A 461373-nucleotide genomic window follows, 5' to 3' on the forward strand; every position below is an offset into this window, starting at 1 on the left:
TCTCCAGGGAAAAAGCACAGAGAAAATTTCATTACGAAAATTTTGCCAAAGGAATCTTCATCTTTTCAATTGGGCTTTTTAAGAAAGTTGTTATTGCTGATACATTTGCTGTTTGGGCTACAGCAGGGTTTGATCAGGCAGAAATGTTAACTTTTATAGAAGCCTGGATTGTGTCACTATCCTATACATTCCAGCTTTATTTTGATTTCAGCGGCTATACAGATATGGCCATGGGAGCAGCACTTTTATTTAATGTTCGGCTTCCCGTTAACTTTAACTCACCATATAAAGCTGTTAATATTCAGGATTTCTGGAAACGGTGGCATATGACGCTGACCCGCTTTCTAACCCAATACTTGTACATTCCCCTTGGCGGAAATCGCAAGGGAATTCCCAGAACCTATGTAAATGTTTTTCTTGTTTTTTTCGTCAGCGGTTTATGGCATGGCGCCGGCTGGACATTTGTACTCTGGGGAACCTTGCATGGAGCTGCATCCATGCTGAACCGATTGTGGAAGCAGCTTGGCTTTAAAATGAACAGATTCCTTGGCTGGTTCATAACTTTTCAATTTGTCAATTTTGCCTGGGTATTTTTTAGAGCGCAATCATGGGAAGATGCGGAAAAAGTTTTAAAAGGCATGTTTGGAATGAGCGGCTTCTCATGGCCGGAGCAGCTCACATCCCTTTTTACACCGGCTTCCGTTCAGGCTGTGGAAGTACTCTCTATTAACGCTGCAACTGATACATCCCTTTTGTACATGCTTGCCTTACTGGGGGCTGCATTCGCAATTACCTTGTGGGCAAGAAACTCAATAAGATTGATGGATCAGCTAAAGCCCTCCTGGTTTTCTGCGTTTTTCATTTGTGCACTGCTGCTGATTTCCTTCTTTAGCATGACAAGAGTCAGCGAGTTCTTATATTTTAATTTTTAGGTGGTTAATCATGAACGTTTATAAAAAATGGCTTTTAAAAGTTCTGGCTGCTTTTGTGATTTTGGGTTGCCTCTTCGCCATGCCGATAACTGTGTTTAATTACATTGCAGATCCCTTATGGCTCTTCCAGCATAAAAACGAATGGAATGATGTGCAGCAGGGCTTTAATGAAAGGCAGCAGAAAGTAAATAAATTAAAGTATGGGGAAGAGAAATATGACGCCCTTTTATTGGGAAGCAGCCGTTCTACTTATATAAACCAGCATGATTTTGAAGATTTAAAGGTTTTCAATTTTGCCGTGAGCTCAATGTATGTGGAGGAGTATAAGGGATATATAGACTACGCAAAAAAAATAAACGGAAAGCCTTTTGAATATATCTTCCTTGGATTGGACTTCTTCGCTACAAATAAATACCGTGTGCTTGCAGAAGAAAAGCCGGAGTTCTATACAGAACAGGCTGACAGCTATCTTTACAGAGTCAAGTCGACTGCGTCCTTTGATACTTTGAAAAAATCTTTATCTGTTTATCAATCTTCGAAAAAGAATAACCCTGTATTCATAGATCATAGGTTTTATAATCGTGAAAATGTGGCTATGCCTTTTCCGGTGGACAGCCAATTGAGACAAGCCAGAATTGAAACGAATATCTATCAATTTTTCCAAAATAACGAACCCTATGAATATGATCCTAAAGTTATTGAGATGCTGAATCAGGTTAAAGCCGAAAACCCGAAAACCAAATTTATTGTCTATACAACACCCGTTACACTTCCCCGTTTAGTCATTGAAATGCAAAATGAGGAATATATGCAGGGCTACGAACATTGGCTTAAGGACCTGACAGAAACCTTCGGAACGGTTCATCATTTTATGGATGTAAATGAAATAACAAGGCACCTGCCAAACTTTATTGACTCCCATCATTTCACTCCGGATGCCGGGACAAAAATAGTCAATTCAATCTGGAATGAAAGAAACAGATATTCAGATTTCGGAGTAACACTAAATAAAGATAATGCCGAAGCTGAAATTACAAAGATTAAGAAGGAAATTAAAGCAGCAGAAACAGATGCCTATGACTATCTCGCTCCCATTGGTCTGGAGTCATCTTATTCTTTTCTCCCGCCAAATTTCGAGCCGTTTTCAACTGATAAATGGCTGAACCAGGTTTCGCCAATGAAATTGCTGGGAAAAGAGGGTGAATTCCAGGTAACTGAAGGACGCACCGGAGGGATGGTTTTAAAACCAAAGAATGAAAATCCCGAAAGCCGCACTGCAATACAAGCAGGATTCAGCCTGACTGACATGGATATTCCCGCTTCCGAAGAGGTTACTTTTATCGTTTCTCTGAAAGGAAAAGCATCCAATCCAGGTGATGTGCAATTATTTATCCAGGATCAGGTGAACGGCCAATGGGAAAGGAAAGCATATAATACCATCCCTGATGAAGATACATCCCGTTCATTTAAAGTATCGAAAAAAATCAGAAAAGACGCAGAAAATGTTATGATTGGAATCCATTGGAAGAGTGCTGATTCAGACGACCAATGGCTGCAAATAGATGCTGCTGATATTTACTAGAGATTAGAGCCATGCTCCAGGAAGAGGAGATGGCTCTTTTCATTATTGGATAATTATAGTAATGTAGGAAGTGATTACTATAAGAGTTTTTGGGGGAAAATATGAATCTATCTAAATTTAAAATCACTTACATTCTAGCTGCATCTCTCATTTGCACACCCGTTTTCTTTTCAAGTGCAGCCTACGCAGAAGATCAAATCGATCAGGAGGAGAGTATTGAATTGGATGACAGCCAAACACCTTCTCAAGAAGAATCAGACCCGTCTCAATTGCTGAAAGAAGAATTAAATCCGATTATAGAAAAAATTGGACCCCAGGTATTCCATGGCACTGCCCTGGCTGCGGCATATGGGAAATCACCTGATAACAAACCCTATATGTACATCATCCAGCATGGGACGCCATCAGCTTTATCTATCGTCAATTTGAACACCGGAAAAACAGAAAAGACATATACACTGGAGAATTCCACAAGTGCTTGGGGAATTGATGTCGATGCTGATCAAAACGTCTGGGTCGGAGGAACATCAAGCGGACATATTTACAAGTATGATCCCTCCTCGAAAAAGCTAACCGACTATGGTAATAAACTGAAGCACAGCCGTGATACCTCTATTCAGGACCTGCACGCATCTGGAGGAAGAATATATGGGTCTACAGCTTATAATGGAACTGTGTTTTCCTATATACCTGAATCAGGTAAAAGAAAGGATTATGGTCAAATCATCAGAGGCAAGGAATTTGCAAAAAGTGTTTACTTTGATGAAGAGCAAGAGAGCATTTTCATGGGAATCGGATCAAAGGCAGAGCTTATACGCTATAATATCCGCACGAAAATCAGGGATCGCTTCCTGCCGTGGGAATATCGGCTGGAAAAATACGTATCGGATATTCAGGTGGCTGATGAGTATTTATTTGCCAAACTGGATCCAAGCCCAAAGGTACTAGTTTTTAATAAAAATACTTTGGAATTGCTGGATGAATTTGATTCAACTTCTAAAACCGTTTCTGTAAAATCTCCCGCAGAAGAAGCTGTTTTTTATACAAACAAAGAGGAGCTATATGCTTATTATTATAAGACCCGGGAAATCGTGAAAATGGATGTTCCCCTGGAAGGCATGAACGTAATAAATTTAGACTTTGTGGAAATTGGCACACAGGATTATCCCGGATACACGCTGACAGGATTGTTAAGCAATAATGGGGATTATTTCACTTTTAACTTGGAAACCCGGAAATTTGAACTGCATCAGGCAAAACTTGCTCCTCTACCAGTAACTTTATATACAATGGCAGAGACTCCTGAAAGGGATAATATCATTATTAATGGCTATATGTCTGGCGGGCTGGGCCTCTTTGACACTGCAAGCGGCGAGACAAAAGAAGTGAAGGGCATCAGCCAGGTTGAATCTATGGCATATTTAAATGACAAGCTATATTTTGGAGCCTATCCAAAAGCCAGAATCCTTGAATACGATCTGACAAAACCGTTTGAAGGCAATAATATAATTGAAATTGCCCGTTATAAAGACATGGGCCAAGAAAGGCCAACTGCCATACTTGGGATTGATGAAACCAATCAGCTGTTCATTGGCACTTATCCTGAAACAAGTACGGGCGGAGGACTGCTGTCTGTATATAATCCCGGCACAAAAGAAACCGTAAATTATGAAAACTATGTAGAAAATCAAAGCATCATTTCCCTTGTACAGGCTCAGGATTATGTTTATGGAGGTACTTCAGTGTATGCCAATCATGAGCGTGCAAAGAGCGATGCTGTATTATTCCGTTTTCCATCTGATTCTCCTTCTGAGAAAGAGGAGATGAACTTCCCAATAAAAGCGGCCATGATTAATGCGTTAACGTATTACGGAGAAAACTATATCTTCGGAATGGCAGACGGAAAACTGTTTAAATACAATATCGAATCCGGCCAAACCAAGCAAGTAATGATAGTTCCAGCCATTTCCGGACGTTTTAAAAATGCTAATCTGCAATTCGGAAAGGATCAGCAGCTCTATGGCACAGTAGAAGGCGTATTATTTAAAGCAAATCCGAAAACAATGGAAGTAACACTGATAAAAAAAGAGGGTGCACATGATTTAGCCATTGATCAGAATGGCCATATTTACTTCAGGAATGAAGCTGATATGTGGAGGTACGAACCTTAATAAAGGATAAAAATGCCCTGCTTAAACATAAGGCAGGGCATTTTTATCTTTATTGTAAGTTAACTTTCAGACTGTATGGGTCCAGTGTAGAACCGCCGAATGTGTCACGGACTTTGATATGGTAGACTCCTTTTTTCAGGTTAAAGTACAGCACTTCCCCATCCCCTTCAGGATAGTAGTCAGCTTTAGCCAGCTCTTTGCCATCTTTATAGAGAGTCACAATACCATCAATTTCAGTTCCGGCATTGAATACAATGTTTCCTTTTGTTTGTTTATCAATATTTAATTCATACCAATCTTCATCACCGTTCGGTACACCGGCATTAAGATGTCCGGAGGCAGTTAAGAGCTTGCTGCCTGATTTCTTCATCATTAGCGGTTTAGAAGGTTTGTTATTCTTCACCACAGATCCCTTATCTTCATCATTTTGGTTAACTGGCGCAACAGTCAATTCATAAGGAAGCAGGGAGAATGGAATATTACCATCAAAATAGCCGGAGGCAATAATAATATAGTTTTTATTTTTCTCTGCTTTAAATGATCCATAAGTTGCTCCGCTGTCAATTCCCTTTTCGATATACTGGATTCGATCAAATTCCTCCGGATCAAGCTTGCGGTTTTTATTTGCATCTTCTGCAATGACCACAATTCCATAGAACGGGCTCAACAATTCCTTTGGATATTTCGCTTTCCATTTGGCATCAACACTTTTTCTCTTCATTGATGCCCCATAAATATTTGATGATTTGCTTTCAAGATAAAATACATCCTGATCAAAAGGCATTGCAAGGTTTCCTTCAATTTTTGCTGAAGGCAGATTTTTTATTTTTTCAAGGCCGTCGTTATCTTCATAAGGATCCTGAGGATCTTCAATCACCAGCCTGGCACTGAAGCTGTATGGATCGAAAGAAGTTGAACCAGTGTAGTAATCTGCACCTGCTCTAATATAGTAGCTCTCTCCAGCTTTTAAACCCGTATGCATGGATGCATCCAGCTTCATGCTTACCCAGTCAAATTGCATATTGGTTCCAATCTGATCCAAATAAGCATACGTATTACCTTCTATATCCGTTTCTTCTTTAATGCGGTAAATTTCCATTAAAGGAACCTGGCCTTTTTTATTGTCAAACTTAAATTCATAGATTCCAGTTTGAGCCGGCACAACACTAAACCAGTCTTCATCTTCTAATGTCTGGATATAGCCCTCACCCTTTCCATCCATTTCAAAAGGCTGGGCACCCTCCTTGAGAATTTCAAGGAAATCAGGTTCTGAACCGGCTTCTTCTTCAGCAGCTTCCTCTGTTGCCTCTTCCATCTCTTCAAATGCACTGCGCTGTTTTTCAAGGCTGTTTACGTTCATTTCTTTTTCAGCTTCTTCCTCGTCCATCATATAAGGGAATATATCTTCATCTGCCGGCAATGTCTTTCCATTAACCTGCAGCTTGTATGGAATCAGGGAAGGTTCAGGGTTTTGCTCTTCTTCAAGCAGATCAAAGTTCAACATGAAGTCGTACATGCCAAAGTAATATTGATCGATTTTATTTGATACTTTTATGATATATGGAATGTCCGGCATAGCTGTAAAGGAGAGTGTTTCCCCTTCACTTTTACCGCCTCTGTTCGCGTAGAAAGCTGGCTCAATTGGGTATTTTCCATAAAACATCTCTTCAAGAAGTGCTTTTTTCTCTTCCTCCGTAATCTCTTCCATATCAGGAGGAAGAATTTCATCCCCCATATATACACTAATGCTCGTATCAACGCCCGGCAATTTAGATAAGTCGATTTTTACCGCCTGCTCCTCTTTAACAGTGAATTGATAAAAATCATCATCGCCATCTTTTCCAGTTAATAGCTCCTTGCCATATGAGTAAAGCAATTCAATATTACTCATATTGTGAAGCGTATTCTCATCCTTTTCAATACTTGAAGCTTTTTCAACGGAAAGGCTGAATTTAGACTGCCCTCTGCCCGAATCATCAAAGCTGCCATTCACATCTTTGATGCCAAATGCAAGAGTTCCTGAAAACGGAACTTCGAACAGCTTCCCTTCCTCAAGCCCTTCTCTGACTTTATTTATATCCAGTTCCACTTTGCCTTCATCGGAAACCAAATATAATTTCAGCTTGTAATCAAACTGCTTGGCTCCGCTTAGAACAAATTGAACAAAATCACCTTTTTCGACATCTGCTTTATACCATTTTTCCTGGAATGGAGCTGTCATGGCTCCATTAACTGTCTGCTTCTTTTCAAGGCTTACCGCTTCCGCCTTTCCAAAAATTTCTTTTTCAGACCATTGGCCTTTTGTTAGTGCAGGCAGCTTCTTAATATCGTATTGCATTGCTGCCGGCGGATCAAGCAGACCGTTTCCATATACTGTATCAAATCCCTTATCACCAAGATCCTCCGCAGTATGCTCTAATATATATTCGATCTGAATCGGAGTCAGGTTAGGGTGCTTGGATAGGAGCAAGGATGCTGCACCAGCTACCATAGGCGAAGCCATGGACGTTCCGCTCATTTTACGGAAGCTTGATTTTTTTTCGTATTCATACATAGTGCTGTAGACATCTTCACCAGGAGCTACAATATCAACGGACGTGCCATATGTAGATAAAACCCCCAGCTTTTTGCTGCTGTTAACATTTCCAACACTGATGACGCCTTCATAGGCAGCAGGGTAGCTTAATGAATCATCTCCTGTATTGCCTGCAGCTGCCACTACTGTCACATTCTTCTCAGCAGCCTTTTTGAGTGCTTCCTCAATTAAAGGAGATTTCATCGGTCCTCCGAGACTCATATTGATTACTTTTGCACCTTTTTCAACTGCATAGAGTATCCCCTGTGCAATGACATAGTCAGAAGCCCCCCATCCCCTGTCAAAAACATCAATGGGAAGAATTTTAGCATTTGGATTAACGCCATAACCTCCAATGCCGTTATTCTTATTGGCTGCAACAATCCCAGCCACATGGGTGCCATGATAATCAGGAGTGCCAGGGCTCATAGGATTGACAGCATTATAGCTCGGCAGCAGCCTTCCCTTTAAATCAGGATGGTTAACATCCACACCCTGATCGATCACTGCAACTGTTACAGGATTTTTCCCTGCCAGTTTTTGTGCTTTTTCGAGCTGAAGGAGTTCGTTTTGATATTGTTCCTTCGCTTTTGGATCCGGCAATGACAGCGGCTTGTAATTGACGCTTGGGTAAGCGGATACAACTCCGTTCATTTTTTTGTAATTGGTTAATACTTTGTTGAACTGATTTTTATTCCGCACTTTAACAACAGCATAATTTAAATTGGAGAACTGTTTAAGCAATGTTCCCCCTGCCATTCTGTGCTGCGACTGAGTGAGCGGCTTTTTAAACTTAACCACCAAAGTATCTCCGCTTAATGCAGACTCTTTTGACTGATCCAGCTTTTTTTGCAATGACGGCTGGTCAATCTGCAGCGCCGAAATGCGGGGCACCTCTTTTCCGCCTTCTGCAGATACACCTGATGCTCCCAGCAGAGAGCCTGCAGCAATACCAATCCCTGCTGCAAGACTAATAGATTTTTTCAGCCAGCTTTCCATTCCCTTCCACCTCATAACTGTAAAATGATAGTTGCTATCATAATATTACTATTATTTTCAATTAATAGAAAGTTTTACCATATTAAATAATTCGACAAAAAAAAGAGCCGGGTTTTTATAAAACCCAACTCTAATTAATGACTTATGACTGCTCTTCAGATTCTGGTATTGTGTTAGTTTCGCCTTCTGTTTCACTTGTTTCTAGAGTGCCTGCCTCAGGTTCCTCTGTTTCTGATGGCGCTTCTAATTCAGTATTAACAGCTGGATCCTCTTCTTTTGAGCTGCCCTCCTGCTCTTGAACCTGCTCCTCTTCCGGCTGTTCCACTGCCGGGTTCAAGGCTTCGTACTCTTTCATGATTTCCTGCTTCATTTCTGCAAGCACTGCTTCAAAGCCAGGCAATTCACGATATCTGCCAGGATACAGCTTGTTTCCTGCCTCTTTAATTTCAGCAGAACGCCTTTCAAGCCTATTTAACTCTGCCAATTGACCTTCAACTATATCAAGCTTGCCGGCCTTAAGGTTAGTCTCAATTTCCTCCATAAGCATGTATCTGGAAATCTCGTAAATAACTGTCTCTTTTGTGATTTTCGCAGGCAATACATACTTTTCTGCTGCAATGTCACGAACATGAGGACCATAAAGTTTATTAATGAACAGCTCTGCTTTCTTAATCTGGTATGAAAACTTATGGTAAGCTTCCACTGTATGTTCATCCAGAGTTCCTGCATCTATCAATTTAATTAGCTCTGAGTTCATCGCTGCCAGCTGTGCACCCGTTTTTTCTGTATCAATAAAGACAGCTGCCCGGGCTTTATGATCATAGGCCTCCTGCAATACTCCCTTTAAACGGTTTTGATCGCTTTGAGGTATGCCTTTCAGCAATGTTTCAGCTGCAGCAATACTTTTAGCTACATTCTGGTAGGCCTTTGCAAAATCGGTATTCACTTTAAAATCATTAACACTTTTTATATTTCCAGAATAATAGGATCTCAGCTTTCTTGATTTCGCAACAGCATCATTCGTCTGGTTAGTCGCCTGGGTAACTTTTGATCCCGCTTTTGCCTGGTTTAAGCTATAACCAATTCCAGCAACATAAAGTCCTACCCCCTGGTTTTGCTTCCAGATGGTTTGAAACTCTGAAAGCGGCAAGCTTGTTTCACCTGCATATCTGCCTATTTCCGGTGTGAATCCAGGAAGCTTATATGTATCTGTGAACCAATCAGTAAAACCGCCGCCTGATGGTCTTGAACCAGGATACACAAGGCTATAGCCCGTCATTTTTCCTATAGCTTTGGCATATTGATGATCCCGGTCATATAAAGCACCTGTCTGATGGAATTTCCAATAAAGAATTTGGCCGCTTGAATGGTAAGCAAGAGCAGATGCAGGCTTAATCTCATTCACAAAGTTTATAATCGCCTTCACTTCAGAAGCCGACTGCGGCTGAGCTCCTTTATAATTCTTGTAATATGGCTTTCCTGGATTGCTCTTAATATTCGCCCAGTCAGCAGGATACTGGCGATTCAAATCGATTCCTTTTCCATTTGCTTTCCAGCGTTTAAAATCCTTGCTTCCTGCGTTCATGTTTATCAAACCAGCATGTGCACTCGAAGGAAATGCTTTTAATCCGAATTGCTGCAATGTCACACCATCCGGATTAACCATTGGCACAAACCACATGGTAGTTCTGTTCAGATGAGTCCTTACATTTGCCCCTGCTATGGTCCGGCCGCTCTTATAGGCTGCAGCATACTGTTCGAGCATATACATATTCAACGTTGTAGTCATCCATTCCCTGGCATGATGGGACCCATTAATAAATATGTTTGTTTGGCCTTTCCCAAGTGATACGGCATAAATATTCCTTCCATATTCACTTTTCCCGATAACTTTATATGTAATAAGATCTGGGTATTGCTTAGCAAGCTCGACAATATCAGCCTGCATTCTTTCATAAGTATAAACTTCGGCTGGATTAACAGCGGCCGCTTCCGCACGATGTTCCAAATGGGCGAAACCAGCAACAGCAAACAATAAAGTAAATATGAATATCCTTAAACTTTTCATCTCTTCCTCCTAATATTTTGTACATCTATTAATATACTATGCAGGAGGCCAAGTTGGGAGAAAATTCAGCAATTAGTTCAAAAATCTCTATGATAAATAAAATACCTGCCCCGCTCCGGGACAGGCTTATGCAAAGGTACGCCATTTTTGAATTTTACTATTAATAAAGTTTACGTACTTCTCATCTTCCTGCAGTTCAAAAATAATCAGCGATTTTTGCATGCACTCCCTTGCTTTCTGCAACTTGCCTTGGATTTCATAGTTATAGCCAATATGATAATGAAGTTCACCAAGCAGATACAGATTATCTTTTTCGATGCACCATCTAACGGCTTCCCTGCAATATTTAATTGAGTCATTATATTTTTCCATACGTGTCAGTGATCTCGCAATATTATAATAGAGTCTGCACAATAAGGTATGATCATTAATAAATGGAAGCTGATGAAGATATTCCTTTGCTTCAAAATATACTTTAAGCGATTTTTTATAATCCTTTTCTTCAAAATATACAGAACCGATACTCAGCAAAACCTCTATTTCCCGTTCAGACCAAACCTTGTCGGTATAATGAGTTAAAGCAATGGCTTTTGTAAGAATATCGATTGCTGATTTGGAATCCTTGTGGAGCATATACTTGCAAATTCCTTTATGCCATAAAAGGACCTGGAAATTTTTATTGTTTTGCTGAAATAATGGATTCTTTTCCTCGGTTTTTACGATTTGTTCCATTTCTTTATAATTAGAGTTTCTTCTGGCTAAGGTTAATTGCCTTAAGACTTCCTGGACATAATCCAATCTGGGAGTTGTGCCAATGTCAAAGAAATAGTTTACATCGACACCAAGGCGTTCGGATATTAAATATAGAGTAGATGCATAAGGATATACATCCCCCTTCTCAATTTTGCTGATCTGAGCCTGTGTGCATATACCCTTAGCAAGTTCTCCTTGTGATAAGTTCATTAGTTTTCTAAGTTCCCTGATTCTTTGGCCAATAGCGGAGAAATTCAACCTTTTCACCTCTCTCATGTAAATATGCCTAGAGTTATATTTTTATCATTTATAAACAGGAAAAAGGATATAAGACAAAGTATACTGGTAAAATTAAAAAAATATACAAAAAATGCTTATGGATAATTTATGGTTTAATATAATTAGTTCCTTAAATTTTAAAAAGCAAGGAGGAATTTTCATGAAAAAACGTTTATTGGTCATGATGGCTGTATTCACTTTTGTATTTGGAGCAGCAGGCATTACCTTTGCTGCTGGCAATAATGGCGGCGGCGGAGTAACAACGCAAGAGCTGCCGACTATTTTCTAATCTTTTTGCATATCTGTAAGGATTTCAATGGGCTTGACCCTTGTCTTATTAATCTCCAATTGGGGCACTTCATCATGAAGTGTCTATTTTTTGCAATAAAAAACCTAATTACTGCTCAAATTCAACAAGCAAACATAAATTCCCTTCTTTTGAGGATGAAGGAGGGCTATTATATTCTTTCAGGAATATTCCTATAGTTATAATTTTATATGAAAACCCTACTTTTTCATATTAAATATTACTTCCATTATCGAAATCACCTTCAGATTTCAATCAGCAAAAGGAACTATTTTTGTTATGATAAGGGCATAAAGATGCAGGGAGGGTGAAAGGGAATGGATCTTGATATGAAAATCCAGCCAAAGTTTATCGAGAACGAAAGTGCGATCATTTTTTCATTCTACTTTAGAAACGCATCAATGAAAGTTGGAGAAGCGGTTATCTATACTTGTGAAGAAGAACAAAATGAAGAATTGGCAAGAATGGTTTATAACAACCATGAAGAATTAACAGAACTTAATGCTAACGCAAAAAGAAAAATGGCTTATGTAACTGAACTAACCATACCAGAGGGATTTAAAAACCAGTCGTTCACTAAAATAAAAGAATTTCTAAAAATCATCGGCATCAACACATGCGTGTACCAGCATTGATGTCACGGGATACCTGATGTTTGAGGATGAGCATCAGGTATTTTTTATGAGATTTTCTTCCTGCCACTTCATTAACTTGCCATTAATATAATCCGAATATTTATGATCCTTCTGAAGGTCAAAAATCAGCAAAGCTTTTTTCATATAATCCTGAGCTGAATAAAAATCTTCTTGGAGTTCAAAATTATAACCAATGTGGTAGTGAAGCTCGCCTACTAAAAAAAGGTTATCTTTTTTAATGCTCCACTCAATTCCCTCCATACACAATTCTATTGATTTTGCATAAATGCCTTTTCGAGTGAAGGTCCTGGCCATATTATAGAGAAGCTTTACTTTAACAATATAATCACGGAAATCAGGGAGTGTTTCCATCTCTTTATAAACCATTTCATAAATCTGAATAGCTTCATCAAGCAGATTATTCTCAAAGCAGACAATTCCTTTGCTTAAAAGAATCTCCATTTCCTGTTCAGTCCAAACTTTTTTATTAGTTAACGACAGAGCTTCATCAAGGGTAGCAAGAGAACGTTCAAAATCAGAATGAACGTGATAAAGACTTATCCCCTTGTGCCATATGAGCAGCTGCAAATATTTGGGGTTTTGATAAAATAACGGATTCCTTTCTTCCATCTCCACTATCCCTTCCATTTCCCTATACCTGAAATTGCGTCTTGCAATTTTCAGCTGTCTGGCCACTTCTTCTACATAATCCAATCTGGGTGTTAAGCCAATATTGAAGAAATAATTCACGTCAATGCCCAGTTTTTGAGATATTAAAAAAAGAGTTGATGCACATGGAATCACTTCTCCATTCTCCAGTTTACTGATCTGCGCCTGCGTGCAGATATCTTCTGCCAGCTCCTTTTGAGTGATTCTTTGTATTCGGCGCAATTCTTTTATCTTAGCTCCTATTACAGAAAAATCCAATGTTTCCACTCTCCAAAAAATATTCCAATTATTATATTTTTATTATAAAAGCTTATGTAGACTATTAAAAGCTATATTATTAAGTAAAAATCAGACCTTAGCGGAAATCCATTCTTTTCTGGAATATGTTTTAATAGGCTTATGAGTATTTAATACTTTCGGAAGTTCGTTACTTTACGAACATCATCCAATTCTCCAATTTATTGCCGTCCGGGGTGAACCGGACGGCCTTTTTTTGGTTTAGCGAGCGCCTTAGGGGGCTTTATTTGCAGTAGAACGCAGCTTATTTGCAAAATTTCCGTCCTATTTGCAATTTCTTTAACTTTATTTGCAGGAATTCTAATTTATTTGCAGGATTTCTAATTTTATTTGCATAGTTCATATTTTCGATGCATTACCTGATCAGTCCATACATGTGCAAAACCAAATGAAAAGCCCGAGCATCGGCCCAGGCTTCTCACAATACTATTTATCGGGCGACAAACCCTTTTAAAATGTACTTCCATTTGGTCTTGTTTTTCAGGCTGCTGATTTCCTTTTTACTTAAATATTTCGTTTTGAAGGAAGTTGCTGCAGCTGTTCCGTCAAAGTCCTTATGGATGCCTTTGTCCTTCACGATCCATTCACCTTTTTCCAGGCCATCTTTAATTTCTGTTTTCCCATTCACTTGCAGGCCGCTCTTTATTTGTCTTCTCTCAAGCTTCCCTGCAGTTGAAATCACCCATACATATGAAGCATCTTTCTCTTTTTTAATCACCTTGGAGGGAACTGTGACAGCCCCTTCAATCTCATCTGTGACAACCTCAATATGGACTGGCGTGCCTTTTAAAATCTCTGTTGCGTCCTCATTTAACTGAACCGAAAAGGGATAAGCACTTTCCTTATCAAGGGAAGCTCCGCTCTTTGGAAGAGATGCCAGATTAATAATGCTTCCTTCTCCTTTAAATCCTTTTGCTGAAACCAGAACCTTCAGGCCTATGGAAGTTTGCATTCTCTCATCTAATGTTAGTTCCCCGTTTATCAGGGATGAATCTGAAGTGATGGTAATGACCGGATTATCAAGGGAACGGTCAATCTCACTGATAGTACCAGAGAAATTGCTCTGCACGGTTACACTGCCTGGCTGATCTTCCAGGAAATCCATCTGATTTTCAGTCATTTCCAGCTCCCGTTCCAGCAGGCTGACTTGAAGCTCCTTCTCTTGGATGTCCCTATCTAAGCTGGAAGTGACCGTTGTTTCACTGCCTTTCTCTTCTTCATTAAAAATTAGTGTTCTTTTATATGTTTCTAAATCATCAATATGATCTTCCAAATCATCTATTTGATTTTCCAGTTTTTCCGCTTCCGAATTCAGCCTTTCTTTCTCAGCATCAAGGTCTTCCGGCTGATATTCAAACAAACCAGCTCCAGGAGTAATGCTGTCTCCCTCTTTAACCAAAAACTGATTAAAAACCCCCTGCCGCTCATCATAATAGACCTGATATTCCTCCGCCGGTGCGACTACACCCTTTTTGGCAAAAGAATCTATTAGATCTTCTTTCGAGACGGACTGCCATTTATTTATGTATGCTGCCTTTTCCACTTTGCTGCCTGGCTTTAATGCCAGATAAAGATTTGCGGCTATAAAGATCCCTATACATGCAACCAGGATTCTAAGTACCCAAGCTCTTTTCACAATAACACCGCCATTATATAAGTTTTTCAAATTCAAGATAGTAAATGGTAGATGTCATGATCCATCCAACCAGATTAACAATTATCACGATCAGCAGGATCCACTTGGGGCTTCGCGGCGAAAATGCCTTAAGGTTCATATATTGGAAGAATATGACCCATACTTGAAAAAGGGTGATGGTGCCAGCCAGGTGAATAAGCAAACGGCTATCTGTCAAATATTGCGCCATCACACCCAAGCTGAAAGGTGAGGACGCCCTATCAAGACCAAAGCTAATCTGAAGAACAAGCGTCAGGCCTTTTTCTATTAATAAAACAGCTAAAACAAAAAGCTGCATAACTAGCAATTTAACAAATTCTGTATCCATTAAGGTCCAATAAAAAATGGCTGGGATAAAGAATATTAGGAGCGCAAAAACAATTCCCCACAATATTTTTCCAATGCCTATGAATAGCTTCTTCGTTTCCAATTCTTCATTGGATACATTTGAAATTTCATTAGATACAATATCCATGCCATATCCTGTATAAGCTGCCGCCAGATAAATAATGGCCCCAGCAGCCAAGAGCAGCAGGAATCTTATATAAAGCCCGGTAATTTTCTCTGCTTTTGCCAATTGATAAAGATAGGTATTTGGATAGAGGATTCCTTTTATAAGCTGAACATGGTATGACATTGCTGTTCCTCCGTAAATGAACTTTCTTTTATTATATAAAAGATTGTAATAATTGCCAGTAAAGACTCGAAATTTCTAGAAATTAGTCAATTGCTCACAAGCAAAAGAAAAAGTGCCGCACAAGGCACTTTTAAAATAGATATAGAATATTTTTAATGCTCCTACTATTAAACTATTTTTGCTGCATCAGGTGTATATATATTAATCTTTCTTTGCCCTCAGGTCCGCTGAAAACAAAGTATATTAAATTGCTCCCCGTTTTATAGACGAGATTCCATGTTCCGTCTTTTTCGGAATATTCTTCTCTATAGATAGACTCGCTTCCCAGCCTATTTTTTACAAACAGGGGTGATATATCGGTTACAGAGTCAACTAAATACTTTGAAGATAATATCTCTTTTCCGTCCGGCAATACAGTAAAATAAACATATTTCTTTCCGTACTGATAATATCTTGAGCCTTCAAACAGACCTTCATCATATGGCTCGCCCAACTTGCTCTTTACATCGCCAATCGTATTCCTGTTAATAATAAAATCCTGCCCTTTCAGCTTTCCGTTCGCCGCATCTGTAAGAAGGTCTGATTTTATCATGACCAGATCAGCCATTTGCCGTTTCTTTAGAGCCGAAGGAGTTTTGTAAAATACATCAGACGAGTTCTTTACATAAACACCTGCTCCTACGCCATAATAATAGGTACCATCGATGATTTCATAGGAATAAACCCGATATGTATTACCTTTCTTTAGAGTGCCTGACGGCTTGAGGCTACCGCTGCTTTCTTTAATTAGCCTACCTGTATCTTTAAGAATAGTAACCTTGCCAATTTGGCCTTCTACTAACCTGGCATCATCCCAGATAACCGACGGCCTTGTATCATTTGAAGCTGCTGAGACTTCATCAGATCCTCCCATAATCCCCAAAAACCCAGAAGCAATAAGGAAACTTGAAATCAAAACTTTTTTCATTAATACCACCCTTTCATTACTTATATTTCAATAATATTACAAAATTATTACAAACAAAACCCTTATTCTGTAAAATAGGAAAAAAATACTGTATATAAATAGGGAAAGCTGCCTGTCTAATTGGCAGCTTTCCCTCAGATTTATTTTCCATTCAATTCTTCAAGCTTCTTTTTGGATGGAGTTTCGTACTTCACATACCCCTTCATGTTCGTGATGTAATGTCCAGATCCCACCCCATACTGGCCAAAGTAATTAGAGTCATAGTTGTAGACGCGGTAAACCTCGCCAGGCTTTAACACACGTACAAACTGAAGCTTGTTTTCAGCTGTGCGTTTCCAAAGGTTAATAGGTTTTTGAACCATAATGCGTCCAATTTGGCCTTTGTTCATCAATACGCCATCCCAATAAACTTTTAAAAGTCCTATTTTAATGGATTCGACAAACCCGCCACGAATGGTGTCAGATTATTTTTATTAATTTTCTGTAAATTAAGTGTTAAGATTTTGTAAAAGGCTTTTGAGGTGGGGGAAAATGAAGTTAATAAAGAAGCACTATCCGGCTCTCCTGTCTTTAGCTTTGCTGGCAGGTTTTTTCAGCTTTTGCTGGGCGTTTAAAACCTTTTACTTTATCTATGAATTAGAGCTTAACCCGCATAAAAAACTGATATTATTATCTTCTTGCGGGCTGGGATCAGTACTGGCAGGGTTGTTTTTTTTCAGTAAAAAGAGAATCCAGACAGCTCTGGCCTTAATTGTTTACCTGCTTCTCTCGTTCCTTTTATATGCAGATGTACTTTATGAACGTTATTACGATGCCATTTTACATATCCAGCTATTGCAGCAGGCCAATCAGCTGGGGGATGTTAAGGACTCGATAGCCTCACTTGTTTACGTTAGTGATATCTGGTACTGGATAGACATCCCTGCCGCTATATTGTTCCTTTATATTTTTTCCAGGAAGGCCAGGAACGGCATGCATCCATTCATCGGATCGGCTATGTTTGCCGCAGGCTCTGCTTTTATTTTATTCGCTGCCTTTTATCCGCTGAAAGATACTTTTTCTGATCAATATAAGGTTTCCCTTACAGGTATCCTGCCAGCCCATATCTATGATCTTTCAAGAACCTACTATAATCAGGCTGCAGCCAAAGAAGTAACCGCTGAGGAAAAGACTGAATTGGAGATTCTGGAGGATTATTTCAAAGAAAAACAGGAGCTCTTAAAAGCATCCCCCTACTACGGAATGTTTGAAGGAAAAAATATTATTATGGTGCAGGCTGAATCACTGAATGATTTTCCAATTGGCTTAAGAGTAAATGGCGAGGAAATAACCCCGCATCTGAATGATCTAATCAGCGTCAGCCATTATTATCCGAATATTTACCTTCAAATTGGCAGAGGCAATACATCAGATGCTGAGTTTGTTGCAAATAATTCTTTATATCCAATTGCAGATATGGGGGTTTATAAAACCTATCCAAAAAATAATTTCATCTCGCTTCCTCAAGTGCTGAAGAAGGAAGGATACACAGCGCATGCTGCCCATGGAAATTCACCTGAATTCTGGAACCGCCGAATGGCATATCCTAACCAGGGTTTCGATAATTTTTACAGCACTGAACATATAAAGATTGAAGAAGATGAAGTTATTGGAATGGGCGTTTCGGACCGAAGCATGTTCAATCAAATGATTGATATTTATAAGGAAGAGGAAAAACCATTTTACAGCTTTATAGTCAGCCTGACCAATCATCGGCCTTTCGACATGCCGGGTAAATATCAATCTCTGAATCTCCCTGCAGAATTTGCAGATACATTAATCGGCAACTATCTGCAGGCTACTCATTATTTTGATAGGTCTATCGGTTACCTTATTGAAAAATTAAAAGATGAAAAAATGTGGGATGATACAATCTTTGTAGTTTACGGAGATCATTACGGGCCTATTCCAAAGGATAAGGAAGAGATTCAGCAGCTGCTTGGCGTAAGCTTCGATCAGAAAGAACAATTCAATGTCCCGCTGATTATTCACCATCCAGGACAGACTACAGCTGTTAAAAATGAGGTTATAGGCAGCCAAATGGACATCTTTCCTACTCTTGCATCCCTGGTTGGCATCGAACAGCCGCTTGCACATTTGGGGTCATCGCTCGATATCCCAAAAGAAGGCTTTGCCGGTTTTGCCTATGAAACGACGCCATACTCCTACTATTCGGGAGAATATGATTACGCTGCTTCACATAATGGGGTATTTCAGGATGGTATTTGCACAGACAACAAAACCGGAGAAAAAGTGTCAGTTAATGCCTGTAAAAAAACGTATGAACAGCTTGCAAAGGACATTCAACTGTCTGAATTTCTGCTGGAGAATAATTTAATTGGGGAATTGTTTAAGTAATTCGATGGATTCCAGCAAAATCTGTGCATGATAGCGCAGATTTTGTTGGAATTTTTGTTGTTTTAATCTATTAAAAAGGCGGTATATACGTAATAACTAAAAATTGGGATTTGAAATTTTTTAAAAAGGAGTTGTTTTTCGATGAAAATTAAAGCAGGCAGTTGGAGTTTATTATCCCCTCAGGACAAATTGTTTATCTTAGAGGCAGTAAGGAGCCGCTCGAAAAATCGGAAGCAGGAAGAACAGGCTCCATCTCAAGAATCGTACATCCAATTATCATTTGATATATAAAGATTACTGCTGTAAATTTTTTTAGTATTTCCCTATCTTTGGATGCTTTATTAACAGAAAGCTACTTTATCATTAAAGTATGATAACATTGAGGACGAGCCCTTTTTTTTCATATACGATGTAGTGGTAAAATTCCTTACTACTGCAAGGATGTGAAGACATGGGCAAATCAAAAGCACATATTCAAGAGATCCACTATTTGCGGGCTATTGCCTGCATATGGGTATTATTAGTTCACGTTTCAGCCTCCTTTTATTTTGAGAACGGCGAAACATACAATGAATTCACTCTTTTTATCAATCAAATAAGCCGATTCGGTACACCTATTTTTGCTCTGATCAGCGGGTTTCTTCTCTTCTACCAAACCCGTACACGAGGCTTTAAGTTAAAGAAATTTGCTGTGAGCCGTTTTACGAAGATTGGTGCACCTTTTATATTTTGGAGCATTTTCTATCTCCTGTTTATGTATATAGTTCAAGGAACAAATCCTTTGGAATCAGGGAAAAGACTGTTCCTGATCAACTTTGCATTCGGCAATGCCTTTTACCATTTATACTTTATGTCAATTGTTTTTCAGTTTTACCTGCTGTTTCCGCTCCTTCAGCTATTCCGCTCAAAAAAGAGCTGGATTTTCTTATTAGCAGGTTCAATCTTAATCAATCTATATTCCTTAAAGATGTATAACCCGGGACAGTTTGAAGGGATCTGGCAAATCATTCTCAGCCAGCGTGCCTTTCTGCCAGCCTGGATATTCTTCTTTATTTTTGGAGGATTTTTAGCTTATTATTGGGAGCCGCTCAGCCAGTTCTCAAAAAGAAACAAGAAACTATTAGGTGCTGGTGTCGTAATTATTACCGTTCTGGCTGTCGTGGAATATAAAATCATCGGGTCCATTCCATCCAACCGGGCAACCAATATGATTAATATCCCAATTATCACTCTGTTTATGATGGGAATTGGGGAAGATATAAAGAAAATTAGCTGGTTGGAAATATGCCTTTCGAAAATTGGAAGCCTCTCGATGGCAATCTATCTTGTCCATCCATTTGTACTCTTAACCTTCCAATCACTCGCACCAAAGAGTATTTGGAGTACAATTAATCTCCCGTTTGTTTTTGCAGTGATTCTATTAGGAACTATCGGTGTGATTAAAGTGATACAGCTTCTGCCTTATAATCAGTATTTGCTAACAGTGCCTAAGGCCAAGGACAGAAAGACTGAAAAGGTAAAGCATCTAAAGAAGCTGGAGGCGAAATCGAATACAGCGTGAGTATCAAAAGCCCTAATTCAGAATTTGAATTAGGGCTTTTTCTTATCTAAAAATCTTATATGGCACTTTTACTTCCGGCATTCCAGCTGCATACGGTGCAACTTCATATTCATAGAACTTTATGGCAATGCCATTGCTTGTAAAATAAAAAGGTCTATCATTGTCAAGCGTTATATCATTGATGTCCTCAGCAAAGAACATTTCTCCCCGTGCTGCCCGATTTTTGATGTCAATGACTGCATACTTTTTAATTTTGTTTCTGGCGGTGCTGGTTTTGGCCACATCGAACATCTGCAGCTCAACACCCTTAAACAGGTCAAAATTATAAGATGTTACTATTGACATCCCGTGTGCACCGCCTGTGTACATATAATCATAAATCAATATACTTAAAAGATTGTTCTCATTATATTTGATTTCATAGGAAACATTATATTCATAGTTGTACATCCACTCTTCATCTTCCGGTACGTGATAACCATGGTCATAATAGTAATCCCAGCGGTGCTCTTCCTCTTCATCCTCAAGATCTTGGGCATTTGCGTAGGATTCTTCAAAATGGGTTTTAATAATGGCATTGATGCGGTCTTTAGCACCATTGTCCACCAAGCTTGTAATCTGTGGATAAGCAAAGTCACCAGCATACTTTTTGGTAAAGTTCACTCCCAGTGCCTGAACTTTTATTTTGGATGGTGTTTCATATTTCACTTTGCTATCGCGGTCTATGTAATAGCCTCCGCCTAATCCAAGCTTGCCTGGAAGGAATGTATAGATTCTATATTTTTCCCCTGCCTTCAGTGTTCTGGAGGGTGTCTTTTTAGATCCATCCCACTTGTATAATTCAGTGTTCTTTAATACTGTCAATCTTCCAATCTGGCCTTGTTTCAGCTCTGCTCCATCCCACATCACCTTGGCACTGGCGCCACTTGGCATAGAAACGAAAAGAAGAAAGAAGGAGGCCAATACCATAACAGCTATTTTTGCCTTTTTCATCGGATACCTCCAGAAATTAGAAATAAATTCATTTTAAGGATATCACAGGACAAGTATAAAGCACTATACGAATATTCATTGAATATCTAAATCATTATATTTATCCTGCAAAGCCTTTTTTAAAACAGAATCAGAAACCTGTGACAGTTTTGACTCAAAATAAACTTTTCCTTTCTCAGCACCTGCTTGATTCTGAGCAGAAAGATCACTTTTGATCTGAGCAAGAACCCTATTTAGTGTGACAGCCATCCTGTTATCCTCAAGTATTTTTTCCGCAGGGTCTTTATACTGCACAAGAACAGCTTCTCGTGTAGTTTTTCCATGCACTTTATATAAATATTGAGCCTGCCTTTTTATGAGTGATGATAATGAATGATAAGAGGCTTCCATCTTATCCAGGTTCCCCGCGTTCTTGTAAGATTCCAATTCCTGCTGCTTTACGGTAAGTTTTTCACCGGCCGTAATTCCGTCTATAAAGTTCATAGCACGCTCTCTGGTCATTTCAATATTATTAAGCTTTGGCGAATAGGCTTTTTTATGCATATCAGATAAGGCAGCAAAAGCTTTCTTTGCCTGATTTAAGCTATTTCCCGTTTGATTATATGCAGCATACGGTTTAACTGTTACTTTCCCTTCATAATCAACAAATATCTGTCTATGGAGTGCTGAACTTGCTCTCTCCGCATCAGAAAGATGCTTCAAAAAAAGATTGATAGATGAATTAATATGATATGCATGTACTCTTCCAGCCAAAGAAGATATAAATTTAACATCCTGTTTCACTGGAATTCCCGTGGTCATGATCACCAGGATATATGGCTGATCATCCATAATAATAGCAGCATCATTATAGATTAAATCCTTTGGAATATAGCCTACCTTATGGGCGACTTTGTTTGAAGCCAGGCCAGGTGCGATTGTTTCTTTATATGCTGTATTAGCAAGCAGATTCAATAGTTCATTTCCATACTTAGGGTTTTTTTCAGCAAAATTCCACACCTTTTTTAGGTATACCGATAAATCGTTTGCAGATGTGACATTCATACCGGAAGGATAAACGGTTTTCCCACCCAGTGACTTTGCATAATTAATGAAATTGCTCTTTCCAACCTTTTCACGCAGCATAATGAAAGCAATATTGTCTGAGTACACGATACACTTTTTCAGCAAATCACGAATCGTATAAGAAGTACCGACCCGATCATTTTGGATAACACCGCTGCCTCCGTAATAGTGATGAGAGCGGTAAGTAAGCTTTTCATTTAAGTTAATTTTACCTTTGGAAGCCAAATCATATACAAACAGCGCTAAAGGCAGCTTTATCGTACTCGCCGCAGGTCTTATTTTTGAAGAATTATAGGAATACTTTTCCCCTGTACTTAAGTTCTCATAATAGATAGAGATATTGGGATAAACTTTGATTGACGGCTTTACATACGAATCAATCCCATTTGTGCCTGCAGCTTTAGCTTCAAATGTCACCATACTTTGAAAAAACAGCATCAATACAAGTAAATAACAAGCTATCTTTTTCATTTTCTCTCTCCGCTCTTTATTTTTTAGTTCTATTAAACTATAAATTGGTAATGTTTACTATATAAATCCAACAAAATACCGCCTTTTCAGCTGCTGCTGGCCTATTTGCAAGAAATCGAATCTATTTGCAAAGCTGCTTATTCTATTTGCAGAATCACCTATGCTAGCTGCAAAACCACCATATAGCCTAAAAAACCGCGATGAAAAACATCGACGGTCCCCTGCTACAATTTAAATTTCCCAACCAGCCCATTAAGCTCTTCTGCCATTTGCGAAAGTTCCTCAGAACTTCGGGATACTTCCTCCATACTGCTGCTTGTCTGCTGGGATGAAGCAGATGTTTGTTCAATCCCGGCAGCTGCTTCTTCTGAAACAGAAGCAATTTCCTCAATGGCTGCACCCATTTGCTGGCTTTTTCCGGCCATGGTTTCCATTTTTTCTGTGATTGATTGAATGCTGCCCGCCATTTCATGTATTGCAGTGCTGATTTCAGTAAATGTTTCACCGGTTGTTTTAATTTGGCTTGTGCCTTTCTCAACCTCCTTATAACCGCCCTGCAATGAATCTGCGACATTGGCGGATTCAGTCTGTATGCTTGAAACAATGCCAGTTATATCTTCTACTGATACAGTTACTTCTTCCGCAAGCTTCCTTACTTCATCTGCAACAACCGCAAAGCCGCGGCCCTGTTCGCCTGCACGTGCTGCTTCAATTGCTGCGTTCAGTGCCAATAGATTAGTCTGGCCCGCAATATCCTTAATGACTGATACAAGTTTTGAAATTTCCTGTGATTGCGCATCCAGGCCTTTCATTTTCTCCACACCATCTTGGACAATCCGGTCAACAATACTCATTTGCTGAATCGAAGCCGACATTAGCTGACTGCCTTTTTCGGTCATACCTATGACCTTCCTTGAAGATTCAAACACAGCTTCTCCACTTGAACTGACTTCCTGCATATTATCTGAGAATGTCTCCATAAAAGATGAGAGATTAGAAGCATGTGTTGCCTGTGCTTCTGATCCGGATGCAAGCTCCTGCATGGTAGAGGCAACCTGCTGGGATCCTGCCTTCACTTCCTCAGCTGACTGTGAGAGTTCCTCACTCTGGCTGCTCACTGTCTGCGATACCTCGTAAACCTGCTGAATCGTCATTCGCAAATTATGGCTCATGGCATTTACAGCCCCTGCCAGATGCCCAATTTCATCTTTTCCTCTGTATTGGATCTCCGGAACATCCAATTCTCCATTTGCGATGCGATTTGTTATACTCACAACTTCATTCATACTGCGCGATACCATTCGGCTGATTAAGAATGTGATCAATGCCCCGAGTATAACCGCGGCAAGCATAGAAATAATGAGAGTATTAAAAGTGCGGAATTGGCTTTCCTTTGTGCCTTTTACCGCCTGTGCCCGCTCTTCATTCACAATAACCAGCAGCTCGTCTAACAATTTGACGGTTTCAAGCTGGATTTCGCTCGCCTCGCCTGCAAACAGCTCGCTCGCTTCCTTATCTCCTTTATCCATTGCAGGAACAAGTTTTCTAAAAAAGATATCATTTAACTTTTGATCTTGAGCCACTATTTTATCAAATATAACCAGCTTCTCTTCCGTATCCATATTTTCTCTTATCTGAGCTTCCAGTTCATTAAATTGTTCTCTTCGATCCTGAAATTCATCCATGAACTTTGTTTCTGGCTTGTATAAGTATTCAAATACCCTGATGGCTTTCGCCCGGGTAAGCGACCCCATTTCTGTAATCTGAACAGCCCGGTCTCCACGCTTCTCCAATGCACTTACATTATCGCCAATATCCTTAACTAAACCTAAAACGATTGCTGCTGCAATACCGAATAGGATAAAAACAATCAGAAGTGCGCCTCCGTACTTCCACCCGATCTTAATGTTTCTCAGTTTGTTCATCATGCTGGCTCTCCTTTTTATTTGTTTAACACTTTACACAGATTGTTTATCGGCAAAAAATCAAATTTATCTAGGTATTTTTTCTTATTAATATAATGATTTCAAATCATGAATCAATTAAAAAACCTAGCTGGTTAGTCAGCTAGGTAATAAGCATAATTGTATTAGAATTAATAAATATTTAAAGACTTAAAAAACTGATAAAGAAAGGAAGAGATAAGAAAAGCTGATTATTCCACCTTTTTTCAATTTAATCCAATCCTGCCGATTCACCTATATTTCCCAAACCCAAGTGTGGATTGTCTTGTTACAAGACGAATATCCAGCGAGGTTTCATCAAGGAGCGATTTATCGTTCTCTAATCCCTCAATTTTACGAATAAGTTTGTTAGTGGATACGACCCCGATGTCATAAATTGGCTGTTCTACTGTACTAATTTCCGGTTCTACCATTTCGGTTAGCTTGATTCCGTCAAAGCCGATTATAGCGACTTCCTTTGGAACCTGGTAGCCCATTAGCTTAAGAGCTTTGAGACAGCCGATCGCCATTAAATCATTGCCCAGGAATATCCCATCGACATCCTTATGCTGATTCATAAGGATTTGAGTTAGCATCTTGCCGCTTTCTAATGTAAAGTCTCCCTCGTAAACGATAACCGCATCCTCTGGCGATGCCATTCCATCCCTCACGGCCCTATCAGTGACAGTCTCCACATATCCCCGTTTCCGTTCAGACGATGGAGGGAACGACTTCGGCCCGCTGATATGGGCAATCTTCTTGCAGCCTACCTCAATTAAGTGATCTACAGCCAGCTTGGCACCTTTATAGTTATCTAATCCTATCGAGTCAAAGGTGTTATTTTCAGCTGCCCGGTCAATTCTTACAAAAGGTATTTTTAATTTTTCAATAGCCTTTATGACCTTTTCGCTCATTTCAAACGATGCCAGAATAAAACCATCGACATACCGGTTTTGAAGCTGCGTCCAAAAATGATTATCGTCCATATCCCCGACTTGTGTATTTACTAAGATGATGCTATATCCCTTTGATTTCGCCACTTCTTCAATTGCCACGACAAGCTCCGGAAAAAAGGGGTTTGTAATATCAGGGATAATCAGGGCAATCGTCCGGGTTTTCTTTTTCGCTAATCCTCTCGCGATTTCATTTGGATGATAATTTAGACGCTCCATCACTTCTCGTATCTTTAGCTCCGATTTTTGACTGATATATCCATTATTGTTTAAATACCTGGACACTGTCGCTACGGATACGCCTGCCTCCTTTGCAACATCTCGAATGGTTATTTGTTTCTCTCTCACGAAAATTCTCCTTTGAAAGGATTTTTCTGTTTTTAAACTATTTGTTCGTTTCTTTCACATGGAAACGCTGGACCTTTGTTTCCCCTTTTTCAAGCAGGCCTAAGCCAATCATTCCATATTCATTTTCCAGACCATCGAAATCCAGGACTGGCTCGCCATTGATTTCTAACTGAACAGCAGCTCCCTTGCTGACAGCTTTAAAATTATATATAGCTTCATGATTCCATTCATATGAAACTGTCTTTAAACGCTTAAAACCAAAGTTATTCTCTATTAATGAAACCTGATTGCTGCCATCAAATCCTGCCCAATAATAACGTTCTGTTCCAATTGCTCTAAGAATTGCCCCATGGCTTTTGCCGGAAACAGGCTGAAGGCTTATTTCCAGTTCAAGGTCACGGCCATAATAGTTCCCTGTAAAGGAAGAAGTATCTTCCTCAACTGCAGCAGCATTCATAAAACCATTTTCCAGTGTCCATTCACCACGGTGGTGAGCAAAAGGTGTTACACATTTGAATTCCAAGGCTTGTTTGGTAAAATCGATGGAGTAATCTGCATTCCCAAAGATTCGAAACTCGCCGATGTAAAACCTTCCAAATGAACGGTTATCTGCAGGTGATGGACTCTCGACAATAAAGCCAACCTCGTCAATCAATGCACCATCAGTTTCTGGTATCACAAATTCAATATCAAGCCACTGCTGATGGCTTAATATGACGGTGTCCAGCTTCAAGTCTTCCTTTGTAAAACTATTGCGGACGTAAGGAGTCAAATAAACATCCACCCCTCCCTGCCATTTATCCATAAACACCTTTGCCGTAACCTTTTGACCGCTGTATGCAGTAGGTGCAAAAGTCGGCTTATATTTTTCATCGTTGAACTCTTCACGGCGATAAAATGGCTTGTAAAATATTTTACTGTTATCGCCTTCTATAAATCTGTCAAAAAGAACGGACAATGACCCTCGGGCTTCCTCAATCCCCACATCACTGCAAGGATGTAAAAGCGTCTTAAAAGCATTATTCGTCTTAAAGCCATGAGTTGATCCCTGCAAGGTAAAATCCAAGTAAACTTCGCCATTTCGAATGCTCTCCACTAATCGCTGAGGAACATCCAGCCTATTCACTTGATAGCCAAGAACGGCAAGCTCCTTACAGAAGGTTGGTATATCCAGCACATTCAAGTAGCCAGACACGCTCGATGTTGCGATCATATCGTTGATCGGCTTCCTATAATGTCCTGGAATTCCATCAAGCCCGGCGAAAACTCCTGCGATGGTTCCGACATTTCCTGCATTACAATCCGTATCCCAGCTGCACATGGTAGCAATTTCAACAGTTCGAGCCAAATCTCCCTTTCCATACATGAGGGCCAGGGCACATACTCCGGCATTCGGGATGATATGGCATACTCCAGTATACTTATCATAACCCCACTCTTTTTCTAAATACTGACGGCACTTTCGGAAATCCTCTTCCTCAGGGTGCTTCTGATAAAAATCAATCACAGCTTTCACGACAGCATAATACGTGGAATCTTTTGGAATCACGGACAATCCTGCTTCGATAATATCATCAATACTTTTAGCTGAAAAGGCTTTGGAAATACACGCTGCCATAAAACGAGCCCCATATAGCCCATTTTTATCATGAGACACACTTGCCGCTATCTCTGCATAATCGGCTGCCTTTTGAATATTATTTGGGAACAGCAATCCCCATGTGTCGATAAAAATCTGCCCGCCAATCTGCTCAGCCATAATGACGCCATTGACTTCAGCCGAACCAGACTGTGGTGCAGGGATGCCTTTTTTCAAATTCAGATACGCGGTATGCTCTGTGCTGATCTGATCTCCACCCCACCAAAACATGCCGATTCCTTCACGCGAATAGTTTAACCACGCTCTTGCAACATCCTGGGGTGCCAGCTCCCGCCCGCGTGCGTCATCCATTAATGCCCGGATAAAATAAACCGGACCATTTGCATCATCATCTGCAGAAAAGGTTTTATAATCCTTCACATATCCCCTTATATCACCATGAATTTCCTGTATTTTTTCATATGACCATTCATTTGGCTCCAGTGGTGCACCGAGCCGGATTCCAACATTCATTCCTAAGAAACCGGCATACACCCTTTCTAAATAGTTTTCAGGCAACAATTTACTCAACTCCCGGTCCCCAAAGTCTTTTAAAGAATGCTTTTTCTTTTTTCATTAAGCTGCAGATCTTGTTCAATAATCAGCCTGGCAGTTTCTGAAAAATGGTCAGCTGCCTGGATTAAATTCATTTTGTTCGTTTCCTGTAAAAGCTCAACGTCCTCAGAACGAATAACACTGTCTCCGTACATGGCACCTAAAATAACACCGGCCATTACCCCGATGGAATCTGTATCACGGCCAGAGTTGATGCCATCTAATATGGATCCGTAATAATCCCCATCGTTTAACACCATAAACGCCAGCGCCATCGGCAGCTCTTCAATAGAGAAAAGCCTGCTTGGCGTATAATGATTTGAAGGAACACCAACCTTCTCAATTTTACGGTGAACATCGTCTTTCATTGGCGAATACTTTTCAATCACACTTTGGAATGCAGCAATGACTGTATCCATGTCCGCCTTTTCAGAACGTAATTTCTTAGCAGCTTCGGTTAGATCACGAATCGCATTCTTTGTTCCATCCTTAGCAAAATAGAGGGCTGTTTCAACAATTTCATCAACTGTCACATTTTCTTCAAACGCTTTTGCCACACAAGCTGCCAGCACCCCTGCCGCTTCCAGGCCGTAGCTGCTTTGATGTCCCATTGCAAACAAAATTGCTTCATCATAGGCAGCCTTCGGATTTCCGGCATTGACAATTCCAACAGGTGCAATATACATCGCAGCCCCGCAGTTAATCATATTGCCAATTCCGCCTTCACGCGGCTCACAATTGGCTAATACATGGCGCATGAAAATATATTTTTCCGGATAGAATAGACGGTCAATAATGAGCGCCTCTTTGCCAAACTCAGGGATATACGTTTTTCTGAAAGCTATTTCCTTCACAAACTCGTTCCCCATGTCATAAGCATCTAAATGTCTTTTTTCTTTGTTATAGACATTGATGAGGGCAACAGTCATAAGGGTATCGTCTGTAACTGTACCGTTGCCTCTTTTCCTGCCTAAATTCATATCAGCTGGATAATCCTCCTTGTACCATTTGGTACGGAGTGTCTCGACCCTCTTATAGATTTTTTTAATCTCTTCATAACTTAATTTTTCAACAGGTGCTCCCATTGCATCCCCCAATGCAGTGGATATAACAACACCTCTAACTCGTTCTTTAAAAGTAACCATATGAAGAACTCCCTTTTTTCTACACACTTCGCTTTTGTGTATTTTTTAATCTATTCCACATAGAGCGTAAAAATCAGTCTTTGACTCCACCCTCAAAAGCACCCTTCGCATAGTACTTTAGAATCAATGGATAAATCAGAAGTAAAGGTACAACCGAGATGATTATCGTTCCTGCTTGCAGGGAGGCAAAATCAAGGGTTGCTATTTGGTCATAGGATAGGAAGTTTTGCGCTCCTAACAGAGATGTATTATCACGTTCTACTACAAATTGCCGAAGAACAAGCTGCAGAGGCCATTTGCCAGTGTCCGTTAAGTAGATTGTCGCCCGGAAGTATTCGTTCCAGTGATAAACTCCATAAAACAGACCCATTGTTGCCAAAGCTGGCTTGGATAAAGGCAGCATGATTTTTGTGAAGATACGAAAGTGCCCAGCCCCATCCATACGGGCTGCTTCCAAAATACTTTCAGGAACATCTTCAAAAAATCTCATCATGATAAACAAGTAAAAGATATTGATGGTCTTATACAGGATTAGGGACGCATATGTATCCAGCAATCCCAGGTTTTTCACCAGTAAGTATTCAGGAATTAATCCTGGTTCGAATACCATGATGACAATTAAGAAAATCATGACAAAATTCCGGCCCGGAAATTTTGTTCTTGCCAGCACATAGGCTGTCATTGATGTAAGCAATAGATTCACAGCTGTACCCACAATGGTTATTAATAAGGTATTGAAAATACTTTTTATAATTAGCGGGTTTGATAATAGAATTTTGTAGTTAATGAGTGAAAATCCTTCAGGTATTATTCCCAGGCCGCTTAGCTTATGGACCTTGAGAGGATCTGATAGCGACATTGCTAGTAAGTGAAGAAGCGGAACTAGCACTGTTAATGAAATTAAAAACAAAATGCTGTAAATAATAATGGTTGAAACACTCAATTTTTTAAATTTATTCATCTTCGTCCCACCTCCTACCAAACACCTTTACCGGTAAATCGTTTTGAGATAAAGTGTGTACTCAAAATTAAGATAACCCCAATTACACCTTTGAAAAGGCTCGCTGCCGTTGCATAAGCATATTGGCCGTTTAAGAGACCGATTCGATATACATAAGTGTCTAAAATGTCGATTACGCTGATGACAGAAGTGTTCATCATATTAAAGACCTGGTCAAAACCTGCATTCATGAAGAATCCCAGATTTAGAATAAAGACTGTCATGATTGTTGAAGTTAAAGACGGCAGCGTGATGTATCTCATTTGCTGTATTTTAGATGCCCCGTCAATTTTTGCTGCTTCATAGAGAGAAGGACTTATTTTTAGAATGGCTGCCAAGTAAATAATGGAATCCCATCCCGCACTGCGCCATATTTCCTGGAACACCAATACCCAGCGGATATGGTCCTTACTTGTCATGAAATCAAGTGATGGCATATTGAAAAAGCTGCGAATCACGTTGACTCCGCCATCTTCCGGATTCAGCAATGCGATCCAGATTCCTGCAATAACGACCCATGATAAAAAGTGAGGAAGGTAAACAATTGACTGTATATATTTTCTAAACTTCCCGACTCTTACTTCATTGATCAATAATGATAAAATAATCGGAATTGGAAAAAAGAATACAATCTTCATCACACTAATAATTATGGTGTTTTTTAACACATCCAGAAAGGCTGGGGAGCTAAATAGAACCTTAAAATGCTTCCATCCGACCCAAACATTATCACCAATAATCCGGTAATCCTGAAATGCCAGCTTCATTCCGATTAATGGAACGACGTGGAAGATCGAAAAATAAAGGAGGGCTGGAAAAAGCATAAGATAGAGGACCCAGCTTGATTTAATTTGCTTCAGTATGCCCTTTTTCATCTTTATACTCCTTTTCCTTTACAAATTGAGTCACATCATTTCGATTGGGCATTCCCGTTTGAGCACCCTTTTTAGTGACCGATAAACCAGCGGCTGTGTTGCCAAAACGTATGCTGTCTTCAAGACAGTTCCCTTCTGCAATGGCCACAGCGAAAGCTCCTGAAAAGGTATCTCCAGCTCCAGTTGTATCAACCGGAATTACCTTAATGGAAGGAACTAATTTGATCTCTGTTCCATCAAAGAAACGAACCCCCCCTGTACCGCACGTAATAATTAATTTATTTGGATGCTTTTCAAGCAGCTCTTCCATTGAATCATTCGTGTTAAACACTAATTTGTACTCGTGTTCATTCGGTGTGATATAGGTCACCTTGTTAATCAGCTCTTGACTGAGTGTTTGTGCCGGCGCCGGGTTGATAATAATTGTTTTTCCTTGTTCATAAAGGAGCGGAACCAGATACTCAATCATGTCTAACGGTGTCTCTAGCTGAAATACAATCACATCGTAGTTCAGAAGCTCTGCTGCAGTTTTTTTTACATAGTCAACGTTGGTATGTGTATTTGCTCCAGGTACCACAATGATGCGATTTTCACTTTGACAAAGCTCAATAAACGCTGCTCCTGTTGGCAATCCTTTTACAGATTGGAGATTTACAAGATTGATATTCTCCTTTTCCAGCTTTTTGATAATCAGATCACTATTCTCATCATCACCAACCGATCCGAATAAGGACACATCACCGCCAAGACGGGCAGCTGCCACAGCTTGATTGGCCCCCTTGCCGCCAATGGATAAAAAGAAATTCTCACCCAGGACGGTTTCTCCTAATTTAGGCAGTACCTCGCTTTCAATAAAATAATCCATATTGATACTTCCAACAACGGCTATTCTCTGCATGTTCATCATCCTAATCAATCAGTATATTCATTAACGGTGCATGCTGCTGTGCCCCATATACATCCCGGTCTCCAACTGTTCCAGAGGAGATATCTCTTAAAATCGTAATCTTAATTCCAAGTGCCTGGTCATAGAAAACGAGATGGTCAATCTGGTCTGCAGTGAGGTTATACAAATCACAAATGGTTTGGTTATTGATTTTCCCCGAATTCTTTACCCGCTCATAAACTTCCTTGGAATCAAATAAAATATCGAATGTCAGCTCAAATGGTCCTGCGTTTTTACTTCGTAATACTTTAGCTAGTTCAAATAAAGCGGCCATGTTTTCATCCCCTTACAAATACTCAATAACAAATGGATTTTCAGTGATTTCCATTAGGTGATAGAGAGAAAACTCATACACAGGTCCAAACTCTACATCACTTGGTGCAAATGGAAAGGCTAAATTTCCAGCTGTTGATTTCCGATTCTCATATCCGTAATGAAGAAATGTCGATCTTACACTCGAGCAAATACTGTTTGCAAGTTCCTGTGTTTTGGCAACCACTTCAAACATGACACCAATCTCATGTCCCTGGAATGGTGCGCATTCTTTTGAACCGAGCACTCCATTTTTTCCATAATTATAGAAGTTGATAGCATAATCCTCTTCCGGGATGTCCTCGTAATAATCCCTTACCTGCTCCATCACAAGCTCCTCAATTTCTTCGATATTCCCTACTAAAATCGGGTCACGGACACCTGCGATGACAAAGGTTCTATATGCAACCTTTCGTGCACCTTCCAGCTTGATGTAATAATGATCATTTTTTTGCAGTTTACTATTCTTAACCTCGACAACCCCGTCACTCACTTGGGTAAACTCACATTGACTAAGGTCAAGGATGATGCCCGGTCCATGTAAAAGGTATGGATGCTCTTTTTCGTAAAAAGTATGGGCACTCACACTAATCGGCGAACATTTACGCATTGGATTCAACGATTGAACGGTGAAGGAATCTTCCTTTAATGTTCCAACAATACAATCCTTTGTTGTACCTGGTTCAGCACATAGTGCCCCGCATTCTAATATTTTTCCCAGATGGTAAGCGAGACCAGGGTCTTTGCCGCAGTAAATTCCAACTGCCGCAAATGGCGATGGATCATATGCTCTGCCACAGACTATAATGTCTGCCCCGTTTTTGAGAGCTTCCAAAATGGGCTCATGTCCCATCTGAGCAACAATGTTGTTTGTTTCTTGAATGGCTTCATCTGTAAGAGCTGGAATGTTTGGCGTTAGAGGGTTAATTCTGCCCTCATGGTTAGCTTTTATGATTTCTTCCTGTGTAAAGTCGGCCCAAATCATGGCAATTTTAGCTGTTAAGCAGCGTTCATCCAGGATTTCTTTAATAATATCCAGCGTCCACTCCATATGCGGCTTGGCACCGGCTCCGCCAGCAGACCCAATCACAATGGGAATGTCCCGGGGAACACCATTTTTAATGATGATATCCAAATCCTTTTTGGTTGCCCGGCGGCTTACAATCGCAACACCCGCACCGAGCTTATGCGGACCTGCATCAGTCGACCCGGCATCCACTACAATTCCATGAACCTTTTGGTCATTCTCAAAGGCTCTGTTAAATGACTCTTCCGGAAATCCATATCCTAATATCCCGCACGGTGAAACAATACGTACATCACTGCTAGTCATATTAATAACCTCTTCTTTATTTGTCTGTTTTCTTATTGATAAAACGCTTAATATGTAACCGGTTACACATTTTCTCAAAAAAATATGGTTATAAAACCCAAAGGACATGTAACCGGTTACACATTGTATATCCTTATGGTACCGTTTAACGCCAGTCCCTGTCAACCAATTATTAGCTCAATGTGTACAGTTTTATATTGCAATTATCTCAATAGTAAGAAGGCACGATCACATACTCCTCTTTTCTTAAGGTGAACCGTGCATCCTATAAAAACATTATTATATTAGACTTTAAGCATTTTCATAGATGGCCAATTTGGCAGCAACATCTTTTAGTGATGTCCCTTGTAAACTGGGAATACAAATTCCTTTAATTTTATCTAATGCTTCTTTCCACGTTTCCGGGACCGCATTTGCACCCTGCGAGGCTCCAGATAGAGCACCTACCATTGCAGGCATACTATCGGACTGTTTCGGCAGTAATGATGCCAGCTGAATTCCTTTTTGCAGATTTCCTTCTGTACTTAGGAAAATAGCATAGGCTACTGCAAGTGTTTCAGGAGCAATATTGGCATAGTTATAGACCGCATTGACTACTCGTTTTTGCCATAGCGGTATGGCTGCAAATCCGTCCCCATTGGTTTCTTCCAGTACATTTAGGGCAATCTCCATTTTTCTCCAAATCCAGGTATTTTCCGGTACGTACTTTAATCCTTCTTCCACTATTTCCTGCGGAGAAGCACCTGATAGGGCAACAGCTATACTGGCAGCCATTGCCTGGGCTGCATAGACGCCATCTTCAGCATTTGTGATAGAAGCCATTTTTTGTGCTGTACTTGCAGCTTTTTCAGGCTGGTTTTTATATATAAGACCGATTGGAACCGCACGTGAAACTGAGCCATCATCATAGTGATGTGGATTGTCATTGCCAGATGCCGGTGGAAGGATTCCTTTTTTGATGTTTTCAATAGAAGCTCTCTCACTTACTCCGCTCCAAATTTCCTGCTCAGGTTCTACTATATATTTCATCCAGCCATGAAGTAATTTTTCTTCCGTAATTTCATTCCCGCAATCCAAAATCATTTGGGCCGCGATGATTGCAAATTCTGTATCATCTGTTCCGCAGAAATCTAAAATTTCCTCGCTCAAGGCATGTGTGAAGGGCAATGAAATTTTATTAATCCGATGCCGGTCCGTAATTTGGCTAAAGCTCCATAAACGATTTCTCCGCTTAGGAGGGAGTACGAGCGATCTATGATACATCGCAGCAAAGCCTGCCGAATCACCCATTGCCATCCCGAGAAGAGAACCGTAAATTTTATCATAAGACATTACTCTTTTCCTCCTATTATTACGTTTGTTAAATCTCTGGCAATATCACGGACATCTATCCCTTTCATGGCCAAAACACAACGTCCGCGAATAATATTAATCCGGTCCTGCCAATCCTTTGGCACAGCATCGGCACCATGTAATGCTCCTGCCATTGCACCATTCATAGCCGCAATCGTATCAGAATCTCTTCCAATATTGACTCCGCCCAGGACAGCAGGAATATACTCACCCTTTGCTGCAGCAAACACACCATAAGCGAGCGGAATAGCTTCCGGTCCCATATCGGCCCAAGGATAGTAGAAAATAGAGATCTTATTGTAGAGCTCCTCCATAGCATCTTGAACATTCGTATACTTTGTGCCAATTTCTACAGCCTCGCCGATTTTCCGATATGTCCAGGAATCCTTAGGTATGTGGTACATTCCTGTTTCAATTACCTTTTGCCAATCGTTTCCCGTCATGGCGTAAGCAACACTTGCGGCCACAGCTTGACCGCAATATACTCCATCCCGGTCGTGGCTTACTCTAGCTTCAATCTCAGCCAGCCTGGCCGCTTCCTCCGGATCGCCTGCACAATAGATGCCAATCGGAGAAATTCTCATGGCCACCCCGTCACTCCACATTTGGTGATTATCGACACCCGTGGCAGGAGTAGCAAGCCCTTTTCGCAGATTAAAGATAGCCTCAACTTCACTAAAGCCGCCGCCTTTAAAGCCGCCTTCCTGGGAAACAAGATAGTTAGTCCATTCTCTTGTCATATCCTCATAGTTTAATTTGTTTCCATATTTTAAGATAATTTTAGCTGTCAGCATGGTGTATTCGGTATCATCTGTTCCAACTGGATCATCATTGACAAAGTCATTGATCCATCCATATTTTTCCCGTATCTCTTCCAAAGCCAAGCCTTCCGTTGGAGCTCCCAACGCGTCACCCACTGATAATCCTATTAAACAGCCATATACTCGCTTATACCATTGTTCGAAATCCAAATGAGGTCCCCCTATGCTAAAGTTTTCTAAAAAAATAGTGGAGAACGGAGTCTCCACTATTTTTTTAGTATTATCTTAAATTTTTATTTGCAAGTTCTGTAATCTGTTCTCCGCCTGCTTCGTTCCACTCTTTAACGAATTTTTCGAAATCAGAGATTGGACGCTTGCCAGTAATGATGTCCGTTGTAAATTCCATATACAGGTTTTGCATAGCATCCCAGTTAGCTACATATTCTTCCGGGATTATGAAGCTATTGTCTTCTGCATAAAACTCTTCTGCTGATTGAAGTGATTTTTCCGCAGATTCACTTAATAATGGTGTCGTATCATCTACTGGAGTGGCCGGAGTATAATCAGCTGGCTCCCAGAATCTAGCAAACCATTCACTGTAATATTTATCAGTAAGCTGAAGTTTTCCATCCACTACGTTATAATGATCGCCTTCGAATCCGAATCGGTCGATCATTTGTCCTTCAGGGCTTGCCATATAATCCAGAATCTTAAACACAAGATCCTTATTCTCAGAATTAGCAGAGATTGCAATACCTCTTGATTCTTTTGTAACATCCGTAGCACCAAATCCTTGATACTCGCCCTTCGCAGGCGGCAGCATGACTAGTGAAGCTTCTTCTCCGCTTACTTGAACCATTTTGCCTTCATAAATATCGATTACCTTACCTGCTGTACCTGGGATGATCGCAGCATCTCCATCAAAGAATGCTTTTTCTTTCGTATCCCATTGCTTTGTTAAGTATTGGGGATCCAAAAGACCTTCTTTGTATAACTTATTATAGAATTCAAGCTTTTCTTTTTGCTGCTTTGAAACTCTTGCGTATTCATAAGATCCATCTTCTTTTTGCAGCCAAGTCTTATCGATCCCAAAAGCCATATCAAACATATAGTCGATTTCTGCTATGTCACCGGCAACTGTAATGGCATATTTAGGTTTATCGCCGCCTGGCTGTTTTTCAACTAATTCTTTGAAAAATGCATAGTAATTGTCCACAGTTGGATTTTCCTTTAGTGCTTTAGAAGTTTCCATTTTGTTAAACCAGTCTCCTCTAATGACAGGAACTTTAGGAGCAAGTGGTTTAATCCATAGCAGATAAGGATAATTTTCAAGTCTTTTTTCGTTAAATGGCTGAACGATATCCTTAAGATATTTTGATTCCTTGATGTAAGGTCTTAAATCCTCTAATAAACCTTGATCAGCCATGGCTTGATCTCCGCCTTGGAAATAAATCATGTCAGGAATATCGCCGCTATTGAGCAGTAAGTTTAACTTCTCAGCATAGTTGCCTTGCGGGAGGTCGACTAATTCAAAATTTACTTTAATATTTTCATCTTCAAGGAGCCCTTTTTCAATCGCATCATAATATTTTTCTGATACAGGGTTAGAGCTGTTATCATCCTTCATTACAACACGGATTGTTGTGGCTCCCCCTTTATCTTTTTTATCTCCCTGACCTGCTTCTTCTTTGTTTGTACAAGCCGCCAGTAAACCCAAAACCATAATAAGACTTAATATGGCTATAAAAGATTTTCTCATCACTTTTCCCCCTAAAAAGTTATTTTTTCATATTCTAATTGAATCGAAGAATGATTGCTCCCCCCTTGGCATTCATCATATTAGGAGAATGATATTATAAAAGCTAACCAGAATCACAATAATGTGGAACCGGTTACACAATTGGCTATAAAAGGCTGTTCCTAACAATTCTGAATCAACAGATGTTGTTAGAGTATGATGCCAAATTATTATATACTCTTATGTAACCGGTTACATATTATATTCCCTTTTAGAATAATTGAAAGTGGTTTTAAAGTCAACTACTAAAAATTCAAATTAATTTGGAAAATCTGTTAGGAAATAAATCGGATTAGTTATAAAACAGAATCCCCTATAATCTAGAAGATACTCTGAAGATTAAAGGGGACTTCCTAATTTCCATCATATTCCATTCGCGCGTTCTCTTAAACCAACTAAAATCATGGCCTATAGCTTCAACTCATAAACCTTCCGCGGCCGCCCGCGCTGTCCAGGCTGTTCTTCACCCGTTACTTTGGCAAGCCCGAGCCGCTCGAGCTCCGCCATAATCCTCCTCGAGTTGCGTTCGGTGTTTTTCAGCCATCTTGAGACTTCCTGCGCAGTGACTATCTTTTTTTGATAGTGCCTTGAAAGGTATTCGATTTTGGATACGATTGCCGGATTGATTTTGGCGCCCTTAAAGCGTTCTTCCCATTCCTCTCCCCAAATGCGCTGCTGGTAGGAAACCGCCTCCTCGCCGCTTTCCGAAAGGTGTTCCTTAATTTGTTTGGTTTCATCGACACTAACCACAGGCGAAGCTTTCTGATCCCTGGCATATTGGAGGGCGAGCCGGACATTCTGCTCTGCATCATATGCCGTCAGCCCGTAGCCGACACCGATCCTCACCTTCAGCTTGCTGTGGATTTTCGCTTCTTCAATAAGAGAGTACATGGAGGCTTCCTGAAAATGCATTTCCATTTCGCCCCGGGTTGTATAAATAAAGAATAGACCATCCCCGATCTGCACAAATGAGCCTTGCACTTTTTCGGCATAATCAAGCATGACCTGCTTGATTTCCAGCTCATGCCGCTTCATTTCATAGGTGAAATGCTGCTCTTCCAGTGAGCTTGCAGAGTGAACGACTTCCATTCCCATAATCGCTATCTGGGAGCGCTTATACCAGTTGGACTGGCCTCTTTCCCTTAGGTAGCGGAGTACAAGTTTAATGGCGACAGGAGAAGGGACCACCCGGTAGCAGGGGATTCCCTGTTCCCGCAGCCGGTCATGCACCTCCTGGACACAGGTCAATGCAACCTCGGTTTGTCCTTCCTCAAAAAGCTTCTTATGAAAGCGGATGATTTCCTCGGCTGGTTCGTACTCATTATAGGAAAAAGCCTGAATGTTTAAATCTCCTAAAAAATATGTATTTTTTAGTGTATCCAGCTCGGATTCCTGAATGGTATCCAGGCTTGCCTGCTGAAATCCGCCTTCCCTGATATGCGCTTCAAGGAGTGTTCCCAGCAGACTGGAGCCATATAGAGGGGGATAATGGGCGTTTTCTTCCCCAATCAGCCCTTTTGAACGCGCGTAATAATAAGGGGCCTGTCCGGAGAAAAACCATAAATCGATTTCCTTCTGATGTTCCCTGATAATCTTTTCCGTTTCTTTTGTTTCCTTATAAATGTATGGAATCATCTCAAGCTCGCTGTATTCACGCGACAAGGCAAGAATGTGTCCAACGGAGTCTCCCGGCCCCACTACCCCAACGCGAATCTTCATTTTTTTCCACCTGCTTCTTCTTTAGATGCTTGTTTCAGTTTTTAAATATTGAGCGATAATCTTTGTTCCCATTTCCAGATCTTCAATAGAGGCAAATTCATCAGGATGATGGCTGAGCCCATTTTTGCAGGGAATGAATAAAAGCCCTGAAGGCCATTTGGCCGCCATATTCATGACATCATGGCCGGCACCGCTTTCAAGCACCAATGCTTTGTATCCTAACGCTTCACCTGAATGCTGGAGTTTCCTCATCACTGTATCATCCAGCTGAACGGATGGATTATGAACAAGCGTTTTTACTTCTATTTTAACACCAAAAGATTCCGAAAGCTGATGACATTTTTCACGGATGAGCTTCTCCATTTCCTTTTTCAGCGAATCGTCCACACTGCGGATATCGACTCCAAGCTCAACCGTTCCGGGAATCACATTCATGGCGTTCGGCTTTAGTTCAAAGGTGCTTGCTGTTGCCACAATCGGCACCGCATTGGAATCCGATAAAGAAAGAGCTGTCTCTGATATGAATGGAACGAGAGGTGCAGCCGCTACAAAGGCGTCCTTTCGTTTGCCCATCGGCGTCGTTCCAGTGTGCCCCATCTGTCCATTGATAATTACCTTTAAGCGGATTGGACAGGCAACTGCCGTTACTGCTCCAAAGTCTGCGCCGGCATCCTCCACTCTGGTTCCCTGTTCAATGTGAAGCTCGATAAAACTTTTTAAAGCTGACTCCGGCCGTTCAGCTTCTTCAATTGCATCCCATGACAGTCCCATGTCCTCGACTGCCTGGCGGATAGTGATGCCATCTTCATCCGTTACATCTTCCACTTCATTCTTATTAAGAAGGCCGCTCATTGCCTTGCTGCCAATGGTTGATACGCCAAAACGGGAGGATTCTTCAGAAGCAAAACAAATGACTTCTATTGGTGAAGTAGGCTGGAACCCTTCTTCCTTCAAAACTTTCACGGCAGCCAGACCGCAAAGGACGCCGGCCACTCCATCATAGCCACCCCCGCCTTTGACCGTATCCACATGAGAACCTACTGCAACAGCAGGTGAGGAATCTTCAGCTTGCCAGCGGGCAATCGCATTCCCCGCTTCATCTCTTCGAACCTTCAACCCAATATCCTCTGCAATGGAAACAAATACATCAATGGCCCGCCATTCTTCTTCCGTGTAGCCTAATCGGCAGAACCCTTCCGCCTGGACCATGCTGTCTGTTAAATTTAAAGCTTTCAGATGCTTATCCAACCATTCTTTCATTATTAACACTCCTCCCTGATCTAAAATGAGGCAGATTGCTCTGCCTCATCTATTCCTTAATTTAATTTTTTTATAGAGTCAAACAGCAGCTGGACGGCATTCATCATCGTGCCTTCATTAATATCGAACTTCTCGTTATGATGGCCTGCTGCCAGTTCTGTACCGAAAATACAGTATGTCGCCTGTCCTCCATTTTGCTGAACACGCTCCATGAAGAAGGTTGCATCCTCGGAGCCTGCAGGTGAGTTGTCTTCAAGGATGCTTTCTTTTATATAGGAAGCTTCTTGTGCACAGGTTTGCAAGACGGATGCCAGCTCTTTTGAACCTTGAGCACTAATGGCCTCGCCCACAGTACGAATCTCGTATTCTACTCCGTACATTTGGGCTGATCCTGCGATAACAGCTTCGGCCTGGGCTTTGACATATTCGTTAATTTTAGTCGTTTCCCCGCGTGTTTCAATTTTCAGCACCGCTTTATCTGCGATAATATTTCGGCCTGAGCCTGCATGCAATTCTCCCACGTTGATGCGGGTTGCCCCTTCTGAATGACGCGGAATAGCGTAAATATTCAGGGCAGCAGAAGCGGCTGCCAGCAGGGCGTTTTTACCCTCTTCCGGATTTCCGCCTGCATGGGAAGAAACGCCTTTAAACGTTACATCAAGCTTTGACGTGGCCAGGAATCCATTTTTGGATGCCACAAAATGTCCATCTGGAACTCCTGTGCCGACATGGGAGGCAATTAAATAATCCACATCATCGACTACACCGGCTTCGGCCATCGAACGAGCCCCGCGGGTGCCTTCTTCTGCAGGCTGAAAAATCAATTTGATTTTCCCCTTAAGGCTGTCTTTATTTTCCGCAATCAAGCTTGCCAGGCCCAGCCCGATGGTTGTATGGGCATCATGTCCGCAGGCATGCATGGTGTTTGGAACTGCCGACCTGAATCCTTCTTTTTGCGGAAAATGGCTGTCTGCCTCTGATTCATGGATCGGCAATGCATCCATATCCACACGGAAGGCGATGTTCGGCCCTTCCTTTTGCGTATCCATCGTCGCGACAATGCCTGTATAGCCGTCTATGAAGGGTTCAATATAATCATTTTTCGCGCTATTTTCGAGAGCCCATTGATAATGTGCGGCTGTTTCCTCTTGATTAGGCTTACCCATAAAATAATCAGCGGCCATTACCTGCCTGCCCATTTCCAGCCCGAAGCCAAGTTCATCCAGAATCGATGCGACAATGGAGGCTGTCCGCATTTCCAGGAACCCTCCCTCTGGATAGCGGTGAAAATCACGGCGCCACTCTTTTAATTGTTTTTCGAGATTACTCACTTTTTAACCACATCCTGTTCTTATAAATAAGGACCGATTCCCGGACCAAACGGGATTCCAAAGAATACAAACACTAATAGCATAATGATCCACGTGATCAGGAACGTAATCGAGTACGGAAGCATTAAGGAAATGAATGTTCCAATTCCCGCTTTTTTGTCATACTTCTGCATAAACGACAGGGCGATAACCATATATGGCATCATCGGTGTCACAATATTCGTAGATGAATCTGCTACACGGTAAGCCACTTGCGTGAATGCAGGGTGATAGCCAAGCTGCATAAACATTGGCACAAACACAGGTGCTTCAAGCGCCCACTTTGCTGAACCTGAAGTGATCAGGAAGTTCAGGGAAGCTGTAAAAATGATGTAGCCAATAATCAATCCGATTCCGGTGAACTCCACATCTTTCAGGAATTCAGCACCATTTACTGCTACCCAGGTTGCAATATTAGACCAGCTGAAGTAAGCGATAAATTGGGCGATTGCAAAGATTAAGACAATATAGGACGCCATATCCTTCATGGATTCAGCCATAAAATTGGCAACATCTTTACTGCTCTTAATATTTCCAACCGTGATTCCGTATACAGTACCAATAATGATAAAGAAGAACAGAATAATCGGGATAATGCCATCCAGGAATGGAGATGGAACCAGTCCGCCATCTTCATTGGTTAACGGGCTATTTGGTATAAGGATCGCTCCCACAATAAGGGCTATATAGGCGCACCCGGCAATGACTGCATTCCGCAAAGCCTTGCCGGCATTAGGAGGATCTTCAGTAATGGCTTCTTTTACCTCATCGCCCTTGTATTCTCCAAGGCGCGGTTCAATGAACTTCGTCGTGACAAGTCCGCCGACAATGGTTAAAACAAATACGGAAACAATATTAAAATACCAGTTATCAATTGGTGTAACGACCATATTCTCATCAATAATCTTGGCAGCTTCTGTTGAAATCCCTGCCAATAGTGCATCTGTTCCAGCAATCAGCAGGTTTGCTGTAAAACCGGCTCCGGCTGATGCATACCCTGCTGCCAAACCGGCAATCGGGTTGCGGCCAATTTTGTAGAAAACCATTGCAGCAAGCGGCGGTACAAGCACCATTGCTGCATCTGAAGCGATATTCCCCATGATCCCGACAAACACAACGGTGTACGTGATTAATGCCGGCGGTGATTTTAAAATTGTTTTCTTAATGGCATAATCCAGCATGCCGACTTTCTCGGCAAGACCGATTCCGAGCATCATGGACAGAACCAGTCCAAGAGGCGCAAATCCGGTGAAGTTATCGAGCATGGATGTCAGAATAAAATTCAGGCCTTCTCCAGATGCCAGGTTCTTAACTTCCAGTTCCTCTCCCGAGCCAGGGTGGACAACAGTAGCACCAAAGGCACTAAATATAGCTGAAACAATAATAACTAACACTGCGAGCCCGGCAAATAATATAAATGGATCCGGGAGCTTATTGCCGACCTTCTCGACCCCATTGAGGAATCTCTGGGCAATCCCTGGTTTCTTACTTTCTGTTACCACTTTCTTTCCTTGTTTTTCTGTTTTCATATACTCCCCTCGCTTTTCTGTTTTTTATTGGATTTTTTTACTTATGAGTGAAGATGTTGCTTTCCGCTGCGGCGGCCAGGTTCGGACTTGTTGTTTCCGAATTCTGCTTCTCCTGTCCGAATGAGCGCCTGGTTCGGACTGCTTACCTCCGGTTTCTGCTTTCTCTGTCCGAATGAGCACCTGATTCGGACTGCTTCTCCCGGTTTTCTGCTTTCTCTGTCTGAATGAGCGCCTGATTCGGACTCCTTCTCCCGGTTTTCTGCTTTCTCTGTCCGAATGAGCGCCTGATTCGGACTGCTTCTCCCGGTTTTCTGCTTTCTCTGTCTGAATGAGCGCCTGATTCGGACTCCTTCTCCCGGTTTTCTGCTTTCTCTGTCCGAATGAGAGCCTGATTAAGACTCCCTCGCTCGGTTTTCTGCTTCTCCTGTCCGAATGAGAATCTACTTTAAAGTAGAGGGCTTAACCTCTGCAGGAATTGGGCATGTGTATGGATAGGCTTCCTTAAACGCATTGAATTCCTGTTTGACAGCTCCCAATTCTTCCTTGTCGGTCAGCAGTTTGATAGCTGTTAAAGCCATGGCTTCTGCTGCCCGGAGCATGCCTTTGTGGGCATAGCTGCTGATGCCTTGAGTTGTCATCTGCCATGTATGCAGCGGTGTTCCCAGTGCTGATGTTGAAGCTGTCAGCTGTGCAGTTGGAACGACCCAGCTTACATCAGAGACATCAGTAGAACCGGCAAGAATTTCTTTGGAAGGTTCATAGGCTGAGATTGTTTCTGCCAGGTATTTTCCTTCAAACTCACTGCCGTCCCCTACATAGCCAAATCCTCTTAAAATATCTAAATAGCTTTCTTTCTCACCATCTGATAGGGTTGTCCAAAGCTTTTCGGCAAAGGCCTTTTCTTCTTCGTCCGGTTTTTCGATGCCGGCTTCCTGAAGGCTTTGATAGAGAATTTTTTCAAGGCTGCGGTTTGGAATATAATTGGAGCAAGCCTTGTCAAACTCAATGGTAAGCTCGGTCTCTGTCATTAGAGCTGCGCCTTCGGCAATCTTGCATACCCGTTTGTAGATTTCATCCACCTGCTGAACCTTTGGCGCACGAATCAGATAAAGGACCTCGGCGTCTGCCTGTACGACATTTGGCGAAATGCCCCCTGTGTTGGTGATGGCGTAATGCATTCTGGCTTCCGGCACGACATGCTCACGAAGGTAATTCACACCCACGTTCATCAGCTCAACCGCATCCAGGGCACTTCTTCCAAGATGAGGCGAGTTCGCCGCATGTGAGGATAAGCCTTTAAATCGAAAATAAACCTGATAGTTTGCGAGACTCGATAGGCTCATGATGCTGTTGGCCGGAGATGGATGCCATGTTAAGGCAGCGTCCACCCCTTCAAAAACTCCTTCGCGGACCATGAAGGTTTTTCCGGAACCGCCCTCTTCGCCCGGACAGCCAAAAAACTTTACAGTCCCGGGCAGATTGTTTTCTTCTAAATATTTTTTTGCAGCGCAGGCTGCCGCAAAAGCGCCGGTCCCCAGCAGGTTATGCCCGCAGCCATGACCTACATTCAGCTCGGTTGGCTCGTACGAGGTCTGGTTTGGCACCTGCCCCAGTCCGGACAAAGCATCGAACTCTCCGAGAAAGCCAATAACAGGAGAACCGCTTCCATAGGTGGCTACAAACGCGGTTTCAATGTTTCCGGATTTGCGTTCCACCTGGAAACCTGCTTTTTCGCATTCAGAAGCTAAAAACTCTGCTGAAGCATACTCTTCAAATCTAGTTTCCGGATGACGATAGATATACTCACTGATTTTTTCAAACGTCTCTTTGTTCTCTGTAAGAAATGTTTTTGCAAAGTTATTCGACATGATTTCCTCCTTTAATTTAAATGGCCGATCCGCCATTTAAGATGTGAATGTAAGCATCGACTGCAACCAGTAAAGCCTCTTCCTCGAAATCAAATTGAGGATGGTGGTGAGGATAATCAAGCCTCGTTCCAAACAGCATAAACGTAGCTTTGCCGCCATGCTTCTGGACCCGGTTCATCATAAAGCTGACGTCTTCTGATCCGGAAACAGGGACAGAAGGCAGCACTTCTTTTACAAGCTCGCTTGATGCACACCAATCGGTAATTTTCGGGATCAGCTCTTCATCACAGACAACCACTTCCGTAACTCCGACTGCATCGATTGTGCAGGACACATCATGCATGTCTGCTGCCGCCTGAATAATCCGGGTCGCTTTTTCAGCCATATATTGAGCAATTTCCGGTGTCTCGCCCCGCACCTCTATTTCCATATAACTGTCTCCCGGGATTATATTCCGGCCGCTGCCAGCGGCCAGCTTCCCAACATTCACCCTGGTGACGCCATCATGATGTCGCGGGATGCCATAGAGGTTATTAGCAGCTGTTGTCGCTGCCAATAAAGCATTTTTTCCGAGTTCCGGATTGATGCCGGCATGTGAGGAAACTCCTTTAAAATAAGCATTGTATTTAGTTGAAGCCAGAAATCCCGGCGTTGTGGCTGCAATCGTTCCAACAGGCATGGACTTAATGCCGATGTGGCCTGAATAAAAATAATCGACATCATCAAGCCAGCCTTTGTCTGTCATCGCCCGAGCCCCTCGTCCGCCTTCTTCAGCCGGCTGAAACAAAAGGGTGAAACGGCCCTTAAGCTGATCAGCATGGGAAGAAATATACTGTGCTACCCCAAGTCCGATGGCAGTATGTCCGTCATGTCCGCACGAATGCATCACATTCTCTTCTTTTGAGCCAAATTCGTATTGAGCTGGACGATGGGCAGGATCTGCTGATTCGTTTATCGGCAGAGCGTCAATATCAAAGCGGAAACCAACATGGTCCCCGTTTCTGCCAGTATCCCAGACTGCCACAAGCCCGGTATTGCCGCCGCGCATTTGATCGAGCCAGGACTCTTCAACACCCCAATCCCTCGCCTTTTTCTCTTGAGCTTCAAGATCAGCTTGTGCAGGAAGCCCCATGCGGGAATTCTCGTCAAGCGCGTCTTTCCCTAAATAAAGCTTGAAACCCATCCTTTCCAGTTCTTTTCCGATCCGGTATGTAGTGATATACTCCATGAACCCCAGTTCAGGCAGTGCATGCAAAGTGCGCCGCCATTTGATCAGCTGGGGAGTTATTTCCTTTAAAAAGCAGCTGTCCATAAAGATCCCCCTTGTTGATTTTTATTTCGGACATTTTCCGTTTCATTACCTTAAATGTATTATACACAGTGTTATTAGAAAATTCAAAGTAAACTTTTAACTATTAAAATGTCGTTTGGTGAATTATTATACAGCGGAAGCCGAATTTAGCAAATTTTTAGTATAATCCTCCCTATTCACCCCTGACTTTCTCCCTATTTTTACCTAAAAAGTGTAATTTTCCACGTTTAAACTGTAAAAATATAACTCTATCCGCTAAAATAAGGGATATACTTTGAATGGCACATTCCTTTAGGGAGGACATTTAACTAATGTACAAGAAAACAAAAATTTTACTCTGCAGTGTCGGCATATCATTAATGCTTGGAGGATGTTCTGGTATGAATAGCGCAAATAACAATCAGGAAAGTGAAAAATCAAAAGAAACACAGGCTGCTCCTTCTGAGGAATCACTGATCAGTGTTCAGGATTATACCGGTGAAGGCTATGCACTTCCATATGGAAAAGAAACCGATAAAATTGCTGATGAAAGCCTTGATGAGATAGAGGAAGCTGCAATCAAGTTTTTTAAGGAGAAATATAAGACCGATGTAACGGTGCATAACGTGGTTGGTGCTAAAGATGGGGCTACTGTGTTTGTTGAATCCAAAGGTGAGCCGCATTTCTACACTTATGCTGTAGTACCAATTGATGAACTGGAAAAGAAAGTGATGACAGAAAAGATATGGGCGGACGAATTCCAGGTGGAAAATGCCATTAAAGGCGGATTGTATCACATGATCTTTAATGAAGAGTTTCAACAGCTCGACGACTATCTTGAGACTCTTGCAGCAGAAGGTCAAGTAACCGGAAAAACAAAGGATGCCCTTCAAAATGTGGGTGGACACGGATATATGACTCCATATTATTTTATTGCATTAACAAGCAAAGAAGAGGCTATTAAACCCGTTTATGACCTTTATATTAGTAATCCTGATGAAGGTACGGAAAATTTGAGGAATGTCTATGATGATGACGCGTTTAATCCTGAAAACTTCAAAATCAATATTCAATTATTCATGGCTGAAAAGCAGGCAGAGCCAAATGAAGAAATATTTAATCAAGTCACGAAAGAGCTGGAAGATATGGACTCAATACCTAAGGGCACATACAGCTTCGCTCTCAATGATAACTTCATTGATAAACAGAGTTCGGAAGGTGCTAAAGATAATTCTTTAAAACGCGGATTCCCGGATTACATTATTAAGGAATAAAGCAGGTGAATATATGGATACTCTTAAGGGTTCACCAAATATAAATACGGATATAGCAGCAAACAATGATAAAGATTTAGTTGAACTGGCAGGCCTTCATGCATATACCTATCCGCTATTTGAATCAGTTCTGCAGGTAAATAATACAGACTATACAGTTATCGATACTCGTTATGAAGACCCTACTGGCCTTGATGCTATGACAGTCGTAAATATGGAGACAGAGGAAATATCCATCATTTATGTAGGTACGGATGCAAGCGGAAAATATGGCAACAAAGATATTCTGACGGATGCACAGCTTTTAAGTGACCTAACTCCAGCTCAGCTGGCTGCAGCAAGAAGCTATTATACTGAAATGAATCAAAAGTTTAACCAGGTTGGCGGTGTTAAATCGATCGCGGGAAATTCACTTGGCGGCGGTTTGGTTGGTGCAGTAGCAGTTGAAAATCCAGAAGTAAATGCAGTTACTTTAAACCCTGCCCTGCTTCCTGAGGGGATGGTGGATCCTAATCAAACTTATGATAATATTACAAACTACTTCAGCAGCTACGATGTGCTGACTCAAACTTTGATTGCATTGGATCTTCATGGCCGGATTCCAGGCAAACAGTATGAAATCTTCAATGGGATTCCTGAATTCTCAAAGCTTGCTACAAACCATACAGGCTATCTGAGGAATGAAGATGGCACACAGTTCTATGTTATTGGAGAGGTCGGCAAGCCGGGCTATGGCAAAATCTATGTGGATGCTGATGCCCATATCGTATCCAGCATCTGGACAGGAGTACCGCTATATGGCGGTCACTCAGACCGCATTGAGATCAACAAGGAGAACCTGGACCTTCTTGCTTCCTCCCTGCAAAATCATGTTACGGAAAGACTGAACCTTGCTCACGAGTACCTGGGCAATTCGGTTGCGATCGTAGACGATGAAGCAAACCGTTATTATGAACGGCTCAGCCGACTGCAGAAGATTTTCGAAGAGATGTTTGAAAATCTGATCAGTGAACCGCTGTTTATGGGGATTACTTCGATCAGTAATCGATTAACGGCCGAAATCGATCATTTGGTTTCTTTGTTAAATGTGGCTGAAAGTCATGCTAAATCACTGAACTATATACTGAATTCCCCGCCTGCCGAGCTGCTTGAACATATTTTCCGGACGAACGTCAGTGTGGAAAGCATCTTTAATGAAATCCGCAGCTTTTTGTATGATTTGAAAGCGGATGTTCAGGATCTTTCCAAAAGCCTTATCCGGATTATTTCCAATAAGATCCCGGAGCTGTTTGAGGGCGGGAAAGAACTCTGGTATGATGCTGTAGTCAGTGAGTTAAAAGCCCATTATGGGATCGTCAACAATAACAGGGATAAGCTTCTTTCACATATCAGCGAATACCAGAAACAAGTCCAGGACGTTGCCGCTAATTTTCATGACAGGGATCTTTCCCTTGGACAGTCCATCAGAAGCAAATCCTCTCATTCCAATTCAATATCCGTACAGGGAACGAATACGTATAAACTGGAAGATTCCCCCTATATGGAGTTAAGGATGAAGATTAAGGAATTCCAGATGGATACTGCTTACACTGCCTTTACCAGATCAACTCATGCACTCCTCTTGCCTTTACTGCATAAAGCATGGGTAATCACTTTGAACATTGAAAATGCATTGGAACTCCTGTCGAGCACCATCAAAGGCGCAACCAAATTCGCTTTGGATTATACCATCCCCGGCAAGTTATTTGGCCTGTTTTCGGACTTTGATGATAAAATCAGAAACAGTGTCAACAACGCGCTGGAGCCTTTGGACGAATTCGCCGGCACTATTGAAGGCATCCGAAAAGGATTGGACCGATTAATGGCGGAGTACCCTACTCTACTAGAGAATTTTAGGCCTTATGTCGAGACTGCCATTTTTAATAACAGCGGCTACTATAATGTCCACCTCTACAACCTCGCATCTATTGCTATTTTAAGAGAGATGGAAATGCTATTTGATGATGTGGTTTATCAATTAGGGAACCACAAGGCTGAAGCGATAGAGGCATTGTGTGAGGTTTCTAAAAAAGTGAAGGGTAATATGGGGATTCTGTATGAACAGGTGGATCGCGGGACGATTAATTAACAGGATTTAATAAACCGGGCTGAGTGGCAGCTCGGTTTTCCTTTTATATAGGGATCAATTTGCGGTATTTTATAATCTATTTGCAGAATTTAATTGCCTATTTGCAATTTGATAGCTCTATTTGCAGAACTTAATTGCCTATTTGCAATTTGATAGCTCTATTTGCAGAACTTAATTGCCTATTTGCAATTTGATAGCTCTATTTGCAGGTTCACCATACCGCCCAAAGCCTGCTCTTCATGCAGCACCCGGTACATCCCTAAACAGCAGCTTAAATCAATCAAACGTTTGATTGATTTATTCTGGCTTTTCCAAGTACTCTCCCAGCAGCTCTCTAAAAAGCCCATTCAATTCCCTATTTTTCTTCTCCTTCAGCCACTCCACCTGGTTAATGGGCAGATTTAATTTAAGCGTGATTTTTTCATTCGGCATTTCCACTTTTCGGATTTCTTCTAATGTAATGCCCGCCTCAATATCCGGAAAGTCCTGCTGTTCCTCACTTATTCTTAAGATACCTTCGTAAGGTTCATCCGGATCAAGTTCACAAAATAAGCTCAGCCTGGGCAGCTTCCCTGGCACAGATTTTAGAAACATAAACGAGCTAATCAGCCCGCCGTCTTCCATTTCTATTTCTGTAATCAGACTTTCCCTGTTCTGATATTTTCTTAGAGTAACTTCACTTACGATCATATCCACTTCCAGCGTATTACCTGCAGACGATTCAAAAATATAGATGGCACTGTTAAACACATAGATTTCTTCCCCATCCAGGTTTATTGATTTTATACCAGCCATATTTGTTCCCCCATACGTATGAAGTTCGTAATGATAGACGATTCAATAATATTTAAGTACATCATATCAAAAATATATATGTAGGGGAGCCTATAAATTGACTAATTTTCCTTTTCCCAATTATGACTTATATGACTAATAGGGCTCATAAATTTCAATATTCCCGGTTAAAAAATACAATAGAGCAAATCTTTAACTCGTTTAAATTATTTTATTTTTTGGGTTCATCTTTTCGACAAAACTATTTATCTACCAGCTTGTTCTATAGGATTACCTAGGAACTTTATTTTATAGGGTATTCTTATTTCGCTATTTTCTATTATTTTTCGGGAAATAAATAGGTTTTCTGTCGATTTACAATTACTGTAGCAGCTGAATGATTTTACCCCGCGAATGCAGGACAGGTACACCTTCTTGTAATCCTGCCAAAAAAATCAAAAAAACTAGCTAAGGAATGCCAATGTCAACTTATCAGCCAAATTCAATTCCACTTCACCTTTTTCATTAAAAGGGGTGATCATCGCTGTTGTTACACCATACAAATGCATTTCACCAGTAGTGCCTATAGACCAGAAAATCCTCCTTGACACTGCTTGCTACTGCTACATAAGGAATATACTCTTCAAGCTCATGGTAATCTAAAATACCAAAACAGGTGAGACGATTGCGGATGCTATTTCCATAAGATTGAGTGAAATGTTAATCAAACGTTTGATTGAAGACTGTCTCTCCAAAAGGCGATTCCATATATGAACCTAATTTACAGCCAAGTCAATTAAGGCATCAGACACTACTAAAATTTGTCAAACACAAAAAAGGCGATGCCCAATGAACATTTAGGCATCGCTTTTATATAACTATCAGCGGATTAGAAAATCCTCTTCTTCCAGCAGATATTCCGGGTTTCTGCCAATTTCATCGCTGTGGAAATGATCCCTGATGACTCCATCCAGAAGATAATTGGCAATGGAGACCATGATCATCCCCTGGTCGAGAGCAAGGTAGGCTTCTGCAATTTCCCCTGTCTTTACATTGACAGAGTCATAGAATCCATATTTACTGTATGTGTCCAGAGCTTTCAATGCCGTGATATTTTTTGCTACTTCTTTCGGAGCATATTCTAATGCAAGGAAAGAAGCGTGTGCGGTGACGGTGCCGTCATCCTTGTAGCCGGATGTCCCTAAAGGTGTTGCAGCAAATTCACTATAGCCATCCGGAGTGGCTGCTGGTGAAAAGCCCCATGCAGGGTAACCCTTTTCTTCGGCAAATGCGATTTGAAGGTCAACATGACGCTGGTTGTTCAAGCCCAGAGCATTTTTTCCAAGCTCTTTTTCCTTCAGAACAAGGCCCGGCATTAATCCTTCAAACATGCTTCCGCCCCAGCTCGGAATGAATTTCACACCTTTGTAATTATAGTGACCCTGGAATAGCTCAACCCCATGGTACGATCTCATTTCTCCTGCCGGGATTTGAGCTTGCCAATCCCATTCTGGCGGAAGTGTACGATATGTTCTCCACCAGTGCTCAGCAGGTACATCGCCTTTTCCAATCGCAATATAGCTGCCTAAACGAGGCTCTGTATAAAACATTCCATAATGGTGTTCGGTGTATTCCCCTTTATCCACAGAATATCCTCCGCGGAATTGCCCCACCTCTGGATCATAGAGGGTGGAGTAATCCATGGCTTCTACTAATTTGCTGGTTTGATCATATAATTCCGGGTAGGCCTGTCCTGCTGTGATCAATCCGGCTGACAGCCAGCCGTTATCCACCTGGGATATGAATTCACCCCAATCGGTCATTAATGAACCATCCTTCGTAAAATACCAGTTGTAAAAGAGGCCGTTCCATTTTTCAAGTTTTTCTAGCGTATTTACTGTTTTTTGCAGCTTGGATATAGCTTCTTTCTCAGTAATGATGCCCATTTCCTCTGCTGAAATAGTACTTAACATATACATGGCAATGTTTGTTGGAGAGGTATGATTTCCTTCTTCTTTCACCCCATCACTGAAACGGACAATATCATTGGTAAGACCCGTTTCAGGATTTGTGAAGTCTTCGAAATAACGATACGTTTTCTTTGCAATCGGCTTTAATTGATTTTGAAAAGCAATTTCCTTGGCATTTTTCACAGAGGCTGATGCTGCAGGAGTCATCACAAACGCGTGAACCAAACAGAGAATCATGGTAATGGCAGTTGCCATTTTTTTAAACGACATAGGCTTCCTCCAGAAATCATAATTTTCGAAACGTTTCGATAAAATCATATCATATTTGCATGAAAGCGTGAACATTCTAAACAAAAACACTAATAAATGCCTAATCACCAGGCATAAATACCTATTAAACAACTGGAATAGCAGCATATATCTCACGATTCAATTCGAAACGATTCGCTAAATCTTTAAATCAAGTTCTTCCGCTATCAAATAAAGTTCAAAGCAGCGAATGCCTTGGCTTTATTATTTATTCAAAAAAACTAATCGCACTGGCAAAAAGTGAGCCATCTAAAGGTACTTTCAACGAACACTTCAAATCTCCTATATAAAAAAAATTTGCTTACGGCAATATGTTTTTTGAATAGAAACTCAAGGCCTTATATAAAATTTACCTCCAGAACCTCATTACAAACTGAAGGACCCTGCTTATTACTTCTCTACTCATTCATTTCGCTATCATAACAAACTCTTTTCAACTATAAATTTAAACTTTCAACCACGCTACACTACTATATTTCCCACACAATTACTCCTAAAAGTGTAAGCCCTGAGATCGTTTTTTTACTCAGGTTTTATTTCCTTATATACCAATACTTACTAAAAAAGCAGGCGAGTCCTCCGATAACATTATTAAGACCCTAGCACAAATAAATATTTTATTCGAAATTCATACAGAAAGGAGGCAAGCATTCCAATAGCAGCCAAGCATTTTTGCATATCCAAATGAAATTTTTTCCAAGATTGAGGTTTATCATCAAAGACAGGGAGTTTTGGACATGAACAAAATACGCATATACTCATTCGCATTAATCGCCATCCTGATCGCAGCCTTTTTTTCCTGCCAAGTACACAGGCAGCCGATAAAGTCCATACAGTTTCATCAAGTGATACTGTTAAATCCATTGCAGCTAAATATAAGATATCACCTGTTCAGCTTTTGAAGTACAATGGATTGCCTGATGCAAAACTATATCCAGGACAAAAACTGCAAATTAATTCTTCTACTTATAAAAGCGCTCAATACCAATGGTATGAACGAGGCAGGCAAATTGCCAGCTATGCCAAAACGTTTGCCGGCTTTAAGAAGGAAATGGGGGAAGAGTCTCCTGAAAAAGGCTTTGATTCCAGCGGACTAATATATTGGGCACTTTCACAGCAAGGGATTCCTCTGGACCGTACCACAATTGACGGATTTTATAAACTGGGGATGGAAACAGCCTCACCTAAAGCCGGCGATCTGATTTTCTTTGTGAAAAAAGATAAGGCAGGCAAGGTAACGGAAGTGCTAACAGGCGGGATATTTCTCGGCGATAAGCAATTTGTGCATTCCGGATACGGATCTTCTGCCGTTCAAGTAAAATCTGTATCTGACAAGTGGTTTAAAGATTACAGTTATGTCTTTAAGACCTTTACACCTAAAGGGGAACACGTGGTTCAAAAAGGCGATACACTAAAAAGTATTGCCGCCAAATACAATAAAACTCCAGCTGACCTAAAAAGACTAAACGGACTTCCGTCTGACACGATCCTTGAAGGACAATATCTTCAGGTATACAATGAACCGATATTCCCTTTCTATTCTGAAAAGGATGCAGCTTATGACAAAGCCGCCGATGTAATCAGATACGCCTACACATTTAGAGGCTATGAATATGTTTGGAGCGAGGAAAGCCCTGAGAAAGGCTTTGATTGCAGCGGTCTTGTTTATTATGTAATGAAGCAGCATGATCTGCCAATCAGCCGAAAATCTGCAGCATCCTATTCAAGTTTGCTTGATGTGACTTCAGAGCCGAAAACTGGAGATTTCATATTCTTTGAGAATACAGGCACCCGTACAGGCGTTACACATGTTGGCATCTATCTGGGCGATGGCTATTTCATTAATACAACAGAGAGAGCAGGAGTGCATATCTCCCATCTATCATCTTCCTTTTTTACAAAGAAGTTTCACAGCTACGGAGACAGCGCCTCTCTTTTTCACTAAAAGCAAAGCAAGACTGCCTATTTTACCGGGCAGTCTTCTTTAATCCAACTCTTCTTCTTTATATTTATTTGTTGCTTTTTCAAGTGCTTTTATAAAGTCTTTATAGTTATCTGTCTGCTGTTTCCGGTTGTTCATGGCAAAATCCCGGTCTTTAAAGAAGCTTTTCCTCAGTTCAGTTGAAAGCTCCAGCTGAACTCCTCCGCCCATTTTGCCGCGGTTCACAATATTTTTCCTGCCTGTTCCGCCAAGGCGGTCGGGAGCATTTTCCACATCAAACCCGGCATCTTCCAGGGCATCCTTAACAAACTGCTTATACTTCTTATTTCTGCCGCCAATATAGACTTTTTCATTTTTAACATCACGGTATCCATGTATAGACAGGCTTGTTATAGCTTCCTCCGCCATTTGTACACCAGCCGGCTCATCATAGAGAGTAGATGTAATATGGAGGATGCTGTTATTCTTAGGCTTGAGCCCTTCAAATATATAGGTGCTGGCATCAAGCCTTTCACCAAGATCCTCAGCCACTTCGCCTGTCCCGATTTCAATATTGCCTCCATGTATCGCAAAAATTGCAACTGCCGGTTTGCGCTCATAGACTTTAATCCGGTAATCGACATTCTCTTTTTCATGTTTTTTCAATTCAGCAAAGCTTCGATATTCTTCAGGACCCGTATTTCCGGGCAACAATGATCTGATCATAAGAATCAGTAATATAATAACTATGCTAAAAAGACTTATGCGCAACATGGAAAAACTCCCTTATTATAAGAAGAAGCAAGCAGATGGTTTCCGCTTACTTCTATGACTTTTTATGCTTCAGCATTTTCATACTTCTCGATTTTTTTCTGTTCATCAGGCGTTAAATTATCAGTGCGTTTAAGCGTGTTAAGTGTTGTTAATAATGCTCCTACAAGTACGATTGGCAGTATCCATCCTGTAACTTTTTTTACTGTGTTCATTTCCCTATTTCCCCTCTTCTTGTTGTGCTCTCCAAATGCCATTTCGCCGCGGATCACCCGCACCGTACATTTGATTCTCTTTTTTACTCATGATGAGCGCCTGAACTCCCCCGTAAAACATGGGAGAAATCTTGTGGACCACACGATAATTTCTGGTTTCTAATTCTGTCAAAACATTATTCGGAAATGGAGTTTCCGTATGGATTGTGCTGTTCTCAAATGTGAAACGGTCGCGGTTCACTATTTCCTGAAGATCTCCTTCTCCATTTGTATATGAAAAAATAACCTGCATAAGAATCTGCGGAATCCTGTTTCCGCCAGGTGAACCGATACCGATGATTTCATCAGGGTTTATCATAACGGTGGGAGCTGTAAATGTCCTTGACCGCTTGCCGGGTGCTCTCCCATTAATCCCGCCGTCTGCGAAATTCTTGAGCTGATCATTTAAAAAGAAACCATTCGTATAGGCCCCGGAACCGAAATAATTACTTAATGTGTTGGTCGCGGAAATAACAGTTCCCTCTTTATCCATGACAACAAAGTGGGTCGTGCTTTCATGCTCTTCCTCATTCTCTTTCTGCAGCTTTCCACTATTTTCAGCAAGTTCTTCCTTGAGATGTGAAATATAATCATCGCTGATGAATTTGGAAATTTCCTCTAAAGTTACACCATCCCCAATGTGAATTCGGCGATCTTCATAGGATACTTTTGCAATTTTCCCAATCCTGTCAATGTATTCAGTCTGGCTAATTGAATCCAAACCTGTCTCCTCTGCCAGCTTTAGCATTTGAAGCAGGGTGGCCCCGGAAAAAGGCGGTGGAGCAGTGAACACTTCATAGCCAGCAAAAGATCCTTGTATCGGGGGCGTATGCTTCACCTTATACCGCTTTAAATCATCTAGCGGAAGACCGGTTTTTGCTTTGACTGCTTTTGCAATATCTCCCTGATAAAAGCCTGCGCTGCCTTTTGCTTGGATCATTTTCAGCGTCTTAGCCAGTTCTTTTTGGACAAGGATTTCGCCGGGCAGTATTGCTTTTCCGTTAGGATAAAAGATTCGAGTATTTTCGGAGAACACCCTGTTTTGGGCTGTATCCAGCCGATGGGAAAATCCCCGGTCAACCTCAAACCCTTTTTCTGCATATTCCACGGCCGGTTCCAATAGGCTTTCCATTTCCACAGTGGCGTATTTGTCATGGATTGACTCCATGCCGAAGACCAGTCCGGGAATACCAGAAACACCGCTGCCCTTATAATCTGAAGGAGAGGTTTCCCTATAATCAATGAAATCAGGCTCACCTTCGTTCGGAATGATCAGCATTCCCCCGCCGCCCCCTATCCCGGAGGCGAAAGGTTCAACAACGCCCAATATGTAGGAAATGGCAATGGCAGCATCTGCTGCATTGCCTCCATTTTTCATGACATCCATCCCAACATCGACCGCAATAGGATGTGAGGCGCTGACTCCATAGAATGTGTCAGTTTGTTCTTTATTTGGTAAATATAGATTTTTTTCGGGGGACACATTAGAACAACCGGTTAACAGGCAAACGGAAATAATCAGCTGCCAAAAAGTTCGGTTTCTCAATCTGCTGCCCCCCTCAAAATTAAAGAAGATAAAGATGATTACTTTTCTTCATTCTGGCGTTTTTTCATGTGATCAATTACATGCTTATGATTTGCAATAATCTCGATCTTATTATCCTGCTTGGACCAATAAACATTTTCAGCGGTTTCTTTTGTTAATTGTCTGTACACGCGAAGCTGGTCAAAATATCCAGTTGCCAGTCTTGGTGCGGCTTCCTCTATTTGAAGAGGGATCACATCGATTGTCGCTTTTCCATCTTCCGTAAGGTTATATTGGACCATTGCAGAATCCTTAGTCCGCGTCCAGCCCTGGTCAAATACGAAATTGCCTAAGCTGTAAAAAATGATTCCGTCTTTATAGACGTCAAACGATTGGAGCACGTGCGGATGATGTCCGATGATGATGTCTGCCCCGGCATCGACCATTGCTTTAGCCAGCGCTTTTTGCCGAGGAGTGGCTTCCGTGTCATACTCCTGTCCCCAGTGGACATTAACCACAACTAAATCTGCATTTCCATGATCTTCATTTTTTGCTTTTTCAATCATGTCAAATAAAACATCAGGGTTTGCACTCAATAGACCGTTTCGATCTTTTGTCGCAATTGTGCCTTCAACAAACGCATCAGTGAATCCCAGTGTTGCGACACGCACGCCGTTTACATCCTGATAGTTGATATGCTCTTTGGCTTCCTTACGGTTTTCTCCTCCACCAACATAATCCATGTTGTAGCGGTTAAACACATCCAAGGTGTCACGAAGTCCTTCTTCCCCATAATCCATCAAGTGATTATTGGCAAGGTTCATAACGGTAAAACCGGCATTTTTAACTGCATGAATGGCATCCATGTCTGTGTGCAGATGAATGCTTTTATCAGTCTCGGTATATTTGGACGCATTCTCTTTTAAAATGGGATGCTCAAAATTCCCGCTTACATAATCAGAAGCATCGAAGTAGGGCTTTACATGACGGAATAAATAATCAGCTCCATGCCGTTTAGTAACTTCTTCAACATGGCGCCCCATCATAACATCCCCGACCATAGTCATCGTAAGCTTCTGGTTCTTTCTGGGCTCAACATCTTTCACTTCATCTGTTCTTCCAATCCAAGTCGAAGCGACCAGAAAGATGACCAGAATCGGCAAAATAACAGCAATATAGCGAAGGTTCTTATACTTCGTCCTTTTGATAAAAATAAGCAGTTTTTCCTGAAAATTTAAGGTTCGCTTCATTCCATTCACTTCCCTAGAACAAGTAGTACACGTTCATGATTCCGAACGTTAAACCGGATAACAGAAGCGTACTGCCAAGTGTTAATGGCATTCCTTGTTTTTGAATTGTGTTGGCGATTAATCCGGGTACGATTACTCCGATTCCGCGGAATTCAAAGATTTCAAATGGCATAACCGGATAAAAATAATCTAGGATCAGCTTCAGGCAAATCCCTGTAATAAGCATGGCAGCAAACTTTCTTCTGCCGTATAATATCACCCATCTGCCAATGCCGTGCGTTACGATTAGATAAGTAAGAATACTAATTAATAAGACCACAACCATAAAAACAGGCTGATTGAAAACCAGCGCTAAATAACCAGGCACAACAAGCCCCGCAGGCAAAACGCCTGTCTTTTCTGTGAAAATAAGACTTAGAGTTACACCCAGGACAAGTGCAACATATAAATCTGCTCCAAACATCCATATCCCTCCTCTTAGCTTGCTTTTCTTTTAATGACCAGTTCTTTAATGGCATCAATCAGCGGCTCTGCCGAACCATGAATATTTCCGACCCCATAGACAATTCTGTTTTCCAAATAAGGTTCAAGTTCAGCCATAATTTCTTCTGTTGTATAATCTTCCAGATCCAAATAAACTTTTGTATCCAGCTTTTCTTCCTCATAAGCATCTGTAATTGGATCAGTAGTCTGTCCAATCGCGACGACCACTTCTGCTTTAATATACGGAAGTACATCGCGGGCAAACTGTTCCGTGCGATCCACTCTGTCTGCACGGCAGTTCATGATAACAATTGGTGATTCTGTGCTGTATCCCAGCGTGCTCACACGCTCCCAGATTTTCAATGTCGAAGAAGCATCATTGGCTGCAAAACCATTCACAAAGAATGAAGGATTTGAGTCGTCGCCAAAACGGGTAATTCTCATAGCCCCCGGGTCAGGATGGGCATTCAGCATCCCTCGGAATGCTGTCTCTTCATCAATTCCAAGCGCCTCTGCCACAGCCAGTGCAAGGGACGCATTATCAGGGAATACCATGTAATCAAATTCTCGCAGGAATTCCTCTGTAATTCTGGAATTGTCAGCAACAATCACTTTTGTGTTCCGTTCAGCAGCAATTTTTCTGAATAAGTCCAGATACTCACTCTCAATCGTAACCAGGTGGCCATTATAAGGAATGGTTGCTGTAAAAGCTTCCGCCACCTCATCAAGAGTTGGACCCATTACATCCATATGGTCCTCGAGCACATTAACAATAACGCCGATATTTGCCTGGATCATTTTGTTTTGGAATGTCAGCTGATAATCCGGCTGTACAGCCATACATTCGCACACAAGCGCTTCCGCTCCAAGCTCAGCCACCTCTTTGACAACCCGACGCTGCTCCCCTATATTCGGACCTTCCGGCCGGCGCTTAATCGGTTTTTCTTCATCTGTATGCCAGTAGATCATCCGGGCTGACGTACCAGTGGTTTTCCCGACTGTCTTATATTCAGCCTCTTGAATTACACCTGTAATCAATCGGGTAACGGTCGATTTCCCGCGTATACCATTCACATTTACACGAATGGGTATGGAATCCAGTCTCTCCTGGTGCTTTCGCTGCTCCACAATTCCATAGATTACGAGAAATAACGCACATATAATGATGAGAGCCATTTGAACAAACCTCTCTTTAAATATTTTTTAACACTGTACAAGGCTACAATGTTTCAAACCCTCATACAACCGGAAAATTATACTAAAATATTAATTAGGACTTCTATAACAGGAGATGGATTTCACACGGATAAATTAACCCAATTGTTTCAGCATTACTAAAGTATTTGTCTTTTTAATTCTTTGGTTTTATATGTGAATATTTCATATTTTGTAAACAAAATTACTTTTTTAATATAATGTGGATATTAATTAAATATAAGTTATTAAAGTAAAATATTAGTAGGATAATAAAGGTTAATAAATGAATTTTTTCTTTTCACAACATTCGCTCTTAATAGTGCTGTTATTTTGTGGTAAATTTGTACTATAAAGGAAAGGGGGTAAGGGTTAAAAGATTCAGATTCTGTGCTTTAGCAGTTTTCCATACCTTACAGGACTGAGAAGCATTAAACTATATTTTTGGGGAGGTTTTATTAAGAATGAAACGAATTTTAGGTACGGGGTTTTTTGTTTTTATTTTTGCTTTCTTCTTTGGCCAGCTAACATTTGCACAGAGCTCAGGCATTTCCTCAGGTGTTCCGGTGAAAGGAACTTTAGCATCAGAAGCAGCTGAGGATACATATTATTTCTCAACGGATAAAGATGGGGAAGTTTATATAACACTTGATGAAAGCACTGGCGGATTCTGGATGTATCTTTACGATGAAAATGGGAGTGCTGTAACAGGCGATTATTTTAGCTCCCGCGGAGGAAAGATTGTACTTGACCGCAAAGTTCAAAAAGGAAATTATCATATAAAAATACAAGCATATAATTGGAATGGCATTACAAGTGCAAATTATAGATTGAAAGCCACTTATTCCGGGTCTATCAACCGAAATACCTCTTCTTTTGAGCCCAATGATACAGTGGAAACAAGTTTAGAAGTGAAATCTGGAGAAATCTATCAGTCAGTAAGTGAAACGGATATTGACCAGGATGTTTACCAATTTACAACCAGCCAAGATGGTGAAGTATATATATCCTTAGAAAATACCACTGGCGGATACTGGATGTATCTTTACGATGAAAATGGAAGTGCTATAACAGGCGATTATTTCAGCTCTATAGGGGGAAAGATTGTTCTAAATCGCCAAGTTCAGAAGGGCACTTATTTTGTGAAGATCCAGCCTTATAACTGGAATGGCATTACAAGTGCAAAATATCAATTAAAAGTCACTTATCCTGGTTCCATTAACCGTAATCAATCCACATTTGAACCGAATGAGACATTTGAAACAGCTCTGCCTATCAATTCAGGTCAAAACTATAACTCTAACAGTTACTCAGATATAGATCAGGATACGTATCAAATTAAAACCAATCGAGATGGAAATGTCAGAATTACTTTGGATAATACCAAGGGCGGATTCTGGATGTATCTTTATGACTCTTACGGCAATTCAATAACCGGAGATTATTATAGTACTCCAGGGAATACAATCGTGCTTGATAGGGATCTAAAGCAAGGCACATACTATGTAAAAATACAACCTTATAACTGGAACGGCATTACAAGTGCCTCCTATCGTTTACATGCTGTATTCCCGGCACCCGCAAATGCCTGTGACCGTTATAAAGGTGTTTCAAAAATATGGTGGGATGGCATTGAGCTGAAGCCAGGCCAAATCGGACGGTTAATCGTAAAGAAAGACACAACATTATTTAAATTAAATGGTGAACAAAAGTCGCCTTCCCGCACCTTAAAAGCAGGCGAATTTTACCGCATCTATGCTTTTAAACCTGGAATGCTGAGCGTCGGCGGCGGATATTATGTAGACCGCGACGCAAAAGTCACTTATGAAACACCGAGCAAGGCAAAACTTGAAGCGGTTAGGTGTATTCAAAACCGATGAAGTTAGTTATTTATACAAAGAAAGTCCTGCAGATGAATCTCTGCAGGACTTTCTTTGTTGTCATGAAATCTTGACCAGACATTTAATCCCTGAGCCCGCTGATGATTATAGGCAGTCAATTCATCCACTATTTTTGTGCGTTCGGGATCGGTAAGCAGCAATAAAGCGCTTGAACTGCTCTCTGATTATGGACATCTTTCTGAATGCCTCCTTTTATATCGGAAAATAGCCAGAAAATGATCTGATAAGATATTATATCAATTGAGTATAAAGGTCCTATTGAAATTCAGGCTCGATCAGTTAGATAAAAGAGCATATAAAGTTTAAATCTCCGCATTTTAAACTGAAATCTTCCATTCTAAGCAAAATGCCCGTTTCCAACCCCTTCAAATTTTCAGCAAGGTCAAAACTCGGCACTTCACAAAGCGTAAAAATATAGTAATATATTCATATACTAGTAATTTTTAACTAAATCATTTCCATACGAAAGGTAGATCCCCTATGTCAGCAGGAGCGGCAATCGAGTTATTAAATCATGCAGCCTTCAATGATGAACTCCCTCCTTCGCAAAGTCTTATGCAGCAGTATGAAAAAATGATTGTCACGACGCTGCTGCGTTCATTTGCGCTGGATTTTATGTTTAAAGACCAGAATGGCGGCAACTTGGACACGCCATTGACAGCGAGGCAATATGGTTTGAAGGACGAGGGTGCAAAAAAGCGCTACGATTTCAAAAATCGAGGTGATTATTCAGACCCGAACGTAAAAAAGCACTATCACAGCACTAACTTCATAGATCGAAACAGGGAAGCTTCCGAATTAAAAAAGCAAGGGAAACTTTTTGATGCTTATACGGGACAAAAGATTGCTCCGAATGGAAAATATGACCTGGACCACACCATTTCTGCAAAAGAAATTCATGATGATCCAGCCGTATACCTGGCAAATTTAAACGGAGCGGATTTAGCGGTTGCAGATTCCAATCTAAACCATACAAACCAGTCCATTAACCGGGCAAAAGGCAAGAAAACAATGGATCAGTTTTTAGCTGATTTGAACAAGAAACAGAATGAATACGAAACCAGGATAACCCAGCTGAAAAAGCAGAAGAACTTAACGGAAAAAGAGAGAAAAGAGTTAAATAAGCTGACAAACTTAAGCCAAGCCAATGCAGAAGAAATGAAGGAAGCCGACGCGAAAGCCCGGAAAGAGTACAATAAAACCATTACGAAAGCTTATCTAAGCGACAAAAAGACATATATTAACGCCGGAAAGGATGCCCTGAATGCGGGCTGGAAAATGGGCGCCCGCCAAACGCTGGGTGTTATCCTGGCTGAAGTTTGGATCATTGCCCGCCAGCGGTTCCCTCTCATCATGGAAAAAATGAAAGAGAACTTTTCACTAAAGGTATTTCTTTTGGAAGTGGCTTGGGCATTTAAAGAAGCTTTCCAGGCTGTGAAGGAAAAGTTCAAAGAGCTGATTGCAGCTTTTGCGAACGGCATGCTGGCAGGCATCCTTTCCTCTTTATCAACATTTATCATCAATTTCTTCACGGGAACAGCCAAACACGCAGTAAAAATGATCAGGGAGTTTTGGGGCAGTATTACCCAAATTTTTGACCTCCTGGTTTTTAACCGCCAAAACCTTTCACCGGGAGAATTAGTACGGGAAATTTCAAAAGTGATCAGCATGGCGGCAGCCGTACTTGCCGGAACTCTTGTGGCAGAAAGGCTTGAAAGCATAGGCATAGGCGATCTTCCTGTCATAGGAGAAGCAATGAGTATTTTCTTAAGCGGCCTCACAACCGGCGTTATCAGCATTTCGCTTTTGTACTTCATTGACCACTCAAAAGAAATTCAGAAACTGGTGAAATTCCTGGATGGATTTGCTGACCAACTGGAATTAAAGAAGCAGCACTATGCAAAGCTCAATGAACAATTAAAACAAAAAGTAAGCGAGTTATCCAGCCTTCCGATCGATCAGCTGAAAAAACAATTAGCATATGTACAGCTGATGACACAGCAAATGAAGCATGCTGCCACTGATGAGAAGCTGAATGAAATTGTGACTAAAACCATAAAAAAGATGGGCCTCGATTTGCCATATCAGGACCGTGAAGGCTTAACACAATTCATGCAGGATAAACAGGCTGTATTACATTTTGAATAGGAGTTTCAGCTATGGGGTTATTTGATAAGATACGGGATTTAAAACTGGAAGTGGAAATTAAAGCATCAGAGCTTCGCTATACGGTCAGTGATAAATTCGATGATGTCAAATACTTTGTCGGGGACAAAGTGGACGATGTGAAATATTTCGTTGAGGATAAAGTCGATGATGTAAAGTATTATGTTGGAGATAAGGCAGATGACCTGAAGTACTTCGTCGGCGACAAAGCAGATGATCTAAAGTGCTTTGCCGAAGATAAACTGAAAATCAAATCAAAAGGCGATGTGGCTGAAGCCATATCCTATGTACTGTTCCCTCAACAGATCCCTTTAAAGTTTATCATGAGTTCTGTTGGAAAAAATGCAGCTGCAAGCATTCAGTCAAAGAATGATCAGTTAGCCAGACGGATTGAAGTGCTGGAGGGTATGCAAAACCACGGGGCGGAATTAGAGAAAAAAATACAGCAACAATTTTCCGAGATTCAATCAGTCAGCACCCAGCTGCAGGACCAGCTGAAGTTTTTTGCGGAATGTTTTGAACGCATTCATAATCGGCCGACTTACGGAATCAAGGAAGCAGATGGCCTGATTTCGTTTGACAATGCCTTCGATATACCTGTATTAATGGCGGATTTCGCCAGGCTTGATGGATATTTGGTGAATCTTTATGAGGAGAATGCCGGCATCCTGCAAGGCTTGCTGCGCACCCCTGTATTTGCAGCTATATTGAAATTCCGCGAAAAAACGCTGATGAACAAAATGGATAATGTCCAGTCAGAAGTAAATCAGTGCATTGAAAGTATGAGGCCCTTGGTACAATACCTAAACCAATTGAACCAGACATCTGCTAAAATGGCCAGAGAACTGAAGGCACTCGATTCCATCTTCAGCCAGCAGATTCAAAAGCTTTCTGCCATAGTGGATGAAAAAGCGGATTTTGAACAATTCTGTCAAAACGACATCACCGTTCTAGACACTAATATTAAGCTGGTCCGAATCATTGTATCTCTGCTTAACACACACCTTTTTAATGTTCAGGAAGTGTCTAAGCAAGGCTTTACTAAAGTAAATTCGGCTGAAGTTCTTAAGCGGGTGAAGGAATCTGAAAGAGTGAGGCTAGACAGTGGTGCTGCAGCTGCACCATCTATCTGAACTCAATTGCAGAACGGTGCTTGAGATTGGACAATCCCGTTTTTCTCCTCAAAACCCAGCAGTGCTGGGTTTTACCTAGTTCAATCAAACGTTTGATTAAAACTGACAATAAAACGAATAGATAGCCAGCTATTTTATTAGCAGACTTTTTATCCCCTGCCCTATGATAAATTTCTATACTATTTGATTAATAATCGTTAAAAGCACAAAATGAAGCAGATTAATACTTCCATTCTTTTTCGAATTAAAGCAGAAGTTTCTAGGTCTCTAAGTTTATTAGACTTAAAAAGAGACATAGAAAGTGATTCCATGTCCCTAAATGCAAATCAATGACTCCAAATCTCTTGGATAATAGGTCAGCATCTCCATTCCTTCCTCCGTTACTAGGACAGTATCAGAATGGCGGAAACCTCCTGCTCCTTTCACATAGATCCCCGGCTCCACTGTAAAGACCATACCTGGCTCCATGATCGTGTGATCTCCTAAATCAAAAAACGGGGATTCATGAAAGAGCAAACCGATAGCATGGCCTGTATGATGTCTGGTTAAATGGGTAATATTGTTTTCTTTAAAATACCTTTGAACTTCCTCTTCAACAGTAGATAAAGCTTTCCCAGGTTTGATATGCTGAAAGGCCACTTCCTGAGCATTGTACATATGCTGAAAATATTCTTCTTGTTCACTGCTTACCTCTTCAACAAACATCGTTCTTTCTAACTCACTTTTGTAACCCCAAATACTAGCCGCTGCTGCAGTGACTAATGTATCACCTTTCTTTAAGGTAACGTTCTGGGCAACTGCATGAGGATACGCTGACATCTCCCCAACTTGCCCTCTAAACAGAGCAAAAGCTGTTTCACCATGGGGTTTATACTCCGGACCTAAAGTTTCAATCATTGCCAAGGTGGATTCTGTACTGGCTCTGCTTGTAATCTCTAATTCACTTAAACCTGACTTTGTGTATTTTTGCAATAAACGATGGGCAAGATTGCCCCACCGGCAGGATTCTTTGATCAATTCTATCTCTTCGTCCGACTTAATCACCCTTAACGCCGGAACCATATCCTTTATTGATTGATATTCCTTAGCCTCTAGTAATTGGTCAATTGACGGACCTCTATATCCTGAGGCTGAAGCATACCCAAGGCTATCAGCCCCTACTCGTTTTCCCTGAAACCCAGCAGCTATTAACTCTTCCTTAAAATACTCCATCGGATGCTTAATTCCGGGATATTCAGGGTAGGAATGAATAAAGTTTATAGCACCTGAAAATTCTTCAGCATGTTCTTTCTCTAAATATGGAACAAATAAGTGAGTTCTTTGATTGGAGTCCACAAAAAAGGCGATCGGCCGTTCTGTTGGGTGAAAAAAGAAACCTGTTAAGTAGAATATATCAATGGGGCTAAAAATGATCGCACAGTCCAGCTCCTTCTGCTGAAGATTTCCCCAAAACCTTTCCTGCCTGGTCTTAATTTCTTTTTTTGAAATTGATAATCTCATAGAAACTCCCTCTATCCTTATTGATATAGATGACAGGCTGCAAACTGTCCCGGTTCTTTTTCAGTCAGCTCTGGTGTTTCTACCTTGCATATTTCCATGCAGCTTGGGCATCTAGTGTGAAAGGCACATCCAGATGGAGGATTGGCCGGGCTTGGAACATCTCCTTTTAAAATGATTCTTTCCCTTTTATGGTTTGCATCCACTTCTGGTGCAGCAGATATTAACGCTAGTGTGTAAGGATGCAGAGGGTTTGAGAAGAGCTGATTTTTACTTGCCAGCTCCACAATTTTCCCAAGGTACATAACTGCCACACGATCGGATATATGTTCACACACCGATAAATCATGGGTGATAAACATATAAGTTAGATTATATTGTTCCTGAAGATCCTGCATAAGATTAATGACCTGTGCCTGAACGGAAATATCAAGAGCTGAAACAGGTTCATCGGCAATGATGACTTTTGGATTGAGAACCAATGCTCTGGCAATCCCGATTCTCTGGCGCTGTCCGCCGCTGAATTCATGGGGATGACGTTTGGCATAGCTTGGATCCAGTCCCACTTTGCCCAGCAAGTCGGCTACCTTCTCTTTTCTTTCGCTATTGGTGCCAATATTGTATACCTTCATTGGTTCTAATAACGTTTTTTCAACTGTCCATCTTGGATTCAGGGATGCATAAGGATCCTGGAAAACCATTTGAATACTTCTTCTGGTTGCTCGAAGCTCTTCCTTTGAGATTGCGGTTAGATCTTTTCCTTCAAGCATAATGCGGCCATCCGTTGCTTTTAATAACTGAATAATCAGCCTTGCCATAGTGGATTTGCCGCAGCCGCTTTCGCCTACAATTCCCAGCGTTTCACCTCTCCTCATCTGAAAAGAGACATTATCAACCGCTTTAACGGAACCAACCTGTTTAGAAAATATCCCCTTTTTTATAGGAAAGTATTTTTTTACATTTTCCACTTCTAAAATATAGTCTTGCTGGTCATCTTGTAACTTCAATAAGGTCATGTTCATCCCTCCCCTTTTCATCAGGTATTAGCCAACATGCTGATTCTTGCGCTTTGCTGACTTTCATAAGCGGAGGAAGACTTGTTTCGCATTGACTCATAGCATGCGGACAGCGATCAGAAAAACGGCAGCCTTTTCCCCAATTGGCTGGTGCAGGGACTTGACCGGGAATAAAATGTAACCGTTTTTCTTTATGGCCCTTTTTTGGCAATGAAGCCAATAAGCCTTTTGTATAAGGATGGGATGGATTATTCAATACATCTTTTACAGGACCTGTCTCAACAATTTTTCCAGCATACATAACAACCAAACGGTCACAAACTTCTGATACAACCCCAAGGTCATGGGTAATGAGAATTATGGACATACCTTTTTTGCTTTGAAGCTCCTTCATAAGCTCAAGGATCTGGGCCTGGATCGTAACATCCAAAGCAGTCGTCGGTTCATCAGCAATTATCAGCTGAGGGTCACAAGCCATAGCCATGGCAATCATGACCCTTTGCCGCATTCCCCCTGATAATTGATGCGGGTAATTATCATAAATCTCATCTGCCCGCGGGATCCCAACCTGTTTTAATAAATCAACAACTTTTCTTTTTCTCTCTTCACCTTTAAGCTTTTTGTGGATTTTTAGCGTTTCTCCGATTTGGTTTCCTACACTATAAACAGGATTGAGTGAAGTCATGGGTTCCTGAAAAATCATACTGATTTTATTGCCGCGAAGATTTCTCATCTCCTTTTTGGGCATATTCAGGAGATTGACCCCGTTAAAATCAATTTGATCACCCGATACTTTTCCAGGAGCTTTAACAAGGCCCATTATGGATAGTGAAGTTACACTTTTTCCGCAGCCTGATTCTCCAACTATGCCGAGGGTCTCTCCTTTCGCGACATGAAAGGAGATGCCATCGACTGCGTTAAAAGAAGCCTTTCTAGAGGAGAAGGTGGTTTTTAAATTCTTGACTTCCAGGATGTTCGAATTCACGAATCATTCCCCCTTATGAACCTGCTTTAACTCTGGCAGTCTGCTGCAAGCTTACATCCATATACTTCACTAACTGTTGAATGATCTCATCCGTATGCGCGAGTGAGATAGCATGGTGGAGCAGATAGTTTGGTGAACAATAAACACCTTTCTGAGTAAATGCTGCAATAAACGCTGCATATTTTTCCTTTTCACTATGTGTAGCACTGCGATAATCTGTAATTTCCTTGTCGGTGAAGTACCAATGAAAATGCCCGCCTCTTCCTTGCATTCTAGCTTTCACCTGATTTTTTTCAGCTGATTTAGAGAATTCAGCTATCAATTTTTCCGTTCTATTTTGCAATGTACGAAAAACTTGTTTCTCTTCATAGATTTCCATAAAGGCCAATGAAGCTGCTAATGACACCTGATGGCCATTATATGTCCCCACAAATGAACATGTACCTTTCCCAGGAGTGACGGTTTCGAAAATGGATGCTTTTCCAGCCAAAGCTGCCAGCATATAGCCATTGCTAATGGCCTTACCGAATGTAGAAAGATCAGGTGTCACGCCGTAATACCCTTGAGCTCCTCCAGAAGAATCTCTGAACCCGGTTAATAATTCATCAAATACCAGAACAATGTTTAATTGATCGCAAATCCTTCTTAGCCCTTTCAAGTATTCTTTTTTGGCTGGGATATATCCAATGTCTATCATAGTTGGTTCGATAATTAATGCTGCAATCCGGTGTTTATTTTCGTTCAGCAGGCGTTCAGCCGCTTCCAAGTCGTTAAATGGAAGGACGAGGGTGCTTTTCACTACATCCTCTATTAGCCCCGATGCACCTGGAAGGGACTTTGGCTCTGACATTTCACCTGCCTTTTGCAAATCAGGCCAGGTACTGACAAATACAGCATCGTGCCAGCCGTTGTATGCCCCTTCAATAACGGCAATATCCGGTTTTTGAGTATACGTTCTGGACATAGCCATTGCATGCATAACCGCTTCTGTGCCTGTATTGGTATAACGGATTTGTTCAGCTGTCGGAACCATTGATAAAAACTTTTCAGCAGTTATAATGCTAAGTTCCGTCTCCACACCAGTCACGATTCCTGAAGTACTATAGAATTGCATCCGTTCATTGAAATCCGGATCATTGTGACCAAGAATGACAGCTCCGTTGCCCATGATGCAATCGATAGATCGATTGCCGTCAACGTCAGTCAAGTAAGCCCCCTCTGCTTTTTGATAATAGATGGGGTGAGGATTGCGGAATCGGGAATTCGAATGCACCCCTCCAGGTACTGATTTTACCGCTCTTGTAAATAACTCTTCTGATCTAGTTAGTTCCATCCTGTCACATCCTATCTGAATTGTTTAACTGTATCTGCAGATAACATATTTTTATATAAAAACTCATAGAAAGCTGATTTTCTATCCTCAGAAATCCTATTATAGATCTCCTTTACTGCTTCATTACCTCTCCAATAAGAATAAATAAATGGAGCTCTTAATGTGTGCTTGAAAAAACGGAGCCTGGACTGAATCCAATTTTCTTCACCAAATGCAAAGTCTCTTAGAAATTCAGAAACCTCTTCATCCCGCTTCCCCTCTGCATGGATCATATGTGCAGCATTCATTCCGGAGATCGATTTTATTTCCTGATAAACTTTGTAGATTTCATCATCCAGGGAATCTGCCCAATCAATGAAATCGATCCCATTATCTCCAATCCCCTCAAATACGGAACTGCTTGCTGTATTAGTGATGACTAACCCGGCATCAAGAGGGATATCACCGGATTGGACACATAATTCTCTAATTCTCATATGTGTGGTATGCCCTGGAAAAGATTCATGCGTGACTAAATGTTTTAAAGCTTCATAGGTATAGGACAGATCGCCATTTATATACATTTTCCCGCCAACATAATCACAATAGGCACTATATGGTACACCCGTCACGACCACTGGTGTTACCACCACATCTTCCATCTCTTTAAACATTTTTTGAACGACACGCTCTTTACCTTGATAAAGCAAATCTTGTAACACAGATTCCACCTGTTGTGAAGGGACATGCTGCGCCCGTTCCCATTTCTTCACTTTCTCTTTCAGTGTTCCTGAGAATCCCTTTTGGATTAATAAGGATTCGAGTCTATGGTGCAGCTCTTTCCTTTCTGCGTCAGAAGAAGGATTTTCATTTACATATAACAGACCTCTAACATTCTCCCTGAAGGGAATTTCCTCACCGCTTCGCCATCTTGCCAGTGTTAAGAGTGATCCGATTTGCTGCTGCATATAATTTCTGCGAACCTCAGATTGTATGGATGAATACTTGCTTCTTAAATCCTCTAAATCTGCAAATATCTCATTCCAGCCGCTGTACGAATTTGGTGTTTCTCTCGTTACGTTAATGGGTACTAATCCTTCTTCATCAAGTGAAGCTTCCAAGCCGGATGAGATATTTTTTCGATAAAAATCATCCATCCCCAGTACAATTTGTGTATATTCCTGTGACAGTTTGTGGTCCAATGACTCGAAATGGACCGTTTTTGTATTCATTATTCTTCCTCCGCACTATCAAGGTTTCCAAGCATAAATCCATAATCTCCCGGGCTTACTTTATTAAAGAGACCTCTTGTCAAAATCACCACATTGTTTTGGAAATGGGCCCGAATGACCTCCAGCTCTTCAAATGTTCTTGGATTATAAGTTCTTGCCAGAACCTGATTTCCTTCGATGACAGTGCCTACAGCACTAAAGTCAAATTCCGGCACCATGATTCCGCCGTGCTTTGGACGAATAATCGTAATTTCAGTCATAACCTTTTGTTTTGGAGGAGGTGTGACCTCTCCGGGAATCATTTTCAGCTTTCGCATCACATTGAAAATCCCTTCTACTCCTCTTTCAATGTCTTTATCGTAGTTAGGTCCTCCTCCTACCTCGACCGTAATGCTTGGGATTCCTTTTTCTAAAGTATAAGTAGCTGTAGTGCCTTCATATGGATGCGAAGGACGATATAAAATCGGGAAGTTAAATGCCCGTGATAATTCTTCATTATTTTGAATGTATACATAATCAACAACCGGAGTTGCACCGCCAGCATGTAGGTCAATATAGACATCAATGTGATCTAAAAAGTTTTCCACCATCGAATTTGCAAGCTGCTCTGTTACCCAGCCATTTTTGTTTCCTGGAAACACCCGGTTCAAATTATTCATATCAAGGGGTGTATTTCTAGTCATACTTTCAAATGCCAGCGGATTGGAAACAGGGAGCAGCTTAATCGTACCCGATAGTTCCGATTCATCTAAGCGGTTATATACTCGCCTGATGATTTCCGCTCCAATGATTTCATCACCATGTACAAGGGCAGAAATACCAAGAACTGGTCCTTCTTTTACCCCTTGAACGGTATGGATTGGCAAGGAAAGCGGTGTTCCATTGGATAAATGTGTAACAACAACCTCTTTATATTCGCGTGTAGATGTAACTGTCATGAAAATTCCTCCTTTTATTAATTCCTTTTTAATTTCGAATCGGTTAAATCCCTAATTCCATCTCCCAATAAATTAAAGCCTAATACTGTAAACATTATCGCTAAGCCTGGATAGACCGATAAATGCGGGGCCTCCCTGATAAATTTCATTCCAAATGCCAGTGTCCAGCCCCAACTGGATTCCGGCGGCTGGATGCCAAGACCAAGAAAACTTAGTGTCGCTTCAGAAACAATAGCGGTCCCGAGGCCAAGGGTAGCTACAACAACAATCGGAGCCAGGCAATTGGGCAAAATATTTAAAAAGATGATGCGAAAATCATTAGAACCAATCGTTTTTGCCGCCTGAATATATTCCTCTTCCTTAATAGCCAGAACATTTGCCCGTACAATCCTGGCATAATTGGTCCAGTATACAAATCCGAGGGCCAAAATCACATTTTCTATACCCGGACCGAGAGCAGCAACTAGCGCAATGGCTAAAAGCAATACAGGAAACGATAGGAAAATATCCACAATGCGCATAATCAGTGTATCAACCCAGCCTCCGTAATAACCAGATACCAAGCCGAGCGTTACACCAATAACCATTGCGAGCACCACTGAAACTAATCCCACTTCGAGAGAGACCCTTGCCCCGTAAATAATTCTTGAAAACAAGTCCCTGCCATATTGATCGGTTCCTAAAATATGTCCATCTTCCATTGGTGTCAGCAGCCGCTCGCTCATATTCATTTCATAAGGATCATGAGTAGAAATGACAGGGGCAAAAATCGCGCAGATCACAACCACTAATACAAAAGCCCCGCCAATTAAAACGGACTTACTCTGGGTGATAATCTGGAAAAAGTCTTTAAGGTCAATGCCTTTCTTGGGGAGAGTTCCTGTTTGGTTCTCTGTTTGATATTGTTTCGAAAGTTCCATCATCTCCCTCCTTATCCTTGTTGAATTTTTGGATTGATAATGGCGTACAGAATATCCACAATCAAGTTGATTAAAGCGAAAATAAGCGCAATCATTAAAACACATCCCTGAACCACTGGAAAATCCCGTTGACTAATTGCCGTAATGACTAACCGTCCAATTCCCGGCCAAGCAAATACGGTCTCAGTGACAATGGCACCGCCGAGCAAATTTCCAAATTGAAGGCCTACAATGGTTACTACCGGAATCAAAGCATTGCGAAAAGCATGTTTCATTATGACAAAAATACCCCTAACTCCTTTTGCCTCGGCTGTTCGAATATAATCTTCTTTCAATACTTCGAGCATGGCTGATCTGACCATTCGGGTAATGAGTGCAGCACTCATTACACCTAAAGTGAAGGCGGGAAGAATAATATGCTGTAAACTATCGACTAAATAGAAGAGATTCCCCGTCTGAATCGTTTGCACGAACGCATCTATTAACGGCGCTCCCCTTCCAAAGGAAGGAAGGATATTCAAATTTACAGAAAAGCCTATAATCAATAAAAGCCCCATCCAGAAAACCGGCATCGATACACCAATCTGCGCAAAAAACATACTGCCGTAATCAAGCCAGGAAAATTGTTTTACCGCTGATATGATCCCTAGTGGAATAGCAATTAAAAGTGCTATTATCATAGCAACAACTGCAAGCTCCAGAGTAGCAGGGAGATGGGTGGAAATTAGCGTAATAACAGGGGTGTCTTGAAAAATGGAGATCCCTAAGTCCCCTTGAAAAAGATTTTTAAGAAAAACCATTAATTGAATATAAAGAGGCTCATTTAACCCAAGAACATTTCTCAATCGTTCAAGATCCTCTTTTGTTGCATCTTGCCCGAGCAGGGTAAGGGCAGGATCACCAGGAATAAGATGCAGCAGGAAGAATACTAAGATTGAGATCCCTAATAAAACAGGAATAAATTGAAAGAACCTCTTTACAATAAATGTTGCCATTTAAATCACTCCTGACTTTAAGGCAAGAGGAGGAAGGCCTCCCCTATCCCTACTTCAGTCTTCCTTAATTTGTTATCTCAGCATCTTTAAGTCCATAGAAACTTCCCGCCGGATGTTCAGTGAAACCTTTAAGGTTTTTGTTATACATTGCAATATAACCTTGGTACAATAGGACATCATATGCTACTTCTTCTGTAACAATCTTTGCAGCTTGCTGATAGAAGGATTTACGTTCTGTTTGTTCCAGGGCAGTTCTTCCCTTCTCAATTAATTCGTCAACAGCTGCATTACTGTATTTGCCGTAATTGCTTCCTCCATTTGTATGGAAAGGGTTATAGAAAGAGCGATCCGGGTCAACCAGGTTTAGCCATCCAACTAACGCAATATCGAAGTTCCCTTCCGTTAGACCTGTACTGAATGTTGGCCATTCACTTGTTTTCACTTCAGTTTCAACCCCATATTTAGTGAATTCGTTTTGCAGATATTCAACTGCCTGCATTCGGTTCGGATCTTCACTATGAGTGGAGAGGGTAATTTTTAATTTTTTCCCATCTTTGTCCAGAATGTTATCGCCATCGCTATCTTCCCAGCCAGCTTCTTTGAATAACTCCACTGCTTTATCAGTGTCGTAAGAATAGCCGGTAATGGACTCGTCATATGCCCATGAAGCTGGAATGAGAGGTGACTTTCCAGGTGTATCCATTCCCTGATAAATATCAGAGGAGATAACCTCTTTGTTGACCAAATGGGCGATTGCCTGGCGCACTTTTAAATCAGATAATATCGGGTGTTTTTGATTAAAGTTCAAATACGTAAATCCAAGTCCTTCGGTTTCTATGACTTCAAATTGGTCATTTTCTTTTATTCTTTTAATATCCTGAGGGGATAGAGGAGAATGCACAATATCAATATCTCCTGATTCTAATGAGGCAACACGAGTGGAGTTATCAGGAATAATAAAGTAGGTTAGCTTGTTTGTCTTGGGTGAGCCGCCCCAATAATTATCATTTGCTTCAAATGAGATTTTGCTGTTTTTATCCCACTTCACCATTTTATAAGGACCTGTACCAATTGGATTATTGGATAAATTATTATCATTTTTTTCACCAATATGTTTAGGTACAATCCCAATGTCCAGATAGCTTAATAGTGGCGCAGATGGTTCCTTTAAGATAAATTTCACTTGATATTCATCTACTACTTCAACAGACTTTATCGGCTCATAAAGTGAAGCATAAGGTGCTTGAAAATCCGGATCAATTAAACTATCAAACGTATACTTTACATCCTCTGCCGTGAATGGTTCACCATCATGAAAGGTTACATCCTCGCGAAGGGTAAAAATCCAGGTTGTTGGATCAGGACTTTCCCATTCTGTGGCAAGTCCAGGTTCAGGCTCCAGATTGGCCGAAAGCCGAATGAGCCCATCATAGACTAGTTCGGAAACCCTTTTGGCTGAAGTATCTTTTGATAGCCGGGGGTCCATCGTGCCTGCATCCACATCCAGCCCTACCTTAATTTCATCCCTGGCAGCGCCAGCATCTCCGTCATCAGATCCTGCGGAACCAGTGTTATTGCCGGCAGGTTTTTCATAGGAACAGCCAGCTAGAAAAGCAGAGAATATGAACATCATGACAAACAAAATAGAGAACCAGCTTTTCTTATTCATTCTAATATTCCTCCCTTTTATCAAATAATTTGAATCATACAACCTTTAAACCCCGATTAACTCCAAATATTGCACCTCCTTGGAACTGTTGTTCAGCACTTCACAGCCATCATCTGTAACAACCACTATATCTTCAATCCGAATTCCAAATTGATTCGGAAAGTATAGCCCTGGCTCAATACTAAAAGCCATTCCTGGTAAAACTAAATCATGATTTTTTTTATGGATTGATACTCCTTCATGCAGCTCGAGACCAATCCCGTGACCTGTTCTATGGATAAAATTTTCATCATAACCCCACTTCTCAAAAGAACTCCTCACAAACATGTCGATCTCCGAAAAAGTGATGCCTGGTTTGATCATACCGATTGCTTGAAGCTGCGTATCATGAACTATTTTGTATATGTCCTCAAACTTCTGATCTCTCCTGCCCAAATAAAAAGTTCTTGTAATATCGGAGCAGTAATTCTTAAACATTCCGCCCATATCAATCAAGATTGGCTGGTCCAGCTGACAGATTTGGTCAGAAACCGGATGATGAGGGTTCGCAGAATTTTTTCCAAAACCAATGATCGGCTTGAAGGATAATTCATTTACACCGTTTTCAGCGAAGAAGCTCTTAATTGTTGCGGCAACATCTCGTTCAGTACAGGGGAAATGCTGCAGCTGAATAATTTGATACATAACCGCATCAGCTATCTTCGCGGATTGGCGAAGTGTATCAATCTCTTGTGTGTCTTTTATTTCTCTTAACTTTTCTACAATTGTACTTTTCTCAAATTTTATTTCTGGAAGATGTTTTAATAAATCAATAAAGTAGGAACAGAGCCACGTCTGATCGATTCCTAACCTTTCTTTGTTTGCAAAATAGGAAGCTAATGTTTTTACAGGATCCATATCATCACTGTAGTAAACAATTTCAATTCCATTAAATTCAGGAATTTGATCGGAGAACATTTGGTGTATAAAGAGTTTTGCATTTTTCCCCGGTGATAAAAGCAGCACGGTCATCCGTTCCCCAGTATCAAAATTAGCTCCTAAAAGATACTTAAGGTTATAGGTTGACGAGACAACTAAATGATCATACCGATTTAACTCTGTCTCCTGCATACTCCTTATTAATCTAGATGGATCTGATCTCAATCACCTTCACTCCTTTTCGTATAAAATATAAAAGACCAAGCCGTATCGAAATACACCTTAATAAAAGGGTACTTTCGAACAGCTTGGTCTTAAAATCCTTTGTATGAATAGGGGCTGCCTATTCACCGAACTTTAGGCTCGCTGAAAAATTAATTTGTTTAAATATTATTTATATTCTAATTATACAGACTATTCTTCATAAATCAATAGCCATTTTCTATTTTTTAAACAGGAACATTCATTGATTTATAAATGGAATATTGATTGTATGCGTCCCGCATGGCTGCTACAATTGCTTTCTTCCCTAAACCAAAATACCTTCTCTCAAACCTTTCAATTGGGCCTTCAATTCCTTCTTTTAAATCATGCCCGGTAAAAATACTCTTAATAAAATCAGTACACATATTCGTGACAAAGGTACTAGAAGCATTCACAATACAATCCGTTTTTGGGTCGACCTCAAATCCAACACCCATGACACCATAAAGATTTTTAGCTGTCATGCCATCAGGCAATCGAGAATAACCCGTACAAATTATCGTATCATCAAAAGTCATACGCAGTACCCCCTTTATTAATTTTTTTATTAAATCTTTTAAACTATTATGCCAAAATTCATTCGGGAACGGAAGAATAATTTTTGTTAATTTCAGAAAATTAAATAAAAAGATAACTAAATTCCATTTTTGTATGTAAACGATTACCCAGCTGGGTGAATATACTTTCCATACTTTCTTTATTTATAGTAAAATATTCATATTTATATTGTGAACCAGCATTTCAAAATTGTTTTTTCTTGTCATTTTTATATGTTATTTGTCGTTATTTTAATTATGATTGTTATAGTTATGATACTAAAAGTCCAGTAAAATAGTTGTATATTCCATTTTTTCATAAAGGAGGATTATTTTATTGTTCAAGTTTCTAACGAAAATCTGTCTTGTTTTAGTGCTTATTTTAGGGGTGGTCAGTCCTGCTTCAGCTTTATGGGAAAGCAATAAAAACGTTTATTATGTAGCGCTCGGTGACTCTCTAGCAGCCGGCCGGACACCGTTCGGAGCTAACGGGAAGGGCTATCCCGATTTTATCGCAGCCAAATTTAAAGAAGCGGGTGTATTGAAGGGGTTTGTAAAAAGCTATGCAGAGTCTGGCTATACTTCCAAACAGGTTCTCGACGATATCCGGAATAACGTCACGATTGGCAATAACGCCGGGATTCAGACCGAGCTAAGCAAAGCAACTCATATTACCTTAAACGCCGGTGCAAATGATCTTCTTCGCCAGCTTAAGATTGACCGAACAACAGGAGCGGTTACGTTTGACGAAGCAGAAATGCAAAAAGCAATGGCAGGTGTCCAGCAGAATTTAACGGATACCATTTTGGCGATCAAAGTCATTAATCCAACTGCACAGATTTACATAATGGGCTATTACAATCCATTGCCTCATCTCCCGGCTCAATATCAGCCAATGCTTAACCAGTCACTGGCGGTTCTGAACACAATCATCGAGAGAATTGCTGAAGCATCTGGAGCCACTTATATCTCCACTGCTCAAACCATTGCTGCTAATATTGGGTATCTGCCGAATCCGCAGGATGTACACTTGAGTGAAGAAGGCTATAAAGCTGTGGCTGATTTGTTTTGGACTATTATGAAGCCGGAAATGCCAGAACAGCCAGCTCCTGAGGAACCGAAGGAAGAAGATAAAGAAATTCCTGTTGTCCACTGGGAAGGAATGGTCCTGAAAAAAGGCCAGATTGGGAAACTGGCGGTTGAAAAACCTATTAATCTATGGACTCGAGCCGACGGAAAGCTGAAAGCGGTTAAAGTACTGAAAGCAGGCGAAACCTACCGTGTCTATGGATATGATGGAGGATTTGGCGGGCAGTACAGTGTCGGAGGAGGGTATTATGTAACGAAAATAGATGGCTATGTGAAGTATAAGACGCCATCGAAAGAGAAGCTAAAATTAGTTAATCCGTAAATTGGGAAAGGAGGTGCCCCGAGGCTTCTCCTTTTTTTAGTTTTATTTTAAAATTCCATTTAAGAATTTTTGATTCTGCCGATAAAAAACTAGACTATTTACAGTTTAGCCATCAAAAAACTTTCTGTTTAACAGATTTCCAGCCAATCTGGTACTAAAGGAATATTTTAACATTTTAGTGAAAAAGGAGAAACTTATGATTGATGCTCTAATAGGGGGTATTGTCGGTTTATTGCTTGGCGTTATTTTTGAAGATCCTCTGAAGTCAATGTGGAGAGTGGTCACCCGATTTTTCAAGAGATTATTTGTGAAAGCAAAAGATATTCAGGATCCCCACTACTTTACACTTGGCAGTGAAGTTACATCTTTTGTTGTATGTGACGGGGACGGCGAAATGAATTATGCACTCGAGAATATCGAAACACGATTAACCGCAAGCAAACCTATATTAGACCCGGATCTGCAAAGCTTAAAAAATGAGATTGAGAGTATTGAAAAGGAAAATCTTCTTAATGGGGAAAAACACAGCTGGAACGGACCGCTTTATACATTAGAAAAGCACATGGTATTAAGAACACACACCAATGAAGACATGAAAGTGGTTTTTACATTTACTCCTGGCGATTACTATACATTCAAAGCCCTTAATACAAATCTGGACTATATTCTCCCGGACGGAGAGAGCATTCGGCATAAATATTTGGCAAATGCCAGTCCTAAAAAACCGATTGTCCAGCTGGCAAATGGCTTCGGTGTTGCATTGGTGGTTATTACTTCTGACGGACAAACCATTTTAACCAAGCGCTCTCCGGACAGCGGTGTGCGTCCGGACGAATTGGATATTGGTATTGTAGAGGCTGTTCATCCTTCCCAAGATCGGGGAGCAAGCGGACAAGGCCCCGATTTCTTCAAGACCGCAATCCGTGGAGCAAAAGAAGAATTAGGCATTACCGTCAGAGAGCAGGACATCCGTCTGCTTGGCTACGGGGTGGATGAAGAGTATTATCAATGGAACATCATCGGTATTGTTTATTGCAACGAATCCTCTGAGGATATTGTACAGAATAGAAGCAGAGGCATATCCGGAAAATGGGAACTTGAAAACCTGCGTTTTATCCCTTTCAAGATCGACCCTGTCCTCCAAATAATGAAAAACGAAAAAATGTGGTCAACTGCCAAAATTGCACTATACTGGGGTCTTATTCATGATCACACTCGGTCAAGTGTGGATACAAAGGTAAAGAGGATATACAGTTAACTGTTCATATAAGCAAGTATAAGACAGAGGATTTACTCCCCTGTCTCTTTCTTATCTATAACTCCTCTTTAGCAAAATACTATGCAGATCCGACCGATTATCCCCTTTAAATGAAAAGTAAACCTCATAATAGCCTAGATAATAATACATCATCCAATGGCCGTCCATTTCGCTGATGCCTTCCCAGGATGGTTTTCCAACTGTATTTTTAATAATATAGGGTGTTAAAGGAGTCAAACCATCATTGGCCCACATGAACGCTGTAAATTCCGGATCGTCTTCCCAGCTTGTAAAATAGATATAGTTCCCAAACTTCCTGCCATATCCTCCCTCATAGTACCCTTCCCATGAAGGCGTGCTTCCGAAGTGATCATACACATCATTCAAATCATCATTATTAAGTGAGAATGGCTGTCCTTTCATAACGCCCTGTTTAGCAAGCTTCAGAAAATCTCCTTCATCAAAAAATACAATTCTGGCAAGCTGGCTGCGCTTTGTTTTGGAAGGTGTCTCATATTTAATTGAGGAGGACTTTTTGACAAAGGCTCCTCCGCCTACTCCATATATACCGCCATTTTGATCCTTATAGGAGTACACCCGATAGATATTTCCCTTACGCAGTGTTTTAATCGTAATTAATTTACCGTTTTCATACTTTAGAAGAGCTGTATCCTTGAGGATGGTAACCCTCCCAATCTGCCCCTGAATGAGGATGGAGTTATCCCATTTTACACCGATTGGAGCAGAGCCTGCCTGAGCCTCTTTATTGGAGAACAGCAGTAAAGTTATTGCAAGGGAAAACATAACTAGTAGTTTGCCTATTTTCATCATCGAACCTCCTGCATATTTCCTGATTTCCTACTGCTATGCATATGTTAGACAGAAGATAAAAATGCAGGAATGAGAGCCTAAAAATGCTGAATCATGCCAAATGATAGATGCCTATGGAAGTTCCATCATGTATGATTAGGATTAAAAAGAGGTGAAATCATGCCAAAATATATAAAGCTCTTATTGGTTCTGATTGGTATGGCTGTTATACTTTATGGCAATCCTGCACAGGCTGCAGACATAGACTGCAATGATATCAGAACCGGCACAAAGGTCTGGTGGGATGGCGCAGAGCTTCGTCCCGGGCAAATCGGCAGGATCACTGTGCTTAATAATGCACCGCTCTATAAGTTAAACGGAGAACAGCTGAGTTACAGCCGCACTTTAAAAGCAGGAGAGGTTTATCGCGTGTACGCCTTTAAACCGGGTCTGTTGAGTGTTGGAGGCGGATTGTATGTGAAACGGGATACGCTGATCGGCTATCAGACTCCTTCTAAAATGAAGCTGCAGATCGTGGCATGCGTCTACCAGAAAGATACACAGCTAAAAAATGAAGCACAGCAGATGATTGTTGTGAAGAAATCATCAGTGAAAACAGCCGCTACTCTGCAAACCTATCAAAAACAAAACGGGAAATGGACGCAAGCTTCTTCGCCTGTTGCGGCAGTGATAGGAAAAGAGGGCATGGGAAAGACAAAAGAGGGAGATGCCAGGACTCCTTATGGAACCTATAAGCTAGGAACCTCATTTGGGTGGGGGCCGAAGCCCTCAGGCATGAGCTACCCATTTAAGGCTGTAACTTCTCAAGATTATTGGGTCGATGATGTATCCTCAGCGGACTATAACAAATGGATTACTTACACCGGGAACCCGTATGCACGCTGGAAATCCTTCGAAAGAATGAACCACCCTCTCTATAAATATGGAGTGGTCATTAGATATAATGATAATCCCATTATAAAAGGAGAAGGCAGCGCAATCTTTTTGCATATCAGAACTTCTGGTACTGCTTACACATTAGGCTGTGTCGCCATAGCGGAAAAAGAATTAGTGAAAATTCTGCAGTGGCTGGAACCTGCTAAGAAGCCGATTATTGTGATGGAATAGAAAAAGGAGAGCTACTCACGCTCTCCTTTTTCTATTATTATTTAAGTCTCACAAAATCCAGGTTAGAGCGGTTTCCGTCTTCGAAAAAGAAATACAGATCATAATAACCGCAATCATAATACATGTACCAGGTACCGTCCATTTCACTGATGCCCTCTGATGTTGGTACTCCTACCGCCTTCTTTATGATATATGGAGTAAGGAAAACAAGGTCGTCGTTCCACCAATCAATAGCAGTCAGTTCAGCATCATATTCATCGCCAGTATAATAAATATAATTGCTGCCATCTCCAAATTGTCTGCCCAATCCGCCATCTATATAGCCATCCCAGGTTGGATACATCCCATAATAGTCATACACATCATATAAATCTTCATATCCGCCAATGGCAATAGGCTGCCCTTTCATAATTCCCTTCTTTGCAGATGCCAGAAAGCCCTCCTGGAACATGCTCAGACGCGCAATCTGATTCTTTTTTGTCTGAGAAGGTGTCTCATATTTAACAGAAGCAGTTTTCTTCACAAAAGCGCCGCCGCCAAGCCCGTAGATGCCGCCATCACGGTCTTTATAAGAATAAACACGGAACTCGCTGCCTTTTTTCAGCTTTCGAATGACCGTTAGCTTGCCTTTTTCCTCTTTCACAAGATCTGTGTCTTTTAGGATTGTTACTTTGCCAATCTGACCTTTAATTAAGATGGAATTTCCCCATTTTACACCGATCGGAGCTTCAGCTGCCTCCGCCTCGGTATTTAGGCCTAATACCAGCATTAATACAAAAGGAATACTAAATACCCATTTTTTCATATTCATTCTTTTTTCCTCCATGCTATGTATGCATCAGCAAATCTGGTAATCTGCTGAGCTTGATAAGCTGATAAAACATTTAAAGCTATCCTTCTACACAATCGCCCTTTAATTCACATAATCTATCATTTTTTTATCATAGTTAATATAGAAGCCGCCGCCAAGATCCAGTTTGCTGCTGTCTATTTTATATACACGGTATGATTCTTTCTTTTTAAGCGTGCGAACAGCCTTTCCGCTCTTGTCATAAAGAATGGTATTTTGCTTAAGTGCTGCTGTACCTAAATAATAGGTCTGGTTGCTTCCTTTTTTAATATAATAGCCGCCGCCCACGTCATATCGGCTATGATCATAGCTGTATACGCGGACCGTTTCTCCCCTTTTCAGGTAACGTTTAACTTTGTTGTCCGGACCGTAAAGAGGAATATTTATATCCTTTATGTAGACTCTGCCGATATAGATTCCCACTTTGCCGCTGTCTCCCTTAACTAGGTAGCCGCCGCCTACATCATAATAGCTTCCCTTCACCCCGTAAACACGATAATGAACATCCTTTTGCAGGGTGCTATACGGTCTGCCATCCGGTGTATACATGGCCAAGTTCCTGCGTGGAACCAGTTTCGCTACCGGCAATTTATGATTGGAAGGCAAAGAAACATTAGGAATCTGAAGGGTCATTTTCTCCATATTAGTGTAGATAGCCAGAATCTCCTGGCCGTATTTGTTTCCCGGCACGGCCCAGCGGCCATTCAGGTCTGTCCATTTTGGCGCAATCCCCCGTGTGACCAGATGAAAACGAGGATCGACATTCTCAGTAACTAAAGGCTCTTTTGAAGAATATGCCTTTAAGTGCTGGATTTGGGCACGAACCCCTTCCTCAGCAGTCTTAAAAAAAGCTCCCTTCACACCGCCGCCTGTCGTGCCAATACCTGCATAATTATTTTGTTCAGGAATTACATCACCGCCAAATTTAAAATAACCCGTCTCCTTAATCGCCTGAGCAAATGCAATATCACCGCGAATTCCTTCAACGCGCCCAGTATTCAAATAATAATCTGCCAGCTGATAAATAGTTACTCCCTGCAGCAACGGAGTTGGATTATGCATTAAAACAAAATCCCCCATCTGGGTGGAAGTCAGTACCGGCGGCCCAGCAATATTTTCATTTTGGTCCTGCGCATAAGAGCTGGATGAAAAACTGCTCAGCATGAAAGACAAAATTATAATAAAAGTAATAGACTTAATACTTTTACTCACCAAAAATCCTCCTCATTTTACATAATTTACTATTATATTATAGCAGAATATGAGAATTATTGATGATAAATGTCATAGTTCTTTAGATATAAATGGAGTCATAATCTATTAAAAAGAATAATCTTGAAAAAACCAGTTATTTGTCAATTAATAGGCTTCTTCGAGTATTTCTATCTGTGATCATTTTAAGACAAGATTTTGTTAAGACCCACCCATAATAAAACGCTCTGCAAAATTACAGAGCTTTTTATATACCTTGCATGAACATATCTAGTTTAAGACTTTTTGTTTAAGTACTTTCCTATCGTTGGCTGGTTCAATATAGTATACATAGTTGGTTTTTATGTCCAAGTCAATTATCGTAATATTTTTATCCAAGGTTTTAATTTTTTTCATTTCACCTTTTTTATTCACTTCATAAATTGAATTATCCACAAAATCAGCAAAATAGAGTTTATTATTGTGTTCAGATACAAAATATTCGCTGCCAAGGCCATTTCTTTTAAAGGAATAGAGTTCTACCCCCTGCCTGGACATGAATGACAACGTGCGGGGACCTACTCCATTTCCATACTGTTCCATTTTACTAATCACAATAAAGGGGCCATTGCCTTCTATTCTTCTATCCTCATAATCTAAAACGGTTAACGTTGAGATATTTCCTGTCTTAAGAGAGACCTTTCTAATTTCAGCTGTTTGCGTAGAGTAATCAGAGAAGTAAATATAAAGGTCATCATCATCTATATTTAAGATGCCTCCATAAATATATTCCCTAGGAAGCTCCTTAAATAGCATCTTTCCGCTTCCATCGGGATTTGACCTATAAATAGAGATGCTTTTCCAAAACTCCAATCCATTTTCATCTTTTTCATAATTAACTACTCCATAATATAAGTTTTTATTATTAATCGCATAAGTTGATACACCATATAAAGTGATGTTTTCAATCACCTTAGTCATGCTCGTCGGATTATTAATATCTATCTTATAGACATGATCAACACCAGATTTATTTTTATCAAAAACAGGCACAAAAAAGGAGTCTTTCGTCTTTATTATTGATGCTGGCATATGGGCACTTCCAGCCTTTATATCATATGGAATTGTTTTGCTGATGCCCTTTTCTTTGTCATAAATCCACCAGTTCCAATCCATTCCATAAGTTAAGTGAATGGTACTGTTTGTTCCATCAAAATTAATATTTTGATTTTGGCTCTCTTGCTCTTCTTCTGGTTTCGATGGAGCTGGTTTAGCCGCTTCTGCCTTTGGCAGATCAGGAGAATTAACACATTTTACAGCTTGAAGCTTTGTTTTGCTAGGTGTCTGATAAGTAACATTTGAATCACGATCAACATAGTAACCTCCACCAACACTCAACAAACCGGGTTTGAAGGCATATATACGGTAAAACTCTCCTGCTTTTAGTATCCTGTTATACGTTCTTTTTTCTCCGTCAAGTTTAAACAGAGGAGTATCCTTCTTAATAGTCAGGCGGCCGATTTGTCCGGGCTTTAATTCAATTCCGTCCCACCAAATCTTTGTTTTCCCTTTAAACTGATTACATAAATCTGATTGAGCTTCAGCTGCGCTTGCAGGTAAAACACTCCCTGCGGTCAGCCAAAACAAGAAAAATATGATTACAAATTTTTTCACTGTGAATGCCTCCTATCAATATACCACTATAGTATATTTTACCTAAGAAATTTTTACCATATGTTTTTATAAACAATTCACAAAAAGAGCTCAGCTGGATTTTCTCCAGCTAAGCTCTTATTACTTTCCTGCTATTTTGTGAAACAAGCTTCAATTGATTATGGCAGACTCCTAACACGCTTTCAATGACCCGTTCCTGCTGTTCTTCTGTAAGATTTGAACCTGATGGAAGACAGATCCCCGAATTAAAGAGTTCTTCAGAAACACTTCTTGTGGATGTGTGCGAAAAATATTCTGCTCCTTCAAATAATGGCTGAAGATGCAGGGGCTTCCACACCGGGCGTGCTTCAATATTCTTTTCAGCAAGAGCGTTTATTATATCAACAGGGGTTATTCCCAGCTGCTTAGTATCAATGGTAAGCGTAGTCAGCCATCTGTTATGCACCGAATTATGATGTTCGGGCATAAACGTAATACCTTCTATATTCCCCAATGCCTCTTTGTAACGTTTAAATACTTCCTGTCTTGCTTTTACCCTTTCGTCAAGCACCTTGAGCTGTGCTCTGCCGACTCCAGCCAATATATTGCTCAATCGATAGTTATTCCCTATTTGGCTATGCTGGTAGTGGGCAGCCGGGTCTCGTGCTTGAGTAGCCAAGAAACGGGCCCGCTGCAGCGCTTCTGCATCATTTGAAACGAGCATCCCTCCTCCTGAAGTAGTGATAATTTTATTTCCGTTAAAGGAATAAACTCCAAACTTTCCAAATGTCCCGCTCTTCTGGCCCTGATATTCTGATCCAAGAGATTCTGCTGCATCCTCAATTACCGGAACATTATAGTGATTGCAAATAGCCATCAGCTCATCCATTTTTGCACTTTGCCCATATAAATTTACAATAATGGCCGCTTTAGGCAGTTTGCCAGCATTTGCCGCTCTGACCATTGCTTTCTCCAATGCAGCCGGGGACATATTCCAAGAGTCAGGCTCAGAATCGATAAAGACTGGCTCAGCACACTGGTATAAAATCGGATTAGCACTTGCAACAAAGGTTAAGGATGAACAAAATACCACATCTCCCTGCTGTACATCCAGAAGACGAAGAGCCAAATGAATAGCAGCTGTTCCCGAGCTGACAGCCGCAGCATCACGGACTCCTGCATATTCGGCAAGTTCATTTTCAAATGCGTCCACATTGGGTCCAAGGGGGGCAATCCAATTTGTTTGAAATGCTTCATTTATGTATTTCTGTTCCTCCCCGCTCATATGCGGAGGAGAAAGAAAAATCCTTGATGGCTCTGCCATGCGTTTCACCTCATTTTGGTCAGGACTTTTGATTATCCTTGCAGGTACACCCACTGCAGTAACAGAGTCAGGAAGATCCCTGTTAATAACAGAGCCCGCACCAACAATGGACCACTCTCCAATTCTCACTCCTGGAATAACAGCAGCCCGTGCGCCTATATGTGTGCCATTCCCCACCTGGACATTTCCTGCTAAGATACCCCCAGGAGAAATATGTACAAAATCACCAATCCTATTATCATGCTCAATTACTGAAGAGGAATTTATAATCGAATGTCTGCCAATCGCTGCATCCGCATTTACAATACTATTAGCCATGACGGCTGTCCCATCTCCAAGTATTGCAGAAGGACTTATTAGAGCTGAAGGATGAATAAGTGCTGCAAAATGAGCATGGGCTGCCAAAAGCTCTTCGTCTATTTTTTTCCGGGCAGCATTATCCCCAATAGCTATAAAAAAATAGGGATTCTTTTCGGCAATCAGCTGGTGTGCGTACGAGATTGAAGCGAAGGTTATCCCGTTAAGCATTACCGGCTCATCATATTTGTCATCCAGAATATATCTAATCTCGTATTCTCCTGCTGATTCAATTAAATCCCTGATGACTTTGCTATGGCCGCCTTCTCCTATAATGGCAATTGGCTTCATAATGACTTTCCTGCCTTTTGTCCAGAAAATTTCTCGATCGTCACATGTCCCTGCTGGCTGATTCCCTCGCGCTTGATCACTTTATAAACAGTCAGGAGAATTATTTTTATATCGAGAAAGAAAGATTGATGATTCACATACCATACATCTAATTTGAATTTTTCCTCCCATGAAATATTGTTTCTCCCATTAACCTGAGCCCACCCAGTGATGCCTGGCCTCACTTCATGGCGGCGTTCCTGTTCAGGCGAATACAGCTCTAGATATTCCATTAATAATGGACGGGGACCGACCAGGCTAAGATCACCCTTCAATACATTAAATAACTGAGGCAATTCATCGATACTGAATTTCCGCAGCCGCTGCCCAAACAGCGTTAACCTTTCCTCATCCGGCAGCAGGTTTCCATTCTCATCTCTTTCATCTGTCATTGTGCGGAATTTATAGACAAAAAATGGCCTGCCATACAATCCTGGCCTCATTTGCCTGAAGAGGATTGGCGATCCCAATTTCATCCGAATAAGCAAAGCAGCAACTAATAAAAGAGGGGACAGAATTATTAAGCCAATCAAGGAACAGCTAAAATCAAATAATCTTTTCATCTGCTTCCTCCTTATAAATATCTTGATAGATATAGTTTTCCAGCTTGTCTGATAGCACTTCCCAGGAATAATGCTTTCTCACATAATCTTTTAATAGCCTGCTATCCTGTTTAAGCTTGTCCGGGTTATTGAAATAATGCCTTATGGCACCTTCATTTTCTTCCATTACATTACTGGCCTTTATACCTGGTACATCCATTAACGACTCTCCATTCCTGGGGTCTGCCATCATGATTACAGGCAGCCCGGCAGCCATATAATCATAAATTTTATTCATGCTGAACCCCCACTTATATAAAGGGGAATCCATAATGGAAATGATGCCCATGTTAGCCCTATGCAGTAAATAAGGTATCTCCAGCTTCGGTATTGAATCTGCAAAAGTAATATTTTTCATTCCTTTTTCCTTAGCAAGGGACATTAATTCTTTCTTTTTGGCACCGTCTCCAACCATTAAAAGATGGAGCTTAGGATTATCCTCCAATCTGGAAAACAGTTCAATAACCGGTTCCAGATGATTAGCAATTCCATGTGATCCGGTATAGACAATCACAAACTTCTCTTCTAAACTTTTGAAAATGCGATCAACAGAATCTGATTTTTTGAATTGGTTATAATTTGATAGGTCAACACCATTAGGAAGGTAGATAACCTTTTTATGATCGGTCCCTTTTGATCGGACATAATTTTGTGCCTTATCAAACAGGACGATGATCCTGTCCGCTTTCTGGTAAAGGTACTTTTCAAATTTATACAGCCCGACAGCAAGGGGGTTTTTAGCGGATACTTTTCCAAAATCCACAAACGTCTGCGGCCAGAGATCCCTTTCTTCAAAGTAAAAACGGCATTTTGCTTTTTTTGCTAAAAGATAGCCTATAACAGCTGCCAAAGGGTGAACACTTGAACCAATAATTAAATCCGGCTTCTCCAATTCACAATCCCTTTTCGCTTTTTGGAAGCTTTTGATTGTATAACTAAGTATATTTCTGGCTCTTCCCAAGAGGCCTCTATAGGAAGGAGTGTTTACCCAAATAAAATTTACACCATCAATGGTTTCCAGTTGATAATATCTCTTATCACCTTTAAAAATCATTTCTTCTTTTGAGAAGTGATTAAATGACGAGGCAAAAATGGTTACATTGTGTCCCTTTTTACATAATTGTTTTGCCAGGTCATAATGTCTGGTGCCCCCCACATGTACGGGAGCGGCTGCATAATGGTTAAAAATCCAGATATTCATCCAAAAACCTCACCCTTGCTTTGCACAAGCCGATTCTCCGGGAGCAGAGTCTGATATACGGAAACTAACTTTTTGCTTTCCAAGTCCCAATTGTAGATCTGCTCCACTGCCCTTCTCCCGTTTCCACCCATTCTTTTAGCTTCTTCTGGATTCTTGATGTAAAACTGAATGGCGTCCGCAATTTCTTTCGGTTTTAAAGGATCTACGCATATGCCGCAATCGCTTTTTTCAACAATTTCTTTCCATAATGGAAAATCAGATGCTATAACAGGGATGCCTGCTGCCATATATTCAAATAACTTAATAGGCAGGGCATCTTTATAATTAATAGTGGGATGCAGTACGACTAAACCTGCTAAGGATTTGGAAAGCACATTCCGGATTTCTTTACGGTCCAGGTATCCCAATTCGGATACCTTACTCCATCCGCTATGCTGTTTCACCAATTCCCTTTCAGCATCAGATGCAAATTTTCCAGCCAGAAACAGGTGAACATCGGGTACCAGGCTCATAGAATCAACCATTTCAAAAATTCCCCTTATTTTCGATATAGCCCCTATATAACAAACCGCATTTTCTTTAGCCGTATTTTCTGAATGTCTATTATCAAACTCTGAAAGCAGTGGATAATTGCAAATATCTATTGAATTGCATCCTATTGAAGTGAATCGATCCTTTATAAAAGGCGTAGCAGCAACAACATAATCCATCTTTTTCACTGCCCTTGTTTCGTATTCTTCAAAAACACTGGAAATTGCTGTTCTTAATATTCTTGGTATCCAATTTTTCTGCAGTATTTGGCGGGGAACATCTTCGTGAACATCATAGATGACTTTTTTCTGCTGCCTCTTTAATTTCAGGCCGGCAGGAATTAATTCAGGATCATGAAAATGGTATAGATCAGCGTTGATTTCCATCGCTTTCTTGTAGGCGATATTTGTTGTTTTGATCATCCGTCCAAGCCTGTTTTGCCTATCTCCCCTGTTCAGATTAATTCCGTGAACATGAATGCCATCAATGATGGACGAAGGAGCATTTGGCGCAATAAGATGCATCTCATACCCGTTTTTTTGCAGGGATTTGGCTTCTTTAATAAATATTCTTATGTCTTTATATGGATGTACCGTGGTAATATGGCAAACTTTCATTTTCCCAGCCCTCCATTCATTTTGATACCGGTTTATACTGCTTTAATATTCCAGACAAAATCCATAAGCAAAAAAGAGAAAACAATATGCCGTGTGTCGCAAGGCTCGTTGGCAGAGCAGAGTTTAGCATGGCCATAAAAGGTATAATGACGATGGTTATACTAATATTCTTTGGCAGGCTTAAAGAAATTCCATCCAGCAGTTTTAGGATTACCCCCAGAATAATGGAATAAAAAAGGATTCCTCCTAAGCCAAAGTTCAGGTACGCATCCCCATAAAGGCCCACATTGGGGCTAAAATCTCTGCCGTATATTTGATTGGCTATTATTTCCACCGGCCCCATGCCATATGAATTTTCCGCAAAGGGCGAGAAAAAGCTGTGCGTTAAATACATCTTAGGCATCTCTGAAAAGTATTCATAATAAATGTAATGCAGCTTTGCCGGAGTAAAAAGCAGCCTCCTTATAAAAATGGATCCCATCAGAGGGTCGCTGGTAAACTTGTAGTGCAGAAAGCCAAGGAGCGTAATGACTGAAAATCCAATAGCAATCAAAGTCATGATGTTATTGTAAATAAATTTCTTTTTTAAAAAGTAACTCAGAAAAATGACGAGCACTGGGGCAAACAAAAAACTTTTTTGCCCTATCATTCCAAACAATAATAGCTGGAGGCCAAGACCCAGAAGCAATAAAAACCGCTTGCGGAAAATGATGCCGAGAGCAATGATCATATTATTAACCCCATACGCCTGCCAGGGAATTAAATAGGAAGACAAGCCATTGGCAGTACTGGAATACTGTGCTCTTGTTTCATATACTAAGCTCAGGTCAAAGTTCATCCTGGATAACCCGCCGGTAGCAATTAAATAGCCATAAACATAGGTTGTCATTAAAGCAAAGAAAACTGTTAACAGAAGCTTTCCATTTGAAACGGCCGGAAGCCTTATCTTCCTGGTTCTTGTCAGAGATAATGTGAGAAGGAAGCCAAGCATAATCGTGTAGATATACACTCTTGATTGGTCTTCCAATGCATATATAGAAATAAGGGGAATAATTAAATTCAAATAAAATATATAAAGAATGATCTTGCTTGGCCCCCTGTAATTTCTTAAAAAAGCGTATAGAATGCCAGCAGAAAGAATAATGATCAAGTATGTCTCTATATATTTGAAGTTATTTATTTTTATATAATAGCCATCGTAGAAAAATAGCTCAGCAACAAAATTTATATAGAAATAATCACATAAAGCCTTATAAGCTATGACGGATGCCGTAAACGGCAGAATCTTATTTTTTAGCATATGCTCCTCTTTTCAAGACTTAATAATTGTTTGATAATGATCCCAAATAGAGTGATATACATAATGGCCATTAGTACACTATAGATAAAAATTGTCAGGTGAAATCCGACTCCAAGCAAATAAATAACGAGCAAAAATAAGCTGATGATTATAAATCTCGATAAATCCCAATAAAATTGATATGCTTGTTTGTTCAGCAGATTTAATGTCTGCGATAAAGGGCTCGCTACAAATTGAAACAGGATCATGATGCTCATATATTTAATAATGTCATGAGATCCGGTCCATTCAGAACCAAATACGAGATTAATAATTTCCTCTCCCCATAAAAGGAAAATAGAAAGAATGACGCATACAAACAGAAGCAATGCTCCAGCTGTATACATGAAGAGCTTTACTAGTCCCTTGAAGCTCCCGTTCCTAATGTTTTCCGCTGCCTCACTTAGGAAAACCTGTGAAAAAGCCTGCGAAACTAATGATAGCGGCCCAATCAGTATTCTCTGGGACAGTGCATAAATCCCCAAAGAGGCAGATCCATACAAAACTCCCAGCATGAGAGGAAAGGCCTGTAAGGCTATGCTATTTAAAAAGGAAGAGAATGAAGAAACTAATGGATAGTTTTTAAACTCAACGGCAACCTTTTTCATGCTGTTTTTGCTGATAATTGCTTTATGGGAGGTTATGTAGCTTTTCATGTCCATTAACATTCTATTGGCACCCAGCAGCCGGCCTATTAAATCCCCCATTATTATCGAAAAAGAGTCCTGCTTATTAAGCCAAATCCAATTTGGCCAGAATTCATTATGATGCTTTTATTTACCTTTATTAATGAAATATGTTTATATTTTTTAAACCTTAATCCGTAATGGACCGCAATCGTAAAAAGACCTTCACCCAAAAGCATAATGGGAAGTAATAAAACGGCCATACCTAAACTGTTCACAGGGCTTAATAAAGCAAATCCCACTGCAAGCAATAGGTATATGATTGAAGTTGCCAGTAAAGCAGCGAAGCAAATGACCAATAGGTTCGCTGTGTCTTTATCATTTTTTGCCAAGGGAATGGCCAGTTCAAATTTCAATGTGGAAAAAACATTGAATATGGCTAGAGCTGCTATCATCATTGATAGATCTCCCAATTCACCGGGAGAGTAAAGTCTTGTAATAAGAGGCGCTGCTGCAAAAGTTATCAGGTGGGAAACTACATTCCCCCCTATCAGGTTTAATAAGTTTTTCATTTTATACCGCCCTTTTACGGAAAGGGCCGTTCTAGTTAACACTTGTCATTAACAGCGGCTCTTTATTATTTGCTATGGATAGAACATAATCTGCCAGTGCTGAATCATTATAAGAATCATATTCTTTTATTAATGAAGTCACCCTGCCGAAATTAATCTCAACTGCCTTCCCAATAAAGATCTTAGGGTAAACAGCCTCTTCATGGACTTCATTCTTGCCAAGCAGCTCTTCATACATTTTTTCACCCGGACGAATGCCTGAAAAGCGAATCTCAATTTCATCTTCTTTATATCCTGAAAGGGTAATCAGGTTTCGCGCCAAGTCCACAATCTTGACAGGCTCACCCATATCCAGAACAAAAATCTCGCCTCCGTTTGCCAGGGCACCTGCTTGAAGAACCAGCCGTGATGCTTCCGGAATCGTCATAAAGTATCTGGTCATTTCCGGGTGAGTGACTGTAACTGGCCCGCCGGACTGAATCTGCTTCTTAAATAAAGGAATCACACTGCCTCTGCTCCCCAGCACATTTCCAAACCTGACGGCCACAAACCTTGTAGCACTGTTTCTGTCCAGCTCCTGAATAACCATTTCGGCGATTCGTTTTGTCGATCCCATAACATTTGTCGGGTTAACAGCTTTATCTGAAGAAATAAGCACTAAAGTTTCAACACCATAAGTGTCAGCGGCTTCTGCTACATTCTTTGTTCCAATAACATTGTTCTTTACAGCTTCTTTTGGATTATATTCCATCAAAGGCACATGTTTATGGGCAGCAGCATGATAGATGACATCCGGCTTATGATCTTCCATCACCTCAAAGATCCGGCTTCTATCCTGTATATCCGCAATCACCGGTACAATTCCAATTTCCTCTTTATATTTGTTCCTTAATTCTATGTCTATCTGATAGATCGAATTTTCTCCATGCCCGAGCAGAAGAATTTTTTTCGGCTTAAACCTGCATACCTGGCGGCAAATTTCAGATCCAATCGATCCGCCTGCGCCTGTTACCAGAATGGTCTTCCCTGTGAGCTTTTTGGAAATCCTTTTTATATCAAGTTCGATCGGCTCCCGTCCCAGCAGATCCTCAACCTGAACATCACGGAACTGATTAACAGATACCTTGCCGAGCAATACGTCTTCTGCCATTGGCATAATGACCGTTTTGGCATTTGTTCCTGCACATTCCTCATATATTCGCTTCATTTCTTCTTTGCTCAGGGACGGAATGGCAATTACGATCTTACTTATTTTTAATACCTCAACCGTCCTTTTTATTAGTTTTGTACATCCAACAACGGGTATATCGTGTATATATAACTTATGCTTTTGCGGATCATTATCTATGAATGCAACCGGCATGATGCTTGCTTCACGATTCTTCAGCAGCTGACGGGCAAGCATCGTTCCCGCTGCACCTGCACCAATAATTAAAGCCCTTTGCTGGGTTGTCTTTGGCTTAATATACCTATCTCTATAGATTCTCCATGAAAACCTGGAACCGCCAATAAGCAAAACATGAAGCATCCATGTCAGCACCAGAGCCCTGAAATAAACATCCTGCACGAGAATCTGCTGCATAAATGCAGTTGAAATAACCGATAAACTTACTGCCTTAGTAATCGTCAGCAATTCACCTGTACTTGCATACTCCCAGGCTTTGTTGTATAGCCCATACATAAAGGAGAAAATATGGTGGCTCAGCAGCAGAGTGATTGAGCTAACCAATAGGGTTTCTGAATGAAAGATCCGAATGGCTGGAACCAGCATTAACACACTCAGATAAATAGCTCCTAATACGATGACAGAATCCAGAAACATTAGCAGTGTCAGCCGTTTTTGATAGGTCATTTCGCAATCCTCCTTTTTTATTTAGCTTTACAAGCAATTCATCAATGCCTTTCTGGAGCATTTTCAGGGAATCATTATTTAACAGAAACCTGATTCTCTATGACTTATTAAAACAATCCAAGAAATTTTTTCTTTTGAATTCTTTCCGGAATTTCTTTTATTACAGTTTGTCCCCTAATGAGCAGCTCTGCATTTTCTTTTAACAGGCAAACCATTTCAATGCCATACTTAGCATTAATTAATTGAAATGCCTCTTCCATGCAAAAAGACCGGCTGGCCGTATTATGAGCATCTGATGCTATAAAATGCGCTAAATTTGCTTCAATTAAGCGCTGTGAGAATTTCTTGATGCTTTTTCCAAAATAGCCGCAAACGCTGGCAGCAGTAATCTGGGACAAAGCGCCATTTTTCACTAAGCTATATAATAATTCCGGCCGCTTCGTAAGCTCTGAGTTTCGTTCCGGATGGGCGATGACTGGCGTCAAACCCTTCATTTGTATATCATAAAGCAGGCGTTCGGTGTAACGCGGCACATGGCCTGAAGGAAGCTCAATTAAGACAAAATGGGAACAGGCAAGCGACATGATGTTTCCGGATTCATATTCCTCAAGAAATTCGCCGAAGATGCGGCACTCCTGTCCAGGCAAAACCTCCAAAGGGATCCCTTTGGCTATTAACACTTCATTAAGCACCTTGACATTCCCAACAACATCCTTTTTGCTATTTTCATATCGGCCATTTTTATTGTGGGGTGTCGCAATGATTGTACTGATTCCTTCTGTGACTGCATTATTAGCCATCTGAATTGATTCATCCATATCCCCTGCACCATCATCCAAACCGGGAAGGATATGGCAGTGCATATCAACCATGGTATTTCCTCCTTACCTGGAAGCTGATAAATTGGAAAACAGCTCTATTTATCTGTCTCTCCGTAATAGTAATAAGTGGAATCCTTCAATTTTTTATGATTCAATACAACTCCCAGAACCTTTCCTTTAGCCGACCTTATTAAGTCATTTGCCTTCTTTGCCTTATCAATCTCTGTCTCGCCACTGCGTGCCACCAGGATGCTTCCGTCACAAAGGTTGGCAAGTATTTGTGCATCTGCAACTGCCAATACAGGCGGTGTATCAAATAGAACAATGTCAAATTCCCTAAAGGCCTCTTTAAGAAATTCCCGCATGGCGAAGGAGCCAAGCAGCTCAGCCGGATTGGGAGGAATAGGCCCGCTCGTCAGCACGGACAAATTGGGTTCATTTGTTCCTTCAATCGCACTATTCATTGACGTTTTCTTTGTTAGTACATTTGTTAATCCAGTTATATTGCTGCAGTTGAATGTATAGTGCACCGTGGGCTTTCGTAAATCGGCATCCACCAGGAGCACCTTTTTTTCCTGATTTGCAAAAACGACAGCTAAATTTGAAACAGTGGTGGATTTTCCTTCACCAGGACCCGCAGAAGTCACCATTATGGACTTGATCTCCTTATCCACTGACGAAAATTGTATATTGGTCCGAATGGTTCTGTACTGTTCAGAAATCGGGGATTTGGGGTTTATCATGGTGACTAATTTCCGGCTATTTTCCCCTGTCTTTTTTTTGGCTTTCCATTTAAACAACACTCTCACCGCCTGTTTTTTTTATGCCCTCCGCCCTTTCCACTCTTCTCTCCCTGCCGGAATCCTCAATTACAGAAATAACACCCAGGAGAGGAGCTTCCAGGCTTTGTTCCACATCCTGCTCGTTTTTAATTGTGTTATCAAGATATTCAAGTAAAAATGCCAGTCCAATACTTAGCGTAAGCCCGATAATAAGAGCAATTACACCGTTTAAAAGAGTGTTTGGCTTCACAGGGGCAACATTCTCCTTTACCGATGCCTTTGCCAGCACACTGACATTGTCGACATTCATTATATTGACGATTTCATTCTGGAAAACCTTTGCAGTGGTATTGGCAATGTCGGCGGCGGTATAGGGATCAGGATCCTGAACAGTAATGCCAATAACCTGCGATTCTTTTTCACTGGCCACTGTTATTTTTGAATCAAGCTGATCGGCTGTTAAATCAAGATCCAGCTCCTGGCGAACCAAATCCAAAATGGCCGGACTTTTTATAATGACGTTATACGTGTTAATCAGCTGCAGATTGGTTTGAATTTCACTTGGATTAAAGACCGGCTGATCACTTTTGGCCTGATTGACCAGTAGCTGTGTGGATGACTGGTAGATTGGCGTTAGGAAAAACAAACTGAACACAGTGCTCAGGAGAACTGCAGTAAAAGTAATGGAAAGAATTAAAAGCACCCTTTTCTTCAGTGTGTGCAGTAATTCTTTTAAACTAATGGTTTCTTCCATAGGTTCCTCCTAACGAAATAAAGCACAGAGTATTTTTGTATATGTAAAAAAACGATTACAAAGTTTAAAATCCAGCTAATGAGTTATAAACAAAATAAAGATTATCAAGGTAACGAATGGAAAGAAAAAGGGAATAAGGCCAAGTGCTTTGCCCTATTCTCCTTTCTCCATAACTGCAGTCATGAATCTATTTCTGGCATAGAGATCAATTTGGTATACACGATGTAGCGATCAGGCGCATCCCCAATAAAATCAAAAGGATAACAGGTTGTAAGAGTCAGAGTCTCATAGTCTTTAGCAACATTAACAGTCAGGTCATCGGCAGGAACAATTTCAAACTTGACTGCCTCATATACAAAATCTCCGTACTCAGTATTAAAGGTCACCTGATCACCCTCTTTTAAGTACTGCAGCTTAGTGAATACCGTGTCGCGGTGGCCGCTTAATAGTACATGGCCTCCTTGCCCGGGGAGAGCACTGCCAGCAAAATGCCCGGCTCCCTTTTTCAACTCCTCATCATGTGTTCCCTGCACCACAGGCACAGCTAAATCAAGGGATGGAAAATTAAGCTCCCCAAGGCCTTCACCCGGTGCAGGAAGCTCCGGCCAAGCCTGCTTGAACTTTTTGGGCGGCATTTCAGGTTCATATTCGGCTGTTGCTGATCGGGCCAGCATGACAGACTGCTTGGTCAAATCCATTCCAAAAAAACCGACAATCCCAACTCCTAAAAGGATGATAGAGATTGGAATACCAAACAGAATCCACTTCCAGACCTTCCGCCTTTTTCTTTTCTTTTTCATTCAATTTATGCCTCTGCCGGTTTCTTCGATTTTCTTGAAACTGCGACTGCAGGAATAAGGGCTGTCCCGCCAATGGCAATGAGCAAACCTCCAAGCATGATCATATTTGGCAGGCCCGTTGCCGTATTTGGCAATTCAGCCGCCGGCATTGGAACAAAGACTCCAGTCTCACTCATTTCTCTCAAGGCTTCAACCGCTTCAAGCAATGCATTGATTTTGCCCAGCAGGACTTCAGGGGACAAATCTTCTCTTGTTGGATCCATAATGGCCAGCAAATTTCCGTCTCTGTCAAGAAGCTGAATCTTTACACCAGTAGTTCCAGGCTCATAGTTCAATACATTAATTTCATTGCCGAAATCATCAACCATCTTGGCATCAAGCTGAAGAAGTTTAATATTGTCCATAAAGATACGTAGAAGCTCCAGTTTTGCTGAATTCGGCAGGCTGTCTATACTGCTGGTGTTCCGAATAATTTGATTTGCCCGGCCGGTATTGTCTTTAATTTGGCCATATTCATTTTCCGACAGCTCAATCGATTGCAGATAGGCATACAAATAATCAACATGATCAAGCTTCATTACATTCAAAGCATCCACCAATTGCTGCGCTGAAGTTTCTGTGTGCGTGTCTGCCAGCGCAGTTGTCATAAGCCCCGCAGATATGAAGGTAATTCCAAGACTCAGTGCTGTGATTTTCAATCCTCTTTTAAGCTTGTTTTTTAATATCACCTTGTCACCTTCCAATTCTTTTTTACTTGAAATAACATCCATTCCTTTGTCCAGAGCTAGTTAAGTATCTTTAGATTGCAAATAACCACCCCCTTTAAGAATGGCCAATCCATTCATGGATTGATTAAGCAGAACAGATGCAAGAGACTGTTTTTGGATCAGCAGCGGAAGGGGTTTACATTTCAACTCGTTTTTATGTATTCCTGGCTCATAGACTGCAATCACTAACCTGCGCTGAATATTCACAGAAACTTATCACTTCTTTTGTAAAACAATGATTTTATTGCCTGCTTTCACTCCTTCTTACATAAATAAGTTTTTTACCCAATATTGGAATTTATTTCACAGTCGTTTATACCACAGGTTCTTTTAAACAAACTTAATTATTGAAAATTGTAACAATTCTACTATTCAATCAATTCCTTTATCACAATTATCTTTTAGAAAAATCAGGGAAAAGAGGCAGAAAGAGATGGGCCATTGTATGGAGCCAAAATTTAAAAGTGATTATAGAAAAAACAAAAAAGAGCCTCCGGTTCACGGCAGCTCTTTAACATTTGTAACAATTATTTAAGAGAAAATAATAATCTCAGCATTGACAAAATTAGTCCATACGGCAATTTTTACTTTAATATATACTTTACATGTTTCCCTGCTCCTCCTGCTACAGGAAGAACGAAGTTGTTGCTGTTTTTGCCAATCACCAATTCCATTCTTTCCTGTGAGGAAATGTTGATCCCCCTCAATGAGACATAATCATTTAATTTTTCATTTTTTCTTAAGAGGGTATTTCCTGATATAGTACCTGAATTATTGCCAGATCGAAAGGCGATGGCAGATGGCACCTTATACACATTATCCTGTACATCTTCTACTTTGTTCCCCGTAACTGAAAACTTCTGGTTGTGAGTATATAAGTGGATGCCATTTGCATAGGAATGGACCAAAGTATTATCTTTTATAACTAAGTCGCTGGTATAAGACGCCTGGATAGCACCCGAAATGCTATTTCCCTGCTGTCCGGCCTTAGTTAATTGGTTACCTTCAATTGTACAGCCTCTGCTGTTATCAGATGAAGATCCTGCCACCACAATACCATATCCCTTACCGATTCCTTCTATTCGGTTGCTTTTTGCTGTACATTTTTGAGAACCAAATAATTCTTTTCCGCCTTTCCCGGTTGCATTAACAAATGCGATGCCGACCTTGGCATTGCGTATCGTGTTATTGTTAAATACAATATTCTCCCCGCCATGAGTATCCAGAGCTTCCCATAACGGAATGTCTTCTATAATACTGTTAGCAACTGAACTATCAGAACTCCTCGGATGTGCTTTCAAGCTGCTTTCAGCACCCTTTCGTGAATAAAAAACACCATAGGCATTCCCTTTGCTTCCCGGTGAAATCCCCTTTATGTGACTGCTATCAATATGCATATTTTTTACAGAAAGTCCCCCAACACCAGTAAAACCAATGTCATGAACAAGAGCATTTGATATCTTTACATTATCAGCAAATTCTGCAAGTATACCATAAAAGCCCATATTATGAATATGTACATCCTCGATGATAATATTTTTGGCATCCCGAATCTTTATCCCGATTCCTTTACTGTCTGCTTTCTTATTGCCTGCACCCTGCAGCTCAATTCCATATAGCTTTACTCCGCTTCCAATCGTCAACAGGGTTTGATGTTTATTATCGTTGTATATCTTAGACCCGTAACCGACAACTGCAGTATTGTCTGGAATACTTAGACCACTGACTTTAAATGAGCTTCCATATGGCAGAACAACCATTTTGCCGGCTCCAAGCTTTAGTGCTTTATGTAATAGCTCAGTCATATCTCGATCATTCTTCGCAAGGGTTTGATTAATCAAATCCGATACATGTATAACTTTATTATTATCATTATCCGGCACTTTCGGATTAATCCCCATTTTTACTTCTGCAAGATTATAAAGTCCATCATTATCAAAATTCTCTAATCCATCCGGGACCTTATTTTTATTTGTATCATTTGATATGGGACTCAGATTAAGCTGGTATTCAAAAAAATTACTCAAGCCATCTTTATCCGGATCTTCTGCTGCAGTTCCTGTGCCTGGCTTCAGGTTATATCTCCTTTCCCAGTTGTCATCTATACCATTGTTGTTATTGTCTTTTATACCTTGATCAGCTGCGGATGTATTGGGCAGCCAAAGCAAGGACAGAATGAATACAGTGATCAAGCTTATAAAATTTATTCTCAGATACTTCATTTCCTTCTCCTTCTCCCGATAAACAAAAGCACACCAAAATAGTCTTTTATTCATAGAAAACTAAGTTATTTTAACATTATTATACATAATTTAGGTAATTTTATGTAGGTAAATAGACATGTTTATTTGTAAATTTTGGCGTACCAGGGTTCGAAGGAGAAGGTTATTTCACTTTGAAAAATAATGCTTTTCTCATTAAAAAAGCCAGCTAAATAGCTGGCTGCAAATCTAGTTAGATTATATATTTAGATGTCTGTGGACCATCGTCATTCAATGCGCTGGCAAATCCCTAACCATAGAAGCCCGCAATAATTTTTGCTGCTGGCAATACAAATATCTGTGCAATTAAGGTTCCAAGCAATTTTGTGCCGATAAGCAAAATAACAAGAGCTTTCACATCTCCATAAGGCCGCTTTTGTCTAAGTGCTTGATCTGTAATAATAGCTGATTGCGGATCAACCAATAATGTTAATAGGATTGTTGCAATCCCATTAATCATGCCGGAAGAGGCAGATGCAGCCAGCCGGTGTTCTTCAGGCACAAAAGAGGCTGCATAATAAGCAGATAAAACACCAATCGTATAGATAGCCGTTATTATTGTATTTAGAAGCAGAAAACGCTTGGGGATCTGCTTATATCTAATGCTAAAAAGCATCCTTCTTCTAGGGCTTGTTGTGCTCTTGACTATTCGCTTTATCGTATTTATCTTCAGAGACTCTGCTACTATAGACGGAACAGAACCAGTAAACTCAAGCTTATCAACAGCTTTAGAAAAAATCTTGAGAAAAGTGGGAATACATAGTATACCTAGCAGTGTACCGGCTGTTGAAGAAAAAATGACCAGGCGAATATCAGAAAGCGAATCCTGTCCAGCAGCAATACTGGCGCCTATTAAACCGCCGATTAAAGGTGCCTGAAACATGTTTGCCGTTCTTGATAGCAGCACAAAGATATTAAACAATGAAATGGAGAGGGCAAATTTTCCGCTCTTAACAGAATTAAGGCGAACGGAATATGCCAGCGTATCAATTAAGTGAATGATCAATGTAAGAATGATAAGTCCAATCAGCTGTATATCCAAATTTCAATTCCTCCAGCTTAGATCTCCGGTTTTGAGAGATAGATTAAATTAACTCTTATGGATATACATTATTTATTGCGCCTATAAGCATGTCAATATTGTAATTGCATTAATATAGCCAGCAAAATTGCTGGCTACTAAACTAGTTATTTAATTGCTTCACTAACTCCAGTTTAGCTTTAGAAGGTGTCTCATAGAATAAATTCTTTTGAAAATATTCGTTGCTTCCATCCAATCGGTGGCTGCTTCTATAGGCAAACAGGTTGGCTCCCAAAGCATAATTCGTTGTGTAGTCATCACGGTAGATGCTATACACGCGGAATACTTCACCCTTTTTTACATAACGGGCTGGAACCATTTTTCCATCTTCTAATTTAAAGATAGAGAACCCGGTTTTTTGCATCGTCACTCGGCCTATTTGGCCCTTTTTCAATTCTGTTCCATCCCACCAGACCTTTGTGGAAGCAGCTTCGGCATGTACTGTGGAAAATGCAAGAGTAATAACTGACAGTAGCGCTGCCAAATAGATTTTAATTTTCATTCTTGAATCTCCTCCTAAAGTTCTAAATTTGGATAATAAAATTAAATATTTCCTAAGCGGAAAAGTATTGGTTCAGATGCTGTGCCGTCAATGCAAAGGCCGCCCTTGCTCCCTCCAAATCAAACCTTTTTTCTGACTTATAGCATAATATGGTTCCCTTGTTTTCCTTCCAATGCTTAAAATCGCTCATTATCAATCTTTTATTTTCAATCTCTTGCTGCGATTCTTCAATTCCGTAAACATAATAATAAATCTTAAAATCACCTTGAGGCAGCACCACCAAAACCAGATTCGTTTTTTCTCCCCATTTATTAAGACAATAGAAACGTATAGCAACTCTTTTAGACCAATTATGAACCTTGTCCAACACACTATTGGCTGTTATTTCTGATAGAAAAGATGAAAACATTTTTCTAAGGGAATCAATATATTGTTCCTTAATCTCAATAAGCTCCAGCATTTTACTATAATTATTTTGCGCAAAATCTATTAATTGCTTGTCCACTTTTTGCTCTCCTATTAATTCTTCTAAATTTAATATGTAATCCTTTAAGAAAAAGGACCATTTGGTATTGCTGGGGGTAAACAGGTGGGACCCGGCCTGCTTCTTTATTTCCGATATTAGTTCATGGTATAAGATATTGTGCCAATTTCCAGGGATTCCGGGAAAACCATTTATGGATAATACGACAAGTATATGTTCTTTATTAGGGTATTTGTCCTTTGCATATAATTCATAATCATCTAATGGATTATGCAAAGCATGATATATTTTGTTTTCGATGATTAGCACCCATTTCTCGCTGACCACAACAAGATCGATACGGCTCCCGGCAAGTGTAATCGCTTCACGCTCTATCTCTTCAATTGGGCTTTCTTCTATGTTTTCTAAGTCCTTCCCTAGCACGTTTAAGAAGCTGGTTAAAAATAGAGTACCAAAGCTGTGCTCTTCATTTGGATCCAGGAAAAAAGCCATGACATCACTGATTGGATTTTCATAATGTCCCCTTCCCCCTATGGAAAATACTGTTTTTTCCCTTTTAGGCTGGATAAATTGCTTTATATCTTCTAATAGCTTATTAAATTTTTCTATTTTCTGCTGAACTTCTATGTGATTCGCCTTCTTTCATTTAAATAGAGATGAAAAAGCTAACTGATTTTATCCCAGCTCTATTTTATATACCAGGGGTGTCCACACCCCAGGACATCCTTACTAATTATCAATCTCCACTTCTAACTCCAATCCCTCCAGCTTTGTGATATTCCTCTTTGCTGTACTGACTATTAAACTTTCTAAAGGAAGTGAGGTTTTAAACTTGGCAATATACCCTTCTGCGGTCTTTTCGTAGGTATTAATACGTTCTATTGGAGCATTTGATCCTTTCTCCTCTAGAACCACCCAACTTCGGAAGCTCTCTGACACGCCCTCGCCTTCATAATAAATCCATACTTCGTCCTGCTTTTGCTCCACTTCCTTAATCATAATTCCGCCAAACTGATCTTGTTCCAGATAAATAGGCAATTCCTGATTAAGGGGCATTGTAACATAATTCATTTCTCCCCGTTTTTCCAGGTATGGAGTAATCGTAATGGATTTTGGCAGCTTATCAACGGGTTCAAAATACTCATTGAAATTCTCAACAAATTTCCCGTCTCTGTCTCCTCCACCGGTAGCACCGGAAGTCATATGAGCTATTGAATTCCCCTTATTATCCCTGACTTCAAAAATGTAAGTGCCTGCTCTTTTTCTTTGCTCTTCAATTGGTTCGCTCATATCAATGCTTAAATTTGTGGAACTTGCGGAAAAGGACAGTTCATTAAGAGTCAAACTTGTATCACCATTTGCAGTTGATTTACCTGTTGAAGCATGATATTTCTCTTTGATTTTTTCTATAGGAAATTGAAAGCTCCAGGGACCTTCTATTTCTCCCAGGCGCAAAATATCTATGCTCAATTGAAACTGATCTGGGATATCTGTATATAGGTGGAACTCCTGTAGAAACTTATTTTTTTCACCAGCATAGGACGTGCTTTCGGAGTAATCAATAAAAGGCTTTCCATCTATCGACAACTTAAAGAAAGGAAACTCGGGGTGTGTACTTCCTTCCTGATTGCTTTCTTCTTTATCCATGGAATATACAAGGGCCAGACGGGTTCCATCATACATAACTTCATGGATGGTAAAAGCAACTCCGTTCTTCTCCACGGTTTGATTAATTTCAGTAAAAAGGTCATTCTTTATGATAGTTTGAATCCCTGCATCTCCAAATAAATCCCTATCCGATTCCGCTGCAGGCTCTGGTTCCTTTGAAGCATCCTTTGAATCTGTCAGCAAGTGATCCGAACTTAATATAAGAATCATCATAATCAATGGTGTAAGGATCAACATTAAAACGGGGCCCATATTAAATTTCCTTTTAGGCTGTTCAACTTTTTTGCTATGAACTTTGTTCAATACCAGCTGCATATCCTCATCAGAAAAATGCAGGTCCTCCCCATACTTATTAATAAAGGCCTGTTTTAAGGATTTTTTTCTATTCATACAGAAATTCCTCCTTTAATATAGGCTTTAGCAGGTTTTTCCCTCTGCGAATCCTGGTCTTTACTGTTTCTGCCGGTATATTTAATACTTCTGCTATTTCCCTGACTTCGAGAGAATGAATGAACCTGAGGACCAAAACCTCCCGATACTTTTTGCTTAGAGTCATCATATGATTAATAACCTGTTCCTCATCTAACTTCTGTAAAGTAATAGTCTCAGGGGATTGCTTTGTTACCTCTTCTTTTATTTGGCCGAATAAAAATATCCTCTTTAAATAGTGAGATCTCAAATAATCCTTACATTGATTAATGGTAATTCTATAAAGCCAGGTTTTAATAGATGAGCGCCCTTCAAATGTATCCAGATGTGTATAGCACTTGATAAATACGTTTTGTACGATGTCTTTCGAGGCTTCTAAATCTCTAATATAGGAATAAGCTAAAACAGAAAGCTCTGTGCCATACTGCTTCATAATATAAGTCATTACTATATCAGGATCCCCTGTAATTTCCTGCAGATGGTTCAATTGTATCCCCCTTTCTAGTTTTTAGACGTTCCAAGTAATTGAGGGGGTTCAAACCTCTCATAAATTATTACAACAATTTTACAAATAAGAAAAAGCTGCCGAAAGCGGCAGCTCTGCTGGACCTTTACTTTAACACGCATTAAAATTACTCTATTTATCTACTTTATAATTATTTACAAATTTTTGTGACAAACTATTAAATTCGCCTAATGCTGCTTCTTCATTGAAACTGTCTTTATATTTAGAATTGCGGCTGTCTACCACGTGTTCGTAAGCTATTCTTAAATCTCCAATACTATCAATAAACTTTGTTTCTTTTTTTGAGAGCTTACTGTAATCAAATTTTTTTGTACATACTTCCTTAAAGTGATCTGAATTTGATACAACACCCTTTGATGGAGATTTGTCCAGCTCTTCCACGCTTTTCTGCATGGATTTTAAATAGGTTGTTCCTGCTGTGTATATTTCAGTTCGAATTCCTTCTTCGCTTTTTTGAGTGCAGCCGGAAAGTGCTAAAAGCAGGAATAAGAAAATCATCAAACGTTTCAAGGTTGTACCTCTCTTTTCAACATTAAATATAATCATGTTACACATTACTTAATTGGCTCATGGCCTTCAATTTGGGTTAATACTTCTTTAATCGAAGGTAATCAAGCTGTGAACCATTATCTCCTCTAAAGCCAACATATAAATTATAAGTTCCTGCTTTGTATCTCATAATCCACTTTCCATTTATTTCACTCTTTCCTTCCGATTCCGGCTTCCCAAGAAGTTCTCGAATAACATAAGGAGTAATTGGAACAAAATTATCGTCGTTCCAGTCGATCACCTGTACATTATTGTCATGAGGGTAATAGGTATAATACGTATACATCTTAAAGGTATGAGCAAGGCTTCCAGAATGGGTGCTCTCCAGCTTAGGGACTGTGTTTCCGATCTTCTTAAAATGCTCATAGACTTCCTTAATATCCTGTGTTCCGTCCGCAGCAATAGGCTGCCCCTTAAGTATCCCCTGCTCAGCAAGGGTTAATAATTGCTGGTCAAAAAACAGGATTCTTTGAATTTGGCGTTTCTTTGTGGTTGAAGGAGTTTCATATTTTACCTGTGCAGGAGACTTTTTAACATACATTCCTCCTCCTACACCATAAAGACCGCCGTGACTACTGAGATAAGAATATACCCGGTACTCATTCCCTTTTAATAGCTTACGGGATACTGTAAGCTCTCCATTAGAATTTAGCTGGTATAAGTTTGTATCCTGGAGAATGGTTACCTTTCCAATCTGTCCAGGAATTAGAATGGAATTCCCCCATTTCACTCCAATAGGTGCTGATGCTGCTTCGCTTTTTACTACATTGAATGAGCTTAATGCTAACAGGGATACTAGAAATATAGAGAGAATTTTTTTAAGCAAGATACTTTCTCCTTTCCAAATTAAAAACTATGCTAAGTATAACAAAAATTGGTATATATCTATATTCACTTCCAATAAAATGGTAATATAGAACTAATAATTCTTTATTATTAAATACACTAAAAAGCCACCAGAATGGCAGCTGAGGGGGTTGCATATCTTTTTAGTGATATCATTAATTCTTTTTAGATAATTTCATTCCATTAATCTGTTAGTTCTTTTGAACAAGTCATTTCATTTAATAAGGTCTAACCGATATTTCACTTGATTTAATCCACCCGTATACCCCTTGTGGAGTTTTAACATGATACCAAATTTCACCCCGGCTATTGAGGAATTTTGCAAACGTATTTACTTCTGTTCCCTGGGATAATGCAGCTTTGACACTATAATCTATTGATGCACCTTTTCTAATTACGCCATTTTTTACACTAATAGATCCTTTCCCGTAATAATCTACATAATTCTGGAAATATCGGCTTTCTAACCAGCCTTGTTTTCTGCCCGTATCTACTTTATGCCATAGCTGGCCCGAAAAGGTCATGAATGTATCTGCCTGAGTGACAACCATACCTTTTTGCAGAGATGCAACTGGTTCGTAACCCCAGTGTGCCCCTCTTCTGATATCAACCTGATCTGTAATAAAGGCTTTTCTTCCCGCCTCAGGTGAAGGTACTTCAAATTTTTCCAATAGCGCCCAGCCTGACTTATAACCATGTGTAACAACCGAGACCCACTTTCTCCCGTCACTTCCAGCGAAAGTATCTCTTACATAAACCCGGGTACCTTTCTTTAAAATAAAAACAGTCGGGTAATTCATTGTTGCTCCCCTTTTAACCTCAACGTTATCTGTAATGGTTATCAGGTTCTTTTTAATGATGTCTTCTTCTGCATGTACCTTCAGTGAAGTGTTTGTGATGAGAAATGATAACATTAAAAAAGTGCATAAAAACAGAAACTTTTTCATCCTTTGCCTCCTCTTTTTCTTCAATACAATATGATATACACGAATATAGAGAAGAATATTACACAAAATTTAAGGCATATTCACCGAATTCACACCCAGTAAGGGTGATGGCTAACCATTATATTTCGCCAAAATTCATGTTTGTCATTTGAGGATTAAGTTAATTGGTTCAGAGGCATTTATGACTTCTTTGCCTCCTTCTTGAATATTCCTAAAGTTATAATACTGAAAGCAACAAACTGATATACACCATTTATTCGTGTTAGAACTCTTCTTATGAAGTGAGAATAGAACTACACTCGTCGTTCACCATTAGTAAAATGGACCTATACAATTCATCATTAGAGGTTTTCATATGTATCCAGCTATCGGTCACAAATTAAGAATGAAACGATTAGCCCGTAACTTAACTCAAAAAGAAGCAGCAAAAATAATAGGGGTAAGTGTGTATATGATCTCCGCCTGGGAGAATGACAGGTATATTCCTAGTTTAGCAAGAATGGAACAGCTATCTGCACTTTATGATATATCTGTTGAAGAACTGAGGAATTAATGTAACTGTGAGGATGATGTCAAAGTGGAATTAAAAATTTCAGATATCTCAGCCATCCAATACTCTGAGATAAGGAAAGCACTGGGTTTAAACAATAATCATAAAAGGCCCAATAAAAAATTTCATTATGCTTTTGAGCCATCTGATCTGTGGGAGGATCTTGCAACAAAAGGCTTCGCTATAAAGCTGCCCGGCCAAAGGGCCGGGGAAGCTTATTATGCAGTTACATTTGAGGCTGTTAGACTGGTCTATAGGAAAAATGTTAGTTTGGAGTATTACTTGAGGTTATGAATATATCTAGTTTCTGCAATTATCTTCCTGCGAACATGAACTTTTTTTCTTGGTAATACCTTTTTCTGCAGATTTGAATACTCTTCTATAGGTATTCACTGTTAACTAACTATTATTTTATATTACCAGCTTTATCATAAATTCCAGATGCTTGAAGTATCTTCATGTTACTTTAATTCATATAACCTTCAACTAATTCATAGCATCTATCTTTTGTTGTTCCTGCTTGGGAGGCTATATATTCCAATGACTCCAATGTTCCTCCTTCATATTTCTTTGCTGCTTCTTTTGCTGTTTCATCTCTATATGTGATCCACTTTCTTTGTTCTGCTCTTAGTTTTTCCATTTCACTTTTAGAAAGCTGCTTTTCAAGTACTTGATAGATTTCATTTAAAGCTTGATCCCACTTTTTTAATATTTCTTCTTCTGATTTTGTCATCCCTAATGTCGAGTCATCATCGGTATTGCGTATTTCAGCTGCTGCTTTTTCAATTTCATTAAGGTTTTCTATGTATTTATCCTTTTTTTTCATATTCTTATCTGTTTCTGTACCTGCTTCTTTATCCTCTGTATTACTACTTGACTCATTATGGGTATCTTCTTGTTCTTGGCTATCCGTTTCTGGAGTACTGCTGTTTTCATTCTCATCAATATTTTGACCTTCTTGATTATTTGTTGAACTTTCCGATTTATTTTCTGATGTTATGTCACCCGTTTCAGTATTGTTTTCAGAAACTGACTTATCTGTGCTATTCTCATTATTACATCCGGCCAAAAACATAAAAAGTGCTAATGCTGCAGACAATCTTTTCACTGACATGACTTCCTTTCTTGATTGTAGTACCTACACAATATAGGCCATCATTTTATACAAATATTTACTTCTACATTCCTTATTCAAGGTATCATAATATATTAAACATTGTTAGGGCCTATCTATTAATAGAATATAAAATAAATAAAAAGGACCAGACATTTAGATATTCTCTATATCTGGTCAGATAGAGAAAAGAGGTCCTTTTTTAGGAACTCCTCCAATGGATAGAATTATTTTTAATAAGTCGTTTTTCTGTAAAAATACCCACTGTATTACTAAGACGTACTTAGAAACATAGTTAAAGCCCCTCTCTTTTTGAGAAGGGCTTTTGGTTAGTTCATTTTAAACCATATTTCATCTGTAGATTTACGATTCCATACAATCTTAGGTTCATCGTTTTGATCAACTAAAAATACTGTCCAGCCTTCAAAGGATCCACCTTTATAAAGATCAGCCCATAGTTCCGGATCCGGAATAACAACAGACTTATTACTATAAGTAACGCCCTTTTTACTAACCGCTTCAAAATCATAATAATTTACATTAAAAGGTTCTTTGTCAGCATTAATTAATTTAAAGTAGAATTTAGCCATTACATATTTCTTTCCTGGGGGAGGGGGATCATTATAATAATTTTTCTCTTTAATCAGCTGCCATGCAATATTGCCATCGGTTATAGCTTCCACCATTCCAATTTCATAATGCCTAAAGCCTTCATATCTATCTTCAACCTGTACTTCCCAGCCATCTCCAAGTGCAGTAGGATTACTAATTGAGCCATATGGGTTATGGATACATTGAACAGCCTGCAATTTTGTCTTACTTGGCGTTTCGTACTTTACTTTAGAATCACGGTCAACAAAATATCCTCCGCCTACACTCAGCATTCCTGGTTTAAAGGCATAAATACGGTAGAATTCACCAGCTTTCAGCGTCCGGGAAACTACTTTCTTTTCCCCTTGAAGCTTAAACAAAGGAGTATCCTTTAAAACAATTAATCTGCCAATTTGACCAGGCTTTAATTCAATTCCGTCCCACCAAATCTTCGTAACCCCTTTAAATTGTTCACAGAATTTAGAATCATATCCTGCTGCTTTAGAACTGGGCGTATAAACACCAAGAACTACTATTAGTGACATTAAAATCAATCCTAATTTTTTCACTATGTATAATCTCCCTTCCAAAATATAACTATATTATAATGGATAAATTTTCTAATTTAAATATAATTTGGAATATATTTGAAAGGTATGGTCATATTGGTATATTTGCAGATACATTGAAGTTGGTTTAACTGCATTACTACTTCTCGATTCCCATTTTAACCTGCTTCGCCCTTCTATTCGGCCAATCCCTTTGACATAGAAAAACGGAGAATGACCGGTTTTGGAAACCGGCCACTATATAATAAAATGTGGTGACATGACTGCTTACCTATTTGCTACATGCACCCCTGGTTTAAACATATTCGTCAATCCTGTATCAATAAATAGCTCCTGCCCACTGATTCCTTGGGCCAGTGAACTAGCTAGAAAGAGACAGCTGAAGGCTATTTCTTCGGTTTGAATAAACCTTTTTTGCGGAACATGTCCCAAAATAAGCTCCTCCGCCTCTTCATTAGGAATATCATGAATCCCGGCAATCCCTTGAACAAGCTTCCCCTTCATCGCTGTGTCAGCCCATCCGGGACATAGAGCATTTACGGTTATACCATCCTTGGCCAATTCCAGCGCCCACACCTTTGTCAAATTTGAAACAGCTGCCTTCGTAGAGGAATAAAGACTGTAAGTCTCCAATCCAATTTTTGCAGTCATAGAAGAAAGATTAATGACCCGCCCTCTCCCAGACACCTTCAATTTCCTCAAAAGATTTTTTGTCACCAGCATTGTCCCCCGGACATTAATATCATAGATCCGATTCCAACCTTCCGCACAAATATTCTCAAGTGGTGATTTACTAATAATGCCTGCGTTGTTGATCAGAACATCGACCGTTCCCCACGTGTCCCCCACCGCTTTTAAGATTGCACTTTCTTCAATAACATTCACTTCGAGATACTGAAAACTAGAAGGATACTTCGCCAGCAATTGCGTTACTTCATCCGTTTTTTGAATATCCCAATTACTCACGTTCGCTCCTTTTTGTAAAAACGCCCGACAAATCGCTAACCCGATACCACTGCTTCCGCCTGTAACAACAACGTTTCTCCCTTTTACATCCAATTCAAACATAGCCGTTCATCTCCTAACTGCCACGGGGACGACTCCTCTGACCCTATGGCCAGAGAACCGTCCCCGTGATCTTTATAGTTCTGAAAAAACAACCGGCAGAGCTACCTCCCTGGTTTAACCCTTCACTGCCCCCGCAGTCAGCCCTTTAATAAAGTATCTAGTAACGAAGGAAAATAAAATGACCATTGGCACAATAATCATTGCTGCGCCAGCGAGCAATTCTCCACGCTGCAGGGAGGTCGATTCTTTAATTCCCGCTAACCCGATAGGAATCGTTTTATTCACTTCCGAAGAAACCATCATAAGCCCAAACGTATAGTCCGTAAAAGAAACAATGAACGAAAAGACCCCTACACTGATGACCCCAGGAATAAGCAAAGGCAAAATCACACGATACAAAGTCTGAAACCGACTTGCTCCATCCATCCAGGCACTTTCCTCCAGCTCAAAAGGGATTGTCTTGAAAAAGCTATTAAGCATCCATACTCCAAACGGCAACGTCATCGCAATATGGGAAATCGTTAACCCAAACAACGAATCCTCAATACCAAAGGAAATAAACATTCCTAAAAGTGGAATCGCTAATAACATCGGCGGCAGCATGTAGCCGATTAACATGCCGTTTAACAGCAAGTTTTTTCCGCGAAATTGAAAACGAGTCAGCACATAGGCAATGAGACTTGAAAAAATAACCGTAACAACCGTCGTAGCAGCTGCTACAATGAAACTATTCTTGTAATACAATGGGAAATTTGTCTCATTCCAAATATTAATGAAGAAGGTTAAATCAAATGATGTAGGCAATAAAGAGGTACTATCTTCAAAAAAACCTTTTACCCCGCGTAAGGGTGAGATCGTAATCCAATAGATCGGAAAAAACGAATAGACAAATACAAAAGCCGCCAGGATATAGATTGTGGCTTGAGACCGTATGCTTCTTTTCATAGACTGCCGTCTCCTTTAATAGAGATTCCTTGACTTGGAGAGGACACTTGCTCCTTCTTCGCCGCCGCTTTGCTCTTTTTCAAACGCTTTTTCTCTGGTGAATAGTTAGTAATTTTTAAGTAAACATACATAATCACCATCATGAAAACAGCGGAAGAGACTGCCACCGTTGCTCCATAGCCCACTTCATTAAGCTTGAATGTATTTAAATAAATATAGATTGGCAAAGTTTCTGTTTTTTCAAGCGGACCGCCGCCCGTCAACAGCCACACCAAGTCAAACTTATTAAACATCCAAAGTCCGCGAAGAAGAACAATCGTAATTAATAAGTCTTTCATCATAGGAATCGTAATTCTCCAAAATTGCTGCCAGCTGTTGGCCCCGTCCAGTGTCGCACTCTCATACAAATCATGCGATATCGTCTGTAAGCCTGATAGGAAAACAAGGGTGACAAAGGGAGTCCATGTCCATACAGATAAAAGGATGGAAGTGAGCATGGCAAGGTCCATAGATAGGAAATTAATATTACCTAACCCCACGGATGCCAATGCTTTGTTGATAATCCCAAAGTTCGTATCAAGAATCCATTCCCAGCCCATAGTGACGACAATGACTGGAATGATATAAGGGACAACAGAAACCCCTCTGACAAAATCCCTTCCCTTAAATTGCTGATTAAGGATTAATGCAATCACAATACCAATAATAATTTGCAAAAATATCGAACCAAGTGCATAGACTAATGTTTGCCATAGATCTCTCCAAAACCTTGTATCCTGCAAGAGATTCAGATAATTCTCCAAACCGACAAACGTTGGAATTCCTACAAAGCTGGAGGCTTCGTAAAGACTATAGCTGATGGCAAAGCCCGTAGGGATAATAATCACGAATGTGAATATTAGTAGGCCGGGTATCAAAAAAAGGAGTACCAGGGGAATATCTCGTTTTGAAAGCTTCCTTTCGATCTTAATCGCCTCCTATTCATAGAGGAGTCAGGCAGATCTCGAGAATCTGCCTGACTTAAACTCTATTTCTCTCCAACTAACTTTCTAATCTCATCTGCAATTTCTTCCACTGCCTTTTCAGGGTCCTCGTTATTTAACGTGACTTTTTGGAATAACTTTGGAATTAAGAATGCTTCAAACACTTTACCTGGACGGGCATCCGTTTCAGGTCCATCTGAATCGATAGAGTGCAGTTCCGCATTTTTCAAAATTTCATATTGAGGCTCCACGCCCGTTTCCCAATACTTTGTAATAATTGGATCGGAACGCCATTCTTCACTGTTATAAATAGACTCTTGAGCCGGGAAGTAATGAACTCCATCGGTGTGCAAGAAATCATTCAGCTTTTCTTTATAGAACCATTCCACAAAATTCTTCGTTTCATCTGTATGATCCGTCTTCAATACTGCCATGGAATCATAGCCTAGAGAAGCAGCTACACCGTTACCATCCTTCATCGGGATCCCAAACACTTCAAATTTATCTGCTAAGCTTGGATTTTTCGTTTCTAAAATATCAACCAATCTTCCGGAGTAAAAGGTCATGCCTACCTGCTCAGAAATAAAGGCTTCTGTCATTTCGGCATAGGAAGCGCTTGTCGCCTCTGCCGGCATGTACGGGTGAAGTTCCTTCAATAGGTTAAGAGATTCAACCACCCTTGGCTTCATTTCATCTGAATCAAGAATGACCTTCCAATTGTCATCAAAAATTCGGACGTTATTGGCCCACAATAAGCTGCTTGTAATCCAATTTGTCGCCCCATCGGAGGATAATGGCATAATCAAACCGTATTTATTATTCTCTTTATCCGTTAATGCTTTCGCAACGTTAACAAATTCGTCCCATGTTTTTGGAACGGATAATCCCTTTTCCTGTAACCAGTCTGTTCGAACGTATCCATATGCTAAGTTATAATCATATGGAATCCAGTACGTTTTTCCTTTAATCGGGAATAAGATATGCCCGTTGTAGAAGTCTTCCTTACCGCCAAGGTTTTTAATGATATCGTCCACTTCAGCTAACTTTCCTTGTTCCTCCAGGATTGATATATGTCCAATGAAACCGGTCAAAAACGCGCTATATTGGGCTGAAGTTCCGTAGCTGGCATTTATTTTTGTAAAAATATCCGCTAATGGAACTGCTTCCACTTCCACTTTGACGCCAAATTCCTTCCCGTACTCTTCCCCTGCTTTTTGCAGAACTTCCATTGTTTCTGGTCCTGTTTCTACGGAAGCAATCCGAATGATGGTGTTGCCTTCCTTCCCTGTTTCCGTTTTTGTTTCCGTTGGCTTCGCCGAGCTGCCTAAACACCCTGAAAGGATCCCCGCTACTAAACTACCTACTAAGAATAAAAGAAACCATGTTTTCCTCATTAATTTTCCACTCCCCTTTATATAGAATGCCTGTGTAAAGGCGAATTCCTAATATTACAACCTCTCTCCCGATAAATATCTAGGAACTAAATTGTGAGAGTCTGTGTGACAATTCATATGTCCGTGAATGTAATTCTTGGTAAATGGAAAATAACTCCTCATACCCCCCTATATTTTTCTCGTTAGGCACCAGGCTATATATAACACTTTCAGTAGCCTGAGCGGCTTCTTTTAAATCAGCAAACCAGCCAATTCCTGTGGCGGCAACCAAGGCGGCTCCAAAGGAAGCGTCACTGCTGGACGGAACCTCTAATTCCATGTTTAAGATATCAGCAATAATCTGCACCCATTCCCTACCTTTACTTCCTCCCCCAATAATCCTTAATTTTTTTAAGTGTTTATTAGGAAATTGCAAACTGCAATCCTTCAGAGAAAAACCAACTCCCTCCAAGACAGCTCTTGCAAAATGGCTTCTGGAATGGCGGGCTGTACAGCCAAAAAAGCTTCCTCTTAAGTATGGATCCCAATGCGGAGATCGCTCGCCATTTAAGTAAGGGTGAAAAATTAACCCCTCTGACCCCGGCTTGATTAATTCAACTTGTTTCATAATCTCAGGATAAATCGATGGAGCCTTCATGATTTCCTCAAACTCTTGAAAAAAGCTTTCTTTAAACCAACGGAACGAAGCGGCAGCAAAATTGGTCGCGCTATTTTGGTAGAATAAGTTATCGACAAGATGATGATAGGTAGTTAGTTTTTCATTCTTGGTAACCGTATCAGTAACCAGACAAAAGTTTCCGGCTGTTGCCAGCTTGACAACACCATCACCATCCTTGATGGTGCCGCATCCATAAACTTCAGCAGCGGTATCCGCCGTGCCGGCAATGATTCTTGTCTTTTCCGAAAGCCCAAGCAATTTCGCAATATTAGGCGAAATGGTTCCACATTCATCAATAGGCGATAAAACCGGCGGGAATGCGCTTTCATTTAAGTCAACTAGTGAAAGTAAAAATTCTGACCATTCCTGTTTTTCAATATCATATAAAAGCGTACCTTCCGCCTCGATATAATCTGTAGCCATCTGGCTGGAAAAACGGTAACGGACATAATCCTTCATAAAGAGGATTTTGTCGATCTTTCCATACTGGTAAGGCTCATACTGTTTCAGCCATAATAGATGGCTGAGCGTCCAGGTCGGATTTGGTGCATTATAAGTAAGTTCAAATATTTTCTTTCCATATAGCTCTCTCAGTTGTTGGGACTGTTCCCCGGAACGCTGGTCATTCCACATTATGGCCGGACGGATTACCTGACGATCCTTATCAAGTAAAACCGCCACATGATGTGGGGCAGTAAAGCTAAGCGCCTTAATATTCTTCCTTCCATACGGGCCTAATTTCTCCGTTGCTTTGGATATCGCCTCAAAGGCCGCCTTGATCCACGTTTCAGGTTCCTGTTCCACCCACTTAGGATGGGGATAAAGAGAGGGATATGGGACATAAGCTTCTGAAAAAATGGTTCCATCAGATTTAAGACAGGTGACCTTACATCCGCCTGAGCCATGGTCAATTCCTAAAACGTATTGTTCACTCATACCTTCTCATCCTCATCTGAAATTGAAATGAGAATCTTGATAACATTCTCGCCGTTGTCAATCGCTTCAAACCCTTGCTGAATTGCCCCATCCAGCGGAACTACCTTGCTAATGAGGCTGCTCAGATCCAGCTCCCCGGACGAAAGCAATTCAATGGCTTGATCATAATCTTCTTTCATATAGACCCTTGTTCCGACAAGCTGCAATTCTTTTGCGATAATGCGATACACATCAAAATCGGAATTCTTCTTAGGAAGACCGGTTATCACAACGATTCCCTTTGTGCGGGCGGCTTCAATACAGGCAACCATCCCATTGTTGGTGCCTGTTGCTTCGATGGAAACATCCACACCCCGGCCATGGGTTATTTCATTAATTTGTTCAAGGAAATTCTCCTCTGTTGGGTTCAACACCTCAAACCCCAATTGATTGGCAACCTGAATTCGATACGGACTTATTTCTGAGATGAGTACTTTTGCCCCTCTTTGTTGGGCGGTCAGTGCGGTAATAATTCCAATTGGACCGCCGCCAACCACTAATACCGTTTGGCCGGCTGCTATTTTTCCTTTTTCCACGGCATGGACACACACCGCAAGCGGTTCGATTAAGGCTCCGTCCTGCATCGAAATGGTATCACCCAGCCGGTAAACCTTTGACTCCGGAACTTTAATATATTCGGCAAATGCCCCATCGCTATCAATGCCAATTAGGTTAAAAGCAATCGTGCAAAGGTTATAATCTCCTCTTTGGCAGCTGTCGCATTCGCCGCAGGAGGTAATCGGCTCAACCGTTACTCTGTCCCCTTTTTGAAAGCTGGAAGAAGCTCCAGCTTCGCAAACAGTTCCTGAAAATTCATGGCCTAAAATGACAGAAGGCTTTGTCCGTTTGGTCATCCCGCCATGATAGGCAAGCATATCGGTCCCGCAAATCCCTGCATAGTTTACTTTAATCAGCACTTCCCCCGGCCCGATTTCAGGTATGCTTCGTTCTTTAACGGCTAATTCATTGGGGCCAACATAGCATAAGGCTTTCATAACTCCACTCCTTTTACTAAACTATTAATCAGCCAGTTTACCAAATTCCAAATCCTAACTTTCCTGGGTTCATGATCCCTTTAGGGTCGATGCCTTTTTTAATATTTAATAAAACATCAAACATATCGCCATAAAGCTCCGGCATGAGATATCCAAGCTTAAAGCCTATTCCATGATGCTCATTTAAAAGTGCTCCATTTTCTAGATTAACCCGTGAACAATCCGCCCAAATTTGGTTATGCAAACGGAATAATTCCCTAGAGTCCTCTGGAGGCTTGGCAATATAGAATCGGTCATAAATCATCGTTCCCCATGGATACCAATGAGAAAAATGGGCCATATATTCTGCGTTATATTTCTTATACTTTTCCTCCACCAGCCGTTTTTTCTCATCGTAAAGCTTGTGGATTTTGTCATAGGTCGTGATGGTTTCTACGGTTCCATATAAAAGTGGATATGACGGCTGAAGCGGCGGGCGGTAGAAATCATAGCGGGTATTCCACCAGTATAATCCCGGCTCTTCCCCTAAATCAGTCCCTCCATTTTCGAGGCAGATTTCCAACACCTTTTTCATCTGTTCATTAGCGATGCCTTTAAATCCATCCACCATGAGTACCATATTGACACCGTCTGCATCCATTCCGGTTCCCTTTAACGATTTTTTTGTGGAGCCTGGATCATACAGCCGGATGACGGCAGGGTTTAATCGGTTAATCATGATTTGCCGTCCTGCTTCAATTCCATCGTGAATTTCATTAAATTTTATCATTCGGAATAATCGTGCTTCCGGTAATGGATCCAAGCGGATGCGTATCTTCGTAATCACCCCAAGTGTCCCTTCTGAACCAACAAATAGCTGCAGCAAGCCCGGCCCGGAGGCATGATTGGGAACAGGCAGGGTTTCAACTACTTTTCCATCTGGCAGGACAACTTCCACAGATAGAACCATGTCCTCCGCTTTACCATATTTAGTGGACATGACCCCAGAGCCTCTTGCGGCAAGATACCCTCCCAAGGTAGCCATATCCACCGAGGATGGGTAATGGGCAAGCATGAATCCATGTTTATTAAGTTTATTTTCCAGGACACGTCCATTGATTCCCGGCTGGGCCGTTAAAACTAACGACTCTTCATCTATGTCGATAATTTTGTCCATCCGAGTGACATCAAGCACGATTCCTCCATACATAGTGGCTGCGCCGCCCTGGGTTCCTGATCCTCCACCTCTTGGGACAACCGGCACCTTATAGGTGTTACAGATTCTCATCACCTTTGAGACTTCTTCGGTCGTTTCCGGCCTTACGATAAAGCAAGGCATCGGCAGTTCTTCATTCTTTTGTTTCCACATATAGGTCAGCCAATATTGGTCAATCGCCAAATCCTTTTGGGCATCATTCACCACGTCTACTACATTTTCCGGACCTGCTGCATCCTCAAGCTCTGATCGGAACATCTCCCGAGCATACCCTTTTAAGTTCAAAGTAAAATTCCCCTTTCTATTTACCTTTTTGTATTGGTTCGACAGATTTACCGGCGCTTTCCCGAAAAATATGATTCTATTATTAAAACTGGATTATTCACTGGAAAGACTGATAGTATAGGAGAATTTATCTCCCCGAAAATAGGAGTGTAAAAGTTCAACTGGATTTCCATCATGAAGGTAGGAAATTCTTTCAAAAGAGAAGTAGGGAATACTATCTGATATACCCAGCGTGACTGCTATCTGGTCATTCATGACAGCTTCCATATGTTGTTCGGCTTTTTTAATGGGCTTGTTGATATTTTCTAAGTAGGAGTAAAACGATTGATGTTCTAGATCGACTGAGGCTAAATCCGGAACCAGATATTCAGGTATGACTAGCTCTTGAAACCCATAAGGAATATCATCAATATACCTGATCCGCTTGATGGAGAAGACTCTGTTTATTTTCCGGATGGCTAACTTTTGGCACTCTTTATCTGTTGGGGATCTTTTTTGGAATTCTAATAGTTTTGATCTGGGGTGAAGGCCAATTTCGAGCATATCCTGATGAAACCCAGTAATTTTATTTAGGCTGCGCTTTAATTTTACATTTCCAACAAACGCTCCTTTACCTTGAACGCGGTAAACTAACCCATCATTCACTAACTCGGTTACAGCATTTCTGGCCGTCATACGAGAGACACCATACTTGACGACAATTTCATCCTCGGTTGGAATTTTTTCATCCTGTTTATAATGGCCGCTGACGATTTGGCTTCGAATGTCCTGTGATATTTGAATATAAATTGGCACTTGAGTTTTAGCAAAGGTTTTCATTTTTTCCACATCGTAAACCCTTTCATTTTGGTTTTTGTCAGGCGTAATCACTTCTTACTGCGCAGTAAATCCTCCATCCACCATTAAATTTGCTCCACAAACAAAAGAAGAATCATCACTTGCTAAAAATAAGATAGCTTTTGCTATCTCCTCCGGTTGACCTAAGCGGCCAATTGGGTGTAATCGGATAAGCTCCTCCATCGCTTCAGGAGATTTGTTTCGTATTAAGTCGGTATCAATATAACCTGGACAAACGGCATTTACTCGTATCCCTTTACTTGCATACGTTACTCCCAGGGTTCTAGTTAAATTGGCCACCCCGCCTTTTGAAGCGGTATAGGAAGTGACCTCATTTCTGCCAATATGGCCAAGCATGGATGCTGTATTTACAATGACCCCGTATCCTTGAAACAGCATTTGTTCGATGGCATATTTGTTAGTTAAAAATACACCGGTCAAATTCACATCAATGGTGCGATTCCAGGTTTCGAGAGAGAGATTATGTATAGGAATGGTTTCTGCAATACCGGCATTTGCAATCATAATATCGAGCTTCCCAAAAGTATCTACAGCTGCTTTGACTAGACCCTTAACAGACTCTTCCTTAGTGACATCCACTTTTATAAACGCAGCTTTATGCCCTTTAGCAGCAAGTTCATCCGCAGCCATTTGACCTTTTTCAACATCAAGATCCGCAACAACGACTGCAGCTCCTTCTTCAGCGAATAGCTGGCAAACGGATTTTCCTATTCCTTTTGCCCCGCCTGTTACGATGGCAACCCTTCCTAGTAACTTCATCCGTCCCTCCTCCTTTAATTATTGTATATACAACTATACATATAATAATACCATAATTCTGAAAATTCAACCTATTTTTTTACGAAATATTTTTGGGCGACTTTATTGATAAAAGTAAAAGGCCGGCTCCACAGGGAAGCCGGCCGCCATTATGCACTTACAACTACATCAAAGATCCGTTCTAGTTCGCAGTCTGTTATGACTCTATTGATACGATCTCTGTCAGAGGATGAAGCTAAAGCAATGCTAATGCCTTGATTTTTTAGGTTATCGATTAGAGTTCGAACACCAGGAAAAAGGATTTCTTTAAAATGAAATTTCTTTGACTGAAAGAAACCGTGCCGGAAATGTATTAGTTCTTCTATCGTTTGTGGTAGTTTGCAATGTTCTTTAATAAGCGTCCATTTACGTTTCGCCCTTCCACCAATTAACTGAGCTCTTATTTCTTCTGGAACAGTATAAGGAGATATTATGCCTTTTTAACAACAAGTTGGGTTTATAGTTATATGAAGACCTGTGATATACTGAAGAAAAGTGATAATATTCTAAAAATAAATATCACAAAGGATATAAACTTTAATTGCATCCAGGGGGATCCTAAATGATAAATGATATAAATCAATCTGAACTTCCAGTCGGAATAATTGGAGGGAAAATTCGCTCTAAAAGGAAAACTCTTCAGTTAACTGTCGATGAAGTTGCAGAAAGAATTGGTTTAAGTCAGAGTATGGTTTCTCAAATAGAAAGAGGAAAAGCAAAACCTTCTCTAGATACATTGTGGAAGTTAAGTATTTTATTTGATGTTCCTCTCTCCTTCTTTTTTGAAGGCATTGAAAAGCAATCCGTTATTGTTTCCAGGCGCGAAGAGCAGGAAATACTCAAAATGAGGCATAAAAATGTTCAGTACAGAGTGCTGGCCCCTCTCACAGGACGGAAGATAGAATTTTTTGAGATTACAGTCGATCCAGATAAGGGAGAAGAGCTCCAACTATATCCGCATAAGGGAGAAGAAGGCGGAATGGTCATTAAGGGAGAGTTAGAAGTTATTATTGGGACTCAGAGGTATCTGTTGAAACAAGGAGACAGTATTTATTTTGACAGTTCGAATCCTCATGCTTTTCGGAACCCAGGAGACAGTCAAACAGTTGCAATTTGGACAGGAACTCCCTGGGAACCCATAAACAAGAGTTAAAAAAGAAGGCCGCTGGTAATTCAGCAGCCTTCTTTTTTGTATTTAATTTAATCGCATATCAGTATTTAAATACCGAAAAAAATTACATTCATTAATAAAAATATAAATGTGGTTAATAATTTTATTGATTTTGATATTGCTAATGCCTTATATTGGGTATAGATTTATATTTTTGAATTTTCAGTATTATAAAAAGGGGGCGGATATATAGAAGGCCAAATAAATTCAACTAATCTAGGATGAACACGTTTGTCAATTAGTCTTAATAAAGGGGGAACATTTATGGAATTTGGTGCTTTGTCACTTTTACCGCCATTAGTTGCAATTGGAATTGCTTTATTAACCAGACAGACAATTTTATCATTATTTATTGGTGTTTGGGTTGGTGCCACCATTATTAACTCCTGGAATCCCTTTTCCGGATTTGCTAAAAGTATCTCTGATTATATGATTCCCTCCATTGCGGATCCCTGGAATGCCGGACTCTTAATATTAGTCAGCTTAGCAGGAGGATTTATTCATATCCTAAGAGTGACTGGAGCAGCACAGGCTTTTGCTCAAGTTGCTACTAGAAAGATAAACACTCGAAGAAAAGCACAAAATCTAACATGGGGGAGCGCATTTTTATTTTCCTACACAGAGCCCGTTCTAATCTTGGGTACGATTATGAGGCCATTAACAGATAAGTTGAGTGTTTCCCGAGTTAAACTAGCATATATATTAGACTCAATGGGTTCTCCCCTTGCATCTATGTCCCCTATCAGCAGTTATGGACCTTTCATAACAGGGCTTATTGCAACACAAATCACTGCTCTAAGCTTATCAGACAATCCATGGACATTATTTATTCAGATGATTCCTTATAATCTATATGGGCTATTTGCAATGATCGGTGTTTTATATGTTATCAATACTGGACTAGATATTGGCCCTATGTATCATGCTGAAAAAAGGGCTTTTGAAACCGGGAAAGTCTTAGGGGAAAATGACAAACCATTGGTTGCTACTAAGGAGTCGGAGAGATTCCCAGAGGGCCATACATTTAAATTTCATCAATTTTTAGTTCCAATGCTTCTCCTGTTTATTACCATATTCACTGTGATTTTCTGGACCGGAAATATATTTGAAAATGGTTTTAGAGGCGCTTTTATTAATGCAAATATTGTTTTAGCCATTTCATGTGGATTTTTAGTGGGTTCGATTGGAGCAGGTCTATTTTCTGTGGTATACAAACTCCACACAATTAAATCTGCCTTTGATGAATTCACTCAGGGAATAATTAATTTAATGATTGTTCCAATAATTCTTGTTCTAGCATGGTCCATCGGAAAAATTGCAGGACAGATGGAACTGGGAGCATATATGTCTTTAATTGTCGGAGACTACCTTCCTTCGTTTATTGTTCCAGCTTTAATCTTTTTACTCGGATCCCTAATCGCTTTTGCAACAGGAAGCTCCTGGGGAGTATTTGCGATTATGATGCCTATTGCAATCCCTATGGCTGTGACTATGGACATTGAAATACCACTTGTTATTGGAGCTGTTATTAGTGGCGGATTATTCGGTGACCATTGTTCACCAATTTCCGATACAACAATCCTAGCTTCAACAGGTGCGGCTTGTGATCACATAGAACACGTAAGAACTCAGCTGCCTTATGCAATATTAATAGCAGTTTGTACATTCTTAGGCTTCTTAGTAGCCGGTGCAACAGCTGGATGGATGGGATTTATTACAACAGCAGCTGCAACATTTATTGCTCTCTATTTACTTAATAAAAAAGCTAAGCGCTCCCAAAGTCCATTAAATTTAAATATGTAGGTAAGGAGAGAAGCAGATTGAAAGTTGATCTTATTATACAAAATGCACATATACTCACAATGGAAGGAAAAGGTGTAGGATATTTAGAAAACAGTTCCATTGCAATTAACGGAAACCTTATTCAAGAGATTGGAAATGCTGATGATATAAAAAGAAACTACAAGGCTGATAGGATAATAGATGCCACTAATAAACTGGTGGTGCCCGGGTTTATAGATGCGCATATCCATACAGGGATTGCCATATTCAGAGGGGTAGCACAGGACATGTCAAATTGGATGCAAAAAGGACTATGGCCGTTTATGAAGCATCTAAAACCGGAAGAAAGTGTTAAAGGATCCATGGTAAACATTATTGAAGGCATAAAGTCTGGAACCACAACTTTTTGTGATTACGATGGAAGAATGGACCTGATTGTTGAAAATTACAAAAAAATCGGTGCCAGAGCGCGAATTGCGGAACTGGTAAATGAAATTCCTGATAATGTTGGAGATATACCTGTTGGAGAACTTTATCCATTTAATCCATCTATCGGGAATACTAAACTTAAAAGAAATCTTGAATTATTTGAAAAGCATCACGAGAGTGAGAATGGCAGAATTACAGCAATATTAGGACCCCACGGCCCTGATATGATGAGTTTGGAACTGCTAAATGAAATCAAAGAGTATGGAGAAAAACTCGATACTAAACTTCATATGCACGTTGCTCAAGGGGACAGAGAAGTTGACCAAATGATGAAACGGTATGGCAAAAGATCAGTCGACTTCCTTGAAGAATACGGTTTCTTGAGCAAAAGGTTAATTGCCGTCCATTTAACGGAAGCAACAAATGAAGAAACTAAGAGGATTGCCAGAAGCGGTGCTGGGATGGTTTACTGTGCTGGCAGTATTGGGATTATTGATGGACTCGTTCCCCCGGCTTACCTCTTCTCTCAGTCAGGCGGGATAGCTTGCTTAGGCTCTGACCAAGCTCCAGGCAATAATTGTAACAATATGATAAATGAAATGAAATTTGCTGCAATCTTAAATAAAGTAAAGCTCGCGGATCCAAGAGTATTTAATGCAACCATGGCCTTAAGAATGGCAACTATTGAAGCAGCTAAAGTAATGGGAATTGACCATGAAGTCGGCTCAATTCGCAAAGGAAAAAAGGCAGACATGATTATTATTAATTTACAGGATCCCTCTTTCTTCCCTATCTACACAAAACCGATTAGAAATATTGTTCCAAATTTAGTCTATTCAGCAAGGGGACATGAAGTTGAAACTTCCATTATTGATGGACAAATTATTATGGAGAATAGAGACATCTTAGCCATTGATGAAACCACTGCTATTTCTGAAGCACAAAAGGCAGCAGACCAAATAGCAATCAGAGCTGAAAAGGATATATTAAAAGCAGAAAGTGACATATTAACAATGGTGAATGAAGAATTGCTATAAAACATGAGGAGCCTCGAACTTCATGAGGTTCCTTGAACTTTAGTTAGAAAGTAAAGTGAAATGTATTAGTGGCGATATTCCGGTTTCATCCTATATCTGTTTTCATTAATTTCCTCTTTAACTGAAAAGTGCACTGTGTGCCCAACCTGGGATTATTTTTATGTTTAAAATCACACGACACCAGCTACAGTATCAAACTTAACTAAACAGCCGCACCTCCAAAGTCGAATATATCATATTGCAGTGGTTGCTGTTTTAATACATATAGAGATTAGGTTTTCATAAACGTAAATGCTTCTTAATATCTTCACCGTGACGATTTTTACTGAATCTCCAATTTTTAGTAGGGATAAGTGTCTATATTCCAAACAACAATTCTTTTGTTGGGAATAATAGCAGATTACCTGAGAAACAAAAAACATTTGAGCAGGTAATTTTTAATGGGTTTACTACTTATTATCGCTTTCTTTTTTTCAACAGCAATATTTGCATACGGAAAAGTGCTTGATTTGGAAAAACTTGTGATTGCAATTTCTTTAGCTCGGTTATCAAAAGAAGTAAATGTAACGTTAGTGTGTTTAAAGCACCGGTAGTTGTATTTGAAATTAATGTAGATTCTTTAACAGCTTTGTAGAACTTAACAACAACTTGAGTAGCGTTAATCGCACAAAAGTAACAAAAAAATCCGAGTTTCATCCATAGAAAAAATAAAATTCGATTTGCTTGTGTTAAGGTTTTGAACTTTTATCATTTTCTCTTTCAACAAAATAACTATCAGTCTTTACTTGTTCAAGTTCCCAGCCTTCGTTTGAAATATAAATAACTCCTTCATGTTCAGCAACAATTATCCCTCTAATGGTCTTTGCTTTGTCATTTAAGTCTTTAACACTAATTAAATCAAATTGAAATTCGCTTTCCGGTGTAAAGGACCTAATAATTTTTGCTGTTGCAGTAGAAACTCTTGGAGTCATAATATAAGCACCTAACAGCATTATAATTATAAACACCAATGCTCCCTTATGTGTTTTGGGATTAAATAGTATAACCAGTATGTCTAAGATAAAGTTATTAATAGAATTATTTTCACTAGGAGCATTCCCTGGAATGTCTTTTTCCTTAAACTTTTTTCTAAAAAGGTACGAGAGAACAATGCTGACAATAAGTGGCATACCTATTATGATTAAAGCCTTTATTAAATCGGTTTGTTCTTTAAGAATTTCCAATTTAGTAATACTAATTAGGATAGCTAATGCAAAAAAGGTATATGGGAAAATAAAAATAAAGTTCCAGTATTTATTATAAGGTAACCGTGAAAACAATGTCCCAATACTGAATAGAGCAACATTTAACCATATTAATATCCACTCTTCAGAAAGATTAGGATAAAAGAACATAATATAAATTATTATTGATACAAGACCAAAGATTGAACCACTATAGGTTTTAAACGGTGATTTGATACCTTGCACAAAAAATAATATCATTACTCCGATAAATAAAGGAATTACCCATATTGCACCGAAATGCAAAACGTTTTTAATAGTTATTTCTTTAGAGAAAAACACAGTCATCATGAGATGAAAGATAACTAAACACAATACTGCTAGGAATTTAAACGTTAATTCTTTTTCCTTCAAGAACTTTAAGGAATAGATTATTAGCGTAACGGATAATGAAATCATTAAATAGGTAAATGTCATTGTATTTACATCAAACGGTACAAATCTTCTAAAAACCTCAAAGTTTGAAAAAGAATTATTTATCTCGCCTCCAAAATAATAACCAATTAAAAAACTGTAAGTTGTTAAAAATGAGAGAGTAGAAAAGATAGCAAGTGCCAGAGTAATCAATCCTAATTTCCGTTTAAAAGTTAAAGAGAATCCAATCGCCTCTTCAGCTACTCCCTTTACATGATGATTAATATAAATTACCTCCCTGAATATGTTATCTAACTATATTTTCGGTTAATTTCTAATAAAATCAATAACTCTAGTAATATAGACTGTAAAAAATGAGGAAAGTCTATACAATTGTCTAATATTGTAATATCGGAAAGTATTAGGGGGAATAATGCTATGACAGGTCAAGGGACCTGGCCCCTCACGTCCTTTTTATCCTTATCCCTTATGATTTAGCATTCAGAAAAAAAGAGTTATCGCTTAGGCGATAACTCTTTTAATTCCCTTTATATTGAATTACTTCTGAACATTTACAGATGTAAATGTTAAAGTATTTCCACTTAGGTCTTCAACATCTAAACCGCTTGCTGGAGTCACAGTGATTGCTTTAGCATACTCGTCAGTAGTTAGGTTTCTGTCGAAAGTTAATGTATAAGTTTTTCCACCATCAGTTCCGTTTTCAGAAACAGTAATAGCAGAAGCTGCAAATGAAGTTACATCTACACCGTCAACCTTAACCACAAAGTCATCTGCAACTTCACCAGTTGAACCGATAACATTAACTACATCTTCACTAAATGTTAATGTTACTGTGTTTGCCGCTGTTAGTTTAGCAGTAAATGTTGGTTTAACATTTTCAGTTAGATATTCAGTAGTATGATAATCATCCATAACTACTCCAGTATCAGCTTTCACACCGCTAATTGTTACATTTCTTAAGCCTGTCACACCAACATTATTAGATAATGTTAATTCAACAGTTGCCGATGAAGCACCATTAGAAGTTAATACAGCTGAAGAAACTACTGCACCTTCAACACGATAGTTTGCAGCATTTGTTGCAGAAGCTCCATCTAGTTTTTTATCAAATGTAACTGTTAATTTGTTAGGAGCAGTTACTGTGATACCATTTGATGCAACTAATGGAGAAGCTTCAGCAGCATCAACTGTAGTATCTACAGCAGGCTTAGATGAATCTGTGTTGCTACCTCTTGTAAATGATACTTGCTTAGAAACGCTGTCTCTACCATTTAAGTCTAGAACTAGACCTGTCGGTAAAGTAACTGTGTAAGCACCATCTGTCAAAGCAGTAATATCAAGCTTAACAGAGTTAGAAACTCCATTTACAGGATTATAAAGTGAGAAGTTACCTGCTGATGTTGTAATTGAAGCATTGTTTGTTACATAATCCTTAACATAAGTACCTGTAATAGCTTTAGCGTTTACAGTTGTTACGTTTTCATTGAATGTAACAATTAGGTGCTCTACACCATTGATCTTTTCAACACGAGTAGTTGCAACAGTCGGATCTACAGTATCAACTGAGAAATTAACAATTTTAACAGTAGAAGTTCCAGGATTTCCACTCTTATCACCAAATGAAGAAACTGTTACGTTTTGAAGACCTGTTAATCTAGTATCTAAAGTAACAATGTATTTTGTAGGATCAGTAGAATCCTTGATGTAACCAGTTACATTTGCACCTGGTACTGATACTGTCGGATTAGCATTTAATTGTTCAGAAAACTTAACTTCTAAACGGTTGTTAGCAACAGCAGTAACGTTTGTAACAGTTGGTGCAGTCTGATCAGATGTAGATAATTTTACAGTTGCTGTAACAGGGTTTGGAGAAACTAAGTTACCAGCATAGTCTACAGCACCTACGATTGTAGTAACGATGTCTTTATCTTTATCTGCTGCATTAACACCACTTAGATCTACTTCGATATTTCCATCAGCATTTAAAGAAGCTGTAGGAGCTGAACCAGTAAACGCTACTCCATCCGCACGAGCAAAAGTAACTGAACCTTCACCTTTAAGTTGTTCACTGAATTCAATAACAGCTGTAGTGCTGTCAGTATAAGATACTTTTGAAATAGTTGGGCGTACAGTATCTTTTACTGTTAAGACACTTGAATAAGCAGTTAGAGCTTCATCTTTAGTAGATTCAACTTCTTTTTTAACTAAAATAGTATACTGACCGTTAAAGAACTCCGCACCAGCAGCTGTAAGAGTTAATGTCTTACCATCTGCACTAAGGTCAGCTAAAACATTTGCATCAGTAACAACTTCTGCAGTACCCACTTCTTGAATAAGAACGTTCGTGCTATTTAGGGTATCAGGAGTACCGGCGTTTACCACAGTACTTTCTTTGATTGCCTTGTTGAATTTAATTTCAATAGTTTTAGCGTTAATCGCACTTACACTCTCAACTGCAGGAGCAAGTTTAGCTTCGTAAGCAGCTTTAACTTCAGATACTTGAGTTAATAGAGCAGCACCAAAGTCAGTATCTTTATCAAGCTTAGCAACGTAGTCAGCTACGTGATCCATAGCTTTTTTAGCATCTTCTAGTTTGCCTTCAGCAACTAGATCTTCAGCCTTGTCATAGTACATTTTTACAGATACTTCGTTTGTGATGCTGTCGCGAGTATCTTGAGCTTCTACTTTGAACGCGTCAACTAGAAGGTTACGTGCAGTTTGTCCATATACACGGTGAAGAATTACTGTACGAGTTTTTAGTTCGTAAGAAATTTCATGGTATAGCTCTTCAGCTTTATCCCACTCTTTTCCTTCTAAAGCAGCTTCTAGAGCTTCTTTCTTGTCTTCAAGAGCAGTTGCATAGTTGAATGCATCAATGTAAGTCACAACGCGCTTAGCGATGTACTCGTTATATGTAGCATCTAATTGTGCAAGGTAAGCTTCTTTGTGCTCTCCGCCAGCTTTTGTTACAAGAGCCTTAGCGTTCTTGTATGCAGCTTTTGCAGCGTTGTACTCTTTGTAAACGTCTGCGATTGGAGCAAACTCACCATTTGCAGTTACATCACTGTATGTGTGGTATGCAACCTTCATTTGTGTTACAGCTTTACTTACTTCAACAGCAACATTGCTTGCAGCGTCAGTTTGAGCTGGAGCAGCAGCAACGAATGCAGATGCAGCAACCGCGGATGCAGCAGCTAGTTTGATAGCTTTCTTTTTAGCCATGTTTCGTCTTTCTCCCTTCAATTATAAAAAGTAGTACAATGATCGCCAGGCTTTTACACCTGTTTTTAAGCTTTTCGGCTAATGCTAATCATTGCCTAGCAAACTTAACGAGAATTATACTAATCTTTTATGGAAATATCAACCTATATGTCTATTTCCTTCTAAAAAATTAGTAGAATTGTGTCAGAGGACTATATAACTGGTTTAATTACCAGCGCCTCTCACATTTCCTATAATAATACATTTTTAGAGGAAATTCTAGGGTTTTCTTGTGTTTATTTGCAAATATATGTTAGTAATAATTTCCTCAAAAACCACAATTAGCAATAAAATCACACTTTAAGATTATATCCTCAGAGACTATAAATATGTCATTTTTATTTTAAAATGGTCACAAAACCTTTAGTATCAAGCTTTACCACTATAATTTAGTCACTTTTTTGTAACATAAATGACTCATTAATAATTCTGATTTTTCTCTCATGATATATTAGACCTACTTTTATGTTATTTTGATTATTTTAAGGTAAATTTTAACTTACACAGGCTGAAAAGACACAGTTTGACTCAGTTTATTTTTCTGAAATTTGAATACATATGCATTTATTCCTTATTTTAAAAAAGAAATAAAGACTAACCCAAATTAAGGTAGAATAATATTTGTCTGATGAACCATAAGGAGGGTTATGTTCTTTTGAAGTCAAAGTGGTATTTTATTAGTTTTCTATTTATCCTCTTCATCTGTGCTGGTACAGGGGAAGCTTCTGCTAAAACACTTGTGGATGCACCGCATATCAGGCAGATGCCTGAGCTGCCGAGAGGGTGTGAGGTAACGAGCCTGGCCATGCTGTTGGAAAGCCAGGGTGTCAATGCACCTAAAATGACGCTTGCCAAAGAGGTTCGCAAGGTGCCATTTAAGCAGAATGGCCTTCACGGCAATCCGTATGACGGGTTTGTCGGCAATATGTATACATACAGCCAGCCTGGGCTTGGCGTTTATCATGGACCGATCTATGATCTGGCCAGCAAATATCTGCCTGGCAGAGTGGTAAATCTGACTGGATCCAATGCCAGCGCTATTTATCGGGCTCTGGATAATGGCAGTCCTGTTTGGGTTATTACAAACACACTGTTCAAGCCGCTCTCCAGCAGCTACTTCCAGACGTGGCAGACATCAAGCGGGCCGCTTCGCATTACATATAAAGAGCATTCCGTATTAGTAACAGGCTATGACAGCCAATATGTCTATATTAATGATCCTCTTTACTACGGAAAGCATCGAAAGGTGTCACGCAAGCATTTTGAGGGATCATGGGTCCAAATGGGGCGGCAGGCCATCTCCGTTGTGCCGAAAACGAATTGGGATGCGGAGTTAATTCCAGGACAGACTGGAAAGCTGACAGTGCTTAAGCCGATTACACTTTGGAACCGGACAAGCAGCGGACTATCCGCAGCAAAAGTGCTCCAGCCATTGGAAGGGTTAAAGGTTTGCGGATATGACAGCAAGCATGGCGGGCAGTATAAAATCTGCAGCGGCGGTTATGTCACAAACATGAGCGGGTATATCCGCTACGAGACCCCATCATCTGCTGTATTGAATAAAGCCAACATTGGCTTTGCCGAACGGGATTTAAAAACGGCGATTTCTTATGCAGGCAGTCTTAAATGGGAAATTCATATTGATTACCGGAAGGATAAATATCCGGGAAAAGTGACGGATTACCCGAACATGACATACTTTAACGGTACGAAAAAGTATATGAATTCCGCTCAGACAGCCATTAACCGCATTTCTGACACGGCGAAGAAAAATGAATTGCAGGCGTCCCTTAATGCGAATGTCGTCCTTCATTATAAACGGGCACAAGGGTATATTGATGCTGTCACATCAGGAAAGAAGCTGCTGGCAATGACGAATGAACTTCAGAACACCATGAGTGCTGATCCGCTGTCCGATGCAGGAGAAGGCCTATTCCATAAGCTTTCCTATGAAATTAAAAAGAATGCCGTGCTTCTTTACAGAGTTTATGGGCAATCAACCAGAGAAGCCATCCTGGCTGCTTATAAGGCACCAGCTGAAAAGGAAATTGAAAAACACCGATTTGCGATTACCGCCAAAATGAAAATCGACGAGCTCGAACTATTGAGCAAACAGCCGATTTCTGATGAGGAATATAATACTAGAGTCGCAGAAATAGAAAATCTGGTCAGCCAGATTCCTGATGCTTCTGTAAAAGCTGTTTACTTGGAAAGAATAGCAGAATTCAAGAAATAGGAAATGGCCGGACACTCGCAATGAGAGTCCGGCCATTTTTTACTATTCTATTGTGTACTTAATACCCACGCACTTCCATTAAAAGCAGCTTTAACAGATCCGGCGAGCTTATTCCCTGCCTTATCAAATAATTCCTCATCTTTATAAAGGACTGTATCATTTGCTGTCGTTCCTTCTGTTACAAAAGACCACTTATGCTGCTCGGCATTGACAGATGCGGATTTCAGCGTTCCTGTTCCTGTGTAGGTAAACAGGGCGTTGGCCTGAGTCTGGTCAAGCTCTGCGCTCTGGATGGCGGTAAGCTTTCCAGCAGAGTCTTTATAGTAAAGAGCTTCAGATGCTGTAATCACAGGTGCGCCTGCAGTTCCCGAAACCGTTAATACTGGTACTGTTTTATCAATTTCAAACTTAAGAACACTCTTGTTTCCTGCAAAATCTGTTGCGGTTACCTCATAAACTCCTTCATCTGTTAAAGGTGTGGCTAAGGTATATCCTGCTATTGCTGCACCATTTTTGGCAGCAGTAACTGAGGCTACATCCGCTGCCTTCGTGGATACAGTTACAGCCTGATTGACAGCAGATTGATCTGCAGCTCCCTCTAAAACAGGAGCCGTTTTATCAAGTGCAACCGGGATGGATTTCACAATGCCGTTTATTTTCACAATCAGTGATGCTGTATCACCGTCTTTACCGGTAACGGTAATGTTTTCACCGCTGGCTGTGAAGACTGATTCCTGGCTGGTAAACAGCTGAGCATTGACATTTTTCAAATCCGCTTCATTGCCGTATTGATCCTTTGCTGTGAAGTAACCAGCGTCGATTAAGGCATCAAAATTGGTGTTTCCGCTCAATAGAATCCTAGTTTTTCCGGAAGCCAGTCCAAATTCTGCCACAGCAGAAGCGGATTTCACTTCGATTGGAAGCTTATACTCCATTTCATTCCATGTCACGATTAAGTTAGCCTTACCCGGTGCCACTGGTGTAATTTTCCCGGAAGCATTTACGACGAACTTAGTTATATCTGAAGATTTAAAAGTAATGCCAGGGAACTGGCTTAGCTCTAGCTTTTCCCCTTCATCATCGCCGATGATATCTCCATTAAATGTCATCGCCATAGCTGGTGTGAACTGGTAGGTTTGTCCTGTTACTGTATAGGCAGCATCCTTGCCTTCAGCATTTACAATTTTCCCTTCTTCCAGGCTGTAAAGCTGATTTCCATCCTTCACTTCGATCGTTTCTTCCAGGATCAATTCATTTGTCTCACGGTCAAACAGCTGGATTTTGACAGATCCCGTTTCTTTAAGGCCTTCTTTTGCATATGCCGGCGCCAGCGATCCAAGGTCTGTGAAGTATCCCTTGTCATCTTTAATAATAAATTCATTTTCCACACCATCGATGAACAGCTCATTTCCTTCACTGTCAAAGAAGCCAATCATATCGTAGGCAGTCATTCCAGGCAGGCCTGTTACATAAAAAGCATCATCATAAAATCCAATTTCCGCAACGTCTTCAAGGCCATCCGTGTAAGAAGCGATGATCTCTCTGTAACGGTCTTCAAGCAAGTCATAGAGTTCTTGATCTTCAACATACTCCAGCCACTCATTTACATTTTTATCGTGCTTTACCACCTGGTCAAAATCTTCTTTCTCCAGCGCTGCTTCATATCGATCCAGTTCAATATGAATGCTTACAGGGTAAAGCGCCTGGAACTTCGCATCCTCTGCAGGCGCTTTGTATGTATCAAGGATTGCCTGTCTTGTAGACTGTCCATACACTCGGTAAAGAATAATCGCCTGCTTCTTTATTTCATACGAAAGTTTATGATAAGCCGCTGTTGCTTCTGCCATTTTTCTTTCATCCAGGTATTTTTCCATTTCCGCTGTGCCTTTTAGAAGCTTCTTCCCGGAAGAGATGGCATCAATATAAGCGGCTGTGCGGTCGATATACAGCTTTACTGTATCCAGTCTGGCACTCAGCTGCACTTTTTGCTTTCCTGATAATTTATTGACTGCTGCTTTAGCTGCTGCGTAATCCTTCTTGGCTTTGTTGTATAAAGCCCATGGCTGTGTGACTGCATCTGCATCATAGTCTACCGAAGTTGCACGGATAAGAGGCACCTTATTCTGTTCTGCCTTTAATACCAGATTCTCGACTGCTGAAGCTGCCTCTGTCTGAGCCGGGTTAACAGCTGCTAAAGCTGAAGCTGCAATGGCTGCTGCCCCTGCCAATTTGACTGCTTTACTGATTTTTTTGCCCACTTGTTTATTCCACCTTTTCTATGAATTTGTTAATCTTCCAGAATCTTTAAATTCTGCCAGAATATCTTTATCATAATTTGAAATGTTGCTAATTTCATCATGATAATATTGGAAATTTTTATTATTTAACTGTTACTTCTAAGTAGATGCCTTCCTTCATCTTCCGGTCATTTTTTCCTGTCCAGTTTGGATGGATGATCAGCAGGTATTTCCCTTTTGAATCGAGAGGTTTCTGCGGAATGATTTTAATTGTTTTTTCATCGGTGATCTCCACCTCTATGTCTGCTTCACTGCCGCCAAGCTCGATCAGCTGAACATCGCCATTCTTTAAACCGTTCCATTGCATGCCGGCAGTCATTTTCACTGTGAAGGTCTTTGTTACTGGGACACCTTTTAACATTGGGAGCTTCCTGTATCCCTTTAACCCGCTTACCAGCTGATCACGGTGTGAGATGAACAGTTCATCGCCGGCAGCTGTTTCAATGTCCGGAGCAACGCCAATTTCATGTACCGGAGATCCCTTTGGAGAGAAAAATTTGGCGGTGGTCAGTTTGAGAACGCTCTGATCACTTAAGGTAAACAGTGATTGCATGGAGCCTTTCCCATATGTGTTCTGTCCATAAAGAACAGCTCCTTTTTGTTCCTTAACGGAAGCAGAGACCATTTCGGATGCACTTGCACTGTTTTCATTGATTAATATATGTACGGGAGAGGTGAAGCCCACTTGCTGCTGGATCGCATGATAAACCTGTGCGTGATTTCCTTTATACCTCAGCTGGAATGCTTTCGTTACTCCCGGAAAAAAGCCTGCCGTCTCCTGCGCTGCGGAAACATAACCGCCGCCATTATTGGTAATATCAAAGATCCAGCCATTTGCCGGTCCAAGCTTCTGGATGGCCGATGCAATATCCTTTGAAGCATTCATGGCAAAGCTGTTTAAACGGATATAGCCAATATTCCCTCCGAGCATTCGGGCCTCCACGTTTGGAAGCTGGATTACCTTTCGCGGAACGGTTATTGTGTGCAGGCTCCCTGTTTCACTATTGATATAAGTGAGCGTGACACTGGTATTTTCTTTTCCGCTTATCAGCGAAATTGCCGTCTGTACGGACTCACCTGAAAGGCTCGTTCCATCTGCCATCACCAGGATATCCCCTGGTTTCAGCCCGGCTGCTGCGGCAGGCCCCTCCGGTATTACGGACATGATTCGGATCCCGCTTTCGCTCTCCTCTAGAACCACGCCGATGCCAACCAGCTGCTGTTCAATGGCATTTGTAAAATCGGCAAACTCTTCAGCTGACATGTAAACCGAGTATAGATCAAGATAGCGGACCATTTCCTTAATCGATGGTTTTGCCAAGACCCAGTCCGGCAGCTCTTCCACGTAATACTCTTTGATGAGCTCCCTGGCTTCTTCCACCGGCTCTGCAGATGCTGATGCAGCAGTGATATTGAAGAATAGAATTAGAGCCATTAAAGCAGTATAGTATTTTTTTCTTAGCATGCTTGTCCGTCCTCTCTTTATCAAATTCTACTTATCTTATCGGATGAGAGGGCGGACTTTTGCAGTGAAAAAAGCCCTCTCAGAGGAGAAGGCCAATCAATTCATTATTGTAATTTGAACCACAATTCATCATCCCAGCCGCGGTTCCACACGATATAAGGATTGTCATTGGCATCAACGACAAACGGAACCCACCCTTCGGTCTGGCCGCCTTTATAAAGCTCCTGGAGTTCAGGGCTTGGCGGAACAATGCCGATGTAATGGTCATTCAGTGCGCCTTTTTGTGTTACCGTATCAAACATAGCCTGGCTGACCGCCCAGGAATCAAATGTTTTTCCTTCAAACTCAATTAATTTTATTTTGAATTTAGCAAGAATATATTTCTTTCCTGCAGGCGGAGGGGAGTTGAACATATTTGCCTGTTCAATCATCTGCCATGCCTGATTGGCATCCGTCACTGCTTCTGTCATGGTAATCTGGTATTTCTTTTTGCCATCCAGCCAGTCATTAACCGTCATGTCCCAGGTTACACCCACAGTTGTTGGGTTGCCCTTTTTCCCATAAGGGTTATGGATGCATTGAGCTGCTCTTAATTTTGTTTTGCTTGGCGTTTCATATTTCACCTTTGTGTCGCGGTCCACATAATAGCCGCCGCCCACACTGAGCTTCCCTGGCTTAAAGGCATAAATACGGTAAAACTCGCCTTTCTTCAAAGTGCGGGAAGGGACCTTTTTCTCTCCCTGAAGTTTGTATAGTGTGGTGTCTTTTAAAACCGTCAAACGGCCAATCTGGCCGGACTTTAATTCCACTCCGTCCCACCAGATCTTCTTCACACCTTTGTACTGATCGCAGAACGTATTGCTCTCGGCCGCACTTGCTGCAGGTGCTGTAAAGCCGAACAGCATTAAGAAAGATAGAATAACAGTCAACCATTTTTTCACTTTTTTGTACCATCCTTCCATTTTTATCAAAATTATTATACTGTAAATATTTAGGCGCAGGTAATATTAAGGTTATAGATTCGTAAAGTTGAGTATATAGTCTTGTTTTCATAATTTACTTTAATTGTTTTTAGTTAAAAATAACTATTTGCAGAATCACATTATCTATTTGCAAGTTTTCATTCCCTATTTGCAGGTACTGACACTTTATTTGCAAAAACCTAAGTTTATTTGCAGAATGCAGTTCTCTATTTGCATTGTTCACATTTACCCGCTAAAAAACTCTCCATATCGGAGAGCTGCTTTGCTAAATCTCAGTTATATCCAGTGTGTAAAAGTCCGGCCTCACCCAGGGATTTTCATCCGTTTTATAAAGGAGGACCGTGTATTCAAAGCCTTCAAACTCAAAGGTTACCATTCTTGTTTCCTCGTATTTAAGCGGTTCCTCAAGGAGGTAGAGTTCTTCCTGAAGATAGTCGGCCATGTCAAAAATCACAATCATTGTTTCCTGAAAACCGTCATCTGTGTTCAATCCTTCAATCATCGGGCCTTCAAAATAGTCTTCACTTATTAAGCTCAATTCAGAAGAAAGATTTACAATATCCGATTGCAGTGCCCTCATCGCATGCTCAGGGGTGATTTTTTCCAGCATGCTGTTGGCTTTATCCAGATAATTGATCATCAAGTAGATATCCACTTCATCCTTCGACATTTCCAGCTTTGCTTTGTCCACGAGATCTTTGACTGTTACAAAATAGGCGACCTTGCTTTTCAGCTGTTCAGCCGGAAGCTTGTATTTGGCCAAGATCGCTTCACGGGTGGTCTTGCCATATACTCTGTACAGGAGAATTGCCTGTTTGCGGATTTCATAGGATAGCTCATGGTACAGGTCATCCATGCGGATCATATAGATTTCTTCTTTAATCAGATACCTAAGCTCATTGGACAGCTTTTCGATTTTTTTGCCGCCATTCAGTGCGTCAATATAGGCAACGGCACGGTTGATGTGGAGCTTCACATTTTGGTCAAGACGGTACTGAAGCGCAGCTTTTCTTGAATCCTTTAATGAATTAATAGCTGTTTGCGCTGTACTGTGGGCAGTTTTTGTACTGTTGAACAATTTCATATCAGGCATTGCGAGTGTTTTATTGTATTCAACAGAAATTTGCCATTTTAGCGCTCCAGCCAATTTTTCTGCCTGGACCACCAGCTTTTCCGCCTGGCTGTATGTATAGGCGGCTTCTGTTTTTTGGAAAGGAAAAGCTGTAAAAAGTAAGATTACTATCATTATGGAGGCAAATATGCGTTTCACCCGTACACTCTCCTAGTGCAAATTATTTAATGCTCATGAATCAGAACCCCCGCTCAATAACCCTCCTCCTTTTAACTGAACTGATAATAAATTCCATTCGATTATATTCCCGGATCCCCTTAAATTCTATAGGTAAATAAAGACAAATCCATGCCCGAAAAACTCTTCCGGCAGCGGGACATTCAGAATAGTTCTTTTTCATTATAAGTATGATATTATCGAGCTAGGAATTTTTAATTGGGGTGAAATCATTGGCTGGAAAAAAGGGACGGAAGAAGTGGACGCTTGCTGCAGTACTGATTTTTATCTTATTGCTATTGGGTGCAGGGGCGTACGCATTTTATGTATATAACTCTCTGACTTCTGCAGTTGATACGATGCAGGAGCCGATTCAGCGGGAGAAATCCGGGAAGCGTGAAGAAACGATCACCTTAAAAGAAAGAGAGCCGTTTTCGGTCCTACTGCTTGGAGTGGACGAGCGCCAGGGAGACAAAGGCCGATCCGACACGATGATTGTGCTGACTGTTAATCCCGATCTGAAATCTGTAAAAATGCTAAGCATCCCCAGGGATACCCGAACCGGCATTATCGGACACGGAACAGAAGATAAAATAAATCATGCCTATGCTTTTGGCGATGTCGAGATGGCCATCAATACAGTAGAAGATTTTTTAGATATCCCGATTGATTACTACATTAAAATGAATATGGCTGGCTTTAAGGATATTGTGGATGCTGTCAATGGGATAGATGTAACTAACGAAACAGACTTTAACATGGGGAAGTTCCATTTTAACGAGGGAAGCATTCACCTTAATGGAAGCGAAGCATTATCTTATGTGCGGATGAGAAAGGATGACCCGAATGGTGATTTTGGCCGCCAGCAAAGACAGCGGCAGGTAATCCAGGGTGTTATCAACAAAGGGGCGAGCTTCAGCTCCCTGACTCGTTTTGATGACATCTTCGCAGCGCTGGGCAAAAACGTCAAAACTGATATTACCTTTAATGAAATGATGGATATTCAAAAGAATTATAAAGACACAAGAAATAACATTCAGCAGCTGACCATAGAAGGCGATGGCCAGTATATCGGAGACATCTGGTATCTGATTGTGCCTGATGATGAAAGGCAGCGGGTTCAAGGTGAACTGAAGGGACATTTAGGATTACCGCAATAAATAATCAACAGTGCATTCCTGATAGGAGATGCACTGTTTTTTGATTGAAAACATGCAGGGAGGGATTGTTCTGCAGAAGCTTTCAGGAAGATAAAACTGGAGCGTTAGAAGTAAACCTCATTACACAGCGGCTGCCTTTCCCCGTGTCATCCTGCCACATGCTTCAGAAAGGTTCTTCAGGCATTCCTGCCTTAATCTTTCATGGCAAGAGAAGTCATACAGCAATTCATTTTCAAGCTTGGATGTAATCATTTTCAGCTTTTCACGTTTAGACTTCTTTAAGCGATTATTTGCCAGATACGCTTTAATCTCCTTTTCAAAGTATTCCACCGTTCCAAATATTACACTCAATAAATTCTCCTCCTATTATTAGATTTTTCAGTCATTATTCCGTTTCCCTATCTAAACATTAACAAACCTCTAAACAGAAAGAGGCCTGCCAAAGGGCAGACCTGATGCTTGGTTACAATGAGTTTGAGATCTATTTATAGCTCCCAATTACACCTGCAACCCGACTATCATAGTCCATGACCTTAGACTCGTGGCTTTGCGTCCTTACTTTTCAATAAGTTTGCCGATTATCCAGTTTTGTTACTTTAATAATAAGACTTTTATTCTAGTTAATTCAATATTTTTTATTAAATTCCACTAACAATAGTTCTTAAGACTCATTACCTGCCGAAAGTTAACTCCTCTACAATCATGCTGAAAAAAAAGGATACAGACGAGATTCGTCCGTACCCTTAAAAAACAGATTAATATTTCAGCGCAACATTCTTCACTTGCGTATAATTACGCAGAGCCTCCAATCCTTTTTCCCTGCCAAATCCGCTATGCTTGTACCCGCCAAATGGCTGAGTGATGCCCCCGCCAGCTCCGTAGTGATTAATAAAGACCTGGCCGCATTCCAGCAAGCTGGCAACACGGTGGGCGCGTCCGGCATTTTCTGTCCAGACGCCTGCCACAAGGCCATATGGCGTGCCGTTGGCGATTTCGATGGCTTCTTCTTCGGTTTCAAATGTGGTGACCGTGAGAACCGGCCCGAAGATTTCCTCCTGGGCGAGGCAGTGGTCTGCCGGAACATTATCGAAAATAGTTGGCTGCAGGTAATATCCTGATTCGCAGCCATCGACCTGCTGGCGTTTTCCTCCTGTTGCCACTCGAATTCCATCGTCCTCAGCCAGCTGCAGGAATCCTTGAATCCGTTCATACTGCTTTTGATTTAAGACCGGCCCCAAATCCGGATTGCCGAGCCCCTGCCCAATAGTCAGCTTTTCCATCGCAGCTGCCAGCTTTTGCACAAATTTATCCTTGATTGATTTTTCGATGACCAGACGTGAGCCGGCGGAACAGGTCTGGCCTGCATTTTGAACAATGGATTTCAGCACCCATTCCAGTGCTTTTTCTTCATCACAGTCAGCGAAAACCACATTCGGTGATTTGCCCCCAAGTTCCAGCGTAACTGGTATGATATTTTGGGCGGCAGTCTCCATGACTCTCTTACCGGTTTCAACAGAACCCGTGAACGTCACATGGTTCACACCAGGGTGGGCGGATAAGGCGGCACCAGCTTCATGGCCATAGCCTGTTACGACATTAATAATCCCTTTCGGCACACTAAGACTCTCCATTAATTCAACGAGTTTCAAAGTGGATAGCGGCGTATCCTCAGCCGGCTTCAACACCGCCGCATTGCCGGTTGCAATCGAAACCGCAATGCTTCGTGCTGCAATTTGCAGAGGATAATTCCATGGAATTATGTGGCCTGCAACTCCTATCGGTTCGCGCACAGTGTAGTCAATGATGCCCCGCTCTACAGGAATTGTTTCGCCCATGATTTTATCTGCCACACCTGCGTAAAATTCAAAATAGCGGGCAGCAATTTCAACGTCTGTTTCAGCCTGGGCAAGCGGTTTTCCAACATTCAGCGTTTCCAGCCTGGCTAGTTCGTCTTTATTCCCGCGAATGATATCAGCGACTTTAAACAGCAGCCTTCCCCGGTTATAAGCCTGCAGGGATTTCCACTCTTCCGAACGAAATGCCTTTTTTGCCGCTTCGACAGCCTTGTCCACTTCCTTCTGACCCCCGCGCGGCACCAAAGCCAAAATGGAACCGTCTGCCGGATTTTTCACTTCTATTAACTTATTTTCATCCGGAACATGCCATTCCCCATCAATATAGCAGCCTTGGATCTGTACATCAGTTGCTTCCCTCATTTAAATACCCCTTCCTCCATCGACATTCAGGACAGAACCTGTCACAATCGCAGACTCATTTGAACATAAGTAAACAAGTGAATTCGCGATATCAATTGGCTGGATCAGCCTGCCTAATGGAACACTCTTTTTAAATACGGTATCCTTCGTTGCTTCAATGTCTGCATCCTTTGCCGTAAACTGGCCAAGCATCCCTGTGTCAGCCGGACCTGGATTGACAACGTTGACGCGAATGCCATATTCAGCAAGCTCAATTGCGAGTGCCTGGGAAAAAGAAACCGCTGCCCCTTTAGACGCGATATAGGCATTCAAGCCCGGCCGTGGACGCACCATGGAGATTGATGCGATATTAACAATGACACCCTCTCCCTGTTTTTTCATATATGGGACTGCTTCACGGCATGTGAGGAACAGAGATGTTGCGTTGACTCCCATGATTTTTTCCCAATCGGCCAAAGTCACTTCTTCAATTGGCGCTGCCGGCTGGGCAATGCCTGCAATATTGACGAGACCGCTGATTTTTCCGAAGGATTCATTTGCTTCTGAAAATATTCTTTCCACATCTTCTTCCTTTGTTAAATCACCTGCAACTGGCAGAAGACGGTCCGTCTTTTCAATGCCGTCCACATTTAAATCGACAGCTGCCACATAGGCGCCTTCTTCCAAAAAACGTTTCACCGTTTCTTTACCCATGCCGCCTTTTGCACCGGTAACAACAAATACTTCATCTTGTAATCTCATTTTTATAAGCCTTCTTTCACTAGTAGTTTCTGCTGTAAAGCCTCGCTAATGGCAGATCCCATTTCACTTGTTGTAGAAGTTCCGCCTAAATCAGGTGTCCGCACAGCGCCTTCAAGCAGAACTTGTTCAATGGCTTCGATGATAGCCTCAGCCAGATCCGCTCTTCCAAGATGCTCCAGCATCAATGCTGCCGACCAGATTTGCGCAATAGGGTTAGCAATTCCCTGTCCGGCAATATCAGGTGCCGATCCATGAACCGGCTCAAACATCGATGGGAAGTCTCCTTCCGGATTCAGGTTGGCTGATGGAGACAGACCAAGTCCGCCAACTACTGCAGATCCGAGGTCGCTTAAAATATCACCGAACAAGTTGGAAGCCACCACAACTTCAAAGTCCGCTGGCCTTGCAACAAAGTAAGCAGCCAGCGCATCAATATAATAACTATCCAGACTAATAGAAGGATACTCTTCTGCTGCCGTACGAACTGCCTCATCCCATAGCTTCATGGAATGGATGATCGCATTCGACTTTGTAGCACTTGTAACGGATTTTTTTCCGTGCTTTTTTGCGTATTCAAACGCGAACTTCGCTGCTTTCGCTGTCCCGGTACGCGTAATAATCGTGTTCTGAACCGCCACTTCCTCTTCAAGCCCCGGATATAGCCGGCCGCCGCTATTGGAGTATTCTCCCTCCGCATTTTCACGGACGATGACAAAATCAATGTCTTCTCCCACAAAGCGGGAAGGCACTCCCTTCAGCATTTTGACCGGCCTCAAATTTATGTACTGTCTGAATTGCTTCCGGATTGGCATGATCAGTTCCCAGACGGTTACATCGTCCGGAACCCTTTTATCTCCAATCGCTCCGAAAAGAATTGCATCATATCTTTTCAGCGTTTCCAATGAGTTTTCCGGCATCATTTTTCCATGCTGCAGATAGTACTCGCTGCCCCAGTCAAAGGTTTCAAACTCCAGATCAAAGTTAGGATCCAAATTTTTCAATATTCCTAATACCTTAACGGCTTCATTTACGACCTCAGGTCCGATTCCGTCACCAGGCAGTACTGCTATACGATGTATTGCCATTAACTAAGCACCTCTTCCATTTCACAATCTATATTTATTCCAAATGTTACTGCCTCTATTTCGCCATTATTTATCTAGTAAAAATAAGCTGATGGAAGGCATAAAGCTTAAAATTAAGACATCAATAATCAGCACAATAATGAATGGCATAATCGCTCGGACAATATGCTCCAGTCTGATTTTAGCTATATTGGATGCAACAAACAGGTTAATCCCGACTGGCGGCGTAATCATGCCAATCGCCAGGTTGACAACCATGATGACCCCGAAATGCACCAGGTCCATTCCAGCCGCTGATGCAATCGGCACAAGAATTGGCGCCATGATAACTATTGCGGCGGATGTCTCCAGGAATGTTCCGACAATCAGGAGAATGACATTAATAATGATTAAAATCATGATAGAATTCGTTGTAATCCCGAGCATCCCTTCCGAGATTTGTGCAGGAATTTGCTCCCTGGTTAACAGGAATCCGAAGATTGACGCACAGGAAATGATGAATAATATAACCGAGGAAGTGACGGCTGAGGAAATGAAAATTTCCGGCAGGTCCTTCCACTTGATTTCCCGATAGATTAAGAGACCGACGATTAAGCCATACACTACGGCAACAACAGATCCTTCTGTTGGTGTAAAAATACCGCCGTATATGCCGCCAAGTATGATCACCGGCATTAAAATAGCTAAAATTGCGCTCTTGAAAGCAGAAGCCACTTCTTTCAAAGAGCTCTTTTCTTCCTTGCCGTAGCCTCTTTTACGAGAGATAAAATATGCTAAGAGAATAAGAGAAATCCCAACGAAGATCCCTGGCATAATACCTGCAATAAACAGGTCGCCTATTGAAGCCCCTGCGATAACTCCGAATAAAATCAGTGGAACACTAGGCGGAATCATAACTCCAATGGTACCGCCGGCAGCCTGAATAGCGGTTGAAAAGCTCTTATCGTAGCCGCGCTTCACCATTGCCGGAATCAAAATGCTTCCGACTGCAGCTGTAGTGGCCGCTGCAGATCCGGAAATAGCTGCGAAAAACATACACGTTACAATCGATACCATTGCCAAACCGCCATGCAGGCTGCCAACCAGTGTACTGGAAAAATTAATTAAGCGCTTTGAAATCCCGCCAGATTCCATCAGCTTCCCAGCCAGTATGAAAAACGGAACAGCCATGAGTGTAAAGGAATCCGTTGAAGTAAACATCTTTTGCACGATAACCATTAATGGAACATTGTCCTGAATCATTAACACAAGCATGGAAGCGAGCCCTAGAGCTACCGCAACCGGAACATTAATCAGGAAAAGCACCAGCAGCAATCCGAATAATAGCCATGCCATCAGCTGCTCGCCTCCTTTCCCCATTCTGAAACGGTTATGTAAAGCAGATTAATGACAAATAAAACACTTGAAATCGGTATGACCGTATAAACAATCCCCATTGGCAGCTGCAGGGCCGGAGAGGTCTGCATCATGCTTCGCTCGATAAAAACGAATGAGTTGACGATTATCTGATAAAAGAAGAACACAACTAAAACTGTCGATAAAAGCAGCATCACTTTTCTCACCGCTTGATTGGCTTTTTCAAAAAGCAGCTCGATGCTTGGATGCGCATTGACACTAACGGCATATCCCGCACCCAAAAAGGTGATCCACACTAGCAGATAGCGTGACAATTCCTCTGTCCATGCAAGCGGCTGATCAAGCACAAACCGGAAAAGCACCTGCAGGAAAACCACAATAACCATAATGAAAAATAGAAGGATCAGTACCCATTTAATGAAAGCATTCAATGAATCTACTAATTTTTTAACCACCATAGATTCCCCTTATGTGTAAAAAACCTGGTCTGTGCCGGCATCTCTTATCCGGCACTCGCCAAGTTCTCCTTTTATTATTTTGTGTTTAAAATGGCGTCAAGCTTTTCCTTGCCAAATTGGGATTCATATTTTTCATATACAGGCTGGATGGCTTCGCGGAAAGGAGTGACGTCCACTTCCTCAACGATTTCCATTCCCTGCTCTTTCAAAACCTTTAAGGATTCTTCATCAGACTTTGTGATCAGATCACGGATTTGGTCACCGGCCTTTTTCGATTCCTCCCGCAGGATATCTTGATATTCCGCTGGAAGCGTATCCCATACAGATTTACTGAACATAATTACAGCCGGTGAATACAGGTGGCCGGTTAATGTCATGTATTTCTGGTTTGCTTCATAAAGCTTGTACGTATCAGCTACGACGATTGGGTTTTCCTGAGCGTCAACCACCCCTTGCTGAAGAGCTGTTAATGCTTCAGTCCACGCCATTGGAGTCGGCTTTGCACCCAATGCATTAAACGCGTCAAGGTGGATAGGATTCTCCTGCGTACGGATCTTTAAGCCTTTTAAATCTTCAGGCTTATTGATTGGCTTCTTGGCATTTGTAATATGGCGGAAACCATTTTCACCCCACGCCAGGCCAACAATCCCTACATCTTCCATCCCTTTTAAAAGCTCCTGCCCGATTTCCCCATCCAGAATCTTGTAAGCGTGTTCACGTGATTCAAATAAAAAAGGCATGTCCACGATACCAATTTCCGGATAGAAGTTTGCAATTGGTGCTGTGGATGAAACAGACATATCAGCCGTCCCAAGGGTAAGGGCCTCAGTCAGTTCTCTCTCTGCTCCAAGCTGTGACAGAGGGAACACTTCAATCTTTACCTTGCCTTCCGTGCGCTTCTCGACATTCTTAGCAAGCTCCATTAATCCAATATGATACGGATGATCCTCTGTTAAAGAGTGGCCCGCTTTCAAACTAAATGTTTTTCCATCATCTTTTTCTGCTGATTCGCCATCAGCTCCGGCCGAACTGGAACCACCGCCTCCGCAAGCTGACAAAATCAGACTCAGTACCAGCATTGGCACTATCCACAAAAATCTCTTTCTCATCTCTCTAAATCCCCCTTTATTTTAAAAAATTATTAGAATATACAGGCAATTATAACACCTTTTACGCTTTTATGCGGTAAAATATATGTGAATTTTTCCAAAATTTTATCTTTTATATCCTTTCAATTTATGTCGAAAAAATAAACTAGGAGCTGAATTTGCTTCAGCCCCTAGTTTTATTATTTTAATAAATTAATGCTTGTAATAATGATTGGCATGGCGAATACATCGATAAGGAACGCCCCAACAATTGGCACAATTAGAAAGGCTTTTGGGGATGGACCAAAGCGTTCAGTAATGGCACCCATATTGGCCATTGCATTCGGAGTGGCTCCAAGGCCATGACCAGTGAAGCCTCCCACCATAACAGCAGCATCATAATCTTTCCCCAGTAACTTAAACAGAACAAATACTCCTGCAGCCACAATGAATACAACTTGGATTAAAACAATAATTAACATTGGAAGTGCTAAACCCGCCACTTCCCAAAGCTTAATGCTCATTAAAGCCATGGAAAGGAAAATGCCAAGCGTTACATCACCAATTAAGCTAATACCTTTCATATCCACAATGCTTTTATTAAAACTATCCAGAATATTCCTGACGATAACGGCTACAAACATTGCCCCAACATAGCTGGGAAGTACAAAGCCAGTAACGCTGGAGAATAACTCACCCAAATAGGAACCGGCAGCCATACAAAAAGTTATGATTAAGATCTGCACCATAAATTGTTGGGAATTGAAGTCAAAGGCAGATCTCCTCGTTGCGTCTTCATTAGCCGCTGCAGCCTCTACTGATGCATCAGCTTCTGATGGATTCAATTTGTACTTCGTAATAAGAAATTTAACTGTAGGTCCTCCGACCAAGCCCCCAGCAATTAACCCAAATGTAGCTGCTGCAAGGCCCACTGAAAGAGCAGAGTTTACTCCTAATTCCTCAATGGTTCCGCCAAATGCAGTGGCAGCTCCATGCCCCCCTTCCATGGACACAGCACCAACCATTACTCCTAATAAAGGGTCAAGTCCCAACACACTGGCCAGAGAAATTCCAATAACACTCTGGCATAAAGCCAATACCCCGCACGCAAGCCAATATATAACCAGCAGTTTCCCGCCGAGCTTTACCAACTGAAAGCTCGCTCCCAGCCCGACCGTCGTGAAGAAGGCCAGCATGAATAAACCCTGCAGTGAAGTATCTAATGTTATTATTACAAGCCCTGTCTGTTTTAATATAGTTACCATAATCGCAAATAACAAACCGCCAACCACTGGTGCAGGAATGCAAAACCGTCTTAATAATGAAACTTTATTAATCAGGAATCCTCCGCCTATGAGTAAAGCAACCGCCAAAAAGATGGTGGTAACATTATTTAATGCCAATTCCATATTATACCCCCTAGATTATTTATGAAAATTCATTAGTCCTTCCTTTATGAAATGTGCTGCTAATGCAATTGTTTTATTTCCATTATCAAAATCAGGATTCACTTCACACACATCAAAGGAAATCGTTTTCTCCTTTGAAACAATATACCTTACTAACTCCCGCACTTTTTTCGGTTCAAGTCCAAATGGGGAAGGCGCACTTACTCCAGGAGCAAAAGAAGAATTAATGACATCTGTACATAAAGTGAGAATAAGATTGTCATATTTTGCAGCAAAATCATCCAGCTGCTTTAAGACACCAGAAGGATCTGGGGCTGACAGCTGCTCCTCTACTATGTAACTCACATTATACTTGCGGGCTGTCTCAAATAATGCTGCCGTATTTCCCAGCTTTTGAATGCCAGCGGCTAAGTATCCGCAATTTTGATCCTGATCCAAAATCTGCTTAAACATCGTTCCGGAGGAAGGCTGCTGCTCGTACTGTCTCATATCAAAATGTGCATCAATATTAATGATTCCAATACGCGCATCAGTTCCTAAGTACTCCCTGACCCCGAGATAGTGGCCATAAAAGGTCTCATGTCCGCCGCCTATAATGAAAGGAGTTACTCCTTTTTTTAATAGAAAGGAGACGGATTTTCCGAGCTCATCCTGAGCGTCTTCCATGTTTTCCCCAACACATTCAATATCTCCTGCATCAAACACTTTTGCATTCATCGGCAGGTGCCAGGGGAGTTTTGCCATAGCCCGCCTAACTTCTTCCGGTGCTTTTGCCGCTCCTCTCCTGCCCTGATTCCTTCTAACTCCTTCATCACACTTAAAGCCAATTAGGCCAAACGATTTGCCAGTTCCCGCTTCCTTAATTTCAGCAGTTAGGTCCAGCAATTTTACCTGCTGATGAACCCGATAACTTAGCGGGTCTGTTTCACTATCAATTCTTCCGCACCAATGATTCCCCGAAGGCTTAATATACATAATTCCTCCTGCTGTTTATTAATTCTGAATTTTTATCCTATAAAAAGTATATTTAAGTTAATATATAATTACCAATATCAAATTTATATATATTAATAGTTTTTAGCTATAAATGAGAGGTGTATACAATTGGATCTTCGGCAGCTTCGTTATTTTACTACCGTGGTACAGGAAAAAAATTTCTCTAAAGCAGCTGGAATACTTCATATTTCCCAGCCTTCTTTAAGCAGCAGCATTATGAAATTAGAAAATGAAATTGGGATTCAGCTTTTGGAAAGGAACACGAGAAGCCTCACTCTTACCGAATCAGGAGAAATCTTCTATACACGTGCCATGGATCTTATCAAAAGGCATGAGTATATGTTAAAGGATCTCGAGGAAATTAGGCAGACAGGAAGCGGCATGATCTCAATCGGATTGATTGAGTCTTCTAAATACTGGATACCAAAAACAATAAAACAATTTAAGAAAAGGTATCCTAATATAGAAATACATTTTAAAGAACTGCTTGGCCACAAACAGGTTATAGAGTCTCTTTCCAATTATGATGTGCATATAACAATCACAAACCAGCTGATTCATAACAATGAAATAGAGGTTATTCCCATTTATATTGAAAAACTGCTCTTGGTCATGCATAAAGATGACAAGCTTAATGATCAGGTTTCCATATCATTGAAGGATCTTACGGAACACGATTTTATTATCAGCACAGCCGGCTTCCAGACGAGAGATGATGTTTTAAATGCATTTCATCATGAAAATCTCACTCCAACCATTAAATATGAAATTGAGCGTTTAGAAACAGCCTGCAGCCTGGTTGAACACGGCCTTGGAATCGCTATCCTTCCGGAAAGCTATGTTAAATATTACTCCAACCCAAATCTAGTGACCCGGTCTATTAATTCAGGGTTTCTCCAAAGGCCTGTTTATATTGCCTTTTGGAAAAATCGAAATCTAACACCGGCAGTATTTCATTTAATAGAAGAAATGCAGAGCCTTTTTGATTGAAATTTACAATGGGATCAACCTGATAAATTCTAACAATTTGAAATATTATATATATAACTTTATAATAGACAGCAACTTCCTTTTACATGGTAATACTGCAATTGTATAAAGGAAAAAAACGAATGGAGGGATTTAAGAATATTGAAACCACAGACGACGCAAGAAACAGGATTAGAAACTAATCAGCAAAGAAAATGGGAGATGCCGGATACTTATGTCATCCTCTTCGCTGTTTTATTAATGGCAGTGGCAGCTACATACTTCGTGCCGGCAGGAGCATTCGAAAGAGAACTAGTCGATGAGGTAGAACGAGTCATACCAGGTACATATGGAGAAACAGAGGGCAATCCAACTGGCTTTATGGATATATTCCTGGCACTTCAGGAAGGAATGGTTCAGTCTGGAGGGCTGATTTTCCTTGTTCTATTTGCAGGCGGAGCCTTTGAGGTCGTGGAACGGTCAGGCGCTATTAAAGCAGGCATTTTGCGTGCCGTTACTAAGACACAGGGAAAAGAGTTTTGGCTTATTGCTAGTGTATCTATCTTATTTGCATTGGGAGGAGCCGTTGGGGCAGTAGCCAATTCGGTTATCCCTTTTGTCGCCATCGGACTTATTATCACACGTGCTCTCAAGCTTGATGCGCTTGTGGCAGTTTCCATTACTTTCGGGGCTACTTTTGCCGGCTTTAATGTCGGGTTCCTGAATCCTTATACAGTTGGCATCGCGCAATCGATTGCCGATATCCCCTTATTCTCCGGAATGGCCCTACGGCTTATAGCATTTGCTGTGATTGTGGGTGTAACCATTCTCTACACCTGGCGATATGCCAAAAAGGTCCTTGCAGATCCATCTAAAAGCCTGGTCGGAGTATCCATTGAAACATCCTCTTTAGACGATAACCTTGAAGCCCCCTTTACAGCCCGGCATAAACTGATTCTCAGCTTTGTAGGGTTCTCACTGCTATTTTTTATTTTTGCCACCATTCAATTTAAATGGACTATTGATCACATGGCTGCCTTTTTTATTATTATTGGACTTATTTCAGGTGTTATTGCGGGTATGAACTATAATCAAGTTGCATTAACCTTTTTGGAAGGCTGCCAAAAGCTTGTATACGGCGCTTTAATTATTGGCGTTGCCAGAGCCATTCTTATCGTCATGGAAAACGCCAGCATCCTGGATACATTTGTTCACGCTCTGTCCATTCCTCTGGAAGGATTATCTCCCATACTGGCGACAATTGGCATGTTTGTATCCAATGCTCTTCTAAATTTCCTTGTTCCATCCGGAAGCGGGCAAGCAATGATATCCATGCCAATCCTGGCACCTTTGGCAGATATGATTGGCATCACTCGTCAAGTTGCGGTCCAAGCCTACCAGTTTGGAGATGGATTCACCAATAGTATCTTTCCGACATCCGGTCCACTCATGGCCAGCCTTGCCGTAGCCGGGGTACCTTGGATCAAATGGGCAAAATGGATGATGCCCCTCTTTCTGATTTGGTGTGTCATCGCTGTTGCCATGCTTAGTATTGGGGTACTGATAAATTGGGGTCCCGTTTAAAATGAGCCGGAATTATGCGTTCGGATTACTTTATTTTGCTATACAAAGCTCTTTATAGTTCGATGGTATATGTTATTCAATCCACCCAGGCCACAAAAAAAGTGTCTGTACTCTATCAGGGTACAGACACTTTCTTTACTTCTTTAATTGGTTATTAAAACCGCCCTTTATGCTCCTCAAATACCTTCTTCACTTTCTCCACCACCACTTTCGATCCGCCGCTGTTTTCAACGCCCTCCATCATCATCGCAATGAGCAGCTTAGGAGACTGCGGATTGTAGGCAACGAACAGACCATTCTCCTGGCCTTTTTCATCCGCACTTTTCTTCAGCTCGGCGGTTCCGGTTTTCCCAGCCAGCGGGTAATCTTTCATATAAGCCGTACGGCCGGTTCCGCTGGGATCCTGAATGACTTTAGCCATTGCGGCTGCCACCGTATTCGCAGTTTCTTCGCTCATCACGCCTTCTTTCAGCACCTGTCCTTTTTCCTCTTCTTCCAGGAGAACAGGCTTGATCATGGAGCCTTTATTGATAAAAGGTGTATATGAAGCAGCAAGATGGACAATGCTCATTTCCACCTGGCCCTGGCCATAGCCGGAATCAGCCAGCAGGATTTCTGTGTCCAGGCCGCCAATCTTGGATTGTTCAAGCGGGAATGCGTATGGAATTTCCTCTTCGAACGCGAACTTCTTAAGCCCGGCTGAAAACTTTTCTTTTCCCAGTTCAAGCGCCTGCTGGGCAAAATAGATATTATCCGAATACATCATTGCTTTTTCAAAGTTAACCGGCCCGCCCGGATCTTTGACACGGGTGACTTTATAGCCGCCCCATGAACTGTCCTTCTGCCATTGGAGGCCGCTAACCTTAATCGTTTCATCAAGTGTTAGTGTCCCTTCTGTCAGTCCGACTGCCCCTGTCAGCGGCTTCATCACTGAACCCGGCGCATAGGTTTGCTTAAATCGCGTCAGAAGCGGCATGTCCTTATTGCCTTCAATTGCCTTCCACTCATCCGCGGTAAATCCAAGTGAAGCCTGGTTCGGGTCAAAGCTCGGGCTACTGACGAGAGCCAGCGTATTTCCGGTAACCGGATCAATCGCTGCTGCGGTTCCCGGCTTTCCTCCCAGCTCTGTGTAGAGTGACCTCTGCAGGTTCATGTCGATGGTAAGCTGAATAGTTTCACCGTTCTCTACCGGCTTTTCAGCGAGAACCACTTCAGAACCGTCTTTCTTCTGGATGCCGATTTTGATTCCGTTCGAACCCTTCAAGCGCTCCTCAAGGACCTGTTCAAGCCCTCTTTTTCCAATTATATCAGTGCTTGAATAACCTTCACGCTCTTTCATTTCATCTGCTGTAATCTGTCCAACATAACCGATTAGATGGGCTGCTGATTCACCCATAGGGTAAACTCTGCCTTTTACATCCTGTTTCAGCACGCCTTTTAGCGCAAAGACCTTGCTGAGCGTTGCCTGATCATCCGGGGATACCTTTTTAATAGGCACAAAGTAGCCCGGCTGCACCCAGCTGGCATTCAGGCTTTTATTAATCTGCTCTTCAGACATTCCCAGGGCTGAAGACAAACCTTTGATAGTCTGCTCCTTTTGATCACCCATTTGTTCTGGAACAACACCAATTTCGTATAGGGTGCCATTTAAAGCAAGCGGGTCACCTGTCCGGTCGACAACATCCCCGCGCTGCGCCGGAACAGTTGAATAACTGATTTTATCCTCCTGCCCCAGCTCCGGGAAAATATAAGTCGTATCCCAGGCAACAAACCAATTGTCTTCCTCTTCCTTTTCTTCCTTCACAAGCTTGGCATCATGGGTAAATTCTATCTTGCCGGCTGCACTATCCATGCTTGCAGAAAAAGGAAAACTTGCATTTTCTTCTTTTTTATATTCCTTTTCCATATCCGGCTTGTATGCCACCTTCAGATTATTTATCTCTAAATCCTTATAAACCTTTTCATAACGGGCTGCAAAATCCTTTTTGCTGATCGATTGCTTTGCATCCTTCGACAGGAATTCATACATCTTCTCAAACTCCTGCTTATTCCAGTGCTCCACATACTGCGAAAAGCGATCCTGCGGCTTAATTTCCTTATTGCATCCGCTCAAAGCGGCCAAAACCAGGACAGTAAAAACAAAATACAGAACCTTTCTCATAAATCACCCTCCCCGTTACTATATTATCATTTAATTGGAGAAATTTCCTAGTGACAGGCACCACCCGAATTTTGTCGAATGTGAACTTTGCAAATTTGCATTGTATACTTTAGAATAAATCGCCTATCAAAATAAAAATGGATGCAAACGATATAGGTTCGCATCCTTCTAATAATTTAATATAACCGAATTTTCTCTAAACTTAATGCCGTCGGCAATACTTTTTTATAAATTTTACAAATATCTTCTTTTTCTGCTTTCCGGGGATTATTTGGAATCGTGCCTAAATCATTCATGGCATCTATAGATAAGCGATCCACCATTTCATCTTTAAAATCTAGCTTTAGATAGCTAAAATCATCTGGAATATCCAGAGCTTTATTAAACTCTTTAAGTAATGGAGCAAGTTGCCCTGCAGCATTTCTATCATTCTCGAATATCAGTGACGGTTCAAAAATCCTTGCAATATTGGCATACTTTTCATAGTTGGCTATTAAGTTATGTTCTATAATGTGCGGCAGCAATATGGCATTCGCAAGTCCATGAGGCACCTGATATAAAGCCGACATCGGATGTGAGCAAGAATGGACTAATGCTACTCCAGCCATTCCAAATGATATACCCGCCATTGTGCTGGCCAGGTGTATTTGTGCCCTGGCTTCAAGATTATCCGGATGCGCATAGCTTGCCGGCAAATTTTCCTTAATCATTTTAATGGCTTCAAAGGCTAATCCGTCTGTTACCGGATTTGATTTAAGGGATGTATAAGACTCAATGGCATGCACTAAAGCATCCACTCCAGTAGCAGAAACGACATGCCGCGGAAGAGAAGTGGTTAAACTTGGATCGATAAAAGCCACCTTTGGTGCTAGTATGGGAGAAGCGATTACATATTTTCTGCCAGCCTCATGATCAGTGATCACCGAGACGGGAGTCACCTCTGAACCGGTCCCAACCGTCGTAGGAATAGCAATGAGTATAGGAATATCTTGATGGAGGTGCTTTTGGCCGCGGCGATAATCCAGGATGTGTCCTTCATGGGCAACAATCGCACTAACAGCTTTTCCGAAGTCCATGGGGCTTCCTCCCCCTATGGCAAGAATCATTTCGCAGGATTCCTGTTTATATATCTGTGCTCCCCTCATAACAGTCTGAGCATAGGGATTCGGCTCGACCTCAGCAAACACTGCTGTATCAATGCCGTTCATATTTAATAATGAGGTAACCTCATCTATTATTCCTGTATGAAGAAGCCCGGGATCAGTGGCAACAAAGACCTTTGCTTTTTGAAGGCTTCTTATTGTATCTGGAAGCTTATGTTTAACACTATTCATGCCATAGACAATTTCTGTTGGTATGGAAAATTTAAAATTTTGCTGACTCAAATACATCAAAATCTCCTCTCTTCCTCAAAAACTAGTTTAGACCGAAATAGAATAGCTTCTATACTTAAATAATTTCATTGGTGAGTTTACCCAGGCCGGTAATTTCAAGTTCCACTACGTCCCCAGGCTGAAGCCAACCTTGAATATCCGTTCCTATTTCAAGGATACAGCCCGTACTGACTGTACCTGAACCAATGATATCTCCAGGATATAGGACAGCCTCCGAGGATGCCCGCTCAATCATTTGTCCAAATGAATGATGAATGTGTTTGAAGTTTCCTTTAGATAGCTGCTTTCCATTAACTCTAGCTGTCATTTCCAGATTTAATCTGTCGCCATCGCGGAATTCTTCCAGTTCATCCTTTGTCACAATATACGGCCCAATTGATGTAGCAAAATCCTTGCCTTTGGCTGGCCCTAATCCCGCCTTCATTTCCTTCATTTGCAGATCCCGTGCAGACCAGTCATTCAAAATGGTGTACCCTGCTATATAATCATCAGCTTGTTCAGCTCTTATATTTCTGCCTTCTCTGCCTATGATGCAGGCAATTTCCAATTCATAATCCAGCTCACTGCATTGGGCTGGGCGCTGGATTTTCTGATTCGGCCCTTTAATGGCATGGTGATTCGTAAAGTAAAACACTGGAATCTCATACCACTCCGGCACAACCTTTTGCTTATTTTTGGCTGCTATAGTCGCGACATGGCCTTCAAATGCCATAAAATCCCGCACACTTCTAGGGTTTGGCAAAGGAGCTAGAAGTTCAATTTCGTCTAGCTTGTACGTGCCCAATTGATCATTGCCGGTAATACGGCTGGCAAGTTTATAGTTTTCTTCAAACTGTTCCAGAAAACCAAGCATTGAGCCAGGCAGTTTACCCCCGCTTGCTTTTTCCATATCAAAGACTTGTTCTTTCTTTATCCACCCTGCTTTCATTGTCCCGTCCTTGTCTTTAAAGGTTATTAGTTTCAAGAAAATCATCCTTTCATTTAATATGATTCATATAGTATTGGGAAGCATTTAGCTGATGAAGGAGCTTTCTATTAAACTGCTTCTTAATTTCCGCTGCTTCATCCTTTCGATATTTAAAAAAACCTTCGCCTGACTTTAACCCCAGCTTTCCTTCAGCTGTTTTTTCTCTTAGCAAAGGGCTTGCGCATTGCCTATTCTCCATATCCTTCAGCAAGTTATCACCTACCGTGCACCATATATCCAATCCGCCCATATCTGCAATAATTAATTGCCCTGTTGTGGCGTATCGGAATGCAGGACCAAACATTAACGCTTTTTCAATATCCTCTGGAGATGCAGCGTGCTGCTCCATCAGGGAGAATACCTCTCTTGCCACACTCTGCTGGATCCGATTTGCCACCAGACCAGGAATGTTTTGCAGTACTTCTATACATTGTTTGCCGATGTACATATGCAAGCTTTTCACATCTTCATACACTTCTTTAAGGTTATTGCCAAAATTCGAAATTTCCACAAGGGGCATGATATGCGCAGGGTTATACCAATGAGTTAACAGGATTCTCTTTTTTCTCATTTCGCTTACCTTTGCCATCATGGTCTCCAAATCCAAGCTTGAAGTGTTGCTTGCTAAAATGGCCTTTGGAGGGCAATAATCATCTAATTTTTTAAAAAGATCCTGTTTTAATTCCAGATTCTCAGGGACGGCTTCTACCACAAACTCTCTATCTGCTACTGTTTCTTTTAAGCTGGTATAATAATGGATACCCTTGAGCGCATCGATCTTACTTTGGATATTTATATTTCCCACTTCCAGCAATAAGTCCAGCTGCCTATTAATCTCATCCCTGGCTTTCTCAATACTGCTCCGTTCTGGGTCATAAACATTTACATTTAGGCCATAAAGTGCAAAATTCAAGGCAATACTATGCCCCATTGTTCCAGCCCCAATAACTGCTATCTTTTGAATCATCGGCAAGTCTCCTTTTTCAGCTATGATAACTGCGTTCAATCTACTCCGTTTTACCAGCGCATGTTCAATAGGAAAAACAGCGCTGTCGGAAAAAGCGCTGTTTTCTCTATAGTTCCACGTGAATGTTATACCGATGATTGTGCTATTGTCCTTTCAGTTAAAATTTCAGCTACACGCGTACCAACTTCTGAAGTGGAAGCAGATCCGCCAAGATCTGGAGTAAGAACTCTTTTCTCTTCCAAAGTTTTTTCGATACAGCCCAGCAGATTTTCTCCTATATCGGTAAAGCCGAGAAAATCAAACAGCTGGCTGGCTGACCAAATTGCGGCCAGCGGGTTGGCTATCCCTTTCCCTGCAATATCCGGTGCTGAACCATGAATTGGCTCAAACATTGACGGGAACATTTTTTCAGGATTAATGTTAGCTCCGGCAGCGAGCCCCATGCCGCCTCCCAGCGCTGCACCCAAATCTGTTAAAATATCTCCAAATAAATTGGAGGTTACAACAACCTCGAACCTTGCAGGATCCTTAATCATGTACATAGCTGCTGCATCAACAAGATAGGAATAGGTTTGAACATGGGGATATTCCTTGCTCACCTGCTCAAACACTTGATCCCAAAATACCATGGAATAATTAAGTGCATTTCCTTTACTTATGCTGGTCAGTGTTTTCCCTGCTTTGGACGCTGTTTCAAAAGCATACCGGATGATGCGCTCCGTACCTTTCCGGGAAAAGACCCCTGTCTGTAAAACGACTTCCTCGGGTTTGCCTTTAAAAAGCCAATCCCCCGCTCCTGCATACTCACCTTCACTATTCTCACGAATGAATAGCATATCGATGTTTTCTTTATTTCCGCCAGTAATCGGACATGGTGCACCATTTAATAGTGTGATAGGCCGAATATTTACATACTGGTCAAATTCCTTCCTGATTTTCAGGAGCAGATCCCAAAGAGAGATATGGTCCGGCACCCCCGGATAGCCGACAGCCCCCAAATAGATGGCATCAAAAGACTTTAACTGGTCAATCCCGTCTTCATCCATCATCTTTCCATTCTTTAAATAAAATTCACAGCCCCAAGGAAAATACGTAAACTCGAGCTGCAAACGGCCATCCAGCTCTGCGGCCTTTTTCATAATCTTGACGCCTTCATCAATTACTTCCGGTCCAATGCCGTCACCTGGAATAACTGCTATCTTAAATGTGTCCAATTTTATCAGCTCTTTCTATTTTTATATGAACCTATTTATTATTCTTCAAGATTTACAACGACCGTCACAGTTTCCACAAGTTCTTGTATGGCATAAGCCGGACCTTCCTTGCCATTTCCACTTTCTTTCACGCCTCCATAAGGCATTTGATCCGTCCTGAAGCAGCAAGTATCATTAATAACAACACCGCCTACTTCAAGCATGTAAGGAATTTTATAAGATAAACTCAGATCGGAAGTATAGATTCCGGCCTGCAGGCCATACTTCGAGTCATTCACAAGCTCAATTGCTTCTTCAATTGTTTCGTACTCTGAGACGGTCACGACAGGTGCGAACACCTCTTCATCCGAAACCTTCATCCCTTTTCTCACATTTGTCACTACGGTCGGGTAAAAAATACTGCCTTCTCGTTTTCCCCCGGTTAATATTACTGCTCCATCCTCTTCTGCTTCCTTCACCCATTGCTCAATGCGTTCAGCTTCCTTCACATTGATCATTGGGCCAACATTTGTATTCGGATCCAAAGGATCCCCCACCTTAAGATAGGAAACTTCCTGCAAAAACTTTTCAAGGAACTTCTCTTTAACAGATTTCTGAACAAAAATCCTCTGAACTGAAATGCATATTTGCCCGGCATGTGCAAATGACATTTTGGCAAGCTTGGCAGCAGCTTTATTAATATCCGCATCACTATGAACGATCGTGGCGGAGTTGGATCCCAGCTCTAAGGTTGCTTTTCTTAATCCAATTGTCTTCTGTATATGTTTGCCTACCCCAGGTGAACCTGTGAATGTATAATGCGCAATCCTTTCATCCTTCAGGAGCTGTTCACCAACTGTCCCCCCGCTACCTACTACAATCTGCAGGTAACCCCGGGGAACTCCTGCCTTTTCTAACAATTCACATAGTTTTATAGCAATTGTCGCAGTATCAGATGCCGGCTTAAGAATAACTGGATTTCCCGCTGCCAAGGCCGGAGCAACTTTATGTGCAACAAGATTTAACGGAAAGTTGAAGGGAGTAATCGCAGCTACAACCCCAACCGGCTTCTTTACCGTATATAGAAATCTGCCCTGCACGTTATAATTTGGGATAATTTCTCCCACGAGCTTTTTGGTTTCATCTGCTGCTATCTGAAAGGTAGATGCTGAACGATTCACTTCAGCTCTTGCATCTGTGATCGGTTTGCCGCCTTCATTGGCAATAATTTGCGCGAATTCTTCGGCATGGCTCAGCAGCAGCTCTGCTGCACGCATTAACACCTTATAGCGGTAATCCGGGGTAAATGTGGTATTTTTATGTGCGTATACAGCAGCTGAAACCGCTTGATCCACCAGCTTTTCATCAGCTATGCCAATCTCTGAAAAGAGCTCTCCGGTATATTTGTTATATACTTTGTGTGTATTTTCCGATTGAACCCACTGTCCATCAATGAATAGCTTTTCATTTAAAATACTTGTCTGCATCTTTTACCTCTCCCATCCTTTGGTTAAATTGAAGAATTTTTCTTCGTCAATGCCTCTTTAACTCTTTTGACAATGTGGCCGGATGAAATTTCGTACTTCTCCAGCAGATCATCATTTTTAGCTGACTCTGAATTTAGATCTTTCACACCTACACGAAGCATGGGAACCGGTTTCTCTTCTACCAAAACCTCTGCCACTGCACTTCCAAGGCCGCCGTAAATGCTATGCTCCTCTGCTGTAACAATAACTCCTGTATTTTCTGCAGCTTTAACAATTGCTTCTTTATCAAGCGGCTTAATGGTCGGCATATGAATCACAGCTGCAGAGATTCCATCAGCTTCTAATTGTTCTGCCGCAGCTAAAGACCTGCTGGTTTGTGTTCCTGTAGAAATGATGGTAATGTCCGTTCCTTCTTTTAAATGCACCGCTTTACCTAATTCAAAATGGTAATCTTCATTAAATATGATTGGATACGGGTCACGGGCAAGGCGCATATATACAGGCCCTTCGTATTTATGTGCAAACTCCATCATTTTTTCCACTTCAGTACTGTCTGCAGGTGCGAGAACAACCATATTAGCTAATGAACGAAAAATTGCGATATCCTCCAGGGATTGATGCGTTTTTCCCGTTACCCCTGTCAGCAAACCGCTATAGGCTCCAATCATTTTCACATCTAATTTTGGCTGAGCAATTTGTACTTGAATTTGATCAATGGCACGTTTTGACAGAAATGCAGCAAAGGTAGCAGCCCAGGGCTGTAAACCAGTTGCAGCCAATCCAGCAGCCACACTCATCATATTCTGTTCAGCGATGCCCATTTGCAGAAATCTAGCAGGATTCCCTTTTGCCACAGCATCTATTTTGGTTGAGTTTGCCAAATCTCCATCAATCGCATAAACCTTATCGGACTCCAGAGATAATTTAAGCAGTGTTTCTCCAAAAACATCCCTCATTGAAACTTGATCTTTAGACAGTAAGCTTTTCATTATTGAACCCCCATTTCCAGTTCTTTTGATGCGCTGCTTAACTCTTCATCTGTCGGAATTCTTGAATGCCATAAATAATCTCCTTCCATAAACGAAACACCCTTGCCTTTCACCGTGTTAGCGATAATCATAACCGGTTTTCCTGTTACCTCTCTGGCATGACTTAAAGCTTCACTAATCTCCTGATGGTTATGGCCATCTATCTCAATGACATGCCAGCCAAAAGCTTCCCAGCGCTGTTTTGGCTCATTTACCGGATTTGCTCTCGAAGCTCCTTCACCTTGCCAGCCAAACTGCTGAAGCTTATTAAAGTCGAGAATAACGACCAGATTATCCAATTTATATTTAGAAGCAATATCCGCTGCCTCCCAAACCTGACCTTCCTGTGATTCACCATCACCAATCATGCAATATGTGCGGAATTCTTTATTCTGAAGTTTTGCACCCAGGGCCATTCCGACGGCTGCGGAAATCCCTTGACCTAGCGAGCCTGTTGACATGTCCAGACCTGGAAGGGTATTCATATCCGGATGGGCCTGCAAGCGTGAATTTAATGAATCAAAGGTTTGCAATTCCTCTGTCGGAAAATATCCTCTAAGTGCTAAAACTGCATAGAGCCCAATCGCAGAATGCCCCTTTGATAGTACAAATCGATCTCTCTGTTCATCTGCAGGGTTATCCGGATTTACATTCATTTCATTAAAATACAAATTTACAAGGACATCTGAAGCAGACATTGGCCCTCCTATATGCCCTGCTCCTGCGTGATGCACCGTCTGAATAATTAGTTGTCTTGCTTTAGATGACTTCTCAATTAAATACCTTAATTTTTCTTCGTTTAATGGGGTATTCATTTAAATCCTCCTTTTGGTTTTGTTCTATTAATTTAGTTAAGCGCTTTACCAAATGGTGAAAAATGAACAAGATAAGGAAACTTATCTTGTTATTAGCAACTTAGGATTTTGCGTCTAGCTTTATTTTTATAACTGTATTTTTTTATTTTAATAGCGAAGGCAGCCAGGTAGAAAGCGGCGGGAAAAATGAAATAACAAGCACATCGATAATCAAGATGAAAATTAACGGAATTACCGCTTTTCCAATTTTTACAATTGATAGTTTTGTAAGCTGGGATACAACAAATAAATCAATCCCTACAGGAGGGGTTACCAATCCAATCGCTAAATTACAAACCATGATGACTCCAAAATGAACTGGATCTATTCCCAGATTGACTGCGGTTCCCAGTAACAGCGGAACAAAAATCAGGATCGCTGCTCCTCCTTCTAAGAACATGCCTGCTATAAACAGAATGATGTTTACGATAATAAGGAAAATATATTTATTGGTAACAACATCGGATATTGAACCATATATCATTCCCGGAACGCCATTCATCTCGATGAAAAAGCCAAACAAGCCGGCAGTTCCAATTACTATCATGATGATTGAACTGCTGATGGCTGATTTCTTTAAGGTATCAGCCAGCTGCTGAATAGTAATATCCCGATAAATAAAGAAACCGACAACAAAAGAGTAAACAACTGCAATAACTGATGCTTCTGTCGGAGTAAACACACCTGAGTAGATGCCCCCCAGCACAATAATTGGCATTAGAAGGGCAAGAAACGATTTCTTAAACGACACGAGGACATCAGGGAAGCTTTTCTTCTCCTCCCCAACATATCCGCGGCGGTTTGCGATGATATACGCACTGATCAGAAGCGAAAAAGTAATTAATAAGCCCGGAAGGATTCCGGCGATAAAAAGGTCCCCTATGGAAACTTCCGCAGCGACACCGTATAATATCATGGCAATACTTGGCGGAATGATAATCCCTAAAGCACCTGCTACCGCCTGATTGGCCGCAGCATACTCAATTTTATAACCTCTTGCCACCATAGCCGGGATGAGAATAGAACCAATCGCCGCTGTTGTGGCGGCACCAGATCCTGAAATAGCTGCAAAAAACATGGATGTAACGATCGCCACCATTGCTAATCCGCCAGTAAAGTGCCCCACCAGAGCACTTGCGAAATTAACCAGTCTCTTCGACATGCTTCCAGCGCCCATCAAATTTCCTGCAAGAATAAAAAACGGGATGGCCATTAATGGAAACGAGTTCATGGAAACAAATATTCTCTGCGGAATTATTTCCAATGGCAGCGTATCATGCATCCAAACCCCTAATGCCGTAGATAACCCCAATGAGAAAGCGATCGGCACACTTAGAAAGATAAAGATGAATAGAGATATAAAGAAAACAGGCAGCATCATTTCACTCCTTTCTTTCTATGAACTCTTCCAGAATACATGTGATGGAGTTCAATAGAAGCAATATGCCTCCCAGCGGCAAAGAAAGGTAGATAAAGAACATTGATATTCCTGTACCAGGGGCAATTTGATTGCCAAAGCTTTGCGCTACCTTCCATCCAAACATGATAATGACCGAATAAAAAATGATGGAAATGAGATGGACTATAACGGTCAGCCATTTCTTGACTCGTCCCCTTAACATTTCCGGCACGACTTCAACGGATATGAGCTGGTTCTCCCTAAGCGCAAGCGAGGCGCCGATCATGATCATATATATCATTAAAAATCTTGAAAGCTCCTCTGACCAGGCCAAGGAAGAGCCGACTACGTAGCGTGCGATAACCTGCCAAAAGATAATAATGGTCATAAATGCCATAATAAAAGCCAAAGCATAGCCAAAAAACTTGTTCAGCATATCGATGGTTCGAATATACAATCCGGATATGCTCTTCATCTAATCAACTCCTTAAATGAAGAGGGCAACAAATAATTCAATTCCTCATTGCCCTCTCAGCAGCCTAATAATCCAGATTTTTTACTTTTTCAATGATTTCTTCCCCAATTTTAGGCGCCCACTTTTCATAGACTGAATCGGTTTTTGCTTTAAAGGATTCCTTATCCGGCTCTGTCAGCTCCAATCCCTGATCTTTAAGGAATTTGGCTGCTTCATTTATTTTATCTTCATTTGCCTGTCTTCCAATTGGTTCTGCATGTTCTGCTGCTTTTAATACAGCGTCCTGCTGATCTGGAGTAAGACTTTCAAAAGTAGCTTTGCTTATAGAAATTGGGCCAGGTGCATATCTGTCTTCCAAAAGAGCTACATGGGTTTGTACTTCAAAAATCTTGGATGTTTGGATGGTTGCCAATGAGTTGGAATGACCATCAATAACTCCTTGCTGTAATCCAGTAAATACTTCCGTCCAGGCCATTGGTGTTGCATCTGCACCATAAGCCTTCCATGCATCAATTTGCAGCTCATTTTCCTGAACACGCACCTTCAATCCTTTTACATCTTCAACGCTGTTAATGGCTTTATTTGATGATGTGGCCACAAAACCATTTTCCACCCAGCCAAGAACCTTAACATTTGTCTGCTCTTCAAATTTTTGAGCCAGTTCATCTCCAATTTCTCCATCTAATACTGCATGTGCATGCTCCCGGTTATCAAATAGGAACGGCAGATCGAACATATTAAATTCCGGAACCCAGTTTCCCATTGGACCCGCAGATTGAATAGCCATATCCAGAGAACCCATTCCCATTAATTCAAATACTTCTCTTTCTCCGCCAAGCGCATTATTATAATGTATTTTTACCGTCATTTGATCATCTGTTAAGTTCTCCAGCTCCTCTTTAAAGGCTTTTGCTGCTACATCAAATTTTGCTCCCTCAGGCTCGGGAATACTTAATTCGAGTACAGTTTGCTTTCCTTCTGCTGAATCTGCACTAGCCTGTTTCTTTTCTGATGATCCCCCTCCGCACCCCGCTAAAGCCAAAGATAAAATCGTGGCCAGTGAAGCCGCTTTCAATGCTTTTCTCATTTTAAATCCCCCTTTTTTATTTTAAGAGCCTTTTAGAAGAATTAACTCCTCTAAAAATAACTCCCATTTCTAAAATCCTATTCTTCTATTACTCTTGTAAATGATTGGGATATACCATGACTTTTAAACTGCCGCTTCGATTTGTATGAGCCTGGTTCATTGCTTCCTGGATATCTTCAAGCTTATATTTATCTGTAATAATGGGTTCTACCTTGCTGCCGATTGTATCTAGCAGACTGATGGCTAAAGGGTAGGTATTCGTATAACGATAGACAGAAAAAAGATCGATTTCCTTTTGAAGCATTAATGTGATGTTGAGAGGCACTTCTTCAATTGCCGGAAATCCGATAACAACAACAGAGCCGCCTCTTTTTGCAGATTCAATTGATGATTGTAATACTTTAGCGTTTCCAGAGGTTTCTATAAACATATCAACGCCTAAGCCCGAGGTTATCTCTTCAATGGCAGCATTCAGATCTTCATTTGCTGCGTTGACTATCTTTGTAGCGCCAAATTTTTTGGCTGTTTCCAATCTTAATGGCTCGATATCACTGACAATGATCTCCTTTGCACCAAATGCTTTTGCCGCTATCACGGTCATCAGACCAACAGGTCCCATACCTGTAATGGCTACGGTGGAACCCGGAGTTAAGCCTCCGCGTTTTACGGCATGGATCGATACGGATAATGGCTCTGCAAGAGTTGCATTTTCGTAAGATAAAGAATCGGGAATTGGAAATAGAAAATCCTCCCGGTGTCTTAAATATTGAACGAAAGCTCCTTTTACCGGCGGTGTAGATAAAAATTGTACGTCGGGACATAGGTTATACCTTCCCTCTTTACACCATTCACAGTTCATACAAGCAACACCCGGTTCCACAGCTACACGATCTCCAACCTTAAATTTTGTTACTTCTTCACCTATAGACACAACGATTCCTGCACACTCGTGTCCCTGTACATGCGGATACTGAACATATCTTTTGCCAATGCGCCCGTGAGCAAAATAATGAATATCCGAACCGCAAATCCCAACGGCCATTACCTTGACCAGTACTTCTTTACCAGTAACAGCAGGGACTCTTTCTTCTTCAACACTAACTTCCAAAGGCCTTTGCAGATAGGCAGACTTCATTGTCTCCGGAATAAGAACACTTTCTTTCTCACCCGCTGCCAATTTTGTCTTTGGCATCTGGCTCCCTCCTTTCGCAAAATAAAATTGCATATAAATCAGCTTTATAAGGAATGGCTTAAAAGCACCTTTCCGCATTGCTTTTGTTCACATAGATCAAACGCTTCTTTCCATTGTGTCAGCGGAAGCTTATGGGTAATGATTGGCTGAAGGTTTACTTTCTTTTGTTCTAATATCTGCATGACTCGATTCCACGTTTTCATGGAATGTGCAAGAGAACCAAATAGCTGTATTTGTTTGTACAAAATGATATCAAAATCCATTGTGATTTCTTTGCCTGCTATGCCAACTTGAATATGCTTGCCCCGTTTTTTTAAAGCTTTAAGGCAGCTATTGATTGATGGGGCAGCACCTGCACATTCTACCGTTACATCAGCACCCATACCATTCGTTTGACTCATCACAATGGTTTGCAGGTCTTCAGCTATTACATCAACGACAACATCTGCTCCGAGTTTTTTGGCGATTTCCAGCCTCATTTTATCTGCAGATGTTCCTGCCACAATGACTTTACAGCCTTTTACAGCCAGCAAGGACAAACAGATGAGCCCAATAGGACCTGGCCCGGATAATAAAACGGTATCGCCAACTTGAATATTTGTCAGCTCTTCAATGGCCTGAACCGCACAAGCGAGAGGTTCCGATAATGCGGCCTCCTCAAGACTTACATTTTCAGGAATCTTATAAACCATATCTTCTCGAACTACAGCATATTGCGTAAAACTGCCATCCACTCCATGCCCCATTCCCCGCCGTTCTGAACAAAACATGTAATATCCTGTTTTACAGTAATGACAAGTGCCGCATGTAACGGCAGTTGATCCAAGCACCACTACCCGATCTCCCGACTTTACCTTCGTAATATTTTCTCCTGTATCAGCTACAACCCCGGAGAATTCATGACCTATAATGACAGGCGGGTAACTTTTAAAGGTTTCATGATAAATATGTAAATCTGTGCCGCAAATCCCCGTATACTTCACTTCGATTTTCACTTCATTTGAACCCATAGTGGGTTCATTAATGTCTAAAAGGTCAATATTTCCAACTCCTGGCTCTGTTTTTAGAAGTGCTTTCATTGCATTCTCCTCCTTCAGTACAGTAAGCGCTTACCTTTTTCTATAAAAATAAAATCAATCGGACCAATTCTTAAATTACAACTCTTTTGTTAAAGCGCTTACTTTTTTCTATAAAAAATTTTTCCTAATAAAAATACTGGAAGGCCTTTTGGATAGTCTGCACGACGATCAAAGGCCTTTTTGTGCCTTAGAAGAATCTTTTCAATAAGCAGCCATTACTTTTCAACTGTCTTGGTTTTCACGGAAGCTATAAATTAAGTTAAGCGCTTTATCAAAATCGGTGTTGATATTATTTTATTCATAATATTATAAAAAATCAATAACTTTTATAAATTTTCTAATTTTTCTTTCAGGTCTTTATTCCTATTTCTTGCTGTAGAATTTCTGATAACTAGAGATGGTAGTAATGTCAAACGCATCTTTTCTTTCTTTTCTCCTTTAATCATCGAAACAATCAAATCCAGTACTTCTCTTCCCATATGCTGGATTGGCTGGGCAACTGTAGTTAATGGAGGCTCTACAATGGTTGCAATAAGAGTATTATCGAAACCCACAACTGAAATATCCTCGGGCACACTCATCCCCTGTTCTTTAACTGCCTGGATTGCTCCGATTGCCAATAAATCGTTGCATGCAAAAATAGCTGTTGGCGGTTTTTTGCCTTTAAGATATTTGGTTGTCATAATTTTCCCAGGTTCAACATGACTAATCTCATTGATATATTCAAATTCCCGGGTAAATTCTAAATTGCTCTCTTCTAATGCCTGCTTGAATCCCGCAGCCTTTCCCTGTTGCTCCAGACATCCCTGGCAATCACACCTATATTTTGATGGCCAAGTTCTATTAAATGGGAGGCTGCCAAATAACCGCCCATGAAATCATCTAATGCAACCGTATTTATTGAGAACATTGGAAGATCACGTGCTACTATTGCTACGGGAACATCGTCTTTTACCAATTCTTCAACTTTTTTTAAATCCTCAAATCCAGATGCTAAAATGAAGCCATCCACACTTTTTCTTTTTAAAAGAGCAAGATATTTGTTTTCCTTTTCTGTTTGGTAATCCGTACTGCAAATAACAAGGTTATAGCCAAATTCATGTGCACGGTCCTCTATGCTGCGTGCAAGCTCGGAGAAAAATGGATTAGCAAGATCCGGAATCAGGAGGCCAATTGTCTTGGTCTGCTTTCCCATTAATGCAGAAGCCATCATATTGGGCTGATAATCCAGCTGTTCCATGACCTCAAGAACTTTTCTTTTTGTTTTTTCTCCAATTCTTCCAGTATTATTAATAACTTTAGAAACGGTAGCAATTGAGACATTCGCTTCTTTTGCCACATCATATATGGTTACTTTCATGTTCTCTCCCCTTGTTCCATCTTAGCTGATTTCGTTTTTGTCTCAGATAATAGTTTATAGCCTATTTATAATAATCATAGTACATTTTAGTTAAGCGCTTTCTTTGCCTTTTATTATTATTAATCAATTTTCCAAATATATCAATAGGTTGTGATTTTATTTTTGAATTTTCACAAAATAATACAAATGATTAGGAACAGCAAATGACAAAAAGGATTCCACCCGAAAGTGAAATCCCTTTTGGTAAAGCATTTTATGAAAATAATTTAATCAAAAAGCTCAATAAAATCCCCACGACCCCAAAGTCCGAGTCTCCAAAGGTAGTTCCTTCAAATCCAAGTGACCCAAGAACCGGAAGCAATAAGGCCGGAAGGAAAGAGATTAATAGACCGTTGGCAAATGAACCGATCATCGCTCCACGTCTGCCTCCGGTTGCATTTCCGAATACCCCTGCCGCCGCACCTGTGAAGAAGTGCGGAATCAGGCCTGGTACAATTATTTTCAGGCCGAATAATGGAAGAAGGAACATGGAGAGCAAGCCAGCTACGAAGCTGAATAGGAATCCGATAATAACTGCATTAGGTGCAAAAGGGAACACTGCCGGACAATCAAGGGCAGGCTTCGCATCTTTTACCACTTTATCAGCGATCCCTTTAAAAGCTGGTACGATTTCTGCAATCAGCATCCGCACACCGGCAAGGACCACATATACACCAGCTGCAAACGTAATGGCCTGCATGAGCGAGAATACAAGGAAGTTAACTCCGCCGCTCAATTCAGATTCTACATAGCCTTTTCCGGCGATCGGCGCCACAACCAGGAAGAGAATCGTCATTGTCAAAGACATCGCAACCGAAGTATCGCGCAGGAATCCAAGTGATTTTGGCACCTTGATATCCTCTGTCGATTTGGATTTATCTCCTACACGCTTTCCAATAAAGCCGGAAACAAAGTAGCCGAAAGATCCAAAGTGGCCGACAGCGATACTGTCATTGCCAGTGATCTCGCGTACATACGGCTGGACAAGCGCAGGCATGAATACCATTAATAATCCCAGAATAATAGACCCGATAATGATCAGCGGAAGCCCTGTCACTCCGCCGGTTGCAAATACTGCTGAAATCAGGCAGGCCATGAATAAAGTATGATGGCCGGTTAGGAAAATATATTTAAATGGTGTAAAACGGGCAATTATTATGTTCATGACCATCCCGAAAAGCATGATCATCGCGGTTTCCTTCCCAAATGTCTGCTGGGCGATCGCAACGATGGCTTCGTTGTTCGGAATAACGCCCTGAATATGAAAGGCTTTTTCAAACATTTTTCCGAAAATATCAAGTGAGCCTATTAAGATGCTTGCTCCTCCATTGAGGATGAGAAAGCCCATGATCGTTTTAAGCGTGCCTGATATAACATCGGCAATTCCCTTCTTCTGCAAAAGCAAGCCAAACAAGGCGAATAAACCAACCAGGATGGCGGGCGTGCCCAGTATATCATTCATGATAAAATCAAACATGTTTACCCCTCCTTTTAAATCCTCTGTATCTATCTTTCATCTAACCAGTTTTCAGGTTATACTGTATTTGTTCTTTTTATTTTTCAGCGGGCGGGTCTATCGCCTGCTCTTTTTTTCTCTATTATGATAAATGTGATTCCAATGCGGCTTTTAGCTCGTTCTGGTCTAGGATGTTAGTCAGGCCAATGATCGTTCTTGTTCCGTCATCCAAAGTGGAAATCAGGTCCTTAGATCCCAGGTAGATGTCCGCTTTTTCAGATTTAGCCGTTGTTAAATCGGTATGTGAAACGTCTGCTTCCACTCCCAGCTGGCTTAAAACTGTTTTCACATTCATTTCTACGATAAAGCTGCTTCCAAGTCCGTTTCCGCATACTACCAGAATTTTTTTCATTTTTATTTCCTCCTTAGTCTTGTGAATATTGATTAATAATTTCTAATACGCCAGCTGCTGTATCCACATTCTGCAGCTTTTCAAGGTTATCGCTGTCAGACAGCATTTTGGAAAGCTGGGATAATGCTTTTAAATGGGTTTCATTATCGATGGCTGCCAGCACAAAGAATAATCTTACCTGATGCTCCGGCTTTTCCGAAAAAGCACAGCTTTCCTTTAATTGCAGGAAGCTCATTCCCAGCTTGTTCACGCCAGCTTCAGGGCGGGCATGAGGAAGGGCAATTCCAGGCGCGATGACGATATATGGTCCCATTTCATTTACGTTTTCAATCATGGCATCAATGTAATTCCGGCTGATGGATTGATCGGCCAATAACGGCTGTGACGCCATTTGCAGTGCTTCCTGCCAGCTTGGGGCATAATCTGCAAATTGAATTTTATCGGCAGTTAAAACTTCATTTAACATTGGCTTTTGGTCCACCTCACTTTTGGCTTCTTTATTCGATTGATGGTAGGCTTTCAATTCCTGGATCAGCATGCTTTCGTCTTTTATATCTGCATGCTTCCGGATAATGTCCATCAATGCCTCTATGTTTTCTGATTTCGGCCTTTTTTCTGATGCCTGAACCTGCTTAAGCAGAGATTCCTTCTCGGACGGGTTAAGAATCGGATTTACAATAAATACCGGTACATTTTTCCGGGATACTGGCGTGGTCGAAATGACAAAGTCCAAATCAGCCAGGGACGCTTTCTCATATTCACGGACGGTGTATACATTCGCCACATCGACAAACGGCATGAGATCTTCAATTTGCTTCTGAAGGATTCGGGACGTGCCGATTCCGCTGGCACACACCACAGCCGCTTTTTTGCGGGCTTCCACCCTTACGCCTTCTTTATCAATCCAGCCTCCAAAGTGCATCGCAATATAGGCCGCTTCATCATCCGATACTTTTTTGCCTAGTACGTACTCAAAATGATGAACCACTTTTTTGGTAAGAATAAACAGATCCTGATAAGACTCCTGTACAGATTTGGATAATGGATTCTCCAGTTCAATCCCATACTTGATTCGGAAATAAGCCGGTTTTAAATGAATCAGTAAATTCCGTTCAAGATCCTTCCGATTTTGAAAAAACACACAGGCATATTTTTGAAAATCATCGACCATTCTTACTGCCATTGATTTGAGGATATCAAGGTCCTGGTTTTCCAGCTCATGTGTATCATAGTCGCTTATTTTCGCACCTAACAGGTAGGTTGCAAGATAGCAGGCTTCATCGTCAGGAACCTCAAGCTGGAAACCGCTTTCAATTTTCCTGCAAATAAATCGAGCAGCATTGTACTCTTTCGATTCTTTAATGACCTGTTTTTCAACAGGATCCATCTTAATGTATTTCCCCTGGCTAAACCTTTTGATGAGCATAAATATATGGGCGCTTAGCGTCTCCATCACTTCATCTGTGTAATGAACACCGGAATAGGATTCACTTTCATTCAGAATCTCATAGATCGTTTCTAAATCCGTACGCTGAAACATTTCATGCGACAGGCCCGGCGTGTCCTGGATGGTTAACTGAACTTCGGATAATAAATCGTTCCACCCTCGATTGGTTAAAACCTGTGTTAAGCAGTAAATCAGCATTTTCCGTTTATCCTGCTCATCGCCGGCAATATAGTAGCCAGAAGGTTTATGGAAATTCAACTGAACCTTAAACTGGTTAAGCTGCTTTTTAATTCCTTGATATCTGCCAGAAGCGTACTCCTGCTGACACCCAGCTTATCCATCAGATCCTGCAGATAAATGGTTTTCTCGCGGGTCAGGATGAGGATGGCAGTCCAGACCATTCTTTCTTTTCGTGAAAACTCATAACCGGCAGCTTTATCAAATGAATGCAGCCGCTGTTTAATCTGCTGCTTTTCTTCTTCATCGAGAAAAAATCCAGCAGCCCGGACATACTTCAGCTCATCTAAACCCTGGTTTTTCAGCCAGCTATTAATTTTTTCAACATCATAATAAACAGTCCGCTTGGAAATCTGTAATTCTTCCATTAGCTCCTGCGGAGAAACATGTGAAGGCGCATGGACCATTTTCGTCAAAATCGCCATGCAGCGCTGGTCAAGAATCATCGGGAGCGCTCCTCCTTTAACTGATTCTAAATAGTAAGTTTGCAAAAAGTCAGACTCTAAATTCATCGAATTGTCTGCTTAATAGGTATTATACTCCTGTATTACAGAAAATGAAGTCCGAATTCTGTAAGGGTATTTTTGCAAGAGTTGGACTCATATTAGCAGAGAAATAAAAAAAGCGAACTCGCAATTGGCGAATTTCGCTTTATAAAAAAACACTAGTCAAAACCTAAAGTTAATCAAATTCTCCCGCTTCTCCTTAAGCCCTCTCACAGTCCCCTCATAGCTCAGCAGATCCCCTGTGAGGGTTTCATTCCGATCCTTGATCATTCTCGAGACCTCATCCGGATTTGGTCCTCCCTGGAGGCTGCGGATCTTCACAAAGTATTCAGGAGAAATGATTTTCTTCCACTCTTCCTCTGTCAGGGAAACGGGAACATATCCCCGAATGACTTCATTCACGTCCGCTACTTTCCAGTCGCACAGTTCTTTCTGATCCTTCACCGTTTGTTTTGAAATATAGCTGGCAATGGAGTGGGCCTTCCGGAATGGGATGCTGTAGTCTCTTGCCAGGGTGTCAGCCAGTTCGGTGATCGTGATGCACGACTTTTTTGCCATTTCTTTCGCATGGTCTTTATTGACTTTTAATGTGGCAATCACGGCGTACATCAGCTTTAATACCCGATTGGCATTGGTAAAAGCACGATACAAATGAGGCTGCAGATCATCTTCTGTATCAACGATATCCCCAAATGGCGTATTATGAACCATGTTCATGGCTGCATATGCTTCACCGTAGGCGCTGCTCGCAATGGATCTGGAATGCTCAATTGAAACCGGGTTCCTTTTTTGAGGCATAATGCTGCTCACCTGCACGTAAGGATCCGCCACCTGGAAGGTGCCAAACTCTCGTGTTACATGCTGAAGGAAATCCTGAATCCATCTGCCTGTATTCACCATGCAGGTCATCAGGGCCGATGAGGTTTCCAGCAGGTAATCGGCTCCCGCAATCGAGTCATACGAGTTTTCAATAATTCCTTCAAACCCCAATAAGTCACGGGTGCGATCCCTGCAAATCGGAAAGCCGGTCGTAGTAAGGGCAGCTGCACCGAGCGAGGATTTGTTAACGGTTTTATAGGCAGCCCACAGCCGTTTAATATCCCTCTGGAGGACATCATAGACAGCGAGTAGATAATGCCCTAAAGTGGTCGGCTGGGCCGGCTGTGTATGGGTATAGCCGGTCATATAGGTTTCATTATGCTCTTCAGCCTGCTCCAGCAATGCCTCACTAAGCTGATAGGCACTACCCAGAAGCTGCAGCAGATGTTCTCTTAGGACCAGTCTGTACATGGCAATGCCCATATCATTCCGGCTCCGGGCAATATGGATTTTCCCGGCCAATTCATCGCCGATCACTTCTCCAATTTTCGCTTCCATCATAAAAAAGAGATCTTCAAATTGAGGCTGATACGATATTGAACCGGTATCTGACATGGCCACTTTATTGATGCCTTCCAGCATGGTTTTTGATTCTTCTTCAGGAATGATCCCCTTTTCCGCCAGCATGATCACATGTGCCCGATGAATATCGAACATGACATGGAACAGATAGTCCCGCTGATCATTAAAAACGGGCATCAGCAGTTCTTCTGCATATGTTTTGCCGGGAAAGGCATGGCCTTCATTTTTAATAAACTCTTCTAATTTGCTCATCTTTTCAACTCCTTTTTAAGACAATGATTTTTCAGCCTTAACTCCAAAAAACTTGTTTGATATGAACAGAACCAGTGCGATTAAAGTAATCTGGATCATACCGTAAGCTGCCGCCTGGCCCATATTGAACATTCTCAGCTGATTCATAATCTCGATGGAAATAGGGCGGTTTGAAAGAGTGTACAGCAATACAGAAGTAGGAAATTCACCGACAGACTCCACAAAAGCCAGTAATGTCCCTGATAAAACCCCTGGCATAATAATCGGAAGGATTACTTTTCTGAACGTATAGAACCACTTTGCCCCAAGGCTTCTTGAGGCTTCTTCTATGGAATCATCCAATTGCTCCAATACAGCATTGGTGGATCTGACGACTAATGGAATATGGCGGATAAAATAGGCCAGAGGCAAAATCCAGAATGTGCCGACGAGAATATTGCCAAACGAGAAGATGGTTGGCTCATTAAAAGCAAAAATCAAATTCATCCCGATAACGGTAGCCGGCAATGCCCATGGAATCATAACTAAAATATCCACAAAGCTTTTTCCGACAAATTTCCGTTTAACGAGTACATAGGATGCCAATACCCCAAAGACCAGATTCCCGGCTGTAGCAATAACCGACAGGAGCAAGCTATTTTTCAATGGCTTGAATATGTTCGGATCCTGGAACAATAAACGGTAGTTTTCAAAATTAAATACCGATGGATAGGTCTGCCATGTCCACGTTCCGTCCGGCACGAGCGATAATAGGAGAATCGTGAAATGCGGAAGCAGCAGAATGATGACTCCCACGATTCCTGTAAAGACCAGTATCCACTTCAAAACAGGATTATTCACTTCACTGCGATGGGCGCCAATCCCTTTAGATGCCATCCGGTAATCCTTGCGGTTTTGGTACCAGCGCATAAACAGCAGGAAGCTGATCGATACAACCGATAAAATAACCGATTGCGTGGCGGCCACTTCCATATCGCCATTAATTTTCGAAAAATAGATCTGCAGGCTAAGCACCCTGAATCCGCCTGCAAGCAGAAACGGCGCACTGAAGGATGCCATCGAGATCATAAACACCAATAATGATGCTGCAACAATAGCCGGTGTCAATAATGGAAAGGTTACTTTCCAGAACACTTTAAACCGGGTGGCCCCCAGGTTGTATGCAGCTTCTTCAAGGGATGGATCAATTTTATTAATGGCTGATGAAACAGTCATATAGAAATACACATACATAGTATATGCATGGACAATCAAAATGCCTGATATGCCGCCTATTTTGAAAGGGACTTCATCCAGCCCGAATAAGTCTTTAATGGCATTGGGTATCAATCCGGTTTCCCCATACAGGAACATGAACGCCATTACTCCTACCAGTGACGGCAGGACGATCGGCATGATGGCAGCCGATGCAAAGAAGCCTCTGCCCGGAAAATCATACCGGATGAAAATGAATGCCAGCGGGATGCCGATCAGCGCACTGACCAGGACACTTAATATCGAAATATATACAGAATTCCACAGGGCCTCCAGATTGGTCTTCGATTCCTGGGTAAAAAAATCACTGTAATTCCCGAAGTTCATGCTTCCGTCTTTCTGCAGACTTTCCATTATGGTCCGTAAAGAGGGGTATAAAACATAAGCTATGAGAACCAGCAGGACCGGAATAAGAAGGAGCAGGGTCAGCCTCGTATCCCGATTTTTAATCATGATGCATCACCTGTCACCACAGGAATGATCCGCATCTGCTCTTCAGGCAATTCCACCCAAATCTCTGCACCCTCCTGCAGGCTTCTGGATAAGCCGCTATTCAGGGCATTCACCTGAAGCTTAAGGCCTGCAGCCCTGACCACAACATTGATGAGGGAGCCAAAAAAATGGACTTCCTCAACCATTCCTTTGAAGATATTTTTCCCTTCTGTCTCTTTTTCCAGTATTTTAATAGATTCAGGACGAATGGATAATGCCAGGTTCCCTTTGTTTTCCTGATTATAATTAAATGGGGCATTTCGGACGAAAATCCCATTGGCACTTTCATCGTTCTGCACATGTACCAGAATGTGTTCATCTTCTATCCTGCTGATCTTCACAGGCAGCAGATTGATTTCTCCAATAAAACCCGCTACGAAATCATTGGCTGGTTCATTATAGATTTCTGAGGGTGTTCCCACCTGGTGGCAGACCCCAAAGTTAAATACCGCAATCCGATCGCTCATGGATAAAGCTTCTGCCTGATCATGGGTAACATAGATGGTGGTGATATTATAATCCTTTTGCAATCTCAGTATTTCGCTTCTCATTTCATCCCGCAGCTTGGCATCCAGGTTGCTGAGTGGCTCATCCAGGAGCAAAATCTCCGGTTCAATCACCAATGCCCTTGCCAGCGCGACACGTTGCTGCTGACCTCCGCTTAACTGGCTCACCTGACGATCGGCGTATTGCTCAAGCCTCACCTTTTGCAATACATCCTTTACTTTTATATTGAGCTCCTTGGAGCCAAGTTTCCTGACCCTTAATCCAAAAGCGACATTTTCAAACACCGTCATGTGAGGAAAAAGGGCATAGTTTTGGAAAACCATGCCCGTATTTCTCTTTTCAGGAGGTACACGCGTCATATCCTTATCGCCGAAACGGACAACACCTTTAGTAGGATAATAGAATCCAGCAATCATCCGCAGTGTGGTTGTCTTTCCGCACCCACTTGGTCCAAGGAAGGTGAAGAATTCCCCATCCTTTATATCCAGATTTAAATGATCGACTGCAATAACCTTTCCAAAGGCTTTTTGGACATTATCTATTTTTATGGACGCCATACCTATTACACTTCCTATTCTTTAATTTCTTTTTCTCCGCTCTTAATGTTTTCATCCCAATACTTCATCCAGCTGTCGCTGTTCTCCTGGAATACCTTCCAGTCAATATCCATGCTCTTAATCTCTGTTTCTGTAATCCATTCAGGGAGCCCTTCCACATCATCCCTTGTTGGAATGCGGTAAAATTCCTCAGCAAGGATTTTGGCTGCTTCAGGTGTGTTGACAAACTCATAGAATGCTTCAGCCGCCTTTGGATGCGGAGCATCATTCACAACAGCAATCCCTTCTGTCAGGACTGGTGTTCCGCTTTCCGGAATGATGAATTCAAATGGGTAATTTTTATTTTCCTTTAACATGACAACGTCAGGCATTGCCCAGACAGATAGCTTTCCTTCCCCTTTGGCTACCTTGTTGTACATCATTTCAGGGTTTGCTGCGTATTCTTTCGTGTTGGCATCCAATTTTTCAAGCCATTCGTAACCGGCCGCTGTATCGCTGGAGTCCTTAAAGTCGCGGTAAATCATGGCTGAAAAGATCGTTCTCATCGTTCCCGATGCCAGCGGGTAGCGGATGATGATTTCATCCTTCCACTTCGGATCAAGAAGCTCATCCCAGTCTTTAGGCGCTTCATCTTCTGATAATTCTTTGCTGTTATACATAATGACTTCCGGTGTTTGGCTTGTTCCGGACCAGTGCCACTCAGGATCGTGGAAGCCTTCTGCCAGACTTCCTGCATATGAAGGCTCATATGGCTTTAACAGTCCTTCATCCTTTGCCTGATCGAAGTTTACAGATGGCGCTCCCCACCAGACATCAGCCTGTGGATTGTTTTTCTCGGAGCGGATCCGGTCCAGGATTTCCTGTGATCCCATATCAAGCCATTCCACATCAATCTGATATTTTTCCTCGAATTGCTGTTCAAACTTTGATAGAATATCCTTTCCATGCGGTGAATAGATAACTACCTTTTCTTCCAGCTTATTCTCTTTCTCTCCCTGCTCATTCTCAGAGCTTGAGCTGGATCCCTGTTCAGAACTGCAAGCTGAAAGCATTAGTGCAGCCGAAATGGATAAAGTGGTTAAAATCGATGCCCTTTTCTTATTTTTCATTTGAAAAATCCCCCTCATTAAGAAAATTTGATAATACTTTCATGCTCCCGCAAAAAGAGTGAAACAGCACCAAGGACTCCCGCATTATCACCTAATCTTGAAGTCTTTAATTCTACTGAACTTGGAAGATAGTGATTCACGATCCTGTCCAATTTAGGCAAAATGTAATCAGATGATTTTAGAACACCACCTCCTAAAATAATGACTTCAGGATTCAATAAGCTCGCGGCATTAATGATTCCATAGGCCAAATGTTCAATGGCTTCTTCAATGACCTCAATGGCTAACTTGTCGCCTTTTTTTGCAAGCGCAAAGGCCATTTCCCCCGGCAGTTCGCCCTTTATTGCCTGAGAGTAGGCAGGGTGGTCCGAATTCTGCTGAATGACTTCCGTCAGTTTTTTCCCGATGGATTTTCCGCCGGCAACGCTTTCCAAATAACCGTAGCGGTGAAAGATTGGCTTAAAGTCTTTTTTCATATCTGTTTTATCCGTTACCATATAGCCCATCTCGCCAGCAGCATTTGAATACCCGCGGTACAGCTGATTATTGATAATAATTCCGCTTCCAATCCCTGTTCCGACCGCCATAAACAGAACATTCTGTTTATTCTTTGCGTTTCCGAGCCATTGTTCCCCAAGTGCTGCAACATTCACATCATTGTCCACATGAACCGGGAAAGAGAAGTATTTATTTGCTTCCGTTAAGAACGGGTATCGAATCCAGTTGAGGCTCGGTGCTTCCAGGACGACTCCGCTGGATGTTTGTGTAATCCCCGGAACCCCTGCTCCCATTCCAAGCACCTGTTCAAATGGGATTTGGCATTCATCCAGCATGGACTGTACATCTTTGGCGATTTGTTTTAAAAGTCCAGATTCTAAAAATTGACAGGTTGAAAAACTGCTGGAATGGACAATGTTGCCTCCGAGATCGCTAATGACTATCTTTACTTTCGTGCCGCCGATATCTGTTCCGATTACATAAGCCGCTTTTTCGTTGAAATAAAGATGTATCGGTCTCCTTCCGCCTTGTGAAGACGATTCGCCTATCCCCTTTTCATACACCCACTTTTCCCCTATCAATTCATCTACCAGCAAAGAAACAGTCGGCTTGCTTATGGAAATCTTCGCAGCAATCTCGGCCCTTGAAGTCGGTGAATTTTCCTGAATCCATTGAAGTACTCTCTTTTTATTGATTGATTTCATTTGCATCGGTGTCCCATTAAAATTCATCACATCACGGCCTTAATTGATTTGGTTAGTAAATATTACTAATTAACTTCAATATAACCTACCTGGTAATCGTTTACAACCCACTATTTTTAATTTTATGATAATTATGATTATTTATATGACTAAAGGAGGATTTTAATATAATTAATTTTTAGAATATTGAATTATTAACAGATTTACCCTATTATGAAATTTATTAGGCGGGTTGTTGCCAGTAGTTAGTTAGGACGTTTAACTAACCTGCTTTAGACCTATGATGAAAGGAGTGTAAGAGGAGCGCTGTTAAACCATTTTGAAAGGGGTTACACAAATTGAAAAAAATCTTTGTTTACTTTTTGTCCTTAGTTTTAATTCTCTCCCTTCTTCCTCTCAGCGGAAGTGCCCAGTCAGAAGAGCATGACCCCGACCTGTGGAGTGCAGTGAAGCCGCTGGACACAACGGTCAGCTTTTTGAATACAGGCGCACACCCTGACGATGAGCGCAGTGACTTTCTTGCTTACCTATCACGAGGACTTGGGGTAAAAACTTCAAGCCTGATTGCCAACCGCGGCGAGGGCGGCCAGAATGAAATCGGTCAGGAGCTTGGGAACGGCCTTGGAATTATCCGCTCCCGCGAAATGATTGAAGCAGCGAAGATCACCGGAGTTAAGGCCTACCATTTAAGTGAAACAACCTCTGATACCATCTATGATTTCGGCTTTTCCAAGACAAAGGATGAAACTCTAAGCCACTGGGGCAAGGACCTTACTTATGAAAGATTAATCCGATTTATTCGTACTTACCAGCCGGATATTATCATGCCATCCTTCAGAGACTCGGATACCCAGCACGGACACCACCGCACAATGACCATTCTCAGCCAGGAAGCCTTCAAAGATGCCGCAGATCCTAACGTTTTTCCTGAACAATTAAAAGAAGGATTATCCGTCTGGCAGACTAAAAAGTTTTATTTGCCGGCAGAAAGTAAAGATACAGCCGATACATCGATTGAAATCGGCATGTTTGATCCTATCTATGGCATGTCCTATCCGCAAATCGGCGAGGAATCACGCTATATGCACAAAAGCCAGGGAATGGGAAATGACATCCCTGTCGCCCCAAGACAAACAGATTTGGAGTTAGTGGATAGCGCAGTAGAAACAAATGGCAGCAATGATCTTTTTGCCGGTATCCCATATGATTTTAACGAATGGGCAAAAACGCTCCCTAAGAAAGAAAAAGCATTGCAGGTGCACTTTACAAAATTCCAAAAAAGCCTGGACAGAATTATCTCCAGCTATCCCAGCCATAGCCAGGTATTCAGCAAAACGCAGCAAGCATTAAAAGAAGCAGACCGTTTAGAAAAGAAAACGCAGAAATCCAAGCTTGATTCCCAGCTGAAGTCAGATCTGCTTCATAAGCTTGAAGTGAAAAAAGAACAGCTGCTGAATGTGAGCCTTGTATCCTCCGACCTTGAGATTAATGCACAGGCGGAGTCCAACATCCTGACAAAAGGGCAGAAAACGTCTGTTACTGTCACGTTAACCAATAATAGCAGTCAGAAGCTGAAGAAAGCTGATGTTGAACTGATCACTCCTGAGGGCTGGGAGGTTTCTAATAAATCCAAGGCAGCTGACCTTGCACCCGGTAAAATGGCTGAAGTTACCTTTAAGGTTCAAGTTCCAGGTGATGCAGCGTATTATCACGCATACGAAACCCCTGCCATACAGGCAAAGGTCAGCTATGGATCTGCCGGTGCAAAGACAGTGACTGTTACTGATTTGGATGGCACCATTGCCGTTCTGCCGGACGTTGGCCTTACTCTTTCTCCTGAAGATCTGGTTATTAATACCGCTGACGTTCAGGAAGAAGTGCCTGTCAATGTAAAAGTGAAAAATTACCGTGAAGGAGCTGCACAGGCTTCCGTATCCTTAAATGTTCCGGAAGGCTGGTCAGTAAGCCCGGAAAAAGCAGAAGTTAACTTCGGAGCTTCATTGGAGGAAAAAGAGGTTACCTTTACACTGAGCCCGCCTGCGGATATTCTGGAAGGCGACTTTAAACTATCCGCCGAGGCAGCTGTAAATGGAAAGACCTTTGATTCAACAGTTCAAGAAATTCAATATGACCATATCGGAACATTTTATTACCTGTATCCAGCCCAGGTCAATGGAGTAGCCTTTGAATTGCTGGCACCAGAAGGGTTAAAGGTCGGCTACATTGAAAGCGGTTTTGATAAAGTGGCAGATTACTTGTCCAATGCAGGACTTGATGTGACAAAGCTTACTGAGACCGATCTTGCTTCAGGGGACTTAAGCCAATACGATACAATCATTGTTGGTATCCGTGCCTACCTTTCACGTGAAGACTTAACAGCAAATAATGAACGTTTAAAAGAATACGTCGCAAATGGCGGGCATATGGTGGTCCAATACCATAAGCCGAACGATGGCTGGGTGACGGAAGGCACTGCTCCATACCCGCTGACCATCGGAAACCCATCCATCAAGTGGAGGGTAACCGATGAAAATGCACCTGTTACCGTTCTGCAGCCTGAATCGTCGCTCTTCAACTATCCAAATAGCATCACTCAAGACGACTGGGCCAACTGGATTCAGGAAAGAGGATTATACTATCCAATGCAGTGGGATAACCGCTTTGAAACCTTCGTGCGCATGGGGGATCCTAACGAGGAGCCATTTGATGGCGGCATCCTCATGGCCGATTACGGAGAAGGCACCTACCTTTATACCAACCTGGTATTCTATCGCCAAATTCAAGGCCAGGTTCCGGGAGGCTACCGCATTTTCACGAACTTGATCAGCTACGGTCAAAATGAATAACTTATTCGGGGCAGCTGCGGATGCGGCTGTTCTTTTTGATCGGGACATGGGGACAGGTTAACTGTCCCCTCGTCCCTTGTCGAATGCGAACTTTGCAAATTGGGCAGTGGAACTTGCAAATAGATTGGCGGTTTTGCAAATAGAAGGGGACTTTCTGCAAATAGAAACGGGAAAATTGCAAATAGCCGCTTGATTCCTGCAAATAGAATATTTAAGGCAAAGCCTATGACTAACACTCGCAAATAGAGTGGAAGTTTCTGCAATTAGAGCACGAAAATTTGCAAATAGGCTCCCGTATAAGGAGGGTATATAGACATTTATATCGAAAATAACTAATTATCATTGAAAGGAGAGACACACTTGATTATTAAAAGCCTGAAAGTCCCCGAAATTAACCTACAGCTTGAAGTGTTGTTAAGAAGAATCCCCGAACATCATCCCGCCCGTGAGAAAGTAATCTCAGAATATAAAAAGAGAAACGCGGGTTTTAAGGGAGAAGAAAGATTATTTTATTACTTAAGCTTTCTTGAACCTAAAAAGTATTGGATTTTTCATGATTTGAGGTTATCAAACGGATCGCATTTTTTTCAAATCGATGCATTGCTGCTCACTGCAAATTCCGCACTCATATTGGAAGTTAAAAATTGGACAGGAACCTTGATTTTCAGCCCTCATTTCCAGCAGGTCATCCGCATCCAAAATGATAAAGAGGAAGGATTTCCGGACCCCCTTTCACAAGCTCGGCATCAGACGAATCAGTTTAGAAACTGGCTTGGTCTTAATGGATTTCCTGATATTCCACTGGAATTTTTAGTTGTAATCAGCCATCCTTCTACCATTATTAAGGCAGAGACAGACCCGCTGCAAATATCTAAGAGAGTCTTACACTCTCATCACCTTTTATCCAAAATGAATGGCATTGAAAATAAGTACCCTCAAGAAAAAACTGACCCTAAAGAGATACGGAAGCTATGCCGGACTTTGTTAAAAAAACATAACCCTGCACAATCCGAGATTCTCGAGCACTTCAATGTTTCAGCTGAAGAAATTCTCACTGGTGTTAGCTGTCCTAAATGCACTTCCCTTCCGATGATTTTCCATTGGGGGAAATGGCACTGCCCAAAGTGTTTGTTTTCCTCCCCCCTGGCACATGAAGCAGCTATCCAAGACTACTTCCGGCTTATTAAGCCGTCAATTACCAACTCGCAATTCCGCTCATTCACCCATATACCCTCCCCCTATACGGCTTCAAGATTACTCTCCAGGATGAACCTTTCTTTTAAAAGAAATAAAAGACACCGAATTTACGAAAAATCCCCTGAACAGTGATTAACCTCACAAATTTTCCCAATAATTTAATTTATAATCAGGCTGAATTGAGGTGCTAATATGGAAAAGAACTGGTCTATTTCACTTGAGCATGGTAAATACACTAGTGATTTGGAGCTTCTGATCAACGATGCGATGGCGGCAGTCAGCCAGACAGCTAAAGGATATTATGTCAATATAGTCACTCCAGCTGAGTTAGGTAATCCCGATAACTATCTGACTGAAGCACTGCTCATATACTTCGGAAATAAAGTGGACCCTCAATTTATCGATCAATGCGGATGCGGGGGGTATGTTTTGAGGGTATGGAAAAACAAGTGAGGGACCTGACGATTTTGTGTGATTATAAGAACAGGCATGTCATTTTGAATTATTATTATGAAGAGGAGCTTATTGATCGGGATGGAATCAGCTTTAATGAGATTTACGTTTACCAGGGGACAATTTACTTTATCAAAAACAGAAAAAGGATCGTAACCATCAATTCGAAGAAATATCGTAATAAATTGATAGGCGAGGATTTTCAAAATTACTATATTATGCGGAGAGATAAGAATCGTCTTGATATCTATTTTCCTTAAAAGGAGCTGCGAAAGCGCTGGATACGCTTTTGCAGCTTTTTTTATTTGGGAGGAATATATCTATTTGCAGAAAGCCTAATCTATTTGCGAGTTCCGAGTTCTTTTTGCAAAATCTAAGATTCTATTTGCAATTTGATCATCCTAGACTGATCCCCGATCTATTGCTTCTCGTCTATTTGCAGGTAGCAGCCTGGTATTTGTACTTTTCCAGTTTTATTTGCAGAATTCATCCTGCTATTTGCAGCATACTCCGGTTTATTTGCAGAATCCCCGGTTCTATTTGCATAATCAACTAAGCGAGCCGTTTCCCGTTCTTATGCAGTTCATCTATTTGCAGAATCCAGCTAACTATTTGTAAATTACCTATTCTATTTGCAGAATTTCCAGCCCTATTTGCAGGGCTAAGCATCTATTTGTATGTTTCCGTGCTCTTTTTGCAGGGTTCACATAAAAACAGACCCGCCAAACCGGCGGGTCCTTCTATTTAACTCACTTTAAACTTCTTAATAGAATCCAGCAGCTCCTCCGCCATTCCCGAAAGTGAAGCAGCAGATGCCGCAATTTCTTCCATAGACGCCAGCTGCTCTTCTGTAGCAGCGGATACATCCTGGCTTTCAGCTGTGGTGACAGCGGCAATTTCTTCGATTGCGCTTACGAGTTCTACCACCTGGTCGGCACCTTCAGCCATGTCCTTTATGGATGAGGAAACTTCCGCAATCTGGCCCGAAACGGTGTCGGCAAATTGCTGGATGTGGCTGAAGGCATCTCCTGCATTGTTAACCAGGTCAATTCCTTTTTCCACTTCAGCTGTTCCTTTTTCCATGGAAGAGATGGCTTTGCCTGTATCCGTTTGGATCGTTGAGATCAGTTCGCGGATGCTTTCCGTCGATTTGGATGATTGTTCCGCCAGCTTGCGGACTTCATCGGCTACAACTGCAAATCCCCTTCCGTGCTCGCCTGCTCTTGCTGCTTCAATGGCTGCATTAAGCGCGAGCAAATTCGTCTGAGCGGCAATTTCGGAAATAACATTGACAATCTGGCCAATTTCCTCCGAGCGCTTCCCTAACGTATGAACAATGGAACCTAATTCAGAAACTGTTAAATTAATATTTTTCATTTGGTTCGTAGAAAGATCGATTGCTTCATTTCCTTTTACTACCACTTCATTTGTCTCATTAGCGGTTTGGGCCACAACGTTTGTATTCAGCATGATTTGCTGAATGCGCCCTGACATCTCTTTTACAACAGAAGTGCTTTCTTTCACTTTTTCTGTCTGCTGCTCAGTTGCAGATGCTACTTCCTGAATGGAGTTGGCCACCTGTTCTGTTGCCATGTTATTCTGCTCAGAGCTTGCCGTCAGCTGTTCTGATGAAGAAGCAAGGTGAACCGCTTTTTCGCTCACATGGTTAATAAGCTGCTGCAGTGAAAGGACCATTTTATTGAAGCTGATACCCAGTTTGCTGATTTCATCGTTATTTTTCACATCGAACTTCTGGGTCAGATCTCCTTCGCTGACTTTATCTGTTGCTGCAATCAGCTGATTGAGCGGGCGAGTAATCGAGCGGACAATAAAATAAGAAATAAGTGCACCTATAAGGACGAAAATGGCTATGAATATAATCGTCGACATGAAGATAGGCTGTACGGCTGATGTTACTTCTTCCAGATTCATTGTGCCAAGCACCTTCATGCCTGTCAGCCCATTGGTGGTAAAGTGCATTTCCTTCTTTTCGCCTTCAAGAGTATATTCTACCTGCCCTTTTTCCTTTTCCAGGACTTCCGGCAGCCAGCTTCCCTCTGCCTGTGTACCTGGCTTCTCCTGCGGGTGCACTAAAAAGCTTCCCTCCGCACTCAAGATAGCTGGATATCCTTCTTTCCCAATCTTAATGTTATTGGATAGCTCGCTTAGAGCAGACAGGCTTAAATCAATCCCGATAACGCCAGAGCTGTCGCCAAGCTTTTGGGCTACTGTAATTAGGATATTTCCGCTTACAGCATCAACATATGGCTCTGTGATGAAGGCTTTTCCCTTTGCTTCCATGGCTCCCTGGTACCAGGGGCGTGTAGTGGCATCGAAGTCAGCAGGCAGATCTGCCCGCGGATAGATGACTAAATCACCCTCTTCAGAACCAGCATAAATAGCGACTGCCTCCGGATGGAGCTCTTTATACTGGCTAAAGGCATTTGTTGTTTTATCTAAAACTTCATCTGTATAAAAATCCTTCTTGATCTGCTTGGAAAAATAATTTGTATCCTCCATCTTGGGTTTAATAAAGTTCATAATAAACTGGTCAAGGATTTTTACATTCTCATTTGCACTCATCTCAATCTGGTTTTTAATCTCATCATGTGCCTTCTGATAGGATATGCATCCGATTGAAATGGAAGGAATTAATAGAATAATAATGAATGAGAGCAATAATTTCTTCCTAATTGTAAATGAAAACAGCGACCCTTTTTCTCTCTGCTTCTTCTGTTTTTTCTTTTTCATAATTGACCCCTCTTGGAAACTTAGTAGTTTACTGCCTTAACCTGCGAGATGGCGCCTTCCAGCTTCTCATCAACGACCCTCGCATCGTCAATATGCCTCTGGATCAGTTCGTTTACTTGATCAAAAACATACTTTGTTTCTGAAATCTCATCGGCCACCTCTTGGGAATACCCCTTCTGAATGTTTATCATTTCAATCACTTCACTGACTTCAGATTCTACCGTATGGATGAGGTTGGTAATTGAGTCTATTTTGCTGGTAGTTTGCCCGCTGAGGGACATGCCATCTTTAATTAATTCGGTGCTTGCGACTGTTGAGTTCAGTGTTGCTTCAATATCGTCCTGAATATTTTTCGTCAGGGAACTAATATTAGCCGTGCTCGTCGCTGTACTTTCGGCAAGTTTCCGGACCTCATCCGCCACCACTGCAAATCCTTTTCCCTGCTCGCCTGCGCGCGCTGCTTCGATGGATGCATTTAGTGCCAGGAGATTTGTTTGTTCCGCGATATCTTTAATGACCTGGACAATCATCTCAATTTCTTTTGACCTTTTGCTCAGTGCCTCCATCTTCTGCGAATTCACTTCTAATTGCTCTCCCAGCTGCTTAATCAGCTGTTCAGACTTGCTGACGGATCCTCGGCCTTCCTCCGAGCTTTTCACCATCTCTTTTGCAGACTGGATCAGATTTCCCCCTTTATCCGATAAAGTGAGGCTATTTGTAAAAGTGGCTTCACTATGCCTTTTTACGTTTTCAAACCCGTCTTTAATTTTTAGAACCAGGTCTCCCAGCATGTAATGCTGCCCATTGACCATCTCATGCTGACTCACCGTATTCGTTAAATCTTCATTAAAAGAATGAATCAGTGTCTGATAATATTTTTCCCTGCGCTGAAACTCTTCTTCAGCAAACTGGATTTTTGCTTCAAGTTCCCGCTTTTCATCCTCCAGCTGCCTCACTTTTCCTTTTCCAAACATCATTGATCTCCTCATCTCCTATATACTCCTTTATTATATCGACAGAAAACGTGAAATTTTGTGACCTTTTGCACTCTTTTTTTAAAATATATGGGACTATGTAATTAATAAAAAGAGGCACCCGCATTTCATTGCAGGTGCCTCATCTTTCTTATTCTTACCAGCGTGCAGTCAGCATCTTTCTTCTCGTATAGAATTCCACACCATCTGTTCCGTTTGCGTGAAGGTCTCCGTAGAACGAATTTTTCCAGCCGGAGAATGGGAAGAAGGCCATTGGAGCCGGTACGCCGATGTTAACGCCGAGCATGCCGACCTCGATGTTTTCTCTGAAGTAGCGGACACTGCTTCCGCTGTCAGTGAATAGGCATGCGCCATTTCCGAAGTCTGATTTGTTCGTAAGCTCGATCGCTTCTTCAAGATTTTTTACACGCACAACAGAAAGTACCGGTGCGAAGATTTCTTCCTTCCAGATTTTCATTGATGGATCGACATGATCAAAAATTGTCGGTCCGATAAAGTATCCATTTTCATGGTAAGCTTCATCTTTGCGGCCATCGCGAACAAGGGTTGCTCCTTCTTTTTCGCCAATTTCAATATAGCCGCTTGTACGCTCCTTGTTTTCCGGCCGGATGACTGGACCTAAGAAAACTTCTTCGTCCAGGCCATTTCCGATTGTCAGCTGGCCCGCCTGCTCATTTAATTTCGCTACCAGCTCATCGGCAACAGAATCCACGGCTACTACCACAGAGCAGGCCATGCACCTTTCACCTGCTGACCCGTAAGCGGCAGCAATAATTTCCTTAACCGCACCATCAAGGTCTGCATCAGGCATCACGATTGAGTGGTTCTTAGCACCGGCAAGCGCCTGAACACGTTTACCGTTTGCAGTAGCAGATTTGTAGATATACTCGGCTACAGGCTGGGAGCCCACAAATGAAATTGCCGGTACATCCTTATGATCAATCAGGCTGTTTACTACGTCATGCGCACCGTGAACGATATTGAATACACCAGCTGGAAGGCCGGCTTCAGCAAACAGCTCTGCCAGGCGGTTAGCCAGGATTGGCGTTCTTTCAGATGGCTTTAACACAAATGTATTACCGCACGCAATCGCAAGCGGGAACATCCAGCACGGAACCATCATCGGGAAGTTGAAAGGCGTGATGCCGCCGATAACGCCAACCGGGTAGCGGTACATGCCCGATTCGATATTCGTCGCAATGTCAGGAAGCTGCTTGCCCATCATAAGGGATGGTGCGCCTGCAGCGAATTCAACACATTCAATGCCGCGCTGAACCTCTCCGTATGCTTCTTTATAGTTTTTTCCGTTTTCCTGTGTAATCAATTTCGCAAGTTCATCCCAGTTATCTACTAATAATTGCTGATATTTAAATAGAATTCTCGCTCTCTTTGGGACCGGCGTTTTGCTCCAGGTTTTAAACGCTTCTTTCGCAGCCTGAACAGCTTTATCTACATCTTCGCGGGTTGAAATCGGTGTGCGTGCAAGCTCCTCGCCTGTTGCCGGGTTTGGCACCAATTCGAATTTATCCGTGTTTGCATCCTCCCATTCGCCATTGATAAAGTTCTTTAATACCTTTGTTGTTGTCGCTGTCATGAGTAAAATCCCCTTTCAAAATTAGAAGTCTATTATTTTAAAAAATTGAATATAAAATCACAGCCAGGAATAATACAGCCGTTGGCATCGCTACACTCAAAATAAAAATTGGCCAGTAGGCTCGTTTATGGGTTTCCCCGCATATCGCCCGGATTGTCGTAACGACATAGCCATTATGCGGAAGTGAGTCCAGCCCGCCCGAAGCCAGTGCTGAAATCCTGTGCATCGCGCCAGGGTCCAGGCCTTGGGCCATATACATGGGAGCCAGAATCGGAAGGGCAATCCCCAAACCGCCTGAAGCCGAACCTGTAATCCCGCAAATCAGCGTAACAGCTATCGCCAGTCCCATTAAGGGAGGTCCCGGAATATTGACCAGGGCATCGACAAATGTATCAAAGGCAGCTACCTGGGCGGCAACACTGCCGAAGCCCACAACGGCACACGTATTAGCCGCGGCGACTAAAGCATCCTGGGCACCTTTTGCCAAAGCCTCCCAAAAACCAATCAGATATTTAATCATCAATACACATGCCAAAATGATTCCGCTCGTCAGGGAAATTAAAGCGGCAGCCGTTGACGAAGTAAAGTTGGCTGCTGTGTTTAATATGGCAATAACGGAAGCAAGCGGCAATATTGCCATCAATACATGCGGGAATTCCTTCCCTCCAGGAGCAGCATCAGGCCTTTGCATGGACAGCTCCGTTTCCAGAGCAGCCGCCGACTCATTTGCAGCACCAGCCGGCTGATTCGGCAAAGAAAATACCTCTCCATTTTGAACCGCTTTTTTCACCATTCGGCTTAGTAAGATACCGCCTGTTATCATGATGATTAATGCCATTAACACTCCAATGATTCCACCTGCTGTCGGCTTTGTTCCGAAAAACTCAGTTGGAATCAGGTTTTGGATTTCCGGTGAGCCCGGTGCTGTCATCGTAAACGAAATCGAACCAAACACCAAAGCGGCCGGGATAAAACGATGCGGCAGATTGGCCACTTTAAATAAGGAAACAGCAATTGGGTATACTGCGAAGCCTACGACAAACAAGCTGACGCCGCCATATGTCATAATCGCTGCTGCGGCCACGACAGCAAATACAGCTCTTGATGGGCCCAGTGTATCCTTAACCCAATTCGCAATGCTGTCAGCCGCCCTGGTTACTTGCATAATTTTTCCGAAAACTGCCCCAAGCAGGAAGATTAGAAACCATGAGTAAAAATAATTTGTAAAGCCTGTCATATAATGCTCTGTCAGGGCGGTCTCAAGGTTAAGTCCTCCTGTAAGAGCAACCACAACGGCGCTGATGATGGCGGCAATAATTATATTTACGCCTTTCATTGTTAAATACATTAATAGAATCAGTGAAGCGATTAACCCCAGCATTCCAAGCATCTGATTGTCCCCCTGTTACACTTTTTCTGTTTCAGAGGAAAACTGATATTCATAGCAAACATGGTATAGCTCTTCCAGCTCGCTCTGAGTCGGGACTCTTGGATTGTTGCCAGGGCTGCCGCTGTCAATCGCATCTGTTGCCATTTTTCCTACCGCAGCCTTAAAAGCTTCTTCGTCAATTCCCCATCCTCTTAAGTTAGGAATATTTAATTTCAAGCACAAATTCTTAACAGATTGAACAGCGATTTCAGCTGCCTCTTCTCTGGTAAGGCTTTCATTATCAGGCTGAAAAATTCGTCCGATATCTGCTAAGCGATCCACACATGCTTCCTGGCTGAATTCCAATACGGCCGGCAAAAGCATGGCATTCGAGATTCCATGCGGCACATGGAATAGGGCTCCAATGGGACGGCTCATTCCGTGCACAAGACATACAGATGCATTCGAGAACGCCATTCCCGCCTGAAGAGAACCAAGGCTCATCGCCTCACGGGCATCGATATTTTGCCCCTCATTGTAAGCGGTTAAAATATTTTCCACAATCAATTTCATAGCCGATATGGCCATCGTATCGGTCATCGGATGTGCTTTTTTAGACAGATACGCTTCTATGGCATGGCTTAATGCATCCACCCCTGTTGCGGATGTAACATTCTTCGGTGAAGATATCGTGAGTAAAGGATCCACAATCGCCACACTCGGCATGAAAGCAGGCTGCTTGATCATCATTTTTACATCATTGGCTGAGTTCGTGATGACTGTTACATCTGTTGCCTCAGAGCCTGTCCCAGCTGTTGTCGGAATGGCAATATGAGGTACAGGTGCATTCTGGGCCAGTTTCCTTCCTCCCATATAATCGCTGATATAGCCGCCATTTGTTGCAAGAACGGCGATGGCTTTTGCCGTATCAATACAGCTTCCGCCCCCTACTGAGATAACCAGGTCACATTGTTCTTTTTCAAAAAGCGCCAATGCTTCTGCCACATACTCATCAGTTGGTTCTGATGCTACACCAAGGTATACCTCGCTTTTAACTCCGGCTTCCTGAAGATAGGTTCTGCATTCGCTTACATAACCAAGCTGATCCATTATCTTGTCACTGATTATTAATGCGTTTTTCCCTCTAAGCGCCGCTTCACTTCCAACTTTTTCGGAAGATCCCCTTCCATAAAAAATCGCTTCCGGCACACGGAAAACTGCTGGTTTCTCCATTGGATACTCCACCCCTTTTGTTCTGTTGCTACTATACTTGCAAGGAGCGTGCCAACTTCAAAATCCAGAAAAATCAGTGTTTTATTTCTGCAAATGTGTAGCCACTACACTACAGATGTAGATTTTTTGTAGTGAAAATACTACACTTTGTTCAGGTTATTCCATGCTTTTTCAGCTTTTGGTAGAGGGTTGTCCGATGGATCCCCAGTAAATCAGCCGCCTTCGATTTATTCCCGCCCGCATTTCTTAAGGCATCAAGAATCAATTCCGATTCTCTTTGGTTCCCTAGAACCTTGGCTTCCTCAATAGATCCTGCTGCCGATCGTACTTCCTTTGCTTTTTCACTGGATGGTTCCGCCGTTTTCAGCGGATCCGGCAAATGATGATAGTCAATGACCTTCCCGTCCGCCAGCGTCACAAGCTGCTCTACCGTATTTACCATCTCCCGGATATTCCCTCTCCAGGGATGCTGGACAAAAGCATTCACTGCTTCAGATGTGAATATCTTTCCAGGTATCTGGTACTTGCCGCAAATTTCCCTCAGATAATGAACCAGCAGGACCGGAATATCTTTTTTCTCTCGCGCAGCGGAGGGATGTGGAGCTGGATGATGTTTAGCCGGTAGAATAGGTCCTCCCGAAAATCTCCGTCATCGATCATCTGCTTCAGGTCACGATTTGTCGCGGCGATGACTCTCACATTGATTTGATATTTTTTAACGCTCCCGACCCGTTCAGCTTCTTTTTCCTGGAGAACCCTCAGGAGCTTGGTTTGCATGACAAGCGGCATCTCCCCGATTTCATCGAGAAAAATAGTACCGTTGTCTGCCAATTCGAATTTTCCGGGCTTGCCGCCCTTTTTCGCGCCGGTAAATGCACCTTCTTCATAGCCAAACAGTTCGGATTCGAATAAGTGCTCTGGAATGGCCCCGCAGTTCACACTGATGAACGGTCCAGTCGAAAAGGGGCTGAGATGGTGGATGCTTTTTGCGAACATCTCTTTTCCCGTCCCGCTTTCACCTGTAATCAGAACAGTTGCCGCAGTCCTTGCCGCCTTCCGTGCCAGCCGCTTTACATTTGCGATGCCTTCACTTGTCCCAATGATCTGATCAATCGTAATCCGGCTATCGCTTTCCTTTTTCTTTGTGAAAAGATCCGGCATAGCCGTTTGATTTTCCTGCAGCTTTTCATAGATTTTATATACTTCGGTTACTCCCTCAAAAATCAGCATTCCAATGGCCCCGGCAATCCTGCCTTCCTTCCATAGCGGAATCCGGTGCACCACCATGTCATGTCCCTGGATGTTCTGGAGAACCCCGCGTTCGGCGATTCCGGTCTTTACGGTCTCATGAAGATGAGTGTTATCGATTACCTCTGTCACATGCCTGCCAATGGCATCCTCCCGTTTAATTCCGGTAAAACGGCTGTATGCTTCATTGAATTCCTGCAGAATGCCAGTTTCATCAACAACCGCTATTCCCTCGTAGGCACTTTCCAAAATGGCACCAAGGGCACCTTCGGAATTATGCTGCTGCCTCAGCTTATACAGATATTTGGAGAGGCCATCCAGAATATCCCTGGTTGTCAATATGCCAAGCAGTTTTCCATCTTCACCTATGACAGGAAGCTGATCATATGGTAGCGACAAAATATCAAGGATCGAATCATCTGGCCGGACTGCCGCCAGATTGGATTTGGGAATACTGCCAATTAAGGCGTCTCCTGAGTTGCCCTGGGCAAAGTAGTTAAGCAGCTTTCTTGATGTGATCATACCGACTAACCCATTCTTCTCATCCAATACCGGCAGACTTTCCAGGTGAAGATCCACCATCATTTTTGCAGCTTCTCCCAGTGTTTGCCCCGGCTGAATACAAAAAGGGCTCGGGGTCATCCAATTTTTCACTTTTAGCAGTTCATCTATATGTATTTGAGGCATATAGGATCCCTCCACATATCTTAATTTTCTAAATTATAACACTCTTAGAACAAATAGAGAGGAAAGGTCAATTCCGAACTACGCAGGAGCGTTGCTTTCTGTATTGCCGATTGTGAACTTTGCAAATAAAAGCGGGTAACCTGCAGATAAAGATGTTAATTTTGCAAATAGACTGTTAGAACCTGCAAATAAATGGCCAATGCTGCAAATAAAGGCGGAATTTTTGCAAATAGACCACTGCACATAGCGGATTTTATAAAAAGAAAGACAGAGAGCCTAAACCCCTCTGTCTTTCTGCAAAAGCCATTTAGAAAATCGAAAATAAAATGACCGCTAAAATAACACCAAGTATCGGAACAATAACTGTCAATGCACCAAATGCCGGGTAGGCATCCTTATGTGATTCACCGCAGATTGCACGGATGGTTGTCACAACGTAACCGCCATGCGGCAAGGAATCAATCGATCCGGATGATATCGCCACAACACGATGGAGTTCACTTGCATTGACACCCATATCCAGATAATGCGGGGCAAGCAGCGGCAGGGCGATGGATTGGCCACCTGAAGCAGATCCGGTCAGACCTGCAATGACAGCAACAGCCAGGGCCCCGCCGATTAAAGGACTTCCCGGAATGCTTGTCATGGCATCTACTGCACTTGCAAAGGCAGGTGTAGCTTTAGCCACACCGCCAAAGCCGACAACCGCGGATGTATTGGCAATGGCAATCAATGCGCCAATCGTTCCTTCAGACACGGCTCCCCATACATTCGTAAAATACTTGCGGTTCAGAAAATAGGTGGCAAAGCAGCCGCTCAATAACGCGATAATCAGGGCTGACTGGGCCAATGAATCATGGAAGATAAATGAAATCACAAGGACGACCAAAAGCGGAATCAAACTTAACATCGGGCTTGGCAGGTTTTCACGGATCAAAGCAGAATCCGTTTCTCTTGCCTCAAATTTTTCTCCATTGCGGATCGCCTTGTTAATCATTTTCTTCAGCCACCAGTATCCAAATGCCATCATAAAGACAGCAACAATGAAGCTGACTTCCCAGGCGGCATATGGGGAAGTTCCCAGGAATTCAATCGGAATCCAGTTCTGGATTTCCGGTGAACCCGCTGACGTCATGGTAAATGTAGTCGAACCGAAGGCAAGAGCTGCCGGTATAAACCTTCTTGGCAGGTTGGCTTCCTTAAATAGGCTCAAGGCCATTGGATATACGGAGAATGCAACAACAAACAGACTTACACCGCCATAGGTTAAGACCGCACAGGCAATGACAACAGCCAACGCTGCCCGTTTCATGCCAATCTTGTCGATAATCCATTTGGAAACACTGTCTGCTGCTCCGCTATCCTCCATTAGTTTTCCAAAAATGGCACCGAATAAGAACATTAAATACCAGGATGTAATAAACCCGGCAAATCCGTTCATATAGTTGGTTAGAAAATTGACTTCATCCTCTCCTGCCAGCTGAGGAAAAATCGGTAATCCACTGAATATTGCAACAATAAATGCAGCAAGAGGGGCAGCAAGCAGCAGGTTCATCCCTCTCATCGTTAAATAGATGAGAAGCCCGATACCCCCAAGCAATCCAATCATACTTAGCATAAAAAGCCTCCTATCAGAAAAGCGCAAGGCGCCCGCCTACCTAGGAACGCAGACTAAAACCGCCACGTCCTGTGGCAACGTCTGCATGACCCGCATCCTCCCAAAAGCTGCCGCTTTCGGTCGTGCGATGCAATGCTGACGAAGCCTTCCTTGTCCTGCGGGCCTCAAGCATAAGACAAGCCGGCTGAAAGGTTGTTCTTTAACCTTTTGGACGGATTGGCTTAGACCCGAGAGCCGATGGCGCCTGGAGCTAGACACTTATCGAATTTCAAAGATGTAAAATTGGTTTTACTATAACCCCTGCCTTCACTTCATCACCTTCTGTCCGCTACTGATCCTCTTTCCACTAAATGCCCTTCTATTCTTTGGATTTCAGGGGCGTCCGTGTCCCCATTAATATGCTCCAAAAGAAGGTTTATCGAATAATCGACCATTTCATCAACCGGCTGATGCCAGGTGGTTAATTCATAAGAAGACCAATCTGACATAGCCACATTGTCAAAGCCTATGACAGAAATATCCTCAGGGATTCTGATACCCCGTTTTTTCAGATAATCCATTGCGCCAAAAGCGGATATATCATTTGCACAGAAGATGGCATCTAACTTTTTATCCTGTTCCAGCAATTTTTCCGCTGCTGCAAATCCTCCATCATACGAATAAAGGCCGTTTTCGGTTAAAAAGGAAGAGATGCCGTGTTCTTTCAAAGCTTCCTGGAACCCATTTTTCCGATCCACTGTTGTTGATGTATTCATCGGTCCGGAGATAAAGGCGGGATTTTCATGTCCTTTTTCTATCAAGTAGTGCCCTATCCTTTTGCCGGCAGCAAAGTTATCACACACAACAGCACTGCTTAAGGAATCGTTCACATATCGGTTAAACAGGACGACCGAGATGCCATTGCGGGTAAACTTCTGCACAGTCGAAGAGGTCAATAGCGCATCTGTGATGATTGCTCCCTCAACGCTGTACTCAATTAAATGGCTCACTTCATCCTCTTGTATTTCGTTATTCTGGGAGTTGATAAACATTACCTTGTACCCTTTTTCAGCCAGCCTGCTGTAAAACTTATCGAGGATTTCCGGATAAAAAGGGTTCTGGATATTCCGCATGACAATCCCAATGATGCGGGACTGATTCGTGATCAGGCCGCGGGCAATGGCATTCGGCTGATATCCCAGCTGCTCAGCAGCCTCCAGAATAAGCTTTTTCTTTTTTGATGAGATACTTGAATTTTCACTAAAAGCCCTGGACACGCTCGATTGCGAAACGCCTGCCAGCCGGGCGACATCCATGGCTGTCACTTTTTTATTTTTCAACGCATGTTCCTCCTGCCTGAATCTAGACAGAGAAATTATAACAGATTTTGCTTACTTCACGAGGCTGCTGTAGCGCTTCACGCGAAGATCAGCCTGTGCCTGGTGTCCCTTAAAGCCTTCAAGGTCACATAGACGGGATGCATATTCACCAATCTTTGCACTTGCTTCAGGTGTTGTTCTCTGATATGTGCACGTTTTCAGGAATTTTCCAACCCATAGTCCTCCAGTGTAGCGTGCTGCCTTTTTAGTAGGAAGCGTATGGTTTGTGCCAATGACTTTATCCCCGTAAGCAACGTTCGTTTCCGGCCCAAGGAAAAGCGCACCATAGTTTGTCATGTTTTCAAGGAAGTAGCTTGGATCCTCAGTTAAAACCTCTACGTGCTCATAAGCCAATTTATCCGCTTCCACTACGGCTTCTTCCAGGCTGTCAACAAGAATGATAGAACCGTAATCTTTCCATGCCGCGCCCGCAACATCTGCTGTTGGAAGTGTCTCAAGCTGGCGTTCAATTTCTGCCACTGTTTCGTTCGCCAGTTTCTCTGAAGTTGTAATTAGGCATGCCGGAGAGTTAGGTCCATGCTCAGCCTGTCCTAATAAATCCGTTGCAATTATTTCAGCATCGGATGTTTCATCCGCTATGACAAGAACCTCAGTCGGTCCCGCAAACAAGTCAATTCCCACTCTGCCGTATAATTGGCGCTTTGCTTCCGCAACAAATGCATTACCTGGTCCAACCAGCATATCAACTGGTTCGATTGTTTCTGTTCCGATTGCCATTGCACCCATCGCCTGGATTCCGCCAAGTAGGTAAATCTCGTCAGCGCCTGCAAGATGCATAGCTGCGACAGTTGCAGAAGGGATCTCCCCTTTAATTGGAGGTGTGCAGGCAATCACGCGCTTAACGCCTGCCACTTTTGCAGTCAAAACACTCATGTGGGAGGAAGCAACCATCGGGTAGCGTCCGCCGGGAATATAGCATCCAACACTGTTTACCGGAATGTTTTTATGGCCAAGGAACACGCCAGGCAATGTTTCTACTTCAATGTCCTGCAATGCTGCTTTTTGATGTTCAGCGAAATTGCGGATTTGTTCCTGTGCAAACTTGATATCATTGATCGTTTGTTCAGGTACAGATGCCACAATTTCCTTGATTTGCTCTTCAGATAATCTGAATTGTTCCGGTGACCACTTATCAAACTGCTCGGAAAGCTTGCGGACCTCTGCATCTCCGTTTTCTTCGATATTTTTAAGAATCTCGCTTACCGATTCTCTAACTTTAACATCTGCTTCCTGTACCTCTTGATCATTTTTTCCCTGCTTTAAGAAAGTTGCCATTTGATATCACTCCAAATTTTTATTTTTGAATACGTATGCAAAAATCTGTAAAAAATTAAATGGCTGTCCATCCGCCATCTACTTTTATCGTATCGCCTGTAATAAACTTTGATAGATTAGAAGAAAGGAATAGTGTAGCAGCTGAGACATCCCCGGCATCCGCAAGCTTTCCAAGCGGAATCCTGCTGTAGACTTCCTTTTCAAATTCCTTGTCTTCGAACATTTTCGAAGTCAGCTCTGTTTCAATAAAGGTTGGAGCCACTGCATTAACATTAATGCCATGAGATGCCCATTCCACTGCAAGCGCTTTTGTCAACTGCACCATACCGCCCTTGCTGGCACAATAGGCTGCCCGCTTGAAATAGCCGACAAAGGCCATTTGGGAAGCAATGTTGACAATCTTGCCGGATTGATTCGGGATCATATATTCGGCTGCTTTCTGGCTGCAGAAAAAGGCTGCCTTCAAATTGGTGTCAAGCGTCAGGTCCCAATCCTCTTCCGTCACTTCCATGGCAGGCTTGGCCCGGTTAATTCCCGCGTTATTGACCAGCACATCAATTGAGCCCATATAATCTACGGCCGCTTCTGTCATTCTTTGAATCTCTGAAACATTATTTAAATCAGCGGAAACATAGAAGCTGTTAGGATTCTTTTTTCTCAGTTCTTCTGTTGTCTGCTGCAGAGCCTCTTCATTTCTCCCCACAATTACTACCTTCGCTCCGTTTTCCGCAAAGGAAAGGGCGATATCCCTTCCGATTCCTTTGCTTCCGCCTGTCACAAGCACCGATTTATTCTCCAGATCGGGAAAGTTCTTCATAACATTCCTCCATCAGATTAATTGGATTCCCAGATCCTTCTTTAAAAAGCGGATCAGCTCAGCTTCCCTCTCCTGGTTGTACTGTCTGGAAAAAGCCTCATTCCACTTGTAGTAGCCTTCACCCGTTTTATCGCCGAGCTTCTGTTCCTCTACAAGCTTCTTTAAAACAGGCAGGGATCCCTCAGCACTTGATAAATGCTGAAACAGATAATCAGAGATGGCCGAGAAGACATCCAGTCCGCCCATGTCGGCCGTCATCAATGGGCCTGAAACCGGCAGCCTGCGTCCAATGCCGTAAGTAACGGCATCATCAATATCTTCTTTGCTAGCGATGCCTTCCTCCAGAAGATACTGGGCTTCGCGAAAGAGTGCATATTGAAGGCGATTGCCGACAAAACCGGGAATCTCTTTTTTCACCTCAATCGGCTTTTTCTTCATTTGCTTTAAAAGCTGAAAAGATCTTTCCACTGCTTCATCGCCAGTCTTCTCACCGCGAACGACCTCGACAAGCGGAATCAGATGAGCCGGATTCCAGAAGTGTGTCACCACTGTCCGTTCCGGATATGCTGTCTCAGAAGCAATCTCCGTTGGACTGAGACCGGAAGTATTGCTGGCCAGAATGACATCGGGAGCACAAAGAGCGTCAAGACGCTTAAATAAGTCAATCTTTAATTGAATGTTTTCCGGTACAGCTTCAATTACAAAAGTAGCATCCGTGACCGCTTCTTCAACAGATACGGTCATTTTAATATTTTCCTGAATTTGGGCAGCTTCCGAATCGGATAAAATACCGTTATCGAGCATAACCTCGAGCTTTTTCAGCATATTGGTCCAACCCTGTTCCAGGTCGGCGTCGCTGATGCCCTGCATTTTCACACTCAGTCCGGCCCAGGCCGCATTAAGCGCAATAGAATGGCCCATCGTGCCGCACCCCAATACAGCTATTCTCTCCAATCGCTCACCAACTTTCTGAAATTTCTACTTTTTGAATACGTATTCAATATACTATGTAAGCGCTGTAATTTCAACTTAAAATTATAAATTGTTAAAATATTCATTTGTTTTCAGCTGAAAAATCAATCAAACGTTTGATTGATTTTAACAAAATGACTGAGAGTTCAATCCCTGCCAGGCCGCTGCTTGGGGGACAGGTTGACTGTCCCTTGTCCCGTGAATGTGAACATTACTAATAGAAACGGGAAACCTGTAAATAGAGAAGCTCATTTTGCAAATAGATTGCTTGAATCTGCAAATAGAATGCTTGAATCTGCAAATAGAATGCTTGAATCTGCAAATAGATTGCATGAATCTGCAAATAGAATAACTAAACCTGCATATAGTGGGGAGAATTCCGCAAATAGGCCGTTTCGCACGGCTGCTTTTATAAAAAAAAGACAGAGAGCTTGATCCCCCTGTCTTATCTTATATGATTATGTATCTAAAAACGTCTTTCCCTTCAGCTGATCCAATGTCACAACAAAGTCGTGCAGCAATTTGTAGGAGTTCTCCATATCATCCAGGTCGACCACTTCAATTGGTGTATGTGTATAGCGGGACGGGATCGAGATCACCCCCGTTGTGACGCCTTTATTTGTCATATGTATGGCTCCGGCATCCGTTCCGATTCCCATGAAGACTTCATGCTGATACGGAATATTCCCTTCTGCTGCCACTTTTTCGAGGTGCTGCGTGACAAGCGGGTGGGCAATTAGTGATTTATCAGCGATTTTGATGCAAGGTCCGCTGCCAAGGTTTCTCGTGCCTGTCATCAGGACATCAAATGTGTCGCTGGTTGGTGTAGTATCAAGTGCCAGTGCAAAGTCAGGATCTACGGCAGCAGATACAACGGAAGCCCCTCTCAATCCTACTTCCTCTTGAACAGTAAAAGCCCCGTAAATGTCGCCATGCTGTGCCCCATTTCCTCCGATGTTTTGAAGTAAGCGGATCAATAGTGCACAGCCTGCTCGGTCGTCTAAAGCTTTACCAATAACACGGTTATTTCCTATTTTTTTGAACTCTGTGCCATAGCTGATGGGCTGCCCAACCTTAATTCCCATTTCAATAGCTTCTTCTGCCGTACGGGCTCCGATATCAATATAAAGATCACGGTGGCTGGAAATGCGTTTAGGATCATCCCATTTCACATAGTGGGCTGAAATGGTTCCAATCACTCCATCCACATTGCCTTTTTCAGAACGGACCTTAACCGGCAATGATAAAAGAATACGGTCATCGAATCCTCCTAATTTTTCAAATCGAATTAACCCATTGTTCTCAATCTTTTTGACAATAAACCCAATTTCATCGGTGTGAGCTGCAATGACTAAAGAAGGGAAATCCGGGTTATTCCCTTTCTTTTTCACAATCAGGTTTCCTACCGGATCGACGTGGTATTCATCCACATAATCCTTCACTTCATTTAAGATAAATCTTTGAACATCCTGTTCAAAACCGCTGGGACCCACAATATCACACAGGCCTTTCAATAATTCATACACAGCGAAACCCTCCCTTAGATTTGAAAACGGGGACACAGGGACAGGTTAACTGTCCCCAAATTCCTTCCTTGGGACAAGGAACCTGTCCCCTCGTCCCTGTTAATTCGTCAGGTAAACCCTTGTAAAATCATCATCCTCCATTGGGTGTGCAGTGAATCCCTGGACATAGCCCGCCATTGCGATTGGCGGTGTTGTATGTGCAAGAGTCACCCATGGGGCATCCTTGTGGAAAATTTCCTGAGCCTGCTGGTAAAGCTTTGCACGTTCGTCCTGATCAAATGTTACACGGGCATCCTGCAAAAGCTTCGTGAATTCTTCGTTCTCATAGAACGCACGGTTGCTGGCAGGTTTATCCGTATTGGTTGCACTCAGATTCGGGAAAAGGAAGTTATCCGGATCGGCCATTACACCTGTCCAGCCGTATAATCCCATTGGGTGCTCCCCGTTTCCTGACTTTTGAAGATACGTTGCCCATTCATAGGTAACGATTTCGGCTTCAATGCCGATTTTCTTCAGATCTGACTGGATGGCTTCTGCCACCTTCATTGGCTGTGGCATATACGGTCTTGGGTTGCTCATCGCCCAAAGCTGGGTCTTGAATCCATCTGGATATCCTGCTTCCGCCAATAGTTTTTTCGCTTCTTCCACATTGAATTTGTAGTCTTCAATGCTGTCATTATAGCCCCAAAGCACAGATGGGAATGGATTTTTTGCTACTTCGGCATATCCATTATAAAATGCATCCACAATGGCCTGTTTATCAATGGCCATATTGACTGCCTGACGTACTTTTACATCATCGAAAGGTGCCATTTGCGTATTGAGAACCATGTAGCCAATGTTAAAGCTTGGGCGCTTTACAAGACTAAGCTGTGAATCAGCTTCTATAGTTGTCGCATCATCGGGGTTTAAGCCATCGATGATATCCACTTCACCAGCTTGAAGTGCAGTCAGGCGTGAAGAATTCTCAGGGATAACCCTGAAGATCAGCTCATCAAGATATGGCCCTTCACCTGCATAATTTTCATTTTTCTTCAGTACTATTTTGTCATTGTGCTTCCAGCTATCAAATACGAAAGGACCTGTTCCTACCGGATTTTCAGAGAACTTGTCACCGTGCTTTTCAATCGCGGCCGGACTGGCAATTCCAAACATAGGAATAGCTAAGTAGCTGATAAATGGAGCTGTCTTTTCAGTTAATTTAAACTCTACTGTCGATTCATCCACTGCTTTTACATACTCGATTTTATGGTTTGGATCACCTTTAAAGCCTCCATATAAGAACGGATAGTATGGAAAATCTCCTTTATGGTAGGGGTTTTGAGGATCCATCCATCGATCGAAGTTAAACACGACTGCATCTGCATTAAAATCTGTTCCATCCTGGAACTTAATGTCCTTTTTAAGGGTAATGGTCCAGGTCATTCCATCATCAGAGACTTTGTAAGACTCCGCTAATCCTGGCTGGACTTCAAGATTTTCGTCATATACAAACAATGTTTCAAAGATATTGCTTGTTACACGGATGGATTCTCCATCTGTTACATTGATTGGGTCCAGCCCAATAGCATCAGCACCGCGGGCATAAATTAATGAACCTCCCTCTTTTGGTTCACTGCTGCCGCCGCCTGAAGCTTCTTCACCGCTGCCGGAACATGCTGAAAGCAGCAATGAAAGAATCAGTAAAATGCTTAAAACTAGTGAAGACTTGCCTTTCATCTGTATTTTCCTCCTTGTGTTTTTATGTAAGCGGAGCTGAAGGAGTTCAGCCCGCTATTTCCCTTAGTAAAAAGCAAAATAACTGACTAGAATTTATTTTTAGATTTTTCGTATTTTTTAATAAAAATTAGTATATCTTAGATTAGCGAAATATTCTACTATATTTTTAGAGTCGAAATATATAGGATCGGGATTTATCCTTTGTTACTCTATTTGTAAACGTTTACATCCAATTCCTGTGTTTTATAATAATTTTTTTTACGTTTAATAGTTAAAGAAAACTATTAATATAAAAATAAATTTCATTTCCCTCACAACATAAAAAGACTGACCCAGTCAGCCTGAGCCAGTCTTTCATCTATCATTTATGAAAGTTCACATTCTCTTTTGCCTCCCCAAACATCACAGATGTCTGGCTGGGTTTCGTTTCGGCAATTACTTTTCCATTTCTTATAGAATACCTGACAGCAGCCTGACGCCTGATCGCTTCATACTCATTTTCCGCATCAAGAATGATCAGGTTAGCCGGTTTTCCGGCTGCAATTCCATATTTCTCTTCAATGTTTAATGTTTTGGCACTGTTATTTGTAATCAGGTCAAAGGAGTTAACAATTTGCTCATAGCCCATCAGCTGTGACACATGAATGCCCATGTGGAGCACCTGCAGCATATTGCCGGTGCCAAGCGGATACCAAGGGTCGAAGATATCGTCATGGCCGAAGCTTACGTTAAGTCCTGCTTCAAGCAGTTCTTTTACTCTTGTAATTCCCCTGCGCTTCGGATAAGTATCAAAGCGCCCCTGCAGATGAATGTTTACGAGCGGGTTCGCGACAAAATTAATGTTTGATAGCTTTAACAGTCTGAACAGCTTGTAGGTATAAGCATCATTATACGAGCCCATTGCCGTTGTATGGCTGGCTGTTACCCGGCTGCCCAATCCGCGTTCATAGGCTTCCGCAGCTACAACTTCCACAAAGCGCGACTGTTCATCATCGATTTCATCGCAATGGATATCGACAAGGCGGTCATACTTTTCAGCAAGATCAAAGGCCGTTTTCATTGAAGCAACGCCGTACTCCCTTGTGAACTCGAAATGAGGAATGCCTCCTACCACATCTGCCCCCATTTTCAGTGCTTCCTCCATGAGCTCAGCGCCGCTTGGATAAGAATTGATTCCCTCCTGCGGAAAAGCTACAAGCTGGAGATCCACATAGTCAGCCATTTCTTCTTTTACTTCCAAAAGTGCTTTTAAAGCAGTCAGACTGGGATCTGTTACATCCACATGTGTGCGGACATGCTGGATACCCTGTGCAATTTGCCATTTCAGTGCCGTTTTGGCCCTTGTTTTTACATCTTCATGTGTCAGGGTTTCTTTTCTTTGTGCCCATCTTTGGATGCCTTCGAATAATGTTCCGCTCTGGTTCCATTCCGGCTCGCCTGCTGTCAGGGTAGTATCCAGGTGAATATGGGGCTCGATGAAGGGTGCCGACACCAGGGATCCTTCAGCATCAAGGATTCCCTGACCTGCTTCCACTTCCCCTTGTGATAAGCTATGAATCTTTCCGCCTTGTATCGCTATATTCCATAAGCCTTCCCGGCCTCTTAGTTTTGCATTTTTAATAATCACTTCTTAATTCCCCTTCCCTGACTGAATTTTTGCCTTGTAAAGAAGCAGCCAGTTTTGATACTAGGACAAATACTACGGCTGATCCTAAAAGTGAGTTGATGGGCGGGATTCCCGGTACAAAATTTGCCGCAGCTACGCCGGCTGCCCAGGCCAGGATGGCGATCCAGTTAACCGCCTTAAACTTCATATCTGCAAACTTCTTATACTCTCCGCGATTCACGATAAAGTAATCTGCTAGGATGATAGCCCCGATTGACGGCAGCGTCGATCCCAGAATCGTCAGGAACCCGACAAAGTTGTTGTACAGCCACATGGCCGCAATTGTTCCCACAATCCCGTTGAAGATGACAACCTTTCCTTTTCGGATCTTTAAAATGCTCGCAAACCCTAAGCCTGATGCATATAAAGCGTTATCGTTCGTTGTCCAGATATTTAAGCCAAGAACCAGAATTGCCGGGAAAATCAGCTTTTGGATGAACATGACTTCTGAGATATCAGATTGCCCTGTTGCGATCGCACCGATTGCACCGAAGAGGAACATGATAGAATTTCCGATGAAGAAGGCGATGACTGTTGATACTACTGCTGAACGCTTTGTATTTGAGAATCGCGCGAAGTCTGGAGTCAGCGTACCTGCACTGATAAATGAACCTACGCAAATGGTTAAAGCCGCTGCCAGACTAATGGCCTCAGTTGGCTGATATTGCATAAGCCCTTCCAGGCCGCCTGCTGTTTCTGTCGCTTTAAAAACCGAGAAGCTTCCTAGAATAGTGATTAAAGGGACAGCTACGAAACTCAGGATTGCCAGTGCCTTCATGCCAAAGAAGGCTGTGCCTGTCATCAGCAGACCTGCAACTGCAATCAGGAGATACGCATCAATTCCTGTTACTTTCTGAACCGGCAGCGCAAACATCGCTACCCCGACGCCAAACCACCCAACCTGAGTCGCAGCCAGCAAAAAGGATGATAGGTAAGATCCCTTTTCACCGAAGGCATAGCGGGTAAGCAGGTGTGTTGATAAGCCAGTTTTTGCAGCGATATAAGCAAGGGCTCCTGTATAAGCACCTAAAATCAAGTTGCCTGCGAGAACGATCCCGATAAATTGAATAAACGTTAATCCTGTTCCAAGTGTTCCGCCTGACCACATGCTGGCTGAGAAGAAGGTCAGACCGAGCATCACCACAAGCATTTTCCAAAAACCGTTGCGATGCCCCTGGGGTACCGCCTCTAACGAAAAATCCAAATCTACTTTTTTCATACCAATTCCTCCATTCATTTTTTGGACTGGTACCGAAGGATTTTCGATAGTAAGGGGATGGAAAAAGAAAAGGCTTCTCGCCGTTTTCCGACAAGAAGCCTTTTCCTGCATGAAGAACCCATGGGCAGGCTGCACCTCACCCATTGGTATCATACTTCCGCTGTCCTTGTCAGCCTCACGGGACTGATTTAAAGGTACCAGTATTTAGTTATCTATTATTATTTCATAAAAATAGGCATAAGTCAATTGTAAATAAATGGATACTTTAACAATGACACTGTCATTCTCCTTTATACTATTCTATAAATTGATACATGTACTCCATCGCTTCCGGCAAGGATTCTCTCCATACCCTCCATTCATGGTCGCCGTCTACCACTCTAAATTCAACCAGGTCAGGCTGGTGCTCTCTTAAATTCTGGTAAAGAACAGCAGCATGGTAAGCGATATCAAATGTATCATGGTCTCCGGAGTTGATGTATAAAGGAACCTTAATACCCTTTTGCTTGTAGGCATCGATATATTGTGTATAGTTCAATTCAGCCCATTTCTCAGGGTCAAACTGTCCATCCTTTTGGAAGGTGGGGTGCGTTCTTCCCGATGAATGGCTTGGAGGCTCAGGTACATAAACCGCAGGGCTTAAGGCTGCTCCTGCAGCAAACATTTCAGGATGTTTTAAAACAAAGTTAACGGTTCCATAGCCTCCAGCTGATAGACCCGCAACCATTCGGCCTTCTTTTTCCTCAATCGTTCTCCAGGTTTCATCAATATGAGGGATCAAGTCATTGATGAATGCATTTTCTGCAGCTTCATTGTGGCCATTAACCCACCAGCTTTTGCTGCCCGGCATGACAATAATCGATGGGGGTATGACTCCTTTCGAAATCAATTTATCAGCTGTTTTCTTTACATTCCCGTTTTGTACCCAATCATATTCGTTTCCTCCAGATCCATGGAGAAGATACAGAACAGGATATTCTTCACCTGAATTTTTATATTCGCCTGGCAAATAGATATTGTAATTATAATCCCGCCCCAAGGTTTCAGAACTAAAGCTTTGATGAATGATCTGGCTGTTGCCCGATTTTGGCGGTGTAATATTATCGGCAAAAGAAAGACTGGGAATCAACATGGCTAACAATAAAACAAAAACAAACAAAGTTTTACTATTGAACATGCCTACGCCTCCTAAAATTTTTTTCTTGCAAAAGTTATTACAGCCTTAAAATATTCTCCTAAACCCATCAATTCCTATAAACAAAGTGAATTTTATCCGAGCAAGACTCCCCCTTTTCGTTGCCATGTTTATTATTCTGAATATACAGAAAACACTTACATTTGGCTTTATTCTACCTTACTAACTATTCACCCTTTTCCAAAAGGAAAAATAAGTAAAAAGAAGCAACCCTTTTCACTGCAAATATGAAAATAGTAATAGATTTCCATCCGTTCAAGCTATAAGAGGGTTACAGAGTTAAGTAAGAAGTTTCATCACCACTATATTAAAACAAAACAGAGCTGCCGGATGATTTGGGGCAGCTCTCTAAATTTACAATTTATTCAACTATGTGGGTCGCATTACTTTCGGGTTCTACATGGAACTATTCTTTAATCCACAACCAAGCTTCTTCCAGCTGATGGCCTTCAAAGTATTCAACCTTGATCCCAGGCATGTAGTTCGTGAGCTTTGATATAGTGCCTATCCAGTCTTTATCACTGACAACAGCGAATTTATTAAACTGTTTCCACCTTTTAATATCAAATTCCAGTCCTTCCGTGGCACCTTGGAAAGTGGTCCCGTCTACATCCGTCATTATGGCCAGAATATTGAACTTCTGGCCATCTTTAAAATTTTCTCTCACGTGCTGATCCAGTTTTTCTGCATCTTCCTTGGTTGCATTGCCATTGAAGGCGAGGGCAATAGTAGAGGGAGAGCGGGATTCTATAAATTGAAGCATAATCTTTACCTCCAAGTGGTTTTATTGAGGTAATTTCCCGATTAAGGGAGCTGCAAAACTATAGGTGAGGAGTTTTTATTGGAAATAGTGAGTGTCATTTGCAGATTTTGCATTTTCTTTGCAAGATTAGCTATTCTATTTGCAAGTTTAACTATTCTATTTGCAGAAATACAGGTTTTATTTGCAGCGTTCACAAATCGGTTCATTTCCAGCAAAAATAGAACCAGCCGCGCCGGTTCTATAAATTACTTCTTGCTGTAAAACCGATCCCGAACTCTTTTCAAGCGAGCATGATAGTTTAAAATATCAAGTCTTGCTTTCTCTGCCTCAGGTGCAATCGGCCTCAGCTTTTCTATCTCCCAATACTCTATAATGACATCCAGGACCTGATCAAAATATTCAAGCGGGCCATAGTTGGCCTCTTTTGCAATGATAGCCATCCGATCTTCAAAGTCCGGCATAACAGCACCTGGCATTTTAAAGTTCATGATGACGTTCCCGAGGTAATAGCAGTAATTAGGTTCTAATTGCAGATGATATTTTATAACGTCTCTGTAAAAAGCATAATGCAGGGTCTCATCCTTAGCCAATCTCCTAAGCAAGCTGCCCAAATCCTTATCATGGGGGCCCGCTACCTTCGCCACATTATAGTAAAACACCATGGTGGCCAGCTCCTGCATGGAGGTATAAACCATTGTTTCAAAAGGCGTATGGAAATCAGGATTCCAGCCATTTTCCACTGTTTGCTTATGAAGCTGGTGAAGCCTTCCCGGATGGACATTGCGCGTAATTAATAGATAGGTTTCAAGCAGATTGGAGTGCTGGTCCTCTTCCGCTGTCCAGGTATGCACAAATTCCTTAATGACACTCAATGAACCTTTAAATGTCTGGTCCAAATAAGAGGTGAACCATGGGAGATTCACTTCTGTTAATAGCGCTGTCTCCACTGCCGTAATGACGGACTCCGGAAGTGTCACCTGGCTCTCATCCCAGGGAACACGCCGGAAATCCTGCGCTTTATCCCATGGGAGAAATTCGTGATAGCCCCAGTCTATTTTTTCAGCACGTTTTTTGTGCTCTTCATACAATTCCCTTACCTTAGGCTCCAATCGAAAATCGAGATGATTTGTTAACAAGTTTAGACCTCCATTACAAATGGTTTGCTATTCCAAAATTTGTGACTAAATATTATGACCTGTTACTAAATTTACTATATCACATTCGTTCAATAACTAACTAATATAAATAATGAATTTTCAGCAAATTAGTACTTTAAATACTCTTTGTTTCTATTTATATACATATTCACCAGTATTTCGACATCAGATCTCATCTGTTGACAGCATGCGATTCGACATAGGTCGACAGACACTGTTTTTTACAAATATATTGTATAAGAATGTAAAAATATAATTCTTTTGGACAATTTTTGTGGTAAAATTATCTAAAATATGTCGACGGGAGTGGATCGGAAAAGTGAAAAAACAGATTGTCACATTAGCAGCCGCGGCTATGCTTTCTTCAGGTTTTGCAGCTAAGGCTTCGGCTGATACACATGTGGTGAAAAAGGGAGATACTTTATACCAATTAGCCATAAAATACAAAACCACTGTGACAGAGCTTAAATCTATTAACAAATTAAGTTCAGATTCCCTATATATTAATCAATCACTCCAAGTGCCCGGCACTGCAAATAGCGTTCCTTCTGTTAAACCGCCAGCTCCGGCTCCGGCTATTCCAAGTGCAGCCAATACATATATAGTCAAATCAGGCGATTCTTTGTCTAAAATTGCTCTGAATCATAAAATCAGTTTAAAAGATTTAATGAGCTGGAATCAGCTTACTCATCATATTATTCATCCTGGACAAGTCTTAAAGGTTTCAAAAACAGCTTCAGGCAATAATGATAAGGAGCCTTCTGCCCCTGCACCTCCGCCAGCCACTGCACCTTCTGGAAGTTCTGGCAATTATACCGTTGTTAAAGGTGATACACTAAGCCTGATTGCCAGCAGAAATAATATAACCGTTCAGCAGATAAAAGAATGGAACAAACTCAGTTCAGACCTAATTTTAATAGGACAAAAGCTCATAATAAGCGCAGCAGGCCTGAAGCCTTCAACTGAAAAACCCGCTGAAGAAGTGAAGGAAGAAAATAGTTCTGTATCAACTGTATTGGCTGAGGCTCAAAAATATATCGGCGTCCCTTACAAGTGGGCAGGCACTGCTCCTGATGGATTTGACTGCAGCGGATTTATCTATTATGTACTGAATAAAACCGGATCCTCGCTGGGAAGGTATTCAACAGACGGCTACTACAGCCGCTCTTATTATATTAGTCAGCCTCAGCCCGGTGATTTAGTATTTTTCGAAAATACATACAGACAGGGCATTTCCCATATGGGCTTTTACCTGGGGAATAACCAGTTTATTCATGCCAGCTCCAATGGCGTGGAAATTACAAGCCTGGAAAATTCTTATTATAAGAAGCATTTTGATGGATTTAAGAGATTTTATTAGGCACCTGATTCAGGTGTCTTTTTTCATTAAAAAAACCGCCGATGTAAAACACCGGCGGTTTCCTTGATAATGAAATGTTTGCCCCAAACTGAACTATCATTGGGAGGAATAGATAGGACGGGTTAAAATTGATTACTAGTTCTGTACAATAAGCTTCTGAACATTTTCTATACCTCTAAGTTCTACCAATTTACTCTGCTCAACAACTAATTCCTTCACTTCTGCACCGCTAAAGTCTATGATGATCGGCTCTTTCTTTGGTGTTACACGGACACTCACGTCCTTAAGGCCATTGCCTTGCAAAACAGCAGAATTTTTGAGCCAGATGCCGTTTCTGATTTCTGCGGATTCTTCTACATTAATAAAAGAAACCTTGTTAACTACTAGCTTCTTCTTTTTATCATCAGTAAGATTATATTTCTTTTCAAAATCCAGCTCTGTTACTGGCGGCAGACTGTCAACATCTACAATGCGCCCTTCCACTGCTGGTGTGATTGTGCCCAGGCTGGATAAGTGTTCGGCAAAGTTTTCCCAGTCGGAAAGTCCAAGATCTGTTACTCTGCCCTCCTGATAAGCTTTTGCGAAGACCGTATATCCATCTCCGCCTTTGGCAGTGAAGGCATTGGTAGCGATTGTGTATGTTTGATTATCCTGGATTTCCGTGTAAGTGCCCTGATCATTTTTATAAGCGATCGAAACTATTCGCTCACCTGCAGGCTTTGTGGAGTCAAATTCTGCTTTTGCACCGGACACATGCAGGAAGCCGCCGTTTTCCGCTGGATACTGACCTACACTGATTTCAAAAGCATCTTTTAGTTCAGCTCCCGTCAGCTCCATAGTTGCTAATGTGTTGCCAAATGGAAGAACAGTAATCACTTCTCCAACAGTGATTGGCCCTGCATCAATGCCTGCACGAATACCTCCTCCATTTTGGAGAGCCATGATGACATTGCTGTTATACTGCTTGGCTTTTGCAAGCATGCCGTCTGTAATTAGGTTTCCTAGCGCTGTTTCATTTTTCCGTACACTTGGTCCTGTGCTGTCTCCGCTTGTCCGCGGATTTTCGAGTGCAGTCACCGTTTCTGCGCCAATTTCTGTGTTCTTTAATTCCTCTATTTGTGAGGAGTATTTTTCAAGAAGCACTGCGGCATCAGGATCCTCTGCTTTATCCGATATTTTAACAAGCTCTCCAGCTTGCCCAATTACTGTGCCTGCCTCATCAAATTGTACATCCAGTGTTCCGAGATAATTATTGTACTGGCCGGCTTGAACAATGACAGTAGGGGCCTTTGCTGCTCCTGTTTCATCAGCTGCCACAACCACTGGCTCATTTAATTGCGTATGGCTATGCCCTCCAACAATCACATCGATCCCATCTACCTGAGCAGCCAAGGCTAAATCATTATCCACATTCGGATTATCATCATAACCAATATGAGTTACTGCTACAATTTTATTAATTCCCATGCCCTCGAAAGCTTTTACTGCTTTTTCTGCTTCTTCGATATAGTCTTCGAATGTAACATTACCCGGACTGGAAATACTGGCCGTTTCGGCTGTAGTCAAGCCAAAAAATCCTACCTTTTCACCGTTAACCTCTTTGATGATGCCATTATATATTTTCCCATTAGCAGGTTCGCTTGAAATAACATCACTGAACAAGCCCTGCAGGCTTGCATCTTCAGAAAAATCTATGTTTGAACTGACAAATGGGAATTGTGCACCTTTTACAAAGTCAGCCAGCGCTTTGTGCCCCTCCGCACTTGAACCTAAGTCGAATTCATGATTTCCGAAAGTCATAATGTCATAGCCCATCAGGTTCATAAATTCCAGGTCAGCTTGTCCAAGGAATTTATTAAAATATAACGTTCCGGAAAAAACATCTCCTGCATCAACAAGCAGGGCATCCGGATTAGCTTCTCTTACTTCCTTTACTGCCGTCACTTTTTTAGCGGCGCTGTCCATATTGGCGTGTGAGTCATTGGTATGCATTAATGATAGTGTAAAATCTGCAGCTGATGATTCATTTGCTGAAACCAAACCTGCCGGAACGGCTGTAGAGATGGTTAATGCTGATGATAAGGTTAAAGCAGATAATACTTTAATAGGCAATTTCATAAAAACTGCTCCTTTCAGGGTGAATTGTTTTATAAAGTGAGAGATTGAAAGCCGGAGTATTAAACTCCGGCTTCAACTTCTATGATGCTTCCTCTTCCTCATATGGAGACTCTATTTCCTCCCCATCCGAATCTTTGAAAATAATATGAGACGGATTCGCTTTTTTCCCAAGTGTCCATTTCTGTACATTTTCGGCACCGCGGATTTCTGAGACTTTGCTGCTTTCGATCATGACTTCTTTAATTTCTGATCCTGTTAGATCGACAATTGCTCCTTTGTTGGCAGAGCTAATGACCACTTTTGTATTTTTCAGGCCTTCTCCTTTAACTGCTGCTGATTTCTTCAGCCATAGACCTTGCGAGAGGCTGGATGTTCCATCCATTACTACCAAAGCATTATGTGGTCCAACCACGAATTTCTTCGCATGGTAGTTTACTAGATTGAAAACATGATCATATTTAGGCTCTTCCGGTTTAACTGCCGGCTTTAAGCTTGTCTGAATCATGACAGGGTCATGGTCACTTGCCCGGCCATGCTCTTCCATGAAGCCTGAGTTGATGTGAAGAATATCGACTTCTGTTTTCTTGGCGAGGTTGTTGGATACTAAAATGTGATCCAGAACCTGCGCATTTCCCTGGTAGTTATACGTATAGCGCTCTTCTGGCTGCACTTTTTCGATCATGTTTGTTAATTCATCGCCCTTTAAAGCCTTTAAAGGATTGGAGAATTCAAAATCGTTAAAGTCACCAAGCAGGACGATATTGGCATTTGGGTCTTCCGCTTTGACATCCTTTACAAAACCGTTAACCACGTTAGCGATTTTCATGCGCTGAATTTCACTGTTTAAGACAGGGGGCTGCACTTTTCCGAATAACGGAAGATCTCCGCCTTTCGAGTTAAAATGGTTGGCCACGACAATTACGCTTTCCCCCTGGAATTCGAACTGGGCCGCCAGTGCTTTGCGGCTATCTTCAAATGCTTCATTTGTTGGATCAATGCGTCCCGGGTTTAGCGTCAATTTGCCATTTTCAAAATCAACTGCATCAGTTGCAGAGCCCTTTTCACCTTCGGATAATGTTACCCTTTCAGCGTTATAAAGGAAGCCCACACGGATGTTTCCTCCCGGCTGGCCGCCATCCTGTTTATCTTCTGGAGCGATGTCAGTATATGTGTAAGCTGGACCGCCCAGTTCTTTTATTTTTTCAATTAATAATGCTGCACTTAGATCTGCTTCTGTTGTGCCGCTATCCGTTGGCCCGTCATTATCCTGAACCTCTGTCAGACCAATGATATCCGGCTGCTTCATATTATCAACAATAGCTTCTGCTAATCTCGTAACCTTTTCAGCATCCGTTTTGGTTGAGAAGTTTTCAACATTATAAGATGCGATGGTTAATTGATCCTCTTCAGGAATAAGACTTGTTTCCTCTCTTACTGCAGGGCCTTCTACAAATTCTGGCAATGAGTCTGCATCACTTAACACTTTATAGTTGCTGAAGCCGTAGCTGACAACCCCCTGGACACTGCCGTTGAAGCTGTCGCCCATTTTAGCTGCAAAATTTTCATCATTAATATCAATAGTGATCCTCTCAGGGTTAAAATCATTTTCCGAGATGCGAAGGCCGCCTGCTGTTGTGTTTGTTTCCACATCTTCCGGAACGACTATAAGCTCACCGTATTTTTGCGGTGCCACCACTTTAGGGTTGTCCACTTGAACAAGCATGCCTTCCAGGCTTTCATAAAAATCAATGCCGTCCTGCTCCGGATCAAACTCCCCAAAGCTGTCATCATCGATCACTTCAGTTGGCAGGTTCTCATTATTCAGAGTGACTGGAGCAGGAAGCTCCTGGCCTGAAGCAATTTTATTAATTGCTGAAGCATTAATTTCGGTGACTGGCAAATCTGTCTCCAGTTTTTCAGCATATCCGTCAAGCACCCATTCTTTCACCTGGCCAGAAACGGATACCACATCTCCAACAGATACACCATGTCCCTTTTTATAAACCAGGATTCCTTCAGAAGTTCTCTCATCATCGTCAGGCTGCTGATCCTGCATGTAGAAATTGCTGCTGTCTACCACCTTGGTGACAATTCCTTCAACGTCTGAAACCTGCTGGTTGGCATATTGGGAATAGTGTCCCACACCCTGGATATCATGAATGTGCAAACCTTCAAGCCCAATCATGTATTGAAATACAGACACCTTGCTGTCAGTTAAGCCTTCTTTTACAGCTATGGCTTTAATAGTTGTCTCATCATTAATGACGATTGGATTAGAATATACTTCGCTTTCAGCCGTTGGCTCTGATCCATCAACTGTATAATGGATTGCAGCGCCATCAGTGGAGGTTGATAGTTCAACTGCCGTTCCAGCTTTAACTGGTCCTGCTTCAGGGGAAGCTGTAACCGCTGATACCTGAGGTGTACCCGTATCTTCTGCAAACGTGTAAGCTGTTGGGCTTTTTAAACCTGGAACTGTAAAGTATGCTTCAAGTGAGCCTGTAATTTGTACTTTCTTCCCAAGGTTCTCCGGGTTATCTGCTAAATTCAGCTCTGCCCTTATAGAATTATTCGGCAATTGAACCGGAAGTATTTTACTTGGGTCTGTTTCACTTGCGGAATCTGCAATTGCCAAATTTGTTTCAACCGCGAATGGAGCATTATGTGTATATTTCGGTCCATTTGCTGTCGTTCCTACAATATATCCTTCAACTGTCGCTGTACCGTTATTATTGGCTATTGCTTCTGCCACAGACTTCACTTCTTCTGCACCAGCCGTGGCAAAAGGACTGAATAGACTAAGAATCAAAGCAAAAACACTAATAAAGCTCAGTAACTTTATGCGCTGCTTACCAATCATGTAATCCTCTCCTATTTCCTTATTTTAAACGTTTACATAAGACTACCATTCTAGTAAATCACTCATCTTTTAGGCATACAATCTGATATTTGTAAAAATTGAGTAAATAAGTAAAAACGGGTAAATTATCACGCTCTCCAATCAGGAAAAAAGACCTTTAAAAGAACAGATCACCACTCTATATGTACTATGTGTATAGAGTTTTTCCAGACAAATCATAATAAAAGAAATTTTAAGGTGGGAATTGAAAAAATTGGATAATAATAGTCCCCTTTTACTATGATTATTACGAGTTCCGAAATACTTGAAAACTGAAGGAGTCTATTGCAGGATTTCAATTCTATTTGCAAACATGGTGTTCTAACTGCAGTTTTCTTCATCTATTTGCATCATATACAACTCAACAACATCGCCCAAACAAAAAAGAAAACTTGCATCTCACATAGCTATCTAAAAATAGCTAAAACCTTGCCGCAGATAAACAGCAAGGTTTCAATTTCTTATTTTGGGGCTTAACCTATATCTTAAATACCTTTACCATATCATTAAGCCCATCAGCAAGTTCAGACAGTCGTTTCGAACTTCCTGTCACTTCTTCCATAGAGCTGTTCGTTTGCTGGATGGATGCTGCAATCTGCTCAATACCAGCAGCAGATTCCTCTGATATGGCTGCTATGTCTTCAATTGATTGGCTGACCTTCGTGCTGTTTTCAGTAATTTGCGAGAGTTGCTGTGTAACTGCCTGCAGACGGTTGACCATATCTGTAACTGCCCCATTAATTTGATGGAAGGTTCCTTCTGTCACTCTCATTTGTTCTGTTCCTTTTGTGACCTCTCCGTATCCGTTTTGAAGTGATATGACAACATCATTGGATTCACCTTTTATCCCGGTTACGATCATTGTAATATCTGAGACAGAATGCGATACTTGCTCAGCCAGTTTACGCACTTCTTCCGCTACGACAGAGAATCCCTTGCCGTGTTCTCCGGCCCGTGCAGCCTCAATGGCCGCATTTAACGCTAGAAGGTTGGTTTGATCTGCAATTTCCTTAATGACGGAGATGAGCTTGGCGATTTCCTGTGACTGTTTATCAAGACCCTGGACTTTTTCAACTGCTCTCTTAACAATTTGATCAATCGTATTCATTTGCTGTATGGAGGTGGTCATTGCCTTGTTTCCTTCTGATGTTAAACACAAGACTTCTTCTGACAGGTTTGAAACCTGTCCGCTGTTTTCATTGGCTGTTCTTATGTACTCGACAAATTCATTCATGGCCTCGGATAAATCTGAAGCTGAACTCGCCTGCGTCTCAGAACCGGATGATAATTCCTGCATTGTAGATGCTACCTGGCTCGTTCCCTCTGTCACCTCGTTTGAAGACTGATTCAACTCTTCGCTGTGGCTGCTTACTTCGTCGGATGCTTTTACAACATCTTGAATGATCTTTCTGAGATTTGCTGCCATGCCATTAACACCCTTGCTTAATTGGCCGATTTCATCCTTTGCTGTTATAGCAAGGTCTTCAGCAGAGAGATCATTATTAGCGATTCTTTTGACATGTGCTGAAATCGCTTCAATATGTTTAGACACCCGATTACTGAATATATAAGCGATAATACCAGCCGCCAGCAATAAAATGCCAATAATAATGAGTTGGTTTCTTACATTTTTAATCATTTCCTGTTTATAATACTGCTCTGTTTCCGCTACTATGGAATCTATATCATCCAAATAGTTTCCTGTACTGACTACATAGTCCCAGGGCTCAAACAGTTTGGAGTAAACACGCTTTTTTACCAGTCCCTCTGTTCCCGGCTTTTCCCACATATACTCGGAAAATCCATCGTTATCAGCTGCTGAAAGGATATTTTTTATTAAATAGGTGCCGTCGGGGTCCTGGATTTCCAGCCGGTTTGATCCTTCAGCATCTGGTGTAATAGGATGTGCCACAAGATTGCCCTCCGTATCATCAATCCAAAAATAACCCGATTCTCCATACCTGAGTTCTTTTATTAGCTCTCCACCAAGTGATTTCGCTTCAGCTTCTGATAATTCACCTGATTGATATTTTTCATACGCATAATTCAAAAGCGAATAAGCAGATTCCACCTGGTTTCTGACATTGGCATCATAATCCTTAATCAAATTTTCTTTGAAGTTCTTTAACTGGATGCTGTTGCTATTGATGGCAGCGATGATATTATACGAGCTGACTGTACCTGCCAATATCACAAAAATCGCCAAGAATACCAGCAATAGCTTGTGTTTAAATTTCCTCACTTTCTGACTGTCCCCTTTTCTTCTGTTTTATAACAAATATCAATAATATGCTCCTCTTAGTATATCGACTCATTCACGCTTTAAATTAATAAATTACTGAAAAATTAATCAATATCCCCAAACAAAAAAAGAACCTCCACCTGGGAGATTCTCTTAAATTCTATTACTTATAAACCTTTATAGTCACTGTCTTGCTTCCCCATTGAAGCGCACGCTGCTTGTTTGGGATAAAAACATCAATTTTGTTTCCTCTTACTGCTGAGCCTTTGTCCCCTGCAATCGCCTCTCCATAGCCAGGCACATATACTTTTGACCCTAGTGGAATAACCTTTGGATCTACTGAAATAACTTTTGCATTCGGGTTCTTCTTCAGGTTGATTCCTGTATAAGTAATGCCGCTGCAGCCTTTGCAGCTGGCAGTGTAGGCAGTCGCTTTCACTGTAATTTCTTTATAGGCTTTCGTTGATGCAGCCTTTACAGCTGTCTTTTTAGGTGCTGCAGCTTTTGCGGAAGCTCCGGAAATCTTTAGAACCTGCTTTGGTTTGATATTATCTGAAGTTAGTTTATTCCATGATTTAATTTGCTGTACAGTAACTTTATGTTTTTTAGAGATAGCCCAAAGCGTATCTCCTTGTTTAACTGTATACGTATTTCCAGCGGCTGAAGTGACATTGGAAAATCCAAACGATAGAAAAACAGCTGTTACCAGATAGATTACTAGTTTTTTCATGATATCTCCTTTATGTCCCTTGATAGGAACATATTAACACCATAAGATAACAGAAAGGTTTCAGTAAAACTCTTTTTATGTTACAGATTAGATGGTATTTAATATATTTGTAATATAAATTACCAGATTTTCATTCTAACTTTCCAACAGAACTAAATAAGGCACCTTTTCCCGCTTGAACAGGAAAGGTGCCTCAATTTAGTAGGCAAAATTGTGACTGCCGATTTGTTTAATGACTGTTCTAGTAAATATCCATTGATCTGTAGCTGTGTAAGGATTGTAATAATAGACTGCACCGCCAGTAGGATCCCATCCATCAAAAGCATCTCTTACTGCCTGATAAGCTTCAGCATCGGGCTGCAGCCAGTACTGACCGTCATTCACAGCTGTAATGGCATTCTTTTGAAAAATAACATTGGAGAGAGTATCCGGGAATTCATTGGACTCCATACGATTAAGAACGACAGCCGCCACTGCCACTTGGCCTTCATAGCTTTCCCCGCGCGCTTCCCCATAAACCACATGAGCCAGCATGTCCACATTCCTAAGCATTTCTGCCGTGTTAACTCCCACAATGCCATCAGCTGCTAAACCAAAATCATATTGAAAGTTTCTTACTGCATTCTCTGTTACCGTTCCATAATACCCTGTATTGTCTGTATTAAAATAACCAAGCTTTTGTAATGCTGATTGAATATATGTAACTTCCGGACCTTCAGAGCCATTCTTTAGAACAGCGGCATCTGCTTTGGGCTGGCTGAAGCTCAGCACAAATACCATTGCGGCAGCTGCCGCAATCCACTTTATGTAATTCATTTGAACACTCCTCTTTATGTATTATTTTAGTGCTAGGCTGCCCTCCTTTTGATAAGGTAATATGTTCCCCTTTGCTTGTTTCCCTAGATGGTCCGTTAGAAAACTCGGTCAAATGGTTTATTTTCTCAGATGGGACTAAGGGACATTTGGAGGTCCCTTCTTGAATATTTCTTTCAATTGAAACTCACTTTTTGGAAAAGGAAAAAACCGCTCTCTATAGAGAACGGCTCACATTTTATATTTTAAACTTTTCCACCGACTGTTCCAGCTGTTTAGAAAGACTGCTCAGCTGAACGGTCAGCTCTGATATCTTTTCTACCGCATCCTCCTGCTGGTCTGTTGAGGCTGCGACCTGGCGGGAAATTTGCGCTGTGTCTTTAGATAGACCCGCAAATTCATCAATGGATGCAGAAATCTCTTCTGACCCGGCTGAGAGCTCTTCTGTTACAGCAGAAACCTCCTGAATTTCCCCAGTAACTCCTTCAACCGCATGCAGGATCTGATTGAATTTCTCGCCGGCACTATTGACCAGTACAGTGCCTTCTTCCACTTTACCTGAGCTCGCATGCATATTTCCGACTGCCTGTTCAATGGATAATCTGAAGTAATTTAACTTTTCGGCAATTTGTCCAGCAGATGCTTTGGAGCCCTCTGCCAGCTTTTTAACCTCCTGGGATACAACGGCAAAGCCTTTGCCATGTTCGCCTGCCCGCGCTGCTTCAATGGCTGCGTTTAGCGCAAGCAGATTGGTTTGCTCCGCTATGCCTGAAATCAGGTTCACAATACCCTCAATTTCAATTGCCTGAGTTCCCAGTTCTTCGATGAATACGGAAGATTCATTTACAATCTTTTTAATCTCATTGATCTGCCGGATGATGGATTGGATTTCATCAAATCCTTCTTTTACCTGCTGTGAAACTGTATTGGATTGTTCGCTCACATCTGTCGAAGCTTCCGCGATACGCTGTATGCCTATGGCCATTTCTTCTATTGCTTTTGCAGATTCCTCACTTCTGATCAGCTGTGTATCAGTAGCCCCTGCCACTTCCTGAATCCCTCTGACAATCAGGCTGCTTGCCTGGCTGATTTCTTCCATCTTGTTTTCTATTTTACCCGAAGAAACCAGTAGTGCTTCTGAAGATGCTTTTATATCTTCAACCATCACTTTTGTATGATGCGTCATCTTTTTGAATGACTCTGTAACTAGACCAATTTCGTCATTCCCTTTTACCTTAATGGAATTAGCCTTCTCTTCTGCTCCCCGGAGGTCTCCATCAGCCATCAATTGGGCTGCTGAACTGATATTCTGAAGCGGGTGCAGTCTTTTTTTGACGAACCAGGCCAGAATGGCAACAACTGCAAGGATTAACAGTATATTTATCACCAGGTTCATCGGCAGCACTTCCAGGAGTACTTGATCTGCAATGCTATTAACATTCTCTGCATTAATGTCGACACCCAATATCCCGATTACTTTTCCATCTGCTTTAATTGGTACAAACGCGGATAGATAGTCTCCATATTCCGGATCATGAACGATCGGTGAACTCGATGCTTTCCCATCCAGAACAGGAGAAATATCTTCATATGTTGCAGCAGTTGTCGGTGTTTTAATGTCTGCAGCAATATCGGAGTCATTCGGCAGGCCATCCACCATGATAAAGAGTTCTTTCTTCTCGGAGTCAGCCATTAAAGTATAAACGTAGAACGCACCCGTTTTCTCCCGAAAATCATTCAGCTGTTCCCTAAGGTCCCAATAAGCCTCAGTCTGTTCGGGATTCTTCAAAAAATCCTCATACTTCTCTGTTTCCATTTTTGAAGCTATATTGTCTGCAATGCTTAGACTAAAATTTTCAATAGACGACTCTACTGAATTTTTCGTACTTAAGTAGAGCATAGCAATATTCCCGAGTAAAACAATTGCCATTCCAATAGCCATAACCATTGCAATTCTAGTGCTGAGTTTTTTCATATATTTCACTCCGTTAGTAAATATTTCTTATTTGGATTATAACTTTTAACCCGGTTAAATAGCACTAGAAAAATCAGGAAATACACAAAAATACTGAAACCATTTTGGCTCCAGCATCTCTATCAATCTATAATCATTTCCAAAAAACTCTCGCCTTCCTCAGTGGCAGGCAGTCCAAAAAACTCGCTAAATGTCGCTCCAACGTCAGCCATCGAATGGCGCTTTCCAATGTTAACCGGATTTACCCGCTTCCCGGCAGCAAGTATTGGAACGTATTCCCTCGTATGGTTGGAATGGCCGATGGTCGGGTCGTTGCCATGGTCGGCCATAATAATTATTAGATCTTCCTCTGCCATCTTGGGCAGGAATTCTGTGAGCCACTGGTCCGTTGTATTCAGCAGTCTGGCATACCATTCGGCATCCTCAGCATGTCCTGCCAGGTCTGTTTCCTGCACATTTACCAGAAATGCGGCATCCTCCTTTTCTTCCAAATAAGACTTCTCTAAAACTCGTAAAACTTTTTCGGTATCCACAATGGGATCTGCAGGCCCTTCACCATGCAAAACATCTGCCGTTTTGCCAATCCGATGTACTTTGAGGCCATGTCTGGCTGCTATCATCGGAAATTGTCCGTCTATGTTTACACCGTAGCCCATGTGATAGACTTCATAGCCTTTGCCGTATACCTTCGCCTTCGGGGCATCTACTCCCCACTGGCCGGGATTTTTTTCATGGACAACTGACAGGATATGCTCAATGGTTGTATAGGGTCCTCCAAATGCAATGACCCGGCTGGTGTCGACATTCTGGCGGACAATTTTTCCGACTTCCTTTAATTCCTTGAAAGGCATTCTATTAAAATCAGCGGTTAAATTGATGATGTTTCCCAGTGAGGACTCAAGATTATCCCCGATGACACAGGCGCCGTTTACTAATAGCACTGGACGGTCTTTCCATGGGTATTCAACCCCGTAGCCCGCTTCTGTTAATGCCTGCGCCAGGTCTCGATGAATATCTTTCATCAGCCTTTTATTTGAGCGCTTCGGGCAGCTTCCGGCAATTTCCTGATGCCCGAGGTACGTATCTGCCCCGTGATGGGCAAGTGCCGAGAAGCCGTAAGCATTGGCAGGGGCAGCCTTGCCATCAACAAGCGTTCCCAGCCCAAGGCTATATAGAGTTGGTATGTTTAAAAAATCCACCGATTCCCGGATATGTTTATAGGTATTGGCACTGCAGTCAGAAGGGCTGAACTCTCCGCAATCCTCCATTGCGCCGATGCCAAAGCTGTCAATCACCAGCAGAATTGCTTTTGCCATCCTTACCACTTCCTTTCAAAGTGAACCAGTTCCGGCTTTCCACTTTGAATTCCTTTTACCAGGGCAATATGGGCCCTTGTAACGAACACCTGGGTACGGAAAGAGAAAACAGCTGTATCTCCTTCAGAAACCTGAAAGCCCTCCGGTTTCTCAATCGCACCATAGTAATCAATCGCTTCAGGAGCCGGTTCGAATGCTTTTACATACTGGTTCAATACTTCTTTTTCATCGCTTCCAACCAGGCAACCGGTTAAATGGGAGCGTCCGTAATAGCCGCCGCCAATGACGTAATAATGCTCGTGATCCTGGTGGGACACTTCCGTTACATATACAATGGCCGGTTTCTCGGGGAGATCCCGGTAAGCATGCAGCGGGGTTGTTCCGGTGAGGGCATGTCCCGGCTCCCCATGTGTCACGCCCTGTTCTGCCAGGAACGGAATGGTTTCACAGCTGGTCGCACTTGGACCGTTTACCTGTTTGACTGTTATGCCCTTTTTCTCCAGAACCTCTTTTGCCTTTAAAAGGGTTTTAAAGTTAGGAGTTGGCTCCATGCTTCTCCTTTCCTTTGATAGCTGAAAGTTCGGGAAGGTTGTGACACCTGCTATGTTAATCCCTGGAAGCTCGGCCAGTTGGAGAAGCTCTTCATCCAGCTTTTCCAATTGAAAACCACCCTGCTGACCGGGATAAATCATATCGCCTTCTGCATACACCCTGAGAAGTACATTCTGTACCATTCCTGATTGAACAGCCGCCTCAGAAAGCTGTCTGGCACGTTCAAGGGAAAATAAGGTAATGACTTCCGGATTCCACGATAGCACTTCCGGCCACTGATTTTTCCCCGGCTGTACCAGATGGCCGACATTTCCGATTTTAACTCCGCCTTCTGCCAATGTTTTGGCTTCGTCGAATTCAACAGCCACTGCCTTTTCGATGCCGTGCTCTGCAATAAGCTGACCTATAAAAGGAAGCCTCCCAAGCTGCTTGCTCATGAAATAAAGCGTAAAGTCATGATTTTTCGCCGTTTTTGCCAGTGCTTCTACATTTTCTCCGAGTATATCGAGGTCAATCACGTACGTATTCGGGGGTATTTGCCCGCTTTGATGCAAGATGACACCTGATTGAATCAGCTTAGGATTTCTGCGCTTTGTTACATCTAAAAACATTGAAGTTTCCCCCTTTATTTACGGGTATCAACGATGGTGCACTTCTTTTGCAAGAGGTATCACTTTTTCCAGAATGCCGATGATCGTGTCCGCTCCTGATTTCATCGGATTGATGCGCAGTCCATATTCCTTCAGCTCGGGCTGTGCTTCCAAAAAGCTGCCGGAAACGCGGTAAATCATCGGGATAATTTCATATTTTGATTCCGCCCCAACCGGATGGGTGGCCGCTCCATGCTCGTCACTGATGCTGATCACACTTTGGGCAATCGGATCTTCCAGCTCTACAATGACATTTTTGGATTGGGCATTCGTCATATAGGCGGCGCGAATTCCGTTCACAGCGCCTTCATTCAGACGGCGGCAGAGCTCTTCCACCTGCTCGTTTTGAATAGCCAGCGATACAGGTGCAAAGGTCATCATTCTTAAAAGCTCCATGGCTTCATAGCCCTGAACCTGGCCTCCGCCCGAGTAGTTATAGTGATGCACCCGTTCGATGGCGTCTTTTTTGCCGGCAATGACCGCAATCCCTTCCGGCCCGAGAAGCTTGAACCCGGAAAAGGTTGAATAATCCGCTCCTAATTCCACGCCAATTCCCTTTGTCTTCAATGCGCAATAATTGTCATCCACTACGATTGGAAGATCCGGGCGTTCTTCCTTCACGGCTTTGATGACTTCGGCCAATTGATAGTGATCTGTCGGCTGCTGACGGGCATGCTGAATGTAGAATACTTTAGGATTTTGATTAGTTCTGATGGCCGTTCTGATTTCCTCAAGATGGTTGTAATCTGCCTGGACTGTTTTAATGCCCAATATCCTTAACGTTTCCTTTGTCGTCGTATAAACAGGTGCCGTGTGAATGAACATTTCATCTCCAGGAGTCAGAAGCATGCTTAGAATATTGCGGATTGCACCTGTTCCGGCTCCCCTGACAAGGGCACAGTCTTCTGTTTCAAAGAAATCCGCCAGAACTCTTTCCACAAGATACGTCTGTTCCGGGCGCTTATATTTCGGAGAAACACCAAGGTCTCCCATCGAAAGAAATTGCTTGCCCTTGAAATAGCGGCTCATTCTGTCTACCAGTTTAAATTGTTTTTCCTGTGCTTCCTGTATGGATAAGCTTGGCAAAACTGAATTTGCATACTTTAATTCAGCTCGGTTGTATGTGGACACTATGATCGCTCCCTTATTGAAAAAGCTCTGGATGGATTAACGGTCAGGAATTGATGAAGAACGCTATCCGGAACTCCGGACTTCTTCAATTCTGGAATAAACGTCTCAAGCACAAGACCGTAGCCAGGGCCTCCGTGCTTCTTCCAATGCGATTTGCGGGTTAAGTCTGCTGAAAGAAGAATTTGCTTTTCAAGCCCGCGGTTTATGAAATCCAGGAGGAAAGCGGCTCTCTCTTCATCGGGACGGTAATTATTTTTTCCGATCGTATCAAACGCGATATAGGCTCCTGTTTCCAAAACAGCTAGAACCTCGTCTTTATTCGGATTTAGGTCCTGATGCCCGATGATGATCTGATCAGCCGGAAGGCCATGCTTCGTCAGCAGCTGCACCTGTTCAAGCCCGAGTGTTCCGAGCGTTGTATGGGTGGTCACCGGAAGCCCGGTTTCGATACCGGCTATAGCGGCACCAATTAGGAGCTCACGTTCGATTGGCTTCATTTCATTTTTGCTTGTGCCCACTTCCCCGATGACACCCGGAAGTATGCCCGTATCAGCAATCCCTTCCCTGGCTTCTTTGATAAAATGCTGTGCAAACTGCTCTGCTTTCCAGCCGTCGGCAAAATGGGGGATATAAGGATCTTTATAGAAGCCTGTACATGTAATAAGGTGAACCCCTGTTGCCTCGCTCAGCCTTTTTAGCACATAAGCATCCCGGCCCATACCGTCATTCGTCACTTCAACCATTGACCTTCCGCCGAGACGATAGAAATCCTCCAGTTCCTCACGCATGCCCTGTTCATCATCCAGAATAGTATCCGGATCTTTTTTTACTCTCGAAAGATCAATGGAGAGATGCTCGTGAGCCGAGCAAATCCCCAATTCTTCCGGAGCAATTTTTCCAAGTACGGTTTGTATCATGCTGTCCGCTCCGTTCTCTTTAATTGTTTTTTTTACTGAGGTATGTTCATGATTCCAAGTGCAACCAGGATATTGGCAATGATTCCGACTGCAATGGCACCCACAGGGCCGACCGCAATGCGGACAATCGGGCGTCCTGCCGCTTCATTCAGCAAATAGAATCCGGCAATGAAGAAGAAGCCGAACCCTGGTGCAATCGCATTGGCAGCGTTCGCCCCGCCGATTAATAGGGCTACTTCCAGAAGCTTGGTCATCGCACTGCGGATATTTTCTCCGGAATTACGGACACCGGGATATTTATCAAGGAATCTCGCAATTGAGCTTAATAGCATAACTTCAATGAAAATAATAATGACACCGCCGATTAAGGCTACCCAAACATTCGGGGAGAAAAATCCAACGACGAAGATGAGTGTAAATCCGACCGGGCTGTATACACCTGTTGCGATCGCTGTACTGGCGACAAGCGGAATAAAACCGAGCGCACGGGCAGCCGCAGCAATTCCGGCATCTGTTGCTTTGCCTTCCGCTAATAGATTAAGAGAAATCGGATCTCCTGCCATGATCCATAGATTTGTAGCAGCAGCAATGAGACCGCCAATAATCATAAAGAACACGACATTTTTTCTGATTTTAGCCACTTTATCACTGAATACAGCGGCAAGGTCGATGGAGGATCCTTCTTCTGCTTTTTCCTTCATCGCAAAAACAAGGAGGAAGATCATTCCTGTAATAAGGGCCATTCCTTCCTGGTTCAGTGTTACTGTGGTTCCTGAAATCGTAAGGACTCCGCTTTCATTCAGCCAGACAGCCAGCTGTCGGATCAATGCGGATACGATAAACGTAATGACCCCTTTTTTCACACTGAACTGCATGGCAACCGCAAGTGCCGGGAATGCCATAAATGTAACAACGACCGGTGTTCCAACCGCGCCCATAGCTTCCAGGAAATTAAGCGGCAGATAATCGAACAACTTCACAAATCCCTCGAGTCCGATTAACAGTCCTGCTCCATAAGCACCGCCAATCACTGCCGCAAGCGGGGTTCCCCATTTATTTTTCGGTGTCAGCAAACCGATAATATCTGTTCCCAGCAGGATACTGTGAACGAGGATAATACTGGCCGAGAGTGTAAAAGGTATTCCAAACCCGATTACCAGCCCGAAGCTCATCGCAAAGGCAGTGAAGGCAAGGTCCCGTCTCGTCATCCGCCCCTCCACGTGTTCGGAGACAATTGGACGAAGCCCATCATTAAAAACCGCAATGTTCATATTGGCCAAAACAGCAGCAACGGCACCAATCAGGATAATTAATGTCATTTCCATTTCTATTTCCCCCTCAATTAAAATGGATTAGCCTTTATTTTTTAAAGCTTTAATAATCATAGGCACTGCGGCTTCTTTGTGGTCAGCTGTAAAACCGAATGCTTTCTTCCCTTCGCTGACAGCGGTTACAATTTTCTCCTCAACAGGCTTTTTCCCCGGCATGGAAACCGTCTCGCAATTTGGCTTGCCGAGAAGGGCAATCGCCATGGCTAAAGCTCCGCCGCCTCCTGTGTGGCAGGCTCCTACATAATAATCTGCCTGTCCTGTCTTAACAGCCATCGCTGCTTCCAGATCTGACTTGACCATCGTCGTTATGCTGCTGTCAATCTCTTTTATTAAGCCCTCAATCTCTTTTTTATCCACCTGACCGCCAACTACAATTTTCATCTTAATTTCCTCCTTTGTTGATTTGCAGTACATTAGTGTAATGTATGAGCAGAAAATCGATTTCCTCTGGGGGGAGCTGATTCTTCCATTGCTGCTGTACAAAATCGATTTCCTTCATTGCTATGGATGCTTCCGGTGACTGTTTAACTTCATCCAGCAAGGCAGGATGGGGAGCCTCGACCTGTTCACCCTTTTCAATTCTCGCCAGAGCTGTCGGCAAATGGGTGAAAAGCATTTCAGCTCCGGCTATGGCATCTTTTTTCAAGTGTGACTGTAAATGCATAAAAGCCAATGTCGTAATATCAGCGGCTTTTGTGCTGACAACAGACGAGCTTAATAGGATTTCCATTCTTTCTTTGAGTTGGTTTATATCCATAGTTTCATCCCTCCAAAATACAGTATTTAGTATATTAATAGTGCTAAGAAACTAGAACTTCAGTTTCTTAATAGTGAGGATACTTTTTTCCTTCCTCCACCAGTCTTTGGGTCTCTTCCACTTTATTAAACAAGAGAAGCTGGATTTGTTCCCTGATATTTGTTCTTTCACTTTCTATGACAATAGCTGCTCTGGTTGCTTTTATGGCCAGTTCCTTTGCCTTTTTCGATTTAAAGTCAGAGGAGGCAAACGTTTTTAGTGCCCTCGCTTCATCCGCGTTCCAGACTGCTGCATCAATACTGCCGTTTTTCAGCATGTTGAAAAGCTGCATATAGTCCACCTTTATCAGTTCAACCTTGTGCTTTTCACATTCAAGGAGGGTAATATTAGCCTGGTCGGCAGATGAATAGTCAATTCCGATTTTCATGCCATCTGAAATCTCTCTGTTTTTGCTATCTGAAAAAAAGACTTTATGGGACGTTACATAGGTCTCCGGTCCAAGTTTATGGAGGATTTCCAGGCCCTCAAACTCCTGTACTGCCTCTTCTGCCGCCAGCTGGGACATGATGGCAAAATCGTAGCGCCGGGTTTTTAATGATTCGATGCGCCTTCTCGCCCCTCTCATATAAGCAAGGCCTGACTTTTTATTGATTTCCTCAAACCCTTCGACAATACCAGTCGCCAATCCCTCATACTTTAGGGAATAAGGCAGCGGCATTACGCCCATCACCGGTCCGATGCCGGCAATCTCATACAGCAGGTTGATGTCCCTTTTTTTCAGAAAGGTCCCAAGATGCCCCCTGGATTCAAGAGATATGGCATGCAAATCCTCCAGCACTCTTAATGCCCCCTGCACAGTCCCGCGGCCCAATGATAGCTTTTCCGTAAAATCACTTACCCTCGGGATTCTCTCTCCCTCTGAAAACTGAATGAGCTCCTTTGCAATAAACTTGGCAGCCAGCCCATTCTTTGAATATAAACTTTCCCAAATACGGCTCATATTGTAATACCTCTTTACCTTTGATCAATATACGAAAAACTGTATATTATAAGTTTAGCTGTTATGGTTTGTTAATTCAAGAGTTTTCTAACTTTTCCGCAATTAATATTGCTTTCCTTTATTCTCCCATGTGTCCGCGGTGGAATTCAACAGACTCATTTACGTGTGAACTCCCCATCTAATTGAAAATTTGTTTCCTGAGCAGGGTTCGGATTACATTGCTCGGATTTCTACTTCATCTGTCCGAAGGGGCATCAAGTTCGGACTCTTTCTCTCGGATTCTGCTTCTCCTGTCCGAAGGGGCATCATGTTCGGACTCGATCGCTGGTTTATCCTTTTTTTGTCCAAATGCGAACCCCTCCATTCAGTTATCAGCTCTAATTAAAGATTGGTACGTTAGCAGCAATCCCAATTATAAAGAACATCTGTAAAATTCCTATTCCACAAATCCTCTTCCTTGATAAAGAAGTTGGCAACACCGCTGTCCCCAAACATCAGCTCAATATCATCGTCCGTATCCGCCTGGAATAGCAAAATCGTATAATCACCTGTTGGGTCACCCTTTTCTCTGGGGTCCTGCTGGGTGAAGTAGGGGTAGCCGCCAATTTTATGGCCCTCTGCACCTAATTCCTCGAAGTAAAGCTCATGTAAATCCTCATAGTCTGGATGATCGATGGATTCGAATAAGTCAATATTGACCAAGTCCTCAAATCGAAAATCATCGGCAGGTACAGGAGCAATCTTAAGGCTGAAAATCATCTTTGCTTCCTGCACTATCGGTTCATATTCATCACCTAAATCAGGCATATACAAAAAGTCATTTACCAGGTCTGACTCATCTTTCAGGATATTGGGATGATAAACAATCCTGAAATTCTTTTGAGCAGCCGGGTTATCAAAATCAAGTCCGTACATATCATCAACCGGCGAGAGATAGAATTGAAGAATTCCGCTCTCAGGCATTGGCTCGACGTGAGGAACTTCTTCGAAATTGATTTGCGCAAATAGATTCATATAATTTCCCTGCTCATCCTTTGGATGTTCACTCATTTTTGGAAGATAGGGCTTTCCTCCGAACTTGCTTTCAAAAAGTGTGGTCTCTCCTCTTTCTGCATGTATGCTGACAAACGGTTTCGCTGTTTTTTCTAATTCGCTCCGATATTTTTCAAATTCTTTAGGCAGCTTTAAGGTTTGATTTTCCATGCTTTTTTCCTCCTGTGTCTCTTTATTTTTATTGATAAATTCATCCAAATATTCAGCTATGTATTGCGCTAACTCCGTTGTTATTTCTTGTGAAGATTCATCCAGAAGCTCCCCGAACAACTTGCTTCCAGGGATCTTTTTCGATACTGGCATTCCTAGAAAAAAGTATTCGCACTCCCAAATTTTAATGACTTTCAAATCTATGAGATTCCCTCTTTTTTCAGAAATCCCCAGTGAAATGGAGGATTTGTATCCAGGCTGGAAAACATCTCTTCCCTCCTGATCAAATTCAGCCTCCAGTTTCAGGCCATTCTTTGAAAAAACCGCTTTATTCTCTCTTAGAATCTTTTCAATTTGTTCTTTTATTTCCTTTTCAATACTATGGATCTTCCTCTTTAACTCTGAAGTGAATGTCTTATGGAGATATTTCATAAAATCATCTTCTCTCATCAAAAATAAACAGAATATATGTAAATTCGCCAGCCTCATCCATTCTTCCTATCTGCAGAAAAAAAGAGCTGCTATAAAGCAGCCCGCATCTTCCTATAAAATGCTCTTAAAACCCCTCGCCTGCTCATCCAGCTTTCTTGCAGCTTCCCCAATATCTTTAAATGCAGATACAGCCTGCTCATTAAGAACCTGGTTTTCAGTTATGCCTGACTGTGACTGCAGAGTTGCGTCACTAATTTTGTTGATTTCATCTGATATTCCTTCGATGTGGGCATTGACTTCCTGTATGGAGCCCTGTACCCAGTTTGCGAGCTTTCGCACTTCTCCGGCAACGACGCTGAAGCCTCTGCCATGTTCGCCGGCACGCGCAGCTTCAATAGCTGCATTTAATGCCAGCAGGTTGGTTTGTGCCGCTATTTCACGGATTGTTTTTACGATGCTGCCGATGGATTGTGCCTGTGATTTGAGAGAATGGAGGATTTCCAGATTCCCTTTGGACTCACGAACGAGCTTGCCTATTGCCTGAGCGGCCTCTTCGCTTCTTTCAATTCCAGCCTTTGCTCTTTCACTAAGGGCTTCTGACATTGCCTGAAGCTGGAATACTACCTGCGCTGTATTCGTTTCCCTTTCTGTAATATCTGTAGCAACCTTTACAACACCTTCTACTCTGCCATCATTCCCAAATACCGGTGTGTATGTTGCTTCGAGCCAGATAAGATCTCCTTGCTTGGTGACACGCTGAATTTTTTCCTGAAAGCTTTTGCCATTGCGCAGATTTCTCCAAAGCTCCTGATATTCCCTGCTCGCAGCAAATTCACGGGTGCAAAATTGCTTATGCATCATATTTGGCATCTCTTCTGCCCGATATTTCATAGTACGGGCAAAATTTTCATTTGCCCACAGCACTTTCCCGTTCCCATCAAATTCAATCATGGCCGTCAGAGAATTTTCAATGGCTGCCAAAACAGCCTCTTTTTCTAAAGCCTGTGTGCTTTTAAAGTGATTAGGCTGATAAGTTGTTAGCATGCTCTTCCTCTTTTCAAAAAAGATTGTCAGAACATATCCCTACAAGAGGACTGGTCCCCTGTAAGTGCTGGCCGGTTGCGCTACTAGCTCGAATTCATTAAAGCGCGCAATTCCCCTTGAATTCTCATTGCTTTCAACTTGTTCCGTCTATAAGACTATAGTACTAGCACCGGTCTGGCATCACAATTTTCAATGCTCTGCTTTCCCTTATGCTGAAAATTCAAATAATTAATTACTAAGACCCATGATTCCCATAATTAGTAAAAGTAGAATGGAACTGTAAGAGATAATAAAGAAGGGATGGATTTATCTGAAAAACAAGCTGATTGCGTTATCATTGGCATCTGCTTTAAGCTTTTCACTTTTTCCGGAAAGAAGTTTTGCGGAGCAAGTCGCTGCGGAAAACCAGGCTATAATACCTGGTGCGCACACAGTAACGGAACAATACTTTGACGGTGAGAACAACAACTGGCTGACCACCAGGAATCCCCTCCAATATCAGCAGGCAACCCTTTACGGCAACATTGGTCTTGCCCCTTATCTTTGGGGAAATGCTGCGGAAGGAACTGGATGGCATCAAATGTACAAACCTTCTTCTGTAACGGGAACTCAGGTAAATGGTATTTTTGAAGATGCCCAGTTTGTCATAAGGGTTCCAGATCACTGGAATGGCCGGCTTGTTGTTTCGGGAATCCCGGCTACAAGAAATGAAACGTCGACAGACCTGCTTTTCAGCGATTATGTCCTGGAAAAAGGATATGCTTTTGCAGCGATTGATAAAGGTACACAGGGTGAGGCTGATTCAGCTGATCCATTTGGAAAAGCAAAGAATGCCTTAGCCGATGAAGATGATAGTGTAGCAGAATGGCATCAGCGGTTCCGGCAGGTTACGAAAGCCGCAGAGAAGTACTTAGTCAGCCACCATTCTGATGGGCTGATCGATCCGGCAGATTCTTCTGACCCGGCGAGCGATTTAGTATCGGCAGAGCATAAAATCCCTACATATGCGATGGGAATTTCCAATGGCGGATACGTCGTGCGCTATGCCCTTGAAAATGACCATCCGGAGAAAACCGGCGAACCTCGCCTTTTTGATGGAGGAGTTGATTGGGAGGGCGTGTTATGGACGGAGAAAAAGCCTAATTTAATCAGTTCCCTGACCACCGTTGTGAATCATGCGGAGGAAGCTTTGTATGGAAGCGGCAAAAAACAGCAGAAAGCCATGAAAGAGCTATACAAAGCAGGATTGCCTAAAGGATCGGAAAAACTGTGGGCCTATCATGACCAGGTATACTGGTTTATATCGCTGAATATCTATCGGGACCATTTCGATCCGGAAGCCCCAGGCCGTACGCAATGGAGGAATTACCTGAACTTTGTGAATGGCGTGAGAGATCGATCCTATGATTCTATCTTTGAAGATTATAAGTATATGACCCGGCCCAAGGAAGTGAAAGAAAATATTAAGGAAGTGGCCAATACTGGAGATATAGATGTGCCGCTCATCTCTTTCACTGGTTCCCTTGATTCGCTGATATTCCCGGAGATTCATGCAAAGGGATATCAAAAGCTCGTCAAGAAAGCCGGGAAGCAGGATCTGCATCGAATGTATACCATCGAGAACGGCAACCATGTTGACAGCCTTGTCTGGAACAGCTCCACCGATCCGGATAAAGAACTCCAGCCTTTGTTGCCTTACGCTCACCAGTCATTCGACCTGCTTATCGACTGGGTGGAAAACGGAAAAGCTGCTCCTGAGAGCAAAACGGTCAATGCTCCGGAGAACCCGGTCAAGGTTATTGATCTGAAAACGGGGCAGGAACGGGATCCCCGTTAGGTTGAAATATTGAAGGACCTTTTTCGTGGAGTTGTATATTTCGGGGAATGATCTAAAGTTTTACCATTAGATTATTTTAGCTGAGGAGGCTTAACTCACAGGAACTTTTAGAAATTACTATTGATATCCTGCAAATTCATTTTACTGATATTCCAGAAGGGGTTCTCTGTTAGTCTGTATTTCTCCAATTACTTCTTCTTATTAAAGTCAACGAAATAATCGAGTATAAACCTTTATGGATTTTTACTCGATTATTTCAATTAAATACTACTATTTTGGAAAATTTCTATCAGATGAGAAATTAACTGATTTTCTCTAAACTTTCATATTGCAGACTCTTCTTAAAAAATTGTTCAAGCTGTCCAATTAAGTCCTGGAATATCGGGTGTTCATGATACATAAAGTCATTGTGTTTTCCATCGATGATGAAAAGCTGCTTCGGTTCTGTTGCTGCATCATAAAAATGGAGAGATTCTTCTACCGGATGAAGAAGATTGTCTTTTCCATGTCCAATAAATAATGGGCATTCGATAGAAGAGGCTGTTTTATCAGCGTTCAGCTCAATGATAGATTCGGTGAACTGTAATTGAGTTTGTTTGCCAAATGGTGATAGCGGTGCAAGTTCTTTTTGTACATAATCATTTGTAGCAGGATCTAACGGATAATGAATAAATGGATCCTCATATTTTGAATTTCCAGTTGTAACGCGAAGAATACGGTCTGCTTCGATCATGTTTTTGATTTCCATCCATTCAACATAGGAATGGATGGACTTCAGCCATCTTTCCCCATTGTAAAAACCGTTTAGAGCTGCCACCGCTTTTACACGTTTATCTGCTGCTGCAACTCGGACAACGTTCGAAGCACCCATGCCCCAGCCAATTAACCCGATATTTTCAGGATCTACTTCTTCCTGGATTTGTAAAAATGTAATCGCATTCCTTACATCCTGCACTTGCTCATCCAAAATAACTCTTCCTTGCTGTCCTTCACTTCCTGCAAAACCCCGATAGTCAAATCCCAGGCATACATACCCGAGCTCAGTCAGGCTTCGCGCAAATAACCGGGGGTAAAATTGATTAAAGCCCTGATATCCAGAATTCGGAATAATAGCCGGCCGTTTCTCACCCTGCTGATAATCATCTGGCAGATAAATAGTCCCATCCAGTTTTAACCCTTCACTATAAAAGCTAATTTGACGTTCTTGCATGATAAATCCCTCCATATTTTTTATTTATGTTTAATAATGAAGTTAACTCATGAATGTTCAAAAGGTTTTCCATTTCTTGTATACATCGGTATATTTCATCACAAATTTCATGTCCCGCAATTGGCTCTACCAGATTATAAAACTTATTCTTTTTTTCAATTGATGATAGCGGAAAATCATAGTCTCCCTTTGCTTGATGGACACTTGAGGAAAAGATATGGCCCCTGCTATCTTCAATTTCTATCCTGCTAAGAGCTTTTTTAGGGAATTGCTGATCTAATACATCACTAATATAGATTTCAATCCTGTCCATCGTATTTAAAATCTCTGGATTGCCTAATTCGTTCAATACCTGGTCAGGTCCAACTTCTCCTGTTACTAAGTAGGCTGCGAACGGAAAATTGAGATTATATTGAGCTTCTTCCGTATTATTTGGATGCTTTCTGCTTAAAGAGGCTGCTTCAGTAAATGTATAAATTTTAACTTTATTAATTTCCGAATTTGTTAACGTATGCTTCAGCATTAACTCCTTCAAAGCCTCTATTCCCGGCTGCGCCCACCTGCAGCATGCATAAGGCTTATAATAAAGCTCCTCTACCCGATATACCTTTCCCAATTCCTGCAAATAAGGCTCCGCCTCCACTGTTTCAAAAAGTGAAGGAATACCGGTAAACCCCTCCTTCGCAAGATAGGCAGCACTTATTCCTGTCATGCTTCCCCATCCAATCCCATCTTTGAGCATAGAAGGGTTTTCGATGCAGCGCATCATTGGGGAATAAGTTGATTGGTATTCGGCAATACCCAATGCATGGCATATTTCATTTCCTGTTAACCCCATGATCCGCCCTGGTCCTGCTGCAGCTCCGATGGCGCCCCAGGAGCCTGTACAATGGTATTCAGGACGGAGCTGATGTGTAAGAATGCCTGCCCTTATTGCGATTTCATAGCTTATCAGCAGTGCAGTCATGAATTCTTCACCGGAAATATTGTACTCCTCTGCGGCTGCAAGAACAGCTGGAAAAACAATTGCACCCGGATGGCCTTTTACAAGGCGATGACCGTCATCCATGTCCAGCGCATTCGCAGCGGTAGCATTGACTAATGCAGCTCCTGATGCACTCATTTTTTCAGGAGCTGAAAGCACAGAACTTCTTCCGGTTCCCCACTGGCTGTCCGCAAATTTTTTCACCATTTCAAATGCAGCAGTCTGTGTCCCTGCAAGAGTGCAGGCAATAATGTCAGCAAGAGCCTCTTTTAAGGCTTGTTTGCTATTTGCATGAACGGAGCTAAATGATTCAGCCCTCAAATATTCCTCAAGCTTTCCAGAGAAATCCGCCAATGAAATCACTTCCTATATAGTGGGTTTTTATTTCACTAACCCCTGCTCTTCCAGCCAGCTGCGGCTTACTTCCGTGATATCCTTATGTTCCACATCAACCGAGTAATTTAAAGACATCATCGTTTCATTATCCAGAAGGCCGGCTAATTTGTTCATCAGTTCAGAAATCTCAGGAGATTTTTCAGCAACTTCCTGTCTCACAACAGGAACCCCATTATATGCCGGGAAAAATTGCTGATCATCTTCTAGAATTACAAGATCGAAGCCCTTAATGCGGCCATCTGTAGCAAAGCCCACGGATACATCAACTTGCCCATCCTTTAGTGCGTTATATAGCAATCCGGAATCCATTTTCACAACATTTTTGGAAGGGAATTTAAATCCGTAAAGTTTCTGTAAGCCTTTCACTCCATCTTCTCGTGCATAAAATTCAGCATTCGAAGCAAACTTTAATTTATCAGGATCATCATTTACCATTTTGGCTAGATCCGAAATAGTTTTTACACCCATTTTTTCTGCAGTATCTTTCTTCATCAAGATCGCATAGGTATTATTGAAATTCGCTTTATTTAACCAGGTGATTCCGTGTTCCTTATCATTTTCTTTAACTTTTTCATATGCTTCGTCCGGATCTGTTTCTACTTCCTGTTTTTGATAAACGACTAATCCAGTGCCAGTATATTCCCAATAAATATCAATTTGCCCATTTTCCAAAGCAGACCGGACAACAGCACTTCCCATATTGCTTGCTTCCTCTACATCAAAACCGTTTTCTTTTAAATAAATTGACGTAATTTTGGACAGAATCTGCTGCTCAGTAAAATCTTTACCGCCTACTGCCACTTTTCCCTTTGAATCACCTCCACCGTCTTCACTGTTTGCTGATGAACTTCCACAAGCGGTTAGTGTTGCCGCCACAATAATTGCTAGAAGCAAATAGACAAATCTCTTCACTGAATTTCCTCCCTTAACTCTCATCGCTATGCTGCTTCCAGTGTTCTTTGAAGCCCGCGCGGAACGATTATTTTTTCTAACTTCCCCAATAAAACATCAAGAAGGACGGCTAATAATATGACTGGAACTGCTCCTGAAAGCATTATGCCAGTATCATATAATGAAATTCCCGTAAATATCAGATCTCCTAAACCGCCACCTCCAATTAAAAATGCTAAAGCTCCTGTTCCCACATTAATAACAACAGAGGTACGGATACCAGCCATGATGGCATATAGGGCGTTTGGTAATTCAAGCTTAAAAAAGATTTGCTTAGATGTCATACCCATCCCTTTTCCAGCATCTATGATTTGCGGATTTACATTCTCAATTCCTGCAACCGTATTTCTCAGGATAGGCAGAAGAGAATTGAACCATAATGCAAAAATAGCCGTTTGCCAGCCTAATCCAAAGTAGCTCATTACTAAAGCCAATATGGCTAGACTCGGAACCGTTTGACCTATATTCGCAAAATTTAATATTATCCAATCAAGCTTCTTGAACTTTGGCCTGGTTATTAAGATTCCAAGAGGTACTGCGGCCGCAATTGCAAGTGCTGCGGATATTCCTACCAGTTTAAGATGCTGGCCAGTTAAATACAGAAGGTCCTTTGGGTTGTCGATGATGAATTGAAATGCCCCAGTAAAGTATGCCCAGCCTAAAATGGAGATTACGACTAAGTATAGACCTGCCTTCACTATTTTTTCGGTCTTTTTCCCAGACAAACTGTCACCCCCTTACCTTACAATTGATATATCTTTTGGGTGCACTTCTGTGAATAAATTAAAATCAGAGACACACAGTACACCTAACTTCTTATTATGATCATCTACCACACAGACTTCTCCATTTGGAGCAGACAATAAGTGTGATAAAGCTGTTTTCAGGTTCTCATTTACAGAAATCACCTGTCCATGCCACTCGCTGTTCAATCGGCTTTTTCTAAATCCGTCACTTAAGACCATTAAATCTCTTACTTTTAACAAAGTTAACCTTTTCAGGGCACGATCATCTCCAACGAAATCACGAACAAAGTCGTTCTTCGGATTAGACAGAATTTCATCAGGCGTGCCAATTTGCTTCAATTTCCCGGCATCAAAGATGGCTACTTTGTCGCCTAATTTAATTGCCTCATCTATATCATGGCTTACAAATAGAATGGTTTTTTTCATTTCCTTCTGAATCCGCAAAAACTCATTCTGTAAATGGTCACGAATGACCGGATCAAGTGCTCCAAAAGGTTCATCCATTAGCATAACAGGGGGATCAGCGGCCAATGCCCGGGCAATCCCAATTCGCTGCTGCTGGCCACCTGATAATTCAAAAGGGTAACGCTTTTGAAACTGCCCCGGGTCTAAACCCATCATTTCCATTAGCTCACTATAACGATTTTTCATTCGATTTTGATCCCAGCCCAGCATCTTGGGAACAACATTTATATTGTCTTCAATGGTCATGTTCGGAAACAGCCCATTGTGCTGGATTACGTATCCAATGGACCTTCGAAGCTTGATGATATCCATGGAATTGATATTTTTTCCATCAACCTCGATACTTCCGCTTGTAATAGGAATTAAACGGTTTACCATTCTAAGCAGCGTTGTTTTTCCACAGCCTGATGGACCAAGAAATACACAGATTTCTCCTGGTTCAACATGAAAATTAATGTTATTGACGGCTGTCACCTTTTTGTCAGCGCTTTCATAAACTTTCGTAACATTCTGAAATTCAATCATTCTACTTCACCTTCTTTCATATAGTAAATCCCTCAAGTTTTTTTCAGTCCATATGCTTTAAGATTTGATACTTACACCAGAAGAAAATCTTTTCTGAATTTTTCCTAACAAAACATCAATTGAAATAGCTAAAATTGAAACCGATATTGCCCCTACCTGGATCATTACTGCATAGCTTGTTGAAATACCTCGGGCTATATACCCGCCTAGCCCTCCCGCTCCAATGTAAGCAGCTATTGCGCCAATTCCAATGGTCAATACAATCGCCATCCGCACACCTGCCATAATGACGGGAAACGCCAGAGGAAGCTCCACCTTTATTAGTCTCTGAAAGGTTGTCATTCCCATGCCGATTGCTGCGTCTCTTACATTCGAATCCACATTTTTTATCGCAATATATGTGTTTCGAATTATAGGCAGCTGTGAATACAAGATTAAAGCAACTATTGCCGGCAAAAATCCTATTCCCTGATTAATTAGCGAGAAAATAGGAATCATAATCCCAAACAATGCAATACTTGGTATAGTCATTATGATTCCTGCCACGGCCAGAACCAGATCTGCTAAACTCTCTCTCTGTGAAATATAAATCCCAAAAGGCAGACCAGTAATTATCGCGATGCCTACTGCAAGCCCAACTAATTCGATATGCTCCAAGGTCATCTCTAAAATCTCCGGCCAGTTCGTTTGGACAAATTCTAGAATCTCCAAATTCTCCCCCCTTATATTATTCTTACTTATATATCTAGCAAGTTTTGTGCCAACTTAAGTTAACCGATTTTATTGAATTTTCTAAATAAATTGTAAAGATATCCTCCCATTGTGTAAAAAAATATTTACACAATACTGTTCGCTGCAAAAGGCTGCTAACAATATCTGCTAGCAACCCAGGCGAATTCATATGTTCTCCGAGAAAAACTTGTTCATTTTATATAAAAGGCTTTGTCTTGAAATCCCAAGCTTTCTTGCCGCTTTAGCAGGCTGTCCAAGTGATTCATCAAGTGCCTTCAAAATATATTTCTTCTCAATTTCGTCCATAATTTCCGGCAATGAAGCACTATTTTCTATTTTAATCATATCATTTGAGTTATCATTTTTTACTTCACGGATTTCCCTCGGAAAATCTTCGATTGTGATCGAATCCCCATCACATAATACAACCGCTCGTTCAATTGCATTTTCAAGCTCACGGACGTTTCCCGGCCACCCGTAATTCATTAAATGACTCATTAATTTCCTGGTGGTTTTATAATCTTTTTGATGCTTGCTCCGATACTTTTCAAGAAAGTTTTCTACTAAAAGGGGGATATCCTCTTTACGCTCCTTTAGGGATGGAATATAAATATCTACTATGTTTAATCGATAATATAAATCTTCCCTGAAGTTCCCCTCTTCTACTAGTCTCTTTAGATCGCGATTTGTAGCACAAATAATTCGGATGTCGACCTTGCTTAATTTATCGCTTCCAACCCGCATGAAGGTTTTATCTTGTGTTACCTGCAGGAGCTTAGCCTGGAAAGACGGTGAGATTTCACCAATTTCATCTAAAAAAATCGTTCCGCCATTTGCGGATTCAAATTTCCCTTTTCGGCTCGATACTGCCCCGGTAAATGAGCCTTTTTCATGGCCAAAAAGTTCACTCTCCAGCAATTGTTCAGGAATCGCTGCACAATTTATGGGAATAAAGGGTGCATGTTTCCTTTCACTCAGCATATGGATCATTTGTGCAATTTTTGTTTTCCCTGTTCCGCTCTCGCCTTGAATGAGTATGTTTGCTTCCGTTGCTGAAACTCTCTCTACCAGCCTAAGAATATTTTTCATGGGATTGCTATTAGCTACGAGTTCTCCATGAACTTCAGAATGAAGAAGCTGTTCTTTCAATTTTTTATTTTCTTCTTTTACACCAAGCCATTCAAAAGCCTTTTCAATCGTAACGATGAGTTCATTTAATTTTACAGGCTTGACCATATAGTCAAATGCTCCTGCTTTCATTGCAGATACTGCATTATCGATATTGCCAAAAGCAGTCATCATAATATAGATCTTGTTAGGATAAAGTCCAATAAATTCATGTAAAAGTTCTAAGCCTGAGGCATCCGGAAGCTTCAAATCCAAAAAAACAAGATCGGCATTAGTATCAGCGATTTTATTTCGAGCCTCTTGTCCGTTGGCCGCTGTATACACGTTATATCCTTGCTTGGATAATGAAGATTTTAAGATTTTCAATATTTTCGATTCATCATCAACCAGTAAAATATTTTTCATGCTTCTAAGCTCACCTTTCTTCAGTAAACTTTGGCAGTTGAACGGATAATACGGTGCCGCTTATATCGGAATTTGCTTGAATGACCCCGCCAAATTGTGTTGTGATTTCATAAGCTATTGACAACCCTAATCCAGTGCCTTCTTTCTTCGTTGTAAAAAATGGATTAAAAATCCACTTGATTTCACTTTCCGGTATGCCTAAACCATTATCCTTTATTTCTATTAACCAATCAGATTCATAATCCAATATGCGAACAGTTAACTTGCCTCCCTCATCCATTGCGTGAAGACTATTAATAATAATATTTAAAAACACCTGACTTAGTTTCCCTGGAGTTGCCAGTACAAATGCTTCTTCGACAGCAAAGGATTTTGAAACCGATATATTCCGATCGGCAAAATTGTTTTTTAGAAGTCCTAATAATTCATCCAATACAGCAGCTAAGTCCACCTTTTCCAACTCATCGTCAGATTCCCCCCTGGATAAATTCAAGAAATCTGTTAACAGTTGATTTAATCGATCCGTTGTTTCTAATATATCGTCAGTCATTTCCTGAATAAAGGAAGGATCTTGCATGTCCAGCTGGATTGCTTCTGCAGCTGCTTGAATAATGCTTAAAGGATTTTTAATTTCATGTGCAATTCCTGCAGTCATCTGTCCCAGGGAAGCCAGCTTCTCACTTTGCTTTAGATATTCCTCCATTTTCTTCATATCACTTACATCTCTTAGAATGAGGATCGATCCAAGAATATTCTGATCTTCCCCGCTAAATAAAGAAGAGTATATACGGACATCATGCCTTCTGCCGTTCTTATCATAAATATAGCTTTCCTGTTCATTAATTTCTTTTCCTTCCTTTATGGTCCTCCATGACAGAAAATCAGCTTCATTTCTTTTCAATGGAAGATCGATAATATACCTGCCAATTGCCTCAGTTCTGGAAAATCCCGATAACTCCTCCGCCCCTTTATTAAAGGTAACAATCCTTCCATCCTTGTTAATCGTGATGATTCCATATGGTATCGATTCCAATATATAGAACAAATGTCTTTCTTTATTTTTCAATTCCATTGCCATACTTGCCATCGTTTTTGTAAGATTTTCAAGTTCGTCACCCGTATGGAGAAGCTCAAAGTCAGCTCTTTTCCCATCCGAATATTCCTTAGCCTGATTCGTTAAATTCGTTATGGGCTTAATGAATCGAAATGCCCCGAACAATGTCAATAAATAAGTAAGAAAAACGACAATGATAAAACCTTTAAATAAAAGCACTTGTACCTGTCTTGCAGGCTCCATTGCCTGATCGATAGATTCACAAATAATAAGCCCCAATCCGCCTAATGTAATCGGCCTATAGGAAGCGAGCATAAATTCATTAAACAATAATCCTTCCCATATACCGCTTCGATACTTGTTAAGCATTTGGCCAAGTTCATGATTCTTAAGCGTCTCACCAATTAATTGTTCCTTAGAATGTGCAATGATTATTTCATTTCGATCTATTAAAACATTCAGTCCCTCTGAACCAATCTTTCCCTCCGAAAGATATTCTGAGAGGATATTTAGATTAACATAGGCAAGTATCGCTCCCCGATACTGCCCTCCATCATCAAGGACTGGATACGCAATCCCGATTGTTTTCCGGCCATCTTCGAGGGTAAGCAGATTTGATATGTAAAACGCCTTGGTCCATTTTAATCTCTCTAAAATCTTATTCAAATCTCCCGATGCAGACTTTTTTACATTAGGTATCGTGGTAATTGAATTACCCGATTCATCCATGACGTCGATAAATAGATATAGAGGGTTTTCAGAAACAAGCCGCTCCATTTCCTTCCGGTAAAAATATGTATTCTCTTTAGAATTACTTAGAACGAACTCGGAAATGACACGAATATCATTGATCATTTTGTCAAACATAAAACTGGTTTTCGTGCTGACGGTCTTTGACATTAATTCATTTCGGTATTCAATTTCCGAACGTACCGAATCATTTAGTACATTCATGGTCACAAAATAAATTGAAGCCAGAGATCCAAAGACGACGATAAAGGTCATAAATACATATCTCTTTGTTATCCTTGATTGCAATAATTTTTTCAAAGAAATTTCCCCTGTCAAAGTTGTCCTGAGATTGATTAATATTTAGAAAATTCTTATATATGCTATTATAGTAGAATAAAAGAAACAAAAACACCCTTGCTATAAGTATTGGTTAATGATCCATTACTCTACATGCAAGGGTTCTTTTTAATAAGATTTCAAACGAAATCCTGATCCGCAATCTCTTTAAAATGCTTTAATGTAATATGAACATCTTCATCTCTCATTATGGGTAATAGCTTCCGTATTTCTTTTACTGCTTTATAATCAATTTCACAAATTTGAACAGCTGGATCTCCATAAGGACATTGTAAAATGATTTCACCATACGGATTAATCACTTTTGAATTCCCATAAAACATAATGCCGTTCTCAATCCCTACGCGGTTTACCAACGCTACATAGCACCCATAAACGCTTGCGTAAAACTGGCCTACCCTCTCCCAGCCTGCAGAACTGGAATAGTCACTGCCGAGACCGCCTTCCGGACTATTAATTAAGGCTATCAAGAGAGAAGTGTGGTGGTGTGCAGCAATATGGGGCAATGACGGATGCCATACATCATTGCAGATCAGCATGCTGGAAATAAAAGAACCTATTTGATCCAGGTTTACTTTTTTTCCTCTTGCGAAGTATTTTGCTTCCTCAAAGTCACCGTAATTAGTTGGGTAGATCTTTCTTTGAATAGAGGTAATCTTCCCATTCTGAATCATGATTGCTGAATTGTAAATTTGCTCGCCCTTCCCCTTTTCAACAAAGCCGAATACAACATTCACACCTGTATCTGCGGAAGCCTCGCATACTTGCAAAATTTCCTTTGCATCTGTTGTGAGCGCAACATCAAATAGTTGATCTTTGAGGTCATATCCTGTTAAAGATAACTCTGGGAAAACGAGTAACTCTGCTTTCCCATCATTCTCATGCATTATATCTATCATTTGCGCTAAATTGGCTTGAACATTTCCAAAGAGAGGAGCAACTTGGGCTATTCCTATTCTCATAATCGTTCTCCTTTTCCATTAAGAATAAACAGACCATCCTAAGAAATTCCGCAAGCCTCTGCGAGTACATCTACTAAATGGACTCCTTGCACTTGGCCGTTGCACCCCTTCCGTTCGATTCCAAGACGCATTTGCAAGAGGCATCCTGGGTTCGTTGTGACAACGGTTGCCGCTTTCGTTTCTTCTATATTCTCCATTTTTCCATCAAGGATTTCCATGGACTCCCCAAAATGGAGAAGATTATAAATACCGCCTGAAGCACAGCATTTATCACTGCCTGAAAGCTCAACAAAAGCAGCGCCTGGTACAGATTTCAGTAATTTTCTAGGCTGCTCATGCACCCTCTGGACATTTCTTAGATGACATGAATCCTGATAAGTGATTACACCATTCCATTGCTTCTTAAAAGGAAGAGGACCGAATTCCACCAGAATTTCACTAATATCCCTGGAGGCACGAGAGAATTTCTTTGCCCGTTCAGCCCATTCTTCATCATTTTTCATAAGATCTTCATATTCCTTAAGAAGAGCTCCGCAACCACCGGCATTATTAATATAGTATTGGGATTCTGATTCTTCAAAAGCAGAAATATTTTGCTTCGCAAGCTCCTTTGCACCTTCTATCATTCCTTGATGGGCATGAAGGGCACCACAGCAATTTTGCGATTTCGGAATAATTACTTCACAGCCGGCTACTGTTAGGAGCTCGATTGATAATCTATTTGTTCTGTTGAGCAAGGCATCCGAAATACAGCCTGTAAAAAATGCAACCCGTGCTTTTTTGGAGCCCTTGGCGGGAATGATGGTTCCTAATTTGTTTCTCTTTAATGGAGATTCTACAAGCGGCAGCACGTTTTCAATTTGAGCCAGCGGTTCTGAAATCTTGTGCAATAACTTTGTTTTTTTCACCATTTTTCTAATTCCGGACTTTTGATAAAACCATGTTAAATTCCCTAGTAACCTCATCCGCTTTGGGTATGGAAATACTTGAGATAAGACCAGATGTTTCAGATTGTCATTCATTGTTCCAGCATCATTGTTCATTTGTTCCTCTGCAATGACGTTTTTTGCTGTCTCTAATATGTGCCCATAGGGAACGCCCACAGGGCAGGCCACTTCACAGGCCCGGCAGCCCAGGCATAAATCAATGGGTTCAGACAAGTGGCTTGAAATATCTATTTTTCCTTCGGCTGCCATCTTGACAAGGTTGATTCTCCCCCTTGGTGATGCGGACTCTTTTCCCATTGATTCGTATGTTGGACAAGCAGGCAAACAATATCCGCACTGGATACACTGATTAGTGGCTTCATAGGCCAGTTCGTATAACCGATTGCCCTTTTTTGAAAAGAGAGAAAGCGAATGTATAGATTTATTGTCTTCACTCACATCTTGCGTTTTTTTCAATGGAGCATTCATGTTAAACTAACACCACCTTTGTTTGCCCCGCTTTTGGAAAGATCTTTCCCGGATTTAATATATTGTTAGGATCCCAGGCGTTTTTTACTTTTTTCATGAGACCAAGACCCGCTTCCCCAAGCTCCATTTCCATATATGGCGCTTTAAGCGTCCCAATTCCATGCTCGCCTGATAGCGTTCCTCCAAGTGAAACAGCAGCTTCAAATATTTCACTTACCGCATTTTCGGCTCGTTTCATTTCTTCGATATTTCGTTTATCCGTAATGATATTTGGGTGTAAATTCCCATCGCCTGCATGACCAAAAACCACTAAGTTTAATTCGTACTTTATTCGGATTTGGCTCAATTTCTCCATCATGGCAGGAATTTGGCTTCGAGGAACCGTAGCATCCTCAGAAATTTTAGTTGGCCCCATTTGTGTGATGGCAGGGGAAACCATTCGGCGAGCTTTCCATATTTCTTCTCTTTCCTCTTCTGTTCTGGCAGTTCTAACAGCAGCTGCTCCCACTTGCCAGCAAATCTCTTCACATTTTTCAATTTCCTCATTTATGGCCAAGGGATGCCCATCCACTTCTATAATGACAAGCGCTTCGGCATTTACCGGAAGCCCGCACGGACTAAAATTCTCAACCGCCCTTATACATGCGTTATCCATTAATTCCATGGCTGCCGGCATAATTCCTGAAGACAAAATTTTGGTTATAGCGTATCCTGAGTCAACTAATCTGCTAAATGTGGCTAATAAAGTCTTGCGCGCTTTCGGTTTTGGAATTAATCGCAATGTTGCCTCCGTTACAATCGCCAGAGTCCCTTCAGATCCAACAATTAATCTTGTTAAATCATAACCTGTGACATTCTTAACCGTTTTCCCGCCTGTTCGGACAATTTCCCCTTCGGGTGTTACTACTTCCAATCCGATCACGTATTCCTTAGTCGTTCCGTATTTCAGTCCCTTCGGCCCGCTTGAATTCTCTAATAAATTTCCGCCAATAGTGGACACTTTGGAACTGCTCGGGTCCGGAGGATAAAATAGCCCTGCTTTTTCTGCCTGGTAATGAATCTCACCAGTCGTAACCCCAGGAGATACAATGGCTAATAAGTTTTCACAATCAATGATTAATTTTTTATTCATTCGAGTCATATCCAGGACGATTCCACCTTCAACAGGCAATGGACCCCCGCTTAAGGATGTCGCCGCCCCTCTTGGATAGACTGGGATTTTATGCTTGTTTGCTATTTTCATAATCTTACTTATTTCAATCGCACTCTCAGGCTGGATGGCCAATTGGGGCAAATATTCACCAAAAGAAGCATCATAGCTATAAGAATATAGTTCTTCCAGACTGGTGAGAACACGATTAGCAGGAATAATTCCCTCGATTTCTCTTACTATAGCATCTTCCAATTTTTTCATCCTTTCTAAATCCCCAGCAGCCTCTTAGGGTTGTCACTTACCATTTTCGTAATCTCATTTTCTGTTATTCCATATGCCAGCATTTCTTCTATAAAATTACTTAAGGCTTTAATAGGTGCAATATTATGCCGCTGTCCGTAATCTGTCACCATTACACAGGAATCAGCTCCAAGAACTTTAATGCTCTCAGCCATTTCCCTTGGGGAAATATCGTTAAAGTCTTCACTGCATGCTAAATAACATTTTTCCAGGATGCACCCTTTTTTCACTAATTCTTTTTCTAATTCAAAAGGCACTCTGGCAATACCTAAATCTGTATGCTGAATTAAGATTTTCTCAACTTTTTCCTCAATAGCTGCCTCAACTAATACAAGCACTTCCTCAGCAGCCAGATGTCCCGTGGCCAACACAATATCCGCTTCTGCAACCAGTTCTAAGATTTCATGTAGTTCCGGCAGGAGTTTTTTGTTTTCATCCCAAATTTCAATCCCGGAACCAGGATGCTTCATAGAACGCTTGCTATTAAAGAATTTGGTTTTCTTTTTACCAAAATACCTTTGATGCTCTTCAGCAGAAAAAGTAGGCATCCAAATGATTTTCGCCCCTAAACGGATCGCTGCATCTACTGCGGTTGGAGACAACCCTCCTGTAAAATAATTGCACACCAGCCCCCCGTACACATGAACTCCGGGCTCTTTTTCCCGGATTAAACTTGCCCGGTCAACTGTCTGAGCTTCATGTGCCTTTAAAACCACACCCGCCATCTCAGCATTTTTAATATCCTCTATTAGTTCCCAGTCGGTTTGCTTCCTTGGAAACAAACTTGGTGAACTATGAACATGTAATTCAATTGCTCCTTTTAATAATGGATGAAACTCTTGTGCCATAGCCGCCACTCCTTAGCATTAAATTTATTGTTATAAAAGTAATTTGCAATTTCCATGCCAATTTACATTAGTTAAATGCGGAGCCCTGTCGGCTTTGAAGAACTTTTTCAAATTAATATGTAAAAAAATTAAGACAATTTAGTAATTTTTCTTTACAAATGACTAAAGATCCCTAACTTCAATTCGTCATCAGCTCTAATATCATGGTTAACACAATTGGCAAATAACATTAGAGTGACTGCCAAATAAAAAATCCCTCTCTTGAGACAGAAATAGGATTTTACCTAACTGTCAGCAAAAAAGGGAAATACCGATAAAAAATTAATAAATGGGATACATCTGGGTTGCTTGTTAATATGACTCCCATACAATCCACTTCATAGTTTAATAGTAACTTTCTGTTATAATATTATTTTTTTCCTGATTTCTAACTTAACCTTCTAAGTCCTACTGACAGCCACACCACAACCGGAAGCAGCCCAAGAGAAACCACCGTAATCCCCGTCCAGCCTCCAGTCTGCCATACCAGTCCGGCAAGCGTCCCTCCGGTTGCGACTCCAAGGTAATAGCTTACGAGATAGATGCTCGAGGCACCCGCTTTGTGATGAGCAGCGAGCTCATTTACAATGGTCGCCATCAGTGAATGCGCCACAAAGAACCCCAGGCAGGTCAGGCAGAGACCCATTACAACTACTGATAAAGAGTGCACATTGGTAATTAAGGTCCCTCCTATTAAAATGACGGTTCCAACCGAGACCAGTGTGGTTTGCCTAAAATGAGCAGACAGGCTTCCTCCTAGCATGGAACCAGCTATACCGAAGCTGTATGCCAGGTAGGTAAAAGAAATATTTTTTACAGAAAGATTAAAAGGATCCTGTTCGAGATAAAAAGGGAGGTACGTCCATACTCCTGTGAACGAAAATTGGAGGAGGATCCCCATCGTGAATGCAGGGAAAAGCTTCGTATTTTTCAGATGTGAGCCCATGCCTGACAAGTCTTTTTTAACAGATATCTTACTGGGCTTAAAATAATGAGATTTTGGCAAAGTCATAAAATATAGGATGAATAACAGAATGGAGAATCCAAATAGGAAGTAAACAGAAGTCTGCCAGCTGGCCATATCAGCAATGTATCCGACGAAGATGCGGCCGGCCATTCCGCCAATGGCATTGGCTGCAATATACATGGTAATGCCGAGACTAACGCTGCTGGAATCCAGTTCCTCCCCTAAATACGCGATGGCAGCTGCAGGCAGGCCCGCTATACAAATCCCCTGCAGGAAGCGCAGCACCAGAAACGTTTCAAAATTAGGCGAAATGGGCAAAAGCACCAGCGGAATAATGGTGCAAACAAGCGTGATATTCATTATTGAAACCCGACCGATTCGATCAGATAGAAATCCAAAGAATAGCAATCCGAAAATCATAGAAACTACAGCAGCAGACAGTGATAAACCGGCTGTTGCAGATGTGATGTCAAATGATTTCACCAGCAAAGGCATAATCGGCTGCACAAAGTATAAATTAGCAAATGCTAAAATGGATGCACTCGTCATCGCAATCATTATTTTTTTAAAGCCGGCATCATGCAGCGAATATTTATCTGATTCCTGTTGTTTAGCATTTACAGCAGTCATTATCCCACCCAGTTCCTTTAATGCGTTAAATCCATTATATCATTTTATCTATAAAAAAATCGAAAATTCCGACTAAATTTCCCGCATGATTTCCATTAAGGACTTTTTCTAACCTATTTTTGAAACAGTGCGCACCTTCATTCCAGTTGCTCTAAATGTTATAATATAGGAATGTACTTTGGGACATGGGGACAGGTTGGTTGTCCCCTACGGAACGCTGGGACAAGGAACCTGTCCCTCTGTCCCACCAACAAGGGGGTTGAAAGATGATTCCGGAGCGGTTTTTGGAGCCTTTGGAGTTTGCAGCGAATGAGCTGAAGGGGCTACTGCGTGCAGAGAATGAGGAAGATGCACGCCTGGTGCAGAAGGGGCTGATGCTTTTTCGGCAGGGTCTTGTTTATCAGCTTCGCTTTGAGGATGATAAGGTTTTGGCGACAGTCCAGGATGTGACTCCCGCAAAGGTTGAACTTAATCTTGAGTTCATTCATTTGAGCGAGTGTTCCTGCCCGGCTGAAGGTTTTTGCCGCCATCAGACTGCGGTATTTCTGCAGCTTCTTTCCAAAGCCAGAAGTGTGTCCATGTGGATTGAAGAGTGGAGGAAGCCGATAAAGGAAAAGCAGACAGCCAAGAATTGGGGGCTTCAAAGAGCAAAGGATCTTTTGAAATCCTCCGGTCAGCTGAAGACTGGTTATGACGGCTGGGTTGCAGGATTCCAAGAAAGCTTTACCGAGCTGATGGAAAAACAGGGAGAGCCTCGTCCCTATGTCCTCCCTGAGCTTTTCCATGTTTATCTGCGCCGCATGAAAGCTGGAGCACCGGTTGAACAGGAATGGAGGCTTCTTTATTTGCTTATCGGCTATGTCTTTTCTTTTAAAAAGCTGATGGCGCTAAGCAGGAAGTATGGCCACGGCGAAGAATTGATTGACCGTTATTACCGCCATCTCTATCAGTCCCTGATGGAAGATTCCGTTGAGATTATGAACAAACTGTCTGTGCACTCCCTTCCCTTCGCTTTCGATCAATATATTGAAAAGCTGAAAGATGATTCCGCCGGGCTGATCACCGGTTCTTTTGGTTTGGATTATGAACGGGCCCATTTATACAGGCTGTTATGGACACATTTTTTCAAAAAGAAAGAATGGCGTGAAGCGGAGATCCAGAAGCTGGAGCCTTCCATCAAAGAGGAATCGCCCAGTCTTCCTTCTGTGGCAGGTTATGTGCATCTTCTAATCCTTGAACGAAATGATGAACAGGCACTCAGTGTTTTAAGTGTGCCAAATGACTTAATGACTCCTTATATGCTTTACTGGATCGATTATTTTTCAGCCAATAAGGACTGGAATCGGATGGGTCCTTATGCAGAAGCATTTATCCATAAATTACGGGATTACCTGAAACAATCTGATGACTATTATGCCTGTATGGATTTTACCCGGTTGGCCATGAGGGCGATTTCTCCTTATTGCCTGGAAAGCAGCAAAATGGATTTGTACGAGAAAGCCCTTATGGAAACGCTGCCGTACAGCTACAACGATTATGAATACCTGCTTTTTGAAAAAGGCGAATTCATAAAGTGGGCAGATCTGCAGGCGTTTATTGGCTTTGATATTGATTCTCTAGGCAAGGACCGGATCAGGGAAATCAGCAAAAAGGAGCCCTCCATCCTCCTGCCTCTTTATCATCAGTCTATCACTGCCCATATCAATATGAAAAACAGGGATCATTATCGCGAGGCTGTCCGGAAAATGAAAAAGCTTCGCACGCTGTATAACAAGCTGAAACGCCAGGAAGACTGGCAGCTTTTCTTGAATTGCTGCTTGAAAAAACGAAGCGTCTCCGCGCCTTTCAGGAAGAATGCAAAAGGGGTAAGCTAATCGATGCTTAAAACGAGATTTCTCCATGTGAAAGTGAAACCAATAAACAATGACCGCTACCTGATTTTTGCCGTCAATGAAGAAGGCCGCCTTCTACCCCAGAAAGAATGGATGCCGCTTCTTTTTAACCATCACAGAGAAAGTTTTTTTGGGACTATGCTTGAAGCTGTTGATGCGGACGGAATCAAAGGAATTTCTGTAAGCGGCTGGCAGCTCGTTACCCTGTTTGCGGCTGAGCAGTTCAACCGTTTGATTGAATGGAGCTGGGATGAAACTGCCGAAATTCTCCTGGCTTCCTCTCATGCTCTTTACGATTCAATCGTGGAAAAAGAATGGATGCCGGATTTTGCCGCCTGGGAACAGGATCAATTCCGCTGGGCACTGCCGGAAAGTGTAATTACCGAATTCGGCACGAACTTTTGGGACCAGAATGTAGAAGGCTCCCCTGTCCGGGAGTTTATCGGAGATTTATTTCACCGCTCCCTTGATGGCTTTATGAATCAAAATCAGGAAGCGAAAGCACAGTTCGGTGAAAAGCTTGAAGCATTGAGGAGTGAGCACCTCTCACCAAGGGATCTTGCAGCTTATTTTGATGAAGAAAGCTGGCAGGAATGGATCGGTGTCAAATCAAATGAAGCTCCTTTTTCGATTGGACTTAAGCTGGAAGAGCCCGGGGATATTGACTCCAGCTGGGATTTGGCGATTTTCCTTCGCGGAAAAAATAATTCTGATGTCTTTGTCGACTACAAGGACTATTCCAACTATCCGCATGACTGGCATGATTATGATGATTCAATTGAAAAAGAAATCCAGCGCTGGCTTGAGCTTTTTCCATGGCTTGCAGGCAAGCCCGGACAGATCTCCACTTCCCTGACCGAAGATGAAGCCTGGACCTTTCTGACTGAAGCAAGCGAAACACTGCTCGCACTTGGCGTGGAAATTCTGCTTCCTTCATGGTGGCAGGCAATGAAGAACGCTAGCCTGAAAGTCAAAGCCAAAGTGAAAGGAACTGGCAGTCATCGCCCTTCGTTTGTCGGGCTGCAGTCCATGCTTGATTATAATTGGCGCTTCAGCATGAACGGCGTTGATTTAACAGAGGATGAATTCCGGGGCATGGTTGAGGAAAAAAGACGGCTTGTCTACATTCGCGGCCGCTGGATCAAGCTGGATCCCCATTTTGTCCGCCAAATTCAGGATTTAATGAAGAAAGCGGAAAAAGAAGGATTGCATGTCCGTGACTTGATAGAACAGGAGCTTATGGCTGACGAGAGCACGCAGGAAGACGAGCTGGATAATCCTAAGGCTTTTGCCCGTATTCAGATTGAGCTTAACCGCCAGTGGAAACAGATGGTGAAGCAGCTACGCGATATCAAAAGTCTTCCGCTTGAAGAGGTTCCTGCAAGCTTCAAGGGTGATCTCCGCCCTTATCAGAAGCTCGGTATGAGCTGGCTGCTGTTTCTGCGCCGGTATGGTTTTGGCGCCATTCTGGCAGATGATATGGGGCTTGGAAAAACGATTCAGCTGATCTCTTATCTTTTAAAGGTAAAGAAAGAGGAAGACAGCGGCCCATCGCTTATCGTCTGCCCTACATCTGTCCTCGGCAACTGGCAGAAGGAAATCGAGCGCTTCGCACCTGGCATGAGTGTGTATCTCCATTACGGTTCAAACCGCCTGAAGGGCGAAAGCTTTTCTGAAAAAGTAATGGAGTCTGATATTGTGCTGACCTCCTATGGACTGACCCATATGGATCTGGAGGATTTTGAAACCATCGAGTGGAGCTCCATTTCAATTGATGAAGCCCAAAATATTAAAAATGCCCAGACAAAGCAATCGCGGGCTGTCCGAAAGTTAAAGGGCAAGCACCATATTGCCCTCACCGGCACGCCGATGGAAAACCGGCTGACCGAGCTCTGGTCCATTTTTGACTTTACGAACCATGGCTATCTCGGCAGTCTCGGGCAGTTCCAGAAGCGCTATGTGCTGCCGATTGAGAAGGATGATGACAAGGATAAAGTCAGGCAGCTGCAGGCATATATCCGTCCCTTCCTGCTCCGCCGTACGAAGAAGGATGAGGATGTGGCCCTGAACCTGCCTGATAAGCTTGAGCAGAAGGAATATTGTCCTCTTACTGCTGAGCAGGCCTCGCTATACGAGCAGCTTGTCCAGGATACATTCGCACAGATTGAAAAGCTGTCCGGGTTTGAGCGCAAAGGTCTGATCCTGCAGTTATTAAGCCGCTTAAAGCAGCTGTGCAACCATCCGGCTCTTTATTTAAAAGAGGAGAAACCTAAGCATGTTCTTGAACGTTCTGTAAAGCTTGAAAAGTTAAGCGAGCTTGTCGGTGCTGTACATGAGCAGGGAGAAAGCTGTCTGATTTTTACCCAGTATATTGAAATGGGGAACATGATCGCCCGCTTGCTGAAAAAACAATTCGGATTCGACGTGCCATTTTTAAACGGCAGCGTGCCAAAGCAGGAACGGGACAATATGATCAGCCGTTTTCAAGATCATGAATTCCCGGTTTTCCTGCTGTCGCTTAAAGCCGGCGGAACCGGTTTAAATCTGACGGCAGCAAACCATGTCATCCATTATGACCGCTGGTGGAATCCCGCCGTCGAAAACCAGGCAACCGACCGCGCATACCGGATTGGGCAAAAACGCTTTGTTCATGTTCATAAAATGATTGCCACTGGGACGCTCGAAGAGAAGATTGATAGCATGCTCGAAAAAAAGCAGTCCCTTAATGATCAAATTATTACGAGCGAGAATTGGATTACCGAGCTTTCAACAGATGAGCTGAGAGATCTGGTTCACCTGACATAAATTTTTTCAGTCTTCAAGTCCTTGATATGCATAAAGGCTTGAAGGCTGTTTTTTTATTTTCGCATATTCAGGCTTGTTAGGCTTTTGCGTCAGAAAGGTTACTTTGCTGCCTTCTTTTATAATGAAACAGGATAGCAGCTGGTATGTAGGGTTCTTGTCCCCGGCGTTTATCGCCACCTGGCCGAGTTTAAATTTATAATGAAGAAGTCTTTCCTTATCATTTTCCATATCGTTGAACGTGAGTGAAGTATGGCTTCTAAGAGGAATTCTTTGATAGGATTTGTTATTCTGTAGCTGGATGAGCTGAAGCGCATCAAAGAAGCTTGGCTGATGATTGGTGTTTAATCTTTTATTTGCTGTTTGGAAATACAGGTACCCGGTTTCATCTCCTTTATCCACTAAATTGCACCTCCACTTTATTATTTTCAAAAAGTATATTCGACATATTCTGTGAAAATCCTCCCTGATTCTTAATACCTATATGCAATATTTATTTTTCACAAACAGCTTTAGTTAGAAATAACCCGGCACAGAAGTACCGGGTTTCAAATTTAGGGGAAGTGCTGGGGATATGATTGATTCTCTATAGGGAAGGAAAATATGTGGACAGCTGGTTGGGGATGCCGTCAATTCATTACGGTAAGTCGTCCAGGTCTCTCCTGGGGACAGTTTTGCATTGCGGTTTCACGGATGAAGGATTCAAGCTGGTGAACTCGTTTATTCAGGTCATCGACTCTTTGGTTTGATTTTCCGAGCATCTTTATGAGGCTTTCGAGCAAATATTCCAATGCCTTTTCTCTTTCAGACACTTCTTTCAAAATGGTAGTTCCTCCTTGGTCACGGTCACCGGGATATCCTCTGTCTTCTTCCGGTCAAGAAAGCGGACCGATTCCGCTACCACCTCTGTTACATAAATGCGCTTCTTTTCCTGATTATCATAATGCCTCGTCTGAATTCGCCCGGTTATCCCGATCAGCGTTCCTTTCCGGCAGTATTGCGATGTATTTTCCGCTGATTTTTTCCATAATGTACACTGAACAAAGTCCGCATCGATTTCACCCTTCTGGTTGCGGTATTGGCGGTTTACTGCCAGCGTCACATTTGTCACCGGAATTCCTTCCTGTGTCCTTTTCAGCTCAGGGTCCCTTGTCAATCTTCCAACCAGGGTCACTTGATTGATCATAGCTTTCATCTCCTCTCTTTAATAGCTATATCATATCCGGAACTTCTCCTCTGTGTAAAAATGCCAAAAAGTGTTTTTTGCAGAGCTTTTCCGGCAAAAACACCCTAAAAATTTATTTTTCAGCCCCTATTCCGCAAAAAACGCCCCCGAAAATCTTATTTTCAACATATACAAAAAGGAAATTCGACAATCTGTCAAATTCGCTTTCAGTTTGGCCTGTGTTATAATTTTTTATAGACAACTTATTTTAGAGATGGAGGTAAGCCATGAAAACATTTAAACTTGTTTCTCTGCAATTGGTGGAAAAAAATGGCCTGATTGATATTGAACTGGATGATGGGTTGATAATCAATAAAGAAGACGAGAAGAGCAACTGGCTCCTGGAGGCATTTATTGATAAATCCTATCTTGAGTACTTCAAAAAGCGCGCTGATGACAAGGACGAGCTGACCATCCAAGTTGTTATTACGAAAAAAGAAAACGATCCAGCCGCATTCCAAACTAAAATTACCTCTATCAATGAACTGGAAAACCATATCAGCATTCTTTTTGAAGGATCACTCAAAAGAACGAAAAATGATTATGCCGAACTTCTGCTTCAGGACCTCTTGGACAAAGGCTTTATTGGAGACAGCCTGCTTGATGAATTTAAAATAAAAATGCAAAGCAAGCCGCGCCTAGCTGCTGCAAAAAAGGAAAATAAAGAAACTCCCGCTCAATCATGACGGGAGTTTTTCTTTAAAAAGGACAGGTTCACCCCTGTCCTTGCCTTATTACTGATCTTTATTATCTTTGTCCTGCATATCTTTGTTATCTTCGATTGCATCTTCACCAGGCTCGTTGTTGTCTTCCATCATGTCGCCGTCATCATCTGTGTTGATATCGTTGTCATCCGTATTTTCATTCAGATCATTAGTCATATCGCCGTTGTCACCGTTCATACCGCCTTCATCTACGTTTCCATTATCCTCCGTAATTGTATCATCTTCCGGCGGCGGCTCCTGGTTATCTGTGGCACATCCTGCTAGTAGCATGGCGGAAAGGACGGATCCTCCGATAAGTGTTAAAAGCTTTTTATTCATCGTAAAAGCTCCTTTCATAAGGTGTATTGTTGACCTGCTGCATTGGTCTTCCTTTATATTTCCCAAAAACCGAAACAACTTGCATTTTTTTTTACAGAAAAAATCCCGCACGCTCCGTACGGGATTTCTTATATCATTACCTTTCAATTGCAAACATAATTTCAGCTTCCATAGCCACTTCGCCATTAACAGTCGCAAGAGCTTTTCCTTTTCCGATTCCTCTGCGGACGGAGAGCAGTTCGACTTCCATGATGAGTGTATCACCTGGGCGCACCTGGCGCTTCCAGCGGCATTTCTCCACACCGGCAAAAAAGGCAAGTTTTCCTTTATATTCATCCAGTGACAGCAGGGCAACAGCACCTGTCTGCGCACAGGCTTCAAGCGTCAGGCATCCTGGAAATACATTGTAATTTGGGAAATGCCCATTAAACACTTCCTCATTGGCACTTACATTCTTTTTGCCGACGGCTCTTTTTCCAGGCTCAAGCTCTTCAATGGAATCCACAAACAGAAATGGGTATCGGTGAGGAATTATTTCTTTAATTTCTTCTACATTCAATTTCATATGTATCGCTCCCCTGCAGTATTTAGTACCAGATACTAATAATAGCTTATATTTATTTTACTAAAAAATCGCTTGGACGCAAAGCGGAAACAAAAAAGAAGGGCATCATCGCCCTCCTCTTCATTTTTTTCTTATTCTTTTTCAATCAAATCCACAATATGCATCCAGGTGGACTTTGTAAAAATATCTTTTACTTCCCCGCCGCCGATGACTCCATATCCGACTGCGGCTCCGGCCGTAACGCTCAGGAAAATTAAAAGCACGACAATAATAATCCGAAGCCAGATCGGAATGAGGCGAATGCGAACCCGCCCTTTACGCGGTGATTCTTCTTTGCTGCGTTCTTTCTTCAGTTGTTCACGCGTCTTGACTGCTTCTTGATTACTGTTGTTTACTGACATTTTATTTCCCCTTTTACCTAACGTATTCCGTTGATCAGCCCCATCATTTGATCAGCCATGGAGACAGATCTTGACTGAAACTGATATGCCCGCTGCAGGTTAATCAAATCTGTCATTTCCTTGGACATATCCACATTGGATTGTTCAAGGGAGCCCTGGGCCATTCCTATCTGGCCGCGGAGCGCACCATTCAGCTCAGTAAAGATCCCATCGCCGTCAGCTCCATCAGGAAGACCAAGAAGATTATCCCCTTTTTGCTCCAGGAATTGAGGCTTGTTTATCAGAACCACTCCAAGATTGAATTCCTGGATGGAACCATTGGCTTCTTCTGCCAAAAAGCTCCCTGTTTCGGTCACTTTAAAATTTTTAGCTTGTCCATTTATTATAATCGAATTATTATTTTCATCAAGAACAGGAAGTCCGTCACCTGTCACAAGCATGGTCTCATTCTCCGAAACCGGAGTTAAATAAAAGGCACCCGCTCTGGTAAAACGCACAGCTGCTCCGTCTTCTGTCTGCTCGAGCACTCGGAAATACTGCCCTTCCTTTGTGAGGGCAAGATCAAGCGGCCGTTCGGTTGCCTTTAAAGCACCCTGCTTCATGACGATTTGGGACTGCGCCAGCTTTGCGCCTACTCCTTGCCTGATGCCTGCAGGTGTTAGTCTTGCTGTCTCCGCATTCGCATTCCGCTGATTATTGAACTGCTGAAAAAGCAAATCGGTAAAATTGGCTTCTCTTCTTTTATAGCCCGCTGTATCAATGTTTGCCACATTATGGCTGACAATATCCATTTGCTTCTGCAGCTGGGCCAGAGTATTCGTTGCCGTGATCATGGTTCTATTCATTGTTTTTCCCCCTTAGCGGGTCTGCCGCTGGACATTACCCGATCCGTCCAATTTCATTTGCGGCTTTCTCCATACTGCGGTCATAAGCCTGAAGGACCTTTTGGTTTGCTTCAAATGAGCGATAGGCGGTCATCATATCAGTCATCGTCCGGGAAGCATCTACATTGGAACGCTCCAAATAGCCCTGCTGCAGCTTGAATTGGACATTCTGTGCATTATAGGCATTTTCAAGGACGCTCTCTTCTGTCACTGCAAACAGTCCGTCACCCTCTTTACGCAGGCTTTCAGGATTTTGTGCATACATAATGCCCAACCTCGCTGTTTCACCTGCTTCTCCTGTAATCAGACCATCTTCACTCACTGTAAACCGGTCACTGGAAAGCTGAATCCGTTCACCCGCATCATCCAGAATATATAATCCGCTTGCTGTCGTTAAGTAGCCCCCGCCGTCAATGGTAAAATTCCCATTCCTGGTATAGCGCGGCTCGCCATTATTGCCTTCTGCTGTATAAAAGACGGACCCTCTTAAGCCGGTCTCCGGATTAACAGGCAGATTAAGATCAAGCAAGGCCAGGTCCGTATTCAGACCTGTTTCCTTCATATCTCCCTGCATGAAAGACGGAATTGTCTCCTGCATATAGACCCCTGTATTAAGGCTGCCCACTTCCTGATTTAAGGGAAGATTAAGGCCTTTCTCGGTTGGAACTGTCTGCTGGCCCATGAGCTGCAGAAGCATCTCCGGAAAAGCTCTCAGGCTCGTCTGATCTGCTTTAAAGCCTGGCGTATTGGCATTGGCCATATTATTTGTCAGTACTTCTGTCCTCCGCTGCTGCGCCAGCATCCCGGAAGCAGCCGTGTAGAAACCTCTAAACATCTTTAATCACCTCTAAATTGCCATTCCGAACATCTATTTACCTCTATTATAAGAAACTTTCCGACAATAAACATTAAAAATTTGAAGAATTGAGTCAGATTTTGAAAAAAGCTGTACCTTTTTTTAATCGGCTGGAATGGGAGAAAGTTTACAATAGATAACTACACTATTTATTTTTCAGATATCGGTCTTTTGGCTAGTTTATCGGTCAGAATTCATTTTTATCGGAACATTTTCGCGGATATCGGTCTGATTTGGATTTTATCAGCCACTTTTTCAATTTATCGGTCACTTCGCGCCAAACACCGTTTGAGCTGTTCCAAAAAGAAAAACCCGCCAAAAGACGGGTTCCTCACGATTATATAAGCTTCTTCTTCGGAAGCTTATCAATATTATCAAGCATGATGCCAGTTCCAACGGCAACGCAGTCCATCGGGTTTTCGGCAATTAAGACAGGTACTTTCAGCTCTTCAGCCAGAAGCTGGTCGATTCCGTGAAGAAGAGCGCCGCCTCCTGTCAAAATAACCCCGCGGTCAATGATGTCTGCAGACAGTTCAGGCGGAGTGCGTTCAAGCACGCTTTTAGCAGCCTGTACGATGACTTCAACGGATTCAGCCAGAGCACCCTGAACTTCATCGGAACGAACTGTAATTGTTCTTGGAAGACCTGACACCATGTCACGGCCGCGGATTTCCATTTCCTCATTTTTGCCGCCAGGAAAAACCGTCCCAATGGTTACTTTAATATTTTCGGCCGTTCTTTCACCGATTAGAAGCTTGTACTCTTTTTTAATATATTGAAGGATTTCGTTGTCGAATTTATCTCCGGCCATCTTTATGGATGAAGACGTAACGATGTCTCCCATTGATAAAACCGCCACGTCTGTTGTACCGCCTCCGATATCGACAACCATGTTTCCGCTCGGCTGGAAGATATCCATGCCGGCTCCGATTGCCGCAACCTTTGGTTCTTCTTCAAGATATACCTTTTTGCCGCCGCTTTTTTCAGCAGCTTCCCTAATCGCCTTCTGCTCAACACCTGTAACATTTGTCGGGCAGCAAATCAAAATGCGCGGCTTTGATAAGAAACCTTTAACATTCAGTTTGTTGATAAAATGCTTCAGCATCGCTTCTGTCACATCAAAGTCGGCAATAACCCCGTCTTTTAGCGGGCGGATTGCCACAATGTTCCCTGGCGTACGTCCGACCATGCGGCGTGCCTCTTCTCCTACGGCCAGTACTTTGTTTGTATTTTTATCAATCGCAACTACAGATGGTTCATTCAGCACAATTCCGCGACCTTTAACGTGGATTAGCACGTTGGCAGTTCCTAAATCAATCCCAATATCCCTAGCAAACATTTCTTTTTTTCCTCCTTGCAAAATGGCCAGCTTCTGTCCGCACCTTTGAAGGCTCTCTCTATTTAGGCATTCTTAAAGCGAACTTCGCTTATTAATTTTTTAGTTAGATGTTCAAGTCATTATTCGTAACAGCAGTTTAAGCCGCGCAAAAAAAATCAGTTCTTTATAAAAAGAAATGATTTTGCCCGGCGTTCTCTTTAGGAGTCCTAGTCTTTACGAACCAAGTCCTATCCTAATTTTATATTTTAACACATTCCTTGTGAAAGCAGTAACATTTTGACAGATTTTGTGAGACTTTTTGAGGGTTTTTGTCGAAATGGGGAAATAGATGCAGGCGACTTAGGAAGGGGCTTAAATCCATAGAGCAAAGCCTTGGTTCAGGCCATGGAAACAGCTTATGATCTTTTAGCCCCCGGAGCCGCATGAAGGTTCATCATGTACAGCAAAAGAAAAATTGCCATGGTACAGCTAAAAACGGCAGTCTTTAGCCTTTGACGCCTTTATCGGCGCTTTTTAATTCTTTTCATTTAACTGGCTCTTCTTCCATTTCCTCTTTTTTGTATTTCATTTTAGTGGCTTCACCGCCGCGCAGATGGCGGATCGATTTATGATAATCCAGGATTTCCTTTACTTCGTTTGCCAGTTCAGGATTGATTTCAGGTAATCTTTCCGTCAAGTCTTTATGGACTGTACTTTTGGATACGCCAAACTCCTTCGCGATTACGCGAACCGTTTTTTTCGTCTCCACGATATACTTTCCAATCTTGATAGTTCTCTCTTTGATGTAATCGTGCACACCACTCGCCCTCCCCAATTTGGATGTGAGAAGTGTGAAATGAGACTCGCTTTCTGTCTGGTCTTCAACTGTATTCCGCATGGTTTCCTGATTAAATGAACTTAATCGTGCATGCGCCCGAAAGGCTTGCTTTCAGCTTGCGAAAATTAAACATGTCCTCAACATATTCATTAGTTTAGTAAAACGATCCCTCACCTCATACATTCTCTTTGTAAGGTTTGTAACAGTTTATTAGCTTGGTTGAGGTAATATGCACGAAAAACACAATAGGGACAAGGTTTTGTGTAAATTTTTTGAAAATAGGACATCTGGAGGCCAAAAATTAGAAATGTTTTCAAATAATTCTTTGGGGTATTTGAAAATTAAGCAGTCTAAAGACCAGTGACAACTTTCCTGATTTTAATTATTCCATTGATAAGGTTCAGGACTTTTCCAGCATATTCGACAAAATCCACCATTACCGGGTAATTCATTTCCAAGCCAATAAACAAATTCCTTAGCAGCAGATAATTTCATATATCTAGGAATTACAGAGCGGATTGAACTATATGCATTTTCGGAAACAAGGGAAAAGAGCCAGGAACTCCTCCCTATTGTGAAGCGGATATTAATACCGTACTATTTTTTTCGGAAAACAATTCATTTAATTGGTTATGAAACCACAATATTCCAAAAGATAGGATGAGCATAGTATGCAAACACGCAAGGAAAGGATTCTAAATGATAAAAGAAAGAAGATAAAAGCAAGAGGAATGGCGGCAGCCAGCACCGTTTTTGCTGCAGTAATTGCATCAGCCGGTTTCAGCTCTTCAGCAAAAGAAGCTCAGGCATTAACAGGCACCTACAAAGTGAAGCAGGGAGATACTTTATATAAAATCTCCAGAGAACATGATATGACTGTTAAAGAATTGAAAGCGGTTAACCGCCTTAGGTCTGACACGATTCATCCAGGCCAATCATTGGAGGTCCGGACTGAGCGCCATACAGAAGAACCCTTTAATAACGAGACAGCTGTTTATACCGTTGTGCCCGGCGATACACTATGGGGGATCGCAAAGCGCTACCGCATGAATGTCAATGAATTGAAAACATTGAACAAGTTAAAAAGTGATATGGTACTCATCAATCAGAAATTGACCATTAAAGGTGACATATCCAGAATAAAAGCAGTCATCACTGGTGCCGCAGACAATTTCACGGTGGAATTTAAAAACGGGGATGATTATTTCACATTGAGGGTACCCTATGGAACAGCACAGACCTATCAAAAAATGTCAGGAAAAGAAGTCCTGGTGGTATATAAGGGCGGTTCACTGATCGATATACAATAAAGGCATGGAAAGCCGCATTCTGCCGGCTTTCCATTGGTTAATCCATATCACCCACCCGCTCACCAACATTCCAACCACAGTCATTAAAAAAGGGATCTCATTAGACTGTCAGTTGCATTAATAAATTCCCCCAAGGTTTTATGTCCCCTCTGCTGAAATTGAAAAAGCAATTCAACAAATAAGTAAGCTGCAGTTAAAGCATCCCCTGCTGCACTATGGCGGTCATATATGCGGGTGCCGAATGCCATGGCATACCTCTCAAGATCGCGCATATCGTAGGACGGGGCGATAAAGCCAATCAAATCCAGCGTGTCAATGGTCAGGAACCTTTTTAAAGCAAGCTTTTCGCGTTTAAATTCACTTTTGAGAGCAAGTGCATCAAAGCTTACATAATGGCCAACCAGGCATACTGCTTCCCTGGATTCGACATAGTCAAAAAAGCTCTGAATAGCTTCCAAGGCCTGCGGGGCATCTTTTACCATCTCATCGGAAATAGAGGTTAATTCTTTTATTTCCCGAGAAATTTGTCGGTTTGGGTTAACATATGTCTGAAATAGGTCCTTTTCCTGCACTTGAAGCCCTTTTACCGGAACGGCGCCGATCTCAATGATCCTGTCTGCCGCAGAAACTTGGAATCCTGTAGTTTCAGTATCAAATACAATAAAATTCAGATCTTCAAGCGGCGTTGATAATGGAATGTTTTCATATGTTAAGGAACATGTCACATTTTTTCTGAGAAAAAACATACCAGCCTCCTTTCAGAGATATTAAGAGAATCCAGCAATTGCCTGGCTCTGCAGCTCCCTTAATGTCTTTAAGCTTAGAATCAATTCTTCTTTTTCGCGGGTAGACATTCTTGTAAATGAGACAACGGAAGAGAGAGCGGCACCTGATTTTTCCTGCTGCCAGCGCTGGGTTACATACAAGGTCATAATAGTACTTACTGCTTCCTTCAAATCGTGTGCAAACTCCTTTGAGAATACCTGCCTATCCTTCAGGAAATCTATTTTTTCAAGTGGGGTGCCTGATATTTTTCCATGCATAAGTGACAGTATCTGCAAACTATGGTGATAGGGAAATAGAACCTCTTTTTTCATATCCATGCTTTTTCGATGCAGCTTGAATAGGGACCGGATCGGCTGGTCCAGGGTGGGAATGGAATGTTCCTTTTCCAGCTGTGCCAGCCGGTATAAAAAAATTCTGGACCTTTTTATCTGCTTCGCAGACTGTGCTTCAAATTTCGCATGCAGCCCTTCACTCCCCGCAATTAGCCGATAGGAGAAGAAATTTTGCGCTAATAATAAATGGTCATTTGTTGATTGAAGCATCCATGTCCGCAGCCGCTCCTCCCAATCTGCCAGCGAACCCCGCCATTTTTGTTCACTGCACATCATGAGTCCTTTGCAGCGTGCATAGCCAGCCGCTTCCATATTAGAAGTAATTCTTTTTCCCAGCACATCAAAAAATGCCGAGGCATCCTCTGAATGATTCTCATAAACCAGGAAATGGTCCTGATCTGTGAGCATGAACTGTTCTCCACGGCCGCTTGAGCCCATTTGATAGAAAGCAAATTCGCATGGCTGCTGCAAACCTTTTTCTACCAGTTCAGAAATAGAAAGAGCAATAATTCTGCCTGTAAGGCGATCGTATAGCTTTGTAATGATTTCAAGTATTTTTAATATGGGAACACGGTCCCTTATTAAAGAATCAATAATGTCATAGATGCCGGTTTTGATTTGCGGAAGGCTGCCCCGGTCGGCTTTTTCAATTTTTAGAACTGTCTTCATCACATTCTCGTTTTTCTTTCTCAGCAAATCTGATAGTGTCACAATCCCCGCCACCTTGGAATCTTCCATGACAGGCAGGTGTTTGACGCCCTTTAACAGAATCAGTGAAAGGGCATCATAGTAATATGCAAACCTTGATATCGTGACTGGGTTTTCCGTCATAATGGTTCTTGCTTGAGATGATAAATCTGCACCTTTAGCTGCGACTCTTTCCACTACATCTCTTTCCGTAATAATCCCTATTAAGCAATCATTATCTGCAACAAGGACCGAACTAATTTTCCTGCTATGCATTAATTTAGCGGCTTCCTGAATGGTTGCGGCCGGACCAACTGCCGCTGCTTCAGTACTCATGACATCCTGAACCCTGACCATGAATGCATCATTTTCTCCAAAATCTGTCGCGCGCTTTACCTGTTCTGCAAGTGATGCGTAAACATCTTTCAATCTGATGGCTGCCTGCGTCAGCAAGTAATCATGAACAGAAGGGTCATCCCATCTTTTTCTCACCACTTCAAACGGAATAAACATCGCCCTTACCTCGCTGGAGGCTTTGACTTCGACCATTGACTCTGTATCAATCTGTTTGGAAACTCCAAGGAAATCGGCAAGACTGGAAAAACCAATCAATTCCCCTGCCTGGACTACTTCAAGCACTTCTTCCCGTCCATTATGTTCATTTTTTACCAATACCTCTGAAAGACCTTCTAAAATGAGCAGAAGGCCTTCACGCTGTTTATCTTTTTTCAGGATAATGTCATTTTTCCCATAGCGGCGGACTTCACATAACGATAGAAGTGAAAGGGCTGTGTCGGATTCCACCCCTTGAAAAAAGGGGTGAAGCCGCACAGCCTCCAAACGGTATAGATTATACAGATTTTGATCCATCATCGTTCATCCATACTTCACCATCTTTATAGACCATTTGCTCCGGATAGCGAAGATCCATAACCTCCTCCTGAATTTTTTGCGAAGGAGCAGCTGTCATAAGAGAAACAATGATATTAGCTGCAAATGCAGCAGCAGCACCAAACACACCAGCGCCTGTATCAATGATACCCAGGATGGTAAAGCCGCCATATTTAGCAGCAAAGATATAAGCCAAAGTTACACCTAATCCGACCAGCAAGCCGGCAATGACGCCCTGTGAGTTTGAACGCTTCCACCAGACACCCAGAACAAGCGCAGGGAAGAATGTTCCTGTCGCGAGCGCGAATGCCCAGGCAACAATTTGCGTAATCGCTCCTGGAGGATTAAGTGCAATAAGGCCAGCCAAAAGAGTGGCGATTACAATGGACCAGCGAGCAACAGAAAGACGTGTCTTTTCAGTTGAATTCGGTTTTAGCACGCGGTAAAAAATATCATGGGCAAACGCAGAAGATATCGCAATCATCAAACCGCCGGCTGTTGATAATGCAGCAGCCATTGCCCCCGCTGCCACAAGACCAATGACAAACATGCCAAGATTGGCAATCTCAGGTGTTGCCATAACGACAATATCATTCGAGATAATGAGTTCATTCCATTGCAGCACGCCATCGCCATTGCCATCAGCGACTTGCAGCTTGCCTGTATCAACCCATGTTTTCGTCCAGGCAGGCAGTTCTGTAATTTTGCTGCCGGCAACCTGTGTCATTAAAATGAAACGGGAGAATGCAGCGTAGGCAGGTGCAGACAGATAAAGCAAGCCGATAAACAGCAATGCCCATGCTCCAGACCAGCGTGCGGCTTTCATCGTGGATACCGTATAAAAGCGGACAATTACGTGCGGAAGTCCGGCTGTACCAGCCATCAGTGTAAACATAAGGGCTAGAAACTGCCATTTCGTTCCATTTGTAAATGGCGCAAAATATTCAGAGATTCCAAGCTCCCGGTCGAGCTCACCCATTTTGCCTACAAGCTCTCCATATGAAAGCCATGGCGCCGGGTTTCCTGTGATTTGAAGGGACATGAAAACGACTGGAATGATATAAGCGATAATCAGAATGACATACTGAGCAACCTGTGTCCAAGTAATTCCTTTCATGCCGCCGAATGCAGCATAAAAGGCAATCAGAATGACACCGATCATAGTTCCAAGTTTCGCATCAATTTCGAACAGGCGGCCAATAACCACTCCTGAACCGGAAAGCTGGCCAATCGAATAGGTGAAGCTGATGATGATCGTACAAAGGGCTGCAATCACACGGGCTGTGTGGCTGTCAAACCGGTCACCTATGAATTCAGGAACCGTGTAGCGGCCATATTTCCGCAGCTGTGGCGCCAATAGGAAGGTTAAAAGCAGATATCCGCCCGTCCAGCCCATAATATAGGCAAGACCGTCATAGCCCAAGAGCATGATCGTTCCCGCCATCCCGATAAAGGAAGCGGCACTCATCCAGTCGGCGCCTATTGCCATTCCATTAAAGACTGGCGGCACCCCGCGGCCTGCAACATAGAACTCCGATGTCTCTTTTGCCTTATTATAGATGGCTATGCCAATATACAAAGCAAATGTAGCTAGAATAATGGATAATGAGACCAAGAATTGCGTATCCAAAGACATCCCCCTTTTTTACGGACAAATTTTTAATGACGCCCCTTTTATCTCTGTTATAGCGGCGGCTTGAACAGCCGCTCATTTTTCTTAATGATCAAGGACCTTCCCTGAACTGATTTGTTCATTTTTGTTTTCATCAATTCCATATTTCCGGTCAATGGCATCCCCCATTTTGGCATTAACGAACAGCAGAATGATAAAGGTCAGTACAGCTCCCTGTGCGCCCATAAAGTAATGGAATGGAAATCCGTTAATCGAAATATCGCTTAATGGTTTTGCAAAAAAGACCACGCCAAAAGAGGCAAGAAATCCAATAGCAAAATAAATGATCATATTCCGAGTCTTTTCGCGGAAATAACTGTCCGCTACTTTTTTATCAATTTTTTTCAAAACTCCACCCCCGGTAAAAATGATAAATTCACCACTCTTGATTCTGATTAACAGGCTTTATTATCAGGAATCACTCCTTTATTGGTTATCTGCAGCTAAATCGCTGCTATTTCACCGGATCCGTTATCCGGACCCGGACAAAACCATTACCTTAAACTGAAAATAAATTTGACTGTATCCATGAAAGGTGCGGGAACAAGAATGATTTGAACGAGGAAGTAAGCAAAGATTGATAGAAATGGAACTGCCAGGAAGATCGGCCTTTTCTTTCTTAAAGCAAGAAAAAGGCAAATCCCTGTAATGACCATCATAGACACTAACGTAAGCAATTTGGTTCCTCCTTTTTAGAAAGCGCTGTCATTTTTTTCTGCTTTCCGCTTTAAGTTTGAAAACAGGCGACTAAGTTGTTTTCTGACTTCACTTAATTTTAAGAAAATTCATACTTCATTATGTACAAAAATCATTTCCAGGTCAAGTACATGCTGGAAATATAATTAATTTTTTTAAAAGTGACCCATTGCTCCGTTGATGCTTAAGGGTTTTATCCAATAAGCCTGGTTGGCAGAAACTTTAGGGCATTAGAGGAAAACACTATAGTGATAATAAAAACTCGCAAAAAAAAAGAGCCTGCCCGGCTCTTTAATCCAATTCTTTGATAATAAGAGTAATGGCTTCCAGCAAATCCGCATCTGACCAGCTTGCCATGCTCTTTTTGCCTGCTGCTGCCAGTGCGTGGGAAGCAGGAATATGCACAAAACCCGCCAGTGCTTCAATGTTTGCGGATTTCAGCAGATGGAGCACGGAATACATAACGTTATTGCATAGATAAGTCCCCGCTGTGTTTGAGATTGATGCAGGAAATCCCTCTTCTTTAAGTCTATTAACCATCCGGCGGATCGGAAGGGTTGAAAAATAGCCATCGGGGCCATTTTCCTCTATCAGTTTGTCTTCAGGGGCCACTCCGCTATTGTCCGGCTCCCCATCCTGGCAATTGATTGCGATTCTTTCCGGTGTGATGGCTGTGCGGCCTGCAGCCAGTCCGAGAGAAATCACTGCATCCGGTTTTTTCTCCATTACTTCCTCTGCTATTTTCTTAGGTGCAAGATTAAAATCCACCGGCAAAAGGTGTCCCATAATTTCATAGTTTCCAACAGCTTTGCCATTCAATGCATTCACAATCTTTTCCGTCGGATTAATCGGAAAATCAAGAAAAGGTTCAAATCCGGTTAATAGCAGCTTTTTCATATTTTCTCCCCCTATATAACTCTTCGTTTTTCGAAGTATTATACAGGATAATGGCAGAATTGTCGAAAAAATGTTGATTCGACAAAAATCGGATGGTACCTGTCACCAAAAAAGAGCCTGCCATTTCGGCAGACTCCCTATTATTAGGCGTCAGTTGATTCAGTTGCAGTGTCTTCTTCAACTTGGTCGTCAGTTTGACCTTCGTCTTCAGAAGCTCCAGCTGGGTCTTCTTCTGTATCAGCAGACTCGTCTTCTTCCGTATTTCCGGCATTTTCATCTGCAGGTTCTTCAGCAGAACCTTCGTCTTCCGTTTTGCCAGACTCTTCTGTTGACTTGTCCTCAGAAGGAGCAGCTTCGTCGTTTTCTTCAGTTGCACCGCTGTTTTCTTCAGCATTTGCTTTATCAGTTGTATCTAACTCCTGTAAAGAGCTAAGCGGCTTATTGAAGTAATCAAGCGGATTGACCGGCATTCCGTCCTTGCGGATTTCAAAGTGTACATGTACGCCTGCTTCTTCATTAAACAAGCTTTCGCCTGCCTTTGCTAGAGCATCACCTTGTTCTACCTGGTCGCCAACCTTAACATTCATCTCTGTAACAGATTGATATTGTGTTACAATTCCTTTGTCATGCTCCACTTCAATAACATTGCCCAACAGTGAATCTTCTTCTACCTTGGTTACTTTTCCGCTTAATGCAGCAAGGACATCAAAAGTTTCTCCATCCTTGGTAGCAATATCAATACCTGTGTTCGGATGGTATGTGTTATTGTAAAATACTAGAGCAGCTTCCTGTTCTTCAGCCTTGCCGTCATAGTCATAGAATTGTTTTTGAATGACAGCTGAGTCTGGATCTTTGACAGGCATTACGAAGTTTTCCATTGCGCGGTTAACTTCCAATGCTGGCTCGTCGTACTTTTTGCCGGTAATATCAGTGGCTTCGTAATCGTAGCTGTCAGTGTCTGTAGCGTTGTCGCTTGTCTGATACCAAAGAACACCGGTTAGAATGATTGCTGCACTTGCAATGTAGATAGCTGGGAATGCCCACCGCTTCTTCATAAAGCGTTTAAAGCTGGAATCTTGAGAAGATCGTTTCTTTTCTTCCTCTCTCATTTATCATCACCTCAGCAATCAGTCTGAACAGATTGAGAGGATTATATACATTTCTAAAAAAAAATTTTTTGGGCTTATTTTTCGACAAAGGTTTTCGGATTATGCATGATTTGCGTAAAAATTTTAAAAGGAGTTTCTGATAGATGGTTAAGTGGATAATACGTGTGCTGCCTATCCTTTATATGGCGCTTATTTGGGTCCTGTCCAGCATGCCGGCAGATGCAGTGGTGGAGCTGCCGGATTTGGCGGTGGACCGTTTTATAAAAGAATCTATGCACCTGATTGAGTTCGGTATTTTGTATGTTCTTCTGGTTTTGGCTGCTTTAACTGCATGCAAGCTAACGCCGGGAGTGAATATTCTTTTGGCTGTTTTTGCGTGCTTCTACGGAATTCTCGATGAGATCCATCAGTCATTTGTACCGTACCGGTCTGCTGCTGTGATTGACGCTGTTAAGGATATTACCGGTGTGGCGGTATGCTGGTATTTTATCAGCAGGGCTCTTTTTTATGGGAAGTTTGAAAGGCTTAGTAAGCTTCTTGGTTTCTTTAAAAGGGCAGCACGAAAGAGCTGATTCTCTATGAACCAGCTCTTTCGATTATTTCTTAGCCGTGACTTTCGTCAGCAGCTGGTCGGAAGCGGCAACTTCTACCCCTTTATAATAATGGGCAACGATTTCTTTGTAGTTCTTTCCTTCAGCTGCCATGCCGTTTGCGCCGTATTGGCTCATGCCGACCCCATGGCCGTAGCCCTGGGTATTGATAATGATATTGTCTCCTTTGCGTTCCCAGGTAAAGTCTGTTGATTTCAGGCCCAGTTTCTCCCGGATGTCTTTTCCGCTGACGACTTTTCCGTTAATATCCACTTTTGAGACCCGCTGGCCGGCCGTGCGCTCGGTCACGTTTCCTATCGTGCTATCATTAGGGAGCGTCACCCCCAATTTCCTTTCAAAATCCTGAACGGTGAATACCTCTCTGCCATTAAACTTCGGAGACTGAAGGTCCCATTTGCTTTCTACACTTTTTAGGTAAGGAACGGAATTTGGCCATATGGCTTCGGAGTTTTCAGTAAATCCATTGCTTGTTGAAAAGAAGGAAGCTGTAATCGGTGAGCCATCGAAAGTGAGGATCTGGCCACTGGTTTCGGTAACGGCTTCTCTTACCTTTTCGATTTTCCACTTATAATCTTGTTTCCATTGCTGCCTCAGTTCCTCATCATTTTTATAAACCTGATGGGTTACTGTATCGTAAACTAATGCCCCCTCTGGAAGTTCAACGCTATCTTTATTCATTAACTGCTTAACAATAAATGTCCTTGCTGCCAATGCCTGAGCCTTCAAAGCTTCCTCTTCAAATTCAGCCGGCATTTCCGATGCTACTACTCCGACGATATACTCTTCAAGCGGAACCGTCTCCAGCTTTTTCTGTGCAAGGCGATAGACCCCTACCTCTATGGCTGGCCCTTGGGGAATTTCTGCCGCCGTCTCTTTCTTGGTCTCAGTCTGAAGCTCCTCGCCAAGCTTTCCGCTGACTTTCCCTTCTGTAAAGGGTATCACGAGCAGGGCGGGAACGATGAGCGTGACGGCAAACAACAGTGCGGCTAGTACGATGAAAGGTTTGAATTTTGTCATGTTTTAAGCCTCCATAGCAAATAAATAATTCGAACTCATTTCATGTTTATGGCTATGGACAAGCTATTATGACAACTTAATGAACCGGAATGCGATTTATCCAATTTAAGCTTTACTGCCCCGGATAAATTCGATAAAAGCTTTTGAGGCCGAGAGATCCATTGAACTTTCATTAAATACAAGCCATGTTTTCCGGTAAAGCTTTTCACCCTTGAAGCTCAATTCCCATGTGTTTAAATCCTTGCAGCCTTTAAGGCAAATTTCCGGCAGGATTCCATAACCCAGCCCATTCAGAATCATTTCACGGCATGTATCGATAATATCTACTTCCATTGTAATAGCCGGAGGAAGGTCGAAGTTTTCCTTCCACCAAAGATCGATTATATTTTTCAAGGATGGATCGGTGTTATAATCTATTCTCGGCAGATATGGAAGCTGTTCTAAATCGATTTTATCCTTTGAAGCAAGGAAGATTCTCTCTTCATCTATTAACATTTTTGGCCCCTTCCACTCATAAGGGTCACGGACGATGCCAACATTCGCCTCTTCTTTCTGAATCATTTGGATAACCTCATAGCTGAAGCCGGTTTTTAACTTCAAGTCTACCTGTGGATATTGAATTAGAAATGCAGCCAGTATTTCAGGCAATCTATATCTGGCATACGTTTGCGAGACGCCAAGCCTTAATGCTCCTCTTACCTCACCCTCCATGCTGCTGAGAAAATCCTTCGTTTCTCTTAGCTGATGAATCATCCTATTGGCATATTCCACTAAATATTCCCCTTCGGATGTAAAATCCACTCCTCTCTTTCTGCGTGATAGGATTTTTACAGCAAATTCTTTTTCCAGCTGTTGAATCCTATATGTTAATGAAGGCTGCGAGATATACAGCTGTTCCGCAGCTTTCGTAATATTCCGTTCTTTATGGATCGTCTGCAGGATGAGCCAATCTTTTTCGTCCATTTCAGCCTCCATTGAAATAGAAATTTTTTATCGTTAACAATAAAATATCAATATTTCATTTATTTTACCATTCCCCCTACAATAAAGTTATAAATAGTAAACATTCGTCGGGAGGAACTTAAAATGGCTAAATATGATGTAGTAGTGGTGGGAGCCGGCAATGCGGCACTATGTGCGGCAATTTCGGCAAAGGAGAATGGTGCAAGCGTCCTGGTTCTTGAAAAAGGTCCTGAACATAAGCGCGGAGGCAATTCATATTTTACAGATGGGGCCATCCGTTTTGCTTATAACGATTTAAGCGATATCAGAAGAATCATGCCATTATTGACAGATGAAGAAGCCGGTAACATTGTTATGCCGGAGTACAGTGATTCTGACTATTATAATGATTTAATGAGGGTGACGGAAGGCCAGAGCCATAAGGAGCTGGCAAATCAGCTTGTTTCAAAGTCTTATGAAACAATCGTCTGGATGAAGGAGCAGGGTGTTGAATTTGAACTGAATTATGATAATCAATCATTTAAAAAGGATGATAAAATTCACTTCTGGGGCGGCCTTCCTGTTAAAACGAAAGAAAAAGGAATTGGCTTAATGAAGGCACTTTTCCAGCGTGCCAAGGAAGCAGGCATTGATATATGGTATGAGGCTCAGGCAACCAAGCTATTGACGGAAGACAGCAGAATCACCGGCGCAGTTGTTAAGCAAAGAGAGAAAGAACTTACCGTAGAGGCAAACAGTGTCGTGCTTGCCTGTGGAAGCTTTGAAGCCAATAAAGAAATGCGTTCCAGGAATTTAGGACCTGAGTGGGAAGCAGCTGCTGTCCGGGGCACAGAATTCAATACAGGTGACGGAATCAATATGGCGATTGAGGCTGGAGCCGAAACATTTGGAGAATGGTCAGGATGCCACTCCATTGGTACAGACTATAATGTTCCAAAGGTGGGCGATTTCACAAAGCCAGGCGATATCTTCAAGAAGCATTCCTACCCGCTGGGAATCATGTTAAATAAAGAAGGGTACCGCTTTGTGGATGAAGGCGCCGATTTCAGGAACTATACCTATGCGAAATATGGACGGGAAATTTTAAAACAGCCTGGACATGTTGCTTACCAGATCTTTGATAGCCAAGTGAGACCTCTTCTGCGCAAAGAATATAATCTTGAGGAAGCAACAGTTTATCAGGCAGACACACTCGAGGAATTAGCGGAACTGATTCCTGTTGAAAAAGAACAGTTTTTAAAGACCCTTCACGAATATAATGATGCTGTTCAAAATGGTGATTATAATCCGTCTGTGAAAGATGGAAAATCAACATCAGGCATCACTCCTGAAAAAACAAACTGGGCACTGCGGGTTGAGAAAGGACCCTTCTATGCCTTCCCGGTTACATGCGGAATTACCTTTGCCTTTGGCGGACTACATGTAAACACCGATGGAGAAGTACTAAATAAAGAACAGACCCCCATTCCAGGGCTTTTTGCAGCAGGAGAGATGGTTGGGGGAATCTTTTATAAAAACTATCCGGGTGGATCAGGCTTAATGTCCGGCGCTGTTTATGGAAAAGTCGCCGGAACTCAGGCCGCATCCTTCGCAGTGAACCAATCCAGGGCTACAATTAAATAACTATAATGGCGTGCACAGTTAAATTGGGCACGCCATTTTTTCTTCAAGCTGTCTCATCCCTGCCAATAAAATGCGAAAGCTCCTAAAATAACCCCGATCCAAATCAAGAATGAAACAGCACCCGCTTTAAGCAAATCTCTCTCACTAAAATGGCCATATGAATAACTGATTAAATGGACAGGCGATTGTGTGATAAAGAAGAAGCCTGGAATACCTGCCAAAAGCACGGCCTTCACCAGGTTTAGTGCCGGGAAGCCACTTAGTACATCCCCAAGTGAAATCACTATAGGAAGCATGATGGCGAGGAAACCTAAGACATTCACAAACATGATTCTCATCAATGAAGTTAATAGAACTAGGATCAAAGCAGTCATAAACGGAGTCTTCAGGGCAAGGAATTGCGTGAGATACTTTACCAGAACATCGATGGTGCCTGTACTTAAGAGCATTCCTGAGACCATGAGCGTAGAAGCAAAGAACAGAACGATATCCCAATTAATCGATTTTCTCGCCCGCTCCCATTCCCAGACTCCGATTCCCGGGAATATGGTCAGACAAGCGCCCAAAAGTCCAATGAGGGGAATTGAGTATCCATGCATACTTTGTGTGATCCAAAGAGCAAGTGTAACGCCCATAATCGCAAGCATTTTCTTTTCTCTTGAACTGATCTTTCCCAATTCACTGATTTTGGCTTCAAGCAGACACAGCAAATGTTCTTTGTTTATTTTTTCCGGCGGAAACATGATGATGAATGCCAGACCGAGCAGCACGGCAAAAATCGCGATTGGCACTCCAAAAGTAAGAGTCCATTGCAGATAATCAATATGATGGCCGCTATCGGACAAAAGACTGTAAGCATAGATCGTAGAACTTGCTCCTGTAGCTACAAAAGCACCTGTAATTGAAATAAGATAAGTGATGCCGATAAATAAGGATTTGGCCAGATTGCTTGATTCGTCCATTGACTTTAAGCTTCTGATCAGACTATCAAATACGGAAGACAGAAGGCTTGCTTTGCCAACATTGGATGGGACAAGGACCGATAAAATGAAGACAAGGAAAAACGAGATGAAGACAAGCACCTTGCCCGCACCGCGAGAGCATTTCAAAATCATTAAGGAAAGCCTGTCGGCTAAACCAGTATCGATAAAGGCCCTTGAGATGATAAATGTCGAAACCAGCAGCCAGACCACATCAGAGGCGATATATGCCAGCACCTCTTCATAAGTAAAAAAATGAAAGGAAAACATCAGCATGACTAATAGTGAGCTGTATGCCAGGGGAAATACATTTCCGACCCATAATAGCTGGATGATCACAAGCGCGGTGAGCGACTGTACTTTTATATCCCATTGCATCGGGAGGGTAAAAAAGAACAGATACAGCGCGATTGCTATCATCAGTAGAATTTTCTTTTTCATTATGTTTCTCCTTCAGGATAAACAGGAAAATCCACCATTATTCTGGTGGACTTTCCTGGACTCATATTAAGCAGAGATAGCTTCTTTATCATCATTTCTGCTTTTCTTCTTGAACTTATTGATCACAATTGGATAGAACAAAGAAAGTACAGTCAGCACGATCAGTGTGATTGAAATTCCAGAAGAGAAGAAAATACTTAAGCTTCCGTTAGATGAAGTCAGGGCCATCCGGAAATTCTGCTCCATATCCCCGCCCACAATAATTGCCAGCACCAGCGGGGCAATTGGGAAGTCCATTATTTTCATGAAAAGCCCAATTACGCCAAAAAGAAGCAGAAGGAAATAGTCAACGGTGCTATAGCTGAGCGTGTACGTGCCTATAAACGCCAGCATGATGATAAGCGGATACAGGACCTTAGCTGGTGTATCCAGGATTTTCACCAATAAGCCGACAAGGAGAATATTGATGATGACCAGTGCGATATTTCCAATAAACATGCTGTTGATCAGGGCCCATACCATTCCAGGGTCGTTTTCAAAAAGCAAGGGGCCTGGCCTCACTCCCAGCATGATAAGAGCTCCCAGCATAACCGCTGTCGTGCCTGAACCCGGAATTCCCATGGTCAAAAGCGGAATCATTGCCCCCACAGAAGCAGCGTTATTGGATGATTCCGGAGCTGCCAGTCCTTCAACTGCTCCTTCGCCAAATTCCTCAGGCTTCTTTGATAGCTGCTTCTCAGTTGAATAGCTCATCATGGAAGCAATCGAACCTCCTGCTCCAGGAAGCACCCCGACGATAAACCCTAATGGAGCACTTCGAAGAATCGGCCACTTCGATCTTTTCCACTGATCTTTTGTAAACCAGATCCTGCCAACCTTCTTCTTTTCTTTTTTTACTTTATCAATCGTTAAAAAGTTATAAAAAACTTCTCCTACTGCATAAACACCGATTATAACAATGAGGAATTCAATGCCTTCACTTAAATGGGGAATATCCATTGTAAAACGGTGCACACCCGTCTGGGGGTCAATTCCAATGGTACTGATCAGAAGACCCAAAGCCATGGCGATGAAGCCTTTCACCATTTTACCGATTGAAAGTGATACAATCGCCGATAGTGTTAAAAGCATTAATAGGAAATATTCTGATGGTCCAAATTTCAAAGCGAAGTTTGCCAGCGGCTTTGCCAAAAAGATAAAACCAAAGACCGCCAATACCCCGCCGATAAAGGAAGCCACTGCGGAAATGGCCATTGCCTCTCCCGCCTGTCCCTTTTGAGCCATCGGATATCCGTCAAAGGTGGCCGCGATTGCAGATCCATCTCCCGGTGTATTGAGGAGAATCGAACTTCTTGAGCCGCCATACATGGCACCATAATAGATGGCAGCCATTAAAATAATCGCGCTTGTCGGATCCATCCCAAAAGTAATCGGGATTAATACAGCAACAGCTGTTGCTGGCCCCAATCCAGGGAGCATGCCGACAATCGTGCCTAAAAATCCGCCAATTACAACCCAAAAGATATTCATCGGCTGTAAAACAATCTGGAACCCTTGTAAGAAAGCATCCATGCTATCTTCTCACCTCCATATTTATGGTAAACTCACACCCAACAATTCACTAAAGCCGTACCAGGTTATAAACGAAAATAAAACCGTGACAATGATATTAGCCTTCCACTTCTTCCATCCATTCACATAGAACAGCAGACATCCCAAGAATATAATGGTTGAAGCCAGGAATCCAAAGGGCTCGAAGATAAAGGCGTAAAGGACTCCAAGCACAATTGTAACCCCTATTAATTTCAGTGTCCTCCCCTGGAAAAGCCCCTGGATTTTTCCATTGTGTTCATGAAGGGTTTTCAATTCATTAAAAAGGTAGATAACACTAAGCACCAGCATGAAAATGCTTAATCCGACCGGAAAATATAAAGGTCCGTTTGGATTTCCGAGGTTTGCCTTTGGAATGGCAAAAGAGCTGATTAAAAAGACGCTGGCAATGATGATCATCAACACAGGCATTCCGATTTTTACGGCTTTCATCGCAATCGCTCCCTTACTTAACCAGACCAGAATCATTGATCAGATCTTTGTATAACTTCTCCTGTTCATCAAAAAACTTTTTCGTTTCTTCACTATTTTGATAGAAGTCATCCCAGTCATTATTCTCAAGCAGCTTCTTCCATTCATCCGTTTTTACCATCTCAGCTAACTTCTCATCCCAATAGTTTATTTCTTCTTCAGTCATGTCAGGCGGGCCCATAATTCCTCTCCAGTGTGGAAAGACCATGTCTATTCCTTCTTCCTGGAGTGTAGGCACATCCTCGAGCTCTTCCAATGTCTTATCAGAGGATACAGTCAAGATTCTAAGCTTTCCAGCCAAATGCTGATCCTTTACCTCTGATAACGATGTGGTTACAACATCCACATGGTTCCCCATCAGAGCGGTAACGACATCTCCCCCGCCTCCATCATAAACAAGGAAATTCAAGTCCGATGGTGTAATCCCTTTCATGTCTGCAACCTGCACAAAAGCCAAATGGTCATCATTCCCTAAGCCAGGGCCGACTCCGATTTTAATAGACTTTGGATCCTTCTTGATTTCATCCATTAAGTCATTGATAGATTTATATGGAGAATCAACAGATACCGCAATTGCCTGCCATTCAGTGGCCAGTGTGGCTAAAGGAGTAAAATCTTTGTGGGTCAGTTTGCTTTGCCCCAGCAAATGATTGGTCAGAAGCAAACTCGAGTTAACTGCCAGGTTATGAGAGTCTTTGCTATGCAGATAATTCCAGCCAACCTCACCCCCGCCTCCGGGCTTATTAATGACATTTACATTGCCTTTGACAAGTTTGTTATCCTTTAAGATTTTCTGTACGGAACGGGCAGTTAAATCCCAGCCGCCACCCGGAGATGCCGGGGCTACAATCTCAATATTTTTCGAGGGGTAATCTGCACTGTTCGATGCTTTACCTGATGAACACGCTGCCAGCATAAATGCAGCTAATATTAAAATTCCAAGGTTTTTCACGGTTTCCACTCCTTTTAAGTTATTAATTCTGAATTTATAATAAATTCTAAACACTTTCGTGTAAACGTTTTCAAAAAATTGTCCTTATAAACCTTTATATGCATTTTGTTCATTGTGTTCATATGTTCAGAGGTTCACATATTTATAAAAAGAAAAAGCCCTGATCATTCGGACTTTTCCTCATCCTTCTTTTATGTAATAATTCCGTTCCGGCCGTCCTACAATCCCATACTCCTGCTCCACATACGCTTTATTGGCACTTACCAAGTATTCCAGATACCTTCTCGCCGTAGTCCTGGATGCACCCATTTTTTCGCCAACTTTGTCAGCGGACATGCCTTTCGATTCCTTCTTTAGTATTTTGCTTACTTTGTTTAAGGTAAGGTAGTCAATTCCCGCAGGCAAATCAAGTTTATCTTCTTTCACCTTGCGGCTTCCAAATAACCGGTCAATGGCATCCTGATTCACTTCCACTAATGAGTCCAGGATCTGCTTATCATGTCTATATTTTTCAAGTGTTCCTACAAAAGTCTCCATTGTTACCGGCTTAATCAAATAGTTATGGACGCCAAACTTCAGAGCTTTCTGCAAATATTCTTTTTCTCTGGCAGCTGATATCAAAATAACATCCAGTGCGGGAAACTTTTCACGGATTTCCAGCAGCAGATCTGTTCCCAATTTATCCGGCATATATATATCCAGCAGCAGCAAATCAACTTGATGGACGTTCAATAGATTCATGGTTTCCCTTGCATTTAAGGCCTTCCCGATTAGCTTCATGCCCTTAACCCTTGATAAAAATTCTTCATGGATTTGCGCAATCCGGAAATCATCCTCAGCAATTAGAACATTGATTACCCCACTCAAATTCCCCCTTTATAAGAGATAATCATTTTGGCAAGTAGACAGTAAACACCGTACCATTTTCTTCATTACTGTCAAATTCAATCATTCCGCCTAATGATCGTGCTTCATCGTTTACATTTCCAAGACCATATCCCCTATGTTTTCCCTTGGAAGAAAAACCGGTTTGAAAAATAAATGGCTTATCCTCATCCTTAATCCCCTTCCCATTGTCATTGATTTCAAAAATAATGTCATTTCCGATATCTGTCACAAAAAAATGAACCATCTTTTCTTCTTTTTCTGCAACGGCATCAAATGCATTATTAATGAGATTTCCCAAAATAATGATCAGGGAAGATAGCTTGAATTTTTCCGGAAGGGATTCCAGCGAGCTTTCTGGATCAATAACAAAATTTATTTTCTTTTCCGACGCCTGCGCCATTTTTCCTAATAGTATGGCCTGGACTTTTTCATCCTGTATTTTTGATAGTAATAAATCTTCTTCTATCGAATGGATATGGTCCTCATTCTTAATAAACTCAATCGCTTCCTCCTTCTTATTCAGCTGCAGAAGGCCGAGAATGGCATAGAGCTTATTGGTAAACTCATGAGCTTGAGCTCTCAGGTCATCGGAATACTGTCTAACCTCTGATAGGGCATCAATCATATGCTTGATCTCTGTCCTGTCCCGGAAGCTGCCTACCATCCCTTTTCTTTGATTTTCTTCAAAGACAGGCTCAGTGTTGACAATCATAATTTTTTCCTTGTATTGAATTTCAACATTCTTTTGTTTTTCGCTGTTAGTAAGAATCTTTAACATGTCCGAGGAACAAATTACTTCAGATAGGGGCCTTCCTTCTGCCTGTGCCTCAATATCCAGCATTTGCTGTGCAGACGAGTTCATCATGGTGATATACCCTCGCTCATCCACAGCAATGATCCCTTCTCTCACCGATTGGAGAATAGCATTTCTTTCTCTATACAAAGCCGCGATTTCATATGGCTCCAGATTGAGTGTATCTTTGCGAATGCTGTTGGCCAGAAGGAAGCTTCCAATGATTCCTATAATTAAGATTAGGACGGAAGCTTTTAGAATTTTTGCGATGTCGCCCCAAATAGAAAGATATATCGCATCCATTTCATATAAGACAACGACTGTACCCTCGACTTTTTTATAAGGTCCATAATCCACCATAACTGGGGCAACCGCTTTTAGCACCTTTCTGCCATTTTCTGTTGTTTGAAGTACGTAATAGCTCCCATAAGTAAGCGCTTTATCGAGATTCTCATTATTCAGCTTATTATATAAGCCTTCTTCATCTGTTGAAGCAATCAGCCTCCCATCACGGCCCTGGAAAAATACAGTCATAGGTTTGGATTGATATTTAATCTGGTCCATCAATATACTGATATCTTCATGTCCGCCGCCATCCCGAAAGAAATCATGCAGGGCAGGCATATAAGACAGGGTCTTGGCCGTTTCCAAAGAAATTTCCCTCGCCTTTACCACATCATCAGCCTGCTTCATATAAATAAATAAGCCAGATAAAGACGTGATGATAAAAATAATCAGCATGAGGACCAATCCCAGAATTTTCACCTTCAAAGAAACCTTTAGGATTTTTTTCATTATATCTTCATCAGCTGTTCACTATATCCTATCTTTTTTCTATTATATTAGTATAAATATTCAAAATTATCCATGAATCCTTCTTACTAGTCGGCCAATAAGAAAAGCGCAAGCGCCTAGCTCACCCCCGACAAGCACAAGACGATCCTCTCGGAAAGGCGTTCTTTGCCTTTTTGGGAGGATCGGCTTGTGACCTCTAGGGGATAGGCGCTGGAGCTAGACAGTTAGTTATCAACGTTCAAAAGTTATTCTTATCATTAATTAAAAACCGCAGAATCGATTTGTCAGTCCTCTGACAGCTCGATTCTGCGGTTTCAGTTTGAAATGCGCGCAAGGCGACTATTTTGACGACTCGCAATGGCCGCCTTGATTGGCATCACTTATGCGTTCATGTCAGAAACAAGGCTGTTATTAACAGGTGTTTCTTCCACTTCTGTCACACGTTCGATATCTGCACCAAGTGCAGCAAGCTTTTCGTGGAAACTCACGTATCCGCGGTCAAGATGCTTCAGCTCTGTTACGCGTGTTACGCCATCTGCCACCAAACCAGTCAGGATCAAGGCTGCTGCTGCACGAAGATCAGTAGCAGCTACTTCTGCACCCTGCAGATTGCTTGGTCCGTTCATAATGACTGAACGGCCTTCAATTTTAATATCAGCGTTCATGCGGCGGAATTCCTCCACATGCATGAAACGGTTTTCGAATACAGTTTCCGTGATCACACTTGTACCCTGAGCGTGAAGCAATAGGGCCATCATCTGTGATTGCATGTCTGTCGGGAAGCCAGGGTGAGGCATTGTTTTAATATCAGCTGCCTTCAATTTATCTGGACCCAGCACACGGATTCCTTCAGCTTCTTCAATGAAGGTAACACCCATTTCTTCCATCTTGGCGATTAAAGAAGCGGAATGCTCAGGAACAGCACCCTTTACAAGAACGTCTCCTCCTGTAATGGCAGCTGCTACCATGAATGTACCTGCTTCAATGCGGTCAGGAATGATGTTGTGCTCTGCACCAAACAGTACGTCCACACCTTCAATGCGAATCGTGCCAGTTCCTGCCCCTTTAACCTTGGCACCCATTTTATTGAGGAAGTTAGCCAAGTCTACAATTTCCGGTTCCTTTGCTACGTTTTCCAAAATCGTTGTGCCTTTGGCTAATGTTGCAGCCATCATAATGTTTTCCGTAGCACCAACGCTAGGGAAATCTAGATATATTTTTGCTCCATGCAAGCGGCCTTCTGGTGCTTCCGCTTCAATAAAGCCATTACCAACCTTTACTTTCGCACCCATCGCTTCAAAGCCTTTTAAATGCTGGTCGATTGGGCGGGAACCGATTGCGCAGCCCCCTGGCAATGCCACACGGGCACGGCCATTTCTTGCTAATAAAGATCCCATGACTAAAACTGAAGCACGCATTTTGCGTACATATTCAAAAGGTGCTTCTACCTTCAACTCTCGAGATGCATTTACTGTTACTGTATTATTTTCAAACTCCACTTCGGCGTTTAAATAGCGTAATACTTCATTAATAGTATATACATCGGAGAGTGTTGGGACATCACGAATTACGCTTTTGCCATCACTTGCTAACAGTGTTGCGGCGATAACCGGTAAGACAGCGTTTTTTGCTCCTTCTACTTTGACAGTACCGCTTAACCTATTTCCGCCGCGGACGATGATTTTATCCAAAGTGTATTCCCCTCCGCGTCCATTTTCTCTATATTAATATTCAATCGTAATGATGGGTGTGCCAATAACTATGTTTGTCTTGGCGCCCATTCCTTGTGTCCGTAATCCAAGCTGCATGTTCATTTTATTGCCATTTGTCTCAATGAATTCACCAAAAAGCGGTGAATTTGCTGATGCTGAAATAAATTGGTCCTCTTCTAGTGCTTCTATTTCTGTTGCATTAAAAGCTTCCAGCAATTGAGTTGCAGTATCAGGCAAAGACTTATTAATCTTATCATTGAATTCACCCTGGATACAAGAGAAAATTGTGGCATTTCCTCGAAAAATGTCAGAAATCTTACTATTCAGTTCTGCAGCCAGTTCGCTTTGTTCTTTCTTCCACCCCTGACCTTTGGCCTCATAAATCACATACGTCTGAACTTGACCTTTTGTGGGGGTCGATAAAACTTTTACTGCTTCTGACTGAGTATCTGTTTTCATAATAATAGCTTCTGCTTCCCAAGACTTTTCTGATCTTTGAAAGCTCCATTCCCAATCAGGATATTTCGCCTGCAATTCATCGGTGAATGCTTTCACTTCCCGAAGGGTTTGAAGATTTTCCATTTTTTCTCTCGCATGCAAAGTCCAATCTTTGATTAAAATATTCTCGCCCTGTAAAACCGAGGCCATCGTTAACAGGTCAAGCTCCCCTTTGGCTACAGTCGTCTTATTCCCAATGATTATCATCATGAAACCAATAATGGCAATAATGGATAATGTAATGAATGATTTTTTCATCTGTAAACTCCTCCCCTTAGTACCATTGTTACCAAGGATAGAGTGAGCATACTTGGGAATTGTCGTCACTTTTTGACAAACTGAAAAGGCAGCAAAATCACTGTTAATTCCATTGCTATTCCTGCCCTTTTTTGCATACTTTGAAAACCATTTCACAAGATAGTATGTATGCAGGAAAACAAGCAACAAAAAGATTTTACTCAATAATCTTCAAAAAGAAAACATGTATGAAGACCTATATTTATAAAAAATATGGCCATCAAATGCATCACCTAAAGAAAGGTAATATTCTGCAGTATAAGCGGCAGCTGCTGGGACCATAGAAGATAGTCGAGAAAGAAGTTGCTTACGGCTGAACCAATCACAATAGAAAGCAGAACATATAATACACGTGCCTGAAAAACATGATTTGCCCGCAATAGTGTTTCAAATCGCAATGCCTGAAGCGCCCACCAGGCCAGTGCAATAAACACCAGATGAGACATAATACTGATAAGTGCCTGCTGCCCAAATCCTGATATCATCTTCTTCCCTCCCTTAAAAGTTTGCCACGTCGCTTACCTGTTTTGTGCGCTACAATACCATTTGACGTTTATACTATCAGGTAAGTTTCATAACTGGTTATTTTTTGAAAATTAAGTTTCTTTGTTTTTCGCAGATTATATGTCCATTATATCGAATTGTCGAAAAAACACGAAGTTTAAATAGAGACAAACAAAAAGAAGGGGAAAATTCCCCCTCCTATAAATACCCCTTTTGGCCCCTTTTTGGTACAGCTTTTTAAAACTCCCATTTTAATAAGTGATTTCTACTTTATTGAAAGAAATCAGTAAACTGGTTGAAATTGCCCTGCAGGAAGTCGAATGCAATATTTGGTGCAACTCCAAACAGGATGGTTGCTGCCAGGCTGATGCCGATAACAGCTGTTAATGCAGCTGGGGTCTTAACCTTTCCTGTATCAGCTGCTGGCCTGAAGAACATCTGCACCATTACGCCGAAGTAATAGAAGTATGAAACGACTGTTGTCGCAATCATAATCGATACCAATACATAATGGCCTTCATTCGGCACTAAGGCACCCATAAAGATATTCAGTTTGCCAATAAAGCCGGCTGTTCCCGGAATTCCCGCAAGTGACAACAGGAAGATGGCCATGGCAATGGCCAGAAACGGCGCCCGGCGGTATAATCCCGCAAATTGACTGATATCTTCAGATCCTGATTTATGTGTCACATGCTGGATGATCGCAAAAGCACCCAAGTTCATAAATAAGTAGGCTCCCAGATAGAACCAGAGTGTATCAAACATGAACAGTGACATGCTCGCAATGACGACTAGCAGATAACCAGCCTGAGCAATACTGGAATAGGCAAACAAACGCTTGATATTTCGCTGCCTTAACGCAATCAGGTTCCCAATAATCATCGTGGCTCCTGCCAGGAAGGCAATGTAATCCTGGAGAGCAAGAATCATTGGCAGCCCCTGTGCATCACCGGATGGTGCATTCGCAAAGATTGAGAACAGGATGCGGATAATAATGATGAACCCGGCTGTTTTGGAAACAACACTTAAAAAAGCTGTTACAGGTGTAGGTGCGCCCTGGTACACATCAGGCGCCCACATATGGAACGGTGCTGCTGCCAATTTGAAAGAAAGTCCCACCACAATCATAAAAAACGCAAGGCCAAGCAGGTAAATATGCTGCTCGTTATAGACGGATGTCAAAAATCCTGCCATTTCCTTTAAGTTCGTAGTTCCAGTTAAACCGTATACATAACTCATTCCAAACAAAGTGATCGCTGTGGCGATACTGCCATTTATCACATATTTCATGGCAGATTCATTTGAATGCAGATTTCGTTTTCTCATGCCTGCCAAAATGTAGGACGAGATGGAAAGCAGCTCAAGTCCCACAAACAGGGTAATTAAGTCGCCGCTTGAAGACATGATCATCGCTCCAAGTAATGCAGCCATGAAGAGATAGAAAAATTCCCCCCTGAATTCTTCCAATCCTTCATTTGGCTCATAGCCAATGGCAATCAGCAGTACCATAGCCGATCCAATCAAAAGCAGCAGCTTAAAAGCTTTTGCAAAGGAATCAAGCCTGAACGTATCAAGCAAAATGGATTCCGGGCCATGTCCGATAAGGCCCAATAAGGAAACAAGCGCTGCCAGAATGCCGGCAAAGCCGACCCAGCCGAGAACTTTTCGGCTTTGTGATTTCGGCATAAATAAATCCATTAGTGAAAGAGCGGTCGCAACACCAAGGATGATGAACTCTGGCGTCATAATGCCCCATTCATATGATAATAATGTTTCGAGATCCATCCTTCATCACCCTCCTATCCCCAGCATGATCGTTTCAAGTGTTGATGTCAGCGGTTCACTCAGTACACTTGGATAAACACCAATCAGGACAATTAAGCCGACTAAGACCAGGACAGGCACGAACTCAAACTTTTTCATATCCGTAACGCCAGCAAAGTCTCTATGCGCTTTGCCGTAAGTGATGCCCAGTACCGCGCGAAGCAGGTAAACTGCTGTCATAATGATTCCGATTGTACCGACTGCAGCAAGAATCGGCATTTCTCTAAATAAGCCAAGGAAGGCCATAAATTCACTTACAAATCCTGACATGCCAGGCAAACCAAGTGAAGCCATAGCCCCCGCAAGCAGGAAGCCTGCTGTAATCGGCATCCCTTTTGCCAAACCGCCGAGATTTTGAATATTGGAGGTTTGAACTCGTTCATAAAACACACCGACAAGGAAGAATAAAAGCGCTGCGATTAACCCGTGAGAAACAACCTGGAAAATCGCCCCCTGGATTCCTGCCTCATTTAATGCGCCTAACCCGATTAAAACGATTCCCATGTGGGAAATAGAAGAGTAGGCAAGCACCATTTTAAAGTCGGTCTGAACAAACGCCAGGAACGCTCCATACAGTAAATTCACGACTCCGAGCACAGCCAGCCAAACAGCCAGGCTTTGGAATTGCTCAGGAAATATCCCCATGCCGAAGCGGATTAAGCCGAATACCCCTATTTTCAAAAGCACCCCAGCGTGCAGCATGACGATTGATGGCGGAGCTTGTACGTGCACCCTTACCATCCAGCTGTGCAGCGGGAATATAGGAAGCTTCACTCCAAATGCAATTAAAAGCGCAATCAGCATGCCCATTTTCATATTTTCAGAGATTGGCGCAACTAGCTGCGGATTATCCGCGTTCATTACGGCCATCAAAGCATCAATATTAGCTGTGCCAGTTCGGGCAAACAGTACCATAATGACAATCAGCAGAACAGCAGATCCAAGTCCGTTATAGATCAGGAAGCTGTATGCTGCATTTTCCTTTTCAAAGTAACCCCATTTTCCGATCAGGAAGAAGGTCGGAATCAAGGTTATTTCAAAGAAGATAAAGAAAAGAATCAGGTTTTCAGCTGCAAATACACCCAGCATGCCGACTTCAAGCAGCAGGAACAGCATGAAATAGCCCTTCCATTCTTTTTTAATATGAATAGAAGCAATAGCTGCCAGTGTTGAAAGCACAGCTGTGAGCACAACCATGATTAATGAAAATCCATCCAGCCCCAGTTCATAATCAATGGAAAAAAGGTTGCCCAGCTGGCCGGAATCTCCAAACTGAATCCAGCTGACTTTTTCATTCAGCTGTTCCAAGCCTGCACCTGCACGGTATTGAAAATAGGCTATCAGCGCCAATACCAGTGCCGGAATGGTAGCCAGGAAACCAACGGCCTTGATCAATGATTCCTGTGTTTTCGGCAGGAATGATAATACTAAAATACCAAGCAGCGGGGAGAAAACTAAAATGGATAGAAAATAAGCTAAGTTCATTTTAAGTACCCCCCTGAAAACGCATAGATGACTACTAAAATAGCAAGCCCGACAAACGCCACTGTTCCGTAAGTCTGAATCTGGCCATTTTGAAATTTAGAACCAAGTCTTCCGAGTGCAGACGCGATTCCAGTTACGCTCTTTACAAGTCCTTCAACCAGGAACACTTCCAGGAAGCGCAGGAATGAGCTAAAGAATTTCACACCATTTACTACTGTCAGCGAATAGAATTCATCAATATAGTATTTATTGTACAGAACACTGTATGAAAGCGGCATTCTGCTTGTAAGCCAATCGCGGGCAAGCGAACGTTTGCCATACATTAGCCAGGCAAGGAAAATTCCCAGCAGGGAAACAGCAGTGGCGACAATCATTATCCATGCAGGCCCCTCAATATGGCCATGACCCAGAGCATGGTTATCTTCCACGAGCCAATCACCAAGAAATGTACCAAACCATGGTGTATTCACATATCCAGCCACTACAGCCAGCACCCCTAGGGCCACCATTGGCAGCGTCATAACACCAGGCGACTCGTGAACATTTTTCATATCGGTTCTTGCTTCACCAGCGAAAACCATAAAAAACAGACGGAACATATAAAATGCCGTAAAGAACGCAGCAATCACCGCTAGCCAGAACAGCACTGTATTCCCATGTGCCCAGGCAGCAATTAAAATCTCATCTTTACTGAAGAATCCTGAAAATAATGGAACCCCGCTGATCGCCAGTGTCCCAATCAGGAATAGAGGGCCAGTCACGCGCAGCTTTTTCCATAATCCGCCCATATGTTCAATATTCTGTGTATGAACCGCGTGGATGACACTTCCGGCTGCTAGAAACAGCAAGGCCTTGAAAAAGGCATGTGTCATTAAATGGAATACACCGGCTACATATCCGGCAGAACCCAGCGCCAGCATCATATAGCCAAGCTGGCTGACGGTTGAATAAGCGAGCACCCGCTTAATATCCTTTTGGACCAGGCCGATGCTTGCTGCAAAAATGGCTGTGAACGCCCCAATTACAGCAACTGTCATCAATGCTGTTTCACTTGCAGTAAACAGCGGGAACAGCGCTGCCACTAAATACACACCTGCAGCTACCATTGTCGCAGCATGGATTAATGCGGAGACCGGCGTCGGTCCTTCCATTGCGTCCGGAAGCCAGGTATGCAGCGGGAACTGGCCCGATTTACCGACAGCCCCTACAAAAATAAGAATAGCTGTTAACGTAATCATTGTGCCCGAAATGGCACCAGCTTCAACAGCTGCAAAAATTTCATCATACTCAAAGCTGCCAGCCTGCCAGAATAACAGAATCATTCCGATCAAAAGGCCGACGTCTCCAATACGGGTCATGATAAATGCTTTTTTAGCCGCAGCCTTTGCTTCCTCTTTGTAAAAATAGAAACCGATCAGCAGGAAGGAACCCAGTCCGACAAGCTCCCAGAAGAAATACGTCTGAAGCAGATTAGGCGAGATGACAAGGCCCAGCATGGCAAATGTAAATAACCCTAAATAAGCATAGAAAACAGGGAAGCGGTCATCACCCTGCATATAGCCTTTCGAATACGTATGTACCAGGAAACTGACAAGTGATACAATCACCAGCATCAGTGCATTTAACTGATTAACTTCAAAACCCGCTGTTAACTGAACATCCCCTATAGTCAGCCAAACGCCTTCTGCTTTAAAAGTTGGTGCCGAAAACCGGTCAAATAGCACCAATATTGAATAGACAAGCGATGCCAGGGAAAACAGAATTCCTATATATGCACTCGCTTCTTTTAGCCGTTTGCCGAATAAAATAAGGAACAAAAACGATAAAAGCGGGAAAAGCGGTATGATCCATGCATTCTCCATCATTATCACAATCCCCTTTTTTGAACACGCCCTAATGCTTGGCGTGTCAGATTGGGACCTTATTATCAGGTCCATAAAGGCGGCGCCATTTATGGCAGCCTTCACTACTCTCTATTCTCAGCCAGTCCGGCTGCATTTTTCACAGTCTTTTAGTGCTTCATAGCATCCATTTCATCAATGTTAACACTCTTCTTGTTACGATACAGGGCAATTAATATCGCCAGGCCAACTGCTGCTTCTGCTGCTGCAACAGTGATTGTAAACAAAGCAAATATCTGGCCTGTTATGGATGGCATTATGCCGTATTTGCTGAATGCCACCAGATTAATATTGACCGCATTCAGCATTAGTTCGATCGAGATCAGGACGATCACGGTATTCCGCTTGGTCAAGGCACCATACAGCCCGATGCAAAAGAGAATTAAAGCCAAAGCCAGGTAGGCTTGAACTGGAACTGCACTCATTCCTTTTCCGCCTCCTTCTCATCATCTCTTTTGGCCAAAACAATGGAGCCGATCAAAGCGACCAATAATAGAACAGATGTAACTTCAAACGGAATAATGAATTTTGAATAAAGCTCAATTCCAATTTGCTCTGTATTATTGACATGAAGGTCATTCGGCGCAGACGGCAAATCAATGTTATATATCCCGATGTAGACTGCGAAAGCAAAGCCGAGTACACCCAGGAATAATAACAGCTTTCTCCAGCGGCCTGTTTTCGGCTCGCTTGTATCATTATGGCGTGTCAGCATGATTCCGAACAGCATGATAATGGTGATGGCACCGGAGTAAATTAAGATCTGGACTGCAGCCAGGAATTCAGCTGAAAGCAGCACATAAATTCCGGCAATGCTTACAAATGTAAAAACCAGGGCGACAACCATATGCACGACTTTGGTAAGGTTCAATAAAAGCACGCCGCCGATGACCGCAACTAAAGCTAGAGACATAAACGCTAAAAACTCACCTGAAAACGTCATGCTTTATTCACCTTCCGTATATTTTCATCATTTTCATCAAGCCATTCAAGATTTTTAAACAGCTCATCCCTGCTATATTCCGCCAGTTCAAAATTATTGGTCATGATAATCGCTTCGGTTGGGCAGACCTCTGTGCACAAGTCGCAAAGAATGCAAATTTCGAAATTGATATCATAGGTATCAATAATTTTTCCCTTTTTGGCAGGGTCCGGATGCTTTTTGCCTGTAAGCTGGATACAATCGGTTGGACAAATATTTGCACACTGATTGCACACGATGCACTTTTCAGGATAAAACTTTTGAATTCCCCTGAACCGGTCCGGAAGCGGAAGAGGTTCATTCGGATAGTCATAGGTTACCTTTTTGCGTGTCAGGTTTTTTAGGGTATACGATAATCCTTTCGCTAAACCAAGCATGTTTTTTCACCCCTTATTTGAAATGCGGAAGCGCCTTGCCCACCCCCGACAAGCACAAGACGAGCCCTGCAAGAAGGTGATCTTTCCTTCTGGAAGGGATTGGCTTGTGACCTCGAGGGGGTAGGCGCTGAAGCTAGACAGTTCTCGAAGTTTTATAGGCCGGTCCTCAATTAAAATATATTCAGCCATTCTTTCAGCAAAGCTGTTAAGAAAATATTCGCAAGCGCAACCGGCAGCAGAACCTTCCAGCCAAATTCCATGAGCTGGTCTGCACGAAGGCGCGGGAATGTGACACGGAACCAAACCAAGATAAAGATGACAGCCGTAAACTTAATCGCAAACCAAACGGCACCCGGAATGAATTCCAGGAAAGGAAGCGGCAGCCATCCGCCAAGGAATAATACGGTTGTCAATGAAGCCATTGCAAAGAAATATACATATTCCGCAAGCATGAAGAACGCCCAGCGGAAGCCGGAATATTCAACATGGAAACCTGCGACCAGTTCTGATTCCGCCTCAGGCAAATCAAATGGAACACGGTTCAGCTCCGCTGTTGAAGCAATCAGGAATACGATAAAAGCGATTGGCTGCCAAATGATGAACCAGCCATTTTTTTGCGCTTCCACGATCTCATTAAGGTTTAAGCTGCCTGTTAAAAGGATAATGCCTAATACAGACATAACGAGTGGAATCTCATAAGAAATCATCTGGGCCGCGGCACGCATTCCGCCTAGCAAAGCATATTTATTATTGGAAGCCCATGCTCCGGTGACAATACCGACTGTTGTCAGCCCGGAAATGGCGATATAATACAGCAATCCAACTCCAATATCAGCAAACTGAAGTTTATCTGTAAAAGGAATCGTCGCCAGCACCATAAATGCCGGTGCAAATGCAATAACTGGTGCAAGTATAAACAATGGCCTGTCTGCCAGCTTAGGGATGGTGTCTTCTTTTAATAAAAGCTTCAATACATCAGCAACGGTCTGCAGCAGCCCCCAGCGGCCGCCGACCTGATTCGGGCCATGGCGCAGCTGCATAAATCCCATGACTTTACGTTCTGCCAGAATGGCGTAAGTAACAAATCCCAAAACGACTAATAGCAAAACGGTGGCAAGCAAGAAGAAAATGCCGAAATTCAGCAAACCTGCTTCGGAATAGAGAAGTTCTTCTACCATTAACCGTCCACCTCCCCAAGGACAATATCAATTGCCCCTAAAATAGCAATCAAGTTCGCAATGTTTTCGCCTTCAAGTAATTTAGGGAGAATTTGAAGATTATAGAATGATGGCCTCCGGAATTTTAACCGGTATGGCTCTTTCTTTCCATCACTCGCGATATAGCAGCCGATTTCTCCCCGTGGAGACTCAATTCTAACAAACGCTTCCCCTTTAGGCGCTTTAATGATTTTCGGCACTTTTGCCAGAATATCGCCTTCTGAAGGGAATTGCTCAACAGCCTGTTCAAGGATTTTTAATGATTCTTCAATTTCCTGCATGCGCACATGATAACGGGCCCATGCATCCCCGCCGTCCTGTACGGCAACTTCGAAATCGAAGCGGTCATAGATGGAGTATGGCTCATCTTTGCGGAGATCCCATTTCACGCCTGTACAGCGGAGATTTGCACCGCTCAGAGAGTAGTTTAAAGCATCCTCTTTCGTATACTTTCCTACCCCTTTGACACGGTTCATGAAAATTTCATTTCCTGTTACAAGCTGATGATAACCTTTCAGCTGCTCACGCATATAGGGAACAAACTCTCTTACTTTATCAATCCAGCCTTCAGGAGCATCCCATTTTACACCGCCGACACGCATATAGTTAAACGTTAAGCGGCCCCCGGATATCTCATTCAGCATATTGATAATCATTTCACGCTCTCTGAATGCATACAGGAATGGGCTTGTCGCTCCAATATCCAGCAAATATGTACCCCACCATACGAGATGGCTGGCAATCCGGCCAAGTTCCATGGTGATCACACGCAGATATTCGGCCCGCTCCGGAATTTCAAGGTCCATCATCGTTTCAACCGCGTGGACAAGGATATAATTATTCGTCATGGCTGCAAGATAATCCATTCGGTCTGTATAAGGAATAATTTGCGTATATTGCAGGTTTTCAGCTAATTTCTCCGTTCCGCGGTGCAGATAGCCGATGACCGGTTTCGCCTCTTTGATGATTTCACCGTCAATTTTCAGAACAAGGCGGAAAACACCGTGTGTACTTGGATGCTGAGGTCCAACATTCAATAGCATTTCTTCGGTTCGCAGCATTGGTTACACCTCCACATCGTACGGTTCATAGTCTTTGCGCAGCGGATGCCCGATCCAGTCTTCCCCAAGCATAATCCGATATAAATTAGGGTGGCCCTTGAACTGAATGCCCAGCAAATCATACGTTTCACATTCCGGCCAATCCGCTCCAGCCCATAACGGCTGCAGAGAATCAATTTCCGGCTTATCGCGGTCAATTTTAACCTTAAGGGCTACAGATTGGCGCTTTTTATATGAGTATAAATGAGCATACACTTCCATATGCGTCTCAAAATCAGTGCCATGAAGCTCTGATAGGTAATCAAAACCAAGTTGTTCATTATATTTCAGGAATTCTGCCAATTTAAAATATGATTCAGCCTTGGCAACTAAAGTAGGCACATCCTTGGAAAGATCATTAATATAGTACTCTTCAAGAACGTCAGCACCAAGATTCTCTTCAATTACCTTTACATATTTATCAAGATAAGGCTGATTAACGGATGGCGCTTTTTCTGCAGCCGGTTCAGTGTCTGCCTTGCTTCCGGCAGCTTTTGCCTTTGCGGCAGCTGCGGCGGCGGCCTTTGCTTTTGCGGCTGCGATTGCCTTGGCCTTTTCATCATCAGCTGATCCGCCAGCTTTGCCTGCCGCAGCTAATTTTGCTTTTGCTGCAGCGGCGGCTTTCGCCTTTGCGGCTGCAATAGCCTTTGCTTTCTCGTCATCCCCGCCAGCTTGTTTTGCTTGAGCAGTGTCTTTCGCCTTAGCTGCGGCGGCGGCCTTTGCTTTTGCGGCGGCAGCGGCTTTTTGCTTGGCGATGTCTATGTCTTCTGCTGGTGATTCTTCCTTCGCTTCGCCCTGCTCTTTCGCTTTCAGCTTTGCCAGGGCTGCAGCCTTCGCCTTCGCGGCGGCGGCGGCTTTTTGCTTGGCCAGATCCATGTCTTCTGCTGGCGACTCTTCCTTCGCTTCGCCCTGTTCTTTCGCTTTCAGCTTTGCCATTGCTGCAGCCTTTGCCATTGCTGCAGCCTTTGCCTTTGCGGCAGCGGCGGCTTTTTGCTTGGCAATGTCCATGTCTTCTGCTGGTGATTCTTCCTTCGCTTCGCCCTGCTCTTTCGCTTTCATTTTAGCCAGTGCTGCAGCCTTCGCCTTCGCGGCGGCGGCGGCTTTTTGCTTGGCCAGATCCAAGTCTTCTGCTGGCGATTCTTCCTTCGCTTCGCCCTGCTCTTTCGCTTTCAGCTTTGCCAGGGCTGCAGCCTTTGCCTTCGAGACGGCGGCGGCTTTTTGCTTGGCCAGATCCAAGTCTTCTGCTGACGATTCTTCCTTCGCTTCGCCCTGCTCTTTCGCCTTCATTTTAGCCAGTGCTGCAGCCTTCGCTTTAGCTGCTGCTTCTTTTTTCAGCTGTTCAAGATCTTTTTCTCCGCTCATAGGTTAGATCACCTTCTTCCCAGTCTTAGCCTCATAACGGATTTTTTCTTTTAGTTTATTAATTCCATAAATCAATGCTGCCGGGTTCGGCGGGCATCCTGGTATGTATACATCAACAGGGACAATCTGGTCGACCCCTTTTACAACTGAGTAAGATTTTACGTATGGCCCGCCCGCAGTTGCACATGAGCCCATCGCAATCACCCATTTTGGTTCAGGCATCTGATCGTAAAGACGGCGGACAATTGGCGCCATTTTCTTTGTTACTGTACCTGAAACAATCATGACATCAGACTGGCGGGGAGATGTACGGAAAAAAGATCCGAAACGGTCCAAATCGTAGTGCGATGAACCTACACCCATCATTTCAATGGCACAGCAAGCAAGCCCGAAGGTCATTGGCCACAATGAATTACTCCGCGCCCACGCTTTAATCTGTTCCAAAGTTGCCATAAACACATTACGCTGCAGTTCTTCCATTTCTTCTGGTGTAATATTATCCAACTTTAAATCCATTTCAGCACCTTCTTTTTCCATGCATAAACAAGTCCAATTACTAGCATAAATACAAAAATCAGCATCTCAATCAATGCAAAAATCCCAAGTTTTTCATAGGCCACAGCCCACGGATACAAAAATACAGTCTCTACATCAAAAATGACAAACATCAGGGCAAAAATATAATAGCGGACATTGAACTGCACCCTCGAATCATGGAATGGCTCAATCCCGCTCTCATATGTGGTATACTTCGTATCATATGGCTTATAGGGCCGCAAAAGCTTTCCCAAAAACAAAGCCACCACAGGCAGTAAAACTCCCAGGCACAAAAACACAAAAACTATCAAATAGTTATTCTGATATAAATTCCAAAGCTCCATGCCCATCCCCTCCAATGCTGAAAATTTTCACAACATTTAAACATGTAACCGTAACCATTATACACCCTACTCCCACATGTGTCGACACAACCTCATACTATTATTGGAAATTATCGCTGGCGTCAAATCGAATCGCCGAGAAAGAGAATTTACATACGCAGTTGTAAGCAAGTGACACACCTTCCCTAGATTATATGAGCTTGCCCCCAGTCAATATCCATTAAATTCTTCCTTATATTCATCTACCATTAAAAATGAAACTTACTGCTTTGTCAGTGAGATATCTAACACCTTAGGAGGATTTTTCATTAACAACTCACTTATATATCTTTTTATTTCTAAAAAAATGACACTTCTTATGCTGTAACTTCTTATATATATGCTGTTTATTAAAATAAAACCTTGTTCCTCAAGTTTTTCGGTCAGTTCCAGCATTTATCGGTCAAATTAGAATTTTATCGGTCAGAATTTGTATTTTATCGGCTGGTTCTCCTCCTTTATCGGTCACTTTTCCGATTTATCGGTCAGTTCCTGTTCTATCAACATTACAGCATTAACATGCTGACAATATAAAACCATATACAAAAGTTTCTATTTAATCCATCTTAAGGATTAAATATATCAAATATGACCGTTTCTGATGCTTTTTGTTCATCTATTATGAACATTATTATGTTTTGCCATTTCTTCGTTAATTTCATGAAATGTGCGTAATTGAATTATAACTTCCCTGTTCTTTTTCTCAGAATTTTCTGTGCTAGCATAGAAATTGTCAAACAAGCTATTAGGAGGCTTAATATGAAAAAGTATTTTTATTATCTGCTCGCAGCTATAACGATCTGGAGTACAGCAGGTGCGAGCGCACAAGCAGAAGAGGTAACAGTAAACAAAGGGGATACCCTGTGGTCCATAGCACAAAAACATGAAGTGTCCGTTCGGGATATAAAAAGCTGGAATGGTCTAACTGGAGATTTGATTCACCCAAATGATAAACTTAATGTTTCACCTGAAGAAATATACATAGTAAAATCCGGTGACACTCTCTGGAATATCGCTAAAACATACGGTATTAATGTACATAACCTTAAAAAATGGAATCAGCTGAACTCAGACCTTATTAAACCTGGTTTAGAGCTTATCATCTATAAAAATGGCTCGGCTAAGGAATCAACGCCTAAAACAGTTGTAAAAGCGGCTAACACAGAACAGCCTGCAGCTGAAACGGACAAAAGCCTGACTGTCACTGCAACTGCCTATACAGCCAGCTGCGAAGGATGCGTCGGCATTACAAAAACAGGAGTAAATCTTATCGATAATCCGGATGCAAAAGTAATTGCGGTGGATCCGGACGTCATTCCTTTGGGTTCTAAGGTATTTGTAGAAGGATACGGCTATGCCACTGCCGAGGATATTGGCGGGGGAATTAATGGAAATGAAATTGATGTGTTTATACCTGCCACACCAGATGCGATGCAATGGGGAAGAAAAGAGGTAAAAGTTAAGATTCTGAATTAAATCCTTTTAACGAAGAGGTCTCTCTCAGGGACCTCTTTAATTGTGCCATTCATAATAATGGCTACTTTTTAACCAAGTATATTTCAGACACACGGCAAAATGCTTTTAAAAGATTCTGCATGCATTTTATCCGAATCGCTTCGTCAAATAAAAATACGTTGAATATCTCCGCTTCAAGCATGATGAAGATTTTCATGGTAGCATCATCCTTATTGCTTATATGATTATTTGTAAAATAGCTGATTAATTCTCTTTCATAATATTCTATCGTTCCAAATAATACAGTCGACAAGGAAATCACCCCCTGGTTTTCTCCAACCTTGTCTTTCTTAGCACATGTTGATAATATATGACTCTATTCCGCGGGTTTCAACAAAATCTGACACTTTTAACAAAATAGTTAAATTAGTTAAAAAGACCATTCGTTTTTAATATAAATGAAACATGGCTGTTTCCTTTGAAATTATATTTTGTGATAAAGTTACCTTAAGAGCTTAAATTAGGAGAAATACATATGACTAAAAACAACTGCCCAGTTATTCAAAAATTCGATGAGCTCGTTAAAAAAAGCAATGAGCTCAAAAAAGAACTAGACGTTACTCCTTTTGAAGATAAACAAAAGTTCATGAGCCTTCTCAAAAAGCTCATGACCGTGCATAAGAATTTGGATCAGTTAACCCTATATGACCAGACAAAGTATTGAAATACTACAAGGACAGGCCTATGCCTGTCCTTTCTTCATTTGACTATCAACCACTCACCCACCAACATATCAACTATCAATAATAAACAATTATATTCATCTAAAAACAGGCTGCCCTCCTTGAGGCAGCCTTTTTTTATTAGTAGCGTCTTCTTCGGTTTCTAAGGAACGCAGGAGTATCAAGTGACTCTTCTTGCGGGTCAGCCTGCACCCGGTAATCTTCCTGAACCGGTTCCCGATGTTCTCTCCCCTGCCGGCGATTGCCCGGCTCTTCTGCATACTGATATGTATGAACATATTCTTTTTCTACTGGTGGCTTTGAACTAGGTTTAGCCCTTAGATCCTCTTGTTCATTAAAGCCGGTCGCAATAACCGTAACAAGTATTTCTTCTTTTAGGGAATCATTTATGACCGAGCCAAATATCATATTTACGTCTTCATCAGAAGCCGAAGCAACGATATCTGCAGCTTCTTGGACTTCATATAAACTGATATTTGCTCCGCCTGTAATATTCATTATGACGCCGCGTGCTCCATTAATGGACGTTTCTAATAATGGACTTGATATTGCTTTTCGGGCTGCTTCTGCCGCGCGGTCTTCCCCGGTGGCAATTCCGATTCCCATCAATGCTGTTCCTTTATGGGACATAACTGTTTTAACATCGGCAAAATCAAGGTTGATTAAACCAGGAACGGCAATCAAGTCCGAAATACCCTGAACACCCTGACGGAGGACATTATCCGCTTCCATAAACGCTTCAAGCATAGGTGTTTTCTTATCAATAATCTCTAATAAGCGATCATTTGGAATAATAATTAGCGTATCGACTGCTTTTTTCATCGCCTCAATGCCTGCATCTGCATTGGCTGCACGCTTACGGCCCTCAAACTTGAAGGGGCGGGTTACCACACCAATTGTCAGCGCGCCAACTTCACGGGCGATGCGTGCAATGGCAGGAGCTGCACCAGTTCCAGTTCCGCCGCCCATTCCAGCAGTAACAAATACCATGTCAGCACCCTTCAATACTTCACGAAGCTGGCTTTCACTTTCTTCCGCCGCTTTCCTGCCTACATCAGGATTTGCCCCTGCTCCCAGGCCCCTCGTTAAGGTAGCACCGATTTGCATGGTTACTTCTGCCTTTGATTGATTTAGAGCTTGTCCATCTGTATTAACAGCAATAAACTCTACACCCTCAACTCCATGTTCAATCATCCTGTTTACAGCGTTGTTTCCCCCGCCGCCGACTCCGATGACTTTGATCGTAGCATATTGGTCTATATTTGTATCAAACTCCAGCATTGCGGCTCCTCCTTTAATTCAAATAGACTTGCATGATTGCTTTAAAAAAGAGAGTAACCCATTAAAGGTATACTCTCTTCTATTGTAAAGGCCTATATTAAAGAATTCGAGTGATTTATCTATTTTTTGGGGCAATTTTCTTAAAATTCCGGTGGTAAATATTACTATTAAAAAAACACCCCCAGCTAAGCCAGGGGTGCTGATGTTTTTATTAGAACTTTCTTTCCGAAACTTCGATACGATTGATTGCACGCTGAAGTGCAAGCTCTGCACGGCGGAAATCAATGTTCTCACGCTTCTGCTCATTCAGGCGCTGTTCAGCACGCTGCTTCGCACGAATGGCTCGCTCTACATCAATTTCATCTGCTTGCTCAGCAGATTGCGCTAAAATCGTTACCTGCTCCGGACGAACTTCCAGGAATCCGCCGCTCACTGCGACGAAATCAGTTTTTCCGCCGTTTTTTAAACGAACGGCTCCAATTTGTAACGGTGCAACCATTGGAATGTGTCCAGGTAAAATTCCAAGCTCACCGCTTTGAGCTTTTGTGCTTACCATTTCCACATCTGATTCATACACCGGGCCATCGGGAGTAACAACACTGACTTTAATCGTCTTCATTTTTTACCCTCCTGGTCCAGAATTAGACCTCTACGCCCATTTTCTTAGCACTCTCGATAACTTCTTCGATTCGGCCGACAAGTCGGAATGCATCTTCTGGCAGGTGGTCATATTTTCCTTCAAGAATATCTTTGAAACCTTTAACAGTTTCTTTAACCGGTACGTATGAACCTGGCTGGCCAGTAAACTGCTCAGCAACGTGGAAGTTTTGTGATAAGAAGAACTGGATACGGCGCGCACGTGCTACGATGAGCTTGTCTTCATCAGAAAGCTCATCCATACCAAGGATCGCAATGATATCCTGAAGTTCTCTGTAACGCTGTAATGTCTGCTGTACCTGGCGTGCTACTGAGTAGTGCTCTTCTCCAACAATTTCCGGTGACAATGCACGGGAAGTGGAAGCAAGCGGATCCACCGCAGGGTAGATACCCATCTCAGAAAGCTTACGCTCAAGGTTAGTTGTTGCATCCAAGTGAGCGAATGTTGTAGCAGGAGCCGGATCCGTATAGTCATCGGCTGGTACGTAAATCGCCTGGATGGAAGTAACAGAACCTACGTTAGTAGATGTGATACGTTCCTGTAATTTACCCATTTCAGTAGCAAGTGTCGGCTGGTAACCAACGGCAGATGGCATACGGCCTAATAGGGCTGATACCTCTGAACCTGCCTGTGTGAAACGGAAGATGTTATCCATGAAGAATAGAACGTCCTGTCCCTGGTCATCACGGAAGAATTCTGCCATTGTCAAACCAGTCAGGGCAACACGCATACGCGCTCCTGGCGGCTCGTTCATCTGACCGAATACCATCGCTGTTTTCTTGATAACACCTGAGTCTGTCATTTCATGATAAAGGTCATTACCTTCACGAGTACGCTCACCTACACCGGCGAATACGGAAATACCGCCATGCTCCTGAGCGATGTTATTGATAAGCTCCTGGATTAATACGGTTTTACCTACTCCGGCACCACCGAAAAGACCGATTTTACCACCTTTAATGTAAGGGGCAAGAAGGTCTACTACCTTAATTCCAGTTTCAAGAATTTCTACTTCAGTAGAAAGCTGCTCAAACTTAGGAGCCTCTCTGTGGATAGAATCACGACGGGCATCTGCAGGGATTGCAGGATCTAAGTCGATTGATTCACCAAGTACGTTGAATACACGTCCAAGTGTTACATCACCTACTGGTACAGAGATTGAAGCACCAGTGTCAACAACTTCACTTCCGCGCTGTAAGCCGTCAGTAGAAGACATTGCAATGGTACGTACTGTATCATCACCTAAATGAAGGGCAACTTCAAGGGTTAAGTTGATGTCAACTTCAGATTCGTTACGCGCAGGATTTGTAACAGTCAATGCATTATAGATCTCAGGAAGCTGGCCGCTTTCGAACTTTACGTCAACAACCGGACCCATAACTTGAAGAACGCGTCCTTTGTTCATCTTTTTCCCTCCGTTCGTTTTACATAATGGAGAGCAGGCAACAACTCCACCTGCCAGCTCCGCTTTTCATTTGTCTAGCTTCAGCGCCAAGCCCCTCGAGGTCATAAGCCAATCCCTTTCGGAAGGAAAGAACACCTTCCAGCAGGGCTTGACTTATGCTTGAGGCCCGCAGGATGCGGGTCATGCAGACGTTGCCACAGGACGTGGCGGTTTTAGTCTGCGTTCGTTGGATCGAGGCGCTTCCGCTTTTCATTATTATTCTAACGCGGCTGCTCCGCCGACGATTTCGGTAATTTCCTGCGTGATGGCTGCCTGACGTGCGCGGTTATAGCTTAAGCTTAGTGAATTGATAAGGTCTTTAGCGTTATCCGTTGCATTTTGCATAGCCGTCATCCTTGCAGCATGCTCACTTGCCTTACTGTCTAAAAGCGCTCCGTAGATTAAGCTTTCAGCGTATTGAGGCAGCAATACTTTTAAAATTTCTTCAGCGGAAGGTTCAAACTCATAAGATGTAAGCTTTTTCGAGCTGGAGATATCCGTAAGCGGAAGAAGCTTCTTCTCTGTTACATCCTGTTGAATCGCGCTGACATAATGGCTGTAGTACATATATAATTCATCAAATGTCTCATCAGCGAACATGCCAACTGTTTTGCTGGCAATATCTTTGATTTCAGCAAATGCTGGCTGGTCTGCAACGGCAACGATATCCAGAATGACGTTCATATTGCGCTTTTTGAAAAAGTCGCGGCCAACACGTCCGATCGCAATGATTGCATATTCATCCGGTGATTTATGGCGCTTTTGAATCGTCTGGTAGACATTCCGCAAAACGTTACTGTTATAAGCTCCCGCAAGTCCGCGGTCAGACGTGATTACCAGGTAACCAGTTTTCTTGACAGGGCGGCTGGTCAGCATTGGATGTGATACATCCTTGCTTCCCAAAGCGATGGATGCCGTAACTTCCTGGATTTTCTCCATATAAGGCACGAATGACTTTGCATTCATTTCTGCCTTATTCATTTTCGCAGCCGATACCATCTGCATTGCTTTAGTAATTTGACTCGTTTTCTTCGTAGAAGTAATACGATTTTTTATATCGCGTAATGATGCCACAGGTTCTCACCACCCTTATACAAGTTTGTCAGAACCGAATTGAGCTGCTTAGATGGGGAGCACTTCCCCATCCAGGCAATCTCCATTATTCGGATACTGCGAAAGTTTTCTTAAAGTCGTTAATCGCAGATGTCATATCGTCATCAGAAGGAAGTTCTTTAGTAGTCACGATATGGTCTAACAAATCTTTGCGGTTATGGTCTAACCATGAAAGGAATTCAGATTCGAAACGACGAATATCCTGTACAGGAATGTCATCTAAGAAACCGCGAGTTAGAGCGTAAAGGATTGCAACCTGCTTCTCAACTTTTAGCGGCTTGTTAAGATCCTGCTTTAGAACCTCTACTGTACGGGCACCACGGTTAAGTTTAGCCTGTGTTGCTTTATCAAGGTCAGAACCGAACTGGGCAAATGATTCAAGTTCACGGTATGAAGCAAGGTCAAGACGCAGTGTACCTGCAACCTTTTTCATTGCTTTGATCTGTGCAGATCCACCTACACGTGATACAGAAAGACCTGCGTTGATCGCCGGACGTACACCAGAGAAGAATAGGTCTGACTGAAGGAAAATTTGTCCGTCAGTGATTGAGATAACGTTTGTTGGAATATATGCAGAAACGTCTCCTGCTTGTGTTTCGATAAATGGAAGCGCAGTGATTGAACCTGCACCTTTCGCATCGCTTAGCTTAGCAGCGCGCTCAAGCAAGCGGCTGTGCAAGTAGAATACGTCCCCTGGATAAGCTTCACGGCCTGGAGGACGGCGCAATAGCAATGAAAGCTCACGGTAAGCAGAAGCTTGCTTTGTTAAGTCATCATACACAACAAGAACGTGCTTGCCGTTGTACATGAACTCTTCACCCATTGTTACACCAGCGTAAGGAGCTAAGTATAGCATTGGAGCAGGCTGTGATGCAGATGCTGTTACAACGATTGTGTAATCCAGGGCACCTTGCTTACGAAGTGTTTCTACTGCATTACGAACTGTAGATTCTTTTTGTCCGATTGCCACGTAGATACATACCATATCCTGATCTTTTTGGTTCAGGATCGTATCGATTGCAACGGATGTTTTACCTGTTTGACGGTCACCGATGATTAACTCACGCTGTCCGCGGCCGATTGGCACAAGAGCGTCAATCGCCTTGATACCTGTCTGAAGCGGCTCGTGTACGGATTTACGATCCATAACACCTGGTGCCGGGCTTTCAATTGGACGTGATTTAGTTGTGTTGATTGGTCCCATGCCATCTACTGGCTGTCCAAGAGGGTTTACTACGCGGCCGATCAGTTCTTCACCAACCGGTACCTCCATGATGCGGCCCGTACGGCGTACTTCATCGCCTTCACGGATTTCTGTAAATGGTCCTAAAATGATAATACCGACGTTATTTTCTTCAAGGTTTTGTGCCATACCCATAACGCCGTTTGAAAATTCAACAAGTTCTCCAGCCATGACATTGTCGAGGCCATGAGCACGAGCGATACCGTCACCAACAGAGATAACCGTACCTACATCACTCACTTGAATTTCCGACTGATAGTTTTCGATTTGCTTTTTTATCAGCGCACTGATTTCTTCAGCATTGATGCTCATGAGTTTCACCCCTATCTACGAATCTTAGCCTAATAATTGACGTTCAAGACGCTCTAGCTTCCCGCGCAAGCTGCCGTCGAAAATCCGGTTTCCGATTCGAAGCTTGATGCCGCCGAGCAAGTTAGTATCAACTATATTGTCAATACGAAGTGATTTTTTTCCAACCTTAGCTGCAAATGACACAGATAATGCTTCCTTCTCTGCTTCAGTCAGCGGACGAACAGTGTATACTTTCGCATCCGCAATCCCTTTTTTATCATTCGCAAGGCTTATAAAATGATCTGCCACATCAGAGATATGATCTTCGCGGTGGCGTTCAATTAATATCATTAACGTATTTAGTACAAACGTGTTCACAGATGCAAATGCGTCTTTTAAAATCTCTTTTTTCTTCTCAATTGAAAGCTTTGGAGATTTCAATACAGACTTTAAATCTGAGTTATTCGTTACTACTTCTTTCACTGCACGAAGCTCTTCTTCCATTTGGTCAAGAAGCTGGTGTTCATTCGCAAGCTGGAAAAGAGCCAACGCGTAGCGCTTTGCTACTGTGGAGCCCGTCATCGCTTTTCTCCTGCCTCTTGAATGTATTCATTGATCAGCTTTTCTTGATCAGCTGCGCTTAATTCCTTCTCAATAACCTTGGAAGCAATTAGGACAGACAATGAAGCGACCTGCTCGCGGATAGCGGCAACCGCCTGTTCTTTCTGCTGCTCGATTTCAAGCTTAGCAGATTCCTTAATGCGTTCAGACTCAGTGCGGGCAGCCGCAATGATCTCCTCGCGCTGCACGTCGCCTTGTTTCTTCGCATTTTCGATAAGGCCCTGTGCTTCTGTACGTGCTTCTTTTAAAAGACTTCTTTGCTCTTCTAAAAGTTTTTTTGCTTCTGTACGGCTTTCTTCTGCCGCTTGGATTTCACTGGCAATGTGCTCTTCACGCTGCTGCATAATGCCCATTAAAGGACCCCACGCGAATTTTTTCAGCAATGCCAACAAGATGATGAACATGATCAGCTGGTACAAAATGTCCCCGCCGTTAAAACCGCCGCCTGCAGCGCCTAATACTAGACTGTTTGTTAACACCCTCGATTCACTCCCTTCAAGAGTTGTTCCACTTATGAAACGGAGTCATATGCATGATTCCGAATTAGTTTTACGGTAAAAAAACATAAAGGAATGGCGAAGGTTCATGGAATGATCTTCGCCATTTAGAACGATTGGTACAGTATTAATTAACCGCCGATAACCATGAACGCGATAACAACGCCGATGATCGGAACAGCCTCTACTAACGCAACCCCGATGAACATTGTAGTTTGAAGCATACCGCGAGCTTCTGGCTGGCGAGCCATACCTTCAACTGTTTTTGATACGATAAGACCGTTACCGATACCGGCACCTAGTGCTGCTAAACCGATTGCAATTGCTGCTGCTAAAAGACCCATTATTGAGTTCCTCCTTAAATTGTATAAAAATTTATTTGTTTAAAATGTTTTGTCCATGAAATGAACAGGTATATATTAATGGTCATGACTCACTTTGTGTGCCATATAAACCATTGTTAACATACAGAAAATGAATGCCTGGATAGATCCGACAAAGATCGAGAATCCTTGCCATACAAGTGTCGGCAGGATTGCTGCAAGCATTCCGCCTACACCGGCGTGAGCCAGTCCTCCGACAAGCAATGTCAGCAGGATTTCACCTGCATAAATATTACCGTATAGACGAAGTCCCAACGTCAGAGTGTTTGCAAACTCTTCAATGATTTTCAATGGGAACAAGAAAGGCATTGGCCTGATAAAATCACGGCCGTATTCTCCTACTCCTTTAAGCTTTACGCCATAGTAATGCGAAAGCCCAACAACCATTGCCGCTAATGTTAATGTGATAACAGGATCGGCTGTTGGCGATTTCCACCATAAAGTGTGATCATAAGTGATTGCGAACGGAAGTCCGAGCATGTTTGAAACAAAGATATACATGATCAGGGTTAATCCAAGGATATGGAATCTTCCGCCTGTCTTCCAGTCCATCGTGCTGTTAATGATATTCTTAACAAAATCCATAATCCATTCGAAGAAATTTTGCATCCCCGTTGGTTTCATGGCCAATCGACGGGTTGAAAGCAAAGCAATAATGAAAACAACAGCACTTGCCACTGTAATCATCAGTACGTTTGATAAGTTAAAATTCAATCCTAAAAAGTCCACTATAGGAGCTTCATGATGCAATAGTGTTCACCTCTCTTCCCGCTATTTACGTAATTGAAAAGATTGAAGAAAATAATCTATCATAATGACAATATAGGATGTCATTAATCCAAATACCACACTGATCAGATGCAGCTTATCAGGATATTCCAAAGCGATCATGACAGCAAAAACTGCTGTAGCCATTCTGGATACCGTTCCAAGTGAACGCACCTTCTCGCCTCTCTCGACTGCCTCTCCAAACTGCAGCGCCTTTCGTGATATCAGCCACAGATTGAACAGACTCAAGCCTGTACCAAAGATCAAGCCCAGAAAAATAGATTGATATGGTGTAAAACCCCAGCCGAGAACGTATACAGACAACAAAAGGAATATGTATTTTCGCTGTCTTTGAAAAGTTACTTTGATTTCCGGCATGATGTTCATTCTCCTGTGAAGAAATGTTGGATTAAGCGAAGCATGGCGTATATCCCGGCGCCCAGTCCAATGAACAAGCCAATTAATAGGAATAACGGCTCTGTTCCTGCCTTGCTGTCAAACCACCTTCCGGCGAAAATGCCAATGAGCGTGGAACCTACTAACTGAGAAAGAATGGCGGACATTAAGGCCATCGCCTTAAATGGGTTGCGGTCATTTTGACGCATAAAAACGCATCCTCCCTTAAGAGAATGGTAAGTGGGTTTTGAGGCCATAATTAATCACATTAACATCATGCAGAAGTGGGAAATATGTCTGCAAAAATATTTTGAAAACCCTATCATCTTTTACCCTTTGTAAGCATACAATAGGGCTTTGTCAATGTCAATGCGTTTGGAGTGAAAAAGTTCACAAACAAAAAGGTAAAAATATGGTATGTTCACATATTTATCACATTTAAATTTCGGATTTCTATTGAAAAAGGAGCGAGTTTCTGCATCGCTCCTGAAAGCGCTTTATTCTTAGGTCTCACCTGCTTAGCCAGCTCTTGTTATTAGCCAATGGTTCCGGGTCCCCAAGCTGCCCATCCGGTCTCACAAAGAGATAAGTTTCAATCCAATCTTCCTTTCCGGCTTTTTTGGCAAATACCTTTGCAAGGTACAGCCCTGGCCCCGGAAGCTTATTTGCAGGAATTTCCTGCAGCAGCTGTCCTTTGCCAGCATTTCTTTTCCAGTCCAAAAATCCCATGAACCGGAGGCTTTCCGAATCAAACAAGGCAATTCCGAACTCTTCTGCTCCGCCAGGAAGATACACTTCATAGCGATACGTGCCCGGCTTATCTCCTTTGCCCAGCCCGAATCCCATAACCCTTGGATAATCCGGCTCCTCAAGCACATACAGATATGGAATCCTGATGGTTTCGGCACCTGCCTTCATCAGCAAGTACCCATCATGGATTTTTTTCTTTAAAAGAGTAGGATCTGCAGACATTTTGATTTCCGCCTTTTTCTTTTCACCCGGGTTAAGTTGAAACGCTATGGGCATTTCCCAATTGATGCCTTGGTCTTTATAGGGTACGGAAAAGGAATAGGTCTGTGTTTTTTCACTTATATTTTCAACCGTTATAAAACTGCTGTGTTCATGCAGCCTGTCCGCGATCTGAAATTTCCCAAATTGCAGTGAAGCCGGGAGGACAAGCGTTTCTGCTTTCAGCGCTTGATCAAGCTGGATTCTGCCTGCTCCCTGCTCATAAGTTCTATATGTTTGTCCTTCTGTATTCTTAAGAAGCATAGCGGTGTTCATAAGTGCTGCCTTAATCTGTTCCGGCCCCCATTCAGGATGAGCCTGTTTCAGGATGGCACACGCTCCTGCAACATGCGGAGCGGCCATGCTCGTCCCCTGCAGCGGCAGGTATCCGCCAGGAATGGTGCTATTAATGGCGACTCCAGGAGCCACAACATCCGGTTTGATTTCCCATGTGGATGTTACGGGTCCCCGTGAGCTAAAGTCAGCCAGTATATCTCTTTCTTCTATTATATTTGTCCGGGCAAGGAGTCTTCCTTCATTAATAAGCTTCTTAAGGCCCTCTCCTTCTTCCTTTGATACCGCCGCAACCGGAATTGGAACTCCACTGTCCAGATTGCCAAAGAACCTGCCTTTTGTATTATTAAAAATAATAATCCCTTCTGCTCCTGCTTCCATAGCATGGACGGCTTTATCTGTAAAGGTTAGTTCCCCTCTTTCCACTAATACAATTTTCCCCTGGGCATTTTTCAATTCATCCTCCTGCCCCAGTCCGCCATAGGTGATTTCATAGGAACGGTCAAATTCCCAATCCTTTGAGCCCTGCAGTAAATCAAGACGAATTTCCCGCCCGCCTAAGCTTAAAAATGGCACCTTTATTGTTGGTGTAGAGGCTCCTACAGAAATGGCCTTCGACGCAGTGCCCGGTGAACCGACCGTCCAAATATTTGGGCCCGAATTGCCCGATGAAGTGACAGCCGTTATCCCTTTTTCAACTGCTTTATTCAGGGCCATGCTTATTGGAAGGTCAGGTCCGTTTACGTTATTTCCCAAGGAAAGGTTTAACACATCAACTTTATCCTTTATTGCCTGTTCGATGGCAGCTATCACCTGTTCTGTTGTTCCGCTGCCGCCTGGTCCGAGAGCCCTGTAGGCGATAATGGTTGCTTCTGGTGCGACCCCCTGAATTCTGCCATTTGCAGCAATGATTCCCGCGACGTGAGTGCCGTGCAGTGTGCCTTGTCCCCCGGCAGCCTTTGTTTCCATCGGATCCTTATCATTATCCACCAGATCACGTCCGCCGCCATAGCTCCTTCGTAAATCGGGATGATTATAATCGATGCCGGTATCGATTACGCCTACTTTCACACCTTTGCCTGTGAGGCGCTGATTATTTCTATCATAAAAGCCTCTGGCATTAATGCCGCCAATCAGCTTGATATTATCATCTGAATGAACATGATAGGTATTAACCGGTGAAACAGAAGATACTGACTCTATCTTTTGCAGTCTTTGCAATGCAGATTGCTTTCCTTTAACTGAAAAGCCGTTTAATGCCTGATTGAATGTATGCCTAATTTCCAGATCAGGATTGTGGTCTATCATTTTTTTCATTTCCTGTTCATTCTTCGCATCCTTTAGTACTACAATAGCCACTTTTTCTATATCAGTTGACTCTTTCGGAATAGGAGGGTGTGAAAGTGTCCGGGCAGAAACAGGAGTTTGGCTCAAATACAAGGATATTACTGTAATGATCAGTAAGAATTTTTTCATTAGAAAACCCACCCTCTTTTTGTTTTAGGGTGGGCTGATTAGGTACCTTGTATGCGTAAATCGATATAAAATAAACGGCTAGTTCAAGGATTCATAAACAATATTAGCTACTTCCTTAGAAAGAGCGCCAGTGCTGCGGTATGATCCGCTTGGTAAAGGGCCATTGTTTTGTTTGTTTGTCAGCAGGATAATCTGCAGGTTTTCCTCTGGATCTATAATAACCTGGGTTCCAGTAAAACCAGTATGGCCAAAGGCTATGTCAGAATAATGATCTCCCATATACCAGCTTTTATCCAGCTCCCAGCCATATCCCTGGCCAAAGCGCTGAGGTGAGGTAAAGATATCAATCACTTCTTTATCATACATTATGGTTTTTCCATAAGTTCCGCCATTTAACATGGTCTGGCCCAATACGGCAAGGTCCCTTGCTGTTGAAAATAAACCGGCATGGCCTGCTATTCCTTTATTGCCATAGAAGCTATTCCCATCATTAACTTCTCCTACCAAGGTGTAATTTCTCCAGTATTTAAACATATCCGGGCTTTCTTCAACATAGTACCCGAAATTAGGGTCATCAATCATTTTATATTCATATGGATTCCCCCAGGAAGTAGCTGCAATTTTTTGCTTTAAATGGTCAGGTGGAGCAAACATCGTATCTTGCATTTTTAACGGTTTATAAATATTTTCTTCTAAGAACTTATCCAGTTTTAATCCACTTATCTCTTCAATTAAAAAACCCAGAATCATAAAGCTAAAATCGCTATATCTTCTATCCGTGCCAGTCGGGTATTCGAGGGGCAGCTGGTTTATATAATTCAGTACCTCTTCCGAATTATCAGCATATAGGTATGTCGGCTTCCAGGGAGTCAATCCTGAGGTGTGTGTCAGCAAATCAGCTACTGTAATATTTTCTTTTCCATGCTGGGCAAACTCAGGTATATATTTAGATACCTTGTCATTGACTGATAGTTCTCCATCACTAACAAGCTTCATAATACCCTGAGTTGTTCCCATCACCTTCGTAACTGAAGCCAGATCGAAGATTGTTTTCTTTTTCATTTTCCGGGGATTACTGAGTAATTCCCCCATATCGTATTTTTGTGCATATCCATACGCTTCTTCTTTAACAATCTTTCCATCCTTGGCCACGAGAACCACTGCACCGGGTGTAACACCATCCTCAATAGCATCTGTAATGGCTTTATCAATGCCCTTCAATTTTTCAGGATCAAAGCCCGCTGTTTTCGGATGGGCATGACTTAATTTCTGGCCGGACTTCTCTTTGGCATTCACCATATTTCCAGAAAACACTGCAGAACTTAAGACTAATGCCAGTACTATTAACAATAACTTTAACCTTTTCAAATTTTCATCTCCTTTGCAGATTAACCAATATACAATATTCTGTATAATTAATTTTATCTATCTTTTTATTGATTATCAATATAATTTTTAGTATTTTCAGAAAATAGTCCTTTTAGATTATAATATAGAATAAAAGCCATCAAATTAATGATGGCTTACTCCCTTTATGTATTAAAACAGCTGATTCGGTTCAAGTTTTCCTTTTTGAATTAAACGGTCCCGTTTCTTATCTCTCCACATATCCGTAATGGTCGCGGCTATTAATAATACTGTAAGCAGGATCCCTTTTCCTTCTGCCAGTTTAAATACCAGGGCGATTACACCTTCAGACATGAAGGTACCAATTAATGAACCCAGCAGCATGATGATCCAGACAATTAATGCTCCTTCTAATACGGCTAATGCTCTCATTTATTCGACCTCCAGGTATTTAAAATCATTATGCCAATACCCTGAAGACAGCAGTCTAAACGTAAATCTTGCAATTCGGGCATACTTTTACTTTCCAAATATCTTCTGCCAGATGCTTTTGCTTTTTTCAGCCTCTAATGCACCGGCTACTTCTTCTACAGACTTTTGTGTCGCCATCAGTTTTTCATAGAGGGAAGTGACTTTTTCGCTCTCTTTTTCATAGCCTTGTGCATGGGCATTTCTTAAATCTTCAATTGTGAGTTTGAGCTCATGCACCTCATGTATCAGCTGCTTGTTTTGCTCTCTGATTTTATTCTGGGTTAGACGGGACTGTTCATTTTGCTGAACGAGAAAGCTGACCAGCTTTTTCATATCTGTCAGCTCTGAATTCACATTCACCAGTGAAGTGGTGCTGCTTTCTTCGTCATCCTCCACGGTAATGATGACTGGGATACCTGCATCCTCTAGCTTTGCGGCGACTTCCTCTTTTTTTAACCCATCTGAATATAATTTCCTGATGAATTTAAGCTTTTCAATTTCAGAAGCCTGGATTTTATAGCGATTATGTTCTTTCCGATAATTTATGTATTCTGCATGCTCCTGCAAATAACGCTTTAGGCTATTCTCAGGTATGTCCGGAAGCGCCTCTTTAAGCTCCTTCATTGTCAAATACTGATTTGCCAACGTCCTCAGCACCTTTCTTGGTATCTTTGCCGATCACCCAGCCGTTGCTGGGCATTACCCATGTCCAACCACCTAACCGCCAACAAAACCACCATCAACATTTTTGCGGTGAATAGTCCATCAATGAAGTCATTTCTGCTTCATTTCTTCAACCATGACCAAACCAATTTAACACACTAAAAAACCGATATATCAACATTTTATAAATAGCTATACAACCATCAGCACGTTAACCGCTTATATACTGCGGGAATTTCACTTCCATTTCTTCTATACTCTATCATAACTTTTCCAGCATTGAGGCGAAAGAGACTTTTAACATAAATATTGATTAATACTATAAAAATTCCTCTGCTCATTATCAACCACCCAACCACCAACATATCAACCACGTTATTTTCTAGTATTCTGACACTCTTCTCCCCTCCCCTTTTTAGAAAGGAACAGAAAAATGCACCTCTAATTATAAGAGGTGCATTTTCAACAAATTTAATTGCAGAACTGTTAAAATCTCTTTTGAAAAAATATGATAGTAAAAATTTTTTACTTCGTTCCAAATAAACGGTCACCTGCATCACCAAGACCAGGAACAATATAGCCTTTTTCGTTCAATTTTTCGTCTAAAGCTGCGATATAGATGTCAACGTCAGGATGAGCCTCTTTTACAGCCTCTACACCTTCCGGAGCGGCAATGAGACACATGAATTTAATGTTTTTTCCTCCGCGTTTTTTAAGGGAGTGAATGGCTTCAACCGCTGAACCGCCAGTTGCAAGCATTGGGTCAACCACGATGAAATCTCTTTCTTCCACATCACTAGGAAGCTTTACATAGTATTCAACCGGCTGAAGTGTTTCCGGGTCGCGATATAAACCGATATGACCTACTTTTGCAGCCGGGATCAGCTTCAGGATACCGTCAACCATTCCAATTCCCGCACGCAGAATAGGGATAATTCCTATCTTCTTACCTGCCAGTACGCTAGACTTCATCGTGCTGACCGGTGTTTCAATTGTAATTTCTTCTAAAGGCATATCACGGGTGATTTCGAATGCCATAAGTGTTGCCACTTCATCGACAAGCTCACGGAATTCCTTTGTTCCCGTACTTTTTTCACGAATGTATGTAAGCTTATGCTGAATTAATGGATGGTCAAAAACGTAAACCTTTGCCATGAGTATCTCTCCTTTTCAATATGCAGATTAGTCGAACCACACTTCGTCTAATTTTACAGAAAAACAGTTCCATCGGCAACTATGATTCGTTTTTGTAAAAGAAAAGTCATTTATATAAGAAAAGCGGAAGCGCCTCGTTCACCCCCGACAAGCACATGGCGAGCCTCACGGTAAGGCGTTCTTTGCCTTTTTGAGAGGATTGGCTTGTGACCTCGAGGGGGTAGGCGCTCCTCCTAAAAGCTAACGCTTTTAGTCCTGCGATGATGATGCTGTCGGAGTGTTCCTTGTGGAGCTAGACAGATCTCGAAGTTCAAAATTTTCTTATATAAGCATGGAAAAACCGGCCCCATGCTGAGACCGGCTGATTAATTAATATTCTGGATATAGAGTGAAGCTGCCTGTTAAGGCTTCGACGCGCTGAGCCGCTTCTTGAAGCTTCCCTTCATCTTCATGATTTTTAAGTGTGAAGGCAATGATGGATGCAATTTCCTGCATTTCTTTTTCGCCAAATCCGCGGGACGTAACGGCCGCTGTACCGATGCGGATGCCGCTTGTCACGAATGGGCTTTCCGGATCGAAAGGAATTGTGTTTTTGTTGACTGTAATGCCGACCTCATCAAGCACTTTCTCAGCTACCTTCCCCGTTAAGCCCAGAGAACGAAGGTCAACTAAAAGCAAGTGGTTGTCTGTGCCTGCAGATACAAGATCAATTCCTTCAGCCTGCAATGCTTCAGCCAGCTTTTTGGCATTAGAAATAATATTGCCTGCATATGTTTTGAATTCTTCCTGAAGCGCTTCGCCGAAGGCAACCGCTTTTGCCGCAATAACGTGCATTAAAGGACCGCCCTGGATTCCAGGGAAAATGGATTTATCAATTTTCTTTGCATATTCTTCTTTGCAGAGAATCATGCCGCCGCGCGGTCCGCGCAATGTCTTGTGCGTAGTAGTTGTAACAAAGTCCGCGAACGGAACCGGATTCTGATGAAGCCCAGCAGCTACAAGGCCTGCAATATGAGCCATATCAACCATCAGCATGGCACCGACTTCATCGGCAATTTCCCGGAAACGCTTGAAGTCAATTTCACGCGGATAAGCACTTGCACCCGCTACAATTAGTTTCGGTTTATGCTGACGGGCCTTTTCAAGCACATCATCATAATTGATGCGATGTGTTTCTTTATCCACTCCATATTCGACGAAATTGTACTGCACGCCGCTGAAGTTTACAGGGCTGCCGTGAGTTAAATGTCCGCCATGGGATAAATTCATGCCAAGAACAGTGTCTCCCTGCTCCAGGACAGTGAAGTATACAGCCATATTTGCCTGTGCTCCTGAATGCGGCTGCACGTTCACATGCTCCGCGCCGAAAATTTCTTTCGCACGGTCACGGGCTAAATCTTCGACTACATCCACATGTTCACATCCGCCATAATAGCGTCTGCCTGGATAGCCTTCAGCATACTTGTTTGTTAAAACACTACCCTGTGCTTCCATTACCGCTTCACTGACAAAGTTTTCAGAAGCGATTAATTCAATCTTTGATCTCTGGCGTCCTAATTCTTCCTGAATCGACTTGAAAACCTGCTCATCCTGCTGTGCTAAATGCTTCATAAGAATCCTCCCTTTTCTCCAACACACTTTTAATAAAGGAAAGCTATTTAAAGGCTCTCCATTTTTATGTATCGATCTTTTTGTGAAAATTCTTTTTCATTTTAGCATGTTTTCCGAAAAAGTGACAGGCACCTATACCAGTTTGATGAAGTGGTATAGGTGCCTGTCACCATCCTTTTATTCCCAGTTCCAATAATCCACTTCGCCAAGGTATGGAGCACGGATTTGCTTTTCTTCTTTTAGCTTTAATAGTTCTTTTACCGGGCCGGTAACGACTGCCCCATAGACAGTGAAGCCATTTTTTTGAAGATATTTATGACGGTCTTTCAGATGATCCAGTCCTAAAAAGTTTTCATAATAGCTTTGAGATTCATTTTTTAACAGGGTTTCCATCTGTTTCAGCATCAACTTTTTATTTTCTTCCATAAATTCATCATTAAGGGCCAATTTCGACTCTGACATATAATCTTCTCCTGCTTCCCTTCCCCCAGTCAGACCATAAATGGATGTTAATTCGATTGAGTTGCCACCACTGCCATACCCCGTCTGAAATTCCTTCAGTTCCCCTGTATAGAGCGGCATCCAAAGGACTTCCAGGTCATAGGGCTTTAACAGGTTCAGAAGCTCCTCCGGCTTCATAAATGACTGTGTGGAAAATGCCATTTCCGCCACAGTCCCCTCGTGTATTTTTTCTAGTGAAGCCCAGACACCTGGTTTCCCTTCAGCTGATAGCTTTTTTCCGCTATTCGGATTTTCAGGCAGGGAGAAACGGTAAATGTTTTCGTTTTGCGGCTCATATTTCTGGATTTTTAAGGTTGAATACGAATTTAGCAGCCTTTTCTCAATGTGAACCTCCCCGATTGTTTGAGATTCGCGGCCAATCTGGCGGGAAATCGGGTAGGATATTTTCTGTGTCAGAAAGGGTGTTAGTTCTTTATTAACAAAGCCGCCAAAATCCTCATATAGATTTGGATACTTCCAATCAAGAGCTACCTTGCTGTAAAAAACATGCTTCTTTTCACTATTGGCGGCATCGGATATTATATTCACGGCCATCATATATACCCAGAACAACAGCAAACAGGCAGCAATGACCCTTATTACTCTGAAAGTTAAGGTGAAACGGTATCTAGCCATGATTTTCTTTTCGCGGTCTTTGTTCCAGTCAGTCATGTTTTTCCCTCCATTGTTCATCGGCGAGCTGTGTCAGCTTTTTCCGGGCCCGATGCAGTGTCACCTTTACTTGATTTTCCGATAGATCCAGCGCCTCCTGGATTTCACTATAGCTAAAAGACTCAAATTCTCTTAAATATAAAATGGACCGGTACTGTTCCGGCAGGCAGCTCATAAGATCTTCCACTTTTTCCTTCGACTCTTTATTTAATGCTTCATCCTCCGGCAGCCCATATGGACTTATCATTTCATCTCTGGAAAATAAATAGCCGGCAAAAGGAATCTTATTTCTCCTCTGCCGTTTCCTCCATTCATCCAAATAGGCGTTCCTTGCTACTTTGAATAGCCATGCCCTTACATCTTCCTGCTTATAGAAAGAGAGAGAAACCGTTGCCTTAATGAATGTTTCCTGAGTTAAATCCTCCGCTGTTTCTTTGGAGCCTGACATCTTATATAAAAAGTAATAAAGCGGTCTGGCATAATGCCGATATAAATCATCCAGCCTATCCCGCCTGTTTTCTTTCAACGGTTTCTCCCCCCTTTCTCAATAAATGCTGCACTTTATACACGTTCTTCCTTCCTGAATGTTACACGTTCCATAAAAAAAGTGACAGGCACCTATACCATTTTTAGTTAAAATGGGGCAGGCGCCTGTCAATATACTCGTTCCCTCTGATTTCCGCTTTTCCTGTCCGAATGTGCTTCAACTTCGGACTCGTTCCTTCGGATTTCTGCTTATCCTGTCCGAATCAGCTTCAACTTCGGACTCGTTCCCTTGGTTTTCCGCTTATCCTGTCCGAATCAGCTTCAACTTCGGACTCGTTCCCTTAGATTTCCGCTTACCCTGTCCGAATCAGCTTCAACTTCGGACTCGTCCCCTAGGATTTTTGCTTATCCTGTCCGAATCAGCTTCAACTTCGGACTTATCCCCTAGGATTTCCGCTTATCCTGTCCGAATCAGCTTCGGGTTCGGACTCGTGGTACAGGAAATCACCTTTTGCTCTCCGAATAGGTGGCTGGTGTGGCGAAACTGAACAAGAAATTGAGTATTTAATAGGAATGAATAAAGCCCCAATTGCTAGGCAATTGGGACAGCTAATGGACAAATTATTATCAAAGTTTTTCTGCAAAACTGATTCGCTATACTTGACCTATCATTACCTGCATGATGTATTATCAGAGTTTCGTTCATAGATCGCCCGTGCTCCTCCGATCAGTTTCGGCCTGGTTTTGGCCATGGTGACGTGGGCCTCGCCGACTGATTTTTGTGAGGTCCTGATCGGAACGGCTACATGCTTCAGATGCATGCCAATCAGTGTGTCGCCGATATCGATGCCGGCATCTGCCTTGATAAACTCCACCATGACGGGATCTTTGAAGTGTTCATAGGCATATGCTGCCATCGCGCCGCCGGCCGTGCGGTGAGGGATGACGGTCACTTCATCCAGGTTTTTTACCTCGGCAACGGAACGCTCTACTACGAGTGCCCTGTTCAAATGTTCGCAGCATTGAAAGGCCAGTGCAGCCCCGGTATTCTGGCGAAGCTTGTCCAGACGCTCAAAAATCATTTCAGCCACTTGTTCCGTTCCGGCTGTGCCGATTCTTTTCCCGGCTACTTCACTTGTGCTGCAGCCCACTACAAGAATATGCTTTTCACTTAAAGGAACTTGTTCACTAAATTCACGAATGATTGTATCCAGCTCTTTTTTCCATTGTTCAATCAAAATGCTCACCCTTTCGGAAGATTCACCGCAGTCTAACGGGCAGTAAGACTCCCCCTTTATAGCTCAAAAAAGTCGAAGGAGGATAAGCGGGATTCAAACTGCCCGTAAAGGCCCGATTGGTTCAACTAACAATCAGCGTGGGAATACCCCCACGCTGATTGAAGTTTCACTTTACTTCGTTTCGTAAGCAGTAATCTTTCCTACACGGTTTTCATGCCGGCCGCCTTCAAAATCTGTTGAAAGCCATACTTTTGCAATTTCACGAGCGAGGCCAGGGCCAATCACTCGTTCACCCATAGCAAGGATGTTGCTGTCATTATGTTCACGGGTTGCTTTGGCACTGAATACATCATGCACAAGCGCACAGCGGATTCCCTTCACTTTGTTGGCAGAGATGCTCATGCCAATCCCAGTCCCGCAGATCAGAATGCCTTTGTCGAATTCGCCATTCGCTACCTTTTCAGCAACAGGCAATGCATAATCCGGATAATCTACTGAAGTTTCGCATTCACAGCCGAAATCCTCATACTCAATGTTCATTTCATCCATTAGGATTTTGATTTCTTCGCGGAGATTAAGTCCGCCATGGTCTGATGCAATTGCAATTTTCATTATGAAACCCTCCTGTTTGAAGCCCGCTTATTTTTGATATTATGCTTTTATTTTGACACAAAACCTTGAAAATATAAAGAAAGGGAGCTGCATTTTGGGCTCCCTCAACAATCGTTTATAGTTTAAATTTAGTAATTGTGCTTTTTAATTTTTCTGCCTGTTCTTTAAGATCGATGGCCAGTTTTTCCACATTGCCAATCACAGCGGTCTGGTGCTGGGTGGCTGCTGAAACCTCCTGTGCGCCTGCTGATGTTTCTTCAGCAATTGCAGCAACCTCCTGGGATTGTGTGGATGTTAGCTGTATTCCCTCCATTTGGTTATCAACCAGGCCTGATATGGCAGAAACGGATGCAGCCATTTCATTGACCACTTTCGCCATTTCCTCAATCACTTCATTTGTTTTCGTCCCTTTTTTCACTTCATTATTAGCAGTCTCCACTTGATATGAGATTTGCGTGACAACATTGCGGACCTCTTCCTGAATGTTTTTTATCAGTTCTGAGATGCCCTGGACTGCCTGTGCACTTTCATCTGCAAGTTTACGGACTTCCTCAGCGACTACCGCAAATCCTTTGCCATGGTCCCCGGCACGCGCTGCTTCAATGGAAGCATTTAAAGCAAGGAGGTTGGTCTGTGCTGCAATGTCACCGACAAGCTGAATAATCTGCTCCACTTTCACAGCATTTTGCTCTAGGCGCTTCACTGTCTGCAGTGATTCCTCATTATCGTGGGCCAGTTTGTCTATACCTGAAATAAGTGAATGGATCACTTTCTTTGATTCCATCAGGTCCTTAACCATTTCGCCGGAAACATTTTGTGATGCTTTTGCTGTATCCTGAACCTCCTGAGCAATTCGCAGGACATCTTCCATGGATTCAGCTGTTGATTGAATGGAAACCGCAGAACTATCTGCTCCCTGGGAAATCTCGCTGATGGTTCTGGCAATCGCATCTGCCTGCTCTGCAGCTGCCGAAGATTCGGAAGACATCGCAATGACTTTTTCATTCGTTTCTCTAAAGTTCTCGTCAATTTTATGAACCATATCCCTTAAATTGAAAAGCATATGGTTGAATGCAATACCCAATGAACGGATTTCATCATCCGACCTGGAAAGTTCTGCGTCCTGGCCGATATCGCCATTGGCAGCCATGAGTGCCGTTTTTTCAAGTTTCTGTAAAGGTTTGATAATGAAACCTGCAGCAAAAAAGGCAAGAACACCTGACCAAAAAATACCCATTCCTAAGGTTAAAATAGTAAAAACACCCTCTCCAAATGGAAGCATCTCTTCTATGCCAGGAAATATAAAGTAAAGAAATACAGCACTTGTTGTGTATGTAATGATAGCCAGCGATGTGATAAATAATACGAGCTTTTTCCTAAGGCCAAACTTATAGCCCTTTTTCTCCCCCATCATGTTGCCCCCCTGATTAATCTGGTCTCTGTATGCGATCCAAAATTTGTTCAATCGCTTCTGTCAGATCTTTAAATGTATTTCTATATATCTCAACCGGCCCCCCATATGGATCGATAATATCTCCAGGCGCTCCGGCAAACTCTTTTAGTGTGAAGGTTTTACCCACTGCGTCAGGAAACATGGACAGAACGGTATTTTTGTGGCCGGCTGTCATTGTTAAAATATAGGTCGCCCAGTCAATTAAACCTTCATTCATGCTGGAAGACTGATGCTGAAGCGGAATCCCATGCTCCTCCAGCACACTTTTTGTATTCGGGGACGCCCCGCTGCCTTCTGCCGCAAATACTCCAGCCGATTTCACTTCTACACCCGGGAGCGATTTGCTTTTTAAAATGGCTTCTGCCATAGGGCTTCTGCAAGTATTTCCTGTACATACAAACAATACTTTTGTCACAGAGAAACTCCCTCCTTATATATCGGTCTATAACCATAAAACTTTATTCAAAATGACAGTTTGCACTTTTCTTACATTATAAGTCAAATTTCCCATAACACCTATAGCTCCTGTGCAAAAAAAAGAAAAAGGGCGACCCGCACCCTTTCCATTTTTCACAAAATATTAACATTTAAACACACGCTAACCTCTATAAAAATAACAGTTTTACCCCAAAAGCAAGGAGGATGGCACCGCCGAGAGCCTCGCTGTAGGAGCCGATCCAGCTTTGGACTTTTCTGCCTGTGAGGAGGCCGGCCCATGTGAGGATGGCCGCCCCTGCTCCGAAGAACACGAGCACAAGCAATGTTTTGGCTCCGTAGATTCCCAGGCTGAGGCCTACTGAAAAACTATCAAGGCTGACGCTCAAGGCAAAGATCAGCAGCCCTAAGCCCACTGGCGTGATTAAGCTGTCTTCATCCTCCCTGAAGCTTGACCAAATCATCTGCACACCTAATAAAAGGAGCAGTCCCCCGCCTGCATAACCGGCTATGGCTCCGAATGTTTTTGAAAGAAATCTGCCTGCTATCATTCCCAATAATGGCATCCATACATGGAAAAGGCCAATGGTGATGCCGATTTTAGCTATTTGTCTGAGGCGGAGTTTGTACATCCCCATACCAAGACCCACCGAAAAGGCATCCATCCCTAATGCAAATGCCATTAGGGCCAGTGTTAATATTTCCCCGATCATTGCAGACATTTTTCCGCCTCCTTGGACTTGCTAATTCAGCATATGCACGTCCGTGAGGTTTTAGAATGCCATTGCCTTTTCCCAAAACAAAAAACCGCCTCATGACGAAACGGTTTCTTTATCTATCTGCTAATAACCCTGTGCCCTGCTGCTTTCATCAGGCGGTTCATGATTGCATGCCCGACGCCTTCACCCGGGAACATCTCACAGAAAATAATATCAGCATCTGTTGTGTTGAAGTATCTTAATGCTTCATAGAGAGAGCTGGCCACTGTCTCAAGCTTTTCCCGCTGCCCGCAGGCATAGATAAAATCAGCATGATAAAATTCCAGGTTTTCTGATGTCGTCAGGACTCCCACCGAAAGGCCTTCCTGCTTTTTATCCTCAACAAAATGCTGGATGTCTTCTCTTGTTCCTTCTACTAAATAAAGAGGTGCATCCGGTGCATAGTGCCGGTATTTCATGCCGGGAGATTTCGGCGCCTGGCTTTCATCCGCTAATGCAGGATCCACGCTTACCTTGCCTACAACCTCTTCCAGCTGTTCTCTGGTAATGCCGCCTGGCCTTAAGATGACCGGCACTTCACCCGTACAATCCAATACAGTGGATTCCACACCAACACCTGTCGGACCCCCGTCCACTAAACCTGCAATTCTACCATTGAGGTCTTCCCAAACATGGTCAGCCGTTGTCGGACTGGGCCTTCCCGATCGGTTGGCACTAGGAGCGGCAATTGGCAATCCTGCTTTCTCCAGCAGCTCCAGGGCTACTGGATGATCAGGCATCCGCACAGCAACAGTGGATAAGTCTGCCGTTGCATAATGGGAAAGAACACCTTCCTTATGATTAAAAATGAGCGTAAGCGGTCCCGGCCAAAATTGATCCATGAGCGCCTGCGCATTTTGCGGAATTTCGGTTACAAACGCGTCCAGCTGTGCTTTATCAGCAATGTGAATAATCAGGGGATTATCACTCGGACGTCCTTTTGCCTCAAATATTTTTCTGACCGCTTCATCATTTTCCGCATTCCCGCCTAATCCATATACGGTTTCTGTTGGAAAAGCGACCACTTCATTTTTTTTTAACAGATCGGCAGCCTGTGAAAACTGTGAATAACTATCTTCTTTATCCACACTGTTATCCACCGACCATCTTTTTGTAATCATTGTTATCCACCTTCACAAAAAATGTTTTTTTGCTGTCAAAATTCCTTTGTTTTCGACATTTTTTTGAACATTCCTTTGGAAAGTATAGTAGAAGAAGCTGGATAACTCAAGTCTTATCCACAAATTGTGTATAAATAAGAGCGATTTGTGCATAACTTTGGCAAGATACCCACAATTCACATGGATAATTTCAAAAAGAAAGAGTTATCCACAGTCAGGATATGTTTAACATGCTCCGACTCGAATAAGACTTCCGGCAATCGCGCTGTTTCTTCCTGTTTAAAGCCAAGCAGGCTGAAAAATGCCAGCGAGTTTCTTTTATTCGATGCTAGATACAAGGACTCCATGCCCCGATCTCTTGCCAGCATTAATATTTGCTCAAACAAAATAAATAGATCTTTTTCAGATGCTGAGGATGTTATTACAAGGGACCTTAAAAGTCCATTCTTCCCATGGGGTTCAATTCCCAGGGTAGCTTTAATATCCCCAGAATCATTCTCCATAATTAAAAAATATTCGATTGCTTCCCTTATCCCATCCGTACTTAAGTTTGCCGATTCCAGAAAAGATGCCAGATTCTCCACATCTGAAGCATCAGCACATCTCACTACACCTGTTTCCATTTCTTCACCCCATTTTCTTATTGTCACTCTATGAATATGAAAAAATAGAAAAAGTAGAACTAGATTTGAAAAATATTTCAGGATGTGAGAGAACGAATGACTACTGTAAAATAAAACACGGCAGCTGTCTGAATTCCGCTGCCGTGTTTATATTACTATCATATACAATTTTTCTGCGGCAGGTTTAGTCGTTCGAGTTGCCGCCTTTTCGGCCGATTTCTTCGTAGAAATCGCGGTCATGGTTTTCACTAGTTGCTTCTCCGCCTTTGCGTCCAATTTCCTGATAGAATTCCTTGTCATGATTTTCAGCAGTTGCTTCTCCGCCTTTTTGGCCTATTTCCTGATAGAATTCACTATCATGATTTTCCGCTGTCGCTTCTCCGCCTTTTTGGCCTATTTCCTGATAGAATTCCTTGTCATGGTTTTGGCTGGTAGCTTCTCCGCCCTTTTGTCCAATTTCCTGATAGAAGTCCTTATCATGATTGCGGCTTGTTGCTTCTCCGCCCATGCGCCCTCTTTCCTCACGAGACATTTTATCGTTGTTATTATTGTTGTTTTTAGCCATTATCTTTCATCTCCTTTTTGTTTATGTTTTGTTGTTACACTACTTTAAATATCCGTTTTTAGTAGAATCAAACGCATGAAAAGAAGATGTTATATGCTTGTCTTAAATGTAATTTGATTTCCAGTTTTTAAAGTGATTCTAAAAAAGAGAGACCTTGCTCTGCAGCAAGGCCTAACCGAAGATTTTCTCCCATATTTCAGCTAAAAAGAATTTTACTTCTACAGGTTCTTCATCTTCCTCTGTATAAACGGGAGGGGTTTCTTTTTCGGAATCAGTGTCAGCAGCAATTTCTTCTGCCTTTACTTCCCCTTTCTTTTCTTCTTCTTCAAAGCCTTCGCTTACAGCCACACCGTTTGAGAAATCAAGGAAGCAAAGAGGAGGGAAAAGCACACACCACCAGTTTGCCCCTTTTCCTTCGCCAAGAGTGATCAAGATCGCTTCGTATTCGCCTGCCGGGTATAATAACTGTCCATATAACTTCGTCGGGAAGCTGACTTTTCCAAAGTCGGCATTTACTTTCTGATCAGACCCTTCATCAGCTACTACTTCTTCGGCAATCTTTTGGATCTCAGGCAATCTGGACTGGATCAGTTCACGGGCATCTTCGATTGAAGTTAACTCTGCCACCCACTCAGTGATTTCTGCATTTACTGCATCCCTAACTTTCCTTTTAATCGCCTGGTCTTCTTCATTATCGCTGTTGGCCAGAATGCGCAGCCTTATTGCCTCGCTTGGTATTACCATTGGCTCATCAGCTGTGACTTCTGTTTGCGGTATATATAAACTTAAAATGGTTCCTAAGGATAAAATCAGTACATATAATTTCACTATCGTTTTTGTATTCATCATTTCCGGCACCATCCCTTCACTATCCACAGTGTGGACAGGATGCCAGAATCTTAAACTATTAAAATTAAATTTTTTTATAGGATTCTGATGCAGTCCCTCTCACCTAAAAAAACCGCCATTCCGGCGGCTGTGTTACTCTATTTTTGCAAAAACCATCCGGTCTTTGCCGTTAATGTCATAGACTGTTTCAATATTTGCCTGAGGGAAAACCTGCTTCAGAAGTGCAGATACTGCTTCACTTTGGCCGGCACCTACCTCGAAGCCGATGAGGGCACGGTCTTTGATGACAGCTGGCAGTTCCTCCATAAAGCGCTTGTACAGATCCAGTCCATCTTCCCCTGCAAAGAGGGCACGGTGCGGTTCGTGTTCTGTGACTATATCCGACATCCACTCGATATCCCTTTCCGGTATATATGGAGGATTGGATAGTATGATATCAAATTTCTTCCCTTTCGAAATAAGGGGCTGTAGAAGGTCCCCCTGAAAAAAATCGATTACCGCGCCATTCTGTTCTGCATTTTTCTCAGCCAGCTCAAGGGTCGGCCTGTAGATATCTGTGGCCGTGACATTTAATTCCGGCTTCTCGAGCTTCATCGTAACGGCAATCGCTCCGCTGCCGGTACCGATGTCTGCCATTTCAAGCCCGTTCACAGAGCCGAACAGCTTGTTTATCTTCTTAAGAGCATTATAAACGAGTTCTTCCGTTTCTGGCCTTGGAATAAGGACATCTTCATTCACATGGAAGGTGCGCCCGTAGAATTCTTCAGTGCCGATTATATACTGAACAGGCTGGCCCGCTGCGTGTGCGTGCACTGCCTTCTGGAATTCATCCAGGACCTCCGGATGCAAATCTTCGCGTAAATTAGACAAAAAGCCTGCCCTGCTCATCTTCATAAAATGCTGCAATAACAGCTCACCGGCATTCTCATCACGGTTTGACTTCTTTAAAAAAGAAGAAGCCCAGTTGAGGGCTTCATATACTTTCATAGTTGGATTACTCATTGGATGCACTGTCCAGCTTCGCAGATTGCTCTTCAACGATCAGAGCGTCAATAACTTCATCGAGCTTTCCTTGAAGGATCTGATCAAGCTTTTGGATTGTCAGGCCGATACGGTGATCGGTGACACGGTTTTGCGGGAAGTTGTACGTACGGATGCGCTCAGAGCGGTCTCCGGTACCAACTGCTGATTTACGCTGCTGGTCATATTCCGCCTGTGCTTCCTGCTGGAACTTATCATAAACACGGGCACGAAGAACCTTCATCGCTTTTTCCTTATTTTTGATTTGTGACTTTTCATCCTGGCAGGAAACAACCGTACCTGTCGGCAAGTGAGTCAAACGAACAGCTGACATCGTCGTGTTAACACTCTGTCCGCCCGGTCCGCTTGAAGCAAATGTATCCACACGGATATCTTTTTCATGAATGTCGATTTCCACTTCTTCTGCTTCAGGAAGAACCGCAACTGTTGCAGTTGAAGTGTGGATGCGCCCGCCGGATTCAGTTTCCGGTACACGCTGAACACGGTGTGCGCCATTTTCAAACTTAAGCTTGGAATAAGCGCCATTTCCGTTAATCATAAAGATGATTTCCTTATAGCCGCCAACGCCCGTAGAGCTTGCCTCAATGACATCGATCTTCCAGCCCTGCGTCTCGGCATAGCGGCTGTACATACGGTATAAGTCACCTGCAAATAAGGCAGCTTCATCACCGCCGGCTGCACCTCGGATTTCCATAATAACGTTTTTATCATCATTAGGATCTTTAGGAATGAGGAGGATTTTCAGACGTGCTTCCAGATCCTCTTTTCTTTCCTCAAGCTCGGCCAATTCTTCTTTTACCATTTCGCGCATTTCGGCATCAAGCTTCTCTTCAAGCATGGCACGCGCATCCTGATACTGCTCTTTCACTTCTTTATATTCGCGGTATGTGTCAACAGTTTCCTGAATACCAGACTGTTCTTTTGAATATTCGCGAAGCTTTTTCGGATCATTGACAATTTCCGGATCGCTCAAAAGCTCATTTAATCTTTCATAACGGTCCTCGACAGATTGAAGACGATCAAACACAGCCATTCACCTCAATTTTTTATCCAATAACCGCCGGATATTGTCACAGCGGGGTATAGTTTTATTTTATTAAAAAAGCCGCAACTCCATAACATTCTAATTATAGTATAGGTGGTAGTTGCAGTCAAAACCATTCGGGAATAAGGATGACTTCTTCCCTGTTAATAAATTTTCTGAAAAATCATTGCGGGTTACTATGATATCCGATATATTGGTTTTATGAAGAATAAAAATATCACTCCAATTAAACGTTTGTCCCTTAGAGATGAAGTATACGAAACACTTAAGAAAAATATTATTCAGCTTGATTTTGAACCGGGTTCGCGCCTTCATGATAAGGAACTGGCAGAAGACTTTGGGATCAGCCGCACGCCTGTCCGGGAAGCCTTAAAGAGGCTGGAGGATGAAGGGCTCGTTGTATCAACGCCCGGCTCCTCTACTCGTGTCACTCCTCTAAATGAAGATGGTGCCAGCCACGCCTTTCCTGTGGCAGCTTCCCTGCATGCTTTAGGTGCCAGGCTTGGCGTTCCCCGCTTAGTGCCGAGTGATTTTGCAAGGCTTGAGGCAGCCAATAATAATCTGGAGGCCGCCATGAAAAAACAGGATATTCTTAGTGCAGTAAAAGCAGATGAGGCCTTCCACGAGGTTTATCTTTCTGCAGCAGATAATCCCGAAATTATCTCAGCATTAAAGAGAATTATGCCCAAAATTCAGCGTCTGGAAATTGCTCAATTCGGATCTTTGAATGGGCTGAAATCTGTAGAGCAGCACAAAAAAATTATGGAAGCGAGCAGGCATGGCCAGGAGCAGCTGGCATCCAGCCTGGTGGAGGAAAACTGGCTGAGCCTTGGCGGGCTTTTAACAGGGAAATGAGGTGAACTGGCATGAAAGCTATTCTAATAGGCGTTTGTTCCGCCTTCTTTTTTGCTTTCACATTTGTATTAAACCGCGCAATGGAAATGGATGGAGGAAGCTGGCTATGGAGCGCATCGCTCCGCTATTTTTTCATGATTCCTCTTTTGGGTGCCATTGTAGCATTCAGAGGGAATTTGCGGCCATTATTTACTGAGATGAAAAAAGCTCCCGGGCAATGGCTGTTATGGAGCTTTGTTGGCTTCGGTTTATTTTATGCCCCGTTATGTTTTGCAGCAGCCTATGGTCCCGGCTGGCTGATTGCCGGAACCTGGCAGATTACGATTATCTCCGGCTCCCTGCTTGCACCGCTTTTTTTTGTTGCATATCAAACTGGAAATGGAACTGTTAAGGTTAGAGGAAAAGTGCCATTTCGCGGTCTCATGATGAGCCTGATCATTCTTCTTGGAGTTGCTGTGATGCAAGTCGAGCATGCCTCCTCCATTTCATTTCGTGATACGATGCTTGTGATCATTCCTTTAGTTATCGCATCTTTTGCCTATCCATTAGGCAACCGCAAAATGATGGATGTGTGTGAAAATCGGCTGGATGCCTACCAGCGCGTGCTCGGAATGACGATTGCCAGTCTTCCTTTCTGGGTCGTTCTTTCTGCAGCCGCCCTGGCAACAAGCGGAGTACCCAGTTTTGGCCAGGTCACTCAGTCCGGTTTAGTCGCCCTATTTTCCGGCGTCTTTGCCACGGTACTGTTTTTTGCAGCCACTGACCTCGTCCGCGGCAATATGCAAAAGCTGGGGGCAGTGGAAGCAACACAATCTCTCGAGGTCCTTTTTGCTGTTCTTGGTGAAGTGCTGCTGCTGTCAAGCCCCTTGCCGTCTGGAATTTCTTTTACAGGTATGGCACTTGTGATCGTAGGCATGGTGCTTCACAGTTATGTAACCTCGAACAAAGTCATATTAAAAAGAAAGGCTGCGTAAAAAAATGCCCTGGGTAAGCAGGGCATTTTTTACGTGCGGTCTTCCTGAACCTTTACTTCAATGTGATAAGTCGGAAGAGCTTTAATGAGATCTTTATGCAATTGTGCCTGTGAATCAATCTTTTCCTGATGAGTCATATTGCCTTTTCGGTATGCAGTCACCCACATATCCTCTCCATTTACCCAAACTGCTCCCGGGCGATACCCATTGTGAGCAGCAATCACCCTGCGGGCCTGGTTGATATCATCCTGATTATCCAGGCGTTTGCCGTCAAAATTGATAAAGTTCGGGTTCTGCTCACCGCTCATCGTCCGGTCCAATGTGTCATTGTCCTCGGTGCGGTCCAGATCATTATTTATAAATGAAACTCCATCCTGGGTCTCATGGTCATACTCACTCTCGGTTGCCTGATTGTTGGCACAGCCAGCCAGAAATGCGAGCATCAAAATGAAAACACTAAATTTTTTCATTACTGCACCTCCTTTTTATAGCATGTCCGCTATAAGGAGGAATGTGCAGTCCAATATTAGGCAGAGCTGGAGCGAGCATTTTATGGCGACCTTCTCACTGCTTTGCTTCTTTTTTTCGGCTTCCTGAGCCGCTCATGACGACCTTTTTTCTGCTCTCCTCCCACTTTCGGCTACATGAGGCATTCATGCTGAAATTTTTAATTTCGCCTTCATTTTTCCGTTTTCTGGGCCATAAAAAAACTGCCCGGAACACGCCAGGGCAGAGAGATCGCTTCGTATAAAATTATGATAAAAACTCAGTTGTTTTTTGTTTATCCAGAACATTTGGCGATTTGGGAACTTCATGGTGATGGCGGCAGCGCGGTTCATATGCTTCAGATGCGCCGACTAAAATAACCGGGTCATCATACGAAGCTGGCTTCCCATTGATCAGGCGCTGTGTACGGCTTGCAGGTGAACCGCAAACGGCACAGACAGCTTGAAGCTTTGTAACCATTTCTGCTATCGACATGATGGCAGGCATTTGGCCAAACGGCTCTCCGCGGAAGTCCTGGTCAAGTCCGGCAGCGATGACACGATGTCCGCTGTCAGCCAGGTGCTGAATGACTTTTACAATTTCATCATCAAAAAATTGCACTTCATCAATGGCAATCAAATCAATATCAGCTGTAATGTATTTAAAAATTTCGGTAGACTGGGAAATGGGTCTAGCTATGACCGAAGTTCCATTATGTGAAACGACAGCTTCATCACTGTATCGGTTATCGATCTGCGGCTTAAATACAGCAATTTGCTGTTTGGCAAACTGAGCTCTGCGCACACGGCGAATCAGTTCTTCTGATTTGCCGGAGAACATGCTGCCGCAAATGACTTCCACCCATCCGTGATGATTCACAACGTACATGAACGGCCTCTCCTTCCTCGTTCTAACTAATAGAATGGCTTGTTATCATTATTTTATGAAGAAAGGGTCGAGCTGTTAATCTTAATTATACTCGCGCTTTTTTCAAAGCAAAAAGGTCCACTCAAAACAGTTCTTCATATCCAATAAGGGTTATTTCGCAATAAAAAACAGGCAAGATAGTTAACTTGCCTGTTTTTGTTGTTTATTATTTTTGTTCTGACTTAATGCCGTATTTCTTATTGAAACGGTCAACACGTCCGCCAGCTTCAGCGAATTTTTGACGTCCAGTATAGAATGGGTGGCACTCAGAGCAAGTTTCAACGCGGATCTCTTCTTGAACAGAACCGGTTTCGAACTCGTTACCGCAAGCACATTTCACCATTGCTTTTTTATAGTTAGGATGAATTCCTGATTTCATTCTTTTCATCTCCTTCCGCCCTGAATCATTCGAAACAGAGTTATATATTACGGGCAATCATGAATTGCCGTAAACTTCAAAAACACACTGTCATCATTATAACAAGTCAAAGTGTTTTTTGCAATAAGCGAATTCGGCATCCTGGATTTTCCAAATGAACTCTTACTGCGAGCGCTTAGCCTTCATTTCTTCAGCCAAATTGGCAAAAAACTCTTCGTTCGATTTTGTCTGTCTTAGCTTGCGAAGCAGTTTTTCGGCGAAATCCGGTGAATCAGACATGGATTTGCGGATTGCCCACAGCTTGTCCAGGTGATCTTTCTGTATAAGAAGTTCTTCTTTGCGCGTTCCGGAACGGCGGATGTCGATGGCCGGGAAGATTCTTCTTTCAGCCAAGGAGCGGTCAAGGTGCAGTTCCATATTGCCTGTCCCCTTGAATTCTTCGTAAATCACGTCATCCATGCGTGAGCCCGTGTCAACGAGTGCAGTTGCCAGAATCGTTAAGCTTCCGCCCTCTTCAATGTTTCGGGCTGCACCGAAGAAACGCTTTGGACGGTGGAATGCAGCCGGGTCAATACCGCCGGAGAGTGTTCTTCCGCTTGGAGGAATAACCAGGTTATAAGCTCTTGCCAGTCTTGTAATGCTGTCCATCAAAATAACAACATCACGCTTGTGCTCAACGAGGCGCATAGCTCGTTCAAGAACCAGCTCGGCCACTTTAATGTGGTTTTCAGGCACTTCATCAAATGTTGAGCTGACCACATCGCCTGCAACTGAACGCTCGATGTCTGTTACCTCTTCCGGGCGCTCGTCAATCAATAGCACGATCAGTTCCGCTTCCGGGTGGTTGGTTGTAATGCTATTGGCAATTTCTTTTAAAAGCATGGTCTTACCTGCTTTAGGAGGAGCGACAATCAGACCGCGCTGCCCGAATCCAACTGGTGCAAGCAGGTCCATAATTCTTGTAGACAGCTGTCTTGTACCTGTTTCCAATTTCATATGGCGGTTTGGATATAAAGGAGTCAGACCAGGGAAGTGAACGCGCTCTTTTGCTGATTCCGGATCATCGCCATTCACGGCTTCTACTTGCAGAAGACCAAAGTAACGCTCATTTTCTTTTGGAGGACGGACCTTTCCTGAAACCTTATCTCCGTTTCTTAAGTCAAAACGGCGGATCTGGGAAGCAGAAATATAAATATCCTCAGAGCTTGGTGAATAGTTGATTGGACGAAGGAAGCCGAATCCTTCTGACTGAATGATCTCCAGGACACCTTCCATGAAAAAGTAGCCTTCCTGCTCTGCTCTTGCTTTTAGGATGGCAAAAATCAATTCTTTTTTCGATAACTTGCTGTAGTAAGAAACTTTATATTCACGGGCAAGTTCATAAAGCTCTTTCAGTTTCATATTTTCTAAACTTGAAATGTTTAAACCCATTTTTACACCACACTTTTGAAATTTTCAATCATTTCCTTCATATGCAGCTGTATAAATATTGAACGGTATATGAAAGGAAAGGGAAAGATACTTTGAGGCACTGAAAATAGCTGAAGAATCTATCATTATGTTCTTAATTAAAGGTTTCGAGGAATGGAACGGTTTATTGTCCGTTTTTCAGTTGATATTAGAGGTATCCTCTTCTTCGAAAAGCGCAAGCGCCCTGCCCGACCCTCGAGGGGTTAGACGCTGGAGCCATTTAAAAAACAATCTCTATTTTACCCCTTAATATGAAAATTAATCAATAACTAAATTTGATATGGAAAATATAGAAGGAAGGAAATGAAAATGAGCAGGCTGGCACAGATGGCCAGCTCTCATTTTCTATCTATCTTTTATGGAAATTATTTAATAACAAGATTTGGCTTTTTCTTTAAACTATGGCGTCCCTCGACAAAGCGGACCGTACCTGATTTGGCACGCATGACAAGCGAATGGGTCGAACCATATGAGCCTTTAAACTGTACGCCTTTCAGAAGCTCTCCGTCTGTTACGCCTGTGGCAGCAAAAATGGCATCATCGCCTTTTACCAGGTCTTCCATAAGAAGGACTTTATTAATATCGAGGCCCATCTTCAAGCAACGCTCAGCCTCTGCGTCATTTTGCGGAAGAAGTTTTCCTTGAATCTCTCCGCCAAGGCACTTAAGGGCTACAGCTGCCAATACGCCTTCTGGTGCTCCGCCTGATCCGAACAGGATATCTACACCTGTCTCATCAAAAGCTGTATTAATGGCTCCAGCTACGTCCCCGTCATTAATTAACTTAATTCGGGCACCTGCTTCGCGAAGCTGGCTGATGATGTGCTCATGGCGCTCACGGTTAAGCACTGTAGCCACGACATCCTGGATATCTTTGTTTTTTGCTCTTGCGACCGCTTTCAAATTATCCAAAACAGAAGCGTTAATATCAATTTGTCCAACTGCTTCAGGACCGACTGCAATTTTGTCCATGTACATATCCGGAGCATGCAGAAGATTTCCGTGGTCAGCTACCGCAAGAACAGCTAAGGCATTCCAGCCGCCGGATGCAACGATGTTAGTGCCTTCAAGCGGATCAACAGCAACATCTACACGCGGGCCATAGCCTGTTCCAAGCTTTTCCCCGATATAAAGCATTGGCGCTTCATCCATTTCGCCTTCCCCGATAACGACTGTTCCCTTCATTGGCACCGTATCGAATACATCTCTCATTGCAGAAGTAGCGGCATCATCCGCTTCATCTTTTAATCCGCGGCCCATCCAGCGTGCTGATGCTAAAGCGGCACCTTCCGTTACGCGAACTAATTCCATTGACAAACTTCTTTCCATCGATTCTTCCTCCCCGGATTCTAAGGCTGGCAGCATGGCGAATGCGGACCGGGTCTTTACCGCCGGCACCGCAAAAGCCCGCCTTAATTTATATTTGTCTGCTGATGTCACTTAAGCTTTGGCCCAAGCAATCATCAGTCAGCTGTCAATATCTCAAGATGTTTCTCTATTTATGCGTTCTTCATTTGTTCCATTTCTTCTTTGCTCATTTCTTCGCGCCAGATTGTGGCACCAAGTCCATTCAGCTTTTCAACAAGATGGCTATAGCCTCTGTCGATATGCTCTAAGCCTGTGACTTCAGTAACTCCCTCAGCCATCAAACCGGCAATTACCAGTGCTGCGCCTGCGCGCAAATCGCTCGCCTTAACTTTAGCGCCCTGAAGCTGGATTGGCCCATTGATGATAGCCGAGCGTCCTTCAACTTTAATGTTGGCATTCATTCTGCGCAGCTCATCAATATGCTTGAAACGGGCACTATAAATGGTATCCGTAACCATGCTTGTCCCTTCTGCACCAGTTAACAGAGAAGTCAGCGGCTGCTGAAGATCTGTAGGGAAGCCAGGATAAACAAGCGTTTTAATATCCACTGCTTTCATTTTCTCAGCTGGCCCGACAAATACCTGGTCGTCGTTCGTTTCAACCTGAACGCCCATTTCGCGAAGCTTTGCTATTAGGGACTCAAGGTGATGGGGGATTACATTGTCAATCAGCACACCTTCTCCGGCCGCTGCACCAACGATCATATAGGTTCCCGCTTCAATCCGGTCTGGGATAATCGTATGCTGGCAGCCATGCAGCTGATCTACGCCATCGATGCGGATCACATCTGTGCCGGCACCCTTGATTTTCGCACCCATATTGGTTAAAAGCGTAGCAACATCAATGATTTCAGGCTCTTTTGCAGCATTTTCGATAATCGTTCTGCCTTTTGCCCTGACAGCGGCAAGCATGATATTGATGGTTGCTCCAACGCTGACAACATCGAGATAAATACGGGCTCCGCGAAGCTCATCGGCACGAAGGTAAATGGCTCCCTGCTCATTGGTCACACGCGCGCCAAGAGCTTCAAAACCTTTAATATGCTGGTCAATCGGCCTTGGCCCCAGATGGCATCCGCCAGGAAGTCCAATAACCGCTTTTTTGAATCGGCCGAGCATCGCTCCCATTAAATAATAGGAAGCGCGTAATTTTTTCACTTTTCCGTTCGGCAAAGGCATGGAAATCATGGAAGAGGGATCTACTGTCATATCATTTCCGGAGAATTCAACAGTGCCCCCTATTTCTTCAAGCAAATCTTTTAGAATTTGTACATCCGAAATATCCGGCAAACCTTCAATTGTCACAGGCGATTCCGCTAAAATGGTAGCTGGAATCAATGCTACTGCACTATTCTTCGCTCCGCTGATCCGGACTGTTCCTTTTAATGGATATCCGCCTGCAATCATTAGCTTTTCCATTTGTAACTCCCTTCTAAGCCGTTGTTAAACACACATGCTGACATTTGACTTCAATATTTAAAAAATTGATAGCCCTTACACCAAAAGCTACACACTACTTTTCTAACCAATTCCGCCAGAAAATAGCCCCAGATTCTATAAGAAACCAAATAGGCTTGTCTATTTTTAATATCGGAAAAATAGTCTTTGGGAAAATATGCACTTACATATTATCATGTATCTGCATTTTGCAACATTGCAAGATGAATAAGGAACAATTTTCCATGTGTTTTTTACATATTCCGACATTATCTTTATCCTATAGTTTACACGAAAAATCAAATCTCATGTATTGTATTCAAAAAAAGTTAAAATTAAGAAAGAAGCACTAAAAGCCGGGGTACAAGTGAAGGGGCTGGCTTTGCTCAAGAAAAACGCAAGCGCCTTGCCCACCCCCGACACCTCGAGGGGGCAGGCACTTGCGCTAGACAGCTCTCAAAGTACAAATAAACAAAGCCAGTTTCCTAGAGTTATTTTTCCGAAGAAAGCCTTATCCTCTTGAGTTCCAGTCTGCCAGGAATGCTTCGATTCCCTTATCTGTAAGAGGATGGTTGAATAATTGCTGGATGACTTTATAAGGAACTGTCGAGATATGGGCTCCTCTTAATGCTGCATCCGTCACATGCTGAGGATGTCTGATGGAAGCGGCAATGATTTCTGTATCAATGTCATGAATTGCAAAGATTTCTGCGATTGTGGAAATGAGCTCCAGACCGTTATGGCCAATATCGTCCAAACGTCCAAGGAATGGAGAAACGTATGTAGCACCTGCTCTTGCAGCAAGCAGCGCCTGGTTTGCACTGAAGATTAAAGTTACATTTGTTTTAATGCCTTCTTTTGAAAAAGCACTTACTGCTTTTAGACCATCGGGGGTCATTGGGACTTTTATTGTGATGTTAGGTGCAATCGCTGCAAGCTCTCTTCCTTCTTTAATCATGCCTTCTGCATCAAGGGCGATAACCTCTGCACTTACTGAGCCTGGCACCAGGTCCGTGATTTCACGCAGACGGTCAGGGAAGGATACATTCTTTTCCTTTGCCACCAATGATGGATTGGTTGTTACTCCTGCTACTACCCCAAGGGCATATGCCTCTTTAATTTCGTCCATGTTTGCTGTATCGATGAAAAACTTCATAATAATCCCACCTTGTTTAATATTTTGATAATTAATGCTGCGGATATCTATGTATTATTAAATAAAGTTGTGATTCTGTAAAGCCTTACATTTGGATGCAGAAATTCCGCCAGCAGGCACTCTGCGAACCGCCGGATAAAATACAGGGAAACCGCCCCTAAATCCAGAAGCGGTTTCTTATGCAATGATATTAATTATGCTTTGTTTGAAGAACCGAACTCGCGCATTTTGCCGATTACAGTTTCTTTAATCGCTTCGCGTGCCGGTCCTAAGTATTTGCGTGGATCGTATACTTCTGTATCTGCTGCCAATACTTCGCGAACGCGTTTTGCAGAAGCAATTTGATTTTCAGTGTTTACATTGATTTTTGCGGTTCCTAAAGAGATGGACTTTTGGATATCCTTTGTTGGAATTCCAGTTCCGCCATGAAGAACTAAAGGAACACCTGTAAGGCTTCCGATCTCTTCCATTTCAGCAAAGCCAAGGTTTGGCTCACCTTTGTATGGGCCATGAACAGAACCAAGTGCCGGAGCAAGGCAGTCGATGCCTGTGCGTTTTACCAGTTCTTCACATTCTTTAGCATCAGCATAAATAACGCCATCAGCTACAACATCGTCTTCCTGTCCGCCGACAGTTCCTAACTCTGCTTCAACTGAAACGCCTTTTGAATGTGCATATTCAACTACTTTAGAAGTAGTCTCAACGTTTTGTTCGAATGGATCATGAGAAGCATCGATCATAACAGATGTGAAGCCTGCATCGATCGCTTCTTTACATTTATCAAAACTTGAACCGTGATCTAAGTGGATAGCCACTGGAACGGTAATTTTGTAATCTTCCAGCAGTCCTTCAACCATCTTTACAACCGTTTTGAAACCGCCCATGTAGCGTGCAGCACCTTCGGAAACACCAAGGATAACCGGTGACTTTTCTTCTTCTGCCGCCTGCAGGATAGCTTGAGTGAACTCAAGGTTGTTTAAGTTAAATTGACCTACTGCATAGCCTTCTGATTTTGCTTTATTCAGCATTTCAGTCATAGAAACTAAAGGCATTTTTCTTCCTCCTTATTGATAATCGTTTAAGTTCATCAGACTAAATACTGTTAAAGTTTTCCCCTTAACACTATCGAATATGTACCCTTAAAATAGTCCGCTAAACAGATACGATCCTTTGGAATTCATCTGTTATCATACCAAAAAGGACTTAGAAAAGCCATTATTCCAGAGCGTTTTTGTTAATTGTCATAAAGCAAACGCTATCATTTTTATAGCGATGGAATTTCAGCTTAAAAACGGATAATTTTGGATTATTTCGAGTTAGGCACAGGCAAATATTTCTTTACCGCTGCCCTGATGTCATCGATATCGAATGGCTTCGCAAAGTGAGTAAGAGCTCCGAGATCCTTGGCCTCCTGAATCATATCGAGCTCGCCATATGCAGTCATGATAATGACGCGGATATCTTTATCCACCACTCTCATTCTTTTTAAGATTTCAATCCCATCCATTCCCGGTATTTTCATGTCGAGAAGAACAAGATCAGGCGAATGCTTGGAAACAATGTCGAGAGCCTGGACTCCATTGGCAGCCTGGTATGTTTCGTACCCTTCTTTCTGTAGTACCTCATTAAGCAAAATACGGATTCCGAACTGATCATCTACAATTAAAATTTTCCCTTTCATCAAGCCACCTCTTCCTGTCGTATTAAAAGCACTTAGGTTTAAAACCATACTGAATTATGACTGCAGGTCACTTAACTATACATTCTCCTACAGCTAATTTCTCTGTGAAACATGATTATTCCTGCTGGTTTTTGCAATTTCAAATGTGAATATTTTACCTTTTCCTCCCTTTTCACTATAATAGAACCGCTAAGTGCAGTGACCGAAGGAGTGAAATAATTGCTTAAGATGTTTTCTACCCAGCTGACAGGGCTGTTTAAAAGACTTCAGGAAAAAGAGGAGTTTTCCATCGAGGACAGCGCACGCCTATTGGCTCAAGCTGCCGCCGGTGATGGAAAAATATATATTTACGGTACTAAAGAAATGGCTGCCATTGGCTATGAAGCCGTTCATAGCCAGGAACCGCTTAGAGATGCAGCGATTTTGGAAAGTGATGCGAAAGTCGCAGAAACAGACAGAGTGATCATCTTCTCAAGACATTCAGATGACAAAGACGCTGCTGCTCTGGCAAAATCATTGTCTGAAAAAGGAATTCCCTTTGTGGCTGTGAGCACAGTTAAGGCGGAAAACAATGTTAACATCTCTGATTTAGCCGATGTCCATATTGATTTGAAGCTTGCTAAAGGGCTCCTTCCTGATGAAGAAGGCAACCGCTTCGGCTATCCGGCATCCATGGCTGCTTTATTTGTTTATTATGGAATTAAGTTTACGATTGAAGAGATTTTGGCGGAGTATGAATAATAGATGAGCAGAATCAGCCCCCAATTTCGGGGGCTGCTGTCATTTTTCTAGTTTGTTCCTTATTGCTGAGCTGGCTTCTTTTGGTGCTTGATTACCTGTAATGGCACTTCCAACGATGACAACATCAGCAATACTATCCTTCAATTCCCCAATTGTTTTTTCTGAAACCCCGCCTGCAATAGCGACTTCGATATCATTTAACCCTTTAACAAGTCTGAATAAAGCGGGATCCGCTATAGAACCCTCTTTCTGCATATCCTTTCCTATATGGAGACAAAATAAGTCCGCTCCCAAATCATATAGGCTCTTAACTCTTTTGGCGTCCTTAATTCCCAGCAAATCAATCATAATTCTTTTATTAGCGGCATTTGCAATCTCTAATGCCTGTTTGATCGTGCTGTTATGTGAAAAGCCCATCACAGTCATAACGTCCGCCCCTGCTTTAAAGGCCTGTTCTGCCTCATGTTTTCCTGCGTCACAAGTTTTCATATCCGCCACAATTGTTTTTTCTGGATAAGCAGCCTTCATTTCCCGAACTATCTTCATACCATATTCTTTAATAACGCCCGTCCCGATCTCAATCCAATCGATATTGTCACAAGTTTCATCTGCGATACGGAAACAATCATGTTCGGTTAAGCGGTCAAGTGCTAGCTGAATTTTCACTTCTATTCTCCTTCTTTTAGAATTGTATTTTTATAAGGAAGCAGCCTGAAACAAAAACCACAGGAATACTTCCTGTGGCTTATTTTTCATATTAAACTCCTGAGTATGCCATAAAGCCGCCGTCAACTGGTACCGTAACACCCGTTACGAAACCAGAATATTCTTCGTCAGCAAGCCACAGCAGCACACCAAGCAAATCTTTTGGCTGGCCAAATCTTTTCATTGGTGTATGAGCAATAATTTTTTCTGATCTGGCCGTATGGGAACCATCTTCATTCAATAATAAATTGCGGTTTTGAGTTGTTAAGAAAAAGCCCGGTGCAATTGCATTTACCCTCAACCCTGTTTCTGCGAAATGCACAGCCATCCACATTGTAAAATTATTAATGGCTGATTTGGCTGCACTATAGGCAGGCACTTTTGTCATTGGCGAATATGAACTCATTGATGAGATATTAATAATGATAGGTGATTCCTGCTTTAGCAGTTCTTTGCCAAAAACCTGGCTGGCTAAAAAAGTCCCTGTAAAGTTGCTGGCAAATACTTGGGAGAAGCCTTTCTCATCCATATCAAAGAAGGACTTTTCAGAAGAAGACTCCACATTATAGGTTTCTACAGAAGTAATGGCATCCGGGTGATTCCCGCCTGCTCCATTAATTAATATATCTACCTGTCCAAAGTGGCTGATCACTTCTTCCCTTGCTTTTTCCAGGGATTCACGGTCTAAGACGTCTGCTGCAACAGCAATCGCTGTTCCCCCTGCTTTTTCAATTTCAGCCGATACTGCAGCTCCCTTTTCTGCCGTACGATTTAGAATCGCCACTTTCACCCCATGCCTTGCGAGCTCCCTGGCCATTTCCGAGCAAAGCACTCCGCTTCCGCCCGTAATCACAGCTGTTTTTGCATTTAAATTTTCATGTATTGGAAACATTCGCATTCTCCTTATTTCTCAGATTGATAGGCATCCCATAATCCGTGAAGATACATGATCCCAAGAGCCCGGTCATATAAACCATATCCCGGTCTGCATTCTTCACCCCAAAGATGCCGGCCGTGGTCAGGACGCACGTACCCCTCATATTGAATCTCTGATAACTCCTTGACGACCCCTTTAATATTGATGGAACCATCTGCTGTTAGATGAGAAGTTTCAATAAAATCGCCATTGTCGAATATCTTTACATTTCGGATATGTGCAAATGGTGATCTTGCGGCAAATTTTCTTGCCAGGTCAACCATGTCATTTTGCGGATTAGCTCCTAGAGATCCTGTACAAAATGTAATGCCATTGGAGGGAGAGCTGGAAATAGATAGGAGTTTCTGCAGACTTTCTTCTCCGGTCATGATACGCGGCAGGCCAAAAATGGACCAGGGCGGATCATCCGGGTGGATTGCCATCTTGATGCCTGCTTCTTCTGCCACTGGCAGTATTTCCTTTAGGAAATAGCGCAGGTTATCCCACAAGTCCTCTGCAGTTATATCCTGATACGCTGCAAATAACTCTTTAATCCGGGACATTTTCTCAGGCTCCCAGCCAGGAAGAGTCAAATCAGAAGCCTCGGAAACCGTTTTAATTAAATCCTGCGGATCCAGATTTTCCACTTTGTTTTTTTCATAAAACAATGCCGTTGAGCCATCTGGAAGTGCACGGTATAAGTCAGTCCGCGTCCAATCAAAGACAGGCATGAAGTTATAACAAATAACTTTAACCCCAAATTCACCCAGGTTCCGAATGGTTTTCTTATAATTTTCTATATGTAGGTCCCTTTCATTGTTTCCAAGCTTAATAGATTCATGTATATTAACACTTTCCACCACATCTGCATGAAACCCAAAGGACTTTATATACTCAACTTCCGATTTAATCTCATCTGTTTCCCAAACTTCCCCGACAGGTTTTCTGTGAAGGGCCCAAACGATTCCTTTCACATTGGGTATCTGTTTCACTTGTTCAAGAGTTACGGTATCATTATCCCTTCCATACCAGCGAAAAGTCATATTCATTTTCCGCCGCCTCCCTTAATTGCTTCGACATATTTTTCACAAAGTGCTTTTACCGACTCTTTGCCGCCGGCTTTGTAAGCCTTGTTTAAGTCACTTCCAATACCGGCTGCGACAGCGCCAGCTTTAAGCCACGCACTGACATTATCCAGATTCACACCGCCAGTGGGCATGATGCTCACCTGAGGCAGGGGTCCATTGACTGCACCGATAAATGATGGATCAAAGCGATTTGCCGGAAACAGCTTTACAATGTCACAGCCGTATTCGAGAGCTGTCACGATTTCAGTTATGGTCATGCATCCAGGAAGATATGGAATACTGTATCGATTGCAAAGCAAGGCTATATCCTTATCAAAATGCGGACTCACTACAAATTCCGCCCCATTTAAAATAGCATGACGGGCTGTTTCCGAATCCAGAACTGTCCCAGCCCCGATTATACCGTCTGAGCCTCTTAAAGTCTGAAACACTTTTTCCGCCTCAGGTGTAGTATAAGTCACTTCAATAGCACGAAAACCTCCTGCTATGGCTGCCTCAGAAATTTCAATCGCTTCTTCAGGTGTTTTTCCGCGCACAACTGCAACCACTTTCGATTCTGTCAGCTGATTAAGTTTCTCTATTTTTAAGTTCATCTAATCTCCCCTTAATCGAAAACAATAACTGCTTTTCGAACCTGGTCAGGATTGTTCTCTACATATTGGAATGCTTCCTTCACTTCACTTATCGGAAAATGGTGGGTAATAAAACCGTTTGATTGAAGCTTTTCTGCATTCAGCAGAGATACAACCTTTTCAAATTGGTTTGTCTGAAGCCGTGAACCGACAATGGTTACTTCTTTTTTAGTGATTGGAAGCTGCGGAATGGATGATGGCCGTTCATCAAACCCCAGCACAACTACTGTGCCGGCAGGCGATACAAGATTTACGCCAAGCTCAAAGGTGGAAGGCAGACATACTGCATCAATCACAACATTTGGCCCTTCACCATCTGTCAATTCCAATACCCGATCTTCTACAGACTCTTCCGATGCATTAATAATTTCATCTGCCCCATTTTCTTTTGCAAATGCCAGTCGCTCCTGCTTCAAATCACTGATGATGACTCTTGCTCCCTGCAGCTTAGCCATTTTTAAAATGCATATGCCTATCGGGCCGCTTCCCTGGATGAATACAGTATCTCCTTCCTCAACGCCCCCGCGCCACACAGCTTGAGCTCCAATAGTGTAGGGTTCAGCCAATACGATTTCATCCCATTCTAAAGATGAATTCACAACATGAAGCTGTTTTTCAGGCAGTACGAAGAATTCCCGCAAGCCTCCATCTTCATGAACACCAAAAACAGATAAAGACTGACATACATTCGGGCGCCCTTTCCGGCATGCATAGCACTCTCCGCAGTAGCGGATTGGCTCCACTACAACATGGTCACCAGGTTTTATTCCTAATACATTTGATCCGACTTCAACGACTTCACCGGCCACTTCATGGCCAACAATTCTTGGATAAGTGGCAAGCGGATTTGTCCCATGGTAAATATGCATATCTGAACCGCATATTCCGACCCTTTTCACTTTCACCAGGACTTCATCGGGATTGCTTATAACTGGTGTTTCTATATCAATAACTTCCATTTCCATTGCACTTGGAATTTGAACTGCTTTCATTTTACTGCCCCCTATTCAAATAAACTTGGAAGAAACAGTGAGATTTGCGGCACAAAAGCCACAAGCATTAAGACTGCCAGACTGACACCTAAAAATGGCAGTAATTCTTTTGCTGTTTTCCCAATTGAGATCTTGCCAATTTGTGATGCTACGAATAGACATACACCAACCGGAGGCGTTACAAGTCCAATAACAAGGTTCAATACCATCATGACACCAAATTGAACCGGATCCATTCCGATGGAAGCCGCTACAGGCAATAACACCGGGAATAGGATGACTAGAGCCGCAATCGTCTCCATGAACGTTCCAACAAATAACAGCAGTAAGTTAATCAATAGAATAACGACAATTGGGTTTGAAGAGATCCCCAGAATGGCATCTGCAACCATTTGAGGAATCTGCTCACTTACCATAATCCAGCCAAACAGGTTGGCAAAGCCTACGAGAAGCATGATAGAAGCCGTACCTGTCATGGAAGAGAGCATAATTTCCGGAATTTTTTTAATTGGAAGCTCTTTATAAACGAAGATTCCAATGACAAAGGCATACAATACTGCAATGACAGAAGCTTCAGTCGGTGTGAAGTAGCCTCCGAGAATTCCATACATAATGATAACTGTCATAAATAGTGCCCAGAACGCTCCAGTGAAGCTTTTCCATATTTCCTTTAATGACTTTCTTTCCCCTTTGGGATAATTTCTTTTAACAGAAATAATATAGGTTGGAATCATTAATCCCAGTCCAAGTAATATCCCTGGCAGAGCACCGGCCAAAAACAGGTCGCCAATAGATACTGACGCAAGTGTCCCCACGATAATCATTGGAAGAGACGGAGGAATAATCGGGCCAACCGTTGATGAAGATGCCGTTACTGCTGCAGAAAAACCTGCTCCGTACCCTTCTTTTTTCATCGCAGGAATAAGAATAGCTCCTATACTGGCTGTGTCTGCCAATGCTGTACCAGAAATGCCTGCAAATCCCATTGAGGATCCTACATTTGCTAAGCCAAGGCCCCCGCGGATATGGCCGAAGCAATTATTTGCAAACTGAATGATGCGATCCGTAATACCGCCAGCATTCATTAAATTTCCTGCCAGAATAAACCCGGGGATACAGAGCAAAACAAAGGAGTTTAGTCCTCCAAACATTTTTTGCGGAATGATGCTTAACGGGATATCAGCCAGAATTAAATAAAAAAGTGAAGACAGGCCAAGGCTGAATGCTACTGGCACGCCCAGGAATATCAGGATTATGAACGAGAAAAACAAAATGGCTGCCATCATAGCTCCCCACCACCCATTTGTGAATTAAAGTCTTCTTCATTTCTAATTAGCCTAATGATTTTGACAATTGAATACAATAATAAAAATGAACTCATGATAAATATTGCAGCGTGGATTACCGACATCTGAAAAGGCATTGTAGCTGAAGTCTGGTTTCCCCCTAGCTGTGTAAAGAACCATCCTTCTTTAACGAGAACCCCGCTTAGCAGTATAATCAGCAAATAAATTCCAATTTCATAATAGCGGCGAAAAGCATGTGACATTTTTGTGAGAATCAGATCCACATTAATAAACTCGCCTCGAAGCAAAGCTAGCGGTGCCCCAAAGCAAATGGAGTATATAAACAAATATCGCGTAAGCTCTTCCGTCCAAATGGCTGTGTAGGGAAGATAGCGCGACATGATTTGGATGGTAACCACGATAATAACCCCAGAAAAACTCATAACAGTCAAGAAGGCTAATATTCGGTCAAGCCAAATTCGAATCTTCATGTTTTCATTCCTTCCTTTAATTAAAGGCACAGCTGGCAAAATAGTCAGCGGTGCCTTTAACTTGTTCCAATAAGACTATTATTCTACCTCTAGAATTTTTTCATAAAGCTCATACTGTTCCGGCTTAAGGCTATCTTTAATCGCAGGCTGCATTTTTTCACGGAAGGCATCCTGGTCAACATCAACAAACTCCATTCCTTCGCTTTCAAGCTCAGACTCTATTTTTGAAATTTCCTCATCATAAAGTTTTTCTCCAAATGCCTGTGCTTCTGCAGCTGCTTCTGTCACAGCTTTTTTCTGTTCATCATTCAGGGCCTCAAACTGCTTGTTCCCAATCAGGATATAAATCCATGAATATACATGCTCTGTACGGTTCACATACTTTTGAACTTCATATAATCCGCCGCTCTGAATTAAGTCAACCGGATTTTCCTGTCCTTTAATAACTCCTTGCTGAAGGCCAGTAAATACTTCATTGAAGTCCATAACCTGCGGCTTAGCGCCTGCAGCTTCCCAAACTTTCAGGAACAATGGAACATTTGGTACACGCATTGAGAATCCCTTCAAATCAGATGGTGCCTCAATAGGCTCACTTGAAGTCAAGTTACGTGGAGCGCGTGTATGATAATACAAAGGAGTCAAGCCAACTTTTTCAGTGATTTCCTTTTCAATTTCTTCACCGATTTCCCCTTCTACAACCGTTTTTACATGGTCAAGATCACGGAAGGCATACGGTACTGCCATTAAAGCAGCTTTAGGTGCCCAGTTTTGCATGGTTTCCCCTGAAATGACCATGTCAGCTGTACCCGCCTGAATGGCATTGATTGTATCTGTTTCTCCGCCAAGAGAGTTATTCGGGAAAATTTGAATTTCAATTTGCCCGTCTGTTTTTTCAGTAACCAGATCTGCAAATTCCTCAGCTGTTTTATGCCAAATGTGATTCTCGTCTGCCAAGTGGCCAAACTTCCACTTGATTACTTCTCCCTCTTGCTTCTCGCCACTTGCCCCATTAGAACCGCCAGAACCGCAGGCACTAAGCATCAAAGTCGCAGCTAAAACACCGGATAACCACTTAAATTTCATTGTTTTTCTCCCCTTTTTTTCTATAGATTTAGTTTGTTAAAAACTGATGTACCGTTGAAGCAATTGTGATCCCTTTTTCGAGATTTCTTTCTTCATTCATTTGTTCAATTTCACCTGGCACAAGAACACTTTTAAAACCGGGAGCTGGAGGGGCCTGACGGATTTCTGCCATCATTTGATCCATATTTCCCAGGAATGCTTCTGCATCCGTGAAGAATGCCGGATTAATTGCACAGAAATAATGGCCAAGCTTCCGCTTCTTATCCAGGTCTCCATACATCTTGGCTACATGCGGCCCAAAAGCTGCACCTGCAAGCAAACCTGAGAAGATATCGACAATCATTGATAGTCCATAGCCCTTAGGCCCGCCAAACGGAGAAAGTGAAACGACCTTGGAAGGATCTCTTACGGTTTCCCCATTCTCGTCCACACCCCATCCTTCTGGAATTTCTTTTCCTTCTTCTTTATATTGAAGAATTTTCCCCAGAGCTACATTCGATGTTGCCATATCCAGGATGAATGGTTTCTGTGTTTTTGCCGGAACGCCATAGGCAATCGGATTGGTTCCAAGGAAAGCATCTTTGCCTCCAAATGGCACGACAATTTTATCGGTATGGGTCATCGCAATTCCAATCAGGTTTTGCTCTGCCGCGTTTTGAACAAAATAACTAAGTGCCCCGCAATGGCTGCTGTTAATGGCTGTTACCATCCCCACACCATTTTCCTTTGCCATCTGGATGGCATGATTCATGGCTTCATCTGCAATGACATGTCCAAATCCGTCATCGCCATCGACTACCCCTGTCACAGGACCAGTTTTATTGAATGTAATCTCCGGATTGGGATTGATTCCTCCCGCATTTAGACGATTCACATAATGTTCAGTACGAAGTACACCATGTGAGTTAACATTTCTTAAATCTGCATGAACCAGTATTTCCGCAACTTTTTCTGCATGTTCATGTATCAAGCCAGCATCTGTTAATTTCTGAACTACTAGCTTCTCAGCTTCTTCATGATGAATTGTCACAGTAGACATAATGATCCCCCTACTCCAGGTTGGTATGTTTCTTGACCATTTCTTCGTTCGAATTTCTTTCTGATAAACTATCAACAATTGCAGCATCTAAGATGAGATGTGCGGCCTGATCAAACTGATTTCCCAGAGGCTGAATCGTATCCGGTTCTCCTGTATGGCGGTATTTTGTTGCCGCAGGAATTTGCATTCCCCCCGTAAAGCACGGCTGATGAATGGCCTCTTTATTAGTGGTTATTAAAAATACTTTTGCCCCCGCCCTGAAGGCGTTTTCAGAAAAACTTATTGTCTGTCCTGTTTTGGCTGAGCCAGATAAAACGATTAATATATCGTCTTTCTGAATGGCCGGTGTTGTTGTTTCTCCCAAAACATAGACCGTTTTCCCGCTATGCATGAGACGCATGGCAATCGCCTTTGCCACTAGGCCTGAACGACCTTCTCCAGTAAAGAAAAAACGAGCGTCACTCTTTAAAAGTGCTACGAAAGATTCGTATTCGTTCTTATCGACATGTGAGCATACTGCTCTCATTTCTTTGAGAATTGTAAAAATTGTATCCATTGTCCACCTCTTATCTTTCAACAATAAGGTCATTATTGATAAATGCGTTTACTTCATTTAGATAAGGAAGACCTTCATTATCTCCTGAGACGGTTGTAACCAGGGCGCCTACGCCATTCGCAAATTGAAGCAGCTTTTCCTTGCTGAAACCGTTCAGCCAGCCATAAACGTATCCTGCATCGAATCCATCTCCGGCTCCGACTGTATCAACTGGAGTCACACGGAAGCTCTCTGCCCGTGTCCAAATACCATCCCGGAATAGCTTTGATCCATTAGCGCCATCCTTTAAGACCAAATCTCTGATGCCATATTCTCTGGCAAAAAGCGCAAGTTCATCTTCTTCTTCCATCCCGCTTATTAACCTGATCTCTTCTAACCCAGTCAGCAGGATATCAACATGCGGAAGAATGTCTTTATACGCTCTTCTCGCTTCTTCGATTGACCAAAGCTTCAGTCTGATATTTGGATCAAAGGAGATTGGAATCTTTTTTTGTTTTGCAGCTTCTATCACTTTAGCGGCAATTTCGATGTTCTTTGGATCAATAGCAAGGAAAACACCTGTAAGATGGACAAGATCTACATTTTCAAACAGTTCTTCCTGAATCATATCCGGTGTCAAAGTTAAAATAGGCGAGTTATACCGGTAATAGAATGTCTTGCCTGATCCATCCTCATTGATTTCCTTAAAGTTAAGTGATGTTGGGCAGCCGCTTACAAAATTCACACCCGATACATCTACGCCCTCTCCCCGAGCGAAGTTATATATGACTCTGCCAAACTCATCTTCCCCCAGCCGGCTAATCCACTTGCTGCCTAACCCAAGCCTTGCACATCCAATGGCAAAGTTGAGTTCTGCACCGCCCACCTTGCGTTCAAACTGGGTAACATATCTAAGTGGCCCTTTTACAGCTGGGTTCAGTGTTATCATGGCATCTCCGATTGTTAAAACTTTGAATGGTGATGACATTATTTTCTCTCCTAACACTCTATAAAGATTCCCGCTCAACTAAAGCAGGAGCGTATCTTTTAATCTCGTATACTTCCTCAAATCGAGGATTTCTAATTAAATCTAATAAAACAGAAGCGGCATCATTGCCAATTTCAAAGGTTGGCTGTTTGATGGCTGTTATCGGTGTTGCCGAGATTTCCAGGAAATCAGAATCATCTACAGCGATAACGCTTACATCTTCGGGAACTTTTAAATTCTTTTTTCTAAAAAATTTCAAAAGTTCAATGAGCGAAAGATCGTTTGTAGCAAAAAATGCCTCTGGTGTTTCTTTACTCATCCACATTTTTTCCAGTTTAGGGATAATGTCTTTTCGTTCTGCAGCAATAATCCAATCATCCTTTACAGGCAAATCATTTTGTTTCAGCTTTTTCTTGTATCCATTTATCCGTTCAATCCGTGGTGTCACTTTTTGGCTTAAGGACATGGATACCAGACCTATTTTCTTATGGCCTTTTTGGACGATTTCCTGAACGGCAATCTCAGCTGCTCTCTCGTTATCCAAAAGCAGTGTCGGATAAATAGCTTTATCAAGCTTTCTATCTACAAAAACAATGGGGAAATTTGAAAGCTTCAGCCGTTTATATTGATCTTCATTTCCGATGGTCGGAAAGATAATCAGACCATCAACTTGTTTTGCTAAAAGCATATCAATGTATGCACGTTCTTTTTCCGGATTATCGTCTGCGTTACAGACAAATAAATGAAATTCATTTTTTTCGCAGACATCTTCAATGGCCCTGATAATTTCTGTCGAAAACGTATGAAGTATATTGGCAACAATCACTCCAATGGTTGATGACTTCTTTTGCTTCAAACTTTTAGCTACGAAATTCGGGATATATCCCAGCTCGCGAATGGCGTCTTCAATTCGCATTTTAGTGGATTCCGCCATATACTCGTAGCGATTATTGATATACTGTGAAACTGTGCTCTTTGATACGTTTGCTTTTTGCGCAACATCTAACATCGTTATTTTTTTCATGTTGTACTATCCTCTCGCAAAACCGATTTAGTAAATCGGTTTAGTAAACCGGTTTAGTGAAAGTATAAATGAAAACCTTTTCAAAATCAATACTAAAATTTCTGAATTTTATTTTTTGCAGAAATCATTCGACAACGATCCGGACAAAAAAAACCCCTCCGAATCCGAAGGGATTTTAACACTTTATTATTTCTCACTAAATTTCAATGACGCCCCGACAAATTCACGGAATAATGGCTGAGGGCGGGTTGGTCTTGAGATAAATTCAGGATGGAACTGGGAAGCAACGAACCAAGGGTGATCCTTCACTTCGATGATTTCCACTAAGCGGCCGTCCGGGCTTGTACCGGAGAAGACAAAGCCTGCTTTCTCCATATCCTGGCGGTAGTGGTTGTTGAATTCATAGCGATGGCGATGGCGCTCATATACCACCTCATCCTGGTATGCCTCAAATGCTTTTGTATCTTCATTCAATTTACAAGCTTGCAGACCAAGTCTTAGAGTTCCGCCTAAATCCTCAATATCTTTTTGCTCAGGCAGAAGGTCGATAATTGGATGCGGTGTTTCAGGAGCAATTTCTGCTGAGTGTGCCCCTTCAAGACCCAGTACATTTCTTGCAAATTCAATGGAAGCCAGCTGCATGCCAAGGCAGATGCCAAGGAATGGCTTTTTGTTCTCACGCGCATATTGAATCGCAAGAATTTTCCCTTCAATGCCTCGGTCCCCAAATCCGCCTGGAACCAGGATTCCATCAACATCCTGAAGCAGTCCATTGACATTATTGCTGTCTACTTCTTCAGAGTTGATCCATTTGATTTCAATATCAGAATCAAAAGCATAACCCGCATGCTTTAAGGCTTCGACAACTGAAATGTAAGCATCCTGCAATTCAACATATTTACCGACAAGGGCAATCCTTGTTTTTCTGGAAAGGTTCAGAACCTTGTCAACCAGCTGTTTCCACTCGGTCATGTCCGCTTCTCCGCAATTCAGCTTCAAATGCTTGCAGACGATTTCATCAAGCTTCTGATCTTGAAGGGATAGCGGTATAGAATATAATGTATCCGCATCTGTTGCTTCAATAACTGCTTCTTTGTCGATATCACAGAATAGCGCAATTTTATCCTTCATATCCTGGGAAATTGGCATTTCTGTACGAAGAACGATTACGTTTGGCTGAATGCCAAGGCTTCTCAGTTCTTTAACACTGTGCTGTGTAGGCTTTGTTTTCATTTCGCCTGCGGCCTTTATATAAGGAACCAATGTACAGTGAATGTACATCACATTATCGCGGCCGATATCGCTCTTAATCTGACGGATCGCTTCAAGGAATGGAAGTGACTCAATATCCCCTACTGTTCCGCCGATTTCTGTGATGACCACATCAGAATTCGTTTCATGGCCTGCACGGAAAACTTTATCCTTGATTTCATTTGTGATATGCGGAATAACCTGCACTGTTCCGCCGTTATAGTCGCCGCGGCGCTCTTTTCTAAGGACGGTTGAGTAAATTTTACCAGTTGTTACACTGCTGTATTTAGTCAGGTTAATATCAACAAAACGCTCATAGTGGCCTAAGTCCAGGTCAGTCTCCGCGCCATCACCTGTTACAAACACCTCACCATGCTGGTACGGGCTCATTGTTCCCGGATCCACATTTATGTAAGGATCGAATTTCTGAATCGTAACCGTTAACCCTCTGTTTTTCAATAAGCGGCCAAGTGATGCTGCCGTGATTCCTTTTCCTAGTGACGAAACAACTCCGCCCGTAACAAAAATATACTTAGTCATGAAAAATTCCCCCTTGATATCAGTTTGTGCATAATGATGCTGGTTTAAAGACTTGATGATAAAAATTCTATTGTTCAGCCTCCGACTTTTCAGCAGAAGCTTATCGCAAAGGGATGGTTTAGCTCTTTTAAAAAGGCACATGGCCTATAAAAAAATAAAAAGCGCTCCTCTTACTTAAGTAAGTAAGGGAGCGCTATTAGCGTCTAAACGAATCGTCCTTTTTTAAGGAGCCCAAAAAGTATTCTACAAGCCCTGAAACGAAAAGTCAAGATTATAAATCTTCTTCGTCTTCGTCAGCGTCGAGGTCATCTTCCTCAAGCTCTTCGTCCTCATCGCCGAGGTCGTATTCTTCATCTTTATCGATTATATCATCATCGTCTTCGAAGTCATCATCATCATCAAGATCATCGTCATCGTCGAGAAGATCGTCATCATCGTCTTCTGTCAGATCATCATCATCGAATCCGTCGATATCGTCGTAATCGATATCCTCTTCATCAAGCTCATCATAATCTTCAAGATCGAGATCATCGTCATCCTTTTTCTTCGCCTTTTTCTTCTTTGGCTTGATTACGGTAACGATTTCTTCTTCATATTGGTCAACTGGATACCATGAACGAAGGCCCCAGCGGTTATCGCCCAATCCGATAAAATGGCCATCTATATTTAAATCTGTATAGAACTGTGCAATTTTCCCTTTAACTTGTTCCTCTGAAAGGTTCATAAGTTTAGCCACTTCATTCATAATGTCATTAAAGGCCATTGGTTCTTTTTTGCTTGTTAGAAGCTCATAAGCCACTTCAATCAATGACATTTCCTGTAATTCTTCTTTTGAGAACTGTTCCAAACTCAATATCAGCACTTCCTTTCCTATGTAAACGCTCATTCTGCAGCGCAAATCACTAACTATTTAAGCTGAAGTTCCGCAGCTGTCCGTAAATGCATTAGGACAGCCTGCAAGAAGGCATATTCTTCATTATAAACAAATTTTTACGGTTTATGCCAGTTATATCTGCTGTTCTGCGTATTTTTATGCGATTTATTTTTGATTTTAACTATCTTAATAGGGCTTTGAATGATGTCCGTTAATTTCCGCTACGGGCACTTGCTTTCCGCGGGGAGGAACAGAGCTCCTCGGCTTCGCCTGCGGGGTCTCCCGATGACCCGCATCTCCCGCAGGACATTGAATAAGCTTCCTCGAATGAACACCGCACGAAGGAAATGCAACAGCATTTTCGAGGATCAAGTGCCCTCCGCTCCAATCAACAGGGTGCTGACTACACGTTTTTTACTATCACTGCCGAATCAAAAATGCCTTCACTTTTTGAATACGAGTGTTCGGATAAATTAATGTAACACATAAAGCTAATCTGCCCTTTTTCTCCTCCTGCGCTTTAACGGGCGATCCCATTTTTTATAGGCGAGCCAGGTGAAGTAGATGGAGAGCAGATAGAATGCAATGGCTCCCAGCTGTTTTCCATATAAGAAGTAGACTCCTGCAGCAGCTGCAAGGATGGCTATGTAGAGCAAGATTTTTTTCATTTTTTCACATCCTCAGGTTCCCCGAAGTGCAATGCTATGTATTGATTCCATTATATAGGATATGGATGTATTTTATATTAATTCTATGTTAAATAATAGTGCAGAAAACAAGGGCCTGCTGCTGCAGGCCCTGTTAATCCATTTGGTTTTTACATATTCCGCCGGTACTGTCCGCCTACTTCGTATAGCGCACGGGTGATTTGGCCGAGGCTTGCCGCTTTGACGGTTTCCATCAGCGCGGCGAAAATGTTGCCGCCGCTGACTGCTGTTTCCTTCAACTGTTTCAGTGCCTCTTCCGATTTGTCTTTGTTGCGTTCCTGGAAGCTGCGCAGGTTGCGAATTTGCGTTTCTTTTTCTTCCTTCGTTGCCCTTGCAAGCTCCATGTTGTTCATTTCATCCTCTGATGGAGGATTAGGATTCAAGTAAGTGTTGACTCCGATTATTGGAAGCTCTCCAGTATGCTTTTTCATTTCATAGTACATGGACTCATCCTGAATTTTGCCGCGCTGATATTGAGTTTCCATGGCACCGAGAACGCCGCCGCGGTCATTGATGCGTTCAAACTCTCTCAGTACCTGTTCTTCCACAAGATCTGTCAGCTCATCCACGATAAAGGCGCCCTGAAGCGGGTTTTCATTTTTCGACAAGCCATGCTCTTTTGTAATAATCATCTGGATGGCCATTGCACGGCGGACAGATTCTTCTGTCGGTGTCGTGATGGCTTCATCATACGCATTGGTATGAAGCGAGTTACAGTTATCCTGAAGCGCCATTAATGCCTGCAGCGTTGTGCGGATATCGTTAAAATCAATTTCCTGTGCATGCAGAGAGCGCCCTGAAGTCTGGATATGGTACTTCAGCTTCTGGCTTCTTTCATTTGCGCCATACTTATCTCTCATAACCGTTGCCCAGATGCGGCGCGCCACACGCCCAAGGACTGTATACTCCGGATCAAGTCCGTTGGAGAAGAAGAATGAAAGGTTTGGTGCAAAATCATTGATGTTCATGCCTCTGCTCAAATAGTACTCAACATAGGTGAAGCCATTTGCCAGTGTAAAGGCAAGCTGAGAAATCGGGTTTGCACCCGCTTCTGCGATATGGTAGCCGGAAATCGAAACAGAGTAATAATTGCGGACTTTATGGTCGATAAAGTACTGCTGAATATCTCCCATCATCCTCAAAGCAAATTCCGTAGAGAAGATACAAGTATTCTGCCCCTGATCTTCTTTTAAAATGTCAGCCTGAACCGTCCCGCGGACAGTCTGCAGCGTGTTCGCCCTGACTTCTGTGAATTCCTCAGGTGTCAGCACGCGGCCAAGCTCCTGCTCTTTTACTTCAATCTGCTGTTCGATTGCCGTATTCATGAACATTGCCAAAATGATCGGTGCCGGCCCATTAATCGTCATCGATACAGATGTAGATGGATGGCACAAATCAAATCCGGCATAAAGCTTCTTCATATCATCCAGTGTACAGATGCTGACTCCGCTTTCCCCGACTTTTCCGTAAATGTCCGGGCGGTAGTCAGGATCCTCCCCATATAAGGTTACAGAATCAAATGCTGTGCTCAGGCGCTTTGCGGCATCATCTTTGGACAGGTAATGGAAGCGGCGGTTTGTCCGTTCAGGCGTACCCTCTCCGGCAAACTGTCTCTTCGGATCTTCACCCTCGCGTTTGAATGGGAAAACACCAGCTGTATAAGGGAATGAACCCGGCACGTTTTCTCTGTATACCCAGCGGATGATTTCTCCGTAATCCTTGTACTTAGGCAGTGCCACTTTTGGAATGGACAGCCCGGATAAGCTTTTTGTTTTTAAAACCGTCACGATTTCTTTATCGCGGATTTTCGTCACAAATTGTTCGCCTGAGTATTTTTCCTTCAGATCATCCCAGCCTGCAAGAATGTTCTTTGTTTCAGCAGTCAGCTTCTCTTCTGCCGCTGATTTAATGCCTTCAAGAGAAGCAATGACTTCTTCATTTCCTTCTTGTTCTTTTACAGCAAGCAGAGCCCCTTCCAGCTGGAACAGTTTGCGGGCGAGATCGGCCTGCTCCTCGGCTTTCTTGTGATAGCCGCGGACTGTTTCAGAAACTTCGCGCAGATAATAGCGCTGTTCATTCGGAATAATCACATTCTGCTTCTCAACTTTTGCACTTTTTGTAAAACTTGTCTTCCAGTCTGTGCCTTCTTTTTCATTAATCGTTTCCACAAGTGCAGCAAACACCGCATTTGTGCCAGGATCATTGAACTGGCTGGCAATGGTTCCGTAGACAGGCATGTCTTCCAGCTCTTTTTCAAATAGCATCCGGCTGCGCTGGTACTGCTTTTGCACCTGGCGCATCGCATCCTCTGAACCTTTGCGCTCAAATTTATTAATGACAATTAAGTCTGCATAATCGATCATATCTATTTTTTCAAGTTGGGAAGGCGCACCGAATTCGCTTGTCATGACATACATCGAAGCATCACAAATTTCCGCAATGCCGGCATCCCCCTGCCCGATTCCGCTAGTTTCCACAATAATCAGGTCAAAGCCCGCTGCTTTGACAACTGATATCGCATCCTGAATCGCAAGCGATAGCTCGCTGCGGGAATTTCTTGTTGCCAGGCTTCGCATATACACTCGCGGATTAAAGATAGCGTTCATGCGGATACGGTCGCCAAGAAGTGCACCACCCGTTTTTTGTTTTGTCGGGTCAACAGAAAGAATCGCAACTTTTTTCTCCGGAATTTCATTTATGAAGCGGCGGATCAGCTCGTCTGTCAGCGAGCTTTTTCCGGCACCGCCTGTACCCGTAATTCCCACAACAGGAACCTGCTTTTCGAGGGACTTCACTTTCTCCATGACCGGCTCAAGCGATGCTGCCGCTTCTTTGCCTACGGTTACCTGATGCTCAGCCAGTGTAATGAGCTTGGCAATCGCATTCGTTTCCCCATCCTGAAGCTTTTCAATCTGCTCGGATGCTTCAGCTGTAAACGTAGGGAAATCACACTCCTTGATCATTTGGTCTATCATCCCCTGGAGGCCGTATTGGCGGCCGTCTTCCGGAGAAAAAATCCTCGCGATTCCGTAGTCATGCAATTCTTTGATTTCCTTCGGGATAATGACACCGCCCCCTCCGCCATAAATGCGGATGTGGGATGCGCCTCGCTCCTTCAAAAGGTCATACATATATTTGAAGTACTCTACATGCCCTCCCTGATAAGAGGAAATAGCGATGCCCTGCACATCTTCCTGTATCGCAGCATTTACGACTTCCTCCACAGAACGGTTATGCCCGAGGTGGATGACCTCTGCACCGCTTGCCTGAATGATGCGGCGCATAATATTAATGGAAGCATCATGTCCGTCAAATAGACTGGAAGCGGTCACGAAACGAATATGATTTTTCGGCTTATAGACTTCTGGATTGCTCATCGTTCTCCCCCTTGTCCGTAAGCGCAGACACTAGTGCTGCTGATGCCTGCGCGCTATTATTAAGCGTTTTCCGATACTCTGCCCGGATCCTTTATTCCTTGAAAAAGGAGATTGGTCTGCAGCTGGATATATTCATCGATGCTGTACATTTTCTGCAGCGACCAGCGGCGGAAAGCCCACATTTGCCCCTGGACAAAGATGTTATGGGCTATCATTTTGATTTTCTCCTCCGGCAGCTCCAGTTCCCCGTTCTCAACGCAAAGTGTAATGACATGCTCGAACATGCCGACCATTTCAATTTCTTTTTTCAGAACATATGGAAGCGCGTCCTTTGTCAGCGCCTTTACTTCCTGGTACATGACGAGCACTTCATCCTGCATTTCATCGACCACTTTGAAATAGTCTGCGATGCCCTGCTTTAGGCTATCAAGCGTGCCCTGCTTCGTATCAAGACCTTTTTGAAGCCGCTCGGCGACCTGGTCATAAATGCTGTCACAAACCAGATATAGGACGTCTTCCTTCGTCCGGATGTATTCATACAGCGTTCCAATGCTAAAACCAGATGCCTTTGCGATCTCTCTAGTTGTTGTACGATGGAACCCTTTTTGGATAAAAAGGGTGACGGCACCTTTAATCATCTGATCACGTCTTTTTTTGACAAGACGCTCATCTTTAACAGAAGCCTGCACTTCCCGTTTTTTCATTGTTATCTACCGCCTCCCCCAGTAAGACATATTATTTTGTTACCATACGAGAGATTACAAGACGCTGGATTTCCTGTGTGCCTTCGTAGATTTGCGTAATTTTGGCGTCGCGCATGAAGCGCTCTACCGGATAATCCTTTGTATATCCGTAGCCGCCAAAGATTTGAACGGCATCTGTTGTCACTTTCATGGCTGTGTCACCGGCAAGGAGTTTGGACATGGCGGATTCTTTTCCGTATGGAAGTCCTTCTGATTCCAGCCATGCAGCCTGGTACGTTAATAGTCTTGAAGCTTCAATGCTTGTGGCCATGTCTGCCAGCTTAAATCCGATTCCCTGCTGGGCAGCTATCGGCTTGCCGAACTGCTGGCGTTCTTTTGCATACTCCACGGAAGCATCAAGCGCGCCCTGGGCAATTCCGACAGCCTGGGCAGCGATGCCGTTCCGGCCGCCGTCAAGTGTCATCATGGCAATTTTGAAGCCTTCCCCTACATTGCCCAGCACGTTCTCAACCGGAACCTTGCACTCTTCGAAAATGATTTCAGTTGTAGGTGAGGAACGGATACCCAATTTCTTTTCCTTCTTGCCGACAGAAAAGCCTTCAAAGCCGGACTCTACGATAAAGGCTGTTGTTCCTTTATGCTTGGAAGCTGGATCTGTCAGGGCAAACACGACATAGATATCTGCAATTCCGCCGTTTGTGATGAAAATTTTGCTGCCGTTTAAGACGTAATGATCGCCTTCAAGACGTGCTGTCGTTCTCATTCCGCCGGCATCAGAACCGCTGCCCGGCTCAGTAAGTCCGTATGCGCCGATTTTTTCACCTTGTGCCATCGGCTTTAAGTACTTTTGCTTTTGCTCTTCGTTTCCGAACTTGAAGATCGGCCAGCCTGCAAGGGAAGTATGTGCAGAAAGAGTTACACCTGTAGAGGCACATACTCTGGATAGCTCTTCAACTGCGATGCAATAAGCCAGGTAATCACTGCCGATTCCGCCGTACTCTTCAGGCCACGGAATCCCTGTTAAGCCAAGCTCCGCCATTTTGTCGAAAATCTCTCTGTCAAAGCGCTCTTCTTCATCGCGCTCAGCAGCAGTCGGCGCCACTTCATTCCTGGCAAAATCGCGCACCATTTTTCTGATCATTTCATGCTCTTCACTCAATTGGAAATTCATTGTTGGTCCCTCTCTTTATATGGATTCGTTGATTTTTTTATAAAAAGGCTGCTTTACAGCTGTTTGCTGATGACAATCCGCTGAATTTCGCTTGTGCCTTCATAGATTTCGGTAATTTTAGCATCACGGAAGTAGCGCTCAACCGGGTAGTCTTCTGTGTAGCCGTAGCCGCCGAATACCTGGATGGCTTCTGTTGTTACGTCCACTGCCGTTTTGGATGCAAACAGCTTTGCCATAGAGGCTTCAAGTCCGCACTTGATGCCGCGCTGGCGCATGTCTGCTGCGCGATAGATTAATAGTTTTGCAGCTTCAACGCCTGTTGCCATGTCTGCCAGCTTAAATCCGACGCCTTGCTGAGCGGCGATTGGTTTGCCGAACTGTACACGTTCCTTTGCATAGCTTGCGGCTGCTTCAAAGGCCGCTTCTGCGATTCCAAGTGCCTGTGAAGCAATCCCGATTCGTCCGGCATCCAGATTAGCCATCGCAATCTTGAAGCCCTCTCCTTCATTACCGAGGAGATTTTCAGCCGGAACCCGCATATCTTCAAATGTCAGCTGCAGCGTTCTTGAGCCGTGCAGTCCCATTTTGTGCTCATCTTTTCCAAATACAAGGCCTGGCGTATCTTTCTCTACAATAAAGGCGGAGATGCCTTTGCTGCCAAGCTCCGGATTTGTGGATGCAAATACAATATATACATCTGCTTCACCGGCATTCGTAATAAACACTTTTGAGCCATTGATGACATAATGGTCTCCATCTTTTACCGCACGGGATTTCAGGCTTCCCGCATCTGAGCCTGCGCTCGGTTCAGTAAGGCAAAAAGCTCCGAGATACTCGCCTGAAGCAAGCTTCGGAATATATTTCTGCTTCTGCTCTTCCGTACCGAAGTAAAGGATTGGGTTTGTTCCTACTGATGTGTGGACGGATAAAATAACGCCAACTGTCGCACTTATGCGGGACAGTTCATGGATGGCGATAATGTAAGAAGTAAAATCCATTTCGGATCCGCCGTATTTTTCAGGAATCGGAATTCCCATCAGGCCAAGCCCGCCCATTTTGCGGAGAATCTCCCTTGGAAAATCGCCCTGCTCCATTTTTTCTACAAAAGGGGCAATCTCCGTCTGCGCAAAATCACGCACCATTTTTCTCATCATTTCCTGTTCTTCTGTAAATCTCAGGTTCATTTGTATACCCTCCGATGCTGCCTGGCTCTATTTTAGCCGGCTCCTGTGATTATTTTTCGTAAACGTAGAAGCCTCTGCCTGTCTTCTTGCCAAGCCAGCCGGCTTTTACATATTTTCTTAACAGCGGGCACGGACGGTATTTATCATCGCCAAAGCCCTCATGCAGGGTTTCCATAATATACAGGCACGTGTCCAGGCCAATGAAGTCAGCCAAAGTCAGCGGTCCCATTGGATGGTTCATGCCAAGCTTCATCACTTCATCAATTGCCTCTTTTGACGCTACCCCTTCATAAAGCGTGAAGATTGCTTCATTGATCATCGGCATCAGGATGCGGTTGGATACGAATCCAGGAAAGTCATTCACTTCTACAGGCACTTTTTTAAGCGTCTTTGTGATGTCTTCAATTGTTTGATACACTTCGTCTGCTGTCGCAAGGCCACGGATGATTTCTACTAGCTTCATCACTGGCACCGGGTTCATAAAATGCATGCCGATGACTTTTTCCGGCCGTTTTGTCGCAGCTGCGATTTCTGTGATAGGAAGAGACGATGTATTGCTCGCCAGGATTGTATGCTCTGGTGCAATTTCATCCAGCTGGCTGAAGATTTTTGTTTTGATTTCCATGTTTTCAACGGCTGCTTCGATAACGAGCTCAACTTTTTTTGCATCCTGCAGATCGGTTGAAGCGGTTACATTTTTAAGCACTGTTTCCATCTCTTCCGCTGTCATGCGCTCTTTTTCCACCTGGCGGGAAAGATTATTTTTAATCACGCTAAGGCCGCGTTCAACAAAATCTGGATTTAGGTCGTTTAAGATGACGCTGTAGCCTGCCTGCGCACAAACCTGAGCGATTCCTGAACCCATTTGTCCAGCACCGATTACCATAATGTTTTTTACATTCATTTTTGTATCCTCCGTTCTTGGGCTTTGGCCGGTAAATTGTTAATTTGGTCCGAATAGATGATCAGCTGCCTCTATCGTTTTTCATTTTGGCCGGTATTTCTGCTGATTTGGCCGGTAAATGTCTGTTCAGTCCTGCGATTTATCCGTTTGGCCGTTAAATTGATTATTTTGGCCGTAAAAATCCTAATTCCGGCCAATAAGTGATTAGTTGCATCTATCTCTCGGCCGGTAAAACGATGCTTTTCCGGCTGCACCCGCCGTCCCAAAAACAGATTACTGCTTCGGAACCTCAATCATCACCGCATCGCCCTGGCCGCCTCCGCTGCAGATGGCCGCAATGCCGATTCCGCCTCCTTGGCGCTTCAGTTCATGCATCAGCGTTAGAATGATTCTCGCTCCGCTTGCGCCGATTGGGTGGCCCAGAGCAACGGCACCGCCGTTTACATTCACTTTTTCTTCATCAAGGCCGGCAATTTTTCCGCTTGTTAAAGCAACAGCCGCAAATGCTTCGTTAATTTCAAATAGATCAATTTCTTCCAGGGTTTTTCCTGTCTTTTTCAAAAGAGCATTAATGACAAGGCCAGGAGTTTGCGGGAAATCCTTGGCTTCCACTGCAAGCGCTGTATGGCCTAGAATATAAGCTTCCGGCTTTTTGCCTTCGCGTTCCGCACGCTCTTCGCTCATCAATACTAATGCTGCTGCTCCGTCGTTAACGCCAGGCGCATTCCCGGCAGTGATCGTTCCATCGGAGTTAAAAACTGACCCCAGCTTAGCAAGCTTTTCCAGGGAAGTATCTTTGCGCGGAGACTCATCCTTGGAGACAACGACTGGGTCACCCTTTCGCTGCGGCACTTCCACAGGCACGATTTCCTCTGCCAATTTGCCGGATTCCATTGCTGCAATGGCACGTTCATGGCTTCTTAGCGCCCAGTTGTCCTGCTCTTCTCGGCTGATTTCAAACGCTTTAGCTGTCGAGTTTCCATACGTGCCCATATGGACGCCTGTAAAGCTGCAGCTCAAACCGTCATGAACCATTAAGTCTTTAACAGTGGAATCACCCATGCGCAGGCCCCAGCGCGCTTTCGGTAAAATGTATGGCGCATTGCTCATGGACTCCATGCCGCCGGCCACGATGACTTCCTCGTCACCCGCCCGGATGATCTGATCTCCTAAAGTGACACTTCGCATACCGGATGCACAAACTTTATTGATCGTTTCCGTTTTCACTTCCCACGGCAAGCCGGCCTTTTGCGCAGCCTGGCGTGAAGGAATCTGGCCCTGACCTCCCTGGAGGACGGTTCCGAGAATCACTTCATCTACATCCTCTGGATTGACGCCGGCACGGTTCAGTGCTTCTTTTACTGCAAATCCGCCAAGGTCAGAAGCTGTAAAGCTGCTAAGCGCTCCGGCAAATTTTCCAAAAGGTGTTCTTACTCCGCTAAGAATTACGGTTTTCCCCATAAAGAATCGCTCCTTTGTACTATTAATTTAAAATGTTCGAAAAATTGATTAGAAAAAAATTGGGTCTCTGAAGCTGTTCTGGCTGAAGTTAAATGTTTGTGAAGGTGCTTTAGTTGACTGAACGCTCGCTCGAAAAGACCGCGAAACAAAGGGATTTACCCGATCTTCAGTCACCCAGCAGAATTGTAAGCGCTTTATTATTTTCTATTTTACTAGAAAAATAGCAGAAATTGAAACACTTTACACAAAATTCTGGTAAAAACATTTTTCGTCAAAATGCTTTAGCTGAAATTTGCTTCAGTGCTTCAATTTCCACTTTCAATATGTTAGGATGCTAAGTTCTGGCTTTCACCTATAACAGACTTTTCGAGAATTTCGGCAACATCGTACGTATGAACCTGTTCTTCCACTTCTTTTGCTTTCGTGCCATCTGACAGCATCGTTAGGCAGTATGGACATCCGGAGCTGATCACGGATGGATTCACTGCAAGTGCCTGCTCGGTGCGTGAGACGTTGATGCGGTGTCCTGTTTCCTCTTCCATCCACATCAAGCCGCCGCCCGCTCCGCAGCACATGCCGGTTTCGCGGTTTCTTTCCATTTCCACAAGCTTAACGCCCGGAATGCTCTTAAGGATTTCACGCGGAGGATCGTACACCTCGTTGTAGCGTCCAAGATAACAGGAATCATGGAATGTGATCGTTTCTTCTACAGCATATTGCGGCTTCAGCTTGCCTTCTTCTACAAGCTGGGCAAGCACTTCAGTATGATGATAAACCTCTGCCTCTAATCCGAAATCCGGATACTCATTTTTGAAAATGTTGTAGGCATGAGGGTCAATCGTTACGATCTTCTTCACTTCATTTTTCTCAAACTCTTCAATATTCTTTGTAGCAAGCTCCTGGAATAAGAACTCGTTTCCAAGGCGTCTTGGTGTATCACCAGAGTTCTTTTCCTTGTTTCCGAGGATAGCGAACTTAACGCCTGCTTCATTCATGAGTTTCGCAAAGGAAAGAGCGATCTTTTGGCTGCGGTTATCGTAAGATCCCATGGAGCCAACCCAGAATAGGTATTCAAACTCTTCTCCTGCCTTTTTCATTTCCTTCACTGTCGGCACATGAACATCTTCGCGTGCTTCTCTCCAGTCTTCGCGCTCCTTGCGGTTCAGTCCCCAAGGATTGCCCTGGCGCTCGATATTGGTCATGGCACGCTGTGCATCAGCATCCATTTTACCCTCAGTTAAAACAAGGTAGCGGCGGAGGTCAATGATTTTATCCACATGTTCATTCATAACCGGGCATTGGTCTTCACAATTGCGGCAAGTCGTACAAGCCCAGATTTCTTCTTCTGTGATGACTTCCCCGATCAGGCTTGGGCTGTAAGCAAGGCCCGCAGCTGCTTCTTCTGCACCCTGGCCGGCAGCTGCAAGGGCAAGCTGATTGCCTTTCGTATTTGAAAAAGCGAATGTCGGCACCCAGGGCTGCTTCGAAGTGACAACAGCACCGTGATTGGTTAAATGGTCACGCAATTTCAGGATTAAATCCATTGGCGAAAGCATTTTTCCCGTGCCGGTTGCCGGACACATATTGGTACAGCGTCCGCATTCCACACATGCATAGAAATCGATCATCTGATGCTGTGTAAAATCTTCAATCTTTCCGACACCAAAGCTTTCCTGTGATTCATCTTCAAAGTCGATTGCCTTTAATTTCCCCGGATTATCCAGTCGGTTGAAATATACGTTGGCCGGTCCGGCGATTAAGTGAGCGTGCTTGGATTGCGGCACATACACAAGGAAAGCAAGCAGGAATACTAAGTGAATCCACCATGAGATGTAAAACACAACAATTGAAGCCGTTTCACCCATCCATGAGAATGCACCGGCTATCATGGAAGCAACCGGCTCTGTCCAGGTTCCTTCATGGCCATGCCAAATCATGCCCATTCCATTGCCAAGCAGTACGGAAAGCATGAGCCCTCCGATAAAAATAAGTACGAGACCTGATTTAAATCCACGTTTTAAGCGGACAAGCTTTTCCACATAACGGCGGTAGAAAGCCCAGATTACCGCAACAAGGATCATAAGGGTCACAATTTCCTGGAAAAAGGTGAAGCCAGGATATAACGGGCCCAGCGGCAAATGCGCACCTGGCTTAATTCCCTTGATAATAAAATCGATTGCTCCAAATTGGACAAGAATGAAGCCGTAGAAAAACATCACGTGGATGATACCGCTTTTCTTATCCTTTAAAAGCTTTTTCTGGCCAAATACGTTGACCCAGATCTTCTCAAGGCGTTCTTTCACCTTGCCGTCAAACTCCACCTTTTTGCCAAGCTTGATATATTCAATCCGCGTCTTCACAACATAGACAAACAGGCTAATAGCGTAAGCGGTTACAAGAAGAAATGCAATTAAGTTGATCCATAATAAACCGTTCATAGGCATGGTGCTCCTTTCTTCGTCTTAGAAAATTTTAAAAACAATATAATTTTCTGAATTTAATCTTACTTCCATTATATTATGAATGAGCATTCAGTCAACCATTTTTCGTTAAACTTGTTCGAAAAATTTTTATTATTTACATTTATTAAATTCTTTTTAAAGGTGAAAAGTCCTCCCCTTTTGGGAAGATTCCATGATAGAAAAATCTCTGCAGGAAATACTAACAGGAAAATCCTGTCGAGAGGAAGATTGCATTGACTGTCTGGAATATCATTATGGTCGTTTTACTCGTCATCTTCTTGTGGCTCTATATTGATTTTACACTGGGCCGGAAAAGCCATATGAAAAAGCTTGAGCGGACCACCCTGCCCATCAGGCAGTCTGATATGGAATTGTTTGCAGACGGGCCTGCTTTGTTTGATGATTTATTCTCCGAGCTTAAGAAGGCCCAAAAGCATATCCATATTTTATTTTATATTGTGAAGGATGATAAAATCAGCAAGGAGTTTTTAACTATTTTAAAGGGTAAAGCAAAAGAAGGAGTGGAAGTCCGTCTTTTGCTTGATTGGGCCGGAAGCTTTCCTGTTAAAAGAAAGACTGTTAAGGATCTAAAAAGCAGCGGCATTAAGTTTTCGTTTGCCCATGTGCCAAAGCTGCCTTTTCTCTTCTATTCTTTTCAGGCCAGGAACCACCGGAAAATTACCGTTATTGACGGAAAGGTCGGTTACAGCGGCGGCTTCAATATCGGCAAAGAATACATCAATCAGGACAAAAAGCTGAACCCCTGGCGTGACTATCATTTGAAATTCCACGGTGAAGGGGTACAGGATCTGCAAAGAGAGTTCCTGATTGATTGGTATAAAGCAGCGAAGACTGACCTGCTCGCAAACAGCATCTATTTTCCTGAGCTGCATGCAGGAGAATACCGCCATCAGTTAGCGTCTTATAAAGGGGCTTTTTTAGAAGAAAGCTTCTCCTCTTTAATACGCAATGCGAAAAAGAGCATTACGATTGGGACCCCCTATTTTATTCCGGGCAAAAGGCTTTTTCAGGACTTAATTCATGCCCTGGAACGCGGCGTTACAGTAAAAATACTCGTCCCATGCATCACGGATCATATTCTTGTAAAAGAGGCCTCTTATCTTTACTTAAGGACCTTGATTAAACAAGGTGCTTACGTGTATGAGTACAAAAAGGGCTTTTACCATGCAAAGGCGATTATTATCGATAATGAAATCAGTGATGTCGGAACAGCCAATTTTGATAAGCGGAGCCTGTTCTTAAATTATGAAATCAATTGCTTTATTTATGACAAAGAGTTCATTAAGCAGATCCAAGCTGTTGTAGACAAAGACATACTAAATGCAAAGAGATTGACGCTAAAAGAATTAAACCGGCTGGATCCTTTACGGACTTTCAAGGAAATGCTTGCCCGGTCTGTGGCAGGCTTTCTGTAGTGGATACCAGCATAAAGAAGGTGCTGCAAAGTGAAAATCAGACTGGGATATGTTTCCCATGCCATCAGCTTGTGGGAGGCATCTCCTGCGAGAACGTTAACGTTTACGCGCTATCAGCAAATGCCTGAGGAAGAAAGGCTTGACAAGCTGAAGGCCGTCACAGCGGTGAATCTGCAAAGTACGTTAAGAATGCTTTATTTTAATATCGCCCATGAAATCCAGCTATATCGGCTTTCAAGCTCAATCGTGCCCCTGGCCACACACCCGGAGGTTTTATGGGATTTTGTCACACCCTTTAAGGATAAATGGCTGGAAATCGGTGAATTAATTAAGAAACATGGGCTCCGCGTCAGCTTTCATCCCAATCAGTTCACCCTGTTCACATCTCCGCGCGAGGATGTGACCCGAAATGCAGTCAAAGATATGGAATACCATTACCGGATGTTCGCGGCCATGGGCGTTGAAAACGAAAGCATCATTAATATTCATATTGGCGGGGCTTACGGGGACAAGCTCACGACCATCCGCCGTTTCCATAAAAATCTCCAAATGCTGCCGTCTCATATTAAAGAGCAAATGACACTCGAGAATGATGACAAAACCTATAACGCGGATGAAACTCTCCTGGCCTGCCAGAAAGAAAACATCCCCCTTGTGTTCGATTATCACCACCATATGGCGAACCTCGGTACCCGCCCCCTGGATGAGCTTCTCCCAGAGATTTTTCAGACATGGGAAAAAACAGGACTCAAGCCGAAAATCCACATCTCCTCGCCCAAATCGGAAAAAGCCTTCCGGTCCCATGCCGACTATGTTGACATTGATTTTATCAGACCGCTTCTCGATCTCCTGAAAACCTTTAATCGAGATATCGATTTCATGATTGAAGCTAAAGCAAAAGATAAGGCTGCTCTTAAGCTGACAGAGGATATCAGCAGCATTCGCGGGGTGAAAAGGATTGGCGGGGCGGAGGTAGAATGGAAATAAGAAAAGCGGAGGCGCCTTGCTCACGAAGGAACGCAGACTAAGAACGCCACGTCCTGTGGCAACGTCTGCATGACCCCCATCCTGGGGGCCTCAAGCACAAGACGAGCCTCACGGAAAGGCGTTCTTTGCCTTTTTGAGAGGATTGTAAGAAATGTGGAGGCGACTGCCCAGGGACGACAAGCATAAGACGTGCCCTTCCAGAAGGTGTTCTTTCCTTCTGGAAGGGATCGACTTATGTCTCGAGTCCCTAGGAGCCGCAACTAGACAGGCTTGTGACCTCGAGGGGGTAGGCGCCGCAGCTAGACAGTTATCTAATTCCGAAGTTTGTCATTCGTAATGGAAGGCGTTCCATGGCGGAACGCCCTTTTATCTTAACTGAATCTCCTTCACCTTCTGTCTCTGTTCCTCCGGCCACCAGGCCCCACAGTCTTCAGAGACTACACAGGCAGCGCATTTCTCCAGGTCATAGACCTTCATCCCCGTAATTGGCGGTGAATAAAGGTGCAGTGTGACAAGGTTCTCCCTGCCTGCACTCTTCATTTTATGCACCCCTTTTTTGGGAGCAAAAAAGAAGGATCCTTTGGACTTTATCTCTGCAAAAAGCTCAAATGGGACGCCTTTCTTCACTTCAAAAACGGTGTTTTCCGAATCTCCATTTACTACTTGAATCCACCCCTTTGAATTACCATGATCATGAGGGGCGCATTCGAGATCCGACCAGTTCATGACGAGCAGCTCCACTTCATTATTTTGATATAGCAGCTTGCGGTAATAGGGTTTTCCATCTGCCGGCTGCAAGTGGGGAAGTAACTCCTCAAGTTTGATATCAAGTGATGCAAAAGCCTTTCTAAGTTCTTCTGCAGAAGGTGATTTCAATGAATTCAAACTCTTTTTAAACCGTTCCTTCAAGGCCACTAAACGACTCCCCCTTTATGTGGATTATCGTTTCCTCCATGAAAAATATTTCAGCTGACCATTCACCATGATCACTCCTATAATAATTATGATTCCGCCCATTATGCTTATGAAGGAAATTTTTTCACGAAGCAATAGAATGGCCGCAATAAAGGTAAACAGCGGCTCCATATAGATAAACATTGATACTTTGGAAGCTTCCAAAACCTCAAGTGCCCTGGACCAGTACCAGTAGCCAACCCCTGACACAAATATGCCCAGAAACAATATATGAACCCATTCAGAATCGGATAAAAGATGAAACTTCTCCCACCCTCTATCTCTCATTAAAAAGGGAATGGTCAACACACATCCAAGCAAACTCATATAAAAAGTGACCACAAGTGAAGGAAGCTTAATTTGCAGCTTCTTCACCAAAATCGAGTATATGGCCCAATTCAGTGTACTTAGGATCATGAGAAAATACCCTATATTTAAAGCAAATCCAAGCGTCTGGCCGCTTCTTGCTCCTGTTACCATGAGCACTCCGGAAATCGCAGTTATAATGCCCAGTGCCTTTAGGAATGTCAATTTTTCATGAAGGAAGATCATGGAGAGAAGCACGGTAAAAACAGGTGAAAAAGAAATGATCCACCCCGCAGATGAGGCGTCTATTGTCTTTAGAGATGTTACCTGGATGACCTGATGGATGAAAACGCCGAGTACACCGAGAACAATTAAATGGGGAATATATCTGAGCGGGATGTGGAGCGGATATTTTTTTAAGAGAAGCACAAGGAGCAGAAAAGCTGCCCCGATGGCAAACCGGAGAATGATTAATGTATAAGGGTCCAGCTTATCCAAAACAGCTTTGGTTGAAACAAAAGAGACTCCCCAAAAACTGATCGAAATGGTTGCGTAAAAAGAGGATGCCAATTGTGGCTTCATGGGCGAGCATGTCCTTTCCGGAAGGGTTTCTACCATGATATGCTCGTCCCGATGTAAAATGCGGAGTTTAGTTTGATTTACTTGCGGATTGTATGCCAAATTTATTATTTTTTTGCTGATTTTCCGGATTGGCTGACTAATTTTCTGAGGATTTGCCCGTTACTTTTTGGTTTGCTGCCTGGTTTTCCGATTTGTTTGCATTTTTCCTGATTTGTTTGCAGGTTTCCAAGGTTTGTTTGCATTTTTCCTGATTTGTTTGCTGGTTTCCAAGGTTTATTTGCTAAATTCAGGATTTATTTGTAAAGTTCACATTTAGACAAAAAGAATGCCCCCAAATAATGTGGACACCCTTTTCCAATCTATCTCAATATCCCCTGCAGCCAGGGCAGAACCACTTCATATGCTTTAAACCCGAGGTAAATGCCGACAATCCCCATTATGCCAGGCAAAGCTGGCGGAGCGGGAATCGGCAGCTTCATGAAAGCAAAGACAAATCCGACAAGAAATCCTGTAAGTATGGATAAAAGAACGATTTTCATGAGATCCTCCTATAGTGGCTTACTATGTTTTACCAGTTTAACTACACCCTTTAAACATATGCCTTTAGCTTCCCCTTTTTCGTCTAAAACATGAAAAAAGCCGGCACCAATAAGTGCCAGCCTTGCGTTTTACATTTTTTCCGGAGCAGATACACCGATTAATTTCAGAGCGTTTTTCAAAGTAGTCTGAACCGCTTTGATTAATGCCAGGCGGGCTTTGGTTCTTTCCGGATTTTCCGCATCCAGTACTTTTTCAGCATTATAGAAGCTGTGGAAAGTAGAAGCCAGTTCATAAATATAGTTCGTGATTCTGTGCGGCATGCGCTTTTGCGCAGCTTCGCCGACAGCCTGCGGGAATTCGCCGATTTTCTTCAGAACGTCGATTTCCTTTTCCGCCTGAATCAGGGAGTAATCTGCAGCTTCGGCAGACATGCCCTGCTCTTCACCCTGGCGCAGGATGCTGGAAATACGCGCGTGTGCGTACTGGGCATAGTAAACGGGGTTTTCGTTTGATTGTGATACAGCCAAATCAAGGTCAAAATCAAGATGCGTATCTGCGCTTCTCATCGCGAAGAAATAGCGTGTTGCATCCAGTCCTACTTCTTCCACAAGGTCACGCATCGTTACCGCTTTGCCGGTACGTTTGCTCATCTTCATTTTTTCGCCGTTTTTGTACAAGTGTACAAGCTGGATGATTTCGACTTCGAGCGCCTCACGGTCATAGCCAAGCGCCTGGATGGCTGCTTTCATGCGCGGGATGTAGCCATGGTGATCAGCGCCCCAAATGTTGATCAGCTTTTCAAAGCCTCTTTCAAGCTTGTCTTTATGGTAAGCGATATCTGGAGTCAGATATGTGTAAGAACCGTCATTTTTAATCAGAACACGGTCTTTATCATCACCGAAAGCAGTTGAGCGGAACCAGGTTGCACCCTCATCTTCGTAAATGTGGCCGTTATCCTTTAATGCCTGCAGGGCTGTGTCGATTTTGCCATTATGATAAAGGGATGTTTCAGAATACCATACATCAAATGGCACGCGGAAGTCTTCAAGATCCTGCTTCAGCTTCGCCATTTCATATTTCAGGCCGTATTCACGGAAAAAGTCAAAACGCTCTTTTTCATCCGCATTTACATACTTATCGCCGTACTCGTCAGCCAGCTTTTTGCCGATGCCGATGATGTCTTCGCCATGGTAGCCGTCAGCCGGCATTTCTTTTTCAAGGCCAAGAGCCTGGAAATACCGCGCTTCAACCGATAGAGCCAGATTGTTAATCTGGTTTCCGGCATCATTGATATAGTACTCACGGGAAACATCATAGCCGGCTTTATCTAAAATGTTGCATAAGGAGTCGCCGACAGCTGCGCCGCGGGCATGTCCAAGATGCAAGTCCCCTGTCGGGTTAGCTGAAACAAACTCCACCTGGATCTTCTGGCTGTTTCCAACCGTTGTTTCTCCGTACTGATCCCCTGCTTCCAGAACGGCCGGAATCAGGTCAGTTAAATAAGAATTATTCATGTAAAAATTGATAAAGCCAGGCCCGGCGATTTCAATTTTTTCAATGGAAGCCTTTGAGCTGTCAAAATGAGCGATAAGCTCCTCTGCAATCATTCTTGGCGCTTTTTTAGCCACACGCGCTAATTGCATCGCCATATTCGTGGAATAGTCTCCATGCGCCTTTTCCTTCGGGATTTCCAGAATTACATCCGGAATCTGCTCTTTCGCTGCCAAGCCAGCCTTAACAACCGCATCCTTAATTTCCTGCTTTAATTTGCCTTGCACCTGCTCAACTATGTTCATTGTTCTCCTCCTCAAACGTAATCGCCAAATGGTATGTACCTGCCTGGGATCCCTGCATTTTCAAATCGTATAAAATATCAATCGAACCTTCGCCGGATTCTTCATCATATTGATGGACCATCCGCTTGGTCACTGTGCCCATCTCAAACACTCCGTATGGCGTCTCGTAGCTGCCGCGGAGCTTTTTATTCATTCTGAAAGGGAGCCTCATTTTCACGGCGCCGCTTCGTAAAATCAGTCCGTCTGCATCGGACATTTTTATGATCGTCTTTACTGTTCCCTCTTCCATCATTTCATCATACTGAAGGAACCGGGCAGAATCTTTTCTATAGTATCGGCCAAAAGCAGTCAATTCAAAAGTCTCTTTGCTGCCTCCGCTGCGAATATCTGTCTTCACATTAATCTTCACAGGCATTTGTTCCGCTGAGCGACTGGACAACGGCAACACATCCTTTTCATCATATATAACTATATAAGTATAAATACTTGATGGGGAAAGTGCAAGGAGCGGGTGGCAGGCACCGCCCGAATTTTATCAAATAAAAAAACGGAGACCGAGGTCCCCGTTTATCGCAGTCTACCGGGCAGCAGGCCCCCATTCAAGACTCAGAAGAATGAATGGGGGCCTACTGCCCGTAAAGGCACGATTGGATCAACTAACAATCAGTTGGGGATAAAAAACTCCCCAACTGATTAAAGTTTCACTTTTATTTTTTATTCACCCATCCAAGAATCATTTCCCGGATCAGTTTGCTGGCTGTATTGGCCGTTTGTTCAGATGGATCATAGATGGGCGCAACCTCTACAAGGTCAGCTCCAACGACTTTAACATCTGAATAGGCAATTTCATGAATAGAAGCAAGAAGCTCTCTTGATGTGATGCCGCCTGCGTCGACTGTGCCTGTTCCCGGCGCGTGGGCAGGGTCAAGAACATCAATATCAATTGTTACATAGACCGGACGTCCTGCAAGCTTAGGAAGAATATCTTTCAATGGCTTGTGCACTTCGAATTTTGAAATGTGCATGCCGACTTCTTTCGCCCACTGGAATTCTTCTTTCATGCCAGAACGGATGCCAAAAGAATAGACATTGCCAGGCCCAATTAAATCAGCTACCTTGCGGATTGGCGTTGAATGGGATAATGGCTCCCCTTCATAATCCACACGAAGATCCGTATGGGCGTCCATATGGATAATCGCTAAATCCGGATATTTTTTGTACATTGCTTTGATCACAGGCCAGGAAACCAAATGTTCTCCGCCCATGCCAAGCGGGAATTTATCCTCCGCCAGAAGCTGATCGATAAACTCCTCAATCATATCGATGCTTTTTTGGGGATTTCCGAATGGCAGCGGAATATCGCCGGCATCATAATATTTTACCTCTTCAAGCTCACGGTCCAGGTATGGGCTGTACTCTTCAAGCCCGATGGAAACTTCCCTGATGCGGCCAGGGCCGAAACGGGAGCCTGGACGATAGCTGACCGTCCAATCCATCGGCATTCCATAAATGACCGCTTCACTTTCCTCATAACTAGGATGGCTTTTAATAAACACATTGCCTGAATAGGCTTCATCAAAACGCACCAAGGTCATCCCTCACTTTTTATGTATTCAAGAAGGCTGCTTTAGAAAGCAGCCTGTCCATTACTTCACTAAGTCTGCAACAAATTTAGGCAATACAAATGCCGCTTTATGCAATTCCTTCGTATAGTATTTTGTTTCGATTTCATGGAAGCGATCTTCGCTTACTTCTAATGGATCGTATTTTTTAGATCCGATTGTAAATGCCCACATTCCGCTTGGGTAAGTAGGGATATTCGCAGTGTAGAGACGAGTGATTGGGAAAATTTCTTTCACATCGCGCTGTACGTTGCGGATAAGGTCCGCTTTGAACCAAGGGTTGTCAGACTGGGCCACAAAGATGCCGTCTTCTTTTAAGGCTTTAGAGATTCCAGCATAGAAGCCTTTTGTGAATAGATTTACCGCAGGTCCAACCGGCTCAGTTGAGTCCACCATGATTACGTCATATTCATTTTCGCTTTCGGCAATGTGCATGAAGCCATCGCCCACCTGCACATCAACGCGAGGGTCATCGAGCTTGCCTGCAATCTCAGGAAGGAATTTTTTTGAGTACTCAATAACCTTTCCGTCGATATCCACCAGAGTCGCCTTTTTCACGCTTGGGTGCTTAAGGACTTCACGGATAACACCGCCGTCACCGCCGCCAACAACAAGAACGTTTTCAGGGTTTGGATGCGTGAACAAAGGAATGTGCGCAACCATCTCATGGTAAACAAACTCATCCTTGACTGAAGTCATAACCATGTCGTCAAGAAGAAGCATATTGCCCCACTCTTCTGTTTCCACCATATCAAGCTTCTGGAATTCTGTCTGTTCTGTATGTAAAGTACGCTTTACCTTCATCGTAATGCCAAAGTTCTCCGTTTGTTTCTCTGTAAACCAAAGTCCCATTCTTTAATCATTCCTTCCATAAAAAAATGAATTATCACTAAAGAGCAGCAAAAAGCATTTTCATCTTTTATACTTCCCTAACATGCAAATAACAAACACAGAAAAAGTATAGATGAATCTAGCAAAATTGCAAGAAAAATTTCGCTAATTAGTAGAGAAAGATGTTTAAAATCCTCCTGTTTTTTCAATACTGAATACATAGAGCACTTATTAGGAAATTATTTGGATAATTCGCTGCATTTATCGGTCAGCTTTTAATTTTATCGGTCACTTTGGAGTCTTTATCGGTCAGACTTCTAGTTTATCGGTCAGTTTGGACAGTTTATCGGTCAGTTTTTTATCTTTTCGGTCACTTGGCACTGCATTAACTTTTCACTATAAAAAAGTTTGAAACAGATAAATAGGGGGTGCTTGATATGGAATTAATGACAGATCAGCGTTTTCGGAAAACGATGAAATATTTGCGTGCGGTTCTCATTATTAGCTTAATAGGAATGGCTATAGCCGCAGTGATGATCGGAGGCATTCTCGTATATGCCAAAATCTTAGGGCCTCCGCCGCTTGCCGTTCCGCAATCAACTTTATTTTTCTCGGATGATGGCACGGTTATCGGAGAAAGCCACAACGGCCAAAAACGCTATTGGGCCCCACTTGATGACATCAGCCCGCATTTGATTGATGCGACGGTCTCGATAGAGGATAAGAATTTTTTCGAGCACAATGGATTTGATTATAAAAGAATCGCAGGTGCCGCCATCGCTGATATAAAGGCAATGGCCAAAGTTCAGGGCGCCAGCACCATCAGCCAGCAGTATGCCCGCAACCTGTTCCTTGAACATGAAAAAACCTGGAAGCGGAAATTGCTTGAGGCTTTTTATACCATTAGGCTGGAGATGAATTATACGAAAAAGGAAATCCTCGAAGGCTATTTAAATACGATTTATTACGGCAATGGAGCTTACGGCGCGCAGGCAGCAAGCCAGTTCTATTTCGGGAAGGATGCAAGTGAGCTGTCATTGGCTGAGGCTTCGATTTTATCCGGCATCCCTAAGGGTCCTGGCATCTACTCGCCATTTGCATCAGCAGAAAAAGCAGATCAGCGTCAGAAAGTGATTCTGCAGACGATGGTGAAGAACGGGCTTGTCAGCCAAAAAGAAGCTGATCTCGCGGCGGCGGAAGAGCTTGAGCTGGTTGGTGAGCACATGCATCCACGATCGAAAACAGCCCCGTATTTTCAGGACGCTGTCCGCAATGCCCTTAAAAAACAGCTGAAGCTGGATGACCGCACAATTGAACTGGGCGGATTGAAGGTTTATACCACTTTGAATCTGAAGGAACAGGAAATCGCGGAAGAAACAATAAATAAGCTTATTTCAAAAGACTCGGAGATTCAGGTCGGAGTTGTGGCCATGAATCCGAAAAACGGGTATGTGAAAGCAATGGTTGGCGGACGTGATTATGAGGAAAGTCCATTTAACCGGGCAGTCCAGGCAGTCAGGCAGCCCGGATCGACGATAAAGCCGCTTCTCTATTACGCGGCATTGGAGCAGGGCTTCACCCCCTCCACTCCAATCCGGAGCGAGCAGACGACTTTTCGGTTTGAAGACGGTACGCCGGACTATACACCGCATAACTTCAACAGCAAGTATGCGGATGACGAAATCACAATGGCCCAGGCCCTTGCTCTATCTGACAATGTCTATGCGGTGAAGACTCATTTATTTTTAGGAGAAGAGACGCTTGTCAATACAGCCAAGAAATTTGGCATTACCTCTAAAATGGCGAAGGTACCGTCCCTTGCACTCGGCACATCCGGTATGAGAGTCATTGAGCTTGCGAACGCCTACAGCATGTTCGCCAATGGAGGGAAAAAGGTCTCGCCGGTACTGATTAAGCGTGTGGAGAACCATAAAGGCGAAGTTATCTACGAGCAGGAGCCATTTCAGATGAAGGTTCTGAAGCCTGACCTTGCTTTCGTTATGACCCATATGATGACAGGTATTTTTGACCGGAAGCTGAACGGCTATGCCCAGGTAACGGGAAGCACAGTCATCAACGACATGACACGCCCGTACGCCGGCAAGTCCGGTTCAACAGAAACAGACAGCTGGATGGCCGGCTTTACACCACAGCTGGTCACTGCGGTATGGACCGGCTATGACAAAGGCCAGGTCATTACAAAAACAGTTGACAAAACGTATGCCAAAAATATTTGGATCCGGTTTATGGAGGAAGCCCATAAAGGAAAGCCGGCCAAGGAATTCAAAGCGCCCAAAGATACAGTCGGCGTCTACATTGATCCAGCCAACGGGAAAATTGCCGGGGAAAACTGCCCGGTCAAGCGCCTAACCTATTTCGCAGAAGGCACAGAACCTGCGGAATACTGTACAGACCATTTGAGCCATAAAGATGAGAAGAAAATCGAGGAGCCTGAAAAGAAGCCCGAGACACCTTGGTATAAGAAACTGTTTCGGTGGGCTTCGTAATGGTGACAGGCACCTATACCACTAATAAAAATGGTATAGGTGCCTGTCTTTTTACATTGAAAAACCCCGGGGTCCGAATCCCGGGGTTTTTCGTGTCCTAGTGCTATATTGTGCCTTCACACTGTTAAATAGTTTACTTTTTTTATTGGAATTGTACAAGTAGTTAGAAAATCACGTCAAAAAAATGTCACAATTTCGTCACAAAATTAGACTTTTTTTCTAAATGGCTTGTAAATCTGTTTTTAGCCGTTCCGCCGATCTTTCCCACATGCCTGCGTCATGATTTTTCAGGAAATCTGCCAGCACTTTTTTGGATTTCTCATCCATATGATCTACAATGATGTGTCTTTTAATCGATTTATCCATGCGGTTCACATGCTCTGGCAGCGATTTGTAGCCCCGGCGGATTTCTCTGTCGACTGTCATCTCACATGCTGTAACACCTGCATAATAAGCGCCGCCCTCTTTGCGGTCTATGGTGACCCAAATTAGCCAGTACGGCTTCCCATTTGGCACTTCCTCTTTGCTTTTCAAAAACTTGATGCCTTTTTCAACAGGACTGCGAGCATGCATGGCGCCCACTTCAATTGACGCCTCCCCGGCATCCACATCAATAATAACCGGTGTTACATTATCAAGGCTCAGAGTCCCGACCCCAAATCCGCCATGTCCTTCAGTCGGGTCGCTCTTGATTATATTAAAATCAACCTTCTTTTTCTTTTTTTCTTCCATTTCAAGTCCTCCTAAGCAAATATTAGGCTCTTATTATTATGTCATAAATATTTCATAGAAAAAATCATTTAGGCCGCTCGCCAGCACTGGCAAAACGGTGTTAAAAATTGGCTGGATGGTGTATTGATCCAGCGGTGTAATGACAAGAATAAGGAAAATAACGGACCCATACGCCTCAAACTGAGTCATTTTCGGGCGAATATGGGCTGGTGCCAGATCCTCAATAATTCTGTAGCCATCAAGCGGCGGAAACGGCAGCAGGTTGAATACAAACAGCACTAAATTCAGCTGAATAAAGATATTAAGGAAATCTGCCACAAACGCTGGAAACGAAGCAGCGAGTCCTGTACCGGCTAGGGCATACCAGATAAAAAAGCCCAGGACAGCCATCACCAGATTGGATATCGGTCCCGCAATTGAGACAGATATCCCGGCAAGCTTCGGATTTTTGAAAAAGAAACGGTTGACCGGTACTGGCCTGGCCCATCCAAAACCGGCAATAAAAATCAGGATTGTTCCAATCGGATCCAGATGCTGCATGGGATTTAGAGTTAATCTGCCCTGATTTTTTGCTGTGGGATCTCCAAACTTATAAGCCACATAAGCATGGGCAAATTCATGGACCGTAAAGGCGATCATCAACGTTACCGCGACATAGGGAATCTCCCTGAGAGAAAATGCCAAAAATTGTTCCAAATGCCAAAACTCCCTCTCCTGCCGGCTGAAAAGCCAGGCTTTATTTATACATACTATGTAGGAAAAGCCGATGCTATTTACCTAAAAGTATACATGAACGCCTGAGCAAAGGGAATCAGACTTGCACATTGCGAGAAAAAGTGGAAAAATACAAGCATACATAGTGAGGAGGAAAAGAAAATGCCATACGTAACCGTTAAAATGCTTGAAGGACGCACTGAAGAACAGAAAAAAGCGCTCGCTGAAAGAGTAACAGCTGCAGTAAGCGAAACGACTGGGGCACCTGAAGATAAAATTGTCGTATTTATCGAAGAAATGTCCAAAAATCACTATGCTGTCGGTGGAAAACGCTTAAGCGATCAGTAAACTTTCTTATTAAGGGCAGTTTTCCATACGGAAACTGCTTTTTTTTATGGATTTTTCTCATCCAGACGCTTTTTATGTGCGGATAAATTTTTTTATGTGCGGATAGCACCATTTTACTTGCAGATAAAAAAAATTATGTGCGGATAGCTCCGATTTATGTGCGGAAGACTTCCTTTCAGAAATTCAGCAAAAAAGAAAAGCCAGGCGTTAATGCAGCCCGGCTTTTTCTCTTAAGCTTTCAATATATTGATATGCCTGTTCCACTTCTTCATCCGTGTATCGCTGTTTGCTTTTTAGGGTAAAGACTTTTTCTTTCACTTCTTCTTTTGGGAGGTCGTTAAAATAAAGGACCGTTGAGACGAGTTCAAGGAATCTTGCATTCTGGCCGTTCATATCATGCAGGCAGTCCTGGAGGCTGGGCATATCGACAGCGTTAATGTCCAAAAATTCCTTGCCGGTTTCAGTAAGTGTGTATCGATACTGATAGTAGCCGCCCTTTTTTTCCTTTACTTCGTTTAAGAATCCCATATTGCAGAGTTCTTCAACCCTTAATGTCAATTCTTCCGAATATGGTCCGTAAAAGTGAAATTGAAATCTTTCCTGAAAGGGAAATGCGATGTTTTTGGCGATATAAATCATTTTCTGCAGCTTTTTCCGTCCCACGATTTCATCAGAGACTGCAATGGCGTGCATTAGTTTGGCGTGATCCTTTAACAAAGCTCTTCATCTCCTACTCCGTTTTTTCCCGTATCTATAGAAAACCAATTATGTAGTCTTAATCGATTTCCAGCAGCGTTCTAATCTGTTTTTTAATGTTTGGCTTTTTGCTGTCGTCTGCAATAAAATCAGACGGATAGTACAGCTTATGATCAGTGCGTCGTTTCCCTGAAATGGCATCCACGATCTCCGATTCGCGGGAAAGCTCGCGGATATCCCCATTCTTCAGCAGCAAATGGATCGGCAGTCTTTCTTCTTCCTCGCCCGGACGGTAAAAATCATAAGGCAAATCAGATGAAGAATCGACGACCAGGTAATATTCCGGATCGATGCCTGCCTTTTTGAACAAAGCTGACAGCTCTGCCAGCTTCTTATACTCTTTCGCCGGGTCGAATTCCACATATTTATATAAATTCCGGTCCATAAATCGGCAGCAGAGATCTTTCAGTATTGGATCTTCTTCCTCCTGCCACATCTGAAAATAATAAAGAATAATAGCTTCATCGAGCTTTATATAATCTTCAAGAGTAATTTCACCATTGAATAAAGAATAAAAATGGATGGGATCATATTTAAACCTGTATTTCTGTTCATGCAAATCTTTCGCACGATGAAGGATTTTGGTCAGGATCACCTCGGCACTGCGTGTAACCGGGTGGAAATAAACCTGCCAATACATCTGGTACCGGCTCATAATGTAATCCTCAACAGCATGCATCCCGCTCTGCTTGATCACGACCTGGTCTTCCCGCGGCCTCATGACACGCAGGATCCGCTCCATGTCAAAGTGGCCATAGCTGACGCCGGTAAAATAAGCATCACGCTGCAGATAATCCATCCGGTCCGCATCAATCTGGCTGGAAATCAGGCTGACCACCAGCTTATTTTTAGAAGTTTTGGCAATCACATCTGCCACTTTTTGCGGAAAATCGGCACTTACCCTTGTGAGCACCTGATGAACCTCGGTATCGCCGAGAATGATCGCCCGAGTATAATGTTCATGATCAAGATCGAATACTTTTTCAAAGGAGTGTGAGAACGGGCCATGCCCCAAATCGTGGAGTAGTGCAGCGCATAAGGTCAGGATGCGGTCTTCGTCATCCCATTCCGGCCTGCCAAAAAAGACGTCATCGGAAATGCGCCGCACAATCTCGTAAACTCCGAGCGAGTGGTTAAAGCGGCTATGCTCAGCACCATGGAAGGTTAAATAAGTTGTTCCGAGCTGCTTTATTCTTCTAAGACGCTGAAACTCTTTGGTCCCGATTAAATCCCAGATCACTCTATCCCTGACGTGTATGTACCGATGAACGGGATCTTTAAATACTTTTTCCTCACTTAACTTTTCCGCTGAATATGCCATTCCGTACCCTCCGCTTTTCCTGTTTCCACACTTTCCGAACCTGTTGTTCCCAATTTCTGGCGTATACCTATTATATCCCGATTACGGTGTCAATTCATCATAAAATTCTCTGTTTTTCATGGCTCTTCGACAGAAACCGCGATACACCAATCATCTGCTCCAGAAATATTTTTCGACTTTTCTAAAAACAATTTTGCCTCCTAAGTCTATTTACCAATCAGAGCTCAATCATAAACTCAGGTAAAAAATAAAATCACCTCAGGACAGAAGTCAGGGTGATCTTTATTTTTTCAGCTTTTTATTAATTTTCTCCATCAATTCCTCTTCCGTCAGTGCGGCAAGGGGACGGTTATTGACGAAAGCAAATGTTTTTTTGCGGCCTGGCCCGCAATAGGACTGGCAGCCAACATCAATTTTTGCTTCAGGATCTATCTCTTTTAATCGAGGTATCAATGTCTTCAGATTTACAGCCTGACAATCGTCGCAAACACGAAATTCGTTTGCCATTTATTACAACCCTTTCTGCGGTCAATCTTTTATATTGTGCGCTCCCCGTTCCGGGAGCTTTATCCGCGCATTTCGCGCCTGGTCATCTTCTTCGTTAAAGCATGTCCGCTGCACGGCATTCCTATTCAGATTAAAAGGACTGCCCTGCCAACTGCTACAGGCTATTTTAAAACTTATCCAGCTCTATTGCAAGGTGTAATCATTAACTTGAGTGGTGAATCTTAGTAATCTCCACAAAACCGCCATACGTATCTAGCGAAAAATAAAATTTTAAAAAAATCTACTATCCTTTTAATCACCTTTGTATAAAATCTGCCAAGTATGTCCATCCTTTAACTAAGGCAACAGCAAAAAGAAATAATTTAGGGAGTTGAGGTTACATGAAAGTACGTCAGGACGCTTGGACAGATGAAAACGATTTATTGCTGGCAGAAACCGTTTTACGGCATGTGAGGGAAGGCAGCACTCAGTTAAACGCTTTTGAGGAAGTTGGAGACAAGCTGAACCGCACCTCTGCGGCATGCGGATTCCGCTGGAACGCTGTGGTAAGGCACCAGTATGAAAAAGCGCTTCAGTTAGCCAAGAAACAGCGCAAGCAGAGACAAAGAATGCTAGGAAAGGATCAGGGCGGCAAAAAGAAACTCTTATACTCTCCGCCAGTCCCAACTATGCAGGAGGTTGAAGCAGCGCCAATTCAGACAAATGCAATTGTACAGCCGTCACCGGCTGATTTTTACGAGGAGCGCACAGAGGATGAAGTGCACTCCCAAACAGAAACGGTCTCATCCTACACCTATTCAGAGCCGGTTTATACTCCGCCTGCACAGCTGGATATGGATACCGTTATCGCATACTTGCAAACATTGAATCATTCAGGCATTCAGCTTGATATACTAAAGAATGAGAATGAAAGATTGAAGCGCGAAAATGCAGATCTAAGAAGCCGGAATGAAGTGCTTGAGAGCAAAATCGGCGAATTGGAGCAGAATACGGTAACCATTCAGGAAGATTACGAGACACTGATGAAAATTATGAACAGAGCCCGCAATTTTGTTCTGTTTGATGAAGAAGAAAGGCCTGCATCCAAGTTTAAAATGGACCGCAACGGCAATTTGGAGAGAGTAGCGGAATAGAAAAGTGGTAGCGCCTTCCTCCCCAGGAGTTAAGACGCTGAAAATTCCAAAATAAAAAAGGTGTTCCCGGCAGCGGGAGCAGGAGAAAATGGCAGCAATTCCTTTCAAGGAGGGCCGCAGATCGATCATGACTGCGGCTCTTCTTTTATTTATTCGCTGCCAAGTACTTTCTCATTCCGTTCTATCACACGGCGATAATAGGCTTCAAATAGGCCCGCTTCCACATTTGTCAGCTGCCCTGCATAGAGGCGGCCCGCTTTCTTTTTCAATGATTGCAAAAAGCGGAGCATCACATCCTGAACCGTCAGCTCTGTCCCCAGCAATTCCGACAAGGATGCCATCACAGCCGGCTGAATTTCAGGGTACAGGAACTTCGTCTGTTCTTCTCTTTTAGCAAGAGAATAGAATTTGCCAATCAAATCTGCCCGCTCACTACCGCTGCCATCCACACACAGATAAATCTGAACTGCCACGCCATTGCGCAGCCGCCTTTGCGAAATGCCGGCAAACTTCTGTCCCCCGATACTTAGATCATAGCTTCCCGGGCAATAGGAGCCGACAATTTCACGCGCTTCTATTTCTATATGAAAATCGGAAAACATCTCCTGAATGAGCAGCCACATTGCATCATAGCCACGGTTTATATCAATCCCCTTTTCACTTTCGGGAAAAATCAGCGAAATATTAAGGACCCCTTGATCCAGGACAACGGCAAGGCCGCCGGAATTTCTAACGATCACTTCATATCCCTGGCTTTTTAGAAAATGGATTCCTTCACTCAGGAAAGGCAGCTTTGTATCCTGAATTCCAAGCACGATCGTATTATGGTGAACCCATGTCCTCGCGCTTGCAGGCGCTGCACCGGACCCGACAGAAGCACAAAGCGTATCATCCATCCCAAATGAATGCAGGGCATTTAAGTGGATTCCCGCAGCAGACTGGTCAATGACCCTCCATTCTTCCTGAATCAGCAAATCTTGTAGCGAATTCATCTTCATTTGATCCCCTTTTGCCGATATTTCCAGTAAATCGGCAGAATTTATCTATTTAGTATCCATTTAACGGCCAAAACTACAGCTTTATCGGCCAAAGGCCCATAACAGATACATTATAGCAAAAAAGCCAGTCGCAAGGGACCGGCTTCTAAGCTGCTGTATTATTGATGCAATGCTTGAGCAGCAGTAATTAAAGCAAGCTTGTATACGTCTTCCTCGTTGCAGCCGCGGGACAGGTCATTAACCGGACGGTTCAAGCCTTGAAGGATTGGTCCCACTGCTTCGAAGTTTCCTAGGCGCTGGGCGATTTTGTAGCCGATGTTTCCGGCTTCCAGGCTAGGGAAAACAAATACATTTGCATCTCCCTGGATTGGTGAATCGGGAGCTTTTTTCTCAGCTACAGATGGAACGAATGCCGCATCAAACTGGAATTCCCCATCGATGATCAATAGCGGATCGCGAACTTTAGCCGCTTCAAGTGCCGCCGAAACTTTTTCCGTTTCAGGAGACTTGGCAGAGCCCTTTGTTGAGAAGCTCAGCATGGCCACACGCGGTTCGATATCGAACATTCTGGCTGTCTTCGCGCTTTCAATAGCGATTTCTGCCAGGTCCTGGCTGTCAGGCGAGATGTTGATGGCACAATCGGCAAAAACATATTTCTCATCGTCACGGACCATGATGAATACACCGGATGTTTTGCGCACGCCTTCTTTTGTTTTAATGATTTGAAGAGCCGGGCGCACTGTGTCAGCTGTTGAATGGGCTGCACCGCTCACAAGGCCGTCTGCTTTATTTGCGTAGACCAGCATGGTTCCAAAATAGTTTTCATCCAAAAGGATCCTGCGCGCATCTTCTTCTGTCGCTTTGCCTTTGCGTCTTTCAACAAATGAAGCCACAAGCTCATCCATCATTAAAAAGTTATTTGGGTCATAAATTTCTGCTGAATCCAGGCTGATATCCATGTCCTTTGCTTTCGCTTCAATTTCTGCAATGTTTCCAACAAGGATCGGAGTAACGATTTTTTCTGCAGCCAATCTGCCCGCAGCCGCTAAAATGCGCTCATCCTGTCCTTCTGGAAAAACGATTCTTAAATTCTGCCCTGTTACTTTTTCTTTCAATACTGTGAATAAATCACTCATGCTAATTCCTCCCACGGCGATAATTTTTCCGTTCAGTTTAATAGAAATTCTCCTATATACTCCCTTAGAATACTCTTCATCCTAATAATTTCAAGGAGTTCACATGCTGTTAGCGTTTACAACTAAAAAGTTTTTGTTTTCGGTAAATTTCCAATAATAAATATCCTTCTGATAGCCCATCTTCATACCTTTTTTAAGATATCCATAATGTCCGCTTTGTAAACGGGATTTTGCGGTGACAGGCACCTATACCAGTTCGGCAAATTGGTATAGGTGCCTGTCACCCTGCCTGAATTCCAACATTTCAAGTTTTGTACACATGTTAATTGGAGAAACTATGTTATAGTAATGATGAGAATTTTAGTACATATTAGGAGTGATTATAATGAGTGAAGCAGCAGTAACGCTTGATGGCTGGTATTGTTTACATGACTTCCGCACAGTTGACTGGACAACTTGGAAAATGGCTCCCAGCGAAGAGCGTCAGGCAGCGATCCACGAATTTATGGCCCTAGTGGACAAGTGGAATACAACACAAAGCGGGAAAAACGGCAGCCATGCCCTTTATACAATTGTCGGCCAAAAAGCTGATTTTATGATGATGATCTTAAGGCCTACAATGGAAGAGTTAAATGAAATTGAAAACGAATTCAACAAAACCAAATTAGCTGAATTCACGATTCCGGCTCATTCATATGTTTCTGTTGTCGAGCTGAGCAACTACCTGCCGGCAGGAGAAGATCCATACCAGAATCCGCAGATCCTGGCTCGCCTTTACCCTGAGCTTCCAAAAGCGAAGCATGTCTGCTTCTATCCAATGGACAAGCGCCGCCAGGGCAATGACAACTGGTACATGCTGCCGATGGAAGACCGCCGCAATATGATGCGCAGCCATGGCATGATCGGTCGCCAGTATGCAGGAAAGGTAAAGCAGATCATCACAGGTTCAGTCGGTTTCGATGATTACGAATGGGGCGTTACCCTCTTCTCTGATGATGTTCTTCAATTTAAAAAGCTTGTTTATGAAATGCGCTTCGATGAAGTCAGTGCCCGCTACGGCGAATTCGGCTCTTTCTTCGTCGGAAACATCCTTGAAGAGGATAAAGTTGAAAAGTTCCTTCACGTTTAATCACCAAAACTCCCACTCTGCTGGGAGTTTTTCTTTTTTCACAGGTCATAAATAAACATGCCCCTTCATAGTAATGAAATAGTGAGTTTCTATTTTAAAATTCAACCCGCAGGACTTTCGACAGTCCATGGCAAAAATGCGGATAGAAATGGCTATTATAATTATTAGGAGGGAAAACATTGAGTCAATCAAATTATGGTCAATACCCTTTTTATGGTTACCAGCAGCAGCGTTACACGGACGGCACTCAAATGCCGCAAAACTTCCAGAGCCAGCCGCAGTTTCAGCCTGCTCAAACAGGCGGAACAGTTCCGGGTGCTAGCTCGGGCGGAATGTTTCCAGGTGCAGGTACAGGCGCCGGCGGCATGGGTGCACCTGCAGCTGCTCCTTCTATTCCAGGCATGCTCCCGCTTGAACAATCCTACATCGAAAATATTCTTCGCCTGAACAGAGGAAAACTCGCGACTGTTTATGCAACATTCGAAAACAATACGGAATGGAACGCTAAAATATTCAAAGGCATCATTGAAGCGGCCGGACGGGATCACTTAATTCTTAGCGACCCTCAAACAGGCCAACGTATCCTCCTTCCAATGATCTACTTAGACTATGTAACGTTTGATGAAGAAATAGAATATGAATATCCGTTTGGCGGAGGGCAAGGGATGTCGCAGTACTCTCCTAGATAATGAAAATGGAGCTTTGACACCCCGTCAAAGCTCCATTTCTATTATAGATATTTTACCGCCGCAATGATCAAGAGCACCCAAGCCGCAAGGAATGAGACTCCGCCAAGCGGGGTGATGGCACCCAGCACACTGATTTTTGTTAATGTTAAAACATATAAGCTTCCTGAGAAAAGGATTATGCCGATCAGCATCAGCCAGCCTGACCAGGATAATAAAGATGTCGCCGGCAATTTGCCAAGCAGGATGCCAATAATCAAAATGCCTGTTGCGTGGAACATCTGGTAGGTTACACCTGTTTTCCATATCTCCAAATACTTCGGCTCCACTTTTCCCTCAAGCCCATGCGCCCCGAACGCACCTAATGCAACTGCTAAAAAAGCATTAATGGCTCCAATTATAATAAATAGCTTCATAGTCCCCTGCACCTCTTATCGTTTTATTAAAAATCGAATAATGAATCGCCGTTTGCCTCATCATCCATCTGCATTCTCTTTGTCTGCATCCCTGCTGTCTGAGCCGGTGGCGGTGTATTGTATGTATGGCTAATAGAAGAGGCAGCAGACACACTTCCGGTATCCGACTCTTCCAAAACAAGCTCGCATAATGACTTGATCGCCTGCACTCTTTCTCTTATTCTGGCGTCTGAAGAGCTGCTTTTCGCTTCCAGCAATTCCTTTTCCATCTTCCCTAAAAGCTTCTGAACAGAGATATTCATTCTCTACACCTCTTTCTGTAAGAAAAGCACAAGTGCCTTGTGCCCGCAGCGACCCTCAGGGATCAGGCTGCTTCCGCTGTACATTCCCGAAGTTCAAAAAAATGCTGCATTCTTTTTATAAAAAATGGCCTATGTTACCGGTCATATAAAGTTTATCAGTTTTTCTTTTCAAAACGCAAACAAAGGATGACCGGATGCCCGAAAAACTTCGAGAGAGGTCATCTGTCTGGTTTTAAGAAAAGCGGAAGCGCCTTGTCCACCCCTGACCCTCGAGGGGGTAGGCGCTGGAGCTAGACAGTTTAAACTGAAAAGCCCTGCATCCTTTTGGGTGGTTCCGGTCCCATGTAACATAGAAATATTTGCATTTAAAACAATCGATTTTCTGTGAACTCATTTATCTTTCCCTTCTCGAACAGAGCATATTTCGAGCACTTCTCTTATTCTCTTACACGAAACGGTATGTTTCACGTGAAACATGACGAATAGAATCAGAGATCATGAATCTTCCAGTCAATGGGCTCGTCCCCAAGCTCTTGTAATATCTCATTCGTCCTTGAAAATGGACTGCTGCCAAAGAACCCTTTCCTTGCCGAAAATGGACTTGGATGCGGCGATTTTATTATATAGTGTTTAGAAGCATCAACCAGAACTTCTTTTTCCTGAGCCGGTTTTCCCCATAAAATAAACACAACGGGCTTTTCCCTTTCATTCAGTTTTTGTATGACTGTGTCGGTGAAAATTTCCCACCCTTTCCCCTTATGCGAGTGCGCCTGCCCTTTCCGGACGGTCAGAACGGTATTTAAGAGCAGCACTCCTTCTTGAGCCCATTTTAATAGATAGCCATTGTTTGGCACCTCGAAGCCCAGGTCATCCTGCATTTCCTTGAATATATTTTTCAGTGATGGTGGCAGCTTTACATCAGGCTGAACCGAAAAGCTTAATCCATGTGCCTGCCCGGGCCCATGATAAGGATCCTGCCCCAATATCACTGCCTTTACGTCTTTATGAGCTGTATATTGGAGAGCATTGAAAATATCCTCCTGCCTCGGATAAATGGTTTGCTCCTCATATTCTCTTTTTAAAAATTCACGAAGATGGAGATAATAGGGTTTCTCGAATTCCTCTGCCAAAATCTCCTGCCAGTCATTTCTTAAGACTCGCTTCATCTGCCAACACTCCCTCCTCTTATTTGAAAAGTCTATATGTACTCTTACTACCCATTGGTTATCATGGCATAATCTTTCATTTTTTGCATACATGTTTAAAAAATTTCAGAACGGATATGTATTAAATATAACGGCAGGACAGGCTGCCATTTAAATAAATCTGCAAATCTTTTAAGGAGGATGTTATATATGTATAAAGTTGAAGTTGTTGAAAATGGTGTACAGGCTACTGATACGATTGGACTGCTGCAAAGCCAGGGATTCAATAAGGAGAACATCTATATTTTCGCACATGACAAGGATCGTTCCGAGCACCTTTCTGACGCTACGGATACAGGTGAAGTAGGCATGAAAGAGCAGGGTTTATTCGATTCTGTCGGCAACGTATTCAAAAAGCGCGGAGATGAGCTTCGTTCAAAGTTTGAATCTGTTGGTTTAACGACAGTAGAAGCAGAACAATATGAAAAAGTTTTGGACGAAGGCAAGTTAGTTATTGTTGGTACAGACGAAGTGAAATAACTTGAAAAACGGAGGCGCCTTGCCCATCCCCGACACATCGAGGGGGTAGGCGCTGGAGCTAGACAGTATGAAAAAGCGATGAAGATTCTTCATCGCTTTTTTTGTGCCCTTAAAACATCAAGACCCATAACCCAATAAGCAATACAGGGTAAAGCACATACCACCAGACTCTGGTTACATTAACTTTTGACAGGATGAAAAAAACCAGTTCAGGCAGCACAATCAGACCTGCCTGAAGCCAGATGAACGTGCTGAAATGCTCCGGCGCTGTAATGCCGGCACCTGTCGCCCAGTCTCCACTATTGAATAAAAAGTAGAAAAAGTTCAGGAATGGGAGAATGATAGCGAAAAGAATCCGGCTTATATGCACGATTAAATCTGAAGGACGCTTTGTTTTATACATAGGGGTAACCGGAATGATAAAGCTGTAAAGGATCAAAACCAGCCCTATAAAATTGACCAGCAGCTGGTCAAACAAATACCCGAAAAAATACATGAATGTAATCATTGTTAACCTCTTCTGTCTTTTTGTCTTTATTTTACAAAAAAGGAAGGGGCATATATATAATGAAAAAGCACTAGTTTTCTAACCCATAATCCGCTGATAAATGGACTTCGCCTGAGCTAAATCCTTTGTGCCATGAATAAGGGCGCGTCCGTCTTTAAAGAGGACAAGGCGCTGCTCCTTCATTTCGACGGAAAGCAAATACGGATTGCCCTTCACCTGGAAGCCAAGTGCTTTCAGCTGCCGTGCGATTTCAGCGAATTCGATTTCCTGCTCCTTTGGCGGACGGATCTGAACAGTATCCCTTCCGCAGAGAACAGTGGATTTCATCATGTTTTCCGGCTGCAGATAAGGATACGTTCTTTCTGTTCCGCAAGATAAGCAGCCCTCATCTTTCGCTCTTGACACCTTCATGCTTGTGTATTGGTTTCGCCATAAATCAAAGCTGACCATAGCGGTACGCACGGCTTCCCAGTCCTCAGCCAGAATTTTCAGCGCTTCAGCTGCCTGATGGGCGACGACCATTTGCACAGCTGGGGCAATAATTCCTCCTGTATCACAGGTCATCCCCTGGATCGGAATCTTTTTCAATAAGCAATTCATGCATGGCGTTTTCCCGGGAATGATGGTCATGCTCATGCCAAAGCTGCCGACACAGGCTCCATAAATCCATGGAATATTAAATTTTTGAGAGATATCATTAATGGCCATCCTGGTTTCAAAGTTATCAGTCGAATCCAGAATCAGGTCCACCCCTTCCGCAAGCTCTTCCAGCTTTTCCGGAGTAGCGTCGCCAATAATTGAGCGGATTTCGACCTCACTATTAATCTGTTTTAGCCGTTTTTCTGCTGCTGCCGCTTTGGGCATTTTTTCTAAGGCGTCGCTTTCGGCAAAAAGCTGCTGGCGCTGCAGGTTGCTTTCCTCGACATAATCCCGGTCAATGATTGTCAGTTTGCCGGCACCTGAACGCGCCATTAATTCCGCATTTCCCGAGCCGAGAGCGCCGGCACCGACAATCACCACATGCTTGGAGCGGATTTTATCCTGACCCTCTTTTCCAATAGGCGGAAACAAAGTCTGGCGTGAATACCTTTCAGACAATGCGGCCCCTCCTCTCTTGAAGCTGCCATCATCCTCCGCTGACTGGAGGAATAAAGGCGATTGTATCTCCGTTCTGAATGACTTCATCATCTGAAGCAAATTCTTCATTCACAGCTGCCATGACTGAATCAAGCTTCAGCTCGTAATTTTCCTCAAGCATCTGTTTCAGCTCAGAGATTGTTTTGCCGCCGACATCCTTTGTCACAGACTCTTCTCCAACACGGTCCCGCAAATGGGCAAAAAACATAATTTTATTCATGTAAATCCTCCGCCTCCGGTTTTCCTTTTGGGTATGCCACTGTTTCCAGCTGGTTTCCGATCCATTCTTCGCCATCTTCCCAGTGTTCCTTTTTCCAGATCGGCACAATTTCTTTAATTCTTTCAATTGCATAGCGGTTTGCTTCATAAGCATCCGCACGGTGTGGAGTGGAAACTGCAATGACCACCGCTACATCGGTGATATCCAGTTTGCCTGTCCGGTGGGTAATTGCTACCTCTGCCCCATTCCAGCGCTCCTTTATCTCGTTTCCGATCTGCTCCAGTTTTTTCGCAGCCATTGATTCATACGCTTCATATATTAAGTAAAGTGTTTTTTTGCCATGTGTCAGCTCACGGACTGTTCCGATAAAGGTCGTAATCGCTCCCGCTTCCCGCTGCACCACTTTATCGATCACACTTTGGATATCGATCGGGTCTTTAGAAATCTCAAATTTCATGGAATCACCTCGTTTTATTTGATTTTGACATAGACAGAGCTGGAATGGAAATGAATGTATCCTTATTTTGAGGCATCTTCAGCCATTTTCAGTGCCAGCTGGTATTCCTCAGGACGGTTCATGTTAAAAAAATGAGCATTCTTATATAAAAATCCCATCTCTTTAAGCTGATCCTCCTTCAAGATTGCAGCATCTATATCCTGCAGGAATTGGCGGATCCGCAGCTTATTTTCCCCCAATGCCCGTTCTGCTGCATCTTTTGCATCCTTTCGGTATGCTGCAAAAAGCGGGTGAAGCTGCCCTTCAATTTCAGGTACGGATGCCTGATGCTGATTCAGCTGTTCAAGCAGAAGCCTGGCAAGCTCCCCGGATATGAATGGCATATCGCATGCCACAATTAAATTGTTTTGTGTCCCGGATTCAGACAGGCCGGCATGAATTCCTGCAAGAGGCCCCTTCTCTTTCCAGCGGTCGCTCACAAGGGGAAGGCCAAGAAACCGATAATCCTCCTGTTTATTGGCTACGATGATGATATGGGGCAATATAGATGACAGCTGATCGGCGATTCGTTCAATAACCCTTTTGCCGCCAATTTTCAGAAGGGCTTTATTCTCCCCCATCCGGCTTGAATGCCCTCCTGCCAAAATGATGCCTGTACTGCTCATTTTCCTCACCGTCTTTCGATGTAGCATATCGTTATCTATTTATTTTATCATCAATTCCGGCTTGTTTCTTTTATGAAGGCCTCTGGAGGTGGCAAAATTGTGACGTTGAGCAAATCAGAAATTCCATTATGTGTGGATAGACAAAGTTTATGTGCGGATAAATTTTTTTTACGTGCGAATAAGCTCGATTTATGTGCGCATAGCTATTTTTATGTGCGTTCAGGTAATATCGCGCTGTATTTTTGCCTGAAGGAGCGGTTAACTTAATGCTATCTGCAGTCCGTTATAGTTTTTACCCTTTTCAATTATTGTTATAATTAGAAAAAGATATCCAGCAGCATTTCAAGGAGGAATTAAGCATATGACAATGAAAAAAGTTATGACCATTGCAGGTTCGGATACGAGCGGCGGCGCCGGCATCCAGGCTGATCTTAAGACATTCCAGGAGCTTGGCGTTTACGGGATGACTGCGCTGACTACAATTGTGACGATGGATCCGAAAAATAACTGGAGCCACAACGTTTTCCCGATTTCTACAGACATTTTGGAAACACAGATTGAAACGATTATTTCTACAGGAATCGATGCAATGAAAACAGGCATGCTGGGTTCTGAAGAAGTGATTAAAATTGCGGCAAAGACCATTAAAGAAAACAGCCTGGATCATGTTGTTATCGATCCTGTCATGGTATGCAAGGGTGAGGATGAGCCGATTCATCCTGAATTGAATGAAGCATTAAGAGATTTACTTGTACCGCTTGCAACAGTAGTAACACCAAATTTATTTGAAGCATGGCAGCTGGCTAAAACAGGTCCGATCAAGACTGTGGAGGACATGAAGGAAGCAGCTGTTAAAATTCATGAACTTGGTGCGAAGTATGTATTAATCAAGGGCGGAAGCAAGCTGCAGCATGAAAAAGCCGTTGACCTTCTATATGATGGACAAGAGTTCACTCTTTATGAAAGCGAATGCGTTGAAACGACTTACACTCATGGCGCAGGCTGCACCTACTCCTCTGCGATCACAGCAGAAATCGCGAAAGGCAAGCCTGTCAAAGAAGCGGTTCAGACTGCGAAGGAATTCATTACGGCTGCTATCAACCATGGCTTCAAATTAAATGAGTATGTTGGCCCTACGATGCCTGGCGCGTACCGCAAATTTGGTGCAGGCCGTCTGGAGTCAGAATAAGCATGATGGAACAGAGTCCGAATGGGGCTCTGTTTTTTTGAAATTGGCGGTTTCGCGTATAAAACGGGGATTTAGCGGATATATTGATTTTCCCGCGGATAATATAAATTTTTCGCCGTTATATCTATTTGGCAGTCTTCATTGAGATTACTTTTTCGCTTTTCATTTCTTTTTTTAGTAAGATAAAAATATAAATGCCGTCTCAGACGAAGATATGAAGATAACACGGAAGGGGGACTATAGAGTGGAACCAGCAGTGATAGAACATGTGCAAAAAGAGATCGACCGCCTTGCCAATAAAGAGGTCTTTATTCATCTGGAAACAACGAATGGGGCGTATGCTTCCCATTTTGATGAAAGCTTCTTTTCTTCAGGCGCCTATATCCGCAATGCCAAATTGGTATATGAGCATGGAAAAATCACCGGAAAAGGCCCTTACCGGGTTGGATTGAAAATGAATTTTGGCTGGGTGTATGCTGAAGGAATTACCCACTTTGAAGTCGATGAACAAGACAGGCTCCTTTTAGCCGGCCACGATTTCAGCGGCAAGCTTGCAGTCGCCCTGCAAATTAGTGAAACACCTTTTGAATAAACAGGGCTCAGAGGACATCAAATGGAAAGGAGCACGACCATGATGGAAAAGGAAAGACATGTACTCGTCATCTTCCCACATCCGGACGATGAAGCATTTGGCGTTTCAGGAACGATTTCCTTACATAACGATAACGGCACACCTGTCACCTACGCATGCCTGACGCTCGGAGAAATGGGGCGCAATATGGGTAATCCCCCTTTTGCCACCAGGGAAACTCTGCCGAAAATCCGCAAAGAAGAGCTGGAGGAAGCAGCCAGGGTTCTGGGCATCCAGGACTTAAGAATGCTGGGGTACCGGGATAAAACCGTGGAGTTTGAGGATGAAGAAAAGCTCGCGAACAGACTCGGAGTCATCATTGGTGAGACCAACCCTTCCCTCATCATCACGTTCTATCCGGGATACGCTGTGCACCCGGATCATGACGCAACAGGCGCTGCTGTGATCCGTGCCGTAAAAGAGCTGCCTGCTGACAAGCGTCCGAACGTTCACTGTGTCGCATTCGCCAATAACTGCGAGGAAGAAATCGGCCAGGCTGATGTTGTCAATGACGTCAGTGCGGTTGCAGACAGGAAAGTTGCAGCCATCAAGGCGCATGCCTCACAGACACAGCTGATGGCAGCGAATATGGAAGAAAGCATTAAAAAGCAAGAGCCTGAAGTATTGGCCAGAATGTATAAAGAGCGTTTTTGGACCTATAAATTCTAAATATAGAATACGCCGCCTCTGCTGTCAGAGCGGCTTTTTTTATGTTTGTTTTTTCTGAATATTAACTACTTTCTGCCCATGAGCTTTCCCTATGATGATGTTAGAATTTACTTAAGTTTCTGCAAGCGGTTTCATATACTTTTTAGTGCAATCGATTGCACTACTTCTACTCAACCAATTATAGGGAGGGAATTTTATGGGCAGATATAGGAAAGCTGGCATCTTGATCATGCTGCTAAGCCTGATTCTCAGTTTATTCACAGGAATTCACCCGCATTCATCCTCTGCCAGCTCAGGCGAAAGCCCTGTTGTGGACGGGAGTCAGGTTACTTTCTCCTATCAGGGAGAAGCTCAGCAGGTTCGGGTTGCCGGAAGTTTTACCGATTGGCAAAATAAAGCGTTAGCAATGACGAAAGGCGCAAACAATATTTGGACAAAGACTATTCATTTGTCACCTGGAGTCTATGAATATAAATTTATTCTGGATGAAGACAATTGGATTACAGACCCGGCAAACAGCAGGACTGCAAATGGAAACAGCTTACTGGCTATTAGCGGATTAACAACTGAAATGCCTGCTGAAGCTGTAAAAGACACCATGATTCCTCTTTCGGCCAAACTAGTACATAGCAACGGCACTATTGAAGATGTGCAGCTCTCCTGGAAATTAAAAACTGAGGCAGATGGCGTTGAGGTAAAAAATAATCAGCTGGCAATCTCTGATTCTGCTGAAGCAGGAAGCGTAACTGTCATTGGCGAATTCAATGGCTATACACTGGAGCATAGCTTCAGCATTATCGGTCAAATGAATAGCTATACAATAAACTACTGGCGCAATGACGGCGAGCAGTTCAATTGGGATCTATGGGCATGGGAGGATGAAAAAAGCGGCAAGGCTTACCCATTTACTAACCAGACAGAAGGATTTGCCCAAGCTGAGATTTCCGTTCCTTCGAGTAAAATCCATGTCATTCCCCGTCCCGGAAACTGGGATACTCAGGATGTTTCCAGAACCATTACCATGCCTGATGGCCAAAATGAGGCAGAAGTATGGCTCGCTGAGGGCGACCAAACCGTTTATTACTCAAAAGAGGAATTTGACGATCGGAATGCTGAAGATAACCGTCGTTTTATTGAGTTTACGTATGTAAGAGACAATCACGATTATGAAGGCTGGAACATTTGGACCTGGCAGACTGGCATAAAGGATGGGCAGGCAGATTTTACCGAAGTCAATGACAAGGGGGCTGTTGCATTGATTGAAATTGGCCAGCAGACTGAGCAAATGGGATTTGTGCTTCGCAAAGGAACAGGCTGGGATCAAAAGGATCCTTATGGTGCCGACCGCTATATTAAAACAGGGAATGACAAGTACACCAAGGTTATTGTCAATAGCGGCCAGAGTGAATTCTATCAGGTCCCTTCTCTTACGGGTCCTCTCCTGAACAATGGCAGTCTTACTCTTTATTTTAGAGATCCGGAGCTGTTCAAACAGGGAAAAATGGATTCGATTGAAAAGGTTCAGGCAAAGTTGAATGGACAGATTTATGATATGCAGTATTCCCTTAAGGAAGAACGTTTCTTTGTGACGATTGATCACTTAAAAGAAGGCACATACGAGTACTCTTTCCTTGTTACTAGAGATGGAGAGACTTCGGAAATGAAAGATCCTTTTAATGAGAAGTCATCCATCACCTATAAAAACCCAGCAGCAGAGATCAGAACTGACGTGAATCCAAATAAAGTTTCATACAATGAAAATGCCGTTTTGTCTATTGAAACAATACTTTCAGATCCTGAGGTATCTATTAAGGAAGCTTACGCTGACCTATCTGCTATCGGCGGAAGCAGCAAAGTCAGTATTGACCCGGCATTAAATGCACACACCATTTCCATTGATCAATCTGTAACGGCAGGCATTAAGAAGCTGCCGGTCACAGTGATTGATGAATATGGGAATTTTCATGAGGGAGAAGCTTCCGTTGAAGTCAAAACCCGCACCTTCAGCGGCAAAAAGGAGGATTTTGATTGGGATGAAGCACGCATTTACTTTATGCTGACAGATCGCTTCAACAATGGAGATTCTTCCAACGATGATCCAAACCATTCAAATTATGATACGTCCCATCTGGAAACCTATCATGGCGGGGATTTCCAGGGTGTGATTGAAAGACTGGATTATCTAGAGGACCTTGGCATTAACACGATTTGGATTACACCGATCGTCGACAACATCAATTGGGACCTGCGCCATGATAAAGATGGAAACCAATATGGCTATCATGGCTACTGGGCAAAGGATTTTACAAAATTGGATGAGCATCTTGGGGACATTAAGACATTCCAGGAGCTTTTGGAAAAAGCGCATGACCGCGGCATAAAAGTGATGGTGGATGTGGTACTGAACCATACCGGATATGGATTAAAGGAAAACGATCCCTCCATTGGGCTTGGAATTCCCAACTTCCCTTCTGATGCTGACCGTGAGCGCTTTGCCGGCATGCTGCGGGATGGCGGAAATGATGCCATCCGCGGCGAGCTGGCCGGATTGCCTGATTTTAAAACGGAGGAAGAAGAGGTCCGCAGACAAATTATTGACTGGCAGACAGACTGGCTTGAAAAAGCAAGAACAGACCGCGGGGATACGATTGACTACTTCCGTGTGGATACCGTTAAGCACGTGGAGCACACAACCTGGAAAGCATTTAAAAATGCCCTGACTGAAATCAGGCCTGACTTTAAAATCATCGGCGAATATTACGGCGGCCACATCGATGAGCATGGAGGCTTTCTGAACAGCGGTGAAATGGACTCCATCCTCGATTTTGATTTTAAACATACCGCTGCTGATTTCATTAACGGCAAAATCGACGCAGCTGAAGCAAAATTACAGGCTCGAAATGATAAGCTCTCAAATACGGCAGCTCTTGGCCAATTTTTAAGCAGTCATGATGAAGACGGCTTCCTGATCACAAGTGCGGGCAATGATTGGGGCAAAATGAAAATCGCCTCTGCCCTCCAAATAACGTCAAAGGGACAGCCAGTTATCTATTATGGGGAAGAAATCGGCCTTTCCGGCAAACATGCAGGAGATATGGATAAAGGAGAGTTTAATGAAAACCGCTATGACTTTGACTGGTCCCTAATCGGAAATGACATGCACAAGCACTACCGGAAGCTCCTTAACATCCGGAAGAATTACTCTGCAGTATTTTCAAAAGGTATACGTGAAAAGCTGGCAGGCAGTGACGCTGACGGGTATCTAGTCTTTAACCGCTCCTATAACGGCATAAATGCTGTTGTAGGCATAAACACTATGACGGATAAAAAGAAAGTAACAGTAAAAGTCCCATTTGCCGCCGGCAGCAAGGTCATTGACCAATATTCCGGAAAGAAATATTCAGTGGACAAAAATCAGCAGATTAAAGTCAAACTGCCTGGGAGAAATGCGGGCGGGACGGTTATTCTTGTTTTGGATGAAAAAAGGAATCAATAAAAACAGGGAGCCTCTCAAATGGAGAGGCTCCCTGTTTTCCTTTTAGCTCCAGGTAAACTTAGCAAGTTTCATCATCACACGACGAAAACCGTTAAGAAACTGCTCCCATGATGTGTCGGGGGATAGTCAAGGCGCCTTGCGCTCTTCTTATTTCTCCATCATTTCCTTCAAATACTGAAGCTGGCTTCCGTCTTCCCGCTTCACAATATTCACGATGAAACGCTTCGTTAATTTGGCGACAAGGCCGCTGGTTTTGACGCTTGCTTCCATCTCCACCTGCGTTCCTTCTTCTATTTCATGAAAATCATATTTATATTCTGTTATCAATCCATTGGCATTGCTGCGGGTGGTATAGGATCTGTCCTGTTCAAAATCAATGATTTCAATATCTGCACTGATTTTTTTCCCTCTGACCATGCGGGTTTCAATGAACTTTGTTCCTTTTCCGATCTCGCCCTCGGTCTGTTTTTCCACTTTCACAACAAACGGCATGAGTTCAGGGACATTTTCCATTTTAATCATATAATCAAATACTTCATGTACAGGTTTATTGATAATCTCACTGGAACGAAAATCAGCCATGCTTTGCACCTCAGAGTCATAGATTCTATGACTCTATTATATAACAAAAAAGCCGGGCTGACTAAGAAAAGCGGAAGCGCGAACACAGGCTAAGAACGCTGCGTCCTCCCAAAAGCTAGCGCTTTTAATGTGAGATGATAAAGCAGTCGAAGCATTCCTTGTGGAGCAAAACATTCTTGAATTTTAAATTTGTACTTTCTCACCTTAAAAGTAACTTGCCCTTACAGCCTCTGATGGTAAAGGGAGCAAAATTTGCACCAGTCCACAATGACGATTTTTCTGCCTGTAATCTCGATGATTCCTTCTTTTTTCAGTCTGGAAAAAACCCGGCTGACACTTTCCCGGGATGTTCCGACAAGGGTGGAGAATTCCTGGACGGTTATGGGAAGCTCAAGATGCATCCGATTACAGTGGTTGGCGCCGAATTTTTCCGCGAGCCTTTCCAATGTCCGGACTGTTTTTGTATACACATCAAGCAGGGCGATGTCCCTCAGAATGGAGGTCATATCACGCAGCGATTCACTCATATAGCGGATAATCTGAACAGCCATTTCCGGTGAATACAAGAGCTCCTGTTCCAGATCATCCGTTTTCAGAAAGTAGATTTCACCATCCTGAACCATTGTACCCGTCGCAGGATAGAATTGGCCCGTCTGGTTAAAAAGGTTGGCTTCTGCAAAAATCTCGCCTTTTTTCTTAATGCAGATAATGAGTTCGTTGCCTTGTTCATCCTGTTTCGTCAGCTTCACAATGCCGGAATGAACAAAGTAAACTCCTTTGGCGACTTCATATTCAGACATAATTCTTTCGCCTTTTAAATAAGCTTTCTTAATAATTCGTTTATCGATCAGCAGTATGGATTCACTGGGGAGTTCTTTAAAGATTTCAATCTTGCCTAAAAATTCATCGATTAACGGCCTATGATCCTGCTTTTCATATTCCATTCCCATCCCCCGCTTTTACTATTCTATTAGAAATATTTTAGCTAACATGAGTTCGGGAAGTAGTGACTTAACTCACAAAAGCCTGCTCATACTTAAAGTTCCTGTATTACTGAAAATAATGAGTGATTACTCACTTTACAAACAGGCTGTATTTCGATTATTATTTATGTGAGTGATTACTCACTTTTTAAAAAGGAGTGAACTGATGAAAAGTCCAATTGTTTCCATTCAAAGTGTATCCAAGATTTATGGAAAGCACCAGGTTTTAAAAGACATTAGCCTTGAGATTTACGAGGGCGAAATTTTTGGCCTGCTCGGTCCATCTGGAGCCGGCAAGACGACGCTTGTTAAACAGCTGGCAGGACTTGAGGTGCCATCACAGGGGGAAAACTATATTTTCAGCGAAAAAATGCCCCAGCTGAACTTGATTAAAAGAATTGGCTATATGGCACAATCCGACGCCCTATACACCGAATTAACAGCAAAGGAAAATCTTGATTTTTTCGCAGCACTGTATGGATTAAAAGGAAAAGAAAAAAAGCAGCGGATGAATGAAGTCATGGAAATTGTTTCGTTAACGGATCATCTCGGCAAGCTGGTTTCCGATTATTCAGGGGGTATGAAAAGAAGACTTTCCCTTGCCATCTCCCTTTTGCATAGTCCCGGTCTCCTCATACTGGATGAACCTACGGTAGGAATCGATCCTGTCCTCAGAAAAAGCATTTGGGAATCTTTTAAAAGCCTGAAGGAGAATGGAACGACCATCCTGGTGACGACTCATGTCATGGATGAAGCGGGAAAGTGCGACAGGCTGGGCATGATTAGAGACGGAGGGCTCATTGCAGCTGGATCACCGGAAGAATTAATGCAGCAAACCAGCTCTGCCAATATTGAAGATGCCTTCCTGGCATATGGAGGTGCTTAATATGAGGATCATGGCCCTGGTTATACGGATACTCCGCCAGATTGTAAGAGATAAACGGACGATGGCTCTATTGATCTTCGCCCCTATCCTCGTCCTGACTATGCTTCACCTTGTGTTTAACGGAGATGAATATTCGCCTGAAATTGGCCTCGTTGATATTCCTGAAAAGCTGGAGGCTCAACTTAATCTTGAAAATGCCAAACTCAAACACTATGAAACAGAGAAGCTGGCAGAAAATGATTTATCAGACAAAAAGCTGGATGCATATCTGATATTTGATAAGATGCCGCCATCATTGGTTTTGGAAGGAAGCGACCCGAGTGTAAACGGAGCTGTGGTGAGATGGGTTCAGGAGGCATTGAAGCCATTGCAGCAAAATGGCATGAATCAGGAAATAAAGATCGATTATTTATTCGGCTCGGGCGACATGGGGCAGTTTGATTATTTCGGCCCGGTGCTGCTGGGATTCTTTGTTTTTTTCTTTGTATTCCTGATTGCCGGTGTTTCCTTTTTGAGAGAAAGAACAACTGGTACGCTTGAGCGGCTCTTGACCAGTCCGCTTCGGAGGTGGGAAATTGTTGCGGGATATATCATGGGATTTGGGATTTTCACCATGATCCAGGCTGCCATCATCGCCTGGTATGCAATCTATGTGCTTGGCATGCTGATGGAAGGATCTTTTGGCTATGTCCTGCTCATCACACTGCTTCTTTCGCTGACTGCATTGACTCTGGGAATCCTGCTGTCTTCTTTTGCCAATAACGAGCTGCAGATGATTCAATTCATCCCGCTTATTGTGGTTCCCCAGATCTTTTTCTCGGGGTTATTCAATCTGGAGACTATATCAGAGTGGCTAAGCTGGATCGGCCCTTTTACGCCTTTGTATTACGCTGCTGAAGCATTAAGAAATGTAATGGTGAGAGGCTTTGGATGGGAAATGATTTATAAAGATCTGCTTATGCTGCTCGCGTTCTCCTTCCTCTTTATGATATTGAATATCGCTGCTCTAAGACGGTACCGGAAAATTTAAAATTTCTTTTTGCAATTTCATTCCTTTATAATAAAGCTATAGATTTTGCACGTATAAAGGAGTTAACCATGCCAGAGCAGGATTCCATTTTAGAAGAGTTATTTCAGGAAGAAGAAAAACTTACGGAGAAGCAGAAGAAAATTATCATGGCTGCGATTGAATCGTTTTCCGAAAAAGGATTTGCAGCCACTTCGACAAGCGAAATCGCCAAGAAGGCTGGAGTGGCCGAAGGAACTATCTTCAGACACTATAAAACAAAAAAGGATTTACTGATGGGGATTGTTTCCCCTATGATGGCAAAGCTGATTGCTCCCTTTGTCATCAAGGATCTTTACAAAGTAATTGATCATAAATACGAGCGGTATGAAGATTTTTTAAGGGCTATGATGGAGAATCGGATTGAATTTCTTAAAAACAATGCCTCGTTGATAAAAATTCTTATACAGGAAATTCCGTTTCACCCGGAACTGAAGGAACAATTTAAAGAGCATATTGCCATGAAGGTGTTTGAACGCTTTGCCGGATTGGTCGAATACTATCAAAAAAAAGGCCAGATTATTGAGATTCCAGCCTACAGCGCAGTAAGAATGACCTTTACTTCCATTTTCGGCTATTTAATTGCGAGGTATTTACTCTTGCCTGAAGCCAATTGGGATGATGAAAAGGAAACCGAACGGACCATTCAATTTATTATGCACGGCCTTTCAGCCAAAGACTAAAGCCTGGCACTGCTGCCAGGCTCTTTTTATATATCCAATAACCGAATTTGATAAAGTTTGTCATCCTTATCAAGCGGATTGCCGCGTCCGTCCGTATTGTTGCTGATAAAATATAGCACATCTCCTTCAATAAAGACGTCCCGGATTCTTCCTAAGTTAGAAACCATTTTCCTGACTTTCTTTGTTTCCAGATCAAATTCAAGAACGGCATTGCCTCTTAAGGCGGCAGTGTAAAGCTTGCCTTTATAATAGGCCATCCCGGAAGGAGCCCAGGTTTCATCATCACCGGAGGTAAACAGCGGCGATTCCATGCCCTCCTTCGTTTCATTCCCTTTTATGACGGGCCATCCGTAATTTTTACCGGGAAGGATCTTATTTATTTCATCATTGGCCGATGGACCGTGCTCACTTTCATATAAAGTCCCATCCTCAGCCCATGCCAGCCCCTGCGGATTGCGGTGGCCGTAACTATAAATATAGGATCCGCTGAAAGGATTATCCCCCGGGACGCTTCCATCCAAATTCATTCTTAGGATTTTTCCTCCCAGAGAATTCACATCCTGAGCAATTTCAGGATCAGTGGCAGCATCGCCTGCAGTAGCATAAAGCTTTCCGTCAGGGCCAATTTCAAGCCGGCCTCCGTGGTGGAACTGCCCGCTCGGGATTTTATCGAGCAAAAGCTTCTCCTCTTTCCACGTTCCTTCTTGAAGCCTAAGAGTCACTATACGATTAAACTGACCTGAGGTGTTTTCATAGGTGTAATAGGCATATGCTTCGTTTGATTGTGAAAAATCAGGTGCCAGCACAAATCCAAGCAAGCCAGCTTCGGAAGCAGTAGAAAGTTTTTTCGCAAGCTCAACCTGTTGACGTTCTTTCTTGCCATCCTCCACTTTTACAATGCTGCCCTGTCTTTCCGTCATGTAAAAGGTTTCGCCTGTTCTGGCAATGGACCAGGGAATATCAAGCTCATCGGCCAGTATTTCCGGCTCTTCACCGGCAGGAAGGCTGGCCTCCTGATCCTCAACCTGTTTCCCGCTATCATTCTCGCCGGTACTTGAGCAGCCAGCCAGCAGACCAAAAACCAGCAAACCTGCACCTAACACCTTTTTCATCCAGCTTTCATCCCCCTTGAATTTTACTTCAGGACTTCCCGGATTGCCTTGGCAACACCGCTGTCTTCATTTGCAGATGTCACAGCATCACATTGTGCTTTTATTATTTCGTCGGCATTGCCCATGGCAACGGATCTTCCTGCGCGTTTGAACATGGACAAATCATTATAATTATCGCCAATTGCCATTGTTTCCAGAAGTGAAATGCCTTTTTCTTTTACAAAAGCTTCAAGGGCAATCCCCTTTTGGGCGTTCACACTTGTCAGCTCCAGGTTCTCATCCCCTGATGAACTTACGGCCATGCCTTCAAGCTTAAGCAAGTCTTCTTTGGCGGATACGAGAAAATCCGGTTCGAATGAGAAGGCAAGCAGCTTGTATATTTGGTGCTCGTCACTGTTGAAAAGCTCGTCATAGCTGTTCACTTTTCGCACCAGCCCTTTTGTAAATCGTTCTTCGGCAGCTTTTGTCACTTCATCAATATCTGCTTCAGGATTTCCGCTTAAAAAGATGTCGACAATGATGGAGACGCCGCGGTCTTCATCAATTGTATATGTACCCTGGTTTGTGTATACCTCGAAATAAACGTTGTTCTTTACAAGGATATAGGCCGCTTTTTTCGCCAGGTCCTTGTCGAGCGGGTTGGAGGATACAACTTTTCCATCTGCAGCCCTTACTTCTGCCCCGTTTGCACAAATAATCGGGCAGGAGATGCCGGCTTCATCGAGGACGAAGCTTGCTTCGAAGTAGGAGCGCCCGGTTGCGATGACTACTTCGACTCCTTTTTCCTGTGCTGTTTTAATGGCCTCGATATTATCAGGCGTGATTTTCTGTGTGGCGGTTAAAAGGGTACCGTCCATATCACTGGCAATGCATTTGATCATTATCATTTCACCTTCTGGCTGTAGTATTTTTACTGAAAAACTTATTTGCCATTCTAACATGTTCTTTGGGTTATTTTAAATAATTGCTCTTTCTCCAGGAATCTATCCTAAATATTTACTCCCTTCCCTAATGCTCAATTTGGCAAGTGTGTTTGATTCAATAAACCTTTTAACTGATTCAGGGTTTGTTTTGGAGTATTCCCTGAGCGCCCAGCCGATGGCTTTTTGGATGAAGAATTCTTTGCTGTCATTGTTTTGCATGATGTAGCGGTATAGCAGGTCTTCGTCTGTGCTGGTTTTGTATTTTAGCTGAAAAAGAATGGCTGTCCTGCGGAGCCACATATTTTCGCTGGTTGCCCATCCCTCTATTTTTTCGGGGATGACTTCCGGGTTTTTGGACGCGATGGCACCTACTGCATGGGTGGCCAGCATGTCAACGGTATCCCACCAGGATTTTGTTGTGATCAGCTTTTCGATTAATGCCAGATGGTTTTTGTCCAGTTTCCTGGTGAATTTTCCAATGTAATCGAGGGCGGAAGCCTGGTATTCACGCTCCTCCATGTCCCATAAGGCTTCCACAAATTCCGGATTAAACTCCTTCTTCAGCAGGCCTGTCTTATTGAAGAATTCTTTTAATAGAGTTCTTCTTTCAGGTGCCTTAATTCCCAGAAAGGAAAAGTGGTTTTTCATATAGTTTTGCATGGGGACTGCTTTTTCTGCGTCTTTGTTTTTTTCAAAAAGCTCTCTTAATAATTGGGTATCCATATAAGCACTCCTTTTTACATCAAAGCAGGTTTATGTCATCATGTTAAGGGTAAGGTACTGTAGAGATTTGTTGCTTTCTCCGTTTTTGGACAGCTTTCCCACTTCTATTTAATTCCATTTTATAGAGTTGTGCCTGCATTTTACAAATCCCAATGAATGATTAGACAGAAAAGAAGACCAAAATACAAATGTGATTGACTACTTTAGGGGGGATTTTATTGAATGATAAATCCGGCAGTATTAACAGTGTATTTTGGGTTTCAGCCGTTGTTATAACGCTATTAGTGTTACTGGGAGCCCTGGCTCCCAATTTGTTTGCCAGTGCTGCAACAAAAGCTTTCGATTTTACTACATACGCATTTGGCTGGTTTTACTTAATTTCGGTCTTGTTTTTTGTCTTATTCTGTATCTTTCTGGCTATCAGCAAATATGGCCGCATCAAGCTTGGGAATGATGAAGATAAAGCGGATTATCCCTTTTTCACATGGATTGGGATGTTATTTAGCGCAGGCTTTGGAATTGGACTGGTTTTCTGGGGAATTGCCGAGCCAATGAGCCATTATTTCACCCCGCCAAGACAGGGCATGGACCCTTTAACAACAGATGCTGCCCGCGAGGCGATGGGTTACTCCTTTTTCCACTGGGGTGTCAGCCAATGGTCTGTATTTACAATCGTCGGACTGGCAATGGGGTATTTCCAATTCAGGAAGAAAGAAAACGGATTGGTCTCTACGACTTTAACTCCTTTATTCAGCAAGAAAAAGGATCCTGTCCTGCTGAAAAAGATCATTGATATCCTGGCTGTTATTGCAACGGTCATGGGGGTTGCAACCTCGCTTGGACTGGGCATTCTGCAGATTAACGGGGGACTTGACGCTGTATTTGGAATTGAGCAGAGTACTATGACTCAAATTCTGATTATTGCGGTAATGACTTCTTTATTTCTTCTGTCTTCATCGACAGGACTTGATAAGGGAATCAAATACTTGAGCAACTTAAATCTTGGATTGGCACTCCTCCTTATGATTTTCGTTCTGGTTACCGGCCCAACGGTGTTCATCTTAAATACCTTTACACTCGGAATTGGGGATTATATTTCGAATTTTATTAATTTAAGCCTGCGAATGACCCCCTACAAGGGAGGAACATGGATCCGCGACTGGACCATTTTTTACTGGGCATGGGCCATTGCCTGGTCCCCTTTTGTCGGAGCCTTTATTGCCCGGGTTTCCAGGGGGAGAACAATCCGCGAATTTGTGGTAGGCGTCCTGATCGTTCCGCCGCTTATCGCGCTTGTATGGATTGCCGTATTTGGCGGAACAGCACTGCATTTTGATTTGTTCAGCGGAACGCAGATTGCTGAAGCCGTTAACAGCGATGTGACTTCAGCTTTATTCCAAACCTATAACCATTTGCCTTTCAGCTTTTTGGTTTCTGTGCTTTCCATTCTGCTGATTCTCACGTTCTTAATTACTTCAGCCGATTCAGCAACGTATATTTTGGGTGTTATGACAGCCAACGGCACTTTGACACCGCCGCTTTTCCCGCGAATTGTGTGGGGCATTTTAATGGGAGCCATTGCCGCAGTCCTGCTCTTAAGCAGCGGACTCGAAGGCCTGCAGACAGCCTCACTGGTGTCGGCACTTCCGTTCACTATCATTCTGATATTCATGTGCGTATCGCTGCTGAAAATGCTGCGCAAGGAAACGATTCCTGTCAGGCAGAAAAAATAACGGGGCAGACCTCTGTAAAAGGAGGTCTGTTTTTTTACTTATAAGTCCGTATTAGGACCAGGTTCGGATTGTTTTATAAATTATCATTTCACCTTTACCAACTGCCCCACACATTCTTCTCCATCCTCCATTCTGGAAGTCTCCTGAACATCAAATTGATAATCACGATACACCTTTTGCCAAAAGCGGACTGCAGGCGTGTTTCGTTTTAATTGCTCGATATAGTAGGTACCCTTATAGTTACTAAAAAGCAGTTCGACAGCAACTTGCCCCACTTTTTTCCCTCTGAACGAGTTGTATAGGAAAAAGTCATTGATGCAGTAATCTGCTTTATTTAGAAAAGGAGCACGTAAAAGCAGCAGGAATCCTGCCAGTTTGTCATCAGCTTTAATGAGGTACGGTTCAATGCCTTCTTTGTCCCATATTAATGAAAAGGCATCAAATTCGAATGTGCCGTCTTCATTTACTTCCAATGCATCAGTGTATTTTGTTAAATCGTGCAGATAGAATGCATACAGGTTTCTTATGATGTCCTGTTCCCCGCTTGCCGCTTTCACTATTTTAACGTCCATGTCCCCAGTCTCCTTTTCGGAATTATACTCTCCAAATTTAAAGGTTCAAAGCATCTTAGACAAGATTTATTTCAGAAAAGAAGGAATAAATTGAATTTTACAGAAAATATACTAGGTTCGAGAAATATATTTTTTAGGGGGTTGCATCATGAAAGTACTGGTTTCTTTCTTTAACCGCATTATGCAGCGATATTTGCCGGATCCATTTTTATTTGTTATTATCCTAACTTTTGCGGTTTTTGGATTAGGTTTGATTTTTACAGATAATGGACCTTATCAGATGGTTCAGCATTGGGGGAATGGGTTTTGGGGCCTCTTGACTTTTTCCATGCAGATGGTGCTGGTTTTAGTCACAGGTCATGTATTGGCCAGCAGCACGATCTTTAAAAGAGGGTTAGGTGCAATGGCATCATTAGCCAAGTCACCCGGCCAGGCCATCCTTATTGTGTCATTCGTCTCAATGATTGCAAGCTTAATTAACTGGGGATTTGGTCTCGTGATCGGCGCCTTATTTGCTAAAGAGCTTGCCAAAAAAGTAAAAAATGTAGATTATCGCCTGTTGATTGCAAGCGCTTACTCAGGCTTCGTTGTCTGGCACGGAGGAATTTCCGGTTCGATTCCATTGACCATTGCTACACCTGGACACTTCTCTGAAGATATGATTGGCGTCATCTCTACTGACCAGACCATTTTTGCCGGCTTCAATATTTTTATTGTCGTCGCACTTTTATTGGTTTTGCCTTTTGTAAACCGCTTTATGATGCCGTCTAAAAAGGAGACCATTGTGGTCGACCCTGCTCTTCTTCAAGAAGACATCCAGGCAGCTTCACTTGAAAAAGGGGCAATGACACCTGCTGAACGCCTGGAAAACAGCCGCATCATCTCATTGCTCGCCGGAATTTTTGGACTTGTATTCTTATTTTATTATTTCGCTTCAAAGGGGTTTAACCTGAACCTTGATATCGTGAATTTCTTATTCCTGTTCCTGGGCATCCTTTTCCATGGAACACCTAAAAGGTTCCTCGAAGCTGTCCTTAATGCAGTGAAAGGGGCCAGCGGAATTATTATTCAGTTTCCGTTTTATGCCGGAATCATGGGCATGATGACTGCCTCAGGGCTGGCAGCGGTTATGTCCGAAGCGTTTGTCAGCATTTCGAATGATTACACATTCCATTTCTTCACGTTCTTAAGCGCGGGGCTTGTGAACTTCTTTGTTCCTTCCGGAGGAGGCCAGTGGGCTGTTCAGGCACCCATTATGCTTGAGGCCGCTCAGTCAATGGGGGCTTCCATCCCTAAGACAGCCATGGCTGTCGCATGGGGCGATGCCTGGACCAACTTAATCCAGCCTTTCTGGGCGCTGCCGGCACTCGCCATTGCAGGCTTAAAGGCAAAAGATATCATGGGATTCTGCGTTCTGACCCTGCTGGTCAGCGGCGTGATTATTTCAATAGGTTTTTTATTATTTTAAAGGTAAAGAGCATGGCATCCGCCATGCTCTTCTATTATGAGATAATGTGTAATTTATGAATTTTGATAGCTGTCTAGCTCCACTTGGAACGCTTCGGCAGCATCATCATCGCACGACTAAAAGCGAGGAGCACCTACCCCCTCGAGGTGTCGGGGGTAGCCAAGGCGCTTCCGCTTTTCTTATGACATTCCGTTATGATGATCATTTTTCATGTTATGCATATAAGACTCAATGTAGGCTCTCTCTGACTCAGATACATGCTTTTCATTTTCCTCAGGGTCAAAATCGTCAATTCCATGCTTTTTATGCCACCAGTCCACAAACATTCCTGCACCCAGCAATACTGCACAAAAGCCCAGCAAATATAGAATCAATTTGATCACCTCTCTACAGTATATAAATTTTTCAGAAAATATTGACATATTAGCCGAGCCTATTTTTGCTAGTGCTGCAACTTACACCTTGACCGTTTCAGGCAGTTCCTGATAGCCCTCCTGATAAATGCGGCTGATGATCGATTCGATTGCAGGCTCTTCCACGGTTAAATCTTTGATATTATGTGTTTCGGTAATTTGGGCAATTATTTCCGATGCTGACACTTCATCCCGGTTAAATCGGATCCAGAAGCGGCTTGCTTCTTCTTTAAACACCTCACCGCCCTTAAGCTGAAGGCTGTGAGATGATTCCTCCAGGTCAACGATAAGTGTCCTCGTTTTGCCAAAACGCTCTTTTACCACTTCGATTTCCCCGTCGTAAACTTTTTGCCCATGGTCAATGAGAATCATCCGCTCACAGAGTTTTTCGATATCCTCCATATCATGGGTGGTTAAAATGACGGTGATTTTGCGCTCATTATTAATCTCTTTAATAAAAGTCCTCATCTTCTCCTTGGCGACGACATCCAGGCCAATCGTCGGTTCATCCAGAAATAGGATTGGCGGGTCATGCAGCAGAGATGCGGCAATATCAGCCCTCATCCTTTGCCCAAGCGACAGCTGGCGGACCGGTGTATTCAGGAATTCATCCAGCCCCAATATCTCTGTAAAGGTGTCCATGTTTTCCTTATACCGTTTATCCGAAACCTGATAGATTTCCTTCAGCAGCTCAAACGATTCGATCGTAGGAAGATCCCACCAAAGCTGTGTTCTCTGGCCGAATACCACTCCGATATTCTTGGCATTTTCCTGCCTGTTTTCATAGGGAATGATGCCGTTTACCTTCACACTTCCTGAGCTTGGGACAAGAATGCCCGTCAGCATTTTGATGGTGGTTGATTTTCCGGCGCCATTCGGTCCGATATAGCCCACCATTTCTCCTTCTCCGATCGAAAAGCTGATATCCTTCACTGCTTCCTTCTTAATATGTTCTCTTTTAACCAGGCTCTTCACTGCGCCAAGAAAGCCTGTCTCCCTCTTGGCAATCATAAAGTCCTTCATTAAATTTTCAACCTCTATAATCGGCAATTCCAGCCCTCCTAAACTATGTCATGAACCTGTACTCTTATATCTCTTTAAACCAAGCATCCAAATAGAATAAGCTACGGCAAAAAAGACGATGCCGACAAACGGCGACAAATAACCGATATTCTCCGGGAAAAACGGCGTTTCCTTTTCCAGAAGCACAGCCGCGGGAAAATAGTTCACAAAACCGAATGGAACGACAAAGGCTGTAAACCATTGGACGGCTTTCGGATAAATGACCAAAGGATAATTGGTCAGATTTCGGGCAGGAAACATGGCCACCCAGTAAAATTGCTCCGATTTCGTCGTCCAGAAAGCGAGGGCAGATATCATGACAAGCAGACCGCCCTGGATGAGGATGCCTCCCACCACAGATAACAGCAGAAATAAACTTTTTCCAACTGTCCAATCCAGGTGCAGCTCAAAGCTGACCCAAATAAAAATGCCGATGCTGAAGATGAACTGCCCAAATGAGGCCACGTCAAACTTCATCGCCATGAAATGAAAAAATGGATTGATGGGCCTGACAAGAAAGCGGTCAAATGTGCCGTTTAAAATATAGGTGTCCAACCCCCTGAAATGAAAAAAGAGAATGATGCAGAATCCCCAGGATAAAACAGCAACAGCAAATAGAAACAGCATCTCATAAAAGGTCCATGAGCCCAGTTCCTGAAACTGATATAGCATGATCCACATGGTGACAGCAGTGCCTGTATAAGATGTAATGAGCCCGACAATCCGCATGACAAAGGCAAACCGGTACTGCAACTGAGCCCTCACACCTGCAGAGATGAGCTTGAAGTACAAATCGAAATATTTTAGAACACTCACACTCTATCCCCCCTGCACCACTACTTTTTGGGATGCGCGATTCCAGACAAACCTTAATAGCAGATAACTGGCAGCAGCCCAAAATAATTGGACACCCAGGGATAGCAGGATCTCCTCACCAGAGATTTTGCCAATAAAAATCGCATTTGGTATGTAATAGATTCCCTGGAACGGCAAGTAAAGTGCCATCTTCTCCAGCCAGCCCGGAAAAAACCACAGAGGAATTACTGATCCTGAAAGAAGGGACATGGCAAAGTAAAAGACATCGACAATGCCGCCCGTTTCAACGAGAAAAAAGGAAAGCAGCCCAAAAGACATTTCAATGCAATAGCGAATCAGGAATCCAATTAAAGCTGATACGATGAACAAAGCCCAAGTCTCCCAGGCTGAAGGCAATGTCAAATCCATAAAAAAGAACATGACTGTATATAAAGGGAGCAGTGCTGTCAGTATGTAAAAGGCCACACTTCCAAAGTCGGCAAAAAGATAACGCAGCGGCACATCAAACGGCCTCATTAATTCCAGGGAAATATCTCCTGTCCGGACCTTCTCCTGGATTTCCCACAGCGGGGTGCCCGCCCCATTTACTCCGGATAAAAATTGACTGACGACAATATAAGTCAGCATGGACTCAAAGCTGACGCCGCCAGCTTCTTCCCTCCCGGCATATAAAGCAGTCCAAATCGAGCCCCACATCAGCAAAAAAATAAGATTTGAGCCAAGCCGCGACCATACATCAAACCGATAAACGGCTGATCGAAGAAAGGCCTTCTTTGTGAAGGTCCAATATAACCGAATCCTGAACATCCGCACACCCGCTTTTTAATTATTTTGATTATTTTATATTTTAACATAATATGGGAGCGTAAAAATAAGTTTGTTTTAGAAGTTTAAAAAGAAGGGAAACAGTGGAATTTAAGAGAAAGGGTTGGCTTTTTCAGGGGTTATGAATTAAAATAACATTTGGCTTATAAATATAAGAAAAAGGTGAATATATTGATTGATGCATCCAGAAAGAAGCATTCTTCTTCAGACCTGATAAAATTTCTAATACCGTCTTTAATTGGAATCAGCTTGTTCATGGTTCCGATCAAATATCAAGGAGATATTACAATTCCCATAGCCATTTTTTCAGGCTGGATCCAAAACCTGCTCTCAGACTATCTTCCTGAAATCATGACCTTTATTATTGTCATTACATTATTGGGTACATTGCTTGCAAAATTCGCTAAGCCTGCTTTTATCGAAAAAAGCCCTTTTTTCAAGAACTTATTTGACGTTCCCTATATCTGGGCTGCAGCGAGATTTATAGGCGCTGTTTTTGCTGTTATTACCCTTTTTCAAATCGGTCCTGAACAGATCTGGTCTGAAAACACAGGAGGATTGCTCTTAAATGACCTTCTGCCGATCCTGTTTTCAGTCTTTTTATTTGCCGGGCTGTTCCTGCCTTTGCTATTGAACTTCGGATTGCTCGAATTTTTTGGCGCGCTTTTAACGAAAATCATGCGTCCGGTATTTAAGCTGCCTGGAAGGTCATCAATTGACTGTGTGGCATCCTGGCTAGGCGATGGTACCATTGGTGTTCTTCTGACCAGTAAGCAGTATGAAGAAGGCTATTATACGAAAAGGGAAGCAGCTATTATCGGCACAACCTTTTCTGTAGTATCCATTACTTTCAGTCTTGTGGTAATTTCACAGGTAAACCTTGGCCATATGTTTGTGCCTTTTTATCTGACCATCACAGCAGCGGGCTTCATTTGCGCCATTATCAGCCCTAGAATCTGGCCCCTTTCCAGGAAGCCTGATACGTATTATAACGGCCAGGAGGCAGAACTGAATGAGAGCATCCCTGAAGGACATACTCCAGCAAGCTGGGGACTTAAACAGGCTGTTTCTAAAGCAAGAACAAACCAGAGCTTGAAAGCCTTCTTCCAGGATGGCGCCAAAAACATTCTGGATATGTGGATGGGTGTAGCCCCTATTGTCATGGCTTTGGGAACCTTGGCTCTGATTATCGCGGAGTACACTCCTGTTTTTGCATTTTTAGGAATGCCGTTCATACCTTTGCTTGAATTAATGCAGGTGCCGGAAGCAAAAGCTGCTTCTGAAACACTAGTGGTCGGGTTTGCTGATATGTTCCTGCCTTCTGTAATCGGTGCAGGCATCGAAAGCGAAATGACACGGTTTATCGTAGCTTCTGTATCCGTTACCCAGCTGATTTATATGTCAGAGGTTGGCGGACTTTTGCTTGGCTCTAAAATCCCGGTAACATTATGGGATCTGATTATTATCTTTATTCAAAGAACACTTATTACTTTGCCGGTAATTGTGGTGGCTGCGCATATTCTTTTCTAAATGTTTTGCTATCTGGTTCATACTAAAAGCTGATATGACGGGAAGTGACCGATATATTGAGAAACTGACCGATATGCTTGGGTAGCTGACCGATATATCAGCATTTTAACCGATAAACTTGCTTTACTGACCGTTATATTAAAATCCTGGCAGATTATCAAGCTGGGGTGGCTGAAGAATTAGTGTAACAAGCGCTGTTTCTTCAGAAAAAGAGGTATCCTCAAGCGGGATACCTCTTTTTATTAGCTCTTTATTTTAAAAACATTGGAAAGAACGAATTCTTCTCAAGTCAGTTCCATAATAGGTCCAGCGCCAGTTTCTCCAGCGCCAGCCAGCCACAGAAGTTCTGCCGACGAAGGTTGGATAGAACCAGAAGCTGTTACCGTTTTGAAGCCATACAAACGTATAGCGGAATAGGCAGCCTCTTATGGCGCCAGGATCAACAGCAAACGTGCTGACCTGCTGCATCTGAGGTGTGAAGCTTGGCGGCGGCCCTGATGGTGGCCCATCCTGCCCCCCTGGGCCTCCTCCACCGCCCGGAGGTCCTAGTGGAGGTCCCGGCGGAAAACCTGGAATATTGAACCCGCCTCCTGATCCTCCGCCTGGAAAACCTGGAATGCTGAACCCGCCTCCCGATCCTCCGCCCGGAAAAATGCGTCCATGTTCATTTTGGTCATACATATATGGATAAAACGGATAGTTTGAATAATCCATTTTTGAAGCTCCTTTCGTATCCTGATTTAGACTTTCTCTGAAATCAGCAGGACTTAGAGCGGACCTTCTCTTTGATCCGGTCAACCACTGTAAAGTCCATGGCGTTGACATAGATTTTTTCCAGCGTGTCCCGCTGGGTTTTTGCCCGTGCCAGATAGGATATGGCTTCGGTCATTTTATTTTTGTAACGGGTGCTGATATCCTTTAGCTGTTCAGCGTAAATTTCATCTGTGCCCGAATTAATCGTAATTTCATACATGTCGACGATTTCATCCCCATCACGATTCGGAAAATACTCATGCGGGGCCGTGCTGTCGAATATAGCGAGGCCCAGCTCACGTACAATGATCATATCCAGGCTGTGCGGATCAAACCCGCAATGATAGATTTCAATATCAAATCCGCGGTTTTCAGCTTCGACTGCCAGCTTTTTCAGCATGGTTGACTTGCCGGAACCCGGACGCCCTTTTATGAAGTACCTTTTGGGAATATCCTCCGTAAGATTCGGCACAAAATCCACCGCTCCGATTGGAGTGGCTGCCCCTAAATAACGATGTTTTACAGTTGGTGTCTTATTTAATTTCATCTTTCCATAGAAGGTGGAGATCAGCTTCTTGGTCAATTCATCCGCCTTCTGGAAATTCATATTTTCTATATAGATTTTTTCCCATTCATCATGGATTCTCAGTGCTTCGGCAAACGTGTCATAGGCCGCTGCAAAGGAATTGCTGATCTGACCAGTCAGTACAGTGATTTCTTCTTTACTCGCAGCCAGAGCCCTTGAGTCCCAGGCTTCTCCGAGATTGATATATTCTTCGACCGCGCCGGGTGCTTTTGGTTCTATCACGTGCGGTGCTGTTCCATCGACAATGCCTGCTTTCAAAGAAGGAATGATCAAACCATCGATTGATTGACTGTCAGAGGAACAATAAATGTATTCAAGGTCATAGCCCTTTTCGAACAGTTCCGCTCCGATTGCTTTCATCAGGGATGATTTGCCTGTTCCAGGGCCGCCTTTTAAAATGAATAAGCGATCAAGCCCCTGCAGGTTCGATTCGAATAAATTGTGAAATCCCCGGGCTGTATTCCCCCCGGCGAAGTATTTTAATATTTTCCCAGCCACTATTACACTTCCTTTCGAAATGCATTTTCACCTTACAATATGCAAAGGAAGCAGGATGGGTGAAAGCCTATTTAGAAAAGCGGAAGCGCCTTAACCACCCCCGACAAGCCTTTTTAGGAGGATTGGCTTGTGCTTGTCGGGGGCAGGCTGCTTGCGCTAGACAATTATCGACGTTCAAAATTTTATACTTTTTTCGTAAAAAAGAGTGCTGAATCATGGTGATTCAGCACTCTTCACTTTCATTATTTTATTAAATCCGCAAGATTAGCTCCGATTGCTTTCTGTAAATCTTCCGCTTTGAGCTCCATCTGCATGCCGATTTTGCCTCCGCTGACAATGATCAGATCAAGCTCCGCTGCCTTTACATCGATGAAAGAGGGATACTGCTTTTTCATTCCAACCGGGGAGCAGCCGCCGCGGATGTAGCCGGTCAGCTTTTGGATATCTTTGACCGGAATCATTTCGACTTTCTTTTCGCCGGATGCTTTAGCGGCCTTTTTCAAGTCCAGCTCGTCCTCCACGGGAATGATGAACACGTAGATCTGCTTGCTGTGGCCTTGAGCAACTAAGGTTTTATAGACAGATTCAGGATCTTTGCCAATCTTCGATGCCACCGAAACCCCATCGATTTTCCCGTCCTGATTGTCGTATGTAATCAGTCCATACTCCACTTTCTGAGCATCCAGCATACGCATTGCATTTGTTTTACCCTTTGCCATTGCCTGCGCCTCCATTGGTTATTTTTCTCATTTTAGCATTTTGGGATGATTTCAAAAAGGATCAGACTTATTAAAAAAGCAGGATCCCTAAAAGGAATCCTGCGAACAAAGCTTATTTCAATCGATAAACACGGGCTTCATAAGGCTTAAGCGTAAATGAATCCATATCTTCATGCGTTTCAACCGGGTAGTTATTCAATAAAAGCTGATTATTAGAAAGCTTAAATTCAGCTTCAAAGGATGCTTCCTCTGTTGAAAGATTTGTAATGACGACTACCTTGTCATCATCTGATGTACGTGTATAGGCATAGATTTGCTTATCTTCTTCAAGAAGCAGATCGTATTGGCCATAGGTGAAGACTTCATTATCTTTTTTCAATCGAATCATTTTTTTATAGAACGAAAGGATGGATTCCTGGTCCTGCGACTGGACTTCCACATTGATTTCCTTATAGTTCGGATTGACCTTCATCCATGGCTGGCCTGTTGTGAATCCTGCGTTGTCCCTGGAAGACCACTGCATAGGCGTACGGCTATTATCGCGGGAAGAGGCCCAGATAATATCCATGATTTCCTGATGGGACATGCCTTCCTCTTTTTTAAGGCGATAAAGGTTTTTCACGGCTACGTCATCATAATCTTCAATGGATGGGAATTGGACATTGGTCATGCCGATTTCCTGTCCCTGATAAATGAATGGCGTTCCCTGCATCAGGAAGTACATGGCACCCATGGATGTTGCGCTCTGGTGCCAGTATTCCTCATCATTTCCCCATGTTGAAACAACTCGAGGCTTGTCATGGTTTTCAATAAATAGGGCGTTCCATCCATCAGATTCCAGGCCTTTCTGCCAGCGGGTAAGAACTTTTTTCAGCTCGACAATATCAACCTCCGGATTGGTTTCCGCATCCCAAAGGCCAAGGTGTTCAAATTGAAAAATCATATCCATTTTACCCTGTTCTTCACCAACCCAAAGATCAGCTTCATCCACGGTAACTCCGTTTGCTTCCCCCACTGTCATTACATCATAGTTCGCATATGTGCGGTCTTTAAATTCCTTTAAGAATGCGTGAATGCCTTCCTGGTTCATATGCATATCGAAGGAAGAAACATACTTTTGCTTCTTCGGATTCGGCATATCAGGCAGGCCGGCTCGCTTTTTGATATGGCTGATGGCATCAATCCGGAAACCGTCGATTCCCTTATCCAGCCACCAGTTCACCGTATCATATAAAGCCTCACGGACTTCTTTGTTCTCCCAGTTTAAATCAGGCTGCCTGGTTGAAAAAACATGCAGGAAATACTGTTCCGTCTTCTCATCATATTCCCATGCTGACCCGCCGAAAATGCTTTCCCAATTATTCGGTTCCTTGCCATTCTTTCCGTCTCTCCAAATATACCAGTCCCTCTTCGGGTTCTCCTTGGATGAACGGGATTCGATAAACCATTGATGTTCGTCACTTGTATGGTTCAAGACAAGATCAAGAATCAGCTTCATATCTCGCTTATGAACTTCATCCATCAGCTGGCTGAAATCCTCCATCGATCCGAAATCCTCCATGATATCCTGATAATCTGAAATATCGTAGCCATTATCATCATTAGGGGATTTGTACATTGGGCAAATCCAGATGACATCGATCCCTAATCCTTTAATATAATCTAGCCGCTGAATGATTCCCTGAAGATCGCCAATTCCATCTCCGTTTGTGTCCTGGAAACTGCGGGGATAAATTTGATAGCCTACTGCTTCTTTCCACCAAACCTTCTTCATGTTAACACCCTCAATTTTATATAAATTTCTTTTCTATTATCGCGGTTGGTGCGCAAACGTTTGCATTAAGAGCCATAAAAAAAGCTGCCTGCTTTTAAGCATTTGCATACTACTACAGTAAGTGTAACGCTTACAATTGGATTTTTCAATACCCTTTTTCAGGACAAATAAGAAAAGCGGAAGCGCCTTGCCCACCCCCGACACCTCGAGGGGCAGGCGCTCCTCCTAAAAGCTTTTGACGAGCCATGATGATGCTGTCGAAGCGTTCCTTATGGAGCTAGACAATTATCAAGATTCCAGAATATAAAATCTGGAAAAATTTAAAAGCCGCAGAATTTGGACTGCGGCTTTCTTATATATGTCAGGCTGGCTCCACTTGAAGCTGCTCCCGATATGGTTTTAACGAATGATAGATGATTTTCTGCATGAAGGCTTTATCCATATCCGGCAGCAGTTTTTCAGCAAATGCCCATGCATTCTCCTCAATTTTCAATGCTGTAAGGAAGTGCTCCTGCTCTGTTATGCAGGAATCAAGATGATTGGCCAATTCCTCCAGCTCTGCATCTTCTGCATGGCCAAGCTCATGAGCAAACACAACAGTGAAATAGTCCAAGAAACGATCAGCAGAAGAAAACAGCTGATGACATTGGTTCTTAATCTCTTCCATATATAGGGTTACGGTATGTGTTCCCATGCTGTATTTTCCGCCAGCTATACGATTTCCCGGAAAATGACTCTCTAATTTAATCTCTGCCAGACTCCCCGATCTCTCCAGTAACTCCCGAACGACTTGATCCAAGCTTTCTTTCTTCAATGCATACACCTTTCTCTATTTAATAGCTTATAGGCTATTATATGAGAAAAGTGTACAGAAATAAACCAATATATACCCTTTAAATTCTATGTTCAAACCACAATTGGTTAATTTTTGTTCTGAAGCAGCGATTTATGGATCCAAATAGCAGCCTGAGAACCCTCCCCCATTGCGATCGTTACTTGTTCCGAATGGGCAGCCACATCTCCGGCTGCCCAAACATTTTTGATGCTTGTCATTTTTGAGCGGGGATCTGTCAGGATATGCTTATTTTCAAGGCGCTCCGCACCAAGCTGTTTCGCCAGATCAGATTTTACTTCGTTTCCTCCAAAAGCGATAAATCCTCTGTCACCTGTAATTTCTTCACCATTTTCAAGCTGTACACCATTGAATTTTTCGTCGTCTGCGAGTACCTTACTTATAGATTCTTCAAGGTATTCAATATTCTTTTCTTTCATTTTCTCCAGTAATTTCTGATCTGCCGGCTTTTTCTCATGATTGATAAAAACTAGATCATTTGTCCAATAAGACAATGTTAATGCCATATTAGCTCCTGCATTCCCTGAGCCAAGCACAATGGTGCGTTTATCCTTTACCTCATATCCGTCGCAGTCAGGACAGACATAGACAGAAATGCCGAGACAGGGCATTAATTCGGGAAAGGGCGGCATCCTGTCCATAATACCCGTTGCAAGTAAAATCCGTTTACCCTTATATTTATTGCCCTTTTGGGATGAAACCTCAAATCCTCTATCAGTCTTTTCTGCCTGCTCCACTTTTTCATTAACAAACTCCACTCCAAGGCGTTCCGCGTGCTTTTTCCCAATCTCCCGGAGTTCCGGGCCGCTCACACCATCCGGATAGCCTAAGATATTATGATAGCTTTTGCATATCGTGGAACGCCCATCATTGGAATCAAGCACCAGAACCTTATGTTTATATCTGCCCAGCTGAATGGCAGCCTGGAGTCCAGCAATACCCCCTCCAACAATCAGGCAATCATAATTCAATTGAAATTCCTCCTTTTCGTTTCAATATAGGCTATACGTGTAAATTACCCAGAAATTCGGCTTCCAAATACACTACTTTAATAAAATGGTCTGCTTCGTTACTGGGAAGAGGGGCTGCTGTTTGAGGTGCGGGAACTTGGTTTGTTGGTAAATCCGGGGTTTGCAGCTGCTTTTTTTGCGTTTTGGCGGAGAAGTGGTATCTATTCGGGCTTTTGATGCAGCTTATTTTTGGTTTTATATAATAAGTGGTTTCTATCCGGAACTTTGACGCTGCTCCTTTCTAGTTTTATCGAATAAGCGGTATCTAAAACAGACTTTAATACAGTTTCTTCCAAAACCAATTTCTTCCAAAATACAAAAAAGGAGAGTCTCATCACTGAAACTCTCCTCAAACTCATTTATTCATATGTGCAAGAAAGCCGCCAAGAAGAGTATCCAGGTCCTCTTCGCTTTCCTCTTCAGTTTCTTCTTGCTGTTCCTGTTTAGCTTTGTCCCAATCAAAGTCAAGCAGATCATCTTCTATAGCCAAATCTGCCTCCGCCATTCCATCTTCCTCTAAAGCTGCAGCTGCCGAATCATACTGATTCACAGCCGGTCTCGACTCCTCCTGCAGATATAGAGCTTCATCTATATCAGAAGAGCGGCTGTTCAAGGACGCCAGCAGGGATGTTGCCCGCACCGGGTCCGTAATCAGCTGATAAATGATGCTGCCAAGCAAGGCTTCTGAGTGCTCATGCTTTAGCCAGTCGCGTTGAACCTTACTTAACCCCTTAGGAAGGGGAATGGTGATGGTTTCCCGGTCTTTTGATTGTGAACTGCTGACTCCCTGCATCACAAACTCGGCCATTTTGCTCGAAAAATTCCGCTTTTCGGTTTCCTTGAGCTTTTGCAGATGCTTCAGAATATGATCAGGTGTGTCAGATGGTACCCGAAAGGATATAGATTGTCCTCTCTTAATTTCAGAAGAGGAAGCTTTACTCATGAAAAATCACCCTAGTTGGCTTTTACAGGTTTCTTATCCTGGTCTGCCTTATCTTTATTCGTTCTTCTTGAAAAATCTGAGATCAGCTTGTAATAAGCATTTGCCATCATCCAGATGCTTTCTTTTTCATCCTCGAAGAAGTCAATGTTATAACCATCCAGATTGTTATTTAATGTTTTCAGATAATCTTTTAGAACAATTGAGCCGCCGCCGACGAAATAGCAGATTTCCGTCTGGGAGTTTTTCTGCCAAACATTGCGGAGCAGGCGATACTGCTTCTTCGCCAGGTCAAGCAGGATACGGTCTGTAATATCATGTACACTTGTACGGCTTCCTTTAACCATAATATGATTGCGGTCATTTTTCTTCGTGATGATTTCCACGACATCTGTGCGGCTGTCTAGCTCAACGCCATGCTTCGAACGAATCTCTTCACGGATGGATTCAAGCGCTTCAGACACGCCAAGGTTGAATCCCTGCGCTTTATCATCATCTACATTGCGGTTTTTAATGACAGCAATATCCGTTGATAATCCGCCGATATCCTGGATTAAAATACGCTTATCAATTAAATCCTTATTAATGATGTTTAAGTTGTTATCCATTACAAGGTTGATGTAAGCAGCAAATCCTTCAGGATAAACCTTGATTTCTTCAAACTTGATATTTACTTTTTGCCCCTGGTATTTCGGTGTTACAAGGAACTCAACCTGATGGACAGAGCCCAGCAGCTTGGAACGGTAGCCCGCATCCTTGCCTTCCTTTACTTCACGAAGCGGAAGTCCTGTGCCAAGTGTGTAGTTTGCATCGATCACATTACCGGACTTTTTAAAGCCAGTGGAACCGCCGTTCTGTACAGCATCCAGTGCCAAAGCAGTGAAAAGCATAACTAATGTCTGATCTTCTTCGGATTTGCTGCTGCCCGGATCCAATTCAGTAGCGTTGTCGCTTTTTGTTGCCAGGTGTCCCACACGGTAAATCGTATTGTTTTCCTTCAAAGCAGGGGAGTGAACTCTAATATGTATGCCTTCAAGCGGATTTTTGCTGTCAAGTTCTTCAATTCCGATAACCGGACGGTCCTCAACATCTCTCGCAATAACATTCGGTATGTTTAATTCTGAATCCAGTTTCCCAAAGATTGCTTTAATAGAATCGTTACCTACGTCAACTGCTGCAATTCTTGAATTCGTCAAATCATTCAATCCTTTCATTCTCCATAATATAGAGCTGTTATTTTAAGAGTAATTCAGATTGAGAGATTAATCAATGAGAGGAAATAAAAAGTAATCAAAGCGTAAAGACGTAAACAAAATGTAAACTTGTACCTCCATTGTATACACTTTCCGCATACTTGTAAACAATATTGCACACATCCTTATACACCAACATGTACACATATTTGTATACTTGTTTACATTTTAGAATACAAACGTAAACAAAATTGCATACTTGTATTCAATTTTGTTTACAAGCAAATTCATTTGGTGTTTTTCATGAAATTTGATAGTTTAAAAGAGGCAATAATATCCCTCTTGCCTCCAGAAAAAACATTTAAACTAATTGATATTAAAAAATTTAGAAAATATATTAAATTTGTCTACTTTCGAGAAAAAAGTTCCTTTAAAATAAAGGTATAACAATAGGCAAAGGAGTACAGAAAGATGCAAAGCTCCAGAATATTTATGGTTACGCTTTTTAGTGTTTCACTTTTCATCGCTGTTATCTCGGACGGAATCATCGTCGAGAGCTCTGCATATATAAAAGCCCTGGTCATATACCTGCTGTTTTCCTGCTTGTATCACCATTTGCGGATTATCAGCAGAAACGGAAATACCTCGATTGATTATGGGATTAATTACAGCCTCTCCATTGGGCTTTTTACAGGGCCATTAGGTTTATTTATATTTGAAGCCATCTATCGATTTTGCGTTTATTTTTATAAAAAACACACAAAAACAGACGATCCGGATGAATTTTTCCATACATTTTATAACATTGGCTCCTTTGTGATGAGCAACTCTATCGCATTCTATTTATTCAATCGGCTATATCCCCTCTTTCAGGATGAGGCATTCGGTTTTTGGATAGTCATGCTGCTGCTGATTACCGTAACATCCATGCTTTCAGACATTTTCCTGATTACCGTGTTTAAATTGACAGGTGACATTAAAACGAAGCAGGAAGCGATTGAATTTATCAAAACCAGAAGTGTACTGGATATGGGGAAGATTGCCTTTACTAATGGTCTTTTGCTGTTATTCTTGAATGAGGGAAAATGGGAAATGCTCATAAGTCTGTTTATACTTAATTATCTTGTAAGCCGCTCCTTCCTGTCGAAATCGCAGATGCTGCAGAATAAAATCGAACGCGATAAATTTGAGCAGATGGCCTATACGGACTTTCTTACTGGAGTTTTTAACCGTGCTTATATGGATAAAAAAATGACAGAACTCAATCAATCGGGGGAATACATCGGGATTGTAGTGGCAGATATCGACAAATTCAAAAGGATTAATGACAGCTATAACCACGCTGTGGGCGATCAGGCAATCAGGCATTTTGCCGACTCATTGAAGAGCTATCTCTCCAAAGATGATTACTTGTTCAGAAGCGGCGGAGAGGAATTTACCATAATTATGAGATTCAGGTCATATGAAGAATGCTTGAATTTAGCCCAGAAAATACGCAAAGGCATTGAAAACAGCACGTTTCATACAGACTTTAAAGAGCAGTCCATTTCTCTTTCCTACACGGCATCCTTTGGACTTTTTTACTATAAAGTGAACGAGATGCTTTCTATTGAAAAAGCTTATGTATACGCAGACCAGCTCCTTCTGCAGTCCAAGGACATGGGAAAAAACAGGCTATCCTGCCGGGAAGAGCCAATCCATCAGCATACCCCTAAAGAAGCAGTACTTACAAACGCATAGGTATATTTGCAGCAGCCGCCGGTTTGAGCGGCTTTTTTTATGGGAATAATACCTTTGCTTTTCGAATAAGTTTTAATACTGTTATTATTCTGAAAAAATATTCTTTTATTTAATTCTCAGAAAAAATCAATTTATTCTGCCTGAAAAGTCAATAATAACCATCGTTACATAAAATTTTTTTTGACAATTAGGAACTATGAAAGATATTATAGAATAGCTAAAAGGAGGATGAAACATGTCAGATTTTAATAGACAGAAAATTGTTGAAAGTGTGCCTCAAAAAGGTTTCTTTGGACATCCTAAAGGCTTGTTCACACTTTTCTTCACTGAGTTTTGGGAGCGCTTTTCTTATTATGGAATGAGAGCGATCCTTGTATTCTATATGTATTATGAGGTTTCAAAAGGCGGTTTAGGCCTGGACGAGCCGACAGCTTTAGCAATCATGTCCATTTATGGATCATTGGTGTATATGTCAGGGATCATCGGCGGATGGATGGCCGACAGATTGTTCGGAACCTCCAGAGCTGTATTCTATGGCGGAATTTTAATCATGCTCGGCCATATTGCCCTTTCTATTCCTGGCAGCCTGGCTATGTTCTTTGTTTCCATGGTGCTGATCGTATTAGGTACTGGATTATTGAAGCCAAACGTATCAAGCGTGGTTGGGGATATTTACAGCCCGGAAGATAATCGCCGCGATGCCGGTTTCAGTATTTTCTATATGGGTATCAACCTTGGCGGATTCCTTGCTCCATTAATTGTCGGAACAGTTGGAATGAATTATAATTTCCACCTAGGTTTCGCAATTGCAGCTGTTGGTATGTTCTTTGGTTTATTAGTGTTTATTTTTACGAAAAAGAAAAATCTTGGATTAGCAGGAACTTATGTATCTAATCCATTATCTGAAGGCGAAAAGAAAAAGGTATATACAAGAATTGGCCTTGGCGCCGTAATTATTGCCATCTTAGTGGCAGTGGGCATCCCAACTGGGCTTTTAACGTTTGATTCCTTTATTGCCCTTGTTGGTATTTTGGGAATTGGTCTTCCGATCATTTACTTTACTGTGATGTACCGAAGCCCTAAAACAACAGAAGTGGAACGTTCACGCATCATTGCTTATATTCCATTATTCATTGCATCTGTTATGTTCTGGGCTATCCAGGAGCAGGGTTCAACGATTCTTGCGAATTATGCGGACAAGCGTACCCAGCTTGACTTTATGGGACTTGATATTTCACCGGCATGGTTCCAGTCTCTAAACCCTTTGTTCATCATTTTCTTTGCGCCAGTTTTTGCATGGCTGTGGGTGAAGCTTGGCGACCGCCAGCCTTCAGTACCTCAGAAGTTCTCTCTGGGTCTATTATTTGCCGGATTATCTTTCATTGTAATTCTGCTTCCAGCCTATCTTGGCGGAACAGATTCTCTTGTAAGTCCATTATGGCTGGTTCTTAGCTACTTTATTGTTGTTCTTGGTGAGCTTTGCTTATCTCCAGTCGGACTTTCAGCCACAACAAAATTAGCGCCTGCTGCTTTCTCCGCTCAAACGATGAGCCTTTGGTTCCTATCAAACGCGGCCGCACAGGCAATCAATGCACAGATTGTTAAGTTCTATTCACCAGAAACCGAAATGACTTACTTTGGTGTAATTGGTGCAGCTGCGATCGTGCTATCCATTATACTATTCATGTTGAGTCCTAAGATTCAAGGATATATGAAGGGTGTACGTTAATAGAAAAGCGGAAGCGCCTTGCCCGCCCCCGACAAGCACAAGACAAGCCCCCTTGCCTTTTTGGGAGGATTGGCTTGTGACCTCGAGGGGTAGGCGCAGGAGCTAGACAGTTTTCGATTTTTTTAATTTTCCCCTTGTTATTTTAGAAAAGCGGAAGCCAGAAGAGTGTGTGCTCTTCTTCTGGCTTTTTTTGTACGGCTTATTCGGATAAAATCTGCTTGGCCGGTAAATTCTTCAGTTTGGCCGGTATTTATAAGCAGGTATTTATAAGTTTTTGGCCGGTAAAATACTGCTTTTATTTCCCCCATTTCTCAAGCATCGGCCCCTCATCTCCATAGACAGGATCAGTCTGCGGAACAGGGACATTTTTTATTTCAGCCAGCGCCTGTACACGGTCTGATGGATCCTTTTTCTTCATATTCGGGCTTGTTCCGCCGGGGTAGGCACCCACGACTTCGAAGTCCGGACTGCTTTCAGCATTCCTATGTCCTGTGCCTGCAGGAAGGAGAATGGCGTCGCCCTGCTTAAGTACAAGGCGTTCCCCCTGGTCACCGCCAATGAGTACGGTGGCTTGTCCTGCTTTGACACCCAGCACTTCATGAGTATTGCTATGATAATGGTGGTAATCATACACCCCGCCCGTCCAGCTGCCGGTCCATTGATGTCTGTTAAAAGCCGCCTCTATTTCATCAGGCTGGTCCTTAAAAACGGCCTTGTAAATGATAACAGGGAGGTCAGGATTGTTGGGTATTTGCCCATCATCCGCAAGCTGGATTGTTTGAATTTGGCTTTTCATGTGAACCGCTCCTTTCGAATTGCTTCAATTACTTTGTTTAAACGTGTCTCCGCCTTTGATGGTTCCGTTTTGGAAGCCTTTGTAGAACCATGACTTTCTCTGCTCTGACGTTCCATGAGTAAAGCTTTCCGGCACCACATAGCCCTGAGCCCGTTTTTGAAGGGTGTCGTCCCCTACTGCCGTTGCAGCATTCAGGGCTTCTTCCAGATCGCCTTCCTCTAAATATCCCATTCCCTGGGCATGGTGGGCCCAAACGCCTGAATAGTAGTCGGCCTGCAATTCAAAGCGGACAAGATACTGATTAAACTTTTCTTCACTCATACTCTGGCGGAGAGGCATGATTTCCTCAGTGGTTCCAAGCAGCGTCTGCACATGGTGCCCCACCTCATGGGCTATGACATAGGCCATGGCAAAATCGCCGGGAGCCTGGAATTTCCTTTGCAGCTCTTCGTAAAAGCTTAAATCAATATACAATTTTTGGTCGCCTGGACAATAGAAAGGCCCTACTGAAGAGGACGCTGCCCCGCATGCAGACTGTACGCTGCCTGAGTATAAAACAAGGGTCGGCTCCTCATATTGCAGCCCCTGTTCTTCGAATATTTCCGTCCAGACTTCTTCTGTATCAGCCAGCACAACAGAGACAAAGTCAGCAAGCTCTTTTTCCTGCTCTGATTCTTCATATGGCACAGCTGTTCCGGAGTCTGTTCCGGCCATATTGCCTAAAAGCTCGCCCGGATCACCGCCGAGGAAGGTAAATAACAATACAATAATAATTCCGCCGAGGCCGCCGCCGATCAGGGTTTTCCCCCCTCCGCCCATGCCTCTCCGGTCTTCAACATTAGAACTCGCTCTTCTGCCTTTCCACTTCATGTTTCAGCCTCCTAATGTAACGCCTTTTATCATTCATTTGATTAGTGTATACCCGAATAGAGGGGATTTATTAACTTAGCAGAAGTAAAAAAAGGTGCCGCTGCGAACAGGCACCTTTATCTCGTATTATTTTTCTATCGCGCCAGCAGGATCATAGAGGCTCAGGTCAATATCCACCTCTTGCCCGAGAGCAATCTTGGCCAGCTGGGCGCCAAGAAAGGGCCCTGCGGTCAGCCCTGAGGCTCCAAGTCCATTTGCTATGTAAAGACCCTTAACACCCGGAATTTGGCCTATAATGGGCAAGAAGCCTGGTGTATAGGGGCGGAAGCCCACCCGTGCTTCTGCGAACGTTCCATCAGCCAATCCCGGTGCTATTGTTAACGCTTTCTCAAAAATTTCATTCAAGCCGCCTGCAGTTACTCTTATATCGTAGCCCATATCATCCTCATGGGTGGCACCAACAACGATGCGGCCGTCTTCAAAAGCCAGAATGTATTGATTGTTTGGCGGCATTACAACCGGCCAGGTGCCCGTATCCTCCCCTTCAAGCTGAAGATGGACAATCTGGGCTTTTTGCGGCTTCACATCCAATTGAATACCAAGCGGCTTTAAAAGCTCACCAGCCCACGCTCCAGCCGCTGCAATCACACTTTGCGCTTTATATTGTTTTCCGCCGGATTTGACGCACCTCATCTCAGCTCCTTCACACATTAGTTCAGCTGATCCCTGCACCAGCTCTGCACCATGCTTTTCAGCCGCCCGCAGCAGGGCGTCCCTTAGTTCCCGGCCATTGACGCGCGCCGCACCGCTTACATGAACCGAGGCATATTCCTTCGATAGTGGCGGGAACAGCTCCAATGTCTGATCTGGGGATAATGGTGTAATCTCTCCCATTTCTGGTGCATCGCCGCGCCTTTTTAAAGCACGTTCTTCCATTTTCTCAAGCTTTACAGGGTCGGTATGAAGGCTGACGGCTCCTACTTTCTGATAACCCGTCTCTGTCTCTCCGTCCTTTTCAAGCTCCCGTATGAGTGTTTGATAATAGGCCGCTCCCCCTCTGGCCAGCGCGTACCACGCCTTATTCCGCCGCTGTGTCAGCCATGGGCAGATAATACCGGCCGCTGCGTCTGTTGCCTGCCCCGGGTCTTTGCGGTCAATAACGGTGACATTTGCACCTGCCTTAGCCAAATGGTAGGCTGCAGAAGCCCCCAGTATTCCTGCACCAATGATGATATGACTTTTCATAATGACTCCTTTTCGCGAACTTGTTTGCCACTTATTTTACAAGAGTTTGGGGCAGGGCACAATTTTGCTCCTTGTCAGCTAGTTTGACTCATTTTCACGGTATGGTGCAGGAAAGCCGGTATGGAGCAAAGTGACCGATAAAATGAAAATCTGACCGATATCCTTGATTAAGTAACCGATAAAATGAATTTTTGACCGATATCTACCATGAAGTGGCCGATATATTCTATTTCCGGCTGATATCCCCCTCGCAGCAGTCTGATACAGCCGCCTTACCTGGCCCAACACCCCAATGCATACAAAAAAAACTGCATGACAGGCATAAAACCCATCATGCAGCTCCATTAAAACGGCTTATTCGGTTCATAGGTCGGCTGCTGGTTTTGAGCCTGATACTGCTGGCTTTTGGCTGCCGCATCCTGAACGTTTTCTTCAAGAGCAAATTCTGTGTCCATTCCTTTTTTGAATTGATCCGCCTGGTTTTGGGCGGTTACAATCTGCTGTTCTTCTGTTACTTTATTCGGCTGCTTTGGCATCACTATCTCTCCTTTATTTTAGAAGTATAGATATAGATTTTCCAAAGCTTCAGGCACTATTCATCTTTTTACAGGTCCACCTTTGTTCCGATGCCTTCGAGAACTGCTTTTTCATAAACGGCGGCAGCTGCAGCGAGGTCAAAGTAGGCAATGCCGACTGATTTGAAAAAGGTAATCTCTTCATCGTTTTCTCTGCCTGCTATCATTCCGGCTGATAATTGCCCTATTTCGCCATGAAGGTCCGAAAAGCTCCAGATGCCTTCGGCGGCAGGAATAATAAAATCACCTGCTTCATCTTTTACCCCTTCTGTAGTGTCCACAACGATCTTAGAGCTTCGCAGCAGTGTGTCTGTATCGACTTCCTGCATATGCGGAAGATAGGAGCCTACCCCGTTAATATGCGTACCCGGACGGAGATGCTTGCCGGAGAATACCGGCTTTTCCGAGCGGGTGCTGCAGATGACAATATCCGCCCGGCAAACAGCTTCATCTGCATTTTCCATGATGGTCATCTCACCTTTAAATTCATGAAATTTTTCAGCAAACTCATTAGCCTTTGCAGCCGTCCGGTTGTATAGGAAGATTTCCTCTATTTCGCGGACCTCCAATACGGCATTCAGCTGTTCTTCAGCCATTGCCCCGCAGCCAATCACGGCCACAGAACTTGCCGATTTTTTTGCCAGATGCTTGGTGGCAATGCCGCTCACTGCCCCGGTCCGGAGTCTTGTCAGGTAAGAGGCATTCATGCATGCCAGATGTTCCCCTGTTTCCGTATCACTTAATAAAATGACTCCCTGAGTGGTCTTTTTGCCGATCTCAGGGTTCTCCGGAAAGATGGTGACCACCTTCACAGCCGTTTTTCCGATTGGCGGCATGGCGCTCGGCATATAAAGGGCAGAGGCCTGTCTCTCCGGAAAGTCCAGGACGGTTCTATGGGGATTCCGGATTTTCCCCTCCAGATTATGAACCAGGGCATTTTCCAAATCTTTAATGGCTGATTCCATCGTATAGATGGATTTGATTTCTTTTTCAGATAATAAAAGCATGAACTCTACCTTTCTAAGCTTTTTGATCGGTTTGTCCGAGGCCCGTATGGAATGAATTATCTCCTGGCAGATCAGAATCAAGGTCCTGATTGCTTCGGTCACGGACGGATGCAATTGCAATCAAAGAGATGGCGGCTGCAAGCATGATGTATAACGCTACAGGAACATAGGAATTGTCATATTCATTCAGCAGGGCAGTTGCAACGAGAGGGGCGGTTCCTCCCGCCAGAGCGGCCCCAATTTGATAGCCCAGCGTGATGCCGGTATAGCGTACGTTCGACTTAAATATTTCAGAAAACATCGTCCCAAGTACAGCGGTGATGGGAGCCCAGATGATGCCGAGACCCAATATGGTAGCCACAACCAATAGAACTGCTGAACCCTGGTGAAGCAGCCAGAAGTATGGAAAGGCATAAAGCATCATCAGGACCGTTCCGCCCACATACAGCTTTTTTCGGCCAATTTTATCAGACAATTTCCCCATGATCGGGATTAGAATAGTAGTAATAATTGTTGCAATTGTAACGGCATTCAGAGTAACCGTGCGCGAGAAACCAAGCTGTGTTGTCGCATAGGAAACAATAAATGTTCCGAAGATATAAAATGGCGCTGTCTCCACCACTTTTGCTCCGACAGCAATCAATACTTCCTTCCAATGGCTTCGCATCGTTTCCACAAACGGAATCTTGGCGATTTCACCTTTCTCCTGAGCCTTTTTAAAGGATGGTGTTTCATCAATGCCTTTTCTAATCCATAAGCCAAAAAAGACAAGCAGGGCACTTAGAATGAACGGGACACGCCATCCCCATGATAAAAAGGCTTCTTCAGGCAATAAAGTCATGATGGATAAGGCAAGCGTTCCAAGGAGCATTCCAATTGTGACACCCATTTGTGGAATACTGCCAAAGAAGCCGCGCCGATTTTTTGGGGCATACTCAACAGCAAGCAGAAGCGCGCCGCCCCATTCTCCTCCGAGGCCGATACCTTGTATTAAGCGTAAGAGAATCAGCAGGATCGGTGCTGCCGCGCCTATATTATCATAGGTAGGCAAAAAGCCCATAAGGACTGTTGCACCGCCCATGAGGGACAGTGTGAGCACAAGGGTTTTCTTTCTGCCGATTTTATCGCCGATGTGGCTGAAAATAACTCCACCAAGCGGACGGATGAAGAAAGCAAGTGCGAAAGAGGCATACGCCAGCATCAAACCGACAGCCGGGTCATCGCTATGAAAAAACATTTGATTAAATACAAGTGCAGCAACCGTCCCATACAAAAAGTAATCAAACCATTCGATGGAACTTCCGATCAGGCTTGCAATCAGCACTTTCTTTTCTAATTTCTTTTCCATACCATTTCCCCCTCTCTTGACTGTAAAAATGTACAAGTTCATCATAGTTTATATTATTTTGATATTTCAATATATTTTTAAAATTGACTGATAAATAGAACTTATTTACCTGTCCAATCCCTAAGGTGAAAGTATGGGAATGTTTTTGTTATAATCATAATACTTAGATGGAATTTGATCTTAACTGGAGTGAACACGTTGAATACAAAAAAAGCACTGCCTCTTTTATTCGCAGTTATGTTTCTTGTTATGGTGGGGTTTGGAATCATCATTCCTGTCATCCCCTTTTATGCGGAAGAATTAGGGGCCTCACCTACTGAACTGGGCCTGTTAATGGCCGTTTATTCGCTGATGCAGCTGCTGTTTGCTCCTATGTGGGGGCGTGTTTCCGATAAAATCGGACGCAAACCGGTCATTATGATCGGCATTTTTGGCCTTGGCCTGTCTTTTTTCATGATGGCCTTATCCACTGAGCTTTGGATGCTGTTTGCTGCCAGAATCATCGGCGGCTTCCTGTCATCTGCCAATATGCCGACTGTCATGGCCTATGTAGCGGATATTACATCTGAAGAAGACCGCGGAAAAGGGATGGGGATCATTGGAGCTGCAGTGGGCTTGGGGTTTATTTTTGGGCCTGCAATCGGCGGCATCTTTTCCCGGGAAAGTTTGAACATTCCTTTCTACGCGGCAGGAACATCTTCGTTTATCACATTTTTCCTTGTCATGCTTGTGCTGAAAGAATCCCTTTCACCAGAGCAGCGCAGCCAGGGAACTGCTAAGCGTCCAGGTCTTTTAACAGCCTTAAGCGGGAACACTGGAATTTTATTTATCCTTCAGCTGTTTGTTTCGTTGTCACTGGCAGGCCTTGAAGCAACTTTTGCGTATTTTGCAGCTGACAAGGCAGGTCTTGGCACCGTGGAGCTTGGCTATATCTTTATGATCATGGGATTTGGAGGCGCCCTTGTACAGGGCGGTTTAGTAGGAAGAATGACGAAAAAGTACGGAGAAGGAGCTGTGATTCAGCTGGGAATTATCATCTCCGCCATTGGCTTTGGACTTATTCTCCTGGTTGACAGTTTTACCACAGCAGCGATTTTCTTAACAGTTTTCGGCATCGGAAACGGGTTTATCCGCCCAAGCGTGTCTTCCCTGCTGACAAAGACATCTCAGACTGGACACGGCAGCACAACCGGCCTGCTTTCATCATTTGACTCCCTGGGACGCATTATCGGGCCTCCGCTGGGCGGCTGGCTTTTTACCATGAGCATCGGTGCCCCGTACATCTCGGGAATCCTGCTTTCCGGAATGGCATTCGTGTTGTATCGTGTTTATTCATCCAAGGTAAACAGCACCCAGTCAATTACATCTTAAAAACAGAAAAGGAGGCCGCTCATGCCTCCTTTTTCTATTTCTGCAATATAGCCTGAATAACATGTCCCGTACCTGTATGGCCTTTTCCTTCTACTCTTTCCTGTTCGCCATAAAAGAAATGAAGGACTTTATAGCTCTTTATCCATTGGAGAAGATCTGCCGGATCATAAACCATATCAATACTTTTCGGTCCGCCTGTACCATAGCGGAGCTGATCCTCCGAATAGACTTCAAGCATGACGATTCCACCCGGCTTTACAACGGAAACGAGCTTATCGAAAACAGTCTTTTGATCCTTTTTCCGAAAATGACCGAAAACCATAATCGAAGCATCATACTCCCCAGATGGCACAGAATCATGAATGAGATCCTTCTGTCCTGTTTCGACTCTGACATGATGGCGTTCAGCCAGCTGCTGCGTTTTAATTAACCCGCTTTGTGTATAATCCCATGCGGTTACCTCATGCCCCTGCCTGGCAAGGAATACAGCATTTCGGCCCTCACCCTCGGCCAAAGCAGCAACTCGTTTATGCCCTTTAAGCCGCCATGTTTGCTCTCTGATAAATTCATTGGGCTCCTCGCCATATAAATATCCTTCTGCGGAGAACTTTTCTTCCCATAGATTTGCCAATATAACCACTCCTTCCTGTTAAGGTATTCTAGAAGTGATTATGGAAATCCTATTGTATAATGGAAAAAATGCCAGCAGTAGAGGTGGATGGAGATGAAAGAGCTGACAGCGATGGAAGAGGTGCATCAGTTTATTCAGAACGCTGAGCTTGGCCTAATTTATGTGCTGACTGACAGCTGAAGCGTCTGTCATGGCCTGCTTCCTCAGGTTGAGGAAGTGTTGAAAGATTATCCCCGTATAGAAGCACGATTTGTGAATGCAGGCAAGGTCACTGAAATAGCCGGGTACCTCATGGCTTTTACAGTGCCTGTGATTGCCTTATATCTTGATGGAAGAGAGGTTTTGAGGGAGGCGCGGTTCATACCGGTCGAGAGGCTGCGTGATGATTTAAAGAGGATCTATGAGGGTGTTTTTGATGTATAAAGGAAGGACTGACGGTGCTTTTCCGCCGGTCCTTTTTGACTATTCAGCTGATGGTATTAGATAATCAGCATTGCATAATGAATAAGAATTCGATTGTTATAGGTAATAGATTTGCAGTAAATTAGAATATTATTATCTTCCCCTATTAAATAACCCCAAATTTTATTGTCATAATTACCTACAAACACTCCCAATAATCCATCAATTTATCGAAACCTAATTCTTTTAGCCCAGATTTAATACTTAAATCGCCTTTTAATTTCCCCAATTAACAGAATGTTCTTTCTTCTTTATACTTTTCAATAGAAAGTCCTTTTAAACTATGAATCAAGTATTTAGGGAGGTTGGATCTTGATTATTTTAAAGCAGTCAATAGGGGTGATTCCCCAGCTGCTTTAAGGGTGGAAGACTATATTTTTGAAGAGGAGAATGGGCACGAATGGGAGATTTCAGGTTTAAAAAGTATTTAACAGCTGCCATGGCTGCGGCAATGTTAGCTGTTCCGCCCCTGCAGGCTTCGGCAGATGATTCTGGAAAGGGCATCCTAAAAGGTGCAGATGGCAAAGCGGCCATAACCGATCTGCAAGGGATGAATGCAAAAGCCAGTAAAGGCAAGCATGTCATCACCCTTATTACAGGTGATGTTGTAACCGTAACAGAATTTGCAGATGGAAAGAATATCATTCATGTTGAACCAGTGGACCCTTCCGCAAATGGAGCACGAATTTTGACAGCCAACAAGGAAACGTATGTCATTCCTGATCAGGCTATGCCCTATCTGGCTTCCGGATTTTTGGACCAGGATCTGTTCAATATTACGGCTTTAATTAAAGATGGCTATGATGATGAGAATCAAAAGGAATTGCCGGTCATCATTCAATATTCCGAGTCCAAAGGCCGTTCAGCTGATGTCCATCCAGCCCCAAAGGGCTCAAAGAAAACCCATGTGCTTGAAAGCATAGATAGTGTAGCAGTCTCAGCTAATAAGAAAGAAACAAAGAAATTCTGGGAAGAAATCACTAAAGCAAACAAGACTTCTAAAACAGCTAAGGCCGCACTGGCTCCGGGCATTGAAAAAATCTGGCTGGATGGCCGTGTCGAAGCTTCTCTTGAACAAAGTGTCCCACAGATCGGAGCGCCTTCTGCTTGGGAATCCGGCTATGATGGAACAGGCGTAAAGGTGGCTGTTCTTGATACCGGAATTGATTCAGAGCATCCGGACATTGCTGGCCAGCTGGATGAGGCAGTGAGCTTTGTGCCAGGAGAGGAAGTTACCGACAGACATGCACACGGAACACATGTGGCTTCCACAGTACTAGGCACAGGTCAAGCATCTGAAGGGCGGAATAAGGGTGTGGCTCCCGGCGCCCGTCTCCTTGTAGGAAAAGTACTTAGTGATGAAGGCTTTGGCCAGGATTCCTGGATTATAGATGGAATGGAATGGGCTGCTGAAAATGCCAGAGTCGTCAATATGAGCCTTGGAAGTTCTGAACCAAGCGATGGAACAGACCCGATGGCTCAGGCTGTAAACAATCTTAGTAAAGAAACAGGTTCCCTGTTTGTTATTGCTGCCGGGAACACTGGCAGTGAAGGAATTGGATCACCAGGAGCGGCTGATGAAGCTCTTACTGTTGGCGCCGTGGACAAGTCCGACAATCTTGCCTGGTTCTCGTCTAAAGGGCCTAGCTTTGGAAGCTCAGGATTAAAGCCTGACCTCACTGCTCCTGGAGTAGGAATTATGGCTGCGCGTTCTCAGCATACGAACCAGGGAAGCGGCTCTTATATGAGCATGGATGGTACCTCAATGGCAACGCCTCATGTTGCTGGAGCCGCAGCCCTGCTCTCCCAGCGCCACCCTGATTGGACCGGAGAACAGCTTAAGGAAGCTCTGATGAGCACCACAAAGAAGCTAGAGGACATTAAGCCTTTTGAAGGCGGAACAGGCCGTCTTGACACTGTAGCCGCGCTTGGTGATGTAAGGGCTACCGGTTCCCTGGATTTCGGCTTCTATGACTGGCCTCATGAGAATGATGTTCCGGCTGAGAAGACCATTACGTATTCAAACGACAGCAGCCAGGATGTAACATTGGATCTGTCAGTATCGATGAAAGATATCCATGCAACCGACGCTCCTGCCGGAATGGTAAAGCTTTCATCAGAAAAAGTGACTGTTCCAGCTAACGGAAGTGCCGGGGTTACCGTTACACTTGACCCGAATAAGGGGGATTTTGGCGCCCGATATCAGGGCCATATCAGTGCTTCGGCAGAAGGCCAAAAGGTTGTCCATACGTCATTAGGCATGATTAAAGAAGATGAAAGGTACCCGCTTACCATAAAGGCGATTGACCGTGACGGAGAAGCTGCCTCTGCATACTTCTACCTTTTGGGACCAACTGGCGAACCACAGTTTATGTCAGTGGAAGGCACGAAGGACCTGCGGCTGCCGAAAGGAACGTATTCAGTTATGTCGATGATGGCTGTTGATGCAGATACAGATCAGGCAGGTGTAGCGCTTGTCGGCGACCCGGAAATTAATCTGGATGGACCTCAGACAGTTATGCTGGATGCCCGCATGGCCAACGAAATTACTGTGGATGTTCCGAAAGAAACAGAAGCCAATTACAGAAAGCTGGAATATTACCGCAGCATCAATGGAAACCAGGTGAATGACATTTACATTATGCCGGTAGTGGTGGACAAAATGTACGCTGCACCTACAGAGAAAGTTAATGTTGGTGAATTCACGCAGGCTACGCGCTGGCGCCTGGCAGAACCAATGCTGACAATCGGCTACAAAGGAAAGGAATTGGATGATATCCCGCAGGCAGGAAGCACTCTCCTGAATGACAAGTATAATTTGAAGGCTGTCTATGCCGGAAATGGATCTCCAGAGGATTATGAAAAGCTGGATGTGAAAGGAAAAGCAGCAATAGTGGAGCGCAGTGATGATTTAACAGGATCTGAACGTGCTGCAGCAGCGTTAGCAGCAGGAGCAAAACTATTGATTACCGTTAATGATGGACCTCAGGAGCTTAGTGAATGGGTAGGAATAGAAAATGAAGATTTTTCACTTTCCAACAGCCCTCTCCCGGTTGCCGGTGTCAGCGGCACTGAAGGCAAAGAGCTGATCGCAGCTGCCAAGTCCGGAAAATTGACCTTAAAAGTCGAGGGTACTCCTGACTCGGATTATTTATATGACCTTGTGGATATGCATCATCAGGCAGTGCCTAAAAAGGTAAACTATTCACCGAAACCGAAGGACCTGGTCAAAATCACCTCTGAATATAAATCAGACCGTCCTGCACCTGGTGCTGAGTTCCGATACGATATCCTGGCGCACAGCTTTGCCGGAGTAGGCTTCCTGCAGACCCTTTCACTTCCGTCTGTCAGAACAGAGTGGGTATCGGCACAAAAAGGCACATCTTGGTATCACCAGGCTGGTGTTCTTGATGCCCAGTGGGAAGTAAGACAGCCAAAAGTAGAATATACACCGGGTCAGACATTGAATGAAGAATGGTTTTCACCTGTGGTCCGTCCTCGTTTTGGTGATGGTTTCTGGGCTCCATACCGTTCAGGCAATAATTTGATACTAAATGTTCCTGCCTGGGCTGACTCAGGACCTGGACATACAGGAGCAGACATGAATTACCCTGGCGATCAGACATTAAAGCTATATCAAGGGGATAAGCTGGTTAAAGAAGGAAAGGGCCAGGCACTCTACTTATTTAATGAATTTCCGGCAGAGAAAACCCAGTACAAACTCGTAAGTGAGGCTGCCCGTGATGCAGAGCGCTGGAACACATCAGTCCGTACACATACGGAGTGGACATTCTGGTCACAGAAGCAAGAAGATTTCCAGACTGCTCTTCCGCTGATTTCTCTTGATTATAAAGTGGATACTGACATGTCAGGCAACTCCACTGCCGGTAAAAAAATTAAGCTTGATTTATCAGCTGTTCAAATAGCCGATGCTCCTGAAAACGGCAAAATAAAAGGAGCCAGCCTTGACGTGTCCTTTGATGAAGGAAAGACATGGGAAGCGGCAAAATTAGTTTCCAAGGGCAATGGCTGGACCGCTGAAATCAAGAATCCAAAGATGAAGGGAAGCTCTGTCTCCCTGCGTGCCAGTGCGTGGGATGATGCAGGCAATCGTGTAAGTCAGGAGATTATCAAGGCTTATGGTTTAAAGTAATGAAGAATGGATGAACCTCTTGTTAAGCAGTGGATGGCTTACAGAGGATGCATGAACCAGGCAGCCAATGCCTGGTTCATTTTTTTAATAGATCAGTTAACCGTCTAACTTCGCAGCCTGCTAGGGCAGCTTTTGAAGGATCCGATGAGCCTTCCCCTGCGCTTTTCTAATTCCTATGCCCTATAATGGCTTGTCATTTCAGACAATGATCTTGCCAGAGTATTGAGTTTCATCCCAATTTCATCCGTTTTCTCCATCTGTTCTGTTTGAATGACGCTGGCGGCAAGCATCTCTTCTGCACTGGCCAATGTTTCCTGTGAAACAGAGGAGAACTGTTCAGCTCCCTGTTCAAGCCTGGCAGCGTTTTTTCCAGGCCTTTCAGCTCCTTTTGCATGGTTTGAAGCTTTCCGCTTACATTAGAAATCTCATTCATCAGCTCGTCCAATGATATTTTGGATTGGCCCGCCATCTCAAGATTTCCTTTTATTTCTGTATGGAGCTGGTCAAATTCCTCTGAAGCTCTGAGTGTTATATTCTCCATATTGCTTATTCCCTGAGTGATATCTTCTGCAGCACCTGCAGATTGTTCAGCCAGTTTACGGACTTCTCCTGCGACCACGGCAAAGCCTTTCCCTGCCTCTCCTGCACGGGCAGCCTCGATGGAAGCATTTAAGGATAGCAGCCTTGTTTGTTCAGCAATCCCTTTTACCATTCCGACAAGATTTGTAATCGCTAAAGAATGGTCTTTGACCTCTTTTATTGTCAGGGTCAATTTTCCAAATTCCGAGCCAAAGGAATGAATAGCAGCGATCAGGTCACTGATGCTGTTACCGCCGCGCCTGGCAGAATCATTCATCACCTCCGAGCTGCGGTTTACACTTTCCATATGTAAAAACATATCTTCAAACTTATCTTTCATTTCTTTAAAACTGGCCGCACTATTTTCAGAACTGGCAGCGGTTTGCTCTGCCCCCATTTTCACAAGATGAATGGCTGATACCAGCTGCTGCCCGCTTTCAAGAGCGCTGCAGGATGACCCTTTCAGCTCAGTTCCCGTGCTCTCCAGCTCCTTCGTTGTCCCGGTCAGCTCCCGCAGCAGGCTCCTCATTTGTTCAATCATGCTGTTATAACTTTTCTGCAGAGAAACAATTTCGGGAATTTCTGTATGAATCTCAAGCGGGTTTTGCAGGTTTCCTTCCCGGACCTCCCGCATGGTGTTTCTTAATAAGTTCAAAGGCTGTGTTATTTTCCTTACAAAAAGACTGATAATTGCCGATGCAGCCGATAAACTGACCACAATCGCTGCAATCATAAAATACCCGATCTCATGAACATCAGACATATACGCTTTTGCCGGGATGAGAACTACATAGACTCCACTGATTTCCTCCATCTCCTGAAAGGCCGCCGTATAATCTGTCCCATTCATCTCAATGTGTATGACGCCATTTTTCATTGCGCTGATTTCATTGATCGTATCCTTTGAAAAAGTGGCATCTGTCTTGCTGCTGACCTTAAAAGGCATAATCTTGTTATCTGCAATATAGAAAAAATCAGAGTCAATCCCATCCGACTGCAGCTTTTTCTGCTGAGAACGGACACTGGCCTCGAGCTGCTGCTTAAAGTACGCATCATCACTGACATACACAAACTTTAAGTTTTCCGCTATGTATCCCATCAATTCCGCTTCTCTTGCCAATCTATCTTCAATTGTTTTGATTGCCATGTCCTTTGTTTTAAGATAAGAACTAACTCCGACTGCCGCTATCGATAGCAGCAGCAGGGTAAAAAACAGTGCCAATAATCTTTTGCCCAGGTTCAGCTTATGGCTGAAGGCTGCCGCAAAGTTGTCCAGCCGCTTCTGCATTTCTCCAAAACCCCCAAAGTATCATACTAATGACCTATAAGGAAATTATACAGACCAAATGTAAATTGTATGTAAAGATTGGATGAAAAGTAACTATTTGTAAATTTACAAATGAACGTAAAGTAGGCTGCTTTAATATATTGGTTAAATCGAGGCTTTATTTTACAAGAACGGGGGAAGAACATGACCAATTTTCAATACTTTACGGGAACCGTTACGCAGATCTCTGACTTTAACGGAGACGGCTGCCATAAAATCATTTCTGGTGACAATGGAATGGGGGGAACTGCCAATTTCATCGTATCTCCTTCCACTTACGTTTTAGATCAAACCATGCTGTCTGCGGGGGACATCATTACTGGATATTATGACGGCAATGCTCCTGTTCCGCTGATATATCCTCCTCAATACCGTGCGCTTGTGGTCGTAAAACATACTTCTCATCAAAATGTGAAAACAGACTATTTTAATAGCCAGCTAGTCAGCAGTGATGGCCGGCTGCAAATAAACGTCTCACCGTATACCCAGATGGTGCTGACAAACGGGCAGGCTTTTACCGGCAGCCCCGCAAACAGAGACTTAGTTGTCATCTATGGTCCTTCTACCAAAAGCATCCCTGCCCAGACTACACCTTATAAAATCGTTGTTTTGTGTTTATCTGATCACAGGTAGCCATTTTTGTGAAGGGACCAAGGAAAAAGCCCCCATCTTATCGTGATTGGGGGCTGATTATTTTTCGGATAAGAGCAGATCAATTTCTATTTCTGGGCTGGTTGTCCGAAGCTGCCTCGGGTTCGGACTCCATCCTTTCTTTTCTCGCGCTATCTGTCCGAAGCATCTCTCAGACTCCAATTGGAATACTCCTAGACATGATTTATGTGGTTACAGGATTTTCAGTTCATCCGAATTGCATACAATGACTTTTACTCATCATCCACTTCGCCGTCGCCAATTTCATCCTCTTCTTCTACATCTTCAACCTGTTCGTCCTCCTCAGGCTTTTCATCGTTTCCACAGCCCGTTAGCGTTACGAAATATAGAGATAGAAAAAGCATCAATATGAATTTTTTCATTTAAATAACCTCCTTTCGCTTAGTTTTTCAAAAAGGCAAACTTTCTATGTGCTGTTAATAATATACAGATACTCCTTGCTTTTGAATAATTGCAGCTGGATAGGAAAACACTTTTAAAAAGGCAAAATATGCAGGATTCCTTTTTAAGCAGATTAAAGGATGTGCCATAGATGGATTTTTTACAGAGTCAGCACTCACTTTCTGCCATAGAGTGGGGACTCAGGGCTGTCATCGCTTATTTCTTCTTAGTCATTGTCGCCAAAGTGCTGGGACAGCGTGCCATTTCACAATTAAGACTCCTGGATTTAGTAATGGCTTTAGTCATAGGCAATATCATTGCTCATCCTTTATCAGATGAGGAGCTAGGACTAAAAGGTTCAATTGTTACAACCATTGTACTCGTGGTTCTTTACCTGATCAGTTTATTCAGTATTCTGAAATGGCCAGCGGTTAGAAGACTGGTGAACAGCAAGCCCATCCTCCTCGTGCAGAATGGTGAAATCATATACAAAGGCCTAAACAAGGCAAGGATCTCCATTGATGTGCTGCTGGAGGAATTACGCGAGAAAAAAGTAGACGATGTAAAAAAGGTGGCGCTGGCTCTATGGGAAGCCAACGGGAGCATTTCTTTCTTCTTAGACCCCAAATATGAGCCCATTACACCTGATTTCCTCCAAAGGAATGCTGAACCCTTCGATATGCCCAGAACCATCATTAAGGAAGGCAAAGTGGATAAAAAAGTGCTGCAAACTATACAAAAGGATGAAAACTGGTTAATCGCCCATTTAGAACGTTTCTATCAGACAGAAATAAATAACGTTCTGTTAGCTACCATGGACAGCAAGGGGACCTTGAAGGTATTTTTATATCATTAATTTGGGCACTGCCAAAGACATGTCTCTCTTTTATGGAATAGGCCTGTTGATTGCCATTAAGGAAAAATGGCTCGAACAGCCGCCACAGGCAGCGGGGAGACGGATATAAGATTTTTCACCATTCTGTCACAACTTTCCCCAACCCCCCTGTCTTTTACCCCCCTTTCATTTCGATTATCAGAGATGAAAGGGCGGTGCAGCGATATGAATCTTAAATCAGGCAGTGTGGACCAGTTGTTGAAAATAACAAAGCGGGAGGTGAAAGGAATGAGGCCGGATTCTTTGGAACCCGGCCTTTTTTATAGCTTGTAAAATAGAAAGGAGCATACAGGATGGAACAGATGGTCACCTTGATCAGCGAACTCGGCTTCCCGATTGTGGTCACGCTTTTTTTACTGAACCGGATCGAAGCCAAGCTTGATGTGGTCGTGTCCTCAATCCAAGGATTGCCGGATCGGCTGAAAGAATAGAAAAGCGGAAGGCGCCTTGCCCATTCCCGACAAGCATAAGTCGAGCCCTGCAAGAAGGTGTTCTTCCCTTCTGGAGGGAATGGCTTACGTCTCGAGTCCCTAGGAGCCGCAGCAAGACAAGCTTGTGACCTCGAGGGGCAGGCGCTGGAGAGCTAGACAGTTATCTAATTCCAAATGCTAATACTTATTTGAATATCTGGGACTCCACTAGCTGCTGGGGAGTCCTATTTTTTTGCAACCGGAATCCAGATTTCACTGTGAAATACCAGGGAAGTGGTATCTTTACTTTCATTCCAGAGTATTTCCGGCCCTTCTATTTGCTGATAGGAAGAGGAAGGAAACCATTCCGAGTAGATGCGTCCCCAGATATTCTGAAGCGTTTCAGGGAATGGCCCCACGGCTTCAAAAACTGCCCATGAACATGCTTCAACCTCAAGGGACGCCATACCCTCTGGGCATTCCTTCGTGGTAGCTGCCCCTATATAATGATCAAGCTCCCCCTTTTCTTCCATTCTTCCTTCAGAAAAATTTGCTGATGCACTAATCAGACCCAGGGGAACTGTATTCGATACACTTTTAAGTTTAATAATCATATGTTCATCTAAGCTCTTCCACATGGCTGCAATTTCCGGGTTCACTCCGTTAAAAATGATCGGCACCCGCTTCTTTAAGCCCACAATTCGAAATGCCTTTTTTTCCTCAATTCGATAATTCATTTCATTTCCTCCCTTAATAGATAAATGGAAGGTCATCGGCGGATAAGCCTTTAGTGCGTGGCCATTGCTCCTTGCTTCTGATGGAGTGATGCCATGAAGCTGCTGGAATGCCCTCGTAAATGAATCAGGTGAGCTATACCCATATTTGAACGCTACATCAATGACCCTGGCATTCTTATCCTTCAAATCAAAGGCAGCTAATGACAGCCGTCTCCTGCGGATATACTCCGAAAGAGTTACACCTGCAAGAAAGGAAAACATTCGTTTGAAATGGTATTCCGAGCAATACGAAATCTTTGCCACTTCTTTGAAGTCTATCTCACTCGTCAGATGTTCTTCAATATACTTCATTGCCCGATTCATATTTTGCAGCAAATCCATTTGGATGACCTCCTCTTATCTACAGAATAGCAGGAGCTGCAGGGTGCGGCCCGACAATCCATGCACAAGAATGCAGGGTTACGTTACTCACTTTTATATTTCTTTTTTAATGTGTCAGAGAAAATGGCACCGCCCAGCATTAAGAATAAAGGACCGAAATTCCAGAAAAACGACCCACGAAGAGGGATCTCTAGTTCAGTAAAATGATTAAGTCCTAAAATGCTTAGTTTAATGATTAGCATAGCGGATCCTATCAGAAATAAACAATCAAAAAATACTTTCAATCTTGGATAAGCTAATTGTCTGCTGTCCTTAATCACTTTCTCCGTCAATTCCTCATCACTCCTTAATAATTCATCAATCGTAACCCCAAACAGATCACTTAGTTTAATAATAATTTCTATGCTGGGATAGTTCTGTCCATTTTCCCATTTGGAAACAGACTGGCGGCTCACAAACAGCTTTTCAGCCAGTTCCTCCTGTGACCATCCTTTCTCTTTCCTCTCCTTTTTAAGCTTCTCGGCAAAAACCATATTCACAATCACCTTTCTGCAAATCGATACTCCCATTATGGTGAATTTTTTGGCCAAAAGTAAAGATAGGATTGGTTGCAGGGGCCGCACGCATAGGTTGCAGAGCTCTACCACTGGTTTTTCAGCATATAAAAAAGAACCTTCAACCCGCATTTAGGGTCAAAGGCTCCATCCGGTAAAGATCAGGTATAGGCAAGCTCTTTTTGATTTTCCGCTTCGCTCAGTCCCAGCACCTGCGCTGTTGATTCATGAATCTCACGGAACAGCTCAGGGTTTTCCGACAATGACATGCCGTAGGACGGAATCATTTTCTTGATTTTAAAATGCCACTCTTCCATATACTGCGGGAAGCATTTTTGCAATACTTCAAGCATGACGTTTACGGCAGTTGAAGCACCCGGAGAAGCTCCGAGCAAAGCAGCAACTGAGCCATCTGAGGCACTGACTACCTCAGTACCGAATTGCAGGGTTCCTTTTCCGGCAGGCGTATCCTTGATTACCTGCACACGCTGGCCTGCGACCACGACACTCCAGTCATCACTCTGTGCGTTAGGAATAAACTCGCGCAATTCTTCAACACGCTGTTCATGGGATAACATGACCTGCTGAATCAGGTATTTTGTCAGCCCCATTTCTTTTGCACCAGCTGCCAGCATGGTGATGACATTATTCGGTTTAACGGACTTGATCAGGTCCATATTGGAACCTGTCTTTAAGAACTTTGGCGAGAAGCCGGCAAATGGTCCGAACAGCAGGGATTTCTTGTTATCAATAAACCTTGTATCCAGGTGCGGCACGGACATTGGAGGTGCGCCTACCTTCGCTTTTCCGTACACTTTTGCATGATGCTTCTCGACAATTTCCGGTTTGTTGCAGACAAGGAACAGTCCGCTTACCGGGAATCCGCCAATATGCTTAGATTCAGGTATGCCCGTCTTCTGCAGCAGATGCAGGCTTCCGCCGCCGCCGCCGATAAAGACAAACTTCGCCTGATGGTTTTCGGTTTTACCGCTTTCCATATTTCGAACTTTTACATTCCATGAGCCATCGCCAGCACGCTGCAAATCCTCAACGCTGTGCTGATAATGAACATTGACATTTTTACTCTTTAGATGGCCAAACAGCATGCGAGTTAACGCACCGAAGTTGACATCCGTTCCAGAGTCGATTTTAGTAGCTGCGATTGGTTCGTCCGAAGTGCGGCCATCCATCATCACCGGAATCCATTCCTTCAGCTTTTCAGGGTCATCGGAAAATTCCATGCCCTGAAATAGCGGATTAGCTGACAGCGCTTCCAAACGTTTTTTCAAAAACGATACATTTTCTTCCCCTTGAACAAAACTCATATGAGGGATTGGCATAATAAAGTCCTGCGGATTGCGAATCAGGTTGTTTTCTACAAGATAAGCCCAAAACTGTCTGGAAAGCTGAAATTGTTCATTTACATTAATCGCTTTAGTGATATCTATTGATCCATCGGATTTTTCAGATGTATAGTTAAGCTCGCACAATGCAGCATGTCCCGTCCCTGCATTATTCCATTCGTTAGAGCTTTCTTCTCCTGCGCTTTCGAGCTTTTCAAACACTTTGATTTCCCATTCAGGTGCTAACTCTTTCAGTAAAGACCCCAAAGTCGCGCTCATGATTCCGGCACCAATTAAGATAACGTCTGTTTTGTTCTGTACGCTGCTCATTTTAAACCTTCCTTATCCCAGATATTTGCCAAAAACTGCAGGCGCTCTGCTCAGGTGTCACCACTAGAAAGGCATCACCCAAGGACACACCTTTTCCGTCACACAAAATACACATTCTATTCTATTATAATGATTGATAGGGTAAGATAGCTAGTATTATCTGATAATTATATACTATTTTAGACAAATTAGAAAGCGGCGCGGAGATTTTCGGAACCAAAACAGCAGACAAATCGGTTCCAGTATTGGAAGGTTTGTCTGCTGTTTGGTAAAATTATGTCTTTTTAAGAATTTCCTGCACTTCATCCAGGCAGGGAAGACCGCTCATAGCGCCTTTCCTGGTGACGGCCAGGCCTCCTGACACATTTGCGAAGCGAATCATGGTGGCCATCTCGTCATGCGAATGCTCTAAAGCTTTAGAAGATTCATGTATGCGATAAAGGAGCCCGGAAACTCACATTTATAACAGAAGATGCAGCCGTCACTGACCAATGTAACGATAGTCAGCTGATTTTCAGAAAGCCGGGATATTCCTTCTTCGATATCACTGCATCCCGTTAAAAGGTGAGTTCCTCCTCAGAAAATTTTTCAATATCGGCGAAGGGGAGGGTCTCCATAACTTCTGCTTTTGCCCTTTCCTCGGAATCCCACAATCCCCCGTGTTTGTCTATTTCTAGTGTTCTGTCTGACGTGCTGGATGTATAATTATGTCTATAAATAAATTTTTTTAGGAGGCTGCTTCAATGGGTGCATGGGGACCTGAGCTATGGGAAGATGATTTGTCCTGCGACATTCAGGATGAATGGAATGATCTGCTGGATGAAGGCTGCAGTCCAAGGAAAGCGACAAAAATCATACTTGAATCATGGTTAGAGGAATTTCAGGATTATGAAGATGAAAAGGATGCCCAGGCAGACCTATCAATTCTTTATATTTCACTGGCTGCTCTGCAATTAAGGCACCGGGCACTGCAAAGCAAAATCAAAAAGAAAGCCCTGGAATACCTCGAAAAAGGCGGGGACCTTCACCTTTGGAAAGAAGGTGATAAACAGGACTATGAGGAAAGAAGAAAAGTATTGGATGAATTTAAATTGAAATTGTCTGGAGTTAAGGCTAGGTTGTTTTAGAAGGAATTGTATTTTGATAAAATTAACTTAGAGGTTAAGGAAGGAAGTGCATAATGTTACTTAAAAGAAGATCCGTACCGGATGAATTAATGTCTATGAGATTTTTAAACATCCGAATGGAGTTTACTGAAAAGGAAAGGTTTCACTACTCCAACCTTGAAAAGGACTATGAAGGAGAGGTGAAATTTGACCTTCTGGCAGAAAGCCTGGAAGAAGAGAGGTTAATTATTAATGACCTGCTCTTGGAAGTAAATAATTCATTTTTTCAAATCGATGCCTTGATCATTTCACAAGGTATGATTCATCTTTTAGATATAAAAAATTACCAGGGAGATGTTACCTGGAATCGGACAAACTTTTTAGCGTGAATACCGGACGGGAGTATAAAAACCCTGTGTACCAATTAAAAAGAAGTGCCACCCTATTCCGTCAGCTGCTCCAAACCCTCAAGCAAAACTATCCTGTTGAAGCCTCCGTTATCTTTATTAATCGTGAATTCACCTTATATCAAGCCCCTTTGGACGAGCCCATTATTCTGCCAACCCAGGTAAACCGCTTTTTGAATGATTTAAATAAATTTCCATCCAAACTGAATGATGGGCACAGGAAACTAGCACAAAACCTGCTTTCCCTACACCAAACGAAAAATCCATTTACTTCGGTGCCCGAATATCAATACGACAAGCTGCTAAAAGGAATGTATTGTGAAGCCTGTAAATCCATGCTCCTATCCGTAAAGAATAATAACTTTGTATGTGGAAAGTGCGGTGGGCATGAAAAAATTGAACGAGCTATTCTGCGTAGTGTTAGTGAATTTATGGTGCTTTTTCCCGAACGGAAGATTACTACCCAAAGCATTTATGAGTGGTGCAGCGCAGATTTAAGCAAGAAGACTTTTTGCAGAGTTTTAAAGAAAAACTATAAAGCATTGGGAACTACAAGGGATACTTATTATGTTTGAATGATTCATTGATTATTTATGGATTAAGAATTGGATTCGGACTCATTCCTTCGGTTTTCGACCATTCCTGTCCGAATGAGAACCGGATTCGGACTCCTTCTCTCGAATTTCGGCTGTTCCTGTCCGAATGAGAACCGGATTCGGACTCCTTCTCTCGAATTTCGGCTGTTCCTGTCCGAATAAGCAAAAAAACCCCCAACAGTATTGGGGGTGAAGGAAGACATCAGTCCCTCTCCAGCAGCGCCGCGCCTGCGATGCCAGGATCGGTCATTTCATATGGATCGAGGATTAAATCCAGTTCTTCTTCAGTCAGCACATCATATTTCAGGCATAGTTCCCTGATTGGAGAGCCTGTTAAAATGGCTTCTCTCGCAATTCTTGATACAACTTCATACCCAAGGTGAGGGTTAACCGCGGTGATGATGCCCACACTTTTCTCAACGTATTCCTTTAATCTTTCTTCGTTGGCTTCGATTCCTTTTACACAATGCTCTGTAAACGTATTGAATGCATTGTTCATAATGCTGATCGATTGCAGAAGATTAAAGATCAGAACTGGCTCCATGACGTTCAGTTCAAGCTGTCCTGCTTCTGAAGCAAGTGAGATCGTATGGTCGTTCCCGATGACCTGGAATGCCACCTGATTAATAAGCTCCGGCAGAACAGGGTTTACTTTCCCAGGCATGATGGAAGAGCCCGGCTGTCTTGCTGGAAGTGAAATTTCCGCTAGGCCTGCTCTTGGGCCAGAAGCCATTAAGCGCAAATCATTCGCTATTTTGGACATATTGATCATACAGATTTTCAATGCTCCTGAGACTTCTGTATAAGAATCCGTATTCTGAGTGGCATCTACAAGATGCTCTGCCCCTGTAAATGGCAGGCCGCTGATGTCGGCAATATGCTTCACCACTAAGTCAATGTATTTAGGGATGGCATTCAGTCCGGTTCCGACTGCCGTTGCCCCCATGTTCAATTCATATAAGTGCTGTTTGGATTGCTGAATGCGCTTTATGTCTCGCGCTATGACACGGCTGTAAGCTTCAAATTCCTGGCCAAGCCTGATTGGCACGGCATCCTGCAGATGAGTCCGTCCCATTTTAATCACGTGGCTGAATTCCTTTGATTTTTCAAGGAAAACGGAGTGCATATGTTCCATTGTCGCGATTAATTGATCCATCAGATTTAAAACCGAGATATGCATTGCTGTCGGGAAGGCATCATTCGTCGATTGTGACATATTGACATGAGTATTAGGGCTGCAATGTGAATAATCACCTTTTTCATAGCCCATAATTTCAATTGCACGGTTTGCAAGGATTTCATTAATATTCATATTAATAGACGTCCCGGCACCGCCCTGAATTGGGTCGACAATGACCTGATCATGCCACAGTCCTTCAATCATTTCATCCGCTGCCTGTACGATAGGGTCTCCAATACCTGAATAAAGGCGCTTAACCTCCATATTTGCCAATGCCGCTGCCTTTTTCACTATTGCCATTGCCTTGATTAACTCCGGATGGATCCGGTAGCCTGTAATCGGAAAGTTCTCAACCGCACGAAGCGTCTGAACGCCATAATAGGCTCCAGCCGGAACTTCCTTAGAACCTAGAAAGTCTTTTTCAATTCTGAAGCTGTTCTTTGCTGCTAGCATATACTTCTTCTCCTTTATATAAACCTTTCAGATATATATAGGTTTTGTAATACTAATCCTTCGTATCCACTATAATCCGGATGGAGGGAATAAGCAATGGTTATGGAACAATAATAAATTGCCTTTTTGGATTGCTAATTTCACCCTTTAACTGCACTTTGCCAACTATCTTATGCAATTGACATAACCTTAAATACGACCTAATATTTAAATTGCCTTTTAAACCGGAAATAGCTGCTTTCGTGATCTTATAATAAATTTGTCTATTCCCTAAGAAAGCTTTATTCAGATGAGCGTATTCTATTGATTAAGAAGCTCATTGTTTAATTAACCGAACCTTAGAGATAAACCAATCAATTCAAATATTTTATCAAGCTAGCGTGTTTATTAAAGACAAAGGAGAAAATCAGCATGTCTAATCAATCAAGTATTAAAACAGCTGGACCAAAAAAACGTGCTGTTTCACTGGATCTAGCCAGAGGTACAATGCTTCTGCTGATTGCACTGGCACATGCCCCGCTCTATTTGTACACCTCCGAACCCGGGGTTATGCAAAGAGTAGAGGCTATCACCTTCCTTGATCAAATAGTTAACTTTTTTGGCCAATTCTTTATTGATAACAGAGCAAGAGCGATGTTTGCCGTATTATTCGGGTACGGGCTTTCTCTGGCATTTGAAAGTCGAGCCTCTAAAGGAATAAGAGAAAAAGAAGCCATAATGACGATAAGAAGGCGTTCCTGGTATTTGATTCTATTTGGGGTTGTTTTGGCGGTCATCATCGGAGGACAGGACATTCTTATGGCCTACGGTTTAGCCGGGCTGCTTGTGAGCCGGCTTTTAACAAGCGGAACCAAAACACTGATACGAGCCTTTATTTTTATCACTTTATTCTATATCATTTTTCTTCCGATAGCATGGGGGTTCAATATGCTGGAAGTCGGAGGTTATGGTTTCCCGCCGGAAGTTTCAGCAGCTGACACCTACCTTGACACAGCTTTTATAAGTCTAGTTACTTTTCCTTCCATCCCTATTCTCATACATTTAATGTTCCCGGTTCTTCCCTCCGTTCTGCTCGGCATGTGGATTGCCAGAAATCGGTTATTAATCAAACCGGAGAATCAGTTAAAAACGATTTATTCCATTACCTTTATAGGATTAACCGTCTCATTGTTGGGAGCACTGCCTTTATCCCTTTTGGGAACCATATGGCACCCGGATTTATTTACAGCCGGGTTTATAAATGGACTGCACATTTTAACCGGAATTGCAGGCGGTTTGGCTTATGCTGCAATTTTCGGAATCATTGGAGCAAAGATGAAAGAGCCTGGAGGTTTTATCCTCTCCTTAACAGCCCTAGGTAAACGGTCGCTAACCTTCTATGTTTGGAATGAGACGCTGCTCGTTCTCTTCTTCTCACCGGTAGCACTTGATTTAGGAGGGCGTGTAAGCAACGGGACTGCCGCAATGATTGCTGTTGGGATTTGGGGGCTTTCAGTCCTCTTAGCCATGATTTTGGAAAAAAGGAACTTGAATGGGCCATTGGAAGTATTGTTGAGGAGATTGGTATATAAAAATAAATAAATCAAAAGACAGCCAAGTAATTATAAAGTACTTGGCTGTCTTAGTTTATCTTAAGGGCGCTTACCTTGGCATGCTCACACCTAAAAACTAAAAGGATGTTTTATAGCAAAAAATTACATGCCCGTCCCATTAATGGGTAAACTACTAATTATTGCAATAAAAAAAGGTAAGAAGGAATAAACATGGACACTTATCTGCGAAGACCTCTTTCCAGAATTAATACATTTGGTATTACACATTTAAGATACCAGAACCCCTATATGGTTGCTTGGTGGTCTGCAGTTTTTCCGGGATTTGGACACTATTTGCTTAATCAGTATTTAAGGGCTACTTTATTAACCCTTTCTGAAGTAATCATAAATACTTTAGCTCATATTAATGAAGCAATGATGTATTCCTTTTGCGGAGAATTTGAGCTTGCAAAGGCAGTACTGGAACCCAAATGGGCATTCGGATATCTTTTAATATATTTAATTGCTATGGGAGACAGTTTTCGGTCAGCCTTGTTCCATAATAAGCTTTATGTTCTAACATGCATGGAGAATAAACCGATTCCCAGCATCAATATTACTGCGTCTGAAATTCAATATCTTGAAAGGAAAAACCCTGTCATGGGGGCCGTTTACTCTTTTTTCTTTCCTGGACTGGGGCAATTATACAACCACCGGTTTGGACTTGCTTTTTATGCGATGTTTTGGTGGTGGATATATCTCATGTTGTCCAGCATGCATGAATCTATATTTAGTCTATTGCACGGGCACCTTGGCCAGTCTATTTCCATGCTGCACCCACACTGGCTGTTATTTATGCCATCCGTTATGGGCGGCTCCATCTATCATTCATACATCACAACCATTGGACACAATCACCTTTTTGAGATGGCGCAGCGCCAGCTTCTTTCCATGCGTTATCAGAATGCTAAACTTAGAATTTTCCCCTAAGCAGGTGCTTGACAATGTTAATATTTGGCATATTTGAACAATCAATTGAATTAGAGCAGGCATTAGCTGAGTTAGAGGACACCTCCATTTTAAGAGAGCATATCCTTGTTGTTTTCATGGATAAAAGCCACAGGAAACAACATTACAGCCCGCTTAGGCCACATGCTTTTGAGGTAGGTATTTCATTTGCCACTGGAGCAGCAGCTATTGGAGCGAGCATGGGATTTGCTCTGACTTATGGGCCTATTATCTGGGGGCTAATTGGTGCAGTTATTGGTTTTGCCATAGGTGTTGGGTCATACTTTTTATATAAAAAACTGAAAAACCAACCCAGTCAAAAAAGAAATAATCATGAGGTTACAGTTGTTATACAGTGCCAGGAAGAACAGACTAGACTTGTTAGTGATTTATTATGGAAATACCAGGCACTTTCAGTGGGATATGCCAAAAATCCATCCTGAAAATCTGACTCAATTGAAATTAATATTTAAGACTAGATTCTCGATTTTTGCAATCGAAGAGAGTTAAGAACGACCGAAACCGAACTAAAAGCCATAACAGCCCCTGCCAGCCAGGGAGCTAAGATTCCGAATATCGCAAAAGGTATGCTGATAATATTATATAGAAATGCCCATACAAAGTTTTGTTTAATATTGGACATCGTAGCTTTACTGATCTTAATGGCTTCCGCTACCTTACTCAAATCGCCTTTTATCAAAGTAATATCCCCAGATTCAATCGCAATATCGGAACCGGTGCCAATGGCAATTCCGACATCTGCGACTGTTAGGGCAGGTGCATCATTAATCCCGTCCCCGACCATTACAACGTGTTTTCCTTCCTTCTGCAGAGTTTGAATGATTTCTGCCTTTTGCTGTGGTGTGATATTGGCCTTCACCTTGTCAATTCCGGTCTTTTGGGCAATCGTCATGGCGGTCTCCATATTGTCTCCCGTGACCATTATGACTTCCATTCCCATCCCTTTTAAAGCAGCAACCGCAGGTTTTGATGAGTGCTTTACTTCATCAGCTGCAGCAATGATCCCAGCAAACACATGATTGATTGATACGATCATCACTGTCTTACCTTCTTGTTCAAGTCTTGCAATCTTTCTAGCTGCTCTAGCCGGAATGAAAAGCTTATTCTGAATAAAGTAAGTTGGATTAGAAATCAGCACCTTCTTCCCATTTACAGACCCCTTGATCCCGTACCCCGGAATCGATAGGACTTCACTTGCATTTGAAATAAGGAATACCCTCTTTTTCGATTCTTTTACAATTGCTTTTGCAACAGGGTGCGCCGAAGCACCTTCTACAGCACCTATTATTTCAAAAAACTCCCTTTCACTAAAATATTCAATATATGAGTCCGTTACCTGGGGTTCTCCTTTTGTAATCGTTCCGGTTTTATCCAATAAGATGACGCTGCTTTTCCCTAAAATTTCTAGAAATTTCCCCTCTTTAAAAAGAATGCCTGACTGTGCTGCACGTCCGCTTCCTACCATTACAGAAGTAGGAGTAGCCAGTCCGAGAGCACATGGACACGCGATAATTAATACAGCAATCATCTTCTCCAGAGCTTCGCTTAATTGCCCCGGCTGGATCATCATATACCACAGAATAAACGTAAACACTGAAATAAAAATAATGATCGGGACAAATATACCTGTTATTTTATCTGCTATGTGCTGAATGGGTGCCTTAGAAGATTGTGCTTCCTCCACAATTCGAATGATTTGTGACAGTGCAGTCTCAGATTCTTTTTTGGTAACCTTTATTTTTAATGTTCCGTTATGATTAATGGTTCCTGCATATACATGGTTCCCAATGCCTTTATCAATAGGCAAACTTTCCCCGGTCAGCAAAGACTCGTCAATCATTGAGCTTCCTTCAATAACTTGTCCATCAATTGGAACCTTTTCGCCCGATTTAACAATAACCATATCTCCTGGTGATATTCTATCGACAGGTGATTGACATTCCTTTCCGTTCAAATACAATGTGGCTGTTTTCATTTGTAATTGGTAAAGCTTCTTAATCGCCTGTGTGGTTCTTATTTTCGTTCTTGCTTCAAGTAATTTTCCCAACAAGATGAATGTAATAATAAAGGCACTTGTTTCATAGAACAATACAATCGAATGGGGACGATCTAAGGAGTGTAAGTTAGTGAAAGTTAAGTAATGGCTGTAAAAAAAGGCAGCTGATGTGCTTAGCACCACTAAAACATCCATATTGGCACTTCCGCTTTTCAATGATTTCCAAGCCCTTTCATAAAATTGGAATCCTATTATAAATTGAATGGGAATAGTAAGAGCAAATTGGAAGAGGGGATTGATGAATAGCTCTGGCACTTTAACAAAAGATACCCACTGAAAGTGGGTAAACATAGCCCATGCCAGGGGGAAAGTCAGCAATGCCGAAACAAAGAACCTCCACTTTAGAGCCTTAATTTCTCTAAGCTTCTCCAATTCTGACTGTGAGTTATTCTGCCTATCTATTTTCGCATCAAATCCAATTTTATTAATTTTATTGATAATTTCATTGATACCTATCTTATTACTGCTAAATGTAACGCGTCCCTTTTCAGTTGTTAAATTTACATGGACTTCCTCTACCCCCTCGATTTTTGAGACTGCCTTTTCTATTCTTGCTGCACAGGCGGCACAATGCATACCCCTAATTTCTAAATGGTTTGTTTCTTTCAAAACAATTTCACCACTTTCTTTTCCGTCAAATTAATATATTTTATTGAAGACAGGTGCTCTTTAGAACACTCAATAGATTTAATAAAAATAGAATTGATAGATTCATAGAAAAAGCCGAACCTCAAAAAAGTGAAGTTCAGCTTTATTAATGAAAACTATTTTGCTTTTCCCCCTGTGTTTCCGTTGCCTTAGCCCCAAGCCGCGTTGTCGCCATTAAAGCAGCTTTGTGAATTCCCAGCATAATAAATCCTGCCGTTGCCTGGTCATAATTTGTATTAAAGGGAGGGGGAAGTATAGTTAAGGATATTGATTGAGAGGGTATGCAGAGATGAGATGTTATTTGGGTAAGGAAGGGGTTGTTTGCTCCATCTATGAAAGCGCTGAAAACGAATAATAAACAAGCTGGCATTAAAAGAACACCACTCAGGAATGCATACCGTTGCTTTCGTCCCTCACAAAGCCGCTGCTTTAGATCAGGCGACACAATCGGCCACCACATACTAAAAGACAATACCAGCAGTAAATATATATATCCATTGTGAACAATAGGATTTTGGGAAAAAACATTTAAAACAGCCGGTAAATGATACATTAGGAACAATACTGCAAAAACGATTAAGGAAATCTTTGGAGTAAAAAACCATTTGCTTATTTTGTTGACCATCGAAATTTTCCTATGAAACAAATGACTGGGAATTCCTAATAAAAAAAGGGGCGGGACAATAAAATATATAACGCTCATTTGAATCATGTGCAAACTGAATGAGAGGTGACTTATCACTGTTAAAGGACTGCCGATGGTTAAGTATAGCAAGCCTAAACTAAAGAAAAAGAATAGAGGCTGTTTATGATACATTTTTATGTCCGCAAGACGAGTTGCTGCTAATACATACAAGACGGCAATACCCATTAGGCCCAATAACAATGGCGTATTCCACATAAACTGGTCTTCAAGTAAAACATTATAAAACACGTAAAGCCTCCCCTCTGTTTGAACAATAATTAAATATGTTTTTTACCTATATATAATTATGTTTGAATATGTGATTTATAACAGCATCCCCCCGAGACTTCCACAATTTAAATCAAACAAAAAAAAGAGAAGAGAAAATGATCTCCCTTCTCCTTTTATATTTTGCTGTTGCCCATCAGAATGTCTTTTTATTCTGGTCTATTTCCGCCTGGGAATTCTATCCCCAGTTCTGTCAATTGAGCCTGGGCCTCTTCTCTGGTGATCGTTCCACTCCGCTCCTTCTCCATAATTTCCTGGGCTTTTGTTCTTGTTTCCTCATCCAGATTGGAGAACATATTATCGCCTTCCTGCGGGGGCTGACCGCCATCTCCTCCGCCCGGTAATTCTACCCCCAGCTCAGCCAGCTGAGTCTGCGCATCTTCTCTGGTAATGGTTCCTGCCCGTTCTTTCTCCATAATTTCCTGAGCTTTTGCTCTTGTTTCCTCATCCAGATTGGAGAACATGTCCCCGCGGTTTCCGCCATCCTGAGGGGGCTGGCCTCTCATCATTATGGCGCTGGCAACCGCACTGATTATTATTGGCATTTCGTCGAATGTCCTGCTGTCACTCGGTATGGTTGGTGCGTTATCGATTGTGCGCTTTCGGACCCCTATCAAAGATCCGATGGATATCGTGTATCTTTTCTGGGCCATCGTGGTCGGCATTTTATGCGGTGCCGGCTTCATCGCTCTCGCAGTTATTGGTTCTATTCTAATCGGACTCGTCCTGTTCTTCTTTATTAATAAAATCAAGATTGAAAACCCTTATCTTCTGGTGATCCGATACAGTGAAAATTCGATTGAAAACTCTTTGGAGCACGTCATATCAGGACATGCCAAAAAGCATTCTCTCAAATCCAAATCCGTTATGCCCGGCAATGATTTTGAAGTCACCTACGAAATCCGCGTTAAAGAAAATGATATGGACTTCATCAATAACATCTCTTCCATTGAAGGAGTCAAATCGGCGATTATGTTGAGCTATGATGGGAATTTTACGGCATAATGACTATTAATCTAAGGCTGAATAAATGATGGTAAAATCATTTATTCAGCTTTTTCTGTTTACTAGCACAAGGGAGCCCTGAATTCCTTCCGATATTCACTCGGTGAGCAGTTTTTCAAGCTTCGAAACACTTTATAAAAATTGGAAGGGCTCTGAAACCCTACCTCATAGCAAATCTCAAGATTTGTCAGCGCAGTGCTTTTAAGGAGATGAGCTGCTTTATCGATACGAATTTTTTCTAGATAAGTACGGGGTGTTTCAGAGGTTTCCTGTTTAAATAAGCGCTCCAGATAAAAGGGACTTAGGCCGACTTGGTCAGCTATATCTTTTAATCCCAAATTCCGTTTATAATGATTGACCAAGAATGTAATGATTTCTCTGACTAGGGCAATATGCGGGGATTGCTCCACTTCTGGCTGGCATCTTTTGCAGGGACGGTAACCTGCTCCTTCCGCTTTATTCTTTTCCGGGTAAAATTCTACATTTATCTTTTTAGGCTTTCTTGATCTGCAGGAAGGGCGGCAGTATATTTTCGTTGTTTTGACTGCTGTAAAAAATAAGCCATCATATTTACGATCACAGGCGATGATTTTCTCCCACATCTCTTCAAATGACAGATTGATGTTTGCCGCCATTTAATCCCACTTCCTTCCTGTACTGCTCTTAATTATTATACAATATGGCAGTATCCATAGACTCTGCCAATTCACGTGCATTCTTTTCTATATATGCAATCACTTTATCAGACAAGGCATTTCCAAAGCTAAAACGCCTCACACCTAATTCTTTTAGCCTATTACAATTTGTCAGTCCCGGTAAAGATAAGATATTGAGCGGGGCACTGACATTCTTCGTGATGGCTTTAATCTCCTCGTCTTCTATTAAACCCGGTACAAAAACTCCGCTGGCTCCGCTCTCCGCATATGCTTTTGCCCGTTCAATCGTTTCCGGCAGCGGATTTTGTTTCTGTAAATACGTATCGGTTCTGGCGTTAATATAAAAATCCTTATAGCCATTGTTTTCTAACGATGCTCTTATATTTCCTAAAAGGCTGCAATGCCAGGAAATCTCTTTTAATCCTTTCTGCTTTTTGAAGGAATCCTCAATATTGATGCCGGCAGCCCCTGCATCAGCCGTCTTTAAAACATGATCGACAATCGTTGGGATATCTTCCCCGTAGCCTGCTTCAATATCAGCAGAAACAGGAATTTTCACATTCTCTGCTATGGTTTTGATGATCGCTAAATGTCTTTCAAAATCAATCAATTCTCCGTCTGCATATCCCTGTGAACCAGCAATCCCCCAGCTAGTCGTGCCAATTGCTTTAAAACCTGCTTTTTCAAGTGTTAAAGCGGAAAGCAAATCCCAGGCGTTCCCCAGGAATAAAAGTTCATTTGAAAAATGCAGCTCATTAAATTTCTGTATTTTGTTCATTATTATCTCATCCTAAAAGTTGTTGGACTCATTTTAACAAGAGAACGATAACCATTTCGTCCTCATTCTTGCTCTTATGGTCTGTCTCTAAGAGGATAAAAAAGTGAAGCTTCATTGTGTTTCACTTTCGCCGCGGATGCTCCTATTTTGCAGATGCTTCAACGATTGTTAGCCCAACGACCTTACTCATATTCAATTTTCTATGGTATTTGCTCGGTAATCAACCTTATAAAAAAACTTGAAAGGCTGTAGCCAATCAAGGTTTATATTAAGTAACGTTATTTATTTTTGACTTTCCTTTTCCACACACATTGTCCGTTAGTTAAAAAACCGTGCTTGGCTGATCTTCAGAGAGGAAAATTTCAACCAATGAGCTTTCCTATGGGGTTAGTTAACATGATAGAGAGAGTTCGTTTCCCTCTGTCCCTTTTGGATGTCCCCTCAATGGCTCCATCAGCCATATCTTGAAGGATACTTTGCTCGCTCTCTGGATTGGGATTCGATATTTCTTCATGGAAATCCTTCCAGGTGAGGGCATTTGGCTGGTAATGGGTCAGAGATAATCTGCCGCTTTGGAACATGCCGGACATTTTTTGGATGTACTGGTTCATGAGTGTTAAATCATGCAGAGAGGATCTAGTGCAGCTGTTTCACGATGGTCGGTCGAAATTCTCCAGTTTTTCAACTGTTTCCCGGCTTGAATCCAGGGCACGCCTTGATGCCTGGATAAAACGGCCATCCTCCAGCAGCGGCAGCGCGACAATATCGCTTACGGACTTCATGATCTCATTCGCTTCTTGTGTCGGTTCAGCAGTGATCTGAAGGGTATTTTTTAGCCCCTGTTCGAGCTCATGCACCAGGAATTCCTGGCGGGTGAAGCCTGCAGGGGAGGGCTCAAGATCGATTAATGAGGCTATGAAGCTCTTTAAATAGGATTGATACTCGTCAATCCACGATTCAAGGAATTGCAAAAAAGGCTGGTGGCATTCCTGGTAAAAGGAACGAATAGCCTCGCCACCCTTCCCTTTGAAGGCATCATCAAGAGCCAACAGCTCCTGGATGGCCACCTGAACTTGAGTTATCTTTTGTATGAAGAGCTAGAAATACAATGACAATATGAATGTCCAAATACAAACAAACACCAGCAATCCAAAGCTATACTTCAATGTCATTTTAGTCAAATCAGCTTCTTTTCCTGTCTCGCCAACAGCAGCTGTGGCAATGGCGATGGACTGAGGGGATATCAGCTTTGCCATCACGCCACCTGCTGTATTGGCAGAAAGCAATAGAGATGAGCTGGTTCCGATCACATGGCCAGCTGTCGCCTGGATGGGAGCAAATAGAGTGTTGTTGTTCACGACAGATCCTGTCATGAACACCCCAATCCAGCCTAAGAGCGGTGAAAGCAGCGGAAATATTTTTCCGGTTGTAGCAACAGCTTCTCCCAGAGTGACGGTCATGCCGCCGTACGTCATGAGCTTGGAAATACCGATAATGGCACAAATCATGATAATAGGTATCCAGAACTCTGAAACAGTCTTTTGGAGAAGCTTGAAGCCTTCACCCATATTGATACATTTTGTCGTTGCGATTGTTGTCAAGCCTGCCAATAAGATCGCTGTGCCTGTTGCTCCAATTAAGCTGATGCTGACACTAAGAGAAGATCCGGGTATACCGAAGTTAATGACTGTGAACTCCAGCAGGCCCCCTTCAGCGAAAAGACCTTTAAATGCCGGAAAACTCCATATTAAAATAAATAGGGTCAATAGATAAAAAGGTGACCATGCTTTAACAATTTCACCTAAGGAATGCTGTTCAAATTGACACTCTTTCCCATTGAGCAAAAAGATATTCTTTGGTTTCCATTTTTTCAGAAATAACGCTAATACACCCATTGCTAATAAGGAAGGAATAATATCAGCAAGCTCTGGTCCCATCAATACGGTAATGATTGCTTGTGTGACGGTGTAAACCCCAGCTGTGATCAGGATAGCTGGGAATACTTCCTTGATTCCCTTAAATCCGTCAATGAGCCATATCAATAAAAAGGGAATGGTAAAGTTAATAATCGGCAGTGTCAGAGCTGTCATGATCGACACATCCATAGATGTGACACCTGGAATACCGAACGTATCGACAATGCCGACCGGTATTCCAATCGCACCAAAGGCGCCTGAGGCACCGTTTGCGATGAGACAGAGCATCGCTGCCTGTAAAGGCTTGAAGCCCAGTGACACTAACAGCACGGCACAAATGGCAATCGGTACGCCGAAGCCGGCAGCGCCTTCGAGAAAGGCATTAAAACAGAATCCGATCAGCAGAAATTGAATGCGCTGGTCCTGGGAAATCCCTGCGATGCTTCCGCGCAAAATATCGAACTTGCCGGATGCCACCGAAATTTTATATAGCCATACAGCCATGACAATAATCCAGCCAATCGGCCAAATTCCTGCCGCAGCACCTTGAATAACACTTCCCGCCGCTTCTCCGAAGGGCAATTTAAAAATAATAAGTACGATAAAAAAAGTAACAGCTAAGTTTACTAGCGCTGCATGGATACCCTTCATTTTTAATACCGTCAGGCAAAGCAGAAATAAAAGGATCGGGATGGCTGCCACAAGGGATGAAACTGCCAGGTTATGAAAAGGATTGAACGTTTCCACTAACATATGATCTGCCCCTTTGGTCTAGGATGTCAACTCGCTATAATGCTGAATTCTGAATGTCTTTTAAGGTTTGAACAGATTTGGCAAGCTTCCTTTTTTCATCCTCGGTCAGTGACAGCTCCACAATGTTCTTCACACCGTTTCTGGTAATCACAGATGGAATCCCGACATAGACATCACGATGGCCGTATTCTCCTTCTAACAGTGCGCCAACCGGCAATACTACATTTTCATTTCGCAAAATGGCTTTTGTTATTCGGACCAGCCCCATGGCAATCCCATAGTAGGTTGCACCCTTTGCGTTAATAATTTCATATGCAGCATCCCGGACCTGGACAGCGATCTCTTCTTTTCTTTCTTCTGTTAACCTCTCAGCCACTGGGGTTCCGGCAATATTTGCGAAGCTCCATACCGGAAATTGAGAGTCGCCATGTTCACCGATAATATACGCATGAACACTAACGGCTGCTGTATCAAATTCCTTGCCCAATAAATAACGGAATCTAGCAGAATCCAGGATAGTTCCAGACCCAATAACTCTTTCTTTAGGCAGGCCGGAGAATTTCCAGGTTGCATAAGATAAGATATCGACTGGATTTGCTGCCACTAAGAAAATGCCATTAAATCCTGATTCCATAATGCTCTCTACAATGGATTTGAAAATTTTAACGTTTTTATTTACGAGATCCAGGCGGGTTTCTCCGGGTTTTTGTGCCGCCCCTGCACAAATTACTACGAGAGCGGCATCCTTACAATCCTCATAAGAACCATATCTAATCGTCATAGCTGATGGGGCATAGGTAATGCCGTGGTTTAGATCCATGACATCTCCTTTTGCTTTCTCTTCATTTAAATCGACAATGATTAATTCATCACATAAGCCTTGATTTAATAACGCATACGCATAACTTGATCCAACGGCTCCATTACCTACTAGTACTATTTTGTTTCCCAATGTTATATTCATTTTGATTTCCCCCAATATCTATTTGTGAAATACTTCACATGATTTCGTAAAAAAAATTGCACTCATTCTAATTTCGTTTTTTCTAATTGTGAATTAGTTCACATTTAATCACAAAAAATAATTGATATAATCATTTGTGAAATACTTCACAATAAAAATATATCAATATTTTTGATTTCGTGCAAGTCTTTGCTCAAACTTTTTATAAAAGCACTGTTCCCTATAAGCTGCAGCATAAACAGGGGCTGGCACTTATCATTATTTAATAATTTCTCCCGGGATTCATCCAGTTTGTCCCGATCATAGTTTCTGTATAAATGCCTTGTCCTGCCCGTAATTCTCTGTTCTATTGAATTTCTGAATAAAAATCACTCATTCTTCAGCACATCAGCAAGCCTGTGCAGAGCGTCTGTCTGCTGAATATGGTAATGGCGCCCTTCCTTCTGCAGGTACCCTTTATCACAAAACTGCACAAGAACATGCAATAAGTGGCGATAAGATACCCCTAAATAGTCACAGACGGTTACATGTTTCTCTTTATAAACATCCCCATCAGCCGTTTGCAGAATGAAATCCGCCAGCCGGTTTTCAAGCGGAAAGGAAAGACTCTGTGAATACTTTTCGGCCATTTTTGTGGCTTTCACACTTAAAAACTTGGTGAGCTCGCGCAGAAAGGTCGTATCTTCAAGCAGCCTTGAGCGGTAGTGATGCAAAGGAATCGCAAAACAGATCGTCTTCGTTGAGGCTTGAATCCCCTTTGTATAGTACACTTCATGTAATAGTTCCATTTCCCCGATATAATCATGGACATTAATGATATTGATCAAGGAAACCTTTCCATTTTGATACGTAACGTAAATTTTAGCTTTTCCCTCGATGACATAATACAAGTAATCCGGCCTCATGCCTTCGCGAATAATCCACTCATCCCGCTTATATTCGCGTACTTCCATAAACTCCTCAATCGGAGAAGAAAATAAATGCGAAATGGAGTGTTTCTCCAGGTATTGCTGCCTTTTTTCCTGTTTATAAATTTCCATTCTCCACCTCAGAATATGAGATATCTCATATTATTGTACGAATCTTCCTGATATCATGCAAATATCGGAGGGATACTTAATGAATACACAGAGCTGGATGGGCAGACAGTTTTTCAGTTTCTTTATGACATGGGGCGTTTTTCTGCCCTATTGGACAGGGTGGCTGATTCATATAAAAGGAATGACCGTTTCACAGGCGAGTTTGATCATGAGTCTAGGTTTGGCTATACGGGGACTTTCTACACTCTTTGCCTTTCCCTATTTATCAGGAAAATTCAGCAGTAAAACCCTGCTTAACGGGATGGGAATCGGCACACTGATCGCCATTCTCTGCTATATCCCGGCCAATTCTTTTTCAAGCCTGCTATTGGTAACGCTGTTTTTACATTTCTTTTACCCTGCTTTGATGCCTGCATTGGATAGTGCTGCGGGCATTCTCGTACAGAGTAAGCAATTAAGAGATTACGGAAGGAGCCGCTCCTGGGGATCGATCGGATTCGTCGTATCCGGCATGATTCTGACATTCTTCACAGGGGCACTTGGGGACGAAGCCATATTCTGGGCACTTCTGCTCGGCGTTCTGGTATTTTTAAGTCTCGGTTTCATGAATACGCCTGCAGTTTTATCTGAAAAGCCAAATGCCGGCGAGGCAAAAGGGGCCATAATGAAATTATTCAGCATCAAACAATTCGGCCTGGTGCTCGTCATAGTCATTTTACTGCAGGCAGCACATGCTTCTTATTACAACTATGGCTATATTTATTTGCAGGAAATTCAGGCTCCAAAATATTTAATCGGCCTGATCATTAACATTGCCGTGATTACAGAAATTCTATTCTTTTTCATTGCCGACCGGACTTTCCGCAAATTTTCAATCGGCTCATTACTGGCATTGGCAGCATTGGGCTCAACCGCACGCTGGATACTCGTATTTGCCTTTCCGCATGTGATGATGTTTGCGGTTGCCCAGACACTGCATGCCTTTTCATTTGCCATGGCACATTACGCCTTTATGAAATATTTAATTAAATACGTTCCGCATGAACAGGTGCCAATTACACAAGGGGTATATTCTGCCCTGGCACTTAGCTGGAGCACAGCCATCTTCACGATTTTTGGCGGGTATTTATATGAAATGGAACCAAGATACGCGTTTATGGGAATGGTGGTTTGTACGATACCAGCGGCGCTGCTTGCATTCGTTTACCGGAGATTGGAAGGGAAGAATAAAGGGACGGAAACCAGACAGCTGGTGATCTGAACTGGGGACTGGCCTTTACCGAAATAAGTGGAATTATGAATGAAAAGTGCCTGATCCCCGGATTAGGCACCTGTAATTTTCGATTGAAGGGATTCTGGCAGCAGCTGAAAGAACAGACCTTGATACTTAAGATCTAGCAGGCCCGCAATCAGCAAAATAAAAATTATGAAGAATATAATCCATGTTTTATTTTTTTTCAACAATTGGTCCACCTCCATGAATAAGAGCTCCTCAGCAGGAGCTCTTTTGATTAATACGTTAGTTTATAAACG

The 461373-nt window shown here is 42.6% G+C and carries 413 protein-coding genes, 5 pseudogenes and 1 riboswitch (2 of these 419 running past the window's edge); of the genes and pseudogenes, 78 read left to right on the top strand and 340 right to left on the bottom strand.

Annotated features, from left to right (window positions below):
- From ACXAD1_RS21995 to ACXAD1_RS22005, 3 genes are all read left to right on the top strand, one after another.
- Nucleotides 1–932: the 3' portion of an MBOAT family O-acyltransferase gene (locus ACXAD1_RS21995; protein WP_206840034.1), read on the top strand. Its footprint begins 529 nt before the window's first position; 932 of the gene's 1461 nt are visible here — the last part of the coding sequence; its start codon lies off the left edge, out of view; its stop codon occupies nucleotides 930–932.
- A gap of 10 nt (nucleotides 933–942) precedes the next feature.
- Entirely contained in the window at nucleotides 943–2514 is a 1572-nt protein-coding gene (locus ACXAD1_RS22000; protein WP_474910990.1) for a hypothetical protein, read from the top strand.
- A 101-nt stretch (nucleotides 2515–2615) separates the two neighbouring features.
- The gene (locus tag ACXAD1_RS22005; RefSeq protein ID WP_474910991.1) at nucleotides 2616–4685 is read left to right on the top strand and encodes a WD40 repeat domain-containing protein; all 2070 of its coding nucleotides are present in this window, start codon (nucleotides 2616–2618) and stop codon (nucleotides 4683–4685) included.
- Nucleotides 4686–4734: 49 nt separating this feature from the next.
- On the opposite strand, the gene ACXAD1_RS22010 is transcribed toward ACXAD1_RS22005, so the two are convergent.
- From ACXAD1_RS22010 to ACXAD1_RS22020, 3 genes are all read right to left on the bottom strand, one after another.
- Complete coding sequence (locus ACXAD1_RS22010; RefSeq protein WP_474910992.1) at nucleotides 4735–8259, bottom strand: S8 family peptidase; 3525 nt, start codon at nucleotides 8257–8259, stop codon at nucleotides 4735–4737.
- Nucleotides 8260–8401: 142 nt separating this feature from the next.
- Entirely contained in the window at nucleotides 8402–10327 is a 1926-nt protein-coding gene (locus ACXAD1_RS22015) for a M14 family zinc carboxypeptidase (RefSeq protein WP_474910993.1), read from the bottom strand.
- Between the two features lie 126 nt (nucleotides 10328–10453).
- Nucleotides 10454–11338, bottom strand: a complete 885-nt coding sequence (locus ACXAD1_RS22020) for a tetratricopeptide repeat protein (RefSeq protein WP_206840029.1) — start codon at nucleotides 11336–11338, stop codon at nucleotides 10454–10456.
- Nucleotides 11339–11519: 181 nt separating this feature from the next.
- Between ACXAD1_RS22020 and ACXAD1_RS22025 the strand changes: the two genes are divergently transcribed.
- Entirely contained in the window at nucleotides 11520–11648 is a 129-nt protein-coding gene (locus ACXAD1_RS22025; RefSeq protein WP_256815608.1) for a hypothetical protein, read from the top strand.
- 335 nt (nucleotides 11649–11983) lie between these two features.
- Nucleotides 11984–12301: a hypothetical protein gene (locus tag ACXAD1_RS22030; protein ID WP_009332016.1), complete on the top strand. Its 318-nt coding sequence runs from the start codon at nucleotides 11984–11986 to the stop codon at nucleotides 12299–12301.
- Nucleotides 12302–12334: 33 nt separating this feature from the next.
- Here ACXAD1_RS22030 and ACXAD1_RS22035 read toward each other — a convergent pair whose 3' ends face one another.
- The 5 genes and pseudogenes from ACXAD1_RS22035 to ACXAD1_RS22055 all read right to left on the bottom strand — a co-directional run.
- Entirely contained in the window at nucleotides 12335–13228 is an 894-nt protein-coding gene (locus ACXAD1_RS22035; RefSeq protein ID WP_474910994.1) for a helix-turn-helix domain-containing protein, read from the bottom strand.
- Nucleotides 13229–13697: 469 nt separating this feature from the next.
- Nucleotides 13698–14903, bottom strand: coding sequence for an efflux RND transporter periplasmic adaptor subunit (locus ACXAD1_RS22040; protein ID WP_474910995.1), 1206 nt, complete (start codon nucleotides 14901–14903; stop codon nucleotides 13698–13700).
- A gap of 13 nt (nucleotides 14904–14916) precedes the next feature.
- Complete coding sequence (locus ACXAD1_RS22045; protein WP_474910996.1) at nucleotides 14917–15579, bottom strand: hypothetical protein; 663 nt, start codon at nucleotides 15577–15579, stop codon at nucleotides 14917–14919.
- A 172-nt stretch (nucleotides 15580–15751) separates the two neighbouring features.
- Nucleotides 15752–16546, bottom strand: a complete 795-nt coding sequence (locus ACXAD1_RS22050) for a DUF4309 domain-containing protein (protein ID WP_474910997.1) — start codon at nucleotides 16544–16546, stop codon at nucleotides 15752–15754.
- Between the two features lie 140 nt (nucleotides 16547–16686).
- A pseudogene (locus ACXAD1_RS22055) lies at nucleotides 16687–16959 on the bottom strand (multifunctional 2',3'-cyclic-nucleotide 2'-phosphodiesterase/5'-nucleotidase/3'-nucleotidase); the annotation flags it as partial.
- A gap of 118 nt (nucleotides 16960–17077) precedes the next feature.
- Between ACXAD1_RS22055 and ACXAD1_RS22060 the strand changes: the two are divergent.
- From ACXAD1_RS22060 to ACXAD1_RS22070, 3 genes are all read left to right on the top strand, one after another.
- Nucleotides 17078–18943 (top strand): LTA synthase family protein, encoded by a 1866-nt coding sequence (locus tag ACXAD1_RS22060; protein WP_474910998.1) that lies wholly within the window; start codon nucleotides 17078–17080, stop codon nucleotides 18941–18943.
- 141 nt (nucleotides 18944–19084) lie between these two features.
- The gene (locus tag ACXAD1_RS22065; RefSeq protein ID WP_474910999.1) at nucleotides 19085–19234 is read left to right on the top strand and encodes a hypothetical protein; all 150 of its coding nucleotides are present in this window, start codon (nucleotides 19085–19087) and stop codon (nucleotides 19232–19234) included.
- A gap of 160 nt (nucleotides 19235–19394) precedes the next feature.
- Nucleotides 19395–20504 carry an acyltransferase gene (locus ACXAD1_RS22070; protein ID WP_474911000.1) on the top strand — a complete coding sequence of 370 codons (1110 nt, stop codon included), beginning with the start codon at nucleotides 19395–19397 and terminating at the stop codon, nucleotides 20502–20504.
- A gap of 42 nt (nucleotides 20505–20546) precedes the next feature.
- Here the strand turns inward: ACXAD1_RS22070 and ACXAD1_RS22075 are convergent, their stop codons facing one another.
- The 20 genes from ACXAD1_RS22075 to ACXAD1_RS22170 all read right to left on the bottom strand — a co-directional run bounded on the left by ACXAD1_RS22075 (nucleotide 20547) and on the right by ACXAD1_RS22170 (nucleotide 47052).
- Nucleotides 20547–21497: a DUF3298 and DUF4163 domain-containing protein gene (locus ACXAD1_RS22075; protein ID WP_474911001.1), complete on the bottom strand. Its 951-nt coding sequence runs from the start codon at nucleotides 21495–21497 to the stop codon at nucleotides 20547–20549.
- A 75-nt stretch (nucleotides 21498–21572) separates the two neighbouring features.
- A complete protein-coding gene (locus ACXAD1_RS22080) occupies nucleotides 21573–23033 on the bottom strand; it encodes a serine hydrolase (RefSeq protein ID WP_474911002.1) in 1461 nt (486 codons plus the stop codon).
- A gap of 224 nt (nucleotides 23034–23257) precedes the next feature.
- Nucleotides 23258–24961, bottom strand: coding sequence for a methyl-accepting chemotaxis protein (locus ACXAD1_RS22085; RefSeq protein ID WP_474911003.1), 1704 nt, complete (start codon nucleotides 24959–24961; stop codon nucleotides 23258–23260).
- Between the two features lie 266 nt (nucleotides 24962–25227).
- Nucleotides 25228–26277 (bottom strand): LacI family DNA-binding transcriptional regulator, encoded by a 1050-nt coding sequence (locus ACXAD1_RS22090; RefSeq protein WP_474911004.1) that lies wholly within the window; start codon nucleotides 26275–26277, stop codon nucleotides 25228–25230.
- A 37-nt stretch (nucleotides 26278–26314) separates the two neighbouring features.
- The gene (locus tag ACXAD1_RS22095; RefSeq protein WP_474911340.1) at nucleotides 26315–28438 is read right to left on the bottom strand and encodes an ADP-ribosylglycohydrolase family protein; all 2124 of its coding nucleotides are present in this window, start codon (nucleotides 28436–28438) and stop codon (nucleotides 26315–26317) included.
- 29 nt (nucleotides 28439–28467) lie between these two features.
- Entirely contained in the window at nucleotides 28468–29616 is a 1149-nt protein-coding gene (locus tag ACXAD1_RS22100; protein ID WP_370224603.1) for an ADP-ribosylglycohydrolase family protein, read from the bottom strand.
- 73 nt (nucleotides 29617–29689) lie between these two features.
- Nucleotides 29690–30577 carry a carbohydrate ABC transporter permease gene (locus tag ACXAD1_RS22105; RefSeq protein WP_474911005.1) on the bottom strand — a complete coding sequence of 296 codons (888 nt, stop codon included), beginning with the start codon at nucleotides 30575–30577 and terminating at the stop codon, nucleotides 29690–29692.
- Nucleotides 30578–30591: 14 nt separating this feature from the next.
- The gene (locus ACXAD1_RS22110; protein ID WP_474911006.1) at nucleotides 30592–31491 is read right to left on the bottom strand and encodes an ABC transporter permease; all 900 of its coding nucleotides are present in this window, start codon (nucleotides 31489–31491) and stop codon (nucleotides 30592–30594) included.
- A complete protein-coding gene (rbsK, locus tag ACXAD1_RS22115) occupies nucleotides 31463–32389 on the bottom strand; it encodes a ribokinase (RefSeq protein WP_474911007.1) in 927 nt (308 codons plus the stop codon). The genes ACXAD1_RS22110 and rbsK overlap by 29 nt, the downstream gene beginning before the upstream one ends.
- A gap of 10 nt (nucleotides 32390–32399) precedes the next feature.
- Complete coding sequence (locus ACXAD1_RS22120) at nucleotides 32400–32711, bottom strand: DUF4387 domain-containing protein (protein WP_206840004.1); 312 nt, start codon at nucleotides 32709–32711, stop codon at nucleotides 32400–32402.
- 12 nt (nucleotides 32712–32723) lie between these two features.
- Nucleotides 32724–34082 carry an acyclic terpene utilization AtuA family protein gene (locus ACXAD1_RS22125; protein ID WP_206840002.1) on the bottom strand — a complete coding sequence of 453 codons (1359 nt, stop codon included), beginning with the start codon at nucleotides 34080–34082 and terminating at the stop codon, nucleotides 32724–32726.
- Between the two features lie 291 nt (nucleotides 34083–34373).
- Nucleotides 34374–35414 carry an ADP-ribosylglycohydrolase family protein gene (locus ACXAD1_RS22130; RefSeq protein ID WP_206840000.1) on the bottom strand — a complete coding sequence of 347 codons (1041 nt, stop codon included), beginning with the start codon at nucleotides 35412–35414 and terminating at the stop codon, nucleotides 34374–34376.
- A complete protein-coding gene (locus tag ACXAD1_RS22135) occupies nucleotides 35414–36406 on the bottom strand; it encodes an ADP-ribosylglycohydrolase family protein (RefSeq protein ID WP_206839998.1) in 993 nt (330 codons plus the stop codon). Before ACXAD1_RS22135 ends, ACXAD1_RS22130 begins: the two co-directional genes overlap by 1 nt.
- A gap of 70 nt (nucleotides 36407–36476) precedes the next feature.
- Nucleotides 36477–37955, bottom strand: a complete 1479-nt coding sequence (locus ACXAD1_RS22140) for an extracellular solute-binding protein (protein ID WP_370224609.1) — start codon at nucleotides 37953–37955, stop codon at nucleotides 36477–36479.
- Between the two features lie 447 nt (nucleotides 37956–38402).
- Nucleotides 38403–39713, bottom strand: a complete 1311-nt coding sequence (locus tag ACXAD1_RS22145; protein WP_474911008.1) for a hypothetical protein — start codon at nucleotides 39711–39713, stop codon at nucleotides 38403–38405.
- A 21-nt stretch (nucleotides 39714–39734) separates the two neighbouring features.
- Nucleotides 39735–40973, bottom strand: a complete 1239-nt coding sequence (locus ACXAD1_RS22150; protein WP_474911009.1) for a M20 family metallo-hydrolase — start codon at nucleotides 40971–40973, stop codon at nucleotides 39735–39737.
- 56 nt (nucleotides 40974–41029) lie between these two features.
- Nucleotides 41030–42304, bottom strand: a complete 1275-nt coding sequence (locus ACXAD1_RS22155; protein WP_474911010.1) for a M20 family metallo-hydrolase — start codon at nucleotides 42302–42304, stop codon at nucleotides 41030–41032.
- A gap of 20 nt (nucleotides 42305–42324) precedes the next feature.
- Nucleotides 42325–43872: an AbgT family transporter gene (locus ACXAD1_RS22160; protein ID WP_474911011.1), complete on the bottom strand. Its 1548-nt coding sequence runs from the start codon at nucleotides 43870–43872 to the stop codon at nucleotides 42325–42327.
- Between the two features lie 440 nt (nucleotides 43873–44312).
- Nucleotides 44313–45740, bottom strand: coding sequence for a M20 family metallopeptidase (locus ACXAD1_RS22165; RefSeq protein WP_474911012.1), 1428 nt, complete (start codon nucleotides 45738–45740; stop codon nucleotides 44313–44315).
- A gap of 16 nt (nucleotides 45741–45756) precedes the next feature.
- Nucleotides 45757–47052, bottom strand: coding sequence for an amidohydrolase (locus ACXAD1_RS22170; protein ID WP_474911013.1), 1296 nt, complete (start codon nucleotides 47050–47052; stop codon nucleotides 45757–45759).
- Between the two features lie 311 nt (nucleotides 47053–47363).
- Between ACXAD1_RS22170 and ACXAD1_RS22175 the strand changes: the two genes are divergently transcribed.
- Nucleotides 47364–48305, top strand: a complete 942-nt coding sequence (locus tag ACXAD1_RS22175; RefSeq protein ID WP_474911014.1) for a DUF1672 family protein — start codon at nucleotides 47364–47366, stop codon at nucleotides 48303–48305.
- A gap of 13 nt (nucleotides 48306–48318) precedes the next feature.
- Nucleotides 48319–50433 carry an SA1320 family protein gene (locus ACXAD1_RS22180; RefSeq protein ID WP_474911015.1) on the top strand — a complete coding sequence of 705 codons (2115 nt, stop codon included), beginning with the start codon at nucleotides 48319–48321 and terminating at the stop codon, nucleotides 50431–50433.
- Between the two features lie 297 nt (nucleotides 50434–50730).
- Here ACXAD1_RS22180 and ACXAD1_RS22185 read toward each other — a convergent pair whose 3' ends face one another.
- The 3 genes from ACXAD1_RS22185 to ACXAD1_RS22195 form a co-directional block, all read right to left on the bottom strand.
- Nucleotides 50731–51228 (bottom strand): hypothetical protein, encoded by a 498-nt coding sequence (locus tag ACXAD1_RS22185; RefSeq protein WP_474911016.1) that lies wholly within the window; start codon nucleotides 51226–51228, stop codon nucleotides 50731–50733.
- Between the two features lie 443 nt (nucleotides 51229–51671).
- Entirely contained in the window at nucleotides 51672–51818 is a 147-nt protein-coding gene (locus ACXAD1_RS22190) for a hypothetical protein (protein WP_474911017.1), read from the bottom strand.
- A 270-nt stretch (nucleotides 51819–52088) separates the two neighbouring features.
- Nucleotides 52089–53447 (bottom strand): glucoamylase family protein, encoded by a 1359-nt coding sequence (locus ACXAD1_RS22195; protein ID WP_244671186.1) that lies wholly within the window; start codon nucleotides 53445–53447, stop codon nucleotides 52089–52091.
- Between the two features lie 952 nt (nucleotides 53448–54399).
- Here ACXAD1_RS22195 and ACXAD1_RS22200 point away from each other — a divergent pair.
- Nucleotides 54400–55431 carry an NlpC/P60 family protein gene (locus ACXAD1_RS22200; protein ID WP_474911018.1) on the top strand — a complete coding sequence of 344 codons (1032 nt, stop codon included), beginning with the start codon at nucleotides 54400–54402 and terminating at the stop codon, nucleotides 55429–55431.
- A 39-nt stretch (nucleotides 55432–55470) separates the two neighbouring features.
- Here the strand turns inward: ACXAD1_RS22200 and ACXAD1_RS22205 are convergent, their stop codons facing one another.
- The 6 genes from ACXAD1_RS22205 to pgsB form a co-directional block, all read right to left on the bottom strand.
- Nucleotides 55471–56181 carry a poly-gamma-glutamate hydrolase family protein gene (locus ACXAD1_RS22205; RefSeq protein ID WP_474911019.1) on the bottom strand — a complete coding sequence of 237 codons (711 nt, stop codon included), beginning with the start codon at nucleotides 56179–56181 and terminating at the stop codon, nucleotides 55471–55473.
- A 62-nt stretch (nucleotides 56182–56243) separates the two neighbouring features.
- Nucleotides 56244–56393, bottom strand: a complete 150-nt coding sequence (locus ACXAD1_RS22210) for a CapE family protein (RefSeq protein WP_474911020.1) — start codon at nucleotides 56391–56393, stop codon at nucleotides 56244–56246.
- Nucleotides 56394–56397: 4 nt separating this feature from the next.
- Complete coding sequence (locus ACXAD1_RS22215) at nucleotides 56398–57978, bottom strand: gamma-glutamyltransferase family protein (protein ID WP_474911021.1); 1581 nt, start codon at nucleotides 57976–57978, stop codon at nucleotides 56398–56400.
- Between the two features lie 38 nt (nucleotides 57979–58016).
- The gene (locus tag ACXAD1_RS22220) at nucleotides 58017–59207 is read right to left on the bottom strand and encodes a CapA family protein (protein ID WP_474911022.1); all 1191 of its coding nucleotides are present in this window, start codon (nucleotides 59205–59207) and stop codon (nucleotides 58017–58019) included.
- A gap of 13 nt (nucleotides 59208–59220) precedes the next feature.
- Nucleotides 59221–59670, bottom strand: a complete 450-nt coding sequence (pgsC, locus tag ACXAD1_RS22225) for a poly-gamma-glutamate biosynthesis protein PgsC (protein ID WP_076257598.1) — start codon at nucleotides 59668–59670, stop codon at nucleotides 59221–59223.
- A gap of 14 nt (nucleotides 59671–59684) precedes the next feature.
- Nucleotides 59685–60866, bottom strand: a complete 1182-nt coding sequence (gene pgsB, locus ACXAD1_RS22230; RefSeq protein ID WP_474911023.1) for a poly-gamma-glutamate synthase PgsB — start codon at nucleotides 60864–60866, stop codon at nucleotides 59685–59687.
- A 482-nt stretch (nucleotides 60867–61348) separates the two neighbouring features.
- On the opposite strand from pgsB, the gene ACXAD1_RS22235 reads away from it, so the two are divergent.
- The 3 genes from ACXAD1_RS22235 to ACXAD1_RS22245 all read left to right on the top strand — a co-directional run bounded on the left by ACXAD1_RS22235 (nucleotide 61349) and on the right by ACXAD1_RS22245 (nucleotide 66084).
- Nucleotides 61349–62764: a PPC domain-containing protein gene (locus ACXAD1_RS22235; protein WP_474911024.1), complete on the top strand. Its 1416-nt coding sequence runs from the start codon at nucleotides 61349–61351 to the stop codon at nucleotides 62762–62764.
- A gap of 501 nt (nucleotides 62765–63265) precedes the next feature.
- Nucleotides 63266–64933 (top strand): hypothetical protein, encoded by a 1668-nt coding sequence (locus ACXAD1_RS22240; RefSeq protein WP_474911025.1) that lies wholly within the window; start codon nucleotides 63266–63268, stop codon nucleotides 64931–64933.
- Between the two features lie 11 nt (nucleotides 64934–64944).
- On the top strand, nucleotides 64945–66084 hold the full coding sequence (locus ACXAD1_RS22245; protein ID WP_474911026.1) for a hypothetical protein: 1140 nt from the start codon (nucleotides 64945–64947) through the stop codon (nucleotides 66082–66084).
- 315 nt (nucleotides 66085–66399) lie between these two features.
- Here the strand turns inward: ACXAD1_RS22245 and ACXAD1_RS22250 are convergent, their stop codons facing one another.
- From ACXAD1_RS22250 to ACXAD1_RS22300, 11 genes are all read right to left on the bottom strand, one after another.
- Nucleotides 66400–67584: a M24 family metallopeptidase gene (locus tag ACXAD1_RS22250; protein ID WP_474911027.1), complete on the bottom strand. Its 1185-nt coding sequence runs from the start codon at nucleotides 67582–67584 to the stop codon at nucleotides 66400–66402.
- A gap of 17 nt (nucleotides 67585–67601) precedes the next feature.
- Complete coding sequence (locus ACXAD1_RS22255; protein ID WP_474911028.1) at nucleotides 67602–68597, bottom strand: ABC transporter ATP-binding protein; 996 nt, start codon at nucleotides 68595–68597, stop codon at nucleotides 67602–67604.
- Nucleotides 68572–69582: an ABC transporter ATP-binding protein gene (locus ACXAD1_RS22260; RefSeq protein ID WP_474911029.1), complete on the bottom strand. Its 1011-nt coding sequence runs from the start codon at nucleotides 69580–69582 to the stop codon at nucleotides 68572–68574. The genes ACXAD1_RS22255 and ACXAD1_RS22260 overlap by 26 nt, the downstream gene beginning before the upstream one ends.
- Before the next feature lie 13 nt (nucleotides 69583–69595).
- Nucleotides 69596–70915 carry an aspartate aminotransferase family protein gene (locus ACXAD1_RS22265; protein WP_474911030.1) on the bottom strand — a complete coding sequence of 440 codons (1320 nt, stop codon included), beginning with the start codon at nucleotides 70913–70915 and terminating at the stop codon, nucleotides 69596–69598.
- Nucleotides 70916–70926: 11 nt separating this feature from the next.
- On the bottom strand, nucleotides 70927–72126 hold the full coding sequence (locus tag ACXAD1_RS22270) for a hypothetical protein (protein ID WP_474911031.1): 1200 nt from the start codon (nucleotides 72124–72126) through the stop codon (nucleotides 70927–70929).
- Nucleotides 72126–73064 (bottom strand): succinylglutamate desuccinylase/aspartoacylase family protein, encoded by a 939-nt coding sequence (locus ACXAD1_RS22275; RefSeq protein ID WP_474911032.1) that lies wholly within the window; start codon nucleotides 73062–73064, stop codon nucleotides 72126–72128. The genes ACXAD1_RS22270 and ACXAD1_RS22275 overlap by 1 nt, the downstream gene beginning before the upstream one ends.
- A gap of 17 nt (nucleotides 73065–73081) precedes the next feature.
- Entirely contained in the window at nucleotides 73082–73984 is a 903-nt protein-coding gene (gene nikC / locus ACXAD1_RS22280; RefSeq protein ID WP_474911033.1) for a nickel transporter permease, read from the bottom strand.
- 11 nt (nucleotides 73985–73995) lie between these two features.
- On the bottom strand, nucleotides 73996–74979 hold the full coding sequence (locus ACXAD1_RS22285; protein ID WP_474911034.1) for an ABC transporter permease: 984 nt from the start codon (nucleotides 74977–74979) through the stop codon (nucleotides 73996–73998).
- A 64-nt stretch (nucleotides 74980–75043) separates the two neighbouring features.
- Nucleotides 75044–76648, bottom strand: a complete 1605-nt coding sequence (locus tag ACXAD1_RS22290; protein ID WP_474911035.1) for an ABC transporter substrate-binding protein — start codon at nucleotides 76646–76648, stop codon at nucleotides 75044–75046.
- 45 nt (nucleotides 76649–76693) lie between these two features.
- Nucleotides 76694–77791: a M24 family metallopeptidase gene (locus tag ACXAD1_RS22295; protein WP_474911036.1), complete on the bottom strand. Its 1098-nt coding sequence runs from the start codon at nucleotides 77789–77791 to the stop codon at nucleotides 76694–76696.
- 224 nt (nucleotides 77792–78015) lie between these two features.
- Nucleotides 78016–78348 (bottom strand): DUF3870 domain-containing protein, encoded by a 333-nt coding sequence (locus ACXAD1_RS22300; protein ID WP_474911037.1) that lies wholly within the window; start codon nucleotides 78346–78348, stop codon nucleotides 78016–78018.
- A gap of 406 nt (nucleotides 78349–78754) precedes the next feature.
- Between ACXAD1_RS22300 and ACXAD1_RS22305 the strand changes: the two are divergent.
- From ACXAD1_RS22305 to ACXAD1_RS22315, 3 genes and pseudogenes are all read left to right on the top strand, one after another.
- Nucleotides 78755–79420, top strand: a pseudogene (locus ACXAD1_RS22305) (SGNH/GDSL hydrolase family protein); the annotation flags it as partial.
- Nucleotides 79421–79777 (top strand): hypothetical protein, encoded by a 357-nt coding sequence (locus ACXAD1_RS22310; RefSeq protein ID WP_474911341.1) that lies wholly within the window; start codon nucleotides 79421–79423, stop codon nucleotides 79775–79777. It begins immediately after the preceding pseudogene.
- A gap of 196 nt (nucleotides 79778–79973) precedes the next feature.
- Nucleotides 79974–81035: an NUDIX hydrolase gene (locus ACXAD1_RS22315; protein WP_474911038.1), complete on the top strand. Its 1062-nt coding sequence runs from the start codon at nucleotides 79974–79976 to the stop codon at nucleotides 81033–81035.
- A gap of 51 nt (nucleotides 81036–81086) precedes the next feature.
- Here the strand turns inward: ACXAD1_RS22315 and ACXAD1_RS22320 are convergent, their stop codons facing one another.
- Complete coding sequence (locus tag ACXAD1_RS22320; RefSeq protein WP_474911039.1) at nucleotides 81087–81866, bottom strand: DUF4309 domain-containing protein; 780 nt, start codon at nucleotides 81864–81866, stop codon at nucleotides 81087–81089.
- Nucleotides 81867–82025: 159 nt separating this feature from the next.
- On the opposite strand from ACXAD1_RS22320, the gene ACXAD1_RS22325 reads away from it, so the two are divergent.
- A complete protein-coding gene (locus ACXAD1_RS22325; RefSeq protein WP_474911040.1) occupies nucleotides 82026–82973 on the top strand; it encodes a L,D-transpeptidase family protein in 948 nt (315 codons plus the stop codon).
- Nucleotides 82974–83010: 37 nt separating this feature from the next.
- Here ACXAD1_RS22325 and ACXAD1_RS22330 read toward each other — a convergent pair whose 3' ends face one another.
- From ACXAD1_RS22330 to ACXAD1_RS22455, 26 genes and pseudogenes are all read right to left on the bottom strand, one after another.
- Nucleotides 83011–83784, bottom strand: coding sequence for a hypothetical protein (locus ACXAD1_RS22330; protein ID WP_474911041.1), 774 nt, complete (start codon nucleotides 83782–83784; stop codon nucleotides 83011–83013).
- A 102-nt stretch (nucleotides 83785–83886) separates the two neighbouring features.
- Nucleotides 83887–85035: a glucosaminidase domain-containing protein gene (locus tag ACXAD1_RS22335; protein ID WP_474911042.1), complete on the bottom strand. Its 1149-nt coding sequence runs from the start codon at nucleotides 85033–85035 to the stop codon at nucleotides 83887–83889.
- Between the two features lie 270 nt (nucleotides 85036–85305).
- The gene (locus ACXAD1_RS22340) at nucleotides 85306–86688 is read right to left on the bottom strand and encodes a hypothetical protein (RefSeq protein ID WP_474911043.1); all 1383 of its coding nucleotides are present in this window, start codon (nucleotides 86686–86688) and stop codon (nucleotides 85306–85308) included.
- 109 nt (nucleotides 86689–86797) lie between these two features.
- Nucleotides 86798–87991 (bottom strand): DegT/DnrJ/EryC1/StrS family aminotransferase, encoded by a 1194-nt coding sequence (locus tag ACXAD1_RS22345; protein ID WP_474911342.1) that lies wholly within the window; start codon nucleotides 87989–87991, stop codon nucleotides 86798–86800.
- Nucleotides 87992–88039: 48 nt separating this feature from the next.
- Nucleotides 88040–88639: pseudogene (locus tag ACXAD1_RS22350) on the bottom strand (acetyltransferase); the annotation flags it as partial.
- The gene (locus ACXAD1_RS22355) at nucleotides 88636–89241 is read right to left on the bottom strand and encodes a sugar transferase (protein ID WP_474911044.1); all 606 of its coding nucleotides are present in this window, start codon (nucleotides 89239–89241) and stop codon (nucleotides 88636–88638) included. The pseudogene ACXAD1_RS22350 and the gene ACXAD1_RS22355, both read right to left, overlap by 4 nt.
- Nucleotides 89225–90481: a glycosyltransferase family 4 protein gene (locus ACXAD1_RS22360; RefSeq protein WP_474911045.1), complete on the bottom strand. Its 1257-nt coding sequence runs from the start codon at nucleotides 90479–90481 to the stop codon at nucleotides 89225–89227. The genes ACXAD1_RS22355 and ACXAD1_RS22360 overlap by 17 nt, the downstream gene beginning before the upstream one ends.
- Nucleotides 90478–91629 (bottom strand): glycosyltransferase family 4 protein, encoded by a 1152-nt coding sequence (locus tag ACXAD1_RS22365; protein WP_474911046.1) that lies wholly within the window; start codon nucleotides 91627–91629, stop codon nucleotides 90478–90480. Before ACXAD1_RS22365 ends, ACXAD1_RS22360 begins: the two co-directional genes overlap by 4 nt.
- Nucleotides 91630–91645: 16 nt before the next feature.
- Nucleotides 91646–92929, bottom strand: coding sequence for an O-antigen polymerase (locus ACXAD1_RS22370; protein WP_474911047.1), 1284 nt, complete (start codon nucleotides 92927–92929; stop codon nucleotides 91646–91648).
- On the bottom strand, nucleotides 92923–93636 hold the full coding sequence (locus tag ACXAD1_RS22375; RefSeq protein ID WP_474911048.1) for an oligosaccharide flippase family protein: 714 nt from the start codon (nucleotides 93634–93636) through the stop codon (nucleotides 92923–92925). Before ACXAD1_RS22375 ends, ACXAD1_RS22370 begins: the two co-directional genes overlap by 7 nt.
- 41 nt (nucleotides 93637–93677) lie before the next feature.
- On the bottom strand, nucleotides 93678–94166 hold the full coding sequence (locus tag ACXAD1_RS22380) for a lipopolysaccharide biosynthesis protein (protein WP_474911049.1): 489 nt from the start codon (nucleotides 94164–94166) through the stop codon (nucleotides 93678–93680).
- 31 nt (nucleotides 94167–94197) lie between these two features.
- Nucleotides 94198–96018 (bottom strand): polysaccharide biosynthesis protein, encoded by a 1821-nt coding sequence (locus ACXAD1_RS22385; protein ID WP_474911050.1) that lies wholly within the window; start codon nucleotides 96016–96018, stop codon nucleotides 94198–94200.
- A gap of 107 nt (nucleotides 96019–96125) precedes the next feature.
- Nucleotides 96126–96890: a tyrosine-protein phosphatase gene (locus ACXAD1_RS22390; RefSeq protein WP_474911051.1), complete on the bottom strand. Its 765-nt coding sequence runs from the start codon at nucleotides 96888–96890 to the stop codon at nucleotides 96126–96128.
- Between the two features lie 44 nt (nucleotides 96891–96934).
- Nucleotides 96935–97642: a CpsD/CapB family tyrosine-protein kinase gene (locus tag ACXAD1_RS22395; RefSeq protein WP_474911052.1), complete on the bottom strand. Its 708-nt coding sequence runs from the start codon at nucleotides 97640–97642 to the stop codon at nucleotides 96935–96937.
- The gene (locus tag ACXAD1_RS22400) at nucleotides 97632–98375 is read right to left on the bottom strand and encodes a YveK family protein (protein WP_474911053.1); all 744 of its coding nucleotides are present in this window, start codon (nucleotides 98373–98375) and stop codon (nucleotides 97632–97634) included. The genes ACXAD1_RS22395 and ACXAD1_RS22400 overlap by 11 nt, the downstream gene beginning before the upstream one ends.
- A gap of 179 nt (nucleotides 98376–98554) precedes the next feature.
- Nucleotides 98555–99175: a class D sortase gene (locus tag ACXAD1_RS22405; protein WP_474911054.1), complete on the bottom strand. Its 621-nt coding sequence runs from the start codon at nucleotides 99173–99175 to the stop codon at nucleotides 98555–98557.
- Between the two features lie 5 nt (nucleotides 99176–99180).
- Nucleotides 99181–99945, bottom strand: coding sequence for a cell wall anchor protein (locus ACXAD1_RS22410; protein ID WP_474911055.1), 765 nt, complete (start codon nucleotides 99943–99945; stop codon nucleotides 99181–99183).
- 581 nt (nucleotides 99946–100526) lie between these two features.
- A complete protein-coding gene (locus ACXAD1_RS22415) occupies nucleotides 100527–102164 on the bottom strand; it encodes a right-handed parallel beta-helix repeat-containing protein (protein ID WP_474911056.1) in 1638 nt (545 codons plus the stop codon).
- Between the two features lie 289 nt (nucleotides 102165–102453).
- On the bottom strand, nucleotides 102454–103245 hold the full coding sequence (locus ACXAD1_RS22420; RefSeq protein WP_474911057.1) for a lipid II flippase Amj family protein: 792 nt from the start codon (nucleotides 103243–103245) through the stop codon (nucleotides 102454–102456).
- Between the two features lie 142 nt (nucleotides 103246–103387).
- Nucleotides 103388–103786, bottom strand: a complete 399-nt coding sequence (locus ACXAD1_RS22425; RefSeq protein ID WP_474911058.1) for a hypothetical protein — start codon at nucleotides 103784–103786, stop codon at nucleotides 103388–103390.
- A gap of 52 nt (nucleotides 103787–103838) precedes the next feature.
- Complete coding sequence (locus ACXAD1_RS22430) at nucleotides 103839–104897, bottom strand: PDDEXK-like family protein (RefSeq protein WP_474911343.1); 1059 nt, start codon at nucleotides 104895–104897, stop codon at nucleotides 103839–103841.
- 102 nt (nucleotides 104898–104999) lie between these two features.
- Nucleotides 105000–106328, bottom strand: coding sequence for a DUF4179 domain-containing protein (locus ACXAD1_RS22435; protein WP_474911059.1), 1329 nt, complete (start codon nucleotides 106326–106328; stop codon nucleotides 105000–105002).
- Nucleotides 106321–106854, bottom strand: a complete 534-nt coding sequence (locus ACXAD1_RS22440; protein ID WP_206839956.1) for a sigma-70 family RNA polymerase sigma factor — start codon at nucleotides 106852–106854, stop codon at nucleotides 106321–106323. Before ACXAD1_RS22440 ends, ACXAD1_RS22435 begins: the two co-directional genes overlap by 8 nt.
- Nucleotides 106855–107004: 150 nt before the next feature.
- Entirely contained in the window at nucleotides 107005–107403 is a 399-nt protein-coding gene (locus ACXAD1_RS22445) for a membrane lipoprotein lipid attachment site-containing protein (RefSeq protein ID WP_206839955.1), read from the bottom strand.
- Between the two features lie 76 nt (nucleotides 107404–107479).
- A complete protein-coding gene (locus ACXAD1_RS22450; RefSeq protein ID WP_474911060.1) occupies nucleotides 107480–108268 on the bottom strand; it encodes a hypothetical protein in 789 nt (262 codons plus the stop codon).
- A 238-nt stretch (nucleotides 108269–108506) separates the two neighbouring features.
- Complete coding sequence (locus ACXAD1_RS22455) at nucleotides 108507–109235, bottom strand: SH3 domain-containing protein (RefSeq protein WP_474911061.1); 729 nt, start codon at nucleotides 109233–109235, stop codon at nucleotides 108507–108509.
- A gap of 355 nt (nucleotides 109236–109590) precedes the next feature.
- On the opposite strand from ACXAD1_RS22455, the gene ACXAD1_RS22460 reads away from it, so the two are divergent.
- Both ACXAD1_RS22460 and ACXAD1_RS22465 read left to right on the top strand, forming a co-directional pair.
- Nucleotides 109591–109788: a helix-turn-helix transcriptional regulator gene (locus ACXAD1_RS22460; protein WP_474911062.1), complete on the top strand. Its 198-nt coding sequence runs from the start codon at nucleotides 109591–109593 to the stop codon at nucleotides 109786–109788.
- A gap of 24 nt (nucleotides 109789–109812) precedes the next feature.
- Nucleotides 109813–110079, top strand: coding sequence for a hypothetical protein (locus ACXAD1_RS22465; protein WP_474911063.1), 267 nt, complete (start codon nucleotides 109813–109815; stop codon nucleotides 110077–110079).
- A 172-nt stretch (nucleotides 110080–110251) separates the two neighbouring features.
- Here the strand turns inward: ACXAD1_RS22465 and ACXAD1_RS22470 are convergent, their stop codons facing one another.
- From ACXAD1_RS22470 to ACXAD1_RS22525, 12 genes are all read right to left on the bottom strand, one after another.
- The gene (locus tag ACXAD1_RS22470; RefSeq protein ID WP_474911064.1) at nucleotides 110252–110893 is read right to left on the bottom strand and encodes a lysozyme inhibitor LprI family protein; all 642 of its coding nucleotides are present in this window, start codon (nucleotides 110891–110893) and stop codon (nucleotides 110252–110254) included.
- Between the two features lie 335 nt (nucleotides 110894–111228).
- Nucleotides 111229–112059, bottom strand: coding sequence for a DUF4352 domain-containing protein (locus ACXAD1_RS22475; protein ID WP_474911065.1), 831 nt, complete (start codon nucleotides 112057–112059; stop codon nucleotides 111229–111231).
- A 267-nt stretch (nucleotides 112060–112326) separates the two neighbouring features.
- Nucleotides 112327–113127 (bottom strand): SDR family NAD(P)-dependent oxidoreductase, encoded by an 801-nt coding sequence (locus ACXAD1_RS22480; RefSeq protein WP_474911066.1) that lies wholly within the window; start codon nucleotides 113125–113127, stop codon nucleotides 112327–112329.
- 114 nt (nucleotides 113128–113241) lie between these two features.
- On the bottom strand, nucleotides 113242–114072 hold the full coding sequence (locus tag ACXAD1_RS22485) for a carbohydrate ABC transporter permease (protein ID WP_474911067.1): 831 nt from the start codon (nucleotides 114070–114072) through the stop codon (nucleotides 113242–113244).
- Nucleotides 114069–114989, bottom strand: a complete 921-nt coding sequence (locus ACXAD1_RS22490) for a carbohydrate ABC transporter permease (protein WP_474911068.1) — start codon at nucleotides 114987–114989, stop codon at nucleotides 114069–114071. The genes ACXAD1_RS22485 and ACXAD1_RS22490 overlap by 4 nt, the downstream gene beginning before the upstream one ends.
- Before the next feature lie 110 nt (nucleotides 114990–115099).
- Nucleotides 115100–116449, bottom strand: a complete 1350-nt coding sequence (locus tag ACXAD1_RS22495) for an ABC transporter substrate-binding protein (RefSeq protein WP_474911069.1) — start codon at nucleotides 116447–116449, stop codon at nucleotides 115100–115102.
- A gap of 79 nt (nucleotides 116450–116528) precedes the next feature.
- Nucleotides 116529–118043 (bottom strand): xylulokinase, encoded by a 1515-nt coding sequence (xylB, locus tag ACXAD1_RS22500; RefSeq protein ID WP_474911070.1) that lies wholly within the window; start codon nucleotides 118041–118043, stop codon nucleotides 116529–116531.
- Entirely contained in the window at nucleotides 118040–119077 is a 1038-nt protein-coding gene (locus tag ACXAD1_RS22505) for a zinc-dependent alcohol dehydrogenase (protein ID WP_474911071.1), read from the bottom strand. Before ACXAD1_RS22505 ends, xylB begins: the two co-directional genes overlap by 4 nt.
- 37 nt (nucleotides 119078–119114) lie before the next feature.
- The gene (locus tag ACXAD1_RS22510; RefSeq protein ID WP_474911072.1) at nucleotides 119115–120557 is read right to left on the bottom strand and encodes an FAD-binding oxidoreductase; all 1443 of its coding nucleotides are present in this window, start codon (nucleotides 120555–120557) and stop codon (nucleotides 119115–119117) included.
- Nucleotides 120558–120650: 93 nt separating this feature from the next.
- Nucleotides 120651–121376, bottom strand: a complete 726-nt coding sequence (locus ACXAD1_RS22515) for a GntR family transcriptional regulator (RefSeq protein WP_474911344.1) — start codon at nucleotides 121374–121376, stop codon at nucleotides 120651–120653.
- 54 nt (nucleotides 121377–121430) lie between these two features.
- Nucleotides 121431–122174, bottom strand: a complete 744-nt coding sequence (locus ACXAD1_RS22520; RefSeq protein ID WP_474911073.1) for an SDR family NAD(P)-dependent oxidoreductase — start codon at nucleotides 122172–122174, stop codon at nucleotides 121431–121433.
- A 149-nt stretch (nucleotides 122175–122323) separates the two neighbouring features.
- Nucleotides 122324–122647 carry an HAD hydrolase-like protein gene (locus tag ACXAD1_RS22525; protein WP_474911345.1) on the bottom strand — a complete coding sequence of 108 codons (324 nt, stop codon included), beginning with the start codon at nucleotides 122645–122647 and terminating at the stop codon, nucleotides 122324–122326.
- 128 nt (nucleotides 122648–122775) lie between these two features.
- Here ACXAD1_RS22525 and ACXAD1_RS22530 point away from each other — a divergent pair, with 128 nt between their 5' ends.
- The 3 genes from ACXAD1_RS22530 to ACXAD1_RS22540 all read left to right on the top strand — a co-directional run bounded on the left by ACXAD1_RS22530 (nucleotide 122776) and on the right by ACXAD1_RS22540 (nucleotide 126632).
- Nucleotides 122776–123366 carry a helix-turn-helix domain-containing protein gene (locus ACXAD1_RS22530; protein WP_474911074.1) on the top strand — a complete coding sequence of 197 codons (591 nt, stop codon included), beginning with the start codon at nucleotides 122776–122778 and terminating at the stop codon, nucleotides 123364–123366.
- Nucleotides 123367–123648: 282 nt separating this feature from the next.
- Nucleotides 123649–125187 (top strand): Na+/H+ antiporter NhaC family protein, encoded by a 1539-nt coding sequence (locus tag ACXAD1_RS22535; RefSeq protein WP_474911075.1) that lies wholly within the window; start codon nucleotides 123649–123651, stop codon nucleotides 125185–125187.
- A 17-nt stretch (nucleotides 125188–125204) separates the two neighbouring features.
- Nucleotides 125205–126632 carry an amidohydrolase family protein gene (locus tag ACXAD1_RS22540; protein WP_474911076.1) on the top strand — a complete coding sequence of 476 codons (1428 nt, stop codon included), beginning with the start codon at nucleotides 125205–125207 and terminating at the stop codon, nucleotides 126630–126632.
- A 728-nt stretch (nucleotides 126633–127360) separates the two neighbouring features.
- On the opposite strand, the gene ACXAD1_RS22545 is transcribed toward ACXAD1_RS22540, so the two are convergent.
- Complete coding sequence (locus ACXAD1_RS22545; RefSeq protein WP_474911077.1) at nucleotides 127361–128482, bottom strand: hypothetical protein; 1122 nt, start codon at nucleotides 128480–128482, stop codon at nucleotides 127361–127363.
- Between the two features lie 345 nt (nucleotides 128483–128827).
- The gene (locus tag ACXAD1_RS22550) at nucleotides 128828–131512 is read right to left on the bottom strand and encodes an S-layer protein (RefSeq protein WP_474911078.1); all 2685 of its coding nucleotides are present in this window, start codon (nucleotides 131510–131512) and stop codon (nucleotides 128828–128830) included.
- 694 nt (nucleotides 131513–132206) lie between these two features.
- Between ACXAD1_RS22550 and ACXAD1_RS22555 the strand changes: the two genes are divergently transcribed.
- Nucleotides 132207–133787 (top strand): C39 family peptidase, encoded by a 1581-nt coding sequence (locus tag ACXAD1_RS22555; RefSeq protein WP_474911079.1) that lies wholly within the window; start codon nucleotides 132207–132209, stop codon nucleotides 133785–133787.
- A 47-nt stretch (nucleotides 133788–133834) separates the two neighbouring features.
- Here ACXAD1_RS22555 and ACXAD1_RS22560 read toward each other — a convergent pair whose 3' ends face one another.
- The 4 genes from ACXAD1_RS22560 to ACXAD1_RS22575 all read right to left on the bottom strand — a co-directional run bounded on the left by ACXAD1_RS22560 (nucleotide 133835) and on the right by ACXAD1_RS22575 (nucleotide 139802).
- Nucleotides 133835–136045, bottom strand: coding sequence for a cell surface protein (locus ACXAD1_RS22560; RefSeq protein WP_474911080.1), 2211 nt, complete (start codon nucleotides 136043–136045; stop codon nucleotides 133835–133837).
- 121 nt (nucleotides 136046–136166) lie between these two features.
- Nucleotides 136167–137549 (bottom strand): S41 family peptidase, encoded by a 1383-nt coding sequence (locus ACXAD1_RS22565; RefSeq protein WP_474911081.1) that lies wholly within the window; start codon nucleotides 137547–137549, stop codon nucleotides 136167–136169.
- A 104-nt stretch (nucleotides 137550–137653) separates the two neighbouring features.
- The gene (locus ACXAD1_RS22570) at nucleotides 137654–138490 is read right to left on the bottom strand and encodes a hypothetical protein (protein ID WP_474911082.1); all 837 of its coding nucleotides are present in this window, start codon (nucleotides 138488–138490) and stop codon (nucleotides 137654–137656) included.
- Between the two features lie 307 nt (nucleotides 138491–138797).
- Nucleotides 138798–139802, bottom strand: coding sequence for a hypothetical protein (locus ACXAD1_RS22575; protein WP_474911083.1), 1005 nt, complete (start codon nucleotides 139800–139802; stop codon nucleotides 138798–138800).
- Between the two features lie 251 nt (nucleotides 139803–140053).
- Here ACXAD1_RS22575 and tagU point away from each other — a divergent pair, with 251 nt between their 5' ends.
- Entirely contained in the window at nucleotides 140054–140980 is a 927-nt protein-coding gene (gene tagU, locus ACXAD1_RS22580) for a polyisoprenyl-teichoic acid--peptidoglycan teichoic acid transferase TagU (RefSeq protein WP_474911084.1), read from the top strand.
- Nucleotides 140981–141100: 120 nt separating this feature from the next.
- Here the strand turns inward: tagU and ACXAD1_RS22585 are convergent, their stop codons facing one another.
- The 9 genes from ACXAD1_RS22585 to hutG form a co-directional block, all read right to left on the bottom strand.
- Complete coding sequence (locus ACXAD1_RS22585) at nucleotides 141101–141331, bottom strand: hypothetical protein (protein ID WP_206840506.1); 231 nt, start codon at nucleotides 141329–141331, stop codon at nucleotides 141101–141103.
- A 151-nt stretch (nucleotides 141332–141482) separates the two neighbouring features.
- A riboswitch (cyclic di-GMP riboswitch) is annotated at nucleotides 141483–141566 on the bottom strand.
- Nucleotides 141567–141735: 169 nt separating this feature from the next.
- On the bottom strand, nucleotides 141736–143196 hold the full coding sequence (locus ACXAD1_RS22590; protein WP_474911085.1) for an aldehyde dehydrogenase family protein: 1461 nt from the start codon (nucleotides 143194–143196) through the stop codon (nucleotides 141736–141738).
- Nucleotides 143197–143937 (bottom strand): SDR family NAD(P)-dependent oxidoreductase, encoded by a 741-nt coding sequence (locus ACXAD1_RS22595; RefSeq protein ID WP_474911086.1) that lies wholly within the window; start codon nucleotides 143935–143937, stop codon nucleotides 143197–143199.
- 2 nt (nucleotides 143938–143939) lie between these two features.
- Nucleotides 143940–145022 (bottom strand): tartrate dehydrogenase, encoded by a 1083-nt coding sequence (locus tag ACXAD1_RS22600; protein WP_474911087.1) that lies wholly within the window; start codon nucleotides 145020–145022, stop codon nucleotides 143940–143942.
- A gap of 66 nt (nucleotides 145023–145088) precedes the next feature.
- Nucleotides 145089–146357 (bottom strand): TRAP transporter large permease, encoded by a 1269-nt coding sequence (locus ACXAD1_RS22605; RefSeq protein WP_474911088.1) that lies wholly within the window; start codon nucleotides 146355–146357, stop codon nucleotides 145089–145091.
- On the bottom strand, nucleotides 146357–146836 hold the full coding sequence (locus ACXAD1_RS22610) for a TRAP transporter small permease (protein ID WP_474911089.1): 480 nt from the start codon (nucleotides 146834–146836) through the stop codon (nucleotides 146357–146359). The genes ACXAD1_RS22605 and ACXAD1_RS22610 overlap by 1 nt, the downstream gene beginning before the upstream one ends.
- Nucleotides 146837–146910: 74 nt before the next feature.
- Entirely contained in the window at nucleotides 146911–147945 is a 1035-nt protein-coding gene (locus ACXAD1_RS22615; RefSeq protein WP_474911090.1) for a TRAP transporter substrate-binding protein, read from the bottom strand.
- A gap of 179 nt (nucleotides 147946–148124) precedes the next feature.
- The gene (gene gltS, locus ACXAD1_RS22620) at nucleotides 148125–149333 is read right to left on the bottom strand and encodes a sodium/glutamate symporter (protein ID WP_474911091.1); all 1209 of its coding nucleotides are present in this window, start codon (nucleotides 149331–149333) and stop codon (nucleotides 148125–148127) included.
- Between the two features lie 15 nt (nucleotides 149334–149348).
- Nucleotides 149349–150308, bottom strand: a complete 960-nt coding sequence (gene hutG, locus ACXAD1_RS22625) for a formimidoylglutamase (RefSeq protein ID WP_474911092.1) — start codon at nucleotides 150306–150308, stop codon at nucleotides 149349–149351.
- A gap of 129 nt (nucleotides 150309–150437) precedes the next feature.
- Between hutG and ACXAD1_RS22630 the strand changes: the two genes are divergently transcribed.
- A complete protein-coding gene (locus tag ACXAD1_RS22630; RefSeq protein WP_206840522.1) occupies nucleotides 150438–151319 on the top strand; it encodes a LysR family transcriptional regulator in 882 nt (293 codons plus the stop codon).
- A 141-nt stretch (nucleotides 151320–151460) separates the two neighbouring features.
- Nucleotides 151461–152882: a YfcC family protein gene (locus ACXAD1_RS22635; protein WP_474911093.1), complete on the top strand. Its 1422-nt coding sequence runs from the start codon at nucleotides 151461–151463 to the stop codon at nucleotides 152880–152882.
- Between the two features lie 154 nt (nucleotides 152883–153036).
- Here ACXAD1_RS22635 and ACXAD1_RS22640 read toward each other — a convergent pair whose 3' ends face one another.
- The 24 genes from ACXAD1_RS22640 to ACXAD1_RS22755 all read right to left on the bottom strand — a co-directional run bounded on the left by ACXAD1_RS22640 (nucleotide 153037) and on the right by ACXAD1_RS22755 (nucleotide 180423).
- A complete protein-coding gene (locus tag ACXAD1_RS22640; protein WP_474911094.1) occupies nucleotides 153037–155043 on the bottom strand; it encodes a penicillin-binding transpeptidase domain-containing protein in 2007 nt (668 codons plus the stop codon).
- Between the two features lie 176 nt (nucleotides 155044–155219).
- Complete coding sequence (locus tag ACXAD1_RS22645; protein WP_474911095.1) at nucleotides 155220–156428, bottom strand: iron-containing alcohol dehydrogenase family protein; 1209 nt, start codon at nucleotides 156426–156428, stop codon at nucleotides 155220–155222.
- A 64-nt stretch (nucleotides 156429–156492) separates the two neighbouring features.
- On the bottom strand, nucleotides 156493–157401 hold the full coding sequence (locus ACXAD1_RS22650) for a fumarylacetoacetate hydrolase family protein (protein ID WP_474911096.1): 909 nt from the start codon (nucleotides 157399–157401) through the stop codon (nucleotides 156493–156495).
- A gap of 13 nt (nucleotides 157402–157414) precedes the next feature.
- Nucleotides 157415–158371, bottom strand: a complete 957-nt coding sequence (locus ACXAD1_RS22655; protein WP_474911097.1) for a 3-hydroxyacyl-CoA dehydrogenase family protein — start codon at nucleotides 158369–158371, stop codon at nucleotides 157415–157417.
- Nucleotides 158372–158496: 125 nt separating this feature from the next.
- Nucleotides 158497–159585 carry a tartrate dehydrogenase gene (locus tag ACXAD1_RS22660; protein WP_474911098.1) on the bottom strand — a complete coding sequence of 363 codons (1089 nt, stop codon included), beginning with the start codon at nucleotides 159583–159585 and terminating at the stop codon, nucleotides 158497–158499.
- Between the two features lie 38 nt (nucleotides 159586–159623).
- On the bottom strand, nucleotides 159624–161051 hold the full coding sequence (locus ACXAD1_RS22665) for an aldehyde dehydrogenase family protein (RefSeq protein ID WP_474911099.1): 1428 nt from the start codon (nucleotides 161049–161051) through the stop codon (nucleotides 159624–159626).
- A gap of 23 nt (nucleotides 161052–161074) precedes the next feature.
- Nucleotides 161075–162040, bottom strand: a complete 966-nt coding sequence (locus ACXAD1_RS22670) for a transketolase family protein (RefSeq protein WP_474911100.1) — start codon at nucleotides 162038–162040, stop codon at nucleotides 161075–161077.
- The gene (locus tag ACXAD1_RS22675; RefSeq protein WP_474911101.1) at nucleotides 162040–162894 is read right to left on the bottom strand and encodes a transketolase; all 855 of its coding nucleotides are present in this window, start codon (nucleotides 162892–162894) and stop codon (nucleotides 162040–162042) included. The genes ACXAD1_RS22670 and ACXAD1_RS22675 overlap by 1 nt, the downstream gene beginning before the upstream one ends.
- Nucleotides 162895–163036: 142 nt before the next feature.
- Nucleotides 163037–164311: a TRAP transporter large permease gene (locus tag ACXAD1_RS22680; RefSeq protein ID WP_474911102.1), complete on the bottom strand. Its 1275-nt coding sequence runs from the start codon at nucleotides 164309–164311 to the stop codon at nucleotides 163037–163039.
- A 4-nt stretch (nucleotides 164312–164315) separates the two neighbouring features.
- The gene (locus ACXAD1_RS22685; RefSeq protein WP_474911103.1) at nucleotides 164316–164807 is read right to left on the bottom strand and encodes a TRAP transporter small permease; all 492 of its coding nucleotides are present in this window, start codon (nucleotides 164805–164807) and stop codon (nucleotides 164316–164318) included.
- Nucleotides 164808–164871: 64 nt separating this feature from the next.
- A complete protein-coding gene (gene dctP / locus ACXAD1_RS22690) occupies nucleotides 164872–165894 on the bottom strand; it encodes a TRAP transporter substrate-binding protein DctP (RefSeq protein ID WP_474911104.1) in 1023 nt (340 codons plus the stop codon).
- 88 nt (nucleotides 165895–165982) lie between these two features.
- Nucleotides 165983–167086 (bottom strand): NAD(P)-dependent alcohol dehydrogenase, encoded by a 1104-nt coding sequence (locus ACXAD1_RS22695; RefSeq protein WP_474911105.1) that lies wholly within the window; start codon nucleotides 167084–167086, stop codon nucleotides 165983–165985.
- Between the two features lie 44 nt (nucleotides 167087–167130).
- The gene (locus tag ACXAD1_RS22700) at nucleotides 167131–168165 is read right to left on the bottom strand and encodes a zinc-dependent alcohol dehydrogenase (protein WP_474911106.1); all 1035 of its coding nucleotides are present in this window, start codon (nucleotides 168163–168165) and stop codon (nucleotides 167131–167133) included.
- A gap of 326 nt (nucleotides 168166–168491) precedes the next feature.
- Nucleotides 168492–168965, bottom strand: a complete 474-nt coding sequence (locus ACXAD1_RS22705; RefSeq protein WP_474911346.1) for a LacI family DNA-binding transcriptional regulator — start codon at nucleotides 168963–168965, stop codon at nucleotides 168492–168494.
- The gene (locus tag ACXAD1_RS22710) at nucleotides 168923–169525 is read right to left on the bottom strand and encodes a LacI family DNA-binding transcriptional regulator (protein ID WP_474911107.1); all 603 of its coding nucleotides are present in this window, start codon (nucleotides 169523–169525) and stop codon (nucleotides 168923–168925) included. Before ACXAD1_RS22710 ends, ACXAD1_RS22705 begins: the two co-directional genes overlap by 43 nt.
- Before the next feature lie 253 nt (nucleotides 169526–169778).
- Entirely contained in the window at nucleotides 169779–171041 is a 1263-nt protein-coding gene (locus ACXAD1_RS22715; RefSeq protein ID WP_048009154.1) for a PTS ascorbate transporter subunit IIC, read from the bottom strand.
- A gap of 121 nt (nucleotides 171042–171162) precedes the next feature.
- Nucleotides 171163–171432 (bottom strand): PTS sugar transporter subunit IIB, encoded by a 270-nt coding sequence (locus ACXAD1_RS22720; protein ID WP_009332100.1) that lies wholly within the window; start codon nucleotides 171430–171432, stop codon nucleotides 171163–171165.
- Nucleotides 171433–171445: 13 nt separating this feature from the next.
- Nucleotides 171446–173137 (bottom strand): BglG family transcription antiterminator, encoded by a 1692-nt coding sequence (locus ACXAD1_RS22725; protein ID WP_474911108.1) that lies wholly within the window; start codon nucleotides 173135–173137, stop codon nucleotides 171446–171448.
- On the bottom strand, nucleotides 173134–173628 hold the full coding sequence (locus tag ACXAD1_RS22730; RefSeq protein WP_474911109.1) for an HTH domain-containing protein: 495 nt from the start codon (nucleotides 173626–173628) through the stop codon (nucleotides 173134–173136). The genes ACXAD1_RS22725 and ACXAD1_RS22730 overlap by 4 nt, the downstream gene beginning before the upstream one ends.
- A 156-nt stretch (nucleotides 173629–173784) precedes the next feature.
- Nucleotides 173785–175275, bottom strand: coding sequence for an argininosuccinate lyase (gene argH, locus ACXAD1_RS22735; RefSeq protein WP_474911110.1), 1491 nt, complete (start codon nucleotides 175273–175275; stop codon nucleotides 173785–173787).
- Between the two features lie 15 nt (nucleotides 175276–175290).
- Nucleotides 175291–176982 carry an ABC transporter permease gene (locus tag ACXAD1_RS22740; protein ID WP_474911111.1) on the bottom strand — a complete coding sequence of 564 codons (1692 nt, stop codon included), beginning with the start codon at nucleotides 176980–176982 and terminating at the stop codon, nucleotides 175291–175293.
- The gene (locus ACXAD1_RS22745) at nucleotides 176979–178085 is read right to left on the bottom strand and encodes an ABC transporter ATP-binding protein (protein ID WP_474911112.1); all 1107 of its coding nucleotides are present in this window, start codon (nucleotides 178083–178085) and stop codon (nucleotides 176979–176981) included. The genes ACXAD1_RS22740 and ACXAD1_RS22745 overlap by 4 nt, the downstream gene beginning before the upstream one ends.
- Before the next feature lie 14 nt (nucleotides 178086–178099).
- Nucleotides 178100–179194, bottom strand: a complete 1095-nt coding sequence (locus ACXAD1_RS22750; protein WP_474911113.1) for an extracellular solute-binding protein — start codon at nucleotides 179192–179194, stop codon at nucleotides 178100–178102.
- 17 nt (nucleotides 179195–179211) lie between these two features.
- A complete protein-coding gene (locus ACXAD1_RS22755) occupies nucleotides 179212–180423 on the bottom strand; it encodes an ROK family transcriptional regulator (protein WP_474911114.1) in 1212 nt (403 codons plus the stop codon).
- A 311-nt stretch (nucleotides 180424–180734) separates the two neighbouring features.
- Between ACXAD1_RS22755 and ACXAD1_RS22760 the strand changes: the two genes are divergently transcribed.
- From ACXAD1_RS22760 to ACXAD1_RS22775, 4 genes are all read left to right on the top strand, one after another.
- A complete protein-coding gene (locus ACXAD1_RS22760; protein ID WP_474911115.1) occupies nucleotides 180735–183242 on the top strand; it encodes an NEW3 domain-containing protein in 2508 nt (835 codons plus the stop codon).
- Nucleotides 183243–183602: 360 nt separating this feature from the next.
- Nucleotides 183603–184571 carry an NERD domain-containing protein gene (locus ACXAD1_RS22765; RefSeq protein ID WP_474911116.1) on the top strand — a complete coding sequence of 323 codons (969 nt, stop codon included), beginning with the start codon at nucleotides 183603–183605 and terminating at the stop codon, nucleotides 184569–184571.
- A gap of 60 nt (nucleotides 184572–184631) precedes the next feature.
- The gene (locus ACXAD1_RS22770) at nucleotides 184632–184892 is read left to right on the top strand and encodes a CGCGG family putative rSAM-modified RiPP protein (RefSeq protein WP_474911117.1); all 261 of its coding nucleotides are present in this window, start codon (nucleotides 184632–184634) and stop codon (nucleotides 184890–184892) included.
- Complete coding sequence (locus ACXAD1_RS22775) at nucleotides 184877–185152, top strand: hypothetical protein (protein WP_474911118.1); 276 nt, start codon at nucleotides 184877–184879, stop codon at nucleotides 185150–185152. Before ACXAD1_RS22770 ends, ACXAD1_RS22775 begins: the two co-directional genes overlap by 16 nt.
- A gap of 484 nt (nucleotides 185153–185636) precedes the next feature.
- On the opposite strand, the gene ACXAD1_RS22780 is transcribed toward ACXAD1_RS22775, so the two are convergent.
- From ACXAD1_RS22780 to ACXAD1_RS22865, 18 genes and pseudogenes are all read right to left on the bottom strand, one after another.
- A complete protein-coding gene (locus ACXAD1_RS22780; protein ID WP_474911119.1) occupies nucleotides 185637–187643 on the bottom strand; it encodes a methyl-accepting chemotaxis protein in 2007 nt (668 codons plus the stop codon).
- Nucleotides 187644–187663: 20 nt separating this feature from the next.
- A complete protein-coding gene (locus ACXAD1_RS22785) occupies nucleotides 187664–188632 on the bottom strand; it encodes a methyl-accepting chemotaxis protein (RefSeq protein WP_474911120.1) in 969 nt (322 codons plus the stop codon).
- A 142-nt stretch (nucleotides 188633–188774) separates the two neighbouring features.
- The gene (locus tag ACXAD1_RS22790; protein ID WP_474911121.1) at nucleotides 188775–190232 is read right to left on the bottom strand and encodes a CoA-acylating methylmalonate-semialdehyde dehydrogenase; all 1458 of its coding nucleotides are present in this window, start codon (nucleotides 190230–190232) and stop codon (nucleotides 188775–188777) included.
- A gap of 37 nt (nucleotides 190233–190269) precedes the next feature.
- Nucleotides 190270–191622 carry a GntP family permease gene (locus ACXAD1_RS22795; protein WP_474911122.1) on the bottom strand — a complete coding sequence of 451 codons (1353 nt, stop codon included), beginning with the start codon at nucleotides 191620–191622 and terminating at the stop codon, nucleotides 190270–190272.
- 15 nt (nucleotides 191623–191637) lie between these two features.
- Nucleotides 191638–192834 (bottom strand): iron-containing alcohol dehydrogenase, encoded by a 1197-nt coding sequence (locus ACXAD1_RS22800; protein WP_474911123.1) that lies wholly within the window; start codon nucleotides 192832–192834, stop codon nucleotides 191638–191640.
- 151 nt (nucleotides 192835–192985) lie between these two features.
- Nucleotides 192986–194769, bottom strand: a pseudogene (locus ACXAD1_RS22805) (sigma 54-interacting transcriptional regulator).
- Nucleotides 194770–195076: 307 nt separating this feature from the next.
- Entirely contained in the window at nucleotides 195077–196387 is a 1311-nt protein-coding gene (locus ACXAD1_RS22810; RefSeq protein ID WP_474911124.1) for a GntP family permease, read from the bottom strand.
- 314 nt (nucleotides 196388–196701) lie between these two features.
- Nucleotides 196702–197706 (bottom strand): LacI family DNA-binding transcriptional regulator, encoded by a 1005-nt coding sequence (locus tag ACXAD1_RS22815; RefSeq protein WP_474911125.1) that lies wholly within the window; start codon nucleotides 197704–197706, stop codon nucleotides 196702–196704.
- Between the two features lie 51 nt (nucleotides 197707–197757).
- Nucleotides 197758–199041, bottom strand: coding sequence for a histidinol dehydrogenase (hisD, locus tag ACXAD1_RS22820; RefSeq protein ID WP_206840559.1), 1284 nt, complete (start codon nucleotides 199039–199041; stop codon nucleotides 197758–197760).
- Nucleotides 199042–199096: 55 nt separating this feature from the next.
- Nucleotides 199097–199858 (bottom strand): SDR family NAD(P)-dependent oxidoreductase, encoded by a 762-nt coding sequence (locus ACXAD1_RS22825; protein WP_474911126.1) that lies wholly within the window; start codon nucleotides 199856–199858, stop codon nucleotides 199097–199099.
- A 12-nt stretch (nucleotides 199859–199870) separates the two neighbouring features.
- Complete coding sequence (locus ACXAD1_RS22830) at nucleotides 199871–200812, bottom strand: 3-hydroxyacyl-CoA dehydrogenase family protein (protein ID WP_474911127.1); 942 nt, start codon at nucleotides 200810–200812, stop codon at nucleotides 199871–199873.
- 476 nt (nucleotides 200813–201288) lie between these two features.
- Nucleotides 201289–202356 (bottom strand): M42 family metallopeptidase, encoded by a 1068-nt coding sequence (locus ACXAD1_RS22835; protein WP_474911128.1) that lies wholly within the window; start codon nucleotides 202354–202356, stop codon nucleotides 201289–201291.
- A 99-nt stretch (nucleotides 202357–202455) separates the two neighbouring features.
- The gene (locus ACXAD1_RS22840) at nucleotides 202456–204075 is read right to left on the bottom strand and encodes an ABC transporter substrate-binding protein (RefSeq protein WP_474911129.1); all 1620 of its coding nucleotides are present in this window, start codon (nucleotides 204073–204075) and stop codon (nucleotides 202456–202458) included.
- A gap of 361 nt (nucleotides 204076–204436) precedes the next feature.
- Nucleotides 204437–205702, bottom strand: coding sequence for a cytosine deaminase (locus tag ACXAD1_RS22845; RefSeq protein ID WP_206840567.1), 1266 nt, complete (start codon nucleotides 205700–205702; stop codon nucleotides 204437–204439).
- Nucleotides 205692–206960, bottom strand: a complete 1269-nt coding sequence (gene codB, locus ACXAD1_RS22850; protein ID WP_206840569.1) for a cytosine permease — start codon at nucleotides 206958–206960, stop codon at nucleotides 205692–205694. Before codB ends, ACXAD1_RS22845 begins: the two co-directional genes overlap by 11 nt.
- A 295-nt stretch (nucleotides 206961–207255) precedes the next feature.
- Nucleotides 207256–208137 carry an alpha/beta hydrolase gene (locus ACXAD1_RS22855; RefSeq protein WP_474911130.1) on the bottom strand — a complete coding sequence of 294 codons (882 nt, stop codon included), beginning with the start codon at nucleotides 208135–208137 and terminating at the stop codon, nucleotides 207256–207258.
- Between the two features lie 424 nt (nucleotides 208138–208561).
- Nucleotides 208562–208918 carry a SpoIIAA family protein gene (locus tag ACXAD1_RS22860; protein WP_474911131.1) on the bottom strand — a complete coding sequence of 119 codons (357 nt, stop codon included), beginning with the start codon at nucleotides 208916–208918 and terminating at the stop codon, nucleotides 208562–208564.
- A gap of 245 nt (nucleotides 208919–209163) precedes the next feature.
- Nucleotides 209164–210054, bottom strand: a complete 891-nt coding sequence (locus tag ACXAD1_RS22865; RefSeq protein WP_474911132.1) for an acyl-ACP desaturase — start codon at nucleotides 210052–210054, stop codon at nucleotides 209164–209166.
- 340 nt (nucleotides 210055–210394) lie between these two features.
- Between ACXAD1_RS22865 and ACXAD1_RS22870 the strand changes: the two genes are divergently transcribed.
- Nucleotides 210395–211435 carry a C40 family peptidase gene (locus tag ACXAD1_RS22870; RefSeq protein WP_474911133.1) on the top strand — a complete coding sequence of 347 codons (1041 nt, stop codon included), beginning with the start codon at nucleotides 210395–210397 and terminating at the stop codon, nucleotides 211433–211435.
- Nucleotides 211436–211570: 135 nt separating this feature from the next.
- Here ACXAD1_RS22870 and ACXAD1_RS22875 read toward each other — a convergent pair whose 3' ends face one another.
- The 16 genes from ACXAD1_RS22875 to ACXAD1_RS22950 all read right to left on the bottom strand — a co-directional run bounded on the left by ACXAD1_RS22875 (nucleotide 211571) and on the right by ACXAD1_RS22950 (nucleotide 232545).
- Complete coding sequence (locus ACXAD1_RS22875) at nucleotides 211571–213553, bottom strand: bifunctional metallophosphatase/5'-nucleotidase (RefSeq protein WP_206840578.1); 1983 nt, start codon at nucleotides 213551–213553, stop codon at nucleotides 211571–211573.
- Nucleotides 213554–213632: 79 nt separating this feature from the next.
- The gene (locus ACXAD1_RS22880) at nucleotides 213633–216413 is read right to left on the bottom strand and encodes a DUF6359 domain-containing protein (protein WP_474911134.1); all 2781 of its coding nucleotides are present in this window, start codon (nucleotides 216411–216413) and stop codon (nucleotides 213633–213635) included.
- A 517-nt stretch (nucleotides 216414–216930) separates the two neighbouring features.
- Nucleotides 216931–218694: a methyl-accepting chemotaxis protein gene (locus ACXAD1_RS22885; protein WP_474911135.1), complete on the bottom strand. Its 1764-nt coding sequence runs from the start codon at nucleotides 218692–218694 to the stop codon at nucleotides 216931–216933.
- Nucleotides 218695–218857: 163 nt separating this feature from the next.
- Nucleotides 218858–219424: a LysM peptidoglycan-binding domain-containing protein gene (locus ACXAD1_RS22890; protein ID WP_206840584.1), complete on the bottom strand. Its 567-nt coding sequence runs from the start codon at nucleotides 219422–219424 to the stop codon at nucleotides 218858–218860.
- A 198-nt stretch (nucleotides 219425–219622) separates the two neighbouring features.
- A complete protein-coding gene (locus ACXAD1_RS22895; RefSeq protein ID WP_474911136.1) occupies nucleotides 219623–220240 on the bottom strand; it encodes a cell wall hydrolase in 618 nt (205 codons plus the stop codon).
- 235 nt (nucleotides 220241–220475) lie between these two features.
- Nucleotides 220476–222212, bottom strand: coding sequence for a methyl-accepting chemotaxis protein (locus tag ACXAD1_RS22900; protein ID WP_206840588.1), 1737 nt, complete (start codon nucleotides 222210–222212; stop codon nucleotides 220476–220478).
- Nucleotides 222213–222334: 122 nt separating this feature from the next.
- Complete coding sequence (locus ACXAD1_RS22905; protein WP_474911137.1) at nucleotides 222335–223528, bottom strand: phosphopentomutase; 1194 nt, start codon at nucleotides 223526–223528, stop codon at nucleotides 222335–222337.
- A gap of 2 nt (nucleotides 223529–223530) precedes the next feature.
- Nucleotides 223531–224691 (bottom strand): YhfX family PLP-dependent enzyme, encoded by a 1161-nt coding sequence (locus tag ACXAD1_RS22910; protein ID WP_206840592.1) that lies wholly within the window; start codon nucleotides 224689–224691, stop codon nucleotides 223531–223533.
- A 27-nt stretch (nucleotides 224692–224718) separates the two neighbouring features.
- On the bottom strand, nucleotides 224719–225861 hold the full coding sequence (locus tag ACXAD1_RS22915; RefSeq protein WP_206840594.1) for an aminotransferase class V-fold PLP-dependent enzyme: 1143 nt from the start codon (nucleotides 225859–225861) through the stop codon (nucleotides 224719–224721).
- Nucleotides 225861–226778 (bottom strand): phosphotriesterase family protein, encoded by a 918-nt coding sequence (locus ACXAD1_RS22920; protein WP_474911138.1) that lies wholly within the window; start codon nucleotides 226776–226778, stop codon nucleotides 225861–225863. Before ACXAD1_RS22920 ends, ACXAD1_RS22915 begins: the two co-directional genes overlap by 1 nt.
- A gap of 32 nt (nucleotides 226779–226810) precedes the next feature.
- A complete protein-coding gene (locus ACXAD1_RS22925) occupies nucleotides 226811–228103 on the bottom strand; it encodes a YhfT family protein (protein WP_071156322.1) in 1293 nt (430 codons plus the stop codon).
- Nucleotides 228104–228130: 27 nt separating this feature from the next.
- On the bottom strand, nucleotides 228131–228490 hold the full coding sequence (locus ACXAD1_RS22930) for a DUF2620 domain-containing protein (protein ID WP_370223669.1): 360 nt from the start codon (nucleotides 228488–228490) through the stop codon (nucleotides 228131–228133).
- Between the two features lies 1 nt (nucleotide 228491).
- Nucleotides 228492–228866, bottom strand: coding sequence for a PRD domain-containing protein (locus tag ACXAD1_RS22935; protein ID WP_370223667.1), 375 nt, complete (start codon nucleotides 228864–228866; stop codon nucleotides 228492–228494).
- A gap of 67 nt (nucleotides 228867–228933) precedes the next feature.
- On the bottom strand, nucleotides 228934–229866 hold the full coding sequence (yhfZ, locus tag ACXAD1_RS22940; protein ID WP_474911139.1) for a GntR family transcriptional regulator YhfZ: 933 nt from the start codon (nucleotides 229864–229866) through the stop codon (nucleotides 228934–228936).
- A gap of 396 nt (nucleotides 229867–230262) precedes the next feature.
- Nucleotides 230263–231069, bottom strand: coding sequence for a YwqG family protein (locus tag ACXAD1_RS22945; protein ID WP_474911347.1), 807 nt, complete (start codon nucleotides 231067–231069; stop codon nucleotides 230263–230265).
- A 543-nt stretch (nucleotides 231070–231612) separates the two neighbouring features.
- Nucleotides 231613–232545, bottom strand: coding sequence for a methyl-accepting chemotaxis protein (locus tag ACXAD1_RS22950; protein ID WP_474911140.1), 933 nt, complete (start codon nucleotides 232543–232545; stop codon nucleotides 231613–231615).
- 310 nt (nucleotides 232546–232855) lie between these two features.
- Here ACXAD1_RS22950 and ACXAD1_RS22955 point away from each other — a divergent pair, with 310 nt between their 5' ends.
- Nucleotides 232856–234382, top strand: coding sequence for an alpha/beta hydrolase (locus tag ACXAD1_RS22955; RefSeq protein WP_474911348.1), 1527 nt, complete (start codon nucleotides 232856–232858; stop codon nucleotides 234380–234382).
- Nucleotides 234383–234683: 301 nt separating this feature from the next.
- Here the strand turns inward: ACXAD1_RS22955 and ACXAD1_RS22960 are convergent, their stop codons facing one another.
- From ACXAD1_RS22960 to ACXAD1_RS23020, 13 genes are all read right to left on the bottom strand, one after another.
- The gene (locus ACXAD1_RS22960) at nucleotides 234684–235592 is read right to left on the bottom strand and encodes an alpha/beta hydrolase (protein ID WP_474911141.1); all 909 of its coding nucleotides are present in this window, start codon (nucleotides 235590–235592) and stop codon (nucleotides 234684–234686) included.
- A complete protein-coding gene (locus ACXAD1_RS22965; RefSeq protein ID WP_474911142.1) occupies nucleotides 235573–236931 on the bottom strand; it encodes an MmgE/PrpD family protein in 1359 nt (452 codons plus the stop codon). The genes ACXAD1_RS22960 and ACXAD1_RS22965 overlap by 20 nt, the downstream gene beginning before the upstream one ends.
- Before the next feature lie 27 nt (nucleotides 236932–236958).
- On the bottom strand, nucleotides 236959–237885 hold the full coding sequence (locus ACXAD1_RS22970; RefSeq protein ID WP_312886219.1) for an ABC transporter substrate-binding protein: 927 nt from the start codon (nucleotides 237883–237885) through the stop codon (nucleotides 236959–236961).
- Nucleotides 237886–237911: 26 nt separating this feature from the next.
- Entirely contained in the window at nucleotides 237912–238649 is a 738-nt protein-coding gene (locus ACXAD1_RS22975) for an ABC transporter permease (protein WP_474911143.1), read from the bottom strand.
- A 12-nt stretch (nucleotides 238650–238661) separates the two neighbouring features.
- Nucleotides 238662–239660 carry an ABC transporter ATP-binding protein gene (locus ACXAD1_RS22980; protein WP_206840615.1) on the bottom strand — a complete coding sequence of 333 codons (999 nt, stop codon included), beginning with the start codon at nucleotides 239658–239660 and terminating at the stop codon, nucleotides 238662–238664.
- Nucleotides 239661–239717: 57 nt separating this feature from the next.
- Nucleotides 239718–240371 carry an ABC transporter permease gene (locus ACXAD1_RS22985; RefSeq protein WP_474911144.1) on the bottom strand — a complete coding sequence of 218 codons (654 nt, stop codon included), beginning with the start codon at nucleotides 240369–240371 and terminating at the stop codon, nucleotides 239718–239720.
- 186 nt (nucleotides 240372–240557) lie between these two features.
- Nucleotides 240558–241925 (bottom strand): sigma-54-dependent transcriptional regulator, encoded by a 1368-nt coding sequence (locus ACXAD1_RS22990; RefSeq protein WP_474911145.1) that lies wholly within the window; start codon nucleotides 241923–241925, stop codon nucleotides 240558–240560.
- Nucleotides 241926–241935: 10 nt separating this feature from the next.
- Nucleotides 241936–244029: a sensor histidine kinase gene (locus ACXAD1_RS22995; RefSeq protein ID WP_474911146.1), complete on the bottom strand. Its 2094-nt coding sequence runs from the start codon at nucleotides 244027–244029 to the stop codon at nucleotides 241936–241938.
- A gap of 158 nt (nucleotides 244030–244187) precedes the next feature.
- Nucleotides 244188–245030: a nitrilase-related carbon-nitrogen hydrolase gene (locus tag ACXAD1_RS23000; RefSeq protein WP_206840621.1), complete on the bottom strand. Its 843-nt coding sequence runs from the start codon at nucleotides 245028–245030 to the stop codon at nucleotides 244188–244190.
- 38 nt (nucleotides 245031–245068) lie between these two features.
- The gene (locus tag ACXAD1_RS23005; protein WP_474911147.1) at nucleotides 245069–246445 is read right to left on the bottom strand and encodes a (Fe-S)-binding protein; all 1377 of its coding nucleotides are present in this window, start codon (nucleotides 246443–246445) and stop codon (nucleotides 245069–245071) included.
- Nucleotide 246446: 1 nt separating this feature from the next.
- Complete coding sequence (locus ACXAD1_RS23010; protein WP_206840625.1) at nucleotides 246447–247859, bottom strand: FAD-binding oxidoreductase; 1413 nt, start codon at nucleotides 247857–247859, stop codon at nucleotides 246447–246449.
- 5 nt (nucleotides 247860–247864) lie between these two features.
- Complete coding sequence (locus ACXAD1_RS23015) at nucleotides 247865–248746, bottom strand: DUF6282 family protein (protein WP_474911148.1); 882 nt, start codon at nucleotides 248744–248746, stop codon at nucleotides 247865–247867.
- Nucleotides 248747–249173: 427 nt separating this feature from the next.
- Entirely contained in the window at nucleotides 249174–250382 is a 1209-nt protein-coding gene (locus ACXAD1_RS23020; protein ID WP_206840630.1) for an MFS transporter, read from the bottom strand.
- 266 nt (nucleotides 250383–250648) lie between these two features.
- On the opposite strand from ACXAD1_RS23020, the gene ACXAD1_RS23025 reads away from it, so the two are divergent.
- On the top strand, nucleotides 250649–252256 hold the full coding sequence (locus tag ACXAD1_RS23025; protein WP_474911149.1) for an SWIM zinc finger family protein: 1608 nt from the start codon (nucleotides 250649–250651) through the stop codon (nucleotides 252254–252256).
- A 3-nt stretch (nucleotides 252257–252259) separates the two neighbouring features.
- Nucleotides 252260–255079, top strand: a complete 2820-nt coding sequence (locus ACXAD1_RS23030; RefSeq protein WP_474911150.1) for a DEAD/DEAH box helicase — start codon at nucleotides 252260–252262, stop codon at nucleotides 255077–255079.
- Between the two features lie 6 nt (nucleotides 255080–255085).
- Here ACXAD1_RS23030 and ACXAD1_RS23035 read toward each other — a convergent pair whose 3' ends face one another.
- The 3 genes from ACXAD1_RS23035 to ssb all read right to left on the bottom strand — a co-directional run bounded on the left by ACXAD1_RS23035 (nucleotide 255086) and on the right by ssb (nucleotide 256262).
- Nucleotides 255086–255478, bottom strand: a complete 393-nt coding sequence (locus ACXAD1_RS23035; protein WP_474911151.1) for a hypothetical protein — start codon at nucleotides 255476–255478, stop codon at nucleotides 255086–255088.
- 227 nt (nucleotides 255479–255705) lie between these two features.
- Nucleotides 255706–255888 (bottom strand): hypothetical protein, encoded by a 183-nt coding sequence (locus tag ACXAD1_RS23040; protein WP_474911349.1) that lies wholly within the window; start codon nucleotides 255886–255888, stop codon nucleotides 255706–255708.
- 5 nt (nucleotides 255889–255893) lie between these two features.
- A complete protein-coding gene (gene ssb / locus ACXAD1_RS23045) occupies nucleotides 255894–256262 on the bottom strand; it encodes a single-stranded DNA-binding protein (protein WP_206840641.1) in 369 nt (122 codons plus the stop codon).
- Between the two features lie 266 nt (nucleotides 256263–256528).
- Between ssb and ACXAD1_RS23050 the strand changes: the two genes are divergently transcribed.
- Nucleotides 256529–256987, top strand: a complete 459-nt coding sequence (locus ACXAD1_RS23050) for a YwpF-like family protein (RefSeq protein WP_206840643.1) — start codon at nucleotides 256529–256531, stop codon at nucleotides 256985–256987.
- Between the two features lie 48 nt (nucleotides 256988–257035).
- Here the strand turns inward: ACXAD1_RS23050 and ACXAD1_RS23055 are convergent, their stop codons facing one another.
- The 7 genes from ACXAD1_RS23055 to spoIIID form a co-directional block, all read right to left on the bottom strand.
- The gene (locus tag ACXAD1_RS23055) at nucleotides 257036–257362 is read right to left on the bottom strand and encodes a hypothetical protein (protein ID WP_474911152.1); all 327 of its coding nucleotides are present in this window, start codon (nucleotides 257360–257362) and stop codon (nucleotides 257036–257038) included.
- 118 nt (nucleotides 257363–257480) lie between these two features.
- Nucleotides 257481–257909, bottom strand: coding sequence for a 3-hydroxyacyl-ACP dehydratase FabZ (gene fabZ / locus ACXAD1_RS23060; RefSeq protein WP_474911153.1), 429 nt, complete (start codon nucleotides 257907–257909; stop codon nucleotides 257481–257483).
- Between the two features lie 131 nt (nucleotides 257910–258040).
- Entirely contained in the window at nucleotides 258041–258310 is a 270-nt protein-coding gene (locus ACXAD1_RS23065) for a DNA-directed RNA polymerase subunit beta (protein ID WP_206840645.1), read from the bottom strand.
- A 17-nt stretch (nucleotides 258311–258327) separates the two neighbouring features.
- Nucleotides 258328–259155 carry a flagellar hook-basal body protein gene (locus tag ACXAD1_RS23070; RefSeq protein WP_206840647.1) on the bottom strand — a complete coding sequence of 276 codons (828 nt, stop codon included), beginning with the start codon at nucleotides 259153–259155 and terminating at the stop codon, nucleotides 258328–258330.
- A 34-nt stretch (nucleotides 259156–259189) separates the two neighbouring features.
- On the bottom strand, nucleotides 259190–260029 hold the full coding sequence (locus ACXAD1_RS23075; RefSeq protein ID WP_474911154.1) for a flagellar hook-basal body protein: 840 nt from the start codon (nucleotides 260027–260029) through the stop codon (nucleotides 259190–259192).
- Between the two features lie 358 nt (nucleotides 260030–260387).
- Entirely contained in the window at nucleotides 260388–261389 is a 1002-nt protein-coding gene (gene mreB / locus ACXAD1_RS23080) for a rod shape-determining protein (protein WP_206840650.1), read from the bottom strand.
- A gap of 523 nt (nucleotides 261390–261912) precedes the next feature.
- Nucleotides 261913–262185, bottom strand: a complete 273-nt coding sequence (spoIIID, locus tag ACXAD1_RS23085; RefSeq protein ID WP_009332173.1) for a sporulation transcriptional regulator SpoIIID — start codon at nucleotides 262183–262185, stop codon at nucleotides 261913–261915.
- A 692-nt stretch (nucleotides 262186–262877) separates the two neighbouring features.
- On the opposite strand from spoIIID, the gene ACXAD1_RS23090 reads away from it, so the two are divergent.
- Nucleotides 262878–263516 carry a LysM peptidoglycan-binding domain-containing protein gene (locus ACXAD1_RS23090; protein WP_474911155.1) on the top strand — a complete coding sequence of 213 codons (639 nt, stop codon included), beginning with the start codon at nucleotides 262878–262880 and terminating at the stop codon, nucleotides 263514–263516.
- Between the two features lie 83 nt (nucleotides 263517–263599).
- Here the strand turns inward: ACXAD1_RS23090 and ACXAD1_RS23095 are convergent, their stop codons facing one another.
- The 7 genes from ACXAD1_RS23095 to ACXAD1_RS23125 form a co-directional block, all read right to left on the bottom strand.
- Nucleotides 263600–264262 carry a 3'-5' exonuclease gene (locus tag ACXAD1_RS23095; RefSeq protein WP_474911156.1) on the bottom strand — a complete coding sequence of 221 codons (663 nt, stop codon included), beginning with the start codon at nucleotides 264260–264262 and terminating at the stop codon, nucleotides 263600–263602.
- 21 nt (nucleotides 264263–264283) lie between these two features.
- Nucleotides 264284–266191, bottom strand: coding sequence for a DUF294 nucleotidyltransferase-like domain-containing protein (locus ACXAD1_RS23100; protein WP_370223674.1), 1908 nt, complete (start codon nucleotides 266189–266191; stop codon nucleotides 264284–264286).
- Nucleotides 266172–267842 carry a sodium:solute symporter family protein gene (locus ACXAD1_RS23105; RefSeq protein WP_474911157.1) on the bottom strand — a complete coding sequence of 557 codons (1671 nt, stop codon included), beginning with the start codon at nucleotides 267840–267842 and terminating at the stop codon, nucleotides 266172–266174. The genes ACXAD1_RS23100 and ACXAD1_RS23105 overlap by 20 nt, the downstream gene beginning before the upstream one ends.
- Nucleotides 267843–267929: 87 nt before the next feature.
- Complete coding sequence (locus ACXAD1_RS23110) at nucleotides 267930–268232, bottom strand: DUF4212 domain-containing protein (RefSeq protein WP_474911158.1); 303 nt, start codon at nucleotides 268230–268232, stop codon at nucleotides 267930–267932.
- Between the two features lie 146 nt (nucleotides 268233–268378).
- The gene (locus tag ACXAD1_RS23115) at nucleotides 268379–268561 is read right to left on the bottom strand and encodes a hypothetical protein (RefSeq protein ID WP_206840658.1); all 183 of its coding nucleotides are present in this window, start codon (nucleotides 268559–268561) and stop codon (nucleotides 268379–268381) included.
- A gap of 310 nt (nucleotides 268562–268871) precedes the next feature.
- Complete coding sequence (locus tag ACXAD1_RS23120; RefSeq protein WP_474911159.1) at nucleotides 268872–269477, bottom strand: pyroglutamyl-peptidase I; 606 nt, start codon at nucleotides 269475–269477, stop codon at nucleotides 268872–268874.
- Between the two features lie 143 nt (nucleotides 269478–269620).
- The gene (locus ACXAD1_RS23125; protein ID WP_474911160.1) at nucleotides 269621–270586 is read right to left on the bottom strand and encodes a peptidoglycan DD-metalloendopeptidase family protein; all 966 of its coding nucleotides are present in this window, start codon (nucleotides 270584–270586) and stop codon (nucleotides 269621–269623) included.
- 143 nt (nucleotides 270587–270729) lie between these two features.
- Between ACXAD1_RS23125 and ACXAD1_RS23130 the strand changes: the two genes are divergently transcribed.
- Complete coding sequence (locus ACXAD1_RS23130; protein WP_474911161.1) at nucleotides 270730–271158, top strand: VanZ family protein; 429 nt, start codon at nucleotides 270730–270732, stop codon at nucleotides 271156–271158.
- 24 nt (nucleotides 271159–271182) lie between these two features.
- On the opposite strand, the gene spoIID is transcribed toward ACXAD1_RS23130, so the two are convergent.
- Nucleotides 271183–272214: a stage II sporulation protein D gene (spoIID, locus tag ACXAD1_RS23135; protein WP_474911162.1), complete on the bottom strand. Its 1032-nt coding sequence runs from the start codon at nucleotides 272212–272214 to the stop codon at nucleotides 271183–271185.
- Nucleotides 272215–272319: 105 nt separating this feature from the next.
- The gene (locus tag ACXAD1_RS23140) at nucleotides 272320–273177 is read right to left on the bottom strand and encodes a LysR family transcriptional regulator (RefSeq protein WP_206840667.1); all 858 of its coding nucleotides are present in this window, start codon (nucleotides 273175–273177) and stop codon (nucleotides 272320–272322) included.
- A 123-nt stretch (nucleotides 273178–273300) separates the two neighbouring features.
- Between ACXAD1_RS23140 and tcuA the strand changes: the two genes are divergently transcribed.
- Nucleotides 273301–274800 (top strand): FAD-dependent tricarballylate dehydrogenase TcuA, encoded by a 1500-nt coding sequence (tcuA, locus tag ACXAD1_RS23145; RefSeq protein ID WP_474911163.1) that lies wholly within the window; start codon nucleotides 273301–273303, stop codon nucleotides 274798–274800.
- Nucleotides 274801–274853: 53 nt separating this feature from the next.
- On the opposite strand, the gene ACXAD1_RS23150 is transcribed toward tcuA, so the two are convergent.
- From ACXAD1_RS23150 to ACXAD1_RS23245, 20 genes are all read right to left on the bottom strand, one after another.
- A complete protein-coding gene (locus ACXAD1_RS23150; protein ID WP_474911164.1) occupies nucleotides 274854–276221 on the bottom strand; it encodes an SLC13 family permease in 1368 nt (455 codons plus the stop codon).
- A gap of 66 nt (nucleotides 276222–276287) precedes the next feature.
- Nucleotides 276288–277793: a tripartite tricarboxylate transporter permease gene (locus ACXAD1_RS23155; protein WP_206840673.1), complete on the bottom strand. Its 1506-nt coding sequence runs from the start codon at nucleotides 277791–277793 to the stop codon at nucleotides 276288–276290.
- Nucleotides 277794–277814: 21 nt separating this feature from the next.
- Nucleotides 277815–278264 (bottom strand): tripartite tricarboxylate transporter TctB family protein, encoded by a 450-nt coding sequence (locus tag ACXAD1_RS23160; protein ID WP_370223628.1) that lies wholly within the window; start codon nucleotides 278262–278264, stop codon nucleotides 277815–277817.
- A gap of 13 nt (nucleotides 278265–278277) precedes the next feature.
- Nucleotides 278278–279255 (bottom strand): tripartite tricarboxylate transporter substrate binding protein, encoded by a 978-nt coding sequence (locus ACXAD1_RS23165; RefSeq protein WP_370223626.1) that lies wholly within the window; start codon nucleotides 279253–279255, stop codon nucleotides 278278–278280.
- A gap of 180 nt (nucleotides 279256–279435) precedes the next feature.
- A complete protein-coding gene (locus ACXAD1_RS23170) occupies nucleotides 279436–280122 on the bottom strand; it encodes a response regulator (RefSeq protein ID WP_370223625.1) in 687 nt (228 codons plus the stop codon).
- A gap of 22 nt (nucleotides 280123–280144) precedes the next feature.
- Nucleotides 280145–281731 carry a sensor histidine kinase gene (locus ACXAD1_RS23175; RefSeq protein WP_370223624.1) on the bottom strand — a complete coding sequence of 529 codons (1587 nt, stop codon included), beginning with the start codon at nucleotides 281729–281731 and terminating at the stop codon, nucleotides 280145–280147.
- Between the two features lie 380 nt (nucleotides 281732–282111).
- Nucleotides 282112–283422 (bottom strand): UDP-N-acetylglucosamine 1-carboxyvinyltransferase, encoded by a 1311-nt coding sequence (gene murA, locus ACXAD1_RS23180; protein WP_370223622.1) that lies wholly within the window; start codon nucleotides 283420–283422, stop codon nucleotides 282112–282114.
- Nucleotides 283423–283455: 33 nt separating this feature from the next.
- Nucleotides 283456–284199, bottom strand: coding sequence for a YwmB family TATA-box binding protein (locus ACXAD1_RS23185; protein ID WP_474911165.1), 744 nt, complete (start codon nucleotides 284197–284199; stop codon nucleotides 283456–283458).
- Between the two features lie 272 nt (nucleotides 284200–284471).
- On the bottom strand, nucleotides 284472–284723 hold the full coding sequence (locus ACXAD1_RS23190) for a DUF1146 family protein (RefSeq protein ID WP_206840686.1): 252 nt from the start codon (nucleotides 284721–284723) through the stop codon (nucleotides 284472–284474).
- Nucleotides 284724–285012: 289 nt separating this feature from the next.
- Nucleotides 285013–286527 carry an NADH-quinone oxidoreductase subunit NuoN gene (gene nuoN / locus ACXAD1_RS23195; protein ID WP_474911166.1) on the bottom strand — a complete coding sequence of 505 codons (1515 nt, stop codon included), beginning with the start codon at nucleotides 286525–286527 and terminating at the stop codon, nucleotides 285013–285015.
- A 6-nt stretch (nucleotides 286528–286533) separates the two neighbouring features.
- A complete protein-coding gene (locus ACXAD1_RS23200) occupies nucleotides 286534–288051 on the bottom strand; it encodes an NADH-quinone oxidoreductase subunit M (RefSeq protein WP_474911167.1) in 1518 nt (505 codons plus the stop codon).
- On the bottom strand, nucleotides 288048–289916 hold the full coding sequence (nuoL, locus tag ACXAD1_RS23205; RefSeq protein WP_370223614.1) for an NADH-quinone oxidoreductase subunit L: 1869 nt from the start codon (nucleotides 289914–289916) through the stop codon (nucleotides 288048–288050). Before nuoL ends, ACXAD1_RS23200 begins: the two co-directional genes overlap by 4 nt.
- Nucleotides 289917–290062: 146 nt before the next feature.
- Complete coding sequence (nuoK, locus tag ACXAD1_RS23210) at nucleotides 290063–290377, bottom strand: NADH-quinone oxidoreductase subunit NuoK (protein WP_206840694.1); 315 nt, start codon at nucleotides 290375–290377, stop codon at nucleotides 290063–290065.
- Nucleotides 290374–290895, bottom strand: a complete 522-nt coding sequence (locus ACXAD1_RS23215) for an NADH-quinone oxidoreductase subunit J (RefSeq protein ID WP_370223611.1) — start codon at nucleotides 290893–290895, stop codon at nucleotides 290374–290376. The genes nuoK and ACXAD1_RS23215 overlap by 4 nt, the downstream gene beginning before the upstream one ends.
- A complete protein-coding gene (nuoI, locus tag ACXAD1_RS23220) occupies nucleotides 290892–291311 on the bottom strand; it encodes an NADH-quinone oxidoreductase subunit NuoI (RefSeq protein ID WP_009332200.1) in 420 nt (139 codons plus the stop codon). Before nuoI ends, ACXAD1_RS23215 begins: the two co-directional genes overlap by 4 nt.
- Before the next feature lie 170 nt (nucleotides 291312–291481).
- Nucleotides 291482–292489, bottom strand: coding sequence for an NADH-quinone oxidoreductase subunit NuoH (nuoH, locus tag ACXAD1_RS23225; RefSeq protein WP_206840698.1), 1008 nt, complete (start codon nucleotides 292487–292489; stop codon nucleotides 291482–291484).
- Entirely contained in the window at nucleotides 292489–293589 is a 1101-nt protein-coding gene (locus ACXAD1_RS23230) for an NADH-quinone oxidoreductase subunit D (protein WP_474911168.1), read from the bottom strand. The genes nuoH and ACXAD1_RS23230 overlap by 1 nt, the downstream gene beginning before the upstream one ends.
- A 3-nt stretch (nucleotides 293590–293592) precedes the next feature.
- Nucleotides 293593–294990 (bottom strand): NADH-quinone oxidoreductase subunit C, encoded by a 1398-nt coding sequence (locus ACXAD1_RS23235; protein ID WP_474911169.1) that lies wholly within the window; start codon nucleotides 294988–294990, stop codon nucleotides 293593–293595.
- 3 nt (nucleotides 294991–294993) lie between these two features.
- Nucleotides 294994–295506 (bottom strand): NuoB/complex I 20 kDa subunit family protein, encoded by a 513-nt coding sequence (locus ACXAD1_RS23240; RefSeq protein WP_035327895.1) that lies wholly within the window; start codon nucleotides 295504–295506, stop codon nucleotides 294994–294996.
- Entirely contained in the window at nucleotides 295497–295871 is a 375-nt protein-coding gene (locus ACXAD1_RS23245) for an NADH-quinone oxidoreductase subunit A (protein ID WP_009332205.1), read from the bottom strand. The genes ACXAD1_RS23240 and ACXAD1_RS23245 overlap by 10 nt, the downstream gene beginning before the upstream one ends.
- A gap of 798 nt (nucleotides 295872–296669) precedes the next feature.
- Here ACXAD1_RS23245 and ACXAD1_RS23250 point away from each other — a divergent pair.
- Entirely contained in the window at nucleotides 296670–297386 is a 717-nt protein-coding gene (locus tag ACXAD1_RS23250; RefSeq protein ID WP_474911170.1) for a 3D domain-containing protein, read from the top strand.
- Nucleotides 297387–297447: 61 nt separating this feature from the next.
- Here the strand turns inward: ACXAD1_RS23250 and ACXAD1_RS23255 are convergent, their stop codons facing one another.
- Complete coding sequence (locus ACXAD1_RS23255; RefSeq protein WP_206840705.1) at nucleotides 297448–297678, bottom strand: hypothetical protein; 231 nt, start codon at nucleotides 297676–297678, stop codon at nucleotides 297448–297450.
- A gap of 222 nt (nucleotides 297679–297900) precedes the next feature.
- On the opposite strand from ACXAD1_RS23255, the gene ACXAD1_RS23260 reads away from it, so the two are divergent.
- Nucleotides 297901–298089: a hypothetical protein gene (locus ACXAD1_RS23260; RefSeq protein WP_009332207.1), complete on the top strand. Its 189-nt coding sequence runs from the start codon at nucleotides 297901–297903 to the stop codon at nucleotides 298087–298089.
- A gap of 139 nt (nucleotides 298090–298228) precedes the next feature.
- Here the strand turns inward: ACXAD1_RS23260 and ftsZ are convergent, their stop codons facing one another.
- The 30 genes from ftsZ to prfA all read right to left on the bottom strand — a co-directional run bounded on the left by ftsZ (nucleotide 298229) and on the right by prfA (nucleotide 326209).
- On the bottom strand, nucleotides 298229–299389 hold the full coding sequence (gene ftsZ, locus ACXAD1_RS23265; RefSeq protein WP_370223603.1) for a cell division protein FtsZ: 1161 nt from the start codon (nucleotides 299387–299389) through the stop codon (nucleotides 298229–298231).
- A gap of 211 nt (nucleotides 299390–299600) precedes the next feature.
- Complete coding sequence (locus ACXAD1_RS23270) at nucleotides 299601–300008, bottom strand: F0F1 ATP synthase subunit epsilon (RefSeq protein ID WP_206840709.1); 408 nt, start codon at nucleotides 300006–300008, stop codon at nucleotides 299601–299603.
- 22 nt (nucleotides 300009–300030) lie between these two features.
- The gene (atpD, locus tag ACXAD1_RS23275) at nucleotides 300031–301452 is read right to left on the bottom strand and encodes a F0F1 ATP synthase subunit beta (RefSeq protein WP_206840711.1); all 1422 of its coding nucleotides are present in this window, start codon (nucleotides 301450–301452) and stop codon (nucleotides 300031–300033) included.
- A gap of 255 nt (nucleotides 301453–301707) precedes the next feature.
- Nucleotides 301708–302565: a F0F1 ATP synthase subunit gamma gene (locus tag ACXAD1_RS23280; protein ID WP_009332212.1), complete on the bottom strand. Its 858-nt coding sequence runs from the start codon at nucleotides 302563–302565 to the stop codon at nucleotides 301708–301710.
- An 85-nt stretch (nucleotides 302566–302650) separates the two neighbouring features.
- The gene (atpA, locus tag ACXAD1_RS23285) at nucleotides 302651–304159 is read right to left on the bottom strand and encodes a F0F1 ATP synthase subunit alpha (RefSeq protein ID WP_206840713.1); all 1509 of its coding nucleotides are present in this window, start codon (nucleotides 304157–304159) and stop codon (nucleotides 302651–302653) included.
- Nucleotides 304160–304183: 24 nt separating this feature from the next.
- On the bottom strand, nucleotides 304184–304720 hold the full coding sequence (locus ACXAD1_RS23290; protein WP_019380612.1) for a F0F1 ATP synthase subunit delta: 537 nt from the start codon (nucleotides 304718–304720) through the stop codon (nucleotides 304184–304186).
- Nucleotides 304717–305238 carry a F0F1 ATP synthase subunit B gene (locus ACXAD1_RS23295; protein ID WP_206840715.1) on the bottom strand — a complete coding sequence of 174 codons (522 nt, stop codon included), beginning with the start codon at nucleotides 305236–305238 and terminating at the stop codon, nucleotides 304717–304719. Before ACXAD1_RS23295 ends, ACXAD1_RS23290 begins: the two co-directional genes overlap by 4 nt.
- A 149-nt stretch (nucleotides 305239–305387) precedes the next feature.
- The gene (atpE, locus tag ACXAD1_RS23300) at nucleotides 305388–305600 is read right to left on the bottom strand and encodes a F0F1 ATP synthase subunit C (RefSeq protein WP_009332220.1); all 213 of its coding nucleotides are present in this window, start codon (nucleotides 305598–305600) and stop codon (nucleotides 305388–305390) included.
- 75 nt (nucleotides 305601–305675) lie between these two features.
- Nucleotides 305676–306389: a F0F1 ATP synthase subunit A gene (gene atpB / locus ACXAD1_RS23305; RefSeq protein ID WP_113882338.1), complete on the bottom strand. Its 714-nt coding sequence runs from the start codon at nucleotides 306387–306389 to the stop codon at nucleotides 305676–305678.
- A 21-nt stretch (nucleotides 306390–306410) separates the two neighbouring features.
- Nucleotides 306411–306785 carry an ATP synthase subunit I gene (locus tag ACXAD1_RS23310; RefSeq protein WP_206840717.1) on the bottom strand — a complete coding sequence of 125 codons (375 nt, stop codon included), beginning with the start codon at nucleotides 306783–306785 and terminating at the stop codon, nucleotides 306411–306413.
- Nucleotides 306786–306790: 5 nt separating this feature from the next.
- The gene (locus ACXAD1_RS23315; protein ID WP_206840719.1) at nucleotides 306791–307012 is read right to left on the bottom strand and encodes an AtpZ/AtpI family protein; all 222 of its coding nucleotides are present in this window, start codon (nucleotides 307010–307012) and stop codon (nucleotides 306791–306793) included.
- A 301-nt stretch (nucleotides 307013–307313) separates the two neighbouring features.
- Nucleotides 307314–309581 (bottom strand): S8 family serine peptidase, encoded by a 2268-nt coding sequence (locus ACXAD1_RS23320; protein ID WP_206840721.1) that lies wholly within the window; start codon nucleotides 309579–309581, stop codon nucleotides 307314–307316.
- 78 nt (nucleotides 309582–309659) lie between these two features.
- A complete protein-coding gene (locus tag ACXAD1_RS23325) occupies nucleotides 309660–310949 on the bottom strand; it encodes a serine hydrolase (protein ID WP_474911171.1) in 1290 nt (429 codons plus the stop codon).
- A 171-nt stretch (nucleotides 310950–311120) separates the two neighbouring features.
- The gene (locus ACXAD1_RS23330; protein WP_206840723.1) at nucleotides 311121–311360 is read right to left on the bottom strand and encodes a hypothetical protein; all 240 of its coding nucleotides are present in this window, start codon (nucleotides 311358–311360) and stop codon (nucleotides 311121–311123) included.
- 87 nt (nucleotides 311361–311447) lie between these two features.
- Entirely contained in the window at nucleotides 311448–312044 is a 597-nt protein-coding gene (locus tag ACXAD1_RS23335) for a hypothetical protein (RefSeq protein WP_206840725.1), read from the bottom strand.
- Nucleotides 312045–312587: 543 nt separating this feature from the next.
- A complete protein-coding gene (upp, locus tag ACXAD1_RS23340; protein WP_206840728.1) occupies nucleotides 312588–313217 on the bottom strand; it encodes a uracil phosphoribosyltransferase in 630 nt (209 codons plus the stop codon).
- A 369-nt stretch (nucleotides 313218–313586) separates the two neighbouring features.
- Nucleotides 313587–314828 (bottom strand): serine hydroxymethyltransferase, encoded by a 1242-nt coding sequence (locus tag ACXAD1_RS23345; protein ID WP_071159499.1) that lies wholly within the window; start codon nucleotides 314826–314828, stop codon nucleotides 313587–313589.
- Nucleotides 314829–315005: 177 nt separating this feature from the next.
- Nucleotides 315006–316001: an anti-sigma factor gene (locus ACXAD1_RS23350; protein WP_474911172.1), complete on the bottom strand. Its 996-nt coding sequence runs from the start codon at nucleotides 315999–316001 to the stop codon at nucleotides 315006–315008.
- Entirely contained in the window at nucleotides 315994–316527 is a 534-nt protein-coding gene (locus ACXAD1_RS23355; RefSeq protein WP_474911173.1) for a sigma-70 family RNA polymerase sigma factor, read from the bottom strand. The genes ACXAD1_RS23350 and ACXAD1_RS23355 overlap by 8 nt, the downstream gene beginning before the upstream one ends.
- Before the next feature lie 631 nt (nucleotides 316528–317158).
- Complete coding sequence (locus ACXAD1_RS23360; RefSeq protein WP_474911174.1) at nucleotides 317159–317725, bottom strand: TIGR01440 family protein; 567 nt, start codon at nucleotides 317723–317725, stop codon at nucleotides 317159–317161.
- 171 nt (nucleotides 317726–317896) lie between these two features.
- A complete protein-coding gene (rpiB, locus tag ACXAD1_RS23365) occupies nucleotides 317897–318337 on the bottom strand; it encodes a ribose 5-phosphate isomerase B (RefSeq protein ID WP_474911175.1) in 441 nt (146 codons plus the stop codon).
- A gap of 115 nt (nucleotides 318338–318452) precedes the next feature.
- Complete coding sequence (locus ACXAD1_RS23370; RefSeq protein WP_474911350.1) at nucleotides 318453–319748, bottom strand: methyl-accepting chemotaxis protein; 1296 nt, start codon at nucleotides 319746–319748, stop codon at nucleotides 318453–318455.
- A gap of 16 nt (nucleotides 319749–319764) precedes the next feature.
- Nucleotides 319765–320205: a low molecular weight protein arginine phosphatase gene (locus ACXAD1_RS23375; RefSeq protein ID WP_206840737.1), complete on the bottom strand. Its 441-nt coding sequence runs from the start codon at nucleotides 320203–320205 to the stop codon at nucleotides 319765–319767.
- Between the two features lie 190 nt (nucleotides 320206–320395).
- The gene (locus tag ACXAD1_RS23380; protein ID WP_474911176.1) at nucleotides 320396–320947 is read right to left on the bottom strand and encodes a manganese efflux pump MntP; all 552 of its coding nucleotides are present in this window, start codon (nucleotides 320945–320947) and stop codon (nucleotides 320396–320398) included.
- 113 nt (nucleotides 320948–321060) lie between these two features.
- A complete protein-coding gene (locus ACXAD1_RS23385) occupies nucleotides 321061–322104 on the bottom strand; it encodes an L-threonylcarbamoyladenylate synthase (protein ID WP_474911177.1) in 1044 nt (347 codons plus the stop codon).
- 176 nt (nucleotides 322105–322280) lie between these two features.
- Entirely contained in the window at nucleotides 322281–322727 is a 447-nt protein-coding gene (locus tag ACXAD1_RS23390; protein WP_206840743.1) for a GNAT family N-acetyltransferase, read from the bottom strand.
- 184 nt (nucleotides 322728–322911) lie between these two features.
- Nucleotides 322912–323292 carry a KGG domain-containing protein gene (gsiB, locus tag ACXAD1_RS23395; protein WP_206840745.1) on the bottom strand — a complete coding sequence of 127 codons (381 nt, stop codon included), beginning with the start codon at nucleotides 323290–323292 and terminating at the stop codon, nucleotides 322912–322914.
- A gap of 171 nt (nucleotides 323293–323463) precedes the next feature.
- Nucleotides 323464–324138 carry a stage II sporulation protein R gene (spoIIR, locus tag ACXAD1_RS23400; protein ID WP_474911351.1) on the bottom strand — a complete coding sequence of 225 codons (675 nt, stop codon included), beginning with the start codon at nucleotides 324136–324138 and terminating at the stop codon, nucleotides 323464–323466.
- Between the two features lie 135 nt (nucleotides 324139–324273).
- Nucleotides 324274–325128, bottom strand: a complete 855-nt coding sequence (prmC, locus tag ACXAD1_RS23405) for a peptide chain release factor N(5)-glutamine methyltransferase (RefSeq protein ID WP_370223535.1) — start codon at nucleotides 325126–325128, stop codon at nucleotides 324274–324276.
- A gap of 7 nt (nucleotides 325129–325135) precedes the next feature.
- A complete protein-coding gene (gene prfA, locus ACXAD1_RS23410; protein WP_009332270.1) occupies nucleotides 325136–326209 on the bottom strand; it encodes a peptide chain release factor 1 in 1074 nt (357 codons plus the stop codon).
- 219 nt (nucleotides 326210–326428) lie between these two features.
- Here prfA and ACXAD1_RS23415 point away from each other — a divergent pair, with 219 nt between their 5' ends.
- On the top strand, nucleotides 326429–327082 hold the full coding sequence (locus ACXAD1_RS23415; RefSeq protein ID WP_370223537.1) for a GntR family transcriptional regulator: 654 nt from the start codon (nucleotides 326429–326431) through the stop codon (nucleotides 327080–327082).
- Nucleotides 327083–327093: 11 nt separating this feature from the next.
- Nucleotides 327094–328056: a DMT family transporter gene (locus tag ACXAD1_RS23420; protein WP_474911178.1), complete on the top strand. Its 963-nt coding sequence runs from the start codon at nucleotides 327094–327096 to the stop codon at nucleotides 328054–328056.
- Nucleotides 328057–328085: 29 nt separating this feature from the next.
- On the opposite strand, the gene ACXAD1_RS23425 is transcribed toward ACXAD1_RS23420, so the two are convergent.
- The 9 genes from ACXAD1_RS23425 to ACXAD1_RS23465 form a co-directional block, all read right to left on the bottom strand.
- On the bottom strand, nucleotides 328086–328526 hold the full coding sequence (locus tag ACXAD1_RS23425; protein WP_206840755.1) for a hypothetical protein: 441 nt from the start codon (nucleotides 328524–328526) through the stop codon (nucleotides 328086–328088).
- A gap of 283 nt (nucleotides 328527–328809) precedes the next feature.
- Entirely contained in the window at nucleotides 328810–329430 is a 621-nt protein-coding gene (locus ACXAD1_RS23430; protein WP_474911179.1) for a thymidine kinase, read from the bottom strand.
- Nucleotides 329431–329635: 205 nt separating this feature from the next.
- A complete protein-coding gene (gene rpmE, locus ACXAD1_RS23435; RefSeq protein ID WP_009332279.1) occupies nucleotides 329636–329848 on the bottom strand; it encodes a 50S ribosomal protein L31 in 213 nt (70 codons plus the stop codon).
- Between the two features lie 162 nt (nucleotides 329849–330010).
- Nucleotides 330011–331279 carry a transcription termination factor Rho gene (gene rho / locus ACXAD1_RS23440; RefSeq protein ID WP_113882361.1) on the bottom strand — a complete coding sequence of 423 codons (1269 nt, stop codon included), beginning with the start codon at nucleotides 331277–331279 and terminating at the stop codon, nucleotides 330011–330013.
- 404 nt (nucleotides 331280–331683) lie between these two features.
- Nucleotides 331684–332646: a class II fructose-bisphosphatase gene (glpX, locus tag ACXAD1_RS23445; protein ID WP_009332282.1), complete on the bottom strand. Its 963-nt coding sequence runs from the start codon at nucleotides 332644–332646 to the stop codon at nucleotides 331684–331686.
- 170 nt (nucleotides 332647–332816) lie between these two features.
- A complete protein-coding gene (locus ACXAD1_RS23450; RefSeq protein WP_206840759.1) occupies nucleotides 332817–334103 on the bottom strand; it encodes a UDP-N-acetylglucosamine 1-carboxyvinyltransferase in 1287 nt (428 codons plus the stop codon).
- 529 nt (nucleotides 334104–334632) lie between these two features.
- Entirely contained in the window at nucleotides 334633–335277 is a 645-nt protein-coding gene (gene fsa, locus ACXAD1_RS23455; RefSeq protein WP_474911180.1) for a fructose-6-phosphate aldolase, read from the bottom strand.
- Between the two features lie 194 nt (nucleotides 335278–335471).
- Entirely contained in the window at nucleotides 335472–336329 is an 858-nt protein-coding gene (locus ACXAD1_RS23460) for a class II fructose-bisphosphate aldolase (protein ID WP_019380596.1), read from the bottom strand.
- Between the two features lie 254 nt (nucleotides 336330–336583).
- Complete coding sequence (locus ACXAD1_RS23465) at nucleotides 336584–336961, bottom strand: response regulator (protein ID WP_206840763.1); 378 nt, start codon at nucleotides 336959–336961, stop codon at nucleotides 336584–336586.
- 216 nt (nucleotides 336962–337177) lie between these two features.
- Here ACXAD1_RS23465 and ACXAD1_RS23470 point away from each other — a divergent pair, with 216 nt between their 5' ends.
- Nucleotides 337178–337699, top strand: coding sequence for a DUF2529 domain-containing protein (locus tag ACXAD1_RS23470; protein ID WP_370221876.1), 522 nt, complete (start codon nucleotides 337178–337180; stop codon nucleotides 337697–337699).
- Nucleotides 337700–337738: 39 nt separating this feature from the next.
- Here the strand turns inward: ACXAD1_RS23470 and hxlA are convergent, their stop codons facing one another.
- The 23 genes from hxlA to ACXAD1_RS23585 all read right to left on the bottom strand — a co-directional run bounded on the left by hxlA (nucleotide 337739) and on the right by ACXAD1_RS23585 (nucleotide 363089).
- Entirely contained in the window at nucleotides 337739–338365 is a 627-nt protein-coding gene (gene hxlA / locus ACXAD1_RS23475; protein WP_474911181.1) for a 3-hexulose-6-phosphate synthase, read from the bottom strand.
- A 91-nt stretch (nucleotides 338366–338456) separates the two neighbouring features.
- Nucleotides 338457–339296 (bottom strand): SDR family oxidoreductase, encoded by an 840-nt coding sequence (locus tag ACXAD1_RS23480; RefSeq protein WP_474911182.1) that lies wholly within the window; start codon nucleotides 339294–339296, stop codon nucleotides 338457–338459.
- 11 nt (nucleotides 339297–339307) lie between these two features.
- Nucleotides 339308–340369 carry a mannonate dehydratase gene (gene uxuA, locus ACXAD1_RS23485; RefSeq protein ID WP_474911183.1) on the bottom strand — a complete coding sequence of 354 codons (1062 nt, stop codon included), beginning with the start codon at nucleotides 340367–340369 and terminating at the stop codon, nucleotides 339308–339310.
- Nucleotides 340366–341001, bottom strand: a complete 636-nt coding sequence (locus ACXAD1_RS23490; protein ID WP_474911184.1) for a bifunctional 2-keto-4-hydroxyglutarate aldolase/2-keto-3-deoxy-6-phosphogluconate aldolase — start codon at nucleotides 340999–341001, stop codon at nucleotides 340366–340368. The genes uxuA and ACXAD1_RS23490 overlap by 4 nt, the downstream gene beginning before the upstream one ends.
- 11 nt (nucleotides 341002–341012) lie before the next feature.
- Nucleotides 341013–342032 carry a zinc-binding alcohol dehydrogenase family protein gene (locus tag ACXAD1_RS23495; RefSeq protein ID WP_474911185.1) on the bottom strand — a complete coding sequence of 340 codons (1020 nt, stop codon included), beginning with the start codon at nucleotides 342030–342032 and terminating at the stop codon, nucleotides 341013–341015.
- 11 nt (nucleotides 342033–342043) lie between these two features.
- Nucleotides 342044–343318: a TRAP transporter large permease gene (locus tag ACXAD1_RS23500; RefSeq protein WP_206840777.1), complete on the bottom strand. Its 1275-nt coding sequence runs from the start codon at nucleotides 343316–343318 to the stop codon at nucleotides 342044–342046.
- Complete coding sequence (locus ACXAD1_RS23505; protein ID WP_474911186.1) at nucleotides 343315–343809, bottom strand: TRAP transporter small permease; 495 nt, start codon at nucleotides 343807–343809, stop codon at nucleotides 343315–343317. The genes ACXAD1_RS23500 and ACXAD1_RS23505 overlap by 4 nt, the downstream gene beginning before the upstream one ends.
- Nucleotides 343810–343887: 78 nt before the next feature.
- The gene (locus tag ACXAD1_RS23510) at nucleotides 343888–344892 is read right to left on the bottom strand and encodes a TRAP transporter substrate-binding protein (protein ID WP_206840780.1); all 1005 of its coding nucleotides are present in this window, start codon (nucleotides 344890–344892) and stop codon (nucleotides 343888–343890) included.
- A 28-nt stretch (nucleotides 344893–344920) separates the two neighbouring features.
- A complete protein-coding gene (gene allD, locus ACXAD1_RS23515) occupies nucleotides 344921–345931 on the bottom strand; it encodes an ureidoglycolate dehydrogenase (RefSeq protein ID WP_474911187.1) in 1011 nt (336 codons plus the stop codon).
- A 10-nt stretch (nucleotides 345932–345941) separates the two neighbouring features.
- Nucleotides 345942–346487 (bottom strand): 6-phospho-3-hexuloisomerase, encoded by a 546-nt coding sequence (gene hxlB, locus ACXAD1_RS23520; protein WP_370221884.1) that lies wholly within the window; start codon nucleotides 346485–346487, stop codon nucleotides 345942–345944.
- A 10-nt stretch (nucleotides 346488–346497) separates the two neighbouring features.
- Nucleotides 346498–347454, bottom strand: a complete 957-nt coding sequence (locus ACXAD1_RS23525) for a sugar kinase (RefSeq protein ID WP_206840786.1) — start codon at nucleotides 347452–347454, stop codon at nucleotides 346498–346500.
- Between the two features lie 19 nt (nucleotides 347455–347473).
- The gene (locus ACXAD1_RS23530) at nucleotides 347474–348478 is read right to left on the bottom strand and encodes a LacI family DNA-binding transcriptional regulator (protein WP_206840788.1); all 1005 of its coding nucleotides are present in this window, start codon (nucleotides 348476–348478) and stop codon (nucleotides 347474–347476) included.
- 186 nt (nucleotides 348479–348664) lie between these two features.
- Complete coding sequence (locus ACXAD1_RS23535) at nucleotides 348665–350269, bottom strand: CTP synthase (protein WP_206840790.1); 1605 nt, start codon at nucleotides 350267–350269, stop codon at nucleotides 348665–348667.
- Between the two features lie 271 nt (nucleotides 350270–350540).
- Nucleotides 350541–351122 carry a DNA-directed RNA polymerase subunit delta gene (gene rpoE / locus ACXAD1_RS23540; RefSeq protein WP_370221887.1) on the bottom strand — a complete coding sequence of 194 codons (582 nt, stop codon included), beginning with the start codon at nucleotides 351120–351122 and terminating at the stop codon, nucleotides 350541–350543.
- A gap of 512 nt (nucleotides 351123–351634) precedes the next feature.
- Entirely contained in the window at nucleotides 351635–351811 is a 177-nt protein-coding gene (locus ACXAD1_RS23545) for a hypothetical protein (RefSeq protein WP_206840794.1), read from the bottom strand.
- A gap of 149 nt (nucleotides 351812–351960) precedes the next feature.
- Nucleotides 351961–355227 (bottom strand): fused isobutyryl-CoA mutase/GTPase IcmF, encoded by a 3267-nt coding sequence (gene icmF, locus ACXAD1_RS23550; RefSeq protein WP_474911188.1) that lies wholly within the window; start codon nucleotides 355225–355227, stop codon nucleotides 351961–351963.
- 59 nt (nucleotides 355228–355286) lie between these two features.
- Nucleotides 355287–355931, bottom strand: coding sequence for a TetR/AcrR family transcriptional regulator (locus tag ACXAD1_RS23555; protein WP_206840799.1), 645 nt, complete (start codon nucleotides 355929–355931; stop codon nucleotides 355287–355289).
- Nucleotides 355932–355962: 31 nt separating this feature from the next.
- A complete protein-coding gene (locus tag ACXAD1_RS23560; RefSeq protein WP_206840801.1) occupies nucleotides 355963–357102 on the bottom strand; it encodes an acyl-CoA dehydrogenase in 1140 nt (379 codons plus the stop codon).
- A gap of 53 nt (nucleotides 357103–357155) precedes the next feature.
- Nucleotides 357156–358286 (bottom strand): acyl-CoA dehydrogenase, encoded by a 1131-nt coding sequence (locus ACXAD1_RS23565; protein ID WP_206840803.1) that lies wholly within the window; start codon nucleotides 358284–358286, stop codon nucleotides 357156–357158.
- A 49-nt stretch (nucleotides 358287–358335) separates the two neighbouring features.
- Nucleotides 358336–359190, bottom strand: coding sequence for a 3-hydroxybutyryl-CoA dehydrogenase (locus tag ACXAD1_RS23570; RefSeq protein ID WP_474911189.1), 855 nt, complete (start codon nucleotides 359188–359190; stop codon nucleotides 358336–358338).
- Nucleotides 359191–359261: 71 nt separating this feature from the next.
- Nucleotides 359262–359456 (bottom strand): hypothetical protein, encoded by a 195-nt coding sequence (locus tag ACXAD1_RS23575; protein WP_474911190.1) that lies wholly within the window; start codon nucleotides 359454–359456, stop codon nucleotides 359262–359264.
- A 7-nt stretch (nucleotides 359457–359463) separates the two neighbouring features.
- On the bottom strand, nucleotides 359464–360651 hold the full coding sequence (locus tag ACXAD1_RS23580) for an acetyl-CoA C-acetyltransferase (protein ID WP_370221893.1): 1188 nt from the start codon (nucleotides 360649–360651) through the stop codon (nucleotides 359464–359466).
- 326 nt (nucleotides 360652–360977) lie between these two features.
- Nucleotides 360978–363089, bottom strand: coding sequence for a (Fe-S)-binding protein (locus tag ACXAD1_RS23585; protein ID WP_474911191.1), 2112 nt, complete (start codon nucleotides 363087–363089; stop codon nucleotides 360978–360980).
- A gap of 278 nt (nucleotides 363090–363367) precedes the next feature.
- On the opposite strand from ACXAD1_RS23585, the gene cls reads away from it, so the two are divergent.
- Together cls and uvsE are read left to right on the top strand one after the other, a co-directional pair.
- Complete coding sequence (cls, locus tag ACXAD1_RS23590) at nucleotides 363368–364549, top strand: cardiolipin synthase (protein ID WP_474911352.1); 1182 nt, start codon at nucleotides 363368–363370, stop codon at nucleotides 364547–364549.
- A gap of 30 nt (nucleotides 364550–364579) precedes the next feature.
- Entirely contained in the window at nucleotides 364580–365536 is a 957-nt protein-coding gene (gene uvsE, locus ACXAD1_RS23595; RefSeq protein WP_206840811.1) for a UV DNA damage repair endonuclease UvsE, read from the top strand.
- 366 nt (nucleotides 365537–365902) lie between these two features.
- On the opposite strand, the gene ACXAD1_RS23600 is transcribed toward uvsE, so the two are convergent.
- From ACXAD1_RS23600 to speE, 7 genes are all read right to left on the bottom strand, one after another.
- Nucleotides 365903–366451, bottom strand: coding sequence for a cysteine dioxygenase (locus tag ACXAD1_RS23600; protein WP_474911192.1), 549 nt, complete (start codon nucleotides 366449–366451; stop codon nucleotides 365903–365905).
- A gap of 24 nt (nucleotides 366452–366475) precedes the next feature.
- Nucleotides 366476–367378, bottom strand: coding sequence for a DMT family transporter (locus ACXAD1_RS23605; protein WP_474911193.1), 903 nt, complete (start codon nucleotides 367376–367378; stop codon nucleotides 366476–366478).
- A gap of 359 nt (nucleotides 367379–367737) precedes the next feature.
- A complete protein-coding gene (locus ACXAD1_RS23610; RefSeq protein WP_009332314.1) occupies nucleotides 367738–367917 on the bottom strand; it encodes a XapX domain-containing protein in 180 nt (59 codons plus the stop codon).
- Nucleotides 367918–368046: 129 nt separating this feature from the next.
- Nucleotides 368047–369714, bottom strand: a complete 1668-nt coding sequence (argS, locus tag ACXAD1_RS23615; protein ID WP_206840817.1) for an arginine--tRNA ligase — start codon at nucleotides 369712–369714, stop codon at nucleotides 368047–368049.
- On the bottom strand, nucleotides 369701–370153 hold the full coding sequence (locus ACXAD1_RS23620) for a YwiB family protein (protein ID WP_206840819.1): 453 nt from the start codon (nucleotides 370151–370153) through the stop codon (nucleotides 369701–369703). Before ACXAD1_RS23620 ends, argS begins: the two co-directional genes overlap by 14 nt.
- 268 nt (nucleotides 370154–370421) lie before the next feature.
- A complete protein-coding gene (gene speB / locus ACXAD1_RS23625) occupies nucleotides 370422–371300 on the bottom strand; it encodes an agmatinase (protein WP_474911353.1) in 879 nt (292 codons plus the stop codon).
- 60 nt (nucleotides 371301–371360) lie between these two features.
- On the bottom strand, nucleotides 371361–372188 hold the full coding sequence (gene speE / locus ACXAD1_RS23630; RefSeq protein WP_206840823.1) for a spermidine synthase: 828 nt from the start codon (nucleotides 372186–372188) through the stop codon (nucleotides 371361–371363).
- Nucleotides 372189–372604: 416 nt separating this feature from the next.
- Between speE and ACXAD1_RS23635 the strand changes: the two genes are divergently transcribed.
- A complete protein-coding gene (locus ACXAD1_RS23635; RefSeq protein ID WP_474911194.1) occupies nucleotides 372605–374674 on the top strand; it encodes a transglycosylase domain-containing protein in 2070 nt (689 codons plus the stop codon).
- Between the two features lie 219 nt (nucleotides 374675–374893).
- Here the strand turns inward: ACXAD1_RS23635 and ACXAD1_RS23640 are convergent, their stop codons facing one another.
- Together ACXAD1_RS23640 and ACXAD1_RS23645 are read right to left on the bottom strand one after the other, a co-directional pair.
- The gene (locus tag ACXAD1_RS23640; protein WP_206840826.1) at nucleotides 374894–375406 is read right to left on the bottom strand and encodes a YwhD family protein; all 513 of its coding nucleotides are present in this window, start codon (nucleotides 375404–375406) and stop codon (nucleotides 374894–374896) included.
- 36 nt (nucleotides 375407–375442) lie between these two features.
- Complete coding sequence (locus ACXAD1_RS23645) at nucleotides 375443–376102, bottom strand: site-2 protease family protein (protein ID WP_019380571.1); 660 nt, start codon at nucleotides 376100–376102, stop codon at nucleotides 375443–375445.
- Nucleotides 376103–376282: 180 nt separating this feature from the next.
- Here ACXAD1_RS23645 and ACXAD1_RS23650 point away from each other — a divergent pair, with 180 nt between their 5' ends.
- Entirely contained in the window at nucleotides 376283–376468 is a 186-nt protein-coding gene (locus tag ACXAD1_RS23650) for a 2-hydroxymuconate tautomerase (RefSeq protein WP_206840828.1), read from the top strand.
- 207 nt (nucleotides 376469–376675) lie between these two features.
- Here ACXAD1_RS23650 and ACXAD1_RS23655 read toward each other — a convergent pair whose 3' ends face one another.
- The 3 genes from ACXAD1_RS23655 to ACXAD1_RS23665 form a co-directional block, all read right to left on the bottom strand.
- On the bottom strand, nucleotides 376676–377185 hold the full coding sequence (locus tag ACXAD1_RS23655) for a YwgA family protein (protein ID WP_474911195.1): 510 nt from the start codon (nucleotides 377183–377185) through the stop codon (nucleotides 376676–376678).
- A 58-nt stretch (nucleotides 377186–377243) separates the two neighbouring features.
- The gene (locus ACXAD1_RS23660) at nucleotides 377244–378545 is read right to left on the bottom strand and encodes an HD domain-containing protein (RefSeq protein ID WP_370224421.1); all 1302 of its coding nucleotides are present in this window, start codon (nucleotides 378543–378545) and stop codon (nucleotides 377244–377246) included.
- Between the two features lie 282 nt (nucleotides 378546–378827).
- Entirely contained in the window at nucleotides 378828–379052 is a 225-nt protein-coding gene (locus tag ACXAD1_RS23665) for a YuzB family protein (protein WP_009332328.1), read from the bottom strand.
- A gap of 380 nt (nucleotides 379053–379432) precedes the next feature.
- Between ACXAD1_RS23665 and ACXAD1_RS23670 the strand changes: the two genes are divergently transcribed.
- Nucleotides 379433–380185, top strand: a complete 753-nt coding sequence (locus ACXAD1_RS23670) for an RsfA family transcriptional regulator (protein ID WP_474911196.1) — start codon at nucleotides 379433–379435, stop codon at nucleotides 380183–380185.
- A 149-nt stretch (nucleotides 380186–380334) separates the two neighbouring features.
- Here the strand turns inward: ACXAD1_RS23670 and lipL are convergent, their stop codons facing one another.
- Nucleotides 380335–381177: an octanoyl-[GcvH]:protein N-octanoyltransferase gene (gene lipL / locus ACXAD1_RS23675; RefSeq protein ID WP_206840837.1), complete on the bottom strand. Its 843-nt coding sequence runs from the start codon at nucleotides 381175–381177 to the stop codon at nucleotides 380335–380337.
- A gap of 164 nt (nucleotides 381178–381341) precedes the next feature.
- A complete protein-coding gene (gene pta, locus ACXAD1_RS23680; RefSeq protein ID WP_206840838.1) occupies nucleotides 381342–382319 on the bottom strand; it encodes a phosphate acetyltransferase in 978 nt (325 codons plus the stop codon).
- Nucleotides 382320–382704: 385 nt separating this feature from the next.
- Between pta and hemQ the strand changes: the two genes are divergently transcribed.
- Both hemQ and gerQ read left to right on the top strand, forming a co-directional pair.
- A complete protein-coding gene (hemQ, locus tag ACXAD1_RS23685) occupies nucleotides 382705–383448 on the top strand; it encodes a hydrogen peroxide-dependent heme synthase (RefSeq protein ID WP_009332332.1) in 744 nt (247 codons plus the stop codon).
- A gap of 179 nt (nucleotides 383449–383627) precedes the next feature.
- A complete protein-coding gene (gerQ, locus tag ACXAD1_RS23690; RefSeq protein WP_206840840.1) occupies nucleotides 383628–384137 on the top strand; it encodes a spore coat protein GerQ in 510 nt (169 codons plus the stop codon).
- A gap of 41 nt (nucleotides 384138–384178) precedes the next feature.
- Here the strand turns inward: gerQ and ACXAD1_RS23695 are convergent, their stop codons facing one another.
- From ACXAD1_RS23695 to ACXAD1_RS23705, 3 genes are all read right to left on the bottom strand, one after another.
- Nucleotides 384179–384550, bottom strand: a complete 372-nt coding sequence (locus ACXAD1_RS23695) for a DUF423 domain-containing protein (protein WP_474911197.1) — start codon at nucleotides 384548–384550, stop codon at nucleotides 384179–384181.
- A gap of 26 nt (nucleotides 384551–384576) precedes the next feature.
- On the bottom strand, nucleotides 384577–384852 hold the full coding sequence (locus ACXAD1_RS23700; protein WP_474911198.1) for a YwdI family protein: 276 nt from the start codon (nucleotides 384850–384852) through the stop codon (nucleotides 384577–384579).
- Between the two features lie 488 nt (nucleotides 384853–385340).
- A complete protein-coding gene (locus ACXAD1_RS23705; RefSeq protein ID WP_474911199.1) occupies nucleotides 385341–386018 on the bottom strand; it encodes a uracil-DNA glycosylase in 678 nt (225 codons plus the stop codon).
- A gap of 189 nt (nucleotides 386019–386207) precedes the next feature.
- Here ACXAD1_RS23705 and ACXAD1_RS23710 point away from each other — a divergent pair, with 189 nt between their 5' ends.
- The gene (locus tag ACXAD1_RS23710) at nucleotides 386208–386537 is read left to right on the top strand and encodes a YflT domain-containing protein (RefSeq protein ID WP_206840847.1); all 330 of its coding nucleotides are present in this window, start codon (nucleotides 386208–386210) and stop codon (nucleotides 386535–386537) included.
- Between the two features lie 109 nt (nucleotides 386538–386646).
- On the opposite strand, the gene ACXAD1_RS23715 is transcribed toward ACXAD1_RS23710, so the two are convergent.
- The 5 genes from ACXAD1_RS23715 to mobA all read right to left on the bottom strand — a co-directional run bounded on the left by ACXAD1_RS23715 (nucleotide 386647) and on the right by mobA (nucleotide 389524).
- A complete protein-coding gene (locus tag ACXAD1_RS23715) occupies nucleotides 386647–387045 on the bottom strand; it encodes a hypothetical protein (RefSeq protein WP_370224415.1) in 399 nt (132 codons plus the stop codon).
- Nucleotides 387046–387123: 78 nt separating this feature from the next.
- Nucleotides 387124–388143, bottom strand: a complete 1020-nt coding sequence (locus tag ACXAD1_RS23720; protein ID WP_370224414.1) for a thiazole biosynthesis adenylyltransferase ThiF — start codon at nucleotides 388141–388143, stop codon at nucleotides 387124–387126.
- A gap of 28 nt (nucleotides 388144–388171) precedes the next feature.
- The gene (moaD, locus tag ACXAD1_RS23725) at nucleotides 388172–388402 is read right to left on the bottom strand and encodes a molybdopterin converting factor subunit 1 (RefSeq protein WP_370224413.1); all 231 of its coding nucleotides are present in this window, start codon (nucleotides 388400–388402) and stop codon (nucleotides 388172–388174) included.
- On the bottom strand, nucleotides 388395–388859 hold the full coding sequence (locus ACXAD1_RS23730; protein ID WP_370224412.1) for a molybdenum cofactor biosynthesis protein MoaE: 465 nt from the start codon (nucleotides 388857–388859) through the stop codon (nucleotides 388395–388397). Before ACXAD1_RS23730 ends, moaD begins: the two co-directional genes overlap by 8 nt.
- 62 nt (nucleotides 388860–388921) lie before the next feature.
- The gene (mobA, locus tag ACXAD1_RS23735) at nucleotides 388922–389524 is read right to left on the bottom strand and encodes a molybdenum cofactor guanylyltransferase (RefSeq protein ID WP_370224410.1); all 603 of its coding nucleotides are present in this window, start codon (nucleotides 389522–389524) and stop codon (nucleotides 388922–388924) included.
- A 361-nt stretch (nucleotides 389525–389885) separates the two neighbouring features.
- Here mobA and pdxK point away from each other — a divergent pair, with 361 nt between their 5' ends.
- From pdxK to ACXAD1_RS23755, 4 genes are all read left to right on the top strand, one after another.
- The gene (pdxK, locus tag ACXAD1_RS23740; RefSeq protein WP_474911200.1) at nucleotides 389886–390713 is read left to right on the top strand and encodes a pyridoxine/pyridoxal/pyridoxamine kinase; all 828 of its coding nucleotides are present in this window, start codon (nucleotides 389886–389888) and stop codon (nucleotides 390711–390713) included.
- A gap of 244 nt (nucleotides 390714–390957) precedes the next feature.
- Complete coding sequence (locus ACXAD1_RS23745; RefSeq protein WP_370224408.1) at nucleotides 390958–391305, top strand: YojF family protein; 348 nt, start codon at nucleotides 390958–390960, stop codon at nucleotides 391303–391305.
- A 42-nt stretch (nucleotides 391306–391347) separates the two neighbouring features.
- Complete coding sequence (bshB2, locus tag ACXAD1_RS23750) at nucleotides 391348–392013, top strand: bacillithiol biosynthesis deacetylase BshB2 (RefSeq protein WP_474911354.1); 666 nt, start codon at nucleotides 391348–391350, stop codon at nucleotides 392011–392013.
- Nucleotides 392014–392209: 196 nt separating this feature from the next.
- The gene (locus ACXAD1_RS23755) at nucleotides 392210–395509 is read left to right on the top strand and encodes an alpha-amylase family glycosyl hydrolase (protein ID WP_474911201.1); all 3300 of its coding nucleotides are present in this window, start codon (nucleotides 392210–392212) and stop codon (nucleotides 395507–395509) included.
- Nucleotides 395510–395656: 147 nt separating this feature from the next.
- On the opposite strand, the gene ACXAD1_RS23760 is transcribed toward ACXAD1_RS23755, so the two are convergent.
- Together ACXAD1_RS23760 and ACXAD1_RS23765 are read right to left on the bottom strand one after the other, a co-directional pair.
- Nucleotides 395657–396091 carry an SRPBCC family protein gene (locus ACXAD1_RS23760; RefSeq protein ID WP_206840865.1) on the bottom strand — a complete coding sequence of 145 codons (435 nt, stop codon included), beginning with the start codon at nucleotides 396089–396091 and terminating at the stop codon, nucleotides 395657–395659.
- 221 nt (nucleotides 396092–396312) lie between these two features.
- The gene (locus ACXAD1_RS23765; protein ID WP_474911202.1) at nucleotides 396313–397035 is read right to left on the bottom strand and encodes a Crp/Fnr family transcriptional regulator; all 723 of its coding nucleotides are present in this window, start codon (nucleotides 397033–397035) and stop codon (nucleotides 396313–396315) included.
- A gap of 205 nt (nucleotides 397036–397240) precedes the next feature.
- Between ACXAD1_RS23765 and ACXAD1_RS23770 the strand changes: the two genes are divergently transcribed.
- From ACXAD1_RS23770 to ACXAD1_RS23780, 3 genes are all read left to right on the top strand, one after another.
- Nucleotides 397241–397960 (top strand): ABC transporter ATP-binding protein, encoded by a 720-nt coding sequence (locus ACXAD1_RS23770; protein WP_474911203.1) that lies wholly within the window; start codon nucleotides 397241–397243, stop codon nucleotides 397958–397960.
- A gap of 1 nt (nucleotide 397961) precedes the next feature.
- A complete protein-coding gene (locus ACXAD1_RS23775; protein WP_206840874.1) occupies nucleotides 397962–398990 on the top strand; it encodes an ABC transporter permease in 1029 nt (342 codons plus the stop codon).
- Between the two features lie 68 nt (nucleotides 398991–399058).
- The gene (locus ACXAD1_RS23780; protein ID WP_206840876.1) at nucleotides 399059–399709 is read left to right on the top strand and encodes a TetR/AcrR family transcriptional regulator; all 651 of its coding nucleotides are present in this window, start codon (nucleotides 399059–399061) and stop codon (nucleotides 399707–399709) included.
- 26 nt (nucleotides 399710–399735) lie between these two features.
- Here the strand turns inward: ACXAD1_RS23780 and ACXAD1_RS23785 are convergent, their stop codons facing one another.
- From ACXAD1_RS23785 to ACXAD1_RS23795, 3 genes are all read right to left on the bottom strand, one after another.
- A complete protein-coding gene (locus ACXAD1_RS23785) occupies nucleotides 399736–400821 on the bottom strand; it encodes a PQQ-dependent sugar dehydrogenase (protein WP_474911204.1) in 1086 nt (361 codons plus the stop codon).
- A gap of 23 nt (nucleotides 400822–400844) precedes the next feature.
- The gene (locus ACXAD1_RS23790) at nucleotides 400845–401702 is read right to left on the bottom strand and encodes an HAD family hydrolase (RefSeq protein WP_206840880.1); all 858 of its coding nucleotides are present in this window, start codon (nucleotides 401700–401702) and stop codon (nucleotides 400845–400847) included.
- Nucleotides 401703–401804: 102 nt separating this feature from the next.
- Nucleotides 401805–402467, bottom strand: a complete 663-nt coding sequence (locus ACXAD1_RS23795) for a DNA alkylation repair protein (protein ID WP_206840881.1) — start codon at nucleotides 402465–402467, stop codon at nucleotides 401805–401807.
- Nucleotides 402468–402685: 218 nt separating this feature from the next.
- On the opposite strand from ACXAD1_RS23795, the gene ACXAD1_RS23800 reads away from it, so the two are divergent.
- On the top strand, nucleotides 402686–404200 hold the full coding sequence (locus ACXAD1_RS23800; RefSeq protein WP_474911205.1) for a BCCT family transporter: 1515 nt from the start codon (nucleotides 402686–402688) through the stop codon (nucleotides 404198–404200).
- A gap of 83 nt (nucleotides 404201–404283) precedes the next feature.
- Here the strand turns inward: ACXAD1_RS23800 and ACXAD1_RS23805 are convergent, their stop codons facing one another.
- Complete coding sequence (locus ACXAD1_RS23805) at nucleotides 404284–404772, bottom strand: GNAT family N-acetyltransferase (RefSeq protein ID WP_474911206.1); 489 nt, start codon at nucleotides 404770–404772, stop codon at nucleotides 404284–404286.
- Between the two features lie 148 nt (nucleotides 404773–404920).
- On the opposite strand from ACXAD1_RS23805, the gene ACXAD1_RS23810 reads away from it, so the two are divergent.
- The gene (locus ACXAD1_RS23810; protein ID WP_206840887.1) at nucleotides 404921–406240 is read left to right on the top strand and encodes a short-chain fatty acid transporter; all 1320 of its coding nucleotides are present in this window, start codon (nucleotides 404921–404923) and stop codon (nucleotides 406238–406240) included.
- A 179-nt stretch (nucleotides 406241–406419) separates the two neighbouring features.
- Here ACXAD1_RS23810 and ACXAD1_RS23815 read toward each other — a convergent pair whose 3' ends face one another.
- The 4 genes from ACXAD1_RS23815 to ACXAD1_RS23830 all read right to left on the bottom strand — a co-directional run bounded on the left by ACXAD1_RS23815 (nucleotide 406420) and on the right by ACXAD1_RS23830 (nucleotide 409338).
- Entirely contained in the window at nucleotides 406420–406614 is a 195-nt protein-coding gene (locus ACXAD1_RS23815; protein ID WP_019380547.1) for a hypothetical protein, read from the bottom strand.
- Between the two features lie 81 nt (nucleotides 406615–406695).
- Nucleotides 406696–407703, bottom strand: coding sequence for an ABC transporter ATP-binding protein (locus ACXAD1_RS23820; RefSeq protein WP_474911207.1), 1008 nt, complete (start codon nucleotides 407701–407703; stop codon nucleotides 406696–406698).
- A 21-nt stretch (nucleotides 407704–407724) separates the two neighbouring features.
- Complete coding sequence (locus tag ACXAD1_RS23825; RefSeq protein WP_206840891.1) at nucleotides 407725–408531, bottom strand: ABC transporter permease; 807 nt, start codon at nucleotides 408529–408531, stop codon at nucleotides 407725–407727.
- Between the two features lie 3 nt (nucleotides 408532–408534).
- A complete protein-coding gene (locus ACXAD1_RS23830) occupies nucleotides 408535–409338 on the bottom strand; it encodes an ABC transporter permease (RefSeq protein ID WP_370224393.1) in 804 nt (267 codons plus the stop codon).
- 273 nt (nucleotides 409339–409611) lie between these two features.
- Here ACXAD1_RS23830 and ACXAD1_RS23835 point away from each other — a divergent pair, with 273 nt between their 5' ends.
- Nucleotides 409612–410886 carry a YjiH family protein gene (locus ACXAD1_RS23835; RefSeq protein ID WP_370224423.1) on the top strand — a complete coding sequence of 425 codons (1275 nt, stop codon included), beginning with the start codon at nucleotides 409612–409614 and terminating at the stop codon, nucleotides 410884–410886.
- A 255-nt stretch (nucleotides 410887–411141) separates the two neighbouring features.
- Here the strand turns inward: ACXAD1_RS23835 and ACXAD1_RS23840 are convergent, their stop codons facing one another.
- The 8 genes from ACXAD1_RS23840 to ACXAD1_RS23875 form a co-directional block, all read right to left on the bottom strand.
- On the bottom strand, nucleotides 411142–411600 hold the full coding sequence (locus ACXAD1_RS23840) for a hypothetical protein (RefSeq protein ID WP_474911208.1): 459 nt from the start codon (nucleotides 411598–411600) through the stop codon (nucleotides 411142–411144).
- A 43-nt stretch (nucleotides 411601–411643) separates the two neighbouring features.
- On the bottom strand, nucleotides 411644–412723 hold the full coding sequence (locus ACXAD1_RS23845; protein WP_474911209.1) for a PRK06851 family protein: 1080 nt from the start codon (nucleotides 412721–412723) through the stop codon (nucleotides 411644–411646).
- Nucleotides 412724–412965: 242 nt separating this feature from the next.
- On the bottom strand, nucleotides 412966–413442 hold the full coding sequence (gene ybaK / locus ACXAD1_RS23850; RefSeq protein WP_206840901.1) for a Cys-tRNA(Pro) deacylase: 477 nt from the start codon (nucleotides 413440–413442) through the stop codon (nucleotides 412966–412968).
- A gap of 112 nt (nucleotides 413443–413554) precedes the next feature.
- Entirely contained in the window at nucleotides 413555–415216 is a 1662-nt protein-coding gene (locus ACXAD1_RS23855; RefSeq protein WP_206840902.1) for a glycoside hydrolase family 13 protein, read from the bottom strand.
- A 361-nt stretch (nucleotides 415217–415577) separates the two neighbouring features.
- Nucleotides 415578–416039 carry a hypothetical protein gene (locus tag ACXAD1_RS23860; protein WP_312886222.1) on the bottom strand — a complete coding sequence of 154 codons (462 nt, stop codon included), beginning with the start codon at nucleotides 416037–416039 and terminating at the stop codon, nucleotides 415578–415580.
- Nucleotides 416040–416137: 98 nt separating this feature from the next.
- Complete coding sequence (locus ACXAD1_RS23865; protein ID WP_370224386.1) at nucleotides 416138–417040, bottom strand: NAD(P)/FAD-dependent oxidoreductase; 903 nt, start codon at nucleotides 417038–417040, stop codon at nucleotides 416138–416140.
- Between the two features lie 394 nt (nucleotides 417041–417434).
- On the bottom strand, nucleotides 417435–418022 hold the full coding sequence (locus ACXAD1_RS23870) for a hypothetical protein (RefSeq protein ID WP_474911210.1): 588 nt from the start codon (nucleotides 418020–418022) through the stop codon (nucleotides 417435–417437).
- Nucleotides 418023–418033: 11 nt separating this feature from the next.
- Complete coding sequence (locus tag ACXAD1_RS23875) at nucleotides 418034–419215, bottom strand: ParM/StbA family protein (RefSeq protein WP_152539667.1); 1182 nt, start codon at nucleotides 419213–419215, stop codon at nucleotides 418034–418036.
- 468 nt (nucleotides 419216–419683) lie between these two features.
- Here ACXAD1_RS23875 and ACXAD1_RS23880 point away from each other — a divergent pair, with 468 nt between their 5' ends.
- The gene (locus tag ACXAD1_RS23880) at nucleotides 419684–420952 is read left to right on the top strand and encodes a GGDEF domain-containing protein (RefSeq protein ID WP_474911211.1); all 1269 of its coding nucleotides are present in this window, start codon (nucleotides 419684–419686) and stop codon (nucleotides 420950–420952) included.
- A 235-nt stretch (nucleotides 420953–421187) separates the two neighbouring features.
- Nucleotides 421188–422681, top strand: coding sequence for a peptide MFS transporter (locus ACXAD1_RS23885; protein ID WP_206840912.1), 1494 nt, complete (start codon nucleotides 421188–421190; stop codon nucleotides 422679–422681).
- A gap of 295 nt (nucleotides 422682–422976) precedes the next feature.
- On the opposite strand, the gene ACXAD1_RS23890 is transcribed toward ACXAD1_RS23885, so the two are convergent.
- The 6 genes from ACXAD1_RS23890 to ACXAD1_RS23915 form a co-directional block, all read right to left on the bottom strand.
- Entirely contained in the window at nucleotides 422977–423477 is a 501-nt protein-coding gene (locus tag ACXAD1_RS23890; protein ID WP_474911212.1) for a cupin domain-containing protein, read from the bottom strand.
- Nucleotides 423478–423501: 24 nt separating this feature from the next.
- The gene (gene ypfJ, locus ACXAD1_RS23895; protein WP_370224382.1) at nucleotides 423502–424347 is read right to left on the bottom strand and encodes a KPN_02809 family neutral zinc metallopeptidase; all 846 of its coding nucleotides are present in this window, start codon (nucleotides 424345–424347) and stop codon (nucleotides 423502–423504) included.
- Nucleotides 424348–424473: 126 nt separating this feature from the next.
- Nucleotides 424474–425592, bottom strand: coding sequence for an NAD(P)/FAD-dependent oxidoreductase (locus ACXAD1_RS23900; protein ID WP_474911213.1), 1119 nt, complete (start codon nucleotides 425590–425592; stop codon nucleotides 424474–424476).
- Between the two features lie 344 nt (nucleotides 425593–425936).
- Complete coding sequence (locus ACXAD1_RS23905) at nucleotides 425937–426128, bottom strand: hypothetical protein (RefSeq protein ID WP_370224379.1); 192 nt, start codon at nucleotides 426126–426128, stop codon at nucleotides 425937–425939.
- Between the two features lie 68 nt (nucleotides 426129–426196).
- Nucleotides 426197–427174, bottom strand: a complete 978-nt coding sequence (locus tag ACXAD1_RS23910; RefSeq protein WP_474911214.1) for an ornithine cyclodeaminase family protein — start codon at nucleotides 427172–427174, stop codon at nucleotides 426197–426199.
- 13 nt (nucleotides 427175–427187) lie between these two features.
- A complete protein-coding gene (locus ACXAD1_RS23915; RefSeq protein WP_370224377.1) occupies nucleotides 427188–428522 on the bottom strand; it encodes an MFS transporter in 1335 nt (444 codons plus the stop codon).
- A 198-nt stretch (nucleotides 428523–428720) separates the two neighbouring features.
- Here ACXAD1_RS23915 and ACXAD1_RS23920 point away from each other — a divergent pair, with 198 nt between their 5' ends.
- Nucleotides 428721–429893: an MFS transporter gene (locus tag ACXAD1_RS23920; RefSeq protein WP_370224375.1), complete on the top strand. Its 1173-nt coding sequence runs from the start codon at nucleotides 428721–428723 to the stop codon at nucleotides 429891–429893.
- Between the two features lie 34 nt (nucleotides 429894–429927).
- Here ACXAD1_RS23920 and ACXAD1_RS23925 read toward each other — a convergent pair whose 3' ends face one another.
- Nucleotides 429928–430524 (bottom strand): class I SAM-dependent methyltransferase, encoded by a 597-nt coding sequence (locus tag ACXAD1_RS23925; protein ID WP_206840927.1) that lies wholly within the window; start codon nucleotides 430522–430524, stop codon nucleotides 429928–429930.
- 216 nt (nucleotides 430525–430740) lie between these two features.
- Between ACXAD1_RS23925 and ACXAD1_RS23930 the strand changes: the two genes are divergently transcribed.
- On the top strand, nucleotides 430741–430947 hold the full coding sequence (locus ACXAD1_RS23930; RefSeq protein WP_206840928.1) for a thioredoxin domain-containing protein: 207 nt from the start codon (nucleotides 430741–430743) through the stop codon (nucleotides 430945–430947).
- A gap of 439 nt (nucleotides 430948–431386) precedes the next feature.
- The gene (locus ACXAD1_RS23935) at nucleotides 431387–435139 is read left to right on the top strand and encodes a S8 family serine peptidase (RefSeq protein WP_474911215.1); all 3753 of its coding nucleotides are present in this window, start codon (nucleotides 431387–431389) and stop codon (nucleotides 435137–435139) included.
- A 229-nt stretch (nucleotides 435140–435368) separates the two neighbouring features.
- On the opposite strand, the gene ACXAD1_RS23940 is transcribed toward ACXAD1_RS23935, so the two are convergent.
- The gene (locus tag ACXAD1_RS23940) at nucleotides 435369–437006 is read right to left on the bottom strand and encodes a methyl-accepting chemotaxis protein (RefSeq protein WP_474911216.1); all 1638 of its coding nucleotides are present in this window, start codon (nucleotides 437004–437006) and stop codon (nucleotides 435369–435371) included.
- A gap of 183 nt (nucleotides 437007–437189) precedes the next feature.
- On the opposite strand from ACXAD1_RS23940, the gene ACXAD1_RS23945 reads away from it, so the two are divergent.
- Nucleotides 437190–437678: a hypothetical protein gene (locus tag ACXAD1_RS23945; protein WP_474911217.1), complete on the top strand. Its 489-nt coding sequence runs from the start codon at nucleotides 437190–437192 to the stop codon at nucleotides 437676–437678.
- Between the two features lie 251 nt (nucleotides 437679–437929).
- Here the strand turns inward: ACXAD1_RS23945 and ACXAD1_RS23950 are convergent, their stop codons facing one another.
- Nucleotides 437930–438079: a hypothetical protein gene (locus ACXAD1_RS23950; protein WP_206840936.1), complete on the bottom strand. Its 150-nt coding sequence runs from the start codon at nucleotides 438077–438079 to the stop codon at nucleotides 437930–437932.
- A 170-nt stretch (nucleotides 438080–438249) separates the two neighbouring features.
- Between ACXAD1_RS23950 and ACXAD1_RS23955 the strand changes: the two genes are divergently transcribed.
- The gene (locus tag ACXAD1_RS23955) at nucleotides 438250–438954 is read left to right on the top strand and encodes a DUF421 domain-containing protein (protein ID WP_206840938.1); all 705 of its coding nucleotides are present in this window, start codon (nucleotides 438250–438252) and stop codon (nucleotides 438952–438954) included.
- A 332-nt stretch (nucleotides 438955–439286) separates the two neighbouring features.
- Complete coding sequence (locus ACXAD1_RS23960) at nucleotides 439287–439424, top strand: YvrJ family protein (protein ID WP_019380521.1); 138 nt, start codon at nucleotides 439287–439289, stop codon at nucleotides 439422–439424.
- Nucleotides 439425–439648: 224 nt separating this feature from the next.
- Here ACXAD1_RS23960 and ACXAD1_RS23965 read toward each other — a convergent pair whose 3' ends face one another.
- The 3 genes from ACXAD1_RS23965 to ACXAD1_RS23975 form a co-directional block, all read right to left on the bottom strand.
- Entirely contained in the window at nucleotides 439649–440521 is an 873-nt protein-coding gene (locus tag ACXAD1_RS23965; RefSeq protein WP_474911218.1) for an AraC family transcriptional regulator, read from the bottom strand.
- 83 nt (nucleotides 440522–440604) lie between these two features.
- Nucleotides 440605–441054 carry a helix-turn-helix domain-containing protein gene (locus ACXAD1_RS23970; protein ID WP_474911219.1) on the bottom strand — a complete coding sequence of 150 codons (450 nt, stop codon included), beginning with the start codon at nucleotides 441052–441054 and terminating at the stop codon, nucleotides 440605–440607.
- A gap of 182 nt (nucleotides 441055–441236) precedes the next feature.
- Nucleotides 441237–442748 (bottom strand): malate:quinone oxidoreductase, encoded by a 1512-nt coding sequence (locus ACXAD1_RS23975; protein WP_474911220.1) that lies wholly within the window; start codon nucleotides 442746–442748, stop codon nucleotides 441237–441239.
- Nucleotides 442749–443491: 743 nt separating this feature from the next.
- Between ACXAD1_RS23975 and ACXAD1_RS23980 the strand changes: the two genes are divergently transcribed.
- The 3 genes from ACXAD1_RS23980 to ACXAD1_RS23990 are packed head-to-tail and all read left to right on the top strand — an operon-like array spanning nucleotide 443492 to nucleotide 444836.
- Nucleotides 443492–443875 (top strand): MarR family transcriptional regulator, encoded by a 384-nt coding sequence (locus ACXAD1_RS23980; RefSeq protein ID WP_370221767.1) that lies wholly within the window; start codon nucleotides 443492–443494, stop codon nucleotides 443873–443875.
- 53 nt (nucleotides 443876–443928) lie between these two features.
- On the top strand, nucleotides 443929–444243 hold the full coding sequence (locus tag ACXAD1_RS23985; RefSeq protein WP_244671220.1) for a nuclease-related domain-containing protein: 315 nt from the start codon (nucleotides 443929–443931) through the stop codon (nucleotides 444241–444243).
- Nucleotides 444244–444269: 26 nt separating this feature from the next.
- Nucleotides 444270–444836: a hypothetical protein gene (locus ACXAD1_RS23990; RefSeq protein ID WP_474911221.1), complete on the top strand. Its 567-nt coding sequence runs from the start codon at nucleotides 444270–444272 to the stop codon at nucleotides 444834–444836.
- Between the two features lie 223 nt (nucleotides 444837–445059).
- Here ACXAD1_RS23990 and aspA read toward each other — a convergent pair whose 3' ends face one another.
- On the bottom strand, nucleotides 445060–446490 hold the full coding sequence (gene aspA / locus ACXAD1_RS23995) for an aspartate ammonia-lyase (protein ID WP_206840945.1): 1431 nt from the start codon (nucleotides 446488–446490) through the stop codon (nucleotides 445060–445062).
- 411 nt (nucleotides 446491–446901) lie between these two features.
- On the opposite strand from aspA, the gene ACXAD1_RS24000 reads away from it, so the two are divergent.
- The 3 genes from ACXAD1_RS24000 to ACXAD1_RS24010 all read left to right on the top strand — a co-directional run bounded on the left by ACXAD1_RS24000 (nucleotide 446902) and on the right by ACXAD1_RS24010 (nucleotide 449473).
- Nucleotides 446902–448071 carry a DUF418 domain-containing protein gene (locus tag ACXAD1_RS24000; protein WP_474911222.1) on the top strand — a complete coding sequence of 390 codons (1170 nt, stop codon included), beginning with the start codon at nucleotides 446902–446904 and terminating at the stop codon, nucleotides 448069–448071.
- A gap of 182 nt (nucleotides 448072–448253) precedes the next feature.
- Nucleotides 448254–449012: a hypothetical protein gene (locus tag ACXAD1_RS24005; RefSeq protein ID WP_370221761.1), complete on the top strand. Its 759-nt coding sequence runs from the start codon at nucleotides 448254–448256 to the stop codon at nucleotides 449010–449012.
- Nucleotides 449013–449026: 14 nt separating this feature from the next.
- Nucleotides 449027–449473 carry a hypothetical protein gene (locus tag ACXAD1_RS24010; RefSeq protein WP_206840951.1) on the top strand — a complete coding sequence of 149 codons (447 nt, stop codon included), beginning with the start codon at nucleotides 449027–449029 and terminating at the stop codon, nucleotides 449471–449473.
- 32 nt (nucleotides 449474–449505) lie between these two features.
- On the opposite strand, the gene ACXAD1_RS24015 is transcribed toward ACXAD1_RS24010, so the two are convergent.
- The 3 genes from ACXAD1_RS24015 to ACXAD1_RS24025 form a co-directional block, all read right to left on the bottom strand.
- The gene (locus ACXAD1_RS24015) at nucleotides 449506–451716 is read right to left on the bottom strand and encodes a heavy metal translocating P-type ATPase (protein WP_474911223.1); all 2211 of its coding nucleotides are present in this window, start codon (nucleotides 451714–451716) and stop codon (nucleotides 449506–449508) included.
- 145 nt (nucleotides 451717–451861) lie between these two features.
- Nucleotides 451862–452689, bottom strand: coding sequence for a cytochrome c oxidase assembly protein (locus tag ACXAD1_RS24020; protein ID WP_474911225.1), 828 nt, complete (start codon nucleotides 452687–452689; stop codon nucleotides 451862–451864).
- A 188-nt stretch (nucleotides 452690–452877) separates the two neighbouring features.
- On the bottom strand, nucleotides 452878–453273 hold the full coding sequence (locus ACXAD1_RS24025; protein WP_474911226.1) for a hypothetical protein: 396 nt from the start codon (nucleotides 453271–453273) through the stop codon (nucleotides 452878–452880).
- Between ACXAD1_RS24025 and ACXAD1_RS24030 the strand changes: the two are divergent.
- Nucleotides 453230–453733: pseudogene (locus ACXAD1_RS24030) on the top strand (DUF4956 domain-containing protein); the annotation flags it as partial. The gene ACXAD1_RS24025 and the pseudogene ACXAD1_RS24030 overlap by 44 nt on opposite strands.
- A 62-nt stretch (nucleotides 453734–453795) precedes the next feature.
- On the opposite strand, the gene ACXAD1_RS24035 reads toward ACXAD1_RS24030, so the two are convergent.
- From ACXAD1_RS24035 to yeiL, 7 genes are all read right to left on the bottom strand, one after another.
- Entirely contained in the window at nucleotides 453796–454368 is a 573-nt protein-coding gene (locus ACXAD1_RS24035; RefSeq protein WP_474911227.1) for a bifunctional transcriptional activator/DNA repair enzyme AdaA, read from the bottom strand.
- Nucleotides 454369–454396: 28 nt separating this feature from the next.
- The gene (locus ACXAD1_RS24040; RefSeq protein WP_474911228.1) at nucleotides 454397–455167 is read right to left on the bottom strand and encodes an isocitrate lyase/PEP mutase family protein; all 771 of its coding nucleotides are present in this window, start codon (nucleotides 455165–455167) and stop codon (nucleotides 454397–454399) included.
- A 362-nt stretch (nucleotides 455168–455529) separates the two neighbouring features.
- Nucleotides 455530–455778 (bottom strand): hypothetical protein, encoded by a 249-nt coding sequence (locus ACXAD1_RS24045; protein WP_474911229.1) that lies wholly within the window; start codon nucleotides 455776–455778, stop codon nucleotides 455530–455532.
- Nucleotides 455779–455817: 39 nt separating this feature from the next.
- The gene (locus ACXAD1_RS24050; protein ID WP_474911355.1) at nucleotides 455818–456258 is read right to left on the bottom strand and encodes a T7SS effector LXG polymorphic toxin; all 441 of its coding nucleotides are present in this window, start codon (nucleotides 456256–456258) and stop codon (nucleotides 455818–455820) included.
- A gap of 6 nt (nucleotides 456259–456264) precedes the next feature.
- Nucleotides 456265–457836, bottom strand: coding sequence for an L-lactate permease (locus tag ACXAD1_RS24055; RefSeq protein WP_474911230.1), 1572 nt, complete (start codon nucleotides 457834–457836; stop codon nucleotides 456265–456267).
- Between the two features lie 34 nt (nucleotides 457837–457870).
- Nucleotides 457871–458800: an L-lactate dehydrogenase gene (locus ACXAD1_RS24060; protein WP_474911231.1), complete on the bottom strand. Its 930-nt coding sequence runs from the start codon at nucleotides 458798–458800 to the stop codon at nucleotides 457871–457873.
- A gap of 368 nt (nucleotides 458801–459168) precedes the next feature.
- Nucleotides 459169–459840, bottom strand: a complete 672-nt coding sequence (yeiL, locus tag ACXAD1_RS24065) for a transcriptional regulator YeiL (RefSeq protein WP_370221751.1) — start codon at nucleotides 459838–459840, stop codon at nucleotides 459169–459171.
- A 79-nt stretch (nucleotides 459841–459919) separates the two neighbouring features.
- Between yeiL and ACXAD1_RS24070 the strand changes: the two genes are divergently transcribed.
- Entirely contained in the window at nucleotides 459920–461101 is a 1182-nt protein-coding gene (locus tag ACXAD1_RS24070) for an MFS transporter (protein WP_474911232.1), read from the top strand.
- Nucleotides 461102–461163: 62 nt separating this feature from the next.
- On the opposite strand, the gene ACXAD1_RS24075 is transcribed toward ACXAD1_RS24070, so the two are convergent.
- Both ACXAD1_RS24075 and ACXAD1_RS24080 read right to left on the bottom strand, forming a co-directional pair.
- Entirely contained in the window at nucleotides 461164–461301 is a 138-nt protein-coding gene (locus ACXAD1_RS24075; RefSeq protein WP_206841082.1) for a hypothetical protein, read from the bottom strand.
- Between the two features lie 50 nt (nucleotides 461302–461351).
- On the bottom strand, nucleotides 461352–461373 hold the 3' end of the coding sequence (locus ACXAD1_RS24080; protein ID WP_206840965.1) for a GNAT family N-acetyltransferase. Its footprint extends 413 nt past the window's final position; the window shows 22 of its 435 coding nt (coding positions 414–435); its start codon lies beyond the right edge, outside the window; the stop codon is at nucleotides 461352–461354.

This window comes from Cytobacillus sp. ABV4_503, from assembly GCF_056158445.1.

What these genes read in the sequence shown, in the direction of transcription:
- yeiL (WP_370221751.1), bottom strand. Translation starts at nt 459,840, where the DNA reads ATGGAAATTTATAAACAGGAAAAAAGGCAGCAATACCTGGAGAAACAC.
- ACXAD1_RS22030 (WP_009332016.1), top strand. Translation starts at nt 11,984, where the DNA reads ATGGATCTTGATATGAAAATCCAGCCAAAGTTTATCGAGAACGAAAGT.
- pgsC (WP_076257598.1), bottom strand. Translation starts at nt 59,670, where the DNA reads ATGTTTGGAGCAGATTTATATGTTGCACTTGTCCTGGGTGTAACTCTA.
- ACXAD1_RS22780 (WP_474911119.1), bottom strand. Translation starts at nt 187,643, where the DNA reads ATGAAAAAGAAAAAACAGAAGAAGCAGAGAGAAAAAGGGTCGCTGTTT.
- ACXAD1_RS23765 (WP_474911202.1), bottom strand. Translation starts at nt 397,035, where the DNA reads ATGGAATATGAAAAGCAGGATCATAGGCCGTTAATCGATGAATTTTTA.
- pgsB (WP_474911023.1), bottom strand. Translation starts at nt 60,866, where the DNA reads ATGGCTCTCATCATTATATGTGCGTTATTTCTCGTAATCTATGGAATT.
- ACXAD1_RS23350 (WP_474911172.1), bottom strand. Translation starts at nt 316,001, where the DNA reads ATGACTGACTGGAACAAAGACCGCGAAAAGAAAATCATGGCTAGATAC.
- ACXAD1_RS23960 (WP_019380521.1), top strand. Translation starts at nt 439,287, where the DNA reads ATGGAACAGATGGTCACCTTGATCAGCGAACTCGGCTTCCCGATTGTG.
- ACXAD1_RS22195 (WP_244671186.1), bottom strand. Translation starts at nt 53,447, where the DNA reads ATGTCGTTTAAAAAAATGGCAACTGCCATTACCATGATTCTCTGTTTG.
- ACXAD1_RS22105 (WP_474911005.1), bottom strand. Translation starts at nt 30,577, where the DNA reads ATGAATAAATTTAAAAAATTGAGTGTTTCAACCATTATTATTTACAGC.
- ACXAD1_RS23965 (WP_474911218.1), bottom strand. Translation starts at nt 440,521, where the DNA reads ATGGATTTGCTGCAAAATATGAATCGGGCAATGAAGTATATTGAAGAA.
- ACXAD1_RS23065 (WP_206840645.1), bottom strand. Translation starts at nt 258,310, where the DNA reads ATGTCAGTAAACAACAGTAATCAAGAAGCAGTCAAGACGCGTGAACAA.
- ACXAD1_RS22655 (WP_474911097.1), bottom strand. Translation starts at nt 158,371, where the DNA reads ATGATTCAAAAGATAGCAGTTATTGGGGCTGGAACAATGGGGCATAGT.
- ACXAD1_RS23705 (WP_474911199.1), bottom strand. Translation starts at nt 386,018, where the DNA reads ATGAAGCGAGTCTTAAGAAATGACTGGCAGGAGATTTTGGCAGAGGAA.
- nuoI (WP_009332200.1), bottom strand. Translation starts at nt 291,311, where the DNA reads ATGCTTGGTTTAGCGAAAGGATTATCGTATACCCTAAAAAACCTGACA.
- ACXAD1_RS22935 (WP_370223667.1), bottom strand. Translation starts at nt 228,866, where the DNA reads ATGGATATAAACCAACTCAAAGAAAGAATGGAAATCCTATTAAGCTCG.
- ACXAD1_RS22880 (WP_474911134.1), bottom strand. Translation starts at nt 216,413, where the DNA reads ATGATTGGTAAGCAGCGCATAAAGTTACTGAGCTTTATTAGTGTTTTT.
- ACXAD1_RS23730 (WP_370224412.1), bottom strand. Translation starts at nt 388,859, where the DNA reads ATGAAATTTGAGATTTCTAAAGACCCGATCGATATCCAAAGTGTGATC.
- ACXAD1_RS24055 (WP_474911230.1), bottom strand. Translation starts at nt 457,836, where the DNA reads ATGTTAGTGGAAACGTTCAATCCTTTTCATAACCTGGCAGTTTCATCC.
- ACXAD1_RS23585 (WP_474911191.1), bottom strand. Translation starts at nt 363,089, where the DNA reads ATGAACGGTTTATTATGGATCAACTTAATTGCATTTCTTCTTGTAACC.
- ACXAD1_RS22605 (WP_474911088.1), bottom strand. Translation starts at nt 146,357, where the DNA reads ATGGCATGGCTATTATTCGGATTGCTGCTGGTGCTTTTCCTGATTAAT.
- ACXAD1_RS23230 (WP_474911168.1), bottom strand. Translation starts at nt 293,589, where the DNA reads ATGCTGCGAACCGAAGAAATGCTATTGAATGTTGGACCTCAGCATCCA.
- ACXAD1_RS23900 (WP_474911213.1), bottom strand. Translation starts at nt 425,592, where the DNA reads ATGAAAAGTCATATCATCATTGGTGCAGGAATACTGGGGGCTTCTGCA.
- ACXAD1_RS22150 (WP_474911009.1), bottom strand. Translation starts at nt 40,973, where the DNA reads ATGAAAGAATGGTTGGATAAGCATCTGAAAGCTTTAAATTTAACAGAC.
- ACXAD1_RS22365 (WP_474911046.1), bottom strand. Translation starts at nt 91,629, where the DNA reads ATGAAAGTTTGCCATATTACCACGGTACATCCATATAAAGACATAAGA.
- nuoK (WP_206840694.1), bottom strand. Translation starts at nt 290,377, where the DNA reads ATGAGTGCAGTTCCAGTTCAAGCCTACCTGGCTTTGGCTTTAATTCTC.
- bshB2 (WP_474911354.1), top strand. Translation starts at nt 391,348, where the DNA reads ATGGAAAAGGAAAGACATGTACTCGTCATCTTCCCACATCCGGACGAT.
- ACXAD1_RS23160 (WP_370223628.1), bottom strand. Translation starts at nt 278,264, where the DNA reads ATGAAAGCCGTAAAAATCGGAATGCCTGTGTTGATGATCATCATTGCC.
- ACXAD1_RS22065 (WP_474910999.1), top strand. Translation starts at nt 19,085, where the DNA reads ATGAAAATTAAAGCAGGCAGTTGGAGTTTATTATCCCCTCAGGACAAA.
- ACXAD1_RS23380 (WP_474911176.1), bottom strand. Translation starts at nt 320,947, where the DNA reads ATGTCTGCAATGATCGGGGAAATATTAACACTGGCCCTAATGGCATTT.
- ACXAD1_RS23510 (WP_206840780.1), bottom strand. Translation starts at nt 344,892, where the DNA reads ATGAAATTTAAGTGGTTATCCGGTGTTTTAGCTGCGACTTTGATGCTT.
- ACXAD1_RS22565 (WP_474911081.1), bottom strand. Translation starts at nt 137,549, where the DNA reads ATGCTAAGAAAAAAATACTATACTGCTTTAATGGCTCTAATTCTATTC.
- ACXAD1_RS22640 (WP_474911094.1), bottom strand. Translation starts at nt 155,043, where the DNA reads ATGAGAAAGGTTCTGTATTTTGTTTTTACTGTCCTGGTTTTGGCCGCT.
- ACXAD1_RS22890 (WP_206840584.1), bottom strand. Translation starts at nt 219,424, where the DNA reads ATGAAAAAACTAGTAATCTATCTGGTAACAGCTGTTTTTCTATCGTTT.
- ACXAD1_RS22385 (WP_474911050.1), bottom strand. Translation starts at nt 96,018, where the DNA reads ATGACCTATCAAAAACGGCTGACACTGCTAATGTTTCTGGATTCTGTC.
- ACXAD1_RS23495 (WP_474911185.1), bottom strand. Translation starts at nt 342,032, where the DNA reads ATGAAAGCAGTTCAAATTCCAAGTGCAATGGAAATGGAAGTTATTGAT.
- ACXAD1_RS23215 (WP_370223611.1), bottom strand. Translation starts at nt 290,895, where the DNA reads ATGACGTTTTCAGGTGAGTTTTTAGCGTTTATGTCTCTAGCTTTAGTT.
- ACXAD1_RS23385 (WP_474911177.1), bottom strand. Translation starts at nt 322,104, where the DNA reads ATGATTACAAAAAGATGGTCGGTGGATAACAGTGTGGATAAAGAAGAT.
- ACXAD1_RS22755 (WP_474911114.1), bottom strand. Translation starts at nt 180,423, where the DNA reads ATGAATTTTAATGGGACACCGATGCAAATGAAATCAATCAATAAAAAG.
- ACXAD1_RS23695 (WP_474911197.1), bottom strand. Translation starts at nt 384,550, where the DNA reads ATGAAGCTATTTATTATAATTGGAGCCATTAATGCTTTTTTAGCAGTT.
- ACXAD1_RS23240 (WP_035327895.1), bottom strand. Translation starts at nt 295,506, where the DNA reads ATGGATTTAAAGTTGGATAATATTACACCAGAAGAAATGGAAGAACTG.
- ACXAD1_RS22810 (WP_474911124.1), bottom strand. Translation starts at nt 196,387, where the DNA reads ATGCTAAGTATGATTGGATTGCTTGGGGGTATCGGGCTTCTCATCTAT.
- hxlB (WP_370221884.1), bottom strand. Translation starts at nt 346,487, where the DNA reads ATGGATACAATTTTTACAATTCTCAAAGAAATGAGAGCAGTATGCTCA.
- ACXAD1_RS23525 (WP_206840786.1), bottom strand. Translation starts at nt 347,454, where the DNA reads ATGTCATCACCATTCAAAGTTTTAACAATCGGAGATGCCATGATAACA.
- gsiB (WP_206840745.1), bottom strand. Translation starts at nt 323,292, where the DNA reads ATGGCTAAAAACAACAATAATAACAACGATAAAATGTCTCGTGAGGAA.
- ACXAD1_RS23755 (WP_474911201.1), top strand. Translation starts at nt 392,210, where the DNA reads ATGGGCAGATATAGGAAAGCTGGCATCTTGATCATGCTGCTAAGCCTG.
- ACXAD1_RS22485 (WP_474911067.1), bottom strand. Translation starts at nt 114,072, where the DNA reads ATGAAAAGAAGCATACGGTCTCAAGCCACAATCTATATCCTGGCGGCT.
- ACXAD1_RS23425 (WP_206840755.1), bottom strand. Translation starts at nt 328,526, where the DNA reads ATGAAAAAATTTAGTGTTTTCATTTTGATGCTCGCATTTCTGGCTGGC.
- ACXAD1_RS22800 (WP_474911123.1), bottom strand. Translation starts at nt 192,834, where the DNA reads ATGGAGAAACCAGCAGTTTTCCGTGTGCCGGAAGCGATTTTTTATGGA.
- ACXAD1_RS23155 (WP_206840673.1), bottom strand. Translation starts at nt 277,793, where the DNA reads ATGGATGCTTTCTTACAAGGGTTCCAGATTGTTTTACAGCCGATGAAT.
- ACXAD1_RS22740 (WP_474911111.1), bottom strand. Translation starts at nt 176,982, where the DNA reads ATGATTAAAAATCGGGATACGAGGCTGACCCTGCTCCTTCTTATTCCG.
- ACXAD1_RS22520 (WP_474911073.1), bottom strand. Translation starts at nt 122,174, where the DNA reads ATGAAGTTACTAGGAAGGGTTGCCATCGTAACAGGCGGGGCAAAAGGA.
- ACXAD1_RS22050 (WP_474910997.1), bottom strand. Translation starts at nt 16,546, where the DNA reads ATGAAAAAAGTTTTGATTTCAAGTTTCCTTATTGCTTCTGGGTTTTTG.
- ACXAD1_RS22330 (WP_474911041.1), bottom strand. Translation starts at nt 83,784, where the DNA reads ATGAATATGAAAAAATGGGTATTTAGTATTCCTTTTGTATTAATGCTG.
- ACXAD1_RS23120 (WP_474911159.1), bottom strand. Translation starts at nt 269,477, where the DNA reads ATGAAAAAGCTGCTATTAACCGGATTTGAACCTTTTCTTGATTTTCCG.
- ACXAD1_RS22125 (WP_206840002.1), bottom strand. Translation starts at nt 34,082, where the DNA reads ATGACTAGCAGTGATGTACGTATTGTTTCACCGTGCGGGATATTAGGA.
- ACXAD1_RS22785 (WP_474911120.1), bottom strand. Translation starts at nt 188,632, where the DNA reads ATGAGGAGATCAATGATGTTTGGAAAAGGAAAAGTGAGGCAGCTGGAG.
- gltS (WP_474911091.1), bottom strand. Translation starts at nt 149,333, where the DNA reads ATGGAATTGGCATTAAATAATGTTACCACCATCTTTTTGGCGGTTGCT.
- ACXAD1_RS22920 (WP_474911138.1), bottom strand. Translation starts at nt 226,778, where the DNA reads ATGATACAAACCGTACTTGGAAAAATTGCTCCGGAAGAATTGGGGATT.
- ACXAD1_RS22610 (WP_474911089.1), bottom strand. Translation starts at nt 146,836, where the DNA reads ATGGTGGTTAAAAAATTAGTAGATTCATTGAATGCTTTCATTAAATGG.
- ACXAD1_RS23885 (WP_206840912.1), top strand. Translation starts at nt 421,188, where the DNA reads ATGTCAGATTTTAATAGACAGAAAATTGTTGAAAGTGTGCCTCAAAAA.
- ACXAD1_RS24070 (WP_474911232.1), top strand. Translation starts at nt 459,920, where the DNA reads ATGAATACACAGAGCTGGATGGGCAGACAGTTTTTCAGTTTCTTTATG.
- rpiB (WP_474911175.1), bottom strand. Translation starts at nt 318,337, where the DNA reads ATGAAAATTGCAATTGCATCAGACCATGGCGGACTTAATCTCCGCGAA.
- ACXAD1_RS22130 (WP_206840000.1), bottom strand. Translation starts at nt 35,414, where the DNA reads ATGTCTTATGATAAAATTTACGGTTCTCTTCTCGGGATGGCAATGGGT.
- ACXAD1_RS23055 (WP_474911152.1), bottom strand. Translation starts at nt 257,362, where the DNA reads ATGAAAGGAGCTTTTACGATGAATAAAAAGCTTTTAACACTTATCGGA.
- atpD (WP_206840711.1), bottom strand. Translation starts at nt 301,452, where the DNA reads ATGAACAAAGGACGCGTTCTTCAAGTTATGGGTCCGGTTGTTGACGTA.
- ACXAD1_RS22775 (WP_474911118.1), top strand. Translation starts at nt 184,877, where the DNA reads ATGGAAAAACAAGTGAGGGACCTGACGATTTTGTGTGATTATAAGAAC.
- ACXAD1_RS22905 (WP_474911137.1), bottom strand. Translation starts at nt 223,528, where the DNA reads ATGGCAAAAGCAATTCTGCTGGTGATTGACAGCTTTGGCATCGGCGCA.
- ACXAD1_RS23070 (WP_206840647.1), bottom strand. Translation starts at nt 259,155, where the DNA reads ATGAATAGAACCATGATCACGGCAACGAATACTCTGGCCCAGCTGCAG.
- ACXAD1_RS23610 (WP_009332314.1), bottom strand. Translation starts at nt 367,917, where the DNA reads ATGAAAATCGTTCTTTTATCCATACTTACAGGATTTCTTGTCGGATTT.
- ACXAD1_RS23910 (WP_474911214.1), bottom strand. Translation starts at nt 427,174, where the DNA reads ATGCTTTTATTATCTGAAAAAGAAATCAAATCCATCTATACGATGGAA.
- ACXAD1_RS22790 (WP_474911121.1), bottom strand. Translation starts at nt 190,232, where the DNA reads ATGACAGCGACAACAACAAAGGTATTAAAGAACTTTATCAATGGCGAA.
- ACXAD1_RS23945 (WP_474911217.1), top strand. Translation starts at nt 437,190, where the DNA reads ATGACCAATTTTCAATACTTTACGGGAACCGTTACGCAGATCTCTGAC.
- ACXAD1_RS23235 (WP_474911169.1), bottom strand. Translation starts at nt 294,990, where the DNA reads ATGAGCGGAGAAAAAGATCTTGAACAGCTGAAAAAAGAAGCAGCAGCT.
- ACXAD1_RS23030 (WP_474911150.1), top strand. Translation starts at nt 252,260, where the DNA reads ATGCTTAAAACGAGATTTCTCCATGTGAAAGTGAAACCAATAAACAAT.
- ACXAD1_RS22180 (WP_474911015.1), top strand. Translation starts at nt 48,319, where the DNA reads ATGGATACTCTTAAGGGTTCACCAAATATAAATACGGATATAGCAGCA.
- ACXAD1_RS22595 (WP_474911086.1), bottom strand. Translation starts at nt 143,937, where the DNA reads ATGAGATTACAAGATGAAGTATTTGTTGTTACCGGTGCAAAAGGCGGC.
- ACXAD1_RS22730 (WP_474911109.1), bottom strand. Translation starts at nt 173,628, where the DNA reads ATGAATTTAGAGTCTGACTTTTTGCAAACTTACTATTTAGAATCAGTT.
- ACXAD1_RS22360 (WP_474911045.1), bottom strand. Translation starts at nt 90,481, where the DNA reads ATGAATATCTGGATTTTTAACCATTATGCAGCCGCTCCCGTACATGTG.
- ACXAD1_RS24040 (WP_474911228.1), bottom strand. Translation starts at nt 455,167, where the DNA reads ATGAACAAAATACAGAAATTTAATGAGCTGCATTTTTCAAATGAACTT.
- ACXAD1_RS23185 (WP_474911165.1), bottom strand. Translation starts at nt 284,199, where the DNA reads ATGAAAAAATCATTCATTACATTATCCATTATTGCCATTATTGGTTTC.
- ACXAD1_RS22900 (WP_206840588.1), bottom strand. Translation starts at nt 222,212, where the DNA reads ATGAAAAAACTCAGCACTAGAATTGCAATGGTTATGGCTATTGGAATG.
- glpX (WP_009332282.1), bottom strand. Translation starts at nt 332,646, where the DNA reads ATGGAAAGAAGTTTGTCAATGGAATTAGTTCGCGTAACGGAAGGTGCC.
- ACXAD1_RS22860 (WP_474911131.1), bottom strand. Translation starts at nt 208,918, where the DNA reads ATGCTTCAATTTATAGAATCCCGCTCTCCCTCTACTATTGCCCTCGCC.
- ftsZ (WP_370223603.1), bottom strand. Translation starts at nt 299,389, where the DNA reads ATGCTGGAGTTTGATACAAATATAGACCAATATGCTACGATCAAAGTC.
- ACXAD1_RS23955 (WP_206840938.1), top strand. Translation starts at nt 438,250, where the DNA reads ATGGATTTTTTACAGAGTCAGCACTCACTTTCTGCCATAGAGTGGGGA.
- ACXAD1_RS22250 (WP_474911027.1), bottom strand. Translation starts at nt 67,584, where the DNA reads ATGAGATTATCAATTTCAAAAAAAGAAATTAAGACCAGGCAGGAAAGG.
- ACXAD1_RS23855 (WP_206840902.1), bottom strand. Translation starts at nt 415,216, where the DNA reads ATGAAGAAGGTTTGGTGGAAAGAAGCAGTAGGCTATCAAATTTATCCC.
- rpmE (WP_009332279.1), bottom strand. Translation starts at nt 329,848, where the DNA reads ATGAAATCAGGAATTCATCCTAACTATAAAAAAGCAATGGTGAAATGT.
- ACXAD1_RS23150 (WP_474911164.1), bottom strand. Translation starts at nt 276,221, where the DNA reads ATGAAAAAGAAAATTCTACTGATGATAGCAATCGCGCTGTATCTGTTC.
- ACXAD1_RS23915 (WP_370224377.1), bottom strand. Translation starts at nt 428,522, where the DNA reads ATGGAAAAGAAATTAGAAAAGAAAGTGCTGATTGCAAGCCTGATCGGA.
- prmC (WP_370223535.1), bottom strand. Translation starts at nt 325,128, where the DNA reads ATGAAAGTATATGAAGCCCTCAACTGGGCTTCTTCTTTTTTAAAGAAG.
- ACXAD1_RS22700 (WP_474911106.1), bottom strand. Translation starts at nt 168,165, where the DNA reads ATGAAAGCACTTCTAAAAACAGAGCCAGGAGTTGGAAATATTGACCTT.
- ACXAD1_RS22010 (WP_474910992.1), bottom strand. Translation starts at nt 8,259, where the DNA reads ATGGAAAGCTGGCTGAAAAAATCTATTAGTCTTGCAGCAGGGATTGGT.
- ACXAD1_RS22060 (WP_474910998.1), top strand. Translation starts at nt 17,078, where the DNA reads ATGAAGTTAATAAAGAAGCACTATCCGGCTCTCCTGTCTTTAGCTTTG.
- ACXAD1_RS23770 (WP_474911203.1), top strand. Translation starts at nt 397,241, where the DNA reads ATGAAAAGTCCAATTGTTTCCATTCAAAGTGTATCCAAGATTTATGGA.
- ACXAD1_RS22550 (WP_474911078.1), bottom strand. Translation starts at nt 131,512, where the DNA reads ATGGCTAAAAAGAAAGCTATCAAACTAGCTGCTGCATCCGCGGTTGCT.
- ACXAD1_RS23840 (WP_474911208.1), bottom strand. Translation starts at nt 411,600, where the DNA reads ATGGATTATTCAAACTATCCGTTTTATCCATATATGTATGACCAAAAT.
- ACXAD1_RS22175 (WP_474911014.1), top strand. Translation starts at nt 47,364, where the DNA reads ATGTACAAGAAAACAAAAATTTTACTCTGCAGTGTCGGCATATCATTA.
- ACXAD1_RS22120 (WP_206840004.1), bottom strand. Translation starts at nt 32,711, where the DNA reads ATGGCCGCTTTATTTGAACTAGCTAAAGTATTACGAAGTAAAAACGCA.
- ACXAD1_RS23835 (WP_370224423.1), top strand. Translation starts at nt 409,612, where the DNA reads ATGGTTCCGATCAAATATCAAGGAGATATTACAATTCCCATAGCCATT.
- ACXAD1_RS23390 (WP_206840743.1), bottom strand. Translation starts at nt 322,727, where the DNA reads ATGGAAACAGGTGTAGTGAGATGTGCTGATGCTTCAGATGTGGAGAAT.
- ACXAD1_RS22455 (WP_474911061.1), bottom strand. Translation starts at nt 109,235, where the DNA reads ATGAAAAAGTTTCTGTTTTTATGCACTTTTTTAATGTTATCATTTCTC.
- ACXAD1_RS23130 (WP_474911161.1), top strand. Translation starts at nt 270,730, where the DNA reads ATGGTTAAGTGGATAATACGTGTGCTGCCTATCCTTTATATGGCGCTT.
- ACXAD1_RS23700 (WP_474911198.1), bottom strand. Translation starts at nt 384,852, where the DNA reads ATGAATATCTCTGTTCAGAAGCTTTTAGGGAAGATGGAAAAGGAATTG.
- ACXAD1_RS23460 (WP_019380596.1), bottom strand. Translation starts at nt 336,329, where the DNA reads ATGCCTTTAGTTTCTATGACTGAAATGCTGAATAAAGCAAAATCAGAA.
- ACXAD1_RS24005 (WP_370221761.1), top strand. Translation starts at nt 448,254, where the DNA reads ATGGACACTTATCTGCGAAGACCTCTTTCCAGAATTAATACATTTGGT.
- ypfJ (WP_370224382.1), bottom strand. Translation starts at nt 424,347, where the DNA reads ATGAAGTGGAAAGGCAGAAGAGCGAGTTCTAATGTTGAAGACCGGAGA.
- ACXAD1_RS22695 (WP_474911105.1), bottom strand. Translation starts at nt 167,086, where the DNA reads ATGCCAAAGACAAAATTGGCAGCGGGTGAGAAAGAAAGTGTTCTTATT.
- ACXAD1_RS23985 (WP_244671220.1), top strand. Translation starts at nt 443,929, where the DNA reads ATGTTACTTAAAAGAAGATCCGTACCGGATGAATTAATGTCTATGAGA.
- atpE (WP_009332220.1), bottom strand. Translation starts at nt 305,600, where the DNA reads ATGGGTCTTTTAGCAGCAGCAATTGCAATCGGTTTAGCAGCACTAGGT.
- tcuA (WP_474911163.1), top strand. Translation starts at nt 273,301, where the DNA reads ATGGCTAAATATGATGTAGTAGTGGTGGGAGCCGGCAATGCGGCACTA.
- spoIID (WP_474911162.1), bottom strand. Translation starts at nt 272,214, where the DNA reads ATGACAAAATTCAAACCTTTCATCGTACTAGCCGCACTGTTGTTTGCC.
- dctP (WP_474911104.1), bottom strand. Translation starts at nt 165,894, where the DNA reads ATGAGAAAAGCATTGAAAGCGGCTTCACTGGCCACGATTTTATCTTTG.
- ACXAD1_RS22840 (WP_474911129.1), bottom strand. Translation starts at nt 204,075, where the DNA reads ATGAAAGGCAAGTCTTCACTAGTTTTAAGCATTTTACTGATTCTTTCA.
- ACXAD1_RS23005 (WP_474911147.1), bottom strand. Translation starts at nt 246,445, where the DNA reads ATGAATGCTCCATTGAAAAAAACGCAAGATGTGAGTGAAGACAATAAA.
- speE (WP_206840823.1), bottom strand. Translation starts at nt 372,188, where the DNA reads ATGGGACTTTGGTTTACAGAGAAACAAACGGAGAACTTTGGCATTACG.
- ACXAD1_RS23000 (WP_206840621.1), bottom strand. Translation starts at nt 245,030, where the DNA reads ATGAGAATAGGAATAGCCCAAGTTGCTCCTCTCTTTGGAAATGTTCAA.
- ACXAD1_RS23665 (WP_009332328.1), bottom strand. Translation starts at nt 379,052, where the DNA reads ATGGCAAACGAATTTCGTGTTTGCGACGATTGTCAGGCTGTAAATCTG.
- ACXAD1_RS22355 (WP_474911044.1), bottom strand. Translation starts at nt 89,241, where the DNA reads ATGAAAAGATTATTTGATTTTAGCTGTTCCTTGATTGGCTTAATAATT.
- ACXAD1_RS23565 (WP_206840803.1), bottom strand. Translation starts at nt 358,286, where the DNA reads ATGAACCTGAGATTTACAGAAGAACAGGAAATGATGAGAAAAATGGTG.
- ACXAD1_RS22400 (WP_474911053.1), bottom strand. Translation starts at nt 98,375, where the DNA reads ATGGAAGAAACCATTAGTTTAAAAGAATTACTGCACACACTGAAGAAA.
- ACXAD1_RS23500 (WP_206840777.1), bottom strand. Translation starts at nt 343,318, where the DNA reads ATGATGGCAGCCATTTTGTTTTTCTCGTTCATAATCCTGATATTCCTG.
- ACXAD1_RS22415 (WP_474911056.1), bottom strand. Translation starts at nt 102,164, where the DNA reads ATGAAGTATCTGAGAATAAATTTTATAAGCTTGATCACTGTATTCATT.
- ACXAD1_RS23310 (WP_206840717.1), bottom strand. Translation starts at nt 306,785, where the DNA reads ATGCCGGAAATCAAAGTAACTTTTCAAAGACAGCGAAAATACATATTC.
- ACXAD1_RS23345 (WP_071159499.1), bottom strand. Translation starts at nt 314,828, where the DNA reads ATGAAGCATTTAGCACAGCAGGATGAGCAGGTTTTCAAGTCGATTCAG.
- ACXAD1_RS24025 (WP_474911226.1), bottom strand. Translation starts at nt 453,273, where the DNA reads ATGCCAATAATAATCAGTGCGGTTGCCAGCGCCATAATGATGAGAGGC.
- ACXAD1_RS23505 (WP_474911186.1), bottom strand. Translation starts at nt 343,809, where the DNA reads ATGAAGATTCGAATTTGGCTTGACCGAATATTAGCCTTCTTGACTGTT.
- ACXAD1_RS22245 (WP_474911026.1), top strand. Translation starts at nt 64,945, where the DNA reads ATGGGGTTATTTGATAAGATACGGGATTTAAAACTGGAAGTGGAAATT.
- ACXAD1_RS23980 (WP_370221767.1), top strand. Translation starts at nt 443,492, where the DNA reads ATGGGTGCATGGGGACCTGAGCTATGGGAAGATGATTTGTCCTGCGAC.
- ACXAD1_RS22075 (WP_474911001.1), bottom strand. Translation starts at nt 21,497, where the DNA reads ATGAAAAAGGCAAAAATAGCTGTTATGGTATTGGCCTCCTTCTTTCTT.
- ACXAD1_RS24035 (WP_474911227.1), bottom strand. Translation starts at nt 454,368, where the DNA reads ATGGCGGCAAACATCAATCTGTCATTTGAAGAGATGTGGGAGAAAATC.
- ACXAD1_RS23830 (WP_370224393.1), bottom strand. Translation starts at nt 409,338, where the DNA reads ATGTTCAGGATTCGGTTATATTGGACCTTCACAAAGAAGGCCTTTCTT.
- ACXAD1_RS22380 (WP_474911049.1), bottom strand. Translation starts at nt 94,166, where the DNA reads ATGAAAAACTTATTAAACCTGATAGGGGGGAATGTAGTTTCCCACCTG.
- ACXAD1_RS22015 (WP_474910993.1), bottom strand. Translation starts at nt 10,327, where the DNA reads ATGAAAAGTTTAAGGATATTCATATTTACTTTATTGTTTGCTGTTGCT.
- mreB (WP_206840650.1), bottom strand. Translation starts at nt 261,389, where the DNA reads ATGTTTGCTAGGGATATTGGGATTGATTTAGGAACTGCCAACGTGCTA.
- pta (WP_206840838.1), bottom strand. Translation starts at nt 382,319, where the DNA reads ATGAGTGATTTATTCACAGTATTGAAAGAAAAAGTAACAGGGCAGAAT.
- ACXAD1_RS22185 (WP_474911016.1), bottom strand. Translation starts at nt 51,228, where the DNA reads ATGGCTGGTATAAAATCAATAAACCTGGATGGGGAAGAAATCTATGTG.
- ACXAD1_RS22255 (WP_474911028.1), bottom strand. Translation starts at nt 68,597, where the DNA reads ATGACCTTATTGAAGTTACAAGATGACCAGCAAGACTATATTTTAGAA.
- ACXAD1_RS22235 (WP_474911024.1), top strand. Translation starts at nt 61,349, where the DNA reads ATGAAACGAATTTTAGGTACGGGGTTTTTTGTTTTTATTTTTGCTTTC.
- ACXAD1_RS23710 (WP_206840847.1), top strand. Translation starts at nt 386,208, where the DNA reads ATGTATAAAGTTGAAGTTGTTGAAAATGGTGTACAGGCTACTGATACG.
- ACXAD1_RS22925 (WP_071156322.1), bottom strand. Translation starts at nt 228,103, where the DNA reads ATGGAAATGACATTAATTATCCTGATTGGTGCCGTTGCTGCTGTTTTG.
- ACXAD1_RS23545 (WP_206840794.1), bottom strand. Translation starts at nt 351,811, where the DNA reads ATGAAAAAAATCTTGCTCTACATAGCCATCCTTGCAGCTGCTGCAGGA.
- ACXAD1_RS22680 (WP_474911102.1), bottom strand. Translation starts at nt 164,311, where the DNA reads ATGCTGCCTGTTTTCTTTATATCTCTATTCATCTTTATCTTTCTAAGT.
- ACXAD1_RS23260 (WP_009332207.1), top strand. Translation starts at nt 297,901, where the DNA reads ATGACTAAAAACAACTGCCCAGTTATTCAAAAATTCGATGAGCTCGTT.
- ACXAD1_RS22100 (WP_370224603.1), bottom strand. Translation starts at nt 29,616, where the DNA reads ATGGTTACTTTTAAAGAACGAGTTAGAGGTGTTGTTATATCCACTGCA.
- ACXAD1_RS22205 (WP_474911019.1), bottom strand. Translation starts at nt 56,181, where the DNA reads ATGTTGCGCATAAGTCTTTTTAGCATAGTTATTATATTACTGATTCTT.
- ACXAD1_RS23535 (WP_206840790.1), bottom strand. Translation starts at nt 350,269, where the DNA reads ATGACTAAGTATATTTTTGTTACGGGCGGAGTTGTTTCGTCACTAGGA.
- ACXAD1_RS23315 (WP_206840719.1), bottom strand. Translation starts at nt 307,012, where the DNA reads ATGCGTCAAAATGACCGCAACCCATTTAAGGCGATGGCCTTAATGTCC.
- hisD (WP_206840559.1), bottom strand. Translation starts at nt 199,041, where the DNA reads ATGGCAACTTTCTTAAAGCAGGGAAAAAATGATCAAGAGGTACAGGAA.
- ACXAD1_RS22930 (WP_370223669.1), bottom strand. Translation starts at nt 228,490, where the DNA reads ATGAAAATTGTAGTTGGCGGTCAGGTGGATAAAAAAGAGATTGAGGGC.
- ACXAD1_RS23140 (WP_206840667.1), bottom strand. Translation starts at nt 273,177, where the DNA reads ATGGACGAAAAAGATTGGCTCATCCTGCAGACGATCCATAAAGAACGG.
- ACXAD1_RS23805 (WP_474911206.1), bottom strand. Translation starts at nt 404,772, where the DNA reads ATGGACGTTAAAATAGTGAAAGCGGCAAGCGGGGAACAGGACATCATA.
- ACXAD1_RS23270 (WP_206840709.1), bottom strand. Translation starts at nt 300,008, where the DNA reads ATGAAGACGATTAAAGTCAGTGTTGTTACTCCCGATGGCCCGGTGTAT.
- ACXAD1_RS23015 (WP_474911148.1), bottom strand. Translation starts at nt 248,746, where the DNA reads ATGGCACAAGAGTTTCATCCATTATTAAAAGGAGCAATTGAATTACAT.
- ACXAD1_RS22990 (WP_474911145.1), bottom strand. Translation starts at nt 241,925, where the DNA reads ATGAAAAATATTTTACTGGTTGATGATGAATCGAAAATATTGAAAATC.
- ACXAD1_RS23095 (WP_474911156.1), bottom strand. Translation starts at nt 264,262, where the DNA reads ATGTTTTTTCTCAGAAAAAATGTGACATGTTCCTTAACATATGAAAAC.
- ACXAD1_RS22505 (WP_474911071.1), bottom strand. Translation starts at nt 119,077, where the DNA reads ATGAAAGCCTTATGCTATGTTGGCCCCAATGAATTAGCCGTTAAAGAA.
- ACXAD1_RS22480 (WP_474911066.1), bottom strand. Translation starts at nt 113,127, where the DNA reads ATGTTTGAATTGGATGTAAAAGGGAGAAACGTTGTTGTTACAGGCGGA.
- codB (WP_206840569.1), bottom strand. Translation starts at nt 206,960, where the DNA reads ATGAAAAAAGTAGATTTGGATTTTTCGTTAGAGGCGGTACCCCAGGGG.
- ACXAD1_RS22535 (WP_474911075.1), top strand. Translation starts at nt 123,649, where the DNA reads ATGGAATTTGGTGCTTTGTCACTTTTACCGCCATTAGTTGCAATTGGA.
- rbsK (WP_474911007.1), bottom strand. Translation starts at nt 32,389, where the DNA reads ATGCAGAGAATAGCCGTTGTTGGAAGTATCAATATGGATTATTTTATT.
- ACXAD1_RS22950 (WP_474911140.1), bottom strand. Translation starts at nt 232,545, where the DNA reads ATGCTAACAACTTATCAGCCTAATCACTTTAAAAGCACACAGGCTTTA.
- ACXAD1_RS23370 (WP_474911350.1), bottom strand. Translation starts at nt 319,748, where the DNA reads ATGGGGGAGAAAAAGGGCTATAAGTTTGGCCTTAGGAAAAAGCTCGTA.
- ACXAD1_RS23025 (WP_474911149.1), top strand. Translation starts at nt 250,649, where the DNA reads ATGATTCCGGAGCGGTTTTTGGAGCCTTTGGAGTTTGCAGCGAATGAG.
- ACXAD1_RS22875 (WP_206840578.1), bottom strand. Translation starts at nt 213,553, where the DNA reads ATGAAATTGCCTATTAAAGTATTATCTGCTTTAACCTTATCATCAGCA.
- ACXAD1_RS23480 (WP_474911182.1), bottom strand. Translation starts at nt 339,296, where the DNA reads ATGTTTCCAATACATGAAAATTTAAATGCAAAAACAGCTGTGATTACG.
- ACXAD1_RS22170 (WP_474911013.1), bottom strand. Translation starts at nt 47,052, where the DNA reads ATGGACAGCTGCTTTTTAAAGGAAATAACTCCCCAGCTGATCAAATGG.
- ACXAD1_RS22590 (WP_474911085.1), bottom strand. Translation starts at nt 143,196, where the DNA reads ATGAGGGAAGCAACTGATGTACAGATCCAAGGCTGCTATATTGATGGG.
- ACXAD1_RS23775 (WP_206840874.1), top strand. Translation starts at nt 397,962, where the DNA reads ATGAGGATCATGGCCCTGGTTATACGGATACTCCGCCAGATTGTAAGA.
- ACXAD1_RS22085 (WP_474911003.1), bottom strand. Translation starts at nt 24,961, where the DNA reads ATGATGAACAAACTGAGAAACATTAAGATCGGGTGGAAGTACGGAGGC.
- nuoL (WP_370223614.1), bottom strand. Translation starts at nt 289,916, where the DNA reads ATGATGGAGAATGCATGGATCATACCGCTTTTCCCGCTTTTATCGTTT.
- atpA (WP_206840713.1), bottom strand. Translation starts at nt 304,159, where the DNA reads ATGAGCATCAATGCTGAAGAAATCAGTGCGCTGATAAAAAAGCAAATC.
- ACXAD1_RS22460 (WP_474911062.1), top strand. Translation starts at nt 109,591, where the DNA reads ATGTATCCAGCTATCGGTCACAAATTAAGAATGAAACGATTAGCCCGT.
- ACXAD1_RS22265 (WP_474911030.1), bottom strand. Translation starts at nt 70,915, where the DNA reads ATGGAACTAACTAGATCAGAAGAGTTATTTACAAGAGCGGTAAAATCA.
- ACXAD1_RS22715 (WP_048009154.1), bottom strand. Translation starts at nt 171,041, where the DNA reads ATGTTTGATTTTATCATGAATGATATACTGGGCACGCCCGCCATCCTG.
- ACXAD1_RS23090 (WP_474911155.1), top strand. Translation starts at nt 262,878, where the DNA reads ATGCAAACACGCAAGGAAAGGATTCTAAATGATAAAAGAAAGAAGATA.
- ACXAD1_RS22370 (WP_474911047.1), bottom strand. Translation starts at nt 92,929, where the DNA reads ATGCTAAAAAATAAGATTCTGCCGTTTACGGCATCCGTCATAGCTTAT.
- ACXAD1_RS23570 (WP_474911189.1), bottom strand. Translation starts at nt 359,190, where the DNA reads ATGAATGTAAAAAACATTATGGTAATCGGTGCTGGACAAATGGGTTCA.
- upp (WP_206840728.1), bottom strand. Translation starts at nt 313,217, where the DNA reads ATGGCAAAGGTTTACGTTTTTGACCATCCATTAATTCAGCATAAGCTT.
- ACXAD1_RS23010 (WP_206840625.1), bottom strand. Translation starts at nt 247,859, where the DNA reads ATGAAAAAATTGGAAGATGCTATAGTAAGAGAAATCGAGGGAATTATT.
- ACXAD1_RS23190 (WP_206840686.1), bottom strand. Translation starts at nt 284,723, where the DNA reads ATGATATCAGGATTTGGGCAGCAGGCACTTATCAGTATTATGTCTCAT.
- ACXAD1_RS23050 (WP_206840643.1), top strand. Translation starts at nt 256,529, where the DNA reads ATGAAAACATTTAAACTTGTTTCTCTGCAATTGGTGGAAAAAAATGGC.
- ACXAD1_RS22000 (WP_474910990.1), top strand. Translation starts at nt 943, where the DNA reads ATGAACGTTTATAAAAAATGGCTTTTAAAAGTTCTGGCTGCTTTTGTG.
- ACXAD1_RS22240 (WP_474911025.1), top strand. Translation starts at nt 63,266, where the DNA reads ATGTCAGCAGGAGCGGCAATCGAGTTATTAAATCATGCAGCCTTCAAT.
- ACXAD1_RS23640 (WP_206840826.1), bottom strand. Translation starts at nt 375,406, where the DNA reads ATGGAAGAAAAAAAGAAAAAGAAGGTTGATTTTAATATAATCAAGAGC.
- ACXAD1_RS23075 (WP_474911154.1), bottom strand. Translation starts at nt 260,029, where the DNA reads ATGTTTAGAGGTTTCTACACGGCTGCTTCCGGGATGCTGGCGCAGCAG.
- ACXAD1_RS22210 (WP_474911020.1), bottom strand. Translation starts at nt 56,393, where the DNA reads ATGAACACAGTAAAAAAAGTTACAGGATGGATACTGCCAATCGTACTT.
- ACXAD1_RS23020 (WP_206840630.1), bottom strand. Translation starts at nt 250,382, where the DNA reads ATGACTGCTGTAAATGCTAAACAACAGGAATCAGATAAATATTCGCTG.
- ACXAD1_RS23430 (WP_474911179.1), bottom strand. Translation starts at nt 329,430, where the DNA reads ATGTACGTTGTGAATCATCACGGATGGGTGGAAGTCATTTGCGGCAGC.
- ACXAD1_RS22325 (WP_474911040.1), top strand. Translation starts at nt 82,026, where the DNA reads ATGCCAAAATATATAAAGCTCTTATTGGTTCTGATTGGTATGGCTGTT.
- ACXAD1_RS22315 (WP_474911038.1), top strand. Translation starts at nt 79,974, where the DNA reads ATGATTGATGCTCTAATAGGGGGTATTGTCGGTTTATTGCTTGGCGTT.
- ACXAD1_RS23660 (WP_370224421.1), bottom strand. Translation starts at nt 378,545, where the DNA reads ATGGCATATTCAGCGGAAAAGTTAAGTGAGGAAAAAGTATTTAAAGAT.
- argS (WP_206840817.1), bottom strand. Translation starts at nt 369,714, where the DNA reads ATGAACATAGTTGAGCAGGTGCAAGGCAAATTAAAGCAGGAAATTAAG.
- ACXAD1_RS22285 (WP_474911034.1), bottom strand. Translation starts at nt 74,979, where the DNA reads ATGGCAACATTTATTGTAAAGAGGTTCTTTCAATTTATTCCTGTTTTA.
- hemQ (WP_009332332.1), top strand. Translation starts at nt 382,705, where the DNA reads ATGAGTGAAGCAGCAGTAACGCTTGATGGCTGGTATTGTTTACATGAC.
- nuoH (WP_206840698.1), bottom strand. Translation starts at nt 292,489, where the DNA reads ATGGTAGAAGAACTTCTCTATTCCGAAGCAGGTTTGCTGAATTTCGGC.
- ACXAD1_RS22825 (WP_474911126.1), bottom strand. Translation starts at nt 199,858, where the DNA reads ATGAAGAACTTTCCCGATCTGGAGAATAAATCGGTGCTTGTGACAGGC.
- ACXAD1_RS23975 (WP_474911220.1), bottom strand. Translation starts at nt 442,748, where the DNA reads ATGAGCAGCGTACAGAACAAAACAGACGTTATCTTAATTGGTGCCGGA.
- ACXAD1_RS22025 (WP_256815608.1), top strand. Translation starts at nt 11,520, where the DNA reads ATGAAAAAACGTTTATTGGTCATGATGGCTGTATTCACTTTTGTATTT.
- ACXAD1_RS22720 (WP_009332100.1), bottom strand. Translation starts at nt 171,432, where the DNA reads ATGAAAAAAATTCTGGTAGTATGCGGAAACGGACTTGGAAGCAGCTTT.
- ACXAD1_RS22770 (WP_474911117.1), top strand. Translation starts at nt 184,632, where the DNA reads ATGGAAAAGAACTGGTCTATTTCACTTGAGCATGGTAAATACACTAGT.
- ACXAD1_RS22080 (WP_474911002.1), bottom strand. Translation starts at nt 23,033, where the DNA reads ATGAAAAAGATAGCTTGTTATTTACTTGTATTGATGCTGTTTTTTCAA.
- ACXAD1_RS22165 (WP_474911012.1), bottom strand. Translation starts at nt 45,740, where the DNA reads ATGTCGAATAACTTTGCAAAAACATTTCTTACAGAGAACAAAGAGACG.
- ACXAD1_RS22530 (WP_474911074.1), top strand. Translation starts at nt 122,776, where the DNA reads ATGATAAATGATATAAATCAATCTGAACTTCCAGTCGGAATAATTGGA.
- ACXAD1_RS23810 (WP_206840887.1), top strand. Translation starts at nt 404,921, where the DNA reads ATGAAAGTACTGGTTTCTTTCTTTAACCGCATTATGCAGCGATATTTG.
- ACXAD1_RS22375 (WP_474911048.1), bottom strand. Translation starts at nt 93,636, where the DNA reads ATGTTAATGGACATGAAAAGCTACATAACCTCCCATAAAGCAATTATC.
- ACXAD1_RS23940 (WP_474911216.1), bottom strand. Translation starts at nt 437,006, where the DNA reads ATGCAGAAGCGGCTGGACAACTTTGCGGCAGCCTTCAGCCATAAGCTG.
- ACXAD1_RS22045 (WP_474910996.1), bottom strand. Translation starts at nt 15,579, where the DNA reads ATGTCATACCATGTTCAGCTTATAAAAGGAATCCTCTATCCAAATACC.
- uxuA (WP_474911183.1), bottom strand. Translation starts at nt 340,369, where the DNA reads ATGAATATGACTTTTCGCTGGTATGGAAGGGATAATGATACCGTAACT.
- ACXAD1_RS23175 (WP_370223624.1), bottom strand. Translation starts at nt 281,731, where the DNA reads ATGAAAAAAATCCTAAAGGTTTCTTTGAAGGTGAAAATTCTGGGATTG.
- ACXAD1_RS24060 (WP_474911231.1), bottom strand. Translation starts at nt 458,800, where the DNA reads ATGAATATAACATTGGGAAACAAAATAGTACTAGTAGGTAATGGAGCC.
- ACXAD1_RS22980 (WP_206840615.1), bottom strand. Translation starts at nt 239,660, where the DNA reads ATGATTGAATTTCAGAATGTTACGAAAGTTTATGAAAGCGCTGACAAA.
- moaD (WP_370224413.1), bottom strand. Translation starts at nt 388,402, where the DNA reads ATGAATAAAATTATGTTTTTTGCCCATTTGCGGGACCGTGTTGGAGAA.
- ACXAD1_RS24045 (WP_474911229.1), bottom strand. Translation starts at nt 455,778, where the DNA reads ATGAACCAGTACATCCAAAAAATGTCCGGCATGTTCCAAAGCGGCAGA.
- ACXAD1_RS23935 (WP_474911215.1), top strand. Translation starts at nt 431,387, where the DNA reads ATGGGAGATTTCAGGTTTAAAAAGTATTTAACAGCTGCCATGGCTGCG.
- ACXAD1_RS22290 (WP_474911035.1), bottom strand. Translation starts at nt 76,648, where the DNA reads ATGAATAAGAAAAGCTGGTTCTCTATTTTGTTTGTCATGATGTTCATA.
- ACXAD1_RS23635 (WP_474911194.1), top strand. Translation starts at nt 372,605, where the DNA reads ATGGAATTAATGACAGATCAGCGTTTTCGGAAAACGATGAAATATTTG.
- ACXAD1_RS23320 (WP_206840721.1), bottom strand. Translation starts at nt 309,581, where the DNA reads ATGAAAAAATTCTTACTGATCATTACAGTAATATCCTTGTATTTGAGC.
- ACXAD1_RS22745 (WP_474911112.1), bottom strand. Translation starts at nt 178,085, where the DNA reads ATGGCGTCCATAAAAATAGATAATGTCCAAAAAGCCTTTGGAAAGGTT.
- ACXAD1_RS23890 (WP_474911212.1), bottom strand. Translation starts at nt 423,477, where the DNA reads ATGAAAAGCCAAATTCAAACAATCCAGCTTGCGGATGATGGGCAAATA.
- fabZ (WP_474911153.1), bottom strand. Translation starts at nt 257,909, where the DNA reads ATGAAATTGAATGTAGAAGAAATTAAAGAAATAATTCCTCACCGATAC.
- ACXAD1_RS22435 (WP_474911059.1), bottom strand. Translation starts at nt 106,328, where the DNA reads ATGAATAGAAAAAAATCCTTAAAACAGGCCTTTATTAATAAGTATGGG.
- ACXAD1_RS23670 (WP_474911196.1), top strand. Translation starts at nt 379,433, where the DNA reads ATGAAAGTACGTCAGGACGCTTGGACAGATGAAAACGATTTATTGCTG.
- ACXAD1_RS24000 (WP_474911222.1), top strand. Translation starts at nt 446,902, where the DNA reads ATGTCTAATCAATCAAGTATTAAAACAGCTGGACCAAAAAAACGTGCT.
- ACXAD1_RS23880 (WP_474911211.1), top strand. Translation starts at nt 419,684, where the DNA reads ATGCAAAGCTCCAGAATATTTATGGTTACGCTTTTTAGTGTTTCACTT.
- ACXAD1_RS22855 (WP_474911130.1), bottom strand. Translation starts at nt 208,137, where the DNA reads ATGTTCAATAGTAAAACTTTGTTTGTTTTTGTTTTATTGTTAGCCATG.
- nuoN (WP_474911166.1), bottom strand. Translation starts at nt 286,527, where the DNA reads ATGGATCTCGAAACATTATTATCATATGAATGGGGCATTATGACGCCA.
- argH (WP_474911110.1), bottom strand. Translation starts at nt 175,275, where the DNA reads ATGAGCAAATTAGAAGAGTTTATTAAAAATGAAGGCCATGCCTTTCCC.
- ACXAD1_RS23780 (WP_206840876.1), top strand. Translation starts at nt 399,059, where the DNA reads ATGCCAGAGCAGGATTCCATTTTAGAAGAGTTATTTCAGGAAGAAGAA.
- ACXAD1_RS23715 (WP_370224415.1), bottom strand. Translation starts at nt 387,045, where the DNA reads ATGATTACATTCATGTATTTTTTCGGGTATTTGTTTGACCAGCTGCTG.
- ACXAD1_RS22070 (WP_474911000.1), top strand. Translation starts at nt 19,395, where the DNA reads ATGGGCAAATCAAAAGCACATATTCAAGAGATCCACTATTTGCGGGCT.
- ACXAD1_RS24010 (WP_206840951.1), top strand. Translation starts at nt 449,027, where the DNA reads ATGTTAATATTTGGCATATTTGAACAATCAATTGAATTAGAGCAGGCA.
- ACXAD1_RS22405 (WP_474911054.1), bottom strand. Translation starts at nt 99,175, where the DNA reads ATGAAAAAGAAAAGAAAAAGGCGGAAGGTCTGGAAGTGGATTCTGTTT.
- ACXAD1_RS22710 (WP_474911107.1), bottom strand. Translation starts at nt 169,525, where the DNA reads ATGAAAGTAACCATATATGATGTGGCAAAAGAAGCGAATGTCTCAATT.
- ACXAD1_RS23905 (WP_370224379.1), bottom strand. Translation starts at nt 426,128, where the DNA reads ATGCCAAAGCAGCCGAATAAAGTAACAGAAGAACAGCAGATTGTAACC.
- mobA (WP_370224410.1), bottom strand. Translation starts at nt 389,524, where the DNA reads ATGAGCAGTACAGGCATCATTTTGGCAGGAGGGCATTCAAGCCGGATG.
- ACXAD1_RS23200 (WP_474911167.1), bottom strand. Translation starts at nt 288,051, where the DNA reads ATGAACTTAGCTTATTTTCTATCCATTTTAGTTTTCTCCCCGCTGCTT.
- ACXAD1_RS22410 (WP_474911055.1), bottom strand. Translation starts at nt 99,945, where the DNA reads ATGGATGTTATTTCAAGTAAAAAAGAATTGGAAGGTGACAAGGTGATA.
- ybaK (WP_206840901.1), bottom strand. Translation starts at nt 413,442, where the DNA reads ATGGCAAAGGGTAAAACAAATGCAATGCGTATGCTGGATGCTCAGAAA.
- ACXAD1_RS22140 (WP_370224609.1), bottom strand. Translation starts at nt 37,955, where the DNA reads ATGAGAAAATCTTTTATAGCCATATTAAGTCTTATTATGGTTTTGGGT.
- ACXAD1_RS23100 (WP_370223674.1), bottom strand. Translation starts at nt 266,191, where the DNA reads ATGGATCAAAATCTGTATAATCTATACCGTTTGGAGGCTGTGCGGCTT.
- ACXAD1_RS22300 (WP_474911037.1), bottom strand. Translation starts at nt 78,348, where the DNA reads ATGACTTTTGATGATACGATAATTTGTACGGGTTATTCTCGATTGCCT.
- icmF (WP_474911188.1), bottom strand. Translation starts at nt 355,227, where the DNA reads ATGAGCAATCCAGAAGTCTATAAGCCGAAAAATCATATTCGTTTCGTG.
- ACXAD1_RS23330 (WP_206840723.1), bottom strand. Translation starts at nt 311,360, where the DNA reads ATGAGAGCATTAGCCGTATTAGAAGGAGCATTAATTGTCTGGATCATC.
- ACXAD1_RS23950 (WP_206840936.1), bottom strand. Translation starts at nt 438,079, where the DNA reads ATGAAAAAATTCATATTGATGCTTTTTCTATCTCTATATTTCGTAACG.
- ACXAD1_RS22275 (WP_474911032.1), bottom strand. Translation starts at nt 73,064, where the DNA reads ATGACAGTTACATCTACACGCGAATATAAAGAGGTTGTTGTTACACAT.
- xylB (WP_474911070.1), bottom strand. Translation starts at nt 118,043, where the DNA reads ATGAGTGAACAATACGTTTTAGGAATTGACCATGGCTCAGGCGGATGT.
- ACXAD1_RS23420 (WP_474911178.1), top strand. Translation starts at nt 327,094, where the DNA reads ATGAAAGCTATTCTAATAGGCGTTTGTTCCGCCTTCTTTTTTGCTTTC.
- ACXAD1_RS23245 (WP_009332205.1), bottom strand. Translation starts at nt 295,871, where the DNA reads ATGGAGCTTTGGAATTTATATCAGAATAACTATTTGATAGTTTTTGTG.
- ACXAD1_RS22005 (WP_474910991.1), top strand. Translation starts at nt 2,616, where the DNA reads ATGAATCTATCTAAATTTAAAATCACTTACATTCTAGCTGCATCTCTC.
- ACXAD1_RS23870 (WP_474911210.1), bottom strand. Translation starts at nt 418,022, where the DNA reads ATGAGTAAAGCTTCCTCTTCTGAAATTAAGAGAGGACAATCTATATCC.
- rho (WP_113882361.1), bottom strand. Translation starts at nt 331,279, where the DNA reads ATGGGTTTAAACATTTCAAGTTTAGAAAATATGAAACTGAAAGAGCTT.
- ACXAD1_RS22495 (WP_474911069.1), bottom strand. Translation starts at nt 116,449, where the DNA reads ATGAGGAAAACATGGTTTCTTTTATTCTTAGTAGGTAGTTTAGTAGCG.
- ACXAD1_RS23560 (WP_206840801.1), bottom strand. Translation starts at nt 357,102, where the DNA reads ATGAATTTCCAATTGAGTGAAGAGCATGAAATGATCAGAAAAATGGTG.
- ACXAD1_RS22320 (WP_474911039.1), bottom strand. Translation starts at nt 81,866, where the DNA reads ATGATGAAAATAGGCAAACTACTAGTTATGTTTTCCCTTGCAATAACT.
- cls (WP_474911352.1), top strand. Translation starts at nt 363,368, where the DNA reads ATGGTCGTTTTACTCGTCATCTTCTTGTGGCTCTATATTGATTTTACA.
- ACXAD1_RS22665 (WP_474911099.1), bottom strand. Translation starts at nt 161,051, where the DNA reads ATGCAGACAAGTATTTTAAATGAAAAGCTATTCATTGATGGACAGTGG.
- ACXAD1_RS23605 (WP_474911193.1), bottom strand. Translation starts at nt 367,378, where the DNA reads ATGAAGCCACAATTGGCATCCTCTTTTTACGCAACCATTTCGATCAGT.
- ACXAD1_RS23415 (WP_370223537.1), top strand. Translation starts at nt 326,429, where the DNA reads ATGAAGAATAAAAATATCACTCCAATTAAACGTTTGTCCCTTAGAGAT.
- ACXAD1_RS22945 (WP_474911347.1), bottom strand. Translation starts at nt 231,069, where the DNA reads ATGGAAAATCAAACCTTAAAGCTGCCTAAAGAATTTGAAAAATATCGG.
- fsa (WP_474911180.1), bottom strand. Translation starts at nt 335,277, where the DNA reads ATGAAGTTTTTCATCGATACAGCAAACATGGACGAAATTAAAGAGGCA.
- ACXAD1_RS22220 (WP_474911022.1), bottom strand. Translation starts at nt 59,207, where the DNA reads ATGAAGCGAACCTTAAATTTTCAGGAAAAACTGCTTATTTTTATCAAA.
- ACXAD1_RS23785 (WP_474911204.1), bottom strand. Translation starts at nt 400,821, where the DNA reads ATGAAAAAGGTGTTAGGTGCAGGTTTGCTGGTTTTTGGTCTGCTGGCT.
- ACXAD1_RS22425 (WP_474911058.1), bottom strand. Translation starts at nt 103,786, where the DNA reads ATGAAAATTAAAATCTATTTGGCAGCGCTACTGTCAGTTATTACTCTT.
- ACXAD1_RS22675 (WP_474911101.1), bottom strand. Translation starts at nt 162,894, where the DNA reads ATGAATACCCCATTAAACGAAGAAAAATTAAGGTATTTAATTGAGAAG.
- ACXAD1_RS23760 (WP_206840865.1), bottom strand. Translation starts at nt 396,091, where the DNA reads ATGGCTGATTTTCGTTCCAGTGAGATTATCAATAAACCTGTACATGAA.
- ACXAD1_RS23450 (WP_206840759.1), bottom strand. Translation starts at nt 334,103, where the DNA reads ATGGAAAAGCTAATGATTGCAGGCGGATATCCATTAAAAGGAACAGTC.
- spoIIR (WP_474911351.1), bottom strand. Translation starts at nt 324,138, where the DNA reads ATGAATACAAAAACGATAGTGAAATTATATGTACTGATTTTATCCTTA.
- ssb (WP_206840641.1), bottom strand. Translation starts at nt 256,262, where the DNA reads ATGATCAATCAAGTGACCCTGGTTGGAAGATTGACAAGGGACCCTGAG.
- ACXAD1_RS22685 (WP_474911103.1), bottom strand. Translation starts at nt 164,807, where the DNA reads ATGAAGAGCATATCCGGATTGTATATTCGAACCATCGATATGCTGAAC.
- ACXAD1_RS23290 (WP_019380612.1), bottom strand. Translation starts at nt 304,720, where the DNA reads ATGACGGGCTCCACAGTAGCAAAGCGCTACGCGTTGGCTCTTTTCCAG.
- pdxK (WP_474911200.1), top strand. Translation starts at nt 389,886, where the DNA reads ATGACAATGAAAAAAGTTATGACCATTGCAGGTTCGGATACGAGCGGC.
- ACXAD1_RS23125 (WP_474911160.1), bottom strand. Translation starts at nt 270,586, where the DNA reads ATGAGAGAGGAAGAAAAGAAACGATCTTCTCAAGATTCCAGCTTTAAA.
- ACXAD1_RS23970 (WP_474911219.1), bottom strand. Translation starts at nt 441,054, where the DNA reads ATGGTTTTTGCCGAGAAGCTTAAAAAGGAGAGGAAAGAGAAAGGATGG.
- ACXAD1_RS22145 (WP_474911008.1), bottom strand. Translation starts at nt 39,713, where the DNA reads ATGAAGATTCGCGTTGGGGTAGTGGGGCCGGGAGACTCCGTTGGACAC.
- lipL (WP_206840837.1), bottom strand. Translation starts at nt 381,177, where the DNA reads ATGAATTCGCTACAAGATTTGCTGATTCAGGAAGAATGGAGGGTCATT.
- ACXAD1_RS22750 (WP_474911113.1), bottom strand. Translation starts at nt 179,194, where the DNA reads ATGAAAAATAAGAAAAGGGCATCGATTTTAACCACTTTATCCATTTCG.
- ACXAD1_RS23250 (WP_474911170.1), top strand. Translation starts at nt 296,670, where the DNA reads ATGAAAAAGTATTTTTATTATCTGCTCGCAGCTATAACGATCTGGAGT.
- aspA (WP_206840945.1), bottom strand. Translation starts at nt 446,490, where the DNA reads ATGCTAGCAGCAAAGAACAGCTTCAGAATTGAAAAAGACTTTCTAGGT.
- ACXAD1_RS22390 (WP_474911051.1), bottom strand. Translation starts at nt 96,890, where the DNA reads ATGGTTGATATGCACTGCCATATCCTTCCCGGTTTGGATGATGGTGCA.
- ACXAD1_RS23490 (WP_474911184.1), bottom strand. Translation starts at nt 341,001, where the DNA reads ATGAACTTAAAAATAGAGAAACTTAATCAGCTGACAGAATCGAAAGTG.
- ACXAD1_RS23795 (WP_206840881.1), bottom strand. Translation starts at nt 402,467, where the DNA reads ATGGATACCCAATTATTAAGAGAGCTTTTTGAAAAAAACAAAGACGCA.
- ACXAD1_RS23580 (WP_370221893.1), bottom strand. Translation starts at nt 360,651, where the DNA reads ATGGGGAAAACCGTAATTCTTAGCGGAGTAAGAACACCTTTTGGAAAA.
- ACXAD1_RS22895 (WP_474911136.1), bottom strand. Translation starts at nt 220,240, where the DNA reads ATGAATTACATAAAGTGGATTGCGGCAGCTGCCGCAATGGTATTTGTG.
- ACXAD1_RS22600 (WP_474911087.1), bottom strand. Translation starts at nt 145,022, where the DNA reads ATGGCAATACATCGTATAGCAGTACTGCCTGGTGACGGAATCGGACCT.
- nikC (WP_474911033.1), bottom strand. Translation starts at nt 73,984, where the DNA reads ATGGAACTTTCGAAACAATATCAAACAGAGAACCAAACAGGAACTCTC.
- ACXAD1_RS22615 (WP_474911090.1), bottom strand. Translation starts at nt 147,945, where the DNA reads ATGAGAAAGAGATTTTTGTGGATAGTGCCAATGCTGGTACTGAGTCTG.
- ACXAD1_RS22270 (WP_474911031.1), bottom strand. Translation starts at nt 72,126, where the DNA reads ATGAATACAAAAACGGTCCATTTCGAGTCATTGGACCACAAACTGTCA.
- ACXAD1_RS22160 (WP_474911011.1), bottom strand. Translation starts at nt 43,872, where the DNA reads ATGAAAACAGAAAAACAAGGAAAGAAAGTGGTAACAGAAAGTAAGAAA.
- ACXAD1_RS22670 (WP_474911100.1), bottom strand. Translation starts at nt 162,040, where the DNA reads ATGAAAAGCTTACTGTCTAAAGATCAAGTTTCAATGAGGGATGTTTTT.
- ACXAD1_RS22345 (WP_474911342.1), bottom strand. Translation starts at nt 87,991, where the DNA reads ATGGCAGAGCCATCAAGGATTTTTCTTTCTCCTCCGCATATGAGCGGG.
- allD (WP_474911187.1), bottom strand. Translation starts at nt 345,931, where the DNA reads ATGTCTACTGTGACAATTCATCATGAAGAAGCTGAGAAGCTAGTAGTT.
- ACXAD1_RS22515 (WP_474911344.1), bottom strand. Translation starts at nt 121,376, where the DNA reads ATGAAAACCTTTGCTAAAACTCAAGTGCCAATTTATATTCAAATATCA.
- yhfZ (WP_474911139.1), bottom strand. Translation starts at nt 229,866, where the DNA reads ATGAGCCGTATTTGGGAAAGTTTATATTCAAAGAATGGGCTGGCTGCC.
- ACXAD1_RS23650 (WP_206840828.1), top strand. Translation starts at nt 376,283, where the DNA reads ATGCCATACGTAACCGTTAAAATGCTTGAAGGACGCACTGAAGAACAG.
- ACXAD1_RS23530 (WP_206840788.1), bottom strand. Translation starts at nt 348,478, where the DNA reads ATGAAAAAAATAACGATGTTAGATGTTGCGCAAAAAGCAAACGTATCA.
- ACXAD1_RS22795 (WP_474911122.1), bottom strand. Translation starts at nt 191,622, where the DNA reads ATGCTTGGAATGCTGGGGTTAATCGCTTCACTGATTCTATTAATGTAT.
- hutG (WP_474911092.1), bottom strand. Translation starts at nt 150,308, where the DNA reads ATGTATATTAAGCCTTCGGGGAATCATTGGTGCGGAAGAATTGATAGT.
- ACXAD1_RS22910 (WP_206840592.1), bottom strand. Translation starts at nt 224,691, where the DNA reads ATGTTTTTAGATGTAACAAAGCGCAGAAATCCTAAGCTGATTCAATCA.
- ACXAD1_RS23555 (WP_206840799.1), bottom strand. Translation starts at nt 355,931, where the DNA reads ATGAAAAAACGGGAAGTGCAGGCTTCTGTTAAAGATGAGCGTCTTGTC.
- ACXAD1_RS23790 (WP_206840880.1), bottom strand. Translation starts at nt 401,702, where the DNA reads ATGATCAAATGCATTGCCAGTGATATGGACGGTACCCTTTTAACCGCC.
- ACXAD1_RS22110 (WP_474911006.1), bottom strand. Translation starts at nt 31,491, where the DNA reads ATGAAAAAGGGCATACTGAAGCAAATTAAATCAAGCTGGGTCCTCTAT.
- ACXAD1_RS22960 (WP_474911141.1), bottom strand. Translation starts at nt 235,592, where the DNA reads ATGCAAGAACGTCAAATTAGCTTTTATAGTGAAGGGTTAAAACTGGAT.